We start from the raw sequence: 336,111 nt of genomic DNA, 5'->3' as shown, positions 1-336,111 counted from the left end.
CTTACAGCTCCCTGCGGCTGTTGGTAGGTGTCGACCTTGGTCGACACAGATGAGCGAGCGCAGCGAAGCGACCCGCTTCTGCTTTTCTTTTTCTTTTCCGTGGCTGGATGCCCCCGGAAATTGTCCGTGGCCGGGCGGATGGGTTGCGCAGGGGCGCAGGCGCCATGGATGGCGCCTACGAGCTTACAAGGATGTACTTGCAGCGTCCCCTGCGCAGCCCATCCGCCCGGCCAGACGTCAGTGATCCCAACGCACCAGGCGCCCAGCCACGAGGGGTTCAGCCGTTGGCGGCCAACTCCGCATCCAGCGCACGCAGGCGATCGACGGTGCCGACGTCGGTCCAGCGCCCGCGATGATGCTGCCCCGTCATCAACCCCTGCGCCATGAAATGCTTCTGCAGCGGAACCACCGAGAACTTCGGCGGCACCCGCTCGCTGCCCGGCGCATCGCCGATCACGGTGCGCCAGTGGGCCACGATCGAGGGCCGGTACACGCCGATGCCGGCATAGGTCAGGCACGGCCCGGTACGGTCGTGGTGCAGCAGGCCCTGCGCATCCAGCCGGTAATCGCCCTGCGGGTGCTGGGCCGGGTTGTCCACCAGCACCAGGTGCGCTTGGCCCTGCGGCTCGCGCGGCAGCGCGGCGAAATCGAAATCGGTCCAGATGTCGCCGTTCACGACCAGGAACGGGGCGTCGCCCAGGTGGGGCAGCGCGTTGAGGATGCCGCCGCCGGTTTCCAGCGGCGTCCCGCCTTCGTGCACGAAGTGCAGGTGCAGACCCCATTGGCTGCCATCGCCCAGCGTGGCCGGGAACTGCTCGGCCAGCCAGGCGGTGTTGACCACCACCTCGCGCACGCCCAGCGCCGCCAGGCGTTCCAGGTGCCAGACGATGAGCGGTTTGCCGGCCACAGCCAGCAGCGGCTTGGGCGTGTGCAGGGTCAGCGGGCGCATGCGCTCGCCCAGGCCGGCGGCAAAGATCAGAGCCTTCATTGCAGCGCCTTCAGCGGGCCACGCGCAGCGGCGCAGCGTGTTCTGCCAGTGCCGGCTTGATGCGCGCTTCCAGCAGCTGCTGCAGCGGCGCCAGTTCGCGGTAGCGCGGCAGCACTTCGTCCAGATAGGCGATGAAGCGCGGCACGTCGTCCAGGTAGTGGCCCTTGTTGTCGCGGTAACGCAGGCGGCTGAAGATGCCCAGGCACTTCAGGTGGCGCTGCACCCCCATCCAGTCGGCATCGCGCAGGAAGGTGGCGCGGTCGGGCACCGGCAGGCCTGCGGCCTGCGCGCGCTGGTGATACAGCGCCAGCCAGCCGTCCACGCGCGGCAGCGGCCAGCTCAGGAAGGCATCCTTGAACAGGCTGACCGCATCGTAGGCGATCGGGCCACGCACCAGATCCTGGAAATCGAGGATGGCCGGGCCGTCTTCCACCGGCATCAGGTTGCGCGGCATGTAGTCGCGGTGGGTCATCAGCTGTGCCTGGCCCAGCGCGTTGTCCATCAGGTGGCGCTGCACCCGCTGCAGTGCTTCGGCTTCGCCGCAGTCCAGGCGGATGCCCAGGTGGCGCTGCAGGAACCATTCTTCGAACAGGCCGGCATCGCGCTGCAGCAGCGCCTCGCCGAACTGGCCGAAATCGGCCGGCACGGCAATGGCCTGCAGGCGCAGCAGCTGGTCGATGGAGCGCTCGAACCAGGCATCGGCGTTGCGTTCGTCCAGCACCTTGGCCAGCGTCGGCCCGCCCAGGTCTTCCAGCAGCAGGAAGCCGGCATCAAGGTCCTGGGCCAGCAGGCCGGGCACGCGCAGGCCGTGCTCATGCAACAGCCCGCGCATGCGCAGCCAGGGCTGCGGATCTTCCAGGCCGGGCGGGGCATCCATCACGATGTGGCTGCCGCGCATGCTGGTGGTGCGCCAGTAGCTGCGCAGGCCGGCATCGACCGACGCGCGTTCGACCACCGCGTGGGCGTCGTCCAGCTGGGTGCGGGCCCACTGCAGGCGCTGCGCGCTGCGCTGGGGATCGGAAGCAGGTTCGGTCATGCAGGCGGTTCCGGGCGCGCCAGGCGCGCCGCGCTCAGGAAAAAAGAGGGATATATCAGCGGCGCGGCGAGAACAGGCGCATCACGGCCAGCACGGCCACCGCGCCGATGACCGCACCCAGGAAGCCAGCCGGCTCGCCGGGGCGGTACCAGCCCATGTATTGGCCGAACCACCCGGCCACCAGCGCACCGACGATGCCCAGCACGATGGTCAGCAGGCAGCCCATGCGGTTGTTGCCGGGCATGAAGAAGCGCCCGAGCAGGCCGACGAAAAAGCCGACCAGCAGGATGTACAACCAGCTGCTGCTGCCGAAAAGTCCATTCATGCGCGTGGTTTCCGCTGAGAGTGGACGCAGCCTAGCAAGGCCAGGCTGCGTCCGTCACGGTGTGCCGGATCAGCAGCAGCCGTGGTCGCCGTGGCGGGTGCCGCTGTCGGCAGCCACCGGCGAACCGCTGGTCTCGCCGCGCAGGCTGGCGGCGTAGTGCTCGCTGATCACCTTGGACACGCAGGCGGTGACCTTCTTGCCCATCGGGATGTGCAGGAACTCGTTCGGGCCGTGGGCGTTGGAGTGCGGGCCGAGCACGCCGGTGATCATGAACTGCGCCCCCGGGAACTTCTCGCCCAGCATGCCCATGAACGGGATCGAGCCGCCTTCCCCCATGTACATGGCCGGCTTGCCGAAGAAGGCCTGGCTGGCATCGTCGATGGCCTGGGTCAGCCACGGTGCCATGGCCGGGGCGTTCCAGCCGGTGGAGGCCTTTTCCAGGTCCAGGGTGACCTGTGCACCGTTCGGCGGGTCGCGCAGCAGTGCTTCCTTCAGCAGTTCGCCGCAGGCCTTGCCGTCGGCGGTGGGCGGCAGGCGCAGCGACAGCTTCACCGAGGTCTGCGGGCGCAGTACGTTGCCGGCCGATTCCAGCGGCGGCATGCCGCCCACGCCGGTGACCGACAGTGCCGGGCGCCAGGTGCGGTTGAGCACCAGCTCGGTCAGGTCTTCGTTCATCGGACGCAGGCCGTCGACCATCGGGAACTTCTCGAAGATCTCGGTATCGACCACTTCGGCAGCGCGCTTGGCCTGGGCCTGGCGTTCGGCCGGGATCTCCACGTTCATGCCATCGATCAGGATGCGGCCGGTGTCCTGGTCTTCGATGCGCGACAGCAGCTGGCGCAGCAGACGGAAGCTGGACGGCACCACGCCGGAGGCATCGCCGGAATGCACGCCTTCGTTGAGCACCTTCACGGTGAAGTTGCCGCCGGTCAGGCCGCGCAGCGAGGTGGTGCACCACAGCTGGTCGTAGTTGGCGCAGCCCGAATCCAGGCAGACCACCAGCGACGGCTTGCCGATGCGGTCGGCCAGGTGGTCGACGTAGGCCGGCAGGTCGTAGCTGCCCGATTCTTCGCAGGCTTCGATCAGCACCACGCAGCGGGCGTGCGGCAGGCCCTGGGCCTGCAGCGCCAGCACAGCCGCCAGCGAGCCGAAGATGGCGTAGCCGTCATCGGCGCCGCCGCGGCCATACAGCTTGTCGCCACGCAGGACCGGGGTCCACGGGCCGAGGTCGTCGTCCCAACCGGTCATTTCCGGCTGCTTGTCCAGGTGGCCGTAGAGCAGGATGGTGTCATCGCCGGTTTCCGCGCCGGTGGCCGGAATTTCCAGGAAAATCAGCGGGGTACGGCCTTCCAGACGGACCACCTCGACCTTCAGGCCGGGCAGCTGCTGGGCCTTGGCCCAGTTCTCCATCAGGGTGACCGCCTGTTCCATGTAGCCGTTCTGCACCCAATTGGCGTCGAACATCGGCGACTTGTTGGGAATGCGGATGTAGTCGACCAACTGCGGGACGATCTCGCTGTCCCACTTTTCATTGACGAATTGGCCGAGCTTGGCGCTGTCCATCTGAAACTCCGGTTGCATGACTGATGCCCGCATTCTACGCCTGTGGTGGGGGTAGGGTTTTTCCTACACGACGTCGGGTAGTTGGCTGGCTTTTAGAAATCTGTGAAACCGATAGGCTGTGCACATGTGGTGACGGACACTGTTTCGACCGACGGGATTGCCGGTCGGGACAGCCAGAACCACAAGGAGATACACGTCGTGCCTTGGAGTTTCGTGTCAAGGGCGCTGGTGCTGGGAATGTGGATGCTGGGGGCGCAAGCCGCCGAGCCCATCGACATCAACCGGGCCGATGCCCAGGCGCTGCAGCAGGGACTGTCGATGGTCGGGGCCAGGAAGGCTGCGGCAATCGTCGAGCACCGGCGCACACACGGCCCGTTTCACCGCGTAGAGGATCTTGCGCAGGTGAAGGGGATAGGGACAGGAATCGTCGAACGGAATCGACAGCGGATCACCGTAGGCAACCGGCTGTTGCCCGCGGATCCGGTACCCGGATCGGTACCGGTGCGAACCGTACCCAGGCGATGACAACAGGATTGTCGGAACCGGCAGGACGCTGGTTCATTGGTTGCGGACAGGAAGGCCGTGACCACCGACCGTCGCACGGATGCGACACCAATCACCAGGATGGTGGCATCACAGACCTGTGGAAGGGGCTGAGATACAAACAGGACAGAGGCGGCCGCGTGCAGGACGCAACGCCATCCCCACACCGCAGGACGCGGGGGGTGGCAGCAGGCCGACAAGGACGTGACGATTGCCCGGTACGACACACGGTAGTGTCGCCGGGCAATTTCTTTTTGTGCGCAAGGCTGCGACGCGGCGATGGTGTAGCGTGGGGGCTCCCCATGGAATGGAGCCACTCCGGATGTCCCTTCATCGTCTTGCCTTGCCGTTGGCGCTTGCCTTAGCCTGCGCCGCCAGTACGGTCAGCGCGGCCACACCCGCCGCTGCAACGACCACTGCCCCTGCCAGTGCCGAGGTGCGCGGGCCGACCGACCTGAAGCCCGGTGAGTATCTGTGGCACCCCGAAATCTCGCCGTCTGGTCCGATCGTGCTGGTGGTCAGCCTGGATGAGCAGCGCGCCTACGTTTACCGCAACGGCATCGCGATCGGGCTGAGCACGATCAGCTCCGGCAAGACCGGGCACGAAACCCCGACCGGTGTGTTCACCATCCTGCAGAAGGACAAGGACCACCGCTCCAACCTGTACAACAGCGCGCCCATGCCCTACATGCAGCGGCTGACCTGGGATGGCATTGCCCTGCACGGCGGCAGCCTGCCCGGGCACCCGGCCTCGCACGGCTGCGTGCGCCTGCCGCAGGCCTTCGCGCAGAAGCTGTTCAGTGCCACCCAGCGCGGCGACACGGTGGTGGTGGCCGATGCCAAGAGCGCGCCAATGACGCTGGCCTATCCGGCGGTGCTGGCGCCGGTCAATGCCAAGGGCCAGGCGCTGCCGGACGGTGAGACCGGCACCGCCGCGGCGGCGTGGTGGAACGATGCTGCGGCGCCGGCCGGCCAGGTCGGCATCCTGGTCAGCCTGCAGGACCAGCGCCTGTATGTGCTGCGCGACGGGGTGATGATCGGCGAATCGCCGCTGCGCGCCGATGCGCTGCCGGCCTTCCAGGGCACCACGCTGTTCGTGATGGGGCAGGGCTACAGCGATACGCCCAGCCCGCTGGATGCGCAGCAGCGCCTGCACCAGTGGACCGCGTATCCGCTGCTGGGCCAGGACAGCGCGCAGGCGACACCGGACCTGCTGGCCACGCCGTCGCTGCCGATGGCGCTGCCGGCTGATTTCGCCCGCCAGCTCTATCAGGTACTGGTGCCCGGCACGACCCTGCTGGTCACCTCGTTGCCGGCGGTACGCCCAAGCGCGGCTGAATCGGGCCTGCAGCCGGTGTTGGAATCGGAGCCGGCCGCGCCCACTTCGAAGAAATCCTGATTGGATTGCCGTTACCCATGAACGTTTCACGCACGTGCTGGCGGGCCGCTGGCGGCCTGCTGGCGATCCTGGCCGGTGCGGCCTCTGCTGCCGCACCGCCGGCGGCGGCCACCGCCAGCACCGAAGACCTGACCGCATTGCTGGCGCGCACCGCGCCCAATGCCGACCGCCAGGTACTGAAGCTGGCGGCAACGGCGTTGCGTTGTTCCCTGCAGCGACCAGAGCTGGGCGTCAGCGGTGAACGGCTGGCGGTGATCGACTACTCGCGGCCGTCCACCGAGCAACGCATGTGGGTGTTCGACCTGGCACGGCAGCGGCTGTTGTTCGAGGAATGGGTGGCGCACGGGCGCAACAGCGGGGGCAATCGCACCGAACATTTCTCAAACCGCGATGGCAGCTTCATGTCCAGCATCGGTGCCTTCACCGCGAAGGAAACCTACATGGGCGGCAACGGCTATTCGCTGCGCCTGGATGGGCTGGAACCGGGCTACAACGACCTGGCGCGTGATCGCGCCATCGTCATCCACGGCGCGCCCTATGTGAACCCGACCGTGGCCCGGCTGCAGGGGCGGTTGGGCCGCAGCCTGGGATGCCCGGCGGTGCGCCTGTCGGTGTCGCGGCCGCTGATCGATTCGCTGCGCGGCGGGGCACTGGTGTTTGCCTACTACCCCGACCCGGACTGGCTGAAACATTCCAAGCTGCTGGCCGCTGGCTGTGGCGGCGCAGGCTGACGCACGCACCTACAATGCGGGCATGGACATCGATTCCCTGCTGCACACCCCGAGCCAGGTGATTTCCAGCCTGGAGTACCGCCGCGAACGCTGGCGCAACGGCTTGGGCTGGACCCGTGAAATCCTGCGCCTGCCTGCGCAGGGCGACGATTGGGCGCTGCGCCTGTCGGTGGCCGAGATCGAGCAGGATGCCGCGTTCTCTGCGTTCCCCGGGGTGGAGCGCGAACTGGTGCTGCTGCATGGCAACGGCGTGCGGCTGCGCTTCGCCGACGGCCACGTGGCCGAGGTGCTGCCGCCGCACGGGCGCGTGCGCTTTGCCGGCGAGCAGACGCTGCAGGGGGAACTGGTGGACGGCGCCACCCACGATTTCAACCTGATGTGGCAGCGCGATGTGCTGCAGGCCGAGCTGCTGCACCGGCCACTGGTGGGATCGATGTTCTTCTTCTGCGAACCGGGCGTGGCCTGGGCGCTGTACCTGCTGGCCGGGCATGCCGAATTCGGGGTCGACAGTGGGTTGCCGCCGATGCAGGCCGGGGATACGGCGTGGTTGGCCGCCGGTGAGTGCCAGCGCCACGCGTTGCAGGGCGGCGGTGAGTTGTTGGCGATACGGGTAACGAGCGTAGGGTAACGCCGGGCCATGTGTGGATGGGGTCAGAGCCCTTTCCTGCGGAAAGGGATCCGACCCCTCAATACACGTCGCGGCGGTAGCGGCCGGCCCCCAGCAGGGCTTCCTTGCCGTCGGCGCCCAGCACCTGTTCGATCACCGCATCCACTGCCGGGGCCATGCCCTGCAGGCTGCCACAGACCAGGATCGTGGCACCTTCATCGACCCACTGCCGCAGCGTTGCCGCTTCGGCCAGCAACCGGTCCTGCACGTAGCGGTGCGCGCCGCCATCGCGGCTGAACACCGTATCCAGGCGTTGCAGCGTGCCCGTGTCCAGCATCGCCTGCAGTTCGGTGCCGAAGTGGAAATCGTGCGCGGCCGAGCGTTCGCCGAACAGCAGCCAGGTGCGCTGCGCGCCGGCACGCGCGCGTTCGTGCAGGTGCGCGCGCAGGCCGGCAATGCCGGTGCCATTGCCGATCAGCAGCAACGGCACGTCGGCGGCCACGCCGTGGAAGTTCTGGTTGCGACGCAGGCGCAGCTGCACGGGTTCGCCGATGGCGGCGTGGTCGCACAGCCAGCCACTGCCGATGCCCGCTGTGCCGTCGGCACGCAGTTGGCGGCGCAGCAGCAGTTCCAGTGCGCCATCGGCCATTACCGATGCGATGGAATACTCGCGATGCGGCAGCGGCTGCAGTGCCGCCAGCAGGCCGGGAAGGTCGCCGCGTGCGACCAGGTTCGGCAGGTGCGAGCGGGCGACGCGGTCGAGCAGCACCTGTCCGTCGCCCAGCATCACCGCCGGATCGAAGCCGTTCGACTGCAGCCAGTCGCGCGTGCTGTGTGCGGCATGCTGCGGGCCGACCTCGGCGATATCACCGGCCTGCCACGGTACGTCGCTGCCTGCCGGCGGCTGCAGCCGCAGCCAGTACACCGGCCCGCCCTGGCTGCCCGGATTGAGGTGCTCGCGCTGCAGCAGCGTCCACGGCTGGTAATCGGCCGGGCTCCAGTCGGGCAGTTCGCTGGCGCCGCCGCCGATCTGCCCCAGCAGCTGCTGCCAATGGCGCAGCGCGGCCGGGTCGGCATTGTCGACCTCCACCACATCGAACATCGGGTGCGCGCCGTGCTGGCGCAGCCAGGCATCGAGCCGGTGGCCGAAGGCGCAGAAATGCCCATAACTGCGGTCGCCCAGGGCCAGCACGCCGTAGTGCAGGTGGCCCAGCGTGGGCGCTGCGCTCATCGCACCGCGCAGGAAGGGCAGGGCGTGGTCGGGGGCATCGCCTTCACCGGTGGTGCTGGCGATGAACAGCGCATGCGTAGTGTCGGCCAGCAGCGGGCCATCCACTTCATGCAGGCCGCGCAGGCGCACCGGCAGCCCGGCCGCGCGCAGGGCCTCGGCGCTGCGCTCGGCCAGCTCGCGGGCGAACCCGGTCTGGCTGGACCAGACCAGCAGCAAGGGTGCGGCACCATCGGCGCTGCGGTCGTCGCGGCGGCGGCCACGCCACCACACTGCCGTGCACGCCAGCGCATACAGGCCCAGGGCGATCAGCGCGGCATGCCAATGGCGCGGCGTGGGCGCGCCCTGCCACCAGGTTTCCCCCAGGTGCAGGCGCAGCAGGGCGATGGCGGCCACGGACAGCAGCGCCAGCGCCAGCAGGTTTCCCAGCAGTGCGCGCGACGGACGACGGTTCATGCGGCCTGCTCGTCGAGCAGGCGCTGGAAGGCACTGCTCAGATGTTCCTGTGCACCGTGTGCGGTGCGCTGCAGATAGCGCACGGCCAGACCCTCGCGTTCGGCCAGCGCCATGCCGGCGTCCTGGCCCAGCACGGTGAGCGCGGTGGCCCAGGCATCTGCGTGCATGGCGTCGTCGGCCACCACGGTCACGGCCGCGGCGACCTGGCGTACCGGCATGCCGGTGCGCGGGTCCAGGCTGTGGCTGTAGGCCTGGCCATCCGTGCTGTACTGGTGCCAGCGGTCGCCCGATGTGGCCACCGCCTTGCCATGCAGCGCGAGCACGCGCGGTGGCGTATCGGTGCCTGCATCTTCTTCCGGCGCCGATTCCACCAGCACGCGCCACGGTTGGCCATCGGGCTTGCGACCGTACCCCGCCAGCTCGCCGCCCACTTCGATCAGCGCCGCATCGATCTGCTGGTCGCGCAGCCACGCGGCGACATGATCCACGCCGAAGCCTTTGGCGATCGCCGACAGGTCCAGTTCCAGCCCGCCGGGTTGCAGCAGGGCGTCACCCTGCCAGTGCAGGCGCTGCCAGCCGCAGCGTTCGCGGGTGGCCTGCAGTACGTCGATGCTGGGCTGGGAGCGTGGGCCGGCATGCGCGCCGAAGCCCCACAGCGCCACCAGTGGCCCCACCGTCGGATCGAAGGCGCCGTCGCTGGCCGCGGCGATGGCCTGCGCACACGCCAGCACCTGGCGGGTTTCAGCCGGCAGCACGCAGTACTCGCCTGGTGGCGCGCGGTTGTAACGGCTCAGGTCGGAAGCGGCTTCCCAGGTGCTCATCTGCGCGACCACCTCATCCAGGCGCGCCTGGATGCCTGCATGCAGCGGGTGCAGGTCGCGCTGGCGTGACGCAACCAGCGAAACGCTCCAAGTGGTGCCCATGGTGGTGCCACCCAGGCGGGCGATGTCGAGCAGGGTATCGGTCATGTCAGGCGGTGCAGGCGGCGGTACCGGAAACAACCCGGCACCGCCGCGGTTCGGTTACTGCGGCAGGACTTCCAGCGTAGCGACGTAGCTCAGGCGGCGCTTGGCGGCCTGCTTCACCGAGGTCTTGTTGTCTTCGGTGCCGGTTTCCAGCCAGTACATGCCCGCTTCCGGCCACGTCACCTGGATCTCGCCCTTGGCGTCGCTGGTCACCTTCAGTTCGTCCTGCGCATTGCGGTAGCGGGTGGCGCCGCGCACGATCTCGAAGGCCAGGCCGGCAGTCGGCTTGCCATCGACCAGCACGCGGAACGTCGATTGCTCACCGGCGAACAGATCGTTGGGGTGACCGACGGCCACCAGTTCGATGCCGCGGTTGGTCGGCTTCAGTGCGGTGTCGTTCGGCGCGCCGTTGGTGACGAAGGTTTCCACCCGGCCCACCGACTGGCTGACTTCCAGCTTCTTCGCCTCCTTGGGCAGCTCGCCGAAGGTGGCGGCGGTGCCGCGCCAGCGCTTGCGTTCGCCGTTCAGTTCGTAGGTCGCGAACAGGCCATCGTTCACCGAGGCGATGCGGTAGGTGCCCTGCTGCTTCAGCTCGATGTCGAACACGCTGCGGTACTTGCCGGTGGCCGCGTTCTGCGGCTGCACGGTGCTGCCGTCCGGCGCGGTGATCACCAGCGATTCCAGGCGCAGCGGCACGTGGTTGAAATAGAACAGGTCGTTGGACACGGCGCCATCGACGGTGATCCACGGTGCGTTGCCGGCGATCACGGTCTGCGAGGGCAGCAGCCAGGCCTTGTGGGCCAGGGCGGAGAACGGAAGAGCAGCGGCCAGGGCGGCGGCTAGGACGAGCGTGCGCTTCATGCGGAAGACTCCAGGGATGGTGGTGGGTGGGGTCAGAGCCCTTTCCGCGGGAAAGGGATCCGACCCCGGAACAAGCAATCAGGGCTTCACGGCCAGGGTGACCTGGCCCAGTTCGGTGGCGCCCTGCGCCTTGCCGGTCTGTGCGGCGGTGGCCGGCCAGGTGAAGGGAATCTTCAGCAGTTCGCGGCCGCCGACTTCGCGCACCGCTTCCACCACCAGGGTGTAGTTGCCGGGGGCCAGCTGCTTCAGCGCCGGCTGCTGGTCGGTGAACGACAGCGCATGCTTGCCGGCCGGGCGGGTGGGGCCGGTCACGCCGTCCACCGGCACCTGCAGGGTGCGGCCGCTCTTGCGCCACCACTGGCGCAGGTCGGGCAGCCACTTGGTGCCGTGGCCTTCGCTGTTGCTGGTCTGCTGGTACCAGACCGACAGGTTGGCGGCGACCTTCTGGTCGGCCCCTTCCAGCCACACCGCCACGTATGGGCGGTGGTATTCGGCCACGTTGAGCTTGGGCACTTCAACGTTGATGTCCAGCGTGGCGGCGTAGGCGGGGCTGGTGGCCAGCAGGCCGCTGAGGGCGATGGTGAGGGTGACGCGCATGGGGCGGCTCCGAAGGGAACGGATGGAAGTCAGTGGATCAGCAGCAGGGCGATCAGCAGCGGAATCATCAAGCCCAGGCCGACCAGCGGCCAGGTCATGCGCCGCTGCCGCGCATGCAGGTGCAGCAGGAACAGGCCGGTGATGCAGAACACCAGGCAGGCCACGGCGAACAGGTCCAGGAACCAGCCCCAGGCCGGGCCAGCGTTGCGGCCCTTGTGCAGGTCGTTGAGGTAGGACACCACGCCGCGCGAGGTGGATTCGTATTCCACGGCGCCGGTTTCGCGGTCGATGCTCAACCAGGCATCGCCGCCGGGGCGCGGCAGCGACAGATAGATTTCTTCGGCCGACCATTCGGCCGGGCGGCCGCCGATGGCGATGCCCAGCTGCTGGTCCAGCCACTGCCGCGCCGGGCGCGGGATCGGCGCGTTGCCGTCTTCGCGCGTGCCCAGCTGGGCCAGCAGTGCCTGCGGCAGTTCCAGCTGCTGGTTCTGCACTTGGGGTTTGGCTTCAATCTTCGCCGCATGGTTCAGGGTCAGGCCGGTGGCCGCGAACAGCAGCATGCCGATCAGGCACACCGCCGAGCTGATCCAGTGCCACTGGTGCAGCGTACGCAGCCAGAAGCCACGGCTCTGTTGCTGCTGCACGGCGGAAGAGGCGGAACGGCTCACGGCATGGACAGTACGGGACGAAGAGCGCGCATTACATCATTGATGAGAATGGCTCGCAATTAGGTATCTCTGTGTATCCGGCCGCAGGCCCGCGCGGGGCGGGCTGCGGCCGTCATACGCGTCAGAAGCGGAAGTTCAGGCTGACCCAGATGCTGCGGGCCTTGTCCTTGTTGTTGTAGTCGTCCTCGAACAGCACTTCGTTGGTGTCATCGGTATAGATGCCATCACCGTCCAGATCGGTGAAGAAGGTCTGGTAGGTGGTGAAGTCGCGGTCCAGCAGGTTGTTGATGCGGGCGTTCACCGTCAGCCACTCGGTGGCTTCGAACGAGGCGCCCAGGTGCAGCACGGTGTAATCCTTGTAGTAGCGTTCCTGGCCGGTCACCGTGCTGATGCCGCCGTAGCGCTTGGAACGCGCTTCGGCGGTCAGGAACACGTTGAAGCGGTCGCTGGCGCGCCAATCGAAGGTGGCGTTGGCCATGTGCCGCGCGCTGTTGCCCAGCGGCCGGCCCTTCTCGGCGCCGCTCTTCTGTTCGCTGTCAGTGAAGGTGTAGTTGGCGCGCAGGCTGAACTGATCACTGATGTTCCAGCGCCCGGCCACTTCCGCACCCTGGATCACCACCTCGTCGATGTTCACCGTGCGGGTGCTGCTGGCGTAGCCCAGATCGGCATATTCACCGGTGGAGCTGCACGACAGGGTCAGCGCGGCGCCACAGGGCTGCGAGGCGATCTTGTCGTCGAAACGGTTGTGGAAGGCGGTGGCGTTGAAGCTGTGCCCGGCGGGGTGCTGCCAGTACACGGCCAGTTCGGTGCTGGTGCTGGTTTCCGGCTTCAGGTCGGGGTTGCCGAACATGGGCGAGGTGCCCTGGCCACCGAAACCGATCACGCCGTCGTACAGCTGGGTGGTCTTGGGCGTCTTGAAGCCGGTGCTGACGCCACCCTTCACCGTCCAGGCTTCGTTGACCGTGTACACGCCATACAGGCGCGGGCTGAGCTGGTCGCCGAACACTTCATGGTCGTCGTAGCGCAGGCCGTAGGTGATCGCCAGCGGTGCCAGCACGGTCCAGGTGTCCTCGGCGAACAGCGAGTACATGTTGTGGTCCTGGCTCAGGCCCGGGGTGCCGCGTTCGGTACCGAACACGCCGTCGGTCAGTTCACCGCGGATCACCTGCGCGCCGACCACGGCCACGTGCTGGCCGGCGGCCTGGAACGGAATGTCCAGCTTGGCATCCAGGGTGTACTGCTCGCTTTCCAGCGTGCGCGCCGGGCGCGGCAGGAAAGTCGATTCGGCCAGTGCGCGGCGTTCGGCCAGCGGCAGCCCGGCGTACGGGCCGGTGGCATCGATCATCTGCAGCAGCTGCACACGCTCGGCCACGGTGAAGGGCATGGTGCGCCCGTCGTTGTTGGTGGCCACGTGCGAAAGGGAAACCAGGCTGTTGCCGAAGCCCCAGCGGCCTTCGTGGGTGATCGCCCAGGCGTCGCGGGTGAATTCCTGGCTGGGGCTGTAGCCCACGCGCGGGTCAGCGCGGCGCGACCACGTACCGCCGTTGCTGCGGCAGGCGTTGGCATTGGCGCCGCTGGCACCGCGGCAGAAGTTGCTGCTGCGCCAGATGCTGCTGATGCTGTCTACGGTGCCGACCGGGTACTCCTCTTCGCCGGCATCGTTGATCTTGATTGCGTTGTCGTACTCCTGGCGCGAGGTGTCGTAGTCCAGGGTCAGGCGCTGGGCATCGCTGATGTTCCAGTCCAGGCTGACGCCGCCGGCCTTGTTGGTGTTGTCCACGGTCTTGCCACCGCCGCCGAAGCCCAGCGAGCGGTCATGGGCCACGCCGCTGGGGTCGAGCACCGGGCTGTACACCGGGTTGGAGGCATCGCGGTCGTACCAGCTGGCGCGCGCGGACAGGTTCAGTACGTTGGGTACCAGCGGGCCGGTCACGTACACATCGGCGGTGCGGTCATCACCGAACTGGTCGTCGGTTTCGAAAGTGCCGCCCAGCGTGGCCGAACCGCTCCAGCGGTCCAGCGAACGCTTGGTGATGATGTTGATGACGCCGCCCATCGCATCGGCGCCGTACAGCGTGGAGGCCGGGCCACGGATCACTTCGATGCGCTCGATCGCATCCAGCGGCGGGATGTGGTTGAACTGGTTGCCGCCGAAGTTGTTCGGGTAGATGTCGCCGTGGTTGTTCTGGCGGCGGCCGTTGACCAGGATCAGCGTGTAATCCGAGCCCATGCCGCGCATGGAGATGGTGCCCTGGCCGGTCTTGTCGCGGGTTTCGCCCACGTCCACGCCCTCCAGGTCGCGCACCGCGTCCAGCAGGGTCATGTAGGGGCGGGTGGTCAGCTCTTCCTGGGTGATGACGGAAATGCTGGCTGGGGCGTCGGTGATCTTCTGTTCGAAGCCCGAAGCGGTGACCACCACGGTGTCCAGGGTCTGCGGTGCGCCGGCGGCGGCACCGTTGGCGAAGGCAGGGGCGGCGAAGGCGGCCAGCACGGCGCTGGTCAGCAGGTGGCGGGACAGGGACGAACGAACACGATGGCGCTGGGCCATGGCAGGAACCTCGAAGGATGCGAGCGCGCGCGGAACCGCGCGGCAGGCGCGGTGGCGGCAGGAATGCCCGGTCAGGGGCGGCAGGGAACGAACACGCAGCGGCGCGCCGGCTGTACCGCCAGTGCGGTCAGCCAGGGCCGGGGATCAGGCCAGCGGCGGCGCCTGGCCGCGTTGCTGGCGACGCCCGGGCGCGTCGGCCCAGGGCGTGTCCGGAGCGGCCAGTGGCCAGTCCGTCTGCGCGACGGCATGCGCCGGCGCGGTGGGGATCAACTGCAGTTCGCTGTGCAGCCACTGGCGGGCCAGCAGCAGGGGCGGCGCTGTGTCGGTTGTCTTCAGCGGTGTCGAGGTGCAGCGGCGCAGCTTGGCCGGGGCCTCTTCGTGCGCGCCGCGCTCACCGCCACGCTCTTCCAGCGGATGCTGCTGCGCCTGGGCAAGGCTGGCATGCGCCGCCGGCAGCAGCGGCAGGGTGCCCAGCAGCAACGCCAGCATCGCGACCCACGCCAACAGGCTGGCCAGCGCAGGCCGGCGGCCGCGCATGGCGGTACCGAGCTGCACGTGCCGAAGCGGGCGGGGGCGAAGCGGGCCAAGCAAGATGGGCAACCCTGGGAACGGCCGGAACCACCGGCGTCAACGGGGCGTGATTGTAATGAGAGCGGTTAGCAGTTGCAAATGAGAACGATTGTCATGTGACGCTGCGCGCCGTGTAGAGCGCTCAGACCTCGCTCCAGCGCCGCAGCAGATTGTGGTAAACGCCGGTCAACTGCAGCACGGCACCGGGGTCGGCGCTGGTCTGCCGCAGGCGCTCGATGGAGGTGTCCATTTCCCACAGCAGGCGGCGCTGGGCGTCGTCGCGGATCATGCTCTGCACCCAGAAGAACGAGGCCACGCGCGCGCCGCGGGTGACCGGGGTGACCTGGTGCAGGCTGCTGGACGGGTAGACGATCAGGTCACCGGCGGGCAGTTTCACTTCGTGTTCGCCGTAGGTATCGCTGATCACCAGCTCGCCGCCGTCGTAGTCCTCGGGGGCGGACAGGAACAGGGTGCAGGAAATGTCCGAGCGCAGCTGTTCGCCGTGGGCCAGGTTCATCACCGCGCCATCCACATGGAAACCGTAGGTGCCGCCACCGGTGTAGCGGTTGAAACGTGGCGGCAGGATCTTCAGCGGCAGGGCCGCGGCGAAGAACAGCGGGTGGCGCTGCAGCGCGGCCAGCACGATGCTGCCCAGTTCGGCTTTCAACGGCGATGCATCGGGCAACTGCTGGTTGTGCTTTACCCGCGCGCCCTGCACGCCCACCGTTTCGCGGCCATCGGCCCAGTCGGCCGCATCCAGGCACTGCCGCAGCTGGGCGACATCGTCGGAAGACAGGACCTGCGGAATGTGCAGCAGCATGGCGGTTCCTCGAAAGGCGCGGGGGAGACGGGCTCCCCCGCGCGCTGCATCAGAAGCGGATGTCCGCGCTGAGCAGGAAGGTGCGCGGTGCACCCGGGGTGTAACGGTAGCCGCTCTTGTTGATGCTGGCCACGTACTGCTTGTCGAACAGGTTGTAGCCGTTCAAGCGCAGCGACACGTGCTCGTTCACTTCCCACGAGACCATGGCGTCGTACACCGCATAGGACTTGGTGAACGACGGGGTGCCCACCGCGCCGTCGGTGCCGCGGTGCATGCCGGCGGCGTAGCGTACGCCACCGCCCACGCTGATGCCGTAGGGCAGCACGTAGCTGGTCCAGCCGGTGAACGTATCGTCCGGGGTGTAGGTCAGGTTGGTGGTGCCATCGGCGGCCACCTTGGCGCCTTCCTTCACTTCGGTGTCCAGATGGCTGAAGCCGGCGCTGACCGACCAGTTCTCGGTCACCCGGCCGACCGCCGACAGTTCCACGCCCTTCACCCGCTTGCTGCCGGTCTGGGTGGGATTGCCGGCATCGTCCAGCACGGTGGTGTTGATCTCGTTGTCCACGTCGGTCTGGAACAGCGCCAGGTTCACTGCCAGCGCGTCATCCATGAAGCCCCACTTGCTGCCCACTTCGAAGGTCTTGGCCTTCTGCGGGTCCAGCTTGGGGTTGTCGGCGCTGCTGGCCGAGCTGCTCAGCTGGAAGTTCGCGCCGCCCGGCGGCTGCTGGGAAATGGCGTAGTTGGCGTACAGGCTGACCGTGTCGCCCACCTTGTACAGCGCGCCCAGCTTCCAGTTCAGCAGGGTGTCGCTGGCTTCCAGGGCGGGGTTGCGCAGCACGGTGCCGGTGGGGTTGCTGCCGCACACCGGGCCGCCACGACCGCCACACACCGACGCGCTGGCGTACTCGGTCCTGTAGTGGTCGGCGCGCACGCCGGCGGTCAGCAGGAAGCTTTCACCGAAGGACAGGGTGTCGAACAGGTAGACCGAGGACGTGGTGGTCTTGCCGTGCGCGTCGGCACCGTTGTGCGCCCAGTTCAGACCGCTGACGTTCCAGTCCGGGTCGTACAGGTTGGCGGCCGGCCAGCTGGTGCCGGCGGTGGCGGCCTGGCCGTAGCTGTCCAGTTCTTCGCGGGTGAATTCCAGACCGGCGCTGAGGGCGTGGCCGACGGCGCCGGTGGCGAAGTCCGCACGCAGGTTCAGCTGATCGGTGAGGATCGTGTTGCGCTGGTCCTTGAAGGTCGGCAGGCTGCGCGCGATCGCGTAGCTGGAGAGGTCGGCCGGGTTGGTATAGGTGATGTTGCCGGTCGGGCGGCCGCCCGCGCCGCGCACGCCGGTGCCCATGAAGGCGGTGAGCAGGTAGTCCTGTTCGGTGCGGCCCCAGCGCGCGGTGTTGGTCAGGCGCACGCTGTCGTTGAAGTCGTGCTCGAAACGGAAGGTGGCCATCTGCGCGGTCACGTCATCGTGGTCGGCGCGGGTGCCGTAGAAGTTTTCCGGATCGACCGGGTGGCCGGCCAGCGCTTCCAGGGTCGGCTGCGGGGTCCAGCCCGGCAGGCCCAGGGTGGGCACGCCGCCATCGGGCACGTTGTCCTGCTTCACGTACAGCAGGTTGAGGTAGTAACGGGTGGCGGTGCCCAGGCCGAAGGCCAGCGACGGTGCGATGCCCCAGCGCTTGTTCTGCACGTGGTCGCGGCCGGGCTGGTCGCTGTCCTGCCACATGCCGTTGATGCGCAGCGCGCTGCTGGCGCCCAGCGACTGGTTCCAGTCGGCCGTGGTGCGGCGCTGCTGGTCGCTGCCCAGCGAAATGCTGGCCGAGGTGGCGTCCTGCAGGTTGGCCTGCTTGCTGACCAGATTGATCGCACCGGTGGGTGCCGAACGACCGTTGTCGGTGCCGGCCGGGCCCTTGGTCACTTCAACCTGTTCGATGTTGAACACATCGCGGGAGATCGAGCCCAGGTCGCGCACGCCGTCCACGTACAGGCTGTTGGAGGTGTCGAAGCCGCGCATGAACAGCGCGTCGCCGGTGGTGGTGTTGCCGTTCTCGCCCGCATAGAAGGTGCCTACGCCCGGGCTGTTGCGCAGCGCTTCAGTCAGGGTGGTCGCGCCCTGCTGGTTGAACAGGTCGCTGGTGATGACCTGGATGGTCTGCGGCGTGTCCTGCAGGCGCTGGGTGAACTTCGGCGAGGCGACCTTGTCGGCTTTGTAGCCGCGCGTGGCATGCACGTCGATCTTGTCCAGAGTGCGTGCGTTGTCGGCCGCTTCGGCGTGGGCCAGCGCGGGCAGGGTGGCCAGGCCGAGACCGGCGGCCAAGGTGGCCAGCGGCAGGGAACGAAGCGGGGTGGCGTGCTTGCGGCTCTTGATGGGGCTCATGGGCATGGGAATGAAAGACAGGAATGGGCCATCGGCGCGTGCGCGACAGGGGCGGGAACGAGAGCGGGTACAGGAACGCGCGCACCGCGGACGCGGGCGGGAAACGGGGATGCAGCGCAGTGCGCGCGAGCGCGCTGCGGTCAGGCCACGGCGGCCGGAGGCGCGTGCGAGGGCGGCTGGCGCCGGTTGCGGGTGGCAACCGCCGTGGTGACTGCCGGGGCGACCAAGGTGTGTGGCGGCGCGATCGGCGGCGTGCGCTGGCAGAGCTGCGCAGGCGGCGCGGGCGGGTCTTCGTGGCCGCCTTCGGCCGGTGTTTCGCTGCGTTGCAGCCGTTCGTTCGGCGGCGTTCCGCCTTCGGGGGCGTGCGGCGCGCTGTCCAGCGTTGCCGCCGGAGCGGCTGCCACCCAGTGTGCAGCGGTCGTCCCGCGGCCCTCATGCAGGGCCGACCAGCCCAGCAGCAGGGTCAGCAGCGCTGCGGCAAGCAGCGGCCACCCCCGACGGGCAAGCTGGCACAGCGTGGCGGTGGCCGCAGGCGAAGCCATGGCGCGGTTGCGTTACAAACCGTTACGAACGAGGCGCGCAGGATAACACCAACGATAATGATTCGCATCTGCGAGGTCGGCGGGTGTTCGTGAACGGGCCTGGGGCGGCCTGGCAGGCCCGTGGCGGCCGCTATGCACCGGATCCGCTACCTGGTGAGCGGGCGCGCGGCGGGGCGCGCAACGCCCTTGCTGGGTCAGTCGCGGTCGTCGCGGGTCCAGATCGCGTCGTGCTCGCGTTTCACCGGAAACTTCGGCACCGCGGTATAGGCCGGGGCGCACAGGGCGCGACCATCGCGCACGTCGAAGCGCGCGCCATGCAGCACGCATTCGATGCTGCCCTCGCTGGTATTGAACTCACCCGAGGACAGTTCGAATTCCTCGTGGGTGCACTGGTCTTCCAGCGCATACAGCTCGCCGTCCAGGTTGAACACGACAATGGGCGTGCCGGTCACCTCGTCGAACACGCTCTTCATTTCACCCGGCAGCAGTTCCGCGCCGGCGCAGACGAAGGTCCAGGCCTCGCTCATGCCGATGCCCCGGCCAGCGGCTTTTCCAGGATCTCAAAACGCAGGTCGTCGCGCTTGGGAATGCCGAAGCGCTCGTCGCCATAGGGGAACGGCTTCTTGATGCCGGTGCGCTGGTAGCCGCGGCGCTCGTAGAAGGCGATCAGTTCCTCGCGCACGTCGATCACGGTCATCTGCATGACCGGCAGCTGCCACTCACGCGCCGCGTGGGCTTCGGCCGCTTCCATCAGCTGCTTGCCGACGCCACCGCCCTGCTGGGCCGGGTCGACCGAGAACATACCGAAGTAGCCCTTGCCATCGACATCGGCGACGTGGGCGCAGGCCACCAGGCGGCCCTCGCGTTCGGCCAGCAGGATGGTCGAGCGCGGGCGGTCCAGGTCGGCCTGGATGCCTTCGGCGTCGATGCGGGCGCCGTCCAGCAGGTCGGCTTCGGTGGTCCAGCCCACGCGGCTGGCGTCGCCGCGGTAAGCGGAGGTGACCAGGGTGATCAGGGCGGGGATGTCGGCCGGCGTGGCGGCACGGAAGGTCAGGGTGCTCATGCCGCCATTCTAGGTGGGGCAGGGGCGCCCGCAAATGGTCGCGGGGTCAGATCCCTTTCGCAGCGCGAAAGGGCTCTGACCCCACCAGCGGCTCCGTCAACCGCCGCTGCGACTGCAGCGCCCGCCGCATCACCGCCAGGTCACCCGCAGGGACGCCCTGATCGATGAACTCCGCATAGCGGCAACGCCGCGATTCCACGTCAGCGGCAATGAGCTCAAACGCAGAATGCGGCACGAGCAACGCATTTGCCCGGCCTTGCGCATTGGCACGATAGCTCGACCAGCGATAGTCCCCGGGATGCGCAACCATCCCCGCCCGCACCGGGTTGAGCTCGATGTAGCGCTGGCAGGCGAGCAGATACCGATCCGTATCAATCACCGTGGAATGGAAACGCCCTTCCCAGAGGCTGCCAGTGCGGCGTTCGCGCTCATTTACATGGCGCACGTAGATGCGGTTCACTGCCTGCATCATCCGTGACATCCCGCCGGGGGCGTCGGGCGTCACCAGCAGGTGGACGTGGTTGCCCATCAGCACATAGGCGTGAATGCTGCAGCAGTGTTCGTTCGCGCAATCGCGAAGCAGGCCCAGATAAAGCGCGGGGTCACGGTTGCTGAAGAAAACGGCTTGGCGATTGTTGCCACGCTGGACGACGTGTTGCGGGTAGCCGGGGGCATCAATACGACGTGGCCGTGGCATGGGGGTCTCCGGAAGCCAAGGGGTCAGAGCCCTTCGCTGTGCGAAGGGATCTGACCCCGAGCATCCGCCAACGCGGCGTGCGTGACAGTCGGTCGACTACGCAACGGTGGGTAGGGCGTTGGGGTCAGAGCCCTTCGCTGCGCGAAGGGATCTGAACCCGCTGCGCGGGCTCAACCCAGCAGCTTGCGCACCTTGGTCAGTGCGGTCATGAAGCGCTCGATCTCGGCGTGGGTGTTGTAGAACGCCAGCGAGGCGCGGCAGGTGGCGGCGACGCCGTAGTACTGCAGCAGCGGGTGCGCGCAGTGCTGGCCGGAACGCACGGCCACACCTTCCAGGTCGAGCAGGGTGGCCAGATCGTGGGCGTGCGCGCCGTCGATCAGGAAGGACACCACGGCGGCCTTCTCCGGCGCTTCGCCGAGGATGCGCAGGCCATCGACCTTGCGCAGCTCTTCGGTGAAGTGCGCCAGCAGTTCGGCCTCGCGCGCTTCCACGTGCTCCAGGCCCAGGCCCTGCAGGTAATCCACGGCCACGCCCAGGCCGATGAAGCCGGCGATGTTCGGGGTGCCGGCTTCGAACTTGTGCGGGGCGTCGTTGAACACGGTGCCGTCGAAGCTGACTTCCTTGATCATCTCGCCACCGCCGAGGAACGGCGGCATCGCGTCGAGGTGCTCGCGGCGTGCCCACAGCACACCGGTGCCGGTCGGGCCGCACATCTTGTGGCCGGTGATGGCGTAGAAGTCGCAGCCGATCGCGGCCACGTCGACCTTGCGGTGCGGCACCGCCTGCGAACCATCGACGACGGTGACGATGCCGCGCTTGCGCGCTTCACGGCAGATCTCGCGCACCGGGTTGACCGTGCCCAGCACGTTGGAGACGTGGGCCACGGCCAGCAGCTTGACCTCGGGGGTCATCGCCTTGCGCAGCGCGTCCAGGTCCAGCGCACCCTCGGGAGTGATCTCGGCCACGCGGATGGTCGCGCCGCTGCGCTGGGCCACCAGCTGCCACGGCACGATGTTGGCGTGGTGCTCCATGCGCGAGACCAGGATGACATCACCGGCCTTCAGCCGCGGCAGCGCCCACGAATACGCCACCAGGTTGATGGCGAAGGTGGTGCCGCTGCACAGCACCAGCTCATTGCTGCGCACATTGAGGAAGCGCGCAAGCTTGTTGCGCGCGCCCTCATAGGCGTCGGTGGCCTCGGTGCCCAGCGCATGCACGGCACGGCTGACGTTGGCGTTGTAGCGGCGGTAGAACTCGTCCACCGCGCCGATCACCTGTACCGGCTTCTGGCCGGTGTTGGCGTTGTCGAAGTACACCAGCGGCTTGCCGTGCACTTCGCGCATCAGCAGCGGGAAGTCGAGGCGGACGCGGTCCCAGTCCGGCGTGCCGGCAGGGCTTTCGATCGGGCGCGGCGTGGACAGGTTCATGCCACACCTGCCTCGGCCAGGGCCTTGTCCAGGCGGCGCGCCAGCTGCTCGCGCAGGGCCTCGGGCAGCACCTTCAGCGGTTCGTGGCAGAACGCGGCACTCAACAGCGCCTGCGCCTGGGCCTGCGGCAGGCCGCGCGAGCGCAGGTAGAACAGCGCGTTGGCATCGAGCTGGCCGACGGTGGCACCGTGGGCCGCCTTCACTTCGTCGGCGTCGATCACCAGCACCGGCTGGGTGTCGATCTCGGCGTCGGCCGACAGCAGCAGGTTCTTGTTGGACAGGTTCGCGTCGGTGCCGTCGGCGCCTTCGCGGATCTGGATGCCACCATGGAACACCACGCGGCTGCGGTTGGCGGCCACGCCGCGCCACAGCAGTTCGCTGCTGGTATCGCGGGCGATGTGGTCGATGCCCAGGCGGGTATCGACGTGGCGGCGGCCATTGCCAAGCAGCACGCCGTTGGCGGTCAGCTGGGCGTTGTCACCTTCCAGGCGCACGTTCAGTTCGTGGCGGCTGAGTGCGGCACCCAGTTCCAGGTCCACGCGGTGGTACTGGGCATCGCGTGCCAGCACCGCATCGGTACGCAGGAAGCTGGTCTGGCGTGCGCTGCCGGCCTGCACGCGGGCGTGCTTGAGCACGGCATCGCGGGCGACGTGGGCATGCAGCACGGTGTTGTCCAGGTGCGCCGAATCGCCCACGCTGAAGCGTTGCTCGACCACGCCGAGGCTGGCGCCGGCACGCAGTTCGATCAGGTGGCGGTGGTGCCAGGCCAGGTCGGTGTCGCCGGCGACGCTGGCGAACACCAGCTGCAGCGGCACCTCGACCTGCACGCCTTCATCCACGCGCAGCACCACGCCTTCATCGGCCAGTGCGGCATTCAGGCGGGCGAACACCTCGTCGCTTCGCTCGTAGCGGCGGCCGAGGAAACGCGCGGCATCCTCACCGGCGGCCAGCGCCGAGGATAGCGGTTCCAGCTGTACACCGGCCGGCAGGCCGTGGGTGTCGCTCAGCGCGTCGCTGAGGCGGCCGTTGACGAACACCAGGCGCGGCGCGGGGATGTCGGCCAGCGCCTCGGCATCCAGCGCGGCCGGGGCCTGCGGTGCGGGTGCGAAGGCGCGGCGCTCCAGCTGGCGCAGCGAGGTGTACTTCCAGGCTTCACTGCGGGCGGCCGGCAGGCCATCGCGCAGCACCGTGTCGAGCACTTCGCGGCGCGCATCGCTGCCGCAGAAGGCCTGGGCCATCGAGTCGAGCAGGGCGCTCATCAGACGGCCGCCTCGCGCACCACGCGATCCTTCAGGAAGTCGTAGCCGTGGGCTTCCAGTTCCAGCGCCAGTTCCGGGCCGCCGGTCTTGACGATGCGGCCATCGGCCAGCACGTGCACCACGTCCGGCTTGATGTAATCCAGCAGGCGCTGGTAGTGGGTGATGACCAGGAACGAACGGTCGGCCGCGCGCAGCGCGTTCACGCCGTCGGCCACGCTCTTCAGCGCGTCGATGTCCAGGCCCGAATCGGTTTCGTCCAGGATCGCCAGCTTCGGCTCCAGCACGGCCAGCTGGAAGATCTCGTTGCGCTTCTTCTCACCACCGGAGAAGCCTTCGTTCACGCCACGGTGCAGCAGCTCGTCCTTCAGGTGCAGCACGGCCAGTTTCTGCCGCACCAGCTTCAGGAACTGCATGGAATCCAGCTCGTCCTGGCCGCGCGCCTTGCGCTGGGCATTCAGTGCGGCGCGCAGGAAGTAGGTGTTGTTCACGCCGGGGATTTCCACCGGGTACTGGAAGGCCAGGAACAGGCCGGCGGCGGCGCGCGCTTCCGGGTCCTGGTCGAGCAGGTCCACACCGTCGAACTGCACGCTGCCTTCGGTGACTTCGTAGCCGTCACGGCCGGCCAGCACATTGCCCAGGGTGGACTTGCCGGCGCCGTTGGGGCCCATGATGGCGTGCACCTGGCCGGGCTTCACGTCCAGCGACAGGCCCTTGAGGATTTCCTTGTCGCCGATGCGGGCGTGGAGGTTGTCGATCTTCAGCATTGGGATGGTCGTCTTGTCGAATGGGGGATGGCAGGCAGCGCGACTTACAGGTCGTATTCGCTGCGCTCCAGGAATTCGCTGCGCAGGTAGGCGGTGCGTGTATCGGTCAGGCTGGACTTGGCGTGCAGATACAGCATCGGGTACATCGAGCCGTACAGGACGCGCGGATTCTCATCCTTGCCGACCGGGTAGCGCGCCTCCAGATCGGCATCACGCAGCTGCACCCACAGGCGCTGCGCGTCCTTCAGCCGGGCCAGTGCCACCGGCTGCCCGGCAAGCTTGGCCAGCACCTGCCGGTAGACCGTGTTGAGCTCGGCGTCGGCCTTGCGGAAATCGCGGTCGGCGCAGGCGTTGAGCTCCATCTGCGTGCCTTCCGGATTGCAGCCGTCGGCGTCGGCGCTGGCTGCCCATGCCGGCGCGGCGGTGCCGAGCAGCAGGGCCAGGGCGAACAGGGTCTTCATCCCACCGACCCTTCCAGCGAGACTTCCAGCAGCTTCTTGGCTTCCACTGCGAATTCCATCGGCAGTTCGCGGAACACCTGCTTGCAGAAGCCGTCGACGATCATCGACACGGCGTCTTCCTGGCTGATGCCACGGGCGCGGCAGTAGAACAGCTGGTCGTCGGAGATCTTCGAGGTGGTGGCCTCGTGTTCGACGGTGGCGCCCGGGTTCTTCACCTCGATGTAGGGGAAGGTGTGGGCACCACACTGCTTGCCGATCAGCAGCGAATCGCACTGGGTGTAATTGCGCGCGCCATCGGCGTTGCGGTCGACCTTGACCAGGCCGCGGTAGGTGTTCTGGCCGCGGCCGGCGCTGATGCCCTTGCTGACGATCTTGCTCTTGGTGCGCTTGCCGACGTGGATCATCTTGGTGCCGGTGTCGGCCTGCTGGCGGTGGTGGGTCAGCGCCACGGAGTGGAACTCGCCCACCGAATCGTCGCCCAGCAGCACGCAGGACGGGTACTTCCAGGTGATCGCCGAACCGGTCTCGACCTGGGTCCAGGTGACCTTGCTACGCGCGCCACGGCATTCGGCACGCTTGGTGACGAAGTTGTAGATGCCGCCGACGCCGTTCTCGTCGCCCGGGTACCAGTTCTGCACCGTGGAGTACTTGATCTCCGCATCTTCCAGCGCGACCAGCTCGACCACCGCGGCGTGCAGCTGGTTCTCGTCGCGCATGGGCGCGGTGCAGCCTTCCAGATAGGACACGTAGGCCTTGTCCTCGCACACGATCAGGGTGCGCTCGAACTGACCGGTGTGGCCGGCGTTGATGCGGAAATAGGTGCTCAGTTCCATCGGGCAACGCACGCCCTTGGGAATGAACACGAAGCTGCCATCGGAGAACACCGCCGAGTTGAGCGCGGCGAAGTAGTTGTCGCCCACCGGCACCACGGTGCCCAGGTACTGGCGCACCAGCTCCGGGTGTTCCTTGATGGCCTCGGACATGGAGCAGAAGATGATGCCCTTTTCGGCCAGTTCCTTGCGGAAGGTGGTACCGACGGACACCGAGTCGAATACCGCGTCCACCGCCACGCCGGCCAGCTTGGCGCGCTCGTGCAGCGGCACGCCCAGCTTGTCGTAGGTGTCCAGCAGTTCCTTCGGCACGTCATCCAGCGAGGCGTACTTCGGGCCCTTCGGCGCGGAGTAGTAGCTGAGCGCCTGCAGGTCGATCGGGGCGATCTGCAGCTTGGCCCAGTTCGGCATCGGCATGGTCAGGAAGTGGCGGTAGGCGTCCAGGCGCCACTGCGTCATCCATTCTGGCTCTTCCTTCTTGGCCGACAGGGCACGGATGGTGTCCTCGTCCAGGCCGGCCGGAAGCGAGTCCGATTCGATCTCGGTGATGAAGCCGGCCGAATACTTGCGGCCCAGCTGCTCGTGGATCTCGCGGTTGGGGGTGTCGTCGTGGGTGACGGTTTCGATGGTTTCGGTGGCCATGGGGGGGCTGCCTACGGATCAGGAGACGACGTCGACAGCGATGGTGCGGCGCTGTTCGTCATCGACAAGGGGGAGAGGGGGCAGGATCTGGGCCAGGCTGACATCGCGCAGGGCCTCGCAAACCACGTCGTTGATCAGCCGCCAGCTGCTGCGCGCGCCGCACTTGGGCGCCATGTTGCACTGGTGGTGGTCGTGGCTGCATTCGGTCAGGGCCAGCGGCCCCTCCATCGCTTCGACAACCTCGAACAGGGTGATCTGCCCGGGTGCGCGGGTCAGCCGGTAGCCGCCGCGCACGCCGCGCAGGCCTTCCACCAGGCCGGCCTGCGCCAGCGGCTTGAGCACCTTGCTGACGGTGGGCGGTTCCAGACCAGTGAATTCAGCCAGTTCGGTGGCACTGAGCACTTCGCCCGGGCGGGCGGCGAGCACGGTCAGCACCACGGTGGCGTAATCGGTGAGTTTGGTGACGCGCAACATGCGGATGCGAGTGGTTCTTAAAGCGGACTGAAATTGTACGCTTTTCTTCCCCGGCATCCAACCCGGCCATTCAGCCGGCGCTGGGCCGGCGGCGGGGCACCCCAGCGCGGGGTGGGGCGACATGCTGCGGCATGGGGGTGATTTTCGCAATCACTGTGAATGGGTGAGAATCAACATTCCTATCGCTGCCATCCCCCTTGCCGATGCCCAAGAAGATCCAAGCCCGCAAGTCCGCCATCCATGGCAACGGCGTGTTCGCCGTGGCCCCGATCAAGCAGGGCGAGCGCGTGATCCAGTACAAGGGCCTGCTGCGCAGCCATGGCGATGTCGATGCCGATGACAGCGGCGATGTGGAAAGCGGCCACACCTTCCTGTTCACGCTGAACGATGACTGGGTGATCGACGCCAACTACAAGGGCAACGACGCGCGCTGGATCAACCACAGCTGCGACCCGAACTGCGAAGCGGTGATCGAGGAAGACGAAGACGGCGACAGTCGCGGCGACAAGGTCTTCATCGAGGCGCTGCGCGATATCAAGGCCGGCGAAGAGCTGACCTACAACTACGGCATCGTGCTGGCCGAGCGCCACACCGCCAAGCTGAAGAAGATCTGGGAGTGCCGCTGCGGTTCGCCCAAGTGCACCGGCACGATGCTGCAGCCCAAGCGCTGAGCGGGCCGGAATGTAGAGTCGAGCCATGCTCGACTCTGCGGGTAAGGCGCAGTCGAGCAAGCTCGACTCTACGGGTGAGGCACAGTCGAGCATGGCTCGACTCTACAAGGGCCGTCTCCACCTGCCGTGCACGACCGGGTCACCGCCCTGCAATGGCCGTTCGCCGACCCTGTGTGCTCCCTCACTGGAGCACACGACATGGCACAGCGTATCGCCGGCAAGCAGGTCGCCATCCTCGCGACCCACGGCTTTGAACAGTCCGAACTGACCGAACCCAAGCGCCTGCTGGAAGCGCAGGGCGCCACGGTCACCGTGGTCTCCCCCGCGAGGGAAGCCAGTATCAAAGGGTGGAAGGACAAGGACTGGGGTGGCGTGGTGGCCGTGGACCTGCCGCTGGCTGAGGCCGATGCCGGGCATTTCGACGCACTGGTGCTGCCGGGTGGGGTGATCAATCCCGATTCGCTGCGCACCGATGAGGCCGCGTTGGGCTTCATCCGCAGCGTGGCGGCGGCGGGGAAACCGGTGGCCGCGATCTGCCATGGCCCCTGGCTGCTGATCAACAGTGGGCTGGCTGAAGGCCGCGAGGTGACATCCTGGCCGTCGCTGCGACAGGATCTTGCCAACGCCGGTGCACGCTGGCGCGATGCCGAAGTGGTGGTGGACGGCAATCTGATCACCAGCCGCAAGCCGGACGATATCCCGGCGTTCAGCGAAGCGGTGGTGAACGCACTGGCGGCGTGAGCGGTAGCGCCGGGCCATGCCCGGCGAACGGGACGCGTGGGAAATGCAGAAGCCGCCGGGCATGACCCGGCGCTACCTTATTTGCCCAGCAGGCCGGCGGGCACCAGACTGCCCAGGTTCTGGTTGAAGGTGACCACCAGCTTGCCGTTCTTCACCTGCGCCGACTGCACCTGCAGGGCGCCCAGCACGCCGGCCATGGTCGGGTCCAGCTTGTAGATCGGTTCGCGGCGCGCGTAGTCGCTCAGTGCGGCGTTGAGCAGGGCGCGGGTGCGCGAATCCAGGCGCCCGCCCTGGCTGGCCGGGGTGAAATCGTCCACGGTCGGTTCCTGCAGGTGGAAGCCCTGGGTCTGGGCGTCATAACGCAGGCCGCTGCTGAGCTTGACCTTGCCCAGGTTGGTCGGGTTGCCGCCCGCGGTGGCCAGCGCCAGGTCCATGCCCAGGTTCAACCGCTCGCCGGCCGGCAGGCTCAGTTGCGGGTGGCTCATGGTCAGGGCGATCAGCCCCCCCAGCGCGTCCTGCGTGCGTGGGAAGCTGCCATCCAGGTATTGCTGGACGTCACTGGCACCGACCGACAGTTCGCGGCCGGAAATCGAGGGGGCTGCCTGTGCGCCGATCGCCGCGGCGATCAGCACAGTGGATGCAGCAACACGGGTCAGCAGGGAACGCAGGTGCATGGCGGTGACCGGGCAGGTGTTGGGGTGGCTCACAGAGTAGCGGTGGCCGCTGAATCGCGGGTGCACGCTGCGAAAGGGATTCAGTCCAGCGTGGGTTCCAGCTTTGCCGACTGGATCTGCCAGCCCTGGCCGTCGGCGCGTGGCTGCACGCGGTACCAGCCGTGGAAGCGGAAGGTGCCTTGGCCGGTGCTGGCACGCACCCGTACCGGTACTTCCAGCAGCCGGCTGGGGCGTTTCTTGTCGCGGGGCAGGGGTGGTTCGCTGTCCAGGCGCAGGGTGCGCACGTCCGGCAATGCCCGCAGCAGCGCGTCGTCGGCATGGCGCGGATCTGCCGGGGCGAAGGTCCAGGCCGCATCACTGTCGCTGCGATTGCCGTTGAGCAGGGCCAGCATGTAGCGGTTGAGCATGTGCGCGGGCGCTTCGCTGCCTGCTGCAACGGCGCCGAACAGCGGGTCGACCGCCGGTGCTGCGAGCGTTCCTGCCTTGGCGTCGTCCGCCGGGGCGGTCGCGAAAGGCGCCTCTGCCTCGCCCGCAGCGGTGTCGGGCGAGGCGGGGGCATCGGCGGGGGCGCGCGAGCACCCCATCAATGCAACGGCCAGGCACCAAACCACGTTACTGCGCATGTCTGCCTCCTCCCCGAGGCCAATGGGAGGCGGCAGTGTATCGGCTGCGTGGCAGTCAGCGCGAAGAGACGCGTTGCTCCAGCGCATCCAGCGCGGCCTGCAGTTCGGGCGCCACCGCCGCCAGGGCGTGGCCTTCGCTGTCGGCATGGCGCTGCACGATATCGCGCAGCAACTGCGCGGCGACCACCAGAGTGGCGCGCTCGTCACCGCTCAGCCCGGGCGTGCGCGGGGCGGCTTCAAGCAGGCGCATCAGGTCGCGGCTGGCGCGGTGTTCCAGTTCGATGGTGCAGCGCCCGGTGCACTGGTGCCCGTCCTTTTCGATCGGGGTCACCGAGATCCGGTAGCGGGTGGAGGGGCTGGCCATGGGAGGTGTGCTCGCCTGTCGTTGGGATGTGTCCACCATAGGCAAGGCGGTGACCGGCGACGACGGCCCGGGCTGCACGCAGTGTTCCACCCGGTCCGTTCCTGCGGCGGAAAACAGCCGCTGCGGCCAATGCTGGCGCGGCGGTGGGCGGGCACGGTCTGCGCAGGGAAACGCTGTGTTGCGGATTGGCCCTGGGGCCGTATCCACGCATGGCGTGGATCTACTGACGGATTGGCCTGGGGGCATCCACGCATGGCGTGGATCAAGCAAAAAAAACGGGACGGCCTGAGCCGTCCCGTCGGAAGATCGCCGTGGGGCGCGCGCTTACAGCGCGGCGTCCTTGAGCTTCTTCAGCGGGCGAACCTTGAGCTTGGTGGTGGCCGGCTTGGCGGCGAACCACTGTTCTTCCTTGGTGAACGGGTTGATGCCCTTGCGCTTCGGCTTGGCCGGCACATTGACGGTGGAGATCTTCAGCAGGCCCGGCAGGGTGAAGGAGCCAGCGCCCTTCTTGTGCACCGAGGAAGCGACAGCGCTTTCCAGCGAGGCCAGCACAGCGCGCACATCCTTGGCGACAACGCCGGATGCTTCAGCGATGTGTGCAACCAGGCCGGACTTGGTCAGCACTTCCTTGATCGGCTTCGGAGCGGCCGGCTTGGCGGCAGCCTTCGTCGCGACTTTCTTCACTGCCTTTTTCGGGGCAGCCTTCTTAGCGGTCTTTGCCATGGTTTCCTGTTCCGTGAACGGTTGGTTGTTTGGTCGGCGCCGAACCCCGTCGGCAAGCGCAATGTAGGGCAACTCGTGGGCGCCGCCAATAGCCCGCAGTGCTGAAAGTGCAGGTTTTTTCATATCCAGACCGATTCAGTACATGGCGCGCGGCAGCGGATTGCGCGGCTCTGGTGCACTGCGGAACCCGCAGATTCTGCGCGAAAGCACTGAAAACAAGGGGGAAATGCCCGATGGGGTGGCGAAGAAGTGTCCACGCCGATGGCCCGGGACAGCACCTGCCACTGCGGCGGAGCGACGCAGGGCTAACGCCAGCCGTGGCAGGGTGAGCGTTCACCAACGCCACGCAGGAGCAGCACATGGGAATCTCGCGACACGCCACCGCGCACTGGGAAGGGGATCTGAAGTCGGGCAAGGGCCAGTTGAGCACCCCGCAGAGCGGTCTTTTGGACAAGACCCGCTATGGCTTCAACAGCCGCTTCGGCGAGGAAAAAGGCACCAGCCCGGAAGAGCTGATCGCTGCCGCGCATGCGGGCTGCTTCACCATGGCGCTGTCGGCCAAACTGGGCGAGGCCGGGTTTACACCGACGTCGCTGGATACCGAGGCGAAGGTCGACCTGTCGATGGAAGGCGGTCCGCAGCTTTCGCAGATCCGCTTGAAAGTGAAAGCGGTGGTGCCGGGCATCGACGCCACCCAGTTCCGCGCCATTGCCGATGACGCCAAGCAGAACTGCCCGGTGTCCAAGGCGTTGAGTGCGGTGCCGATCAGCCTGGAAGCAGAGCTGGGCTGAGGGCGGTAGCGCCGGGCCATGCCCGGCGAGCGAAGCGGAAAGCCGCCGGGCACGGCCCGGCGCTACCCGCCTACGGCGATCACCAATCGAGGGTGCCGGCGATCACCGTCTGCACCTGGCCGCCGGACCACACTTCGCCGTCCGCATCGACCCGCAGGGTCAGGCGCGCATCGTGGCCGACCTCGCGGCCTTGGCTGACTTCATACGGTTCGCGGCCGCGCGGCAACACCCCGCGCTGGTCCAGCCAGGCGGCCAGCACGGCATTCGCCGCGCCCGACGCCGCATCTTCGAAGCGCCGCCCGTTGCCGACGAAGGCGCGCACCGCCAGGTCGTAGCCTTCGCTGCCATCGCTGAACGCATACGCGAACACGCCCATGCTGTCGGTGGATTCGGCCAGGGTTGCGATCGCGTCCCAGTCCGGCTGCAGTGCGCGCAGCTGTGCTTCATCGGCCACCTGCACCACCCACCAGCTGCGGCCGCCCTGCATGCGTGCAGGGGGCAGGGTGCCCAGCGGCCAGCCCTGCAGCGCAGCGGCCAGGCGCGGGTCATCGGCCGGCGCAGTCTCGGCCAGCTGCGCGCGCGGGGTGCGGATGGCAATGCGCTGCTGCGCGCCTTCGCCCATCACCTGCAACGGCAGCGCGCCAGCAATGCCGTCCTGCACCAGCACGCCGTCCACCGGCGTGGCCAGCCCGGCCAGCAGCACCGCATGCGCGGTACCGACGCTGGGGTGGCCGGCGAACGGGACTTCCTTCTGCGGGCTGAACATGCGCAGCCGGTAGCTGCTGCCAGCGGTCTGCGGCGCGAACACGAAGGTGGTTTCCGGCAGCCGGGTCCAGCGCGCGATGGCCTGCATGGCGGTGTCGTCCAGGCCCTCGGCATCGAGCACCACGGCCAGCGGATTGCCGGCGCCGGCGCGCGGCGAGAATACATCCAGTTGCAGGAAACGGCGTGCGGACATCAGGGAAAACTCCAGCGAAATGGGGAAATGGTAGCGCGGGGCCATGCCCCGCGAGCGTGCAGCGCGGTGCGGTGATGCCGCCGGGCATGGCCCCGCGCTACCAGCGGATGTGCCCGTCAATCACCGGCTGCACCTGGCCACCGATCCATACCGTGCCTTCGGCATCGACACGCACATGGACATGGCCGTCGCGGCCGACTTCGCGGCCCTGGCTGGCCACGTAAGCACCCGCGCCGCCGGGCAGGGCACCACGTTCGCGCAGCCAGGCGCCGATCAGCGCGTTGGCGCTGCCCGTCACCGGATCTTCGGGTACGTTCACCGCATCGCCCGGGCAGAACGCGCGCACCACGCGGCTGTGCCCCGCGGCGGGTTCATCGGCGAACACCGCCACACCGGTCGCGCCGGTGGCATTGGTCCAGTCGCGCAGGGCGGCCATGTCCGGGGCCAGGCCGCGCACGGCGGCGGCATCGCGCAGCGGCAGCAGCCACCAGCGCGGGCCGTTGTCCCACAGCTCGGGGGCATGGCCGTCGGCGGCCAGGGCCAGCAGCGGTTCCGGTACCTGGCCGGGCGCGGTGAGCAGGTGGCGGGCCGGCGGGCTGGCCAGTTCGATGGTCGGCGCGTCGGCCGGGCCACTCACCCGCACCGGCAGCAGGCCGGCGGCGCATTGCTGGACCAGGGCGCCGCCGTCTCCCGGCGTGGCCAGGCCACAGGTGACCGCTGCCCAGGCCGCGCCGACGCTGGGGTGGCCGGCGAACGGCAGCTCGCTGCCCGGGGTGAAGATGCGGATGTGGTAATCGGCACCGGCGGCGCTGGGCTGCAGGAAGAACACTGTCTCGGACAGGTTCAGCCACGCCGCCAGCGCCTGCATGCGCCCGGCGGACAGCACGTCGGCGCCCAGCACCACGCCCAGCGGGTTGCCGCTGCCGGGCTGGTGGGCGAAGACATCAAGCTGCAGGTAGCGGAAGGCGGCCATCGGTGGGTCCATTGGGCTTAGAATCGAAGGTTCCGCCCCCTCGGGCGGCTTCCCCACATTACACATAGCCTATCCATGTCAGCTTCCCCCCTTGTCGATCGTTGGATCGTACTGAAGTTCGGCGGCACCTCGGTGTCGCGTCGCCACCGCTGGGACACGATCGGGAAGCTGGCGAAAAAACGCGCGGAAGAGACCGGCTCGCGCGTGCTGGTGGTGGTCTCGGCGCTGTCCGGGGTCACCAACGAACTGACCGCGATCGCCGATGGCGCGCCCGACAGCCGCGACCGCGTGGCTGCTCTGGTCGAACGCCATGAGGGCTTCCTGGTCGAGCTCGGCCTGGGCCGCGAGGTGCTGGGCGAACGCCTGGCCGCCCTGCAGGGCCTGCTGGATGACCCGCGCGCAACCACCCGCCCGCTGGACTGGCAGGCCGAAGTGCTGGGCCAGGGCGAACTGCTGTCCTCGACCCTGGGCGCGGCCTACCTGCATGCTTCGGGCCTGGACATGGGCTGGATGGACGCCCGCCAGTGGCTGGACGCGATGCCGCCGCAGCCGAACCAGAGCGACTGGTCGCAGCGCCTGTCGGTGAACTGCCAGTGGCGCGCCGACGCGGACTGGATGCAGCGCTTCCGCGCGCAGCCGACCCGCCTGCTGATCACCCAGGGCTTCATTTCCCGCCACGCCGACGGCGGTACCGCCATCCTCGGCCGCGGTGGCTCGGATACCTCGGCGGCGTACTTCGGTGCGCTGCTGGGCGCCAGCCGCGTGGAAATCTGGACCGACGTGCCGGGCATGTTCAGCGCCAACCCGAAGGACGTGCCCGACGCGCGCCTGCTGACCCGCCTGGACTATTACGAGGCGCAGGAAATCGCCACCACCGGCGCCAAGGTGCTGCACCCGCGCTCGATCAAGCCCTGCCGCGACGCCGGCGTGCCGATGGCCATCCTTGATACCGAGCGCCCGGAACTGCCGGGCACCAGCATCGACGGCAATGCCGCGCCGGTGCCGGGGGTGAAGGCGATCAGCCGCCGCAACGGCATCGTGCTGGTGTCGATGGAAGGCATCGGCATGTGGCAGCAGGTCGGCTTCCTGGCCGATGTGTTCGGCCTGTTCAAGAAGCACGGCCTGTCGGTGGACCTGATCGGTTCGGCCGAGACCAACGTGACCGTGTCGCTGGACCCGTCCGAGAACCTGGTCAATACCGATGTGCTGGCCGCGCTGTCGGCCGATCTGTCGCAGATCTGCAAGGTGAAGGTGATCGTGCCGTGCGCGGCCATCACCCTGGTCGGCCGTGGCATGCGTTCGCTGCTGCACAAGCTGTCGGATGTGTGGGCCACCTTCGGCCGCGAGCGCGTGCACATGATCTCGCAGTCGTCCAACGACCTGAACCTGACCTTCGTGATCGACGAGGCCGATGCCGATGGCCTGCTGCCGATCCTGCATGCCGAGCTGATCGACAGCGGCGCCATGCCGGTGGAAGAAACCGAAGTGTTCGGCCCGCGCTGGCGCGAGATTGCCGGCACCGTGCGCCCGCGCGGCACGCCGTGGTGGCGTGGCCAGCGTGCGCACCTGCTGCAGCTGGCCGACGCCGGCACGCCGCGCTACGTCTACCACCTGCCCACTGTGCGCGCCCGCGCCCGCGCGCTGGCCGCGATCAAGCCGATCGACCAGCGCTACTACGCGATCAAGGCCAACAGCCACCCGGCCATCCTGCAGCTGCTGGAAGCCGAAGGCTTCGGCCTGGAATGCGTTTCGCACGGTGAGCTGAAGCACGTGTTCCAGCACCTGCCGGAACTGTCGCCCAAGCGCGTGCTGTTCACCCCCAGCTTCTGCCCGCGCAGCGAATACGAAGCCGCGTTCGCACTCGGTGTGACCGTGACCGTGGACAACGTGGAGGCGCTGCAGCGCTGGCCGGACCTGTTCCGCAACCGCGAACTGTGGCTGCGCGTGGACCTGGGCCGTGGCGAAGGCCACCACGCCAAGGTGCGCACCGGCGGCAAGGAGTCGAAGTTCGGCCTGCCGATTGCCCGCGTGGACGAATTCGTGCGCGCGGCCACCGAGCTGGGCACCCGCGTGGTCGGCCTGCATGCGCACCTGGGCAGCGGCGTGGAAACGGCGCAGCACTGGCGCCTGATGTGCGATGAGCTGGCCGGTTTCGCCCGCCGCATCGGCAGCGTGCAGACCATCGACATCGGCGGTGGCCTGCCGATTCCGTACAGCGAGGAAGACGAGCCGTTCGACCTGGACGCCTGGGCCGAGGGCCTGGCCGAAGTGAAGGCGCTGCACCCGGCGTTCCGTCTGGCGATCGAGCCGGGCCGCTATCTGGTGGCCGAATCGGGCGTGCTGCTGACCCACGCCACCCAGGTGGTGGAAAAGGACGGCGTGCGCCGCGTCGGCCTGGATGCCGGCATGAACACGCTGATGCGCCCGGCCCTGTACGACGCCTGGCATGACATCGAGAATCTCAGCCGCCAGGGCGGTTACGCCGAAGCGGCGTTCGATGTGGTCGGCCCGATCTGCGAGTCCAGCGATGTGTTCGGCAAGCGCCGCAAGCTGCCGGTGTCGACCGCGCCGGACGACGTGATGCTGATCGCCGACGCCGGTGCCTACGGCTATGTGATGGCCAACACCTACAACCAGCGGGCGATGCCGCGCGAAGACGTGATCGAGTGATCGCCAGCCTTCGCACCCTGCACCCGCCCACCGACACGACCCGCGCTCGCGCGCGGGCCCGTGCCTGACCGCGCTTGAACTGGATCCACCATGACTGCTTTCGATAAACACCAGGTTTCCCGCTTCCGCTTCGTCCGCTGCGAGTTCGCCGCGGATACCGGCGTGGCCAAGCTGGTCTACGCCTTCGACGTCGGCCCGGAGATGGTGGAAACCATCACCGTGCCGGGCGCTCCGTTCGTGCTGGACGAGGCGCGCGCGGCCGCGGTGCAGCGTGCGCTGCAGCTGCTGCACCTGATCGCCGGCGTCAGCTACTACAAGGCGGCCGTGCCGGAGACGGTCAGCATCGACAGCTATGCCATCGATGCCGAGACCGCGGCGCTGGTGGAGACGGTCTACCTCAACGGACTGGGCGAATTCGCTTACCGCAACGGCCTGAACCTGCGCGGGCGTTTCCGCCTGCCGGTGCAGGGCGACGCGGTGCAGGCGCCGATGCTGGGCCTGCAGCCGCATGCGCTGGTGGCCATCGGCGGCGGCAAGGATTCGCTGGTCAGCATCGAAGCGCTGCGCCGTGCCGGCGTGGACGAAACGGTGACCTGGATCGGCGGTTCGCAGCTGATCCGCGCCTGTGCCGAGCGCACAGGCCTGCCGACCCTGAACCTGGGCCGCGCGCTGGCGCCGGAGCTGTTCGAGCTGAACCGCCAGGGCGCGTGGAACGGGCATATCCCGGTCACTGCGGTGAACTCGGCGATCATGGTGCTGGCCGCGCTGCTGCAGGGCGTGGACCAGGTGGTGTTCTCCAACGAGCGTTCGGCCAGCTACGGCAGCCAGATTCCGGGCACCGGCGAAGTGAACCACCAGTGGTCCAAAGGCTGGGCATTCGAGCAGGCCTTCGGCAACCACGTGCAGCAGCAGGTGGCCGCCGATCTGCAGTACTACTCGCTGCTGCGCCCGATGTCCGAGCTGGCGGTGGCCCGCCAGTTCGCCAAGACCGATTTCTACGACGCGCACTTCTCCAGCTGCAATCGCAATTTCCACATCCTGGGCGAGCGCCCGGTGAACCGCTGGTGCGGCGTCTGCCCGAAGTGCCATTTCGTGTTCCTGGCACTTGCCCCGTTCATGCCCAAGACCCGCCTGGTGCGCATCTTCGGCCGCAACCTGCTGGACGATGCCGAGCAGGCCGGTGGCTTCGATGCGCTGCTGGAATTCCAGGACCACAAGCCGTTCGAATGCGTGGGCGAAGGCCGCGAATCGCGTGCGGCGATGGCGACCCTGGCGCAGCGTCCGGAATGGAAGGAAGACGTGCTGGTGAAGCGCTTCTGCAACGATATCCAGCCGCAGCTGGACGCCGCTGAACTGGAACTGGCGCCGCTGCTGCTGTTGCAGGGCGAGCACCGCATTCCGGCCGCGTTGTGGGAACAGGTGCGTGAAGATTTCGCAGCTTGAGGGAAAGCGCGTTGCGCTGTGGGGCTGGGGACGTGAGGGCCGCGCGGCATTTTCCGTGCTGCGCGCGCGCCTGCCCGCGCTGGCCCTGAGCCTGTTCTGCCCGGCCGCCGAGGCCGAGGCGGCGCGTGCGGAAACGCAGGGGTTGCTGGACGTGCGCGGTGAACCCACCGCCGAGGCGTTGGCTGCGTTCGACGTGGTCATCAAGTCGCCCGGCATCAGCCCGTACCAGCCGATCGCGCTGGCGGCGGCCGCGCAGGGCACCGCCTTCATCGGCGGCACCGCGCTGTGGTTCGCCGAACACGCCGGTGCCGATGGCATCGTGCACGACACCGTGTGCGTGACCGGCACCAAGGGCAAGAGCACCACCACCGCGCTGGTCGCGCACTTGCTGCGCGCCGCCGGCCATCGCACCGGCCTGGTCGGCAACATCGGCCTGCCGCTGCTGGAGGTGCTGGACCCGCAGCCCGCGCCTGCGTACTGGGCGGTGGAACTGTCCAGCTACCAGACCGGCGAAGTGGCGCGCAGTGGCGCCCGCCCGCAGGTGGCGGTGGTGCTGAACCTGTTCCCCGAACACCTGGACTGGCACGGCAGCGAGCAGCGCTACATTGAAGACAAGCTGCGGCTGGTGACCGAAGCGGCGCCGCGCATCGCCGTGCTCAACGCGGCTGATCCGCATCTGGCCGCGCTGTCGCTGCCGGACAGCGACGTGGTCTGGTTCAACCAGCCGCAGGGCTGGCACATGCGTGGCGAGATCGTGCACCGCGGCGAGCAGGCGGTGTTCGATACCCGCAACACGCCGCTGCCCGGCCGCCACAACCGCGGCAACCTGTGTGCGGTGCTGGCGGCGCTGGAAGCACTGGGTCTGGATGCCGTAGCGCTGGCACCGGCGGTGCAGGATTTCCGCCCGCTGCCCAATCGCCTGCAGCGCATCGGCGCGGCCGGTGGCCTGACCTACGTCAACGATTCGATCAGCACCACGCCGCACGCCAGCCTGGCCGCGCTGGAATGTTTCGCCGGCCAGCGCATCGCGCTGCTGGTGGGCGGGCACGACCGTGGCCTGGACTGGACCGATTTCATGCAGCACATGGCGCACGACGTGCCGCCGGTGGAGATCGTGACGATGGGCAGCAACGGCCCGCGCATCCACGCGATGCTGCAGCCGCTGGCCGATGCCGGCCGCTTCGGCCTGCACGCGGCGGGCGACCTGCCCGAGGCGATGGCGCTGGCACGCGCGGCGCTGGGTACGCAGGGCGGGGTGGTGCTGCTGTCGCCGGGCGCGCCGAGTTTTGGTGCCTACCGCGATTACGTGGCCCGCGGCCGCCATTTCGCCGAACTGGCCGGGTTTAACCCGGACAGCATCAGCGCGATTCCGGGGCTGGGCATCGGGTAGGGCAGGCCCAGGGGTCAGATCCCTTTCCGCAGGAAAGGGCTCTGACCCCATCCACGCATGGCGTGGATCTACTCCAAGGGCGCGTTACCATCGGTGCATTCCCGGACGGACCCGGACGCCCGCATGTGCACCTTCATCACAGTGTTCCTGCCCACCACGCTGGCCCACGACACGGCTGCCGCAGTCTTCACCCGCAGCGGCCGGTGCCTGCTCGCGCAGGCCTCGCCGAGCCTGCAGGCGGCGGTCGGGCCCGGCTGGCAGCCGTGGCTGAGTGCGGCGCACTGCGATTGCGGGACGGCGCTGGCTTCGCTGCGGGCCGAGCCGGCGTGGGCGGGCGATGCCGAGCGCTGGCGGAAGAAGGGCTGGAGCGAGGCGAAGATCGCCCGCGCGCTGGCCGAGCAGTTGGCGCGGCATGCGCAGGATCAGCAGAGGGTTCGCGAGCAGGCGCTGGGTGATGCCGGCCAATGGCTGCAGCGCATTGATGCGTTGCTGGGCGCGGGAGCTGCGCGTATTGGCTTGCTGGTGCGCGACTACGACGGTTCGGTGGGTGCCCGGCAACCGACGCCGCCGGAGCGTCGTTGGTCGCGCGCGCGCCTGGCGGAGGCGGATCTGCTGGCGTTCGAACCGGGCACGTTGCAGTGGATCGAGCGCGGGTGAGAGCGCGTGCCCCCCATCCACGCATGGCGTGGATCTACTCGATGAAGCTGTAATCGCGGTCGATCAGGTCCTGCAGGTAGGCATCGAAGCTGGGGGCGATCACCGCGTAGCTGTCCGGATCGTGCAGGTAGCGCACCACCTGGCCGACGGTGCCGCCCGGCGCCGGGTCGAAATCCAGGTACAGCATCGAGGTGCCGCCGTTGTTCATGCAGTGCGAGAAGCACAGGCGACGGTTCATCGGCAGATCGCCGTCGATGCCGGCGCCGAGGATGTCCGGCTCGTCGTCCAGCCATTCTTCGTAGATGGAACGGATGCTGTCGTCCCACTGCCGCCGGTCTTCGAAGATCTGTTCGACCGAGCGCAGGAAGTACGGGTAGTCCCCCACGTCCGAGCCCAGCACCAGCACGCAGACCTCGCCGCCGGGGTACTCACGGTAGTGCGTGCCATCCACGCGCGACAGCAGCTGCAGCAGGCTGTCGGGCACCTGCGGCCACTGCGTGCGCAGGCGCTGCAGGTCATCGGCGCTGGCGCCCTGCACGTGGGCCCATTGCGGGGCGTCATCTTCCGGCAAGCGGGCAACAAGGCCGGACAGGAAACGGTCTACCAGGTTCATTCAATGGCAGGGAAGCAGGAACAGGGGGGTATCCAACCACACCTGCGTCACGCCGCCAATGCAGAATGCGCACTGGCAGGCGTGGACGCTGTGCAGCCTGCTTCCCTTCTTTCTGGAGCAGGCGCATGAACAGCTGGCGGTTTGGTGTGGCGATGGTGCTGGGGCTGGCGGCGATGCCGGCGTGGGCGGCGATGAAGACCCAGCCGGTGGAATGGACGCACCAGGGCACGACCTTCAGTGGTGTGCTGGTCTACGACGACGGCGACAATGACAAGCGCCCCGGCCTGGTGATGGTGCCCAACTGGAAGGGCGTGAACGCATCGGCGATTGAAAAGGCCAAGCAGTTGGCCGGCGATGACTACGTGGTGCTGGTGGCCGATGTGTACGGCAAGGGCGTGCGGCCGAAGAGCGATGCCGAGGCTGGCCCGGTCGCGACCAAGCTGCGCAACGACCGGCCGCTGCTGCGCGCACGCGCGCTGGAAGCGGTGAACGTGCTCAAGGCGCAGGCCGGCAAGGCGCCGCTGGATGCCAGCCGGATCGGTGCGGTGGGCTTCTGCTTCGGCGGCACCACGGTGCTGGAGCTGGCTCGCGCGGGTGCGCCGCTGGCCGGTGTGGTCAGCCTGCACGGCGGCCTGGGCTCACCACTGCCGGCACAGGCCGGTGGCACGCATCCCTCGGTGCTGGTGCTCAATGGCGCCGACGATACCAGCGTGACGGCCGAGGATATCGGCAGTTTCCAGAAGGAAATGGACGCGGCCAAGATCGACTGGGAATTCACCAACTACAGCGGCGCGGTGCACTGCTTTGCCGAGCGTGATGCCAACAGCCCGCCGGGCTGCCAGTACAACGAACGGGCGGCCAAGCGCGCGTGGAAGGCGCTGGATGAGTTCTTCGAGGAACGGTTTTTGTAGAGTCGAGCCATGCTCGACTGCTGAGGGCGTGCCGACCAACGGTCGGCACACCTTCACCGATCAATGCGAGCGCTGCACCGCGTAGCGGGCCAGGCCGCGCAGGGCCGCCACCGCATCGTTGTCGCCCAGGCCATCAAGCGCGCGCTCGGCGGCTTCGGCGTATTCCTCGGCGCGGCGGCGGCTGTAGTCCAGGCCACCGGTGGCGTGGATGGCGGCCAGCACCTCCGGCATGGCCGAGGCGTCGCCGTCCTGCACGATGCTGCGCAGGCGCTCGCGGGTGGCGGCGTCCGAATGGGCCATGGCATGGATCAGCGGCAGCGTGGCCTTGCCTTCGGCCAGGTCGTCGCCCAGGTTCTTGCCCAGCTCGTCGGCATTGGCCGAGTAATCCAGCACATCATCGGCAATCTGGAAGGCGTAGCCCAGATGCATGCCGTAGTCGTACAGGGCCTGCTGGGTGGCTTCGTCCACGCCGCTGGCCAGCGCGCCCAGGCGGGTGCCGGCGGCGAACAGCACCGCGGTCTTGCGCTCGATCACGCGCAGGTAGGCCGCTTCGTCGGTGTCCGGGTTGTGCACGTGCAGCAGCTGCAGCACTTCGCCTTCGGCGATGCGGTTGGTGGTGTCGGCCAGGATCTGCATGACCGGCATGCGGTCCAGTTCCACCATCAGCTGGAAGCTGCGCGAGTACAGGAAATCGCCCACCAGCACGCTGGGCGCATTGCCCCACAAGGCGTTGGCGGTGCTGCGGCCACGGCGCAGGCTGGATTCGTCCACCACATCGTCGTGCAGCAGGGTGGAGGTGTGGATGAACTCGATGATTGCCGCCAGCTGGTGGTGATCCGGGCCGGCCTGGCCGACCGCATGGCCGGCCAGCATGACCAGCATCGGCCGCAGGCGCTTGCCGCCGGCGGAAATGATGTGGTCGGCGATCTGGTTGATCAGCACCACGTCCGAGGACAGCCGGCGCCGGATCAGGGCATCGACGGCGGCCATGTCGGCCGCAGCAAGCGACTGGATCTGGGGCAGGCCCAGGGCGGGACGGGTGTCTTCAGTGATGGTCATGCGATCAGGCTTTCAGGCTCCCCCCGATTATAGGCGCTGGCCGTGAATTCGGGCGGAAACCGACCCGACCGGCGTTTTCGTGGGCCGCTGGCCGGCCCTGCGGCGTGAATACGTATGCAGCCAGCGCCATCGCCGGGAGGCCGCCGCTAAGCTTGCCGGAGTTGCTTTTCGGCCCGCTGCCGGCGGGTCCCGCATGCCCGGAGGGGGGCTGTCGATGTCGCACAATCCATGGTGGCGCGGAGCCGTCATCTACCAGATCTACCCGCGCAGTTTCCTCGACGCCAACGGCGACGGGGTAGGCGACCTGCCGGGCATCATCGAGCGTCTGGACTACATTGCCGCGCTGGGCGCGGATGCGATCTGGATCTCGCCGTTCTTCAGATCGCCCATGGCCGATTTCGGCTATGACATCGCCGATTACCGCGATGTGGACCCGTTGTTCGGCAACCTGGACGACTTCGACCGCCTGCTGGCCAAGGCACACGGCCTGGGCCTGAAGGTGATGATCGACCAGGTGTTGAGCCATACGTCGATCGAGCACGCCTGGTTCCGTGAAAGCCGCCAGGACCGCAGCAACCCGAAGGCGGACTGGTATGTCTGGGCCGACCCGCGCGAAGACGGCACCCCGCCCAACAACTGGCTGTCGCTGTTCGGCGGCGGCGCCTGGCAGTGGGAACCGCGCCGCGAGCAGTACTACCTGCACAACTTCCTGGTCGACCAGCCGGACCTGAACTTCCATAACCCGGCGGTGCAGCAGGCCACGCTGGACAACGTGCGCTTCTGGCTGGACCGCGGCGTGGATGGGTTCCGCCTGGATGCCATCAATTTCTGCTTCCACGACGCGCAGCTGCGCGACAACCCGCCCAAGCCGGCGGACAAGCGGGTGGGCCGCGGCTTCAGCCCGGACAACCCCTACGCCTACCAGTACCACTACTACAACAACACCCAGCCGGAAAACCTGCCGTTCCTGGAGCAGCTGCGCGCGCTGCTGGACCAGTACCCGGGCGCGGTCAGCCTGGGCGAGATCTCGTCGGAAGATTCGCTGGCCACCACTGCCGAGTACACCCAGGACGGCCGCCTGCACATGGGCTACAGCTTCGAGCTGCTGGTGGACGACTACAGCGTGGCCTACATCCGCGATACGGTCTCGCGCCTGGAAGCGGTGATGACCGAGGGCTGGCCGTGCTGGGCAGTGTCCAACCATGACGTGGAGCGGGCGGTCAGCCGCTGGGGCGGGCACCCGGCCGACCCGCGCCTGGCCCGCATGCTGGTGGCCATGCTGTGCTCGCTGCGCGGCTCGGTCTGCCTGTACCAGGGCGAGGAGCTGGGCCTGGCCGAGGCCGAGGTGCCGTTCGAGGACCTGCAGGATCCGTATGGCATCACCTTCTGGCCCAACTTCAAGGGCCGTGACGGCTGCCGCACGCCGCTGCCGTGGACCGATGCCCCGCTGGCCGGCTTCACCACCGGCAAGCCGTGGCTGCCCATTCCGGTCGAGCACCGTGCCGCCGCGGTGGCGGTGCAGCAGGCCGACCCGCACTCGGTACTGAGCGCCTTCGGCGATTTCCTGGCCTGGCGGCGTACCCAGCCGGCCCTGCTGCACGGCGACATCCAGTTCCTGGACAGCGCCGAGCCGGTGCTGCTTTTCCAGCGTATGCTTGCAGATGAAACTCTCCTGCTGGCCTTCAACCTGTCGGCAGCGCCGGTCAGCCATCCGCTGCCAGCCGGCCGTTGGGAACAGGTAGCCGTGCCGGGCCCGGATGCGGGCACGGTGGAAGGCAATGAACTGCGGCTGCCGCCGCGCGCGCTGTATTGCGCCCGACGCAGCTGACCGATTTCTCCGGTGGCGGTACTTGCGGGGACGGGGCCGAAGCGCCCCGTCCCTTTTTTGTGGGTGGCTGTTGGCCGTCACTTTCCAACTAGTGGAATGGAGTCGGCCGGGATGGGCGTGGACACTGGCGGCCCCTACATGGTGGACCTCCGATGCGTTCCTTTGCTTCCCTGACCCGAGTGTTGTTGCTGGCAGTGGCGCTTTCCGCTGCATGCCCCCTCTCCGCCACACCCATCGTGATCGTGGGGCCCGCGCTGGAGGATGCCTTTGAGGGGGCTGACGTGGTACCTGGCCTGAAGCAGTTGCTCGGACCGGAGTACCTGGCGTTCCGACGCAATTTCGATGAGTCGGCGGTGCCGGTGCCGTTGAAGGATGGGGGGCTGCTGCTTGATGGGTGGCGATTGGGATTTCCCTCACATCACGCAGCTGCCGTGGTGGTCTACCCCGATGGCACGCTGCATGCGGCCTACTACAACGCTGAAGATCGAGCGGTGCGGTACTTCTCCACATCGGCTGGACTTCAGCACCGCGCACTGCTGGTCTGGGCAAAGCGATTTGACCTGCCTCTGGATCAATCGCCTTCCCCTCACCGTTCTGTGGAAGACACTCCCAGAGCATCCGTGCTGGCAGTGCCGAGCTTGGAAGAGCAGGCAGCCATGCGATCGGTGGCCGCCGCGATCTGGTCTGCCGAGCTGGCCTCGGGTTGGAACATGAATACCGAAGTGGGGCGCGTTCTCGGTGAGGCCACCTAGCAGATCATGGACTGCTCTGCCGCCTTCAGCCTCGTGCCAAAGCCTGCGGGCTGGGTGCCAGGTTGGGCGTATGTTACGCAGACATCGGTCCAGATCGTCGCCTATGTCACGGGTGCGTCGGCGCATAGGGTCTACCGATCCTGTGTCATTGCTACCGCCAGTCGCCAGCGCTCGTTCATCGAGTTAGCCTCGGGCGGGTTCTGAGCACGGAGCGACGACATCATGTGGGAACTGCTGGGCCAGATTGTTTCCGTTGTCCTCAACAATGTGGGCCACGCGCTTGGCGGGTTCAGTGGTCGTGTCTTGCTGGCGCTGATGCTGGTCATTGCGATCAGCTGCGCCTTTCTCATCCGGTGATCTTCTGCCTGGCGCATCCACGCATGGCGTGGATCTACTGGAGGAGTTTGGTCTTGGTGGGTGCGGACCGTTGGTCCGCGCGGGGCGCAAAAAGAAAACCCGCTGCCTGCGCAGCGGATTTTCCGGTCCAGGTCGCCGTGGTCGCCGCCGGGCATGGCCCGGCGCTACCCATGGGTTACCTGGCGTGGGTCAGAACTTGTAGTTCACGCCCAGCACGTAGGTGCGGCCCCACTCGATGTATTCCAGCGGGCGATCCTTGGTGCCGGCATAGGTGCGGTACGGCTCGTTGGTCAGGTTGCTTCCCTGCAGCAGCAGGGTCAGGCCACGCAGGGCGCTGCTGTCGCTGAAGGTGTAGCTGATCTGCGCATCGGTCACGTTCTCGCCCACCACATAGCGCAGCGTGCGGTTGCCGTTGAAGTTGCCGATTTCACCGATGAAGTCCGAACGGCGGCGCTGGCTCACGCGCGCTTCGAAGCCATTGCGCTCGAAGTAGGCGGTGAAGTTGTACACGCGGTCGGACAGGCCCGGCAGGCTGATCGGATCGGTACCCACGCTGGAGGCGCTTTCCGGGTCCAGGATCTCGATGTCGCTCTTGTTGAAGGTGGCGCTGGCCTGCACGCCGAAGCCACGCAGGCTGTCGGTCAGCATGTCCAGCGGGAACGATGCGGTCAGTTCCAGGCCCTTCAGGGTGCCGCCCTTGCCGTTCTGCGGCGAGGAGAACGTACCGGTGGTGAGCACCGGCACGGTCATGCCCGGCGGCGGCACATAGCTGCCCAGCAGGTCGGTGAAGTCGTAGTTGTCCACCGACTGGGTGTACACGTAACTCTTCAGATCCTTGTAGAAGACGGCGGCGGCCACGTAGGCCTTTTCACCGAAGTACTTCTCGTAGGACAGATCGATGGCGGTGGCGCGCCACGGATCCAGCAGCGGGTTGCCGCCGCTGCCGCCGGGCTTGCCGGTGGCGGTATCCACGCCGAATTCCAGGCCGGCGCGCATCTGGTCCACGCGCGGGCGGGCGACCTGCTTGGCCACCGCAAAGCGCAGCGTCTGCTCATGCGGGAACATGAAGGCCAGGTTCAAGCTGGGCAGCCAGTCGTTGTAGGTCTTGCCGTTGGAATACGGCTGGATGTTGCTGCCGGCCGGCTGCGAGCTGTCCCAGTACCGTGAATCCGAACTCTGGTCGGTGTGCTGCATCTGCACGCCGATGTTGCCTCGCACGCCCACCACGCCGATGTCGGTGTTGATGTTCAGGCGCGCCCAGGCGGTGGTGATTTTTTCCTGCACCACCCACGACTTCGGAATCAGGTAATCCAGGTTGTCGACCGGATCGAAGGTCATGTAGCGGGCCACGGCGGCCGGCACGTTCCAGGCCGGAATGCTGCCGATGCCGGCAAAGCCCAGGTTCACCGGCGAATACTGCAGGTCCGAGGCAATGTTGGCATCGCCCTGGGCGCCCAGCAGGATGTTGCCTTCGGACTGGGTCTTGGTCTTGCGGCGGTCGGCGTAGTTCACGCCGATGTCCAGGTCCGGTGCCCACGACGCCATCGCTTCAGGCAGGCTGATGGTGGCCGCCAGCTTGCCGCCCTTCAGGCGGTCTTCCACCTGCGGCACCTTGCCGTAGCCGGAACCGTAGATGGTGTTGGTCAGGAACAGCGCATCGGGGTTGGAGTAATCCAGGCCCGGCGAGATCTGCGAGAAGCCGTTCGGGTTCACCACCAGGCCGATGGTGTCCAGCTGCGGCATCGGGGTCAGCTGCAGGTTGTTTTCCAGGTTCAGCTCGTCACGGGTGGCCTTGGAGTAGTTCAGGTCGGCCACCAGCTTCACGCTGCCGAAGGTGAACTCGTTGTTCCAGCCAAACGCATCGATCTTGTCCTTGCGCTTGTTGTACATGCCGCGCACCAGCGGGTACACGCCGCTGGCGGTGCCCCCGGTGAAGGTGCCATCGGCATTGACCTGCGGGTTGCTGATCAGCAGGCCCGGGGTGTAGCCGCCGTTGTAGTTGCTGAGGTTGACCTCGAACTGGTTCGCGGTGTCGATCTGCTCGGCTTCGGTGTGGAACGCATCGAAGGTGCTGGTCCAGGCGTTGTTCGGCCGGAACTGGATGGTGGCCATCACGCCGTCGCGCTTGTTGTTGCCGGTGCGGCGCAGGGCCTTGATGCCATCGGAGAAGTAGGTGCCTGCCGCCAGACCCGGGCGGTTGCCGTTGGTGGTCTGTTCGGTGGTCCACGGCTCGTACAGGCCTACCTGGTTTTCCTGGATCGGGTTGTCGCTGTGCGCGTAACCGATCGAGATGCCCAGGGTCTTGTCGAAGAACTGGTCGATGTAGCTGGCGCTGAAGCGGTTGCCGAATTCATCGACGTTGGCCGCATCACCCAGCGAGCTTTTCTGCAGGCGGCCGCTGACGGCGATCACGCGCTCGGGGAAGCTGAGCGGGCGCACGGTCTGCATGTCGATGGTGCCCGACAGGCCCTGGCCGACCAGTGCCGCGTCCGGGGTCTTGTACACGGTCACGCCGTTCACCAGTTCCGACGGGTACTGGTCGAATTCAACGCTGCGGTTGTCGCCGGTACTGACCACTTCGCGGCCGTTGAGCAGGGTGGTGGCGAAGTCGGGCGACAGGCCGCGCACGCTGATGACCTGGGCACGGCCGGCCACGCGCTGGGCGGCCAGGCCGGGCAGGCGGCCCAGCGATTCGGCGATGCTGACATCGGGCAGCTTGCCGATGTCTTCGGCGGAAATCGCTTCGACCACCGAGGTGGCGCTCTGCTTCACCGCAATGGCGTTTTCGATGCCGCGGCGGATGCCGGTCACCTGCACGGTGTCCAGGTTGGTGGCCGACGGATCGGTGGCGGTGGCTTCGGTGGACTGCGCCGATGCCAGCGACGGCACCAGTACGACGGCCAGCGCCAGACTCAGCGCGCTGCGCTTGTGGTTCAACATTTTCCCCTCCCAGGCAATGTTGTAGAGCATTTTGTGGTCGTCCCGGCGGGGCCGGAAACGTGCGACGCGGTGGCCGCTGTCGTCGCCGCTATGGTAGGCAGCGCGTTGTTCGGCGGAATCACCCTGCATACGTATTCAATGGCGTTTGCAGCGTTGTAAACGGTTCCATGATCCCGTCCCGGCAGCGCCGGGACGCGCCCGGCGTGCGCAGGCCACGGTGGTTCAGTGGATCGGCGTGAAGCGGATCGCCTGGCCACCGCCCGGTGCCAGCACCAGGGTCAGGGCATCGGCGCTGGTCACTTCACGCGTCTCGCGCTTGAACGCGAACGGTTTGCTGCGGAAGTCGGCGCCCTCGCCGTCGCGGTAGATCTCGGCGCGGTAGCGCACGCCTGGTTCCAGGAAGCCCAGCGACACCGGCAGCACGCGGCCGTGTTCGTCGGTGATGCTGCCCAGGAACCAGTCGCGGCTGTTGCGCTCGCGTCGCACGATGGTCACGTAGTCGCCCACTTCGCCATCGAGCACGCGGCTCTGTTCCCAGTCCACTGCCACGTCTTCGATGAACCGGAACGCTTCGCGATGCTGCAGGTAGTGTTCGGGCAGGTCGGCGGCCATCTGGATCGGGCTGTACAGCACCACGTACAGCGCCAGCTGGCGGGCCAGCGTGCTGGGAATGGCCTGGCCGTGGCGGCCCTTCAGGCTGAGGATGCCGGGGGTGTAATCCATCGGTCCGGACAGCATGCGGGTGAATACCAGGTTCACTTCATGCTCGGGCGGGTTCGGCGGCTGGCCCCACGCGTTGTATTCCATGCCGCGCGCGCCTTCGCGCGAGATCCAGTTGGGGTAGGTGCGGCGCAGGCCGGTGTCCTTGATCGGCTCGTGCGGGTTCACCGACAGGCGCCGGCGCGCGGCTTCCTGCACCACCTTCAGGTGGTGGCGCGCCATGAACTGGCCGTCATGCCACTCGCGCCAGAGCGGGCCGCCGGCCGGGTTGCGACGGTCCACCTGGCCGTCATCGCAGACGTAGCCGGTCTTGAACTGGTCCACGCCCAGGCGCGCATACAGGTCCAACGCGGCGTCCAGCTGGTCCTCGTAATGCTCGATGGCGCAGCCGGTTTCGTGGTGGCCGATCAGGTGCACGCCCTTCTTCAGGCCATAGGCAGACAGCGCCTCGATATCGAAATCGGCCGTGGCGCGGGTGAAGTCGAAGTCGTAGCCGTTGCCCACCCACATGCCGTCCCAGCCGGGATTCCAGCCTTCCACCAGCACGCCGCGGAAGCCATGCGCGGCGGCGAAGTCGATCACCTTCTTCGTCTTGGCGGTGGTGGCCGCATGCATCGGGCCGGTGGCCCAGCTTTCGTTGTCCAGGTGCATCGACCACCACACGCCCAGGTACTTGGCCGGCTTCACCCAGCTCACGTCGCCCAGCGCGTTGGGTTCGTTGAGGTTGAGGATCAGGTCCGATTCGACCAGACCGCCGGCGCGGTCGGCAATCTGCAGCGTGCGCCACGGGGTGCTGAAGGGCAGGGTGCGGCGCACTTTCCAGCCTTCAGCCGACGGCGAAAGCTGCGCACGCAGGCGCTGGCCTTCGGTGCGGCGCAGCCACATGCCGGCGTAGTCCACCAGCGCGGCCTCGTGGATGGCCACGTGCAGGCCATCCACGCTGCGCAGGGTCATCGGCGTGTGCACCAGCGGCACCTCGCGCAGCGGCGTGCGCTGGTACAGGTACTCGTAATGGATCGGCTCGCCGGCCGGAATCCACCACGCGGTGGACTCGGGCGCGATGGCGAACTCGGTCAGTTCGTCATCGATGATCGCCTCGCGCAGGTTGGGCTGTTCGGGGAACGCATAACGGAAGCCGAGGCCGTCGTCGTAGACGCGGAACACCACGTCCACGCGACGCTTGCTGCCGGTGCTCTCGGCCAGCTGCACGGTCAGTTCATTGAAGTGATTGCGGGTGACGCGGCGCTCGCCCCAGGGCTGTTCCCAAGTCTCGTCCACGCTGCGCCGCTGTTCGCCCAGCTGGACGAAATCACGGTCCAGGCGGCCGTCGCGCAGCACGAAGCCCAGCTTGGAATCGTCCACCACGGGCGCGCCCAGGCGTTCCACCCGGTAGCGCGCGGTACCGCCATCGAGCACCAGGCTGACCGCCAGCACCTTGCCCGGCGATTCCACCCGGGTGACCTGCGGCGCGGCCTGGGCCACCGCCGCCAGACCCAGCAGGGCCATGCCGAACACCGGCGCGAACATCGCGCGGACTGCAACAGAAAAAGCCGGCATTTCCCCTCCCAAGGCGCCATTGGCAGACCCGGACCATAAGCCAGCACGGCGCCCGGTCTTCACGCAATGGCCATGAATACGTATGCAAGTGGACGCAGGCCACGGCGCCGCGTCTACCATGGGGCAAGGCACCTTGAGGGAGGCGCCGCGCCCGCGCACCGGTTCCGGTGGCGCGGACCCACAACGGTGCAGAGAGGGAGGGAGGTCGACGGGCGCAAGCCGGTCTGCCGCTTCGATGCTGAAGATGATTTGCCTGACGGCTGCCCTGGGGGCAGCGCTGGGAACGACCGCGCACGCGGCCGACCTGGAATTCAACGGCCGCCATGCGCGCGCCGAAGCCGCTGCCAAGGGCAGCTTCGTGCTGCACGCGCCCACGGGCGAGGTGCGCATTGCCGCCGCGCCCATGCGCAGCCAGACCGGCAGCGTGATGTTCGATGCGCTGTTCGCCATGGCCCAGCAGGAAATGGACCAGGACCGCGTGGATGCGATCCGCGATCCGTCCTTCGACGAAGGCCGCCCGGTGCCGTGCGAGTGCTTCCAGACCGGCGCGCGCTGGCCCTATGTGTGGACCCGTGATCTCAGCTTTGCCGCAGATCTGGCGCTGGCGAAGCTGGACCCGCAGCGCACCCGGCAGTCGCTGCAGTTCAAGCTGTCGGCCGCGCGCGATGGCCATACCCCCGGCCTGTTCGTGGCCCAGGACACCGGCTCGGGCGGCAGCTGGCCGATCAGCAGCGACCGCGTGGTGTGGTTCCTGGCCGCGCGCCATCTGCTGGATGATGCGGCCTTCGCCGACCAGGTCTGGCAGGCGCTGCAGGGCACGTTGGCGCAGGACCGGGCAATGGTGTTCGACCCGCAGATGGGCCTGTACCGCGGCGAGACCTCGTTCCTGGACTGGCGCGAGCAGACCTACCCGGACTGGACGCGCGAGAATGTGCGCTTCATCGGCGATTCCTATGCGCTGTCCACCAACGTGCTGCATTACCAGGCTCTGCGCCTGGGCCAGCAGATGGCCGCGCAGCTGGGTGACGAGCGCGCCGAGCAGTACAAGGCCTGGGCCGATGCGCTGGCGCTGCAGATCGATGCACGTTTCTGGCGGCAGGACATGGGCCAGTACATGAGCTACATCGGCGAAGCGGCGCACCCGGTGCCCTACGCCAAGGTGGACCTGCTGGGCCTGTCGCTGGGCATCCTGGCCGACGTGCTGCCCGCCGAACGCGCGCAGCGTGCGCTGGCCGCGTACCCGATGGGGCCGGCCGGCAGCCCGGTAGTGTGGCCGCAGGAAGCGCAGCAGCCGATCTACCACAACCGCGCCATCTGGCCGTTCGTCAGCGCCTATTCGCTGCGCGCCGCGCGCAAGCTGGACGATGCGCCGCGCATCGCCGCCGAGATCCGTTCGCTGATGCAGGGCGCGGCGCTGGCCGGTTCCAACATGGAAAACTACGAACTGGTCAGCCAGGCCGTGCACGTGGACGAAGGCGCGCTGAGTGGGCCGGTGGTCAATTCCGAGCGCCAGCTGTGGTCCGTGGCCGGTTACCTGGCCATGGTCAGCGAAGGCGTGTTCGGTGTGCAGGATGATGGCAGCGTGCAGCCCAAGCTGCCGGCCAGCCTGGTACCGGACCTGTTCGGAAAGCAGCGGCGCATCAGCCTGGACGCCAACGGCAAGCGTTACGTGCTGGAGCGGCCGAAGCAGCTGGGCGAGGGCCTGCTGGTGGCCGGCAAGGTCAAGACGCGCGGCACCACCACCACGGTGCAGCTGGTGCCGGCCGCTGCCGCGCCGCGCGCTGCAATGGCCGGCGCTGATGCCAATGCGCGTGCACCGGCCACGCCGGCTACGCCGCAGGCCAAGCGCAGTGGCAAGGGCTGGACCGTGGCCGTGGCCGCCGACCAGGTGCTGTGGCAGGACGGCAAGGCCGTGCAGCCAGCCAAGGGCGTGGCACGCATCGGCGAGGACGGCCTGCAGCATTGCCTGAGTCTGACCCGTCGCGAGGGCACGCTGGAATCGCTGCACAGCCCGATGCTGTGCGTGGGCCCGCAGCAGGTGCTGCGCGGTGCACGCCAGTGGCAGTTCACCGCCGCCAAGGCCGGGCCGGTGCGCCTGCGCCTGCAGTACCGCAACCCCAACGGCCCGATCAACACCGGGGTGACCGCCGCGGTGAAGCAGCTGGCGGTGCAGTGCGGCAGCCAGCCCGTGCAGCGCTTGACGGTGACGCTGCCGCACAGCGTGGCCGCGCAGGAATCCACCGCCGCAACCTTCAGCGTGCCCAAGGGGCGCTGCAGCGTGAAGCTGGAAGAGGGCTTCAACATGAGTGCACTGCAGCACTTCGCGCACTACACCGGTGGCAAGGGCGGGCGCGAGGGCGTGCTCAACCAGGCCCAGGTGCAGGCGCTGAAGGTGGCACCGGTCGCGGCCGTCGAGGGCGCACGATGAGCCGTCCTGCCAAACCGCAGCTGTCGTTCTGGCAGATCTGGAACATGTGCTTCGGCTTCCTCGGCATCCAGTTCGGGTTCGCCCTGCAGAACGCCAACGCCAGCCGCATCTTCGAAACGCTGGGCGCATCGCAGGACGCGGTGCCGGGGCTGTGGATCGCCGCGCCGCTGACTGGTTTGCTGGTGCAGCCGGTGGTGGGCTACCTGTCCGACCGCACGTGGACGCGCTGGGGCCGACGCCGCCCGTTCTTCATGATCGGCGCGGTGCTGACCACGCTGGCCCTGCTGGTGATGCCGAACTCGCCCACGCTGTGGATCGCCGCCGGCACGCTGTGGGTGCTCGATGCCTCCATCAATGTGTCCATGGAACCGTTCCGCGCCTTCGTCGGTGACCAGCTGGCGCCCCGCCAGCGGCCCACTGGCTATGCGATGCAGAGCTTCTTCATCGGCGTCGGCGCCATCGTCGCCAGCTTCCTGCCCTTCATTCTCACCCACGTCGGGGTCAGCAACACGGCGGCGCCGGGTGAAGTGCCCGATTCGGTGCGCTACGCGTTCTACTTTGGTGCGGTGGTGCTGCTGGCGGCGATCAGCTGGACGGTCTTCAGCACGCGCGAGTATTCGCCTACTGAACTGGCCTCCTTCGACGATGCCGAACCGCCGGCGCACCATGCCGGCGCCACCATCACCGGGCCGGCGTCCTGGGGCCAGGTGACGCTGTGGCTGGGCGTGGGCGTGCTGCTGGCGGCGCTGATCGGCTGGCGGCAGGGCGACAAGATGCTGTACGTGCTGGCAGGCCTGTGCGCGGGCTACGGCCTGCTGCTGGCACTGGCCCGTGCGCTGCCCGGCACGCACATGCTGGCCGCCATCGTCGGCGATCTACGCGCGATGCCGGTGACCATGCGGCGCCTGGCGTGGGTGCAGTTCTTCTCGTGGTTCGCGTTGTTTGCCATGTGGATCTTCACCACCGCGGCGGTGGCCGGTACCCACTTTGGTTCCACCGATCCGCAGTCGGCCGCCTATAACGAAGGTGCCAACTGGGTGGGCGTGCTGTTCGGTGCCTACAACGGGTTTGCCGCGCTGGCCGCGCTGCTGATCCCGCCGATGGTGCGAGCACTCGGCCTGCGCTGGAGCCACCTGGTCAACCTGTGGCTGGGCGGGGCAGGGCTGATCTCGATGATGTTCATCGACGATCCGCGCTGGCTGCTGCTGTCGATGGTCGGCGTCGGCTTCGCCTGGGCCTCGATCCTGTCCCTGCCATATGCCCTGCTGTCGGACAGCGTGCCGGCGGCGAAGATGGGTGTGTACATGGGCATCTTCAATTTCTTCATCGTGATCCCGCAGCTGGTCGCGGCCAGTGCGCTCGGTTTTGCCCTGCGTGCGTGGCTGGGTGACCAGCCGATCCACGTGCTGATGCTGGGCGGCTGCAGCCTGCTCGTCGCGGGCCTGTGCGTGCTGCGGGTTCCGTCCCGTCCGGAGGTGGTGTAATGCGTGGTGTGCTGGCTGTTGCTGTTTCCCTTGCCCTGTTCGCCGGCCAGGCCGTGGCCGGGCCGCGCCCGGACTACGTCGGCACTACCGAACCGTTCGCCAGCGATGCGGTGTACTTCGTGGTCACCGACCGCTTCGTCAACGGCGATCCGTCCAACGACCACCGTGACCAGGGCGGCAAGCACCGCACGTTCGACATCCCGGTGCCGTGCCCGGACAAGGTGGACGGCAACATCGGTTACCTAGGGGGCGACTTCCGCGGCGTGCTGGACAACGCGCAGTACATCCGCAACCTGGGCTTCGGCGCGGTGTGGATCACGCCCATCGTCGACAACCCCGATGAAGCCTTCACCGGCAGCAAGCCGATCAGCTGCACCAGCACGCTGACCGACCGCGGCAAGACCGGCTACCACGGCTACTGGGGCATCAACTTCTACAAGCTCGACGAGCACCTGCCGAGCAAGGATCTGGATTTCGCCGGCCTCAACAAGGGCCTGCAAGATGCTGGCCTGAAGGTGGTGCTGGACATCGTCGGCAACCATGGTTCGCCGGCATGGACCATGCCGAAGCGGCAGCCGCAGTTCGGCCAGATCTTCGACAAGGACGGCACGCTGATTGCCGACCACCAGAACCTGCCGCCGCAGAAGCTGGACCCAAAGCACAACCCGCTGCACGCGTTTTACAACAACATCGGCCCGGTCGACAGCAAGGACGGTTCGATCTTCGACGGCAACCTGGCCGAGCTGTCCGATTTCAACCAGGACAATCCGGCGGTGATGGACTACCTGGTCGGCGCCTACCTGCAGTGGACGGCGCAGGGCGTGGACGCGCTGCGCATCGACACCATCGGCTGGCTGCCGCACCCGTGGTGGCACGAGTTCGTCAACCGCATCCGTGCCGCGCATCCGGGCATGTTCATGTTTGGCGAAGCATTCGACTACAACGCCGCCAGCATCGCCGAACATACCTGGCCGGCCAATGCCAACGTCAGCGTGCTGGATTTCCCGCTGCGTGGCGCGCTGGAACAGACCTTCGGCACCACCGGCAAGGGCTTTGAAACGCTGGCCGAACCGCTGCACCTGACCGGTGGCCCGTACGCCAACCCGTACGAGCTGATGAGCTTCTACGACAACCATGACATGCCGCGCCTGCAGGCCAGCGACAACGGCTTCATTGATGCGCACAACTGGCTGTTCACCGCACGCGGCATCCCGGTGGTCTATTACGGTTCGGAGACCGGCTTCATGCGTGGTCGCGCCGAACATGCCGGCAACCGCGCCTACTTCGGCCAGCAGCGCGTGGACGACGCACCGCGGAGCCCGATCTTCGCGCCGCTGCAGCGCATCGCCAAGCTGCGCGAGGCGACCCCCGCGCTGCAGCGCGGCCTGCAGGTGAACGAACGCCTGCAGGGCGATGAAGCGGTGTTCTTCCGCGTGCTGCAGCATGGGGGCGTGGCACAGACCGCGCTGGTGCTGCTGAACAAGGGCGAAGCCGCCCGTGGTTTCGAGGTCGATCGCTATCTGCAGCCCGGCACCTGGCGCGACGCGCTGGGCGGCGGCGAGCTGAAGGTGAAGCGCTCGCTGAAGGTCGAGGTGCCGGCGCATGGCGTGAAGGTCTTCGTGCTGGATGCACCGGTGCAGCAGCCGGCGCTGCAGGCCGAGCTGGACAAGGCCGTGGCCGACCAGCAGGCGCGCGACCAGCGGCTGGGGCGGTAGTGCCGGCCGCTGGCCGGCAGCCCCGCATGGATGGCATATTCAGGTGCCGGCCAGCGGCCGGCACTACGACAAGGATGGGTTGAATGATGCGACGTCTGCTGGTTTCGATGGGCAGTGGTGTGGTCACCGGTGCCCTGATCGCGGTAGTGACCTTCCCGTGGCTGGCGCGCACTGCCGCCATTGCCATGCCGCGCACGTTCAACGTCCATCTGTGGGATGCACTGGTGGTATTCGGCCTGGGCGCCAGCATGGTGGCGCTGCCGCTCACGCTGCTGGGGCTGCGCCTGACCCGGGTGCGTGGCACCGATGTGGCGACCCTGCTGGTGTCGGCCCTGCTCGCGCTGGTGGTCGCCCTGAAGGTGATGGACGCGCTGTACGCAGGCGCCAGCGTGCTGCTGGCGTGGGCTGTGGGCATGCTGCTGGCTGCGCTGGTGCACGGTTTCTGGCGGTCGTCCGCCGCGCTGAACGCCCAGCCCCAGTAGAGCCAGGCCATGCCTGGCTGAATTCCGGTAGCGCCGGGCCATGCCCGGCGGGAGCCCCGTGCAAGCAGTCGAGCAAGCTCGCCTCTACAATACGCATCCCCCGAAACCAGCCGTACCGCCATGACCGACCTCGCCCCGCAGACCCCGATCGAAACCCTGCTGAAGGCCGCCATGGATGGAGCCGTGCCGATCCGCGCCTTCATGGAAGCGTTCGTGGCCTCCGAGGTGGTGCTGGTGACCGGCAGTCTGGTCACCCCCGACGGCAGCGGTTTCGACCCGTTGCTGTTCGACAAGCAGGGCACCCTGCACGTGGCGGTGTTCACCGATCCGGCGCGGGTGGGCATCCACAGCCAGCAGGCCCCACACCAGATCCGCTGGCTGATGCTGGACGTGCTGCGCCGCGTGCCCGGCGGCTACGGTGTAGTGGTCAACCCCGGCACGACGTTGGGCTTCGAGATTTCCGCCAGCGGCGTGGGCGAGATCCTGAAGGATTTCGCGCAGGGCTGACGCATCTGTAGAGTCGAGCTTGCTCGACTTTTCCTGTAAACGGCAGTCGAGCAAGCTCGACTCTGCAGACGTGGAAGGACGGGAGGGGAGGTGTCGGCGCCACGCCGACACCTCCGCCGGCATCACATGGACACCTTCTTCCGGTTGTCACTGCTGACGCGGTCGATCAGCTTGTTGTACGGATCGAATCCGGCTTCGTCCGGCTTGCTGTCCACCGTCACCGTGATGGTGGGTTGGGCGGTGGTGACATGGTGGCGTTGCAGGTACAGCACCTTCTGGTCGCGCTCCTTGCCCGACGGCCCGTTAGCGAAGACGCCGATCTCGATCCAGTCATCCATGCTGCCGTCGCTCTCTTCGCCCTTGCCGTCGGCGTACTGCTTGGCGGCGTGCAGGACCAGCGTCACGTCGTAGCGGCCATCGTCGCGTTTGCGGGCGCTGGCGGAGATCAGGCGATTGTCGTAGAAGCTGATCTTCTCGAACAGATCGGTGACCAGCTGCTGGCGATCGGCCGGCGTTTCGGCGCGGATGTACTCGAGCAGTTCGCGTGAGGTGGTGTAAGGCGGCGGCTGGTAGCCCTTGTCCTGCAGGAAACGTTTCAATGCGCGGTTCAGCGCCTGTTCGCCGATTTCCTCCCGCAGCCGGTAGAACACCAGCGAACCCTTTTCGTAGTGGATGTACTGCTGGTTCTCCACGCGTTCCAGCGGCAGTTCCTCGATGGCCTCGCCGCCGCGCCCCGAAAGGTAGCCATCCAGTTCACGCTTTAGGAACTGGCGCATGTGCTGGCGACCGTACTCCTGCTCCATCACCATCAGCGCCGAGTACTGCGACAGCGACTCGGACAGCACCGTTGCGCCCTGTACGTTGGCACCGATCACCTGGTGCGCCCACCACTGGTGGGCGACCTCATGGGCGGTCACGTAGAACACGTAGTCCACCTTGTCCGGATCGCGCAGGTCAGCGATGAAGCCGATGGCTTCGGAGTAGGGGATGGTGTTGGCGAAGGACTGCGCGAAGCGGGCATAGCCGGGGAACTCGATGATGCGTACCTGGCGATGCTGGTAGGGCGTGAAGTTCGCTTCGTAGTAGGCCAGCGATTTCTGCACCGCTTCGATCATCCGGTCCACGTTGTAGCCGTGCGCCGGGTCGAAGTAGACCTCGATCGGGATGTCCTTGTACGTCGCCTTGCGTATCTCCCAGCGTGCCGACAGGTAGGCATAGAAGTTCAGCATCGGCCGGTCCATGGCATAGCTGAAGCAGCGACGGCCATTGACCGTGGTTTCATGCTGCAGGTAGCCCGGCGCCAGTGCGACCTGGTCCGGTGCGGTGCAGACCGTGGTGCGGAAGTCCAGCCAGTCGGCATCGTCGGAGACGTAGGTGTTGGCCCGCGCCGCTTCGTCCTCCAGTTTCGGCATGCGGGTCGGTTCGCCCAGGCCACGCTTGCGCCGTTCGTTGCGGTCGCTGATCTCGACGCGTTCGTTGTAGCCAAAGGAAGGCAGTGCGCGGCTGTTGATGAAGGTGCCGTTGTCCACGATGTTGCTCGGTGCCTGGCCGGCGGTGATGCCGTTGGGCTTCTGCACCACCCGGAAATGCACGCTGCGGCTTTCACCCGGTTGCAGCGGCGTCTGCAGGCGGTAGATGCGGTAGCCGAGATCGGCGTCACGCATCGACAGCGTCTGCCCACCCAGGTCGACCGCAAGCAGCTGCTTGTCATCCCCCATCGAGACATGCACTTCCTGGATCGGCACGGCGTGGGTGTTGCGCACCGTCCAGTTCGCGTCGATCACCATGGACTGCGATTCCGGGAACAGGTCCACGCGGTTGTCCACGGCCACGATGCGCGGCTGCGGCAGGCTGCGGTACTTCGACAGCTCGCGTTCGTAACGAGCCTGCAGATCCAGCTGCTGGTCCGGTGACAGGAACTCGTTACGGACGTTGGTGTTCCAGTACAGCCAGCCGCCCACCGCGACGAACGCCAGTGCAGCCACGGCCGCGAAGGCGCCGGTTGGGCCCCGCAGGCGGCGGCCTGCCAGGGCCAGGCGCTGGCGCAGGCCTTGGCTGACGCCGCGTACCCAGAACGCCGAGGCCAGGCACATCGACGCGAGCAGGAACAGCACCCAGTAGCTCTGGAACGCCAGCTGTCCGGTCAGGAAGTGGCCGTAGCCGTTCATGTCCGAATAGGGGGCATTCGGCCAGCTGCCGAAGTTGTAGAGGTTCTGCGTGTAGTCGAGCATGCCCAGCACGCCCTGGCCGATCATCACCACGATCAGCAGTGCATAGCCGACGAACTTGTTGTTGGTAAGGACCTGCAGCACCAGCGCCAGGCCCCCCATCAGGATGTAGGCCACTGAATCCAGCGCCAGGCTGCGCAGGTACAGCAGTGGCTCCAGGTGGGTGTAGCCCTTGGCCAGCTGCACGCCCATCGCGGCGAGCGCGCCGGCCGCCTGGAAGCAGGCGATCACCGCCAGCAGCGCCGTGAACTTGGCCAGCAGCGGTACCCAGTTCGGCACGGGCAAGGCATCGGTCACTTCATTGATGCGGGCGCTGCGTTCCTTCCAGACCAGCTCGCCGGCAAAGAACAGCACGATGATCACCAGCAGCCAGCTGAAGGCCCCCTGCAGGGCCACGATCATCTGCGAGGTGACCGGCCAGATGGAGGTGCCGTACAGCGTCTGCCGGAACAGTGCGCTGGGCAGGAAGTTGGCCAGGCCCAGCACCAGCAACACGATGAACGGCACGCTGCGCAGCACGCCGCGTGTGTCGAAGCGGACCTGGCGCAGGAACTGCTGCCATGCCGTTCCAGCGCTGAACGCAGGTACCACGCGCGGTAGTGCTGCGCGGGTGGGGCGGGCGGCAGCAGCATCGGCAGCCGGCGACGCATGCGTGCGGCCCCAGCGACGGCGTCCGCTGCCACTGCGCTCGGTGCGGAACAACGCGAAGGTGGCGGCGAACAGCGCTGCTGCCACGCCCAGCCACAGGGCGCGGTTGGCCAGCAGATAACCGGCCAGTTCGGGAATGCCGCTGTTGCGTTCGGCCGTGGACCAGTAGCGGATGGTACGGCCCAGCGCACGCATCCCCAACGGCTCGCTCAGCACGGCAATCCAGGTGTTGTCGATGTCACGCAGCAGTGCCGCGCTGGCACCGTACAGCACCAGGTAGGCGACCAGGCCGATGTACACCCAGAGAATCGAGCGGGTCACTGCCGCCAGCAGCGACAGCAGTGCGGTGGTGAACAGCAGGTTGGGAATGACGAAGATCGCGAAGGTCCACGCGAAGCCACGCCAGCTGACAGGGCCCATGCGTTCGGGATCGACCCACGGCATGAACGGAGCCAGCCACAGGCCGAACGCGATCACGACGTAGACCAGCAGGCCCGCTGCCAGCGCTGCGGCGATGCGCCCGGCCAGGTAGTCGCGACGTTTCACCGGGCTGGCGAAGATCAGTTCGGCGGTGCCCAGCTCGAAGTCACGCAGCAACGCGTTGCTGACGAACAGCGCGTTGACCAGCATTCCGAGCAGGGTGAAGATGCCCAGCATCTGCGCGATCACTGTCGGCGCATTGCTGTGCACGTTGCCGCTGCCACCACCAATCTGTACTGCATCGCTGGAGGCGGCGGCGAAGGCGAGCAGGGCGAACAGCCCGGCCAGCAGCCACAGCAGCGGAGAACGCAGCTGCTCGCGCAGCTCGAACCGGAAGAAATTGAGGATCATGGCGTGCTCCGCTCAGGCTGCCGCGCGGGCACGCGCCTGCAGGCGCAGGCGCTGGAAGTAGACGTCCTCGAGATCCGGAGCCACGGCACGGAAGCCATCGCCGGGATCGCTGGCACTGTGGATATGGATGACCGGGCGGCCACCGACCAGGCGCGTGGACAGCACCACGTAGCGGGCCTCGTGGTCGGCCAGCTCGGACGGGTCCACCTGCTTGCGCCAGACCTGGTTTGCCAGCGCTTGGATGGCATCGGTCGGCCGGCCCGTCAGCAGCACCTGGCCCTTGTTCATGATGGCCATGCTCGGGCACAGGTCGGTCACGTCCTCCACGATGTGGGTGGACAGGAGCACCGCGACGTTCTCGCCGATGGCGGCCAGCAGGTTGAGGAAGCGGTTGCGTTCCTCCGGGTCGAGGCCCGCGGTGGGCTCATCGACGATGACCAGGCGCGGATCGCCGAGCAGGGCCTGGGCGATGCCGAAGCGCTGGCGCATGCCGCCGGAATAGGTGCCCAGCTTGCGCTTGCGTGCGTCCCACAGGTTCACCTGCTGCAGGAGACCGTCCACCACCTCGCGGCGCTGCGCGCGCTGGGTCAGGCCCTTCAGCACGGCGAAGTGCTCCAGCAGATCGAGCGCACTGACCTTGGGGTAGACCCCGAAATCCTGCGGCAGGTAGCCCAGGCGGCGGCGTACGGCGTCCTTGTCGCGCAGCACATCAATGGGCGACTCGCCAGGAATGCTGAGCGTGGCCGATCCGCTGTCGGCTTCCTGCAGCGTGGACAGGGTACGCATCAGCGAGGATTTGCCGGCGCCGTTGGGGCCGAGCAGGCCAAACATGCCGCGCGGGATGTCCAGGGACACCGCGTTGAGCGCGTGCACGCCGTTGGCGTACGTCTTGGACAGCGAATCGATCTTCAGCATGCGACGTACACCCATTCCTTGTGTATGAACGCTGTTTATCGCGCTGAATGGGTGCCGGGGGAATCCCCCGTTGGTCATGGTTACTGCCAGCCGGGGCGCTTCAAGCCTGCGCCACTTGTTTGCCTTGGGTCTCGTAGAGTCGAGCAGGCTCGACTCTACGGGTTACCGGTGCAGTGACGACTCGCGGGCGACCAGCTTCACTGGAATGCTCAGGCCATCGACCGGTTGGCCGTTGATGAGTGCCAGCAGTTTCTCCACCAGCAGCTGGCCGGCCTGCTTGGTGTCCTGCTGCACGGTGGTCAGCGGCGGCGACACCGAGGCCGCCAGGGGAATATCGTCGAAGCCGGTGACCGCCACATCCTGCGGCACGCGCAGGCCGCGTTCGCGCAGGGCACGCAGCGCGCCAATGGCGATCAGGTCGCTGGCCGCGCAGATGGCATCGATCGCGCCGCCGCTGCCCAGCAGCTGCAGGCAGGCCTCGTAGCCGGACGCTTCGGTGGTGATCGCATCGTGCTGCAGACCGGGCTGGGCAGTCAGGCCACGTGCCTGCAGTGCCGCCACGTGGCCGCGATAACGCTCTTCGAATTCGGGGTAATGGCTGGACGCGTGGCCGAGGAAGGCGATGCGGCGGCAGCCCTGGTCCAGCAGATGGGCGGTGATGTCATGCCCGCCCTGGAAGTTGTCGCTTCCGATCGAGACGCCGGGCTGGCCGGGCAGGGCCGCGCCCCAGCGCACGAAGTGCGTGCCCTGTTCGACCAGCCGCTGCAGGCGGTCGCGCGACTGGTGGTAATCGCCGTAGCCCAGCAGGATGATGCCGTCGGCCTTGTTGCTGTCCTCGTAGTCGGCCTGCCAGTCGGTGGACAGCTGCTGGAACGAGACCAGCAGGTCCTGCCCGTGCAGCGCGCAGGCGCGGGTGATCGAGCCCAGCATGGAATGGAAGAACGGGTTGATCAGCGAGTCGTCGTTGGTCGGGTCCTCGAAGAACAGCAGGGCCAGGGTGCCGGCATTGCGCAGGCGCAGGCTGGAGGCGTTCTTGTCGACCTTGTAGTTCAGCTCGCGAGCGATGCGCAGGATGCGCTCGCGGGTCTCGGCATTGACCATCGGGCTGCCGCGCAGGGCACGCGACACCGTGGGCTGGGACACCCCGGCCAGGTGGGCGATGTCCAGGGAAGTGGCTTTGCCTTTGATCGTCATGGTCCGAGTGGGGAAGAACGGGCGGTGCAGGACGCATGATGCCATGCGTGGGCCCCGGCCGAGACAGGCGTTGGCCCGGTCCTGACCGTGCCGCATCTGCCTTGAGCGTGGCGCAGGTCGCGTGCCGCATCGCTGTCTGCATCGAACCGGCCCGATTGCGCGGTGGGCACGTCACGGTGGCCCGCAGATCGCCCGCTCACTCGCCGCAAGCCATTGCCCTGCAACGACTTTCGCCGTTTCCGCTGGGCCGCGCCCGTTGTCGCAGGGCGGGCGCTGGCCGGTGGCGATGTTAAGATGTACCGTTCTTGCATCCCCCAAATTTCACCAAGGGTGGCCCCGGCCACGGCATGCCCGGTCACGGCGTGCTATCACTGGCGGCCTGCCCTTGGACAACGGACGAAGGTACCTATGGCGCGCGGCATCAACAAAGTCATCCTGGTCGGCAACCTCGGCAACGACCCGGACGTGAAGTACACCCAGGGCGGCATGGCGATCACCCGCATCAGCCTGGCCACCACCAGCGTCCGCAAGGACAAGGACGGCAACCAGCAGGAGCGCACCGAATGGCACCGCGTGGTGTTCTTCGGCAAGCTGGGCGAGATCGCTGGCGAATACCTGCGCAAGGGCAGCTCGGTCTACGTCGAAGGCAGCCTGCGCTATGACAAGTACACCGGTCAGGATGGCGTGGAAAAGTACTCCACCGACATCATCGCCGATGAAATGCAGATGCTGGGCGGCCGCGGTGACGGCGGCGGCGGTGGTGGCAACTACGGCGGCGACCGTCCGCAGCGCCAGCAGGCCCCGCGCCAGGAGTACGGCGGCGGTGGCGGCGGCCAGCGTGGCGGCCAGGGCGGTGGTTACGGCAACCAGGGCGGTGGCAACCAGGGCGGCGGCTACGGCAACCAGGGCGGCAACCAGGGTGGCAGCTATGGCAACCAAGGCGGCAACCAGCGCCCGCAGCCGCAGCAGGCACCGCCGATGGACGACTTCGCTGACGACGATATTCCGTTCTGATGCGCGCCTGGCGACAGGCACAGACGTGAATCGAGAAGGGAGCCCCATTCGTGGGGCTCTTTTTTTTTGCGCATGGGTCGCCGATGTGCTGCCCCGCAGCATGCGCTTTCGTGCACCGCGTCTTGCAAAAAAAATACTTCCTCCCGTATGGTGCAATCGATTGCATTGCGGTGAATCGTTTGCGTTTGCTACCGGTTGGGAGGCCGGGAAGTGGATGGCCATTCATTCAAGCGGACCGGTACCGGCACCGGGTTTCAGCCGACGGGAGGCATTGCGGTTTGCGCTGGCTGGGGGCGTTGGCCTCGGTATGGCAGGCGTGATCCCGGCGCGTGCGTCGGACTCACCCCTGAAGGGCCGGCTGAAGCATTCCGTCGCCCGCTGGACCTTCCCGCAGTTGTCAGTCGCCCAGCTCTGCCAGACCGTGAAGGGCCTCGGCTTTGCCGCCATCGACCTGGTCGGCCCGGAAGACTGGCCCACCCTGAAGGCCCATGGCGTATACAGCTCGATGTGCAACGGCGCCGAGCTGGGCCTGACCAAGGGTTTCGCCGGCCGCGAGTTCCACGATGAGCTGGTGGCGCGCTACACCCAGCACATCGACCGGGTCGCCGATGCCGGCTATCGCAACCTCATCTGCTTCTCCGGCAACCGCAACGGCATGGACCCCCAGCAGGGCATGGCCAACGCCGAAGCCGGCCTCAAGCGCATCCTCGGCCATGCCGAAAAGCGCGGCGTCGTACTGGTGATGGAGCTGCTGAACTCCCGCGTCGACCATCCCGACTATCTGTGCGACCACTCGGCCTGGGGCGTGGCGCTGTGCCAGCGGCTCGGCTCGGACAATTTCGGCCTGCTCTACGACATCTACCACATGCAGATCATGGAGGGCGACATCATCGCCACCATCGGTCGGGACCATGCCTGCTTCAAGCACTACCACACCGCGGGCGTGCCTGGCCGGCACGAGATCGGTGCCCAGCAGGAACTGAACTATCCGGCCATCTGTCGCGCGATCCGCGACACCGGTTTCGAGGGGTATCTGGCGCAGGAGTTCACGCCTGCAGCGCCCGATCCCGTCGGCTCATTGCGCGAGGCGATCCGTCTCTGCGACGTCTGAAACGATATCCACCCAGGTGATAGACCCATGGCAGATAATCATTACGACGCCATCGTTGTTGGCTCGGGAATCAGTGGCGGTTGGGCGGCGAAGGAACTGACCGAAAAAGGTCTGAAGGTCCTGATGCTGGAACGCGGGCGCAACATCGAGCACGTGAAAGACTACGTCAATGCGATGAAGGAGCCGTGGGACTTCCCGCACCGCAACCGGCCAACCCAGGCGATGAAGGCTGCGTTCCCGGTGCTGATGCGCGACTACGCCCTGGCCGAGAACCTGGAGGGCATGTGGGCCGACGAACAGGACTCGCCCTACATCGAAACGAAGCGCTTCGACTGGTTCCGCGGCTACCACGTCGGTGGCCGTTCGCTGATGTGGGGGCGGCAGAGCTACCGCTTCTCCGATCTGGATTTCGAAGCGAACCTCAAGGAAGGCATCGCCACCGACTGGCCGATCCGTTACGCCGACATCGCGCCGTGGTACGACCACGTGGAGAAGTTCGCCGGCATCGCCGGAACGCGCGAGGGGCTGGACGTGCTGCCCGATGGCGAGTTCCTGCCGCCGATCCCGCTGAACATCGTCGAGAAGGACGTGGCCGCGCGGATCCAGAAAGCCTTCGGCGGCACGCGCCACATGATCCATTCGCGCACCGCCAACATCACCCAGCCGATGCCCGAGCAGGGCCGGGTGAACTGCCAGTACCGCAACAAATGCATTCTCGGCTGCCCCTTTGGCGCCTACTTCTCGACCCAGGCGGCGACGCTGCCGGCGGCGATGAAGACCGGCAACCTGACGCTGAGGCCGTTCTCGATCGTCAAGGAAGTGCTCTACGACAAGGACCGCAAGCGCGCGCGCGGCGTGGAGGTGATCGACGCCGAGACCGGCCAGACCTACGAGTACACGGCCAAGGTCATCTTCCTCAACGCATCGTCGTTCAATTCGACCTGGCTGCTGATGAACTCGGCCACTGATGTCTGGGAGGGTGGACTGGGCTCGTCGTCCGGCGAGCTGGGGCACAACGTGATGGACCATCACTTCGGCGCGGGCGCATCGGGGCGCGTGGAAGGCTACGACGACAAGTACTACTTCGGTCGCCGCCCCTGCGGCTTCTACATACCGCGCTTCCGCAACGTGGCGGCGGACAAGCGCGGCTATCTGCGCGGGTTCGGCTACCAGGGTGGCGCCAGTCGCAATGGCTGGTCGCGCGAGATCGCCGAGCTGGACATCGGTGCCGACCTGAAGCAGGCGCTGAGCCTGCCGGGTGACTGGCGCATCGGCATGACCGGCTTCGGCGAGATGCTGCCGCACCACGACAACACCATCCGCCTGGACCACGAACGCAAGGACAAGTGGGGGCTGCCGGTGCTGGCCATGGACGTTGCCATGCGCGAGAACGAGAAGGCGATGCGCAAGGACATGGCGGCCGATGCGGCGGAGATGCTGGAAGCGGCCGGCGTCAAGGACGTGGAGATGCACGACAACGACTATGCGCCGGGCAAGGGCATCCACGAGATGGGCACCGCGCGCATGGGCCGTGATCGCAAGACCTCGGTCCTCAATGCCAACAACCAGGTCTGGGATGCGCCCAACGTCTATGTCACCGACGGCGCGTGCATGACCTCCAGTGCCTGCGTGAATCCGTCGCTGACCTACATGGCGCTGACCGCACGTGCCGCCGACCATGCCGTACGAGAACTGAAAGCGGGGAACCTGTGATGGATCGTCGTGAACTGTTGAAGATGATCTTCGCTGCCACCGGTGCGGCGATGATCGGCCTGCCGGCGCTGGCCAGTGCCAAGCTGCCGGCTGCGCCGCCAGGCGCTGGCTTCTCCGAGGCCGAGATCGCCACGCTGGATGAAATCGCCGAGACCATCCTGCCGCGCACCCGCTCACCCGGCGCCAAGGACGCGGCCACCGGCGCCTTCATGGCGAGGTTCGTGACCGACTGCTACACCGCGCGGCAGCAGGCGACGTTCCGCGCCGGCCTGGCCGACATCGACAAACGCGCCGGCGGAAGCTTCGTAGCCCTTGCGCCCGATGCGCGCAGCACGCTGCTGCGCACGCTGGATGCCGAGGCCCGCAAGCGTGTGGTGGAGGTGAGCGAGACCGGCACCGGGGAATCCGCGAAGGCGATGCCGCATCCGTTCACCATGATCAAGCAGTTGGCCATCTTCGGCTTCTTCACCTCGAAACAGGGCGCGACCGAAGTGCTGACGTACGTCGCCGTGCCCGGACGCTACGATGGCGACATGGCCTACGCGCCAGGTACGCCGGCCTGGGCCACCAGCTGATGGAGCATGACAGGATGATCAGACCTTTCTTGATGGCTGCGGGCGTGCTGGCGGCAGCGCCGGCGTTCGCGCAGGCCGGTGCGGAGCGTGATCCGGCGAAGACCGAGGTATGGGCGCCGGTGGCCGAGGTCGCCACGCCGGCCGGCGCTGCGCCGTCGGACGCCATCGTGCTGTTTGACGGCAAGGACGCGTCCGCCTGGGAGGCGGAGCAGGGCGGGCGGGTGCCGTGGACGGTGGCCGACGGCGCGATGACCGTGGTGCCGGGCAGCAAAGGCATCCGCACCCGAAAGCGTTTCTGCGACATGCAGCTGCACGTCGAGTGGCGCACGCCGAGCGATACCAAGGGCTTCGACGGCCAGAACCGCGGCAACAGCGGCATTTTCCTGCAGGAGCTGTATGAGCTGCAGGTGCTCGACAGCCACGGCAACCCGACCTACGCCAACGGCCAGGCCGGTTCGATCTACAAGCAGGCCATGCCGCTGGTGAATGCCTCGCGTGCGCCCGGCCAGTGGCAGGCCTACGACATCATCTGGAAGGCGCCGCGGTTCTCCGCCGGTGGCGGGCTGACCTCGCCGGCGCGCATCACCGTGCTGCACAACGGCGTGCTGGTGCAGAACGACACCGTGCTGGCGGGCAGGACCGAGTACATCGGCGCGCCGTCGTATTCGCCACATGGCTGCGCGCCGCTGTACCTGCAGGAGCACGCCTCCAAGGTCAGCTACCGCAACATCTGGGTGCGCGAGCTGTAACGCCCGCGCCTACTTCGCCAGGTAGCTGGCGAGGTCATCGATCTCCTGCGCGGACAGCTGGGAGAAGGGCGGCATCAGCCCGCCGCCCTTGCTGATCTTTTCCTTGATCTGTGCCGGCGGCAGGCGCTTGCCGATGTCGGTGAGCGCGGGGAATGCGCCGGGCATGCCGGCACGATCAGCGCCGTGGCAGGCGACGCAGTTCGCCGCGTACAGCTTGGCACCGGCAGCAGGATCTTCCTTGGACCACGCCGGCAGCGCATGGGCTGTCGCGCACAGGGTCAGGGCCAGGGTCAGGACAGTTTTCAAACGAAGCTCCTTGGCGGGCTAGCGCGAAGCGCGGGCGGGCAGGCTGACGGACAGGTGTTCACGCAGGTAGTCGGCGCCGGTCTGGATGACCTTGGCCGGGTCACGCGGCTGGTCATGCTCGACGATGTACCACGTCACGCCGGCACTGGCGGCAGCCGGCAGGATCGCGTTCCAGTCGAGCACGCCCTGGCCGACGGCGGCGAAGCCACCTTCGTCTTCGGCCTGGCCCTTGGGCGCGTTGTCCTTGGCATGCACCGCGAACAGGCGGCCGCGGAACTTGCCCAGCATCACCACCGGGTCGTGGCCGGAGCGGGCCACCCAGGCCAGATCCAGCTCCGTCTGCAGGTTCGGGCCGGCGGCTTCGAACAGCAGCTCCAGGCCGGTGCGGCCATCGAAGTCGACCAGCTCGAAGTCATGGTTGTGGTAGGCCAGACGCATGCCCTTGGCGCGCACCCGCTCGGAAATGCCGCCCAGTTCCTTGCCCAGTGCCACCCAGCCAGCGGCATCGCTCGGCCGGTCCTTGCTATCCAGGTAGGGCACCACCAGCGTGGTGTTGCCGATGGCACGGTTGAAAGCCACCACCTTGTCCAGGTCATTGCGCAGGTCGGCCAGCGCGGTGTGCGAGGAAATCGCCTTGATGCCGTACTTGTCGAGCAGCTGCTTGAGCTCGGCCGCGCTGGCGTTCTGCGTGCCGACCGTTTCCACCGCATGCACGCCTGCGTCGTGGACGATCTTCAGCTGCTGCTCGAGCGTGCCGGCGTTGCGCAGCGTGTACATCTGCACCGCGATGGGCTTTGCAGCGCCGCCGGTTTCCGCAGCGAAGACGGGCAGGGTGGCGAGCAGCAGCAGTGCGGCGGTGGCGATCCTGCGTGTTGGAGCCTTCATCCGTACATCCTCCGGGGATTCATTCGAGGGTGGCCCAGGCGCGCGACCTGGCCGATGCGATGACGCGGTCGACGATCCGCGCCGAGCGCAGGCCGTCTTCGAAGGTAGGCAGGCCCTGCGGCGTCTCGCCGTCGATGGCGCGATAGGTGTCGGCGACGAAGGCCTCGAAGCACTGTGCGTAGCCCTGCGCATGGCCTGGCGGCAATGTCGACAGACGACGCTGTTCGGCACTGCCGACGCCGGGGCCGCGCACGAAGGATTCTTCGCGCTGGTCGGGCCGGCCGATCCACAGCCGCTCGGGATCTTCCTGGTTGAAGGCCACGCTGGCCTTCGCACCGTCGATCTCGAACCAGAGGCGGTTGTGCCGCCCCGCCGAGACCTGGCTGGCGGTCAGCGATGCCAGTGTGCCGGCGCCGGTGCGGAACATCGCCATGGCCACGTCCTCGCTGGACACTGCCTGCGTTGCGCCGCCCGCGGCGGGTGTGCTGAAACTCTGCGCGCCCTCTGCGCTGCGCTCGGCGATCACCGTGGCGAAGGCTGCGCTGACCTCGGCGAAGCGCTCGCCGCTGACCCATTCCACCAGGTCGCACCAGTGCGAGCCGATGTCGGCGAACACGCGCGAGGTGCCGCCCAGTACCGGGTCGACGCGCCAGTTGTTGCTGGCCGGGTCCAGCAGCCAATCCTGCAGGTAGCTGCCGTGGATGAGGTGCAGGGGCCCAAGGTCGCCGGCCGCGATGCGTGCGCGGGCCTCACGGACCACCGGGTGGTAGCGGTAGACGAAGGGTACCGTGGCGACGAGGCCGCTGGATGCGGCGAGCGACGCCAGCGCCTGCGCATCGCCCAGGGTCGTGGCCAGCGGTTTCTCGCAGATCACGTGCTTGCCGGCTTCCAGCGCGGCCTGCGCCATCGGCCGGTGCAGGTGGTTGGGCGTGCACACATGCACCACCTGCACCTGCGGGTCGGCGACGACTTCATCGATATCGCGGTAAGCGCGCGGCACGTTCCACGCCTGTGCTACTTCCTGCGCACGCTGCAGTGAAGACGCGGCCACGCCACGTACTTCGGCACCGGCGAGCAGGGCGGCGCGGCGGTGCACCGCGGCGATCATCCCCGTGCCGACAATGGCGATTCCAGGCTTTGGCATCAGCGTTGTTCTCAGCGGGTAGTGGCTGCGGCCGCAGCGGTGGGGCGGTCGCGGAACAGCAGCAGGAAGGCGATCAGCACGACCAGCGCAACGCCGGCCGGGAACAGCCAGATCTGCTGCCAGTCCGGGCCCGCAGCCGTGGTGTAGTGCTCCACCACCGCGCCCGACAGGAACGTGCCGATCAGCATGCCCACGCCGTAGGTGGCCAGGGTGATGAAGCCCTGCGCGCTGCTGCGTGCGTCGGGCCCTGCGTGTGCATCGGTGTAGATCTGCCCGGTGACGAAGAAGAAGTCGTAGCAGATGCCGTGCAGCACGATGCCGATCACCAGCAGCGAGAAGCCGCCGCCGGCATCGCCGAAGGCGAACAGCGCATAGCGCAGCACCCAGGCGGCCATGCCCACCGCCAGCATGGTCTTCACCCCCAGCCGCACGAACAGGAACGGCATGGCCAGCATCAGCAGCACTTCGGACACCTGGCCCAGCGACTGCAGGCCGGCCGCGCCGCGCACGCCCAGGTCGTTGAGATACGGGTTGGTGAAGTTGTAGTAGAACGACAGCGGGATGCAGATGGCGATGGAGGCCAGGAAGAACACCAGGTAGGCGCGCGACTTCAGCAGGCGCAGCGAATCCAGGCCGAGGATCTGCCCGAGCCCAGCATCGCGCTGTTTCGCCAGTGGCGGTGTGTGCGGCAGGGTGAACGCGTACAGGCCCAGCAGCAGCGAGGCCACGGCGGCCATCCGGAAGGTGAGTTCGAGGCGGTGGGTCTGTTCCCAGCCCAACCAGCCGATCAGCACGCCGGCGATGATCCAGCCGATGCTGCCGGCCACCCGCACCAGTGGGAACTGTTTCTCGGGCGATTGCATGTGCCGCATCGCCACGCTGTTGGCCAGCGCCAGCGTCGGCATGAACAGCAGCATGTAGCCCATCACGCAGGCGGAGAACATGCTGAAGCTGGTGGCCGTGGAGGCCAGCCACATCAGCACCGCGCCGGCCAGATGCAGCACCGCCAGGATGCGCTGCGCGGCGAAGTAGCGGTCGGCAATCAGGCCGACCAGGAACGGCGCGACGATCGCGCCGATGGACTGGCTGAGGAAGGCCGTGGCCACCTGGCTGGCGCTGGCCTGCAGCGGGCCCTGCACCAGGTAGGTGCCGAGGGTGACGAACCACGCCCCCCAGATGAAGAACTGCAGAAACATCATCGCGCCCAAGCGCGACATGGCGTGCGTCATGGCTTGCCCTCCCGGGGCGGTGTCAGCTCAGAGTCCCAGCATGCGGTGCAGTGATGCGGCGTCGGTGCCGCTGTCGGCGAAGTCGTCGAAGGCGCGCTCGGTGACCCGGATGATGTGGTCGCGGATGAAGGCGGCGCCCTCCCGTGCGCCGTCCTCGGGGTGCTTCAGGCAGCACTCCCATTCCAGTACCGCCCAGCCGGGGAAGTCGTACTGCGCGAACTTCGAGAAGATGCCCTTGAAGTCGACCTGGCCATCGCCGAGCGAACGGAAACGGCCCGGGCGATCGATCCAATCCTGGTAGCCGCCATACACACCGCTGCGGGCACTGGCGTGGTATTCGGCGTCCTTCACGTGGAAGATGCCGATGCGCGCGTGGTAGCGGTCGATGAAGCCGAGGTAGTCCATCTGCTGCAGCAGCAGGTGGCTGGGGTCGTACAGGATCTTCGCGCGTGGATGGTGGTCGACCACCTCGAGGAAGCGCTCGAAGGTCGCGCCGTCGTGCAGGTCTTCGCCGGGGTGGATCTCGAAGCACAGGTCGACGCCGCAATCGTCGAACGCATCGAGGATCGGGCGCCAGCGGCGGCCCAGTTCGGCGAAGGCTTCGTCCACCAGGCCCGGCGGGCGCTGCGGCCAGGGGTACAGGTAGGGCCAGGCCAGCGCGCCGGAGAAGGTGGCGTGTGCAGTCAGCCCCAGGCGCTGGCTGGCCTTGGCGGCCAGCATCAGCTGATCCACGGCCCAGGCCTGGCGGGCGGCAGGATCGCCGCGCTTGCCTGCCGGGGCGAAACCGTCAAACAGGCTGTCATAGGCGGGGTGCACGGCAACCAGCTGTCCCTGCAGGTGGGTCGACAGTTCGGTGATCTGCACGCCGTGCCCGGCCAGCATCCCGGCCACGTCGTCGCAGTACGTCTGGCTGCGGGCCGCCTCGGCCAGGTCGAACAGGTGAGGCGCCGTGGTGGGCACTTGTACGCCAGAATAGCCCAGCCCCGCGGCCCATCCGGCCAGCGTGTCCAGCCGATCAAAAGGAGCCTTGTCGCCGATGAACTGCGCCAGGAAAAGCGCCGGACCCTTGAGCGTCCTCACGTTGATTCGCCCTCGATGCAATCGATTGCATTACCCTAGCATGGGCTATCCGCAGGTCCGTTGTGCAGTGCACAGCGGCAACAGGAGGTAGGACCATGGCAACCATCTACGACATCGCAAAGCACGTAGGCGTCTCCCCAGGGACGGTGTCGCGGGCGTTGTCGCGCCCGGAAAAAGTGCTGCCGGCCACCCGCGCGCGCATCGAACAGGCGGCCGCCACGCTGGGCTATGTGCCCAATACGGTGGCCCGTACGCTGAAGACCCAGCGCAGCGGCAAGATCCTGGTGACCGTGCCGGACATCGCCAACCCGTTCTTCGCGCAGATCCTGCAGGGCGCAGAAGAGGCGGCGCAGGCAGTCGGCTACGCGGTGCTGCTGGGCGATACCCAGCACCAGCCCGACCGCGAGGAACGCTACGCGCAGATGCTCCGGCGCAACGAGGCCGATGGCCTGATCGTGCTCGGGCACCGGCTGCCGCCGACCGCGCGCGGGATCGTGCAGGCGCTGGGCGCGGCCGCGCCGGTGGTCAACGGCTGTGAGTTCGATCCCGCGCTGGGCATTCCCAGCGTGCACATCGATAACGCCGCCGCAGCGCGCGCGGTGATGGGGCACCTGTATGCGCTGGGCCATGAGCGCATCGCCGTGGTCGGCGGGCCGCCCGACAACCCGTTGCATCAGCAGCGGCTGGAAGGGGTGCGCGCGGCCGCCAAGGCGCGCGGCCGCTTGCGTGGCCTGAGCGTCGTACCGGGTGATTTCTCGCTGGAGTCCGGCCATGCAGCGGCAAAGGCGCTGCTCGCGCTTCCACTCGCGCCGACCGCGGTGTTCTGCTTCAGCGACCAGATGGCGCTGGGCGCGCTGGCCGCCTGCCGCGACCTGGGCATCTGCGTGCCGGACCAGCTGTCCATCGTCGGCTTCGACGATCTGGCTTCGTCCCGCTTCCTGACACCGCCGCTGACTACCATCCGCCAGCCGATGCGGGATATCGGTGCGCGTGCGGTCAACCTGCTGCTGGCCATCATCGAACGCGTCGATGTACCGTTGCAGCAGACGCTGGATTTCAGCTTGATGGTTCGGGGCTCGACGGCCGCGCCTGCCGCCGGCTGAGCAGCAGGCGCCTGGCAGGGCGCGGGGTTACTTCAGGTGGGCCTTGGCGCAGGCCAGCACGTGGTTGTAGTCGCTGGACATGCACTGGTAGAAGTCGCGCTTGGCGTCGGTCGCACCTTCGCAGTCGGCATCGGTGATCTGCGGCAGCAGGTCACGCATCGGCGTGGCCATGGCCTCGAACTTCGCGGCATCCATGTAGCCGCCGGCCACGTTCTTCGCGCCGACTTCCAGCATGGTTTCCAGCCCGTAGCGCGCGTTCTCGACGGCCTTGGGGCAGGACAGTTCGACATCGGTGCGCTGCACCTCCAGCAGCGAGGCGGCGATGGCCTCGGCATCGGCCTTGACCTGCGGCGGCAGCGGCGTCGTGTCGGAATCGCCGCCTGCGGCCAGCGTCGGCAGTGGGCATAGCATCATCAGCAGGGCGGCGGGCAGCAGGCGGGGCATCGGGCATCCATGCGGGCAGGCGGGGCGCCAGTGTGCGCCGGCGTGGGCGCGGCCGCCAGAGGGCTGAACGGAACGCCGCGCACTGCCCCGGAACCGCCATGGCAATCCACTACCATGGGCCACCCCAGTGGATGTCCTGCCATGACCGACGTGATCCTTGCCCCGCCCAGGCCACCTGCCGCGCGCATCGCTGCCTGGCTGCTGATGCTGCTGGGCATGTGGCTGGCGCTGAAGCTGGGTTTGGTAGTCACCCTGCTGTCGGGCCTGCTGGTGTTCCAGCTGACCCATGTGCTGGCCAACACCGTGGAAGGCAAGCTGCCGCCCGGTCGCGCGCGTGCATTCGCGGTCATCCTGCTGTCGGCGGTCATCATCGGCGCGCTGGTGATGGCCGGCATCGGCGTGGCTTCGTTCTTCCGCAACGAGACCGGCGGCCCGGACGTGCTGCTGGCGCGGCTGATGGACATCCTCAACACCTCGCGCCACCAGGTGCCGGCGCTGCTGCAGCCCTATATCCCCGAAGACCTGACGCGGCTGCGCGAGGCGCTGAACGAATGGGCCGCCGAGCACCAGCGGCAGCTGGGCGTGGCCGGTACGTCGGTGGTGCAGGTGGGCGTTCGCGTGCTGATCGGCATGGTGCTGGGCGCGATGATCGCCCTGTACGACGAGCTGCCGCTGCCGAAGATGGGCCCGCTGGCGCAGGAGCTGGTGGGCCGCACCACGCGCCTGGCCGTAGCCTTCCGCCAGGTGGTGTTCGCCCAGGTGAAGATCTCGATGCTCAACACGGTGTTCACCGCGGTGTTCCTGCTGGGCGTGCTGCCGCTGTTCGGTGTGCACCTGCCGCTGTCCAAGACGCTGGTGCTGATCACCTTCCTGGCCGGCCTGCTGCCGGTGGTGGGCAACATCATCTCCAATACCGTCATCACCATCGTGGCGCTGTCGGTGTCGTTCTACGTGGCGGTGGCGGCGCTGCTGTACCTGATCGTCATCCACAAGCTGGAGTATTTCCTCAACGCGCGCATCGTCGGCGGTGAGATCCAGGCACGCGCGTGGGAGCTGCTGCTGGCCATGCTGGTGATGGAAGCGGCCTTCGGCCTGGCTGGGCTGGTGGCGGCACCGGTGTTCTACGCCTATGTGAAGCGCGAGCTGCTGGACCAGCGCTGGATCTGATCCTGGACTGGCACACGCGTGAAATCGGCCACGACGGACCTGCACGCCCGCCTTACCTGCGCGGGCGGAGGCTGGCTGCACGCCCACGGAGAACCGACCATGACCACGCTCACCCTGCCCGAACTGGCGAAGAAGATGGCCGGCATCGATTTTGCGATGCTGCAGACCCACGCAGCCGGTGAGATCGACGGCCGCCCGATGAGCAACAACGGCGACGTGGACTACGACGGTGACAGCTGGTTCTTCGCGCTGGACAGCACGGACATGGTGCGCCAGATCGAGGCGGACCCGAAGGTGGCGCTGGGGTTCACCGGCAGCAAGTCACTGCTGGGAAAGCCGCCGTTGTTCGTGCACGTGAAGGGCCGCGCCTCCCTCATCCGCGAGCGCGCGGTGCTGGCCGACCACTGGGTGAAAGACCTGGAGCGCTGGTTCGAGCAGGGCGTGGATACCCCGGGGCTGGTGCTGATCCACGTGCGTGCGCAGCGCATCCACTACTGGGATGGCGAAGACCAGGGCGAGCTGGTGGTCTGAACGCCTGCCGGTAGCGCCGGCGCTGCCCGCCACCGGTACACGCGGGCAGCATTGCACTGCGCCCCTGGCTTTTGCCATCCTCCCCGCAGTTTTCCCCATGATGGAGTTGTGATGCGCCCGGTGCCCTGGTGGATGGTGGGCCTGCTGCTGCCCGCGTTGGCCGCCGCGCAGCCGGCGCGCGCGCCGAAGGCGGCGCCGGTTGCGCAGGACCCCTTCAGCGAACTGTTTGATACGGCCTGCATGCAGCACATCGGCGCGCCGGCCCGACTACAGGCACTGATGGACGCCAACGGGCTGAGCCCTCTTCCTGCGGCCGAGGCTGCCACGCTGCTGCAGGGGCAGGCGGGCGTCGCGTGGATGGTGCCACTGGCCAGTGGTCGCTATGCGGTCAGCTGGGCCGACGATGGCACCTGCACGGTGTACGCGGAGAAGGCCGAACCGGCGGTCGTGCAGAAGGGCTTTGCGCGGCTGATGCAGGCGGCGCCGAAGCCGCTGCAGGTGCGCTCGCTGCCCGGCCGCGGCCCGCTGGCGGCCGATCAGGTGGCGATCCAGTACGGCTGGGCAACGCCCGGTGACAGCGCGTTGCGCGTGCGCTTCCGCCTGGTCACCCGGCAGGCGGCAGAGGCGGGCGTGCAGGCCATGGCCTCGGCCACGCCCGGCGAGGCCATGCGCCAGGACGCGGCGCCGCAGCCCGTGTCGAAGTAGCCCTTCACGGTTCGGGTGCGCGGTTCAGCCATTCCGGTCCGGATGTGGTATATCGTTTATCGATAAATCCACCGGGCAGATCCGCTGCCCCATGTCGGAGGCTGCTTGACCGCTCGTTCTGCCCGCGCCCGACCTGCGCGCGGTGTGTTCACCCTGGCCCAGACCGCCGTGCAGGCGGTGCGGGCGATGTGCTGGCTGGGCATCCTGGCCGCGCTGCTGGCCGTGCCGCTGGTGGCCTACGACCGCCGCTGGCTGATGGATACCGTGCACGACGCCACGGCTGCCGCCCTGCATGGCAATGACCTGTTCCTGCATTTCTGCCTGGGCCTGGCCACGATCGTCGCCCTGCTGGTGCTGTGCCTGGTGTTCCTGCGCCACCTGGCGCGCCTGCTGCGCTCGGCCGCCCGTGAGCGCCCGTTCAACCACGCCAACGCGCTGCGCCTGCACCGCATGGCGTGGCTGATGCTGGCCATGGAAACCCTGTCGATCATCATCGGCGTCTACGCCAGCTGGATGGGGCCCGATTTCGCCTGGATGGAAGTGGGCGGTGGCATGTCCATTACCGGTCTGCTGGCGGTGCTGATGCTGTTCGTGCTGGCGCGCGTGTTCGCCGTGGGTGCGGCCATGCGCGATGACCTGGACAGCGTGATCTGATGGGCGCGCGCTGATGGCGATCATCATCACCCTGGACCGCATGCTGCAGGCACGTGGCATGACCCTGTCCGAGCTGGCCGGGCGCATCGACATCACCCTGGCCAACCTGTCCATCCTGAAGACCGGCAAGGCGCGCGCCATCCGCTTCTCCACCCTGGATGCGATCTGCCGCGAGCTGCAGTGCACGCCGGGTGATCTGCTGGGGCACGACCCCAGCCATGCCCAGCAGGACGACTGAGCACTGATGTTTCTTCCCCTACTACTGAACAAACGGAACTGAAATGGAATGGTTGGCTGACCCCTCGATCTGGATGGGCCTTGCAACCCTGATCGTGCTGGAAATCGTGCTGGGCATCGACAATCTGGTGTTCATCGCGATCTTGGCCGACAAGCTGCCCCCGCACCAGCGCGATCGCGCACGCGTGATCGGCCTGGCCCTGGCCTTGCTGATGCGCCTGGTGCTGCTGGCGGCACTGTCGTGGATCATGAAGCTGACCGAGCCGCTGCTGGTGCTGTTCGAGCACAGCTTCTCCGGGCGTGATCTGATTCTGCTGGGCGGTGGCCTGTTCCTGCTGTTCAAGGGCACCATGGAACTGCACGAACGGCTGGAAGGCCGCCAGCACCACGACGATGGCAAGAAGGTCTACGCCAGTTTCGCCATGGTGGTGGCGCAGATCGTGGTGCTTGATGCGGTGTTCTCGCTGGATTCGGTGATTACTGCCGTCGGCATGGTCGACAATCTGGGCGTGATGTACGCCGCGGTGACCATCGCCATGGCGCTGATGCTGCTGGCCAGCAAGCCGCTTACCCGCTTCGTCAACAAGCATCCCACGGTGGTGGTGCTGTGCCTGGGCTTCCTGCTGATGATCGGCTTCAGCCTGGTGGCCGAAGGCCTGGGCTACAAGATTCCGAAGGGCTATCTGTACGCGGCCATTGCCTTCTCGATCCTGGTGGAGGCCTTCAACCAGTGGGTGCGCTTCAACCGTGAGCGCAACGAGCGCCGCCAGCCGTTCCGCCAGCGCACCGCCGACGCCGTGCTGCGCATGCTGGGCGCGCGACCGGCCAATGGCCACGACGACGGTCACGGGGAGGAGGAACATGCGGATGAGGAGCGTCTGCAACCGGCCGAGCACGAGATGATCCGCAGCGTGCTGGGCCTGGCCGATCGCCCGGTGTCCAGCGTGATGACCGTGCGCGCCGACGTGCAGTGGATCGACCTGGCCCGGGGCCACGAGGATGTGGTGGCGCGGCTGGTGGCGTCGCCGCATACACGACTGCTGGTGGGCGAGGGCGACCTGGACAGCCTGCGTGGCGTGGTGCAGAGCCGCGACCTGCTGGCCGACCTGCTGCAGGGCCGGCCGTTGCAGCTGGAGAGCAATCTGCGCGCGCCGCAGTACGTGCTGTCCAGCGCCAGCGCATTGCAGGCACTGGAGCTGATCCGCCAGCATCCGGTGCCGCTGGCGGTGGCGGTGGATGAGTACGGCAGCGTGGAGGGACTGGTGACCGCCAATGATCTGCTGGCGGCCATCGCCGGCGATCTGGCCGATACCCAGGACGAGCGCTACGGCGTGGTGGCGCAGGGCGAGGACGAATGGGAGGCCGATGGCGCGCTGACCCTGGATGACCTGCAGCGCCTGACCGGCGCGGCACTGCCGCGCAGCGCCGACTACATGACCATTTCCGGCCTGGTGCTGGACCAGTTGGGGCGTCTGCCCGACGTGGGCGACAGCGTGGACGTGGCCGGTTTCCGCATCACCGTGCTGGCCATGGAAACCCGCCGCATCGCCCGCCTGCGCGTGCAGCGGCTGTAGCGTCGAGCAAGCGCGACGCTACCTTTTGCCACCTGGGTCGGTCACCATGGCCGCCCCCACGTTCTGGATTCACGTAGTGCTGAGTACTGTTGGATTGTTGATGGGCCTGTACGTGGCCTGGCGCCTGTTCTGGCCGCTGCGGCTGCCGCTCTGGGCCAAGGCGCTGTTGTCGCTGCTGCTGGTGGCGTTGGCGGTGCAGCTGCGCATTGTCGCCACCTTCTGGGGCACGATGGCCTCGCCGGAAATTCCGAAGCTGGCAATCGCTGTGCTGGCCACCGGTTCCACCGCCGTGCTGCTGCTGGCGCTGGCCCTGCTGGTGATGGATGCGGGCCTGCTGCTGTCGCGCCTGCTGCGCTGGCCGCGCCTGCTGCGCTGGCCGCGCGTGGTGACAGTACTGCGCGCCCGCATGCTGCGGCCACTGGCGGCCGGCTTGGCGCTGCTGCTGAGCGGTTACGGTGTCAGTCAGGGCATGGCGGTGCCGAATGTGCGGCAGGTCGAGGTGAACATCGCCGGTCTGCCGGCTGCCTTCGACGGTTACCGCGTACTGCAGCTCACCGACATCCACGCCAGCCGCCTGTTGACCGGCGACTGGGTACGCCAGGTTGTGGCCGAAAGCAATGCGCTGAAGCCGGACCTGATCGTGATCACCGGCGACCTGATCGATGGCACCGTGGCCGCGCGTCGCCATGATTTCCAGCCGCTGGGTGAACTGCAGGCGCCGGACGGGGTGATCGCGATCACCGGCAACCACGAGTACTACGCGCAGTACAGCGACTGGATGCAGGCCTTCCGCGCGCTGCACATGCAGGTGCTGGAAAATAGCCACACCCAGGTGCGGCGCGGCGATGCTGCGCTGACCATTGCCGGCGTCACCGACCCGGTGGCGGCGCGCTACGGCCTGCCGCTGCCCGACCTGCAGGCGGCGCTGGCCGGTGCCGATCCGGCCGCACCGGTGATCCTGCTCGACCATCGCCCGCGCAATGCCGCCGATGCGGCCGCGCGCGGGGTGAAGCTGCAGCTGTCCGGCCATACCCATGGCGGGCAGATCATCGGCATGGACCAGCTGGTGAAGCGGGCCAACGGTGGTTTTGTCTCCGGCCGCTACGAGGTGGATGGCATGACCCTGTACGTGAGCAACGGCGCTGGCCTGTGGGCCGGTTTCCCCGCGCGCATCGGCGTGCCTTCGGAAATCACCCTGTTCACCCTGCGTCGCGCGCCCTGAACTCTGATGGGTCGGATCCCTTTGCCACCGGCAAAGGGCTCTGACCCCTACGCACTCCAGGTGAGGAACCATGTCCCATACCCGCGCACCCATGGACCAGCTGATCCGCGCCAACGCGGATGAAATCAACCGGCTGCAGCAGCTCATCCGCGAGACGGCCGCACTGCGCTGGCGAGGGCCCGAAGAGAAGCTGCGACATGCGGATGCGTGCGCGGAGTTCAACCAGCGCTACCCGCAGCTGGCGTTTCCCGGTGGCTACGACCATGCCCTGCAGGAGTTGGCCCGGCACGAGCCGAACATCGTGGATGTGGTACTGACCTTCCTGGAAGTGCGGCCGTACTTCTTCCGTTCCGGGTACATGTGGAAAACCCTGTACAAGCGTGTGCAGCGGGTGCCGATGGGCGCGAAGCAGCGGGCCCGGATGCAGACGATCGTGGACGCCTACAGCGCTTATCGCGCTGCACGTGGCGCCTGATGGGGTCAGGGAGCCTATCCCTGCCGAACGGGATCCGACCCCGGCTGCAGATGCACCGCGCCGTCACCCCGCGCGTGACACCCTCCGGCCATGAATGAAATGACGGCGGCGCGGCAGCGCTCGATCTGGGTGGCCGGCCTGTCCACCGTGGTGGAGTGGTACGACTTCACCCTGTACCTGTATTTCGCCACCGTGTTGTCGCGGGTGTTCTTCGGTGGCGGCGAGCAGGCCATGCTGGTCACCCTGGCCGGGTTCGCGGTCTCCTATCTGATGCGTCCGCTGGGCGCGTTGTGCTTCGGCCACCTCGGCGATCGCCTTGGTCGGCGCTGGATGCTGCTGGCCTCGATGGCCCTGATGGCGGCGGCGATGCTGGCCACGGCACTGCTGCCGACCGCAGCGACGGCAGGTACCACTGCCGGTGTGTTGTTGCTGGTGCTGCGTTGTGTGATGGCATTTTCCGTGGGTGGCGAATACACCGGCGTGGTGGCCTACCTGCTGGAAAGCGCACCGGCGCGGCGGCGCGGTCTGGTCACCTCGCTGGCGTCGGCCGCCAGTGAAGTGGGCGCGCTGCTGGCGGTGGCGATTTCCGCGGTGACGGTGGTGCTGCTCACGCCGGCGCAGCTGGATGGCTGGGGCTGGCGTATTCCGTTCTTCGTGGGTGCCGCGCTGGCGCTGGTGATCCTGATCGCGCGCTCGGGCATGCACGAATCGCCCGAGTTCGAGCGCCAGCGTCGCGAGGGCAGCATTCCGGCGACGCCGCTGCGCCACGTGCTGCGCAACCATCCCGGCGCGGTGGCGCGCACCTTCGCGATCTCCGCACTCGGTTCGATCACCTACTACGTGGGTATCACGTATGTGCCGGCCTTCCTGCATGCGCAGGGGCACGATGAAGGCGATGCGCTGTGGTTGTCGACAGTCGCGGCCGTGGCGGTCATCGCCATCACGCCACTGTGCGGACTGCTGTCCGATCGCTTCGGGCGGCGCCCGCTGCTGCTGGGGCTGACCGTGCTGGCGGCGTTGCTGCCGCTGTCGATGTTCGGCTGGATGGCCCAAGCCGCGCCGCTGGGCATCGCGCTGGCGGCGGTGGTGCTGGCCTGCGTGGCGGGCGGCGTGAGCGCGGTGGCGGCACCGGCCACGGCCGAGCAGTTCCCGGGCGAGGGCCGGGTGAGCGGGCTGGCACTGGGTGTGACCATGGCCACGGCGGTGTTCGGCGGTGCCACACCGTGGCTGGCGCAGTGGTGGGTGGAACGCAGCGGCTGGGCGGCGGCGCCGGGCGCGATGATCGCGCTGGTGGCGGTGCTGGTGCTGCCGGTGCTGTGGACCCTGCCCGAGACGACCCCGGGCAGGGCCAAGCGCTAGGCGATCAGACCGCCAGGGTCTGCTCGATGTCGGCCAGCACGGCCGGTGCATCCACGCCGATGGCGATCGACTGCAGCACGTGGCCATCCCAGACGCTGGGGCCGAAGGCCAAGCCTTCCGGCTTGGGGATGGTCATGCCGCGGGCCACGCCGTCGGTGGCCACGCGCACGCTGGCGCGCTCGAACTGGAACAGCTCCGGGCGGGTCAGGGCGATGCAGGCGCAGCAGTCGTGCACGACCATGCCCTTGTGCCCGGCCTGCATGTAGAAGTCCACGTAATCCTGCGACAGCGCACGCACCAGCTCGGCATCGGCACCGCCGATGGCGGCCAGCTTGTCCAGGCCGTCACGGTCCATTTCCACGCGGGTGGTGACGTCCAAGCCGATGGCGGTGACCGGCCACCGCGCGGTGAACACGATGTCGGCCGCTTCGGCGTCGCCCCAGATGTTGGCCTCGGCGGCCGGGGTGATGTTGCCGTTGACGTGGAAGGCGCCGCCCATCAGGACTACGCCGCGCACCAGGCCGGCGATGTCCGGGGCCTGCTGCAGGGCCAGGGCCAGGTTGGTCATGCGGCCGACCGCGATCAGGGTCACTTCGCCCGGGTGGGCGCGGACCAGGTCGATGATCAGCTGGTGGGCCGGGCGCGCATCGGCGGCCACATCCAGCGCAGCCGGCACCGGGTGGTTGCCCAGGCCGTTGTGGCCATGGATGTGCACCGGCCAGGCTTCCGGGGTGGCTTCGGGCTGCAGCGGGCCGGCAGCGCCGCGCGCGACCGGGGCCGCAAAGCCCCAGGCCTGCTTCAGGAACAGCGCGTTGTGCGTGGTCGATTCCACCGAGGCGTTGCCGAAGGTGGTGGTCACGCCCACCAGGTCGATCTGCGGGTGCTTGTGCAGGTACAGCAGGGCCAGCGCGTCGTCGACGCCCGGATCCGTATCGAAAATGACTTTCAGCATGTTGTTGTTCTTCTTCTTCTTCCGTGTGGTGCAAGGGACCGGCGGACCCACGGGGCTGGGCCGGCGCGCCCTACATTGTCCCATCTTCATGACAGGCAGGGCGAACCGGGGCCGCGGCGGGGGGCATAATGCCGCCACCCCCTGCGCAAGGAGCTGCGCCATGCTGGTTGTCACCCTGGTCCTTATCGCTCTGGTGCTGGGCCTGAACGTGGTCGCCACGTATGTGGTGGTACGGCGCGACGACGTGTCGGTGGTGGGACGGATGGTGCAGCTGCTGCTGGTCTGGCTGCTGCCACTGGTCGGGGCGATCCTGTGCATGGCCGCGGCCACGGCCGAAGGGTCCAGCAGCCGGGCCGATGGCAGTGGCGGTGGCAGCTACGATTCCTCGGGCAGTTATTCCAGTGACAGCCACAGCAGCCACAGCCATGGAGGATCGGACTGCAGCAGTGACAGTGGTGGGGGCGATGGTGGCAGCTGCGGCGATTGAGGCGCAGGCATTCTGTAGAGTCGAGCCATGCTCGACTGCTTTTCAGGAGCAGTCGAGCATGGCTCGACTCTACAGAACAGCGGTCAGCCGTGGTTTGTCGTGGAGGGCGACAGAACAGCGGTCAGCGGTGGTTTGTGGTGGCGGGCCACGGAACAGCGGTCAGCCGCCGTCAGCCGCCGCCTTCGGTCGGTAGCGGTGCGGGCACGTTCAACAACCCGCCATCGGCCACGTACGCGGCCAGCGCCTGGCCCTGGCTCAGCAGGTGGCGTTCCATGGTGCGCTCGGCGGCCGCGGCATCGCGGTTGCGGAAGCAGTCCATCAGCTCGCGGTGTTCGGCCAGCGACTGCGCGGTGCGGCCGGGGGCCAGCAGCTGGCGGCCACGGTGCATCTTCAGGATGCGGTGCAGGTCGTGGGTGATGCGGATCAGCCACGGGTTGCCGGCGTAGTGCTGCACGGTTTCGTGGATGAGGTAGTTGTTGCGGTAGTACTCGGCGATGTTGCCGTTGGCGGCAGCCGCTTCCATCGCCGCATGCAGGTCTTCCAGCTGCTGCACGCCGGCGTCATCGATGTGCTTGACCGCCTCATGCGCGCAGCGGCCCTCCAGCATCGCCATCACCGGGAACAGCTGGTTGAGGTCTTCCAGAGTCAGCCGGGTGACCCGCGCACCGCGGCCGGCATCGATCTGCACCAGGCCTTCGGCGGCCAGCAGCTTCAACGCCTCGCGCAGCGGCGTACGGCTGATGCCCAGTTCCTCGCACAGCGCGGGTTCGTCGATCCATTCGCCCGGCGGAAGCCGGTAATCGTAGATCCGCTCGCGCACATGCTCGGCCACCTCTTCGTACAGAGGTGCGCGCTTCTTCGGTGAACGCGGAGCAGGGGCGATGGCCATGTGCAGAGTGTAACGCCAGGCCGTGCCGGTGGTTGTCCGGCACGGCCTGCGCACTTACATCCAGCCGGGAACCACGAACACCAGCCAGGCCAGCAGCGGGCCGAACGCCACCACCAGGCCGCTGTACACCAGGAAGCGACGGAACAGCGTCTCGCGCTCTTCCTTCGCGGCCGAGGCCACCACCAGCGCGCCGTTGGTCGAGAACGGGCTGACGTCGACGATGGTGGACGACACTGCCAGCGCGCAGATCACGCCGGCCGCACCCAGGTGGCCCTGCATCAGGAACGGCACGGCCAGCGGAATGGTCGCACCCAGCACCGCCGCCGACGAGGCGAAGGCGGACACGATACCGCCTACGTAGCAGACCAGCAGCGCACCCAGCAGCGGAATGCCGATGCTGGAAACCCCATGGCCGATGAAGTCCACCGCGCCGGCATGTTCGAGCACGCCGATGTAGGTCACCACACCGCAGATCAGCAGCACGGTGGACCAGCTGATGCCATCGACCGCACCCTTCTGGCTCTGCGGCGACAGCAGGGCCAGCGCCACCGCCACGGTGATCGACACCAGGCCGACATTGAGGTTGTAGATCAGCGCGGCCACGCCCAGGCCGAGCAGGCCGATCAGGGTGAACAGACGCTCGCGGGTGAAGCCCACCGCATCCAGCGCGGCCGGGTCATTGGACAGCGTGCCACCACCGGCGGCGACCAGCGCACCGTGGCCTTCGATGGCGAACTGCCGCGACGACGCCTGCGGGCCACCGGCCATGGCGAGCTCGGCGTTGCCCACGCCACCGGTGGCGGTGATCGAACCGCGACGCATCAGCGCGATGCCACCGAAGGCCAGGAAGCAGATGATCGCCATCATGAAGTTGAAGCCGAGGCTGGTCAGGAACACCGCCATTTCGGTCACTTCCAGGCCGGCCTTCTGCACGACGCCGTTGGTGATGCTGCCGTACACGCTGATCGGCGAGAAACCACCGGCCTGCGCACCATGGATCACCAGCAGGCCCATCATCAGCGGGTTGATGTTGTACTGCTTGGCAAAGCGCAGCGCGACCGGGCCGATGATCGCCACCGCGGCCGGGCCCAGCGCGCCGAACGCGGTCAGCACGGCCGTGATGACGAACATCACCCACGGAATGGCCACGATGTGGCCACGCACGGCTTTCACCGCCCAGTGCACCAGCAGGTCGATGGTGCCGTTCTTCTGTGCGATGGCGAACAGGTAGGTGATGCCGACCAGGGTCAGGAACAGGTCACCGGGGAAGCCGGCGAGCACGTCCTTGCCACCCATGTCGACGAAGATTCCGCCGATGATGAAGGCGAGGGCGAAGGCCACCGCACCCATGTTGATGGGCATCGCGGTGGCGACGATGAACATGATCACCAGACCGATGATCGTTGCGATTTGTGGACTCATGCGCCCTCCCAGACACGTGACTCGGGTACAGCTCGGATGGAGACCCGCCATCCCGGGGTAAGGCGTCGTACTGCGTGATGCGTGATACGTACTGCTCGAACCCGTTACTGCAGCCGCTCCAGCGCGCTGCGGACCCATGCCGCTGCGCCGTCGAGGCCCTGGAACTCTTCCACCGCGCGCACCTGGCAGCAGGGGTAGGACGCGGCCACCATGCGCGCCAGTGCATTGCCCGGGCCCAGCTGCAGGAATACCCGCGCGCCGCGCTCGAAGGCTTGGCGCATCACCTGCGCCCACTCGATGGTCTGGGCCAGCTGCGCTGACAGCGTGTGCACCGCCGCTGCGCGATCCCGCACCGGGCGCGCATCGATGCCGGCCAGCAGCGGCAGGCGCGGGGCCTGCAGCGACGAGGCAACAAGCGCGGTGGCAAACGGTGCCACCGCGCTGGCCAGCAGTGGCGTGTGGGCCGGCACATGCACGGGCAGCGGGCGGACCTCCGCACCCTGCGCGCGCGCGGCATCGGCCAAGGCCTGCAGGGAGGCCTGCGTGCCGCCGACGATGAAGTGATCGCGGCCGTTGGCGATGGCTACATGTGCACCGTGTGCATCACACAGCGGCTGCAGGGTGTGGCGCTCCAGCCCCAGCATGGCCTGCATGCCCGCATCGGCAGGGCTGGCGGCATCCATCAACCGCGCGCGCTGCGCGGCCAGGCCCAGGCAGGTGTTCGCATCAACGCTGCCGGCGACCGTATGGGCGGCCAGTTCACCGATGCTGTAGCCGGCTACCAGCAGCGGTGCCGGCAACGCGTCGCGCAGGCCCTGCCAGTGCGCCAGCGTCGCGGCACACAGCAGCGGCTGCGCCAGCGCGTTGTCAAAGCGTGCCTGGTCGGCGGCGGCCGCGAACACGTCACGGCCGAGCACAGCGCTGGCCGACGCCAGTACGTCGCTGGCCGCGGGCAGCTTGCGCACGCGGTCGAACATCGCCGCGTGCTGCGCACCTTGTCCGGGGCAGAGTAGGGCCAGGCTCATGCGCGCTCCTGCTGCAGCAGGAACCAGCTACAGGCCAGCAGGTCGGCGCTGCCACCCGGGCTCAGGCGGCGCGCGACGAAGCCCTCGCCGATATCGTGCAGGCGTGCCTGCCAGCCGAGTGCGAAGGCACCGCCCGCCTCGATGAAGCGGCGCGCCTGCTGCTGCGCCCAGGCCAGGCCGTCGGCGCCGCCACGATGCAGCAGGTTGAGATCATCGACCTGCGCGATGAGCTGCATCAGGGTCTGGCACATCGCCGCATTACGCGGCAGGCCGTTGTGCAGGGCATGGCGCAGGGTCGGTACGGCCAGCTCGCGCAGCACGGGGTAACCGGCGGCGGCCTGTTCGCGCACGCCCGGCACGCCATGGCGACGGCGCGCACGCTGGCCGGGGCTGTTCGCATCCAGCGGCGCAGCGGCGAACGCATCGGCCCAGTGCTGCACGGCCAGGCAGACCTGCGCTGCCGGCGCGGGCTGGCCCTGCTGGCGGCAGCAGCGTGCGGCAGCAGCCACCAGCAGGCCCAGGCTGAAGATGGCGCCGCGATGGGTGTTGACGCCGCCGGTGGCGCGCAGCATCGCGTGCTCGGCGGCGATGCCGTGCGCGCGCAGGCTGGCAAACGGCGCATCAGCGGCACCGGCGTCGGCAATCGCGGTGAAATAGTGGCGCAGCGCGAACAGGCTGCGCAGGAACGTACCGGCATCCATGTCGTCATGGCTGCCGGTATCGAACGGAGTGACCAGGCCCGGCTTGGGTGCGCAGGCCAGCTCCGCATGCAGACTGGCGATGGCCAGGCGGCCGAGCCGCGCGCTGTCGACGCGGCGCGCGACGTGGAAGTCAGCATGGGCGCGGGCGCTCATGCAGCCACCCCGGTGGCCACCAACAGCCGGTCACGGGCTTCCAGCGCGGCACCTTCCAGGCGTTTGACCAGCACCTGGCGGCTACCGCCGGCGTATTCGCGCCAGTTCACCGCGCCGCCGTCGGCCAGGCACAGTTCGCCATCCACCCTACGGCCGTGCTCGGCTTCCCATTGCTGCAGGCGTGCCACCAGCGCATCGGCCTGCGCCGTGGCGCCAACCTGCCACAGCAGGTCGATGTCCGATGCGGCGTGCACATAGGGCAGGCCGCTCAGGTGCTGCCAGGCGAAGGCGCCGAACACACGGGCCGGCGCAAGGCGCGCCAGTGCGTGCAGTGCGGCCTGCCAGTCGTTGGCAACGCCGGTGGTAAGGATGGCTTCCAGCATCGGCGGCGGCTGCTGGTGCAGCACGTCCTGCACCGGTACGCGCAGCGCCAGCCGCTGCTTGCCTTCGCTGGGCGGCAGCGGTACACCCAGCCGCAGGCGCGGGTCGGGATCATCCACGGCGCGCCGCGCCACCATCGCCGGCAGCCCCTGCGCGAACCACGCCGCCAGGCGCGGCTCGCACGCGGCCACGTCGGCCCGCCAGTCGGCATTGGCCGACAGCCAGACCAGCGTGTGGCGGGCGGGCCGGTCAGGCATCGCCGCGGGCCACCGCAGTGCAGACATCGGCCGCCAACGCACGGCCACCACGCTTGGCGCCGCGTGCGGCACGCAGGTCGCCGTCGCTGGGCGTGCGCAGCGCCTGCAGCAGGTGCTGGGCGAGGTCACCGTCCCACAGCGATTCGACCGCGCCCATCGACACGTAGTTGGCCACGCCCGGTGCGAACACCGGCGAGCTCTGGCTGAGCGCCTGCAGTTTTTCCAGCGGTTGCTTGGTCACCCGCGCCATCGCGCGCAGGTCCATCACCCGCACCTGTGCATCGGGCAGGGCATGGATGTGGTCGGCCATCAGGCCGAAGGACAGGAAGCCGCCGCTCACCGATTCGCCGTAGACCAGGGTGACCAGGCGCGCGCCACGACGGCGGGCCAGGTCGATCGTCTGCGCGAGGTGGCCGAAGTAACCGTTGATGCCCAGCAGTTCATCGCGACGGGCCAGGCGCTGGCCGGCGGTGTCGGCCAGCATCACGATCGCTCGCTGCGGGTGTGCGGCGGTACTGGCCAGCACGGTTTCGGCCAGTGCCAGCGCATGGTCGACGCCGACCTCGATGCGGTCGGTGGTGCCGATCACCGTCACTTCGCCGTCGTCGGTGGTTGCCGTGCCGGTCAGCACCGAATCGTCGATGTCGATGCGGTGGCCGTGCGGGAACAGGGCGTCGAGCAGGGTCTGCAGCGGGGCGCTCATGGCAGGCTCCGGTCGGCGGTGGCGGCAAGGAAGGCGTCGGTGTCCAGCAGCGGCAGGCGCTCGGGCTCGGCGATGCCCTGGCGGGCCCAGATCTCCAGTCCATCGCGGCAGTCGCCCCAGGCCTGCACGCGTGCCTTCAACGCGGCGTGGCGGGCCTGCAGGGCGGCCAGCGCAGCGTCGGTATCTGCGCTGACGGTGTCGGCCTGCAATGCATCCGCAGCGGCGCGGGCGAAGGCTTCGATGGCGTCGGGCACCAGCACCTGCGCCTGGTCGATCAGGTAACGGTGCTTGCCGCCGGTCACGCGCCAGACCAGTGCGCGGTCGCGCGAATCGAACTCCTCCACGCCGCGCACGGTCTCGATCACTTCCGGCCCGGACAGCGACAGCCGGCCTTCCTCGGACATGATGACGGTGGTGCAGCAGCGGGCGACGATGCCCATGCCGCCGAACGCGCCGTTGCCGCTGCCGATCAGCGCCACGACCGGTACGCCCGCGGCGCGGGCGCCCAGGGTGGCGCGCATGATTTCGGAAATTGCGATCAGGCCGGCATTGGCTTCGTGCAGGCGCACGCCGCCGGTATCGAGCAGCAACAGCACACCCTCGGGCCGTGTTTCGGCTGCGCGGCGCAGCAGGCCGGTCAGCTTGGCGCCGTGCACTTCGCCGACGCCACCGCCCATGAATTCACCCTGCTGCGCGGCCAGTAGCACGCGCTTGCCCTGCAGCGTGGCTTCGCCGACGACGATGCCATCATCGAAGGCGGCCGGCTGGTCGAGCTGGGCAAGGTGCGGGCTCATGACCCGCCGTGCGGGGCCGAGGAATTCGCGGAACGAACCCGCATCGACCAGGCCGGCGATGCGTTCGCGTGCATCGGCTTCGTAATAGCTGTGGCGTTGCACGTGGCTCATGGCGTGCCTCCGGCCAGCAGGGTTTCCACCGCCTGGTCCAGGCGCAGGCTGACCACGGCCGGGGTCGCACCGGCATCGTTGATCGAGACGCGCACGTCGCGCAGGGGATGGCGCTGGGCGAAATCGGCGATGACCGCCTGCCAGATGGTGCCGAAGCCCTGCGCGGCGGTGATGATGCGCACCGTCATCGCCCCGTTCTGCGCGGCGGGCTCCAGCAGGATTTCCAGATTGCCCGAGGCGAGCACGCCCACCAGCACCGCATCGCGCGGGAACTGCACGGGGGTGCGGCCGTCGAATCGATAGTCGAGGGTTTCCATGCTCAGTCCCTTACCAGTTGCGGAAGCGCTTGGGCGGGTCGTACAGGCCGCCGGACCAGCGCACCAGGTCTTTCACCGAGCGCGCGGCCAGCAGGTCACGGCTGGCATCACGCGGTGAGATGCCGAGATCTTCGGGGCGACGGATCACGCCACGGTCGCGCAGGTTTTCCACCATCGTGCGGTCGCGGCCGAGGCCGACGGCGGTGTAGCCGGAGACGCCGCGGATCGCCTGTTCGCGTTCCTCCGGCGTGCGGCACAGCAGCAGGTTGGCGATGCCTTCCTCGGTCAGCACGTGGCTGACGTCGTCGCCGTAGATCATCACCGGCGGCAGCGGCATGTCCGCGCGCTCGGCCAGTTCCCAGGCGTCCAGTCGTTCGACGAAGGCCGGCGCCATGTGCTCGCGGAAGGTTTCCACCATCTGCACCACCAGCTTGCGCCCGCGCGGCATCTCGCCGGGCCGCGCGGCCTGCTGGCCCGCCTTGATCCAGGCGTCGCTGGCGTGGCGGCGGCCGCGTGCGTCCGAGCCCATGTTGGGTGCGCCACCGAAGCCGGCGATGCGGTCGCGGGTGGCGGTGGAGCTGTTGCCCTGCAGGTCGATCTGCAGGGTCGAGCCGATGAACATGTCGCAGGCATACAGGCCGGCGGTCTGCGAGAACGCGCGATTGGAGCGCATCGAACCGTCCGCGCCGGTGAAGAACACATCGCCACGCGCGGCGATGTACTTCTCCATGCCCAGTTCCGAACCGAAGGAATGCACCGATTTCACGAAGCCCGATTCAATGGCGGGAATCAGTGCCGGGTGCGGGTTCAGCGCCCAGTGCTGGCAGATCTTTCCTTTCAGGCCCAGTGATTCGGCATAGGTGGGCAGCAGCAGTTCGATGGCGGCGGTATCGAAGCCGATGCCGTGGTTGAGGCGGTTCACTCCGTACTCGGCGTAGATGCCCTTGATGGCCATCATCGCCATCAGCACCTGGATTTCGGAAATCTGCGCCGGATCGCGGGTGAACAGCGGCTCGATATGGTTCGGCCGCGGTGCCTGCACCACGAAGTTCACCCAGTCAGCGGGAATATCGACGCGGGGGAGGGTGTCGACGATCTCATTGACCTGGGCGATCACGATGCCGCCGCCGAATGCGGTGGCTTCGACGATCACCGGGGTGTCTTCGGTGTTCGGGCCGGTGTACAGGTTGCCCTGGCGGTCGGCGGCCTGCGCGGCCACCAGGGCCACGCGCGGGGTCAGGTCGATGAAGTAGCGGCCGAACAGTTCCAGGTAGGTGTGGATGGCACCGATCTGGATGCGCCCTTCGGCCACCAGGTTGGCCAGCCGCACCGACTGCGGGCCGGAGAACGAGAAGTCCAGTTTCGAGGCGATGCCGCGCTCGAACACATCCAGGTGCGAGGGCAGGGACAGCACCGACTGCACCATGTGCAGGTCGTGCACCCGCGCCGGGTCCAGGTCGGCCAGCGCCTGGGCGAGGAAGTCGGCCTGTTTCTGGTTGTTGCCCTCCAGGCAGACCTTGTCGCCCGGTTCCAGCAGGGCGTGCAGCAGTTCGGCCACATCCGCGGCGGCGACCTCGCGGCCCCTGGCCCAGGGTGCGGCCCGTTCCAGGCGGGCCTGGCGGCTGCGTTCCAACGTGTCCCAGCTCGGGTTCATCGACCGGCTTCCGATTGGCGTTGGAATAATTACGACATAATTATGGACGGGGCTGCAACTCGCAGTGCAGCAAATCCGGGGGCGGCGGACCGCCAGGCGTATTCATCTTCCCCGCATCCCTTGTACGCTCGGGCTTCTTCACCGGCATCGACCGGCCGTCCACGGGGAGACACACGCATGGATATCGGGAATCTGGTTGCCGGCATGGCACGCACGCGCTGGGTGGTCCGCACATTCGCCTTCGGCCTGCTGTCGCTGTACGCGCTGGTTCTGCTGGTTGGCGAGGCGGTCAGTGGCGAGCCGCCCGTGCTGTGGGCCTGGGGCCTGCCGGTGCTGTTCGCAGGCATCGCCGGGTTCAATGCCCGCCGTCTGCTGGCCCGCCATGATGAGGTGCGCTCGCGTGCGCGTGTCGATCAGGTCCTGCAGACGTTGTCATCGCTGGACACCGATGCGCGTGCCGCACGCCTGTCGCGACTGAAGCGCCGGATACTGATCGGCGGTGTTTCAGTTGCAGCCAGCGTCGCCACATTGCTGCTCATTCCCGCCGATTACCCGCGTGCGGTGGCGTGGACCTGGCTGTGGCTGTTCGTCAGTGCGTTCATGACCTGGGCCTACTGCGCCGGATTCCTGCTCGTCCGCCGCTGGCGGCGGTGAATTTCCGCCGGGCATGGCCCGGCGCTACCTCTGGTCTTGACCCAGACCATGGGTCTCTACATGGCGGGGTCAGAGCCCTTTCCTGCGGAAAGGGATCCGACCCCGGTGCCTGGCTTAGAACTTCCAGCGCAGGCTGGCGGCCACGAAGCGCGGTTCGCCGTAGTTGTTGTAGTCCAGGTTGGCCCAGTAGGTCTTGTCCAGCGCGTTGCGCACGCTCAGCGTGGCCGTCCAGTTGTCGCTGATGCGGTAGTTGGCGTTGAACTGCACCAGCGCATAAGCCGGCTGGTTCACCGTGACCGTGGCACCTGCTCCAACCGGTACCGGGTACGGCACGTTGTAGCCCTGCACCTTGCTCTGCCACTGCACGCCAGCACCCACGCTCAGGCGTTCCAGGGCGCCGCGCAGGCGCAGCTGGGTGTTGATCTGCAGCAGGTCCTCGGCAGGGTTGGCATACAGCAGGTCGGTCGCGGCGCGGGTCACCTTTACGTGGGTAAAGCCGGCGTTGACCGTCCAGCCCGGCAGGATCTCGCCGTTCACGTCCATTTCCCAGCCACGTGCCTTGGTGCCGTTCACACCGATGTAGGCCGAGGTGCCATCGCTGAGCGAGTTGTCCGGCACGCTCATGTCGCGCACCGCGTAATTGTCCTGCTTGGCCTCGAACACGGCGGCGTTGGCGGTCAGGCGTCCGTCGAACCACTGGGTCTTCAGGCCCGCTTCCAGGTTCGAACCCTGCACCGGTGCCAGCAGGTTCTCGTTCTTGTCCTTGTAGTTCTGCGGATTGAAGATTTCGGTGTAGCTGGCATACGCAGAGATGTTCGGGGTGATGTCGTAGACCAGACCCACGTACGGGGTCACTTCGTCGGTCACCTTGTAGGCGCCGCTGGTGCCGGTGTACGTGCCGGCCGCATTGAAGGCGCGGGTACGGGTTTCCCAGCGGCTCAGGCGTGCGCCGGCGATCAGCGAAAGCGGGTCGGCCAGATGCAGGCGCGCAGCCAGGTACACACCGCTCTGTGTGGTCTTGGCCACGCGGCGCGCGCCGGTGCGGGTGTAGGTCACCTCGGAAATGTCACCGTTCCAGTCGTAGACGTTGGGAATGTAGTAGCAGCGGTCGCTGCCGCAGCGCGCCCAGTCGCTCGGGAAGTTCAGCGTGGTGGTGTTGGTGGTCGATTCCAGGTCGGCCCACTGCGCGCCGAAGGTCAGGTCATGCTGCTGGTTGAACAGTTCGAACGTGCCGGTCAGGTAGGCATCGACATTGCGACGGGTGTCTTCAGCATCGCCGGCGGCGGCGCGCAGGAAGATGCCCGAGCCGTTCGCCGGGTTCGGGTTGCCGGTACCGTACAGGCGCACGTTCTGCACGTTGCCACGGGTGTAGGCGGTGTTGATCTTCAGCAGCCAGTCGTCGCCGAAACGCTGTTCCAGGTTGGCGAACACGGTGCTGGTTTCGCGCTGCCAGTAGCTCCACTTCGGCGACAGGTTGGTCGAGCGCGGCAGGTGGGCGAAGTTGCCCTGGCTGTCGAAGAACGGCACGGTGCCCCAGGTGGAGCCCACCGGGTTGTTGTCCTGGGTCTGGTAGCCCAGGGTGACCGTGGTGCTGTCGGTCACGTCGCCTTCCAGCACGGCCATGCCGGCCATCTTGTTTTCTTTGTAGCGGTCGTAATAGAAATCACGATCGGTATAGGCAGCCACCACGCGGCTGCGGAAGCGGCCGTCGCTGGTCAGCGGCGCGCTCACGTCGGCTTCCATGCGACGGTAGTCCCAGCTGCCGGTACTGACCGCGAAGGAGGCATCGAATTCCTTGCCCGGGCGCTTGCGCAGCAGGTTCACCGTGGCCGAGGGCACGCCGGCGCCGCTGAGCAGGCCGTTGGCACCGCGGATCACTTCCACGCGGTCGTAGAAGGCAGTGTCGTATTCCTGGTTGGTCGAGCCGCTGTAGGTGGGAATACCATCGACCTGGAAGTCGGTGATGGCGAAACCGCGCGCGTAGTACAGCGGGCGCTGGGTGTCATAGAAGGACACACTGACGCCGGTCACGTTGCGCATCACGTCGTTGATGCTGAACAGCGATTCGTCCTGCAGGCGCTGCAGGCCGATCACGGTGGACGACTGCGGGGTTTCCTGCAGGGTGATCGGCAGGCGCGTGGTGCTGGCCGGCGCGGCCTTGTCGGCGCGCACGCTCACCTTGTCCAGGGTCTTGGCGTCGGACGCATCGGCGGCAGCTTCGGCAGCGAACGCCGAGGGAGCCGACAGGATCAGGACGGACAGCAGCGCGGCCGACAGCGGCGCGCGGCGGGGCAGGCGGGAAGCGTAGAGGGACATGAGGGGCTCGAGGGTGAAGGGGAATGGCGGGCGCAACAGTCATCCGGCACCCGAGCGGCGGCGTCGGGCGGGGTCAGGTCCATCTGCGGGAGGGCGCAGGTCAGTTGCGCGGGGTGCAAATGTAAATCGTTCTTAACAACATTACAATTCGTGACAATGATCGGGGCCTCGGCGGGGTCAGATCCCTTTGCCGCGGGCAAATGGCTCTGACCCCATTCCAGCCCACAAACGCGGACGGCCACCCGAAGGTGGCCGTCCGTCTTTACCGCAAGGGAACTGGCAGGCTTACAGCGCCTGCAGCTCCTCGTTGGCGTTGCGCTTTTCCTTCGCCGCTGCCGGGGCAGGCGGGGCCGCCGGCACGACCGCCGGGGCCGCCGCCGCATCGGCCGGCACTTCCAGGTACGGCAGGTGCAGGGCCTGGCTGGTCAGCGTGCGGATCTCGTTGGTCAACGCCGCGCTTTCATTCAATTTGCGGCCGTAGGAGGGCACGATCTCGCGCAGACGGGTTTCCCAGCCGGCCTTCATCTGTTCCGGGAAGGCCTTGGCCATCAGGTCCAGCATGATCGGCGGCGAGGTCGACGCCCCCGGCGACGCACCCAGCAGCGCGGCGATGGTGTGGTCCTTGTCGGTCACGATCTCGGTGCCGAACTGCAGCACCGGCCCCTTCAACGGGTCGCGCTTGATGATCTGCACGCGCTGGCCAGCGGTGATCAGCTTCCAGTCACCCGGCTTGGCGTTGGGGAAGTACTTCACCAGCTCGGCCTGGCGATCGGCATCGTTCAGGCGCGCCTGCGCCATCAGGTACTGCACCAGGTCCAGGTTGTCCTTGCCCACTTCCAGCATCGGGCCAACGTTGTTGTGGTTCACCGACGAATACAGGTCCCACCACGAGCCGTGCTTCAGGAACTTGGTGCTGTACAGCGCGAACGGTCCAAACAGCACCACCGGCTTGCCATCCAGCTTGCGCGCATCCAGGTGCGGCACCGACATCGGCGGCGAACCGGTTTCGGCCATGCCGTAGGCCTTCACGCCATGGCGTGAGGTCACGTCCTGGCCCTGGAAGGCCAGGAACTGGCCACCCACCGGGAAGCCAGCGTAATCCTTCGATTCGGGGATGCCGGACATCTGCAGCAGCTTCAGCGCGGCGCCACCGGCACCGATGAAGACGAAGCGCGCGTGGGTGGTGGTTTCAGTGTTGGCCTTCAGGTCCTTCACCGTCACGTTCCAGCTCTTGTCGGCGTTCTGCCGCAGCGCGCTCACTTCATGGTTCAGGTGCAGCTTGAAGTTCGGGCTGCGCTGCAGGCCGGCGGTCAGCTGGCGGGTAATCACGCCGAAGTTGACGTCGGTGCCCAGCGGCATCCAGGTGGCGGCCACCTTCTGCTTCGGGTCGCGGCCTTCCATCAGCAGCGGCGCCCACTGCTTGATCTGTGCCGGATCTTCCGAGTACTGCATGCCGTAGAACAGCGGGTTCTTCACCAGCGCCTGCTGGCGCTTGTGCAGGTAGGCAATGTTGTCATCGCCCCAGACGAAGCTCATGTGCGGGGTCGGGTTGATGAAGTCGCTGGGCTGGCTCAGCCGCCCTTCCTTCACCTGGTGCGACCAGAACTGGCGCGAGACCTCGAAGCTTTCGGCAATGCCGACCGCGCGCTTGGTCTCGATGCTGCCATCGGGCAGTTCCGGGGTGTAGTTCAGTTCGGCGAAGGCCGAATGGCCGGTGCCGGCATTGTTCCAGCCGTCCGAACTCTCGTTGGCCACGCCGTCCAGGCGTTCATAGACCTGGATGTTCCAGTCCGGCTGCAGTTCCTGCAGGTAGGTGGCCAGGGTGATGCTCATGATGCCGCCGCCGACCAGGACAACGTCGACGGGCTTGTCGTTGCTCGCAGCCGGCACCGAGCGCTGGGTCAGCGGCCAGTACAGGAACAGCGCGGCCACCAGCAACAGCAGCACGAGCAGGGCGAGAAGGGCCTTGCCAAATTTCTTCATGGGGGTGACTTATGGCGTGGGGAAGGGGTTCAGGATGCGCGCCGGGTAGGGAAAGGGCGTGAAGAAACAACGCCTTGCAGCATCCACGGGGCGGATTCTAACCCTTTCGGGTCCGGATTTGGTGCAACGCAGCATCCGGCCGCCCGGCGTCGGTCGCGCCGGACCCTGCCCGGCGGTCCGGGCTCAGACCAGCTCCAGGATCTCGTCCCCGGCCTCGTCCACCTCACCGGTCGGCCGCCACCCCAGGTGGCGGTAGAACCCATGCGAGCGTGAGCGCGGATCGGCCGAGCACGCCAGGAACAGGCGCTCGTGCCCCGCAGCGCGTGCCAGTTCGACGACCTCCCGCAGCAGCCGCTGGCCGATGCCGCGGCCTTCGTAGTCCGGCAGCAGGGCCAGCACCAGCACCTCATCACTGTCGCGGTCGGCAAAGCCGTAGCCGATCACACTGCCCTCGTCCTCGGCGATGCGGCCGATGAAGTCGCCCCCGGCGATGCCGGCGGCCCAGCTCTCGGTGGTGATGCCCAGCTCGGCCAGCTGCGCGGCACTGAAGGCATTTTCACGGGTGCGCCCACGCAGTTCGATGCAGGCAGCCGCGTCATCGGGCAGGGCGGGGCGGAAGTGGATCGTCATGCATGTTCCTTTGGTAGCGCCAGGCCATGCCTGGCGGGCCCCTTCAATCGCTGCCAATAGTGAAGTATTCCGCCGCGAAATAGCCAATCTGGTAGACCAGCGCCACCGCCGCCAGCAGCAACTGCGCACGGGTGCTGCGCAGGTTCCATCCCAGCACGCAGACCACCAGCATCAGCGCCGAGTGCAGCGGATAGGCCTCGCCCAGCAACTGCCAGCGGCTGCGCCCCTTGATCGCCGTATCCACCAGGTCGAGCAGGGTCAGCACCGCAATCACGCCGAAGATCCAGCGCCGCCGCTGCAGCAGGTAATGCCCGTAGCTGCCGTAGTCGCGCAGGTCATCGGGGAACAGCAGCGCGCACAGCAGGAACCACGTCGCGCTGTAGGCGATCACGAACAGATAGGTTTCAAACGTCCAGCGGTGCACCTCGATCAGGCGGAATTCCCACCACCAGAATGTCACCAGCGACACCAGGGTCCATGCCACCCAGCACAGGTGCAGCGCCGAACAGCCGCGCCGCTGCGGGTGCTCGATGATCTGCGCCAGCCCTTTCAGCAGGGTGGTGATCGACAGGCCCAGGATGATGCCCATCACCACGCGGATATGCAGGAACAGCGGATCGGTCCCCATCGCCCAGCCCCTCAAGGTCGGTTGCGGCGATGCTGGCACAGATTCGTCGTGTTTTCCGTGGCCGCGTATCCACCCATGGGGTGGATCTACTGGGTACGCGCGCATCCGCACATCGGGTGGCTCAACCCGGTGGTAGATCCACCCCATGGGTGGATACGCCCCCGGGCCGCCTCAGCGCTTCCGCCGCACCAATGCGGTTGATGCATCGAGCACGGCGCGGGTCAGCAGTGCCATGGTCTGCACATCGCCCTTCCAGTGCTGCCAGTACAGCGGCACGTCTTCCCAGGCGCGCTGGCGCACATAGACCAGCCGACCGGCATCCAGATGCCGTTTCACCAGCGGCAGCGGGTTCATGGTCCAGCCCAGGCCGCCCAGGTTGGCCTGCACGAACGCGCGGGTGGAAGGAATCCACCAGGTGGGTGCGGTGCCGGGCAGCTCGTCGCCGGCCATGCGCCGGGCGAAGCGCGCCTGCATGTCGTCCTTGCGGTTGAACACCAGCACCGGCGCCTGCGCCAGCGCCTGCGCGGTCACGCCCTTGGCGAAATGCTGGTCGCGGAATTCCGGGGTGCAGGTGGCGGCGTAGCGGATGCTGCCCAGCGCATGGATCTGGCAGCCCTGCACCGGCTCGTCCAGGGTCGTCACCGCACCCAGCACGGTGCCCTGGCGCAGCAGTTCCACGGTGTGGTCCTGGTCTTCCACGCGCAGGTCCAGGGTGGTGCCGGTGCCCTGCGCAAAGGCATGCGCGGCCTGCGGGAACCAGGTTTCCAGGCTGTCATGGTTCACCGCCACCGGGATGCTGGCCTGGGGCAGGTCCTCGTCGGCCAGGCCCATGCGGTGCAGCGCGTCGTGCTCCAGCAGGGCGGTCTGCTCGGCCAACTGCACCAGCAACTGGCCTTCGGCGGTGGCGGTGGCCGGGGTGCCGCGCTTCACCAGCAGGCGGCCGATGCGGTCTTCCAGTGCCTTTACCCGCTGCGAGATGGCCGATGGGGTGACGTTGAGTGCCTGCGCGGCGCGGTCGAAGCTGCCTTCGCGGATCACCGCGGCCAAGGCCCGCAGCTGGGCGTGGTCGATGCGCATCCAATTAAGCTCCGCTAATGTTGGTTTAGTAAGTTTAGCTCGTCTTTTTCATGTTGCGGCGCGACAATGGCGCTCGTTCCGGTGCTGTCCGCCTTCGCGAGGCACCGTCCCCCCAGCAAGACAAGGCAGTGAATCCCATGTTCTCGGTCATCTCCGCCAGCACCGGCCTCGGTGCCTGGTTCTCTGGTGCAGCCACCGGCATCGGCCTGTTCGCCGTGGTTGGTGCCCAGAGCGCCTTCATCCTGCGCCAGGGCATCCTGCGCAAGCACATCGTGCCGGTGGTGGCCACCTGCGCGGCCATCGATGCGATCTTCATCTTCGCCAGCGTGGCCGGCCTGCGCACGCTCACCTCGGCGCTGCCGTGGCTGACCACGGCGGTGCTGTGGACCGGCGTGGCCTTCCTGGCCTGGTATGCGATGAAGTCGGCGCGCCGCGCGATTGCCGGCGGCGGTGGCATGGGCGAGGCCGACAGCGATGACGGCAGCCGCCGCGCGGTGCTGATGGCCGCCGTGGGCTTCTCGCTGATCAACCCGCACTTCTGGCTGGACATGATGGTGATCGGTTCGATTGCCGAGAACTTCGGCAATGCACGCATGGCCTTCGCCGCCGGCGTGGTGACCGCCAGCTGCCTGTGGCTGACCGCGCAGGGCCTGGGCGCGCGCCTGCTGGCGCCGTTGTTCACCAAGCCCAGCACCTGGCGCGTACTGGACGGCACCATCGCCGTGATCCTCAGCATCCTGGCCCTGACCCTGGCGGTGCGCGGGGTCCACTGACCCACCGCGCACGCCCCCTGCATCCACGTCCTGACTCTCTCCCAGGTAGTGGCTACGACGGCACCGGCAACGGTGCCGTTTTTCCATGCACGCGCCCCACGCTGGCAGCGGCGCAGCGGCCGCACCTGTAATCGCGGCGTGGACAGGGTGTCCGCCTGCGTGCGGCGCCTGCGCACGGGGTCATTTGACCCCGTGCATCATCCGCTTCAGCAGCGGCGCGGCGATGAAGGCCGCCACCGCACAGCCCAGGCCGATCCACATCAGCAGCCAGAACAGGTGCGCATAGGCACCGGCGGCGGCGGCCATGTCCAGCGATTCGCCTTCGGGTACCTCGATCGCGGCCAGCTTGCCGAACAGTGCGGCCAGCGTTTCCGAAAACGCAGTCGCCAGGAACCAGGTGCCCATCATCAGGCTCATCACCCGCGGCACGGCCAGCTGGGTCACCGCCGACAGACCCACCGGCGACAGGCACATCTCGCCACTGGCCAGCAGGAAGTAGGCCAACACCAGCCACCACACGCTGGCCATCTCACCGGTAGCGCCCACCTGCTGCGCGGCCAGCGCCAGCGGCACGAACGACAGCGCACCGATCACCAGGCCCCAGGCCGATTTCACCGGCTTGCCCGGTTCCCAGCCGCGGCGGTCCATCCAGGTCCACAGCGCGGCAAAGGCCGGCGCCAGCAGCACCAGGAACAGCCCGCCCAGATAGGTGAGCGAACCGGCGGTCTGCGGAATCACCAGGCAGTCGCGCACCAGCAGCACCAGCATCAGCGCCACGATGGCGATGAAGAACGCCCGCGGTGCGTTGGAACCGGGGCGGCGTTCGGCCAGGCGCGCGCTGACCACAAAGCCCAACGGCGCCAGCAGCAGCGACAGGATCGACCACGGCAGCGGCGTGCCATCGGTGATCACCAGCGCCGGCACGATGTCCTTGGTCAGCAGCCGGTCGGTGAAGGTGACCCATGAGCCGTAAGACTGCTCGTACATCGTGAAGAACACCAGCGCCATGAAGATCAGCACCATCAGCGCGATCATCTGCTGGCGCTGCACCGGCGTGCATTTCGTGCCGGTGAACCAGGCGAACCAGACCAGCACGCCGCCCAGCACCACCAGCATCAGCATCAGCGCCAGGCTGATTTCACCGCCCAGCGCGAAGGCGCCATTGCCGGCGGCCCACATCAGCCAGGCGACCGGCAGCACGCCGACCACCGCACACAGATAGATCAGCCATTCGCGCGGCAGGCCAAGCACTTTTTCCTTCAGTGCGGCCGGCTGCGGCGGCTCGGCGTGGCCGTGCAGGTATTTCTGCCCCCACAGGAACATGGCCAGGCCGGCCAGCATGCCGATGCCGGCGGCGCCGAAGCCGTACTTCCAGCCGTAGGCCTCGCCGAGGAAGCCGCAGACCAGCGACGAGAACAGCGCGCCCAGGTTGATGCCGGCGTAGAACAGCGAGAAGCCTGAATCGCGGCGCGGGTCGTCCTTGGGATAGAGCTTGCCGACGATGGTGGAAATGTTCGGCTTGAGGAAGCCGACGCCCATGATGATCAGCGCCAGCGACAGATAGGTCACCGCCAGGGCCGAGGTATCGCGCACCACTTCGCCGTTCACCCGGTACGCCGCGTGGCCTTCAAAGGCCATGCCCAGATGGCCCAGCACCAGCAAAATGCCGCCGAACAGCACCGCCCGGCGCATGCCCAGCCAGCGGTCGGCCAGCATGCCGCCGAACACGGGGATGCAGTAGACCAGGCCGCCGTAGGCACCCAACAGGTCCAGACCGGCCTTGTCACCGAACAGGTGGTACTTGGTCAGGTACAGCAGCAGCAGCGCCTTCATGCCGTAGAAGGAGAAGCGCTCCCACATTTCGGTGAAGAAGCAGACGTAGACGCCCTTGGGGTGGCCCAGGAAATCGTCGGAAGCAATCGCGGTGGAATTCATCGGCGGATTATAGGCGCGTGCCGCAGGCACGCGCCGGGTAGCGCCGGGCCATGCCCGGCGCTACCGTTTACAGGTAGCGCAGCCAGGCCAGATCGCGCCGGCGCGCCTTGAACCGCCCGAACGCGCGCGTGGCCGGGTACAGCGCCACCGCCAGCGCACAGGCCACCAGCAGCAGGCCCGCCACCGAATCCAGCGCGTACAGGCGGCCGTGGGTCGGCCCCCATATCGCCAGCGCGGCCACGTACATCAGCTTCAGCACGTACAGGTGCAGCAGGTAGAAGAACATCGGTGCCGCGCCGATATCGGCCAGCGGTTGCAGGACGCGGGCCAGCGGCGCCCACTCATACAGGCGCAGCAGCACCAGACCGATGCCCAGGGTCAGCAGCAGGAACTGCAGCGACGGTGGGTACTTGGTCACGTTGAACACGCTCATCCAGGTGCGCAGCGCGCTGTCCTGGTACTGCCACGGCGCTTCGCCATAACCGTTGGCCAGACGCAGCAGGGCGAAGGCCGCCAGCGCACCCAGGCCGGCCCACAGCAGCCAACGCTGGCGCTGCGCCGGGTCGCGGTCGCGGGCGAACCACGGCCCCATCAGATAGCCCAGTGCAATCACCCCGATCCACGGCAGCACCGGGTAGGAGGTGCGCAGGCGCATCACCCCGGCGTCGATCCAGTCGCGTTGGTGCAGCACCTTCCACAGCACCGCCAGCACGCCGTTGCCGTCCACCCGCACGCCATCGAACAGGTTGTGGCCAGCCACCAGCAGCACGCCCAGCACCAGCAGGGCCGGGCGCGGCAGCCACAGCAGGCCGGCCAGCGCGATCATGCTCAGTCCGATCGCCCAGATCACCTGCAGGTACAGCGTGTCCGGCGGGAACTGGAAGGTCCAGGCGAAGCTCACCAGGGTCAGTTCCAGCACCACCAGGAACAGGCCGCGCTTGAGCAGGAAGGCGGCCGTGGCCCGGCGCGGGTCGGCCTGGCGCTGGCCGTACAACCAGGCCGACAGGCCGGTCAGCAGCACGAATACAGGGGCGCACAGATGGGCCAGCAGGCGGCAGGCGAACAGGGCAGGGGATACGCTGGCCGCATCCATCGGGTCGCTCACCTGGTACTGCAGGAAGAAGGTCTCGCGCACGTGATCCAGCAGCATCAGCAGCATCACGGTGCCGCGAAGCTGGTCGATGGAGGCCAGGCGGGGGGAGGGGGAAGGGGCCATGCAAGCAAAGGAAACCGGCGAATTGGATAGGATATAACATATCGTTTGCGCAGACCCCAGCCACGTTTTGCCGGTTCAGCCGGTTGGCGGTTCGGGCAGGCGCGCCCGCCACTGCAGCTGGCGCCCCCATCCTTTGGCACGCTGGACTTGCCGCCCCCTGAACGCTAGCGTGCAAGGGATTTTTTGCCAGCAGGGGCTTCCATGAACCACGACGCTGCGCCCAAGCAGCTCACCTTCCGCGCAGTGGCCCTGGCCATCGTGCTGGCGGTGGTGCTGTCAGCGGCCAACGCCTATCTCGGTCTGTTCGCAGGCCTGACCATCGCCACCGCCATTCCCGCCGCGGTCATTTCCATGGGCGTACTGCGCCTGCTGGGCGGTGGTTCCATCCTCGAAAACAACATCGTGCAGACCGGCGCCTCGGCCGGTTCGTCCATCGCCGCCGGTGTCATCTTCACCATCCCGGCGCTGGTCATCATGGGCTACTGGCCGGACTTCAAGTACTGGTGGGTGCTGGGCATCGCCGGTCTGGGCGGCCTGCTGGGCGTGCTGTTCTCGGTGCCGCTGCGCCGTTCGATGATCGTCGAAGACCCGCTGCCGTTCCCGGAAGGCAAGGCCGCGGCCGAGGTACTCAAGGCCGGTGAAAACCCCGGCCCGGGCCTGAAGATCCTCGGCCTGTCGGCCGTGATCGGCGCCTTCGTCAAGCTCGCCGCCGAAAGCGGCCTGCGCCTGATCCCGGATGCCTGGTCGACCTCGGCCTACGTCGGCAGCTCCAAGATCACTGCCTTCATCGGCACCAACCTGTCGCCGGCCCTGCTGGGCGTGGGCTACATCGTCGGTCTGAATGTCGGCATCGTGGTGGTGTCCGGCTCGATCCTGACCTGGCACATCGCCATCCCGATCTACCAGGCGTTCTTCATGAACACCGATCCGGCCCTGGCCGCGTCGGTGGCCACCGCCTCGTCCACCGAAGCCGCGTTCGCCATCTGGGGCGCAAAGATGCGTTACCTGGGCGTCGGCGCGATGCTGATCGGCGGCATCTGGACCCTGATCTCGCTGCGCAAGTCGCTGCTGAACGGCGTCAAGAGTGGCTTCGCTGCCGCGCGCAAAAGTGGCGGCCCGGTGCTGGCCCATACCGAACGCGACCTGCCGATGAAGTGGATGCTGGTCGCCCTGGTGGCCTTCGTGCTGCCGCTGCTGGCCCTGTACCAGGCCATCGTCGGCCAGTGGCACGTGTCCATTCCGATGACCATCATCATGATCGTCGCCGGCTTCCTGTTCGTGTCGGTGTCGGCCTATCTGGCCGGCCTGATCGGTTCGTCCAACAACCCGGTCTCGGGCATCACCATCTCCACCATCCTGTTCGCCTCGGCGGTGCTGGTGGTGCTGCTGGGCGCCGATGGCCTGAAGCCGGTCGGCGCCGGTGGTGCGCCGCTGGGTGCGGTGGCCGCCATCATGATCGGTGCGGTGGTGTGCTGTGCCGCCGCCGTGGGCGGTGACAACCTGCAGGATCTGAAGGCGGGTTACATCGTCGGTGCCACCCCGTGGAAGCAGCAGCTGATGCTGGGCATCGGTGCGTTCTCGTGCGCGCTGATCATGGCCCCGGTGCTGAACCTGCTGGCCACCGCCTACGGCATCGGCGTGAAGTCCGAGCTGCACCCGAACGCCCTGGCCGCCCCGCAGGCGAACCTGATGGCCTCGGTGGCCAAGGGCCTGTTCGGTGGCGAACTGCCGTGGACCTTCATCGGCATCGGTGCCGTGGTCGGTGCGGTCATCATCGCCTTCGACAGCTGGCTGAAGTCGCGCAATTCGCGCTTCCGCGTGCCGGTGCTGGCCGCCGCCATCGGTATCTACCTGCCGCTGGAACTGATGGTGCCGATCTTCCTGGGCGGCCTGATCGCCTACCTGGTCGAGCGCTTCCACAAGGTGCGTGGCGATGATGAAGAAGGCCGCGACCGCGTCCACAAGCCGGGCGTGCTGTTCGCCGCCGGCCTGATCACCGGTGAGGCGCTGATGGGTATCGCCATCGCCGTGCCGATCGTGGTCAGCAGCCGCGCCGACGTGCTGGCCCTGCCGTTCCACCTGCCGGCCGCGCAGTGGTTCGGCCTGGCAGTGCTGTTCCTGGTGGGCCTGCTGATCTACCGCACGGGCAAGCGCGCACAGGTGTAACACCCCAAGGGTCGGATCCCTTCCCGCAGGGAAGGGCTCTGACCCCGGCTGGCAGCGTAGGGGGCAGAGCCGATTCCTGTGCAAGGGGTCGGATCCCTTCCCGCAGGGAAGGGCTCTGACCCCGGCTGGCAGCGTATGGGGTCAGAGCCGATTCCTGCGGAATCGGATCCGACCCCTGTGCTGTTTGCTGTTTCTGGCGGCGGGAACCGCGCTGGCCGGCAGGCATGACCGATGGCCTTGGCAGCCCCGCCCGCGCGGGCCTACCATCGGTTTTTTGCCGTCCTGCGGAGACCCCGATGAAACTGCGTCATGCCCTGCTGCCACTGAGCCTGCTGGCCGCCCTGCCCAGCGTTGCCGCTGCCCGTGGCCTGGAGGTCCGCGACATGGTGGCCATGGATCGCGTCTCCGCCCCGGTCCTCACCGCTGACGGCAGCACCGTGGTGTTCGCCAAGCGCAGCACCGATGCCGCGCTGAAGTCCAGCACCGCCCTGTTCGCGCGCAACCTGCGCACGCGTGATGCGGCCCCGCCGAAGCAGATCACCCCGGCCGGCTGGAACGTCAATTCGGCCTCGCTGTCGGCCGATGGCCAGACCGTGTACTTCCTCAGCGCCAAGAACGGCAGCCAGCAGCTGTACGCGCAGCCGATCAGCGGCGGCACCCCGCGCCAGCTGACCGACTTCCCGGTGGACGTGGACAGCTACCACGTCTCGCCGCAGGACGACCGCGTGCTGTTCAGCGCCGGCGTGTTCCAGGCCTGTGCCTCGGATCTGGCCTGCACCGAAAAGAAGCTGAAGGACGTGACCGGCGCCAAGGCCAGCGGCAAGGTCTTCGATTCGCTGTTCGTGCGCCATTGGGATACCTGGAACGACGGCCGCCGCAACACCTTGTTCGTGGCCCCGCTGCCGGTCGCCAAGGGCGGCCCGGTGAAGGGCGCTTCGGCGCTGAGCGCCACCATCGATGGCGACGCACCGTCCAAGCCGTTCGGCGGCAATGACGATTTCGCCTGGTCGCCCGATGGCAGCAGCGTGGTCGCCAGCATCCGCGTGGCCGGCAAGCAGGAACCGTGGTCGACCAACTTCGACCTGTACCGCTTCGATGCCGCCGGCAAGCAGGCGCCGGTCAACCTGACCGCCTCCAACCCGGCCTGGGATGCCGGCCCGGTGTTCAGCGCCGACGGCAAGACCCTGTTCTACCGCGCCATGAAGCGCCCGGGCTTCGAAGCCGACCGCTTCGGCCTGATGGCGATGGACCTGGCCAGCGGCAAGACCCGCGAAATCGCCCCGCAGTGGGACCGCTCGGCCGGTGAGATCAACCTGTCCGCCGATGGCGCCAGCATCTACACCACCACCGACGACCTGGGCGAACACCCGCTGTTCCAGATCGATGTGGCCACCGGCAAGGCGACCAAGGTCATCGGCGATGGCACCGTGTCCTCGGTCAGCGTGGCCGGCAACAGCGTGGCCATCACCCGCAACAGCCTGAAGAGCAACGACCAGGTGCTGGTCGGCCTGCTGCCGGCCGCCGGCGAAGCCATGGGCCCGCTGCGCGCGCTGACCCCGGCCGCCGGTGAAGTGCTGAAGGATGTCAGCTTCGGCGACTACGAACAGTTCGAGTTCAAGGGCTGGAACAACGAGACTGTGCACGGCTACGTGGTCAAGCCGCACAACTACCAGGAAGGCAAGTCCTACCCGGTCGCGTTCCTGATCCACGGCGGCCCGCAGGGCAGCTTCGGCAACGGCTGGAGCTACCGCTGGAACCCGCAGACCTACACCGGCCAGGGCTACGCCGTGGTCATGATCGACTTCCACGGTTCCACCGGCTACGGCCAGGCCTTCACCGATGCGATCAGCCAGCACTGGGGCGACCGCCCGCTGGAAGATCTGCAGAAGGGCTGGGACGCAGCGCTGAAGAAGTATTCCTTCCTCAACGGTGACAAGGCCTGTGCGCTGGGCGCCAGCTACGGCGGCTTCATGGTCAACTGGATCGCCGGCAACTGGAACGGCCCGTTCAAGTGCCTGGTGAACCACGATGGTGTGTTCGACCAGCGCATGATGGGCTACGCCACCGAAGAACTGTGGTTCACCGAATGGGAGCAGGGCGGTACCCCGTACCAGAAGGCGGCCAACTACGAGAAGTTCAATCCGGTCAACCACGTGGCCGATTGGAAGAAGCCGATCCTGGTGATCCACGGCCAGCAGGATTTCCGCATTCCGGTGGAACAGGGCCTGGCCGCGTTCACCGCCGCCCAGCGCCAAGGCATCGAATCGAAGTTCCTGTACTTCCCGGACGAAAACCACTGGGTGCTGAAGCCGGAAAACAGCATCCTGTGGCATGACACCGTCAATGCCTGGCTGAAGCAGCACATCGGCGAATAAGCCGGTCCAAGGGGTCGGATCCCATCCGCATCGCGGATGGGATCCGACCCCATCCATCGACTGTTCCTGGGGTCAGAGCCCTTTCGCAGCGCGAAAGGGATCCGACCCCGCACCCAGAGCACCTGCATGATCCAGAACGACATCGTCGTCTTCGGTTTGATCGCCGCCACCCTCGGCGCCGTGTTCTGGACCGCCTCGCGTGAACAGGGTGCGTGGAAGCGCTTCTACACCTTCGTGCCGGCGCTGCTGCTGTGCTACCTCATTCCCGGCATCTACAACACCGTCGGCCTGATCGACGGGCAGAACACCAAGCTCTACAACCCGGTGGCGCGCGACATCCTGCTGCCGGCGGCGCTGATCCTGCTCACCCTGGCGGTGGACATCAAGGGCATCCTGCGGCTGGGCCCGAAGCTGGTGCTGATGTACCTGGGCGCCTCGGCCAGCATCATGCTGGGCGCGGTGGTGGCCTTCCTGGTGATGCGCGCGATCCACCCCGACACGGTGGCCGGCGATACCTGGGCTGGCATGGCCGCACTGGCGGGCAGCTGGATTGGCGGCGGCGCCAACATGCTGGCCATGCGCGAAGTATTCGACGTCAACGCCACCACCTTCGGCCAGTTCGCCGTGGTCGATGTGGGCGTGGGCTATGTATGGATGGCCGCGCTGATCTTCCTGGCCGGGCGCGCGGCGAAGATCGATGCGCGCAGTGGCGCCGATACCTCGGCCATCGATGAACTGAAGGAGCGCATCGCGCGCTTCCAGGCCGAGCACGAGCGCATTCCCAGCCTGACCGACCTGATGCTGATCGTGGCGGTGGCCTTCGGCGGCGTGGGCCTGGCCCATGCCATCGGCGCGCCGTTGGCAGCCTGGTTCAAGGCCCACGTCAGCTGGGCAGCGCAGTTCAGCCTTGATGCGCCGTTCGTGTGGGTAGTGGTGCTGTCCACCACGTTGGGCCTGGGGCTCAGCTTCACCCGCGCACGCACGCTGGAAGGCGCGGGCGCGTCGCGGTTGGGCTCGCTGCTGCTGTACTTCCTGATCGCGTGCATCGGCATGCAGATGGACCTGCTGGCGCTGCTGGACCGGCCGTGGCTGTTCCTGCTGGGGCTGATCTGGATCGCCGTGCACATCGGCCTGCTGTGGTGCCTGGGCAAGCTGCTGAAGGTGCCGTTCTTCTACTTCGCCATCGGTTCGCAGTCGAACATCGGCGGCCCGGCCTCGGCGCCAGTGGTGGCGGCCGCGTTCCATCCGGCGCTGGCGCCGGTGGGCGTGCTGCTGGGCACGATGGGGTATGCCACCGGCACCTATCTGGCCTATGTGGTCGGCATCACCCTGCGCGCGCTGGCCGGGCAGGGCTGATCCGGGTTGCCGGCCGCTGGCCGGCACTACAGTAGATCCACGCCATGCGTGGATGGTGCGGACCAAGGTCCGCACCCACCGGTTACTTACGCCACCGGCAACCCGCGTTCGATCAACCACGCTTTCGCGTCTTCGGCGTCCTGCTCGAACCACGCTTTCGTAGACCCCAACCGGTACGTATACCCCCACGCATCCATGTCGGCCATCAGCCGGGCGCTGCCCACTCCGGGCAGGTACCCGGCCAGCACGATCTGCAGGTAGCAGGTGGCGTCTTCCTCGGGCACCGAATCGGTGGCGTCGGTATGCACCTGCGCGCGCCGTTCCGGCGGCAGCACGATCAGGTGGCAGGCTTCGTGCAGCATCGAGTGCACCGGCGTGTCGTCACGCACATACACGTTGCTGGCAATGATGCCGGCCTCGGGCTCGCCCCAATAGCTGCCGGGAATGGCTTGGCCAGCGGCAACGTGGTGCAGCCGCAGGCCATGCGCGGACAGCAGCTGCTGCGCATCGGCGAAGGCGATATCGCCAACGCGGGTCACGATGGGTTCGGGGGCAGTGTCGGTCATGCGGGGTCACGCGGCCCCGCCCATGCAGGCACGGGCGGGGCAGGGGGTCAGGGCTTGTCCGGGCCTTCGGGCAACGCCACGGAAATATCCAGTACGTCGTGCTGGCCATCCTTGACCAGGTCGACCTTCACCGCATCGACGTCGATGTTCACGTACTTCTTGATCACTTCCAGCAGCTCGCGCTGCAGCAGCGGCAGGTAGTCCGGGCCACCGCGGTGGCTGCGTTCCTGCGCGATGATGATCTGCAGGCGGTTCTTGGCGGTTTCGGCGGTGGTCTTCTTCGCTTTGAGGAAATCAAACAGGCCCATGCTTACCCTCCGAACAGCTTGCTGAAGAAGCCCTTCTTCTCGACGCTGGTGAAGCGCATCGGGCGTTCTTCGCCCAGGATGCGCGCGACGGCATCGTCGTAGGCCTGGCCGGCAGCGGACTCGACGTCCAGGATCACCGGCTCGCCCTTGTTGGAGGCATTGAGCACGTCGCCCGATTCGGGGATCACGCCGATCGCCTTCAGGCCCAGCACCTCTTCCACGTCGGCAATGCTGAGCATTTCACCGCTTTCCACCCGCACCGGGGTGTAACGGGTCAGCAGCAGGAAGGCCGGAACGTTCTGGCCGGATTCGGCCTTGTGGGTCTTCGAATCCAGCAGGCCGATGATGCGGTCGGAGTCGCGCACCGAGGACACTTCCGGGTTCACCACCACCACGGCGCGGTCGGCGAAGTACATGGCCAGGAATGCGCCCTTTTCGATGCCGGCCGGGGAATCGCAGATGACATAGTCGAAGCCGTCGGCGGCCAGGTCCTTCAGCACCTTGCCCACGCCTTCCTGGGTCAGCGCATCCTTGTCGCGGGTCTGCGAAGCGGCCAGCACGTACAGGTTGTCAAAGCGCTTGTCCTTGATCAGGGCCTGCTTCAGGGTGGCTTCGCCGTGCACGACGTTCACGAAGTCGTACACCACGCGGCGTTCGCAACCCATGATCAGGTCGAGGTTGCGCAGGCCGACGTCGAAGTCGATCACGGCCACCTTCTTGCCGCGCCGTGCCAGGCCGCAGGCCAGGCTCGCGCTGGAAGTGGTCTTGCCGACGCCGCCCTTGCCGGAGGTGACTACGATGATTTCAGCCAAAGGACTTCTCCTGATGATTCTGTTTGGGTGCTGCGTCAGTCCAGCGCAGCGATCTTGATCTGGTCCTGTTCCAGCCACACCTGCACGGCCTTGCCGCGCAGGTTGTCCGGCACATCGTCCAGTACCTTGTAATGGCCCGCAATGGCGACCAGTTCTGCATGGAAATCGCGGCAGAAGATGCGCGCCGCGGTGTTGCCCTGGGCCCCTGCCAGCGCGCGGCCGCGCAGGGTGCCGTAGATATGGATGCTGCCGTCGGCGATCACCTCGGCGCCTGCGCCGACGGTGGCCATCACGGTCAGGTCGCAGTTTTCCGCGTACAGCTGCTGGCCCGAACGCACGTTGCCCAGCTGCATGCGGCCCGGCTGCGGCGCGGCGGCATCGGCAGCCTTGCCGACCGGCGTGGCCGGCACCGGCTTGGCTTCGGCCTTGGCGGCGCGGCGCGGTTCGGCCGGCGGCGGCGGGGCCGGTTCAGCCTCGGCGCGTTCGTACTGCGCGCGGAACTTGGCCAGCAGCGGCAGGCCCAGCTGCTGCGACAGCAGATCGATGGCCGTGGTGCCGTAGGCCAGCGCCACCGGCAGCACGCCGGCGCTGCGCAGGCCATCCACCAGTGCCTGCGCGGTGGCCACGTCCGGCACCTGGCTCAGGCCGCCGAAATCGAGGATGACGGCGGCGCGGCCGAACAGTTTCGGCGCGCGGGTCACCCGCTCCTGCATTTCCTGCACGAGGCGTTCGACATCAAGGGTACGGATGCGCAGGTTGGCAATGCCCACCTGGCCGATCTTCAGTTCACCGGCCTGTTCGTAATCGAAATTCACCGCCACCCTCAAGTCCCCGTCGGTCGCTGTGCCTGCGCCGGCAGCTGCCGGTCACGCGCCCACGCCAGGTCGGGCAGTTTGCCGCCATAGGTGTCCTGCACCCACGGATAGCTGCACAGTTCCTTGGCCAGCATGCTGGCGCGCACGTCCACGTGCGGCATGGTGTTCTGGCCCAGCTCGCGGAAGCCGAAGCTGCCGTGGAAGAGCAGGGCGGCGTCGGCGCCGTGGTCCAGGAATACTTCGCAGGTCATCTGCGGGTAGCGCAGTTCGGCAAAGCTCTGCGCATCGGCATAGAACGCACGGCCGACGCCACCGCCGCGGCGGCGGCTGGCGACCACGATGCGGTCGATATAGAAGAAGGGGGTGTCCAGCTGCTGCTTGAACCAGGCGAAATTGCTGCTGTCGTGCTGGCTGTCGCTGCCGAAGCCGATCAGGAAGCCGGCCAGGTTGCCGTCGCGCTCGGCGACGCGGAAATACTCAGCGGTTTCGTAGAACAGGTGCAGCCGGGCCGCATCCAGCGGAAGGATGGCCAGGCCAGCATTGTTGTTCAACGCCAGGACGGAATCGAGCTCGTGCTCGCGCACGTCGCGGATGACAATCGACATTGTGACTCCGTGGGGTAACGCGGTTGGTCCTGCGAACGGACCCTGCGCACGATTATTGCATGCCCGGGGTGGGCTGCGGCATGAACAGGGGGCAGGGGCAAGCATGACTTTATGCCCTTGGGGCAGACCGCGCACAGGCTACGATGGGTCATGCTGGCCCGACTGAACCACAATGCGATGCTGCGCTACTCCGGGTTGTTCACCTGGGGCACCGTTGGCCTGTGGCTGGCGATCTACCTGATCGATCCAGTCTCGCTCACCCTGGAAAGCCTCGATGGCGAAGCGGGCTACCGGGTCATTCCGTGGGCCTCGGCCTACCTGGCGTTCGGTGTGGTGTACTGGGGCCTGACCCGCGACCTGGGCGAAAGTGGCCCCGGCTTCTTCGACCATGCCGCGCTGATCCTGCTCACCGCCTGCGCCATCGGCGTCAGCTATTTCTCAGGCACCGCGCTGGGCAGCATCCTGCTGATGGTGGTGGCCGGGCTGCTGCCGTGGCTGCTGGGCCCGCGCATCGGCGTGGTCTGGCTGGTGGCCAGCAACCTGGCCGTGCTGCCGGTGTACATCAAGCCACTGGGCTTCCCGCCGGTCATCGCCGTGTTGCAGGCGATGGGATACATGGGCTTTTCCAGCTTCGTGTTCGTCATTGCCCTGGTGGCGCGGCGCCAGGCCGAGGCGCGCGACGAGCAGCGCCGCCTGAATGCCGAACTGCGCGCCACCCGCGCCCTGCTGGCCGAAAGCGCGCGGGTGAACGAGCGCACGCGCATTTCCCGCGAACTGCACGACGTGCTGGGCCACCAGCTGACCGCGCTCACCCTGAACCTGGAAGTGGCCGGCCACCTGGCCGATGGCAAGGCGCTGGAACACGTGAAGCGCTCGCACACCCTGGCCAAGCTGCTGCTGGGCAACGTGCGCGAAGTGGTCAGCCAGCTGCGCGAGACCGGGGCGATCGACCTGGCCGCCGCCCTGCGCCCGCTGACCGAGAACGTGCCCTCACTGGACATCCAGCTGGAGGTGGAGGAGCCGCTGAACGTGGAAGACCCGCAGCGGGCCCATGTGCTGTTGCGCTGCACCCAGGAAATCATCACCAATACGGTGCGTCACGCCCATGCCCGCCATCTGTGGATCCGGGTGTACCACGACGTCCCGGGGCAGGTGGTGGTAGAGGCCCGCGACGACGGCGTCGGGGCGGAAATGGTCAATGCGGGCAATGGCTTGCGCGGCATGCGCGAGCGCCTGCAACAATGTGGTGGCCAGCTGCAGGTGGAGACCCGCCCTGGCGACGGCTTCCGCCTGCGCGCCACGGTACCGGCCACGGTGCTGGCCGCACTTACCCAGGTTCCTGAAGGAGTACGGTGATGATTCGCGTCTGCCTGGTCGATGACCAAACCCTGGTGCGGCAGGGAATCCGCTCCCTGCTGGCGCTCGACGATGGCATCGAAGTGGTGGCCGAGGCGGCCGACGGCCGGCAGGCGGTCGAGCTGGTGCCGCAGGTGCGCCCGGACGTGGTGCTGATGGACATGCGCATGCCGGTGATGTCCGGGCTGGAAGCCCTGCAGGTGCTGTCGCGGCAGGAACAGCTGCCGCCGACCATCATCCTGACCACCTTCGACGACGACCAGCTGGTGCTGGCCGGGCTGAAGGCCGGCGCCAAGGGCTACCTGCTGAAGGATGTGACCCTGGAACAGCTGGTGGGCGCCATCCGCACCGTGGCCGAAGGCGGCTCGCTGGTACAGCCGGCGGTGACCCAGCGCCTGCTGTCCGGCCTGGAACACATGCGCAACGACTTCGTCAGCCTGGACCGCCCGGACCCGCTCACCGACCGTGAGACGGAGATCCTGCGGCTGATGGCCAGCGGCTTTTCCAACAAGGAGATTGCCAATTCGCTGGGCGTGGCCGAGGGCACGATCAAGAACCATGTGTCCAACATTCTCTCCAAACTGGGGGTGCGCGACCGAACGCGTGCCGTCCTGAAGGCCTTTGAACTCCAGTTGGTCTGAGAAAAATCCTTGCAGGACAAGGGCTTGGCCGGCATCTGCGGGCCTGGGTCGGGGTGCCCCCCTACTTGCCGGGGCCCCAGATGCGTTACCCTTCAAAATCTTTGTCCATACAAATACGCAGCCGGCACGGAAACCGGTGCGCCAATCCCGATAAACAATGCCTGCGAAGCCTGCTAGGATTGGCGCTTCGCTTCAATCAACCCGGCCGTGGGATCGGCCCCGGAGACTCTCTGAATGACCCGTATTATCGAGTTCCTGATCGCCTTGGGGATCGTGGCTGGCCTGTTCGTCATTATTGGCGTCTGTCTGCCGGGCGAGCGTCACATCACCGAAAGCATCGAGACCAACCGCAAGATGACGATCGTGTACGACACGGTCAACAGCCTGCGCCGCTTCAAGGACTGGAACCCGCTGGTACTGCGTGATCCCGCCGTTGACCTGAAGCTGTCCGGCCCGGCCTCGGGCGTGGGTGCCACCCTCGATTTCGCCTCCAAGGACCTGGGCAACGGTTCCTGGAAGATCACCGAATCGGAAGAGAACAAGCGTGTTGTGATCGCCGTCGAAGACCCGACCAAGGGCCACGACAAGGTCACCACCTTCACCCTCGAGCCGACCGGCAAGGGCGGTCGTAACGTCAAGATCACCCAGGATTACTCGGTGAAGTACGGCTTCGACCTGTTCGGCCGCTACGCCGGCCTGTATGTCAGCCGCCAGATCGGCGACGACATCAAGATGGGTCTGTCGCGCATGGCCAACATGCTGGCCACCGTGCCGAACGTTGACTACCGCACCGCCGAAGCCCCGCTGACCGATCTGGGCATCGTGGACGTGCCGGCCGAAGACCTGCTGGTCGTCAATGCCGGTAACGTTGATCGCGGCCAGGATTCGATCACCAAGTCCATCAAGGACAACCAGGAGTGGATCAAGCGCGTGATGGAGGCCAATGGCCTTGAAGCCGCCGGCCCGTTCCGCATCATCACCACCGATTTCGGTGCTGAGAAGTACGCCTTCGACATCGCCCAGCCGGTGAAGAAGAAGGGCGTTGAAGGCGCGGCTGCCGAAGAACTGACCGTCAAGATCGACGGCGGCGCTCCGGTGAAGTACGTCCGTGCTGCCCCGCACCGTTCGGCCCACGCGGCCTACACCGGCCACATGGCGGGTCTGGACATCGCCCGCAACGCACTGCGTGCCTGGGCTGTGACCAACGGTTCGGAAGTGGTCGATCGTCCGTACGAATCGTGGAAGGACGGCGTGGACAAGTCGTTCACCCCGGAAGCGACCTACGACATCTACTGGGCCGTCAAGTAAGCTTCGGCTGACCCATGTAGTGTTGGACACGAAAACGCGCCGCATACTGCGGCGCGTTTTTTTTCATCCGGGCCCGGCCATCGGGTCCTGCGCAGGGAAAGATCATGTTCACTACCGAACGTCGCGCGCGTAAACCTTCACTGTTGGCCTGCCTGGGCGCGCTGCTGGCCGCAGCCTCGATTGGCCTGTCGGCCTATGCCGCCCATGGCGTGGCCGATCCCTTGGCGCAGCAGCACCTGAACATGGCGGCGCTGTACGCCTTCGCCCACGGCGCGGTGCTGCTGGCGCTGGGGCCGCGCGCGCAGGGCGCGATCGCGCACCTGGGCCTGTATCTGCTGCTGCTGGGCGTGCTGCTGTTTTCCGGCAGCCTGGTGGGCGGCGCCCTGTGGCAGTGGCCAACCCGGCTGGCGCCGGTGGGCGGCACCACCCTGATGGCCGCCTGGGTGCTGCTGGCGATCAACGCGCTGCGGCGCTGAGCCAGCGCCGCAGCGCGCATTTGTAGAGTCGAGCCATGCTCGACTTCGGCAAAACCAGCCGAGCATGGCTCGGCTCTACCTCAGTCCGTGGCCGCTGCCCAGCACCAATGCCACGGCTCGTAGACAATCCCGTGCGGGTTGTCGCGCGGGTAGCTCAACCGGAACCCATGCCTGCCTGCGTGCGCCTGCAGCCACGCAAACGCCTCGGTTGCCTCGAACGTTTCTTCCGCCGGCGCATCGCCCGGCGTGCCGATATCCAGCGCATGCCCGCTGTGGTGCTCGCTGAAGCCCGGCGCCGCGTTGACCTTCAGGATCTCGGCCACGCTCAGCCCACGCGCCCGCTTGCGCTCGAAAATGCCCAGCTGGTAAGCGTGGCTGCGGAAACCGGAAATCGCATCCAGCGCCACCCCATCGCGTGCGGCGTGCAGGCGCATGCGGCGCCAGCCCTGTGCGGCGCCACGGCGCAGCCATAGCGGGCGGGCGAAGCGGTCGCGACCGGCGAAGTGCAGCACGCACGGCTCGGCTTCCAGCGGCAGCCCGCTGTCCCGTGCATAGGCGTCCACATCCAGGCCCAGCTGCTGCAGCCGCTGCTGCAGGCCGGCCAACGGCAGCCAGCGCTCTTCCAGCGGCGCGGCGAAGGGGCGGGCGCGGGCTTGCGCCAGCAGCGCAAGGGCCGCTTCCACGCCGGGTTCGCGCGGCAGTCGCGCCACCAGGGAATGTATGCCGTGGTCCAGGACCACGGCCAGGTAGCGGCCATCGTGCTTGCGCCGCAGTACCCACTGCGCGCGGGCCAGCAGGCGTGCATCCAGGTTGCTGCGCGCGCGCAGCAGGGCGGCCGGCCACAGTTCCACGGCCTCGGTATTGATCAGCAGGGGGGCGCGACGGTGCATGCCCGCAGCTTACTGCCGTGGCGCGGTGGCGGCCACCTTGTGCAGCGCGTCCAGCAAGGCCTGCGGCCGGTCCAGGCTGAGCAGCAGGGTGCTCCCGCCGCGCACGGGAATCACCAGCGTGCGCTGGCGGTCGGTAACCAGGGCAAACCCCTTGTTGCCGCCCTGCAGGCGGAAGTGGCCCGAATAGAAGCCCGGCATCGAATAGCCATTGGTCTTGTAGCGCAGGCCGTAGCGGCGGTCGCGGCCCAGGTCCACCACCTCGGCCTGCTCCAGCTGCAGCTGCGCCACCGGGGTGCGGCGCCGGTACAGCGTGGAGCGCACGTCCAGCACATTGCCATCGATCACCACCCGGCGGCGGAAGAACGCCGTGCCGAGGCCCACGCCGATCAGCGCCAGCACCACCAGGCTCCATGCCGCGCTGCCCCACAGGCGGAAGAAGGGCGGCGCCAGGGTGATCTCGATCCACGGCGCACCGGCCGTCGCGTGCTTCAGTTCAGCCCACACGCACAGCGCGAACACGATCAGCAGCGGCAGCAGGATCCACAGCACGCGCAGTGGCGAACTCTCGGCAATATCGAACGAACGCGGGTCGCTGCCATTCATTGCGGTGCTCCCTTGCGCGGCGCGCATGGTCAGATTTCCTTCTTGAAGACCAGCATGGCCGGGCGCATCGGCGCCGGGATGATGATGTTGACCAGTTCCCAGCCGAGCTGGCCCTGGCGGCTGAGTTCAGCCTGGATGTCCTCCGGCTTCTGCAGGCCCATCAACGACGTTTTGACTTCAACAGTGAGGTAGCTCCAGCGCTTGCTCATTCCTTGTCCTCGGCGGATGGCGTGGGTTTAGGCAGACGTCCTGCCTTGCGCAATGCATCGCGCAGCACGTATTCGATCTGTGCGTTCAGGCTGCGCAGCTCGTCGTCAGCCCAGCGTTGCGCCGCAGCCAGCACGTCGGCGTTGATGCGCAGCGGATAGGCTTTCTTCTCACTCATGCGAACTCCTGGCGGGGCGCGGTGGCGCCCCGTTGCGAGGGTGGCTCAGTACAGCGAACCGGCGTTGACGATCGGCTGGGTGCCGCGGTCCGAACACAGCACTGTCAGCAGGTTGCTGACCATGTGCGCCTTGCGTTCCTCATCCAGCTGCACCACGCCGTTCTTCTGCAGTTCGGCCAGGGCCATTTCCACCATGCCCACCGCACCGGCCACGATGCGCGTGCGCGCGGCGATCACTGCATTGGCCTGCTGGCGCTGCAGCATCGCCTGGGCGATTTCGGCGGCGTAGGCCAGGTGGCTGATACGTGCGTCGATCACCTGCACACCGGCATCGGCCAGGCGCTCGGCCAGCTCGTTCTTCAGGTGCTGGGAAATCTCGCTGGCGTGGCTGCGCAGGGCGAGCTGGCCATCTTCGTGCTGGTCGTAGGGATAGCTGGTGGCCATCGCGCGCAGCGCCGATTCGGACTGGATGTGCACGAAGCTTTCGTAGTCATCCACGTTGTAGACCGCTTCGGAGGCATCGACCACCTGCCAGACGATCACCGCGGCAATCTCGATCGGACTGCCATCCAGCTCGTTCACCTTCAGTTTGCCGCTTTCGAAGTTGCGCACGCGCTGGCTGACCCGGCGCTTGGAATAGAAGGGGTTGTTCCAGCGCAGGCCGTTGTCCTTCACCGTGCCCACGTACTTGCCGAACAGGCTCAGCACCGCCGCCTGGTTGGGCTGCACCGTGTACAGGCCGGCCAGCACCAACACCGCGGCGACGACCAACAGCAGGCCGCCCAGCATCATCAGCAGGTTCGGTGCGCCGGTGCTGGCTTTGGCTGCCACCCCCAGCACGAACAGCGCGGCACCGGCCAGCGCGGCCAGCAGCGAGACGGCCAGCGTACCCAGACCGTTGAGGGAGGAAAGCGACTTCTCTTTCATGGCAGTACGTCCTTGAGGGTTCGATTGAACGATATCAAATTGATATCAGACCGCAAGTGCCGTTCGTCGGCCAACCCGGCCGGACCGGCTAGAATGCCCACCCGCCTTCACATCGCTGCTGGAACCCCCATGGCCAAGCTTGGAACCCCGCTGTCCCCCTCCGCCACCCGTGTGCTGCTGCTGGGCTCGGGCGAACTTGGCAAGGAAGTGGCCATTGAACTGCAGCGCCTGGGCGTGGAAGTGATTGCCGCCGACCGCTATGCCGATGCCCCGGCGATGCAGGTAGCGCACCGTTCGCACGTGATCGACATGCTCGACGCCATGGCCCTGCGCGCGCTGATCGCCCAGGAACAGCCGCACCTGGTGGTGCCGGAAATCGAGGCCATCCACACCGAGACCCTGGTGCAGCTGGAACAGGAGCAGGGCCTGCGGGTGATTCCGACCGCGCGCGCCGCCCGCCTGACCATGGACCGCGAGGGCATCCGCCGCCTGGCCGCCGAAACCCTGGGTCTGCCGACCTCGCCGTACCGCTTCGTGGATACCGAAGCCGAATACCGCGCCGCGGTGGCCGCCATCGGCCTGCCCTGCGTGGTCAAGCCGGTGATGTCATCCTCGGGCAAGGGCCAGAGCACCCTGCGCAGCGAGGCCGACATCGCCCCGGCCTGGGATTACGCGCAGACTGGCGGCCGCGCCGGTGCCGGTCGCTGCATTGTCGAAGGTTTCATCGACTTCGATTACGAGATCACCCTGCTGACCGTGCGCCATGCCGGCGGCACCGCGTTCTGCGCGCCTATCGGCCACCTGCAGAAGGACGGCGACTACCGCGAAAGCTGGCAGCCGCAGCCGATGACGGACAAGGCCCTGGCGCGTGCCGAAGAAATCTCGCGCGCGATCACCGACGACCTGGGTGGCTGGGGCCTGTTCGGCGTCGAGCTGTTCGTGAAGGGCGACGAAGTGTGGTTCAGCGAAGTGTCGCCGCGCCCGCACGACACCGGTCTGGTCACCCTGGTCTCGCAGGAACTGAGCGAGTTCGCGCTGCATGCGCGCGCGATCCTGGGGCTGCCGATTCCGGTCATCCGCCAGAGCGGTCCGTCGGCCTCGTGCGCGCTGCTGGCCCATGGCGAAGGGGTGCCGTACTTCAACAACGTGGCCGCCGCGCTGCAGGTGCCGGACACCGCCGTGCGTCTGTTCGGCAAGCCCACCGTGCATGGCCACCGCCGCGTGGGCGTGACCCTGGCGCGTGCGCAGACCATCGACGAAGCACGCGCCATCGCGCGTGATGCCGCCGAGGCTATCGGCGTGGAACTGCGCCCGTAAAACGGTAGCGCCGGGCCATGCCCGGCGGCCGCATCCCGGTGGGTACCGACCGTTGGTCGGTACGTTTTTTTACCGCACATCCACCCACACCAGGTGGTGGTCGCTGCCGTCGGCAATCTTCGCTTCGGGGCTTTCGTTGGCCGGCCAGAACACGCCGCTGCCCACGTACTCGAAGCCGGTCGACGGCAGCACGTAGTCCAGGCGCATGGTGCCCGACTTCGGGCCGAAATCGCCGGTGGCGTGGAACGGTGCGCCCTTGCGCACGATGCCCTTGGCCGCATAGGCCAGGCTGGTCTGCTCGCCACCGACGCTGCGCGGGGTGGGGTAGCGCAGCACGCGCGGGTTCTCGATCAGGTTGACGATGGCATCGTGGCGGCCATCGCCGTCAGCCGGGTCGTTGTTCAGATCGCCGAAGATCACAAAGCGCGCGTCCTGGCCCAGGCCGCCACAGTGGCCCTTGTCATCGCACAGCCACGGTTTGTCGCCGGCCGACAGGTATTCCTGCCACAGGCGCAGTTCGTCGTGGTTGCGCGCGGCATTGCGCTTTTCCGGGCCGTCGAACACCGGCGGCGTCGGGTGCGAGACCAGCGCGTGGACCACGCCGGCCGGGGTCTTCACCGGCACGTCCCAATGCGACTTCGAGGACAGGCGCAGCTGCGACCACACCTGGTCGTTGTAGAAGCTCTTGCCGGTGCGCGGGTCGACCGGACGGATCGCGCCGGGCATCGCGCTCCACTTCAGCAGCTGGAAGCTGCGCACCTTGGCCTCGTCGATCGGGTAGCGCGACAGCACAAGCATGCCGTACTGGCCGGGATGCAGGCCGTAGCCCCAGGCATCGTTGCCGCGGCTGCGGCCTTCGCCGCCGACCACGCCGTTGCCGTCCAGGTCCAGGCCGCTGGGCACGCCGGTGTTGACCGGGGCCAGGTAGCGGTAGGCGAAGTGCAGCGGCTTGCCGCCGCCGGGCTGGGCCACGTCCAGGTAGCGTTGCTGGAACAGGTCGGCGGCGCGGTGCGCATCGTCGAAGTCGAATTCGTTCAGCAGCACCAGGTCCGGGCGCACCTGCTGCAGCACGGCGGCGATCTTGCGGGCGTGTTCGCTGTCGCCTTCCAGTTCCTTGATCAGGCCACCGGCATCGTCCGAATACAGCGAGGTGTTGTAGGTGGCCAGGCGCAGCGTCGAGGACGGCTTGTCGGTCATCGCAGGGGACTTGGCGAAGGCGGGGGCGCTGGCGCCGCAGAGCAGGGCCAGGGCGAGGAGCAGGGGATGGCGGCGGGTCATGTTCATGGGCCGTATTGTGCACCCGGCCCGGTGTCAGCGGTTTGTCAGCGGCCGTCCAGTTCCTTGTCGAAATCGTGCCAGCGGCGGCCGTCGTAGGCCTCCAGCGGGCGGAACCGGCGCTTGTAGTCCATCTTCTGGTGCTCGCGTATCCAGTAACCCAGGTACACGTGCGGCAGGCCCTCGCGGCGGGCCCATTCAATCTGCTGCAGGATGGCGAAGGTGCCCAGCCCGCGCGCGGCGTGCGCGGGGTCGAAGAAGGTGTAGACCGCCGACAGGCCATGTTCGGTCACGTCTGTCACCGCCACGCCCAGCAACTGGCTGGGCTGGCCATCGTGGCCGGGCAGGCGCATTTCCATGAAGCGGGTATGCGACCAGGTGCCGATCAGGAACTGCTCGAATTCGTGCGGACCGTGGTCGTCCATGCCGCCATTGGCATGCCGGTGCACCAGGTAGCGGTGGTACAGCTCGAACAGGTCCTCGCGCGGCATGGCCGCAGTGATGCGGACTTCCAGGTCGGCGTTGCGCGCCGCGCAGCGCCGTTGGCTGCGGTCGGCGGCGAAGCGCGCCACGGGAATGCGCACGGCCACGCAGGCATGGCACTGGGCGCAATGCGGGCGGTAGACCAGATCGCCGCTGCGGCGGAAGCCCCAGCTCAGCGCCAGCGGGTACAGCCCGCCCAGGCGGCGGTCCTGCGGATCGAGCACCAGATCGCGCGCCACCCGGTCCGGCCAGTACCCACACGGGTGCTCACCGGTCTGGAACAGCCGCAGTTCGTCGTCTCTGTCGCCGTGTATCGCCATGGGCACAGCATAGCCCCAGTGTGTCGCAATGGCCGCGACTGTCCGCGGGATGAACGGAGCCGGTCGCTGCGTCAACCGATGGTGCGTCCGGGCGTTGTTGTCTCCCGAGGGTGAAGTGATCACCTCGACGCAATGACGCAATCCCCATACCAGGAGTGACTCCATGACCCGTACCCCCCTGCTGCTGGCCCTGCTGCTGGGCACTTCCGCCACCGGCATCGCCCTGGCCGCCGATACCCCCGCCAACCCGAACGCCCCGGCGCAGCGTCATGCCAAGCTGGACACCAATGGCGATGGCGTCATCGACCGCAGTGAAGCCGCCGCCAACCCGCGCCTGGCCGCGAAGTTCGACGAACTGGACAGGAACAAGGACGGCAAGCTGTCGCGTGACGAGCTGCCGCGCTGGAAGCATGGCCGTCGTGGGGGCCACGGCGACTGGATGGCCAAGCTTGACGTGAACAAGGATGGCCGCATCAGCCGCGAGGAAGCCAAAGCCGACCCGCGCCTGGCCGCGCGCTTCGACCAGATGGACGTGAACAAGGACGGCTACCTGGACAAGGCCGACCGCGAGCTGCGCATGAAGCAGCATCGTGACGCCTGGTTCGCCGCCGCCGACACCAACAAGGACGGCCAGCTGAGCAAGGCCGAGTTCGATGCCGCCAAGGGCCCGATGCACGATGGCCCGCGCCACGGCGGCCCGCGTGATGGCAACGCACCGAAGCCGCAGCGCTGAGTCACCGCGTTCGGATCGACCACGACGCCGGCGCACTGCCGGCGTCGTGCGTTACGGGCCTAGCGGCCGCCGGTATGGACTACGGCATACAGCACGACGCCCAGCACCATGATGTTCATGGCGATGACCCCGGTACGCCCGTACATCGATTCGTACACCCAGTTGGTGCCAGTGCGCCCACGCCGCGCCGCATCGCGCGCGATCAGCGGTGCCATGATCCGCTGCAGCGGCCCCAGGCACTGGTAGTTCACCAGGCCCAGGCCGAGCACCAGCACCAGCAGATGCACCCAGGTCGGGGTCTGCAGCAGCACCACCGCCAGCACCGACAGGCAGCAGGCCATGGCGGTCCAGGTGTTCATGCGCACGAAGCGCCAGACCTGCGCACGCTCGGCATCGGTCTTGGCGTAGGACAGCAGGAAACGACCGCCCAGGTAGCTGCCGATCACGCCGCCGGCCACGCCACCGGCGAAGGCGCCCCAGGTGCTGGCCGGAATCATGTGCAGGTAGCCCAGCGCCGCGGTGACCGAGCCCATGGCAGTGCCGCCGGCCACGCTGGCCCCGCCCAGGCCCAGCTTGCTGCCCCCCATGCCGACGCCGGCGCTCAGCAGGATCGCCGCGCTGGCGGTACCGGGGGCCGCCACCAGCGCCATCGACACCACGGCCGTGGCGAACGCCGCACTGGGCGCACTACTGCGGGCGAATTCGCCGAAGCGCTGCAGCAGGCCGTCGCGTACCTGGCCGCGTGCGCGCGACAGGCGCTTGCGCACGGCCGCATCGCTCAGTCCCAGCAGGTCGGCCACCTGCTGCGTACGCTGTCCTTCGCGGTAGTACAGCAGCAGCACTTCACGGCTGTCGGTGGGCAGGGCGGAAATGATGTCTTCGGCGGCGATCTCTTCTTCCAGCCGCTGCAGCCGGTCCGATGCGCCCGGGGTGGGGTCGGCGGCCATGCCCAGTGCCACTTCGGCGGCTTCGCCGGTGAGCGGCCGGCCGCGCTGCGAGCGCAGCCAGTCACGCGCCAGGTTGCGGGTGATCTGCCGCAGCCAGGGCAGGAAACTTGTGCTGCTGCGCAGCTGGTGCAGCTGCTGCCAGCCCTTCACGAACGCTTCCTGGGCGATGTCCTCGCTGGCCTGGCGGTCGCGGGTGATGGCCAGGGCGATGGCAGTGATGGTGTTCTGGCAGGCCAGCACGATGCGGCCATAGGCGTGCTGGCAGCCGCCGGCAGCGGCGGGCAGCTCGCGTTCCAGGGTCTGGTCGATCGATGCGGCGAACGTCGTCATGGCGGCGGCTCCTGCAGGGATTGTGTCCCAAGACGCCGCCGCGCGCGAAGTGTGACCGGGGGTGGCCCGGCGGCTTTTCTGTCAGGCCGCCGCGCTCGCCAGGCATGGCCCGGCGCTACCCGCGCGTTACGTTGACGGCTGGATGCGGACCCGCACTTCTTCCTCTTCCGGCGCGGCCTGCGGGGCCGGCTGCGGCTGGGCCTGCGGAGCCGGTGCAGGGGTTGAGGGGGCGGGGGCGCCACGGTGGCGCAGGCCGATCACCAGGGCCACGGCGGCAATCACCACCAGCAGGCCGATGCGGATGCGCCAGGCCCAGCCACGGCCGCTGCCGCCTTCCTGCGGCGCGTCGCGGAAGGCGAATTCGGCGGTGGGGTGGTCGCGGCGGGTGGTGTCGAGCAGGCGTGCCTCGCGCAGGATGTCGCGCGCACGCGGCTGGTCGTCGGCGCGCACGATCCACACCGCCGGGTAGGCCTGGGCATTGCCCAGGTCGGTATAGCTGAACTGGCCACGGCGGCGCGTCTTGTACGACCGGCCGTTGGTCACCTTCACTTCAATGCCGTGGCTGCGCAGCAGCTCGGCCACGCCTTCGACGGTTTCCACGCGCTGGCTGCTGAAAATCTGACGCATCGTCTTACTCCTTGGCCGGCACGGCAGCAACGGCAGCCTGGTCGGGCACCACGCGGATCAGGCCTTCCTGTGCGGTGCTGGCCACCAGCACGCCATCGCGGGTGAAGAACTGGCCACGCGCCAGCCCGCGCGAATCCTGCGCGCTGGGGCTGTCCAGCGAATACAGCAGCCAGTCGTCGGCGCGGAACGGGCGGTGGAACCAGATGGCATGGTCCAGCGAAGCCATCTGCACGTGCGGGTGGTAGTAGCTGATGCCGTGCGGGAAGGTGGCCGTGCCCAGCAGGTGGAAATCGGAGGCATAGGCCAGCAGGGCCTGGTGCAGTTCCGGCGCATCGCCCACCGGTTCGCTCAGGCGCAGCCACACCTGGTGGTAGGGCGGGCGCTTGGGCGGGTTCAGTTCATCGCGCGGATACACATGGCGGAACTCGAACGGACCGCCACGCGAGAGCCAGCGCTGCACCTTGATCGGCAGCCGCGCCAACACTTCCGGCGGCAGCGGGCGGTTCGGTTCGATGTCTTCCGGCTGCGGCACTTCGGGCATCTTGTGCTGGTGTTCGGCACCCTGTTCGGCCTGCTGGAACGAGGCCGCGCAGAAGAAGATCACCTTGCCATGCTGGATGGCCGTGACCCTGCGCACGGAGAAGCTGCCGCCGTCGCGGGTGCGGTCCACGTCGTAGACGATGGGGTGGTCGATGTTGCCGGCGCGCAGGAAGTAGGCGTGCAGGGAGTGCACGTGGCGGCCGTTGTCCACCGTGGCCTGGGCCGCAGCCAGTGCCTGGCCCAGCACCTGCCCACCGAACACGTACTTGGTGCCGATGTCGCGGCTCTGGCCGCGGAACAGGTTGTCCTCCAGCCGCTCCAGGGTGAGCAGGTCGATCAGCTCGGAGACGACGGGTTCGGGCGTGTCGTTCAAGGGGGCGGCCACAGCAGTGAAGAAGGGGCTGATTATACCGGTCAGGGGTCAGATCCCTTTCGCCCCGCGAAAGGGCTCTGACGCCGGGGCACACCACAGGCAACCAGCCAATCGTCGAAGGCGGGGTGGGGCCGGTTGCGGGGGCGTGAGCGCCATGGATGGCGCGACCGAGGCTACATGGACGTACTTGCGCCGTCCCCCGCAACCGGCCCCACCTCGCCTCCCTGCGCAGAGTGGCTTTTGACGTTGACGTTGACGTTGCGTCTGCGGGTGCCGGGCGGCAGCCCGGCGCGTTACTTGCCCAGCCGGGCCACCAGCGCCTGCAGGGCGTTCTGCGCATCGGCGGCGAACCAGGCCTCGACGAAGCGGTCCAGCTGGATCAGATCCGGGTGCAGGGCCTCGTGCAGTTCGGCGCGGGCGATGGCACGGGTCAGCAGCATCGGCTGGCGCGGCTGCTTCAGCAGGTTCTGCAGCCAGGCAATGGCGCGGGCCACCACCAGATCGCCGTCGGCCAGCTCGTCCACCAGGCCGATCTGCAGTGCCTGTTCGGCCGGCACCAGGGCACCGGTGCTCAGCAGGATGGCCGAACGGTGCAGGCCCACCGCGCGCCGCAGCAGGCGCTGGATGCCTTCCGGCGCCACCAGGCCCACCTGCACCTCGTTCAGGCCGATGGCGTAGGGACGCGCCGGATCGGCGCTGCGTGCCATCACCCGGTAATCGCAGCACAGCGCCAGCACGCAGCCACCGGCCGGGGCGTGCCCGGTAATGGCCGCCACCACCGGAATGCGGCTTTCGGCCAGCGTGCGCACCGCGCCGAAGAAGGCATTCCAGCTGTCCAGCAGCTTGTGCTTGTCATCGCCATGGGACAGCAGGTGCGGCACGTCCATGCCGCCGGTGAAGATACGCTCGCTGCCTGACAGCACGATGCCGTGCGCGTCGTCGGCCATGGCCTGCTCGATGGCATGGATCAACTGCCGGCACAGGTCGGTGTCCAGCGCATTGACCGGCGGCCGCGCCAGGCGCAGTTCGCGGATGGGGCCATGGTTGATCACCTCGATGAGCGTCGTCATGCTGCGGTCTCGTTGCGGACAGGAATCTGAGGCGATGATAACCAAACCATTCGTTGGCGTATTGTTGTGGCTGTGTGCGGGCGCAGCATCGGCGGCCGGTTGCGTGACGGTCGAACAGGGCTGGGCGCGGCTGCCGCCCGCCCCGGCCATGGCCATGACCGCCGGCTATGGCGTAGTCCACAACGGCTGCAGCACGCCGGTGGTGATCGTGGGTGCGCGCAGCGCGGCGTTTGCCGATGTATCGATGCATGAAACCACGATCGTGGAGGGCGTCAGCCGCATGCGCGCAATCGAGCACCTGGCGCTGGCCCCCGGTGCGCGCGCCGAACTCAAGCCCGGTGGCCTGCACCTGATGCTGATGCAGGGCAAGGGTGCGTTGAAAGAGGGCCAGGTCGTACCGCTGCAGCTGCAGCTGCAGGGCGGTGGCGAAGCCAGTGTGGCGTTGACCGTGCGCAAGACTGCGCCGTAACGCGTCGCTCGTTGCGCCGGGCCATGCCCGGCGGGGTTCTACGACCAGTCGAACGTGAACAGCACCGTGCGGCTTGCCGGTTCGTAGAACATCACGATCGCATCGGCGCCGGCGGCGCACCAGTGGCTGGCAGGTACGCTGGCCACATGGAAGAACGGATTCCCGTCGCGGGTCAGTAGCAGGCCATCGTCGGGGAGCTGGCTGCTGTCGTTGCGGAAACGCAGGCTGCCGCGCTGCCGGTAACCGGCCAGATCCTGCAGCTGGAACGCCGCCGGCAGCGGGGCGTAGTCGGACCAGTTGCCGAACCAGATCGGGCCGCCCAGTTGCTGCAGCCAGGCCTGCTCGTCCAGCTCGCCGTTGCCGTAGCGCGAGCAGCTGGCCAGGCGCCCGTGCTGCAGGAAGTGCGCATGCGCCTTGGCATGGCTCTCGCGCATTTCCACACTATGGGCGCGGGCCTCTTCACCCTCGACGGTTTCACCAAGGAAGTATTCCTGGGTGCCAAGGAAGCGCATGCGGTTGTCCGCCGTCAGTTCGAAGGCGATCCAGTTGATGCCGGTGAAGGCGTTGTGGTGCGCGGTGGTGTCGTCACCGATGCAGCCTTCATACGGCTCGATCGGGCACAGCAGGGTGGCGGCCTGGCCGGCCAGTTCAGGGCGCAGCACGCCCAGGTCGATCTGCAGCAACGGCAGCAGGTGTCCGGCCAGCCACGGCTGTTCGCGGGCGAACACCTCGGTGGGGAATGGCACCAGGCCAGGCAGCAGGTCGTGCAGGTCGGTGTGGTGGATCATGTCAGTCCTTTGATGTGAGACCGTAGAGTCGAGCTTGCTCGACTGATTCAGGCAAGAGCAGTCGAGCAAGCTCGACTCTACGAAGCGCAGCATCCGGTAGCGCCGGGCCATGCCCGGCGAGCCAAACGCCGACCAGGGTCGGCATCTGACAGCAGCGGATCAGCTCGATGCGCTGCGGATAGCGTCCGGTAGCGGGGCGCTCTTGCCGGTCTGGGTGTCCATCCACACCACCACCACGTTGCCGTCTGAATACAGCTTCGATTCGTCCTGCTGGTCCACGATGCGGTGGCCGATGGTCACGCTGCTGTTGCCCAGCCGTTCCACGAACAGCTCCACCAGGATGTCGTTGGGCCACACGATCGGCAGCCGGTAGTTCACGTTGGTGGCGGCCACCACCGGTGCGATGCGGTCGGTCATCGACACGCCGTCCACGCCCAGCATCCAGCGCACGCGCGCCTCTTCCAGATAGGAAATGTACTTGGCGTTGTTCACATGGCCCATGCTGTCCATGTCACGCCAGCGCACGCTGATCGGAATACGGGCCAGGATCTTGTGTTCGCTGCTCATCAGGCGTCCTTCTTCTTCTTGCTGGCAGTGGCGGTCTTGCTGGCCTTGCCGCTGCTCTTGGCGGCGGCGGCCTTCTTCGCCGGCGGTTCGGGCTTCACCTTGCGCGGCGGGCGCGCATCGGGCTTGTTGGCCACGGCCGCCGGTTGCTGCGGCCGTGCGCGGGTGGACGGCAGCATGCGTTCCAGGAAGTGGCCGGTGTAGGACTGCGGGCAGGCCGCCACGTCTTCCGGCGTGCCGGTCACCAGGATGGTGCCGCCACGGTGGCCGCCTTCCGGGCCCAGATCGACGATCCAGTCGGCGGTCTTGATCACGTCCAGGTTGTGTTCGATCACCACCACCGTGTTGCCCTCGTCGCGCAGCTTGTGCAGCACGCCCAGCAGCGCTTCGATATCGTGGAAGTGCAGGCCGGTGGTCGGCTCGTCCAGGATGTACAGGGTGCGCCCGGTATCGCGGCGCGACAGTTCCTTGGACAGCTTCACGCGCTGCGCTTCACCGCCGGACAGCGTGGTCGCGCTCTGGCCCAGCTTGATGTAGCTCAGGCCCACGTCCACCAGCGTTTCCAGCTTGCGCGCGATCGACGGCACCGGTTCGAACAGCTTCAAGGCATCTTCGACGGTCATTTCCAGCACGTCGTTGATGTTGTAGCCCTTGTAGACGATCTCCAGCGTTTCGCGGTTGTAGCGCTTGCCGTGGCAGACATCGCAGGGCACGTACACGTCCGGCAGGAAGTGCATTTCCACCTTGATCAGGCCATCGCCCTGGCAGGCCTCGCAGCGGCCGCCGCGCACGTTGAAGCTGAAACGGCCCGGCGAATAGCCGCGCGCACGTGCTTCGGGCACCTGGGCGAACAGTTCGCGCAGGGGGGTGAACAGACCGGTGTAGGTGGCCGGGTTCGAGCGCGGGGTGCGGCCGATCGGCGACTGGTCGATGTCCACCACCTTGTCGAACAGGTCCAGGCCCTCGACTTCCTTGTACGGCGCCACGGCATGCGAGGCGCCGTTGATCTCGTTGGCCGCCAGCGAGAACAGGGTGTCGTTGATCAGGGTCGACTTGCCCGAGCCGGACACACCGGTCACGCAGGTCAGCAGGCCGGCGGGAATGGCCAGGTCTACGCCCTTCAGGTTGTTGCCGCTGGCCCCGCGCAGGTGCAGGGTGGTCTTCGGGTTGGGCGCGTGGCGGCGTGTCGGAATCTCGATCGCGCGCTTGCCCGACAGGTACTGCCCGGTCAGCGAACGCGGTGCGTCCAGGATGTCCTGCAGGGTGCCCTGGCCGACGATCTCGCCACCATGCACGCCCGCACCCGGGCCGATATCCAGCACGTAGTCGGCCAGGCGGATGGCATCCTCATCGTGCTCGACCACGATCACCGTATTGCCCAGGTCGCGCAGGCGGGTGAGGGTGCCCAGCAGGCGCTCGTTGTCGCGCTGGTGCAGACCGATGGACGGCTCGTCCAGCACGTACATCACGCCCACCAGCCCGGCGCCGATCTGGCTGGCCAGGCGGATGCGCTGGGCTTCGCCGCCGGACAGGGTGTCGGCCTTGCGTTCCAGGGTCAGGTAATCCAGGCCCACATCGACCAGGAAGCCCAGGCGCTCGCCGATCTCCTTGACGATCTTGGCCGCGATCTCGCCGCGCCAGCCCGGCAGGCTCAGTTCGCTGAAGAACTTCAGGGCTTCATCGATTGGCAGCACCACCAGTTCCGGCAGCGGACGGTCGGCCACGAACACGTTGCGCGCGGCCTTGTTCAGGCGCGCACCGTTGCATTCGGGGCAGGCGTGTTCGCTGATGTACTTGCCCAGCTCTTCCTGCACCGCCGCCGATTCGGTTTCCTTGTAGCGGCGTTCCAGGTTGGGAATGATGCCCTCGAAGCGGTGCTTGCGCTGGGTGCGGCCACCGGCTTCGGTGAAGTAGGTGAAGGTGATGGCCTCATCGCCACTGCCGAACAGCACGGCCTGCTGCACCTTGGCCGGCAGCGAGTTCCAGGCCGCATCCACGTCGAACTTGTAGTGCTTGGCCAGCGAGGCGATCAGCTGGAAGTAGTACGCATTGCGGCGGTCCCAGCCACGCACGGCGCCTGCGGCCAGCGACAGTTCCGGGTGCACCACCACGCGCGCCGGGTCGAAGAATTCAGCCATGCCCAGGCCGTCGCAGCCGGGGCAGGCGCCCATCGGTGCGTTGAACGAGAACAGGCGCGGTTCCAGTTCGGGCAGCGAGTAATCGCAGACCGGGCAGGAATACTTGGACGAGAACAGGGTCGGGATGGCGTCGGCGGCGTCCAGCGACTGCACCGAGGCCATGCCGTCGCCCAGCTTCAGCGCGGTTTCGAAGCTTTCGGCCAGGCGTTGCTTGATGTCCTCGCGCGGGCGGAAACGATCGATCACCGCTTCGATGGTGTGCTTCTGGCGCAGCGCCAACGGCGGCACCGCGTCGATTTCGTACAGTTCTCCGTCCACCCGCACACGCACGAAGCCCTGCGCGCGCAGCTGGTCGAACACCTGCGCATGCTCACCCTTGCGGTCGCGGATGACCGGGGCCAGCAGCATGTAGCGCTGCTCCGGGTCCAGGGTCAGCACCTGGTCCACCATCTGGCTGACTGTCTGTGCCTCCAGCGGATATCCGTGGTCGGGGCAGCGCGGGGTGCCCACCCGCGCATACAGCAGGCGCAGGTAGTCGTAGATTTCGGTGATCGTGCCGACCGTCGAACGCGGGTTGTGCGAGGTCGACTTCTGCTCGATGGAAATGGCCGGGGACAGACCTTCGATGTGGTCCAGGTCCGGCTTTTCCATCACGCTCAGGAACTGGCGGGCGTAGGCCGACAGCGATTCCACGTAGCGGCGCTGGCCTTCGGCATAGATCGTGTCGAACGCCAGCGAGGACTTGCCCGAGCCGGACAGGCCGGTGATCACGATCAGCTTGTCGCGGGGCAGGTCGAGGTCGAGGTTCTTCAGGTTGTGCGTCCGCGCACCGCGGATGCGGATGAAATCCATCGCCATGGGGGATCCGGTTTGTGGGGGCAGGTCGAATGCGGCGGCAATCAATCAGCCTACCGAGGTGACCAGATGGGGGCAATGGGCGACAATGCCAGCCGGGAGTCTCACCCTGTGAGACCACGCTTTATGAAGGGGTCAGATCCCTTTTCACGCCGTGAAAAGGGATCTGACCCCGTCCCCCGGGGGTTGACTTGACCGGTGCCCATTGATCTGCGTACAATCCCGCTCCTGTCCGCCCTCGATGGCGGCAGTCCATAGACCACAATAACTACAGAGGAAGTCTGGTCATGTACGCAGTACTGGTCACCGGCGGTAAGCAATACCGCGTGGCGCAGGGCGAAAAGCTCCGCGTCGAAAAGCTCGAAGTCGAAGTCGGCAGCGAGATCAAGTTTGACAACATCCTGCTGCTGGGCGACAGCGACGGTATCAAGATCGGCGACGCCCTGAGCGGCGCTTCGGTCACCGCCAAGGTCGTGTCCCAGGGTCGTGCTGACAAGGTCCGGATCATCAAGTTCCGTCGCCGCAAGCACCACATGAAGCGCCAGGGTCACCGTCAGTACTACACCGAAATCGAGATCACCGGCATCGCCGGCTAAGCATCAGGAGAAGCAGTCATGGCACATAAAAAGGGCGTAGGCTCCTCGCGCAACGGTCGCGACTCCAACCCGAAGTACCTCGGCGTCAAGATCTTTGGCGGCCAGGCCATCGAAGCCGGCAACATCATCGTGCGTCAGCGCGGCACCCAGTTCCACCCGGGTACCGGCGTTGGCCTGGGCCGTGACCACACCCTGTTCGCCCTGACGGACGGCAAGGTGGAGTTCTCGGTGAAGGGCCCGAAGAAGCGTCGCACCGTCAGCGTCGTCTCGGTCGAAGCCTGATCAGGCTGTATCCGCCGGCCATGCTTTGGCGTGGCCGTGCTGGATGAAGAGCACGCTGCATGAAGAGCCCCGCTTCGGCGGGGCTTTTCGTTGGAATCAGTGGTAAAACGGGCATGGCCCGATTGCCGGGTGGTACCTGGCACGACATTCAAGGCGGCGGCACGCAGGCCGCGCCCATCGCAGGCATCGAAACAATGAAACTGGTAGACGAAGCAGAAATCGAAGTGTTCGCCGGCAACGGCGGCAACGGCTGCATTGGCTTCCGTCGCGAGAAGTTCATTCCGCTCGGCGGCCCGGACGGCGGCGACGGCGGTGCGGGTGGCAGCGTGTACATCCGTGCCGACGAAAACCTGAACACCCTGGTCGACTTCCGCCACGACCGCATCTTCAAGGCGCAGCGCGGCGAGAACGGCATGGGCCGCCAGGCCTATGGCAAGGGCGGCGAAGACCTGACCATCACCGTGCCGGTCGGTACCGTGATCATCAACGTGGCGACCGATGAAATCATCGGCGACCTGACCCAGCACGGCGACCGCCTGCTGGTGGCCAAGGGCGGCCGCGGTGGCCTGGGCAACATGCACTTCAAGAGCTCGACCAACCGCTCGCCGCGCCAGGCGCTGCCGGGCGAGCCGGGTGAAGAGCGCACGCTGAAGCTGGAGCTGAAGCTGCTGGCCGACGTGGGCCTGCTGGGCTTCCCCAACGCCGGCAAGAGCACCCTGATCCGCGCCGTCTCGGCGGCGACGCCGAAGGTGGCCGATTACCCGTTCACCACGCTGTACCCGAACCTGGGTGTGGTGAAGGTGGAAAACTACCGCAGCTTCGTCATCGCCGACATTCCCGGCCTGATCGAGGGTGCGGCTGATGGCGCCGGCCTGGGCGCGCAGTTCCTGCGCCACCTGCAGCGCACCCGCCTGCTGCTGCACCTGGTGGACATTTCCCCCATGGAAGGTGGCGTGGAAGGCATTTCCCCGGTCGAGCAGGTGCGTGCCATCGAGCGCGAACTGGAAAAGCACGATCCGGAGCTGCTGCAGAAGCCGCGCTGGCTGGTGCTGAACAAGGCCGACCTGATGTTCGAAGACGAAGCGCAGGCGGCCGCCGAGCAGATCGTGGCCGAGCTGGGCTGGAAGGAGCCGTGGTTCCTGGTCTCCGCGCTGGGCCGCGAAGGTACCTTCCCGATCATGAGCCGCATCATGGCGTTCTTCGATCGGCAGAAGGAAGATGAACTGGAAGCGGCCCGCAACGCGTAACGTTGCCGATCTGGTCCAGCGCGAAAAACCCGGCTACGGCCGGGTTTTTTTTTGGCTGCGCACGCTGGGGTCAGATCCCTTTTGCGCAGGAAAAGGGATTTGACCCCAGGGTGTCCCGTCGTCGCTGTCGAATCGCAGGCAACAAAAAACCCGGCCGGGGCCGGGCTTTTGTCTGCTGCCCAACCCCGAAGGGCAGGGCGGCAACGCCGGATCAGGCGGCCTTGAGGGCCTTGATGCGGTCGTTCAGGCGGCTCTTATGACGAGCAGCCTTGTTCTTGTGGATCAGGCCACGCGCGCTGAAGCGATCCAGGATCGGCTGGGCAACGGCGAAGGCGGCTTCGGCGCCGGCGGCATCGTTGGCGTCCAGCGCCTTGATCACTTTCTTGACAGCGGTGCGCAGCATCGAGCGCTGAGCCACGTTGCGCGCGTTGCGCACGACGGTCTGCTTGGCGCGCTTCTTGGCGGACTTGATATTGGCCACGGTGGTGGTTTCCTGAAAAAATCGGTGTTATGGGAACAGCAAGCTAGCTAGTATGATGGCGTAAGAAATGCACGTCAAGTCGATTGTCAAGAGGGACGCTGAGTGAGTTCACCCAAGTTGTTGCGGGGCCTGCTGTCGTTCAGCAGCATGACCATGGTCTCGCGCGTTCTCGGACTTGTCCGGGACTTCGTGGTGACCACCACGTTCGGCACCAACGCCATCACTGATGCTTTCTGGGTCGCCTTCAGGATACCCAATTTCCTGCGCCGGCTGTTCGCCGAGGGCTCCTTCGCCACCGCTTTCGTGCCGGTGTTCACGGAAGTGAAGGAAACGCGCAGCCACGCCGAGCTGCGCGAACTGATGGCGCGCACCGCCGGCACCCTGGGTGGGGTGCTGATGCTGGTCACCGCGCTGGCGCTGATCTTCGCGCCGCAGCTGGCCTCGGTCTTCTCCAGCGGCGTGGATACCGACCCGGTCAAGCAGGGCCTGCTGGTCGACCTGTTCCGCCTGACCTTCCCCTTCCTGCTGTTCGTCTCGCTCACCGCTCTGGCCGGTGGTGCCCTGAACAGCTTCCAGCGCTTCGCCATGCCGGCGCTGACCCCGGTCATCCTCAACCTGTGCATGATCGCTGGCGCGCTGTGGCTGGCGCCGCGGCTGGGCGGCACCCCGGAAAAGCAGATCCTGGCGCTGGGCTGGGCGGTGCTGGCCGCCGGCATCCTGCAGCTGCTGTTCCAGCTGCCCTCGCTGAAGGGCATCAACCTGCTCACCCTGCCGCGCTGGGGCTGGAGCCACCCGGGCGTGCGCAAGGTGATGACCCTGATGGTGCCGACCCTGTTCGGTTCGTCGGTGGCGCAGATCAACCTGCTGCTGGACACCGTGATCGCAGCCAAGCTGACCGATGGCTCGCAGTCCTGGCTGTCGCTGGCCGACCGCTTCCTGGAACTGCCGCTGGGCGTATTCGGCGTGGCGCTGGGTACGGTCATCCTGCCCGCCCTGGCCCGCCACCACGTCAGCACCGACCGCGAAGGCTTCTCGCGCTCGCTGGACTGGGGCCTGCGCATGACCCTGCTGATCTCGGTGCCGGCCATGCTGGGCCTGCTGTTCCTGGCCGAACCGCTGATCGCCACCATCTTCCAGCACGGCCAGTTCAGCGCCTTCGACACCCGCATGACCGCGCTGTCGGTGTACGGCCTGAGCTTCGGCCTGCCGGCCTTCGCCCTGCTGAAGGTGGTGCTGCCGGCCTTCTACGCCCGCCAGGACACCAAGACCCCGGTGCGCGCCGGCGTGGCCGCGCTGGTGGCCAACATGGTGTTCAACTTCGCCCTGCTGGCCGTGCTGTACCAGATGATGGTGCCCGACGAACTGAAGGCGCAGGGGGTGATGGCCGCCATCGGCAAGCAGCCGGGCCTGCACCTGGCGCTGGGCATTGCCAGCGCGCTGTCCAGCTACCTGAACCTGGGCCTGCTCTGGTACTGGCTGGGCAAGACCGATGTCTACCAGCGCCGGCCGGGCTGGGGCGGCTACCTGACCCGCCTGCTGCTGGCCTGCGTGGCCATGGTGGCCGTGCTGCTGGCCCTGCTGCACTGGCTGCCGGCCTTCGGCAACATGGGCGTGTGGCAGCGGATCGGCGCGCTGGGCCTGCTGGTCGGCGGCGGTGGCGCCACCTATGCGGTGGCCATGGTGGCCATGGGCTTCCGCCCGCGCGACCTGCGCGGCCATTGATCGCCGCCCATGGCGGCTATACTTCAGGGTTACACCATTGAAGCGACGGCCCCGGGTGGGCCGGAACGAGAGTTGATGAGCAGGCTGTTCAGAAGCGTCGAGGGCGGGGAGCTGTTCCCCAACGGAAGCGTGGTCTGTATCGGCGCATTCGACGGCCTCCATCTGGGCCATCGTGCGCTGGTCCGCCACGCGGTCGCCCGCGCGCGCGCCGTGGGCGTACCCGCTGTGGCCGTGGCCTTCGAGCCGCTGCCGCGTGAATTCTTTGCACAGGGCACGCCGCCGCCGCGGCTGACCCTGGCCCGCAGCAAGGTCGAGATGCTGCAGGAACTGGGCGTGGATGCCGTGGGCCTGCTGCGCTTCGACGCGGCCATGGCGGCCATGCCGGCCGAAACCTTCGTGCGCCAGCTGCTGGCCCATCGCCTGGGCGCGCGCGAAGTCTGGATCGGCCCCGAGTTCTGCTTCGGCAACCGCCGCCGCGGCGACCTGGCCCTGCTGCAGGCCATGGGCCGCGAGCTGGGCTTCAGCGCCGGCGAAATCGAAGCGGTGGACCTGCACGGCGAACGCATTTCCAGCACGCGCATCCGCCAGTTGCTGCAGGCCGGCGACTTCACCCGCGCCGGCGATCTGCTGGGTCGCCCGTATTCGATCAGCGGGCGGGTGGTGCGCGGGCGCCAGCTCGGCCGCACCCTGGGCTTCCCCACCGCCAACCTGCGCTTCCCCAAGACCCGGGCGCTGTCGGGCATCTACGCCACCTGGGTGCACGGGGTGTTCGACCAGCCATGGCCGTCGGTGTCCAGCTTCGGCACCCGGCCCACCGTGGAAGGCGTGGAGCCGCTGCTGGAAGCCCACCTGTTCGATTTCCAGGGCGACCTGTACGGTCGTCATATCGAAGTCGAATTCGTCGCCAAGCTGCGCGACGAAGAGAAATTCAACGATCTGGCGGCGCTGACCGACCAGATGCACCGCGACGCCGAGCAGGCGCGCGCCCTTCTTTCCGAACATAGATTGCGAGCCACTGCGTGAGCCAGGACTACAAGACCACCCTGAACCTGCCAGCCACCGAATTCCCGATGCGCGGCGACCTGCCCAAGCGCGAGCCGGGCATTCTGGCGCGGTGGGAAGCGCAGGGGCTCTACCAGCAGCTGCGCGACAACGCTGCCGGCCGCCCGCTGTTCGTGCTGCATGACGGCCCGCCGTATGCCAACGGCCGCATCCACCTGGGCCACGCGGTCAACAAGATCCTGAAGGACATCATCGTCAAGTCGCGCTACCTGGCCGGCTTCGATGCGCCCTACGTGCCGGGCTGGGACTGCCACGGCCTGCCGATCGAAATAGCCGTGGAAAAGAAGTGGGGCAAGGTCGGCACCAAGCTCGACGCCGTTGCATTCCGGCAGAAGTGCCGTGAATTCGCCGAAGAGCAGATCAACATCCAGCGCGCCGATTTCAAGCGTCTGGGCGTGACCGGCGACTGGGACAACCCGTACAAGACCCTCAGCTTCGATTTCGAAGCCAACGAGATCCGCGCGCTGGCCAAGGTCGTGGCCAACGGCCACCTGGTGCGCGGCGCCAAGCCGGTGTACTGGTGCTTCGACTGCGGCTCGGCGCTGGCCGAGGCGGAAATCGAATACCAGGAAAAGGAATCGCCGGCGATCGACGTGGCCTACGCCGCGCGCGATGCGCAGGCCGTGGCGCAGGCCTTTGGCGTGAGCCTGCCGGCCGACGTTGAAGTGGCCGTGCCGATCTGGACCACCACGCCGTGGACGCTGCCGGCCTCGCTGGCCGTATCGCTGGGCGCGGAGATCAACTACGTGCTGGCCGAGGGCCCGGCGCACAACGGCAAGCGCCGTTGGCTGGTGCTGGCCGCCGCGCTGGCCGAGCGCGCACTGCAGCGCTATGGCGTGGAAAACGTGGTGCTGCACGGTGAAACCACTGGCGCGGCGCTGGAAAACCAGCTGCTGGTGCACCCGTTCTACCCGCAGCGCGAAATCCTGGTCCTCAACGGCGAACACGTGTCCGACGAGGACGGTACCGGTGCGGTGCACACCGCCCCCGGCCACGGCCAGGAAGACTACGTGGTCAGCCAGAAGTACGGCCTGCTGGACAAGTACAACGCCGGCCAGATCACCCCGGTCGATGGCCGTGGCGTGTACCTGGAATCGACCCCGCCGGCCGGTGACGTGGTGCTGGCGGGCCAGCATCTATGGAAGGCGCAGGAGGCCATCGTCGGCGTGCTGCGCGACAACGGCGCGCTGTTGGCCTTCCACCAGATCCGCCACAGCTACCCGCACTGCTGGCGCCACAAGACGCCGGTGGTGTTCCGCGCCACCCCGCAGTGGTTCATCTCGATGGACAAGGCCAACCTGCGCAACGATGCGCTGGCCGCCATCGACACCGTCGGCTGGTTCCCGAGCTGGGGCAAGGCACGCATCCAGAGCATGGTCGACGGTCGTCCGGACTGGACCATCTCGCGCCAGCGCACCTGGGGCGTGCCCATCGCGCTGTTCACCCATCGCCAGACCGGCGAGATCCACCCGCGCACGGTGGAGCTGATGCAGCAGGTGGCCGACCGCGTGGAAGCCGAAGGCATCGACGTGTGGTATTCGCTGGATGCCAGCGAACTGCTGGGCGCCGAAGCGGCCGACTACGAGAAGGTCACCGACATCCTCGATGTCTGGTTCGATTCGGGCGTGACCCATGAAGGCGTGCTGGCCGCGCGTGGCTTCGGCAAGCCAGCCGACCTGTACCTGGAAGGTTCCGACCAGCACCGCGGCTGGTTCCAGTCCTCGCTGCTGACCGGCGTGGCCATCGACCAGCGTGCCCCATACAAGCAGTGCCTCACCCACGGCTTCACCGTGGACGAGCACGGCCGCAAGATGTCCAAGTCGCTGGGCAACGGCATCGAGCCGCAGGACATCATGGACAAGCTGGGCGCGGACATCCTGCGCCTGTGGATCGCCTCGGCCGACTACAGCAATGAAATGTCGCTGTCGCAGGAAATCCTCAAGCGCAACGCCGATGCCTACCGCCGCCTGCGCAACACCGCGCGCTTCCTGCTGGGCAACCTGGACGGCTTCGATCCGGCCCAGCACCTGCGCCCGCTGAACGAAATGGTCGCGCTGGACCGCTGGATCGTGCACCGCGCCTGGGAACTGCAGGAAAAGATCAAGGCCGCGTTCGACAACTACAACATGGCCGAGATCGTGCAGCTGCTGCTGAACTTCTGCAGCGTCGATCTGGGGTCGCTGTACCTGGACGTGACCAAGGACCGGCTGTACACCATGCCGACCGATTCGCACGGCCGTCGTTCGGCGCAGAGCGCCATGTACCACATCGCCGAAGCGTTCACCCGCTGGATCGCGCCCATCCTCACCTTCACCGCCGACGAGCTGTGGGGCTACCTGCCGGGCGACCGTGCCGGCCACGTGCTGTTCACCACCTGGTACGAGGGCCTGGCCCCGCTGCCGGCCGATGCGCAGCTCACCGCCGCCGATTTCGACCAGCTGCTGGCCGTGCGCGAGCAGGTGGCCAAGGTGCTGGAGCCGATGCGTGCCAACGGCGCGATCGGTGCCGCGCTGGAAGCGGAAATCACCATTGCCGCCAACGAAGAACAGGCGGCGAAGTGGCAGCCACTGGCCGATGAACTGCGCTTCCTGTTCATCAGCGGCGACGTGCAGGTGCGCCCGGCGACCACCGACGAAGTGTTCGTCAGTGCCCAGCCCACCGGGAAGGCCAAGTGCGTGCGCTGCTGGCACCACCGCGCCGATGTGGGCAGCAATGCCGACCATCCGGAACTGTGCGGCCGCTGCGTGAGCAACATCACCGGTGCCGGTGAAGTGCGGAGCTGGTTCTGATGGCCGCCGCCCGCCCGCACCCCAACGCCCTGGTCTGGCTGCTGCTGTCGGCAGCCATCATCGGCCTGGACCAGTGGTCCAAGGCCTGGGTGCTGTCCAGCCTGCCCGAGTTCCAGCCGGTGGTGGTCATCGACGGCTTCTGGAACTGGTACCGCACCTACAACACCGGCGCGGCCTTCAGCTTCCTGAGCGACGCCGGCGGTTGGCAGAAGCACTTCTTCACCCTGCTGGCCATTGCCATCAGTGCGCTGATGGCCTGGTGGCTGCGCGGCACCGCCCGCGGCAACTGGAAGGCCGCCGTGCCGTACGCGCTGATCATCGGCGGTGCCATCGGCAACGTGATCGACCGCCAGGTGCACGGCCACGTGGTCGATTTCATCCAGTGGTACGTGGGCAGCTACACCTGGCCGGCCTTCAACATCGCCGATTCGGCCATCGTGGTCGGTGCCATCGGCATTGCCCTGTTTGGCCTGTTCGACGGCAAGTCCGCCAAAAAGGCGGATAATGCCACCCCGAAACCGTAAGCCGGCCGCTGCCGGGAGACTGAACTGATGGATGTGCTGCTCGCCAACCCGCGTGGTTTCTGTGCCGGTGTCGATCGTGCGATCGAGATCGTCAAGCGCGCGATCGAAACGCTGGGCGCGCCCATCTACGTCCGCCATGAAGTGGTGCACAACCGCTTCGTGGTCGATGACCTGAAGCAGCGCGGCGCAATCTTCGTCGAGGAACTGGACGAAGTGCCGGACAACAACACGGTCATCTTCAGCGCGCACGGCGTCTCCCAGGCCGTGCGCCAGGAAGCCGAGCGCCGTGGCCTGAAGGTGTTCGATGCCACCTGCCCGCTGGTCACCAAGGTGCATTTCGAAGTGGCCCGCCACTGCCGCGCCGGCCGTGACGTGGTGCTGATCGGCCATGCCGGCCACCCGGAAGTGGAAGGCACCATGGGCCAGTGGAACCGCGAAGCGGGCACCGGCCAGATCTACCTGGTGGAAGACGTAGAGCAGGTGGCGACGCTGCAGATCAACCAGCCGCAGAACTTCGCCTACACCACGCAGACCACGCTGTCGGTGGATGACACGCGCGGCATCATCGATGCCCTGCGCGAGCGTTTCCCGGAAATGCAGGGGCCGAAGAACGACGACATCTGCTACGCCACGCAGAACCGCCAGGACGCCGTGCGCGACCTGGCCAAGCGCTGCGACCTGGTGCTGGTGGTCGGTTCGCCGAACAGCTCCAATTCCAATCGCCTGAGCGAACTGGCGCGCCGTGAAGGCGTGGAGTCGTACCTGATCGACGGCGCGCACGAGATCGACCCGCGCTGGGTGGAAGGCAAGCAGCACATCGGCGTGACCGCCGGCGCATCGGCACCACAGGTGCTGGTGGATGGCGTGCTGGCGCGCTTGGCTGAACTGGGCGCCACCGGCGTGGGCGAACTGGATGGCGAGCCGGAATCGATGGTGTTCGCGCTGCCGAAGGAACTGCGGCTGCGGTTGGTCGACTGATCTGCAACCCCGGCGGTGGGTGCGAACCGAAACTGATCTGGTGGGTGCGAACCTTGGTTCGCACGCTTCTGCCATGACCTCCATCCACGCCACGCGTGGATACCACCACCTACCCATGACCTTCGGCCATGGGGCCACACGCGCGACAGGCCTAGCATCGGTACCTCTACCGTTGCTGGAACCTGCCTGATGAAGACCCGTGCCCTGGTGATGTCCGTGCTGTTCGCGCTGGGCGCTGCGCCTGCGCTGGCGCAGACCTCGCCGCCGGGCGATGCCGCCGCCCCCGGCCTGCTGCGCATCGATGTGGACGCGCGCGACCTGGCCCGCCGCATCTTCAAGGTGACCGCCACCGTGCCGGCCAAGCCGGGCCCGATGACCCTGCTGTACCCGCAGTGGATTCCCGGCAACCATTCGCCCACCGGCCCCATCGACAAGTTGGCCGGCCTGCGGGTGACCGCCAACGGCAAACCGCTGGCGTGGCAGCGCGACCAGTACAACGTCTACGCGTTCAAGGTGGACGTGCCCGAAGGCGTGAGCGAAATCGTGGCCCACTTCGATTTCCTGTCCTCGCAGGGCGGCAGCCAGGGCCGGGTGGTGATGACCCCGGAAATGCTGAACCTGCAATGGAACGCCAATTCGCTGTACCCGGCCGGCGTCGACGCGCGCAACCTGCAGGCGCAGGCCAGCGTGACCCTGCCCAAGGGCTGGGGTTACGCCACGGCACTGGAAACCGCGCGCCGCGACGGCGACACCGTGGTGTTCAAGCCGATTGCCTACGATCACCTGGTCGATTCACCGCTGTTTGCCGGCGAGCACCACCAGCGCATCGATCTGGACCCGGGCGCCAAGGTGCCCGTGCACCTGAACGTGTTCGCCGACGATGCCAAGTCACTCAAGCCCACCGAGGCACAGATCAAGCTGCACCGCGCGCTGGTGCAACAGGCCGACAAGCTCTACGGCGCGCGCCATTACGATCACTACGAATTCCTGCTGGCGCTGACCGACCGCCTGGGCGGCATCGGTCTGGAACACCACCGTTCCAGCGAGAACAGTGCGGCTCCCGGGTACTTCACCGAATGGGACAGCAATGCGTGGATGCGCGACCTGCTGCCGCACGAGTACACCCATTCCTGGAACGGCAAGTACCGCCGCGGCGCGGACCTGGCCACCGCCAATTTCAATACGCCGATGGGCGACAGCCTGTTGTGGGTGTACGAAGGCCAGACCCAGTTCTGGGGCCAGGTGCTGGCCGCGCGCTCGGGCCTGTGGTCGGTCGAGCAGGCCCGCGACATGCTGGCCAACGTGGCCGCCACCTATGATCGCGGACGCCCCGGCCTGGCCTGGCGCCCGCTGCAGGACACCACCAACGATCCGACCATCGCCCAGCGCCGCACGCTGCCGTACCGCAACTACCAGATGAGCGAGGACTACTACTCCGGCGGGCAGATGCTGTGGCTGGAAGTGGACGGCAAGCTGCGCACGCTCAGCGGCAACCGCCGCAGCCTGGACGATTTCGCGCGTGCCTTCTTCGGCGTCGGCAACGGCGACTGGAACGTCAACCCGTACACCTTCGATGACGTGGTGGCGACCTTGAACGGCATTGCGCCGTATGACTGGGCCCGCTTCCTGCGCCAGCGCCTGGATGGCCAGGGTTCGCTCACCGGCGGCCTGGCTCTGGCCGGTTGGAAACTGGTCTACCGCGATACGCCCAATGAGGCGTACAAGGCGCAGGAGAAGCGCGCCAAGGCCGCGTTGCTGACCTATTCGCTGGGCGCCACCGTGATGGACACCGGCGTGGTGGGCGATGTGATCTGGGACAGCCCGGCGTTCAATGCAGGGCTGGCACCGGGCATGCGGGTGATGGCCGTGGGCGGGCGCGAATACAGCAGCGAGCGCCTGAAGGACGCGGTGGCGGCCGCCGCCAAGGACAAGGCGCCGATCGTGCTGCTGGTGAAGCAGTTCGACCGCATCGACAGCATGACCATCGATTACCACGGCGGCCTGCAGTACCCGGTGCTGGAGCGAATTGCTGGCGCGCCTGATCGCCTTGCGGATCTTTGGAAGGCGCGATGAGCTTCGGCCGCCGCGATGGCCTGATCCTGGTGGTTGCCGTACTGGCCATCATCGGCGCGTTCCTGCAGGGCGAGGGGCGGTGGCTGCACTGGTTTGCCAAGCCGGCTACCACGCTGCTGATCGCCGGCATCGCCTGGCAGGCGCGCCCGGCGGCATCACCGTTCTATCGCCGTGCGGTGCTGGCGGGTATGGGGTTGTCGTGCGTGGGTGATATCGCGCTGATGCTGCCGGTGGATGCGTTCGTGCCGGGCCTGGTCGCGTTCCTGCTGGCGCACCTGTGCTACATCGCCGCGTTCCGCGATGGGCTGCACGCAGGGCGCGGATTGCGGGCGGCCGCACTGCTGCTGGGTGCGTTCGCCATCGGCAACGTTCTGGCGTTGTGGCCGCACCTGCCGGTGCCGCTGCGCGTTCCGGTGTTGGCCTACGTGGCGGTGCTGGCTTCGATGGCCGTGTTGGCGCTGGCGCGGTGTTGGCAGCGCCCGCTGATGCAGGCGGAAAGCGCGCGTTGGGCTGCAGCAGGTGGCGTGCTGTTCGTGGCCAGCGATTCGCTGCTGGCGTGGGATCGCTTTGGCGGCGGCCTGCCGCTGGCCGGTTTGCTGGTGTTGGCAACGTATTACGGCGCGCAGTACGCCATCGCCCGCTCGGTAGCCCGCATGTAGCGCCGCGCTTGCTCGGCTGCAATGAAACCGGCGCCCGAAATGGGCGCCGGCACTTCAACGCTTGGTCGCCACGTCCAGCAGATTCCCGCCGGCATCAAAGTGCAGGCGAACCGTTTCACGGTCGCCGTCCACTTCGTCCGGCCGCCACGACAGGCGCGCGCCCTTGCGGATGATCAGATACACGTAGTCGACCTCGCCGGGCTGGCGCATCAACACATTGCGTTGCTCCTGCAGCGCCTGGGCTACGCGGGCCACGGCGGTGAAATCGATGTCCTGCAATGGCGCGCTGCTGTTGCGCAGCGTATAGGTGGGCGCCATGCGCTGCGGGTTCACCGGGTCGCCCTTGCGCCAGTAGCCGTGCTGGAAGTGGTAGCTGTCCACGTGGCTGGGCACGTCCGGGTCCACCAGTTCCAGATTGATGCGCCCATCGCCATAGACATTGATGCTGCGGAACACGGTCAGTGGCTTGCCGGACAGGCCTGGCATGGCCTGCAGTGCGTCGCGTGCCGCCTGCAATCGCGCGCTGTCCCGCACCAGGTTGGAAGGCGGTGCAATGGGCTCGGGTTCCGCAGCGGGCGCCGCAAGCGCAGACAGGGGCTCCAGCGCTGCGGCGTCATGGCGCTGGGGCGTCGCCGGCGCATGCATGAGCGCGTAACCGGCCACTGTCTCACGCAGCGTCTGCAGTCCGCCACAGGCTGCCGCACCGGCAACCAGGGCCAGCACCACCAACGCGAAGATGCCCGGGGTCGACGGCGGGCGGTTCATGCGTCCTCCATGCGCACATTGGCGCGGTCATCCGGGTCGTAGAGCAGCTTCACGTTGTCACGTGGCAGCTGGGCCAGATCGATGAGCGCCACGATGCGGCGCAGCTTGGTGTGCTGCACCACGCCCTCGCGATCGGTGTACTGCAGGCTGAATTCCACCTGCGGTTGTTCGTTGATGTAGGTGCCGGTCTGGCGTACATCCAGCACGGTGGCCTGCACGCCGATGCCACGGAACTTCAGTGCTTCACCGCGCGCATCGGCGTGCAGCATGCGTGCCAGCACGCGCACCACTGCCACATAGCCGCACAGCACCAGCGGGCAGACCAGCAGGGGGTGGCCAAAGGACAGGAATGTCCAGCCCATGCCCTCATGCTGTGCACGGTAGGCCAGCACGTAGGCGCCGAACACCAACGCCACACCGATCGCGCCGGCCACGCCACGCCGCCACAGACTGGCTGTGTTGATCTCGGGCTGCGCGCCGTCCAGCACCATGTTCGGAAATACGCCGGGATCACGGCTCAGGCGCGCCGGAAGCACGTTGCCCACCACGAAACGCTGCCGTTGTGGCTGACTGTCGACCACGACCAGCTGTTCGGTAATCGCGGTGCCTGACAGGTTCTGCAGGGCAACTTTCAGCTTCCATTGAGCGAAGCCACGCACATGCACGCCGGTCTGTTCGGCCTCTTCGATGCGCACTTCGCGCGGCTCGCCATCGGTCAGGATGCTGCGCACACGGAACAGGGCGCGCGGCGGCGCCAGCAGCAGGTAGTGCAGGTAAGCGTAGAGCACGCCCAGCCAGAGCGAGACGGAAGCGCCGAGCAGCAACAGTGCCAGCCACGGTGCGCTGCGATTGGAGAACGCGACGGGGTAATCGGTGTTGAAGTAGAGAATGCAGGGGAAAGGCAACGCGAAGAACAACAGGAACGCGCCCCAGAACCAGAGTTGGAACTTCATGGGGGTATGCATGATGGAGCAGGGGGCGTAAGGGTACTACGCCCAGTAGAGTCGAGCTTGCTCGACTGCTTCTGCCAACAGCAGTCGAGCAAGCTCGACTCTACAAAGGGCAGTCGAGCATGGCTCGACTCTACAAAAGGCGGGTCAGCGGAACTGCAGGGTAAGCAGGAAATACCGGCCTAGTGGGTCATCCAGCCCGGCCACCTGGCCGCCACTGCCCGGCAGGTAGTTCACCGGTTCGGTATCCAGCACGTTGTGCACGTCCAGGGCGGCCACCAGGCGCGGGCTCAGCCGGCGCGCTACGTGCAGGTTCCAGCGCAGCTGCGCCGGGTTCGTGCAATGCCCCTCGCCACGCTGTTCGTCCGGGCCGGCCAGCCAGGCGCGCATGCGGCCCACGCGGTTGCCGCGCAGGGCGATATCCCAATTCGGGTTCTGCCATTGCACGGTCAGGATCGCCGCCCGTTCCGGCGTGGCATGGCCGCGTAGATCCACCGTGGCTTCATGGCTGCGTTCGCGCTTCAGTTCCTGTTGCTTCAGCGCATCCAACGCGAACTGCCATTGCCCGTTGGCACCGCTGTCGATGCGGTATTCACCGCGCAGCACCCAGTTGCGCGAGGTGGTGCGGCCGATGTTGTCGAAAGACAGGCGCAGATCACGCAGCCGGCCTTGTTCGTCCAGTACCCAGGTATCGCGGTTCCACAGCGCATCACCCGGCTGCAGGGCCAGGATCTCGTTGTGCAGTTCCACGATGTTGTGCGTCAGCGTGATCGCGAATACATCGCTGGGCGTCCAGCTGGCCGCCAGCGAATGGCTGCGCGACGTCTCGGCCTTCAGCGCATCGTTCTCCACCACGTCTACCTGCACCGCGCAGCCGCCGCCACGCAGCGGACGCGCACAGGGCGGCAGCGTGTCCGAAGCGGGCAGGGCGACCAGGCCGAAGTAGCCCGGTGGCCGGCGCCGCTCGAACAGGCTGGGTGCGCGGAACCCGCGGCCACTGGCCAGCAGGAACGACCAGTGCTCGCTGGGGCTCCAGCGCAGGCCGGCGCGCGGTGAAAATGCGGTCTGCCCGGCATCGCGGTCCACGCGCGCGGCCAGGTCCACGCGCAGGCTGTGGGCCAGCGGCAGCCCCAGTTCGGCATAGGCGGCACTGCTGTTGCGCGACAGCCGGCGTTGTTCCATCGGCAGGCCCAGCGCCAGCTCGCCCTTGCCCAGCAGCGGGTCCGGCTGCGAGGTCCAGCGCTCCTGGCGCAGGTCGATGCCGGTGGCCAACTGCGCCGCGCCGCCGGGCAGCGTCATCAGGTTGCGCTGCAGGCCCCACCAGCCCTGCCACTGTTCGGTGCGGCCACGGCTGTGGATGGTCGGAAACAATTCGTCGGCCAGACCGGGCGGCAGCGTGGAAAAGCCCGGCAGGAAATCGAAATCGCGCGCGGCTTCCAGCAGCTTTTCGCTGCGCACCACGCCATCCGTGGTCAGGCTGACTTCGCTGCGCTGCGCGCTCACGCCGGCTTCCCAGCTGCGGCCCGCCTGCTGGCGGCCCATGCCCACGGTCACATCGCCTTCGCTGGCGTGCACGCGCGGCCGCACGCTGCCGCCTTCCTGCAGCACTACGTTGAGGATGGCCGTGCGATTGAAGTTCAGCGCCACGGCGGTGGGGCCCAATTCAAAACGCTGGCGGTTGTAGCTGCCGCGCGCTTCTACATACGCGTAGCGCCCTTCGCCGCGTTCGTGGCGGTAGCGCAGGTAGCCGGCCACGGTGTCCGACGCCGGCTGCAGCGAGCGCGGGCGCACGCTGTCGAACCAGCAGCCCTGGTCGTCTTCGCGCAGGGGCGGGTGGCACTCGCTGGCCGGGTAGTAATCGCCATTGGCCATCAGCAGGCCGATCGGATACAGCGACGTATCGGCATGCCAGTCGCGGCGATCGCCGGCCACGTGCTGCATGCGGTGCAGATCGAGGCCGGCAAACCAGCGGTCGCCATTGCTGCGCACGCCGCCGGTGGCGCCCTGCACGCGGTACTGCTGGCCATCGCCGTGGCCACTGGCGCCGGTCTGCAGCATGGCCTCGCTGCCCTCGGCCTGGTCGCGCAGGATGATGTTGACCACGCCGGACATGGCATCGGCGCCGTAGATGGCCGACGCACCCCCGCGCACCAGTTCGATGCGTTCGATGAAGCTCAGTGGCAGGCCGCCCAGATCGGTCAGCGCGCCGTCGGCCAACGACACCATCGGGTAGCGCGGCAGGCGCCGGCCATTGACCAGGAACAGGGTCGCGCGCGGGCCCATGCCGTCCAGGCTGGTGGTGGCCGCCGCGCCCACCGGCAGGTACAGCGAATCACCGCCGCGTGCGGTGCTCAGCGGGGTGTGGCCGTTCATGCCGGGCAGATGGCGCAGCAGGTCGAACAGCGTGCCGTAGCCGCTGCGCAGAATGTCGTCGCGGTCGACAACGGTCACCGGCAACGTGGTCTGCACCGAGGTGCGCGGCAGGCGGCTGCCGGTCACCTGCACCGGTGCCAGTTCCACCTGCGGCGCTGCCGGGGGCGGCGGGGCCGGCGCAGGCGAGGGCGCTTTCACCACGGGGGGTGCCGGTGCCACGGCATGCCGGCGCAGCACGTAGCCGCCGGCCGGGGTCTGCATGATGTTCACCGGCATGCCGGCCACCAGTTGCTTCAGCGCCGCGGCAGGGCTCTGCCGGCCCTGCACGCCGGTAGTACGCAGGTCAGCCAGTTCACGCGCATCGAAGATCAGCGATACGCCGCTGTGCCGTGCCCAGGCCTGCAGTGCCGGTACCAGCGGGCCGGCGCCAATGCGGTACTCGCTGCTGGCGGCCGGTTCGCCGGCGTGCGCCATGCCTGCCTGGCCCGGCACTACGGCCAGGCACAGCAGGGCCAGCAGCAGCCCCGCGCGCAGCGCCTGCGCGGCCGGCATGCGGCGCGGCCTCAGTACACGCGGCGCAGTTCCAGCGCGCCATCCTTGCGCGGCTGGCCAGCGATGGACCACCCCAGCTGCAGGGCGGACAGCAGTTCATGCGCATCCCCTGCGCGGAAGCTGCCGCTGACAGCCAGATCGGCAATGTCCGGGTCGGCAATCACCAGCGGCGTCGTGCCGTAACGGTTCATGCGCTCCACCACCACCGACAGCGGCGTGGCATCGAACACCAGATCGCCCTGCGGCCAGCCTTCGGCGGCGGCGGTGGTGGACAACTGCGGGCCCGGCTGGATGCGGCCAGAGGCCAGCACCTGCAACTGCTGGCCCGGCGCCAGCGTGTGCTGGGCACTGCCGCTGGTCACTTCCACCGCGCCTTCCAGCAGCGCCACTTCTACCCGGCCATCGTTCAGCCGTTCCACCTGGAAGGTGGTGCCGATATCGCGGATGCTGCTGTTGCCGGCCTGCAGGCGCAGGGCCCGCGACGACGGTGCCACTTCCAGCTGCACGCGGCCCTGGTCCAGCTGCAGTTCACGCGTGCGCCAACCGAAGCGGGCGCTGAGCGCGCTGCCGGCATCGAGCGTGGCCACGCTGCCATCGGCCAGAATCTGCCGCTGCACGGCATGGGTGGCGTTGGCGTACACACGGGTGGACGGATTGCCGTCCATGTACAGCAGCCAGCCTGCCGTTGCGGCCAGGCCGATGCCGGCGGCCACCGCCATCGGCAGCCAGCGGCGCCGAGCGGGGGAGCCCGCTGCCTGAGCGCTGTCGCGCGGTGCGGCGCGTGGCGGCTGTTGCTGTACCAACGTCCCTTCCTTGTTCTCGTTGCGAATCATTCGCAGTCTCCATGGTGGTGGAGAGGATTGCTGCCCAGCTCCTTGCGTAGCCCGCGCAGCGCACGGGCACAGTGCGGATTCTGCCTGAGCGCGCGGGGCGGTTGAAGTGCCGGCGGTCATGCGGCCGTGAACGGCGCTGCGGTCGCGGCGCAGGCGCGCTATGGTCAGGGGCAGGATTCCCTTCAGGCCCGCCCATGCAGATCGCCGTATTCAGCGCCCGCCCCTACGATCGCCGCTTCCTGGACGAAGCCAACGCGCAGCACGGCGCGGGGCAGGGCCATGAGTTGGTCTACTTCGATGCCGCGCTGGACCTGCACACCGCGCCCCTGGCGCAGGGCTGCGCGGCGGTCTGCGTGTTCGTGAACGACCAGCTGGATGCGCCGGTGCTGCAGGCGCTGCACGCCGGCGGCGTGCGCGCGGTACTGCTGCGCTGCGCCGGCTTCAACAACGTGGACGTGGCCGAAGCGCAGCGGCTGGGCCTGTTCGTGGCGCGGGTGCCGGCCTATTCGCCCGAAGCCGTGGCCGAACACGCGCTGGCCTTGGTGATGACCCTCAACCGGCAGACCCACCGCGCCTACAACCGCGTGCGCGAAGGCAATTTCATGCTGGATGGCCTGCTGGGCCGCACCCTGCATGGCCGCACGGTGGGCATCGTCGGCACCGGCAAGATCGGCCTGGCCACCGCCCGTATTTTCCGCGGCATGGGCTGCACGGTGCTGGGGCACGACCCGTATCCTTCCGCAGCGTTCGCCGACCTGGGCGACAGGGTGGCGCTGGATGAGCTGCTGGCGCGCGCCGATATCGTGTCGCTGCATTGCCCGCTGACGCCGGACACCCACCACCTGATAAACGATGCCTCGCTGGCGCGCATGAAGCCCGGCGCGATGCTGGTGAACACCTCGCGCGGCGCCCTGGTGGACACCCACGCGGTGATCCGCGCGCTGAAGTCGCGGCGGCTGGGGCAGCTGGCCATCGACGTGTACGAACAGGAGAGCGCGCTGTTCTTCCAGGACCTGTCCGGCGAGATCATCGACGACGAGGCCTTCCAGCGCCTGATGACCTTCCCCAACGTGCTGGTGACCGGCCACCAGGGCTTCTTCACCGTAGAGGCGCTGCAGGAGATCTCGGCGATCACCCTGGGCAACCTGGCCGACTTCGCCGCAAGGCGGGACTGTGCCAACCAGGTGCGGGCGGATTGACCGGAGGGCTGGGCTGCCCGTAAAATCGCCTGCTCAGCCGGAATAGCTCAGTTGGTAGAGCGGCGCATTCGTAATGCGTAGGTCGCAGGTTCGACTCCTGTTTCCGGCACCAGTTGTATGAAAAGCCCCGGCCTTGGCCGGGGCTTTTTTGTGCTCTGATAGCGCCGGGCCATGCCCGGCGGAATGCCGGCCCCAGTAGTGCCAGCCCATGGCTGGCAGCATCCAATTTCCGAATCTCGCGGCCAGCCCGGCTTCCCAGGCGCTTAGCTCCTCGCCCTGTTCCTGACTTGGCAACCGCAGCCGGTCATTCCTGTGCTATGAATACCCAGCCTTGCTTCAAGGCTCTTTCAGGGATTGGAAGGATGCGCAGGCTAAGGGGAACTGCAGGCGGTGTGTCGTCCCGCTTCAGGGGAATTGAAGATCGAATCCGGAAGTCGGGAGCATTAGGCTCCTGGCTGTGCTGTGTGCTGCTCATTGGCCTTGGCCTGTCGCCAGCCGCAATGGCACAGACGACGGTCACGTACATCCACACGGACGCGCTGGGCTCAGTTGTGGCTGAGAGCGATGCCAACGGCAACGTGATCAAGCGCTATGACTACGAGCCTTACGGTGCCGTGGTAGGCGGCCAGGTCACGGACGGGCCGGGGTACACCGGGCATGTGAGCGACTCGGCTACCGGGCTGAGCTACATGCAGCAGCGCTACATGGATCCGCAGTTGAGTGTGTTCCTGTCAGTGGATCCGGTGACTTCGTATGACCAGCCGGTTGGGCAGTTCAACCGGTATCGGTATGCGAACGGGAATCCGTATAGGTTCATAGATCCAGATGGACGGCAGACCCTGCCACGCTTTGTTTACGACACGGATTGGACCAAGCCAGAGACTAGGCAGGAATTTAAGGGGGCAGCCTCTGTCGTTGCGGACTTTACTCCTGTCGTCGGTGATGTGAAAGGAATTGCTGAAGCGGTTGCTGAGCCAACGGCGAGAAACGTCGTGGCCGCTGGGGTGGGATTCATTCCAATTGTTGGGGATGCGGCAGGCAAGGCAATCAAGAATGCAGATCATCTCATCAGTGCTGCAGGAAAGATGGAGAGAATTAAAGGCGGAGCACGCCAAGGACGTGTGGAAGGTGATGCAGGGAAGCTATTTGATGCAGTAACAGAGGGGGGGTTAAGGGTGATGGAGGGCGAGTGACAATGCCTGACGGAACGATCATAGGAAGCCATACATCCTCAAGAACTGGCGTTGCAACGATTGATATCAATAAGGCGGGCCAAGTTTATAAGGTTAGAGTTGATCCGCCAAAGAATGCGCCGGAGTGATTCAATGAGTGATTTTTATTCAAGTAATATCAATGGTTATGGTTCTCGTGTGCTTGATGAGCGCAGCAAACGGTATGTGGAGAAATACTGGCTCAGCATTGATGGCCTTATGCGGGGGTGGGTGGGCGCTCTCAATAAGCGGTTCAACACGGAGGCTCAAGATTCTGCGGTAGTGAAGGGTGCGGTCAGTCATCTTCGGCCTGGAGGGGTGCTATTCGAGAAGCGTGATTTTATTGAGTTTACGTCGCTGTCGATTGCATCCGGCGCAAAAGAGTTCTCCGTCGTTGAATTCATAGGTCAGAAAAGGTGGGGTGAAGGGGGTAGGGCGTTTTTTAGGTTTGTTTATCCTTTGGATGTGTCATGGGCGGATATGGTCCGTTCGAGTCCGATTGCTGATGATGTATTTATGCGGCCGATCAGGGAGTATTTTGTAATATCTGATAATGCTTCTGTTGGCAAGTATGTAAATAATGATGCCGACTCTCCGTATGAGCTGGTTTTCTGTGATTTTTGATTAGGGCGCCGCCTCAGTCCGAGTAAGATACGCCTTCGTTTCCGGCCAGGGGACTCTCTATCCCGTCAGGCTTCTTTGTCGCGTTCTGGGCGTTTCTGTGTCAGGACTTCATGCCTACCTGAGTCGAATGTCTGCTGAATCAAACGATGCTGATGCCTACCTTCGTACTGAGATCCGGGCCATCCACAAGGCCAGCAGGAGGATCTATGGGCGGCGCCGGATGGTCAAGGCAATGCGCTCAGCAAACCACGAGGTGGGACCCAATCGCGTGGCGCGACTGATGGCAGCGGAGCGCCTGCAGGGCAAATGCAAAGGCGGTTTCCGGCGCAAAACAACCGGCGGCTCAGATCAACTGGCCGCAAATTTCCTGGATCGACAGTTCGCACTAGGCGCCGGACCTAACGTCTGGGTTGGAGACATCACCTACATCCCAACGCGTCGGAGCTGTCCGTATCTGGCCACGGTCATCAGCGTCCAGGCCCGTCAAGTGATGGGCTGCAGCGTGCCCGAACGGATGACCGAAGAGCTGGTGGTGAAGGCCTTTGCCAACGCTTGGTCGCTAAATCCACAGAAGCCCGGCCTGATCTTCCATTCAGATCGGGGTGGACAATACTGGGGCAACGAGTATTGCCAGCTTCTGCAGTCGCACGGCGTGGTCGAAAGCATGAGCCGACCAGGAAACTGCTGGGACAACGCGGTGGCTCAAAGCTTCTTTGCCTCCTTCATAAACGACGAGGCTGATAAGACCTACCAGACCCGCAAGGAAGCCCGCCAATCCATCGCGGCCTACATCCACGGCTTCTACAACCCAACCCGGCTACACTCGACGCTGGGCTACAAATCGCCCAATGACTATGCCCTGCAGCTTGAGCCTGCCGCCTGGACATGGCTTCATGGCGTCCGTTTTCAGGGGGCCAGATCAGTAGCGCCGGGCCATGCCCGGCGGAATGCTGCTTATGCGGGCTCTTCGGTCATCTGGACGATGAATATCGGCTTCCTTGGGGAATGCGTCCCTTGCTTTGGGCGCACGATGCTGATCGTCTGATGCGCCGCATGGCCCGTTCCTCGGCCGACGGACACCGTCACTCGTCGAGATTGTCCGTAGCACCACCGCACGTTCTCGTGCCTTCAGGCGCCGGTCCTGATTTCCGTTTCAAGTCATCGTTGAGCGCGATGACGTCGGTATCGCCGTTGTCACCTTTGCGGATGTTGTCCACAACGCGCCATTTCAGCGTGTCGCCGTGCCGCTCCGCGCGTACCAGGCTGATGGATCCGTTCCGGCCGCTTTCCACGGCCAACACGGCCGTGTTGCCAACGACGGTCCCCACCACCTGCCCGTCGTCGATCTGCCGCAGATTGACCAAGGCGCCACCGAAGTCACCGCACAGGCGGGCGCCTTCCTGGACCAGGGTTACGTTGAAGCCGCCGCAGTCCAGCTTGGGGTTGGTGCGGTCGCACCATTCCACCGACCAGGTGCCGCTGACATCTGCCGGGGGCTCGGTCTTGGGGCTGGCAGCGTCGGCGGGCACAGGGCCAAGGCCCGTCGTCAGTAGTACAGCCGCCATCAGGTTCTTTGCGTTCATGTGTAATCCGGGCATGGGGGTTCTTCCGTGGGTGAACGGGGCGGGCAGCAAGCACCCGCAAGGCGCGTTTGTGAGTGTAGGGGATGAGCACCGTATTCGATCTTCATCCGCACGGGTTGCCGGCTGGGAATCGTCGGCGGCCCCATCATCCCGTGGGCGCCAGACACCACCCACCGCCACCGCCTGCTACGCTTGCCCCTGACACCGCGCCGCGCGGTTACAGGGACCGTAGACCATGGCATCAACCCACGCACTGCGCCGCCTGGCCGCATACTCCATCATCGGCGTGGCTTCGGCACTCGCCGTGCCGGCCTGGGCCGCACCCGATTCTCCGCCGGCGCAGGTCACCCCCGCGCAGCCGATCAACGCGGCCAACTTCGTGCGCCTCACCCAGTCGCTGGAAGCAACCCCCCAGCAGCCGGGCGCGCAGGAACTGCGCGTGTCGATGCTGCGGTGGTTGGCGGAAACGCCGGATTACACCGTCACCATCTGCCCGGTGATGGACCTGCCTGAGCAGGATCCAGCCGCCAGGAAGATTGGCGTGGACCTGCTGATGCAGCAGAGCTTCGGCAACCTGGCGTTTCAGATGGACCCGCACGGCGACGACGATCAGCTGAGCCAGCAGGTGGCCGGCGTGCAGAGCGCGCTGCGCGCCTATGCGTCCTTCGTCGCGGCCGATCCCGCATTGCGGATTGCGGCCATGGATGCGCTGGCTGCGCAGCAGAACGCCGGCACGTTGCGGGCGCATCTGGCGCCCGTGGTGAAGGCCGAATGCAGCGCCAGCGACAATACGGCCATGCTCAATCCGGAAGCGGTGGGGCAGGGCACGCGTGCGCCGTCGCCGTTCCTGGGCGGTTTCCTGCGTGCGACCAGCGTGGTCTACCCGCTGCAGGTAGGCCAATGGCAAGCGCTGGGCGAGCGTCGCTACGACGATGTCGCGGGCGGTGCATCGGTGCGCTACCAGCAGGCCGGCCGCGAGGACGGTTGGATTGACGTGTACTTCTATCCGGTGGGGGTGCTGCAGCAGGAACAGCGGTCGGCCCTGCTGGAAGGCGAGCGCAAGGGCTTGCTGGAAGCGCGCGAAGCATCCGTGGCCGGGCGCGATGATATGTCGCGCGTGCGTACCGTGCCGTTGAAGGCGGCCGAGGCGCAACCGGGTACGGCAGCCACCGTCGAAGCCAACGTGATGGATTTCGGTTTCGTGCGTGATGGCAAGGACTACAGTTCGGTGATGCTGCTCGCCATCGACCGCTTGTATGCCATCAAGCTGCGCTACAGCGTGCTGGCGGCAACAGCGGACCGCAATGCGGCGCGCGGCGAGGTAGAAACTTTCGCGTCGGTGCTGCTGCCGCAGTTGGGGATCAGCAACTCCGGCGGCTGCGGCACGGTGCCGGCGGCCGCGCGCGACCAACTGCGTCTGGGCTGCACCGGCGCCGATCCGGTACTGCCGGTGGTGGGTGAGGGGCATCGGGAAATGCGTTTCGAGTACGCGCCGCCGCGTGAGGCCAATGGCCAGTAAGGCCTCCGGCCACAGGTTGCAGAGACGCGCGCGATGGATGCAGAAACCCAGCAGTTCCTGGCGTACCTGCTCTCTGACGGGGGCAGTGGCAGCAACGCAGTTGAACACGCGGCGCACCTGCAGCGGTACTACAGCGGCCAGATGTCCGTGCCGCGCCCCATCGAGGCCGACCTCGACGCGTGGCTGGGCCATGCCGACCCTGCGGCGTTGCTGCGCGCGGCGCAGTGGTTGGTGCAGGGATATGCACTGGCCGAGACGTTCCCTGCGCTGCATCTGGCGTGGGTGAAGCGGTTGTTGGATGAAGGCCGGCTGCAGCCGCTGCAGGCCATTCCTCTGTTGGCGCTGCAGCCGGCGCAGCACGCGCTTGATACGCAGGGCCAGGAGATTGCCTGGCTGGCGTTGCACGCTGTGGAAGAGGGGCGCGAGGCCGAAGAGCAGCACCTGCTGCTCTCCCTGCTCGCCACCTATCCCCACCCGTCCGCGCCGCGCCGCACGAATTGACCGCGCTGGCGCATCGCCCGCCACCATTGCTGTTCCAGCTCCCACAGGTCCGGTACCTGCTGCCGTGAATCATCAAACACGATAATCACCATGCGCTTGGGCGAATTATCGACCAATAATACCGGCGTATCCCCCACATACATTTCGAAATGCCGCGCCCCGCGCGCGGCAGGGCTGACCCGCAGTCCGTCGGCATCCCGTTCCCGTGCAAACTGCGCGGCCTGCTGCCACATCAACAGAAAGTCCGGCACGGTCTGTTTGCTGTAGCTGTTTACGCTGAGTGCGGGTTCCGGCAGATAGAGATGGCCGGCAAGCAGGCCCAGCAGCATCACCACCGTGGAGGGAATGGACGCCGCCGCGGCGCGGGCTACGGTTGCACCTGCAGGCAGTTGGCCGCATGCGCGGTCAGGGCGATGCAGGCCAGCAGCAGCCCTTCCGTGCTGCGATCGCCCAGGGTGTCTTCGGGCTGGGCGGTCTGGCGGGTGCGCTCGGCCGCCAACAGCATCTGCTGCACGGTGACCAGACCGGCCAGGGCGCAATCGGCGTCGGCCAGTTGCAGGCGCCGACCGGGTGGCATCGCGCGTTCGGGCCAGGGCTGGCCATCGGCGGCCGCGCCCCGTTGGATCCGCCGCAGCGTGGGAATGAAGGTGCTGGGGTCGGTGCCGGGTTCGCCGCCGGCGTCGCCAGCGGGCGCCGCGCGGCGGGCGTTCAGATCAGGAAATTCTGATGGGTTCATGGCAGATGCTCCGTGCAAAACACAAAGCGCCACCGCAGGGGTGGCGGACGGTGCGTGGCGGCAAAAACCGGGTCTGACGAATCCGGCGGGTGCATGCGAACACGCACCCCCACGCACCGCCCGCCAAAGAACGCGGACGGATTGCCAGCCGGCGCCACGCAGAGGTGGCGCCGACTGGCAAGCGTAAACACTCGTCAGACATCGGGTTTGCCGACCCGGCCACTCGTTTTCAGTGGCATGCCATGGTGTGCACAGCCCGCGAGCCGCTGCCAAGGGCAGATTGCGTCAATGCAGGGGTGCTTTACGCTTCGGCGGCATTTTGGCACGCCGGCCCGCAGCCCGAAACGCCCGCCCGGCAAGGCCGGGTCGCCATCAGGCCCGGTTCAAAGGGCCACCCAGCCAGTATCGAACAGGTCAGCCCGCCCGGCCAATCCGAAGCTCCAGCCCGAGGCGATCACGACAAAACGGTGCCAGTTGCCGCAGATAGCCGCCCGCCGCCCCGGCCAGTGCGCCGCAGGCCAGGCGCCCGACGACCCGCAGCCCGCGCCCGGCGTGCAGCCACAGCCAGGGCAGGGTGGCCAGCAGTTGCGCGCCCAGCAGCAGCGCCAGCACATCCAGCCCCAGTACATCCACCAGCCCCAGCAGCGGCGCCAGTTCCGGGTTGCAGGCCAGCAGCACCACCAGGGCTGCGCCCAGCAGGGCAAGCGTGCGCCGCATGGCGGGTGTGCTGAGCCAGCGGAGCAGGGCAGTCATCAGGCATCCTTGCGAAGAGGGGCGTGTGTTACGCAGTCTTGGTACGGCAGCGGCTCGGTTCAAGTACGCTGAACACGTTCAGCCAACTATGCCGAATCCGGCCCTCTGCGCGCGGTGCGACAACGTGTCGCAGCGATATCCGGCCGATTCCTGCGCTGGATCATTGTCAATGCCTTTCTTAAATGATGCGTGACGGCCTAAAATTGAAAGGCTGACTCGACCCCACCTCACTGCCTGTCTCAACCACAGGCGGGACCGGCTTTTGCCGGAGCGGGCAGGACGGGGAACGGCATTCCCTCGCAATTGGATCGACCGATGATTCCGTTGAAAACCCTTGGGCGCTGGTTGCGCCCGGGCCTGCTGCTTGCACTGCTGGTGATGCTCACCGGCTGCGATGCCGTGGCCATCCTCAGTCCGAAGGGCCAGATCGGCCAGGACGAGAAGACCCTGCTGATCACGGCTGTCGTGCTCATGCTGCTGGTCGTCGTCCCGGTCATCGTCATGACCCTGACCTTCGCGTGGAAGTACCGCGCTTCCAACACCAAGGCCCGTTACGAGCCGAAGTGGTCGCATTCCACGGCGATCGAGGTGGTGGTGTGGTCGATCCCCTGCATGATCGTGCTGGTGCTGGCGGTCCTGACCTGGCGTTCGTCACACGCACTGGACCCGTACAAGCCGCTGGAATCGGACGTCAAGCCGGTCACCATCGAGGCGATCTCGCTGGACTGGAAGTGGCTGTTCATCTATCCGGAAGAGAAGGTTGCGGTCGTCAACGAGATCAAGTTCCCGGTGAACACCCCGCTGAACTTCAAGATCACGTCGGACACGGTGATGAATGCGTTCTTCATTCCGCACCTGGGCAGCATGATCTATTCGATGGCGGCGATGGAAACCAAGCTGCACCTGATCGCCAACGAAACCGGTGAATTCCCGGGCATGTCCTCGCACTACAGCGGCGCGGGCTTCGCCAAGATGCACTTCACCGCCTATTCGGTGACCGATGCCGAGTACCGCCAGTGGCTGGACCAGGTGCGTGCGGGCGAGCAGACCCTGGACAAGACCAGCTTCAAGGCCCTGGGTGATGCGAAGAATTCCGAGTGGTACCCGGTCACCTACTTCGGCAAGACCGAAGAAGGCCTGTTCGACTGGGTCATTGCCAAGCACATGGGCGACAACCAGCACTACGGCATGAAGCATTCGCATGCCGGTGCGGCCGCCGCCGATGCTGCCAGCCATGAAGCGCACGAGGGGCACACCCCCAGTGACGCGCATGATTCCAAGGAATCGGGTGAAAACCTGGATGCCACCGAACACGAACACGCAGGCCATGCCGGCCACGCGGGTTCGGGAGAATGAACATGTTGGGAAAACTCTCTCTTGAGTCGATCCCCCACGATCCGATCGTCCTGACGACGTTGGTCGGTGCAGTGCTGGGTGGTCTGGGCGTGATGGCCCTGATCACTAAGTTCAAGCTGTGGGGTTACCTGTGGAAGGAGTGGTTCACCTCGGTGGACCACAAGAAGATCGGCGTGATGTACCTCATCGTCGCCTTCGTCATGCTGCTGCGCGGCTTCTCCGACGCCATCATGATGCGTACCCAGCAGGCGCTGGCAGTGGGCGGTTCGGAAGGCTACCTGCCGCCGCACCACTACGATCAGATCTTCACCGCCCACGGCGTGATCATGATCTTCTTCGTGGCCATGCCGCTGATCACCGGCCTGATGAACCTGGCCGTGCCGCTGCAGATCGGCGCGCGCGACGTCGCGTTCCCGTTCGTCAACTCGCTCAGCTTCTGGCTGTTCGTGGCCGGTGCGGTGCTGATCATGCTGTCGCTGTGGATCGGTGAATTCGCCGCCACCGGCTGGCTGGCGTTCCCGCCATTGTCGGGCATCGAATACAGTCCAAGCGTCGGCATGGACTACTACATCTGGGGTCTACAGGTCGCAGGCCTGGGTACCACGCTGAGCGGCATCAACTTCTTCATTACCATCCTGAAGATGCGTACCCCCAGCATGAAGCTGATGCAGATGCCGGTGTTCACCTGGACGGCGCTGGTCACCAACGTGCTGATCGTCGCCGCCTTCCCGGTGCTGACCATCACCCTGGTGCTGCTGACCCTGGACCGCTACCTGGGTACGCACTTCTTCACCAATGATGGTGGCGGCAACGCCATGCTGTACATCAACCTGATCTGGATCTGGGGCCACCCGGAAGTCTATATCCTGGTGCTGCCGGCCTTCGGCGTGTTCTCCGAAGTGATCGCGACCTTCTCGCGCAAGGCGCTGTTCGGCTACAAGGGCATGGTCTACGCCACCGCCTGCATCGGCGTGCTGTCGTTCATCGTGTGGCTGCACCACTTCTTCACCATGGGTTCGGGTGCCAACGTCAATGCCTTCTTCGGCATCACGACGATGATCATCTCCATCCCCACCGGCGTGAAGATCTTCAACTGGCTGTTCACCATGTTCCGCGGTCGCGTGCAGTTCACCACGCCTGTGCTGTGGACCATCGGCTTCATGGTCACCTTCACCATCGGCGGCATGACCGGCGTGATGCTGGCGATCCCGGCCATCGACTTCGTGCTGCACAACAGCCTGTTCCTGATCGCACACTTCCACAACGTCATCATCGGCGGCGTGGTGTTCGGCATGTTCGCCGGTATCACCTACTGGTGGCCGAAGATGTTCGGCTTCCGCCTGAACGAGTTCTGGGGCAAGTGCGCCTTCTGGTGCTGGTTCATCGGCTTCTATGTGACCTTCATGCCGATGTACGTGCTGGGCTTCATGGGCATGACCCGTCGCCTGCAGAGCACCGTGAACCCGGCCTACGAGCCGCTGCTGCTGGTGGCTGCCGCAGGTGCCTTCATCGTGGGTGCCGGCATCCTGTGCCAGATCATCCAGGTGGCTGTGTCGATCCGCGACCGCAAGAAGACCGCCGACCTGACCGGCGACCCGTGGGATGCCCGTACGCTGGAGTGGGAAACCTCTTCGCCGCCGGCCTTCTACAACTTCGGCACCCTGCCGGAAGTCACCGAGCTGGACGATTTCTGGGAGCGCAAGCAGCGTGGTGAAGCCTGGCCGAAGCCGGCCAAGTACACCGACATCCACATGCCGCGCAACACCGGCACGGGTGTGGTCATCGGCGCCTTCAGCCTGGTGTTCGGCTTCGCGATGATCTGGCACATCTGGTGGCTGGCCATCGTCGGCTTCGTCGGCATGATCGCCACGTTCATCTACCGCACCTTCGACCAGGACGTGGACTACTGGGTCCCGGCCGCCGAGGTGGAACGCATCGAGAACGAACACCGCAAGCACCTGGAAGCCCAGGGCCTGGTGAAGTCGGAGCTGAAGGCATGAGCACCAATACCTCGACCCTGAGCCACGGGCACGCCGCGCACGCGGCGGCCCATGGCCATGACGACCACGAGCACCACGACACCGGCGGCAACACCGTCTTCGGTTTCTGGGTGTACCTGATGAGCGACTGCCTCATCTTCGCCTCGCTGTTTGCCACCTACGTGGTGCTGGTGGGCGGAAATGACGGCGGCCCGACCCCGAAGGATCTGTTCGAGCTGCCGTTCGTGGCGTGGGAAACCGCGCTGCTGCTGACCTCGTCGCTGACCTTCGGCCTGGGCATGATCGCCATGCACCGCAAGCAGGTGGGCCAGATGTACCTGTGGCTGGCCATCACCTGGCTGCTGGGCTTCGGCTTCATGTGCATGGAAGTGTGGGAGTTCAACCACCTGATCCACCAGGGCTACGGCCCTGACCGCAGTGCCTTCCTGTCGGCGTTCTTCGCCCTGGTCGGTACCCACGGTCTGCACGTGAGCGCTGGCCTGCTGTGGCTGCTGGTGATGTTCGTGCAGCTGAAGAAGTACGGCCTGACCCCGACCAACAAGACCCGCATGGCGTGCCTGAGCCTGTTCTGGCACTTCCTGGACCTGATCTGGATCGGCGTGTTCTCCGTCGTCTACCTCAATGGAGCGCTGTAATGGCACATGACAACCATGCACACGACCACGGCACCGGTGGCGAAAGCCACGGCAGCGTGAAGTCGTACCTGATCGGCTTCGTGCTGGCGGTGGTGCTGACCGTCATCCCGTTCTGGGTGGTGATGTCGGGCGACTTCTCGCGCACTGTAAGCGGTGTGGTGATCGCGGTTTCCGCGGTGCTGCAGATGCTGGTGCACCTGGTGTTCTTCCTGCACCTGGACCGATCTTCGGAAAGCCGCTGGAACGTCAACGCTGCTGCCTTCACCGTGGTGGTGATCGGCATCATCGTGGCCGGTACCCTGTGGGTCATGCACAACATGAACGTGCACATGATGCACTGACGTCCTCGCGACGTTGCCACACACGAAAAGGCCGTCCTTCGGGGCGGCCTTTTTCGTTGGCGGAGGGGGGGGGGTCAGAGCCCTTGCCTGCGGCAAGGGGTCCGACCCCGCCGGCCCTGCCGCTCGTGCGTTCGTGGATGGGGTAGCGCCGGCCCATGCCCGGCGGGTAGATCCACGCCATGCGTGGATGGGCCGCGCGCAATGCATCCGGCAGTAGATCCACGCCATGCGTGGATGGCGGCGCGCGCGGTGCGGATGGGGTCAGAGCGCTTGCCTGCGGCAAGGGATCCGACCCCGCGCGGTTCAACCGACCTTGCGCAGGAACTCGTCGGCAGCCATCGGCCGGCCCAGGTGGTAACCCTGCAGCTGGTCGCAGCCCAGCCCGCTCAGGTAATCCTGCTGTTCCTTGGTCTCCACGCCCTCGGCCACCACCTGCAACTGCAGCGAACGGCCCAGGGCCACGATCGACGACACGATGGCCGCGTCTTCGGGATTCTGTTCCAGCTCCCGCACGAAGGCGCGGTCAATCTTCAGTTCGGTGGCGGGCATGCGCTTGAGATACAGCAGGCTGGAATAGCCCGTGCCGAAATCATCGATGGCGATATGTACGCCCATCGCGGTCAGATCGTTGAGGATCGCCAGGCTGGCTTCCACGTCCTTCATCGCCGTGGTTTCAGTGATTTCCAGGGTCAGCCGTTCCGGCGCAATGCCGTGGCGTTGCAGTGCATGGCGCACGCTGTCCAGCAGCGCCGGCGAAGAGAACTGCAGCGGCGACAGGTTCACCGCCATGGTCCATTCGTGCTGGCCGGCATCGTGCCAGGCGCGCAGCTGCGCGCAGGCCTGGTCCAGCACCCAGTCGCCGATGGGCAGGATCAAGCCGCTGCGTTCGGCAATGGGAATGAACACGTCCGGGCTGAGCATGCCCAGTTCCGGGTGCTGCCAGCGCAGCAGGGCTTCGGCGCCCACCGCCGGGGTGCCGGCGGCCACGAACTTGGGCTGGTAGTGCAGCAGCAGTTCGCCGCGCTCAGTGGCGCGGCGCAGGTCCTGCAGCAGGCGCAGCTGGCGGTTCGCGCTCACCTGCATGGACGGGGTAAAGAAGGTGTAGCCGTTCCGGCCGCCTTCCTTGGTGTGGTACATCGCCGCGTCGGCATGGGCCATCAGTTCGCGTTCGCTGGTGGCATCGTCCGGGTACAACGCAATGCCCAGGCTGGCGCTGACCTGCAGTTCGGCCGCATCGATCAGGAACGGTTCGGCCACGGCGGCAATGATGCGCTCGGCCACCACCACCGCGTCGTCGGGTTCGTCGATGGCCAGCACGATCACGAACTCATCGCCGCCCAGGCGGGCGAAAGTGTCCTGCGGGCGCAGCAGGGCGCTGACGCGCTGGCTCATCTTCACCAGCAGGCGGTCGCCCAGTTGATGTCCGTAGGCATCGTTGACCGCCTTGAAGCCGTCCAGATCGCAGAACATGACCGCCAGCGCATGGCCGCGGCGGCGCGCCTTCTCGATCGATTGTTCGATGCGATCCTGCAACAGCATGCGGTTGGGCAGCTGGGTAAGCGGGTCATGCAGGGCGGCCTGCAGCAGCTTGTCGTTGGCCTTTTCCAGCGATTCGGCCAGCAGGCCGGTGCGCACGCGCATCTGCCGGTCGAACAGCGAGGCCACCAGCGCAATGCCGATCACGCCCAGCGTGGTGACGATCACCAGCACCGCCAGCCAGTGCGATTCAATGCCGCCGTCGATCACCGCGCCGCAGAGGCTGCCGGCCGGGAAGCTGGCGGCGGCCATGCCGGTGTAGTGCATGCCGACAATGGCCAGGCCCATCACCGCCGATGCGGCAATGCGCAGTGGCAGGGTGCGCTGTTCTTCGCGGCGCAGGCGGAAGGCGATCCACAGCGCGGCGGTGCAGGCGCCGATGGCTACGGCGATGGACAGCGCGAACCACAGCGGGTCGTAGTCGATGCCCGGCTGCATGCGCATGGCGCCCATGCCCAAGTAATGCATTGTGGCCACGCCCAGGCCCATCAGGGTGCCACCGGCCAGCAGGCGCCGGCGCGGCAGTTCCGGGCGCGAGACCAGCCACAGTGCGTACGCCGATGCGGCGATGGACACCGCCAGCGAGTACAGGGTGATGCCCAGATCGAACCCGATCGGAATCGGCAGCTTGAAGGCCAGCATGCCGATGAAGTGCATCGACCAGATGCCCAGCCCCATGGCCGAAGCGCCGCCGATCAGCCACCAGCGGGCGACGCGGCCCTGTGAGGTGGTCAAGCGCCCGGCCATGTCCAAGGCGGTGTACGAAGCGAGAATGGCCACCAACAGCGAGAAAGCAACCAGGCTCTGGCTGTAACTGCCAGTCATTGCGGGTCCTTCAGGGAAAGCGGGGAGGGCGGGCATGAAGCCGCGAACTATAGCGGCGGCAGGGGGGCTGAACCTTAGCGGCTGGAAAGTGTGATGTTTATCTCGTATTTGGAGATGTGTAGGTGGCGTGCCCAAGGCGGGCTGTCGCAGCGCCTGCGACCGCGCTCGGCTATCCTCCTTCACCGTTCACCACGCAGGATTTCCGATGGCCAAGGCCCGCACCGCTTACGTCTGCAACGAATGCGGCGCCGATTCCAGCAAATGGCAGGGGCAATGCCCGGAATGCGGGGCGTGGAACTCGATGTCGGAAATCGTGCTGGAAAGCGCCGCAGCCGCGAAGGCCCCGGCTGCGCGCCGCAATGGCTGGGTGGGCAAGATCGATCCGCCGAAGATCACCGCGCTGAAGGACGTGCAGCAGACCGAGCACCGCCGGGTCAGTACCGGCATCGGCGAATTCGACCGCGTGCTGGGCGGCGGCCTGGTGGAAGGCGCGGTGGTGCTGGTCGGTGGCGACCCGGGCATCGGCAAGTCGACCCTGCTGCTGCAGGCGGTGGCCAGGATGGCCGCCGAGCTGCCGGTGCTGTACGTGACCGGTGAGGAATCGCTGGCGCAGGTGGCCGGCCGCGCGCACCGGCTGGAACTTCCGCTGGACGGCGTGAACGCCCTGGCCGAGACCGGTGTCGAGTCGATCATGCAGCACGCCAGCAAGGCCGGTCCGCGCCTGATCGTGGCCGATTCGGTGCAGACCCTGTGGACCGAAACCCTGACCGCCGCACCGGGTTCGGTCAGCCAGGTGCGCGAGAGTGCGGCCCGGCTGGTGCGCTTTGCCAAGGAAACCGGCACCGCCGTGTTCCTGGTCGGCCACGTGACCAAGGAAGGCGGTATTGCCGGCCCGCGCGTGCTCGAACACATGGTGGATGCGGTGCTCTATTTCGAAGGCGAAAGCGGCAGTCGCTTCCGCCTGTTGCGCGCGTTCAAGAACCGCTTCGGCGCGGTGAACGAGCTGGGCGTGTTCGCCATGGGCGACAAGGGGCTGAAGGAAGTGTCCAACCCATCGGCCATCTTCCTGTCCGGCAGCAGTGCGCACCAGCCCGGCAGCTGCGTGATGGTGACCCGCGAGGGCACCCGGCCGCTGTTGGTGGAAGTGCAGGCGCTGGTGGATGCCTCGCCGCTGTCCAACCCGCGTCGCGTGGCTGTGGGCCTGGAACAGAACCGCCTGGCCATGCTGCTGGCGGTGCTGCACCGCCACGGCGGGGTGCTGGTGGGTGACCAGGACGTATTCGTGAATGTCGTCGGTGGCATTCGCGTGCAGGAAACCGCCGCCGATCTGCCGGTGCTGCTGGCCGTGCTGTCGTCGCTGCAGGACCGGCCGCTGGCGGAAAAGACGATTGCCTTCGGCGAAGTGGGCTTGTCCGGTGAGATCCGCCCGGTGCCCAACGGCGAAGACCGCCTGCGCGAAGCGGCCACCCATGGTTTCAAGCGCGCCATCGTGCCCAAGGCCAACGCGCCGAAGGGCGGCAGCGTGAAGGGCATGGAAGTGATCGCCGTGGAGCGGCTGTCCGAGGCGATCGACGCGGCGTGACATCCGTGCGGTATAGCCGGGCCATGCTCGACTGCCTTTTGTAGAGTCGAGCCATGCTCGACTGCGTTTCGCGTCCAGGCAAGAGCAGTCGAGCAAGCTCGACTCTACTTGGGGCTGGGGAGCAGTCGAGCAGGGCTCGACTCTACAAAGCGCTGCACGCGTCCGATGAAGCAACGGTCAGCGTGCCTGTGCTAGTTTTCCCGGCTCGACGATGGCGCCCCGTGGCGCCTTCTGTGGCAAGGAGTAACCGATTACATGCAGGACCCGACGCTGACCACCCCCGCTGCCGAAATCCGCCGGGCCGGGGTCGATCTCAATGGACTGATGACGGTGCTGGGCAAGCACCTGTATTCCACCCCGATGGTGGCGCTGCGCGAACTGGTGCAGAACGCGCACGATTCCATCATCCGCCGCCGCATTGAACAGGCCGGGGGCGAGCTGCCGTCGCGCATCGATGTGCAGGTCGATGCCGCGGCCGGCGTGCTGCGCATCATCGATACCGGTGCTGGCCTGACCCGCCAGGAAATCCACGATTACCTGGCCACGGTCGGCGTGGGCTACACCCGAGGCCTGCGCCAGGGCGGTGACGACCAGGACGGCCTGATCGGCATGTTCGGCCTGGGCTTCCTGTCGGCTTTCGTGCTGGCGCGGCGGGTGAGTGTGCGCACCACGTCCTACCAGACGCCGGAACTGGGCCACCTGTATGTGTCCAGCAACGCCGAGCAGTACACCGTGAGCGAAGTGCCGGCGCGTGCGGTCGGTACGGAAGTGGAACTGGAACTGCACCCGGACTTCCTGCCGCTGGCCAACGAGGCTCGGCTGTACGAGGTGTTGGGCCGCTACTGCGCGTTGCTGTCCGAACCGATCTTCATTGGCGCCGCCACCGAAGCGCTGAACCCCGAGCCGCCTCCGTGGCGCGGGCAGGGCGAGGTTGCGCTGCACCCGGTGCAGGCGCGGCGCCAGGCGCTGCAGTTCGCCGCCCGTTTCGAACACGACTTCGAGCCCATCGTGACCGTGCCGCTGCGCGCCGATGCGGACAGTGACGCCACCGGCCTGCTGTGGGTGCAGGACGGCGCTACCTACGGCACCAGCGACAACCGCAATCTGTCGGTGTTCGTGCGCGGCATGCTGCTGGACGACGATGCACGCGACCTGCTGCCGCCGTGGGCGGGCTTCATCGGCGGGGTAATCGAATCGTCCCGCCTGACCCCCACCGCCAGCCGCGAGGACCTGCAGCGCGACGACCATTACCGCGCCGTGCAGCACGCGCTGCTGGAAGCGCTGATCGACGGTCTGGCCGATGTGGCGCGGCAGCAGCCGGAAGCCTGGCGCCGCGTGCTCAGCCGCCACAACGAGGCCCTGCTGGGCGCAGCGCTGTGCGACGACCGTCTGTTCGACCTGCTGCTGGAACACGTGCGCGTGCCGACCTCGCAGGGTGATCTGCCGGCCAGCGCGCTGCCAGCGCGCGGCGCGGTGCACGTGATCCTCGACAACGGCGGCGGCTTCGAAGAGATGCTGTTCCGTGCCATGGGCGTGCCGGTGGCACACGGCCATCGCTACGCGGTGGTGCCGTTCTTGCGCCGCTGGACGCAGGCCAAGGGCCTGCGCCTGGTGGAGCTGGGCACCGAACAGGGCAACCGCGCGCTGTTCCGCAGCGATGACAGCCTGGACGACACACAGTTGGCCTGGTTGCGCGAGCACCTGGGCGATGGCGAGCAGCTGCTGCCGGCGCGCTTCACCCCCGAGGCGCTGCCGGTGGTGGTGGTACCCGACCGCGAGGCGGAGCTGAAACAGCGCCTGGAAGACGATGAGAACGACAAGCGCGTGTCGATGGCCGCGCTGCGCCTGGCGCGGCAGTTCACCGCGCGCATCGAAGCGCGCGCGCCGTCGCGGTTGTACGTGAACCTGGACAACCCGGCGGTGCAGGCGCTGCTGCAGGCGCAGCGTGCCGGCCACGCGCAGGCCCCGGCCGCCGCGCGACTGCTGCGTTCGCTGAAGATCATTGTCTCGGCCCAAGGGCGGCCGCTGGCGCGCGATGCCAGCGCTGCCACGCCCGATCTGAATGGCGCCTTCGCCGATATTGCCGGTGCGCTGCAGCAGATGCTGCGCTGATCACCGCTCACCTTCTTATCCAGCCTTCGCTAGACAGGAGCTCTACACATCATGGAAATCTGGAACTGGGTCGAAAAACTGCAGGAAGACCTGCGCCAGGCCGGCCAGGCGCAGAACGCGCACCTGCTCACCCGCCTGGCCGATGAGGTCAGTGAACTGCAGGTCGACCGCGTGGATGCACTGCTGCCCGAGGCGCGTGCGCTGGGCAAGGCGCTGGACAACCCCTGGGTGGATGTCTACGTCGGCCACTGGGCGCTGCGCAACCGCGTGGGCAACCGTCTGGAAGGCGAAAGTGCGCTGGGCGAAGCGGTGGCGCTGTTCGAGCGCGCCCACCGTACCGACACCCTGGACTGCCCGCAGTCGATCTGCGTCACCCAGGATCTGGCTGCCTGCTACGGCAACATCGACGGCCCGGGCTGGGTGCCCGAGCGCATTGAAGTGTGCGATGAAACGCTGGCCCGCATCGATCCCAGCTGGGCCTGCTTCCAGTGCCTGAGCTGCGAGAAGGCCGATGCGTTGCTGGACGATGGCCGCGGCCAGGACGCGCTGGATTACCTGCAGGCACAGTCTGATGCGATCAAGGCACGCGGCAAGGAAGTGTTCGACAGCTTCCCGGAAATGCAGATCAAGGTGCTGCTGGCCACCGGCCGTGCCGACGAAGCGCTGGTGCTGATCGAGCAGCGCGAGGCCGAAGTGGCCGCGGCCGGCGAGTACGAACCGGCCAACTGCACCGTGCCGCGCCGCCTGTCGCGCGCCTGGGCGCTGGCCCAGTTGGGCCGCGACGAAGAAGCGCTGCAGCAGCTGGTGCCGTGGAGCGAGCTGACCCCCAATACCTGGCGCATGTGGGCCAACACGGTGGCGATCCTGTGCCAGCGTGATCCGGCGCGCAACACCTGGGATCTGGGCACGCGCTTCAACACCATCATCGAACACTTCGCCCGCGTGGGCGCGCACCGCCTGGTGATCGAAATGGCCGCGCTGAGCCTGGAACTGGCGCTGCAGCGCGGTGCGCGCTGGGTCGCGCAGCGGCAGCTGCGGTTGGCTCGCACGCACCTTTCGCAGCTGCGCCAGGACCGGGGCGCGGCCGAACAGGTCGCCGCGCTGGCGGCGCGCATTGATGCACTGCCCGAGGCCGCGCCGCTGCCGGTGCCGGCCGCCGAACTGCTGCCGTGGCTGGAAGCGCAGGGCCAGCAGAACCAGTCGCGCGATCCGGAACGCGAGGCGCAGTGGCTGCTGCAGGGCCACGCACAGTGCCCCGACGACGAGGCGTTGGCCGAAGTGGCGGCGTCGGCATTGAATGCCTGTGGGGCGCAGGACGAAGCGCGCGCGCTGCTGTGGCAGTTCGTGCGCGCGCATGTGCAGGAAGACGGCCCGGCGGCCTACACGCTGATGCGTTGGCTGGCCGAGCAGGGCGATGACGAGGGCCTGCGCCAGCTGGCCGATGTGTACCGCAGCAGCGTGCCGGTCTTCGCGCACTGGTGCGATGTGCAGCGTGCGCGCCGGGTGTCTGACTGGCCGGCACTGGAACAGGCCGCGAAGGCGCTGCTGGCGCTGTCGCCCGGCTCGCACGGCGCGCGTGGCACGCTGGCCCGCATGTACATGGAAACGGGACGTTTCAGTGATGCGCAGGCCTGTTATGCACAGCTGGTGGAGCTGCAGGAAGACCCCAACGCCGCGCACTGGGACCACATGAGTGCCGCCAGCGCTGCGCGCGACTGGGATGCGGTGCGCCGCTCGGCCGCGGCCATCGGCATGGAACTGTCCAGCCAGGAAGGCGTGGTGGAAGAGCCGTGGGGCTGGGTGATCATCCGCAGCGAAGAGCAGGGTGAGCCGATGGAGTACTACGCCCGCCGCACCGGCCCGGTGACCGCGCGCATCGTGGAAAACGCACCGGCCAACCGTGCCCAGCAGGTGGGCGATTGGGTGGTGTTCGACGCCGCGCTGGTGCATCCCGCACCGGAAGACGAAGAAGCCCGCCAGCACTTCATTCCCACCTACGCGCAGGTCCACGTGCTGGAGCGCGGTGGCTTCGCGCGCAGCTGGCTGATCGACGGTGCGCACCCCGGTGAAGCCGCGTGGGATGCGCTGGTGGAAGCGGCGCAGGCGCAGGGCTGGCAGATCTGGGGGCACAGCCGTGCCGACTACACCGTGACCGACCCCGATGCGGAAGAGGGCACGCTGCCGGGGCTGCTGTTCACCGTGGCCCAGCCGCAGGACCACGCGCCGCTGGCGCTGCACCGGTTCCTGCAGCAGCACACCGCCCAGTGGCAGCACCCGCAGTGCTGGCTGCGCCTGGCCGAAGCCTGCGACCAGGAACGCCAGCCGCACCTGGATGTGATCGAGCGGTACGGGCTGTAAGCCCGCCGCGCTGCGCGCTCGCCGGGCATGGCCCGGCGCTACCCCTGGCCGCAGGTAGATCCACGCCATGCGTGGACGCAGTACCGGTGGGTGCCGACCGTTGGTCGGCACGCCTTTATCGGGTATGCCCGAACACCAGTTCAATCGCGAACTGGCTGCCGAAGAACGCCAGCAGCAGCAACAGCATCGCGCTCAAGGTCCAATGCACGGCCTTCACCCCGCGCCAGCCGTAGCGGCGGCGGCCGACCAGCAGCACACCGAACACGATCCACGACAGCACGCTGAGCACGGTCTTGTGCACCAGCTTCTGCGCCAGCAGGTCGTCCACGAACAGCACGCCGGTCACCAGGGTCAGGGTCAGCAGCGCGAACCCCACGGTGATGACCCGGAACAGCAGCGATTCCAGGTCGGCCAGCGGCGGCAGGGCGCGCAGCCACGGGCGGAATTCCCGACGGCGCAGGGCGCGTTCCTGCAGCCACAGCATGATGGCCAGCAGTGCAGCGATGCTCAGTGTGGCGTAGGCCAGCAGGGCCAGCCAGGCGTGGCTGGCCAGGCGCCAGCCCAGCACCTTGCTGGGGGCGTGGCCGTAGCCGTGGTACACCGCCAGCAGCAGCGCCGCCAGCGGGAACACCACCACGCCCAGCGCCGACATGCGCCCGCGCGCGCCCACCAGCGAGGTCAGCCAGGCCATGCCCAGGCCGACCAGCGACAGCGCCGCGAAGAAATGCATGTCCGGCCCGCCGCTGGTGCGCAGCGCCACCAGCACGTGGTAGCCGCCGTGCAGCAGCATGGCAGGCAGTGCCGGCCACAGCCAGGTGGGCGAGCCCATTGCCTCGTCGCGGCCGAGCGCGCGCACCAGCAGAACGCTGGCGGCCAGGTACAGCAGGATCGCGATGAGAACGATTGTCATCGTGGCAGTTTCGCATACCCCCGGTAAGCTGGCGACGGCCGCAGCGTCGCAGCCCGGGAACCGGGGCGGACCCGCTATACTGTCTGCCTTATTGTCCCCCGCTTTCAGACAGGTTGCGCCGCATGTTCGAGTCCCTGACCCAGCGCCTTTCCGGCACCATCGAGCGCCTGCGTGGCCGTGGCCGCCTGACCGAGGAGAACATCCGCGAGGCGACCCGCGAGGTGCGCATCGCGCTGCTGGAAGCCGACGTGGCGCTGCCGGTGGTGCAGGCCCTGATCGAGCGCATCAAGGTGCGCGCGGTCGGCCAGGAAGTGCTGAAGTCGCTGACCCCGGGCCAGGCCCTGATCAAGGTCGTGCGCGACGAGCTGACCGCGGTGATGGGCGCCGAAGCCAGCGACCTGAACCTCAACGTTCCCGCCCCGGCCATCATCCTGATGGCGGGCCTGCAGGGCGCCGGCAAGACCACCACCGTGGGCAAGCTGGCCAAGCACCTGAAGGAAAAGCGCAAGAAAAAGGTGATGGTGGTGTCGGCCGACGTCTACCGTCCGGCCGCGATCGAGCAGCTGAAGACCCTGGCCGAGCAGGTGGGCGTGCTGTTCTTCCCGTCCAGCGCCGACCAGAAGCCGGAAGCCATCGTGCGCGCGGCCATCGACGATGCGCGCAAGTCGTTCGTGGACGTGCTGCTGGTCGATACCGCCGGCCGCCTGGCCATCGACGAAGCGATGATGGCCGAGATCAAGGCCCTGCACGCGGCGGTGAACCCGGCTGAAACCCTGTTCGTGGTCGATGCCATGACCGGCCAGGACGCGGCCAACACCGCCAAGGCCTTCGGTGATGCGCTGCCGCTGACCGGCGTGGTGCTTACCAAGACCGACGGTGACGCCCGTGGCGGCGCGGCGCTGAGCGTGCGCTACATCACCGGCAAGCCGATCAAGTTCGTGGGTGTCAGCGAAAAGCCGGAAGGTCTGGATGTGTTCCATCCCGACCGTATCGCCAGCCGCATCCTGGACATGGGCGACGTGCTGTCGCTGGTGGAACAGGTCGAGCAGCAGGTGGACAAGGACAAGGCTGCCAAGCTGGCCGAGAAGGTCGCCAAGGGCAAGAAGTTCGACCTGAACGACATGCGCGACCAGCTGGAGCAGATGCAGAACATGGGCGGCATTGGCGGCCTGATGGACAAGCTGCCGGGCCTGGGCAACATTCCCGACCACCTGAAGCAGCAGGTCAGCCAGGGCAAGGAAGTGCCGCGCATGATCGCCATCATCAATTCGATGACCAAGAAGGAACGGCGCAACCCGAACCTGCTGAACGGCTCGCGCCGCGCGCGCATCGCCAAGGGTTCGGGCGTGACCCCGGCCGACGTCAACAAGCTCATGAAGCAGTACATGCAGATGGAAAAGATGATGAGCAAGATGGCCGGCGGCGGCATGAAGGGCATGATGCGCAGCATGAAGGGCATGATGGGCGCCATGGGCGGCCGCGGTTTGCCTTTCCGTTGATGCGTTGATGCGTGGGCGGGTGAATGCGTTGGCATGCCGACGCTTGCTGGGGCCATGCGTTGGTAGAGTCGAGCTTGCTCGACTGCTGTTGGTGGTTCAGTCGAGCAAGCTCGACTCTACCCCCTTGCTGCGCGCACCATGGGGGCCTGTCTGCAACGATGGGCCGCCCTGCTGATGTCTGCTGTCACTTCCCGCGTCGAGGCGTTCTGCCGGCGCTTCCAGGTTTCCGTTCCGATCCTGCTGGCACCGATGGCCGGCGCCTGCCCGGTGCCGTTGTCCGCTGCGCTGGCCAACGCCGGCAGCATGGGCGCGATGGGCGCGGTGCTGTCTTCGGCGGCCGATATCGGCGTGTGGATGGATGGCTTCCGCGCCGCGTCTGATGGCCCGGCGCAGGTGAATCTGTGGCTGCCCGACCCGGCGCCGGCCCGCGACGTGGCCGCCGAGGCCGCCAGCCGCGCTTTCCTGGCCCAATGGGGCCCCGAGGTGCCGGCCAGTGCCGCCGATGCCACCCCGGCCGATTTCGATGAACAGTTCGCCGCCCTGCTGGCCGCGCGCCCTGCGGTGGCCTCGACCATCATGGGCGTGCTGTCGCCGCGCCACGTGCAACAGCTGAAAGACGCCGGCATTGCCTGGATTGCCTGCGCGACCACGCTGTCCGAAGCACGCGCTGCGCAGGACGCCGGTGCCGATGCGGTGGTGGCGCAGGGCGTGGAGGCCGGTGGCCATCGTGGCGCCTTCGATCCGGCGCTGGCCGAACGGCAACTGGTCGGCTTGTTCGCGCTGCTGCCGCGCCTGGCCGACCACCTGCAGATTCCGGTGATCGCCGCCGGTGGCATCGCCGACGGTCGCGGCATTGCAGCCGCGCTCACCCTGGGCGCCAGCGCCGTGCAGATCGGCACCGCGTTCCTGCGCACGCCCGAAGCGGCGATTGCCCCGGCTTGGGCCGATGCGCTGGCGGTGACCGAGCCCGAAGACACCTGGCCGACCCGTGCCTTCAGTGGTCGCCTGGGCCGCGGCCTGGCCACGCCCTATGTGCGCGCGGCAGCGGCCGACGCTGCACCACCGCCGCGCCCGTACCCGGTGCAGCGCGGGCTGACCGCGCCGATGCGCCAGCAGGCGGCGCAGCGCAATGAACTGGCGGCGATGCAGGCCTGGGCCGGGCAGTCGGCGTGGATGGCCCCGGCGCAGCCGGCCGCCGACGTGCTGGCCGACATGTGGCGCGACGCGCAGGCCCTGCTGCGGTGACCGTGACCTGCAATGGCCAGCCCGCGCAGGCCGACGATCTGCTGCCGGCGCTGGTGAACTACGGTCACTTCACCTCGCTGCAGGCGCGCAGCCACGCGGTGCAGGGGCTGGAGCTGCATCTGGCGCGGCTGTCGCAGGCCACGCGCGAACTGTTTGGCAGCGATCTGGACCTGCGTCAGGTGCAGGCGTGGATGGCACAGGCGCTGCAGCAGGCGGGGCAGGGCGACGCCTCGCTGCGGGTGACGGTGTTCTCGCGCCGCTTCGATTTCCGCAATCCGCTGGCCGCCGTGCCGGTGGACGTACTGGTGGCGGTGTCCGCACCGGTGGCGCTGACCGCACCGAAGCGCGTGCGCAGCGTGGTCTGGCAGCGCGAGCTGCCGCAGATCAAGCATGTGGGCACGTTCGGATTGTTTGCCCAGCGCCGTGCCGCGATGGCGGTGGGCGTTGACGATGTGCTGTTCGTGTCGCCCACGGGCGGGATCAGCGAGGGCAGTACCTGGAACCTGGCCGTGCACGATGGCCAACGCCTGCTCTGGCCGCAGGCCCCAGCGCTGCGCGGGACCGCCGAGGCGCTGCTGCAGCGGCATTGGCCCGGCGCGCAGGCCACCCAGCCGCTGCGGCTGGCCGATCTGGCCGGTGTGAAGGCGGCCTTTGCCTGCAATGCCAGCGGGGTATGGGCGCTGGACGCGATTGATGGGCAGGTCCTGCCGGGTTCGCAGGCCTTGGCTGAACAGGGCAGGGCGGTGCTGGCGGGCGTGGCGTGGGACGTGCTGGGGTCAGAGCCCTTTTGCGCGGCAAAAGGGATCTGACCCGTCAACTGGCCCAGGGGTTGGCCCGGCCGCCATCTGCCGCTATAATCACCCGCTTACCTCGCCATTCCGGCGACTGGGCAATAGGAAAAACACCATGGTCAAGATTCGACTGACCCGCGGCGGCGCCAAGAAGCGTCCGTTCTACCACATCATCGTGACCGACGTGCGCAGCGCGCGCGACGGCCGCAACATCGAGCGCGTTGGTTTCTACAACCCGGTCGCCCAGGGCGGCGAGAAGCGCATCGAGCTGGACCTGGCCCGCGTTGACCATTGGGTCAAGAACGGCGCCCAGCCGACCGAAAAGGTCCGCAACCTGATCAAGGAAGCGGCCAAGACCCAGGCCGCTGCGGCCTGATCCTGACGGGCCGCGCTCTGGCGCGGCCCATCTGATTGAACGCAGATGAAAGATAACGAGCGCCGCATCCTGCTGGGCAGGATTGTCGGCGCTTTTGGTGTGCGCGGCGAAATAAAGCTCGAGTCCTGGACCGAGCCGCGTTCCGCTATTTTCCGTTACCAGCCGTGGATCCTGCGCAGCCCCAACGGGCAGGAATCGACGCTTGAAGGCGCCCGTGGCCGCGACAGCGGCAAGCATCTGGTGGCCCGGTTCCCGGGCATCGAAGATCGCGATACGGTCGAAGCCATGCACGGCACCGAGATCTACGTGGCCCGCAGCGCGCTGCCGCCGCCGAAGCCCGATGAGTATTACTGGGTGGATCTGGAAGGCCTGGACGTGAAGACCGTCGAGGGCGTTGCCCTGGGCCAGGTCTCGCACCTGTTCAGCACCGGCGCCAACGATGTGGTCGTGGTCCGCGGCGACCGCGAGCGGATGATTCCGTTCGTGCTGCCGGACTTCGTCAAATCGGTCGACTTCGAGGCCAATCTGGTCGTGGTCGATTGGGACCCCGAGTTCTGAGTGTGAGCATGCGCTTCGACGTCATCACCCTGTTCCCCGACTTCCTGGCCCAGTCCGCTGGGCTGGGCGTGGTCGGCCGGGCGCAGGAGAAGGGGTTGTTCAGCCTGCATGGCTGGAACCCGCGTGATTACGCTGAAGGCAACTACCGCCGGGTGGATGATCGTCCGTTCGGCGGTGGCCCGGGCATGGTGATGCTGATCGAGCCGCTGCAGGCCTGCCTGCAGGCGATCCGCGACGCCGACCCGACCCCGGCGCGGGTGATCTACCTCAGCCCGCAGGGCGCGCCGCTGACCCAGGCCAAGGTGCGGGAACTGGCGGCGCTGCCGCGCATGGTCCTGCTCTGTGGCCGCTATGAAGGCATCGACGAACGCTTCCTGGAAGCGAATGTCGATGAAGAAATTTCGCTGGGCGACTACGTGCTGTCCGGTGGCGAACTTGGCGCGGCGGTCATCATCGATGCCGTGGCCCGGCTGCAGGACGGCGCCCTGAACGACGCCGAATCGGCGGCCCAGGACAGCTTCGAAGGCGACCTGGGTCTGCTCGACTGCCCGCATTACAGCCAGCCGGCGCAGCACCCGCTGGGCGACGTGCCGGACGTGCTGCGCTCGGGCAACCATGCGGCCATCGCGGCCTGGCGCCGCCAGCAGTCGCTGGTGCGGACCGCCGAGCGGCGCCCGGACCTGCTGGATGAACAGGCGCTGGGCAAGGCCGACCGCAAGCTGCTGGACCAGGCCCGCCAAGCCCAGAAACACAAGGCCAGCCCCTAGCGCAGGGCTGGCTTTATCGGCTATCATGGCCAATTCCCGCCAGCCCCGGCTGGCGCGCGCAGTACCCACAACAAACGTGCAGCACAGTTCCGTGACTGCATGAGCCTACGTTGTCAGAACGACACGCCCACCCGAACAAGAATCGGTGTAACCCATGAGCAAGCTGAACAAGTCCATCGTCGCGGAATTCGAATCCGCCCAGATCACCCGCGAACTGCCGAAGTTCAGCCAGGGCGACACCGTTGTCGTCAACGTGAAGGTGAAGGAAGGCAGTCGCGAGCGCGTGCAGGCCTATGAAGGCGTTGTGATCGCCACCAAGAATGCCGGCCTGAACTCCTCGTTCACCGTGCGCAAAATCTCGCACGGCTACGGCGTGGAGCGCGTGTTCCAGACCCACAGCGCCATCATCGACTCGGTCGAAGTGAAGCGTCGTGGTAAGGTCCGCGCCGGCAAGCTGTACTACCTGCGTGGCCTGGAAGGCAAGGCTGCCCGCATCAAGGAAGACCTGGCTGCCGCTGCTGCCGCCAAGGCTGCCCGTCTGGCCGAAAAGGCCTGATAAACAACTTCGGTTGTTGCCGCGACGGCCACCTTCGGGTGGCCGTTTGCGTTTGGGCTGCCGTATCGGCCACGATCAGGGCATGAATGAGATCAGCCCGCGCTACCCGGCCCGCATCCAGGCCGCGCTGCGCTATCTGGACCAGCAGGGCCTGCCCCGCGCACAGGCCGCGCCCTTGCTGCATCGCACGTTGTGGCGCCTGGGCGTGGCCCTGCCGCCGCCGATTCTGGCCGGCTTCGGGGTGAATGCGCTGATGCAGGGCCTGTTGTTCGGGCTGTTCTGGACCGGCCTGATGTGGGTGCTGATCTGGCAGGGCAGCGAGCGCCCCTTGCCCTTGCTGCTGGCCGCCGGTCTGCTGGCCGGGGCCCTGTTCGGCCTGGTGATGGCCGCGCTGATGCGCTCGCTGCGCAACAGCCGCAAACTGCCCGACTGGCGCGGTTTCCTCGCCACGCTGCGGGACTGAGCCGATGCCTTCCAAGCCATCCGCCCCCGCTGCACCGAAGCTGTTGTCCGGCGGCAACCCGCAGATCGCCAAGGGCGATGGTGATGGACCGGTGCAGGCCTATATCGCCGCCATGCCCGGCTGGAAGCGTGCGTTCGGCGAGCAGCTCGATGCCCTCATCACCCAGGCCGTGCCCGGCGTGCACAAGGCAGTGCGCTGGAATTCACCGATGTATGGCGTTGCCGAAGGGCAGGGCTGGTTCCTCAGCTTCCACTGCTGCACGCGTTACATCAAGGTCGCGTTCTTCCACGGCGCGCTGCTGCAGCCGCAGCCGCCCGAGCCTTCGAAGCAGGCCACCACGCGCTATCTGCACCTGTACGAAGACACCGCGCTGGACCGCGCACGACTGCTGGACTGGCTGCAGCAGGCACGGGCGCTGCCCGGCGCGCGCATGTAGTTTCCCTTTCCCACCGTACCGTGCGAGTGCAGACATGCCCAGAAAAGCTGCGGAAGCCACCGAAGAAGCACGCCCTGCCTCTGAACTGATTGATGCACGCATCGCCGAACTGGCCGACTGGCGTGGCGATACGCTGGCCCGCGTGCGCACGCTGATCCACCAGGCGCTGCCGGATGTGCAGGAAACCTGGAAATGGCGCGGCACGCCGGTGTGGGAACACAACGGCATCCTGTGCACGGGCGAAACCTACAAACAGGCAGTGAAACTGACCTTCGCCCACGGCGCCGCGCTGCCAGACCCGAAGGGCCTGTTCAACGCCAGCCTGGAAGGCAATACGCGGCGCGCGATCGACATTCACGAAGGAGAGATGCCTGACGCGACCGCGTTCAAGGCGCTGGTACGCGCGGCGGCCACGCACAACGCCGCTAAGTAGAGCGGTAGCGCCGGGCCATGCCCGGCGGATGTCTGGCAGCCGCTGCGCTCGCCGGTCATGGCCCGGCGCTAGCGGGTCACGGCATCCGGGTCGGCTACCGGCGAGGGCGGGCAGGCTGGTACTTCCGAGGGCGTGGCCAGCACTTCGGCCGGCGCCGGCGGGGTGATCATCCGCGCCTTGCGCCAGCCACCCCAGCGGTAATACGCCAGCGACAACAGCATGGACACCAGCGAACCGGCCGGGAAACTCCACCAGATTGCATCGGCGCCCCAGTAGGGCTGCAGGAATTCAGCGAACGGCACGCGCACGCCCCACAGCGAAGCAGCCAGGATCAGCAGCGGTGGAATGACCGCACCGGTGGAGCGCACCACGCCGGAGATCACGAAGCTGACACCGAAGAACAGGAACGAGCCGATCACCACGTGGTTCAGGTGGCGGGCGATCTGCAACGACTCGCTGCCCTGCGGCAGGAACAGCGCCAGCGAATACTGGTCCAGCGCCACCAGTGGCAGGATCAGCGCCCCGGTCAGCAGGAAATTGAACAGCACGCCCTGCCGCGCAGCGCCGCGCACGCGGTCCCAGCGCTGCGCACCCACGTTCTGCGCGGCCATCGACGAACACGCCGCGCCGATGGCCATGGCTGGCATCTGCACGTAGTTCCACAACTGCAGCGACGCGCCGTAGGCGGCGGCGGTGTCGGTGCCGTACTGGTTCACCATGGTCATCAGCATGATGACCGACAGCGAGATCAGCACCATCTGCAGGCCCATCGGCACGCCCTTGACCACCAGCGCGCGCAGGATGGTGAGATCGAGCTTGAACAGGTGCATGTCGGCACGCCCCAGCCACAGCGTGTGCCGCTTGTGCCGCATGTACAGCAGCAGGCCGGCCAGCGACAGCGTCTGCGACACCAGCGTGGCCAAGGCCGAGCCGGCAATGCCCAGTTCCGGGAACGGGCCCAGGCCGAAGATCAGCACCGGGTTCAGCGCGATATCCAGCAGCACCGATACCAGCAGGAAGCGGAACGGCGTGCGTGAATCGCCGGCACCACGCAGCGCGGCGCTGAGGAAGGCGAACGCGTACAGCGTGGGCATGGCCAGGAAGATCACGCGCAGGTAGGCCTCGGCCAGCGGCAGCGAAGCGGCCGGCGTGCCCATCGTTTCCAGCAGCGGATGGGCCAGGAACCAGCCGGCGATGGCAATCACTACCGACAGGCCAATGAAGAACGTGGCGCTGGTGCCGGCCACGCGCCGGGCCTGGCCGATGTCGCGCGCACCGATGGCCTGACCGATCAGGATGGTGGCGGCCATGCCGAAGCCGAACACCGAACCGATCAGGAAGAACATGATGTTGTTGGCGTTCGCGGTGGCGGTCAGCGCCGCCTCGCCCAGGAAACGCCCGACCCACACCGCGTTCACCGAACCATTCAGTGACTGGGCGATGTTGCCGGCCAGGATGGGCAGCGCGAACAGCAGCAGATTGCGCCCGATCGGGCCGGAAGTCAGGTCAAGCGGCGCTTTGGCCATGGGCTGGAGATCGAATGCCGGGAGGCGCACACTAGCACCAAGCCGGTTTGCGGGGTGTGGCAATGCTTCAGCAACAGCAGGGGGTGTGCGCAATCGCGCTGGCCTTGATCGTGGCCGTGCTGCCCGCATGTTCCATGGACGACCGTCTGGGCGATACCCAGATACGGCCGACCGACCGACCCGAATGCCTGGTGGGCAGCCAACGCCAGGATCTGGCCTCTGGTGTGAAGCCGTTGATCGGCGGCACCGGCTGCCGGGCCGACCCCGACAACCCGCGTCCCTTGAACCGCCCCCCGGAGTAGTTTCCGCCGATGTCCGAGCTTTCCCCGCTGCCGCCCAGTGTCCGCCTGGATATCTGGCTGTGGGCGGCCCGTTTCTTCAAGACCCGCAGCCTGGCCAAGCAGGCCATTGAAACCGGCAAGGTGAGCGTGGCCGGCCAGCGCCCGAAATCCTCACGCGCGGTGCGCGTGGGCGAGCAGGTGCAGGTGGATCGAGGCGAGGAACATTTCGAGATCCAGGTGCTGGGCATCAGCGACCAGCGCGGCCCGGCGCCGGTGGCGCAGCAGCTGTACGTGGAAAGCGAAGCGTCGAAGGCGCGTCGGGCCGAGCAGCGCGCGCTGCGTATCGCCGCCCGCGATGGTTTCCAGCCGCCGGAGCACAAGCCGGACAAGCGCGCGCGGCGATTGATCCGCGCGCTGGGTGATCTGGACGCGCTTTGACGGCAACCGCTGCGCTAGCCGGGCCATGCCCGGCGAACGGGAAGGTACTCAGCCACCGTTCGGTTTTCACCCCGCACGTTGGATCTTCCTCTTCATGGAAGACCTGCATGTTCCTGCGCCGCAGCCTGCTGTGCCTTGCCTTCGCCAGCGTCTCCCCGGTGTTCGCCGCCGACATCACCTTCTGGGACGCGCCGCAACGCGGCGGCAACAGCTTCAACGACACTCCACCGGACCGCGCTTACTTCCAGGCGCTGCGGGACACCGGCGCGACCTGGGTGCGGCTGAGCCCGGACAAGTGGAAAAGCGCCGGCGGCCGCGACTTCCTGATCGGCGATGCCGACCACTACCAGGCGCTCGTGCCCGCCGACGTGGCGACCCTGCGCCGTGCGCTGGATGACGCGGATGCCTCGGGCCTGAAGGTCGTGCTGGTGCCGTTGTCGCTGCCGCTGCTGCGCTGGAGGCAGAAGAATGATGATGTGGTCGACCAGCGCCTGTGGCAGTCGATGGACAACCATCTGCCGGCGCAACGCTTCTGGCGTGACCTGGCCACGGCCCTGAAGGGGCATCCGGCGCTGGCCGCCTACAACCTCATCAACGAGCCGGCGCCCGAATACGGCACCGCGCTGGCCGAGCACGCGCCTCGCGCGGTGATGCAGCAGTGGTATGCCAGCGTGCAGGACGGCCCGCGGGATCTGCGCGTGCTGTACCGGGGATTGATTGCCAGCGTGCGTGCGGTGGATGCGGACATGCCGCTGATGCTGGACGCCGGCTGGTACGCGGCGGCCGATGCATTCGAGTACTGGCCGGCGCCGCTGGACGATTCGAAGCTGCTGTACAGCGTGCACATGTACGAGCCGTATGCGGCAACCAGTGCACCCAACCAGAAGCGCGCCACGCCGTATCGTTACCCGGCCACAGTGCCGTTCGGCGCTGGCAGGCAACGCTGGGATGCCTCGCGCGTGCGCGGCTACCTGCAGCAGCCGATGGACTGGGCCAAGACCCATGGTATCGGCGCGAACCGGATGGTGATCGGTGAGTTCGGCTGCATGCGTCGCTGGCCGGATTGCCCCGCCTACCTGCGCGATGTGCTGGCGGTGGCCGAGCAGCAGCGGGTGCACTGGGCGTTCTATGCCTTCCGTGAGGATGGCTGGGATGGGATGGACTACGAGCTGGGCGACAAGGCCCTGCCGTGGTCGTACTGGCAGGCGGTGGAGAAGGGTGAGGCGGTGCAGCCACCGCGGTCGTCGCAGTCGCCGTTGTTTGCACCGATTCTGCAGCGGTTGAAAGACGGGGCACCGTAGTCCCCAGGTAGTCGCCCACCTTGGTGGGCGGTTTTGCTGCATGCCAACCAAGGTTGGCATCTACCGGGGCATGGCCGCCGGGCCATGCCCGGCGACCACCCGCATCACATCAGCCGTGCAGGTCGTAGCGATCCAGTTCCATCACCCGCGTCCAGGCGGCAATGAAGTCCTGCACGAACTTCTTCTCGCCATCTGCGCTGGCATAGACCTCGGCCAGCGCGCGCAGCACGGCATTGGAACCGAACACCAGATCGGCGCGGGTGCCGGTCCAGCGGGCGGCGCCGTCGCCGCGGCCACGGCCTTCGTAGCTTTCGCGGCCGGTGGCCTTCCACTGCGTGCCCATATCCAGCAGGTTCACGAAGAAGTCGTTGCTGAGCGTACCCGGGCGCGCGGTGAACACGCCGTGCTTGCCACCGTCGGCGTTGGCACCGAGCACGCGCAGGCCACCAACCAGCGCGGTCATCTCCGGCGCGGTCAGGGTCAGCAGCTGTGCCTTGTCGATCAGCAGGGCCTCGCCCGGCACCGCGTAGGCGCCCTTCAGGTAGTTGCGGAAGCCATCGGCGGCCGGTTCCAGCACCGCGAACGATTCCACGTCGGTCTGTTCCTGGCTGGCATCGGTGCGGCCAGGGGTGAACGGCACGCTGACCTCATGGCCACCGGCCTTGGCCGCCTGTTCCACACCCACGCCACCGGCCAGCACGATCAGATCTGCCAGCGACACCTGCTTGCTGCTGCCGGCGTTGAACGCGGCCTGCACTTTTTCCAGCGCGGCCAGCACCTTGGCCAGCTGCTGCGGCTGGTTCACCGCCCAGTCCTTCTGCGGGGCCAAGCGCACGCGTGCACCGTTGGCACCACCGCGCTTGTCCGAGCCGCGGAAGGTGGAGGCCGACGCCCAGGCGGTGGACACCAGCTCGGCCACGCTCAGGCCGCTGGCGGCGATCTGCTGCTTCAGCGCGGCGATGTCCTTGGCGTCGATCAGCGGGTGCTGCGCTTCCGGCAGCGGGTCCTGCCAGATGAACTGTTCGGCCGGAATTTCCGGGCCGAGATAACGCGCGCGCGGGCCCATGTCGCGGTGGGTCAGTTTGAACCAGGCGCGGGCGAAGGCATCGGCGAAGGCCTGCGGGTTTTCCAGGAAACGGCGCGAGACCTTTTCATACGCCGGGTCCATGCGCAGCGAGAGGTCGGTGGTCAGCATGGTCGGGCGATGCTTCTTCGACGGATCGTGTGCGTCTGGAATCACCGCGTCGGCATTCTTGGCCACCCACTGGTGGGCACCGGCCGGGCTCTTGGTCAGTTCCCATTCGTTGCCGAACAGGATCTCGAAGAAGTCGTGGCTCCACTGCGCCGGGGTGCGGGTCCAGGTGACTTCCAGGCCGCTGGTGATGGTGTCGCCGCCCTTGCCGCTGCCGAAGCTGTTGGCCCAGCCCAGGCCCTGGTTTTCCAGATCGGCCGCTTCCGGTTCCTTGCCCACGTTGTCGGCCGGGCCGGCGCCGTGGGTCTTGCCGAAGCTGTGGCCACCGGCGATCAGGGCGACGGTTTCCTCATCGTCCATGGCCATGCGGCCGAAGGTATCGCGGATGTCATGCGCGGCCAGCACCGGGTCGGGGTTGCCGTCCGGGCCTTCCGGGTTCACGTAGATCAGGCCCATCTGCACTGCGGCCAGCGGGTTTTCCAGCTTTCGCGAATGCACATCGCCGTCGGCATCGTCATCGGACACCAGCACGCCGTGGTCTTCCTGCACGCCTTCGGAGCCGTGCTTGTAGCGCACGTCGCCGCCCAGCCAGGTGGTTTCGCGGCCCCAGTACACGTCCTGGTCCGGTTCCCAGGTATCTGGGCGGCCACCGGCGAAGCCGAGCGTCTTGAAGCCCATCGATTCAAGGGCGACGTTACCGGTCAGGATCAGCAGGTCGGCCCAGGAAATGGCCTGGCCGTACTTCTGCTTGATCGGCCACAGCAGGCGGCGGGCCTTGTCCAGGCTGACGTTGTCCGGCCAGCTGTTGAGCGGAGCGAAGCGCTGCTGGCCGCGGCCGCCACCACCGCGGCCATCGCCGATGCGGTAGGTGCCGGCGCTGTGCCAGGCCATGCGGATGAACAGGCCGCCGTAGTGGCCGAAGTCGGCCGGCCACCAGTCCTGCGAGTCGGTCATCAGTGCCTTCAGGTCGGCCTTCAGGGCCGCGTAATCCAGGCCCTGGAACGCCTTGGCGTAATCGAAGCCGGCATCGAGCGGGTTGGAGCGCGCCGAATGCTGGTTCAGCAGGTCCACGCGCAACTGGTTCGGCCACCAGTCGCGGTTGGTCGTGGCGTCACCGACCACGGCATGGTTGAAGGGGCACTTGGCTTCGCTTTTCATGGGTATCTACCTGTGGGCTGGCGAAATGGGAATCGGATTCAAGCCCACGATAGGCAGGGCCTGATGATCGGTAAATTCGATTGATTCAACCAATGCGATAGTGGTGACCTATGGTGCCGTCTGGCTAGGACGGTCGTGGCCGATCAGCGCTTCAACAGGCCTGCGCCCAGCTTCATCAGGTCGCTGGCCCCGAACTGGCCATCGCCGTCCTGGTCCAGGGCGCCGCCCAGCAGGCTGCCCAGGCCGCCGCCGCTCTGCGCTTCCTGCCCCAGCGCACTGCTGAGTTCGGTGGCATTGCCCTGCTGGGCAAACCGCTGGGCCAAAAACGACATGACGATGGGGGCGAGAATCGCCAGCAGCTTGCCGGAGGTGCCGCTGTCCAGCCCGGTCTTCTGGCCCAGAGCCGCGGCCGCCTGCGGCTGCTGGCCGCCGAACACGTGGCCGAGGATGCCGGCGCCGTCGGTGGCACTGCTGCCACCGCCGCCCATCATCGCGCCGAGGATGCCGCCCAGGTCGAAGCCGCCGCCACCGCCGCTGTGGTTGCGCTGCAGGGCATTGAGCAGGGACTGCGCGCCCTGCGGTTCACTGGCGTTCTGGCCCATGGCGCCCAGCAGCAGGGGCAGGGCGCTGCCCACCGCCTGGCGGGTCTGCGCGCTGTCCAGGCCAAGCTGCTGTGATACCTGCTGCAGGCCCTGGCCCTGCTGCAGTTGCTGGAACAGGGACGCGGCGAGGGATTGCGTATTCATGGCGGTCTCCGTTCAGTGAAGGAGGGACCGCCCGAGCATAACGCCGGGTACACGACGGCAGTGCGAAGGGATCATGGCGCCCGGGCGGGCGCCGTGCCGACCGGTAGCGCCGGGCCATGCCCGGCGGGTGCCGTTACAACAACGCCTTCAACCGGTACAGCGCTTCCAGCGCCTGCTTCGGGGTCAGCTCGTCCGGATCGATCGCTGCCAGCGCTTCCTGCGCCTTGTTCGATGGCGCGGCGAACAGGCCGAACTGCTGCGGTGCATCCAGCGCCTGCGGGGCCACGGCGGCGGCATGGCTTTCACCACCGCGCTGTTCCAGTTCGGCCAGGCGGCGCCGTGCCTGCGCCACGGTGGCGCGTGGCAGGCCGGCCAGCGCGGCCACCTGCAGGCCGAAGCTGCGGTTGGCCGGGCCGTCCTTCACGGCATGCATGAACACCAGTGCATCGCCATGCTCGACCGCATCCAGATGCACGTTGGCAATGCCACTGGCGCCGCCTTCGTGCTGCTCGTCGGCCAGCGCGGTCAGTTCGAAGTAGTGGGTGGCAAACAGCGTGTAGCAGCGGTTCTGGTAGGCCAGATGGCGTGCCACCGCATCGGCCAAGGCCAGGCCGTCGTAGGTGGACGTGCCGCGGCCGATCTCGTCCATCAGCACCAGCGAATGCGCGGTGGCGTGGTGCAGGATGTAGCTGGTTTCGGCCATTTCCACCATGAAGGTGGACTGCCCGCGGGCCAGGTCGTCGCCGGCGCCGATGCGGGTAAGGATGCGGTCGATCGGGCCGATCAGGGCACGGCTGGCCGGCACGAAGCTGCCGATATGGGCCAGCAGCACGATCAGCGCGTTCTGCCGCATGTAGGTGGACTTACCGCCCATGTTCGGGCCGGTGATGACCAGCATGCGACGGTCCGGGTGCAGGTCCAGATCGTTGGGTTCGAAGGGCTGTTCGCGCACCGCCTCGACCACCGGGTGGCGGCCGCGTTCGATCTTCAGGCAGGGCTCGGCCTGCAGTTCCGGGCGCGCCCAGTCCAGCGCCTGCGCGCGTTCGGCGAAGGCGGCCAGCACGTCCAGTTCGCTCAGTGCGGCGGCGCACTGCTTAAGCGGTTCCAGCTGGCTGCCCAGGGTGTCGAGCAGTTGTTCGTAGAGGTACTTTTCGCGCGACAGCGAACGATCGCGCGCGGACAGTACCTTGTCCTCGAACGCCTTCAGTTCTTCGGTGATGTAGCGCTCGGCATTGGTGAGCGTCTGCCGGCGGGTGTAGTGCACCGGCGCGCGGTCGGACTGGCCCTTGCTGATTTCAATGTAGTAGCCGTGCACGCGGTTGTAGCCCACCTTCAGGGTGGGAATGCCGCTGCTCTCGCGCTCGCGCAGTTCCAGGTCAACCAGGAACTGGTCGGCGTGGGTGGACAGGCGGCGCAGCTCGTCCAGTTCGGCATCGAAGCCATCGGCCAGCACGCCGCCATCGCTCAGCTTCAGCGGCGGCATTTCGGCAATGGCGCTGGCCAGCAGGTGCGCACACTCGTCGTGCTCGCCCAGTGCAGCGTGCAGGGTCTGCAGGCGCGGCGAATCCAGCGGCGCCAGCACCTCGCGCACGGCCGGCAGCAGGCCCAGGCCATCGCGCAGGGTGGAAAAATCACGCGGGCGCGCCGAGCGCAGCGCCACGCGGGTGAGGATGCGTTCCAGATCGCCCAGGCGGCGGAACTGTTCGCGGATGTCTGCATCGCTGCCGCGGTCGATCAGCGTTTCCACCGCATGGTGGCGCTGCACCAGCACCTCGCGCAGGCGCAGCGGGCGGTGCAGCCAGCGCCGCAGCAGGCGGCCGCCCATCGGCGTGACCGTGCTGTCGAGCACGCCCAGCAGGGTGTTTCGGGTATCGCCATCGACCCGCGTGTCCAGTTCCAGATGGCGGCGGGTGGCGGCGTTCATCGCGATCGCCTCACCGGCCGTTTCCATCGCAATGGACGTCAGGTGCGGCAGGCGCTGCTTCTGGGTTTCTTCCACATAGCCGAGCAGGGCGCCGGCGGCAGCGGTGGCACGCGGCTTGTCGTCGATGCCGAAGCCGCTGAGGTCGTGCAGCTTGAAGAAGGCCAGCAGCTGGCGGCGGCCACTGTCGGCATCGAACAGCCACGGCGCGCGGCGGCGCACACCGATGCGCTGGCGCAGGAACTCGGGCCAGTTCTCTTCATCGGGCACCAGCAGTTCGGCCGGCTCCAGGCGGGCCAGTTCGGCTTCCAGTGCGTCGTCGGTTTCCACTTCGTTGACCAGGAAGCGGCCGCCGGCCAGATCGGCCCAGGCCAGGCCATAGCCCTGCTTGCTGCGCGACAGCGCCATCAGCAGGGTGTCGCGGCGCTCGTCCAGCAGAGCCTCGTCGGTGACCGTGCCGGGGGTGACGATGCGCACGACCTTGCGCTCGACCAGGCCCTTGGCCAGTGCCGGGTCGCCGATCTGTTCGCAGATGGCCACCGATTCACCCAGCGCCACAAGGCGGGCCAGGTAGCCCTCGTAGGCATGCACCGGCACGCCGGCCATCGGGATGGGCGCGCCGCCGGAGCTGCCGCGCTGGGTGAGGGTGATGTCCAGCAGCCGCGCCGCCTTGCGAGCGTCGTCGTAGAACAGCTCGTAGAAGTCGCCCATGCGGAAGAACAGCAGCAGGTCCGGATAGTCGGACTTGGCTGCGAAGAACTGCTTCATGAGGGGCGTGTGCTCTGCACTGCCCTTCGATGCAGACGGTTTCGCTTTTGAATCAGTGGTTTGCAAGAGAACTTCCTACGGGTTGTAGCGATCGATCTCGGCAGCTGACGGCGCGCAACCGAGGCACCAAGTTTAAGCTGACCCACCGCCAAATCCGCGAACTGAGTGGGCCACGCGCCCGGTTGTGGGCCATCGTGCAAGGCGGCCCTGTCCCCACAGGTGTTGGCAGCCTGCAGAAGGCCATTGCCGTCTGCTGGGCGGCGCCACCGGGTCGCGTTGGGACGGCGCTTCGGTGAGCGTTTCCGGCTCGGACACGGACTGCAAATCTGTGTGATGCCGCCGCGACACGGTCTAGACGGCACGACCGGGATGCTCGCAGCTCTCCGGCTGCGACCCCGCAACCGGTACACAGAGTATCCCCCATGCGCGACCCGGCAAGATCCACACGCTACGCCACCCCGTCCCGCGTCCGCGAGGGGCGCCCGTTCCCCCAAGGCGCCTTTTTCGACGGCCACGGCACCAACTTCGCGCTTTTCAGCGCGCACGCCACCAAGGTTGAACTCTGCCTGTTCGACGACGAGGGAAACGAACAGCGCATCGAGCTGCCGGAGTACACCAACGAGATCTGGCACGGCTACCTGCCCGAGGTAAAGCCAGGCCAGCGCTACGGCTACCGGGTGCATGGCCCGTACGCTCCGGCTGAAGGCCACCGTTTCAATCACCACAAGCTGCTGCCTGACCCCTACGCACGCGAAATCGATGGCGACCTGACCTGGGCCGATGAGCTTTATGGCTACACCATCGGTCACCCGGATGGCGACCTCAGCTTTGATGAGCGTGACAGCGCGCCGTTCATGCCCAAGGCCGTGGTGGTGGAAGACACCTATGACTGGGAAGGGGATGAGCGCCTGCTCACGCCCTGGAACCGCACGGTCGTTTACGAGACCCACGTGCGCGGATACACCCAGCGCCATCCCGACGTAGGCCAGGACGTGCGTGGGACCTGTGCCGGCCTCGCCCAGCCTGCCGTGCTCGATTACATCCGCGACCTGGGCGTGACCGCCGTGGAGCTGCTGCCGGTGCACGCCTATCTGGACGACAACCACTTGCTGGAAAAGGGCCTGCGCAATTACTGGGGCTACAACACGCTGGCCTTTTTCGCGCCCAAGCGTCGCTATCTGGCCAGTGGCCATCGCGACGAGTTCCGCGACATGGTCAAGGCCATGCACGGGAAAGGTCTGGAGGTATTCATGGATGTGGTCTACAACCATACCGCTGAAGGCAACGAGCTTGGGCCGACGCTGTCATTCAAGGGGATCGACAATGCCAGCTACTATCGCCTGGCCGAGGACAAGCGCTACTACATCAACGACACCGGTACGGGCAACACGTTCAATCTGAGCAACCTGCAGGCCATCCGCTTCGTCTGCGACTCCCTGCGTTACTGGGCGCAGGACATGCACGTGGACGGCTTCCGCTTCGACCTCGCCACCATCCTGGGGCGGGAACCGACAGGGTTCGACCAGCGTGGCGGCTTCCTCGATGCGGTCGGCCAGGATCCGCTGCTCAGCCAGGTCAAGCTGATTGCCGAGCCGTGGGATTGCGGCCCGGGTGGCTACCAGGTCGGGCACTTCCCGCCGGGCTGGGCAGAGTGGAACGACAAGTTCCGCGATACCGCCCGCAGCTTCTGGAAGGGCGACGAGGGCAAGCTGGCCGAATTTGCCACGCGGCTGACCGGCTCGGCGGATCTGTTCGACCGACGCGGCCGCCGTCCGTGGGCCTCGGTCAACTTCATCACGGCGCACGACGGGTTCACCCTCAATGACCTGGTCAGCTACAACGAGAAGCACAACGACGCCAACGGCGAGGAGAATCGTGATGGCTCCAACAACGATTCGTCCTGCAACCATGGCGCCGAGGGGCCAACCGACGATGCCGGCATCAATGCGCTTCGCGAGCAGCAGATGCGCAACCTGCTGGCGACGCTGCTGCTTTCGCAGGGCACGCCGATGATGCTATCCGGCGACGAGCGCGCGCAGACGCAAGGCGGCAACAACAACACCTATTGCCAGGACAACGAAACGGCCTGGATCAACTGGGAGCAAGACACCACCGAGGGCCGGCTGGCCCAGTTCGTCCGCGACCTGCTGGCCCTGCGCCAACGCCATCGGATCCTGACCCGCGCCCGCTTCCTCAACGGCCAGTACAACGAACAGGCCGATGTGCGCGACCTGACCTGGCTGAATCCCGCAGGCAGGGAGATGTCTGATGAGGACTGGAGTGACGCGGGTGCGCGCTCGGTCGGGCTCCTGCTGGAGGGCAGGGCTCAGGCATCAGGCGTGCGCGAGCATGCCAGCGACGCCAGTCTGCTGGTGGTGATCAACGCCTATCACGAAGGGGTCGAGTTCGCGCTCCCGGACGACGAGGGGGCCTCGCTCGACTGGTCCATGCTGCTGTCCACCGATGCTGGCCTTGCGGGTGAGCAGGACGTGCTGGGCGCCGGTCACTTGCTGGCCCCGCCGCGCAGTCTCACCGTCTTCCGTTGCGGGGCAGCGGCGGCTGGCTGAGCCCTGCAGAGAAGCCCCGCTTTCGCGGGGCTTCCGTTGTTTACGCGATATCCCACTTGTGCGCGGCGGCGGGCTTCTGCTTGTAGATTTGGCCAGCGAAGTCCACGTGCAGTTCCATCCACGCGCCCCCGTTCTGGCGGGCCAGTACTTCAAAGTGCTTGGGGTGACGCTGCGGCTGCCCAGCCGATGTCCACCCCGCCTGTTTCACCGCATGCAGCGCGGCGGCGGGGTCTGCCTGCGCGTGCCTGTCGGCAGGGTGGCCCGGCCCGTGGTGCGGCTTCTTGTGCTCGATCTCCACCCGCCTGCCACCGGTGCGGGCAATGCTGAGGACCTTGATTTCCGAAGGGCGGCGTTCACCCTCCAAGGTAACGGCGAGGCCGGCCTTGAGAGCGAAAGCCTCGGCGCCTTTCGGCCCCAGATCGGCCAGATAGGGCTGGCCATCGGTCAGCAGGGTAAAGCGGTGGGCGAACACGTGTTCGATAACGCCGGACAAGGCGATTTTCTCGTGGTGCGGCATGTATTTCTCCTGAGAGCGCCCATGCTCGGGCGCACGTATCAGGTGGGTGCCGCATGGCGCGCGTGCAATGCAGTCCGATGCCGGAGTTCAGCGCAGGTTGCCACACGCAGATCACATGATCACTCATCCGACACCGGTCGGTCCCTCAAGAACCAGCCGCACCTTGCGCAGCAGCTGCTGGCGGTTGAAGGGTTTGTTCAGCACCTCGTACTCCGACCCCCCCGCATCTGTACGTTCAATCCCGGCTTCGGCATAGCCCGTCGTCAGCAGCACCTTGAGTTTCGGCAGGCGGCGCTTGGCCTCACGGGCCAACAGGACGCCATTCATGCCGCCGGGCATGATCAGATCGGTGAACAGCAGATCGAAGACCTCGCCCTGTTCCAACAGCGCCAGCGCCGATGCCCCATCGTTGGCGACACGGGTCCGGTAGCCGCCGCCTTCAAGCAGCATCTGCGCAAGTTCGGCGACATCATCACGGTCTTCGACAATCAGGATGCGCTCGCTACCGCCGCGGTCCATGGCCATATTGGATGGTGCGGCGTCCTTGGTCAGCGCATCGGTGGTGGCAGGGAAGTACAGGCTGACCGTGGTGCCCACGCCGGGCTCGGAGGCGATGCGCACGGTGCCGCCGGATTGCTTGACGAAGCCATAGACCATCGAGAGTCCCAGGCCAGTGCCTTCACCTTCCTCCTTTGTGGTGAAGAAGGGGTCCATCACCCGGCGCACAATGTCCGGCGACATGCCGCTGCCGTTGTCCTGCACCGAAATGCAGACCAGACGACCGGCCGGCAGGTGATCGAGTTCGTTGGCAGCGGCAGTCTTGGAGACCTCCACGTTTCGCGTGCTCAGCCGTACGCGCTGGTCCGACCGACCCTTCAGCGCATCGCGCGCATTGATGACCAGATTGAGAATGGCCACTTCGGCCTGGGTCGTATCGATCCTGCAGTTCCAGAGCGCGGGTGCCAGATTCATCTGCAGCTGTACATCTGCGCCTACCCGTTGCGCGGCCAGTTCCACCGTGGAGGACACGAGGGCATTGAGATTGACCGTGCGGCCCTCCAGTTTCTGCCGTCGCGAGAATGCCAACAGCTGCTGGGTCAGCACCGCAGCCTTGTTGGCGGCGGACTGCGCCTGGGTGGCGGCGCGCCTGACGAAGCTGTCGGGCGGAAGCTCCTTGTCAGACGTGCCGGTGATCATCTCCAGGTAGCCGGACATGACCTGCAGAAGATTGTTGAAATCGTGCGCAATGCCGCCCGTCAGCTGGCCAAGGGCTTCCATCTTCTGCGCCTGGCGAAGCGAATCCTCCGCATCACGTCGGCGCGAAACATCCAGCTGCGAACCAAAGAAGTACACCAGCGTGCCGGCGTCGTCGAACACCGGCGACACAAAAAGGGCGTTCCAGAAGGTCGAACCGTCCTTGCGGTAGTTCAGAACCTCGGTCGCGGCCTCACGGTTCTCGGCGATGGCCTCACGGATCTCGGCGATTGCATCCGGATCGGTCTCCGGCCCCTGCAGGAAGCGGCAGTTGCGGCCAAGCAGCTCGTCCCGCTCATAGCCGGTCATTTCAACGAATGCCCGGTTGGCGAAGATGATTGGATTATCGGGCTGGTGCGGATCGGTGATGATCATCGGCATCCGCGTGGTTTCCACGGCGCTGAAGAAGATGTCTGATCGCTTGTCACCGATGGGCAACGCGTTCTCGCTTCGTATCGACGGCGACGGAAATCCCTTGAATTGATCGTTCGACACGCGATTCCCTGCTCGGTTGGATCGGATGACCGGAACAGTACCGGGCCCATCAGAGCCCGGCACCTTGCCACAACCGGAGTGAAAAAGACCGCGCTCAGTATGAATGGTTCAGACTAACGCCTATCGGCCTCACGCAATGCCCGCACCACCGGTTACGCCGAAGACTTCACCGGTCAGGTAGCTGCCTTCCTGACTGGCCAGCAGCACATAGATCGGAGCGATCTCCACCGGCTGGCCCGGCCGCTTCATCGGCACCTGCGTGCCGAAGTGGGTCACCGCCTCGGTCGGTTGGCCACCGGAGGACTGCAGCGCCGTCCAGAACGGGCCCGGCGCAACTACATTGGCGCGGATTCCCTTTTCGACCAGCTGTGCCGACAGCGCCTTGGTGTAGGCCACGATACCCGCCTTGGTGGTGGCGTAATCCAGCAGGATGGCCGACGGGTCATACGCCTGCACCGAGGCAGTGGTGATGACCGCCGCGCCCGGCGGCAGATGCGGAACGGCTGCCTGGCAGATCCAGTGCATGGCGTAGAGGTTGGTCTTCATCGTCTTGTCGAAGTCCTCTGCGCTCAGCTCCCCGATGCTGTCCCGATACTGCTGGCGGGCCGCATTGACCACCAGGATGTCCAGGCCGCCGAAGGCTTCCACGGTGCGCTCGACCATCGTCCTGCACCACTCCGGGTCGGTGATGTCACCCGGCAGCGCCAGCGCCTTGCGGCCTTCGGCTTCGATCAGTGCGAACACTTCTTCTGCGTCCGAGGCTTCGGACGGCAGATAGGACAAGGCAACATCGGCGCCCTCACGGGCGTAAGCAATGGCGGCAGCGCGACCGATGCCGCTGTCTGCGCCGGTGATCAGCGCCCGGCGTCCACTCAGTTTGCCCGAACCCTGGTAGCTGGTTTCACCGTGGTCCGGCACCGGGTCCATGGCGGCCGCCTTGCCCGGCACGGGCTGCGGCTGGGCGGGGAAGGGCGGCTGCGGATACTGGCTGCGGGGGTCCTGCATTTTCAGACGATCGGTCATGGTCGATCCTTATCGTGGGGCGGGGAGGAATGGGCCGCTCAAGGGCAGTCCAGGGTGTCTGCAATGGTGGCCATGGCCATTACCTGGGCCAGGTGGCTCAGGCCTTGCGGGGTATTGCCGAGATAGTGGCCCGTAGCGGGGTCCACCATTTCGCTGAGTACGCCTTGGCAGCGACCAAGCGCGCCATTCAACGCATCCACGCGGGCGCGGGCGTCCTCGACGAAGCCCAGCCGTGCGTAGGCCTCAGCCAGCCAGTAGGAGCAGGCGATGAAGCAGCCTTCTTCTTCGGGCATGCCCGAGTAGCGGTAGTGGAAGTGTGATTCCCCCAGCTCGCGGTCGATGGCGCGCAGGGTGGCCAGCAGCCGTTCCCTGCCGTCGAAACGGAAGCGCACTGCCAGCGCCAGTGCCGCGTCCAGCTTGCCGCTGCCGGGGTACATCTCAAACGCCTGCAGGTCATCGGACCAGCAATGGGTTTCGATCCAGTCACTGATGCGGTCACGCTCGCGCTGCCAGCGGTCACGGCATGTGGTCGGCAACTGGCCCTGGTCGGCCAGCTCGACCGCCCGTGCCAGTGCCTGCCAGCAGCTGATCTTGGACATCGTGTAATGCTCCAGCTCGCGCAGTTCCCAGATGCCGGAGTCCCTCGCGCGCCAGTGGTCCGCACAGAGGTCGGCAATGCGGGAAAGCAGCTCCGCGCTGGCGCCATCCAGAATATTGCCGGCCGCCACGAAGCAGAACGCAGTCTCGAAGATGTCGCCGTAGATGCCGTGCTGGTGCTGGTCGCCGGCAAGATTGCCTTTCACTACCGGCTGCGTATCGCGGTAGCCGCGCATGGGCAGCTCCTGTACCTGTTCCACCGTCCCGCCATCGAGAGTGAAGACCACTTTCGGTCCGTGGCGGCGCAGCTGGCGCAGCAGCCAGGTAAACGCCGCTTTTGATTCCGCCTCCAGACCTGCGGCCAGGAACGCCTGGATGGTGTAGCCGGCGTCGCGCACCCAGGCGTAGCGATAGTCGAAGTTCTTGTCGCCGCCGATGCGCTCGGGCAGCGAGGTGGTGGCCGCTGCAGCAATGGCGCCCGAGGGTGAATAGAGCAGCAGCTTCAGGGCCAGCGTGCTGCGTACGAACGTGGTCCGGTCCCAGCCGTCATAGCGCACATTACTCGCCCAGGCCTTCCATTCCCGATCGGTCAGGTCGATGCGGCCGTCCACTTCCTCTACCGACGGCGCTACCAGGGGCTCATCCTCGCCCACCACCAGCGCCACGGTGACCCGCTCGCCAGCGCTGACCGTGCACTCGCCGCATGCACCCTCGTCGGTCCATTGCAGCTGCAGCGCAGGATGGTGGACGACAACGCCCAGCAGCCGCTGCACATGGAAGACCGTGTGATCCCCAATGGAAGAGCAGTAGGGGCTGGCAGATTGCGCCCGTGTGCTCGGCCGCATGTGCACGGTGAAACGTACATCGCCCTCAAGACCCTCAATGCGCCTGGCCAGCTCACACCACGGTAGTCGACCGGCATTGCCGCTGTTCAGTGATTCCGTCAACGCGGCGCGACCGGACGCCGTCGTAAACACGGTTTCCAGCACGTTGCTTTCATCCCGGTAGCGGCGCTCAACAGTGCAGGGCTCGGTCGGCGCGATAATGAAGTACCCACCATTGCCGCCGTCCAGCAGGCGATCAAACAGGGGCGGGCTGTCCATGTTGGGCGCACACCACCAGTCGATGGATCCGTCGCAGCCGGTCAGGGCAACAGAGCGCCCCTCGCCCAGGGCGGAATACTGTTCGATCGGCAGCGCATCGTCGCGCCTGGGCTCAAACCTCGACATCAATGCACCCGCCGGCAGGCAAGCAAGGCGGCCGGAGCAGCGACAGAGGGGCACATGATGGAAATCCAGACGTGGGGTGCATCGAACCTAGAGAGCCCTGTGCGCAAACAGGGTGAGGCGGTGTTCAACGCCACGTGATCATTGCTCGGCGTTGACACCTGCATGCACGCCCCATGGACACGCCGACGACCATGCTCGTGCTGCTACACGTCGAGGTCCGCATGCAACGTCCCACACTCTTCCTCCTGCACAACCTGGGCGCCAGCCATCAGGAATGGGTCGCCGTACAGCGTATGCTCGGCACGCACTTTGAGTGTGTGGCGCTGGACATACCTGGCTTCGGCGGCACGTGCGCAGGCAACGCGACCGGCGTCGATGCGCTGGTGGACTGGTTCCAGCAGGAAGTGACCGCGCGTGCACCCACCTGCTGGTTCGTCGTCGGCCACAGCATGGGGGGCAAGATCGCAACGCTGCTTGCCGCGCGCAGCCGCGACGGCGTACGGGGGCTGGCAGGCCTGGCCGGTGTAGTGCTGGTGGCGGCATCACCGCCGTGCCCCGAGCCCATGGAAGAGGCACGCCGCCAGGAGATGCTCGGGTGGTTCGCCCAAGGCGCTCCCAGTCGTGCCGATGCTGAAACATTCATCGACGCCAACACGCATCGTCCCTTGCAGGGTACCGCCCGCGAAGCCGCGATCGGCGATGTGCTGCGGACCGATGCCATCGCGTGGCGTGCCTGGCTGGAGCAGGGCAGCCGCGCGCATCGCCAGGAACAGGCGGCCCGCCTGCATGTGCCTGCGCTGATACTGGCGGGCGGAGAAGATGGCGACCTGGGTGAAGCCGCCCAGCGTGCACTGAACGCGCCCCATTATGCGCATGCGACCGTCGACATCGTGGCGGACGCGGCCCACCTGATTCCTGTCGAGCAGCCGGAGTGGCTTGCCTGCCGCATTGCAGCCTGGGCCGTGCCGTTGGCTGCGCGTGCACTTCCGGCGGCCTTCGTCCAGTTGTTGGATGCCGAACGGGTGGCGCCGCGCATGCGGGCCCGCCTGCTGGCCCGGCATGCCACGCCGTCGCCGCTGCCCGAGTCGGTCCTGCCGGCACGCCATCTGGCCGTGCTGGCTGCCTTGGCCGCACGCCTGCTACCCGGCGCAGATGCTGATGATCTCGCATTGCGCGTCGGCCATGCGCTGGTGAATCACGAGAGCGATGGCTGGCGCTTTGCCAACCTGCCGGCGGATGCGGTTGCGTGGTCACAGGCGCTGGACCAGCTGGATGCAGCTGCCAATGGATTCAGCACGCTCGCGCCCACCGCACAGCACGCCCTGCTTGAAAAGGTGCAACAGCAGAGCGCCGCCGCCCCGCCTGGCGCCGAACTGGACCCCGCGCAGTGGGCCAACTGGTTTGAGGATGCGCGGGCTTTGTTCGCCAGGACCTGGATGAGCCTCCCGTCTACGTGGGCTGCCGTTGGCTATGACGGCTTTGCTGTCGGCGGCAAGGGCGCGCGCAGTCCGGGCTATGAGCACACCCAGGCCGGGGTGATCGACGCATGGCAGCTGCCATGCTGAATCCCACTCACCGCCGTAACGGGAAGGACGAGTCGTTCGATGCGGTCATCATCGGCAGCGGTGCTGGCGGCGCTCCGCTGGCAGCCCGTCTGGCCGAGGCCGGCGTATCGGTGCTGGTGCTTGAAGCGGGTCGAACGTTCATACCCGACGACCACCTCGCCGACGAACTGGCCAACGACATCTACTGGATGGAAGAGCGCCTCAGTGGCGGCCAGACGCCTACCGCCTTTGGGGCCAACAATTCCGGCCAGGGTGTGGGTGGGTCTACCCTGCATTGGGGCGCGTTCTGCCCACGACCGGACCCCAGGGATCTGCGCATGCGCTCTCTGACAGGGCGGGGTGCCGACTGGCCCATCGCCGATGCCGAGTTGCGGGCCTACGTGCAGCGCGTCGAAACCTTCATCGGCGTATCGGGTCCCGCGCACTACCCGTGGGACCCGGCACGTCAGTACGGCTACCCGCCCGTGCTGCGCAATGCGTCCGCACAGGCCATGCAGCGCGGATGTGATGCGCTGGGCGTAGTAGCTACCGATGCCCCCGCCGCGCTGGTCAGCCGGGCGCGGCAGCAAGCGCACTGGGGTCTGCGCCAGGCCTGTAATCACTGCGGCGCCTGCCACCAGGGCTGCAGCAACGGCGCCAAGGCCAGCATGGATACCTCCTGGCTGCCGTGGGCAAGGGCCCACGGCGCGGTCATCCGCGACCAGAGCCGGGTGGTGGACCTTGAGCGCGACGCCCTGGGTCGAATCAGTGCAGTGGTCTACCAACGCGAACACCGCCTGCACCGGGTGAAGTGCTCTGCCGCCTTCCTGTGCGCCGGCGGCGTGGAAACCCCGCGCCTGCTGCTCAACCTGGGGCTGGCCAACAGCAGTGGCCAGGTGGGTCGCAACTTCATGGCCCACGTCGCCACCCAGGTGTGGGGGTTCTTTGACGCGGACATGTGCATGAACCGTGGCTACCCGTCCTCGCTCATCACTGAAGATTTCGTGCGCCCGCACGACGCCTCGTTTGCCGGCGGTTACCTCGTGCAGAGCCTGGGCGTGCAGCCCGCCACGTTGGCCAACACCCTCAGCCGGGGAGCCGGCCTATGGGGCCTGCCGCTGGTGCAGGCATTGTCTTCCTACCGGCAGATGGCCGGCATCGGCATCAATGGCGAATGCCTGCCGCAGGAGGGAAACCAGCTGACCCTCAGCGATGAACGGGATGCCTTCGGCATGCGGCGTGCGCGGGTGGATTTCAGCTTTGGCCCCAACGAAAAGGCGCTGGACGCACACGCCCAGGTCACGCTGACCCGCATCTGGGAAGCCGCAGGTGCCAGCGGCATCTTTGCCGCCGCGCGTTCGGCCCACACCCTGGGTACCTGCCGCATGGGCGAATCGGCCGACACCGCCGTGGTGGACGCTGACGGCCGCAGCTTCGATATTCCCAATCTCTTCATCTGCGACAACTCCACCTTCCCCAGTGCGCTGGCCGCCAACCCGGCGCTGACCCAGATGGCACTGGGCCTGCGCACCGCCGAGCGATTTCTGCAGACGCGGCCACCGCGCAGCACAACTTCTTCCCCAACAAAGGACACCACATGGATCTCGGAATAGAAGGGCGCATCGCGCTGGTCAGCGGCGCCGATTCGGGCATGGGCAAACAGACCGCACGCGAACTGCTGCAGGCCGGGGCACGCGTGGCCATTACGGATGTGGCCGACGGCACCCTGGATGAGGCGCTGCAGGCGTTGTCGCCGCTGGGCGAAGTCATGGCTGTTGCCGGTGATGTCACTGATGCCGAGGATGTGGAACGTATCTGGGCCACAGTGCGCGGCGAACTGGGTGATCCTGACATCTACGTCAACGCCGCAGGTGTCACCGGCGCCACGGGCGATTTCCTTGATGTGGATGACAACGGCTGGCTGAGTACGCTGGACATCAACCTGATGGGCGCGGTGCGCATGTGCCGCCAGGCCATACCGGCAATGCGCGCCAAGGGCTGGGGGCGCATCGTGCTGTTCGCCTCAGAAGATGCCGTGCAGCCGTACTCCGATGAGCTGCCGTACTGCGCGTCCAAGGCGGGTGTACTGAGCCTGGCCAAGGGCCTGTCCAAGCAGTACGGCAAGGACGGCGTCATGATCAATACCGTCTCACCGGCATTCATCCATACGCCGATGACCGACGCGATGATGCACAAGCGCGCCAGGGAAAAGGGCATGTCGTTCGAGGAGGCCATCCGCACCTTCCTGGACGAGGAGCGCCCGGGCATGGTGCTGAAGCGTCGTGGGCGTCCGGAAGAGGTCGCCGCCGCCGTGCTGCTGCTGTGTTCCGAACGGGCCAGCTTCATCAACGGCGCCAATATCCGCGTAGACTCGGGCTCGGTCTTCACCTTGGCCGGGTAGATCATCTCCGGCCCAGGCAGTGCCGGCCGCTGGCCGGCACCCCTCCAAAGATGCATGATGCCCACCATCGCCACCGCTGCGGGCTGGAATAACAAGCCGCTTCCCGCCCGCCATATCGCACTGAAGCTCGACTTCCACCGCGATGCTGCGGGGCCGGCCTGCGATCGTCATGGGCTGCTCCCCTTCGAGATGGAGGACACGTGGTTCCCCTGCTTCGAGGGCAATACGCTCTGCATGCACCGCTTCTGGACCGGCGTCTGCATCGTCCGGGTCCGCTTCGTGCCCGAGGGTGAGGGGCTGCGGGCCGTCAGCGCGCAGATCAACCGCGACCCCCAGCAGCACGCCGGTACCGACGATGCAGCGGATTACGCCATGACGTGGCGAAGAAGCTGCAGGCCCCCGATGGGGTTGCCGACGTGGTCGAGCGAGACGTCCAGGCTTCCCCACGGCGCCACGAACAGGTGATCCAATACAGTATTGGGCTGCGTCAGGCAGCTCATGTCCCACGCGGGGAAGCGGCGGGTTTGGATCACCGATTCCTCAAGCACCTCCAGGCGGGTGTGGTCATTGCTGGCCTTGATGCGTCCAATGGCGCCTTCGACGCCATCAACGGGTCCCTCGATGTATTGGAGAAAGCGGGCTCCATCGAAGAGCATCGCGCCGGTTACGCCGGCGAGCCGGTTGAAGCGCTGTGCGCCGCGCACGATGTGATCGAGTCGGGTTGATTCGATACTTGGGGCGGCAACGCTTCGGTAGGCGATGGCTCGCAGCATGGATGGGTTCGCTTGAAGTGGGGTGCACACGGTACTCCCTCGTGCAGCCTCGCGCTTGACCGATCCAGTCCATCACCCGATTCAACCCGTTGGCTTCACGTAAGGCTCAGCAGCGCAGCACGCTGCCTTCTCTCTGGCCAACTGATGCTGGGCCATCTGCCAAGGTTGGTAACCCCTATGCGCGAATCTGACGCTGACCAAGGTTGCGGTGTGGCGGGGGAGACCGGACGGTTCCGCTTGGTCCGGGTTGAGTGCGAGCGCGCAGGTCCGCAGGCGGTCTCCAAAGTGCTGAAAGCCCACGTCCATTGCCACGTGTGTGGCATGGACTTCGTTGCAAGCGAGACCGTTGGGCTGACATCGATTTCCGGCGGCGCCGTCATCAGCTGCAACCATTGCAGCAACCGCCAGGCCATAGGTCATGGCCTTTTCGGCGCCCTGCCGTCGGCGTCAGGCTGACGTGGCGTGCCGATCCACGGTGGGTATGCCGCTGGACAGGGTTCAGCCCGGTACCAGCCTGATCCGCGGATGTCCGGCAAAGATCTCCATGATGATTTCGAAATAGGTCTGGCCTTCGCCGCGTTCCAGCGCTGCGCGTTGGCGGCCGATCAAATCGGCGTTGAAGGTACCAGGCTGCTGCAGCTTCGCCTCCAGCCATGCCAGGGTGGCCTCCACGCCCAGCGCCACACGGCTGCGTTCGATGTCACGCCACAGCACGGTGGCCGTCGCGTGCCCGGCCAGGGCGCCATAACCGCCGTACAGCAGGTCGTCCAAGGCATCCAGGCTGGGCCCCAGTTGCCAGTCCTCCCCGCTCATGAACACGCGGTTGATCTCCGCATGAAAGCTGGGAATGTCGCGAATGGCCGAGCCGTCGATCTGCAGATGAAGCGTCATGGGCGAACTATAGCGCTGGCGGTAGAACCCCGCGTGCTGCCGAAGGCCGGACGGCGCTTGGCGTGCGCGCTTACGTGCCGTTTCCGCCTAGGCCGGTTCGGGTCGCAGGCGCGGATTCGCAAGTTCTCCTATGGCAGTTTCACCCGTGCCCAAGCATGGTTCCGCCCCGGCGTTGCGCGCCATGGCGTGCTGTCCCCCGCGCGTCCATAGACCCGATTCAGGCGGATGTGTCCGCTCCTTGCCCCTCACCGGGGCCGGGCAGGCGCCGCCCGGCCGCAAGAACACGAAAAGATCGTGCAGTCAGGGAAGAGGCAGGGGCGGCGTGCGTGCCGTCGTGGTGGGTGGCTGTTGCTGCTGGGCGTGGCCTTCCATACGGCCACCCAACAGGACGCCGGGGCGGGTACACAGGAATTTCTGCGCCAGCAGGAACGCGAGCGCGCCCTGCGCGAAGGTCGCTGATCTTCTGCAGAACTCCACGCGACCAACGATGCGTCCAGTGGCTTGCTTGCCTTGTTCATCGCTGTCTTCATGGAAACCACGCTGTTCACGCTGAAGGCCAAAGGGCCGATCGGCTTGCTGACGATGCCGGTTACGGTCTGCGTGTCGCTGTACATCGCCATCTGCTGTACCGGGCGCCCGCCACGCACTCCTTCACCCGCCGCGGGCGCTGACCACGCCGCAGCCGAGGGCGGAGAGCCCGCGCATCGCCGCAGAACGGTGCGCGGCCGTGCGCATTGACCGCAGCAATGGCGTGTCTGAACAGGAGAATGCTGTTCAGCTGCCGTCGACCTGGATTTCACCTGTGGTTGCCACCGCCCACGAGACACTTGGGCCGTACCGCAACACAGGAGATGGCCATGAACACTTCGATTCGCGTATTGCTGTTGGGCAGCCTTCTGGCAGTGTCGTCGATTGCCGGCGCACAGGGTTATGGCCCGCGCGATGAAGGCCGCAAGTTCAACGATGGCAGCCGCGTGGTGTGCAAGAACGTAGAAGTGCAGCGCAACTCGCGCGACCCGAACCGCATCACCGGTACCGCGACCGGTGCGGTGGTGGGTGGCCTGCTGGGCAATCAGGTGGGCGGCGGCAACGGCAAGAAGCTGGCTACCGTGGCCGGTGCCGTGGCCGGCGGTGCGGCTGGCCGCCAGATCCAGGGCAACCACCAGAGCAAGACCGGCGACCGTGTGGTCGAGCGTCGCTGCGAACGTGTGTATCGATAAACCCTTTTCAGTCCCTTCCACCTGCATCACCCGAACGCCGGCCCTGTGCCGGCGTTCTTCATGTGCGGCGACGTACCACTGGGCGAGGCGGCGGCCTATACTGCGCCAACTTACAAGGATGAACGCGCTGTGAACGAATCCTCCGTTACTGCGCCGCAGGCCGTGTCCACGCCCACCCATGCCGAGCCGGAAGCGAACACCCGCTTCAGCCGACTGCGCGAGCGTGCGGACGAGCTGGAACTTTTCATTTCCGGCCTGCTGGCGTTCGCCCTGCTGGCCGTGCCCGGGTACCTGTTCGATGCCTGGGCGCGCAGCAGCCTGCATACCGAAGGCATGTACTTCCAGCTGCTGTGGTTTGCCTTCAGCACGGTGGTGGGCATGTGCTACGTGCTGGCGGTGGCGCTGATCGCGCACCTGACCGTGCGCGGTTACTGGATCGGCCTGGTCGGGCTGAAATCACATTTCCCCGAAGGCATCGACTGGGCCGCGCTGCACAGGTTGGGGCCGGTGTCACGTGCGTTCCTGAGCGCGCGCGATGGCGGCCTGGACAGCAGCATCCAGCGCGCTGACCGGTTGGCCACGCTGCTGTTTTCAACCACGCTGATCTGCGTGCAGACTCTGGCCGGCACCCTGGTGCTGGCAATGGTGACCCTGGCTATCGCCATGTTCATCGCCTTCCTGGCCGGTGGTTCGGACCAGGTGGCGATGGCGGTGGTGGGCGCGTGCCTGGTGAGCCTGCTGGCGCTGGCCTTCGTGCCCTTCATGCTGGAAAAAGCCATCGCCCGGCGCCACGCACGTGGCCGCGCCAGCGAGGGGCTGGAACGCGCGCTGCAGCGCTTCCTGGCCGGCATGCAGCGGGTGCCGCTGCTGCGCTTGATGCAGACCATGCAGCTGACCATCCAGAGCAACCTGCGCTCGCGCTCGTTCATGGTGGGCTACCTGCTGGCCATCTGCGTGGCGATGGCGCTGGCCGCGGTGCAGGTGGTCGGTTCGGTGAAGTTCTCGCTGTTCAACCGCTACCAGGTGCTGACCGAGGAAGCGGTGGACAACGGCATGCTGAGCGCGCACTACGAGTCACTGCGCTCGACGCACGACCAGTTGCTGGCCTACCCGATGATTCCGGCCGATACGATCAGCAGTTCGCGCCTGCGGCTGTTCATTCCGCATCGCCCGCAGCGCGACAACCCGCTGGCACGGCGCTACTGCACTGCCTTGCCCGGGGGTGAGAACAGCGCCGAAGGTGCGCTGGCGGCACGGGCGGCAGTGGACTGCTTGGCATTGATCTGGACCATTACCCTGGACGGCAAGCCGGTGGCGCTGGCCGACTTCGTGCCGTTCGAGCGCCGCGATCTGGAAATGCGCGGGCTGGTGGGCTACCTGCCGCTGCAGGGCCTGGCGCCGGGCCGGCATGACCTGCATCTGGTCTGGCATGCGCAGGGCGAGAGCACCGGACCGGACCGCCGCCGCGAGTACCGCATTCCGTTCTGGTACACGCCGGACGACAGCAAGGACTAGTCGGAGCCGCGCGCCGCTGCGCCGTGCAGGCGCCGATAGGCCAGCGTGCCGTACAGCAGCAGCAAGGCTCCCAAAGTCATCAGTTCGTGGCGGACGTCGGCCAGGCGGGCGTCCATCTGGGTCAGGCGCACCATCAGGTTGATGCCGGCGGTGGTGGGCAGCAGCTGCGACAGCCAGACCAGCGGCGTTGGGGTCATCACCGCCGGCCATGACAGGTTGGCCAGGAAGAACAGCGGGATGGAGGTGGCGATGACGTACTGGAACGCGCGTTCGCGGGTGCGGAAGAAGCTGCCCACGAACAGGCCGAAGGCCACGGTGGCGGCGATGAACAACGTGCCGCCCAGCAGTTGCCCCAGCGGGTTGCCGCCGCGCGGGTAGTCCTGCACCCAGGCCGTGAAACCGGCGTAGTAGAACAACCCGAACAGGCCGATGAGGCCGAAACCCAGCGCCATGCCCAGCAGGGTGGGGCGGTCGAAGCGCAGGCGCCGCCCAAGCGCCAGGCGGCGGCCGCCCAGCAGCACTCCGATGCCCATCAGCAGGGTCTGGTGCACGATCAGTTCGGCCACGCCCGGCACGATGGCGCTGCCGTAGCCTTCCTGGGTGTTGTACAGCGGTCGCTGCACCAGGGTGACCGGCGGTGCCTGCGGGGCGCCCATGAAGGCGGCCTGGGTGACGGCTGCATCGCGACCGAACGTGCCCAGCGCATCGGCCACGCTGCCCAGCACCCAGCTGGCACGACCCAGATACGCGCCATTGCCGAGCAGCACCAGTTTCGCGGGGTGCCCGCGCAGGATGTCGCGCTCCAGGTTCGCCGGAATCAGCACGATGCCTTCGGCGTGGCCGGCTTCCAGTTGCTGGCGTGCGCTTTCAATGTCGGCCGGTTGCCCGACCACACGCGCCACGCGCAGCGCATCCAGCGTGCGCAGCAGTTCGCGGCTGGTGGCGCTGTGATCTTCGTCAACCACCAGCACGGGCAGGTCGCCGGCCACCTGGTGGCGATACGCGGCCGGGTAGAAGAACGAGTACAGGATGACAGCGCCGACCATCACCACGATGGCGTAGCGGTCCAGCAGCACGGCCATCAGGGTCTGCCGCAGGCTGCGCCACACCGCGTTCATGCGCTGGCCTTGGCCGCTTGCGCGGCCGGTGCGCTGCGAGCGAAGGCGATCAGCCGTGCGCCGCCGATGCCGCCGGCCACCACGATCATCAGCAGCAGGGTGGCCAGTGGCCACAGCGATACCACCAGCGGCGCGCCGACGAACTGCTGCTGGGTCTGCAGTTTGATGTAGGCGCTCAGTGGCAGCAGCAGGTGCCAGATGCGGGTGAACAGCGGTGCATCGATCACCGGGAAGGTGGCGCTGGAAAAGGCCAGTGCGGTGCCGATGCTCAGGCCGACCGCCGACAGTGCGGTGCCCATGTCACGGGTGACGCCCACGAAGAACAACGCGTAGCTGGCGGTGGCCAGGTAGAACAGTGGCTGCGCCAGCAGCAGCAACAGCACGCTGCCGGCGATGCCATCGCCGCGCAGCCAGGCCAGGTAGCCGACGCCTGCTGCGCCGTACACGGAAAACAGCAGCACGTAGGGCGCGATCTTGCCGAGCACGGCCGACCATGGCGTGCGTCCCAGCCAACCGCGCAACGTGCCATCGCGGATCTCGCGGCCCAGGCTGCCGGCCACGGCCAGGGCCAGCACCAGCGACAGCACCGCCGGGAAGATCAGCGGCAGCAGGAACAGCTCGTAGCTGCGCGCCGGGTTGTAGAGGATGTCCGACTGCACGGCGATGGGCGCGGCGCGCAGCTTGCCGGGGCCGACCTGCAGGCCGATGCGTTCGCGCAGCAGGCGCGCGCCCCAGGCCGATACCGCATCGCCGATATCGCGCGCGGCCGACTGCCCGGTGGTCATGTAGGTGGCGTTGTAATAGGCGAACACCGTGCCCTGGCGCCCGCGCAGGGCCTGGCGGGTGACATCGCGTGGCACCAGCACCACCGCGAACACCTGCAGGCTGCGCAACTGTGCCTGTGCTTCGTCCAGGCTGGCCGGCTGCGTGGCCACGCGCACGCCCGGGCTGGCATCGAGCATGCGCAGCAGCAGGCGGCTGTCGCTGCTGTGGTCCAGGTCGACCACGGCAATGGGCACATCGCGCATCACCGATGCGGAAAACATCCAGGCCATCACTGCCAGCATCAGCAGCGGCAACAGCGTGACCAAGGCCAGGTCGGCCCGGTTGCTGCGCAGCGCACGCAGTTCGCGCCGCCATGCAGCGCCGATGCCGGTGCTGTCCGGGTTCAGTCCTGCGGCCATGCGAACAGCACGCTCATGCCGGGCCGGAAGCCTTCGACACGCTGCACCGGGCGTACCCGCACTTCGAAGCTGCGCACGTCGTAGCCCGACGATTGGCGCGTGCTGCGCCAGGTGGCGTAGTCACCGGCCGGATTGATGAAGTACACCTCGAACGTTGCATCCTTTTCCAATGCGGGAATCCGGCCCTGCAGGCGGCTGCCGACCTTCAGGCCCTGCATCTGCGATTCGCGCAGGTTCATCGACACCCACATGCGATCGATGTCGACCAGGGTGAACACCGGGAAGCCCGCCGGCACCAGTTCGCCCGGGTCGGCCATGCGTTTGTTGATCTCGCCGGCCACCGGCGCGCGGCCTTCCACTTCGGCACGGGCGGCGTTGACTTCGGCCACCGCGCCCTGCGCCTGTTGTACCTGGCCCTGTGCGGCACGCTTGTCCTGCTCGCGTGCACCGGCCAGGGCCATGTCGTACTGCGCGCGCGCGGCACGGGCCAGTTCGCGCGAGCTGGTGGCCTGGGCGTGGGCCTCGTCACGCTTCTGCCGGGTCATCACGCCTTCGTTGAACAGGTTCTGCACGCGGCCGGCGGTGGCTTCGGCCAGGGTGGCACCGGCTTCGGCGCGCTTCCAGTTGGCTTCGGCGGCACGGATGTCTTCGCGGCGCGCGCCTTCGTCGGCCTTGTCGGCCACTGCCTGGGCGGCGGCCAGCGCACCGTGCGCCTGCTGTTCCTTGGCTGCCACTTCCGGGCTGTCCAGCAGGAACACAATCTGCCCGGCCTGCACGCGATCGCCTTCGCGCACCTTCAGTTCGGCCACGCGGGCGGTGATCTTGGCGGCCACGTTCAGCGTGTCTGCGTCGGCCATGCCCTGGATCTGGTCGGCCGGGCTGCGCCAGGCCAGCCACAGGCCCAGCACCACCACCAGCAGCAACACCACGACCAGGATCAGGCCGGTGCGGCGCTTGCCCGGCGGCGTTGCTGCGTCATCGTGCAATACATCATTCATGGTCGATCACCTCGTCCGCACGCCGCCGGTAGTCTTCGAAACGGTCCATCTGGCCACTGATCTCCAGCAATTGCGCCAAGGCCACGTCGTACTGATACGCCGCCTGCGAACGCTCCACGCGGGCGCCGCCCAGCCCCAATCGCGCATCGATCACGTCCAGCGATGTGGCCTGGCCCTCGCGGAACGCCAGTTCCTGCAGGCGCAGGTTTTCCTGTGCCTGGGCGATGCTGCTGTCCAGCAGCACGAACTGCTGGCGGGCGGTTTCCAGCTCGTTCCAGGCCTTGCGAACGCCCAGGGCGACCTGGTTCTCGGCCTCGCGCAGGCCGGCCTCGGCCTGTTCCTGCTGCGCACGCGCCGCACCGATCTGCGCCGGGCGCGAGTTGGGTGACAGGAAGGTGTACTTCAAGCCGATGCCGAATGCCCAGTCGGGGTCGGTCAGCATTTCATCGCGGCGGCGGAAGTCGTACTGGCCGAACGCAAAGATCTGCGGTTTCAGTTTGGCCTGCTGCACGCGCACACCCTGTTCGGCCTGCGCGACCAGCGCCCGCAGGCGCGCGATCTGCGGTTGCCGCGCCTGCGCGGTGCGTTCGAAGCTGGCCACCGGTTCCAGCGGCGCGCGCTGCACGAACAGCGGCGAGGTGGGGCGGACCTGGCCGCCACTGCGCAACAGCGTGGCCAGCGCGGCCTGCAGCGTGGCCAGGTCGTTCATGCTTTTCTGGTACTCGCGTTCGGCCTTGTCGCGGGCCACGGTGGCCTGCAGGCGCTGGGCCCGCGTGGCGAAGCCTTCGCGCTCCAGTTTCTGCGCATCGGACAGATGGCGTTCCAGACCGTCACGCACATCGCGGCGCACGTCCACCGCCTGTTCGGCCAGGCGCTGGCCGAAGTAGGCCTGCGCCAGCTGCACGGTGATCGATTGCCGCTGCGCTTCACGCTCGGCGCTGGCCTGTTCGCTGGCCGCGCTGGCCGCGCGCTGCGCCGCGGGAATCACCCCGCCGGTGTACAGCGGTAGTACCGCGGTCACCACCGGGCGGGTGCGCCAGTCGCGTTCGGTGAAGGTCAATGGCGAGTCGATGCCGTAGGCCTCGGCCACCGGCGCCAGCGAACCCAGCGGCAGGGTGAGCGTCTTCTGGAACTGCAGGCGGCGCACTTCGCCGGTGATCTCGGGCAGGCGCAGCAGGCGGGTGGCCTCCTGCAGTTCCTGCTTGTTGCGCACGCCAGCGTCGGCGGCGGCCAGCGCGTCGGACACCTGTTCAAGCCGTTGCCGGGCCTGTTCCCAGTCCAGTGCCGGTGGTGAGGCGTTATCAGTCAGGGACTGCGCGCCGCTGACCGTGGGCAGCCACAGCGCACAGATCAGCAGGGGCGCGCCTGCGCGCTGCAGCCACGGGGTGGGGCGATGCCGATGCACGTGGGTCCGTCATCCGTAAAGTGTCCGGCAAAAATTAGTCGGTACGCCGTGAAGCGGTTGTAGGTGCTGCTCGCTGCTCGCGCAGGCGGACCTCTCCATTCCATTGGTGCGATCGCCACAGGCTTCCTTTAACGAGACAATAACGAACCGCCGCGACTCGCCGCGTTGGCCGTTCGTGGACCCGCCCCCTGTCGCCTTTGTTTTCCGCAGTTTCGCCGCTTCCGGCGCAGGTAGTACGCAATGAAGAATGATCTCCGCCTCCTGCTGTCCCACCTGGGACGCACCTTCCTTTTCGGTTTCATGGTGACCCTGCCGCCCTTGCTGGCCTGGCTGGACATTCATTGGCTGGGCGACGCGGTAGGTGAGTGGTCGCTGGTGGAACTGACCCAGGAAGGCTTCCTGGCGGCCAGCGTGCTGGCGTTCGCGCGGCTGGCGTGGCGCCGTGCCGAGGACCGGGGTTTCGCGGTGCTGGCCGCCGCCCTGTTCGCCTGCATGTTCCTGCGCGAGATGGACGAGGCGCTGGACCTGATCGCGCACGGGTTCTGGAAGTACCCGGTGACCCTGCTGATTGTCGGTTCGCTGGCCTGGGCCAGCCGTGACTGGCGCGGTGCCGTGGCCGGTCTGGTGCGCTTCCTCACCTCGCGCGCCGGCACGGTGATGACCATCGGTCTGGTGCTGCTGCTGTTCTACTCGCGCCTGATCGGCATGACCTCGTTGTGGACGGGCCTGCTGGGTGACCAGTACATCCGCGTGTTCAAGAACACCATCGAAGAAACCACCGAGCTGCTGGGCTACACCTTCATCCTGGCCGCCAGCCTGGGCTACCTGGCGCAGCGCGTACGTGAGCCGCTGGCCACTCGCGCGCGCAGTGAAAGCACCGCGGCGCCGATGCAGCAGCGCCCGCTTTAAGGCGCATCCACCGGGCACAGCGGACGTTCGCCCGGGCGCAATGTCAGCACGCGCACGCCGCTGGCGGTCACCGCCACGGTGTGTTCGAACTGCGCCGACAGTTTGCCGTCGCGTGTATACACCGGCCATTCGTCAGGCTGCTGGCGGATGGCCGGCTTGCCCTGGTTGAGCATGGGTTCGATGGTGAACACCATGCCTTCTTCCAGCGCCATGCCGGTTCTGGCGTGGCCGTAGTGCAGGATCTGCGGCTCTTCATGCATTTCCTGGCCGATGCCGTGGCCGCAATATTCCTTCACCACGCTGTAGCCGTGGCTGCGCGCATGGCGGGCGATGGCATGGCCGATATCACCCAGTCGCGCGCCGGGGCGGACTTCGGCGATGCCTTTCCACATGGCCTGGTAGGCCGTGCTGACCAGCCTGCGCGCAGCGTAGTCGACCTCACCCACCAGGTAGGTGGTGCTGGAATCGGCGATGTAGCCGTTCTTTTCCAGGGTGATGTCCAGGTTGACGATCTGCCCATTGCGCAGCACGTCATCGGTACTGGGCACGCCGTGGCAGATCACATTGTCGATGGAGGTGTTGAGCACGAACGGGAAACCGTACTGGCCCTTGCTGGCCGGCCGCGCGTGCAGCACATCGACGATCATGCGTTCGACGAAATCGTTGATCTCCATCGTGCTGCGGCCCAGCAGCGGCAACGCGTCGAGTGCGGCGAACACCTGCGCCAGCAGGCGCCCGGATTCGGCCATCAGCGCAATCTCGTCGGGGCGCTTGATGATGCCCATGGCTCAGGCCTGGCCGGGTGCCAGCAGCGGCGGCTGCACGCCGGCGGCACGCAGTTCGCTGGCCACGATGTCCTGGAAGCTCAGGGTCGGATTCAGTTCGCACAGCATGCCGACCCGGATCCAGAAGTTGGCCTGGGCGTTGATGGAGCGGCTGGACACCGAGCAGGCACGGCGCAGCTGGTCGTGCAGGGTGTCATCGATGTTGACGATGCCCATGGCGGGTTCTCGGAAGGGAATATATGAAGCATATATGATTCATATATTCCCGCTCAAGGGCCGCGTCGCTTTGGCGATGACGTGCCAGCCGTAGAGTCGAGCTTGCTCGACTGCATGAAATGCCAGAACCACAGCAGTCGAGCAAGCTCGACTCTACCAATGGTCAGCCATCCACGCCGGGAACGCCTTCGGCCAGCGGTACGCGACTTCCATCCAGCAGGCCACGGCTCAGCGTGCCGTTTTCAATGAACAGCAGTTCGCCGTTCTCGCCGTTCTTGATGCTGCTGTCGATGGCGATCACCCGGCCACCGTGGAAAGTGCTGACGTGCGGCATGGAGGTGTGGCCGACCACGATGCGCTTGAGCTGCAGGCGGTCCAGCACGGCCTGCACGCCGTTTGCATCAAGGCGCCCGTCGAAATAGCCGCGGTACCAGATCGGGCTGGTCTTGCCGTCGTACAGCGGGGCGGTGGCCGGGTTGGCCTTTACGTCGGCCTTGGGCGTGCCCAGTGAGGCCTGGTACGCATGGTTGGTGGCGGCTGGGTCCAGCGCCAGTTCCACCGCGTCGGGCGAAATGCCGCCGTGCAGGAACAGAGTATCGCCGATCTTCAGCAGCACCGGCCGCGTGCGCAGCCACTGCCCGATCACCGAATCGGCGCCGTACAGCTGCGGGTAGCTGCGGCCGAGCAACTGTGCGCTGCGCAGGTACTTGGCGTTGACGTAGCGCAGGTCGTCGTACAGCACCATGGTTTCATGGTTGCCCAGCACGAAGTGCACCGCGCCGCCGGCGGCGGCGGCCTGCTGCTGCAGGCCGTACAGCAGCCAGAACGCCTCGGTCACCTGCGGGCCACGGTCGAACACATCGCCGGCGATGACCAGGGTGTCGGTGCCCAGCGCCCAGCGGTCCTGCGCATCGATCACCTTGTTGGCACGCAGCAGGCGCACCAGCAGGCCGTACTGGCCATGGATATCGGACAGGGCGACGATGCGCGGTGCGGCCGGCAGTACCGAAACCGAGGGTGCCGCCGGCGGCGCGACGTGCACGCTGTGGGCGTAACCGCACCGCGGGCTGAAATCGGTGCCGCTGGCAGTGGCGGGCAGGGTGCGCATCTGTACCTGGTCACCACAGATCCACTGCGCGCGCAGCTGCTCGCCCACGCGGAACACATACGGGCCATCGGCATCCACGTGCTCGGCCGGTGTGGCCACCTCGCGGGCCTGCAGCAGCGGCGTGCCCAGCAGCAGGGCCAGTGGCAGCAGCAGGCGGGCAGGGCGGGACAGGGCACGGTGCAGCATGGGGTATTTCCTTGGCGAGCAAAAAAAGGCGGACCCGAAGGCCCGCCCCTGATGCTACGCCGTTGCTCAGAACTTCGCGCGCAGGTTGAACAGCACGCGGCGCGGTTCACCCCAGTAGCCGGAGTTGAAGAAGCCGACGTTGCGGTAGTAGACCTTGTCGAACAGGTTGGTGACGGTCACGCCCACGCTCAGGTTGTCGTTGATGCGGTAGCGGCCCATCAGGTCGAACAGCACGTAGCCGCCCTGGCTCATCTTGCCGGTAGCGGTAACCGGGGTGCCGTTGGCATTGAAGCGCCCGGTAGGGATGGGCTCCATCTGGTAGATCTCGCTCTGCACACTGACACCGCCGCCCAGCGTCCACTGGCCATGGGTCCAGGTGGTGTTGAAGCGGGCCAGGTGCATCGGGCTGGTGCTGGCGAAGCGGCTGCCATCGGGGTTGCTGCTGTAGCTGTAGGTGTAGCCGCCGGTCATGCTCCAGTGGTCGTTGATCGAACCGGAGACTTCGAACTCACCGCCCTGGGTGGTGATGCCGCGGCTGGCGATGTACGGCGAACTGCCATCGGGCAGCTTGATCTCACCGCCGTTCGGGTCCAGCTCGGCCACGTTGTCCTGCTTCATGTAGAAGCCGTTCAACGCCGCATACAGGCGGCCGCCGAAGAAGTCGGCCTTCAGGCCGTACTCGTAGTTGCCACCGGTGGTGGGGTCCAGCAGCTGGTTGTTGATGTCGCGCCGGGCGGTGGCCTGGAACACGTCCGAATAGCTGGCAAATGCGGTGATGTTGCTGCTCAGGTCGTACAGCACGCCCACGTACGGGGTCAGCTCGTGGGCGGTGGTGCGCGCGCTGCGGCTGGTGAATACGCCGTCGGTGCTGTAGTTGTCGGTGGTGGTGCGGTAATCGGAATAGCGCGCGCCGGCGATGATCTTCAGCGGATCGATCGGGTTCAGGCGCACGGCGGCGTAGTAGCCGGTCTCAGTGGTGTTCACCGTGCTGGACGGAATGCCGTAGTTGTAGGTGGTCGGCTTGCCGATGTTGCCGTCCCAGCTGAAGATGCTGGGGAAGGCGGCCACGTTGTACGGGCGCGAGGTGATGCCGGCGCGGATGGTGTCCAGGTCACGGTCGTAGTGGTTGATGCCCACCACCAGTTCGTGCGAACGGCCGAACAGCTGGAACGGACCGGACGCGTACAGGTCGAAGGCATCCTCGCGGGTTTCCGACACCGAATAGGTATCGGCAATGCGCAGGCCCAGGCCGGTGACCGGGTCGGCCCAGTTGCCGGTGTTGGAACCGGCCAGCAGCAGCGAATCGGTATCGGTGGCGCGGTGGTTGTAGGCCAGGCGGCCACTCCAGCCGGCGCCGAACTGCTGTTCCAGGGTGACGAAGTAGTTGGTGCTTTCGCGGTTCCACTCGTTCCAGCGCGCTGCGGCGCTGTAGGAACGCGGCATGTGCGCGCGGCTGCCATCGCGGAAGTACAGCGGCGAGGCGCTCCAGGCGCCGCCATCGGAACCGGTCTTCAGGTAATCGATGCCGGCACGCAGGCGGATGCTGTCGGTCAGGTCTGCTTCGATCACCCCGTACAGGCTGGGGGACGTGTCATGCTGGAAGCGCACCCAGCTTTCCTTGTCAGTGTAGGCGCCGACGAAGCGCCCGCGCACGCGGCCACTCTTGCTGAGCGGACCGGACACATCCACTTCGGCGCGCTTGTAATCCCACGAGCCGGCGCTGAGGCTGGTGCTGGCCTGGAAGGTGTCGGTCGGGCGCTTGCGCACCATGTTCACCGTGGCCGACGGGTTGCCCGAGCCGGTGACCAGGCCGCTGGCGCCGCGCACCACTTCAATGCGCTCGTAGATGGAGGTGTCGCTGAGGATCGAGTTGCCGCCGGCACCGGTGGTGTAGTTGGTGGGAATGCCATCGAACATGAAGTTGTTGATGGCAAAGCCACGCGCGTTGAACAGCGTGCGGTTGCTGTCATACGACTGGATGGTCACGCCGGGCGTCTGCTGCAGCACTTCGGAAATGGTGATGAGGTTGAAATCCTCGATGCGCTGGCGGGTGAACACGGTCAGCGACTGCGGGGTTTCGCGCAGGGTCAGCGGCAGCTTGGTGGCGGTGTTGGTGCCATAGACCTGGTAGCCCTCGGTGCGCTGGGTCACCATCACCCGGTCCAGTTCGGTGGTGGTCGGCGCGCTGTCCTGGGCAAATACCGGCGCGGCGGCGCAGGCGAGCGACAAGGCGAGGGCGTTCCGGCGCAGGGCGCCAGAGTGGGTGTGCTTCATGCAATGACCTTTCTAGTTCAGGAACGGGAAGACGGGCGCGGCGCCGGCTTGGCCGGGCTGCGGAAACTGAGCCAGAGCACCATGGCCCCGGCGCCTGCGGCGAGCACGCCACACCAGCCCACAAACCCTTGGGCAACGCCCCAGGCCGCGATGCTGGGTGCCAGGCTGGCCGCCAGCGCGGCCGCGCCCAACAGGCGCAGCACGCGGCGGCGCGGCGCGGCCGGCGCATGGCCGGTGACGTCGCGATGGTGGCGTTCCATCGCCAGCGCCAGGCAGACGAAGCCGAAGGCCGCCAGCAGCAGGGCGAGCGCGCTCATGCGCTGGCCTCGGCCGCCTGGGCCGCGCGTGCGGCGCGGGGCTTGCGTTGTGCCGGCACGAAACGATGCACCTTGCGTGCGGCCCACAGCAGGCTGGCGCCGATCAGCAGCAGGCCGATGTCGATGCCGGCCCGGGCGCCATCACCGTTGGCCAGCGCAGTGATCGCGCCACCCTGCCAGACCACCAGGTTGTACAGCGGCAGGCCCAGCGCCAAGACGCCGGCCACGGCCAGTTGTTCCACCCAGCCGCGACGGGCCGGGCGCAGCAGCGCGTGCAGCAGGCAGGCCGCCCAGGCGTAGAAGAACACTTTCACTTCGGCATCGCTGCGGCTGGCCAGTTCCACCGGCAGCAGGCGGTTGCCCCACAGGAAGGCCAGCATGGCCACCGGCAGGCCACTGACGAAGCCGATGTTCAGCCGTTCCACAATGCGGAAACCCAGGTGCGGACGCGCAGGATCGGGTAGCTGGGTGCGCCGCTTCACCGTCCACAGCACCAGCCCGGTGGCGACCATCAGCGTGCCGGCCACGCCGGACAGGAAGAACAGCCAGCGCATCGTGGTGGGCGCGAAACGTGCCGCGTGCAGCCCGATCATGCCGTCGCGGGTGACCACGGCGGCCGAACGCGGTGGCGCGGCATCCAGCAGTTCGCCGCGTGCGTCGAAGGTGAGCGTGTCGTTGGCCCCGGCAATCTGGTCGGCCTGCTGGCGGCGCACGGCAATGCGCATGGACGCATCGCCTGGCTGGTCGATCTGCAGCGACGCCGCGTGGCCGCCGCCCCACTGCAGTTCCGCACGGCGCAGCACCTGGGCCAGCGCGGGCGGCACAGCGGCCACGCCACTGGGCTCAACTTTTTCCGCACGCGGGAAGAGCTCGGCGAAGAACGCATCGCGGCCACCGGGGTAGTTCGCATCCACCGCCCACGGCATGTACAGGGTCATCAGGGTGATCAGGCCGGTGTAGGTGATCATCAGATGGAACGGCAGCGACAGCACCGCCAGCGCGTTGTGGCCGTCCAGCCAGGTGCGTTGGCCCTTGCCGCGGCGGAAGGTGAAGAAGTCGGTGAAGATCTTCTTGTGGGTGATGACCCCACTGATGATCGCCACCAGCATCAGCATGGAACAGGCACTGATGAACCACCGCGCCCACAGCACCGGCACGTAGTGCAGATCGAAATGCAGGCGGTAGAAGAAGTTGCCGCCGCGTGTCTCGCGTACCTGCACCGGCGTGCCGTTGGCATCCAGGGTGGCCTGGTTGGGATTGCGCTGGCCGCGCCGGCGTTCCTTCTCGCCCTTGGGTTGCCAACTGACCGCGGTGGCGCTGCTGCGCGAATCGGGCAGTTCGATGCTCCAGCGCTGCGCGTCCGGTGCGGTGCGCGCCAGGAACTGCTGGGCCTGGTTCACGGCGGTGCTCGCATCGGCGGGCAGGCCGATTTCCGGCTGCATCCAGCGGGTCAGTTCTTCCTTCCAGTACGAGGCGGTGCCGGCAATGAAGATCAGGAACAGCACCCAGCCGACCACCAGGCCCGACCAGGTGTGCAGCACCGATTGCGATTGGCGGATGCCGCCCAGGTTGTCGGCGCTGCTCATGCGATGTTCCCGCGCAACAGCCAGGCGATCAGCGCGCCCAGAGCGCCCGTGCCCAGCAGACCCACGGCGGCACGCAGGGTGCTGCGCGCGGCGTAGGCCCAGATGGCGGCCAGTGCATAGACCACGAACGCGGCCATCGTGGCCACCAGGGTGGCATCGGCCTTCGCGCCGGGCAGCAGACGCGCCAGTGCGGCGGCCCAGCAGGCGGCCACGGCGTAACCGCCCAGCAGCGCCAGCAGCCCACGTGCCCACAGCAGGGCATGACCGTTACCGCGCGCCACGCGCTTGGCCGGCGAAGTGCCGGCAGCAGAAGGAGAGGTAGGAGCGGCCATCGCCGATGTCAATGAGAACCGTGTGCAATTGCAATTGAATGCTATTTGACACCGGTGACCCTGTCGAGTCCCCCATTCGGGGGATGCCGCCGCTTACAGCTTGCGCACGACGGTGGCGTGCGCGGGCAGCGGCTGGCCGTTGTGATCCTGCGGCTGCATGTACGGCAGGGCGTGGCCGCTGCTGCGCTCGGTCAGCAGCGAATGTGCTTCGCCGGGCGCGAAGCAGTGGCGTTCGCCCCACTGGCGCAGCGCCACCAGCACCGGAAACAGGTCCTGGCCGGCGGCCGTCAGCACGTACTCGTGGTAGGCGCTGCCGTCGGCGGCGGGCTGCTGCTGCAGCAGGCCGGCGTCGAGCAGGCGCCGCAGGCGGTCGCTGAGGATGTTGCGGGCCGCGCCCAGGCTGCGCTGGAAATCGCCGAAGCGGGCCACGCCGTCGAAGGCATCGCGCAGGATCAGCAGGGCCCAGCGGTCGCCGAGCAGATCGACGGTGCGGGCAACGGGGCAGGGGCTGTCAGCGTGCATGGGATCACTCCTGAATCTGGTTGCAGTTTAAAACTGGAGTCGTTACCGTGCACCTGGTTGCAAAATGAAACCATAACGATGACGTCCCCTGTTTCATTCAGGCTGCAGGGCCTGCTGTCCATCGCCGCGGGCGCCAGCGTGGCCAATGTCTATTACGCGCAGCCGCTGCTGGCCGATCTGGCCCAGTCATTCGCGCTGGCACCCGCGCTGGCGGGGTGGGTGCTGGCGGCTACCCAGGCCGGCAGCGTGGTGGCCCTGCTGCTTCTGCTGCCGCTGGCCGACCGGCTGGATCGCCGGCGAATGTTGCGACTGCAGATCGGGGCGCTGGTGCTGGCGCTGTTCGGGCTGTCGGCCGCGCAGACCGCCACGGGGCTGCTGCTGGGCATGGTGCTGGTGGGGCTGCTGGGTACGGCGCTGACCCAGGGGCTGATTGCCTACACGGCCCATCTGGCGCCGGAGGGAGAGCGCGGGCGCATGGTCGGCACCGTGCAGGGCGGCGTGTTCATCGGCCTGCTGTCGGCGCGCGTCCTGTCCGGCAGCGTGGCCGCCGTGGCCGGCTGGCGTGCGGTGTACCTGCTGTCTGCCGTGTTGATGGCGGTGCTGTCGCTGCTGCTGTGGCGACGGTTGCCGGCGCTGCTGGTGCCGGTGGTGCCACCGTCGTGGCGCGTGCTGCTGGCGTCGATGGCCACGTTGCTGCGCGATGACCGCACGCTGCGTGAGCGCGGGCCGCTGGCGCTGCTGCTGTTTGCCGGCCTGAACGTGTTCTGGGCGGCGGTGCCGCTGCCGCTGTCGGCGCCGCCGTTGCACTGGTCCACCGCGGGTATCGGTGCACTGGGCCTGGCTGGCATCACCGGTGCGCTGCTGGCGGCCCGGGTCGGCCACTGGATGGATCGCGGTTTCGCCGCGCGCGTCAGCCTTGCCGCACTGCTGTTGATGTTGGCAGCCTGGTGGCCGCTGCTGGGGCTGCCGCACTCGCTGTGCCTGCTGTTGCTGGGCGTGGTGCTGCTGGATCTGGGCGGGCAGGCCCTGCACGTATCCAACCAGGCGCTGCTGCTGCGCGCACCGGTGCAACAGCATGGGCGCCTGGTGGCGCTGTACATGCTCTTCTACGCGGTGGGCAGCGGTGCCGGCGCAGCGGCCGGCACCTGGATGCAGGCACGCCACGGTTGGAGCGCGGTGTGCCTGCTGGGGGCCGGCATCGCCGCATTGGCGCTGTTGTGGTGGGCGCGGTGCCGACTGCGCCGTTAGCTGGGCAGTGGCTTACTTCACCTGGCGGCAGTCGCGCAGGTGGATGCCGCCGGTGTCGATGTTGTCCACCACGCCTTCAAGCTTCACCCAGTCTTCCGAGCGCAGGGTGGCACCCAGGGCGCGCTGGTCGTTGGCCAGGGCGCAGTGCACGGTGAAGTTGGCGTTGTTGTCGTCGGACGACTGGCGCCCGCCGATGCCACCAATGCCCTTCATCTTGGTTACCAGGTAGCCGACTTCGAAGGTCTTGTTCATCCTGCTTTCCTGGGCGGTGTAGACCTGCCCATCGATCACGAAGCGGCGGCCGAAATACTTCACGAACATCGGCTGGTACAGCGAATCGGTATCCGGCAGCGGACCGTTGGAGAACAGGCTCTTCAGCGGCAGCCTGTTGATGTTGCGCTGCAGTTTCTTCGATTCCTTGCCCAGCACCGTGGACATACCCACGGCGGTGGCCTGGGTCGGCTTGTCAAAGCCGCTGGAAATGCGCACCGCTTCGGCGATGGCTTCGCCTTCCTTGCCTGTCTTGAGTTTGTTCAGCCAGCCGCAGAACGCCGAGCGTGCATCCTCATCCTTGGCGGTCTGGCCGCGCGCCAGCTTGGTGCCGATCAGCACCGTGCCGTTGTTGGTGATGGACACCGCCGTCACCAGCGGAACGTTGAGATCGGTCTGCATGACGTACATCTGGCCTTCGGTCTCGGTGTAGACATCACCGCTGACGAAGTTGTTGCCTTCATCCAGCGCCAGCTTGCGCAGCTGGCCCAGGCCGCTGCGCGGCTTCAGGCCGGGAATGGTGACTTCGGTGAGGAAGGTCTGGCCATTGCGCGGGTCGCCCACCGATTTGAAGTTCTGTTCGCAGGTGGCAGCTGCGACGCTGGCACTGGCACCCAGGGCGCAGGCTGCGACGAGGGTGAGGGGGAGAGTCCTGTTGTTCCACATGTTGCCGGTTCCTTGTGCTGGGAAGTCCATTCGGGGCCGCGGCGCCGGGCGGCCTGCCCCGTGGTTGCGGGGCGCGGCCCATCATAAGGGGCTGGGCGCGACAGGCAAAACGCCAGGTGCGACGGGGGGGCACCGCTGCAATGTTATAAACAGCGTAATAGTCTCCCGCGGCCACCGCGCGTAGCCTGACCGCAGTGCACAGGAGCTTTGCCATGGGCCACGACCACGATCACCTGCCATCGGAAATCCGCCACGAGAAACCGTTGTGGTGGGCCCTGGGGCTGACCACCACGTTCCTGTTGGTGGAAGTGGCGGGCGCGTTCTGGACCAACAGCCTGGCGCTGCTGTCCGATGCTGCGCACATGGCCACCGATACGCTGGCGCTGATGATCGCGCTGGTGGCGGTGCGCCTGAGCAGGCGGCCCCCCGACGCGCGGCGCACCTATGGGTATGCGCGGCTGGAAGCGCTGGGCGCGATGATCAATGGCGCGATGCTGTTCGTAGTGGCCGCCTATATCCTCTGGGAAGCGATCGAACGCTTCCGCCAGCCGCAGGACATCGCCTCGACCGGCATGCTGGTGATCGCCGCGTTCGGGCTGGTGATCAACCTGATTTCCATGCGCCTGCTGCAGGCCGGCAGCGGCGAAAGCCTGAACGTGAAGGGCGCCTACCTGGAAGTATGGGCCGACATGCTCGGTTCGGTGGCGGTGATCGTGGGCGCGCTGCTGATCCGCTGGACCGGGTGGAAGCCGATCGATCCGATCCTGGCGGTGCTGATCGGTCTGTGGGTGCTGCCGCGTACCTGGGTGCTGATGCGCGAGGCCATCAACGTGCTGCTGGAAGGCGTGCCCAAGGGCACCGATGTGGCTCGGGTACGCCAACGGCTGGGCGACCACGATGCGGTGCTGGATGTGCACGACCTGCACATCTGGGCGCTGGCATCGAGCACGCCGGCGCTGACCGCGCATGTGGTGATGCGCGAAGGCAGCGATGCCGACGCCCTGCGCCGCACGCTGAGCGATCGCCTGCATGATGAATTCGGCATCGAACATGTCACCCTGCAGGTGGAGGCCGACCACTGCGGTGAGGCCTGTGGCCAGCCGCCGGCGCATGGGCATGACCACGGGCATGAGCACGACCACAGCCACGACGCGCAGGGGCACCACGGCCACGTGCACCGGTAGCGGCGGGCCCGGCCCGGCGGGGCTACAATTCCTGCCTGCCTTTCCTCGCGTTGGAGACCCTGCAGTGACCCGTAAACTCGTACTGTTGCGCCATGGCCAGAGCCAGTGGAACCTGGACAACCGCTTCACCGGCTGGGTCGATGTCGACCTGACCGACCAGGGCCGCAGCGAGGCCGCCAACGCCGGCCGCCTGATGCGCGAAGAGGGCCTGCAGTTCGACGTGGCGCATACCTCGGTGCTCAAGCGCGCCATTCATACCCTGCAGGGTGCGCTGGCCGAACTGGGCCAGGACTGGCTGCCGGTCAACAAGTCCTGGCGCCTCAACGAACGCCACTATGGCGGTCTGCAGGGCCTGGACAAGGCCGAGACCGCGGCCAAGCATGGCGAGGACCAGGTCAAGGTGTGGCGTCGTTCGTACGACATCCCGCCGCCGCCGATGGAGCTGGAAGACCCGGGCCACCCGATCCACGACCGCCGCTATGCCGGCCTGGACCGCAATGCACTGCCGGGCACCGAATCACTGGCCACCACGCTCGATCGTGTGCTGCCGTACTGGCACGACGCCATCGCGCCGCAGCTGAAGGACGGCAAGACCGTGCTGGTCACTGCCCACGGCAACTCGCTGCGCGCGCTGTACAAGTACCTCAACAACGTGTCGCGCGAGGAGATCCTCGAGCTGAACATCCCGACCGGCATCCCGCTGCTGTTCGAACTGAACGACGACCTGACCGTGAAGTCGTTCCGCTATCTGGGCGACCCGGAAGCGGCACGCAAGGCCGCTGAAGCGGTGGCCAACCAGGGCAAGGCGAAATAACAAACAGAAGGCCGGCGCAAGCCGGCCTTTCCTTTTGTAGCGTCGAGCCATGCTCGACTGCCTTCATGTCGTGCGGAAAGCGTAGTCGAGCATGGCTCGACTCTACAAGGGCGGGCCCTGTGACCTTTGGCCGGTCCCCCGCACCTCCGGCCCGGCTAGGCTTGAGGATTCGCCGTCGGAGAGAGACTCCATGAACGTCCGCAACCTGGTCCCGCTGGGCCTGACCATCGCCATCGCTGCGTCGCTGGCCGCCTGTGGCAAGAACGAAACCGCGCCGGCCGCCACCGCCGATGCCAAGCCGGCCTTCGATCAGTCGCAGATCAAGACCCCGCTGATCTCGCTCAACAGCGCCGACCTGGATCCGTCCATCGCCGCCTGTACCGACCTCAATGGCTTCGTCAACAGCAAGTGGCTGGCCGCCAACCCGGTGCCGGGCGACCAGACCACCTGGGGCAGCTTCGAGATCCTGCGCGAGCGCTCGCTGGAAGTGCAGCACGCGCTGGTGCAGCAGGCCGCCGCCAGCCAGGCCAAGGCCGGTTCGGTGGAAGCCAAGATCGGTGATATCTGGAAGACCGGCAATGACGAAGCCAAGATCGAGGCCGCCGGCCTGGCACCGCTGCAGCCGCAGCTGGACAAGATTGCCGCCCTGAACGACACCGCCGCTCTCACCCAGTACCTGCGCGACAGCCAGGCCGAGGGCAAGGGCGTGCTGTTCTCGCTGTTCGCCAATGCCGATTACAAGGATTCAGCCAACGTGATCGCCTACGTCGGTCAGGGCGGCCTGGGCCTGCCGGAAAAGGGCTACTACTTCGACGAGGCGCAGGCCAAGATCCGCGATGCCTACGTGGCCTACATCGCCCAGGTGCTGACCCTGTCCGGCGTGGACGCGGCGCAGGCCGCCGAGCAGGCCAAGGCCGTGATGGCCTTTGAAACCCGCCTGGCGAAGGCCTCGATGTCGCGCATCGAAATGCGTGACCCGGCCAAGCGCTACAACCCGCTCAGCGCCGCCGAGGCCGACAAGCTGACCCCGAACTTCAGCTGGACCGCGCTGTTTGACACCCTGAAGGTGCCGGCCGCGCAGAAGTTCTCGCTGGCCCAGCCGGGCTTCTTCGGTGAAATGGACAAGATGCTGGCCGACGTGCCGGCCAGCACCTGGCAGGCTTACCTGCGCTTCCACACCATCGACGATGCCTCGCCGTACCTGAGCAGCACCTTCGAAAAGGCCAACTTCGATTTCTACGGCACCACCCTGCGTGGCCAGAAGGAAATGCAGCCGCGCTGGAAGCGCGTGCTGGAATCGGTGAACGGTGGCATGGGTGAAGCCCTGGGCCAGCTGTACGTCGATGCCGTGTTCCCGGCCGAATCGAAGGTGGCCATGCAGCACCTGGTGGAAAACCTGTCGCAGGCGCTGAAGGCGCGCCTGGAGCAGCTGCCGTGGATGGGTGAGGAAACCAGGAAGAAGGCACTGGAAAAGTGGGCCAGCTTCACCCCGAAGATCGGTTACCCGGACAAGTGGCGTGACTGGGCGGGCCTGCAGACCAACGGTGACAGCTACCTGGGCAACATGCAGGCGGCGCGCGCGTTCAACTACCGCTACATGCTGGACAAGATCGGCAAGCCGGTGGACAAGACCGAGTGGGGCATGACCCCGCAGACCGTCAATGCCTACTACAACGCCACCAAGAACGAGATCGTGTTCCCGGCGGCGATCCTGCAGGCGCCGTTCTTCGACGCCAAGGCCGATCCGGCGCTGAACTACGGCGGCATCGGTGCGGTCATCGGCCACGAAATGATGCACGGCTACGACGATTCGGGCAGCCAGTTCGCCGCCAACGGCAACTTCGACAACTGGTGGACCGACGCTGACCGCAAGGCCTTCACCGAACGCACCGACCAGCTGGTGGCGCAGTTCGACGGCTACGAGTCGGTGCCGGGCGTGTTCGTGAAGGGCAAGCTGACCCTGGGCGAGAACATCGGCGACCTGGGCGGCCTGACCGTGGCCTACGACGCGCTGCAGATGGCGCTGAAGGAAGACCCGAAGGCGAATGTGGAGGTCGATGGTCACACCCAGGACCAGCGCTTCTTCATGAACTGGGCCACCGTGTGGCGCCGCAACTTCACCGATGGCGAGCTGCGCGTGCGCCTGAACACCGATCCGCACGCACCGGCCAACTTCCGTGCCAATGGCGCACCGTCGAACATGCCCTCGTTTGCCGCCGCGTTCCAGTGCAAGGCCGGCGATGCGATGGTGCGCGCCGACGACAAGCGCGTGGTGATCTGGTAATCCTCGCCGCGCGAGTGTAGTTGCAGAAAGGCCCGGCGAAAGCCGGGCCTTTTCCTTTTTCTGCGGTGGCAGCCGATCAGGCCAGCGCCGGTTCGCGCTTCAGCATGCCGTGGAAGCGCTTGAGTACATACGGGTCGATCAATCCGCCGGACTGCTCTTCCAGGATGCGCAGCACGGCGTCGTGTTCCATCGCGCCGCGGTAGGGGCGGACACTGGTCATCGCGTCGTAGGCATCGGCGATGGCCACGATGCGCGCACCCAGCGGAATCGATTCGCCGTGCAGGCCATCGGGATAACCGCTGCCATCGAAGGCTTCATGATGGGCACGGATCATCCGCGCCACCGCTGTGGCATCGCTGCGCCCGGTGGCCAGGAAGATGTGTTCGCCGCGCACCGGATGCTCGCGCATGATGTCGCGCTCTTCGAGGGTGTGCTGGCGTGGGCTGAGCAGTACGTCATCGGGAATGCCGATCTTGCCGATGTCGTGGAAGCGTGCGGCCAGGCCGATCAACGCGCAGGTCTCGTCCTGCTGGTCGCAGTGCGCGGCCAGGCGCTGGGCCAGCACCCCCACCCGGTCGCAGTGGTAGCGGGTGTAGGCATCGCGCATCTGCAGCGACATCGACAGCGCATCGATCAGGCAGGCATGTTCGTGCAGCAGGTCTGGGGCTTGGGAGTGGGGCATCGGCATGGAAGCGCAGGCAGTGCGCGAAAGCGACCGGCCCGCAGCTGCGGGCCGGTCTGGGAGAGTGACGCCTAGGGTAACGCGTGCGGCCTGTGCACTGTGTGGCGCGCTGGCCGCGCGCGGTCAGCCGCTGGTCTGCAGCTGGATGCGGTTGGCCTTGGCGAACGCGTCCTGCGCATCGCTCAACGCCTGCATGTCCGTGTCCATCTTCGTGGTGGCCTCATCCAGCGCCTGCAGCAGCGGCGTCACCTGCTCTTCGGTGTAGCCATCGGGCAGGGCGGCGATCTTCTGCATCACCGCGAACATATCGGCCGTGCTCTGTACCGAATCACGCAGGTCCTGGTGCAGGGCATCGGCATCCTTGCCGTGGGTCAGCAGCTCGATATGGGTCAGCCGGTCGGTGGCTTCCTTGTGGGCATTGTCCAGGCCGAAGCGGAACTGTTCCAGGCTCTTGCCATCCTGCAGCGCGGCCTGGAAGGCTTCGCCACGTGCGCCTTCGGTCCACAGCTGCACCGTCCTCACCATGCTGTTCCAGCTGGCAACGTTCTCGTAAAGGTAATCGCGGTTGCTCATGCCACTGTGGCAGGCGGCCAGCAGGCCCAGGCTGGTAGCCAGCAGAAGAGGGGCGAATCGATTCACAACAACACTCCTTGTCGCGGGCGCAGGAACGAGAAATGTGCCTTTCCACCGCCCGCAGCGGAATGGCACCGGGGGATGCGGTCAGCGCACGGCCAGGGTCAGCAGCAGGGCACGGGCGGCGTTGAAGCGGTCTTCCGGCAACGGCAGCGGGTGCTTGATGCGCAGCTTGTCCGGCCCTTCCATCGCGTACAGGTTTGGCTGTTTCTGGATCAGCTGGATCACCGCCATCGGGTCGATGTTGGGTTTGGATTCGAACACGATGCGGCCGCCGTTCTCGCCAAGGTCCAGCTTGCGGATGCCCAGCGTGTTGGCCTGCAGCTTCAGTTCGGCAATGGCGAACAGGTTCTTGGCTGGGTCCGGCAGCAGGCCGAACCGATCGATCATCTCCACCTGCAGTTCGCGCAGCTCGGCGCTGTCGCGCGCGCTGGAAATGCGCTTGTACAGGGTCAGGCGGGTGTGCACGTCCGGCAGATAGTCTTCCGGAATCAGCGCCGGCACATGCAGTTCCACTTCGGCACCGCGCACTTCTTCGCCGGCATCCAGGTCGGGCAGCTTGCCTTGGCGGATGCTGCGCACCGCGCGCTCCAGCAGTTCGGTGTACAGGCTGAAGCCCACTTCGGCCATCTGCCCGCTCTGGTCCTCACCCAGCAGTTCACCGGCGCCACGGATTTCCAGATCGTGCGTGGCCAGAGTGAAGCCGGCGCCCAGCTCGTCCATCGAGGCGATCGCTTCCAGGCGCTTTTCGGCGTCCGGGGTGATCGAGCGGCGGTCGGGCACCACCAGATAGGCATAGGCGCGGTGGTGCGAACGGCCCACGCGGCCGCGCAGCTGGTGCAGCTGGGCCAGGCCGAAGCGGTCGGCACGGTTGATGATGATGGTGTTGGCGTTGGGGATGTCGATGCCCGATTCGATGATCGTGGTCGACAGCAGCACGTTGAAGCGCTGCTTCTGGAAGTCCAGCATCACCTTTTCCAGCTCGCGTTCGGGCATCTGCCCGTGGGCGATGCCGATGCGCGCTTCGGGCACCAGCTCGGACAGCTCGCGCTGCATGCGGCCGATGCTCTCCACGTCGTTGTGCAGGAAATACAGCTGGCCACCGCGCGACAGTTCACGCTGGAACGCTTCGCGCAGCAGCGCGTTGTCCCACTGGGTGATGAAGGTCTGCACTGCCAGCCGGTTCGGCGGCGGGGTGGCGATGATCGACAGGTCGCGCAGGCCGGCCATGGCCATGTTCAAGGTGCGCGGAATCGGGGTGGCGGTCAGGGTCAGCAGGTGCACGTTGGCGCGCAGCGCCTTCAGCGCTTCCTTCTGGCGCACGCCGAAACGCTGTTCCTCGTCGACGATGACCATGCCCAGGTCCTTGAACTTCACGTCCGGCTGCAGCAGGCGATGGGTGCCGACGATCACATCGATGGTGCCGGCGGCGACCTTCTCCAGCTCGGCCTTGATTTCCTTGCTGGTCTTGAAGCGCGACAGCACTTCGACCTTCATGGGGTAATCGGCGAAGCGGTCGCGGAAGTTGCGGAAGTGCTGTTCGGCCAGCAGCGTGGTCGGCACCAGTACCGCCACCTGCTTGCCGGCGCTGGCGGCCGCAAAGGCGGCGCGCACGGCCACTTCGGTCTTGCCGAAGCCCACGTCGCCGCAGACCACGCGGTCCATCGGCTGGCTGCTGGCCAGGTCGCGCAGGGTGGCGTCGATGGCGGCCAGCTGGTCGGGGGTTTCCTCGAACGGGAAGCCGGCCGCGAACGGTTCGTACATGGCGCGGTCCACGTGCAGCGCCAGGCCCGCGCGGGCCTGGCGGCGCGCCTGGATTTCCAGCAGTTCGGCGGCTACGTCGCGCACCTTTTCTGCGGCCTTGCGCTTGGCCTTGCTCCATTGCTCGCCGCCCAGCGAGTGCAGCGGCGCCGTTTCCGCCGATGCGCCGGAGTAGCGGCTGATCAGGTGCAGCTGCGCCACCGGCACGTACAGCCGGTCGCCCTTGGCGTACTCGATTTCCAGGAATTCGCCGGGCATGCCGCCCACGTCCATGGCAATCAGGCCGCGGTAGCGGCCCACGCCGTGGTCTTCGTGCACGATCGGCGCGCCCTCGGTCAGCTCGCCCAGGTCGCGGATGATCGCTTCGGGCTCGCGGCCGGCGCGGCGCGTGCGGCGGGTGTTGCCCGCACGTTCGGGGAACAGCTGGCGTTCGGTGAGCACCGCAATGCGCGGTTCGTCCAGTGCGAAACCGTCTTCCAGCGCGGCCACGGTAATGGCGAAGCGCTCGGGGCTGTGCAGGAACGTCGGCAGATCGGCCAGCACCGGCGGCTTCAGTTCCGCGGCCTGCAGCACTTCCAGCAGGGCTTCACGGCGGCCGGGTGAATCGGCCGCGATCAGCACCCGGCCCGGGTAATGGGCCAGGAAGGATTTCAGTGCATCACCGGCCGGCGCGTCGCGCGCGGCCACCGGCAGCGGCGGCAGCGGCTGGTCGCCCAGCGCATGGGCATCGGCAATGCGTGCATGGTCGGCGGCCCACACTTCGATGCGCGCGGCATCGTTCAGGCGCTCGCGCAGCAGATCCGGCGAGAGGTACAGCGCCGACGGCGGCAGCAGCGGCCGTTCCACATCGTGGCGCCGTTGCTCGTAACGCTCGGCGGTCTGGGTCCAGAAGGTCTCGGCGGCCTCACCGGCGCCGGCACACAGCACCGGCAGGCTGCCCGCCGGCAGGTAATCGAACAGCGTGGCGGTGCGTTCGAAGAACAGCGGCAGGTAGTACTCGATACCGGCCGGCGCCAGTCCGGATTTCAGATCCTGGTACAACGCGCTGCGGCGCGTATCCACGTCGAAGCGTTCGCGCAGGGTGCCCAGTACGCGCGCAATGCTGGCCTCGTCCATCGGCACTTCGCGGCCGGGCAGCATGTGCACGGCCTCGACCTTGTCCAGCGAGCGCTGGCTTTCCGGGTCGAAGGCGCGGATCGAATCGATGTCCTCGTCCAGCAGCTCCACCCGCAGTGGCTCGTCGGCGCCCATCGGGAACACGTCCAGCAGGCCACCGCGCACAGCGAAATCACCCGGGTCCATCACCTGCGGCACGTTGCGGTAGCCGGCACTTTCCAGGCGGCGCTTCTCGGCCTCCAGGTCCAGGCGCTGGCCGACCTTCAGGTCGAAGCTGCCGCCGATCACATAGCTCTGCGGTGCCAGCTGCTGCAGCAGGGTCTGCACCGGCACGATCACCAGGCCACGCTTCAGCGTGGGCAGGCGGTGCAGAGCGGCCAGGCGCTGCGAAATGATGTCCGGGTGCGGGCTGAAGCGGTCGTAGGGCAGCGTTTCCCAATCGGGGAAGGCGACCACCGGCAGCGACGGATCGGCGCCCAGCAGGGTGTGCAGATCGGCTTCCAGCTGGCTGGCGCCGTGGTTGTCACGGGCGATGACCAGCAGCGGCGCATCGTGTACGCGTGCGGCCTGCACCAGGTACCAAGCCAGTGCAGTGGGCGAGGCGGGGGCGCGCCACCAGGCGCGAAGCTGGCCGGCACGGGGCAGCGGCGGGGCGGGGTATGAAGTACGCGACATGGACCGCCGATCTTAACAGATGCCCTTGTCGTGACCGTGTGCGGAAGGTCGCGGCCGGATCGGCTCGCCGGGCATGGCCCGGCGCTACCGGAATGTCTGTCGCATCGCGGCACGCCAGGCGGGGCCCGGGGTTACCTCAGTTGTCCAGTTCCAGCACCATGCGCACCAGGCCTTCGGCGCCATTGGGGTGCGGCACCGGCTTGAAGCCCAGCGAGGCGGCCAGCTGCTTCATCGGCTCGTTCTCGGCGGCCACATCGCCGTACAGGCGGTCCAGGTACTTGCCGCGGCCCCACTTCACCAGCTTGCGCATCAGCTGCCGGCCCAGACCCTGGCCGATCAGGAAGCGGCTGATCAAGATCGCGTACTCGGCTTCACGGGTGCCGGGAATGATCGAGGCCCGCGCCACCGCGCCCACCACCGCTTCACCGGCCGGCAGCGATTCGGCCGCCACCAGGGTGATCTCGGTCTTGGGGTTGGGATGGGTCAGGCGCTGGGTGGTTTCCGGCGAAAGCTCGGTGACCGCCTGCAGGAAACGGTCGCGGATTTCTTCCGGCCCGAACAGGCTGAAGGCGGCCTGCAGCGGCGCGCCGTCTTCCGGGCGGATGGGGCGGATCAGCAGCTCGTGGCCGCTGGGAGCCTTGAAGATCTCATGCCAGGGCGGCATGCGGTTGCGAGTGGCCATACCGGGTGGTTCCTTGGTGGTCCATCGATTGTGGCATCACCGAGGCTGTGTTCCGTGAACAAAAGGCTCACGCGGGTACAGCCTCGTGAAGACGACCGATCGTCGCTTATTCGGCGGTCTTCAACCAGTCCAGGCGGGTGGTGGCACCGGGTTCACCCAGGTGCTGGCGCAGCGCCGGCAGGGCCGGGCCGACCACCCGGTCGAACTGCCAGGGGGCGTTGAGCACCAGCATGCCGCTGCCGTTGAGGCGCAGCGGGGAGTCGTCCGGGCGTACCAGGAATTCGATGGTCAGGGCCGACTTCACCGGCAGGGCGGTGGCCTTGCGCAGGAAATGCAGGATGGTGCGGCGCTGCTTGATCGGGAACCAGACCGCGCAGGTAGCCTGCGGCCAGCGTGCCAGGGTTTCGGCCAGGGCGGCCAGAATTGCCTGGTACTCGGCATCCTGCGCCTCGTAGGGCGGGTCGATCAGGACCAGACCGCGGCCGATCTTGCTGCCATTGACCTTGGGCGGCAGCAGGGCGCGCAGCTGGCCGTAGCCGTCGCCGGGGTGTACGCCCACGCGGTTGTCATGGGCGAACAGCGCCTTCAGCGAAGCGGCTTCGTCTTCCTGCAGCTCGCACACCGCCATGCGGTCCTGTGCGCGCATGGCCTGGGCAGTCAGCAGCGGCGAGCCGGGGTAGGTGATCATCGCCCCCACCGGGTTGTCGGCCTGCACCGCCTTCAGATAGCGCTCCACTACCTCGGGCAGCTTGGGCTGGGCCATCAGCCGCATGATCCCGGATTCGGCCTCCAGGGTCTTGCGGCTCTCTTCGCTGGCCAGCAGGTAGCGGCCAGCGCCGCCGTGGGTGTCCAGCACGAAGAACGGGCTGTCCTTGCGCTTGAAGCTGTCGATCAGGGCCAACTGCACGATGTGCTTGAGGACATCGGCATGGTTGCCGGCATGGAAGGCGTGGCGATAGTTCATGGGCGGCAGTGTACGGGGCGGCGGCCGCAGCGGCTATGCTGCGCGCCATGACAGCGCCCGTTGCCCATGTGCTGGTGGTTGAAGACGAAGCCGCCATTGCCGAAACCGTGCTCTACGCCCTGCGCAGCGAAGGCTACGCGGCCAGCCATTGCCTGCTGGGCGGGGAAGCGCTGCAGCGCCTGCAGGCTGGGGGCATCGACCTGCTGGTGCTGGATGTGGGCCTGCCCGACCTGGGTGGCTTCGAGGTCTGCCGGCGCCTGCGCGCGCTGCCCGGCGCGGTGGCGCAGCTGCCGGTGATCTTCCTGACCGCCCGCAACGACGAACTGGACCGGGTGCTGGGCCTGGAGCTGGGCGCGGACGATTACATGACCAAGCCGTTTTCACCGCGCGAACTGGTGGCGCGAGTACGCGCCCGCCTGCGCCGCGTGCCTGCGCCCGCTGTGCCCGCCCCGGCCGCGGGGGACGAAGCCGGTTGGCGCGAAACGGGCGCCTTTGCGATCGACCGCGAGGGCCGGCGCATCCGTTTCCAGGGCCAGCCGCTGGAACTGACGCGTTATGAGTACGCCCTGCTGGAGGCCCTGCTGCAGCGCCCCGGCGCCATTCTCAGCCGCGCCCAGCTGATGGACCGTGGCTGGGACAGCAGCGCCGACAGCGCCGACCGCACCGTCGACACCCACGTGAAGACCCTGCGCGCCAAGCTGCGCGCGGCCGGCGCCAGCGACGACCCGATCCGCACCCACCGCGGCGTGGGTTACGCACTGCAGGTGTAGCCATGCGGCTGATGCTGAAACTGTTCCTGGGCTTCTTCCTGATCGTGGGTATCGCCGCGTTCTTCGTCATGCGCGTGTTCGTGAACGAAGTGAAGCCTGGCGTGCGCCAGGCAATGGAATCCACGCTGGTGGACGCGGCCAACGTACTGGCCGAAATGGCCGCCGCCGACGTCAAGGCCGGCACCATCGGCAGTGGCAGCTTCACCCGCAACCTGGCCAAGGCGCGGCAGCGCGACCTGAAGGCCATGGTCTGGCGCTTCCCCAAGCGCGCGCTGGATTACCGGGTCACGATCACCGATGCGCGCGGCATCGTGATCTACGACTCGCTGGGGCGCGACGTGGGCCGCGACAATTCGCGCTGGAACGATGTCTACCGTACCCTGCGCGGCGAATATGGCGCGCGCTCCAGCCCGGAAATCCCGGGCGAGGAAGGCAACACGGTGATGCACGTGGCCGCGCCGGTGTACGACCCGGCCGATGGCCACACGCTGATCGGCGTACTCAGCCTGGCCCAGCCCAACCGCAGCATTGACCCGTTCATTGCGGCCAGCCAGCGCGCCATCATCGAGCGCGGTGCGTGGCTGATCGGCCTGTCGGCGCTGGTGGGCATCCTGGTCACCGTGTGGCTGACCCGCGGCCTGGGCCAGCTCAGCCACTATGCACGTGCGGTCACCAACGGCGAGCCGGTGCCACCGCCGCGGCGCCGCCGCGACGAGATCGGCGAGCTGGGCCAGGCGCTGGAAACGATGCGCCGCAAGCTGGAAGGCAAGGCCTATGTCGAACAGTACGTGCAGTCGCTGACGCATGAAATGAAGAGCCCGCTGGCCGCGATCCGGGGCGCAGCGGAACTGCTGCAGGAACCGATGTCCGATGCGGACCGCGCGCATTTCGCGCGCAGCATTGTCGACCAGCAGCAGCGACTGACCGAGACCATCGACAAGCTGCTGGCGCTGGCCGAAGTGGAACAGCACGGGTGGCTGCAGACCCGCGAGCCGATCCAGGCGGGCGCACTGCTGGACGAAGCGGCCAGCGCCGCGCAGGTGCGTGCGCAGGCGGCCGACGTGCAGGTGGCCGCCCAGGCTGCAGCGGGCCTGCAGGTACAGGGCGATGGTTACCTGTTGCGCCAGGCCCTGCACAACCTGATCGACAATGCGGTGGCGTTCTCGCCGCCCGGTGCCGTGGTGGAACTTTCCGCGCAGGCCGAGGGGCAGGGCGTTCGCCTGCAGGTGGCCGACCGTGGTGCGGGCATTCCCGATTACGCACGCGAGCGGGTGTTCGAGCGCTTCTATTCACTGGCCCGGCCCGGCAGCGGCCGTCGCAGTTCAGGGCTGGGCCTGCCTTTCGTGCAGGAGGTGGCGCGCCTGCACGACGGGCGTACCACGCTGACCGCGCGCGAAGGCGGCGGTACCCTGGCCGAGCTGTGGTTGCCGAAGGGCGGACCGGGCAAGCGTCCCCGCCGCTGACTTCACACTCACTTCAACTTCGCCACAAACCGCGCTCACCGGCGGCGTCCATCCTGCAGTCCTCTCCAACGAGGATGGACCATGAAATCCCTGAAGATGCTGCTGCGGTTCGCCATTGTCGGTGGCCTGATCCTGCTGCTTCTGATCCCCCTGATGATGATCCGCAGTGTCATCAGCGAGCGCAGCAGCTATCGCGATGACGCGTTCTCGCGGGTGGCCGAAAGCCGCGCCGGCACCCAGCAGCTGATCGGCCCGGTGCGGGTGGTGCCGTGGGTGGAGCGCCAGCAGGTGGAGGTGGTGGACGCTCACGGCGTGAAGAAGACCGAGGTGCAGACCACCGAGGGCCAATGGTTGCAGGTGCCCTCCACGCTCGACGTGAACGGTGAGCTGCTGCCCAGCCAGCGCTCGGTGGGCCTGTTCAAGGTGCCGGTGTACAGCTGGAACGGCCAGATCAAGGCGACCTTCGCTGCCGACGACTATCCGGTGAAGGCCGGCCGCGTCTACGGCCAGCCGTACGTGGCACTGGGCGTATCGGACGCCCGCGGCCTGGTCGGCACGCCGAACCTGCGCGTGGACGGCAAGCAGGTTCGACTGCAGCCGGGCGTGGGCGCGGCCGACGCGCTGGGCCGTGGCCTGCATGCGCCGGTGGCCGGCTTGGCCGACGCCAGTGGCGGCAGCCTGGCGGCCAGCAGCGTGGAACTGGAACTGCGCCTGGATGGCAGCCGCGCGCTGTCGGTGGTGCCGCTGGGCGACGACAACCAGATTGCGCTGCGCTCGAGCTGGCCGCACCCCTCGTTCACCGGCGCGTTCCTGCCCAACGAGCGCCGCGTGGACGCACAGGGCTTCGATGCGCGCTGGGCGGTATCGTCGCTGGCCTCGGACGCGCAGCACCAGTTGCGCAAGGGCGGCGATCTTGATGCGCAGGCGGTAGCGGTTTCGCTGGTCGATCCGGTGGACAGCTACACCCAGGCCGATCGTGCATCCAAGTACGGCGTGCTGTTCATCGTGCTCACCTTCGTCGGTTTCATTCTGTTCGAACTGATCAAGGCGCTGCGCATCCATCCGCTGCAGTACCTGATGGTGGGCCTGGCGCTGGCGATCTTCTTCCTGCTGCTGATCAGCCTTTCCGAGCACATCGCGTTCTGGCAGGCCTACCTGGTCTCGGCCGTGGCCTGCATCGGCTTGCAGGCGGTGTATCTGGCCAATGTGCTGGGGCACTGGAAACGCGGGCTGGGCTTTGCGGCGATGCTGACGGTGCTGTACGGCGCGCTGTACGGGCTGCTGGTCTCGGAAAACAACGCGCTGCTGATGGGTTCGCTGCTGCTGTTTGCGATCCTGGCCGTGGCGATGTGGGTCACCCGCCGCGTGGACTGGTACGCGCTGGGCAGCGAGCAGAAGTAAGGAGCACGCCATGGGCTGGCGCCAGGGATTGCGGCAACGGGCACAGCAGGGCATCCCGTCCCTGCTGGAAGTGGATGCATTGCTGCAGGCACATGGGGTGCTGGCGGCCCTGCCGGGGGCACGGATCGCTCCCGGCCTGGTCCGCTTCCAGCTGGCCGCGGTGACCTGTGAGGGATTGCAGCGGAAGGGACTGGATTGGCTGGTCGGCGCGCGGCAGGGACGCGGCGCGCTGGCCGGGCGGGTGCCGCGCTACCGGCCATGGAAGGCCGGCGCGGCGGCGCTGTCGGAGATCGGCATCGACGGCCTGCCGCCGGATTGGCCGGCGCATGCTGGGGTGTACGGCTGCAGCAGCGTGGACCAGCGCCACTGGCTGTTGCTGCTGCCGGAGCGCGCGCAGCTGTGGCTGGGCTGGCGTGGCTAGCGGCAGGCACAATGCGCTGTCATCAGGAGAAGCAATGCCATGGACATCGTAAGACTGAGCGAGACCCGCGACGGCTATGACATCGATACGAAGGGCTGGGATGCCTACGTAGCGTCGATCGAAGCGGGGCTTCCGGCGCCGGTGAAAGCGTTCGTGGCGGCACCGTGGCGCTACGACTTCAGCGATCCCCGCTGCCTGCATGACGCGCGGCTTGAACACCTGGCGCTCAGCGAGGGGGAAGACGAGAACGGTCGCCCGCACGAGGTCCTGCTGGTGCTGCAGGGCGCATGGGGCGGGCGCATCGAACTGCGCTACGGGCAGGTGTCGCGGCTGCGGGTGGACAAGCACGGCGGGCCCTCGGAGGGATTCGGCGATCTGCTGCTGGAGGAGCTGGTGGCGGTCGGCGCCGGCAGCTTCCGCCACGAACTGGTGTTCGTGGAGGGCACACTGCTGCTGGAGTTCAGCGATTTCCGCGAAACCCAGATCGATGTTCCCGTGCCGGAAGTGGCGGGCCCATGACCGATGGGACGGGGGGCACCTGCCGCCACTGGCTAGACTCGAACGCTTGATGATCGAGCCGAAGGGCAGGGGTACGGCGTGTTGAAGTGGAGCGGGCTGAAGTGGGGTGTGCTGGCCGCAGCGCTGGTGATGGGCGGCAATGCAGGGGCGCAGCAGCGCGAACCGGTCGACCTGGACATGGTCAGCCGTATCCGCCAGGAGGCGTTCCACCGGTCGCAGGTGATGGACACCTTCAGCTATCTCACCGAGCGCATCGGCCCGCGCCTGACCAATTCGCCGGCGATGGGCCGCGCCAATGCGTGGACCCGCGGCAAGTTCAGCGAATGGAAGCTGGACAACGTGCACGACGAAGCCTTCGATGATTTCGGCCGTGGCTGGGAATTCACCTCGGCCAGCGTGGAAATGCTGGGCGACCGCGTGCAGCCGCTGCACGCGCTGCCCAAGGCGTGGACGCCCGGCACCCGTGGCCCGGTCGAGGGCGAGCTGGTGCACGTGGAGATCAAGAAGCCCGAGGACATCGAGAAGTACCGCGGCAAGCTGCGCGGGAAGATCCTGCTGCTGGGCGAGGCGCGCGAGTACAAGCGCGGTACCGAGGCCGATTCGCACCGTCACGACGCGACGTCGCTGGAAGGCCTGCAGGAATTCACCCTGCCCAAGGATGCCGCTGCCGAGCGCGCCAAGCGGGTGAAGGAATACAAGGAACGGCAGGAGTTGGCGGCCAAGGTCAATGCCTTCTTCGTGGAAGAGGGCGCGCTGGCTGCGATCAGCATCAGCAGCTGGGACAACGGCATCATCCGCGTGGCCGGCGGCGGCTCGCGCAAGGCCGGCGAATCGGTCGGCATTCCCGAGCTGGCGATGATCGCCGAGCACTTCAACCCGCTGGTGCGCGCGCTGGCGGCCAAGCAGAGCGTGCGCCTGCGCGTGGATGTGGCCGCACGCTTCACCGACGAGGCCGACCAGCCCGGCTACAACACGCTGGCCGAGATCCGTGGCAGCAGCAAGCCCGACGAAGTGGTGATGATCGGCGCCCACCTGGATTCCTGGCACAGCGGCACCGGTGCGGCCGACAACGCCGCCGGCGTGGCGGTGATGATGGAAGCCATGCGCATTCTCAGGGCCACCGGCGCCAAGCCCAAGCGCACCATCCGCGTGGCGCTGTGGAGCGGTGAGGAACAGGGCCTGATCGGCTCGCAGGCCTATGTGGCCAAGCACTTCGGCCGCTTCCCCGAACCCACCGATGCGGCGCAGAAGGCGCTGCCGGCTTCGCTGCGCGACCCGACCGGTGCGCTGCAGAAGACCCGCGATTACAGCAAGTTCCAGGTCTACTTCAACATGGACAATGGCTCGGGCCGCTTCCGTGGCATCTATGCGCAGGAAAACCTGGCAGCCATGCCGATCTTCGAGGCCTGGCTGGCCCCGTTCCACGATGTGGGCGCCACCACTGTGGCCACCCGCAACACCGGCAGCACGGACCACATCAGCTTCGACCGCATCGGCTTGCCGGGCTTCCAGTTCATCCAGGACCGGCTGGACTACTTCACCAACGTCCACCACAGCCACCTGGACACCTGGGACCACGCCGAGCCGGACGACCTGAAGCAGGCGGCGGCGATCGTGGCGTCATTCGCCTACAACGCGGCGATGCGTGAGCAGTCATTCCCGCGCAAGGCTGAACCGCAGCCCTGAAAAACCGGGCGGCAGGGGCCGGGCGCACCGGCCCCTGCTTGCCTTTCCGGGGCTGGTGGTAAAATCGGCGGATTCCCGTTCCCCGAGCGCCCCATGATCTGCCGCACCCGCTTCGCCCCCAGCCCCACCGGTTACCTGCACATCGGCGGTGCCCGCACCGCGCTGTACTGCTGGCTGGAGGCCCGCCACCGTGGCGGCGAGTTCGTGCTGCGCATCGAGGACACCGACCGTGAACGCAGCACCCAGGGCGCGATCGACGCGATCCTGGAGGCGATGGACTGGCTGGGCCTGGACTACGACGTCGGCCCGATCTACCAGACCGACCGCGTGACCCGTTACCTGGAAGTGGCCGAGCAGCTGGTGGCCGACGGCAAGGCGTACTACGCCTACGAGACCCGCGAAGAGCTGGACGCCATGCGCGAGGCCGCCATGGCCAAGCAGGAAAAGCCACGCTACAACGGCGCCGCGCGTGACCTGGGCCTGCCGCGCAAGGACGACCCGAACCGCGTCATCCGCTTCAAGAACCCGCTCGACGGCACCGTGGTGTTCGACGACCTGATCAAGGGCCGCATCGAAATCGCCAACAGCGAGCTGGATGACATGGTCATCTTCCGCCCGGACGGCTACCCCACCTACAACTTCGCGGTGGTGGTGGACGATTGGGACATGGGCATCAGCGAGGTCATCCGCGGCGACGACCACATCAACAACACCCCGCGCCAGATCAACCTGTACGAAGGCATCGGCGCCCCGGTGCCGAAGTTCGGCCACATGCCGATGATCCTGGACGAGCAGGGTGCCAAGCTGTCCAAGCGCACCGGCGCGGCCGACGTGATGCAGTACAAGGACGCCGGCTACCTGCCCGACGCGCTGCTGAGCTACCTGGCCCGCCTGGGCTGGTCGCATGGCGACCAGGAGCTGTTCAGCCGCCAGGAACTGATCGAGCTGTTCGACGTGACCCACTGTAATTCCAAGGCCTCGCGCCTGGACATGGCCAAGCTGGGCTGGGTCAACCAGCACTTCCTGAAGACGGAAGAACCGGCCAGCATCGTGCCGCACCTGGTCTACCAGCTGGAAAAGCTGGGCCTGGACGTGGCCGCCGGCCCGGCGCCGGTGGACGTGGTGATCGCCCTGCGCGAGCGCGTGCAGACCCTGAAGGAAATGGCCGAGAAGGCCGTGGTCTGGTACCAGCCGCTGACCGAGTACGACGACGCCGCCGTGGCCAAGCACTTCAAGGCCGGCGCCGAGCTGCCGCTGGGCAAGGCCCGCGAACTGCTGGCGGCCCTGCCGGAATGGACCGCCGAAGCCGTGGGCGTGGCCCTGCACGACGCTGCCGCCGCCCTGGAAATGGGCATGGGCAAGGTCGCCCAGCCGCTGCGCGTGGCCATCACCGGCACCCAGGTCAGTCCTGACATTTCCCATACCGTGTACCTGGCCGGCCGCGAGCAGGCCTTGAAACGCATCGATGTGGCCATCACCAAGGTAGCAACGGCCTGAGCCCTGCCGCCCAGACCTGAACCGGAGAACGCGCATGCCCGCCAAACCAGCTTCTGCCTGTACCGCCCCGCACCACCACGTCCACGACGCATCGGATTTCGTGGCAGTGGTCGAGCGTGTCTCGCGTGAGCGCGGCCTGCGCCTGACCCCGATCCGCGCCAACGTGCTCAAGCTGATCGCCGAGGCCGGCAAGCCGGTCAAGGCCTACGAGTTGCTGGAGTGGGTGCGCAACGGCAAGGGCGTGGGCGCCGATGCCCCGCCCACCGTGTACCGCGCGCTCGACTTCCTGATGGCCAATGGCTTCGTGCACAAGCTGGAATCGGTGAACGCCTTCGTGGCCTGTCACCATCCCAGCAGCGCGGCGCACTCGGTGCCGTTCCTGATCTGCAACAGCTGCCACAGCGCGGTGGAGCTGGAAGACCGCGAGATCGTCACCCAGCTGGAAAAGCGCGCCAAGGAACTGGGTTTCCAGCCGCAGGCGCAGACCCTGGAAGTGCACGGCCTCTGCGCGCGCTGCGCCGGCTGACGCAACGGTAGTGCCGGCCGCTGGCCGGCATGAGGACCGGGGTCGGATCCCTTTGCCCCAGGCAAAAGGCTCTGACCCCATCTCACAGACGCTGCCGCAGCCGCTTCAACGCCACCTTGCGCGCAGCAACCATCTCTTCTTCCTCCAGCGCCAGCGACTGCAGCCACGCCATCGCTTCAGCCACCGATGCACCGCGCGCGGCATACAGCGCCAGGCTGCGGCCCTGCGCGGTCGGCGCCTGTTCCCACGCGCGTTGGACCTGGCGCAGCAGCGCCTGCTGCGTCGCCACCGGCACCACAACGCCCTTGTCGAACGACAGCAGCGAATTCAACGCAGCCAGCGCCCGCGACGGCGCCGACATCGGATCGCCCTGGCTGAAATCCACCTGCTCGCAGAACGCCAGCAACGCCGTGACCGACGCCGCGCTGCGCACGTCCTCCAACACGCCGATGGCATACGTCGCCCGCCGCGGATCATCCAGCAGCGGCTGCAGCCCCGCCACGCCACCGTGGCCGAATGCCGCACACGCCTGCGCCCACGGCGCCATCGGCGCGAGGTGGGTGCCGTCGGCGTTGTACTGGAACTCCTCGCGCCAGCCGTACAGCGCACACAGACGCTCGATCTCGGCCGCGCCTTCTGCACCGTGTTCCAGTGCGAAGCGGATCAGATCCTCCACTTCCACACTGCCGCCATGTTCCAGCGGCGCAGGGCCCTTGGCCGCTTTTCTGGCCAGTGCGTTGAATTTCATGTCTTGTGCCTGTTCCTGGCATAGAGCAGTCGAGCATGGCTCGACTCTACAAAAAAAGCGGAGCAACAGCCCCCGCTCTTGATTTTTATTCCTTTGATTCACGTGGCTGACGCGCACGAAGAATGTCCGTGGCCGGGTGGGTGGGGCAGGCGGGACCGCAGGCGCCATGGATGGCGCCTACGAGCCCCCATGGACGGGTTTACGGCGTGTCCCGACTGCCCCACCCACCCGGCCCATCCAGCAAACCCCAACCGCAACGATCAGCCACGAGGGGCTCCGCCGTTCGCCGCCTACGGCGAAGCCGCGCGGCCGGGCAGCAAGAGCAGTCGACCAACGGGCGACTCTACCGCGCAGGCGCAGGCGCAGGCTCCGCCGCCGTATCCACCCGCGCGATCACCGACATCCCCGGCCGCAGCCGCGCCGCCAGCTCCTGCCCCGGATCAATCGAGATCCGGATCGGCAACCGCTGCACCACCTTGGTGAAGTTGCCGCTCGCATTGTCCGGGCGCAGCACGCTGAACTCCGAACCGGTGGCCGGCGCGATCTGCTCCACGTGGCCGTGCAGGCGCTGGCCCTTGAAGGCATCCACCGAGAACGTCACCGGCTGGCCGATGCGCATCTGCCAGGTCTGGCCTTCCTTGTAGTTGGCCACCACCCACAGCGCTTCCGGTACAAGGAACAGCAGCTGCGAACCGGCCGCCACGTATTGGCCCACGCGTACACTGGCCTCGCTGATCTGCCCGTCGCGCGGCGCATGGATGACCGTGTTGGCCAGGTCGATGCGCGCCAGTTCCAGCTGCGCCTGCGCGCTTTCCACCTGCGCCTCCAGGCCCTTGCGCGCGACCTGGGTGGAGACCAGCGTTTCCTCGGCAATGCGGATCTGTGCCTGTGACTGCTGCACGCTGGCCTGCGCCGAGGCCTGGGTAGTGCGGAACTTGTCGCGGTCGTTGATCGAGACCAGCTGCTGCGCTGCCAGTTCCTCATAACGCTTGGCTTCGTTGCGCGAGCGCTGCAGCTCGGCCTGGCCAGCCGACAGCGTGGCGCGTGTCGAAGCGATCTGCGCGCGGTTCTGTGCCTGCGACTGGTCCGAGTTGGCCAGTGCCGCGCGCGCGCTGTCCAGCGTCGCTTCGGCCTGCGCCACCTTCTGCGCGTAGATGCGGTCGTCGATGCGCAGCAGCGGCTCACCCTTCTTCACGTGCTGGAAGTCCTTCACCAGCACCTCGGTGACATAGCCCGCCACCTGCGGCGCCATCACCGTGATCTGCCCGCGCACGTATGCGTTGTCGGTGACCATCACGCTGCTGGTGAACGGCCACAGGTTCCAGGCACGCAGGATCAACGCGATGCCCAGCAGCGCCACCACCACCATCACCACCACGCTGCGTGAGCTGGGCTTGAGGTATTTCGGTGCCGCCGCGGGCGCGGCAGGCGTGGGCGCAGGCGCGGCATCGGTCGGCGGCGGTGGGCTGACGTTCTCGGGGGCGTCGCTGTCGGGGCGGGGCGGGAGCGGGGACATGGCGGCGGGCTCAGTGGGGCGGGGCGGCGGTGGCCGCAAGGGGCGGAGACGGGTGGCGCTTGTGCCATTGCTTGAGCACGGCGGTGCGCAGCGACAGCAGCAGCAACCAGCACAGGAAGCCGATGGCCAGCCAGCCGCTCAGGGTGAACACATCATTGAAGGCGCGCACGTTGGCCTCGCGGCGGGCCGTGGTCGCCAGCTGCGCGGTGCCCTGCGCGCTGCGCAGCACCGGGTCGGTGATCTGCGCGGCGTAGATCTGCTGCTGGATGCGCAGGCGCTGCGCGACCACCGGGTCGGCGGGGTCCAGCTGGCTGGTGATCGCGCTGGAATACAGCTGCTCGCGGTGCAGCTGGAAGGTGCCCAGCACCGCCGAACCGGCCAGGCCACCCAGGGTCTGGGTGATCGACAGGGTGACCAGGAAAGTGATCATGTGGTCCACGCCCTGTTTCAGCGCCGCGGAAATGCCGAGCATGATCAGCGGGCCCATGAACATGCCGGCACCGACGGAGGCCAGGAACTGGCTGATGTAGAAGTCGTGCGGCCGGTCCAGGCTGGTGCGGCTCTGGTCGAAGAACGCGGCAGTGCCCAGCAGCAGGATGGCCATCAGCAACTGGGTGATCAGCCGCTTCGGCCCGAAGGTGAGCGAAGCACCGGCGATGCCGACGATCACCCCGGCCAGGATCACCACGAACAGCGGTCGCATCTGGTCCGGGCCCATGCCCAGCGTGCGCATCAGGTTGACCACGCCGTAGGACTGTTCGGTGGTGAGGAAGCGCAGCAGGAACGCGCCGACGATGAAGTGCAGCACTGGCAGCGTCGACAGCCAGCGGATCTGCAGCAGCGGGTTGCGCCGGTAGTGCTCGATGACCAGTGCCGTGGTGGCCAGCGCGATCGAAGCGACCAACGCCCAGCCCAGCCACGGCGTGTTCAACCACCAGCGCGTGTAGCCCTGCGCCAGCACCACCACCAGCAGCGCCACGGCCGGTGCGAGCAGGGCGAAGGTGAGGAAGTCCAGCGGTTCGAACGCCTTGATCTGCATGCCCGGCGGCAGCTTCAGCACCACCACCGCCGCGAACGCGCACAGTGCCAGGCCGGCCTCGAACGAGTACAGCTGGTGCCACTGGCCGGTATCGACCAACGTGGGCGAGACGATCCAGGCGATGGGCACCGCCAGCTGTGACAGCCCCACGCCCACCACCAGCAGGTTGCCGGTGAAGCGACGGGGCAGGGCCTGCAGCATGTACAGCGTGCCCAGGGTGGAACAGGCGGCACCGGCAAAGCCGCTGGCGGCGCGGGTCAGCAGGGTGGTTTCAAAGCTGCCCACGAACAGGTGCAGCACGGCCAGCGCCGCATACAGGCCCAGACCGATTTCGGCGAACAGGCGGATGCCGTACTGCTGGCGGAACTTGAAGGCCAGCAGGTTGGCGGTCACGTTCACCATGGCGTAGGCGGCGACCAGCCAACTGCCCTGGGTGGGGGTGAGGGCCAGCTGCCCCTGCAGGAACGGCAGGTTGGCGGTGACCAGCGCATTACCCAGGCCACCGGTGATGGCCACCAGCAGCGATACCAGTGCGTAGGCCGCCCGCCGCTGCGGCGGGTGCCACGGCATCGAGGCCGACCCGGGCATGGTCGGCTTCTCGTGCTCCTCCCAGTCCGGAATCGGTTTGAGGTACGGCTGCACCATCAGCGGTCTCCGCTGGCTGCTCCCTGCAGGCCCCCGCGCAGCAGCTGCAGGGCGCGCCCGGCCAGCTGCGCGCGCTCTTCGCGGGTCTTGCCGCGCAGGGCTGCGCCCAGCATGCCCGAGATCAGTGAAATATCCGTCTTTTCCAGGTCCGGGCGGCACAGCCCGGCGGCCTTGGCGCGCGCGATGGGGGCTTCCAGCAGGTCGCGCACGGTCTCGCGCGCGATACGCATGGCGGGCACGTCCGAATCCACCGCGCGCCAGTAGTCGGCCAGCGCCGGCGAATCGATGATGCGCTGGGCCATGCCCTCGAACACTTCGAACAGTGCATCGTCGCGGTCACCCAGCTGTTCCACCTGGCGGCGGATGCGGTCGACCGTGCGTTGCAGCAGGGCCTGGATCAGGGCGGTGCGGTCGGGAAAATTGCGGTACAGGGTGGCGCGGCCCACCTGGGCGCGTTCGACCACCAGGTCCAGCGGCGCGGTTACGCCGTGTTGGCCGAACACATGGTCGGCGGCATCCAGGATCAGGGCCCGGCGGGCGGCAGCATCGGCGCGTTGTGTGGTCATGGCTTCATTTTCGGACAAATATGTCCGGTTGGCGAGACGTTCAGTGACGGGATTGTCCGTTTGTTGCTCTACGCACATCTTTGTGAGGGTGACGTGAAGGCCACTCTGCCACGGAAAAGGGGCCCGAAGGCCCCTGTGCTGTTTCCGACGATCGGGGTCAGAGCCCTTTCCTGCGGAAAGGGATCCGACCCCGGGGTCAGTAGATCCACGCCATGCGTGGATGGCCTGATCAGAAGTACGCGCGGATGCCGAAGGCGACACCACGGCCCGGCAGCGGCGAGTAATCACGCAGCAGCGAAGTGTGCGGACGCACTTCGCGGTTGGTCAGGTTGCTGCCGTCCAGGAACACCTCGTAGCTGTTGCTGTCGTTGCGGTCCCAGCGGTAGGCGAAGTGCGCATCGACCAGGGTGTAGCCGTCGCTCGGCTCCTCGTTCTGGGCCACGTCCTTCTGCCGGCTGTAACGCACCGCGCCCACCGAGGCGCGCCAGCCGTCCTTCGCCCAGCGCAGGTCGGCGCCGACGCGGGCCGGGGCGATGCGCGGCAGGTAACCGGTATTGGCCAGTTCAACGCTGTAGTTGTGGTTGTGGTCGCCATGCGGCACGGCGATGTCCAGGTTGCGGCTGCCATTGCCATCCAGCTTGGCCTGAACGTAGTCACCGAACACGCGCAGGTCCCAGTCACCGGCGCCGCCTTCGAACAGGTGCACCAGCGCTTCGGCCTCGGCGCCCTTGAACACCGCATCCTGCTGCGTCCAGGCACGCACCGGCAGGCCTTCGGTGATGCCGGTGTCGGCCAGGTAGATGAAGTCCTTGAACTTGGTCTGGTAGATCGCGGCAGAGAAGTCCAGGCGCTCGCTGTGGGTATGGATGCCCAGTTCGACGCGCTGGCCGCGCTCGGTCTTCAGGTTGGCATCGCCGATTTCAAGCGAACGGGTGGCGATGTGCGCGCCTGCGGCGTACAGCTCTTCGTTGGTGGGCGCACGCTCGGAGCTGTCCACGCCAATGCGCAGGTCGACGGCATCGTTGAGCTTCCAGATGCCGGCGGCGGACAGGTTGGTGGCGTCGAACTTGCGGCGGCGGTAGTCACCGGTCGGGTCCAGCTTTACCTGGTCGTGGCGGCCACCCAGTTCCAGCTTGAACGGGCCGAACTGCTTTTCCTGCAGCACGAACAGGCCGACGTTCTTCGTGTTGGTGTCCGGCACGAAGGCTTCTTCGCCGCGCGCGCCGAAATCGCTGTTGCCGAACTGCAGGCCGAAGGCACCGTCCCAGCCGCCGATCTGCTGCTGCACCGCTTCCAGGCGGGTTTCAATGCCGCGGTTGGTGAAGCGGGTGGACGGTGTGCCGGCTTCCAGTTCCACGTGCTCGTAATCGGTGTAGGCCACGCGCGCGTTGACGTTCTTCAGGAACGAGACCGGGTTGTAGATGCCGGCCTTGGTCTCGAAGCGGTTCTGCACCATGTCGATGCGCACGTCGTGCTCGTCACCTTCTTCCTCGTCGCCATGGTCGTGGTCGTGATCATGGTCGTGGTCATCGCCTTCGGCATGCACGTGGGCGCCGTTGGGAATGCCGTAGTTGGTGCGGTAGGTGCTGGCCGACACGCCGAAGTAACCGCCTTCGCCCAGCCAGGTGGCACCCACGCCACCGGCGCGGGTGCGGATGGAGCTGTTGTCCAGGCGACCGCGACGCGGCTCTTCGCCTTCCTCGCCCGCGTGATCGTGGTCGTGGTCTGCATGATGGTCTTCCAAGCTGTCGATCACCGCGTAGCCGGGAATGCGGTAATCATCGCCGTTGCGCACCAGGCCATCGACATGCAGCACCACGTTGCCGCTCACGCCGTCCAGGCGGAACATGCCGCTGCGTTCGTCATTGACCGAGTTGCCGCGCAGTTCGGCGCGACCGCTGAGCGGGCGGTCCGGCAGGTCGCGGGCAATGCGGCCATCGACCACGTTCACCGCGCCGCCGATCGCGCCGCTGCCGAACAGCAGGGTGGCCGGGCCCTTCAACACTTCGATCTGGTCGGCCAGGAACGGTTCGATGCTGGTGGCATGGTCGGCGCTGACGGTGGAGGCATCCATGTTGCCCATGCCGTTGGACAGCACGGCCACGCGCGGGCCTTCCTGGCCGCGGATGATCGGGCGGCCGACGCCGGGGCCGAAGAAGGTGCTCTGCACGCCGGGCAGCTTGGCCACGGTGTCACCCAGGGTGCCGGCCTTCTGTTCGTCCAGGCGTTCGCCGGTCAGCACGTCCACCGGGCGCGCCAGCGACTCGGCGTCACGCTGCAGCGGCGAGGCCGTGACCTGCACTGACGACAGCTCGGTCAGGTGGCGGTCACGTTGGCCGGCATCGTCGCCGGCGGCGAACGCCGCTGTGGGCAGCAGCGCCGCGAGCGCCAGGGCAAGAGAATGCGGCTTCAACCGCGGAGAATGGGCAGACATCGGCAAGTCCTTTGTTACTTTGTATCAATCGGGTGGCGCACGTATCCCGTCGACTGACAGGGGGAGGGGAAACGTGCGGGGCAGGAGTAAATGTTATATTATTCCATAACGATTCGCCGACCCTGCTGGAAGTCATGTCCCTGTCCTCCTCGTTCCGCCGCCTGCTCGATCGCTTTGGTGCCACCGGTTCCATGCTGTGCGCCGTGCACTGCGCGGTCATCCCGGTGCTGCTGGCGATCGCGCCTTCGCTGGGCCTGTCGTTCTGGCTGAGCGACGGTGTGGAGATGGCGCTGGTGGTGTTCGTGACGCTGCTCGGGCTGTTCAGTCTGGTCATGGGCTATCGCCGGCACGGCGCGCTGCGCGCGCTGGGCTTCCTGATTCCGGGCCTAGTGGCGCTGTGGGCGGGCGTGCTGTACGACCCGCTGCACCACAATGCGGTGCCGCATGCGGTGGTGATGACCCTCGGTGGCGTGCTGGTGGGCGTGGCCCATCTGGTCAATCTGCGCCTGAACCACGGCCACGTCCACGACGCCAGCTGCGCGCACTAGGCGCGTCGTGATAGGCTTTCCGATCGTGCGCGGGGGCGCCCAGCAAGGCGGCCCCGCCGAACCCGTGTCAGTACGGGGTAACCAGATTTCACACTTGAGGAGTTGAAGACATGGGTAAGGGTGACCGCAAGACCGCCAAGGGCAAGCGCTACAACGCCAGCTACGGCAACGCCCGTTCGCACACCGCGAGCAAGGTCGCTGTAGGCGCCGCCGCCCCGGTTGCCAAGAAGACCGTGGCCAAGGCTCCGGCCAAGAAGGCTGTGGCGAAGAAGGCAGCTGCCAAGGCCTGATCCGGCCGGCGGTTGCTTGAAGAAAACGCGGCGCCTGGCGCCGCGTTTTTTTGTGCCCGGTGTTCCTGCCGCTGGCCGGGCCATGCCCGGCGGATCGAGCCTGGGGTAGCGCCGGGCCATGCCCGGCGGATGTTGCGCGGTCAGCGCAGCGCTTTCTTCAACGTCTCAGCGTCGCCATCGTTCGGCGCCGCCGGCACCTGCAGCAGATGCGCCAGCAGCGGGTAGACATCCACATTGTCGAACCCGTCGATCACCCGGCCCTGCTGGAATGACGGCCCACGTGCCACGAACACCGCACGCATCGAGGGCAGGGCATTGTCGTAGCCGTGCGAGCCACGGTCCTGGTGGTCGCGCTTGGCAATGCGCTCGGCATGCAGGGCGTCCCAGCCTTCATCCATCTGGCAGACGATGGATGGCACGCGCGGGTGGCTGCCGTAATGCCAGCGCGGCGGCAGTGCATCCTTCTTCCAGCATTCGTAGTGCGCGTGGCGACCCAGCAGCGCCTGCTCGGCCTGTGCTTCGCGGCCGGCAACGGGCTCGAAGCCCACCGACTGCCCTTGGCTGATGTTGCGCGCGATCGACGGGTCAACCATCGATTCGGTGGCAATCACCTGGCCTTCCGGTACCGACGCCATGCCGTGGTCAGAGACCACCACCACATTGGTCGACGCTGCCAGCCCCTGCGCGTCCAGCCCATCGAGCACCTGGCCGATCACCTGGTCGGCCAGCACGATCGCGTCGGCGTACTGCTGCGAATCCGGGCCATGGTTGTGACCGGCCTTGTCCACGTTTTCCATGTACAGCGTGGTCAGCCTGGGTGCATCGGCATCGGTCTGCGCCAGCCAGTCCAGCACGGTCTGCGCCCGCTGCTGCAGCGGTTCCTTCATGTTGTACACCTGCCAGCGGCTGGGCCGGGTGCCGTCGATCTCGGCCTCACTGCCGGGCCAGGAAGTCGTTGCGGTGCGCACGCCCACCTTTTCCGCCCCGACCCAGATCGGTTCGCCGCCCCACCAGCCGCTGTTGGTCACGGCGTCGCGGTCACCCAGGCTGAAGCGCCCCAGCGCGGGGTCTTCCATGCTGTTGTTGACGATGCCGTGGTGGTCCGGGCGCAGGCCGGTCACCAGGGTGTAGTGGTTGGGGAAGGTCAGCGACGGGTAGGACGGTGTCATCCAGCGTGCGCGCACGCCGCCGTCGATGATGCGCTGCAGGTTCGGGGTCAGCCCACGATCCAGCGCATCGGCACGCAGTCCGTCGATGGAAATCAGCAGCAGCTTCGGTGGCGGCGCGTCGGCGCGCGACACCGGCGCGGACGAAGAGGGCGTGGTCGTGCAGGCGGCCAGGGGCAGCAGCAGTGCCAGCGAACAGGTCAGGCGTACGGAAGTCATCGCCACATCATAAGCGGCGGCAATGACGCGCCCAAGACACGGCGCGGAAAGCGCGCCGTGTCCGCGGCATGAAAGCCATCCACGCATGGCGTGGATCTACTGTCGGATATCGAGACAGTTCCGGGGTCAGAGCCCGTTGCGCAGCAACGGGATCCGACCCCAAGTCGATGGCCGCGGGAACTGTCGAAGGCGGGGTGGGTCCGGTTGCGGGGGCGTGAGCGCCATGGATGGCGCGACCGAGGCTACATGGACGTACTTGCGCCGTCCCCCGCAACCGGGCACACCACGCCATGCCAAGGATAGCCCGCTGTTGACGTTGCTTCAGTCGAGCATGGCTCGACTCTACAGCGGGTGCGGGGCGCAGCCCTGCCTGCAAACCCGAACCCTCAGGCAAACACGGGGGCCTGCCGCTGCTCCAGCCGCAGCAGTGCCGCCTTGGTTTCCAATCCGCCGCCGAAGCCGGTCAGCGTGCCATTGCTGCCGATCACACGGTGGCAGGGCAGCACGATCGGCAGCGGATTACGACCGTTGGCCGCGCCCACCGCACGGGTGGCCGTGGGCTGTCCCAGGTGCTGGGCAAGCTGCAGGTAGCTCCAGGTCTGGCCGAATGGAATGACGGCCAATGCCTGCCACACCCGCAGCTGGAACGGCGTGCCGCGCGGCGCCAGCAGCAGATCGAAGCTGCTGCGTTCGCCATGCAGGTATTGCAGCAACTGTTCGCGTGCCTGCGGCAGCGCACCCGGCGCGTACTGCCAGTCGCCGCGGCCACGCGCCGGGTGGCGGTTTTCCGGGAACAGCACGTGGGCCAGCCCATGCGCGTCACCGGCGATGGTCAACTCGCCGATCGGGCTGTCGAAACGATCGAACAACAAGGTCATGTCGGTTCTCCAACAAAGGTGCCGGACAGGTGCCACAGGTGCAGCACCGCATAGGCGCGCCACGGCCGCCACGCCTGCGAACGGGCTTCGGTGGCGCGCTCGCTCAGGCGCTGCCCCTGGGCGTGGCCCAGCACCTGCTGCAGCACCAGGTCGCCGGCAGGGAAGGCGTCAGGCTGGCCCAGCCCACGCAGGGCGATGTACTGCGCCGTCCACGGCCCGATGCCGGGCAGGGCCACGCAGCGGGCCACGAACTCGTCCAGGGCCTGGCCCGGGCCGAAATCCAGCGCGCCACTGGCGCAGGCCGCTGCCAGCGCGCGGACCGTGGCCGCCCGCGTGCGTGGCAGGCCGATCGATTCCAGTGGTGCCTCGGCCAGCACCTGCGGCAGCGGGAACTGGCGGTCGAACGCGGCCGGCATGCCGGGCAGGTGGGCGCCCCAGGCGTCCACCAGACGCCGTGCGAAGGTGGTGGCCGCCGCAACGCTGACCTGTTGGCCGAGCACGGCGCGTATGCCCACTTCGAAGCCGTCCCAGCCGCCCGGTACGCGCAGCCCGGGGCGCTCTGCGATGCCGCGGGCCAGCAGGGGTTCTTCGCCCAGGGCGGCATGCACCTGCTGCAGGTCGGCATCCAGATCGAACACGCGGCGCACGCGGCGCACGATGTCCGGAATCAGGCGAGGATCGACCGCACCCAGCTGCAGGCGCAGTTCCGGACGCTTGGGGTCGGCGGTGACCCGCAGCAGGGTGGGGCGTTCGGGCGTGCCCAGTACGCGCTGGTAGCTGTCCTCGTCGATCAGTTCGATGCCGGGCAGGCTGCGCTTGCGCAGGAAGGCCAGCATGCGCGGGAAATCCAGCGGTGGGCGGTAGCCCAGGCGCAGCACCAGGCCATCGTCGGCGCCGACCCGCGGGGCATGCTGGCGACGCAACGCGGTGGGCGGCATGCCGCAGCCCTGCAGGAAGGCGGTGTTGAAGCGGCGCAGGCTGTTGTAGCCGGCGGCCAAGGCGACGTCGGTGACCGGCAACGCGGTTTCGGTCAGCAGTTGCTTGGCCAGCAGCAGGCGATGGGTGGCGTGGATCTGTGCGGGCGTGGCGCCCAGGTGTTCAACGAACAAGCGCTGCAGCTGGCGTGCGCTCAGGCCCAGGCGGTGGCCCAGTTCGGCCATGGACTGTTCCTGCAGGAAGCCGTTGTGGATCAGTGCCAGTGCACGTTGCACGGTCTGTCCGGCCAGGGCCTGCTGTGCCTGGGGTGCCAGTTCGGGGCGGCAGCGCAGGCAGGGCCGGTAACCGGCCGCGGCGGCCGCAGCGGCGGTGCGGTAGTAGCAGATGTTGCGTGGCTTGGGCGGCGGCGCCGGGCAGACCGGGCGGCAATAGATGCCGCGCACGGCGGTGAAGAACACGCCGTCGAAGCGCGCGTCGCGGGCCAGGCGGGCGCGGTCGCAGGCTGCGGTGTCGAGGGCGGGGGAGGTGTCCATGGCGCCAGTCTAGGCTGCGGTGGGGGGTGATACTCGCCATTTTCGGACATGGATGCTGAAGGGGGTACGGCAGGGCTGCGCCCTGCACCCGCTGAATCAACGTCAACGTCAAGAGCGGGCTATCCGAGGGGTGGCGGGGTGGTATGGGCAGGCGGGACACGCCGTAAACCCTTCCATGGGGGCTCGTAGGCGCCATCCATGGCGCCTGCGGTCCCGCCTGCCCATATCACCCCGCCTTTGACAGATTGCTGCGATCTGTAGGGACGGCACGGGGTCGGATCCCGTTGCGCAGCAACGGGCTCTGACCCCGGATGGATTTCCGTGTCGGACAGATTCATCCACGCATGGCGTGGATCTACTCGAGCACGGTTGCGCCAGTAGATCCACGCCACGCGTGGACGCGGTTCCCATTACCCAGTCGGTAGATCCACGCCACGCGTGGATGCGTTCCCCAGGGTCACCATGGGTTCAGTGGCGCACGCTGAATGCGCGGCGTTGGCGGGTAGACTGTGGCTCTCGCTTCCCTCGAACACCGGTTGCCCGATGTCTTTCCGATTCCGCTGGTTGCCCCTGTTGTGCCTGGCCCTTGCTGGCTGCAAGCAACTGGAGAATCCCGGCAACGTGACCGCAGCCGACAAGGCGGCGCGCGCGCCGGCCAGTGATGGCGAGAACATGGTGTCGATCAACGCGGCCGACGCGCCGCCACCGCCGGCACCGCCGCGCAGCCGTGCGGACCGGCCGTGGCCGCAGGCGCAGCTGGAGAACGGCAACGTCTGGATCAGCTGCAGCACCGATTACGCCGGTGAGGGCGGCGACGGGGTGGCGCTGGACGGGCTGGGGCGCGACCAGATCCAGCAGGCGCTGGCGCCGTGCGCCGAACGTGGGCTGCTGCGCGTGCGCTATGCCGGCAAGATCAATCCCGGGTTCGCTGAACTGGTCTGGCGCCTGGCCGTGGTGGCCGACGCGCTGAAGATCCACAAGCGCATCCTCGATCTGGATTCCAGCGGCGGCCAGGTGGAATCGGCCATCGTGGCCGGTGACAGCATCGGTGAATCGGGCTGGACGATCTGGGTGCGCGAAGGTTCGATCTGCCACAGTGCCTGCGTGTTCGTGCTCGCGGCCGGCGACAACCGCCTGCTGTCCGGCAAGGTGGGCATCCACCGCATGATGCGCATCAGTTCCAAGGCGACCTCGCGCGCCGAACTGAACCGCGAACTGCACGAGGTCTACGACAACGTGAAGGACTACTTGCAGCGCAACGGCGTTGCGGTGGGCGTGGCCGATCTGATGATGACCGTGCCCAACCGCAGCCTGCGCCTGCTGACGCCTGAGGAACTGCGCCAGTTCGGCCTGGATGGCACCAACGCGGTGCAGGACGATCTGGAGCGGATCAAGCAGATGCGCGCCTGCGGCGATGACTTCGTGCAGCGCAAGGATGCCTTCCTGATCGCCTTCGACCAGCAGTGCAAGCGCGAGGGCGTGGACATGGAATCGATCAACAGCTGCGGGCAGGCGCTGAAGGAACGCTTCGGTTTCCCCGATCCGGTGTGCCCGGAAGAGAGCCCGCTGTCGGAAATCGATGTGGCGACGCTGCCACCGGCACCGCCCGAGCCGCCGCTGGCCGAGCAGCCGCCCGCGGCGGGCACCGGTGGCGCCCCTGCCGACGCCGATGCCGCTGCGGTGGAAGCGAGCAGCACCGCGCGCTGACGAACCGATCACCGGGCTGGCGTAGACTGCGCTTCCATACTTTGAAGTGGCGGTGCCCATGAAGCGCACGTTCCTGTTGCTGTCCTTGTGGCCTCTGACTGCACTGGCACAGGCGCCGTCGCCGGCCACGCCTGCGCCCGCGCCGGCGCGCCCGGCAGCGGCCGCCCCGGCTGCCGCCAGACCGGCCACGGCGGCCGCGCCCACGCTGACGCCGGCCCAGCAGGCCCAGGTACAGAAGCAGGATGCGGAAATGACCGCCGCGGCGCTGAAGGCCGCGCAGCTGGTCGACGCCAACCGTGCGGGTGAACTGTGGGACGGTGCTTCGGCCGTCGCGCGCCGTGCCGTGCCCAAGGCCGCCTTCGTCAGCCAGCTCACTACCGACCGCACCCGGCTGGGGGCCTTGGCCGGGCGCGGCCAGCCCAGCGTGACCCGGGTGAAGTACGGCCCGGGCGCCGCCGTGCCGGAAGGGCTGTACATCAACGTCAGCTTCCCCACCCGCTTTGCCAACAGCGCACAGCCGGTGCGCGAACTGGTTTCGTTCCGTTTCGACGAAGACCAGACCTGGCGGCTTGCCGGCTACAGCCTGCGCGCTTCCGCGCCCTGACCCTGTTGCCGTGCGGCCCAAACCGAGACGAATCGGTTGTCACTGTCTCCGTCTGCTGTAGTAGTGTGAGCCTGTACCAACCAACAGAGGTGGATCATGGATCGTTCTTCACTGCTGCTTGCTGTACTCGTTGCCTCGATCATGCCGATGGCCTACGCCGCAGAACCTGCCGCTCGACAGAGCTTCGACGCGCCGCAGCCACTGCGCCTGGATGCCATCCCGCCGGTCATTCATCTTGACCGCCTGGGCAAGGACTCGTTCATCGACGCCAGGGCGCAGGAAGATGCCGCGCTGCGCCGGGCAGCGGGCAGGATCGTGCAGATGATCGACGCGCGCCGCACCGCTGAAGTGGGCGAAGGGGCCTTGGCCAGCGTGTCCGGGGCCGGCGCTTCAACGGATTTCGTCCGCCAGCTGGACAGCACGCGCAGCCAGGCCGGCGAGCTGCTCAAGCGTGGTGATGCCCGTGTGACCCGTATGGCGCAGGCGGGCGATGGCGCACAGCCTGACATTGTGGAAGTGATCTTCCCTGCGCGCTTCGCCAACATGGAAGGGGCTGTCGATGAAACGGTGGCCTTCCGCCTGGACGACAACCAGGTCTGGCGGGTGACGGACTACAACCTCGCACTGGCCGCGCGCTGAGCCGCCGGCCGTGAACGCGGAACTGTCCTTGCTGGCGTGGGCGATGCTCCTTGGCTTCGTCCACATCTTCGCCGCCTCCACCGTGGTTACCCGCGAGCGCGGCATCAAGTGGAACGCGTCGGCGCGTGATGCACCCAATGTGCCCCTGAGCCCGCTGGCCGGGCGACTGCAGCGGGCGCAGGCGAACTTCTTCGAGACCTTCCCGTTCTTCGCTGCCGCCGCAATCGCGGTGGTGGTGGCGGGGCGTAGCACGGAGTCGACGGTGCTGGCCGCGCAGGTCTACTTCTGGGCGCGGGTGGTGTACCTGCCGCTGTACGCCATGGGCGTGCCCTATGTGCGCAGCCTGGTGTGGGTCGTGTCGATCGTGGCGGTGCTGTCGTTGGTGTTTGCGCTGCTGTAAGCGTGCAGCCGCGGGCGCCGGCCTGATCCAGATCAAGGTGCTTAACGCGTGGGGCGCTAAGCTGGCAGCGAACGGACAAGGGTCAGGAGACAGGCATGCGTGGAATGGACGTGGTGGTGGTGGGCGCGGGGCCGGCAGGCCTGTGTTTCGCGCGCGCGCTGGCCGACAGTGGCCTGCAGGTCGGGCTGGTCGAAGCGCAGCCGCGCCAGGCACTGGCCGAGGCGACCTTCGACGGCCGCGAAATCGCGCTGACCCACGCGTCCCGCCAGAGCCTGGAGCAGCTGGGTCTGTGGCAGCGCCTGCCGGCCAGTGAGATCGCCGAACTGCGCGATGCCAAGGTGCTCAACGGAGGCTCGGCGTTCGCGCTCACCTTCGCCAGCGAACGCACCGCCGACCAGCCGCTGGGCTGGCTGGTGCCCAACCACCTGATCCGCCGGGCCGCCTGGCAGAGCGTGCAGGGCCAGCCCGGCCTGGCCTTGTTCGATGGGCGCAAGGTGCAGTCACTGCGTGCTGATGCGCAGGGCCAGGTGGTTACCCTGGACGACGGCAGCCAACTGCACGCCCGTCTGCTGGTGGCCGCTGACAGCCGCTTCTCGGGCACCCGCCGCCTGTTGGGTATCGGTGCGCAGATGCGCGACTACGGTAAATCGATGCTGGTGTGCCGCATGCAGGTCGAGCGTGACCACCGCCACACGGCGTGGGAATGGTTCGGCTACGGCCGCACCCTGGCCCTGCTGCCGCTCAACGAAGGCCAGGCGTCGGCCGTGGTGACGTTGCCGCCGCGGCAGATCGAGCAGCTGCTGGCGATGGACGAGGTGGCCTTCGGCCACGCCATCACCGGATTCTTCGAGCACCGGCTGGGGCAGATGCAGCCGGTGGCCACGCCGCAGGCGTATCCGCTGGTGGGCGTATATGCGCACCGTTTCGTCGGCAGTCGCTGCGCGTTGATCGGCGATGCCGCCGTGGGCATGCACCCGGTCACGGCGCATGGCTTCAACCTGGGTCTGGCCAGTGCGCAGCGCCTGGCGCACGAGATCCTGCAACAGCAGCGGCGCGGGGCGGACATCGCCGCCGACGGCATGCTGGCCCGCTACGAGCGCGGGCACCGGCTGGCCTCGCGACCACTGTACGAGGCCACCAACGCCATCGCCAGCCTGTACACCGACGACCGTGCGCCGGCGCGCCTGCTGCGCGCGGCCGGTCTGCGGCTGGCGCAGGGCGTGGCGCCGTTCCGCAGGGTCATTGCCTCGCACCTGACCCAGCGCGTGGCCTGACCCTGCCTTGCCCGGCCTGATCAGCCGGCCGCCAGCACGCGGATCTGGCTGTCGTTGAATTCCACGACCTGGCCTGCACGGATCTTGCAGGCCTTGCGCAACTCGACCTGGCCGTCCACCAGCACCTGGCCGTCGCCGATCACCATCTTGGCCTCGCCGCCGCTGGTGACCAGGTCGGCCAGCTTCAGCAACTGCTTCAGTTCGACATACTCACCGTCGAGGTCGAATTCGAGAATCTGCATGGAACACGTTTCCGGCTGGGGCGGGCCAGGACTGGCCGCGCGGGTCGCGTATTGTGCGCCAGGGCGGGCGGTCATGGATGCGAATGGTTTCCTGTACGCGCCGTTCAGGCAGGGTGCGGTATCATTCCGCTCTGAGCGAGTGAATCTCCCTCCGAACGAGCAGCGCCAGGGCACGCGATAAGAAGGGCGCCCAAAGCGCGGACCATCCCTTTTTTATCGCACTGCCATGCAGATGGCCGTGCCTTTGGAGTTTTCCATGTCCCAAGATTCCCAAGCGCCGCTGCAGTTCTCGCAGCTCGGCCTGTCCGAGCCTGTCATGCAGGCGGTCAGCGCCATCGGCTACGAAACCCCGTCGCCGATCCAGGCCGCGACCATCCCGGCCATGCTGGAAGGCCGCGACGTGCTGGGCCAGGCCCAGACCGGTACCGGCAAGACCGCGGCCTTCGCGCTGCCGGTGCTGTCCAACATCGATCTGCAGCAGACCAAGCCGCAGGCCCTGATCCTGGCGCCGACCCGCGAGCTGGCTATCCAGGTGGCCGAGGCGTTCCAGTCGTATTCCTCGAAGATCCCCGGCTTCCGCGTGCTGCCGGTGTACGGCGGCCAGCCCTACGGCCAGCAGCTGTCGGCCCTGCGCCGCGGCGTGCACATCGTGGTCGGTACCCCCGGCCGCGTGATCGACCACCTGGACCGCAGCACCCTGGACCTGTCCGAGCTGAAGACCCTGGTGCTGGACGAAGCCGATGAAATGCTGCGCATGGGCTTCATCGACGACGTCGAAGCGGTGCTGAAGAAGCTGCCGGAACAGCGCCAGGTGGCCCTGTTCTCGGCCACCATGCCGCCGCAGATCCGCCGCATCGCGCAGACCTACCTGCAGGACCCGGTGGAAGTGACCATCGCGGCCAAGACCACCACCTCGGCCAACATCCGCCAGCGTTACTGGTGGGTGAGCGGCATGCACAAGCTGGACGCGCTGACCCGCATCCTGGAAGTGGAGCCGTTCGACGCGATGATCATCTTCGCGCGCACCAAGGCCGGCACCGAAGAACTGGCCAGCAAGCTGCAGGCCCGTGGCCTGGCCGCTGCCGCCATCAACGGCGACATGCAGCAGGCTCAGCGTGAGCGCACCATCGCCATGCTGAAGGAAGGCAAGCTGGACATCCTGGTGGCCACCGATGTGGCCGCCCGTGGCCTGGACGTGGAGCGCATCAGCCACGTACTGAACTACGACATCCCGTACGACACTGAAAGCTACGTGCACCGCATCGGCCGTACCGGTCGTGCCGGCCGCAGCGGCGAGGCGATCCTGTTCGCCACCCCGCGCGAGAAGGGCATGCTGCGCCAGATCGAGCGGGCCACCCGCCAGCCGATCGAAGAAATGCAGCTGCCGAGCGTCGAAGCGGTCAACGACACCCGCATCAACAAGTTCACCTCACGCATCAGCGAAACCCTTGGCGCTGGCGGTCTGGATTTCTACCGCCAGCTGCTGGAGCGTTTCGAGAGCGAGCAGAACGTGCCGGCCATCGAAGTGGCCGCCGCTCTGGCGAAGATGCTGCAGGGCGATACCCCGTTCCTGCTGCAGCCGCCGGTGCGTGCGCCGCGTGAAGAACGCGCGCCGCGCGAGCGTTTCGACCGTGGCGACCGCCCGGAACGCGGTGACCGCTTCGACCGCAACGAACGCGGCCCGCGCTTCGAACGTGGCCCGCGCCGCGAAGAGGGCGAGGGTGGCTTCGAGCAGCGCCCGCGCCGTGAAGTGCCGCCGCGTGGTGCACCGGACCAGGGCATGGAGACCTACCGCATTTCGGTGGGCCACCAGCACGGCGTGAAGCCGGCCAACATCGTCGGCGCCATCGCCAACGAAGCCGGCCTGGAAAGCCGCTACATCGGCCGCATCGACATCCACGACGACTTCTCGCTGCTGGACCTGCCGGCGCAGATGCCGCAGGACGTGCTCAGCCACCTGCAGAAGGTGTGGGTGTCGGGCCAGCAGCTGCAGATGCGCCCGCTGGCGGCCGGTGAAGAGATCAACCCGGCTCCGCGTCCGTTCAAGCCGCGCTTCGACAAGCGCGGTCCGGGCGGCCCGGGGGGCCCGCGCCGCGGTGGCCCGGGTGGCCCCGGCGGTGACCGTGAAGGTCGCCCGCCGCGCCGTGATGGCTTCAAGCCGCGCGGTCCGCGTAGCTTCTAAGCACCACGCCTGAAGGGGCGGTGGTCGATCGGGCATTCATCTTCGGATGGCCCGGGCGACCGCCGCCCTTTTTCGTGGGCTTCGCACCGTCCACACATCCACGGTTCTAGGCTGAACGGGTTCCGCAGGAGGTTGCCACCGTAATCGCGTCCGGGGGGATCCAGGATGGGTAGGAGGGGTAGCGAGCAGCAGGACCGGCGGGTGCCGATGACCCGGGGGTTGGGGCTGCGGTTTGCATTGCTGACCGGGATGGCGATCGGCTTGGTCGGGCTGTCGGCTGTCATCCAGGAGCTGCAGGCGGCGTCCACCGCCTGGATTGCCGGCCAGGGGCACTGGTCGCGCGGCCAGCAGGAGGCCACCTCGGCGCTGAGCCGATACCTGGTGCGTGGCCAGTTGATCGATCTGAATGATGCCGAGCGCGCGCTGCAGCTGCCGCTGGGTGATCTGCACGCGCGCCTGGCGTTGGAAAAGCCCGAGCCGGACGAGGCGAGCGCGCGCGCCGGCTTCCTGCGCGGCGGCAACGCCAAGGGTGACGTGGCGCGGTTGGTGTTCTCGTTCCGCCATGCCCGCGATTTCGGCGCGTTCCGTGATGCCACCACCCTGTGGCGGCAGACCGACCCGGGCGTGCTGGCCATGCAGGCGCTGATCAGCGAACTGCGCCAGCGCCACCATGAAGGCCCCTTGTCGGTGCAGGCGCGCGATGCCTACCTGCAGCGCCTGCGCGACATCGACCAGACCCTGCAGGCGCAGGCGAAGGCGTTTTCCCAGGCCCTGCTGGACATGTCACGGGCGGTACGCATCGCCACCCTGGTGGTCGGCGGCGTGTCGGTGCTGGGCATCACGCTGATGGCCATTGCCCTGGCCCGGCGCGTGGGCAAGGACATGGGTGAGCATGAAAGCCGCTTCCGTGCCGCGTTCTACCAGGCCAACGTGGGCATGCTGAAGCTGGACGCGCGGGGGCGGGTGATCGAGGCCAACCAGGCCATCGCCGATATTCTCGATTACCGCCGCGATCAACTGTTGCAGATGGCCTTTGCCGAGCTGCTGATGGACGGTGAGCTGGTGCTGGATGAGCACGGGCAGATCGACTGGGACCGTCAGCTGCGGCCGGGTGAGCTGCGCTTCCGGCGTCGTGACGGCAGCCTGGTATGGGGCCGCTGGAGTGGGACCGGGGTGCGCACGCCCGGTCGCGGGCTTTCGGTGTTTGCAATCATCGAAGACGTCAGCCAGCACCATGCGCTGGCCCGCGAGATCGAACACCATGCCAGACATGATCCGCTCACCGGCCTGATCAATCGCCGCGAGATCGAGCGGTTGCTGGAAAACGCGCTGCTGCAGGTGCGCTCGGAAGGCGGCGTGCATTCGCTGTGCTACATCAACCTGGACCATTTCAAGCTGGTGAACGACAGCTTTGGCCACGCCGCCGGCGACCAGATGCTGCGCGGTTTCGCCGAGTACCTGATCGGCGCGGTGCGCGATGGTGACTGGGTCGGCCGGCTTGGCGCCGATGAATTCGCGGTGTTCCTCGCCCGCGCCAGCCAGGATGAGGCCAAGCGCGTGCTGCAGCGGTTGCTGCGCAATCTGGGCCAGGCCACCTTCCCGATCAGCGAGGGCAGCCCGCAGCTGAGCTGCAGTATCGGCGTGGTGGAAGTCACCGCCGACGCGCAGGATGTGAACTGGCTTATGAGCGCGGCCGACAGCGCCTGCTATGCGGCCAAACAAGCGGGGCGCAACCGCATCCACTGCTTCAACGAAGACCGCCTGGCGCTGGACGAGCGGCGGCAGGAGGCCGAGCGCCTGCAGCGGGTCAGCCTTGCGATGGCCGAAAACCGCATGCTGCTCTACGCCCAGCGCATCGCCAAGGTGGGCGATCCGGGGTATCTGCACTACGAGGTACTGGTGCGCATGCGCGATGCCGCCGGCGCGCTGCACCTGCCGGGCCAGTTCATGCCGGCGGTGGAGCGCTATGGCATGGCGGTGGCGCTGGACCGGCATGTGCTGGGCCTGTTGTTCCGGCATCTGCAGGTCTGCCCGGCGCACGTGCGCCAGCTTGGCCTGTGCAACGTCAACGTGTCGGCCCAGTCGATCGCCGAGCCGGGCTTCCTGGCCTTCGTCTGCGACCTGCTGGAACGCAACCGCGCGCTGGCGGCAAAGCTGTGTTTCGAGATCACCGAAACAGCGGCGATCAGCAACCTGGCCCAGGCGCGGGCCTTCATCGACGCGGTGAAGGCCCGCGGCTGCCAGATGGCGCTGGACGACTTCGGCTCGGGCCTGTCCTCGTTCGGCTATCTGCGGCAGTTGCCGGCCGACATCCTGAAGATCGATGGGGCCTTCGTGCGCGACATGGGCAGCGATCCGGTGAGCCATGCCACGGTACGTGCCATCAGCGAACTGGGGCGCGAGCTGCACATGGAAGTGGTGGCCGAATGGGTGGAAACCGAGGAAGTGGCTGCGGCGCTGGCTGCACTGGGGGTGCAGGGCCTGCAGGGCTTTGCCATCGAACGCCCGCAGCCGCTGGAGCGGCTGACCCTGGCCGACCAGCGCCCGCTGCGCCTGGTCGGCGGTCCCGGACTGCCGGGCTGACCGTGGACGCCCCCACCTATGGTCTACACACCGCGGCCGCCGCAGACTGCGATAATGACCCCAGGGGCGACGTGCACTGGGCGCGGGCATGAGCAACAGCGGGACACAGCGTGGTCGGCAGGCGCGTGCGGTTGGAAGTAGGGGCAGTGCTGGTGGTGCTGCTGGCCTGGCTGGCATTGCCCTGGCTGGGCCATGCGCGCGCGGCCGATGCCGGGCGTGATTATCTGCTGGTGGGCGAGGCCACCAGCGAGCCCACCCCGCATCGCGCGTGTACGCCGCAGATGCTGGCCGGCCCCCGCCAGCAGGTGCGCGTCGACGCCCCGCCCGGCGGGTGGTCGGGCGAGCCGCAGGCGCTGGATGTATTCAACGTGTTTGCCGGCGAAGTCCGGCTGCAGCATGGCGAGCGCGAAATCTGCGGCAACATGGATGATGCGCGCACCCGCGATTCGCGCTTCCGCGCCGGCATCGGCATGGTGGCCGTGCCGCGGGCCGGCAGCCATGAACCCTTCTTCGTGTCCTGGCAGACGCCGCTGAAAGCACGGTGGGTACCGACCCTGCGCCTGGGCGCGCCCAGTCCGGTGCAGCAGAACGACACCGCACGCCTGCTGGTGCGTGCGGCGTGCATCGCGGTGGCCATCGCTCTGGCGCTGTCGGCGCTGATGGGCTACCTGACCACCCGCGACCGCAGTTTCCTGTTCTACATCGGCGCCACGCTGATCCTGGTGCTGTGGCAGGCAGTACTGGGCGGGTTGTCCGGCTACCCCGAGCCCTGGCTGCCGGTCGGTGAACGCGCAGCCTGGTGGCTGATCGCACTGACTGCGGCGACTTTGGCCATGGCGCTGCCGGCGTTGTGGCGGCTGAACGGTGGCGATCGGCAGCTGCCAGGCTCGCGCCTGCCGCAGCAGATCGTGCTGTGGGGGCTGCTGGCCGTGGCGGTGCTGGTGCCGTGGCTGGGCCGCGAAGGGCTGAAGATCGTGGCCGTGGGGCTGCAGGTCACCTTCATCGTGGGCTGCGCGCTGTCCTTGGCCGTCGGCCTGTGGGCGCGGTTGCGCGGCGATGTCTGGGCGCAGGCCGGGTTGGCTGCGTTGGCCCCCATGCTGGCCTTGATCGCCGCTGACGCGGCCAGCGCCGGCTGGCTGCTGGAATACCGCGTGGAAGCGCTGCAGCTGGCGGTCACCTGGCTGCTGATGATGGCTGCCTACGCGTTGAACCTGCGGCTGGGCCGCCTGCGCCAGCAGCGTGACGAGATGCGGCAGCTGGCCGAGACCGATTCGCTGACCGGCCTGCCCAACCGCCGTGCCGGCCTGCAGCAGCTGGGTGAGCACCTGCAGCGTGGGGAGCGTGAGGCCAAGGAGCTGGTCATCGGTTTCCTCGATGTCGACCTGTTCAAGGACATCAACGATCGCCACGGGCATGAGATTGGCGACCAGGTGCTGGTGGCAGTGGCCCGTGCCCTGCGCGCCAGTGTGCGCAGCCAGGACGAGGTCGCGCGTATGGGCGGCGAGGAGTTCCTGGTGGTGCTGCCGGGCGTATCGCGCGAGGACGCGCGGCGGCGTCTGGACGTGCTGCGCCAGCGCATCACCGAGGCCTGCCAGAGCCTGCAGGTGCCGGGTCTGGAGGTTACCGCCAGCATCGGGCTGGCACAGTGGCGCCCGGGCCAGGATGACCTGGCGGCCCTGCTGCGGCGTGCCGACCATGCGATGTACGTGGCCAAGCGCGGTGGCCGCAACCGGGTCTTCGATGGGGAGACTGCCGATCCGGCGGCGGTTGCATGAGGCGGGAAGGGGGGCAATGCCGGATAATGGGCAGATGACCACCCGACTCAACAAATACATTGCCGAAACCGGCTTCTGCTCCCGCCGCGAGGCCGACCGTCTGATTGCCGAACGGCGCGTCACCGTGAACGGCCACCCGGCCGGCACCGGCGCGGTGGTTGGCGCGGACGACACCGTGCTGGTCGACGGCCAGCCCCTGCGCGTGCGGACCGCGCGCAAGCCGGGCGCGCGCCGCCATGTCTACATCGTGCTGAACAAGCCGGTGGGGGTGACCTGCACCACCGAAACGTCGGTGAAGGGCAACATCGTGGACTTCGTTGGCCACGAGCAGCGCATCTTCCCGATCGGCCGCCTGGACAAGGAATCGGAAGGCCTGATCCTGATGACCAGCAATGGCGATATCGTCAACCAGATCCTGCGTGCCGAGAACGGCCACCAGAAAGAGTATCTGGTGGCGGTGAACAAGCCGGTCACCGACGAATTCCTGCGTGGCATGGCCCGCGGCGTGCGCATCCACAACCAGATGACCCTGCCGTGCCGCACCTCGCGCATTGCCAAGTTCGGTTTCCGCATCACCCTGCAGCAGGGCCTGAACCGGCAGATCCGGTTGATGGCGGCGGAGTTCGGTTTCCGCGTGACCCAGCTGCGCCGCGTGCGCATCGACAACATCAAGATCGGTGCGCTGAAGCCGGGCCAATGGCGCAACCTGACCGAGCAGGAACTGCACGGGCTGCTGCCGCAGCAGCAGGACTGGTAAGCCACCCTGAAGCGAATGGCTGCCGGGCATCGCCCGGCACTACATCGGCTAGACTCGGCGGCGACCTGCCGGAACGTGACGCTGCATGATCAAGCCCGACAAGCCCGCCAATGAAGCCCAGCGCCTGGAAGCGTTGTACCGCTATCGCATTCTTGATTCGGACCGCGAAAAATCGTTCGATGACCTGGTAGTGATCGCCAAGGCGGTGTGCGGTACCAGCATGGCGGCGGTCACCCTGATCGACGTCGAACGGCAGTGGTTCAAATCCATCCAGGGCATCGATGCGGCGCAAAACCTGCGCAGCGAGTCGATGTGCGGGCACGCGATCCTGCAACCGCAGGAAATCATGGTGGTGGAGGACGCGCGGCAGGACATCCGCTTCCATGACAACCCGGTGGTGACCGGCGATCCGCACGTGCGTTTCTACGCAGGTGCGCCGCTGGTCAGCAGCGACGGCCTGCCGCTGGGCACGCTGTGCGTGTTCGATGCGCGCCCGCAGCAGTTGGCGCCGGACAAGGCCGAAGCGCTGGCCGCGCTGTCGCGGCAGGTGATGCTGGTGATGGAACTGCGCCGCTTCGCGCTGGATATCCAGAGCCACATGCTGGAGCGCGATGATTACGAACGCCTGCTGGCCGAGTACCACGAGGTGCTGCTTGCGCAGAACGCCGACCTGACCGAGCAGAGCCGCACCGACGCGCTCACCGGCCTGCCGAACCGGCGGGCGCTGGCTGCCGCATTGGCCGAGGCGGTGGCCACCCCCGATGGGCACCTGCGGCAGACCTGCGTGGCGCTGGTGGATATCGACCACTTCAAGCAGATCAACGATTTCCAGGGCCATGCCACCGGCGATCGGGTGCTGGCCGAACTGGGGATGCTGCTGCGCTCGCACTTCGGCGGGCGTGGCATGGCGGCCCGCTATGGAGGCGAGGAGTTCGTGGCGCTGATGCCCGACATCGACCTGCGCACGGCGGAACTGCAGTGCGAATTCCTGCGCATGGCGGTGGCGGATCTGCCATTGGGATTCCCGGTCACCATCAGCATCGGCGTGGCCCAGTACCAGCCCGGTGAAAGCACCGACCAGACCCTGGCCCGCGCCGACGCCGCGCTGTACCGGGCCAAGGCGGGTGGCCGCAACCGGGTGGAACTGGCGCCGTAAACCGCGCGCCCGCCCACAGCGGTACCGGGCGCGTCGCAGCGGCTGCGATGCTGCCGGCCCATGATCGAGCTTTCCCGCACGCAGGTTGCCCATGCTGCAGACCCTGGCCATTGCCCACTACCGATCGCTGCACAACCTGACGCTGCCACTGCGGCAGTTGAACGTCGTCACCGGCGACAATGGCAGCGGCAAATCCAGCCTGTACCGCGCGCTGCGCCCTTTGGCAGAAACGGCACAGGGCGGGGTGGCCGCCGTGCTCGCCCGCGAAGGCGGACTGGGGTCTGCGCTGTGGGCGGGGCCGGAAAAAATCGATCCGCGCGTTGTGCGCGGTGAACTGCCGCTGCAGGGTGGGCCTAGACAGGACGCGGTCGGTCTGAAGCTGGGTTTTACCGCCGACGAATTCGGCTACGCCATTGATCTTGGCTACCCGCCGCCCAGCCGCTCCGCATTCGCGCTCGATCCGCAGATCAAGGCCGAGGCGATCTGGGCCGGTCCGTTCCTGCGCGGCAGCAACCTGCTGGTGGACCGGAGAGGGGCGCTGGTCCGGCGCCGCCATGGTGCCGGCTGGGCAGTGGTCGATAACCACCTTTCCGTGTTCGACAGCATGTTCACGCAGGTGGGGGACCCACAGCGGATGCCAGAGGTGATCGCGCTGCGTGAGTACATACGGCGCTGGCGGTTCTACGATCACTTCCGCAGCGATGCAGATGCCCCGGCCCGGCAGCCGGCGATGGCCGCCCGCACACCAGTGCTGCATCATGATGGGCGCGACCTTGCCGCGGCATGGGTGACCATTCTGGAAATCGGTGATCCGCACGCGTTGGCGCAGACGGTGGACGATGCATTTCCCGGCGCCACGGTCAGTTTCGAGGACGTTGACGGGCGGCTGGTCCTGCGTTTCCACCAGCCCGGCCTGCTGCGGCCGCTGTCGATGGCAGAACTTTCCGACGGTACGCTGCGGTTCCTGCTGCTGGCCGCCGCCCTGCACACGCCCCGGCCGCCGCCGCTTCTGGTGCTCAACGAGCCGGAGACCAGCCTGCATCCGGACCTGCTGCCGGCGCTGGCGCGGCTGATCATCGCCGCCAGTGCACGCAGCCAGGTCTGGGTGGTGTCACACGCCAGCCGCCTGATCGCCGCATTGGAGCAGGCACCGGGCTGCCACTCGCTGCATCTGCACAAGCAGCAGGGCCGCACGTTGTTGAGCGGGCAGGGGCTGCTGGACGCCCCGGCGTGGCATTGGCCGCAACGCTGAAGCGGCAATGCATGCCCGGTAGATCCACGCCATGCGTGCAGGCACTCAATCGGCGATGTTGCGCGCCTCGGCCGTGCCAAGGATCTCCGGATGCTGCACCGGCTTGCGGCGGTTCAGCAGCGGATGCAGGAACACTGCACCGACGATGATCGCCACGCCCAGGTAGAACCACGGGGTGACCTCGTGCTGCTCGCGCAGCAGCACCACCGCCAGCACCACCGCATAGACTGGTTCCAGGTTGGTCACCAGCTGCACGGTGTAGGCGCTCAGGTGGCGCAGCGCGACCAGGGCCAGGGCGAACGGCAGCAGCGTGCAGAACCCGGCCAGTACCAGCAGCAGGATGCCGTCGTGCAGGTCGGGAACCACCCACAGCGGGCTTGCCAGCGCTGGCAGCAGGTAGGGCATCAGCGGTGCCAGCAGGGTCAGGGTGAGGGTGCCGGCGCCCAGTTCCAACGCGGTCACCGTCAGCGGGTCGGCATGGCTGACCATGCGCTTGTTGAGCGAGCCGAACACCGCCACCAGCAGCGCCGACAGCGCGCCCACCAGCACGCCCAGGCGCATGCCATCGGGCACGCCGCCCACCACCAGCGCCACGCCCGGCAGCACCGCCAGACCGAAGGCCAGTTCGCGCAGCTGGAACGGCCGCTTGGCCACCCACGGCTCGATGATCGAGGTGAACACCGGCGCCAGCGCAATGCAGGTCGCCGCCACCGAGGCGTTGGCCAGCTTCACCGCGCCGTAGAACGTCAACCAGTGCAGCGCCACCAGCGCGCCAATGCCGGCATAACTGGCCACCAGCCGCAGTGGCAGGGTGCGCAGGCCACGCCAGACCCGTGGCAGCAGTGCCAGCATGGCCACCACCAGCAGCATGCGCCACCACACCAGCGGCAGCGCCGGCAGGGTGATCAGCTTGCCCAGGATGGCGGTGACGCCCCAGAGCAGGACACAGAAGTGGATCTGCCAGAGGGCTTTACGGGTGTCGGCGGTGGTCATCGCGGTATTGTGCGGCATGCGCAGGGTTGCCGGCGATGGCGGCGGCAACGCGTCCCCGACGATCCGCTTCGTTGCGGCTACGGGCCCTGGCCAGCCCGCCATGGATAGTAGCTGCCGAACCACCACAGGTAGCCTTCCGGGTCGGCGCAGGCATAGCCGCGACCGCCGTAGTCCTGGTCGGCAATGTCGATGACGATGCGCGCACCGGCCGCCCGGGCCCGGGCGTAGTGGGCGTCCACATCGGCCACGATCACGCAGGCACTCTGGGTCTGCCGGCCACCGACCTCCTCGGGCAGCACCGCCAGCTTCGACCATTTGCCGCCATTGCTGGCCGACCCGAGCATGATCATCCCCTGGCCGAACACCAGCTGTGCATGTAAGACCGTGTCGCCCTCGGCATGGACCGCCTGCGCATGGAAGCCGAACGCGCGCTGCAGCCAGTCGATCGCGCCCAGCGCGTCGCGGTAGCGCAGGCAGGGAATGATGGTGGAGCCGCTGCCCACCGCCTGATCATCAACCATGGCACCCCTCCTATGGCACAGGGCAGGGTGGATCGCCGCCCGTTACCATCGTGCGAAACCCCGGTGACGGTCTGCACATGGCCGCAACCCCTGTTCGGAGATGGTGCTGGATGAAAAACTGGATCGGAGGCGCCGTGCTGCTGGCGTGCACCACCCTGGCCAACGCGGCCACCCCACCGCAACTGCAGGACCTGGACGCAACGATCGAGCGCGTGCGCGCGCAGTTCGATGTGCCGGGCGTGGCCGTGGCCGTGGTGAAGGATGGGCAGGTCGTGCTGGAACGCGGCTGGGGCGTGCGCGAACTGGGCAAGCCGGCGCCGGTGCAGGCCGATACGCTGTTTGCCATCGCCTCCAATACCAAGGCCTTCACCGCCACTTCGCTGAACCTGCTGGCCGAGGACGGCAAGCTGAAGATGGACGACAAGGTGATCGACCACCTGCCGTCGTTCCGCATGTCCGATCCCTTCGTGACCGGGCAGATGACCCTGCGCGACCTGCTCTCGCACCGCAGCGGCCTGAGCCTGGGCGCGGGTGATCTGCTGTTCTGGCCGACCACCTCCTACAGCAATGCCGAGGTGGTGCAGCGGCTGGGCCAGGTGCCGCTGAAGGGCGGCTTCCGCGAGCGCTATGCCTACGACAACATCCTGTACGCGGTCGCCCAGCAGGTGATCGAGCACGTGTCGGGCATGAGTTACCAGCAGTTCCTGCAGACCCGCATCTTCGACAAGGTCGGCATGGATGGCACCCGCTACAACGCCGACCACCTGCAGCCGGGCGACAACGCGGCCATCGGCCACGCCAAGTACGATTTCAAGGATCTGCGTACCGTTGCGCCGCTCACTTGGTCGAACAACGCCGGTGCCGGTGGCATCTATTCCAGTGCCCACGACATGGCGCGCTGGATGCAGGTGCAGCTGGCCGAGGGCGCGCTGGCCGATGGCACGCCGCTGTTCAGTGCCAAGACCCAGAAAGCGATGTGGCAGATGATCACCCCACAGGCCATCGCCGCGCCGAGCGTGCCCGAGCTGGAGCCGGCCCGCGCCAACTTCGCCGGCTATGGCGAGGGCTGGAGCCTGAGCGACTACCGTGGGCAGAAACTGGTCTGGCACACCGGCGGCTGGCCGGGCATGGTCTCGCGCCTGACCCTGGTGCCGGGCCAGAAGCTGGGCGTGGTGGTGCTGACCAACCAGGAATCGGGTGCGGCCTTCAATGCGATCACCCTGAGTGTGCTTGACGCCTACCTGGGCGGTGAGAAGCATGACTGGGTCGACGCCTACGCCAAGGGCGTTGCCAAGGGCCAGGACAAGGCCGATGAAGCCTGGGCCAGGCACCAGGCCGAGCGTGCCAAGGGCAGCACGCCGTCGCTGCCGCTGCGTGGCTATGCCGGCCAGTACCGCGATCGCTGGTACGGCGACATGGCCATCGTGGCCGAGGGCAAGGGCCTGCGCCTGAGCTTTGCCAAGACCGCGCAGTTGACCGGCCGCTTGGAGCACTGGCAGCACGACACCTTCATCGTGCGCTGGGACGACCGCTCGCTCAACGCCGATGCGTTCGTGAACTTCAGCCTGGACCCGGACGGCAAGGTGCGCGAGGTGCGCATGCAGGCCATCTCGGACCTGACCGATTTCAGCTTCGACTTCCAGGACCTGCAGTTCACCCCGGTCACGCCATGACGGTAGTGCCGGGCCATGCCCGGCGAGCGCGCGGTATGAACACCCGGCATGGGATAATCCCCGCGCTGATTGATGGCGAGGGACTGTGATGTTTCGTTGGTTTGAATCCCTGATTCCGGTGTTCCCACCGGTTGACGGCCGCATGCCGCCGCAGAAGGTGCTGCCGTTCTACCTGCACTACCTGCGCCCGGTGTGGCCGGTGCTGCTGGCCACCCTCATCGCCGGCCTGCTGCTGGCACTGGTGGAAGTGGCGATGTTCGATTACCTGGGCCGCATCGTCGACATGGTTGCCGAGCAGCCCGGTGCCGGCTTCTTCCAGCGCCACGCCAACGAGCTGGGCTGGATGCTGTTCATCACCGTCATCGCCCGGCCGATCCTGGTGGGCCTGCACAACCTGCTGGTGAACCAGGCCATCGTGCCTGGCCTGAGCAACCGCTCGCGCTGGCTGATGCACAACTACGTGGTGCGGCAGAGCCTGAGCTTCTTCCAGAACGATTTCGCTGGCAGCGTGGCCAACCGGGTGATGCAGACCGGCACGTCGCTGCGCGAATCGGCGGTGCAGATGGTCGATTCGCTCTGGTACATCGTGGTCTACACCGGCACCGCGCTGTATCTGTTCGCACAGGCCGACTGGCGCCTGATGGTGCCGCTGATCCTGTGGCTGCTGGCCTATGCGGTGATCCTGGCGTACTTCGTACCGCGCGCGAAGCAACGCGCCTGGGTCGCCTCCGAAGCGCGTTCCAAGGCCATGGGCCGCATCGTCGATGGCTACACCAACATCCCGACGCTGAAGCTGTTCGCCCATGGGGGCCGCGAGCAGGCTTACGTGGCCGAATCGATCCAGGAACTGGCGGTCAAGCACCGCGCGCAGACCCGCATCACCACCGGCATGGACCTGACCATCGCCATCGTCAACGGCTTCCTGATCGCCGGTACCTGCGGCCTCGCGCTGTGGCTATGGAACGGCGGGCACATCACGGTGGGCGCGATTACCCTGGCCACCGGCCTGGTCATCCGCATCCACAACATGTCCGGCTGGATCATGTGGACCATCAACGGCATCTTCGAGGACATCGGCACGGTGCAGGATGGCATCACCACCATCGCCCAGCCGCTGACCGTGCAGGACCGCGAGGACGCCGTGCCGCTGCAGGTGGCCCACGGCGGCGTGCACTTCCACGACATCCACTTCCATTACGGCAAGAAGGGCGGGGTGATCGCCGGCCTGGACCTGGTGGTGAAGCCGGGCGAGAAGATCGGCCTGGTCGGTCCGTCCGGCGCCGGCAAGTCCACCCTGGTCAACATCCTGCTGCGCCTGTACGACCTGGAAAGCGGGCGCATCCTGATCGACGACCAGGACATTGCCCATGTCACCCAGGAAAGCCTGCGCCAGCAGATCGGCGTAGTCACCCAGGACACCTCGCTGCTGCACCGCTCGATCCGCGACAATCTGTTGTACGGTCGCCCCGACGCCAGCGAGGAACAGCTGCGCGCCGCTGTGGCCAAGGCCCGTGCCGAGGCGTTCATCGACACACTGGTGGACGGGCAGGGTCGCCGTGGCTACGACGCGCATGTGGGCGAGCGCGGGGTGAAGCTGTCCGGTGGCCAGCGCCAGCGCATCGCCATCGCCCGCGTGCTGCTGAAGGACGCGCCGATCCTGGTACTGGACGAAGCGACCTCGGCACTGGATTCGGAAGTGGAAGCGGCCATCCAGGACAGCCTGGACGAACTGATGGGTGGCAAGACGGTCATCGCCATCGCACACCGCCTTTCCACCATCGCGCGCATGGACCGGCTGGTGGTGATGGACCAGGGCCGCATCGTCGAAACCGGTACCCATGGCGAACTGGTTGATGCCGGCGGCCTGTACGCGCGCCTGTGGGCGCGGCAGACCGGCGGTTTCATGGCGGCCGATCAGTAAGTGCTGTGGGGTCGGAGCCCTTTCCACAGGAAAGGGCTCCGACCCCATTCAACGCTAGCGGTCCTGCTGCCCCGGTTCGATGCTGACCTCGATCAGCGCAACGCACTTCGAGGCCGGATCACGGCGCTGTTCAGCATAGTCACCCTGCATGTGAACGCGGATGCCGCGGTCGCCCCGGGTGAACTGGTAGGACGGCCCGTTGTCAGTGAATGCGAACTCGTCGGTCGGGGGCGTCTGCCCGTACATCTTCTGCGCATAGCCGGCCCGCAACAGGCGCTGCCGCAGTTCGGCGGCACGCAGCGGGCACTGTGCACCGACGTCCTCGTAAAGCGGTTGGCTGCCGTAGGGACGCTCTTCGCCCGGGGCGCGGCGCTTTTCCACCGAATAGCGCATGTACACCGCGGCGGGGTAGTAGGTCACCTCCAGGTGTTGGCTGAACGGCTGCTCAGCCGTGCCGTTCATCGCCGACACCTGCACGGCGCGTACTGGCGGCGGGTTCGGGTTCCAGGGCTCGGCCCGCGGCGGCGGCATCGGCAATTCGAACAGGTTGAGCGGCAAGCGGTGGCAGATCTCCGGCAGCCGCAGCGGCTGCAGATCGGTTGGCGTACCGCGCAACGAGAGAAGCAAGTCCACCAGCCGGTCGGAGATATCCTGCGGGTCGGCCTGGTCGATCAACGTGCGCTTCTCCAGCGGTGTCGCGCGGAGGGTTGCGCAATTGCCTGGTGCGGCCCATTGCTGGAAGTCGTATGCATCGCCAGCGAAGGCCGCGGGTGCGGCGAACGTGGCAGCCAGGGCTGCGCCCAGTGCGATGCAGGTGTTGGCCCCGCCCTTGTGCATGATCCTGATCCCTGGATTGGCCCGTGGCCGATACCGGTACAGTAGCGCAGCCGGCGCAACGCCATGTGGTGGCGCGCAGGCTCTATCCTGTACTGCCACACGTTTTGCCCAGACAAGGTCCTGCATGCTTCTGACCACGCGCTGCGCCCTGCTGCTGGCCCTCCTGTCTGCGCCGACGCTGAGCCCTGCCGCCGAAATGGGTGGAGCAGCGTTGGAGCAGGTGGTGCTGCTCAGCCGCCACAACCTGCGCGCACCACTGGTGTCTTCGGGTGCACTGGCAGAGGCCACGCCGCATGCCTGGGTGAACTGGGACGTTGTCGCCGGCGAGCTGACCACCAAGGGCGGCGTGCTGGAGGTCTACATGGGCCGCTACCTGGGCCAGTGGCTGCGCCGGCAGCAGGTACTTCCGGCAACGGGCTGCCCGCAGGCCGGCGACTTCCATGCGCTGGCCAACAGTCTGCAGCGCACCCAGGCTACGGCGCAGTTCTTCGTTGCCGGCGCGTTCCCCGGTTGCCACGTGACGGTGGAGCAGCGCCGCCCGCTGGGCACGATGGATCCGTTGTTCGACCCGGTGATCCATCGCGATGACGCCGGCTTCCAGCGCCGGGCCCTGCGTGCCATGCACAGGGCCGAAGCGAAGGCACGCTTGGGGCCCGATCTGCAGGTGGTGGAGGCCGTGGTTGAACACGCCTCATCACCGGCCTGTGCAGGACGCAGCCCGTGCGCGCTGGCTGTGGGCGACAGCCAGTTCCGCGCGGAAGCGGGCAGGGAGCCCGGGATCTCCGGATCGCTGGCGCTGGCCAATGGCATGGTCGATGCGTTGTTGATGGAGGATTACCAGAACAGTACGGGAAGCGCCGCAGGCTGGGGGCGCTTGCGCGATGACGCGCAGTGGCAGGCCCTGGCGCGCGTGCGCAACGGTTACCAGGACATCCTGTTCGGCACACCTGAGTTGGCACGCGATGTGGCGGCGCCGTTGCTGGAGCACATCAGCGCCGCGTTTGCCGATCCGCAGGCACCGAGAGTCAGTCTGATGGTCGGCCACGATTCCAACATCGGCGCGGTGCTGGCGGCGCTGGGTGCATCTGATTACACGCTGCCTGGCCAGCTTGAGCGAACGCCGATCGGCGGCCTGCTGCAGTTCGAGCGCTGGCGGGGTGAAAGCGGGGCCGCGCGTTACCGGCTGGCGTATGTCTATCCGACGCGCGTTCAATTGCGTAATGCGCTGCCGTTGACTGACGCACAGCCGCCAGGGCGGGTTGAGCTGACCCTGCCGGGATGCGCGCAGGACGGATGCAGTGACGTGCAGTTCGAGCGATTGCTGCATAGCGCGGTGAATTGAACGCCATCCGCGCATGGCGTGGATCTACTGACAAACCGGGAACATCCATGTCACGCATAGATCCACGCCACGCGTGGATGAAAACGCGGGGCGCTTGCATGAAAAACGGCCCGGTTTCCCCGGGCCGTTTCCGTTCACCTCACACCCGGTCGATCACTCGATCGGCTGGTCCAGCATCAGCTGGCGGGCGAAGCGCACCGGCGGCGCGCCGTAGGACAGCATCTGGTCGTGGTAGGCCTTCAGGTTGAACTTGTCGCCCAGCTTGTCCTGCATGGCCTTGCGGGTGTCGAAGTGTTCCTGCGCACCGACGAAGTAGGTCGGCAGCTGCGCCGAGGTCAGCTGCGCGCGCACCCACTTGCCCGAGGCTTCGCTTTCCTGCTGGAACGCGTCATGGGTCATCAGGTGCATCGCCTTCTCGCGATCCCAGTTGTCCACGTGCACGCCCTGGTCGAGGATCGCGTTGGAGATCGTGCGCAGGTAGAACTTCAGCTGCACCAGGTGGAACAGCGGATCGTTGTTGAGGTAACCCTGCTCCTGCATCATGCGCTCGGTGTAGACCGCCCAGCCTTCGGCAAACAGGCCCGAACGCAGCACCGCACGCAGGGTCGACGGGAACTTGGCCGAGTGCCAGCCTTCCAGATAATGGCCCGGGGTGCCTTCGTGGATGCTCAGCAGGTGGATCATGCGCGAGTTGTACTCACGCAGGAACGAATCGACCTGCTTGTCGCTCCAGTCGTCCGGAATCGGCGAGACGGCGTAGAAGGTCTTCAGGTTCTTGTCCAGCGGGCCCGGCGAATCGCAGTAGGCCACGGCCACGCCACGCTGGAATTCGGGCATCAGGATGATGTCGACCGGCGCATCGGGCAGGGTCATCAGGTCATGTTCGCGCACGAACGCGGTGGACTGCTCCAGCGCGGCCTTGGCATCGTCCACCACCTTGTCGCGCGCCGGCTTGTCGGCGTAGGCCAGCTCAAGCGCCGCTTCGATGGCCTTCTGCTGCTGCTCGTCGGTCGGCTGCGCCGGCATCTGTGGTGCGCCCGGCTTGTCCTTCAGCACGGTCTGCGCAATGCCGTACATGTCCTCGCGCACGCGCTTGAGTTCGGCGCGCGCACGCTCACCGATCTCCTGGCGCGACAGCGAGGAGTTCAGTGCGAACTTCAGCTTCTGGTCGTACTTTTCCGCACCGATGCGGAAGTCACCCTTGGCGTTCGGCACCAGAGTCTTGTCCAGCCAGGCCTGCTGCTCGTCCACGGCCTTCTTCAGGCCGTCGATGGCGGCCTGCAGGCGCTGCTGGTCGGCCTGCGGCAGTTCGCCGATGTGCGGGGTGATGAAGGTATCGACGATGCTGAGGATGCCCTTGTTCTGCTTGGCCACCGTCTCGGCGTGGATCTTCGGCACGCGGGCCGGATCCAGGTTCTCGCGCGCCTGGGCGAAGATCGCCGGCAGCTTTTCCATGCGCGCGGTGGCCGACTTCAGGCGCTCGGGCAGCGGTGCGAACTCGCGCGCCATCAGGCCGTACAGGGCACTCCCGGCCAGGCCGTTGTAGACCTGCGGGTCCCACTTGCCGGACTGCAGCACTTCGCTGTTCCAGATTTCCGACTGCAGCTGGTTGCGCAGGATCGCCGCGTCCACCTGGTTCTCGCGGCCCAGCTTGGCCACCTCGATCTTGTCCAGCTCGCCCAGCAGCGCCTTGTAGGCGGCCACGGTCTTCTGCTGGCCGGCGGCGCTCAGATCGTCGATCTCGCTGTCATAGCGATGGTCGCCGATCTGGGTGGCGCTGACCGGCGACAGCTGCATCCAGGTATCCAGGGCGCGCTTGGACAGATCGGCGAAGGCCGCATCGGCGGCCTGGTCAGCGGGCTGCTGGCCGGCGGCCGGGGTGGAAGCGTTGGTCGGGGCGTCGGCCGGCTGGCAACCGGCCAGGGCGGCAACCAGGGCAAGGGCAAGAAGATGCGGGCGCATCAGGCGTTCCTGTACGGGGTCAAACCCCGAGCATAGGCCGCCGGGGCTGCTTTGTCCCCCTGCCATAGGATTACCATGTGCGCCACAGGGAATCTTCATTGGAGTGCAGGACATGCAGGAACAGGGACGCGGCCGCCACGGTACGCTGGCGGTGATGGCCAAGGGAGCGCTGCTGGCGCTGGTACTGGCCGGCTGCGGCCAGAGCGGTGACATGGCTGCCGATGCCGGCGGTGTGGCTGCCGCCGCGGTCGCTTCACCGGAAGGCGCGTTCCTGGCCTACGAGCACGATGTGCAGGTGCAGCTGCCGGCCGAGCAGATCGCGCCCCGCATCCAGCAGATCGCGCAGGCTTGCCAGAGCGCGAAGTTCGGCGACTGCGCAGTCCTGCAGGTCAACCAGCGCAGCGGCGAGCGCCCCGATGGCGAGGTGCGCGTGCGCATCGCACCCAAGGGCACCGAACCGTTGATTGCCCTGGCCGGCGAAGGTGGCACCGTGCAGTCGCGCAACACCCGTGCCGAAGACCTGGCCCAGCAGGTGGCCGATACCGCCCTGACCAAGGCGCGGCTGGAAAAGGAACACGCGCGCCTGCTGAGCTACCAGGACCGCAAGGACCTGAAGGTGGAAGAACTGCTGGCGGTTACCGCGCGGCTGTCTGAAATCGAGGCGGGCGTGGAGCAGGCCAACAAGGAAAGCGCGCAGCAGCGCCGCCGTATCGACACGCAGCTGGTGACGGTGCACTTCGGCACGACCTCGGGCCAGCGCAGCCGCAGCGAGATCGGTGAGGCGCTGAGTGAATCGGGCAGCATCCTCAGCACCAGCGTGGCGTTCCTGATCCGCGCGGCCGCCGCGTTGCTGCCGGTGGCGATCATCGCGCTGCTGTGTGGCTGGGGCATCCGCACCTGGTGGCGCCGCCGCCGTCGCAAGGCCTGATCGGCGGCGCAGGGCAGGTAGCGCCGGGCCATGCCCGGCGAACCTCAGCCCTCGTCGGTCTCGTATTCGACGAACACATCCAGTTCCAGGGCCAGTTTCTGCACCGCATCGCGCACCTTCTGCGCGGTGCTTTCGTTGCCCACTTCCACTTCCAGTTCATGGATGCCCGGACCGATGTCGTCCGACAGGCCGGCCGAACTGGAATCGTCGTCATCCATGTGTGGCATCAGGTCGTCGGTTTCTTCAACATGCTCGATGCCTTCCAGCCCCAGCAGCAGATCGCTGATGGCACGGGCATCGTCTTCGGTTCCGGTGATTCGCAGTCGCAGCATGGACATGGCAGTGGCACGTGGTGGGAGTTCAGCGCAGCCTAGCCAGCGGCGGGCAAAGACCGGGTGAGGGTGCAGTCAGCCGGCCGTGGGCGGGCGGCCGAGCAGGCTGTCAGGCAGGGCCGGAATGGGCGTGCGTTCATCCTGCGCCTGGGTCAGCAGCCAATCGATGAACAGCCGCGCCGCCGGGCTGGGCGGCTGCGCCTCGGCATGCACCACGTAGTACGCATAGCGCGCCTTCAGCGCCGGGCCAGGCAGGCGCACTACTTCGTAGCGCTGCAGGTAGGGCTGCGCGATGTGGGTGCGTGCCAGCACTGCGCCCATGCCATACACCGCCGCGCGCATCGCATCGGTGCTGTCGGCGAAGGTGTGCATGGGCGGCAGCGGCGAGGGCGGGCGCACCCCCGCATGCCGGAACCAGTCGCGCCAGCCCTGCGGCGAGAGATCGGTCAGCAGCGGCAGTTCGGCGATGCGCGCCGGGTCCTGCAGCGCTTCCACGCCGGGCAGGGCCGGCGAGGCCACCGGGAACAGGCTGTCGTCCATCAGGTGCTGCGCATGCAGGCCCGGCCACTGGCCCAGGCCGTAGCGGATGCCTACCTCCGGCCCGTTCTCGTCGTAGCGGTCCAGACCGCTGCCGGTATGCAGTTCAATACGGATGTGCGGATGCGCCTGGGTGAAGCGCGGCAGGCGCGGCAGCAGCCAGCAGTAGGACAGCGAGCGCAGCGTGGCGATGCGCAGCGGCACGCTGTCCGCATCCGGCTGCAGGTGGTGGGCCACGGCGGCGACATCGGTGAAGGCGGCGCTGGCGGCGTCGGCCAGCTGCCGGCCCTCGGCGGTCAGGCGCACACCGCGCGCGTGGCGCAGGAACAGGCGCACCTCCAGCACCTCCTCCAGGCGGCGCACGTGGTGGCTGACCGCGCTGGCGGTCAAGTGCAGCTCCAGCGCGGCCTGGGCGAAGTTCTGATGGCGTGCGGCCACCGCGAACACGGCCAGCGCAGGGAGCAGGGAAGGGCGTAGCTGCATGTCGAGCCTCAAACCATATTTGTGGCTGGCAGCGATACTACGCGCTTGTGCAGCAGGCGTCTGCGGATGATCCTGTCAACCCAGACACAGTGCAGGCGCAGGACGGAGGCACGGAATGAACGCGGTACCGCAGGTGGCAGAACGCGATTGGCGCACCCCCTTGGAATTGACCCTGCTGGGCGCGATCTGGGGCTGCTCGTTCCTGTTCATGCGCGTGGCCGTGCCCTCCTTCGGCCCGTTCGCGCTGGTCGAAGTCCGTCTGGTGCTGGGCGCGCTGGTGCTGATGCCCTTCCTGTGGCGCGCGCGTGCGCAGTTCCCGCCGCGCCGCTGGCTGTGGCTGGCGCCGATCGGGCTGATCAATTCGGCGCTGCCGTTCGTGTTGTTCGCCTATTCGGCCGAGCAGGCACCGGCGGCGATCGGCGCGATCTGCAACGCGATGACGGTGTTGTTCGCCGCGCTGATCGCCTTCCTGTTCTTCGGCGAAAAGATCGGCGTGCGTCGTGCCGGCGCGCTGCTGGTCGGCTTTGCTGGCGTGGTGGTACTGGCCACGGCCAAGGTGTCGGGCCTGAGCATCGGCATGGCCGTGCTGGCCGGTGCCGCGGCGTCGCTGCTGTACGGGCTGGGGGTGAACCTGGTGAAGCGGCACATGACCGGCCTGCCATCGGCGGCAGCCGCTGCCGCGACCCTGGGCTGTGCCTCGTTGTGGATGCTGCCGATGGCGGTAACGCATTGGCCGCAAGGCGCCATTCCACTGAAGGCCTGGGGCGCAGCCATCGCGCTGGGCGTGGCCTGCACCGGCCTGGCGTTCCTGATGTTCTACCGCCTGATCGGCCGCATCGGCCCGTCACGTGCGTCGACCGTGACCTACCTGATTCCGCTGTTCGGCGCCGCCTTTGCGTGGTTGTTCCTGGGCGAACCGGTGACGTTGCAGATGCTGGTTGCCGGCGGATTGATCCTGGGTAGCGTGGCGGTCAGCCAGAAAAGCTGAGGCGCATCGGCGCTATCGATGCATGGGCGCGCGGCTGTGGGTTTTGATCTGGGTCCGCCTTGAAGCGAGCCGAGCACCGCAGGTCCGGCGAGGGCGGAGAGGCGCGGGTGTCTGAGCGCAGCGAGTTCCGCGCCGTCCCTCGACGGACCGAGGAGCGCAGGGTACCGGCGCGCAGCGCCGGCTCGCGGACGGCGGCGCGTTTCTTTTGGTTACTTTTCTTTGCGCGGGCAAAGAAAAGTGACGCCCATGAACAATGATGTGCCTTCAGCATGTGCCACGCACCGAACCCGCCGCCACGCTCGCCGGGCATGGCCCGGCGCTACCGCACCGGCACCGGGATGTTGCACAGATCGATATGCCCGGCCGGGCGCTTGTAGAAATCATCCACGCGGTTACGCCGTGCTTCCACCGTATCGGCGAAGGTCTTTGAATCGGTGCGTAGTACCTGGATCGGGGTGCGCTCGGCCGCTGGCACGTCGCTGGCGCGGCGGATCGATGCGATCGGCGTGCGCAGCTTCGGGTCTGCATAGAAGCCCATTGGCGCCGGTCCGCGCGGAATCGCGCTCAGCAGCTCCATGCCCTTCAGCACGCGGCCGACCAGGGTGATGTTGCGGTCCAGCTGGCGCGGCGACTGCCCGGTCACCACGTACAGTTCGGCGCCGATGCTGCTGTCTTCCTCATTGCTGCGGCCCGCGCCGAGCATGCCGTAGCAGTGCGCCAGCCAGGCCTTGCCGGCCTGCGGATCCTGGCCCACCGGGAAGCCATCGACGAACCCGGTCTGCGCGGCCCAGCCATCGCGGTCGGGCAGCACGCTTACCTTCAGGCCGGCGCTGGCACGTTCGAATTCGGCCGGCAGCTTGCGCGCGGCATTGCCGAACGGCTTGGCCTTGTTGGCGTCGTCGGCATCGGCATCGCCGAATTGCACCACGAAGTTGTCCTGCGAACGGTAGATGCTGGTGCCGTCCCAGAAGTGCTCATGGGCGAAAGTCTGGATGTTGGCGACATGGCGCGGGGCGAACTGTGGCGCCAGCTCGATGATCACCCGTCCAGCCGGCAGGTCCATGTACAGCAGGTTGGCCGGGTCCGGGGTGCGCCAGTCGCTGGCCGCCGAGGCGTCGAGGATCTGCTGCGGGCTGCGGTAGGGCGTGGCCGCGCTGGCCACGGCGGGCAGCAGGCAGGCGAGGGCGAGGGTGGTCAGGGCAGTGCGACGGCGGTGCGACATGGGATCCCCGGAACATGAACGAGGGTTCGATTCTGCGCGACGAGATACCGTATCGCCAAGTGACATGCGGGGCATTCGCGTCAGCCTGCGCGTTGCCTTTCGGAGGATCCAATCAGTCTGGCATCAACGCCTACCTTTCTTCTGCAATTAGACCGGAATAATGGCCGAAGACAGGAACAGGTTCGTAGTTGCCAGTCGGATCGTGCGTAGTTGAAGACTCTTCCAGATGATGAGGCGAGAAATTCTCCCTGGTTATCGTAAGCCGACCATCTTCATTGAAGAGGTAGCTGGTCCCTTCGGCAATGCTGTCACTCTTCTCATCGAACGTTCTATGTACCGCCATGCTCAGGAACAGATTTCCCGGTGCTACCTGCTGGAATTGATACGTCAGGCGCTCCCTTAGATGTTCATCCAGAAAGTCGACGCCAATCATATCTTTGTCCAACAGCACATCGACAATCGCTGATGGCGTGGTGGGGGAGCTAACGAGAACCGTATAGCGAGCCTGGCTCTCATGTCTCGATTTGGCTTCGGATTCACTGATTATGTTTCGCGCGGACTTCTTCGCAAAAAACCAGAAATCGCAATAGTGAAGTTCAGTCATAAGTGGACATTCCCGGGATCGTTGCTTGCAGAAGCTGGATCAGACGCTGCGCTCTTGGAAGCCAACGGTATGCCCCGGCTCGAAGAGGGGCAAGCAAGCCACCGGGCCTCTTGGTCTAGTGGTCAGTCGCCCCACGCCAACCGGCACGATGACTAACGACACATTCGCTATGCCGGACTTCACACTACTGTTGACTCCAACATAGTGGAGGGCCGGCCATGTCCGACGACGATGTCCAGCTGAAGAAGTTCCAGAAGGAGCTCAGCGCCGGAACCGTGTCGCTGGCCCTGCTGGCGGTACTGGCCCGGGCCGGTGAGCCGCTGTACGGCTACCTGATCGCCAAGGAACTGGAGCGCGTGGGCGAGGGCGTGCTGAGCGGCAAGCAGAGCGCGCTGTACCCGGTGCTGCGCAACCTGGAAGGCGCCGGCCTGCTGGAGAGCCACGTGGAGCCGTCCAGCAGCGGCCCACCGCGGCGCTACTACCGCATCAATGAACGTGGCCACCACGTGCTGGCGCAATGGCGCCAGGCCTGGCAGGCCACCCGCGATTCCGTCGATTCCGTGTTGGAGGGGGTACCGCAATGAATGACTTGAACCCGGCAGGCCGTGGCCTGCCTACCACCATTGCCCAGTATCTGGCGCAGCTGCGCGTGGCGCTGGAAGGCGCCGACCCGGCCATGGTCCAGGATGCGCTGTACGACGCCGAGGAATACCTGCGTTCGGAACTGGCCGCGCAGCCCGGCCGCGGCGAAGCCGAAGTAATCGCCGATGTGGCCGGCAGCTATGGCGCGCCGCAGGAAGTGGCCGAGATCTACCGCGAAACCGAGGTGACGGTGAACCGCGCGCTGCGCACGCCGCGTGCCGATACCGCGCCGGTGCTGCGTGCGGCCGCCGAGGCCAGCGGGGCGGCTCCCGCAGCGGCCGTGCCGGCGGCCAAGCCACGCACGTGGTGGGCGCGTTTCTTCGGCGTGGTGCTGGACCCGCATACCTACGGCGCGCTGTTCTACATGCTGCTGTCGCTGGCCACCGGCATCTTCTTCTTCACCTGGGTGGTGACCGGACTGTCGCTGTCGCTGGGCCTGATGATCCTGATCATCGGCGTGCCGCTGACGGTGCTGTTCTTCGGTTCGGTGCGCGGGTTGGCACTGCTGGAAGGGCGGCTGGTGGAAGCGCTGCTGGGCGAGCGCATGCCGCGCCGGCCGCAGTACACCGATCGCAGCCGCAGCTGGCTGCAGCGCATCGGCGACATGTTCACCGATGGCCGCACCTGGCTGACCCTGCTGTACTTCCTGCTGATGCTGCCGCTGGGCATCGTCTACTTCACCATTGCGGTCACCCTGCTGGCGGTGTCGCTGGCCTTCATCTGGTCGCCGGTGGCGGCGCTGTTCGACTCGACCGCGCCGAGCATCTACATCGATGGTGCCAATGTGCTGCCGTTGCAGTTCACGCCGGTGCTGGCGGTGGTGGGCGCGCTGCTGCTGCTGCTGACGATGCACCTGGCACGCGGCATCGGCAAACTGCATGGCATGCTGGCCAAGCAGCTGCTGGTGCGGCTGTAACCGCACACCCGCAGCCCCGCGGTCGGATCCCTGTTCGCAGAACAGGGCTCTGACCCCGTCGCGCACCGACTGCTGGGGTGAGAGCCCTCTCCGTTGGAAAGGGATCCGACCCCGGGCCGGGGTTCAACCGGCCTTGCGCCGCAGCGGGGTGACGTTGCTCTTCTTCTTCGGGGTCTTCGCAGCCGGCGCTTCGGCATGGGCGGCGAAGAAATCGCGCACCTTCGGGTAGACCACTTCGCGCCAGCGGCGGCCGCTGAAGATGCCGTAGTGGCCGGCGCCTTCCACGATGAAGTGCTCGCGGCGGTCGGCGCCAATGCCGGTGCACAGCGCCTGCGCCGCTTCGGTCTGGCCCAGGCCCGCAATGTCATCCAGCTCGCCTTCGATGCTCAGCAGCGCGGTGTCATGGATGGCCGACGGGTCGACCTTCTCGCCGTTGACCACCCACTCGCCACGCGGCAGCAGGAAGTCCTGGAACACCACCGAAATGGTATCCAGGTAGTACTTGGCCGGCATGTCCAGCACGGCGTTGTACTCGTCGTAGAAACGACGGTGCGCGTCGGCGTCTTCCAGGTCGCCCTTGACCAGATCGGCGTAGAAATCCCAGTGCGAACTGAAGTGGCGGCTGGGGTTCATCGACAGGAAGCCGGCGTGTTGCAGGAAGCCGGGGTACACGCGGCGGCCGGCGCCGGGGTAGCTGGCCGGCACGGTGTGGATCACGTTGTTCTCGAACCACGACAGCGGGTTCTGCGTGGCCAGGTTGTTCACTGCGGTGGGGCTGCAGCGCGCATCGATCGGTCCGCCCATCATCACCAGCGTACGCGGGGTCGGCTCGCCACGGCTGGCCATCAGCGAAACGGCGGCCAGCACCGGCACGGTCGGCTGGCACACGCTCACCACGTGCAGGCGTTCAACGCCCAGGTGGCGGATGAACTCCTGGATGTAGGCGATGTAATCGTCCAGGCCGAATTCGCCTTCGCTGGCCGGCACCATGCGTGCATCCACCCAGTCGGTGACGTACACGCGGTGGTCGCGCAGCAGGGTGCGCACCGTGTCGCGCAGCAGCGTGGCGTGGTGGCCCGACAGCGGCGCCACCACCAGCACGAACGGCTGGTTGAGCATGGTGTGCAGCTGGTCGGCTTCGTTGCTGTGGCGCTTGAAGCGCAGCAGCTTGCAGAACGGCTTGCTCACTTCCTCGTGCACGACGATCGGCACGCGCTCGCCTTCGACCTCGATTTCGTTGATGCCCCATTCGGGCTTCTCGTAATCCTTGCCGATGCGATGGAACAGTTCATTGACGGCCGCCAGGCGATCAGCGCCGGGCATCTGCGACCACCAGTGACCCTGGTTGGTGAAGAAGCGGGCGTTGGCCTGGGCCTGGTGCACCCAGGGGGCGAGCAGGTTGCGGGTCAGTTCGTGCAGTTGATAGAGCATGCCGACCGAATATGTATGGTCATATGTTGCCGCGCAGCATATCCCATCCAGGTGTCCCGCAGGTTAAGTGGGGCAAAAAAAATGAATCCGGATTCACATCCGTTCCAGTGCCGCCGCCTCGCCGGCCAGTTCCGGGCCCAGCCACAGGTGCGAGCCGACCGGCTGCAGGCCGTGGCGGCCCAGCTCACGCCGGTACCAGCGCGCCGGACGAGCCTGGAAGCCCTCGTGGTCGCCTTCGAATTCATCCTCGGCGGCGAAGGTCTCCAGGAAGGCCACGCCGCCGGTCAGCTCGGCCACGCCTGCCAGGCCCGCGCGCAGCTCGCGGTTGGGCACGTAATGCATCACGTCCGAACACACCAGCAGATCGACCGGGGCGCAGGGCCGCAGCCAGGCGAAATCGCCGAAGGTGGCCAGGTGCAGGTTGCGGGTACGTCCGTAACGGCGCACAGCGTACTCGCTGCTGTCGAAGCCGAGGTATTGGACCTTCGGACGCAGCTTCAGCAGCGGCGCGCGCCAGGCGCCTTCACCGCAGCCGATGTCGAGCACGCTGCGCACCGGCCGCTCCAGGTAGTACTCGGCGCTGGCCACGGCCAAGGCGACCTTGCGCGCCAGGCGGGCGCTGCCGCCGATGTCGGCACGGCGGTACCAGCGTTGGAAATAAGCGGCGTCGTAGGTCTTGTCCATGGGCAGGCGGGTAGTGATGAAAACGGCGCCTATCGTACGGGGTCGCGGCGGTGGTGCGGCAATTGGCCGCGGCAGCCACCCACGGGGTGGCTCTACTGCGACAATAGTCCCTTCCCGCCAGCCGCCGGAGCGAGCGCATGCAGAGCTACTACTGGGTCAAGACCTTCCACATCGTGTTCGTGGTGGCCTGGATGGCCACGGTCTTCTACCTGCCGCGCATCCTGGTGAACCTGGCCGAGACCGTCGGCCAGCCGGCGGTGGGCGAGCGCCTGCAGCTGATGGGCCTGCGCCTGTACCGCTTCGGCCATTCGATGTTCGGCCTGGCCTTCGTGCTGGGCCTGGTGCTGTGGCTGGGCTACAAGGCGATTCCGGACTTCCCGACCATGGTCGCGCCGGGCGGTGCCGGCTGGCTGCATGCCAAGCTGGGCCTGGTGGTGGTGCTGCTGGCTTACTTCATCTGGACCGGCCGGCTGCTGAAGGGCGTGGCCAAGGGCCGTGCACTGCCGTCGTCGCGCGCGCTGCGCTGGATCAACGAGATCCCGCTGCTGGCCTTCATCCCGATCGTGTGGCTGGTGCTGGCCAAGCCGTTCTGACCTGCCTGGCCCATCCACGCCTTGCGTGGATGGGCTCTTGTAGAGTCGAGCCATGCTCGACTGCTTCGATCAACAGCAGTCGAGCATGGCTCGACTCTACAGACAGGCAACGCGGCCGATCAGGCCGCTTCGTACGTGCCGTAGCTGCGCAGGCGGGTGTAGCGCTGTTCCAGCAGCTGTTCGGTGGACAGCTTGTCCAGCGCGTCCAGTTCGTTCAGCAGCACGGCCTTCAGGCGCTTGGCCATCTGGGTCGGGTTGCGGTGGGCGCCGCCGGTCGGCTCACGCACCACCTTGTCCACCAGGCCCAGGCTCTTCAGGCGCGGCGCGGTCAGGCCCAGCTGTTCAGCGGCATCCTTGGCCTTGCCGGCATCCTTCCACAGGATCGAGGCGCAGCCTTCCGGGGTGATGGTCGAATACACCGCGTATTCCAGCATGACGGTGCGGTCGCCCACGCCCAACGCCAGCGCGCCGCCGGAACCGCCTTCGCCGATCACCGTGCAGATCACCGGCACCTTCAGCTCGGCCATCTCCATCAGGTTGCGGGCAATGGCTTCGGACTGGCCGCGCGATTCGGCATCGATGCCCGGCCAGGCGCCGGCGGTGTCGATCAGGGTCAGCACCGGCAGACCGAAGCGCTCGGCCATCTTCATCAGGCGCAGGGCCTTGCGGTAGCCCTCCGGCTTGGGCATGCCGAAGTTGCGCTTGATCTTTTCCTTGGTGTCGCGGCCCTTCTGGTGGCCGATCACCATGACCGAGCGGCCATTGATGCGGGCCAGGCCGCCCATGATCGCCTTGTCGTCGGCAAACGCGCGGTCGCCGGCCAGTTCCTGGAACTCATCGCAGATGATGCGGATGTAGTCGGCGGTGTACGGGCGCGAGGGGTGGCGGGCCAGCTGCAGCACCTGCCACGAGGTCAGGTTGCGGAAGATCTGCGCGGTGCGCATGCGCAGCTTGTCCTGCAGCGCGTGCACTTCGGCCTCGACATTGACCGCCGGACCGGCACTGGCGTTGCGCAGTTCCTGGATCTTGGCTTCCAGGTCGGCGATGGGTTGCTCGAAGTCGAGGTAGTTCGGATTCATCGGAAGCCGTCGTGTAAAGAAGAGGGGAATTCTAGCCGAATGCGCCGGAACGCCCCGTACGCCTTCGTCTGGAAGGCGACGGTAACCCAGCCGGGCAGGGCGCGCCAGTCAGCGCGCCCGGCAATCAGGGCGCGTCAGGGCACGACCAGTGCGCTGCGCGCCATTTCGGTGCTGCGGATCGTCACGAAGTCGTTGTAGGCCTCGTTGGCGGCCACCGGCAGGGTCGAGCCCAGGGTCATGGTGGCCTGGGTGAAGGCCATGCTGACCTGGAAGTCTTCCTTGCGCAGGGCCTTCTGCTCCGAGGCGGTGCTGGCCTTCAGCCAGCGCGCATACAGCTCGCGCATCGGGCCAGCGTGTGCCTCGAAGGCGGGGTCCAGCGCGGGCAGGGTGGCCGGCGCCGGTTCCAGCGTGTAGACCGGGGCCACGTAGCCGGCCGGCTGCTCACGCTTGAAGGCACCCGGTTCGCCCATGCTCTGTTCCACGTAGTCGATGAAGTCCGGGGCAGTGAACACCTTGGTGCTGATCTTGCCGCCGCTGGCATCCACATGGGCCACGATCTGCTCTTCGGGGAACGGCTGGCGCACGCCGAAGTTCCAGGTCTTGTCGATGAACAGGCCGTGGTGCTTTTCGTAAGGGCCCTTGAACTCCACCCCGCCCAGTTCCATGCCCAGCCCGCTGGCGCCGAAGTTCTTCAGCTTGTCCTCACCGGTCACGTAGATCTCGCGCGCGGTCACGTACTCGCTCAACGTCGGGTTGATCAGGCCACCACGGCTGCCGGCATACACGATGAAACGCACGTCGCCCAGGTGATCGGTGTGCAGCTGGTGCTCACCCGGGGCCAGGCTGACCGCACGCGATGCGTTGGCGGCCACCGGCAGGTCCTTGCCGTCGATGCGGATGGCCAGCGGCGTGGCGGTGGGGTTGTCGATCTCGAAATCGACCTTGGACGAGCATGCAGACAGCGCCAGCGCAGCGACGAGGGGGAACAACAGGGTTTTCATGACGGGAAATCGTCCTTGATACAGACAACGGAAAAAGAACATCAGGCGCGGGATCAATTGGCCCATGGCGGGCTGTAGCGCACCTTCAGCGTGCGCACCGCCGGGTCGGCGCGCAGCGCTTCCATCAGCTTGGAATCGATGCGCACCGCGCTCTGCCCGGACACATCGAGCATGCCGGCCACGCCGCCCTGCGGGCTCTTCAGCAGCAGGTCCAGGCGCAGCGGCGTGCGCCCGGGGCGATGGCGGTCGAGCACGGCATTCACGCGTTCCCACACCGGGCGCTGCTGGCGCAGGTCCAGGCGCAGCGACAGGCGCGTGGCGTAGTTGGCGCAGACTTCATCGAAATCCCAGCACTGGCGGATGCGCAGGGCGAAGCCGCCGTTGAATTCGTCTTCGCGCAGGCCGCCCTTGACCACCAGGATGCGATCCTTGGTCATCAGGTGGCCGAACTCGGCCATCGCGTCGGAGAACGCGCTGCATTCGACCCGGCCGCGGCCGTCTTCCAGCTGGATGAAGATCTGGCTTTCGCCCTTGCGGCGCACGCCCACCACCTGGCCGGCCAGCACGGTCTGCACTTCCGGGCGCCAGCGCTTTTCACCACCGCCACCGCCGCCACCGCTGTTGGCGCTCCAGATCTTTTCCACGGCGCCCAGATCGTTGCCGACCAGGTCGCGCACATCGTCGCGCCACGGGTCGAACGGGTGGCCGCTCAGGTAGAAGCCCAAGGTGTCGCGCTCGCCGTTCAGGCGCTGCAGCAGCGGCCATTCCTCCGCTTCAGGCAGGTCCAGCTGGATGCTGACCGCGCTCGGGTCGGGGCCGCCGAACAGCGAGTTCTGGCCCGACGCGCGCTCGCGCGCCATCTGGTCGGTGGCCTTGATCACTTCCGGCAACTGCAGCATCAGCGAAGCGCGGTTGTGGCCCAGTTCGTCCAGCGCGCCGCAGTTGATCATCGCTTCCAGCGTGCGCCGATTGAGCTTGGCCGAACCCACGCGCGTGCAGAAGTCCAGCAGGTCCTTGTAGTCACCGCCCTTCAGGCGTTCGTCCACCACCGCTTCGCAGGCCCCCTGGCCCACGCCCTTGATCGCGCCCAGGCCGTACTGGATGGTGTCCGGGGTCACCGCTTCGAACATGAAGGCCGAGTGGTTCACCTTCGGCGGCAGCACCGTCAGGCCCAGGTTGCGCACTTCGTCCAGGAAGCCGACCACCTTTTCGGTGTTGTCCAGGTCCGAGGACAGCGTGGCGGCCATGAACTCGGCCGGATAATGGCGCTTCAGCCACGCGGTCTGGTAGCTCACCAGCGCATAGGCGGCGGCGTGCGATTTGTTGAAACCGTAGCCGGCGAACTTCTCCATCAGGTCGAAGATCGCATCGGCCTTGGCTTCGTCCACGCCATCCTTGGCCGCACCCTCGCGGAAGATCTCGCGGTGCTTGGCCATTTCCGCCGGCACCTTCTTGCCCATCGCGCGGCGCAGCAGGTCGGCGCCGCCCAGCGAGTAGCCGCCGACGATCTGCGCCATCTGCATCACCTGCTCCTGGTACACCATGATGCCGTAGGTGTCCTTCAGGATCGCTTCGGTGCGCGGATCGGGATAGATGATTTCTTCCTGGCCGTGCTTACGTGCGTTGAACGATGGAATCAGGTCCATCGGGCCCGGTCGGTACAGCGACACCAGTGCGATCAGGTCTTCGAAGCGGTCGGGTCGCGCGTCCTTCAGCAGGCGGCGCATGCCCGAGGATTCAAACTGGAACACCGCACCGGTATTGCCGTTGGCGAAGATGTCCTTGTAGGTGGGCGCATCGTCCAGCGGGATCGCGGCGATATCCACCGGCGGAATGCCGGCGCGCTCGTGGCGCTTGTTGATCGCCTTCACTGCCCAGTCGATGATGGTCAGCGTGCGCAGGCCCAGGAAGTCGAACTTCACCAGGCCCACTTCTTCCACGTCGTTCTTGTCGAACTGGGTGACCGGGTTCTTGCCCAGGCCGTTCTCGTCGTGTTCGGCGTACAGCGGGCAGAACTCGCTCAGCGGCTCGGGCCCGATCACCACGCCACCGGCGTGCTTGCCGGCGTTGCGGGTCAGGTCTTCCAGCTGCAGCGCCAGGTCGATCAGGTCGCGGACATCGTCCTCGCTCTCGTAGCGCTGGATCAGTTCCGGCGAGGCCATTTCCGAACCGGGGCCTTCCTTGCCCTTGCCCAGCGCATCCTTCAGGTGGATGCCCAGGATGTTCGGAATCAGCTTGGACACACCGTCGACCAGGCCATACGGGAAGCCCAGCACGCGGCCGGAGTCGCGCACCACCGCCTTGGCCGCCATGGTGCCGTAGGTGATGATCTGGCTGACACGTTCGCGCCCGTACTTGCGCGCGACGTAGTCGATCACTTCGTCGCGGCGGTCCATGCAGAAGTCGATGTCGAAGTCGGGCATCGACACGCGTTCCGGGTTCAGGAAGCGCTCGAACAGCAGGTTGTAGGGCAGCGGGTCCAGATCGGTGATCTTCAGCGCCCACGCCACCAGCGAACCGGCACCGGAACCACGGCCCGGGCCGATCGGAATGCCCTGGTTCTTGCCCCACTGGATGAAGTCGGCCACGATCAGGAAGTAGCCGGGGAAGCCCATCTTGATGATGGTGTTGAGCTCGAACTCCAGGCGTTCGAAGTACTCCTCGCGGGTCTTGCCCGGCGCCAGCGGATTCTTCTCCAGGCGCTCGGTCAGGCCGTCGCGCGACATCTTCTGGATCCAGGTGTCCAGCGTTTCGTCGTCGGGCACCGGGTAATTGGGCAGGAAGTAGGTGCCCAGGCGCATCTCGATGTTGCAGCGCTCGGCCAGCGCCAGCGTGTTGTCGATCGCATCGGGAATGTCGGCGAACAGCGCGCACATTTCCTCGGCCGACTTCAGGTACTGCTGGTCGCTGTACTCACGCGGGCGCTTGGGGTCGTCCAGCACGCGGCCGGTGGAAATGCACACGCGCGCTTCGTGCGCGCTGAAATCGGTCGGCGCCAGGAAGCGCACGTCATTGCTGGCGATCACCGGCAGGCCGCGCTGGCCGGCGGCCATCAGCGCGAAGCGGTTGAAGGTTTCCTCGCCTTCGCGGCCGGTGCGGGTCAGTTCCAGGTGCAGGCCATCGCCGAACACGCGCTGCCAGTCGGCCAGCTGCTGCTCGGCCAGGTCGTGCTTGCCGTCCAGCGCCAGCCGTCCGGCCAGGCTCTCGCGCCCGGCCAGGGCGAACAGGCTGGCGTTGCCGGCCTTCAGCCAGTCCGGGTGCACGGCCACGCCGCCTTCGGCGCGGTGGCCTTCCATCCAGGCACGGGTCAGCAGTCGCGACAGGCTCAGGTAGCCCTCGCGGTCGCGGCACAGCAGGGTCATCCGCCACGGGTCCTGGCCTTCCTCGGCGATCATCACGTCGGCGCCGGCGATCGGCTTGATGCCCACGCCTTCGGCGGCCTTGTAGAACTTGACCAGGGCGAACAGGTTGTTCAGATCGGTCACCGCCAGCGCGGGCAGGCCGAGTTCCACCGAGCGCGACAGCAGGTTGGCCTGCTTGGCTTTCTTCGGGTCCGCCTGGTCGGGCTTGGCCGGCACGCGGATGGTCGAGTCCGCCAGCGAGAACTCGGTGTGGACGTGGAGATGTACGAAGCGAGAGTTGGACATGCCGGACCAGGTTGGAGCGCGCGGGCCCCGGGAGCTGACGGGGAATCGTCGCCGGGGTCGGAAAGCGCTTGAATGCCCGGTCAGGGTAGCGAGGGGAGGGGGTGGCGACAAGGACTTGACGGTGGGCGATATCGCATTCGCGCTATCGCCCCCCACGGTCCGCAAGCGAACCGCGGGCCCCGTCTTGCCACGCTCCCAGACCCCCGCGCCGTTGGCGCGTCCCCCTGACTCAGGGGGACTCTGCTCCAGACGGGTTGCGTGCGATGTTCAGGCAATCGCGGCGCTGGCCGGCGATGCGGATTCCAGGCAGTCGCGCACCGGGGCGAAACTGCGCCGGTGCTCGGCGCAGGGGCCGTGGGCCCGCAGCGCGGCCAGGTGTGCCGGGGTGCCGTAGCCCTTGTGCTGGTCGAAGCCATATTCAGGGTGGCGCACGTGCAGATCCTGCATGTAGCGGTCGCGCGAGACCTTGGCCAGGATCGAGGCCGCCATGATCGCACGGTCGATGCCATCGCCGCCGACCAGCGCCTGCGCCGGCAGCACCAGCCCCTTCGGCACCACGTTGCCGTCGATGCGGGCGAAGCCGGCCACGTGGGCCACCGCCGCCACCACATCACGCATGCCCTGCAGGGTGGCTTGGTAGATGTTCAGCCGGTCGATAGCCGGCACGTCCACCAGCACCACGTGCCAGGCCAATGCCCGCTCCATGATGCGGTCGTACAGCTGGTCGCGGCGGGCGGCGGTCAGCTGTTTGGAATCGTCCAGGCCGTTGATGCGCGGCCTGCATGGGTCGAACACCACCGCGGCCACGGCCACCGGGCCGGCCAGGGGGCCGCGCCCGGCTTCGTCCACCCCGGCGATCAGGCGTTCGGGTTCAACCACGGCCGCCCCGTCGAACAGCGCCAGACTGGCCGCCGCGGCTGCACGACGGCTCATGCGGTGGCCTGGCTGCGCATCAGCAGTTCGCCCACCGCGTCGGCCGCGCGGGCCGAGGCATTGCGGCGCAGACGCTCGTGCAGGCGCGCATAGGTGCCCTGCAGATCGGCCACCCGCTGCGGGTGGTCGAACCACTGCTGCACGGCGGCGGCCAGCGCATCGGGCGTGCAGTCGTGCTGCATCAGTTCCGGCGCCAGGTCCTGCCCGGCCAGGATATTGGGCAGGGCAAATCGATCGACCTTGATCAGGCCCAGGGCCTTCACCAGGCGGTAGGTCAGCTCGTTCACGCGGTAACCGACCACCATCGGCCGCTTCACCAGCATCGCTTCCAGGGTGGCCGTACCCGAGGCCAGCACCACCACGTCGGCAGCGATCATCGCCGCCCGCGCCTGGCCATCCAGTACGTGCGAATAGGCCACAGGCAGCGCCGAGCGGGACAGCTGTTCTTCGATCAGGCGTCGGCAGGCGGCATTGGCCGCGGGCACGACCACGTGCAGGCCGGGAATCCGTTCGGAGACCTGCCAGGCGGCTTCGAAGAACGGTTCGCCCAGTCGCGAGATCTCGCCCAGGCGGCTGCCTGGCAGCACGGCCAGCACCTTGGCCGACGCCGGCAGGCCCAGCTCGGCGCGGGCCGCATCACGATCGGCCTGCAGAGGAATATCGTCGGCCATCGGGTGGCCGACAAAGCGGGCGTCGATGCCATGCCGGGCATAGATGGGCGGTTCCATCGGGAACAGGCACAGCACCAGGTCGGCGCTGCTGCCGATCTTCTCGGCCCGCTTCTCGCGCCAGGCCCAGACCGACGGGCTGACGTAATGCACGGTGGGCACGCCACGCTGTTTCAGCCAGCGCTCGATGCCCAGGTTGAAGTCGGGCGCATCAATGCCGATGAACACGTCCGGCTGCCATTCCAGCGCACGCTGGCGGAACGCCGAGCGCAGCTTCAGCAGGCGCGGCAGGTGGCGCAGCACTTCGGTCAGCCCCATCACCGCCAGTTCGCTGGCGTCGTGCCAGGTCTGGCAGCCGGCGCTGCGCATGGCATCGCCGCCGATGCCGGCGAATTCGGCGTGCGGGAAGCGTGCCTTCAGTTCGCGTACCAGACCGGCGCCCAGCAGGTCGCCGGACGCTTCACCGGCCACCAGCGCGACGCGCAGCGGGCGCTCGCTGAGCACCCGCTGTGCAGGCACGCTGCCGGCCATCGAGGCCAACGGGATCACATCGGCGCCGGCCGGCGCCTGGCCGGTCGTGCTGCTCATCGCAGCAGGGGCCTCTCGGCATGCTCGATGAAGTCCAGCATGGCCTTCACGTCGTCGCTGCCCTGCGCCTGTTCGGCCAGCTGCTGCTTGGCCTCGGCCAGCGGCAGGCCCGCCACGTACAGCGTGCGGTACGCGCGCTTGATGGCGGTGATGCGGCCGGCATCGAAGCCACGGCGCTTCAGGCCTTCGCTGTTGATGCCACGCGGGCGGCCCAGCGAATCGGTGCCGACCATGGTGAACGGCGGCACATCGCCGTTGGTCAGCGCACCCATGCCCAGGAAGGCATGCGCGCCGATGCGGCAGAACTGATGGGCACCGGCGAAGCCGCTGATGATCACGTAGTCGCCCACGGTCACGTGGCCAGCCAGGGTGGTGTTGTTGGAGAACACGCAGAAATTGCCCACGTGGCAGTCGTGTGCCACATGCGTGTAGGCCAGCATCCAGTTGTCGTTGCCGATGGTGGTGATGCCACCGCCGCCGCCGGTGCCACGGTTCAGGGTCACGAACTCGCGGAACACGTTGCGGTCGCCGATCACCAGTTCGGTGCGCTCGCCACTGAACTTCTTGTCCTGCGGTTCGCCGCCCACCGCCACATGGCCGATGAAACGGTTGTCGCGGCCGATCCGGGTCGGGCCGTGCACGCTGCAGTGCGGGCCGATCTCGGTGCCGGCGCCGATTTCAACGTCGGCGCCGATGAGGGTGAACGCACCCACGCGCACATCGTCGGCCAGGCGCGCCGAGGGGTCGATCACGGCGGTGGGATGGATCAGGGGGGCGTTGTCGCTCATCTTGGTCCTCCGGCCAGGGTTATTCGCGGGTGCCGGCGCACAGCACCTCGGCGCAGGCGACCACTTCGCCGTCGACCTTGGCCACACAGTCGTACACGGCCATGTTGCGGATCACGCGCTTGATCTCCACGTGCATTTCCAGCACGTCGCCCGGCACCACCTGCTTGGTGAAGCGGGCCTTGTCCACCTTCACCATGTAGAACAGCTTGGACTGCGAATCGCGGCCCAGGGTGAGCTGGGTCAGCACGCCGCCTGCCTGGGCCATGGCTTCGATGATCAGCACGCCCGGCATGATCGGCTGATTGGGGAAGTGGCCCTGGAAGAACGGCTCGTTGATGCTGACGTTCTTGGTCGCCACGATGGTGCGCTTTTCGTAGTCGATCGACAGCACCTTGTCCACCAGCAGGAACGGGTAGCGGTGCGGCAGCAGGGCCTGGATCTGCGTCATGTCCGGCAGGGTCTGGGTCTGGCTCATTCTTTCTCCTTGCTTACAGACAGGATGCGGCGGGCCAGTGCATCAAGCTGCTTGAAGCGCGCGGCGTTCTTGCGCCACGTGCGGTTGTCGGTGAGGGGGGTGCCGGAGGAGTATTCGCCCGGCTCGGTAATGGAGTTGCGGACCACCGATTTGCCGGTGATCACGACCTTGTCGCAGATTTCCAGGTGGCCGACCACGCCAACGGCGCCACCGAGCAGGCAGTAGCGGCCGATCTTGGCGCTGCCGGCAATGCCGGTGCAGCCAGCAATGGCCGAATGTGCACCGATCTGCACGTTGTGGGCGATCTGCACCAGGTTGTCCAGGCGCACGTCTTCGGCCAGCACGGTGTCTTCCAGCGCGCCGCGATCAACGCAGGTGTTGGCGCCGATCTCGCAGTCATCGCCAATGCGCACGCCGCCCAGCTGCGGCACCTTGATCCACTTGCCCGCATCCATGGCCAGGCCGAAGCCGTCGGCGCCCAGGACCGCGCCGGGGTGGATGCGCACGCGCTTGCCCAGCTTTACCCGGGTGACCAAGGTGACCCGCGCGATCAGTTCGCAGCCGGTGTCCAGGCTGCAGTCTTCGCCGATGATGCTGCCGGCGCCGACGATGCAGTTCTCGCCCACCACGCTGCGCGCGCCGATGGTGACGAACGGACCGATATGGGCGCTGGCGGCCACCTGCGCCTGCGGGTCGATGACCGCGCTGGGATGGATGCCGGGCTCGCGCACCGGCGCGCTGTCGAACAGCGCGGCGATCTTGGCGAACGTGGTGTATGGATCCTTGGCGATCAGTGCCGCGCCAGGTGCGGCCTCGGCATCGTCGGCGCGCAGCACCACCAGCGAGGCGTGGCTGTCGGCCAGCTGCGCGCGGTAGCGCGGGTTGGCAAGGAAGGTCAGCTGGCCGGCACCGGCATGGGCGAGGGTGGCCACGCCGTGGATGGCGGTGGCAGGATCGCCATGGACCTGCAGGCCGAACTGCTCGGCGAGTTGCTGGGCGGTGTAGGTAGGAGTATTCACGGCGGGAGTTTACCGTGTGACGCCATTCCGGTCATGCGCAGGCGCCTGCGCCCGCGCCGGGGGGCTGGTCATCGTGGCGCTGCCTGGGCTACGGTGGCCGCACCCTCTGGATGCCCGCGCAGTGTGCGTGGGCCACGAAAAAGGACCTTTCATGCGAAACCTGCTCTATCCGGTGGCCGTCGCGGCTGCCCTTGTCCTGTCCAGCCCGGTTCACGCCGCCGACGCACCTGCCGGGGCCGCCGCCGATTTCGGCCGGCTGTTCACCAATACCTGCCTGGCTGCCTTTGGCGATGCGCGCAAGGTCGGGCAGTTCATGGAATCGAACGGGTTGGCGCCGCTGCCCGAGCCTACCGCGCAGAGTTTCCTGATGGGCAAGACCGGCAAAGCCTGGGCCATCAGCCTGGGCGGTGGCAATTACGCGGTGGCACAGACCGATGACGGGGTCTGCGCGGTCTTTGCCCGCCAGGCGCAGCCGGACGCCTTCGTGGGCGAGTTCCAACGCCTGCTGCAGAGCGTGCCGGCGCCGTTGCAGGTCACCGAGGTGAAATCCTCCGGGCCGAACCGCGAGGGCACCCACACCCGCTCGTGGGGCGTGAATGCACCGGATGCCCCGACCGGCGTGCTGTTCACCCTTACCACGTCCAGTGACCCCAGCATGCCGCTGCAGGCGATGGCGTCGATGGCCAGCGTGTCCACCCGCGAGTTCATTCCGGTGACGGCACCGAAGCAGCGTTGAACCGCCGTCGAGCAGGCTCGACGCTGCGGACAGAATGACCAGAAACGAGAAACGCCGGGCAATGCCCGGCGTTTTCGTACCCGTCTGGTGGAGAGCCCCCCCTGTCAAGGGGGGCCTTCGGAGGTCAGTTCTTAGAACTGGCCGCCAAACGTGAACTGCAGACGCTCGATCTCGTCGCCGTCCTGCTTCTTCAGCGGGAACGCGTAGCTGATCGAGATCGGACCGACCGGGGCGCGCCACAGCAGGGCCACACCGGTGGACACGCGCAGCTCGTTGGCCTTGAAGTTGTCCACGCCGTTGTAGACGTTGCCGAAGTCGACGAAGGCCGACACGCGTGCCGACGGGCTGTCGAACAGGCGCGGGAAGTAGGCTTCGATCGAACCGACGGTCTTCAGCGAACCACCCAGCGGCTGGCCGTTGGGATAGCTGGAGGTTCGTTCACGCGGACCCAGGGTGTTGTCTTCGAAGCCGCGCACCGAATTGGTACCGCCGGCATAGAAGTTCTCGTAGAACGGCAGGCCCGACGCCTTTACGGTTTTCACGTAATCGGACGAGTTGGGGTTGCAGTCCACGGTCTGGATCGGGTTCGGGTTGGCTTCGGTCGGCGCGGTGTAGCACAGGTCGCGCACGGTGTCCTTGCCGTAGCTGTCGCCGTAGCCGATTTCCGCACGGGTGTTGATCACCAGCGACGGAATGATCGGCCAGTACTTGCTGATCTGGTAGTTCAGCTTGAAGTACTCGACGGTCGAACCGGGCAGGGTGGTTTCCAGGCCAATGCGCTGGTAGGTACCACGGGTCGGCATGAAGTAATCATTGCGCGAATCGCGGGCCCAGCCCAGTTCGGTGCGCCAGGCATGGAAGGTGCGCCTGCCGATGGCGTTGATGTAGTCGACGATCGAGTCCGGGGTCGAACCCGGGTAGGTGGTGATCTGGTTGCTGTCGATGCCGAACATCAGCGAGACGGTGTCGGTCTCGGTCAGCGGCACGCCGAACACCACCTGCGCGGCACCGTTGGTGCTGTTGTACTGCGCGGTGTTGAAGTCGGAGTAGTCCAGTTCGCGCCAGGACAGGTTGTAGCCCAGCGACACGCCGTCATCGGTGAAGTACGGGTTGGTGTAGCTGAAGCCGTAGCGCTGCAGGTAGCTGCTGCGCGAGGCTTCCACCGACACGCGGTTGCCGCCGCCCAGGAAGTTGTTCTGGGACAGCTGCACCGAGGTGGTCATGCCGTAGGACTGCGAATAGCCCAGGCCGAACACGAAGCTGCCCGACGTGGTTTCCTTCACGTTGTAGACCACGTCCACCTGGTCGTTGCTGCCGCTGACCGCCGGGGTTTCCACGTCCACCGATTCGAAGTAGCCCAGGCGCTGCAGGCGGATCTTGGAACGGTCGATGGCGGCCTGGGAGTACCAGGTGTTCTCGAACTGACGCATTTCGCGACGCATCACTTCGTCGGAGGTGCGGGTGTTGCCCTTGAAGATGATGCGGCGCACCGACACGCGCGGGCCCGGCACCACCTGCATGTTCACCGCCACGGTCTGCTCGGCGCGGTTGGTGGTCGGGATCGGGTTCACCTTGGCGAACGCGTAGCCGATGTTGGACAGCGAATTGGTGATCGAGTCGGAGCTGAACTCCAGCAGGGCGCGCGAGAACGTATCGCCGGCCTTCTGCACGACCATGCGCTCGACATCTTCCTGCGGCAGGATGGTGTCGCCGCTGACCTTGATGTCGGAGATCTTGTACTGGTTGCCCTCGGTCACGCCGGCGGTCACGAACATGTCGCGCTTGTCCGGGCTGATCGAGACCTGGGTGGAGTCGATGCTGAAATCGACGTAGCCGCGGTCCAGGTACCAGGAATTGAGCTTTTCCAGGTCGCCGGACAGCTTTTCCTTGGAGTACTGGTCATCGCGGCGGTACCACGAGGCCCAGTTGTGCTCCTTCGATTCCCAGATTTCCAGGATGTCGCGCGCGTCGTACTTCTCGGTACCGACCAGATTGACGTGGCGGATCTTGGCCGCCTTGCCTTCCTTGATGGCAATGGCGATGTCCACGCGGTTGCGGTCCAGCGGGCTCACCGTCGGGGTGATTTCCACGTTGTACTTGCCGCGGTCGTTGTACTGGCGACGAAGTTCCTGGGTCACGCGGTCCAGGCTCAGGCGGTCGAAGGTGCCGCCTTCGGTCAGGCCGATGTCGGACAGGCCCTTCAACAGCTGGTCGCTCTTGATGTCCTTGTTGCCGGTGACGGTCAGCTTGTTGATCGCCGGGCGTTCCTTCACGGTCACCACCAGGATGCTGCCCTGGCGGTCCAGCTGCACGTCTTCGAAGAAGCCGGTCTTGTACAGGGCGCGGATGGTGTCGCCGACCTTGCTGTCGGTCACGGTCTCGCCGCGTTCCACCGGCAGATAGGTGAACACCGTACCCGAGCTGATGCGCTGCAGACCGTCGACGCGGATGTCGCTGACAGTGAAGGGCTCGGCAGCCTGGGCCAGCACGGGGGCGCCGGTGACGGCGGCGAGGGCGAGGGCCAGCAGGCGGCGATTGGGGAGTCGCGTCATGTCACGTCCGGTAGGAAGGTCGATTTCATTGGTGCGGGATGCCGACGCTGTAGACGGCAACAACGTGGAAAAGTTCATCGCGGGACCAGGCCGAGGATGTCGTTGTAGAACGCCAGTCCCATCAGCCCGGCCAGCAGCGCCAGACCGATGTACTGTCCGGCGGCGATGGCACGCTCGCTCAGCGGGCTGCCCTTGACCAACTCAATAAGGTAATACAGCAGGTGCCCGCCGTCCAAGATGGGAATGGGCAGCAGGTTGATGATGCACAGGCTGAGCGACAGCAGCGCCAGGAACTGCAGGAACCAGTCGACGCCGCGCTTGGCCGAAACATTGGCCACGCGGGCGATGGTGACCGGGCCGGAAACGTTCTGCAGCGAGGCTTTGCCGGTGACGATGCGGGCCATCATGGCCAGCGAATCGGCGCCCAGGCGGCCGGTCTCGCGCACGGCTGCGGTGACCGCATCCAGCGGCCCGTAGCGCATCAGGGTGTCGTACGGCGGGCTGTAGGTGCTGGCAAAGCCCACGCCGATCTGCCACTGCGGCTGGCCCTTGCCGTCCTTGCCCTGGCGCGGGGTGACTTCCAGCGCCAGGCGCTCGCCCCCGCGCAGCACCTCGATCATGCCCGGGCCGCCGTGGCGCCCCAGGGCCTGGATTTCCGGGCTGACCTGTTCGGCGCTGTCGATGCGCTGGCCATCGATGGCCACGATCAGGTCGCCGGCCTGCAGCTGGCCGGCCACGGCCGAATCGGCGGTCAGGCTGTCCACCAGCGCCGGCTGCATCCACGCCTGCCAGTGCAGGCCGGCCAGCAGCGGCACCCGGCGTTCGTCGAAGCCGGCTGGCAGCTGCGACAGCGGCAGGGTACGGGTCTGGATCTGGTCGGCCAAGTCGACCACCTCGACTTTCACGTCGCGGCGGTCCATCGCGGCGGCGGTCAGCGCCATGCTGGCCTCGCCCAGGGTGACCACGCTGCGGTCATCCACGCGCAGCAGACGGTCGCCGCTGACCAGGCCGGCGGTGGCGGCCATGCCGGTGGCACGGCCCACGGTGGCCGAATAGTCCTGCTTGCCGATCACGAACATCGCCCACAGCAGCAGGATGCACAGCAGCAGGTTGGCGGCGGGGCCGGCGGCGACGATGGCGATGCGCTGCCAGACGGTCTTGTGGTTGAAGGCCTGGCCGCGCTCATGCGGGTGGACCTCCACCTCACGCTCGTCCAGGAACTTCACGTAGCCGCCCAGCGGCAGCGCGGCGATGGCGAACTCGGTGCCATGCTTGTCGCGGCGCGACCACAGCGGCCGTCCGAAGCCGACCGAGAAGCGCAGCACCTTCACCCCGCACATGCGGCCCACCCAGTAGTGGCCGAACTCGTGGAAGGTGACCAGCAGCCCCAGGCTGACAATCATCCACCAGACCGATCCGATGAAGTCAGTCATGCAGGCTCACAGTGGCGGACAGGGGCGGAAGCGTCATGCAGTTCGTCGAGGCGTTCAGGCAGCGGCGATGGCGTTCAGGGTGAGGTGGCGTGCCCGCTGGTCGGCGGCCAACAGGCCCTCCAGTGTATCGGCTGGTTCGCTGGGCAGTGTTGAAAGAGCGTTAGCCACCAGTGCCGGAATGGTCAGGAAACCGATCCGGCCCTGAAGAAACGCTGAAACGGCCTCTTCATTGGCGGCATTCAGCACCGCCGGGGCGGTGCCGCCGGCCTGCATGGCCTGCCAGGCCAGAGCCAGGCAGGGGAAGGCCTCGGTGTCGGGCGCCTCGAAATCCAGCCGGCCCTGGGCCAGCAGGTCCAGCCCGCCCACGCCCGATTCGATGCGCTGGGGCCAGCCCAGGCCCACCGCCAGGGTGGTGCGCATGTCTGGCAGGCCAAGCTGGGCCAAGGTAGACCCGTCAACGAATTCGACCAGCGAATGGACCAGGCTCTGCGGGTGCACCAGCACCTCGATGCGCTCGCCCGGTACGGAAAACAGGTGGTGGGCTTCGATTACTTCCAGACCCTTGTTCATCAGCGTGGCCGAATCGACCGAGATCTTCGGGCCCATCGACCACTTCGGGTGGGCCACGGCCTGGGCCGGGGTGACCTGGGCCAGCTCGGCGCGGCTGCGGCCACGGAACGGGCCACCCGAGGCGGTCAGCAGGATGCGGCGCACGCCGGCGCCGTCCAGGCTGGCATCGCGCGAGCGCAGGCACTGGAAGATGGCGCTGTGTTCGCTGTCGATCGGGATGATCTCGGCGCCGGCCTGGTCGGCGGTGCGGGTCAGCAGCTCGCCGGCCAGCACCAGCGATTCCTTGTTGGCCAGCAGGATGCGCTTTCCGGCCGCGGCGGCGGCGAGGGTGGAGGACAGCCCGGCGGCGCCGACAATGGCGGCCACCACGGTGTCGCAGGCATCGCTGGCGGCCAGCTGGTCCAGGGCGGGGGCCCCTGCATGCGCTTCGGTGGCCAGGTTGGCATCGCGCAGGCCGTCGCGCAGCTGCGTAAACAGCGTTTCGTCGGCGATGACGGCGTGCGCGGGGCGATGCACGCGGCACAGCTGCAGCAGCGCCTCTACCTGGCGGCCGGCGGCGAGCACGGTGGCCTGGTACTGCTGCGGATGGCGGGCAATCACGTCAAGCGTGGAGGTGCCGATGGAGCCGGTGGCACCAAACACGGCGACCCGGCGGGGGTATGCAGCAGCGTCCATGGTCAGAATCCGAAGATTTCCTTGCCCAGCGCGAACACGGGCAGGGCCGCCAGCACACCGTCAATGCGGTCCAGTACGCCGCCGTGGCCCGGAATGACGTTGCCCGAATCCTTGGCGCCCGCGTGGCGCTTGATCAGGCTTTCATACAGGTCACCCAGCACCGAGGCGAACACGGCCACCACGGCAGTGACCAGCAGGCCGGGCAGGTGGGCGGTGTCCACGCCGGCAACCAGGCCCAGGCCGACAGCCACGGCCACGCCGGCCACCAGCCCGCCCAGCAGGCCTTCCCAGGTCTTGTTGGGGCTGATGCGCGGGGCCAGCTTGTGCCTGCCGAAGCGGCGACCGGCGAAATACGCACCGGAGTCGGCCGCCCAGACCAGCGCCAGCGCGGCGAACAGCCACAGGTGGCCATTGCCGCTGCGCGTGGCATCAACGTCGCCACCGGCATGGATCAGCACCAGCGCCGCCCACGAAGGGACGATGGCCAGGGTGCCGGCCAGCAGCTTGAGGATGCGCGCCGGGCTGCCCGGCTGCGCACCGAACTGGTAGAAGCGCAACCACAGCAGGGCGCACAGCCACCAGCCCACGCCCACCAGGGTGGCGATCTGGTACAGCACCAGGCTGCCGGCATCGGCCCAGACCAGCAGCACCATCAGCACCAGGTTCAGCACCAGCAGCACGGTACGGGCCAGTGTGTCTTCCACGTCGGCCAGCTTCAGCCATTCCCACAGGCCGACAAGGAACACGGCGGCTGCGGCTGCGGCCAGCCACTGCGTGGGCAGCAGCAGGATCGCGGCGATGGCCACCGGCGCCATGATCAGCGCGGCGAGTACTCGGGTCTTGGTCATGGGTTGGACGTCTCGGTGGCCATGGCGGCGATCTGGGCGCTGGTCAGGCCGAAGCGGCGCTCACGGCTGGCATAGGCGTCCAGCGCCTGCTGCAGCAGTGCGGCATCGAAATCCGGCCACAGCGCTTCGGTGAACCACAGCTCGGTATACGCCAGCTGCCACAGCAGAAAATTGCTGATACGGGTATCACCACCGGTGCGGATGAAAAGATCCGGCGGCGGCAGGTCGGCCAGCGCTACCTGGCGGCCCAGCAGTGACTCATCGATCTGCTCGGGCAACAGGCGGCCGGCGGCCACTTCCACTGCCAGTGCACGGGCGGCACGGGCAATGTCCTGGCGCCCGCCGTAGCTGGCCGCGATGGACAGGGTGAGGGTGGTGTTGTCGGCGGTGCGCTGTTCGGCCAGCTGCATGCGGCTGACCAGCCCGGCGCCGAAACGTTCGCGTTCACCGATGAAGCGCACGCGCACGCCGCGCCGATGCAGCTCGTCCACTTCGCGATCGAGCGCGCCAAGGAAGAGCTTCATCAGGGCATCGACTTCTTCCTGCGGCCGGCCCCAGTTTTCGCTGGAAAATGCGAACAGGGTCAGCGCCGGAATGCCCAGTTCAAGGCAGCGCTCGATGGTGCGGTTGACCGCACGGGCGCCGGCACGGTGGCCGATCACGCGCGGGCGGCGGCGCTGCTGTGCCCAGCGCCCGTTGCCATCCATGATGATGGCAACGTGGCGGGGCAGGGCGGCCGGCAGGGGGGGCGGGACTGAAGGCATCGACTTCAGACCGACAACAGTTCCTTTTCCTTGTCGGCTACGACTTTGTCGACATCCTTGATGTTGCTGTCGGTCAGCTTCTGGATGTCGTCTTCGCCGCGCTTCTTTTCGTCCTCGCTGATCGCCTTGTCCTTGACCAGCTTGGCGATTTCCTTGTTTGCATCCTGGCGGATGTTGCGGATCGCGATCTTGGCGCCTTCGCCTTCCTTCTGCACCTGCTTGGCCAGTTCCTTGCGGCGCTCTTCGGTCGGCGGCGGCATGTTGATGCGGATCGCGGTGCCCAGGGTGTTCGGGGTGAACTCGGCGTTGTACAGGCCCTTCTCGATCTCCTTGATCATGCTCTTGTCGAAGGGCGTGACCAGCAGGGAGTGGGCGTCGGCATTGGAAATGGACGCGACCTGGTTCAGCGGGGTGCTGGCGTTGCCGTAGGCATTGACCGTCACGCGGTCCAGCAGGGCCGGCGTGGCGCGACCGGTGCGGATGGAGGTGAGGGTGTGCTTCAGAGCGTCGATGCTCTTGGCCATGCGCGTCTGCGCGTTGTTCTTGATGTCGTTGAGCATCGCCCGGGTCCTGGATGTAACTGGAATCGGGCGATTATAGGCGAATACGGCACGCTGCCGGGCCTGGATCGGCGCAGGGCCCGGCTGGCGCTCAGGCTCAGGCCGGATCGCGGCCCTGGACCAGGGTGCCGATGTTGGCGCCATTGAGGATCTTCAGCAGCTCACCCGGCTGGCCCATGTCGAACACGCGCATCGGCAGGTCGCTGTCGCGCGCCAGGGCGAAGGCGGCGGTATCCATCACTTCCAAGCCGCGGCGGATCACTTCGTCGTAGCTCAGGCTGTCGAAGCGCACCGCGTCGCTGTACTTGTTCGGGTCCTTGTCGTACACGCCATCGACCTTGGTCGCCTTCAGCAGCAGGTCCGCGCCGATCTCGATCGCGCGCAGGGCGGCGCCCGAATCGGTGGTGAAGAACGGGCTGCCGACGCCGGCGGCGAAAATGACCAGGCGGCCCTTTTCCAGATGGCGGATGGCGCGGCGGCGGATGTAGTCCTCGCACACGTCGTTGATCTTGATGGCGCTCATCACGCGGGCCTTGGCGCCGAGCTTTTCCAGGGCATCCTGCATGGCCAGAGCGTTGATGACCGTGGCCAGCATGCCCATCTGGTCGCCGGTTACCCGGTCCATGCCGCCTGCGGCCAGGCCGGCGCCACGGAAGATGTTGCCGCCGCCGATCACCAGGGCCACTTCGGCGCCGGCCTGCTGGGCCTCGATCACTTCACGGGCCAGGCGGTTGATGATCTTCGGGTCGATGCCGTAGTCCTCGTCTCCCATCAGCGCCTCCCCGGACAGTTTCAGAAGGATGCGGCGATAGGCGAGCTTGGACATGAGGACCTCGGGTGCGTGGAAATCGCGGGCGATTCTACGCGCATGGAGCGCGCGGCCAAAGCGTTTTGTGCGCTGCGGCGCGATTTGGCGTGATCCCCCGGCCTGGGCCGGGGGATCCGTTCAGCCAACTTCCAGCCCCGCAGTCGCTGACAGCTCATCATGCCCCAGTTCGCCGGGCGAGCGGGCGATGACCCGGTTGCGGCCCAGATTCTTCGAGCGATAAAGAACGTCATCGGCGGCGCGCAGCAGGTCCTGCACGGTGGCAAAACGCTCGTAGCCGCCCTGGGTGGCCACGCCGGCGGAGAAGGTGACGAACAGCGGCCCGCTTTCGGCCTCGGTCATGGGCGTGGTCACGATGTTGGCCAGGACCCGGCGGATCACGTCCAGAGCCATGGCTTCGCTGGTGTTGGGCAGCAGGGCCACGAACTCTTCACCACCGAAACGGGCAACCGTATCGCTGTTGCGCAGCTGCCCCTGCAGCTTGGCCGCGAAGGCGCGCAGCACTTCGTCGCCGGTCAGATGGCCGTGGGCGTCGTTGATCTTCTTGAAGTCGTCCAGGTCGATGAAGGCCACCGACAGCGGCCAGCCATGGCGGCCGGCGCGCAGGAATTCCTGCTCGAGCACGGCTTCCAGCTGGCGGCGGTTCAGTACGCCGGTCAAGGCGTCGCGGTGGGCCTGGTCGGCCAGTCGCTTGGCACGCGCCTCGAATTCGTCGGCACGGCGCCGCGCCTGCTCGGCATCCTGCATTTCGCGCAGGTTGCGCAGGGTGGTCAGTTCCTGCGCGTGGTCGATCAGTTCGCGCACGCGCTGCGGCGAGCTCAGACCGGTTTCGAACAGGCTGGCGATATCGGGGAGGGCATCGCTGATGCGGGCCAGCACCTGGTCGAAGCGGGCGCTGTCCAGCTGCAGCTGGTCGTGTACCTGGTGCAGGGCGCGTTCGCGCGCGGCATCGGCGTCGCTGTCCAGCCAGATATCGGCCACCGCGCCAGACAGCTGCACGCAGGCCTGGAACGGGGTGGTGGCCGGTTCGGCATCCTCGCTGTGGCGGATGCTGTCCACCAGGTAGCGCGGCAGGCCCCATTCCTCGGCTACCCATGCGCCCACGTCGGCGTGGCTGCAGCCCAGGGCCTGGCGCTCACGGGCGACCAGGTCGGGGTTGTCATCTGCTTCGCGCAGCACTGGCAGGTAGCGTTCGGATTCGGCCTGGGCCAGGCACAGCACGCCCATGTCCTGCAGCAGGCCGGCCAGCATCAGTTCTTCCAGGCGGCGCAGACCGCGCGCCTGGCCCAGCTGGCTGGCGGCCAGTGCACTGAGGATGCTGCGCTTCCACGCGCGCTGGCGCAGGTCGTGGCCGGCGCCGCCGCCGGCGGTCAGGCCTTGGGTCACGGTGAAGCCCAGCGCCAGGCTGATGGTGGCGTTCAGCCCCAGCATGGTCAGCGCCTGGCCGAGGTTCTCGATGCGGCGCCGGCTGGCATACAGGGGTGAGTTGGCAATGCGCAGCATGCGAGCACTCAACGCCATGTCGATGGCGATGATGTCGGCGGCGGTGGCGATATCCGCTTCCGGGTCCTGCGCCAGTTCGATGATGCGCAGGGCAATACCGGGAGGCGAGGGCAGGTTGCGGCACAGCGCCAGGGCAGCAGTCAGCTCAGGAGGCATGTCGGATCGTCAAATTCCAGTAGGACAAGAATACTTAGGAATGCATCACAGTTTGCGTTTTTCGTTCCTGCTATGTGACTGCAAATTCCTCTGTGCCGAGTATCGGCTTGAATGCGTGATAACGCAAAGTCTGGCTGATGTGCGCACCAACGGTGCGCAACCAACCGTGCCACAGGTGCCGCAGGCATAAAAAAAGAGCCGCGGTTTCCCGCGGCTCCTTCTGGTCAGCTCACAGCCGGCAGGCTGGAATCAGACCTGCATGGCCTTGGCGACTTCGGCGGCGTAGTCTTCCACCACCTTCTCGATGCCTTCGCCCACGATCAGCAGCTGGAAGCCTGCCACGTCGGCGCCGGCGGCCTTGACCACCTGCTCGACGGTGGTTTCGCCCAGCACGTAGGTCTGGCCGTACAGGGTCACTTCGCTGACGATCTTGTTGATCTTGCCGCTGATGATCTTTTCCAGGATGTCGGCCGGCTTGGACTTGTCCTTCTCGGACATCTTCGCCAGTTCGATTTCCTTTTCCTTCTCAACGAAGTCGGCCGGAACGTCGGCTGCCTTGTTGTGCGGCGGCTTCAGCGCAGCCACGTGCATGGCCAGGCCACGGGCCAGCTCGACGTCGCCGCCGATCAGATCGACCAGCACGCCGACCTTGCCGTTGGTGTGCACGTAGGCACCGATGTTGCCGGTGGTGTCGACCTTCACCAGGCGGCGGATCTGGATGTTTTCACCCAGGGTCTGCACGGCGGTGGCGCGGGCTTCTTCCACGGTGCGGCCATCGGCCAGCTTGGCGGCCTTCACGGCTTCGACGTCGGTGGCGCCGGCGGCCAGAGCGGCAGCAGCGACGGAGTCGACGAAGTTCTTGAAGTTGACGTCGTTGGCGACGAAGTCGGTTTCCGAGTTGACTTCAACCAGCACGGCCTTGCCACCGTCCTGGGCCAGGCCCAGACGACCTTCGGCAGCCACGCGGTCAGCCTTCTTGTCGGCCTTGGCAGCGCCCGACTTGCGCAGGGCTTCAGCAGCGGCGTCGATGTCGCCGCCGGCTTCGGTCAGCGCCTTCTTGCATTCCATCATGCCGGCGCCGGTGCGCTCGCGCAGTTCCTTGACCAGGGAAGCAGTGATTTCCACGGGATTTCCTCACGAAAGAAAGGGGTTGGGCCGGCATGGTGGCCGGCCCGTATGACACGGTCCTGTCACGCGCCCAGGGCTGCGCGCAGGGAGGGTGGACGCCGGGCGTCCACCCCGGGGGCCTGGATCAGGCCTGGGCGTCGTCGCCCTTCTTGCCAGCCTTCTTCGCCGGAGCGCGGCGGGCGGCCTTGTCTTCGCCTTCAGCAGCAGCGTCGGCGAACTCTTCTTCACGCACCGAAGCGGCGTGCGGAGCAGCAGCCTTGCCTTCCAGCACGGCGTCGGCAGCGGCGCGGGCGTACAGCTGCACAGCGCGGATGGCGTCGTCGTTGCCCGGGATGGCGTAGTCCACCAGTTCCGGGTTGTAGTTGGTGTCGACCACGGCGATGACCGGGATGCCCAGCTTCTTGGCTTCCTTGATCGCGATGTCTTCGTGGCCGATGTCGATCACGAAGATGGCGTCCGGCAGACGGTTCATGTCCTTGATGCCGCCCAGCGAGGCTTCCAGCTTGTCACGCTCGCGACGCAGGCCCAGCACTTCGTGCTTGACCAGCTTTTCGAAGGTGCCGTCGGTTTCGCCGGCTTCCAGTTCCTTCAGGCGGGCAACCGACTGCTTGACGGTACGGAAGTTGGTCAGGGTGCCGCCCAGCCAACGCTGGTTCATGAACGGCATGCCGCAACGCTCGGCTTCTTCACGGATGGTTTCGCGGGCGCTGCGCTTGGTGCCCAGGAACAGGACGGTGCCGCGCTTCTGGGCCACCGACGAGATGAAGTTCATCGCGTCGTTGAACAGCGGGACGGTCTTTTCCAGGTTGATGATGTGGATCTTGCCGCGGGCGCCGAAGATGTACGGAGCCATCTTGGGGTTCCAGTAGCGGGTCTGGTGGCCGAAGTGGACGCCGGCTTCCAGCATCTGACGCATGGTGACCTGGGGCATTGCAATACTCCTGATGGGGAACCTGCGCTTCCGCCCGCGGTAATAGTGTGCGGGACGCGTGGAAACGCGATGGGTTCCGGGGTTGGGCTTCCCTGTTGCCTCCGTGGCCGAACTCCTTGCGGAGCACCCCGGCACGGATGGGGGCAGCAGGTGTGGATTCACCGGTGACGTCCGGTGTGGACGGTGTTCCGCGCACGGGGCGGCAGAACATCAGGTCAATTATAGTCCGGGAAGGGCCGGTGGTGCAATGGCAGGGGCGGGCGCAATGACGCTCTCGCTGCCATCGGCCAGCCGGGCGCTGAACCCCCCGCCGGCATAGCCGCCGTCGCGCGGTGGCAGCGGCCAGCTGCGCCCGCTGCCGGCCAGTACGTAGCCGGCCAGCCCCTGCAGCAGGGCATGGTGGTGCCCCTGCGCGTCAACGAAGCAAAGGTCGGCCAGGCGGGCATGCACGTTGCCGCCATTGTAGAGGCGCAGCTGCGGCGGCTGCCCGGGCGTCGCCTGCAGGCTGGCCTGCAGGGGTTCTGGGCGGGCCGAGGCCGCCGGCTGCAGGAAAACGGGCAGCGAATGGCGCTCGGCGCGCCCCTGGGGCGCCACTGCCTGGGGTGTGATCAGCAGCCGGTAGGCGCGCTCGTCCCGATCCGGCGCAGGGCCCAGCCGCACGATCCGCAGCCGTTGCCGTTGGCCCGGGGCGATGCGCAGGCGCGCCGGGCTCACTGCGAGATCGTCAGCCGGATGCAGGGTGTCGCCTTGGCCGGGCTGGTTCCAGAGGTAGACGGTGGCATGCCCTGTCCACTCGGTGGATTCATCGTTGATCAGCCACAACGCGTCGCTGCTGTCAGCGGCCGGCAGTTCGACACCATGCCGTGACAGCTGCAGTGCCTGGGCCGGAACCGCCGGCAGCCCGCACAGCAGCGCCAGCAGCGCGGTCCGCCACATCATCAGTAGGTGATCGTGACCGGGTCCGGCGCCGCATCGCCTTCCTGCGGTGGCGGGCTGAGGGCCAGGATCTGCTCCACGCGTCCTGCGGCGGAGTCGCTGCGCTGAAGCGGCGGCAGCGCCCTGCCCGGCGCCCGAAGGAACAGGGTTACGGCAACACCCGCCTGCGCAGGGTGCGGATCGACGGCAGCTGTGTCGCCGGCCGCGGCAGCAAATGCGGGAAGGGCGGCACAGGCAAGGCAGATCAGGCGCGGGAGGGACATGGGTGGCACCAGGGCAATGCAGTCGATATCGGCCGCGCTGGCAGGGTCTGAAGCCCTTCGTGCCGTCTCAATAGGTGATGGTGACCGTAACGGTATCCGTATAGGCGCCTGGCGGCGTGGAGGTCCCTGCCGCGGGAGGCACCCGGCCATAGATGGTCAGGTCCTGCGCTGCACCGGTCCCCGTGCTGCTGACCGTTGTGCTGTTCAACACATTGCCCCAGCGCTGGGTGCGCGCCGCGTCGCGATACAACTCGTAGGGCAACAGAGCGCCGCTGCTGCCGACCCGCATTCGGCGGTTGCCGGCGCCATCGGCATGGGAGCCGTTGTCCAACCCAACCTGGAACGGGCTGCGGTTGACGCAGGTCAGGCTGAAGCGTGCGGTGCGGTCGATGTTGGAGGCGACTGCGCCGGTGTTTACGCCGAAATCCATGGGGGCCGTGACATAGGCGCCGCAGGCCGGGTTGACCGTTGCCGTGGCGGTCAGGGTCATGGCGGCTGGCTGCAGGTTGGAATTGCCGGTTACCGTCGGTGGCTGCAGCAGGCAGGTGGCCGGATAGGCTGGCGTGCCCAGCAGAGGCTCGTTGTAGGCGTACTGGAAGGTGGCGGCCAGGGCGCTGCTGAACGTGCCTGCCGACAGTACCTGGCTGGCGGGGTAGCGCCCATACAGCGTGAACGAAACGGTGCCCGAGCCCCCCAGCACGGGCACCGGGTACTGCATCTGGAACGTAGCCCACGCCGGGCTGCTTGCCGCGCCGCTGCCGATGACGGTGGTTCGGGCTGCATCGCGGTAGATCTGGTAGTTAAGCCGGTCGCCGAAGCTGTTGACCATGGTGCGCCAGGGGGAAATGGTGGTGCCGCCGCTGCCCGCGGGCAGCCCCAGGCAGAACGTGACGCGCGCGTTGGCAAGCAGGGCCACGGCGCCGGTGGTGCAGGTCACGCTGAATGTGGCGGAGGTGTCGACCAGTCCGTTGGATACCGGGCCGAAGGCCAGGGTCGGGCTGGACAGCGTGCAGGTGGTGGCCCCGCGCGCCGGCAACGCCAGCGTGGCAAGGCCACACAACAGCACCAGCAGCAGCACCCGGCTCACGGCGAAGGCTCCGGCTGGCAGCGCAGTGGCGGCGAGCGGCGCGAGGTGCTGGCCGGCATCTGCACCTGGCAGCGCCCGCGCTCGCTTTCGATCAGCAGCCGTGGCGGCTCGCCTGTGAATTCCACCCAGGCCTGGCCATCGTGGCCCACCACGGTCGGGGTGGCACCCGGGCCGCTGATCCGTGCGCCCAGTGGCAACGGCTGGCCCTGTTCGTCGAGCAGGGTCAGCATCGCGCCGCGGCTGTGCACCAGTCTGAAGTCCACCCGCATGCCGGCACCCTGGCGCGGCGTGGCGAAGGTTTCAACGCGCTCGGCGCGCATGTCCGCCGGAAGGTCGAGGGTGTCGATGCCCAATCGGTTGCGTTGCCAGGACAGCAGTGGGGTGACCAGCAGCAGCCCCTTGCGGTTGGTCACCCCCACCGGCCGGTTTTCCAGCGTGACCGGAATGCCGGGCCGGCCCGTGGAAACCACCGCGAAGGCGTCGGGTACCTCGCGGGCGGCAAAAACGCTACCCGCCATCCACACCAGGCTGCCACTGGCGTTGCCATAGGCGAAGGTCTGGCCGGCATCGCGGGACAGCCCGGCAGAGTAGCGGCCATGGCTGCCCAGCGCGCCGATTTCCGCCAGGCCGCCGTCGTCACGGGCCTGCAGGCGCCAGCCCGGGCCACTGCGGCTGCCATCGCCAGGTACGGGCCGCATTACTTCGGCACTGGCGCGGTCGACGTCGCCATTGCGCTGCACCGCCAGCGTGGCCTGCCGGTCCTCTCCCAGGCGGGTGCCCAGTGACAGGTAGAGGCTGCGGTTCTGCCGCTGGTCGATGTCCTGGGTGGCCGACAGGTAGGCATTCCAGCGCCCGAAGCTGCGCGACCAGAACAGGCTCAGGTAGCGCGTGCGGGTGTAGGGCAGTCCGGGGTCCGGCGCCGGTTGCGGTGCATCCAGTACCGGCAGCGCCTGGTCCAGCCTCAGGTAGCTCAGGCTCACCGTTCCAAGACGCTGCAGGTCCACGCCGAAGCTGGCCTGCTCGCTGACGCGCGGCGGCAGGCTGTCCTGCAGGCTGCCCAGATCGCGGTAGTCGCCGGCGGTGCGGCGGCTGGCCAGGTTGACGTTGAACCGGCGGTTGTTCCAGTTGTAGCCCCAGCCGTACTGTCGGCCCCGGCGCTGGCCATCCTGGCTCTCGCTCCAGTTGGCGCTGAGTACGCCGGCCCTGCCCAGCAGCCATGCCCCGCCCAGGCCCGCATTGAGGACGCCGCCACCACCCTCGGCATGCGCTTCCAGGGTGAACTGGTTGTTGATGCCGCGCCGCAGGGTGGCGCTGGCGACTGTGTCGCTGTCGTAGCGGAACGAGTGGACGCCGAAGTCGCGACGCAGGCGGCCGATCCCGGCGGACCAGTCGGACAGCCCGGCGGCCAGCAGCTGTTGAGTGCCGTAGAAGGAAAAATCCAGTGTCTGCATGCGGCCGAAGGCATCGGTGACCACCACCTGCGCGGTGCCGGTACCGCTGATGCCCGGCTGCGTCGCCAGCTGGAACGGGCCCACGGGAACCTGCCCGCCATACTGGCGCAGACCATCGACATACAGCTCGACGTTGGACGGAACCACCGCTTCACCCAGGAACGACGGCGTAGGGGTGAGGACCCGGTAGGGCTGCAGCCCGTAGTTGCGCCCGATCTGGATGCCGGCCATGCGTGCCGGGCGCGACCACTCCAGGAATCCGCTGTAGAAATCGCCCACGGTCAGGCTGAGGGCCTGGTCGGGAAGATCCAGCCGCCAGCTGGTGTCCAGCCGTACGGACTGGTGCTGCCAGCCTTCGCCGGGAAGCTGGTAGGTACGCATCAACCCGGTGCTGCGCAGGCTGCCGCGGCCGATGCCGAACAGGCGCAGGTCGGTATTGAGGTTCAGGTTGCCCAGGCCGTCACTGTGGCTGGCATACACGTCGTAGTTCAGTGCCATGCCGGCAGACGACTGCGCGGCCGGGGCAGCCTGTTCACTGCGGCCCAGCTGGGCGGTGGGCAGCTGCAGCAGCTGCAGCGGCACCTGCAGGTCCAGGATCTGCAGGCCGGCGTCGTAGTGCACGACGACACCGGCGATCTGGTCCAGGTACACCGGGCTCTCGCCCTGCACGGGAAAGCCGAGCTGGCGCAGGGTCGCCGCCGGTGCCTGCAGGCGTCCGCCCAGCTCGTCGAACCGCAGCAGCCCGCGCGGCGCCTGGTTCAGGGTGGTGTCCAGGTACAGCGCCTGGCTGGCGGTCAACGGGGTGGGGGGCGGCAGCAGCGCGTCGGCTGCCACGTCCATCGCCTCGGCACCTGCACCCCGCGCCAGGGCCAGCCCTGGGAGCGACGCCATGCTGCAGCAGGCCAGCACGCAGGCCTCAGCGAGCCGGCGGCGTGGCGGGCAATGGAATCGGCTCCGAGCCACCGTTGATCCTCGCGCTGAAGGTGCCGCCCTGCAGTTGCGCAGGCGGCTGCTGCAACGGCCAGCGCATGGTCTGGCCAGGCAGCACGTATCCCACCAGCCCGTCCATCAACGGGGTGCGGCGGTCGCCCACCACCAGGCCGAGATCGGCGATCTGGGCCTGCCCCTGGCCGCGGTTGCTCACCTCCAGCTGCGCCTGTGTGGTGCCGGTGCCCAGCAGCCGCGCCGACAGGAGCGGTTCGGGTGGTTTGCCCGCGGGCTGCACGACGACGGGTATCGAGTAGCGCAGCGCGAACTGCATGCCCTGTCGTGTGGGGTCGTAGGCGGGAATTTCATCGACGATCACCCGGTATGCCTGCTGCGTGGCGGGCGCACCGTCCTCCGCCCGTACCAGCCGCACCAGCTGGCGCTGTCCGGCCGCCAGGGCCTGCATCGGGGGGCTGGGCAGCAGCGCCTGGGTCGGCGTCAGCGTGTCCCGGCCGTCGACCTGTTGCCACTGGAAGACGCGCACCTGCACCTGCACCGTCTGCGTGCCGCTGTTGCTGATCCACAGGGCTTCGGCGTTCTGCTGCGGGCGCAGTTCGAACTGGGTGGGCGACACCTGCAGGCTGGCGGCCAGACAGGGGGCGGTGGGCAGGCTCAAGGCAATCCACGCCAGCGTGCGCAGCCAGCGGTCGGTACGCAGCACCATCAGCGCCACCTCAATAGGTGATCGTGGCGGTGATGGTGTCCTGGTACGCGCCGGGGGCGGCGTTGTTGGCGCTGGGGTTGGCCACCTGGCCGTAGACCTGGAAGACCTGGTTGGCGCCCGTGCCGGTGGCTGCCTGCGTGTTGGTTCCGGTGGTCGAGCCCCAGACAACGCTGTGGCCGGCGTCCTGGTACAGCTGGTAGCCGACGAAGTTGTTGGCCGTCACCCCGGTATCGGTGTTGCGCATGCGCCGGGTGGTCACGTCGGCCGCGGTTCCCGCATTGAGGCCGGCATTGAGCGCGATCGTGTAGGGGGTGGACACGCTGCACTGCGCGGTCAGTGTGCCCTGGGCGTTGAGCGGGGTGGTGGAACTGGCATCGGCAGCGCCGAAGTTGACGTTGGTCGCGGCGGCGGCGGTGATGGTGCAGGCCTTGTTGATCGTCAGCAGGACATTGAAGGTCGTGGTGTCGGCAGCCGATGCGGGGCCGGCCAGAAGCAGGGCCACGGCCCAGGCAAGAGGGGAACGGACTGCAGATCGCATGGACAACCTCCCTGACCCGAAGGTCTGTTGAACAGGACGGTGCGGCACGTTCTGAGCCGCTTTGATGACGGTCCGGTTCAGCCTAGGCGCGGTAAGTGTCTGTATTCAGTGATAAATCGGTCAGATAAAGCGTGGGTTGGGTCACGTTTTCACGGTCCTTGCCGGATCTGTGCATTGGCTGTGCCGCCAGTTGGGTGGCGTTCGTTCAGATTGCGGCTGGATCGGCGATAATGGGTGCCATGAGCGTGAATCTGAAAACCCCGCAGGAAATCGAGGCGATGCGCATCGCCGGCCGCCTGGCCAGCGAAGTGCTCGACATCGTCACCCCCCACGTCAAGCCCGGTGTCACCACCGAGGAGCTGGACCGCATCTGCCACGACCACATCGTGAACGTGCAGGGCGCCACGCCGGCCAACGTCGGCTACCGCGGCTTCCCCAAGAGCGTGTGCACCTCGGTCAACAATGTCATCTGTCACGGCATCCCCAGCGAAGGGAAGGTGCTGAAGGACGGCGACATCATCAACATCGACGTGACCGTCATCAAGGATGGCTGGCACGGCGATACCAGCCGCATGTACTTCGTCGGCACGCCGTCGGTGATGGCCCGCCGCCTGGTGGAAGCCACCTACGAAGCCATGTGGCGCGGCATCCGCGCGGTGCGTCCGGGCGCCACCCTGGGCGATATCGGCCATGCCATCCAGAGCTATGCCGAAGGCGAGCGTTTCAGCGTGGTGCGCGAGTACTGCGGCCATGGCATCGGCAAGGTCTACCACGATGAACCGCAGGTGGTGCATTACGGCCGGCCGGGCCAGGGCCTGGTGCTGCAGCCGGGCATGACCTTCACCATCGAACCGATGATCAACGAGGGCACCCGCTACAACAAGGTGCTGCCCGATGGCTGGACCGTGGTGACCAAGGACCGCAAGCTGTCGGCACAGTGGGAGCACATGATCGCCGTCACCGAGACCGGCGTGGACGTGCTGACCCTGTCGCCCGGCGAATCGCAGGTTTCCTGACCATGCTGCCGGCGGGTTCACTGCTGGACGCGCCGGCCGATTCGCTTGACGATCCCGAATGGGCGTCTGCCGCACGGCAGGCGCTGCAGCAGGCCGATGCGCGGCTGTACCGGCGCTTCGACCAGGGCGACAACATCGAGCGCCTGATCGCGTTGCGCGCACGTGCGGCCGATCATCTGATCCGCCTGGCCTGGCAGCGCTGCCTGCCGGCCGACAGCGGCCTGTCGCTCTTTGCAGTGGGCGGCTACGGGCGCGGCGAACTGTTCCCGCGCTCGGACATCGATCTGCTGGTGTTCGGTGAATCATCCGCGCAGATGGCGCATGAAGCGGCGCTGTCGCGGCTGTTCGCCCTGCTCTGGGATTGTGGCCTGGCGGTCAGCCACGCCGTGCGCTCGGCCGCACAGTGCCGCGAGGCGGCGGCCGACCAGACCGTGCTGACCGCGTTGATCGAAGCACGTCCGATCCTGGCCGACGACGGCGCGCGCCGCGCGCTGCGTGCGGCCGTGGACGATCGTGAGCTGTGGCCGGCGCGAGCCTTCTTCCTGGCCAAGCTGGAGGAGCTGCGGGGGCGCCACGAGCGCTTCGGCGACACCGCCGACAATCTGGAGCCGGACCTGAAGGATGGGCCTGGTGGCCTGCGCGATCTGAACACGCTGGGCTGGATGGCGCTGCGCGCGTTCGGCGTGCGCGACCTGGAAGCATTGGTCGGCCTGGGCCATCTGGGTGCCGACGAGGCCGCTGCGCTGAAGCGCGAACGTGCGGTGCTGGCGCGGCTGCGCTTCGGCCTGCACTTGGTGGCACGGCGCCCCGAAGAGCGCCTGCGCTTTGATTACCAGAAGACCCTGGCCGCGCGCCTGGGCTTCGAAGACGACGCCGAGAACCTGGGCGTCGAGAAGATGATGCAGGGCTTCTACCGCGCCGCATCGGTGGTGCGGCGTATCAGTGACCGCCTGCTGCAGCGCTTCGAGGAACAGTTCGATGGCGAAGCGCAGCCGGAACCGCTGACCGTTGGTTTTTCTCTGCGCCGCGGCTATCTGGCCGCCAACGAGGCCGACTGGCCGTGCGGCGATATCGGCCAGGTGTTCGCCCTGTTCGCCGGCTGGGCCAACAACCCGCAGGTGCGTGGCCTGCATTCGTTGACTGCGCGCGCGCTGGCCGAATCGCTGCCACTGCTGCCAGCCTACGACCAGGCCGACGCCGATGCGCGCGAACAGTTCATGGCGCTGCTGCGTGGGCAGCGGCCGGTCGATACGCTTTCGCGCATGGCCCGGCTGGGCGTGCTCGGCCAGTGGATTCCGGCCTTCGCCCAGGTCAGCGGCCGCATGCAGTTCGACCTGTTCCATGTCTATACCGTCGACCAGCACACGCTGATGGTCCTGCGCAATATCGGCCTGTTTGCCAGCAGCCGCGCCGATGAGCGTTTTTCCATCGCCCGCGAAGTGTGGCCGCGCCTGCGCAAGCCGGAGCTGCTGCTGTTGGCCGGCCTGTTCCATGACATCGCCAAAGGCCGCGGCGGCGACCATTCCGAACTGGGCGCGGTCGATGCGCGTGCGTTCTGCCATGCCCACGCGTTGAGCGGCAGCGATACCGAACTGGTGGCCTGGCTGGTGGAACAGCACCTGCGCATGTCGGTGACCGCGCAGAAACAGGACATCGCCGATCCGGTGGTGATCCATCGCTTCGCCACCCTGGTGGGCAGCCGCGACCGCCTGGACTATCTGTACCTGCTGACCTGCGCCGACATTGCCGGCACCAGCCCCAAGCTGTGGAACGCGTGGAAGGATCGGCTGCTGGCCGACCTCTACTTCGCCACCCGGCGCGCGCTGCGTGATGGCCTGGAGCACCCGATGCCGGCCGCCGAACGCGTGGCCGAAGCGCGTGACAGCGTGCGCGCACTGGTGCGCGAGCAGGGCTACGACGATGCCACCATCGATCGCCAGTTTGCGGTGATGCCCGATGAAGGCTTCATGCGCCTGCGCCCGGAACAGCTGGCCTGGCAGGCGGCAGCACTGGTGCCGATCAAGCAGGGCCACACCCTGGTGAAAGTGCGCCGGATCAGTGTCGATGACCCTGCGCTGGAAGTGTTCGTGCATTCACCCGACCGTGATGGCCTGTTCGCTGCCATCGTGATGACCCTGGACCGCAAGGGCTACGGCATCCACCGCGCGCGGGTGCTGGACGGTCCGTCCGACACCATCTTCGATACCTTCGAAGTGAGCCCGGCCGACACCTTTGCCGATGGCAGCAGCGCGAACCTGGAAGCAGCCCTGCGCGAGGCGCTGGGCGGCGATCTGGCACGCCTGCGGCCGTCGCGCCGGGCCGTGCCGCGGCAGCTGCGCCACTTCCGTTTCGCCCCGCGCATCGAGTTCCGCGACGAACCCGGTGCCACCCGTTTCGCTCTGGTTGCCCCCGACCGTCCCGGCCTGCTGGCCGACGTGGCGTTCGTGCTGCGCAACCAGGGCCTGCGTGTGCATGACGCACGCATTGCCACGTTCGGCGAACGCGCCGAAGACACCTTCGTGATCAGTGACGAGCACGACCTCCCCCTGACTGAACCTGCCCGGCAGCAGCTGCATGACGCGATGCTGGCCTGCCTGGACCCTGATCGAAACGCCGGAGACACCGCCTGATGGCCACCAAGCCCACCAAGAAGACCGCCGCCACCGCCAAGGGCGCAGCGCCGAAGAAAACCGCTGCGGCCGCGACGGCGGCCAAGAAGACTGCTGCACCGGCGAAGAAAGCGGCCGTGGTGAAAACGCCGGCGGCAAAGAAGCCGGCGGTGAAGAAGGCTCCGGCCAAGAGCGCCGAGGTTGCCCGCGCCGAAACCATCGCCCGCAAGTCGCTGCGCAAGCCGCAGGTGCCGGGCGTGGAAGAACTGAAGTTCGGCATCGAGAGCGCCTTCGAGCGCCGCGCCACGCTGACCCTGCACGAACTGGAAGGCTCGACCCGGCCGCTGGTCAACCGCGTGATCGATGGCCTGGAAACCGGTGAATTCCGCGTGGCCGAGCCCGACGGGCAGGGCGGCTGGAAGGTCAACGAGTGGCTGAAGAAGGCCGTGCTGCTGTACTTCCGAGTCAACGACATGGCCGTGGTCGATGCCCGCCCGGCGCCGTTCTGGGACAAGGTGGAATCGCGCTTTGCCGGCTATGACGAAGCGAAGTTCCGCCGCGCCGGCGTGCGCGTGGTGCCGGGTGCGATCGCCCGCCGTGGCACGTACTTCGGCAAGGACGTGGTGCTGATGCCGAGCTTCACCAACATCGGCGCCTACGTGGGCGAAGGCACCATGGTCGACACCTGGGCCACGGTGGGCTCCTGCGCGCAGATCGGCCAGCACTGCCACCTGTCTGGCGGTGCCGGTATCGGCGGCGTGCTGGAACCGCTGCAGGCCAGCCCGACCATCATCGAAGACCACTGCTTCATCGGTGCGCGTTCGGAAGTGGTGGAAGGCGTGGTGGTCGGCCACCACAGCGTGATCGGCATGGGCGTGTTCCTCAGCCAGAGCACCCGCATCTACAACCGCGCCACCGGCGAGATCAGCTACGGCTACATTCCGCCGTACAGCGTGGTGGTGTCCGGTTCGCTGCCCAGCAAGGACGGCACCCACTCGCTGTACTGCGCGGTGATCGTCAAGCAGGTCGATGCCAAGACCCGCAGCAAGACCAGCGTGAACGACCTGCTGCGCGGCCTGGCCGACTGAGCGGGGCGCCTGCATGACCACCACCGTCTACGGCCTGAAGAACTGTGACACCTGCAAGAAGGCCACCAAGTGGCTGGATCGCTTCGGTGTGGCGTACACCTTCGTTGACTACCGCGACAACAAGCCCAGCCCGGAAACGCTGCTGCAATGGGCCGCGCAGCTGGGCGGCCTGGCCGCGATGGTCAACAGGTCGTCCACTACCTGGCGGCAGCTGCCGGACAACCGCAAGGCCGCCGATTCGGACGCCGAGTGGAAGCTGCTGCTGCGCGAATACCCGCAGCTGATCAAACGTCCGCTGGTGGTCACCGCCGACGGCACGGTCAGCCAGGGCTTCAGTGACAACGGCTTCAACGCGCGCTTCGGCGTGGGCGGCGCGTGAGCGCCGTCCTGGACCTGGCCTGCGCGCTGATCGCGCGGCCGTCGGTCACCCCCGACGATGCCGGTTGCCAGACGCTGCTGGGCGATCGCCTGGCCGCCGCCGGCTTCCACTGCGAGCACCTGCGCCTGGGCGAGGTCGACAATCTGTGGGCCACCCACGGCAGTGGCGCGCCGGTACTGGTGCTGCTGGGCCACACCGATGTGGTGCCGCCGGGCCCGTGCGAGGCCTGGCAGAGCGACCCGTTCGTGCCGCAGATCCGCGAGGGCGTGCTGTACGGGCGTGGCGCGGCCGACATGAAGGGCAGCGTGGCCGCGTTCGTGGTGGCTGCCGAGCAGTTCGTTGCCGCCCATCCCGACCATCCCGGCACGCTGGCCGTGCTGCTGACCAGCGATGAGGAAGGCGATGCCATCGATGGCGTGCGCCACGTCGCGCGTCTGTTCGCCGAACGCGGGCAGCGCATCGACTGGTGCATCACCGGCGAGCCGTCGTCCACCGCCACCCTGGGCGACCTGCTGCGCGTGGGTCGACGCGGCAGCCTGTCGGCGAAGCTGCAGGTGCAGGGCGTGCAAGGGCACGTGGCCTACCCGGACAAGGCGCGCAACCCGATCCACCAGGCCGCACCGGCGCTGGCCGAACTGAGTGCGCGGCGCTGGGACGAGGGCTATGAGAGCTTCCCGCCAACCAGCCTGCAGATCTCCAACATCCATGCCGGTACCGGTGCCAACAACGTGATTCCCGGCGTGCTGGAGGTGGATTTCAACATCCGCTACAACCCACACTGGGACGCGCCGAAGCTGGAAGCAGAAATCAGCGCGCTGCTGGACCGCCACGGCCTGCAGTACAGCCTGAAGTGGCACCGCAGCGGCGAGCCGTTCTACACCCCCGAAGGTACCCTGCGCGCCACCGCGCGCGCGGTGCTGGCCGAGCACATCGGCCGGGCGCCGGAAGAAAGCACCGGTGGCGGTACGTCGGATGCACGTTTCATCGCGCCGCTGGGCGCACAGTGCATCGAAGTGGGGCCGGTGAATGCCAGCATCCACCAGGTGGACGAGAACGTGCGCGTGGACGAGCTGGACGCGTTGCCCGGGCTGTACCAGCGCCTGCTGGAACGACTGCTGGCCTGATCCAGCGCCTGCACTGGCCGGTGCCCGTTGGCGGGCGCCGGCCCGGTGTCACACCCCGGTCACGTCAGCCCACGATCAAACCGAACGCGGCCATGGCCGCTGCCGCCTGCGCATGCGAGATGCGCGCCTTGCGGAAGTGCTTGGCGTCCATCACGTTCAGGCCGCTGATATCGGTATCGCGCAGGTCGGCGCCATCGAAGCGCGCCAAGCGCGCCTGCACGTTGCGCAGGCTGCCGCCCTCGAACACTGCATCGCGGAAGTCGCAGCCGGCGACATCGGCTTCGGAAAAATCATTGCCGCACAACGTCGACTTGCGGAATGACAGCCCGCGCAGGTCGGCGCTGACCAGCAGGCAATCGCGGAACGACAGCAGCCAGCCACCGGCTTCCTGCAGCTGCGCGCCGGTCAGCTTGCAGCCCAGGAACTGCACCGACGACAGCGTCGAGCGCCGCCAGTGACTGTTGTTCAGATCGCAGTGTTCGAAGCGCGAATCGCTCAGCTGCGCCGAGGTGAAATCCGCACCTGCGCCACGGCAGCGGCTCCACTGCGTTTCCTCCAGCGATGCCGCCAGCCACTGCGAACCGGCCACTGCACACTGATCGAACTGGAACCCGTCCATGTCCAGGCGGGAAAAATCGCCGTGCTCGAACGAACATTCGTCGAAGCGTGCCGCGCGCGGATGGGCGGCGACAATCGCCTGCATGCGCGCGCGGTCGATGGTTTCTCCATGGAAACGCGCCGGGGCCATGTGTACTGCCGTTGTTTCAAGCCAAGCTCCATTTTCGCCAACTCTGCGGCGCAGGTGCAGTCTTGTGATGCCGGCGTGGCTGTGTACAGCGCCGCCGTTATTCCGAAAAGTTGAACATCGGCGGCTCCACCGCACGCTGCCAGTACGACGGTGCGGCCATGTAGAACTGTTGTGCTTCGGCGCGCGCGAACCAGACCGCGGCGGCATCGCGGTCGCGCGGCACGCCCGGCGCGCCGCGGCCCAGCAGCAGCCCGGCGAAGTACTGGCCAAACACATTGCCGTGCTCGCCGGCCTGCTGGTACAGCCGCAGCGCCTGCGCGGGATCACGCGGCATGCCGACGCCGTGTTCCAGAAGGGCACCCAGGTCCACCTGGGCGTCGGCATCGCCACGGGCGGCGCGCTGCTGCAGCTTCACTAGCTGCGGGTGCGGCGTGCCGTCCTGGGTTGCCAGTGCGGCCGGCAGTCCGGATGAGTGTGACGGCAGGCGCTTGTAGACCATCTGCCGCAGGTCCCAGCGCAGCGCCTGCGCGGCGTCGCCACGCTGCCGGTAAGCCTGGGCCAGGTCGGCGAATGCATAGGGATTGCCATGCCGGGCGGCGGCCAGATACCAGCGCTCGCCACGTCGCCACGACGCGCGGATGGGCGGCGCGGTGACCACGTCCGGCGCCGTGCCGTGGCGCAGCGTGCCCTCGCTCCAGATCCGCCCCAGCGCCACTTCGGCCCGGGTGTTCTGGAACGTCCACGGCTGTGCGGCGGCCGCCCGGGCGTACAGGTCCAGCGCACGTGGGTCATTGCGCACCTCGAAGTACCCGGCGGCACTGAAGGCGCTCTCGAAGCGACCATCGCCGGCTTCGCGTTCCCAGGTCGCGGCCAGTGCGGGCGGCGTGCGCGGCGCTGGACTGCTGCAGGCGCCCAGGGCCAGCGCACAGGCCAGGGCGAACAGGTGGGGCGGGGGGCATCCAATGCGGTGCTGCATTCCAGTGGTCGATCCATGGTGGGGGCGCAGTATGCCGTTGCGCGGCTGTCTGCGGCCTGCACTGGTTGCCGACGCAACTGTTGCACCGGTCGGAAAAGCCGGGTAGCTTCAATCCCATGTCGATCCGCCTGGCCACCGCCGTCAATACCAACCGCAATAATCTGCGCGCGAATAATCGTGCGCGGCCGATGCGGGACTGCGCCCTGGGTAGATAGACAGCTTCATACGCCCGGACACCAGAAAACCCGCATCGGTCGATGCGGGTTTTTTTGTGCCCGGGCGCCGCCTGCCCGGGCCTGGTTGGCCGGTCGAACACCTTCCCCCCGTGTAATCCCCCACAACAGGAGCCCTCCCATGTGTTCGATCTTCGGCATCTTCGGCCTGCAGGCCGGTGACGATCTTCCCGCCCTGCGCCGCCACGCGTTGGAACTGTCGCAGCGGCAGCGCCACCGCGGCCCGGACTGGAGCGGGGTGTACCTGGACGACGGCGCACTGCTGGTGCACGAGCGCCTGGCCATCGTCGATCCGGCTGGCGGTTCGCAGCCGCTGCTGTCGGCGGACGGGCAGCTGGCGCTGGCGGTGAACGGCGAAATCTACAACCACCAGGCGCTGAAGGCGGGTCTGACCCAGCCCTACGATTTCCAGACCGGTTCGGACTGCGAAGTGATCAACGCCCTGTACCGGCAGGGTGGCGCGCCGGCGCAGTGGCTGGAGCAGATCAACGGCATCTTTGCCTTCGCCCTGTGGGACCGCGATGCCGGCCGCGTGCTGGTTGCCCGCGATTCGATCGGCGTGGTGCCGCTGTATTGGGGCCACGATGCGCAGGGCCGCTTGCGCGTGGCCTCGGAAATGAAGGCGCTGGTGGACACCTGCGCCGACGTGGCGCAGTTCCCGCCGGGCCATTACTACGACAGCGCCAGCGGCGAACTGGTCCGCTATTACCAGCAACCGTGGCGCGACTACGCCGATGTGGAAGGGCGCCAGGCCGACCTGGCCGAGCTGCGACAGGCCTTCGAACAGGCGGTGGAACGGCAGCTGATGAGCGACGTGCCCTACGGCGTGCTGTTGTCCGGTGGCCTGGATTCGTCGCTGGTGGCGGCGGTGGCCGCACGCTTTGCCCGTCGCCGCATCGAAGATGGCGGCCAGAGCGAAGCCTGGTGGCCGCGCCTGCACTCCTTCGCCATCGGTCTGCAGGGATCGCCGGATCTGGCCGCCGCTGCGGTGGCCGCCGAAGCGCTGGGCACCGTGCACCACGGTTTCGAATACACCTTCGAAGAAGGCCTGGACGTGCTGCCGGAAGTGATCCGCCACATCGAAACCTACGATGTGACCACCATCCGTGCGTCCACCCCGATGTTCCTGCTGGCACGGCGGATCAAGGCGATGGGGGTGAAGATGGTGCTGTCCGGCGAAGGCAGCGATGAAATCTTCGGCGGCTACCTGTACTTCCACAAGGCACCCGATGCGCGCGAATTCCACCAGGAACTGGTGCGCAAGCTCGATGCCCTGCACAACTACGACTGCCTGCGTGCCAACAAGTCGATGATGGCCTGGGGCGTGGAGCCGCGCGTGCCGTTCCTGGACCGCCAGTTCCTGGACGTGGCCATGCGCTTCGACGCCGCCCACAAGATGGTCGGTGCCGGCTTCGGTGGCCGCCGCATCGAGAAAGCGGTGCTGCGCGAGGCCTTCGATGGCTACCTGCCCGACAGCATCCTGTGGCGGCAGAAGGAGCAGTTCAGTGACGGCGTGGGCTACGGCTGGATCGATGGACTGAAGGCGCATGCCGAAGCGCAGGTGAGTGACCGCGTGCTGGCGGCGGCCGACAAGCGCTTCCCGCACAACCCGCCGCAGACCAAGGAGGCGTACTACTACCGCCACCTGTTCGAGCAGTTCTTCCCCAGCCATGCGGCCGCGGAAACCGTGCCGGGCGGCAAGTCCATTGCCTGTTCTTCGCCAGCGGCCATCGCCTGGGATGCCAGCTTCGCCGCCGCCGCCGATCCGTCCGGCCGCGCCATCGCCGGCGTGCATGAACAGGCCCTGGCCTGATCGATGACCGGTAACGCCGGGCCATGCCCGGCGCAAGCACGTATCATCGGCCCCCTGCGCATTGGGGAATGTTCATGGACGTACAGGACGGAGGCCACGCGCCGCCGATGAAATGGGGTTGGCACTACCTGGCGTGGGCCGGTCTGCCGCTGCTGGCCGGCCTGGCGCTGGCGCGCTATGCCGGCCCGGGCGTGCCTGCGGCGGCGGCCAGGGCCGAAGCCGTGGTCGGCGCCGACTGGGCCCATCACCTGACCTCGCCGCTGGGGCTGTTCCTGCTGCAGCTGCTGGTGCTGCTGCTGGTGGCCAAGGGCGCCGGCGCGCTGCTCAAGCGCCTGGGGCAGCCGGCGGTGATCGGTGAGATGGCCGCCGGCCTGATGATGGGGCCGCTGGTGCTGGGCAGTCTGCTGCCGCAGGTCCATGGCCTGCTGTTCCCGGCCGCCTCGCTGGGGCCGCTGGGCATGCTCAGCCAGTTGGGCGTGCTGATGTTCCTGCTGGTGGCCGGTGCCGAACTGGACCTGGGCGCGCTGCGCGGGCGCCGCCGGTTCGCCTTCACCGTCAGCCATGCCGGCATTGCCGTGCCGTTCGTGCTGGGCGTACTGCTGGCGGTGTGGCTGTACCCGCAGCATGGGCCGCAGGGCGTGGGATTCACCGCGTTCGCGCTGTTCGTGGGCGTGTCGATGAGCATTACCGCGTTCCCGGTGCTGCTGCGCATCCTGGCCGACCGTGGCATCACCCACAGCCCGCTGGGGCAGACCGCCATTGCCTGCGCCGCACTGGGCGATGCTACCGCGTGGTGCCTGCTGGCGCTGATCGTGGCCGCCGCGCAGGCCACCGGCTGGCTGACGGCCAGCCTGAACCTGGTCTGCGTGGTGGTGTTCGTGGCGATCATGCTGGGCGTGGTCAAGCCCTGGTTCGCCCGCCAGCAGATCACCGCCGGGCGCGAGGGACGCTGGCTGCTGGGCATCCTGCTGCTGGCCCTGGCCAGCGCACTGGTGACCGAAGTGCTGGGCATCCACGCGTTGTTCGGTGCGTTCGCCGCGGGTGTGGCGGTGTCGTCCAACGAGCAGCTGCGGCACCTGCTGATGGCGCGGGTGGAGCCGTTCGCGGTGACCCTGCTGCTGCCGCTGTTCTTTGCCATGACCGGCCTGCGCATGCGCGCCGATGCGCTGCAGACCCAGGACATCCTGCTGTGCCTGGTGGTGATTGCAGTGGCCACGGCGGGCAAACTGCTGGGTACCTTCAGCGCCGCACGCAGCACCGGCATGCCCAGCCGTGAGGCCTGGCGCCTGGGCGCGCTGATGAACACCCGCGGGTTGATGGAGCTGATCGTGCTGAACCTGGGCTACGAACTGGGCCTGCTGGATGATCGTCTGTTCGCGGTGCTGGTGATCATGGCGCTGGTGACCACCGCGATGACCGGACCGTTGTTGAACCTGATCGAGCGCCGAAAGGCCTGATCCGGTAGCGCCGGGCCATGCCCGGCGAGCGCGCAGCGCGGATGGATCGTGCGCCGCCGGGCATGGGCCGGCGCTACCGTTGCAGATGATGTCAGCGCGCCGGCAGCAGGGTCATCGTGTGCTGCGCGGGGCCGGGCAGGAACGGGGTCGGGCGGCCGTGTACCCAGTCTTCGTGGCCGGCGCCCCAGTACGGCGATAGCGGGTGCCCGCTCTGCCCACCGGGCATGTGCACGATGCCGTCGGCTTCGTGACCGGGCGACACCACCATGCGCTGCGATGCGCCGAAGTCCGGCCCCTGCACACGCGGCATGTCGCGGTCGCCGGGCAGCGGATCGGCCGGCATGCACAGCCAGCGCTGGGCGAAGGCGGGCAGGGCACGTGCCACTGGCTGGCAGATGGCCGCGGTGTTGCGTTCGCCCCAGGTGCGCTGTGGCAGCGGCCCCTGCCGCGACAGGTCGGCCTCCAGGTCGCGCGCGGCCGTGGCCAGCAGGTCGTCCCAGCTGGCCACGCCCGCTGGCAGCAGATTCGCCGGGCGCTGTTCCAGCATCGGCCAGACCACGCCTTCCAGCTGCGCCAGCCGCGGCGGCAGGAAGTCATCGCCCAGGCGCGCCTTGGCCGGGGCCAGCAGGGCGCCCTCCACGGCATCCAGCATCTTGCCGCGGAAGCCGCGGGTGATGCGGTAGCTGACCGAATCCACCGACGCGCGTCCATCCCAGTGCGCGTTGGCTGCATGCAGCCGCTGCAGCGCGGGGTCGCTGCTGTTGGCGGTGATCGCCTGCAGCAGCGCCCACCAGCGCTGCAGGAACACCGCGCGATCATCCAGCTGGATGGCGAGCAGCGCGTGTTCGTCGAAGCGATCGCGCGCGACCAGCAGGTCGCGGATCTGCTGGCCCCGTGCGCCCAGGTCGTAGCCGCCGTTGCCGACGGTGGCCAGTCGTTGTTCGTCCACGACCCGGCTGTTGGCGGTCCACAGCCGATGCTCAGGCGGGTCGATCAGCGCTGGAGCGGCATCGCTGCGGATGCCCCAGGGTGCGCAGTCGGGCGTGTCCAGGTTGTCGTTGAATCCTTGTGGCAGGCAGCCCGGGCCGCGGTCGGGCCGCGCGCCCACCAACCGCCAGGCGATCCGCCCGCTGCGATCGGCAATGACCAGGTTCTGCGCCGGAATGCCGGCGTGGTCGGCCACCTTCAACGCCTGGTCCAGGTTACCGGCGCGGGCCATGTCGGCGAAATCCATGCGCACCGCCCCCGGCAGCTGCGCGACCCAGCGCAGCGCGTCGCCGCTGCCGTCTGCGTGCGTGTGCACGATCGGTCCCCAGGCGGTTTCGCGCACCGGGAAGCGCACGGCCGGTTGGCCGGCCACTTCGATACGTTCCTCGTGCACGGTCACCGCGGCATCGGCCGCTTCGCGGCGGAAGTCGGCCGTATCGATGTAGCTGTTGGTGAAGCCCCAGGCCACGTGCCCGTTGCTGCCGACGATGACGGCCGGTACGCCGGGCAGCGAGAAGCCGCTGATATCGACCTGGCCGCCAGGCGCGGCGGGGTCGGGATAGCGCAGGCGCACACGGAACCACAGCGCCGGCGCGCGCAGGCCCAGATGCATGTCATCGGCCACGATGGCGCGGCCATCAGCGGTGAGGGTGCCATCGACGGCGAAGTTGTTGCTGCCCACCGCATCGGCGTCGGCCGCAGCGGCAGCCGGTGCCGCCTGCAGGCTGCGCAGGTCCAGCTGAGTGGCGTCAGGCAGTGCTGCGTTGCCGCGCGGTTCGCCCAGCAGCGGGGCGTCCCACTGGCTGCCATCGTGGGCCAGCAGCGCGTACAGCGCCGGCGGCACCACCGTGCGGATGCGCGCCAGCGCCAGTTCGTTCTGGTTGGCCGGATCCTGCAGGTCGGCGTACATGGCCAACCCTGCCAGCACGCTGTCGCTGGCCTGCCAGGTCTTTGGTGCCTGGCGCAGCAGCAGGTAGGCCCAGGGCCGCACTGGCAGCGCGTCCAACCCTTCGTTCACCCCTCCCACATAGGCCTGCACCACGGCCGGCTGGCTGCCCAGCGCCTGCGCAAGATGGGCGTCGGTGCGCGCGCGCAGGCGATGCACGCGCATGCGCTTGTCGGCCTCGATCGCGGCTGGTCCGAACAGCGCCGACAGCTCGCCGGCGGCACTGCGCCGCATCAGGTCCATTTCGAAGTAACGTTCCTGCGCGTGCACGCGGCCGAGTGCGCGCATGGCGTCGGCCTGGTTGGCCGCGGTGATGGTGACCACGCCCCGCGCATCGCGCTCCACCCTGACGGCTGCGGACAAGCCGGGCAGGGCGCGTTCGCCGTCCAGCTCGGCCAGGCTGCCACGCAGCAGCAGCCAGATCGCCAGGCTGGCCAATACGCCCAGGGCGAGTACACACCACAACAACCGCAGCAGCCAACGACGCATGGACAGGGGCCTGTGAGCAGGTGAACCCCGATTCTAGCCACCACCGCTGGCCGGGCGCATCGCGAGCGCAACTGCGACTGATTCTGATTAGATCACCGTGATTGCAGATGCGGCACCATGGGCGCCATCGATTCACAGGAGCTCCCCCCATGAAAGGCAATCCGGACGTCATCGCCTGCCTGAAGGAACTGCTGCGCGGCGAACTTGCTGCCCGCGACCAGTACTTCATCCATTCCCGCCGCTACGAGGACCAGGGCCTGTTCGCGCTGTACGAACGCCTGAACCACGAGATGGAAGAGGAGACCCAGCACGCCGATGCCCTGCTGCGCCGCATCCTGTTCCTGGGCGGCGACCCGGACATGCGCCCGCACGCCAGCGAGCCGGGCAAGACCGTGGAAGAGATGCTGCAGAAGGATCTGGATACCGAGTACGCCGTGCGCAACAACCTGGCGGCCGGCATGAAGCTGTGCGAGGAAAACGGCGACTACGTCAGCCGCGACATCCTGCTGGCGCAGCTGAAGGACACCGAAGAAGACCACGCCTGGTGGCTGGAACAGCAGCTGGGCCTGATCAAGCGCATCGGCCTGGAGCTGTACCAGCTGAGCAAGATCGAAAGCGGCGGCGCCCCGGCGCATTGACCCACAGGTGGCGCCGGGCGATGCCCGGCTGCCTCGCTTCATGTAGAGCCGAGCCATGCTCGGCTGCTGTTGGATCCGAGTCGAGCATGGCTCGACTCTACAACGTTCTGTCGCCCGCCAGCACCGGAGCATCGCGCGCCAGCTCTCGCCAGCCAGCCGCTCCACCGCCCGCCAGCCGACAAACGAAAAAGCCGGGGAATGCCCCGGCTTTTTTGTGTCTGCTGGCCGACAAGGCGTGTCAACCAAGGTTGACACCTACCGAAGCAGGGGGCGGGGGCCTGGGGTCAGAGCCCGTTCCGTTGGAACGGGATCCGACCCCCGCGGGCGTCATTCCACCGACAACCCTTCGACCTTCTGCCAGCCACGCGGCAGCAGGTGGCCGCGGGTGGCGCGGGCGCCCAGGTAGGCTTCCAGTTCGTTGAACTTCAGGCCCATGGTGCGCTGGCCGCTGCGCACCTGCAGGGTCTGGCCCGGGCTGATGGCCACCACGGCCACCACGCGCTCGGTGGCGAGCTTGGCCTTGGGGATCTCGATGATCTTGTTGCCCTTGCCCTTGTCCAGTTCCGGCAGATCGCTGGCGGTGATCGCCAGCAGGTTGCCCGAACTGGTGACCGCCACGATGCGGTCGGTGGCCACGTTGGCCACCACCGCCGGGGTCAGCACCGACGAGCCGGCCGACAGGTTCAGCATGGCCTTGCCGGCCTTGTTGCGGCCGATCAGGTTCTCGAAGCGGGTAACGAAGCCATAGCCGTGGGTGGACGCCAGCACGAAGCGGGTGTCCGGCTCGGCGCTGGCCAGAGTGACGAAGCTGGTGCCCGGCGCCGGCGAGAAGCGGCCGGTGAGCGGTTCACCGTTGCCGCGCGCCGAGGGCAGGGTATGCACCGGCGTGGAATAGGCGCGGCCTTCGCTGTCGAGGAAGGCGACCTGCTGGGTGCTGCGCGCGCGTACCGCGCCCTGCAGGGCGTCGCCATCGCGGTAGGACAGGGCGGACGCATCGACGTCGTGGCCCTTGGCGGCACGGATCCAGCCCTTCTCCGACAGCACAACGGTCATCGGCTCGCTGGGCACCAGCTCGGTTTCATCGATGGCCTGCGCGGCCTGGCGCTGCACCAGCGGCGAACGCCGAGCATCGCCGAACTTCTTGGCGTCGGCCTGCAGCTCGTCGCGGATCAGCTTCTTCAGCTTGGCCTTGCTGTCGAGGATGGCGAGGATCTTCTCGCGCTCCTTGGCCAGCTCGTCCTGCTCGCCGCGGATCTTCATTTCTTCCAGGCGGGCCAGCTGCTTCAGCTTGGTTTCCAGGATGTACTCGGCCTGGTCTTCGGACAGGCCGAAGCGCGCGATCAGCGCCGCCTTCGGTTCGTCCTCGGTACGGATGATGTGGATCACCTCGTCCAGGTTCAGGAATGCCACCAGCAGGCCTTCCAGCAGGTGCAGGCGGCGCTCGACCTTCTGCAGGCGGTGCTGCAGGCGGCGGGTGACGGTGCTGCTGCGGAACGCCAGCCACTCGCTCAGCAGCGTCTTCAGGTTCTTCACCTGCGGACGCCCGTCCAGGCCGATCACGTTGAGGTTGACGCGGTAGCTGCGCTCCATGTCGGTGGTGGCGAACAGGTGGCCCATCAGTTGTTCGGCGTCCACGCGGTTCGAGCGCGGCACCAGCACCACGCGCACCGGGTTGGCGTGGTCGGATTCATCGCGGATGTCTTCCAGCCACGGCAGCTTCTTGGCGCGCATCTGCGCGGCGATCTGTTCGATCACCTTCGACGGCGACACCTGGAACGGCAGCGCGGTCACCACGATGTTGTTGGCTTCCTTGGTGAAGGTCGCACGCGCACGCACGCTGCCGTTGCCGGTTTCGTACATGTTCCGCAGATCGTTGGCCGCGGTGATGATCTCGGCGTTGGACGGATAGTCCGGGCCCTTCACGTGTTCGCACAGGTCGCGCACGCTGGCGTCGGGGTCATCCAGCAGGTGCAGCAGGGCGCTGACGATCTCATTGAGGTTGTGCGGCGGCACGTCGGTGGCCATGCCCACGGCAATGCCGGTGGTGCCGTTCAACAGCAGGTGCGGCAGCCGCGCCGGCATCCAGGTCGGTTCCTGCAGGGTGCCGTCGAAGTTCGGCGCCCAGTCGGTGGTGCCCTGGCCCAGTTCGCCCAGCAGCACTTCGGCGATCGGGGTCAGCTTGGATTCGGTGTAGCGCATCGCCGCGAACGACTTCGGGTCGTCGCTGGAACCGAAGTTGCCCTGGCCTTCGATCAGCGGGTAGCGGTACGAGAACGGCTGCGCCATCAGCACCAGCGCCTCGTAGCAGGCGCTGTCGCCATGCGGGTGGTACTTACCGATGACGTCACCGACGGTACGCGCGGACTTCTTCGGCTTGGACGCGGCATTCAGGCCCAGCTCGCTCATCGAATAGATGATGCGGCGCTGCACCGGCTTCAGGCCGTCGCCGATGAACGGCAGGGCGCGGTCCAGGACCACGTACATGGAGTAGTCGAGGTAAGCGCGTTCGGCGTACTCGCGCAGCGGCAGTTGTTCGAAACCGTGGAACACGGGGCGGGCAAGTTCGGTCATGCGGCGTTGTTACCTATGTCGGGAGGCGAAGACGGCGGTCGGCGCTCTCAATACGCTGATTATCCGGATGCGGCGGGGGATGCCAAGCCGCGCGCGGGGTCCAGGGTGGATTCCAAGCCGTTGCCCACCCGGGCCAGGTAGCGCCCGGGGGGCAGGCCGAAGTGGCGGCGGAACACGGTGACGAAGGCGCTGGCGCTGCTGAAGCCCAGTGCGTGGGCGATGTCGGCCACGCTGTGGCCTTCGCTCAGGCGGCGCAGGGCTTCGGCCAGGCGCGCCTGCTGCCGCCATTGGGCGAAGCTGAGGGTGGTTTCGTCGCGGAAGTGGCGGGTCAGGCTGCGCGGCGACAGCCCGGCCCAGTGTGCCCAGTCGGCCAGGCTGCGCTCGTCGGACGGCTCGGCCAGCAGCTGCGAGGCGATCTTCAGCAGGCGCCGGTCGCGCGGCATCGGCAGGTGCATGCGCTGGCGCGGCGCGTTGCGGATCTCGTCCAGCATCACCTGGATGATGTGGCGGCGGTCCTCGCTGCCGTCGTATTCCAGCGACCATTCACAGATGCGCTCGGCCACCGCCTGGGCCAGACGGGACAGGCCCAGCACGCACGGGTCGGCCGGCAGGTCTGCGCACAGGGGCGCGGCCAGGGCCATGCCCCAGCCACGCATCGGCCCGTCCAGGCTGACCGTATGCGCTTCCAGCGGCGGCATCCAGCCGGCCGAGCCCGGCGCCAGCGACCAGGTGCCGTGCGAGGTGCGGGTGGTCAGCAGGCCGCGTTCCACGCAGATCAGCTGCGCCCGCGCGTGGTGGTGCCAGTCCACTTCGCGGGCCAGCCCCTGCGGGCTGTCGAAGCGGAAGGCGATGATCGGCGGGCCGTCGTTGCGCTCGAACCAGTCCAGCGCCACCTCGCGCAGCAGGGTAGGCGGGCCCGGTTCACCGGCGTTCAGGCGGGACGGGGGTGGCTGGAAAGTGACATTCATTGGCTGGATTGTACTACCGGGCCAGTCCGGAGGCCCATTAAGGTGTGCGCCTTCATCGAATCCAGCCCATTGCTGCAACACAGCATTTGATGCCAGATCGAATATTTCCATTGAGAAATATTTTTTTTGGAAGAAAATGCTCTCCCATGATCTGTCCTCCCTCGACCCCTGCCGGCTTCGGCCCCCCCAGCTTTGGCCTGCTGCTGCGCCAGGTGCGCGACGGCCTGGTCCGCCAGCTCGACGCGTCCATGGCCGAAGAAGACCTGGGCATCGGCTTCACCCATTACATCGGCCTGAAGCTGCTGGCCCGCATGGCGCCGTGCACGGCCAACGAGCTGGCCCAGGCCATCGACCAGGTGCCCAGCGCGGTGACCCGCCTGCTGGACAAGCTGGAAGCGCTGGGCTGCGTGCGCCGCGAGCCGCACGCGCAGGACCGCCGGGCCCTGCAGATCGTGCTGACCGATGAAGGCCGCGCCCTGTGGGCACGGCTGCAGAAGCGCGGCGACGCGGTGATGGATTTCGCCCTGCGCGATCTGTCCGCCGACGAGCGCGCGCTGTTGTTGTCCCTCCTGACCCGTATCCGCGATTCCCTGACGACCCCATGAACCCGATCCCGTCTCTTACTCTCCGCCGGTCCGGGCGTGCGCTGCTGGTATCCGCGCTGGCCCTGGCCCTGGCCGCCTGCGCCAGCAGCCGCGGCCTGACCCCGCAGGGCCACGTCCTGGACGTGGGCAGCCTGCACAGCGAACGCACCCTGGCCGACAGCGACCTGAGCGCGGCCGGCTTCCCCGCCCAGGACTGGTGGAAGGCCTTCGGTGACGCGCAGCTGGACGCGCTGATTGCCGAAGGGCTGGCCAGCCATCCCAGCCTGGACGCCGCCGACGCGCGCCTGCGCCAGGCGCAGTCGCAGGTCGGCACCGCACGCGCTGATCGCCTGCCCAGTCTGTCCGTGTCCGGTGGCTACACCGGCGTGCGCCTGCCCGAATCGATGGCCGGCGATGAAGTGGGCGGCCATTACGGTGGCAGCGGCCAGGTTGCCTTCGATTTCAGCTACGGCATCGACCTGTGGGGCGGCAAGCGCGCCGCCTGGGAAGCGGCCGTGGATGGCGCACACGCGGCCACCGTCGACGCGCAGGCCGCGCGCCTGAACCTGTCCACCGGTATTGCCCAGGCCTACGCCGAACTGGCCTATGCGTGGCAGCTCAACGATGTGGCCGAGGAAGAACTGGCGCGTTCGCAGAAGTCGCTGGAGCTGACCCGTCAGCGCCGCCGTGCCGGCATCGACAGCGACCTGCAGGTGCGCCAGGCCGAGGCCCGCGTGCCGGCCGCGCAGCAGCAGCTGCAGGCCGCCCAGCAGCGCATCGACGCCGGCCGCACCGCACTGGCCGCGCTGGTCGGCAAGGGCCCGGACCGCGGCCTGTCGATCGAACGCCCGCAGCCGCTGAACCCGCTCGCCCTGCAGTTGCCGGGCGTGCTGCCCAGCGAACTGCTGGGCCGTCGCCCGGACATCGTCGCCGCGCGCTGGCGCGTGGAAGCGGCCGACAAGCAGATCAAGGTGGCCAAGACCAAGTTCTACCCGAGCTTCAACCTGACCGCGCTGGCCGGCGTGGTCGCGCCCAACGTGGGTGACCTGCTGCAGAGCAGCTCCACCTTCGCCTACATCGGCCCGGCGCTGAGCATGCCGATCTTCGAAGGCGGCAAGCTGCGCGCGAACCTGGCCAACACCGATGCGCAGTACGACCTGGCCGTAGCCAACTACAACCAGGCCGTGCTGGACGCGCTGCGCGACGTGGCCGACCAGGTCAACGCGGTGCGCTCGCTGGGCCAGCAGGCGCAGTCGCAGCAGCAGGCGGTGGATACCGCGCGTGCTGCCTTCGATATCGCCCAGCAGCGCTACCGCGCCGGCATCGGCAGCTACCTGGACGTGCTGAGCGCGCAGTCCATCCTGCTGCAATCGCAGCAGCAGCTGGCCGGCCTGCAGTCGCAGCAGGTGCAGACCTCGGTGCGCCTGAGCAAGGCGCTGGGTGGTGGTTTTCAGCCCAGCGACACCGACCGCGCACCGATCGCCTCCCATTCCGATTCCTCGCATTCCTGAAGATTCCTGCCATGAGCCAGACCCAGACTCCTGCGGCACCCGCCGCCCCCAACCGCCGCGGCAACCTGCTGCGCGGCCTGTTCGTGATCGTCGTGCTGCTGCTTGCCGCACTGGCGCTGTGGTACTTCATGTTCGGTCGTTGGTTCGAAGAAACCGACGATGCCTACGTGCAGGGCAACCTGGTGCAGATCACCCCGCTGGTGCCCGGCACCGTGGTCGCCATCAATGCCGATGACGGCATGCGCGTGGAGCGCGGCCAGCTGCTGGTGCAGCTGGACCCGGCCGACACCTCGGTGGCGCTGCAGCAGGCCGAAGCCAACCTGGCCAAGACCGTGCGCCAGACCCGTGGCCTGTACCGCAGCGTGGAAGGTGCCCAGGCGGATTTGAACGCGCGCCAGGTGACCCTGAAGCGCGTGCGCGAAGACTTCGCCCGCCGCAAGGACCTGGCCGCCACCGGCGCCATTTCCAATGAAGAACTGGCCCATGCCCGCGACGAGCTGGCTGCCGCCGAAGCGGCCGTGGCCGGTTCGCGCGAGACCGTCGAGCGCAACCGCGCGCTGGTCGATGACACCGTGATCGCCACCCAGCCGGACGTGCAGGCGGCCGCCGCAGAGCTGCGCCAGGCCTTCCTCAACAACGCCCGCGCCGGCATCGTCGCGCCGGTCACCGGCTACGTTGCCCGCCGTTCGGTGCAGGTGGGCCAGCGCGTGCAGCCGGGCAACGCCCTGATGGCCGTGGTGCCGACCGAACAGATGTGGGTGGAAGCCAACTTCAAGGAAACCCAGCTGCGCCACATGCGCCTGGGCCAGGAAGTAGAGCTGAAGTCGGACCTGTATGCCGGTGATGTGAAGTACACCGGCCGCATCCAGAGCCTGGGCCTGGGCACCGGTTCGGCGTTCTCGCTGCTGCCGGCGCAGAATGCCAGCGGCAACTGGATCAAGATCGTGCAGCGCGTGCCGGTGCGCATTGCCATCGACGCCAAGCAGCTGGCCGAACACCCGCTGCGCATTGGCCTGTCGATGAAGGCTGAAGTGAGCCTGCGCGACCAGAAGGGTGAAGTGCTGCCGACCGCTGCCGCCAAGGGCACCGTGTTCGACACCGATGTGTATGCCAAGCAGTTGCGCGATGCCGACGAGGTGATCCACACGATCATCCAGGGCAACCTGCCGCAGCAGGCCAAGGCGAGCTGAGGTCGGCCATGTCCGCACAAGCTCCAGCCGCGCCCGGAACGCCGGGCGCACCGGCGGCGCCGGGTGCGGCCGCCGGATTCCTGCCGCCCAGCGTGGCCCTGTGCACCGTGGGCCTGGCGATGGCCTCGTTCATGCAGGTGCTCGACACCACCATTGCCAACGTCTCGCTGCCCACCATCGCCGGCAACCTCGGCGCCAGTTCGCAGCAGGCCACCTGGGTCATCACCTCGTTCGCGGTCAGCACGGCCATCGCGCTGCCGCTGACCGGTTGGCTCAGCCGCCGCTTCGGCGAGCGCAAGCTGTTCATCTGGGCCACGCTGGCTTTCGTCATCACTTCGCTGCTGTGCGGCCTGGCGCAGAGCATGGGCATGCTGGTGGTCTCGCGTGCGCTGCAGGGCTTCGTGGCCGGCCCGATGTACCCGATCACCCAGTCGCTGCTGGTGTCGATCTATCCACGCGAGAAACGCGGGCAGGCGCTTGCCCTGCTGGCGATGATCACCGTGGTGGCGCCGATCTGCGGCCCGATCCTGGGCGGCTGGATCACCGACAACTACAGCTGGGAATGGATCTTCCTTATCAACGTGCCGCTGGGTATCTTCGCCGCGCTGGTGGTGGGCAACCAGTTGAAGGGGCGCCCGGAGCAGATTGAAAAGCCGAAGATGGACTACGTCGGCCTGGTCACCCTGGTGATTGGCGTGGGCGCGCTGCAGCTGGTGCTGGATCTGGGCAACGACGAAGACTGGTTCGCGTCGACCAAGATCGTGGTGCTGGCCTGCGTGGCCGTGGTGGCGCTGGCGGTGTTCCTGATCTGGGAACTGACCGACAAGGACCCGATCGTCGACCTGAAGCTGTTCCGCCACCGCAACTTCCGTGCCGGTACGCTGGCGATGGTGGTGGCCTACGCGGCGTTCTTCAGCGTGTCGCTGCTGATCCCGCAATGGCTGCAGCGTGACATGGGCTACACCGCCATCTGGGCGGGCCTGGCCACGGCGCCGATCGGCATCCTGCCGGTGATCATGACCCCGTTCGTCGGCAAGTACGCCTCGCGCTTCGACATGCGCATGATCGCTTCGTTCGCGTTCGTGTTCCTGTCCTTCACCAGCTTCCTGCGGTCCAACTTCAACCTGCAGGTGGACTACGCGCATGTGGCTGGCGTGCAGCTGATCATGGGTATTGGCGTGGCGCTGTTCTTCATGCCTGTGCTGCAGATCCTGCTGTCGGACCTGGACGGTCGCGAGATCGCGGCGGGCTCTGGCCTGGCCACCTTCCTGCGTACGCTGGGTGGCAGCTTCGCCGCATCGTTGACCACCTGGCTGTGGGCGCGGCGTACCCAGGTGCACCACGCCGACCTGACCGAACACATCTCGGCCTACCAGCCGGGCATGCAGGACCAGGTGACCGCGATGGGGCAGGGCGACCTGCAGCATGGCGCCGCGGTGCTCAACAACATGATCAACCACCAGGCCTCGCAGATGGCGTTCAACGACATCTTCTACCTGCTGGGCTGGACCTTCCTGGCGATCATCGCCTTCCTGTGGCTGGCCAAGCCGCCGTTTGGCGCCGGCGCCGGTGCCGCGTCTGCCGGTGGGCATTGATCGTTCAGTGCCGTTGAAATGCAAAGACCCCGCCGCAAGGCGGGGTTTTTGTTTGCACCGCATCCACGCATGGCGTGGATCTACTGCGGGCGCGTCGGCGTGTCGGTAGATCCACGCCATGCGTGGATGGATCCCGCGCCGTGCAATCGTCAAACCCCGGAAACGAAAAAACCCGCTTTCGCGGGTTTGATCATCTTGAGTCATGGTGCCCAGGAGAGGACTCGAACCTCCACGGTTTTACCCGCTAGTACCTGAAACTAGTGCGTCTACCAATTCCGCCACCTGGGCGACTCAGGAGAGAAATTGTGCGGTAAGCACGCCGATGTGTCAACACAATTTCACACTTATTTTTCAGTGCGAACGCCCAGGTGCTGCAGCAGGCTGCGCATCGGCGCCGACAGTGCCTGCGCGTCGGCGAAGCACACGCACAGGCGGCGCTGTGCCCAGGCATCGTCGAGTGGCACGGCAACGGTGCCGGTGCGGCGTCGGTGCTGCTGGGCCAGCGTGCGCGGCATGATGCCTACGCCGATGCCATGGCCGACCATCGTGCACAGCCCTTCGAAGGTTTTCATGCGGATGCGCACATCCAGCACGCGACCGGCCGCGGCGGCCAGTTCTTCGATGTAGGTCTGCAGGGCGTTGCCGTCGGCCAGCGCGACGAAGGTTTCACCCAGCACATCGGCGAAGCAGACGCTGCGCCGTCGAGCAAAGCGATGGTGGCCGGGCAGCAGCATCACCAACGGATCTTCGGCCACCACATGGCGCTGTAGTCCTTCGGCCGGCACCGCGTCGCTGATGATGCCGGCTTCGGCCTGGCCGGCGCCGAGCGCGCGCACGATTTCGGTGCTGGTGCGTTCGTGCAGTTCCACCCGCAACCGCGGCCGCTGGGCCAGCCACGGTGCCAGGCGAGCGGGCAGGTAGTTGGTCAGTGCGGCCGTGTTGGCGTACAGGTGCAGGGTGCCGCGCGCACCGTGCGCGAACGCCTGCAGTTCGCCGCGCAGCTGCGCCTGCTGCTGCAGGATCAGGCGTGCATGGTGGGCGAGGGCGGCACCGGCTTCGGTCAGGCTGACACCGCGTGGGTGGCGCGTCAGCAGGGGGCTGCCGGCATCGGCTTCGATCGCGCGCAGGCGTTCGCTGGCCGAGGCCAGGGCCAGGTTCGCCTGTGCCGCGCCGGAGGTGATGCTGCCTGCATCGGCTACGGCCAGGAACAGGCGCAGATCGGCAATGTCCAGTCGCATGGAAGGAGCCTCGGTGCGGGCCTGCCTTCGGGTGGTCCGAAGGCTTCGACCGCAAAGCCGCATTGTGCGCCGTTGCCAGGGCCGATCCAATGGCGGCATGAACGAGATGATGTACTTCTATGGGTTGCTGGTGGTGGTGTTCGTGCTGGCCGGCGTGGTCAAGGGTGTGACCGGCATGGGCCTGCCGACGGTAGCGATGGGCTTGCTGGGCGGCGCCTTGTCGCCGGTGGCGGCCGCATCGATGCTGTTCATTCCGACCTTCGTGACCAATGCCTGGCAGCTGTTGTCCGGTCCATCGCTGGGCCATACCGTGCGGCGGTTGTGGCCGATGATGCTGGCGGTGGTGGTGGTGACGCTGGGCTCGGCGGCGCTGCTGGTGCGGGTTGACCGTGATCTCTCGCGCATGGCGCTGGGCGTGGCGTTGGTGGTGTATGCGCTGTACGCCCTGGTCGCGCCGGTGTTCCATGTACCGCAGCGGCGCGAGCGCTGGCTGGGGCCGCTGGTCGGGGCGATTTCCGGCGTGGTGACCGGTGCCACCGGCGTATTCGTGATGCCGGCCGTGCCCTACCTGCAGTCGCTGGGCCTGCAGCGCGACGAACTGGTGCAGGCGCTGGGCCTGGCGTTCACCGTATCGACGATTTCGCTGACCACGGGCCTGGTGCTGCATGGCGCCTTTGGCGTGCAGCAGCTGGGTATGAGTGCGTTGGCGGTGGTGCCGGCGCTGGCGGGCATGTGGCTGGGGCAGGTGATCCGGCAGCGCATCAGTGCACGGGTGTTCCGCGCGTGCTTCCTGGGGTTCCTTTTGCTGCTGGGGTTGGAGCTGGTGCTGCGGCCGTTGTTCTGATGTTTTGGTAGAGTCGAGCCATGCTCGACTGCACCGATTTGTAGAGTCGAGCTTGCTCGACTGATTCCATGTAGAGCAGTCGAGCAAGCTCGACTCTACGGGGCGGCTTGGCCCGGATCGCGGGCATGAAAAAACCCGCTTTCGCGGGTCTTTTTCATTCTCGACGTGGTGCCCAGGAGAGGACTCGAACCTCCACGGTTTTACCCGCTAGTACCTGAAAC

Annotated in this window: 303 protein-coding genes, 2 tRNA genes and 2 pseudogenes; 140 read left to right on the top strand and 167 right to left on the bottom strand. The window is 67.2% G+C overall.

Annotated elements, in window-relative coordinates:
- Window positions 1–277 precede the first annotated feature (277 nt).
- The 4 genes from murU to RTY46_RS01520 all read right to left on the bottom strand — a co-directional run bounded on the left by murU (window position 278) and on the right by RTY46_RS01520 (window position 3,912).
- On the bottom strand, window positions 278–988 hold the full coding sequence (gene murU, locus RTY46_RS01535) for an N-acetylmuramate alpha-1-phosphate uridylyltransferase MurU (RefSeq protein ID WP_312706332.1): 711 nt from the start codon (window positions 986–988) through the stop codon (window positions 278–280).
- A 10-nt stretch (window positions 989–998) separates the two neighbouring features.
- Window positions 999–2,024, bottom strand: coding sequence for a phosphotransferase (locus RTY46_RS01530; protein ID WP_312706331.1), 1,026 nt, complete (start codon window positions 2,022–2,024; stop codon window positions 999–1,001).
- A gap of 55 nt (window positions 2,025–2,079) precedes the next feature.
- Complete coding sequence (locus RTY46_RS01525) at window positions 2,080–2,349, bottom strand: GlsB/YeaQ/YmgE family stress response membrane protein (protein ID WP_312706330.1); 270 nt, start codon at window positions 2,347–2,349, stop codon at window positions 2,080–2,082.
- 69 nt (window positions 2,350–2,418) lie between these two features.
- The gene (locus RTY46_RS01520; protein ID WP_312706329.1) at window positions 2,419–3,912 is read right to left on the bottom strand and encodes a M20 family metallopeptidase; all 1,494 of its coding nucleotides are present in this window, start codon (window positions 3,910–3,912) and stop codon (window positions 2,419–2,421) included.
- 129 nt (window positions 3,913–4,041) lie between these two features.
- On the opposite strand from RTY46_RS01520, the gene RTY46_RS01515 reads away from it, so the two are divergent.
- The 4 genes from RTY46_RS01515 (at window position 4,042) to RTY46_RS01500 (ending at window position 7,213) form a co-directional block, all read left to right on the top strand.
- Window positions 4,042–4,437 carry a helix-hairpin-helix domain-containing protein gene (locus RTY46_RS01515; RefSeq protein WP_312706328.1) on the top strand — a complete coding sequence of 132 codons (396 nt, stop codon included), beginning with the start codon at window positions 4,042–4,044 and terminating at the stop codon, window positions 4,435–4,437.
- 325 nt (window positions 4,438–4,762) lie between these two features.
- The gene (locus RTY46_RS01510) at window positions 4,763–5,854 is read left to right on the top strand and encodes a L,D-transpeptidase (RefSeq protein ID WP_312706327.1); all 1,092 of its coding nucleotides are present in this window, start codon (window positions 4,763–4,765) and stop codon (window positions 5,852–5,854) included.
- A 17-nt stretch (window positions 5,855–5,871) separates the two neighbouring features.
- Complete coding sequence (locus RTY46_RS01505; RefSeq protein ID WP_312706326.1) at window positions 5,872–6,585, top strand: murein L,D-transpeptidase catalytic domain family protein; 714 nt, start codon at window positions 5,872–5,874, stop codon at window positions 6,583–6,585.
- Window positions 6,586–6,607: 22 nt separating this feature from the next.
- Window positions 6,608–7,213 (top strand): HutD family protein, encoded by a 606-nt coding sequence (locus tag RTY46_RS01500; protein ID WP_312706325.1) that lies wholly within the window; start codon window positions 6,608–6,610, stop codon window positions 7,211–7,213.
- 58 nt (window positions 7,214–7,271) lie between these two features.
- Here RTY46_RS01500 and RTY46_RS01495 read toward each other — a convergent pair whose 3' ends face one another.
- The 19 genes from RTY46_RS01495 to RTY46_RS01405 all read right to left on the bottom strand — a co-directional run bounded on the left by RTY46_RS01495 (window position 7,272) and on the right by RTY46_RS01405 (window position 26,432).
- Window positions 7,272–8,876 (bottom strand): sulfite reductase subunit alpha, encoded by a 1,605-nt coding sequence (locus RTY46_RS01495; protein WP_312706324.1) that lies wholly within the window; start codon window positions 8,874–8,876, stop codon window positions 7,272–7,274.
- Window positions 8,873–9,844: an FAD:protein FMN transferase gene (locus RTY46_RS01490; protein ID WP_312706323.1), complete on the bottom strand. Its 972-nt coding sequence runs from the start codon at window positions 9,842–9,844 to the stop codon at window positions 8,873–8,875. The genes RTY46_RS01495 and RTY46_RS01490 overlap by 4 nt, the downstream gene beginning before the upstream one ends.
- Window positions 9,845–9,898: 54 nt before the next feature.
- Window positions 9,899–10,702 (bottom strand): DUF4198 domain-containing protein, encoded by an 804-nt coding sequence (locus RTY46_RS01485; protein ID WP_312706322.1) that lies wholly within the window; start codon window positions 10,700–10,702, stop codon window positions 9,899–9,901.
- Window positions 10,703–10,780: 78 nt separating this feature from the next.
- A complete protein-coding gene (locus RTY46_RS01480) occupies window positions 10,781–11,299 on the bottom strand; it encodes a DUF2271 domain-containing protein (RefSeq protein ID WP_312706321.1) in 519 nt (172 codons plus the stop codon).
- Between the two features lie 29 nt (window positions 11,300–11,328).
- Window positions 11,329–11,967: a PepSY-associated TM helix domain-containing protein gene (locus tag RTY46_RS01475; protein WP_312706320.1), complete on the bottom strand. Its 639-nt coding sequence runs from the start codon at window positions 11,965–11,967 to the stop codon at window positions 11,329–11,331.
- A gap of 121 nt (window positions 11,968–12,088) precedes the next feature.
- Entirely contained in the window at window positions 12,089–14,515 is a 2,427-nt protein-coding gene (locus tag RTY46_RS01470; RefSeq protein ID WP_312706319.1) for a TonB-dependent receptor, read from the bottom strand.
- A gap of 144 nt (window positions 14,516–14,659) precedes the next feature.
- On the bottom strand, window positions 14,660–15,052 hold the full coding sequence (locus tag RTY46_RS01465; protein WP_312706344.1) for a hypothetical protein: 393 nt from the start codon (window positions 15,050–15,052) through the stop codon (window positions 14,660–14,662).
- Window positions 15,053–15,227: 175 nt separating this feature from the next.
- Complete coding sequence (locus RTY46_RS01460; RefSeq protein ID WP_312706318.1) at window positions 15,228–15,905, bottom strand: Fe2+-dependent dioxygenase; 678 nt, start codon at window positions 15,903–15,905, stop codon at window positions 15,228–15,230.
- 49 nt (window positions 15,906–15,954) lie between these two features.
- A complete protein-coding gene (locus RTY46_RS01455; protein ID WP_312706317.1) occupies window positions 15,955–18,273 on the bottom strand; it encodes a catecholate siderophore receptor Fiu in 2,319 nt (772 codons plus the stop codon).
- 140 nt (window positions 18,274–18,413) lie between these two features.
- Window positions 18,414–18,815: a hypothetical protein gene (locus RTY46_RS01450; protein ID WP_312706316.1), complete on the bottom strand. Its 402-nt coding sequence runs from the start codon at window positions 18,813–18,815 to the stop codon at window positions 18,414–18,416.
- 194 nt (window positions 18,816–19,009) lie between these two features.
- Window positions 19,010–19,342, bottom strand: coding sequence for a non-heme iron oxygenase ferredoxin subunit (locus RTY46_RS01445; RefSeq protein WP_108748836.1), 333 nt, complete (start codon window positions 19,340–19,342; stop codon window positions 19,010–19,012).
- Entirely contained in the window at window positions 19,339–19,878 is a 540-nt protein-coding gene (locus RTY46_RS01440; RefSeq protein ID WP_312706315.1) for a GNAT family N-acetyltransferase, read from the bottom strand. Before RTY46_RS01440 ends, RTY46_RS01445 begins: the two co-directional genes overlap by 4 nt.
- A gap of 46 nt (window positions 19,879–19,924) precedes the next feature.
- The gene (locus tag RTY46_RS01435; RefSeq protein ID WP_312706314.1) at window positions 19,925–20,575 is read right to left on the bottom strand and encodes a transposase; all 651 of its coding nucleotides are present in this window, start codon (window positions 20,573–20,575) and stop codon (window positions 19,925–19,927) included.
- A 170-nt stretch (window positions 20,576–20,745) separates the two neighbouring features.
- Entirely contained in the window at window positions 20,746–22,002 is a 1,257-nt protein-coding gene (locus RTY46_RS01430; protein WP_312706313.1) for a cysteine desulfurase, read from the bottom strand.
- Window positions 21,999–23,261 carry a Fe-S cluster assembly protein SufD gene (gene sufD / locus RTY46_RS01425; protein WP_312706312.1) on the bottom strand — a complete coding sequence of 421 codons (1,263 nt, stop codon included), beginning with the start codon at window positions 23,259–23,261 and terminating at the stop codon, window positions 21,999–22,001. The genes RTY46_RS01430 and sufD overlap by 4 nt, the downstream gene beginning before the upstream one ends.
- Window positions 23,261–24,025, bottom strand: a complete 765-nt coding sequence (sufC, locus tag RTY46_RS01420) for a Fe-S cluster assembly ATPase SufC (protein ID WP_108748841.1) — start codon at window positions 24,023–24,025, stop codon at window positions 23,261–23,263. Before sufC ends, sufD begins: the two co-directional genes overlap by 1 nt.
- 44 nt (window positions 24,026–24,069) lie before the next feature.
- On the bottom strand, window positions 24,070–24,486 hold the full coding sequence (locus RTY46_RS01415) for a lysozyme inhibitor LprI family protein (RefSeq protein ID WP_312706311.1): 417 nt from the start codon (window positions 24,484–24,486) through the stop codon (window positions 24,070–24,072).
- Complete coding sequence (gene sufB / locus RTY46_RS01410) at window positions 24,483–25,958, bottom strand: Fe-S cluster assembly protein SufB (RefSeq protein ID WP_312706310.1); 1,476 nt, start codon at window positions 25,956–25,958, stop codon at window positions 24,483–24,485. Before sufB ends, RTY46_RS01415 begins: the two co-directional genes overlap by 4 nt.
- Window positions 25,959–25,976: 18 nt before the next feature.
- Window positions 25,977–26,432 carry an SUF system Fe-S cluster assembly regulator gene (locus tag RTY46_RS01405; protein WP_312706309.1) on the bottom strand — a complete coding sequence of 152 codons (456 nt, stop codon included), beginning with the start codon at window positions 26,430–26,432 and terminating at the stop codon, window positions 25,977–25,979.
- A gap of 203 nt (window positions 26,433–26,635) precedes the next feature.
- Between RTY46_RS01405 and RTY46_RS01400 the strand changes: the two genes are divergently transcribed.
- Together RTY46_RS01400 and RTY46_RS01395 are read left to right on the top strand one after the other, a co-directional pair.
- Window positions 26,636–27,103, top strand: coding sequence for an SET domain-containing protein-lysine N-methyltransferase (locus RTY46_RS01400; RefSeq protein WP_108748844.1), 468 nt, complete (start codon window positions 26,636–26,638; stop codon window positions 27,101–27,103).
- 198 nt (window positions 27,104–27,301) lie between these two features.
- Window positions 27,302–27,844, top strand: a complete 543-nt coding sequence (locus RTY46_RS01395) for a type 1 glutamine amidotransferase domain-containing protein (protein WP_312706308.1) — start codon at window positions 27,302–27,304, stop codon at window positions 27,842–27,844.
- Between the two features lie 77 nt (window positions 27,845–27,921).
- Here RTY46_RS01395 and RTY46_RS01390 read toward each other — a convergent pair whose 3' ends face one another.
- The 4 genes from RTY46_RS01390 to RTY46_RS01375 all read right to left on the bottom strand — a co-directional run bounded on the left by RTY46_RS01390 (window position 27,922) and on the right by RTY46_RS01375 (window position 30,228).
- Complete coding sequence (locus tag RTY46_RS01390) at window positions 27,922–28,518, bottom strand: DUF1439 domain-containing protein (RefSeq protein ID WP_199932320.1); 597 nt, start codon at window positions 28,516–28,518, stop codon at window positions 27,922–27,924.
- Window positions 28,519–28,598: 80 nt separating this feature from the next.
- Complete coding sequence (locus tag RTY46_RS01385; protein WP_312706307.1) at window positions 28,599–29,141, bottom strand: hypothetical protein; 543 nt, start codon at window positions 29,139–29,141, stop codon at window positions 28,599–28,601.
- A 55-nt stretch (window positions 29,142–29,196) separates the two neighbouring features.
- Window positions 29,197–29,505, bottom strand: a complete 309-nt coding sequence (locus RTY46_RS01380) for a DUF3861 family protein (RefSeq protein ID WP_312706306.1) — start codon at window positions 29,503–29,505, stop codon at window positions 29,197–29,199.
- Window positions 29,506–29,829: 324 nt separating this feature from the next.
- The gene (locus RTY46_RS01375; protein WP_108748848.1) at window positions 29,830–30,228 is read right to left on the bottom strand and encodes an HU family DNA-binding protein; all 399 of its coding nucleotides are present in this window, start codon (window positions 30,226–30,228) and stop codon (window positions 29,830–29,832) included.
- Between the two features lie 359 nt (window positions 30,229–30,587).
- Here RTY46_RS01375 and RTY46_RS01370 point away from each other — a divergent pair, with 359 nt between their 5' ends.
- Window positions 30,588–31,019 carry an OsmC family protein gene (locus RTY46_RS01370; protein ID WP_312706305.1) on the top strand — a complete coding sequence of 144 codons (432 nt, stop codon included), beginning with the start codon at window positions 30,588–30,590 and terminating at the stop codon, window positions 31,017–31,019.
- Window positions 31,020–31,098: 79 nt separating this feature from the next.
- Here RTY46_RS01370 and RTY46_RS01365 read toward each other — a convergent pair whose 3' ends face one another.
- Both RTY46_RS01365 and RTY46_RS01360 read right to left on the bottom strand, forming a co-directional pair.
- On the bottom strand, window positions 31,099–31,977 hold the full coding sequence (locus RTY46_RS01365; RefSeq protein ID WP_312706304.1) for a PhzF family phenazine biosynthesis protein: 879 nt from the start codon (window positions 31,975–31,977) through the stop codon (window positions 31,099–31,101).
- Between the two features lie 97 nt (window positions 31,978–32,074).
- Complete coding sequence (locus tag RTY46_RS01360; RefSeq protein WP_312706303.1) at window positions 32,075–32,950, bottom strand: PhzF family phenazine biosynthesis protein; 876 nt, start codon at window positions 32,948–32,950, stop codon at window positions 32,075–32,077.
- Between the two features lie 75 nt (window positions 32,951–33,025).
- Here RTY46_RS01360 and RTY46_RS01355 point away from each other — a divergent pair, with 75 nt between their 5' ends.
- The 4 genes from RTY46_RS01355 (at window position 33,026) to RTY46_RS01340 (ending at window position 39,110) form a co-directional block, all read left to right on the top strand.
- Window positions 33,026–35,620 carry a bifunctional aspartate kinase/diaminopimelate decarboxylase gene (locus RTY46_RS01355; protein ID WP_312706302.1) on the top strand — a complete coding sequence of 865 codons (2,595 nt, stop codon included), beginning with the start codon at window positions 33,026–33,028 and terminating at the stop codon, window positions 35,618–35,620.
- Window positions 35,621–35,710: 90 nt separating this feature from the next.
- Entirely contained in the window at window positions 35,711–37,063 is a 1,353-nt protein-coding gene (gene murL, locus RTY46_RS01350) for a UDP-N-acetyl-alpha-D-muramoyl-L-alanyl-L-glutamate epimerase (RefSeq protein ID WP_312706301.1), read from the top strand.
- Window positions 37,044–38,453 carry a UDP-N-acetylmuramoyl-L-alanine--D-glutamate ligase gene (murD, locus tag RTY46_RS01345; RefSeq protein WP_312706300.1) on the top strand — a complete coding sequence of 470 codons (1,410 nt, stop codon included), beginning with the start codon at window positions 37,044–37,046 and terminating at the stop codon, window positions 38,451–38,453. The genes murL and murD overlap by 20 nt, the downstream gene beginning before the upstream one ends.
- Window positions 38,454–38,510: 57 nt before the next feature.
- The gene (locus RTY46_RS01340; protein ID WP_312706299.1) at window positions 38,511–39,110 is read left to right on the top strand and encodes a hypothetical protein; all 600 of its coding nucleotides are present in this window, start codon (window positions 38,511–38,513) and stop codon (window positions 39,108–39,110) included.
- 34 nt (window positions 39,111–39,144) lie between these two features.
- Here the strand turns inward: RTY46_RS01340 and RTY46_RS01335 are convergent, their stop codons facing one another.
- Window positions 39,145–39,723: an SMI1/KNR4 family protein gene (locus RTY46_RS01335; protein ID WP_312706298.1), complete on the bottom strand. Its 579-nt coding sequence runs from the start codon at window positions 39,721–39,723 to the stop codon at window positions 39,145–39,147.
- A 125-nt stretch (window positions 39,724–39,848) separates the two neighbouring features.
- Between RTY46_RS01335 and RTY46_RS01330 the strand changes: the two genes are divergently transcribed.
- Window positions 39,849–40,634, top strand: a complete 786-nt coding sequence (locus tag RTY46_RS01330) for a dienelactone hydrolase family protein (RefSeq protein WP_312706297.1) — start codon at window positions 39,849–39,851, stop codon at window positions 40,632–40,634.
- A 60-nt stretch (window positions 40,635–40,694) separates the two neighbouring features.
- On the opposite strand, the gene RTY46_RS01325 is transcribed toward RTY46_RS01330, so the two are convergent.
- Entirely contained in the window at window positions 40,695–41,693 is a 999-nt protein-coding gene (locus tag RTY46_RS01325) for a polyprenyl synthetase family protein (RefSeq protein WP_312706296.1), read from the bottom strand.
- A gap of 214 nt (window positions 41,694–41,907) precedes the next feature.
- Between RTY46_RS01325 and RTY46_RS01320 the strand changes: the two genes are divergently transcribed.
- The 3 genes from RTY46_RS01320 (at window position 41,908) to RTY46_RS01310 (ending at window position 44,630) form a co-directional block, all read left to right on the top strand.
- Window positions 41,908–43,521: an alpha glucosidase gene (locus RTY46_RS01320; RefSeq protein WP_312706295.1), complete on the top strand. Its 1,614-nt coding sequence runs from the start codon at window positions 41,908–41,910 to the stop codon at window positions 43,519–43,521.
- A 152-nt stretch (window positions 43,522–43,673) separates the two neighbouring features.
- Window positions 43,674–44,273: a hypothetical protein gene (locus RTY46_RS01315; RefSeq protein ID WP_312706294.1), complete on the top strand. Its 600-nt coding sequence runs from the start codon at window positions 43,674–43,676 to the stop codon at window positions 44,271–44,273.
- 222 nt (window positions 44,274–44,495) lie between these two features.
- Window positions 44,496–44,630 carry a hypothetical protein gene (locus RTY46_RS01310; RefSeq protein WP_312706293.1) on the top strand — a complete coding sequence of 45 codons (135 nt, stop codon included), beginning with the start codon at window positions 44,496–44,498 and terminating at the stop codon, window positions 44,628–44,630.
- 189 nt (window positions 44,631–44,819) lie between these two features.
- Here RTY46_RS01310 and RTY46_RS01305 read toward each other — a convergent pair whose 3' ends face one another.
- Together RTY46_RS01305 and RTY46_RS01300 are read right to left on the bottom strand one after the other, a co-directional pair.
- Entirely contained in the window at window positions 44,820–47,570 is a 2,751-nt protein-coding gene (locus tag RTY46_RS01305; protein WP_312706292.1) for a TonB-dependent receptor, read from the bottom strand.
- A gap of 222 nt (window positions 47,571–47,792) precedes the next feature.
- Window positions 47,793–49,847, bottom strand: coding sequence for a glycoside hydrolase family 97 protein (locus RTY46_RS01300; RefSeq protein ID WP_312706291.1), 2,055 nt, complete (start codon window positions 49,845–49,847; stop codon window positions 47,793–47,795).
- A gap of 235 nt (window positions 49,848–50,082) precedes the next feature.
- Here RTY46_RS01300 and RTY46_RS01295 point away from each other — a divergent pair, with 235 nt between their 5' ends.
- The 5 genes from RTY46_RS01295 to RTY46_RS01275 all read left to right on the top strand — a co-directional run bounded on the left by RTY46_RS01295 (window position 50,083) and on the right by RTY46_RS01275 (window position 56,463).
- The gene (locus RTY46_RS01295; protein WP_312706290.1) at window positions 50,083–52,275 is read left to right on the top strand and encodes a Six-hairpin glycosidase-like protein; all 2,193 of its coding nucleotides are present in this window, start codon (window positions 50,083–50,085) and stop codon (window positions 52,273–52,275) included.
- Window positions 52,272–53,759 carry an MFS transporter gene (locus RTY46_RS01290; protein ID WP_312706289.1) on the top strand — a complete coding sequence of 496 codons (1,488 nt, stop codon included), beginning with the start codon at window positions 52,272–52,274 and terminating at the stop codon, window positions 53,757–53,759. The genes RTY46_RS01295 and RTY46_RS01290 overlap by 4 nt, the downstream gene beginning before the upstream one ends.
- On the top strand, window positions 53,759–55,474 hold the full coding sequence (locus RTY46_RS01285; RefSeq protein ID WP_312706288.1) for an alpha-amylase family glycosyl hydrolase: 1,716 nt from the start codon (window positions 53,759–53,761) through the stop codon (window positions 55,472–55,474). The genes RTY46_RS01290 and RTY46_RS01285 overlap by 1 nt, the downstream gene beginning before the upstream one ends.
- Window positions 55,475–55,557: 83 nt before the next feature.
- The gene (locus RTY46_RS01280; protein ID WP_312706287.1) at window positions 55,558–55,956 is read left to right on the top strand and encodes a hypothetical protein; all 399 of its coding nucleotides are present in this window, start codon (window positions 55,558–55,560) and stop codon (window positions 55,954–55,956) included.
- A gap of 120 nt (window positions 55,957–56,076) precedes the next feature.
- Window positions 56,077–56,463, top strand: coding sequence for an SseB family protein (locus RTY46_RS01275; protein WP_312706286.1), 387 nt, complete (start codon window positions 56,077–56,079; stop codon window positions 56,461–56,463).
- A 122-nt stretch (window positions 56,464–56,585) separates the two neighbouring features.
- Here the strand turns inward: RTY46_RS01275 and RTY46_RS01270 are convergent, their stop codons facing one another.
- The 3 genes from RTY46_RS01270 to RTY46_RS01260 form a co-directional block, all read right to left on the bottom strand.
- On the bottom strand, window positions 56,586–60,170 hold the full coding sequence (locus RTY46_RS01270; protein WP_312706285.1) for an ABC transporter permease subunit: 3,585 nt from the start codon (window positions 60,168–60,170) through the stop codon (window positions 56,586–56,588).
- 12 nt (window positions 60,171–60,182) lie between these two features.
- Window positions 60,183–61,085, bottom strand: a complete 903-nt coding sequence (locus tag RTY46_RS01265; RefSeq protein WP_312706284.1) for an ABC transporter ATP-binding protein — start codon at window positions 61,083–61,085, stop codon at window positions 60,183–60,185.
- A gap of 162 nt (window positions 61,086–61,247) precedes the next feature.
- Window positions 61,248–62,279 carry a LacI family DNA-binding transcriptional regulator gene (locus RTY46_RS01260; protein WP_312706283.1) on the bottom strand — a complete coding sequence of 344 codons (1,032 nt, stop codon included), beginning with the start codon at window positions 62,277–62,279 and terminating at the stop codon, window positions 61,248–61,250.
- A gap of 408 nt (window positions 62,280–62,687) precedes the next feature.
- Between RTY46_RS01260 and ssb the strand changes: the two genes are divergently transcribed.
- The 5 genes from ssb (at window position 62,688) to RTY46_RS01235 (ending at window position 67,441) form a co-directional block, all read left to right on the top strand.
- Complete coding sequence (gene ssb / locus RTY46_RS01255; protein ID WP_312706282.1) at window positions 62,688–63,293, top strand: single-stranded DNA-binding protein; 606 nt, start codon at window positions 62,688–62,690, stop codon at window positions 63,291–63,293.
- Window positions 63,294–63,507: 214 nt separating this feature from the next.
- Window positions 63,508–64,404 (top strand): TIM barrel protein, encoded by an 897-nt coding sequence (locus RTY46_RS01250; protein WP_312706281.1) that lies wholly within the window; start codon window positions 63,508–63,510, stop codon window positions 64,402–64,404.
- Between the two features lie 27 nt (window positions 64,405–64,431).
- On the top strand, window positions 64,432–66,117 hold the full coding sequence (locus RTY46_RS01245; protein WP_312706280.1) for a GMC family oxidoreductase: 1,686 nt from the start codon (window positions 64,432–64,434) through the stop codon (window positions 66,115–66,117).
- Entirely contained in the window at window positions 66,117–66,692 is a 576-nt protein-coding gene (locus RTY46_RS01240; protein WP_312706279.1) for a gluconate 2-dehydrogenase subunit 3 family protein, read from the top strand. The genes RTY46_RS01245 and RTY46_RS01240 overlap by 1 nt, the downstream gene beginning before the upstream one ends.
- Entirely contained in the window at window positions 66,692–67,441 is a 750-nt protein-coding gene (locus RTY46_RS01235) for a DUF1080 domain-containing protein (protein WP_312706278.1), read from the top strand. Before RTY46_RS01240 ends, RTY46_RS01235 begins: the two co-directional genes overlap by 1 nt.
- Window positions 67,442–67,450: 9 nt before the next feature.
- Here RTY46_RS01235 and RTY46_RS01230 read toward each other — a convergent pair whose 3' ends face one another.
- From RTY46_RS01230 to RTY46_RS01210, 5 genes are read right to left on the bottom strand one after another with little or no spacing between them, the layout of a single operon-like run.
- Window positions 67,451–67,747 carry a cytochrome c gene (locus RTY46_RS01230; RefSeq protein ID WP_312706277.1) on the bottom strand — a complete coding sequence of 99 codons (297 nt, stop codon included), beginning with the start codon at window positions 67,745–67,747 and terminating at the stop codon, window positions 67,451–67,453.
- A gap of 18 nt (window positions 67,748–67,765) precedes the next feature.
- Entirely contained in the window at window positions 67,766–68,632 is an 867-nt protein-coding gene (locus RTY46_RS01225; protein ID WP_312706276.1) for a sugar phosphate isomerase/epimerase, read from the bottom strand.
- A gap of 19 nt (window positions 68,633–68,651) precedes the next feature.
- Entirely contained in the window at window positions 68,652–69,776 is a 1,125-nt protein-coding gene (locus tag RTY46_RS01220; RefSeq protein WP_312706275.1) for a Gfo/Idh/MocA family oxidoreductase, read from the bottom strand.
- Between the two features lie 11 nt (window positions 69,777–69,787).
- The gene (locus RTY46_RS01215) at window positions 69,788–71,005 is read right to left on the bottom strand and encodes a nucleoside permease (RefSeq protein WP_312706274.1); all 1,218 of its coding nucleotides are present in this window, start codon (window positions 71,003–71,005) and stop codon (window positions 69,788–69,790) included.
- A 27-nt stretch (window positions 71,006–71,032) separates the two neighbouring features.
- Window positions 71,033–72,085 carry a sugar phosphate isomerase/epimerase family protein gene (locus RTY46_RS01210; RefSeq protein WP_312706273.1) on the bottom strand — a complete coding sequence of 351 codons (1,053 nt, stop codon included), beginning with the start codon at window positions 72,083–72,085 and terminating at the stop codon, window positions 71,033–71,035.
- A 95-nt stretch (window positions 72,086–72,180) separates the two neighbouring features.
- On the opposite strand from RTY46_RS01210, the gene RTY46_RS01205 reads away from it, so the two are divergent.
- Window positions 72,181–73,188 (top strand): LacI family DNA-binding transcriptional regulator, encoded by a 1,008-nt coding sequence (locus RTY46_RS01205; RefSeq protein ID WP_312706272.1) that lies wholly within the window; start codon window positions 72,181–72,183, stop codon window positions 73,186–73,188.
- 27 nt (window positions 73,189–73,215) lie between these two features.
- On the opposite strand, the gene RTY46_RS01200 is transcribed toward RTY46_RS01205, so the two are convergent.
- Window positions 73,216–73,632, bottom strand: a complete 417-nt coding sequence (locus RTY46_RS01200; protein WP_312706271.1) for a hypothetical protein — start codon at window positions 73,630–73,632, stop codon at window positions 73,216–73,218.
- A 141-nt stretch (window positions 73,633–73,773) separates the two neighbouring features.
- Between RTY46_RS01200 and RTY46_RS01195 the strand changes: the two genes are divergently transcribed.
- The 9 genes from RTY46_RS01195 to RTY46_RS01155 all read left to right on the top strand — a co-directional run bounded on the left by RTY46_RS01195 (window position 73,774) and on the right by RTY46_RS01155 (window position 81,556).
- Window positions 73,774–74,799: an AI-2E family transporter gene (locus tag RTY46_RS01195; RefSeq protein WP_312706270.1), complete on the top strand. Its 1,026-nt coding sequence runs from the start codon at window positions 73,774–73,776 to the stop codon at window positions 74,797–74,799.
- 99 nt (window positions 74,800–74,898) lie between these two features.
- Window positions 74,899–75,330 carry a pyridoxamine 5'-phosphate oxidase family protein gene (locus RTY46_RS01190; protein WP_312706269.1) on the top strand — a complete coding sequence of 144 codons (432 nt, stop codon included), beginning with the start codon at window positions 74,899–74,901 and terminating at the stop codon, window positions 75,328–75,330.
- Between the two features lie 111 nt (window positions 75,331–75,441).
- Window positions 75,442–76,035 (top strand): hypothetical protein, encoded by a 594-nt coding sequence (locus RTY46_RS01185; RefSeq protein ID WP_312706268.1) that lies wholly within the window; start codon window positions 75,442–75,444, stop codon window positions 76,033–76,035.
- Window positions 76,036–76,221: 186 nt separating this feature from the next.
- Complete coding sequence (locus tag RTY46_RS01180; RefSeq protein WP_312706343.1) at window positions 76,222–76,689, top strand: DUF2975 domain-containing protein; 468 nt, start codon at window positions 76,222–76,224, stop codon at window positions 76,687–76,689.
- Window positions 76,690–76,702: 13 nt separating this feature from the next.
- Window positions 76,703–76,927, top strand: a complete 225-nt coding sequence (locus RTY46_RS01175) for a helix-turn-helix transcriptional regulator (protein WP_312706267.1) — start codon at window positions 76,703–76,705, stop codon at window positions 76,925–76,927.
- A gap of 43 nt (window positions 76,928–76,970) precedes the next feature.
- Window positions 76,971–78,500: a TerC family protein gene (locus tag RTY46_RS01170; protein WP_312706266.1), complete on the top strand. Its 1,530-nt coding sequence runs from the start codon at window positions 76,971–76,973 to the stop codon at window positions 78,498–78,500.
- A 67-nt stretch (window positions 78,501–78,567) separates the two neighbouring features.
- Complete coding sequence (locus RTY46_RS01165; RefSeq protein WP_312706342.1) at window positions 78,568–79,722, top strand: metallophosphoesterase; 1,155 nt, start codon at window positions 78,568–78,570, stop codon at window positions 79,720–79,722.
- Window positions 79,723–79,792: 70 nt separating this feature from the next.
- A complete protein-coding gene (locus tag RTY46_RS01160; protein ID WP_312706265.1) occupies window positions 79,793–80,197 on the top strand; it encodes a hypothetical protein in 405 nt (134 codons plus the stop codon).
- A 99-nt stretch (window positions 80,198–80,296) separates the two neighbouring features.
- Complete coding sequence (locus RTY46_RS01155; protein ID WP_312706341.1) at window positions 80,297–81,556, top strand: MFS transporter; 1,260 nt, start codon at window positions 80,297–80,299, stop codon at window positions 81,554–81,556.
- A 4-nt stretch (window positions 81,557–81,560) separates the two neighbouring features.
- Here RTY46_RS01155 and RTY46_RS01150 read toward each other — a convergent pair whose 3' ends face one another.
- Window positions 81,561–82,508, bottom strand: coding sequence for a nucleoside hydrolase (locus tag RTY46_RS01150; protein WP_312706264.1), 948 nt, complete (start codon window positions 82,506–82,508; stop codon window positions 81,561–81,563).
- A gap of 160 nt (window positions 82,509–82,668) precedes the next feature.
- On the opposite strand from RTY46_RS01150, the gene RTY46_RS01145 reads away from it, so the two are divergent.
- A complete protein-coding gene (locus RTY46_RS01145) occupies window positions 82,669–82,995 on the top strand; it encodes a hypothetical protein (RefSeq protein ID WP_312706263.1) in 327 nt (108 codons plus the stop codon).
- Window positions 82,996–83,164: 169 nt separating this feature from the next.
- Here RTY46_RS01145 and RTY46_RS01140 read toward each other — a convergent pair whose 3' ends face one another.
- The 9 genes from RTY46_RS01140 to mdcA form a co-directional block, all read right to left on the bottom strand.
- Complete coding sequence (locus tag RTY46_RS01140) at window positions 83,165–83,884, bottom strand: GntR family transcriptional regulator (RefSeq protein ID WP_312706262.1); 720 nt, start codon at window positions 83,882–83,884, stop codon at window positions 83,165–83,167.
- A 54-nt stretch (window positions 83,885–83,938) separates the two neighbouring features.
- A complete protein-coding gene (locus RTY46_RS01135) occupies window positions 83,939–85,306 on the bottom strand; it encodes an SLC13 family permease (protein WP_312706261.1) in 1,368 nt (455 codons plus the stop codon).
- A 104-nt stretch (window positions 85,307–85,410) separates the two neighbouring features.
- Complete coding sequence (gene mdcH / locus RTY46_RS01130; RefSeq protein WP_312706260.1) at window positions 85,411–86,331, bottom strand: malonate decarboxylase subunit epsilon; 921 nt, start codon at window positions 86,329–86,331, stop codon at window positions 85,411–85,413.
- Window positions 86,328–87,185, bottom strand: a complete 858-nt coding sequence (mdcB, locus tag RTY46_RS01125; protein ID WP_312706259.1) for a triphosphoribosyl-dephospho-CoA synthase MdcB — start codon at window positions 87,183–87,185, stop codon at window positions 86,328–86,330. Before mdcB ends, mdcH begins: the two co-directional genes overlap by 4 nt.
- A complete protein-coding gene (mdcG, locus tag RTY46_RS01120) occupies window positions 87,182–87,823 on the bottom strand; it encodes a malonate decarboxylase holo-[acyl-carrier-protein] synthase (protein ID WP_312706258.1) in 642 nt (213 codons plus the stop codon). Before mdcG ends, mdcB begins: the two co-directional genes overlap by 4 nt.
- Window positions 87,816–88,526 carry a biotin-independent malonate decarboxylase subunit gamma gene (gene mdcE, locus RTY46_RS01115; RefSeq protein ID WP_312706257.1) on the bottom strand — a complete coding sequence of 237 codons (711 nt, stop codon included), beginning with the start codon at window positions 88,524–88,526 and terminating at the stop codon, window positions 87,816–87,818. The genes mdcG and mdcE overlap by 8 nt, the downstream gene beginning before the upstream one ends.
- A complete protein-coding gene (locus RTY46_RS01110) occupies window positions 88,523–89,431 on the bottom strand; it encodes a biotin-independent malonate decarboxylase subunit beta (RefSeq protein WP_312706256.1) in 909 nt (302 codons plus the stop codon). The genes mdcE and RTY46_RS01110 overlap by 4 nt, the downstream gene beginning before the upstream one ends.
- Complete coding sequence (mdcC, locus tag RTY46_RS01105; protein WP_312706255.1) at window positions 89,428–89,748, bottom strand: malonate decarboxylase acyl carrier protein; 321 nt, start codon at window positions 89,746–89,748, stop codon at window positions 89,428–89,430. The genes RTY46_RS01110 and mdcC overlap by 4 nt, the downstream gene beginning before the upstream one ends.
- Window positions 89,749–89,758: 10 nt before the next feature.
- The gene (mdcA, locus tag RTY46_RS01100) at window positions 89,759–91,402 is read right to left on the bottom strand and encodes a malonate decarboxylase subunit alpha (RefSeq protein WP_312706254.1); all 1,644 of its coding nucleotides are present in this window, start codon (window positions 91,400–91,402) and stop codon (window positions 89,759–89,761) included.
- Window positions 91,403–91,579: 177 nt separating this feature from the next.
- Here mdcA and RTY46_RS01095 point away from each other — a divergent pair, with 177 nt between their 5' ends.
- Window positions 91,580–92,056 carry a hypothetical protein gene (locus RTY46_RS01095; RefSeq protein ID WP_312706253.1) on the top strand — a complete coding sequence of 159 codons (477 nt, stop codon included), beginning with the start codon at window positions 91,580–91,582 and terminating at the stop codon, window positions 92,054–92,056.
- Between the two features lie 114 nt (window positions 92,057–92,170).
- Here RTY46_RS01095 and RTY46_RS01090 read toward each other — a convergent pair whose 3' ends face one another.
- The 5 genes from RTY46_RS01090 to RTY46_RS01070 form a co-directional block, all read right to left on the bottom strand.
- Entirely contained in the window at window positions 92,171–94,372 is a 2,202-nt protein-coding gene (locus tag RTY46_RS01090) for a TonB-dependent siderophore receptor (RefSeq protein ID WP_312706252.1), read from the bottom strand.
- Window positions 94,373–94,657: 285 nt separating this feature from the next.
- Window positions 94,658–96,355: a malate dehydrogenase (quinone) gene (gene mqo / locus RTY46_RS01085; RefSeq protein ID WP_312706251.1), complete on the bottom strand. Its 1,698-nt coding sequence runs from the start codon at window positions 96,353–96,355 to the stop codon at window positions 94,658–94,660.
- Window positions 96,356–96,538: 183 nt separating this feature from the next.
- Window positions 96,539–96,985, bottom strand: coding sequence for a GNAT family N-acetyltransferase (locus RTY46_RS01080; protein ID WP_312706250.1), 447 nt, complete (start codon window positions 96,983–96,985; stop codon window positions 96,539–96,541).
- A 43-nt stretch (window positions 96,986–97,028) separates the two neighbouring features.
- The gene (locus tag RTY46_RS01075; RefSeq protein ID WP_312706249.1) at window positions 97,029–97,613 is read right to left on the bottom strand and encodes a hypothetical protein; all 585 of its coding nucleotides are present in this window, start codon (window positions 97,611–97,613) and stop codon (window positions 97,029–97,031) included.
- A 171-nt stretch (window positions 97,614–97,784) separates the two neighbouring features.
- Window positions 97,785–98,690 carry a LysR family transcriptional regulator ArgP gene (locus tag RTY46_RS01070; RefSeq protein WP_312706248.1) on the bottom strand — a complete coding sequence of 302 codons (906 nt, stop codon included), beginning with the start codon at window positions 98,688–98,690 and terminating at the stop codon, window positions 97,785–97,787.
- Between the two features lie 137 nt (window positions 98,691–98,827).
- Between RTY46_RS01070 and RTY46_RS01065 the strand changes: the two genes are divergently transcribed.
- The gene (locus RTY46_RS01065; RefSeq protein WP_005408523.1) at window positions 98,828–99,463 is read left to right on the top strand and encodes a LysE family transporter; all 636 of its coding nucleotides are present in this window, start codon (window positions 98,828–98,830) and stop codon (window positions 99,461–99,463) included.
- 180 nt (window positions 99,464–99,643) lie between these two features.
- On the opposite strand, the gene RTY46_RS01060 is transcribed toward RTY46_RS01065, so the two are convergent.
- Both RTY46_RS01060 and RTY46_RS01055 read right to left on the bottom strand, forming a co-directional pair.
- Window positions 99,644–101,398 carry an oligopeptide:H+ symporter gene (locus RTY46_RS01060; protein ID WP_312706247.1) on the bottom strand — a complete coding sequence of 585 codons (1,755 nt, stop codon included), beginning with the start codon at window positions 101,396–101,398 and terminating at the stop codon, window positions 99,644–99,646.
- 67 nt (window positions 101,399–101,465) lie between these two features.
- Window positions 101,466–102,614: a heparan-alpha-glucosaminide N-acetyltransferase domain-containing protein gene (locus tag RTY46_RS01055; protein WP_312706246.1), complete on the bottom strand. Its 1,149-nt coding sequence runs from the start codon at window positions 102,612–102,614 to the stop codon at window positions 101,466–101,468.
- 201 nt (window positions 102,615–102,815) lie between these two features.
- Here RTY46_RS01055 and RTY46_RS01050 point away from each other — a divergent pair, with 201 nt between their 5' ends.
- The 3 genes from RTY46_RS01050 to RTY46_RS01040 all read left to right on the top strand — a co-directional run bounded on the left by RTY46_RS01050 (window position 102,816) and on the right by RTY46_RS01040 (window position 108,511).
- Window positions 102,816–104,780 (top strand): oligopeptide transporter, OPT family, encoded by a 1,965-nt coding sequence (locus RTY46_RS01050; RefSeq protein ID WP_312706245.1) that lies wholly within the window; start codon window positions 102,816–102,818, stop codon window positions 104,778–104,780.
- Window positions 104,781–105,076: 296 nt separating this feature from the next.
- A complete protein-coding gene (locus RTY46_RS01045) occupies window positions 105,077–107,155 on the top strand; it encodes a S9 family peptidase (protein WP_312706244.1) in 2,079 nt (692 codons plus the stop codon).
- A 126-nt stretch (window positions 107,156–107,281) separates the two neighbouring features.
- Complete coding sequence (locus tag RTY46_RS01040; protein WP_312706243.1) at window positions 107,282–108,511, top strand: DUF819 family protein; 1,230 nt, start codon at window positions 107,282–107,284, stop codon at window positions 108,509–108,511.
- An 86-nt stretch (window positions 108,512–108,597) separates the two neighbouring features.
- Here the strand turns inward: RTY46_RS01040 and RTY46_RS01035 are convergent, their stop codons facing one another.
- From RTY46_RS01035 to RTY46_RS01015, 5 genes are read right to left on the bottom strand one after another with little or no spacing between them, the layout of a single operon-like run.
- Complete coding sequence (locus tag RTY46_RS01035) at window positions 108,598–109,077, bottom strand: hypothetical protein (protein WP_312706242.1); 480 nt, start codon at window positions 109,075–109,077, stop codon at window positions 108,598–108,600.
- 47 nt (window positions 109,078–109,124) lie between these two features.
- Window positions 109,125–109,385: a cell division topological specificity factor MinE gene (gene minE / locus RTY46_RS01030; RefSeq protein ID WP_005408532.1), complete on the bottom strand. Its 261-nt coding sequence runs from the start codon at window positions 109,383–109,385 to the stop codon at window positions 109,125–109,127.
- Between the two features lie 2 nt (window positions 109,386–109,387).
- On the bottom strand, window positions 109,388–110,197 hold the full coding sequence (gene minD / locus RTY46_RS01025) for a septum site-determining protein MinD (protein ID WP_312706241.1): 810 nt from the start codon (window positions 110,195–110,197) through the stop codon (window positions 109,388–109,390).
- 35 nt (window positions 110,198–110,232) lie between these two features.
- The gene (gene minC / locus RTY46_RS01020; RefSeq protein ID WP_312706240.1) at window positions 110,233–111,018 is read right to left on the bottom strand and encodes a septum site-determining protein MinC; all 786 of its coding nucleotides are present in this window, start codon (window positions 111,016–111,018) and stop codon (window positions 110,233–110,235) included.
- 2 nt (window positions 111,019–111,020) lie between these two features.
- Window positions 111,021–111,617, bottom strand: coding sequence for a GNAT family N-acetyltransferase (locus RTY46_RS01015; RefSeq protein ID WP_312706239.1), 597 nt, complete (start codon window positions 111,615–111,617; stop codon window positions 111,021–111,023).
- Window positions 111,618–111,767: 150 nt separating this feature from the next.
- Between RTY46_RS01015 and RTY46_RS01010 the strand changes: the two genes are divergently transcribed.
- From RTY46_RS01010 to RTY46_RS00995, 4 genes are all read left to right on the top strand, one after another.
- Window positions 111,768–112,973 (top strand): sensor histidine kinase, encoded by a 1,206-nt coding sequence (locus RTY46_RS01010; RefSeq protein WP_312706238.1) that lies wholly within the window; start codon window positions 111,768–111,770, stop codon window positions 112,971–112,973.
- On the top strand, window positions 112,973–113,614 hold the full coding sequence (locus RTY46_RS01005; RefSeq protein ID WP_312706237.1) for a response regulator transcription factor: 642 nt from the start codon (window positions 112,973–112,975) through the stop codon (window positions 113,612–113,614). Before RTY46_RS01010 ends, RTY46_RS01005 begins: the two co-directional genes overlap by 1 nt.
- 234 nt (window positions 113,615–113,848) lie before the next feature.
- Window positions 113,849–114,922: an SRPBCC family protein gene (locus tag RTY46_RS01000; protein WP_312706236.1), complete on the top strand. Its 1,074-nt coding sequence runs from the start codon at window positions 113,849–113,851 to the stop codon at window positions 114,920–114,922.
- A gap of 104 nt (window positions 114,923–115,026) precedes the next feature.
- On the top strand, window positions 115,027–115,398 hold the full coding sequence (locus RTY46_RS00995; RefSeq protein WP_312706235.1) for a DUF423 domain-containing protein: 372 nt from the start codon (window positions 115,027–115,029) through the stop codon (window positions 115,396–115,398).
- Between the two features lie 80 nt (window positions 115,399–115,478).
- On the opposite strand, the gene RTY46_RS00990 is transcribed toward RTY46_RS00995, so the two are convergent.
- Genes RTY46_RS00990 through RTY46_RS00970 form a run of 5 tightly spaced genes read right to left on the bottom strand, consistent with a single transcriptional unit; the run spans window position 115,479 to window position 118,203 of the window.
- The gene (locus RTY46_RS00990; RefSeq protein ID WP_312706234.1) at window positions 115,479–116,288 is read right to left on the bottom strand and encodes a D-alanyl-D-alanine carboxypeptidase family protein; all 810 of its coding nucleotides are present in this window, start codon (window positions 116,286–116,288) and stop codon (window positions 115,479–115,481) included.
- A gap of 9 nt (window positions 116,289–116,297) precedes the next feature.
- Window positions 116,298–116,891 carry a hypothetical protein gene (locus RTY46_RS00985; protein ID WP_312706233.1) on the bottom strand — a complete coding sequence of 198 codons (594 nt, stop codon included), beginning with the start codon at window positions 116,889–116,891 and terminating at the stop codon, window positions 116,298–116,300.
- Between the two features lie 29 nt (window positions 116,892–116,920).
- Window positions 116,921–117,100: a DUF4177 domain-containing protein gene (locus RTY46_RS00980; protein WP_312706232.1), complete on the bottom strand. Its 180-nt coding sequence runs from the start codon at window positions 117,098–117,100 to the stop codon at window positions 116,921–116,923.
- The gene (locus RTY46_RS00975; RefSeq protein ID WP_312706231.1) at window positions 117,097–117,276 is read right to left on the bottom strand and encodes an Arc family DNA binding domain-containing protein; all 180 of its coding nucleotides are present in this window, start codon (window positions 117,274–117,276) and stop codon (window positions 117,097–117,099) included. The genes RTY46_RS00980 and RTY46_RS00975 overlap by 4 nt, the downstream gene beginning before the upstream one ends.
- Window positions 117,277–117,321: 45 nt before the next feature.
- Complete coding sequence (locus tag RTY46_RS00970; protein WP_312706230.1) at window positions 117,322–118,203, bottom strand: SPFH domain-containing protein; 882 nt, start codon at window positions 118,201–118,203, stop codon at window positions 117,322–117,324.
- A 129-nt stretch (window positions 118,204–118,332) separates the two neighbouring features.
- On the opposite strand from RTY46_RS00970, the gene purT reads away from it, so the two are divergent.
- Window positions 118,333–119,520: a formate-dependent phosphoribosylglycinamide formyltransferase gene (gene purT / locus RTY46_RS00965; protein ID WP_312706229.1), complete on the top strand. Its 1,188-nt coding sequence runs from the start codon at window positions 118,333–118,335 to the stop codon at window positions 119,518–119,520.
- Window positions 119,521–119,589: 69 nt separating this feature from the next.
- Here the strand turns inward: purT and RTY46_RS00960 are convergent, their stop codons facing one another.
- Entirely contained in the window at window positions 119,590–120,804 is a 1,215-nt protein-coding gene (locus tag RTY46_RS00960) for an endonuclease/exonuclease/phosphatase family protein (protein WP_312706228.1), read from the bottom strand.
- A gap of 38 nt (window positions 120,805–120,842) precedes the next feature.
- Window positions 120,843–121,598, bottom strand: a complete 756-nt coding sequence (locus RTY46_RS00955) for an arginyltransferase (RefSeq protein WP_312706227.1) — start codon at window positions 121,596–121,598, stop codon at window positions 120,843–120,845.
- A gap of 163 nt (window positions 121,599–121,761) precedes the next feature.
- On the opposite strand from RTY46_RS00955, the gene RTY46_RS00950 reads away from it, so the two are divergent.
- The gene (locus tag RTY46_RS00950) at window positions 121,762–122,331 is read left to right on the top strand and encodes an EF-hand domain-containing protein (RefSeq protein WP_312706226.1); all 570 of its coding nucleotides are present in this window, start codon (window positions 121,762–121,764) and stop codon (window positions 122,329–122,331) included.
- A gap of 59 nt (window positions 122,332–122,390) precedes the next feature.
- On the opposite strand, the gene RTY46_RS00945 is transcribed toward RTY46_RS00950, so the two are convergent.
- From RTY46_RS00945 to RTY46_RS00930, 4 genes are all read right to left on the bottom strand, one after another.
- Window positions 122,391–123,608, bottom strand: a complete 1,218-nt coding sequence (locus tag RTY46_RS00945; RefSeq protein WP_312706225.1) for a sigma-70 family RNA polymerase sigma factor — start codon at window positions 123,606–123,608, stop codon at window positions 122,391–122,393.
- 126 nt (window positions 123,609–123,734) lie between these two features.
- Window positions 123,735–124,235, bottom strand: coding sequence for a pathogenicity-like protein (locus tag RTY46_RS00940; protein ID WP_312706224.1), 501 nt, complete (start codon window positions 124,233–124,235; stop codon window positions 123,735–123,737).
- A gap of 4 nt (window positions 124,236–124,239) precedes the next feature.
- On the bottom strand, window positions 124,240–125,148 hold the full coding sequence (gene tesB / locus RTY46_RS00935; RefSeq protein WP_108748936.1) for an acyl-CoA thioesterase II: 909 nt from the start codon (window positions 125,146–125,148) through the stop codon (window positions 124,240–124,242).
- Between the two features lie 293 nt (window positions 125,149–125,441).
- A complete protein-coding gene (locus RTY46_RS00930) occupies window positions 125,442–126,218 on the bottom strand; it encodes an enoyl-CoA hydratase/isomerase family protein (RefSeq protein ID WP_312706223.1) in 777 nt (258 codons plus the stop codon).
- 34 nt (window positions 126,219–126,252) lie between these two features.
- On the opposite strand from RTY46_RS00930, the gene RTY46_RS00925 reads away from it, so the two are divergent.
- On the top strand, window positions 126,253–126,687 hold the full coding sequence (locus tag RTY46_RS00925; RefSeq protein WP_312706222.1) for a copper chaperone PCu(A)C: 435 nt from the start codon (window positions 126,253–126,255) through the stop codon (window positions 126,685–126,687).
- 38 nt (window positions 126,688–126,725) lie between these two features.
- Here RTY46_RS00925 and RTY46_RS00920 read toward each other — a convergent pair whose 3' ends face one another.
- The 3 genes from RTY46_RS00920 to uvrA all read right to left on the bottom strand — a co-directional run bounded on the left by RTY46_RS00920 (window position 126,726) and on the right by uvrA (window position 131,035).
- A complete protein-coding gene (locus tag RTY46_RS00920) occupies window positions 126,726–127,475 on the bottom strand; it encodes an enolase (RefSeq protein ID WP_312706221.1) in 750 nt (249 codons plus the stop codon).
- 159 nt (window positions 127,476–127,634) lie between these two features.
- Window positions 127,635–128,042 (bottom strand): thioesterase family protein, encoded by a 408-nt coding sequence (locus RTY46_RS00915; protein WP_108748941.1) that lies wholly within the window; start codon window positions 128,040–128,042, stop codon window positions 127,635–127,637.
- Window positions 128,042–131,035 carry an excinuclease ABC subunit UvrA gene (uvrA, locus tag RTY46_RS00910; protein ID WP_312706220.1) on the bottom strand — a complete coding sequence of 998 codons (2,994 nt, stop codon included), beginning with the start codon at window positions 131,033–131,035 and terminating at the stop codon, window positions 128,042–128,044. The genes RTY46_RS00915 and uvrA overlap by 1 nt, the downstream gene beginning before the upstream one ends.
- Window positions 131,036–131,319: 284 nt before the next feature.
- On the opposite strand from uvrA, the gene rplU reads away from it, so the two are divergent.
- The 3 genes from rplU (at window position 131,320) to cgtA (ending at window position 133,157) form a co-directional block, all read left to right on the top strand.
- Window positions 131,320–131,628 (top strand): 50S ribosomal protein L21, encoded by a 309-nt coding sequence (gene rplU / locus RTY46_RS00905; protein WP_108748943.1) that lies wholly within the window; start codon window positions 131,320–131,322, stop codon window positions 131,626–131,628.
- A gap of 18 nt (window positions 131,629–131,646) precedes the next feature.
- Window positions 131,647–131,910: a 50S ribosomal protein L27 gene (gene rpmA / locus RTY46_RS00900; RefSeq protein ID WP_049467623.1), complete on the top strand. Its 264-nt coding sequence runs from the start codon at window positions 131,647–131,649 to the stop codon at window positions 131,908–131,910.
- Between the two features lie 194 nt (window positions 131,911–132,104).
- Entirely contained in the window at window positions 132,105–133,157 is a 1,053-nt protein-coding gene (cgtA, locus tag RTY46_RS00895) for an Obg family GTPase CgtA (RefSeq protein WP_312706219.1), read from the top strand.
- A gap of 211 nt (window positions 133,158–133,368) precedes the next feature.
- Here cgtA and rpsT read toward each other — a convergent pair whose 3' ends face one another.
- A complete protein-coding gene (gene rpsT / locus RTY46_RS00890) occupies window positions 133,369–133,638 on the bottom strand; it encodes a 30S ribosomal protein S20 (protein ID WP_005408560.1) in 270 nt (89 codons plus the stop codon).
- 117 nt (window positions 133,639–133,755) lie between these two features.
- Here rpsT and murJ point away from each other — a divergent pair, with 117 nt between their 5' ends.
- The 7 genes from murJ (at window position 133,756) to RTY46_RS00855 (ending at window position 143,445) form a co-directional block, all read left to right on the top strand.
- A complete protein-coding gene (gene murJ, locus RTY46_RS00885; protein WP_312706340.1) occupies window positions 133,756–135,360 on the top strand; it encodes a murein biosynthesis integral membrane protein MurJ in 1,605 nt (534 codons plus the stop codon).
- A 75-nt stretch (window positions 135,361–135,435) separates the two neighbouring features.
- Complete coding sequence (locus RTY46_RS00880; protein WP_312706218.1) at window positions 135,436–136,383, top strand: bifunctional riboflavin kinase/FAD synthetase; 948 nt, start codon at window positions 135,436–135,438, stop codon at window positions 136,381–136,383.
- Window positions 136,380–139,211 carry an isoleucine--tRNA ligase gene (ileS, locus tag RTY46_RS00875; RefSeq protein WP_312706217.1) on the top strand — a complete coding sequence of 944 codons (2,832 nt, stop codon included), beginning with the start codon at window positions 136,380–136,382 and terminating at the stop codon, window positions 139,209–139,211. The genes RTY46_RS00880 and ileS overlap by 4 nt, the downstream gene beginning before the upstream one ends.
- Window positions 139,211–139,735: a signal peptidase II gene (gene lspA, locus RTY46_RS00870; RefSeq protein ID WP_108761511.1), complete on the top strand. Its 525-nt coding sequence runs from the start codon at window positions 139,211–139,213 to the stop codon at window positions 139,733–139,735. The genes ileS and lspA overlap by 1 nt, the downstream gene beginning before the upstream one ends.
- A gap of 27 nt (window positions 139,736–139,762) precedes the next feature.
- Window positions 139,763–140,713, top strand: coding sequence for a 4-hydroxy-3-methylbut-2-enyl diphosphate reductase (ispH, locus tag RTY46_RS00865; RefSeq protein ID WP_312706216.1), 951 nt, complete (start codon window positions 139,763–139,765; stop codon window positions 140,711–140,713).
- Window positions 140,714–140,902: 189 nt separating this feature from the next.
- A complete protein-coding gene (locus RTY46_RS00860) occupies window positions 140,903–142,786 on the top strand; it encodes a peptidase M61 (protein ID WP_312706215.1) in 1,884 nt (627 codons plus the stop codon).
- Window positions 142,783–143,445 (top strand): lysoplasmalogenase, encoded by a 663-nt coding sequence (locus tag RTY46_RS00855; RefSeq protein ID WP_312706214.1) that lies wholly within the window; start codon window positions 142,783–142,785, stop codon window positions 143,443–143,445. Before RTY46_RS00860 ends, RTY46_RS00855 begins: the two co-directional genes overlap by 4 nt.
- A gap of 54 nt (window positions 143,446–143,499) precedes the next feature.
- Here RTY46_RS00855 and RTY46_RS00850 read toward each other — a convergent pair whose 3' ends face one another.
- The 4 genes from RTY46_RS00850 to RTY46_RS00835 form a co-directional block, all read right to left on the bottom strand.
- On the bottom strand, window positions 143,500–144,210 hold the full coding sequence (locus RTY46_RS00850) for a hypothetical protein (RefSeq protein ID WP_312706213.1): 711 nt from the start codon (window positions 144,208–144,210) through the stop codon (window positions 143,500–143,502).
- The gene (locus RTY46_RS00845; protein WP_312706212.1) at window positions 144,207–145,163 is read right to left on the bottom strand and encodes a hypothetical protein; all 957 of its coding nucleotides are present in this window, start codon (window positions 145,161–145,163) and stop codon (window positions 144,207–144,209) included. The genes RTY46_RS00850 and RTY46_RS00845 overlap by 4 nt, the downstream gene beginning before the upstream one ends.
- A 144-nt stretch (window positions 145,164–145,307) precedes the next feature.
- Complete coding sequence (locus RTY46_RS00840; RefSeq protein ID WP_312706211.1) at window positions 145,308–148,085, bottom strand: TonB-dependent receptor; 2,778 nt, start codon at window positions 148,083–148,085, stop codon at window positions 145,308–145,310.
- 11 nt (window positions 148,086–148,096) lie between these two features.
- On the bottom strand, window positions 148,097–148,918 hold the full coding sequence (locus RTY46_RS00835) for a FecR domain-containing protein (RefSeq protein WP_312706210.1): 822 nt from the start codon (window positions 148,916–148,918) through the stop codon (window positions 148,097–148,099).
- A 194-nt stretch (window positions 148,919–149,112) separates the two neighbouring features.
- Here RTY46_RS00835 and RTY46_RS00830 point away from each other — a divergent pair, with 194 nt between their 5' ends.
- The 5 genes and pseudogenes from RTY46_RS00830 to RTY46_RS00810 all read left to right on the top strand — a co-directional run.
- A complete protein-coding gene (locus RTY46_RS00830; RefSeq protein WP_312706209.1) occupies window positions 149,113–150,117 on the top strand; it encodes a 2-hydroxyacid dehydrogenase in 1,005 nt (334 codons plus the stop codon).
- A gap of 36 nt (window positions 150,118–150,153) precedes the next feature.
- Window positions 150,154–150,229 (top strand) — tRNA-Thr (locus tag RTY46_RS00825).
- A 388-nt stretch (window positions 150,230–150,617) separates the two neighbouring features.
- Window positions 150,618–151,310, top strand: a complete 693-nt coding sequence (locus RTY46_RS00820) for an RHS repeat-associated core domain-containing protein (protein WP_312706208.1) — start codon at window positions 150,618–150,620, stop codon at window positions 151,308–151,310.
- A gap of 132 nt (window positions 151,311–151,442) precedes the next feature.
- Window positions 151,443–151,952, top strand: a complete 510-nt coding sequence (locus tag RTY46_RS00815) for a hypothetical protein (protein WP_312706207.1) — start codon at window positions 151,443–151,445, stop codon at window positions 151,950–151,952.
- 28 nt (window positions 151,953–151,980) lie between these two features.
- Window positions 151,981–152,997 (top strand): annotated as a pseudogene (locus RTY46_RS00810) (IS3 family transposase); the annotation flags it as partial.
- 37 nt (window positions 152,998–153,034) lie between these two features.
- Here RTY46_RS00810 and RTY46_RS00805 read toward each other — a convergent pair.
- Entirely contained in the window at window positions 153,035–153,535 is a 501-nt protein-coding gene (locus tag RTY46_RS00805) for a hypothetical protein (RefSeq protein WP_312706206.1), read from the bottom strand.
- A 235-nt stretch (window positions 153,536–153,770) separates the two neighbouring features.
- Here RTY46_RS00805 and RTY46_RS00800 point away from each other — a divergent pair, with 235 nt between their 5' ends.
- Window positions 153,771–155,054 carry a hypothetical protein gene (locus RTY46_RS00800; RefSeq protein WP_312706205.1) on the top strand — a complete coding sequence of 428 codons (1,284 nt, stop codon included), beginning with the start codon at window positions 153,771–153,773 and terminating at the stop codon, window positions 155,052–155,054.
- 33 nt (window positions 155,055–155,087) lie between these two features.
- Entirely contained in the window at window positions 155,088–155,555 is a 468-nt protein-coding gene (locus tag RTY46_RS00795; RefSeq protein ID WP_312706204.1) for a hypothetical protein, read from the top strand.
- On the opposite strand, the gene RTY46_RS00790 is transcribed toward RTY46_RS00795, so the two are convergent.
- The 3 genes from RTY46_RS00790 to RTY46_RS00780 form a co-directional block, all read right to left on the bottom strand.
- Window positions 155,519–155,884: a hypothetical protein gene (locus RTY46_RS00790; RefSeq protein ID WP_312706203.1), complete on the bottom strand. Its 366-nt coding sequence runs from the start codon at window positions 155,882–155,884 to the stop codon at window positions 155,519–155,521. The genes RTY46_RS00795 and RTY46_RS00790 overlap by 37 nt on opposite strands.
- 38 nt (window positions 155,885–155,922) lie before the next feature.
- Window positions 155,923–156,291, bottom strand: a complete 369-nt coding sequence (locus tag RTY46_RS00785) for a hypothetical protein (RefSeq protein WP_312706202.1) — start codon at window positions 156,289–156,291, stop codon at window positions 155,923–155,925.
- Between the two features lie 414 nt (window positions 156,292–156,705).
- Complete coding sequence (locus RTY46_RS00780; protein ID WP_312706201.1) at window positions 156,706–157,044, bottom strand: hypothetical protein; 339 nt, start codon at window positions 157,042–157,044, stop codon at window positions 156,706–156,708.
- Between the two features lie 315 nt (window positions 157,045–157,359).
- Here RTY46_RS00780 and cyoA point away from each other — a divergent pair, with 315 nt between their 5' ends.
- From cyoA to cyoD, 4 genes are read left to right on the top strand one after another with little or no spacing between them, the layout of a single operon-like run.
- Window positions 157,360–158,400 carry a ubiquinol oxidase subunit II gene (gene cyoA / locus RTY46_RS00775; RefSeq protein ID WP_312706200.1) on the top strand — a complete coding sequence of 347 codons (1,041 nt, stop codon included), beginning with the start codon at window positions 157,360–157,362 and terminating at the stop codon, window positions 158,398–158,400.
- 2 nt (window positions 158,401–158,402) lie between these two features.
- Complete coding sequence (cyoB, locus tag RTY46_RS00770; RefSeq protein WP_312706199.1) at window positions 158,403–160,400, top strand: cytochrome o ubiquinol oxidase subunit I; 1,998 nt, start codon at window positions 158,403–158,405, stop codon at window positions 160,398–160,400.
- Window positions 160,397–161,035 carry a cytochrome o ubiquinol oxidase subunit III gene (gene cyoC, locus RTY46_RS00765; protein ID WP_312706198.1) on the top strand — a complete coding sequence of 213 codons (639 nt, stop codon included), beginning with the start codon at window positions 160,397–160,399 and terminating at the stop codon, window positions 161,033–161,035. The genes cyoB and cyoC overlap by 4 nt, the downstream gene beginning before the upstream one ends.
- Window positions 161,035–161,376: a cytochrome o ubiquinol oxidase subunit IV gene (gene cyoD / locus RTY46_RS00760; RefSeq protein WP_108748966.1), complete on the top strand. Its 342-nt coding sequence runs from the start codon at window positions 161,035–161,037 to the stop codon at window positions 161,374–161,376. The genes cyoC and cyoD overlap by 1 nt, the downstream gene beginning before the upstream one ends.
- A gap of 303 nt (window positions 161,377–161,679) precedes the next feature.
- On the opposite strand, the gene RTY46_RS00755 is transcribed toward cyoD, so the two are convergent.
- Window positions 161,680–163,737 carry an EAL domain-containing protein gene (locus tag RTY46_RS00755; RefSeq protein ID WP_312706197.1) on the bottom strand — a complete coding sequence of 686 codons (2,058 nt, stop codon included), beginning with the start codon at window positions 163,735–163,737 and terminating at the stop codon, window positions 161,680–161,682.
- Between the two features lie 205 nt (window positions 163,738–163,942).
- Here RTY46_RS00755 and radA point away from each other — a divergent pair, with 205 nt between their 5' ends.
- The 3 genes from radA (at window position 163,943) to RTY46_RS00740 (ending at window position 169,789) form a co-directional block, all read left to right on the top strand.
- A complete protein-coding gene (gene radA / locus RTY46_RS00750) occupies window positions 163,943–165,319 on the top strand; it encodes a DNA repair protein RadA (protein ID WP_312706196.1) in 1,377 nt (458 codons plus the stop codon).
- Between the two features lie 255 nt (window positions 165,320–165,574).
- Complete coding sequence (locus tag RTY46_RS00745; protein ID WP_312706195.1) at window positions 165,575–167,431, top strand: ATP-binding protein; 1,857 nt, start codon at window positions 165,575–165,577, stop codon at window positions 167,429–167,431.
- A gap of 51 nt (window positions 167,432–167,482) precedes the next feature.
- Window positions 167,483–169,789: a tetratricopeptide repeat protein gene (locus RTY46_RS00740; protein WP_312706194.1), complete on the top strand. Its 2,307-nt coding sequence runs from the start codon at window positions 167,483–167,485 to the stop codon at window positions 169,787–169,789.
- Between the two features lie 115 nt (window positions 169,790–169,904).
- Here the strand turns inward: RTY46_RS00740 and ccsA are convergent, their stop codons facing one another.
- Entirely contained in the window at window positions 169,905–170,699 is a 795-nt protein-coding gene (gene ccsA, locus RTY46_RS00735; RefSeq protein WP_108748971.1) for a cytochrome c biogenesis protein CcsA, read from the bottom strand.
- A 122-nt stretch (window positions 170,700–170,821) separates the two neighbouring features.
- Here ccsA and ffh point away from each other — a divergent pair, with 122 nt between their 5' ends.
- From ffh to RTY46_RS00685, 10 genes are all read left to right on the top strand, one after another.
- Window positions 170,822–172,198, top strand: coding sequence for a signal recognition particle protein (ffh, locus tag RTY46_RS00730; RefSeq protein WP_199934553.1), 1,377 nt, complete (start codon window positions 170,822–170,824; stop codon window positions 172,196–172,198).
- A 174-nt stretch (window positions 172,199–172,372) separates the two neighbouring features.
- Window positions 172,373–173,443: a nitronate monooxygenase gene (locus RTY46_RS00725; RefSeq protein WP_312706193.1), complete on the top strand. Its 1,071-nt coding sequence runs from the start codon at window positions 172,373–172,375 to the stop codon at window positions 173,441–173,443.
- Window positions 173,440–174,252 carry an aminotransferase class IV family protein gene (locus RTY46_RS00720; protein WP_312706192.1) on the top strand — a complete coding sequence of 271 codons (813 nt, stop codon included), beginning with the start codon at window positions 173,440–173,442 and terminating at the stop codon, window positions 174,250–174,252. Before RTY46_RS00725 ends, RTY46_RS00720 begins: the two co-directional genes overlap by 4 nt.
- A gap of 97 nt (window positions 174,253–174,349) precedes the next feature.
- Entirely contained in the window at window positions 174,350–174,610 is a 261-nt protein-coding gene (gene rpsP / locus RTY46_RS00715) for a 30S ribosomal protein S16 (RefSeq protein WP_108748975.1), read from the top strand.
- A 45-nt stretch (window positions 174,611–174,655) separates the two neighbouring features.
- A complete protein-coding gene (rimM, locus tag RTY46_RS00710) occupies window positions 174,656–175,168 on the top strand; it encodes a ribosome maturation factor RimM (RefSeq protein ID WP_108748976.1) in 513 nt (170 codons plus the stop codon).
- Window positions 175,169–175,176: 8 nt separating this feature from the next.
- Window positions 175,177–175,935 (top strand): tRNA (guanosine(37)-N1)-methyltransferase TrmD, encoded by a 759-nt coding sequence (trmD, locus tag RTY46_RS00705; RefSeq protein ID WP_312706191.1) that lies wholly within the window; start codon window positions 175,177–175,179, stop codon window positions 175,933–175,935.
- A 154-nt stretch (window positions 175,936–176,089) separates the two neighbouring features.
- A complete protein-coding gene (rplS, locus tag RTY46_RS00700; protein ID WP_005408597.1) occupies window positions 176,090–176,491 on the top strand; it encodes a 50S ribosomal protein L19 in 402 nt (133 codons plus the stop codon).
- 82 nt (window positions 176,492–176,573) lie between these two features.
- Window positions 176,574–176,954, top strand: a complete 381-nt coding sequence (locus RTY46_RS00695) for a DUF6404 family protein (protein ID WP_312706190.1) — start codon at window positions 176,574–176,576, stop codon at window positions 176,952–176,954.
- 4 nt (window positions 176,955–176,958) lie between these two features.
- Window positions 176,959–177,390, top strand: coding sequence for a DUF1801 domain-containing protein (locus RTY46_RS00690; protein WP_312706189.1), 432 nt, complete (start codon window positions 176,959–176,961; stop codon window positions 177,388–177,390).
- A gap of 34 nt (window positions 177,391–177,424) precedes the next feature.
- The gene (locus tag RTY46_RS00685) at window positions 177,425–177,823 is read left to right on the top strand and encodes a DUF1801 domain-containing protein (protein WP_312706188.1); all 399 of its coding nucleotides are present in this window, start codon (window positions 177,425–177,427) and stop codon (window positions 177,821–177,823) included.
- A gap of 68 nt (window positions 177,824–177,891) precedes the next feature.
- Here RTY46_RS00685 and RTY46_RS00680 read toward each other — a convergent pair whose 3' ends face one another.
- On the bottom strand, window positions 177,892–179,349 hold the full coding sequence (locus RTY46_RS00680; RefSeq protein ID WP_312706187.1) for an MATE family efflux transporter: 1,458 nt from the start codon (window positions 179,347–179,349) through the stop codon (window positions 177,892–177,894).
- Between the two features lie 62 nt (window positions 179,350–179,411).
- Between RTY46_RS00680 and RTY46_RS00675 the strand changes: the two genes are divergently transcribed.
- The 3 genes from RTY46_RS00675 to RTY46_RS00665 all read left to right on the top strand — a co-directional run bounded on the left by RTY46_RS00675 (window position 179,412) and on the right by RTY46_RS00665 (window position 181,369).
- Window positions 179,412–179,651, top strand: a complete 240-nt coding sequence (locus RTY46_RS00675; RefSeq protein ID WP_312706186.1) for a hypothetical protein — start codon at window positions 179,412–179,414, stop codon at window positions 179,649–179,651.
- 9 nt (window positions 179,652–179,660) lie between these two features.
- Window positions 179,661–180,068 carry an RNA-binding S4 domain-containing protein gene (locus tag RTY46_RS00670; protein WP_312706185.1) on the top strand — a complete coding sequence of 136 codons (408 nt, stop codon included), beginning with the start codon at window positions 179,661–179,663 and terminating at the stop codon, window positions 180,066–180,068.
- A 107-nt stretch (window positions 180,069–180,175) separates the two neighbouring features.
- Window positions 180,176–181,369 (top strand): cellulase family glycosylhydrolase, encoded by a 1,194-nt coding sequence (locus RTY46_RS00665; RefSeq protein ID WP_312706184.1) that lies wholly within the window; start codon window positions 180,176–180,178, stop codon window positions 181,367–181,369.
- A gap of 109 nt (window positions 181,370–181,478) precedes the next feature.
- Here RTY46_RS00665 and katG read toward each other — a convergent pair whose 3' ends face one another.
- The 3 genes from katG to mutS all read right to left on the bottom strand — a co-directional run bounded on the left by katG (window position 181,479) and on the right by mutS (window position 187,154).
- Window positions 181,479–183,719 carry a catalase/peroxidase HPI gene (gene katG, locus RTY46_RS00660; RefSeq protein WP_312706183.1) on the bottom strand — a complete coding sequence of 747 codons (2,241 nt, stop codon included), beginning with the start codon at window positions 183,717–183,719 and terminating at the stop codon, window positions 181,479–181,481.
- Between the two features lie 143 nt (window positions 183,720–183,862).
- The gene (locus RTY46_RS00655; RefSeq protein ID WP_312706182.1) at window positions 183,863–184,465 is read right to left on the bottom strand and encodes a DUF937 domain-containing protein; all 603 of its coding nucleotides are present in this window, start codon (window positions 184,463–184,465) and stop codon (window positions 183,863–183,865) included.
- 133 nt (window positions 184,466–184,598) lie between these two features.
- Window positions 184,599–187,154, bottom strand: coding sequence for a DNA mismatch repair protein MutS (gene mutS, locus RTY46_RS00650; protein ID WP_312706181.1), 2,556 nt, complete (start codon window positions 187,152–187,154; stop codon window positions 184,599–184,601).
- A 422-nt stretch (window positions 187,155–187,576) separates the two neighbouring features.
- On the opposite strand from mutS, the gene glgX reads away from it, so the two are divergent.
- The gene (glgX, locus tag RTY46_RS00645) at window positions 187,577–189,721 is read left to right on the top strand and encodes a glycogen debranching protein GlgX (RefSeq protein ID WP_312706180.1); all 2,145 of its coding nucleotides are present in this window, start codon (window positions 187,577–187,579) and stop codon (window positions 189,719–189,721) included.
- 40 nt (window positions 189,722–189,761) lie between these two features.
- On the opposite strand, the gene RTY46_RS00640 is transcribed toward glgX, so the two are convergent.
- The 4 genes from RTY46_RS00640 to RTY46_RS00625 all read right to left on the bottom strand — a co-directional run bounded on the left by RTY46_RS00640 (window position 189,762) and on the right by RTY46_RS00625 (window position 194,836).
- Window positions 189,762–190,238 (bottom strand): hypothetical protein, encoded by a 477-nt coding sequence (locus RTY46_RS00640; protein ID WP_312706179.1) that lies wholly within the window; start codon window positions 190,236–190,238, stop codon window positions 189,762–189,764.
- Between the two features lie 123 nt (window positions 190,239–190,361).
- A complete protein-coding gene (locus RTY46_RS00635) occupies window positions 190,362–191,948 on the bottom strand; it encodes a histidine kinase famiy protein (protein ID WP_312706339.1) in 1,587 nt (528 codons plus the stop codon).
- 168 nt (window positions 191,949–192,116) lie between these two features.
- Window positions 192,117–193,010, bottom strand: coding sequence for an SDR family oxidoreductase (locus tag RTY46_RS00630; protein ID WP_312706178.1), 894 nt, complete (start codon window positions 193,008–193,010; stop codon window positions 192,117–192,119).
- A 38-nt stretch (window positions 193,011–193,048) separates the two neighbouring features.
- On the bottom strand, window positions 193,049–194,836 hold the full coding sequence (locus RTY46_RS00625) for a glycoside hydrolase family 15 protein (protein WP_312706177.1): 1,788 nt from the start codon (window positions 194,834–194,836) through the stop codon (window positions 193,049–193,051).
- Window positions 194,837–195,057: 221 nt separating this feature from the next.
- On the opposite strand from RTY46_RS00625, the gene RTY46_RS00620 reads away from it, so the two are divergent.
- The 3 genes and pseudogenes from RTY46_RS00620 (at window position 195,058) to RTY46_RS00610 (ending at window position 198,781) form a co-directional block, all read left to right on the top strand.
- Window positions 195,058–196,401, top strand: a complete 1,344-nt coding sequence (locus RTY46_RS00620; protein ID WP_312706338.1) for an alpha/beta hydrolase — start codon at window positions 195,058–195,060, stop codon at window positions 196,399–196,401.
- Window positions 196,395–197,927 (top strand): annotated as a pseudogene (locus RTY46_RS00615) (GMC family oxidoreductase); the annotation flags it as partial. The gene RTY46_RS00620 and the pseudogene RTY46_RS00615, both read left to right, overlap by 7 nt.
- 50 nt (window positions 197,928–197,977) lie before the next feature.
- A complete protein-coding gene (locus RTY46_RS00610; RefSeq protein WP_312706176.1) occupies window positions 197,978–198,781 on the top strand; it encodes an SDR family oxidoreductase in 804 nt (267 codons plus the stop codon).
- Window positions 198,782–199,146: 365 nt separating this feature from the next.
- On the opposite strand, the gene RTY46_RS00605 is transcribed toward RTY46_RS00610, so the two are convergent.
- Both RTY46_RS00605 and RTY46_RS00600 read right to left on the bottom strand, forming a co-directional pair.
- Window positions 199,147–199,554 carry a BLUF domain-containing protein gene (locus RTY46_RS00605; protein WP_312706175.1) on the bottom strand — a complete coding sequence of 136 codons (408 nt, stop codon included), beginning with the start codon at window positions 199,552–199,554 and terminating at the stop codon, window positions 199,147–199,149.
- Window positions 199,555–200,052: 498 nt separating this feature from the next.
- Entirely contained in the window at window positions 200,053–200,445 is a 393-nt protein-coding gene (locus RTY46_RS00600; RefSeq protein ID WP_312706174.1) for a barstar family protein, read from the bottom strand.
- A gap of 501 nt (window positions 200,446–200,946) precedes the next feature.
- Here RTY46_RS00600 and RTY46_RS00595 point away from each other — a divergent pair.
- From RTY46_RS00595 to RTY46_RS00585, 3 genes are all read left to right on the top strand, one after another.
- Complete coding sequence (locus RTY46_RS00595; protein WP_312706173.1) at window positions 200,947–201,183, top strand: hypothetical protein; 237 nt, start codon at window positions 200,947–200,949, stop codon at window positions 201,181–201,183.
- 113 nt (window positions 201,184–201,296) lie between these two features.
- Complete coding sequence (locus RTY46_RS00590) at window positions 201,297–201,665, top strand: glycine zipper 2TM domain-containing protein (RefSeq protein ID WP_312706172.1); 369 nt, start codon at window positions 201,297–201,299, stop codon at window positions 201,663–201,665.
- A 129-nt stretch (window positions 201,666–201,794) separates the two neighbouring features.
- Window positions 201,795–203,180 (top strand): hypothetical protein, encoded by a 1,386-nt coding sequence (locus RTY46_RS00585; protein ID WP_312706171.1) that lies wholly within the window; start codon window positions 201,795–201,797, stop codon window positions 203,178–203,180.
- Here RTY46_RS00585 and RTY46_RS00580 read toward each other — a convergent pair.
- The 4 genes from RTY46_RS00580 to RTY46_RS00565 are packed head-to-tail and all read right to left on the bottom strand — an operon-like array spanning window position 203,177 to window position 207,822.
- Window positions 203,177–204,298, bottom strand: coding sequence for an ABC transporter permease (locus tag RTY46_RS00580; RefSeq protein WP_312706170.1), 1,122 nt, complete (start codon window positions 204,296–204,298; stop codon window positions 203,177–203,179). The two genes, RTY46_RS00585 and RTY46_RS00580, sit on opposite strands and share 4 nt — an antisense overlap.
- A complete protein-coding gene (locus RTY46_RS00575; protein ID WP_312706169.1) occupies window positions 204,295–205,482 on the bottom strand; it encodes an ABC transporter permease in 1,188 nt (395 codons plus the stop codon). The genes RTY46_RS00580 and RTY46_RS00575 overlap by 4 nt, the downstream gene beginning before the upstream one ends.
- Window positions 205,467–206,480, bottom strand: a complete 1,014-nt coding sequence (locus RTY46_RS00570) for an efflux RND transporter periplasmic adaptor subunit (protein ID WP_312706168.1) — start codon at window positions 206,478–206,480, stop codon at window positions 205,467–205,469. The genes RTY46_RS00575 and RTY46_RS00570 overlap by 16 nt, the downstream gene beginning before the upstream one ends.
- Window positions 206,473–207,822, bottom strand: a complete 1,350-nt coding sequence (locus tag RTY46_RS00565; RefSeq protein WP_312706337.1) for a TolC family protein — start codon at window positions 207,820–207,822, stop codon at window positions 206,473–206,475. The genes RTY46_RS00570 and RTY46_RS00565 overlap by 8 nt, the downstream gene beginning before the upstream one ends.
- Window positions 207,823–208,125: 303 nt before the next feature.
- Here RTY46_RS00565 and RTY46_RS00560 point away from each other — a divergent pair, with 303 nt between their 5' ends.
- Window positions 208,126–208,794 (top strand): hypothetical protein, encoded by a 669-nt coding sequence (locus tag RTY46_RS00560; RefSeq protein WP_108755725.1) that lies wholly within the window; start codon window positions 208,126–208,128, stop codon window positions 208,792–208,794.
- On the opposite strand, the gene map (RTY46_RS00555) is transcribed toward RTY46_RS00560, so the two are convergent.
- The 8 genes from map (RTY46_RS00555) to RTY46_RS00520 all read right to left on the bottom strand — a co-directional run bounded on the left by map (RTY46_RS00555) (window position 208,791) and on the right by RTY46_RS00520 (window position 216,120).
- Window positions 208,791–209,573 carry a type I methionyl aminopeptidase gene (map, locus tag RTY46_RS00555; RefSeq protein WP_312706336.1) on the bottom strand — a complete coding sequence of 261 codons (783 nt, stop codon included), beginning with the start codon at window positions 209,571–209,573 and terminating at the stop codon, window positions 208,791–208,793. The genes RTY46_RS00560 and map (RTY46_RS00555) overlap by 4 nt on opposite strands.
- Window positions 209,574–209,582: 9 nt before the next feature.
- A complete protein-coding gene (locus tag RTY46_RS00550; protein WP_108748994.1) occupies window positions 209,583–209,795 on the bottom strand; it encodes a ParD-like family protein in 213 nt (70 codons plus the stop codon).
- A 163-nt stretch (window positions 209,796–209,958) separates the two neighbouring features.
- The gene (locus RTY46_RS00545) at window positions 209,959–211,089 is read right to left on the bottom strand and encodes a metallophosphoesterase (RefSeq protein WP_312706167.1); all 1,131 of its coding nucleotides are present in this window, start codon (window positions 211,087–211,089) and stop codon (window positions 209,959–209,961) included.
- Between the two features lie 66 nt (window positions 211,090–211,155).
- A complete protein-coding gene (locus RTY46_RS00540) occupies window positions 211,156–213,363 on the bottom strand; it encodes a TonB-dependent siderophore receptor (protein ID WP_312706166.1) in 2,208 nt (735 codons plus the stop codon).
- A 17-nt stretch (window positions 213,364–213,380) separates the two neighbouring features.
- Window positions 213,381–213,680: a DUF3325 domain-containing protein gene (locus tag RTY46_RS00535; RefSeq protein WP_199932192.1), complete on the bottom strand. Its 300-nt coding sequence runs from the start codon at window positions 213,678–213,680 to the stop codon at window positions 213,381–213,383.
- Window positions 213,677–215,266: a PepSY-associated TM helix domain-containing protein gene (locus tag RTY46_RS00530; RefSeq protein ID WP_312706165.1), complete on the bottom strand. Its 1,590-nt coding sequence runs from the start codon at window positions 215,264–215,266 to the stop codon at window positions 213,677–213,679. Before RTY46_RS00530 ends, RTY46_RS00535 begins: the two co-directional genes overlap by 4 nt.
- Complete coding sequence (locus tag RTY46_RS00525; protein WP_312706164.1) at window positions 215,263–215,598, bottom strand: DUF3649 domain-containing protein; 336 nt, start codon at window positions 215,596–215,598, stop codon at window positions 215,263–215,265. Before RTY46_RS00525 ends, RTY46_RS00530 begins: the two co-directional genes overlap by 4 nt.
- A gap of 93 nt (window positions 215,599–215,691) precedes the next feature.
- Window positions 215,692–216,120, bottom strand: coding sequence for a helix-turn-helix domain-containing protein (locus tag RTY46_RS00520; RefSeq protein WP_312706163.1), 429 nt, complete (start codon window positions 216,118–216,120; stop codon window positions 215,692–215,694).
- Between the two features lie 78 nt (window positions 216,121–216,198).
- Here RTY46_RS00520 and RTY46_RS00515 point away from each other — a divergent pair, with 78 nt between their 5' ends.
- Window positions 216,199–217,368: an MFS transporter gene (locus RTY46_RS00515; RefSeq protein WP_312706162.1), complete on the top strand. Its 1,170-nt coding sequence runs from the start codon at window positions 216,199–216,201 to the stop codon at window positions 217,366–217,368.
- A gap of 12 nt (window positions 217,369–217,380) precedes the next feature.
- On the opposite strand, the gene RTY46_RS00510 is transcribed toward RTY46_RS00515, so the two are convergent.
- The gene (locus RTY46_RS00510) at window positions 217,381–218,304 is read right to left on the bottom strand and encodes a hypothetical protein (RefSeq protein WP_312706161.1); all 924 of its coding nucleotides are present in this window, start codon (window positions 218,302–218,304) and stop codon (window positions 217,381–217,383) included.
- A 212-nt stretch (window positions 218,305–218,516) separates the two neighbouring features.
- On the opposite strand from RTY46_RS00510, the gene RTY46_RS00505 reads away from it, so the two are divergent.
- The 3 genes from RTY46_RS00505 (at window position 218,517) to RTY46_RS00495 (ending at window position 222,586) form a co-directional block, all read left to right on the top strand.
- Window positions 218,517–219,488 carry a cation diffusion facilitator family transporter gene (locus tag RTY46_RS00505; protein WP_312706160.1) on the top strand — a complete coding sequence of 324 codons (972 nt, stop codon included), beginning with the start codon at window positions 218,517–218,519 and terminating at the stop codon, window positions 219,486–219,488.
- Between the two features lie 64 nt (window positions 219,489–219,552).
- Complete coding sequence (gene gpmA / locus RTY46_RS00500; RefSeq protein ID WP_108768246.1) at window positions 219,553–220,302, top strand: 2,3-diphosphoglycerate-dependent phosphoglycerate mutase; 750 nt, start codon at window positions 219,553–219,555, stop codon at window positions 220,300–220,302.
- Between the two features lie 190 nt (window positions 220,303–220,492).
- Window positions 220,493–222,586 carry a M13 family metallopeptidase gene (locus RTY46_RS00495; RefSeq protein WP_312706159.1) on the top strand — a complete coding sequence of 698 codons (2,094 nt, stop codon included), beginning with the start codon at window positions 220,493–220,495 and terminating at the stop codon, window positions 222,584–222,586.
- 76 nt (window positions 222,587–222,662) lie between these two features.
- Here the strand turns inward: RTY46_RS00495 and RTY46_RS00490 are convergent, their stop codons facing one another.
- From RTY46_RS00490 to rlmJ, 5 genes are all read right to left on the bottom strand, one after another.
- A complete protein-coding gene (locus RTY46_RS00490) occupies window positions 222,663–223,268 on the bottom strand; it encodes an HD domain-containing phosphohydrolase (RefSeq protein ID WP_312706158.1) in 606 nt (201 codons plus the stop codon).
- A gap of 123 nt (window positions 223,269–223,391) precedes the next feature.
- Window positions 223,392–223,907 (bottom strand): hypothetical protein, encoded by a 516-nt coding sequence (locus RTY46_RS00485; protein WP_312706157.1) that lies wholly within the window; start codon window positions 223,905–223,907, stop codon window positions 223,392–223,394.
- A gap of 81 nt (window positions 223,908–223,988) precedes the next feature.
- Window positions 223,989–227,453 (bottom strand): transcription-repair coupling factor, encoded by a 3,465-nt coding sequence (gene mfd / locus RTY46_RS00480; RefSeq protein ID WP_312706156.1) that lies wholly within the window; start codon window positions 227,451–227,453, stop codon window positions 223,989–223,991.
- Between the two features lie 136 nt (window positions 227,454–227,589).
- Complete coding sequence (locus tag RTY46_RS00475; RefSeq protein ID WP_019659177.1) at window positions 227,590–228,135, bottom strand: GNAT family N-acetyltransferase; 546 nt, start codon at window positions 228,133–228,135, stop codon at window positions 227,590–227,592.
- A gap of 106 nt (window positions 228,136–228,241) precedes the next feature.
- On the bottom strand, window positions 228,242–229,099 hold the full coding sequence (gene rlmJ / locus RTY46_RS00470) for a 23S rRNA (adenine(2030)-N(6))-methyltransferase RlmJ (protein WP_312706155.1): 858 nt from the start codon (window positions 229,097–229,099) through the stop codon (window positions 228,242–228,244).
- A gap of 35 nt (window positions 229,100–229,134) precedes the next feature.
- On the opposite strand from rlmJ, the gene creB reads away from it, so the two are divergent.
- The 8 genes from creB to RTY46_RS00430 all read left to right on the top strand — a co-directional run bounded on the left by creB (window position 229,135) and on the right by RTY46_RS00430 (window position 237,382).
- Window positions 229,135–229,869 carry a two-component system response regulator CreB gene (creB, locus tag RTY46_RS00465; protein ID WP_312706154.1) on the top strand — a complete coding sequence of 245 codons (735 nt, stop codon included), beginning with the start codon at window positions 229,135–229,137 and terminating at the stop codon, window positions 229,867–229,869.
- Between the two features lie 2 nt (window positions 229,870–229,871).
- Window positions 229,872–231,332: a two-component system sensor histidine kinase CreC gene (gene creC / locus RTY46_RS00460; RefSeq protein WP_312706153.1), complete on the top strand. Its 1,461-nt coding sequence runs from the start codon at window positions 229,872–229,874 to the stop codon at window positions 231,330–231,332.
- Between the two features lie 81 nt (window positions 231,333–231,413).
- A complete protein-coding gene (creD, locus tag RTY46_RS00455; RefSeq protein ID WP_312706152.1) occupies window positions 231,414–232,733 on the top strand; it encodes a cell envelope integrity protein CreD in 1,320 nt (439 codons plus the stop codon).
- A gap of 10 nt (window positions 232,734–232,743) precedes the next feature.
- Entirely contained in the window at window positions 232,744–233,154 is a 411-nt protein-coding gene (locus tag RTY46_RS00450) for a hypothetical protein (protein ID WP_312706151.1), read from the top strand.
- 39 nt (window positions 233,155–233,193) lie between these two features.
- Complete coding sequence (locus RTY46_RS00445) at window positions 233,194–233,673, top strand: hypothetical protein (protein WP_312706150.1); 480 nt, start codon at window positions 233,194–233,196, stop codon at window positions 233,671–233,673.
- Window positions 233,674–233,802: 129 nt separating this feature from the next.
- Window positions 233,803–235,359, top strand: coding sequence for a M20/M25/M40 family metallo-hydrolase (locus RTY46_RS00440; protein WP_312706335.1), 1,557 nt, complete (start codon window positions 233,803–233,805; stop codon window positions 235,357–235,359).
- 93 nt (window positions 235,360–235,452) lie between these two features.
- Window positions 235,453–236,856: a glutamate--tRNA ligase gene (gene gltX / locus RTY46_RS00435; RefSeq protein ID WP_312706149.1), complete on the top strand. Its 1,404-nt coding sequence runs from the start codon at window positions 235,453–235,455 to the stop codon at window positions 236,854–236,856.
- A 34-nt stretch (window positions 236,857–236,890) separates the two neighbouring features.
- A complete protein-coding gene (locus RTY46_RS00430; protein ID WP_079221204.1) occupies window positions 236,891–237,382 on the top strand; it encodes a Fur family transcriptional regulator in 492 nt (163 codons plus the stop codon).
- An 82-nt stretch (window positions 237,383–237,464) separates the two neighbouring features.
- On the opposite strand, the gene RTY46_RS00425 is transcribed toward RTY46_RS00430, so the two are convergent.
- The 5 genes from RTY46_RS00425 to RTY46_RS00405 all read right to left on the bottom strand — a co-directional run bounded on the left by RTY46_RS00425 (window position 237,465) and on the right by RTY46_RS00405 (window position 244,330).
- Window positions 237,465–238,130, bottom strand: a complete 666-nt coding sequence (locus RTY46_RS00425) for a hypothetical protein (protein ID WP_312706148.1) — start codon at window positions 238,128–238,130, stop codon at window positions 237,465–237,467.
- A gap of 343 nt (window positions 238,131–238,473) precedes the next feature.
- Window positions 238,474–239,646, bottom strand: coding sequence for an HlyD family secretion protein (locus RTY46_RS00420; protein ID WP_312706147.1), 1,173 nt, complete (start codon window positions 239,644–239,646; stop codon window positions 238,474–238,476).
- A 10-nt stretch (window positions 239,647–239,656) separates the two neighbouring features.
- Window positions 239,657–241,330, bottom strand: a complete 1,674-nt coding sequence (locus tag RTY46_RS00415) for an MFS transporter (RefSeq protein WP_312706146.1) — start codon at window positions 241,328–241,330, stop codon at window positions 239,657–239,659.
- Entirely contained in the window at window positions 241,330–241,896 is a 567-nt protein-coding gene (locus tag RTY46_RS00410; protein ID WP_312706145.1) for a TetR/AcrR family transcriptional regulator, read from the bottom strand. The genes RTY46_RS00415 and RTY46_RS00410 overlap by 1 nt, the downstream gene beginning before the upstream one ends.
- Before the next feature lie 229 nt (window positions 241,897–242,125).
- A complete protein-coding gene (locus RTY46_RS00405; protein ID WP_312706144.1) occupies window positions 242,126–244,330 on the bottom strand; it encodes a TonB-dependent receptor in 2,205 nt (734 codons plus the stop codon).
- 134 nt (window positions 244,331–244,464) lie between these two features.
- On the opposite strand from RTY46_RS00405, the gene RTY46_RS00400 reads away from it, so the two are divergent.
- Window positions 244,465–244,878 (top strand): MerC domain-containing protein, encoded by a 414-nt coding sequence (locus RTY46_RS00400; RefSeq protein WP_312706143.1) that lies wholly within the window; start codon window positions 244,465–244,467, stop codon window positions 244,876–244,878.
- Between the two features lie 110 nt (window positions 244,879–244,988).
- Window positions 244,989–245,168 (top strand): 30S ribosomal protein THX, encoded by a 180-nt coding sequence (locus RTY46_RS00395; RefSeq protein ID WP_108749022.1) that lies wholly within the window; start codon window positions 244,989–244,991, stop codon window positions 245,166–245,168.
- A gap of 140 nt (window positions 245,169–245,308) precedes the next feature.
- On the opposite strand, the gene RTY46_RS00390 is transcribed toward RTY46_RS00395, so the two are convergent.
- The 3 genes from RTY46_RS00390 to RTY46_RS00380 all read right to left on the bottom strand — a co-directional run bounded on the left by RTY46_RS00390 (window position 245,309) and on the right by RTY46_RS00380 (window position 248,900).
- A complete protein-coding gene (locus RTY46_RS00390; RefSeq protein WP_312706142.1) occupies window positions 245,309–246,553 on the bottom strand; it encodes an ectonucleotide pyrophosphatase/phosphodiesterase in 1,245 nt (414 codons plus the stop codon).
- A 386-nt stretch (window positions 246,554–246,939) separates the two neighbouring features.
- Window positions 246,940–247,431 carry a methylated-DNA--[protein]-cysteine S-methyltransferase gene (locus RTY46_RS00385; protein WP_312706141.1) on the bottom strand — a complete coding sequence of 164 codons (492 nt, stop codon included), beginning with the start codon at window positions 247,429–247,431 and terminating at the stop codon, window positions 246,940–246,942.
- On the bottom strand, window positions 247,428–248,900 hold the full coding sequence (locus RTY46_RS00380) for an AlkA N-terminal domain-containing protein (protein WP_312706140.1): 1,473 nt from the start codon (window positions 248,898–248,900) through the stop codon (window positions 247,428–247,430). Before RTY46_RS00380 ends, RTY46_RS00385 begins: the two co-directional genes overlap by 4 nt.
- A 543-nt stretch (window positions 248,901–249,443) precedes the next feature.
- Between RTY46_RS00380 and RTY46_RS00375 the strand changes: the two genes are divergently transcribed.
- The 5 genes from RTY46_RS00375 (at window position 249,444) to ubiM (ending at window position 253,524) form a co-directional block, all read left to right on the top strand.
- Window positions 249,444–250,607 carry a hypothetical protein gene (locus tag RTY46_RS00375; RefSeq protein ID WP_312706139.1) on the top strand — a complete coding sequence of 388 codons (1,164 nt, stop codon included), beginning with the start codon at window positions 249,444–249,446 and terminating at the stop codon, window positions 250,605–250,607.
- Window positions 250,608–250,665: 58 nt separating this feature from the next.
- On the top strand, window positions 250,666–251,211 hold the full coding sequence (locus RTY46_RS00370; protein ID WP_312706138.1) for a DUF4019 domain-containing protein: 546 nt from the start codon (window positions 250,666–250,668) through the stop codon (window positions 251,209–251,211).
- A 96-nt stretch (window positions 251,212–251,307) separates the two neighbouring features.
- Complete coding sequence (locus RTY46_RS00365; protein WP_312706137.1) at window positions 251,308–251,850, top strand: DUF4019 domain-containing protein; 543 nt, start codon at window positions 251,308–251,310, stop codon at window positions 251,848–251,850.
- Between the two features lie 10 nt (window positions 251,851–251,860).
- On the top strand, window positions 251,861–252,250 hold the full coding sequence (locus tag RTY46_RS00360; RefSeq protein WP_312706136.1) for an MAPEG family protein: 390 nt from the start codon (window positions 251,861–251,863) through the stop codon (window positions 252,248–252,250).
- A 95-nt stretch (window positions 252,251–252,345) separates the two neighbouring features.
- Complete coding sequence (ubiM, locus tag RTY46_RS00355; RefSeq protein ID WP_312706135.1) at window positions 252,346–253,524, top strand: 5-demethoxyubiquinol-8 5-hydroxylase UbiM; 1,179 nt, start codon at window positions 252,346–252,348, stop codon at window positions 253,522–253,524.
- Window positions 253,525–253,544: 20 nt separating this feature from the next.
- Here ubiM and RTY46_RS00350 read toward each other — a convergent pair whose 3' ends face one another.
- On the bottom strand, window positions 253,545–253,766 hold the full coding sequence (locus tag RTY46_RS00350) for an RNA-binding S4 domain-containing protein (RefSeq protein ID WP_108752563.1): 222 nt from the start codon (window positions 253,764–253,766) through the stop codon (window positions 253,545–253,547).
- Between the two features lie 256 nt (window positions 253,767–254,022).
- Between RTY46_RS00350 and RTY46_RS00345 the strand changes: the two genes are divergently transcribed.
- The 6 genes from RTY46_RS00345 (at window position 254,023) to RTY46_RS00320 (ending at window position 263,471) form a co-directional block, all read left to right on the top strand.
- Complete coding sequence (locus RTY46_RS00345; RefSeq protein ID WP_108751505.1) at window positions 254,023–255,948, top strand: DEAD/DEAH box helicase; 1,926 nt, start codon at window positions 254,023–254,025, stop codon at window positions 255,946–255,948.
- Window positions 255,949–256,113: 165 nt separating this feature from the next.
- Entirely contained in the window at window positions 256,114–258,531 is a 2,418-nt protein-coding gene (locus RTY46_RS00340) for an EAL domain-containing protein (RefSeq protein ID WP_312706134.1), read from the top strand.
- Window positions 258,532–258,641: 110 nt separating this feature from the next.
- Window positions 258,642–260,306 carry a diguanylate cyclase gene (locus RTY46_RS00335; RefSeq protein ID WP_312706133.1) on the top strand — a complete coding sequence of 555 codons (1,665 nt, stop codon included), beginning with the start codon at window positions 258,642–258,644 and terminating at the stop codon, window positions 260,304–260,306.
- 34 nt (window positions 260,307–260,340) lie between these two features.
- Window positions 260,341–261,063 (top strand): pseudouridine synthase, encoded by a 723-nt coding sequence (locus tag RTY46_RS00330; RefSeq protein ID WP_312706132.1) that lies wholly within the window; start codon window positions 260,341–260,343, stop codon window positions 261,061–261,063.
- A gap of 85 nt (window positions 261,064–261,148) precedes the next feature.
- Window positions 261,149–262,219 carry a sensor domain-containing diguanylate cyclase gene (locus RTY46_RS00325; RefSeq protein WP_312706131.1) on the top strand — a complete coding sequence of 357 codons (1,071 nt, stop codon included), beginning with the start codon at window positions 261,149–261,151 and terminating at the stop codon, window positions 262,217–262,219.
- Window positions 262,220–262,310: 91 nt separating this feature from the next.
- Window positions 262,311–263,471 (top strand): AAA family ATPase, encoded by a 1,161-nt coding sequence (locus RTY46_RS00320; RefSeq protein ID WP_312706130.1) that lies wholly within the window; start codon window positions 262,311–262,313, stop codon window positions 263,469–263,471.
- 45 nt (window positions 263,472–263,516) lie between these two features.
- On the opposite strand, the gene RTY46_RS00315 is transcribed toward RTY46_RS00320, so the two are convergent.
- Both RTY46_RS00315 and RTY46_RS00310 read right to left on the bottom strand, forming a co-directional pair.
- Entirely contained in the window at window positions 263,517–264,464 is a 948-nt protein-coding gene (locus tag RTY46_RS00315) for a DMT family transporter (RefSeq protein WP_312706334.1), read from the bottom strand.
- Between the two features lie 77 nt (window positions 264,465–264,541).
- The gene (locus RTY46_RS00310; RefSeq protein WP_312706129.1) at window positions 264,542–264,985 is read right to left on the bottom strand and encodes a VOC family protein; all 444 of its coding nucleotides are present in this window, start codon (window positions 264,983–264,985) and stop codon (window positions 264,542–264,544) included.
- Window positions 264,986–265,095: 110 nt separating this feature from the next.
- Here RTY46_RS00310 and RTY46_RS00305 point away from each other — a divergent pair, with 110 nt between their 5' ends.
- Together RTY46_RS00305 and smrA are read left to right on the top strand one after the other, a co-directional pair.
- Window positions 265,096–266,658 carry a serine hydrolase gene (locus RTY46_RS00305; protein ID WP_312706128.1) on the top strand — a complete coding sequence of 521 codons (1,563 nt, stop codon included), beginning with the start codon at window positions 265,096–265,098 and terminating at the stop codon, window positions 266,656–266,658.
- Window positions 266,659–266,746: 88 nt separating this feature from the next.
- Window positions 266,747–268,579 (top strand): multidrug efflux ABC transporter SmrA, encoded by a 1,833-nt coding sequence (smrA, locus tag RTY46_RS00300; RefSeq protein ID WP_312706127.1) that lies wholly within the window; start codon window positions 266,747–266,749, stop codon window positions 268,577–268,579.
- A 54-nt stretch (window positions 268,580–268,633) separates the two neighbouring features.
- On the opposite strand, the gene RTY46_RS00295 is transcribed toward smrA, so the two are convergent.
- The gene (locus tag RTY46_RS00295; RefSeq protein ID WP_312706126.1) at window positions 268,634–269,542 is read right to left on the bottom strand and encodes a hypothetical protein; all 909 of its coding nucleotides are present in this window, start codon (window positions 269,540–269,542) and stop codon (window positions 268,634–268,636) included.
- On the opposite strand from RTY46_RS00295, the gene agp reads away from it, so the two are divergent.
- Window positions 269,541–270,758 (top strand): bifunctional glucose-1-phosphatase/inositol phosphatase, encoded by a 1,218-nt coding sequence (agp, locus tag RTY46_RS00290; RefSeq protein WP_312706125.1) that lies wholly within the window; start codon window positions 269,541–269,543, stop codon window positions 270,756–270,758. The genes RTY46_RS00295 and agp overlap by 2 nt on opposite strands.
- Window positions 270,759–270,911: 153 nt before the next feature.
- On the opposite strand, the gene RTY46_RS00285 is transcribed toward agp, so the two are convergent.
- Window positions 270,912–272,720, bottom strand: coding sequence for a DUF885 domain-containing protein (locus RTY46_RS00285; RefSeq protein ID WP_312706124.1), 1,809 nt, complete (start codon window positions 272,718–272,720; stop codon window positions 270,912–270,914).
- 154 nt (window positions 272,721–272,874) lie between these two features.
- On the opposite strand from RTY46_RS00285, the gene RTY46_RS00280 reads away from it, so the two are divergent.
- The gene (locus RTY46_RS00280) at window positions 272,875–273,648 is read left to right on the top strand and encodes a DUF4349 domain-containing protein (RefSeq protein ID WP_312706333.1); all 774 of its coding nucleotides are present in this window, start codon (window positions 272,875–272,877) and stop codon (window positions 273,646–273,648) included.
- A 44-nt stretch (window positions 273,649–273,692) separates the two neighbouring features.
- On the opposite strand, the gene RTY46_RS00275 is transcribed toward RTY46_RS00280, so the two are convergent.
- Window positions 273,693–273,986 (bottom strand): hypothetical protein, encoded by a 294-nt coding sequence (locus tag RTY46_RS00275; RefSeq protein ID WP_312706123.1) that lies wholly within the window; start codon window positions 273,984–273,986, stop codon window positions 273,693–273,695.
- 69 nt (window positions 273,987–274,055) lie between these two features.
- Window positions 274,056–275,000 carry a LysR substrate-binding domain-containing protein gene (locus RTY46_RS00270; RefSeq protein ID WP_312706122.1) on the bottom strand — a complete coding sequence of 315 codons (945 nt, stop codon included), beginning with the start codon at window positions 274,998–275,000 and terminating at the stop codon, window positions 274,056–274,058.
- 115 nt (window positions 275,001–275,115) lie between these two features.
- Here RTY46_RS00270 and RTY46_RS00265 point away from each other — a divergent pair, with 115 nt between their 5' ends.
- Window positions 275,116–275,988, top strand: a complete 873-nt coding sequence (locus RTY46_RS00265) for a DMT family transporter (RefSeq protein ID WP_108749044.1) — start codon at window positions 275,116–275,118, stop codon at window positions 275,986–275,988.
- Window positions 275,989–276,307: 319 nt separating this feature from the next.
- Here RTY46_RS00265 and RTY46_RS00260 read toward each other — a convergent pair whose 3' ends face one another.
- Both RTY46_RS00260 and RTY46_RS00255 read right to left on the bottom strand, forming a co-directional pair.
- On the bottom strand, window positions 276,308–277,210 hold the full coding sequence (locus RTY46_RS00260; RefSeq protein ID WP_312706121.1) for a peptidylprolyl isomerase: 903 nt from the start codon (window positions 277,208–277,210) through the stop codon (window positions 276,308–276,310).
- 130 nt (window positions 277,211–277,340) lie between these two features.
- Complete coding sequence (locus tag RTY46_RS00255) at window positions 277,341–277,814, bottom strand: hypothetical protein (RefSeq protein WP_312706120.1); 474 nt, start codon at window positions 277,812–277,814, stop codon at window positions 277,341–277,343.
- 218 nt (window positions 277,815–278,032) lie between these two features.
- Here RTY46_RS00255 and RTY46_RS00250 point away from each other — a divergent pair, with 218 nt between their 5' ends.
- Both RTY46_RS00250 and RTY46_RS00245 read left to right on the top strand, forming a co-directional pair.
- Entirely contained in the window at window positions 278,033–278,398 is a 366-nt protein-coding gene (locus RTY46_RS00250; protein WP_312706119.1) for a PadR family transcriptional regulator, read from the top strand.
- A complete protein-coding gene (locus tag RTY46_RS00245) occupies window positions 278,395–279,372 on the top strand; it encodes a sensor domain-containing protein (RefSeq protein ID WP_312706118.1) in 978 nt (325 codons plus the stop codon). The genes RTY46_RS00250 and RTY46_RS00245 overlap by 4 nt, the downstream gene beginning before the upstream one ends.
- 123 nt (window positions 279,373–279,495) lie before the next feature.
- Here RTY46_RS00245 and phaZ read toward each other — a convergent pair whose 3' ends face one another.
- Both phaZ and RTY46_RS00235 read right to left on the bottom strand, forming a co-directional pair.
- Window positions 279,496–280,803, bottom strand: coding sequence for a polyhydroxyalkanoate depolymerase (gene phaZ / locus RTY46_RS00240; RefSeq protein ID WP_312706117.1), 1,308 nt, complete (start codon window positions 280,801–280,803; stop codon window positions 279,496–279,498).
- Between the two features lie 93 nt (window positions 280,804–280,896).
- The gene (locus tag RTY46_RS00235; protein WP_312706116.1) at window positions 280,897–281,487 is read right to left on the bottom strand and encodes a class I SAM-dependent methyltransferase; all 591 of its coding nucleotides are present in this window, start codon (window positions 281,485–281,487) and stop codon (window positions 280,897–280,899) included.
- Window positions 281,488–281,624: 137 nt separating this feature from the next.
- On the opposite strand from RTY46_RS00235, the gene RTY46_RS00230 reads away from it, so the two are divergent.
- On the top strand, window positions 281,625–282,080 hold the full coding sequence (locus RTY46_RS00230) for a CopD family protein (RefSeq protein WP_312706115.1): 456 nt from the start codon (window positions 281,625–281,627) through the stop codon (window positions 282,078–282,080).
- Between the two features lie 119 nt (window positions 282,081–282,199).
- On the opposite strand, the gene RTY46_RS00225 is transcribed toward RTY46_RS00230, so the two are convergent.
- From RTY46_RS00225 to lpxD, 8 genes are all read right to left on the bottom strand, one after another.
- Window positions 282,200–283,159 (bottom strand): acetyl-CoA carboxylase carboxyltransferase subunit alpha, encoded by a 960-nt coding sequence (locus RTY46_RS00225; RefSeq protein ID WP_312706114.1) that lies wholly within the window; start codon window positions 283,157–283,159, stop codon window positions 282,200–282,202.
- Between the two features lie 134 nt (window positions 283,160–283,293).
- Window positions 283,294–284,160, bottom strand: coding sequence for a hypothetical protein (locus RTY46_RS00220; RefSeq protein WP_312706113.1), 867 nt, complete (start codon window positions 284,158–284,160; stop codon window positions 283,294–283,296).
- Between the two features lie 53 nt (window positions 284,161–284,213).
- Complete coding sequence (gene dnaE, locus RTY46_RS00215) at window positions 284,214–287,807, bottom strand: DNA polymerase III subunit alpha (protein ID WP_312706112.1); 3,594 nt, start codon at window positions 287,805–287,807, stop codon at window positions 284,214–284,216.
- Window positions 287,808–288,074: 267 nt separating this feature from the next.
- On the bottom strand, window positions 288,075–288,740 hold the full coding sequence (locus RTY46_RS00210; RefSeq protein WP_312706111.1) for a ribonuclease HII: 666 nt from the start codon (window positions 288,738–288,740) through the stop codon (window positions 288,075–288,077).
- Window positions 288,737–289,996, bottom strand: a complete 1,260-nt coding sequence (lpxB, locus tag RTY46_RS00205) for a lipid-A-disaccharide synthase (protein WP_312706110.1) — start codon at window positions 289,994–289,996, stop codon at window positions 288,737–288,739. Before lpxB ends, RTY46_RS00210 begins: the two co-directional genes overlap by 4 nt.
- Window positions 289,993–290,784, bottom strand: a complete 792-nt coding sequence (lpxA, locus tag RTY46_RS00200) for an acyl-ACP--UDP-N-acetylglucosamine O-acyltransferase (RefSeq protein WP_108749057.1) — start codon at window positions 290,782–290,784, stop codon at window positions 289,993–289,995. Before lpxA ends, lpxB begins: the two co-directional genes overlap by 4 nt.
- 19 nt (window positions 290,785–290,803) lie before the next feature.
- Window positions 290,804–291,259, bottom strand: coding sequence for a 3-hydroxyacyl-ACP dehydratase FabZ (gene fabZ, locus RTY46_RS00195; RefSeq protein WP_108749058.1), 456 nt, complete (start codon window positions 291,257–291,259; stop codon window positions 290,804–290,806).
- Window positions 291,256–292,278 carry a UDP-3-O-(3-hydroxymyristoyl)glucosamine N-acyltransferase gene (gene lpxD, locus RTY46_RS00190; protein WP_312706109.1) on the bottom strand — a complete coding sequence of 341 codons (1,023 nt, stop codon included), beginning with the start codon at window positions 292,276–292,278 and terminating at the stop codon, window positions 291,256–291,258. The genes fabZ and lpxD overlap by 4 nt, the downstream gene beginning before the upstream one ends.
- A gap of 151 nt (window positions 292,279–292,429) precedes the next feature.
- Between lpxD and RTY46_RS00185 the strand changes: the two genes are divergently transcribed.
- Window positions 292,430–293,014: a hypothetical protein gene (locus RTY46_RS00185; RefSeq protein WP_312706108.1), complete on the top strand. Its 585-nt coding sequence runs from the start codon at window positions 292,430–292,432 to the stop codon at window positions 293,012–293,014.
- A 131-nt stretch (window positions 293,015–293,145) separates the two neighbouring features.
- Here the strand turns inward: RTY46_RS00185 and bamA are convergent, their stop codons facing one another.
- From bamA to RTY46_RS00105, 16 genes are all read right to left on the bottom strand, one after another.
- Window positions 293,146–295,566, bottom strand: a complete 2,421-nt coding sequence (gene bamA / locus RTY46_RS00180) for an outer membrane protein assembly factor BamA (protein WP_312706107.1) — start codon at window positions 295,564–295,566, stop codon at window positions 293,146–293,148.
- 74 nt (window positions 295,567–295,640) lie between these two features.
- Window positions 295,641–296,999 carry an RIP metalloprotease RseP gene (gene rseP / locus RTY46_RS00175; protein ID WP_312706106.1) on the bottom strand — a complete coding sequence of 453 codons (1,359 nt, stop codon included), beginning with the start codon at window positions 296,997–296,999 and terminating at the stop codon, window positions 295,641–295,643.
- Between the two features lie 54 nt (window positions 297,000–297,053).
- Window positions 297,054–298,244, bottom strand: a complete 1,191-nt coding sequence (locus RTY46_RS00170) for a 1-deoxy-D-xylulose-5-phosphate reductoisomerase (protein ID WP_312706105.1) — start codon at window positions 298,242–298,244, stop codon at window positions 297,054–297,056.
- 2 nt (window positions 298,245–298,246) lie between these two features.
- On the bottom strand, window positions 298,247–299,092 hold the full coding sequence (locus RTY46_RS00165) for a phosphatidate cytidylyltransferase (protein ID WP_312706104.1): 846 nt from the start codon (window positions 299,090–299,092) through the stop codon (window positions 298,247–298,249).
- Window positions 299,089–299,856, bottom strand: a complete 768-nt coding sequence (gene uppS, locus RTY46_RS00160) for a polyprenyl diphosphate synthase (protein ID WP_312706103.1) — start codon at window positions 299,854–299,856, stop codon at window positions 299,089–299,091. The genes RTY46_RS00165 and uppS overlap by 4 nt, the downstream gene beginning before the upstream one ends.
- Window positions 299,857–299,861: 5 nt before the next feature.
- A complete protein-coding gene (gene frr / locus RTY46_RS00155) occupies window positions 299,862–300,416 on the bottom strand; it encodes a ribosome recycling factor (protein WP_108749065.1) in 555 nt (184 codons plus the stop codon).
- Between the two features lie 97 nt (window positions 300,417–300,513).
- Window positions 300,514–301,242: a UMP kinase gene (gene pyrH, locus RTY46_RS00150; RefSeq protein WP_108749066.1), complete on the bottom strand. Its 729-nt coding sequence runs from the start codon at window positions 301,240–301,242 to the stop codon at window positions 300,514–300,516.
- Window positions 301,243–301,362: 120 nt separating this feature from the next.
- Complete coding sequence (locus RTY46_RS00145; RefSeq protein ID WP_312706102.1) at window positions 301,363–302,901, bottom strand: GGDEF domain-containing protein; 1,539 nt, start codon at window positions 302,899–302,901, stop codon at window positions 301,363–301,365.
- A 249-nt stretch (window positions 302,902–303,150) separates the two neighbouring features.
- On the bottom strand, window positions 303,151–304,026 hold the full coding sequence (tsf, locus tag RTY46_RS00140) for a translation elongation factor Ts (protein ID WP_108749068.1): 876 nt from the start codon (window positions 304,024–304,026) through the stop codon (window positions 303,151–303,153).
- A gap of 127 nt (window positions 304,027–304,153) precedes the next feature.
- The gene (rpsB, locus tag RTY46_RS00135; protein WP_312706101.1) at window positions 304,154–304,960 is read right to left on the bottom strand and encodes a 30S ribosomal protein S2; all 807 of its coding nucleotides are present in this window, start codon (window positions 304,958–304,960) and stop codon (window positions 304,154–304,156) included.
- A gap of 219 nt (window positions 304,961–305,179) precedes the next feature.
- Entirely contained in the window at window positions 305,180–305,899 is a 720-nt protein-coding gene (locus RTY46_RS00130) for a fimbria/pilus periplasmic chaperone (protein ID WP_312706100.1), read from the bottom strand.
- Window positions 305,899–306,159, bottom strand: coding sequence for a hypothetical protein (locus RTY46_RS00125; protein WP_312706099.1), 261 nt, complete (start codon window positions 306,157–306,159; stop codon window positions 305,899–305,901). Before RTY46_RS00125 ends, RTY46_RS00130 begins: the two co-directional genes overlap by 1 nt.
- 67 nt (window positions 306,160–306,226) lie before the next feature.
- Window positions 306,227–307,246, bottom strand: a complete 1,020-nt coding sequence (locus RTY46_RS00120; RefSeq protein ID WP_312706098.1) for a spore coat U domain-containing protein — start codon at window positions 307,244–307,246, stop codon at window positions 306,227–306,229.
- Window positions 307,243–309,588: a fimbria/pilus outer membrane usher protein gene (locus tag RTY46_RS00115; protein WP_312706097.1), complete on the bottom strand. Its 2,346-nt coding sequence runs from the start codon at window positions 309,586–309,588 to the stop codon at window positions 307,243–307,245. The genes RTY46_RS00120 and RTY46_RS00115 overlap by 4 nt, the downstream gene beginning before the upstream one ends.
- Before the next feature lie 25 nt (window positions 309,589–309,613).
- Window positions 309,614–310,348, bottom strand: coding sequence for a molecular chaperone (locus tag RTY46_RS00110; RefSeq protein ID WP_312706096.1), 735 nt, complete (start codon window positions 310,346–310,348; stop codon window positions 309,614–309,616).
- Window positions 310,349–310,358: 10 nt separating this feature from the next.
- Window positions 310,359–310,886, bottom strand: a complete 528-nt coding sequence (locus tag RTY46_RS00105) for a spore coat U domain-containing protein (protein ID WP_312706095.1) — start codon at window positions 310,884–310,886, stop codon at window positions 310,359–310,361.
- A gap of 230 nt (window positions 310,887–311,116) precedes the next feature.
- On the opposite strand from RTY46_RS00105, the gene map (RTY46_RS00100) reads away from it, so the two are divergent.
- From map (RTY46_RS00100) to dapE, 5 genes are read left to right on the top strand one after another with little or no spacing between them, the layout of a single operon-like run.
- Complete coding sequence (gene map, locus RTY46_RS00100) at window positions 311,117–311,902, top strand: type I methionyl aminopeptidase (protein ID WP_079221260.1); 786 nt, start codon at window positions 311,117–311,119, stop codon at window positions 311,900–311,902.
- A gap of 2 nt (window positions 311,903–311,904) precedes the next feature.
- Window positions 311,905–314,532: a [protein-PII] uridylyltransferase gene (locus RTY46_RS00095; protein ID WP_312706094.1), complete on the top strand. Its 2,628-nt coding sequence runs from the start codon at window positions 311,905–311,907 to the stop codon at window positions 314,530–314,532.
- The gene (dapD, locus tag RTY46_RS00090) at window positions 314,532–315,599 is read left to right on the top strand and encodes a 2,3,4,5-tetrahydropyridine-2,6-dicarboxylate N-succinyltransferase (RefSeq protein WP_312706093.1); all 1,068 of its coding nucleotides are present in this window, start codon (window positions 314,532–314,534) and stop codon (window positions 315,597–315,599) included. Before RTY46_RS00095 ends, dapD begins: the two co-directional genes overlap by 1 nt.
- A gap of 13 nt (window positions 315,600–315,612) precedes the next feature.
- Window positions 315,613–315,978 carry an arsenate reductase gene (locus tag RTY46_RS00085; protein ID WP_312706092.1) on the top strand — a complete coding sequence of 122 codons (366 nt, stop codon included), beginning with the start codon at window positions 315,613–315,615 and terminating at the stop codon, window positions 315,976–315,978.
- Window positions 315,975–317,102: a succinyl-diaminopimelate desuccinylase gene (gene dapE / locus RTY46_RS00080; RefSeq protein ID WP_312706091.1), complete on the top strand. Its 1,128-nt coding sequence runs from the start codon at window positions 315,975–315,977 to the stop codon at window positions 317,100–317,102. The genes RTY46_RS00085 and dapE overlap by 4 nt, the downstream gene beginning before the upstream one ends.
- A 64-nt stretch (window positions 317,103–317,166) precedes the next feature.
- On the opposite strand, the gene RTY46_RS00075 is transcribed toward dapE, so the two are convergent.
- A complete protein-coding gene (locus RTY46_RS00075) occupies window positions 317,167–317,850 on the bottom strand; it encodes a pentapeptide repeat-containing protein (protein ID WP_312706090.1) in 684 nt (227 codons plus the stop codon).
- Between the two features lie 97 nt (window positions 317,851–317,947).
- Window positions 317,948–318,826, bottom strand: a complete 879-nt coding sequence (locus tag RTY46_RS00070; RefSeq protein ID WP_312706089.1) for a tetratricopeptide repeat protein — start codon at window positions 318,824–318,826, stop codon at window positions 317,948–317,950.
- A 354-nt stretch (window positions 318,827–319,180) separates the two neighbouring features.
- Here RTY46_RS00070 and asnB point away from each other — a divergent pair, with 354 nt between their 5' ends.
- Window positions 319,181–320,872, top strand: a complete 1,692-nt coding sequence (gene asnB, locus RTY46_RS00065; RefSeq protein WP_312706088.1) for an asparagine synthase B — start codon at window positions 319,181–319,183, stop codon at window positions 320,870–320,872.
- 68 nt (window positions 320,873–320,940) lie between these two features.
- Entirely contained in the window at window positions 320,941–322,329 is a 1,389-nt protein-coding gene (locus RTY46_RS00060; protein WP_312706087.1) for a cation:proton antiporter, read from the top strand.
- A gap of 91 nt (window positions 322,330–322,420) precedes the next feature.
- Here the strand turns inward: RTY46_RS00060 and RTY46_RS00055 are convergent, their stop codons facing one another.
- Complete coding sequence (locus RTY46_RS00055) at window positions 322,421–324,751, bottom strand: penicillin acylase family protein (protein ID WP_312706086.1); 2,331 nt, start codon at window positions 324,749–324,751, stop codon at window positions 322,421–322,423.
- 149 nt (window positions 324,752–324,900) lie between these two features.
- Between RTY46_RS00055 and bfr the strand changes: the two genes are divergently transcribed.
- A complete protein-coding gene (bfr, locus tag RTY46_RS00050; RefSeq protein WP_108749081.1) occupies window positions 324,901–325,389 on the top strand; it encodes a bacterioferritin in 489 nt (162 codons plus the stop codon).
- 327 nt (window positions 325,390–325,716) lie between these two features.
- Here the strand turns inward: bfr and parC are convergent, their stop codons facing one another.
- The gene (gene parC, locus RTY46_RS00045) at window positions 325,717–327,960 is read right to left on the bottom strand and encodes a DNA topoisomerase IV subunit A (protein WP_312706085.1); all 2,244 of its coding nucleotides are present in this window, start codon (window positions 327,958–327,960) and stop codon (window positions 325,717–325,719) included.
- A gap of 59 nt (window positions 327,961–328,019) precedes the next feature.
- Complete coding sequence (locus tag RTY46_RS00040; protein ID WP_312706084.1) at window positions 328,020–328,928, bottom strand: helix-turn-helix transcriptional regulator; 909 nt, start codon at window positions 328,926–328,928, stop codon at window positions 328,020–328,022.
- A gap of 146 nt (window positions 328,929–329,074) precedes the next feature.
- On the opposite strand from RTY46_RS00040, the gene RTY46_RS00035 reads away from it, so the two are divergent.
- From RTY46_RS00035 to emrB, 4 genes are read left to right on the top strand one after another with little or no spacing between them, the layout of a single operon-like run.
- Complete coding sequence (locus tag RTY46_RS00035) at window positions 329,075–329,533, top strand: MarR family transcriptional regulator (RefSeq protein ID WP_312706083.1); 459 nt, start codon at window positions 329,075–329,077, stop codon at window positions 329,531–329,533.
- Window positions 329,530–331,023 carry a multidrug efflux transporter outer membrane subunit EmrC gene (gene emrC, locus RTY46_RS00030; protein ID WP_312706082.1) on the top strand — a complete coding sequence of 498 codons (1,494 nt, stop codon included), beginning with the start codon at window positions 329,530–329,532 and terminating at the stop codon, window positions 331,021–331,023. Before RTY46_RS00035 ends, emrC begins: the two co-directional genes overlap by 4 nt.
- Window positions 331,024–331,034: 11 nt before the next feature.
- Window positions 331,035–332,213 (top strand): multidrug efflux MFS transporter periplasmic adaptor subunit EmrA, encoded by a 1,179-nt coding sequence (gene emrA, locus RTY46_RS00025; protein WP_312706081.1) that lies wholly within the window; start codon window positions 331,035–331,037, stop codon window positions 332,211–332,213.
- Between the two features lie 8 nt (window positions 332,214–332,221).
- On the top strand, window positions 332,222–333,808 hold the full coding sequence (gene emrB, locus RTY46_RS00020) for a multidrug efflux MFS transporter permease subunit EmrB (RefSeq protein WP_312706080.1): 1,587 nt from the start codon (window positions 332,222–332,224) through the stop codon (window positions 333,806–333,808).
- A gap of 203 nt (window positions 333,809–334,011) precedes the next feature.
- On the opposite strand, the gene RTY46_RS00015 is transcribed toward emrB, so the two are convergent.
- Window positions 334,012–334,096 (bottom strand) — tRNA-Leu (locus RTY46_RS00015).
- Window positions 334,097–334,152: 56 nt separating this feature from the next.
- Complete coding sequence (locus RTY46_RS00010; protein WP_312706079.1) at window positions 334,153–335,046, bottom strand: LysR substrate-binding domain-containing protein; 894 nt, start codon at window positions 335,044–335,046, stop codon at window positions 334,153–334,155.
- A 97-nt stretch (window positions 335,047–335,143) separates the two neighbouring features.
- Between RTY46_RS00010 and RTY46_RS00005 the strand changes: the two genes are divergently transcribed.
- Complete coding sequence (locus RTY46_RS00005; RefSeq protein WP_312706078.1) at window positions 335,144–335,890, top strand: sulfite exporter TauE/SafE family protein; 747 nt, start codon at window positions 335,144–335,146, stop codon at window positions 335,888–335,890.
- Window positions 335,891–336,111 lie beyond the last annotated feature (221 nt).

Origin of the sequence: Stenotrophomonas sp. (assembly GCF_032056425.1) — a bacterium.
Classification (GTDB): domain Bacteria; phylum Pseudomonadota; class Gammaproteobacteria; order Xanthomonadales; family Xanthomonadaceae; genus Stenotrophomonas.
Note: the sequence above shows the minus strand (reverse complement) of the source record. Positions and strands in the feature narration are given on the sequence as shown.

Coding starts and splice junctions, on each gene's coding strand:
- murU (WP_312706332.1), bottom strand. CDS start 988: ATGAAGGCTCTGATCTTTGCCGCCGGCCTGGGCGAGCGCATGCGCCCG.
- RTY46_RS01530 (WP_312706331.1), bottom strand. CDS start 2,024: ATGACCGAACCTGCTTCCGATCCCCAGCGCAGCGCGCAGCGCCTGCAG.
- RTY46_RS01525 (WP_312706330.1), bottom strand. CDS start 2,349: ATGAATGGACTTTTCGGCAGCAGCAGCTGGTTGTACATCCTGCTGGTC.
- RTY46_RS01520 (WP_312706329.1), bottom strand. CDS start 3,912: ATGGACAGCGCCAAGCTCGGCCAATTCGTCAATGAAAAGTGGGACAGC.
- RTY46_RS01510 (WP_312706327.1), top strand. CDS start 4,763: ATGGAGCCACTCCGGATGTCCCTTCATCGTCTTGCCTTGCCGTTGGCG.
- RTY46_RS01505 (WP_312706326.1), top strand. CDS start 5,872: ATGAACGTTTCACGCACGTGCTGGCGGGCCGCTGGCGGCCTGCTGGCG.
- RTY46_RS01500 (WP_312706325.1), top strand. CDS start 6,608: ATGGACATCGATTCCCTGCTGCACACCCCGAGCCAGGTGATTTCCAGC.
- RTY46_RS01495 (WP_312706324.1), bottom strand. CDS start 8,876: ATGAACCGTCGTCCGTCGCGCGCACTGCTGGGAAACCTGCTGGCGCTG.
- RTY46_RS01490 (WP_312706323.1), bottom strand. CDS start 9,844: ATGACCGATACCCTGCTCGACATCGCCCGCCTGGGTGGCACCACCATG.
- RTY46_RS01485 (WP_312706322.1), bottom strand. CDS start 10,702: ATGAAGCGCACGCTCGTCCTAGCCGCCGCCCTGGCCGCTGCTCTTCCG.
- RTY46_RS01480 (WP_312706321.1), bottom strand. CDS start 11,299: ATGCGCGTCACCCTCACCATCGCCCTCAGCGGCCTGCTGGCCACCAGC.
- RTY46_RS01470 (WP_312706319.1), bottom strand. CDS start 14,515: ATGGCCCAGCGCCATCGTGTTCGTTCGTCCCTGTCCCGCCACCTGCTG.
- RTY46_RS01465 (WP_312706344.1), bottom strand. CDS start 15,052: ATGCGCGGCCGCCGGCCTGCGCTGGCCAGCCTGTTGGCGTGGGTCGCG.
- RTY46_RS01460 (WP_312706318.1), bottom strand. CDS start 15,905: ATGCTGCTGCACATTCCGCAGGTCCTGTCTTCCGACGATGTCGCCCAG.
- RTY46_RS01455 (WP_312706317.1), bottom strand. CDS start 18,273: ATGAGCCCCATCAAGAGCCGCAAGCACGCCACCCCGCTTCGTTCCCTG.
- RTY46_RS01450 (WP_312706316.1), bottom strand. CDS start 18,815: ATGGCTTCGCCTGCGGCCACCGCCACGCTGTGCCAGCTTGCCCGTCGG.
- RTY46_RS01445 (WP_108748836.1), bottom strand. CDS start 19,342: ATGAGCGAGGCCTGGACCTTCGTCTGCGCCGGCGCGGAACTGCTGCCG.
- RTY46_RS01440 (WP_312706315.1), bottom strand. CDS start 19,878: ATGAGCACCCTGACCTTCCGTGCCGCCACGCCGGCCGACATCCCCGCC.
- RTY46_RS01435 (WP_312706314.1), bottom strand. CDS start 20,575: ATGCCACGGCCACGTCGTATTGATGCCCCCGGCTACCCGCAACACGTC.
- RTY46_RS01430 (WP_312706313.1), bottom strand. CDS start 22,002: ATGAACCTGTCCACGCCGCGCCCGATCGAAAGCCCTGCCGGCACGCCG.
- sufD (WP_312706312.1), bottom strand. CDS start 23,261: ATGAGCGCCCTGCTCGACTCGATGGCCCAGGCCTTCTGCGGCAGCGAT.
- sufC (WP_108748841.1), bottom strand. CDS start 24,025: ATGCTGAAGATCGACAACCTCCACGCCCGCATCGGCGACAAGGAAATC.
- RTY46_RS01415 (WP_312706311.1), bottom strand. CDS start 24,486: ATGAAGACCCTGTTCGCCCTGGCCCTGCTGCTCGGCACCGCCGCGCCG.
- sufB (WP_312706310.1), bottom strand. CDS start 25,958: ATGGCCACCGAAACCATCGAAACCGTCACCCACGACGACACCCCCAAC.
- RTY46_RS01405 (WP_312706309.1), bottom strand. CDS start 26,432: ATGTTGCGCGTCACCAAACTCACCGATTACGCCACCGTGGTGCTGACC.
- RTY46_RS01400 (WP_108748844.1), top strand. CDS start 26,636: ATGCCCAAGAAGATCCAAGCCCGCAAGTCCGCCATCCATGGCAACGGC.
- RTY46_RS01395 (WP_312706308.1), top strand. CDS start 27,302: ATGGCACAGCGTATCGCCGGCAAGCAGGTCGCCATCCTCGCGACCCAC.
- RTY46_RS01390 (WP_199932320.1), bottom strand. CDS start 28,518: ATGCACCTGCGTTCCCTGCTGACCCGTGTTGCTGCATCCACTGTGCTG.
- RTY46_RS01385 (WP_312706307.1), bottom strand. CDS start 29,141: ATGCGCAGTAACGTGGTTTGGTGCCTGGCCGTTGCATTGATGGGGTGC.
- RTY46_RS01380 (WP_312706306.1), bottom strand. CDS start 29,505: ATGGCCAGCCCCTCCACCCGCTACCGGATCTCGGTGACCCCGATCGAA.
- RTY46_RS01375 (WP_108748848.1), bottom strand. CDS start 30,228: ATGGCAAAGACCGCTAAGAAGGCTGCCCCGAAAAAGGCAGTGAAGAAA.
- RTY46_RS01370 (WP_312706305.1), top strand. CDS start 30,588: ATGGGAATCTCGCGACACGCCACCGCGCACTGGGAAGGGGATCTGAAG.
- RTY46_RS01365 (WP_312706304.1), bottom strand. CDS start 31,977: ATGTCCGCACGCCGTTTCCTGCAACTGGATGTATTCTCGCCGCGCGCC.
- RTY46_RS01360 (WP_312706303.1), bottom strand. CDS start 32,950: ATGGCCGCCTTCCGCTACCTGCAGCTTGATGTCTTCGCCCACCAGCCC.
- RTY46_RS01355 (WP_312706302.1), top strand. CDS start 33,026: ATGTCAGCTTCCCCCCTTGTCGATCGTTGGATCGTACTGAAGTTCGGC.
- murL (WP_312706301.1), top strand. CDS start 35,711: ATGACTGCTTTCGATAAACACCAGGTTTCCCGCTTCCGCTTCGTCCGC.
- RTY46_RS01340 (WP_312706299.1), top strand. CDS start 38,511: ATGGCGTGGATCTACTCCAAGGGCGCGTTACCATCGGTGCATTCCCGG.
- RTY46_RS01335 (WP_312706298.1), bottom strand. CDS start 39,723: ATGAACCTGGTAGACCGTTTCCTGTCCGGCCTTGTTGCCCGCTTGCCG.
- RTY46_RS01330 (WP_312706297.1), top strand. CDS start 39,849: ATGAACAGCTGGCGGTTTGGTGTGGCGATGGTGCTGGGGCTGGCGGCG.
- RTY46_RS01325 (WP_312706296.1), bottom strand. CDS start 41,693: ATGACCATCACTGAAGACACCCGTCCCGCCCTGGGCCTGCCCCAGATC.
- RTY46_RS01320 (WP_312706295.1), top strand. CDS start 41,908: ATGTCGCACAATCCATGGTGGCGCGGAGCCGTCATCTACCAGATCTAC.
- RTY46_RS01315 (WP_312706294.1), top strand. CDS start 43,674: ATGCGTTCCTTTGCTTCCCTGACCCGAGTGTTGTTGCTGGCAGTGGCG.
- RTY46_RS01310 (WP_312706293.1), top strand. CDS start 44,496: ATGTGGGAACTGCTGGGCCAGATTGTTTCCGTTGTCCTCAACAATGTG.
- RTY46_RS01305 (WP_312706292.1), bottom strand. CDS start 47,570: ATGTTGAACCACAAGCGCAGCGCGCTGAGTCTGGCGCTGGCCGTCGTA.
- RTY46_RS01300 (WP_312706291.1), bottom strand. CDS start 49,847: ATGCCGGCTTTTTCTGTTGCAGTCCGCGCGATGTTCGCGCCGGTGTTC.
- RTY46_RS01295 (WP_312706290.1), top strand. CDS start 50,083: ATGCTGAAGATGATTTGCCTGACGGCTGCCCTGGGGGCAGCGCTGGGA.
- RTY46_RS01290 (WP_312706289.1), top strand. CDS start 52,272: ATGAGCCGTCCTGCCAAACCGCAGCTGTCGTTCTGGCAGATCTGGAAC.
- RTY46_RS01285 (WP_312706288.1), top strand. CDS start 53,759: ATGCGTGGTGTGCTGGCTGTTGCTGTTTCCCTTGCCCTGTTCGCCGGC.
- RTY46_RS01280 (WP_312706287.1), top strand. CDS start 55,558: ATGATGCGACGTCTGCTGGTTTCGATGGGCAGTGGTGTGGTCACCGGT.
- RTY46_RS01275 (WP_312706286.1), top strand. CDS start 56,077: ATGACCGACCTCGCCCCGCAGACCCCGATCGAAACCCTGCTGAAGGCC.
- RTY46_RS01270 (WP_312706285.1), bottom strand. CDS start 60,170: ATGATCCTCAATTTCTTCCGGTTCGAGCTGCGCGAGCAGCTGCGTTCT.
- RTY46_RS01265 (WP_312706284.1), bottom strand. CDS start 61,085: ATGCTGAAGATCGATTCGCTGTCCAAGACGTACGCCAACGGCGTGCAC.
- RTY46_RS01260 (WP_312706283.1), bottom strand. CDS start 62,279: ATGACGATCAAAGGCAAAGCCACTTCCCTGGACATCGCCCACCTGGCC.
- ssb (WP_312706282.1), top strand. CDS start 62,688: ATGGCGCGCGGCATCAACAAAGTCATCCTGGTCGGCAACCTCGGCAAC.
- RTY46_RS01250 (WP_312706281.1), top strand. CDS start 63,508: ATGGCCATTCATTCAAGCGGACCGGTACCGGCACCGGGTTTCAGCCGA.
- RTY46_RS01245 (WP_312706280.1), top strand. CDS start 64,432: ATGGCAGATAATCATTACGACGCCATCGTTGTTGGCTCGGGAATCAGT.
- RTY46_RS01240 (WP_312706279.1), top strand. CDS start 66,117: ATGGATCGTCGTGAACTGTTGAAGATGATCTTCGCTGCCACCGGTGCG.
- RTY46_RS01235 (WP_312706278.1), top strand. CDS start 66,692: ATGGAGCATGACAGGATGATCAGACCTTTCTTGATGGCTGCGGGCGTG.
- RTY46_RS01225 (WP_312706276.1), bottom strand. CDS start 68,632: ATGAAGGCTCCAACACGCAGGATCGCCACCGCCGCACTGCTGCTGCTC.
- RTY46_RS01220 (WP_312706275.1), bottom strand. CDS start 69,776: ATGCCAAAGCCTGGAATCGCCATTGTCGGCACGGGGATGATCGCCGCG.
- RTY46_RS01215 (WP_312706274.1), bottom strand. CDS start 71,005: ATGACGCACGCCATGTCGCGCTTGGGCGCGATGATGTTTCTGCAGTTC.
- RTY46_RS01205 (WP_312706272.1), top strand. CDS start 72,181: ATGGCAACCATCTACGACATCGCAAAGCACGTAGGCGTCTCCCCAGGG.
- RTY46_RS01200 (WP_312706271.1), bottom strand. CDS start 73,632: ATGCCCCGCCTGCTGCCCGCCGCCCTGCTGATGATGCTATGCCCACTG.
- RTY46_RS01195 (WP_312706270.1), top strand. CDS start 73,774: ATGACCGACGTGATCCTTGCCCCGCCCAGGCCACCTGCCGCGCGCATC.
- RTY46_RS01190 (WP_312706269.1), top strand. CDS start 74,899: ATGACCACGCTCACCCTGCCCGAACTGGCGAAGAAGATGGCCGGCATC.
- RTY46_RS01185 (WP_312706268.1), top strand. CDS start 75,442: ATGCGCCCGGTGCCCTGGTGGATGGTGGGCCTGCTGCTGCCCGCGTTG.
- RTY46_RS01180 (WP_312706343.1), top strand. CDS start 76,222: ATGTGCTGGCTGGGCATCCTGGCCGCGCTGCTGGCCGTGCCGCTGGTG.
- RTY46_RS01175 (WP_312706267.1), top strand. CDS start 76,703: ATGGCGATCATCATCACCCTGGACCGCATGCTGCAGGCACGTGGCATG.
- RTY46_RS01170 (WP_312706266.1), top strand. CDS start 76,971: ATGGAATGGTTGGCTGACCCCTCGATCTGGATGGGCCTTGCAACCCTG.
- RTY46_RS01160 (WP_312706265.1), top strand. CDS start 79,793: ATGTCCCATACCCGCGCACCCATGGACCAGCTGATCCGCGCCAACGCG.
- RTY46_RS01155 (WP_312706341.1), top strand. CDS start 80,297: ATGACGGCGGCGCGGCAGCGCTCGATCTGGGTGGCCGGCCTGTCCACC.
- RTY46_RS01150 (WP_312706264.1), bottom strand. CDS start 82,508: ATGCTGAAAGTCATTTTCGATACGGATCCGGGCGTCGACGACGCGCTG.
- RTY46_RS01145 (WP_312706263.1), top strand. CDS start 82,669: ATGCTGGTTGTCACCCTGGTCCTTATCGCTCTGGTGCTGGGCCTGAAC.
- RTY46_RS01140 (WP_312706262.1), bottom strand. CDS start 83,884: ATGGCCATCGCCCCTGCTCCGCGTTCACCGAAGAAGCGCGCACCTCTG.
- RTY46_RS01135 (WP_312706261.1), bottom strand. CDS start 85,306: ATGAGTCCACAAATCGCAACGATCATCGGTCTGGTGATCATGTTCATC.
- mdcH (WP_312706260.1), bottom strand. CDS start 86,331: ATGAGCCTGGCCCTACTCTGCCCCGGACAAGGTGCGCAGCACGCGGCG.
- mdcB (WP_312706259.1), bottom strand. CDS start 87,185: ATGAGCGCCCGCGCCCATGCTGACTTCCACGTCGCGCGCCGCGTCGAC.
- mdcG (WP_312706258.1), bottom strand. CDS start 87,823: ATGCCTGACCGGCCCGCCCGCCACACGCTGGTCTGGCTGTCGGCCAAT.
- mdcE (WP_312706257.1), bottom strand. CDS start 88,526: ATGAGCGCCCCGCTGCAGACCCTGCTCGACGCCCTGTTCCCGCACGGC.
- RTY46_RS01110 (WP_312706256.1), bottom strand. CDS start 89,431: ATGAGCCACGTGCAACGCCACAGCTATTACGAAGCCGATGCACGCGAA.
- mdcC (WP_312706255.1), bottom strand. CDS start 89,748: ATGGAAACCCTCGACTATCGATTCGACGGCCGCACCCCCGTGCAGTTC.
- mdcA (WP_312706254.1), bottom strand. CDS start 91,402: ATGAACCCGAGCTGGGACACGTTGGAACGCAGCCGCCAGGCCCGCCTG.
- RTY46_RS01095 (WP_312706253.1), top strand. CDS start 91,580: ATGGATATCGGGAATCTGGTTGCCGGCATGGCACGCACGCGCTGGGTG.
- RTY46_RS01090 (WP_312706252.1), bottom strand. CDS start 94,372: ATGTCCCTCTACGCTTCCCGCCTGCCCCGCCGCGCGCCGCTGTCGGCC.
- mqo (WP_312706251.1), bottom strand. CDS start 96,355: ATGAAGAAATTTGGCAAGGCCCTTCTCGCCCTGCTCGTGCTGCTGTTG.
- RTY46_RS01080 (WP_312706250.1), bottom strand. CDS start 96,985: ATGACGATCCACTTCCGCCCCGCCCTGCCCGATGACGCGGCTGCCTGC.
- RTY46_RS01075 (WP_312706249.1), bottom strand. CDS start 97,613: ATGGGGACCGATCCGCTGTTCCTGCATATCCGCGTGGTGATGGGCATC.
- RTY46_RS01070 (WP_312706248.1), bottom strand. CDS start 98,690: ATGCGCATCGACCACGCCCAGCTGCGGGCCTTGGCCGCGGTGATCCGC.
- RTY46_RS01065 (WP_005408523.1), top strand. CDS start 98,828: ATGTTCTCGGTCATCTCCGCCAGCACCGGCCTCGGTGCCTGGTTCTCT.
- RTY46_RS01060 (WP_312706247.1), bottom strand. CDS start 101,398: ATGAATTCCACCGCGATTGCTTCCGACGATTTCCTGGGCCACCCCAAG.
- RTY46_RS01055 (WP_312706246.1), bottom strand. CDS start 102,614: ATGGCCCCTTCCCCCTCCCCCCGCCTGGCCTCCATCGACCAGCTTCGC.
- RTY46_RS01050 (WP_312706245.1), top strand. CDS start 102,816: ATGAACCACGACGCTGCGCCCAAGCAGCTCACCTTCCGCGCAGTGGCC.
- RTY46_RS01045 (WP_312706244.1), top strand. CDS start 105,077: ATGAAACTGCGTCATGCCCTGCTGCCACTGAGCCTGCTGGCCGCCCTG.
- RTY46_RS01040 (WP_312706243.1), top strand. CDS start 107,282: ATGATCCAGAACGACATCGTCGTCTTCGGTTTGATCGCCGCCACCCTC.
- RTY46_RS01035 (WP_312706242.1), bottom strand. CDS start 109,077: ATGACCGACACTGCCCCCGAACCCATCGTGACCCGCGTTGGCGATATC.
- minE (WP_005408532.1), bottom strand. CDS start 109,385: ATGGGCCTGTTTGATTTCCTCAAAGCGAAGAAGACCACCGCCGAAACC.
- RTY46_RS01015 (WP_312706239.1), bottom strand. CDS start 111,617: ATGTCGATTGTCATCCGCGACGTGCGCGAGCACGAGCTCGATTCCGTC.
- RTY46_RS01010 (WP_312706238.1), top strand. CDS start 111,768: ATGCTGGCCCGACTGAACCACAATGCGATGCTGCGCTACTCCGGGTTG.
- RTY46_RS01005 (WP_312706237.1), top strand. CDS start 112,973: ATGATTCGCGTCTGCCTGGTCGATGACCAAACCCTGGTGCGGCAGGGA.
- RTY46_RS01000 (WP_312706236.1), top strand. CDS start 113,849: ATGACCCGTATTATCGAGTTCCTGATCGCCTTGGGGATCGTGGCTGGC.
- RTY46_RS00995 (WP_312706235.1), top strand. CDS start 115,027: ATGTTCACTACCGAACGTCGCGCGCGTAAACCTTCACTGTTGGCCTGC.
- RTY46_RS00990 (WP_312706234.1), bottom strand. CDS start 116,288: ATGCACCGTCGCGCCCCCCTGCTGATCAATACCGAGGCCGTGGAACTG.
- RTY46_RS00985 (WP_312706233.1), bottom strand. CDS start 116,891: ATGAATGGCAGCGACCCGCGTTCGTTCGATATTGCCGAGAGTTCGCCA.
- RTY46_RS00980 (WP_312706232.1), bottom strand. CDS start 117,100: ATGAGCAAGCGCTGGAGCTACCTCACTGTTGAAGTCAAAACGTCGTTG.
- RTY46_RS00975 (WP_312706231.1), bottom strand. CDS start 117,276: ATGAGTGAGAAGAAAGCCTATCCGCTGCGCATCAACGCCGACGTGCTG.
- RTY46_RS00970 (WP_312706230.1), bottom strand. CDS start 118,203: ATGAAAGAGAAGTCGCTTTCCTCCCTCAACGGTCTGGGTACGCTGGCC.
- purT (WP_312706229.1), top strand. CDS start 118,333: ATGGCCAAGCTTGGAACCCCGCTGTCCCCCTCCGCCACCCGTGTGCTG.
- RTY46_RS00960 (WP_312706228.1), bottom strand. CDS start 120,804: ATGAACATGACCCGCCGCCATCCCCTGCTCCTCGCCCTGGCCCTGCTC.
- RTY46_RS00955 (WP_312706227.1), bottom strand. CDS start 121,598: ATGGCGATACACGGCGACAGAGACGACGAACTGCGGCTGTTCCAGACC.
- RTY46_RS00950 (WP_312706226.1), top strand. CDS start 121,762: ATGACCCGTACCCCCCTGCTGCTGGCCCTGCTGCTGGGCACTTCCGCC.
- RTY46_RS00945 (WP_312706225.1), bottom strand. CDS start 123,608: ATGACGACGTTCGCCGCATCGATCGACCAGACCCTGGAACGCGAGCTG.
- RTY46_RS00940 (WP_312706224.1), bottom strand. CDS start 124,235: ATGCGTCAGATTTTCAGCAGCCAGCGCGTGGAAACCGTCGAAGGCGTG.
- RTY46_RS00930 (WP_312706223.1), bottom strand. CDS start 126,218: ATGACGACGCTCATCGAGGTGATCAACCATGGCCCCATCCGCGAACTG.
- RTY46_RS00925 (WP_312706222.1), top strand. CDS start 126,253: ATGATAACCAAACCATTCGTTGGCGTATTGTTGTGGCTGTGTGCGGGC.
- RTY46_RS00920 (WP_312706221.1), bottom strand. CDS start 127,475: ATGATCCACCACACCGACCTGCACGACCTGCTGCCTGGCCTGGTGCCA.
- RTY46_RS00915 (WP_108748941.1), bottom strand. CDS start 128,042: ATGAGCAGCGAACACAAGATCCTGGCCCGTATTCCGATCAGCGTGCGC.
- uvrA (WP_312706220.1), bottom strand. CDS start 131,035: ATGGCGATGGATTTCATCCGCATCCGCGGTGCGCGGACGCACAACCTG.
- rplU (WP_108748943.1), top strand. CDS start 131,320: ATGTACGCAGTACTGGTCACCGGCGGTAAGCAATACCGCGTGGCGCAG.
- rpmA (WP_049467623.1), top strand. CDS start 131,647: ATGGCACATAAAAAGGGCGTAGGCTCCTCGCGCAACGGTCGCGACTCC.
- cgtA (WP_312706219.1), top strand. CDS start 132,105: ATGAAACTGGTAGACGAAGCAGAAATCGAAGTGTTCGCCGGCAACGGC.
- RTY46_RS00880 (WP_312706218.1), top strand. CDS start 135,436: ATGAGCAGGCTGTTCAGAAGCGTCGAGGGCGGGGAGCTGTTCCCCAAC.
- lspA (WP_108761511.1), top strand. CDS start 139,211: ATGGCCGCCGCCCGCCCGCACCCCAACGCCCTGGTCTGGCTGCTGCTG.
- ispH (WP_312706216.1), top strand. CDS start 139,763: ATGGATGTGCTGCTCGCCAACCCGCGTGGTTTCTGTGCCGGTGTCGAT.
- RTY46_RS00860 (WP_312706215.1), top strand. CDS start 140,903: ATGAAGACCCGTGCCCTGGTGATGTCCGTGCTGTTCGCGCTGGGCGCT.
- RTY46_RS00855 (WP_312706214.1), top strand. CDS start 142,783: ATGAGCTTCGGCCGCCGCGATGGCCTGATCCTGGTGGTTGCCGTACTG.
- RTY46_RS00850 (WP_312706213.1), bottom strand. CDS start 144,210: ATGAACCGCCCGCCGTCGACCCCGGGCATCTTCGCGTTGGTGGTGCTG.
- RTY46_RS00845 (WP_312706212.1), bottom strand. CDS start 145,163: ATGAAGTTCCAACTCTGGTTCTGGGGCGCGTTCCTGTTGTTCTTCGCG.
- RTY46_RS00840 (WP_312706211.1), bottom strand. CDS start 148,085: ATGCCGGCCGCGCAGGCGCTGCGCGCGGGGCTGCTGCTGGCCCTGCTG.
- RTY46_RS00835 (WP_312706210.1), bottom strand. CDS start 148,918: ATGATTCGCAACGAGAACAAGGAAGGGACGTTGGTACAGCAACAGCCG.
- RTY46_RS00830 (WP_312706209.1), top strand. CDS start 149,113: ATGCAGATCGCCGTATTCAGCGCCCGCCCCTACGATCGCCGCTTCCTG.
- RTY46_RS00820 (WP_312706208.1), top strand. CDS start 150,618: ATGGCACAGACGACGGTCACGTACATCCACACGGACGCGCTGGGCTCA.
- RTY46_RS00815 (WP_312706207.1), top strand. CDS start 151,443: ATGAGTGATTTTTATTCAAGTAATATCAATGGTTATGGTTCTCGTGTG.
- RTY46_RS00805 (WP_312706206.1), bottom strand. CDS start 153,535: ATGAACGCAAAGAACCTGATGGCGGCTGTACTACTGACGACGGGCCTT.
- RTY46_RS00800 (WP_312706205.1), top strand. CDS start 153,771: ATGGCATCAACCCACGCACTGCGCCGCCTGGCCGCATACTCCATCATC.
- RTY46_RS00795 (WP_312706204.1), top strand. CDS start 155,088: ATGGATGCAGAAACCCAGCAGTTCCTGGCGTACCTGCTCTCTGACGGG.
- RTY46_RS00790 (WP_312706203.1), bottom strand. CDS start 155,884: ATGCTGCTGGGCCTGCTTGCCGGCCATCTCTATCTGCCGGAACCCGCA.
- RTY46_RS00785 (WP_312706202.1), bottom strand. CDS start 156,291: ATGAACCCATCAGAATTTCCTGATCTGAACGCCCGCCGCGCGGCGCCC.
- RTY46_RS00780 (WP_312706201.1), bottom strand. CDS start 157,044: ATGACTGCCCTGCTCCGCTGGCTCAGCACACCCGCCATGCGGCGCACG.
- cyoA (WP_312706200.1), top strand. CDS start 157,360: ATGATTCCGTTGAAAACCCTTGGGCGCTGGTTGCGCCCGGGCCTGCTG.
- cyoB (WP_312706199.1), top strand. CDS start 158,403: ATGTTGGGAAAACTCTCTCTTGAGTCGATCCCCCACGATCCGATCGTC.
- cyoC (WP_312706198.1), top strand. CDS start 160,397: ATGAGCACCAATACCTCGACCCTGAGCCACGGGCACGCCGCGCACGCG.
- cyoD (WP_108748966.1), top strand. CDS start 161,035: ATGGCACATGACAACCATGCACACGACCACGGCACCGGTGGCGAAAGC.
- RTY46_RS00755 (WP_312706197.1), bottom strand. CDS start 163,737: ATGACTGGCAGTTACAGCCAGAGCCTGGTTGCTTTCTCGCTGTTGGTG.
- radA (WP_312706196.1), top strand. CDS start 163,943: ATGGCCAAGGCCCGCACCGCTTACGTCTGCAACGAATGCGGCGCCGAT.
- RTY46_RS00745 (WP_312706195.1), top strand. CDS start 165,575: ATGCAGGACCCGACGCTGACCACCCCCGCTGCCGAAATCCGCCGGGCC.
- RTY46_RS00740 (WP_312706194.1), top strand. CDS start 167,483: ATGGAAATCTGGAACTGGGTCGAAAAACTGCAGGAAGACCTGCGCCAG.
- ccsA (WP_108748971.1), bottom strand. CDS start 170,699: ATGACAATCGTTCTCATCGCGATCCTGCTGTACCTGGCCGCCAGCGTT.
- ffh (WP_199934553.1), top strand. CDS start 170,822: ATGTTCGAGTCCCTGACCCAGCGCCTTTCCGGCACCATCGAGCGCCTG.
- RTY46_RS00725 (WP_312706193.1), top strand. CDS start 172,373: ATGTCTGCTGTCACTTCCCGCGTCGAGGCGTTCTGCCGGCGCTTCCAG.
- rpsP (WP_108748975.1), top strand. CDS start 174,350: ATGGTCAAGATTCGACTGACCCGCGGCGGCGCCAAGAAGCGTCCGTTC.
- rimM (WP_108748976.1), top strand. CDS start 174,656: ATGAAAGATAACGAGCGCCGCATCCTGCTGGGCAGGATTGTCGGCGCT.
- trmD (WP_312706191.1), top strand. CDS start 175,177: ATGCGCTTCGACGTCATCACCCTGTTCCCCGACTTCCTGGCCCAGTCC.
- rplS (WP_005408597.1), top strand. CDS start 176,090: ATGAGCAAGCTGAACAAGTCCATCGTCGCGGAATTCGAATCCGCCCAG.
- RTY46_RS00695 (WP_312706190.1), top strand. CDS start 176,574: ATGAATGAGATCAGCCCGCGCTACCCGGCCCGCATCCAGGCCGCGCTG.
- RTY46_RS00690 (WP_312706189.1), top strand. CDS start 176,959: ATGCCTTCCAAGCCATCCGCCCCCGCTGCACCGAAGCTGTTGTCCGGC.
- RTY46_RS00685 (WP_312706188.1), top strand. CDS start 177,425: ATGCCCAGAAAAGCTGCGGAAGCCACCGAAGAAGCACGCCCTGCCTCT.
- RTY46_RS00680 (WP_312706187.1), bottom strand. CDS start 179,349: ATGGCCAAAGCGCCGCTTGACCTGACTTCCGGCCCGATCGGGCGCAAT.
- RTY46_RS00675 (WP_312706186.1), top strand. CDS start 179,412: ATGCTTCAGCAACAGCAGGGGGTGTGCGCAATCGCGCTGGCCTTGATC.
- RTY46_RS00670 (WP_312706185.1), top strand. CDS start 179,661: ATGTCCGAGCTTTCCCCGCTGCCGCCCAGTGTCCGCCTGGATATCTGG.
- RTY46_RS00665 (WP_312706184.1), top strand. CDS start 180,176: ATGTTCCTGCGCCGCAGCCTGCTGTGCCTTGCCTTCGCCAGCGTCTCC.
- katG (WP_312706183.1), bottom strand. CDS start 183,719: ATGAAAAGCGAAGCCAAGTGCCCCTTCAACCATGCCGTGGTCGGTGAC.
- RTY46_RS00655 (WP_312706182.1), bottom strand. CDS start 184,465: ATGAATACGCAATCCCTCGCCGCGTCCCTGTTCCAGCAACTGCAGCAG.
- mutS (WP_312706181.1), bottom strand. CDS start 187,154: ATGAAGCAGTTCTTCGCAGCCAAGTCCGACTATCCGGACCTGCTGCTG.
- glgX (WP_312706180.1), top strand. CDS start 187,577: ATGCGCGACCCGGCAAGATCCACACGCTACGCCACCCCGTCCCGCGTC.
- RTY46_RS00640 (WP_312706179.1), bottom strand. CDS start 190,238: ATGCCGCACCACGAGAAAATCGCCTTGTCCGGCGTTATCGAACACGTG.
- RTY46_RS00630 (WP_312706178.1), bottom strand. CDS start 193,010: ATGACCGATCGTCTGAAAATGCAGGACCCCCGCAGCCAGTATCCGCAG.
- RTY46_RS00625 (WP_312706177.1), bottom strand. CDS start 194,836: ATGTCGAGGTTTGAGCCCAGGCGCGACGATGCGCTGCCGATCGAACAG.
- RTY46_RS00620 (WP_312706338.1), top strand. CDS start 195,058: ATGCAACGTCCCACACTCTTCCTCCTGCACAACCTGGGCGCCAGCCAT.
- RTY46_RS00610 (WP_312706176.1), top strand. CDS start 197,978: ATGGATCTCGGAATAGAAGGGCGCATCGCGCTGGTCAGCGGCGCCGAT.
- RTY46_RS00605 (WP_312706175.1), bottom strand. CDS start 199,554: ATGCTGCGAGCCATCGCCTACCGAAGCGTTGCCGCCCCAAGTATCGAA.
- RTY46_RS00600 (WP_312706174.1), bottom strand. CDS start 200,445: ATGACGCTTCATCTGCAGATCGACGGCTCGGCCATTCGCGACATTCCC.
- RTY46_RS00590 (WP_312706172.1), top strand. CDS start 201,297: ATGGCCATGAACACTTCGATTCGCGTATTGCTGTTGGGCAGCCTTCTG.
- RTY46_RS00580 (WP_312706170.1), bottom strand. CDS start 204,298: ATGAACGCGGTGTGGCGCAGCCTGCGGCAGACCCTGATGGCCGTGCTG.
- RTY46_RS00575 (WP_312706169.1), bottom strand. CDS start 205,482: ATGGCCGCAGGACTGAACCCGGACAGCACCGGCATCGGCGCTGCATGG.
- RTY46_RS00570 (WP_312706168.1), bottom strand. CDS start 206,480: ATGAATGATGTATTGCACGATGACGCAGCAACGCCGCCGGGCAAGCGC.
- RTY46_RS00560 (WP_108755725.1), top strand. CDS start 208,126: ATGAAGAATGATCTCCGCCTCCTGCTGTCCCACCTGGGACGCACCTTC.
- RTY46_RS00550 (WP_108748994.1), bottom strand. CDS start 209,795: ATGGGCATCGTCAACATCGATGACACCCTGCACGACCAGCTGCGCCGT.
- RTY46_RS00545 (WP_312706167.1), bottom strand. CDS start 211,089: ATGCTGCACCGTGCCCTGTCCCGCCCTGCCCGCCTGCTGCTGCCACTG.
- RTY46_RS00540 (WP_312706166.1), bottom strand. CDS start 213,363: ATGAAGCACACCCACTCTGGCGCCCTGCGCCGGAACGCCCTCGCCTTG.
- RTY46_RS00535 (WP_199932192.1), bottom strand. CDS start 213,680: ATGAGCGCGCTCGCCCTGCTGCTGGCGGCCTTCGGCTTCGTCTGCCTG.
- RTY46_RS00530 (WP_312706165.1), bottom strand. CDS start 215,266: ATGAGCAGCGCCGACAACCTGGGCGGCATCCGCCAATCGCAATCGGTG.
- RTY46_RS00525 (WP_312706164.1), bottom strand. CDS start 215,598: ATGGCCGCTCCTACCTCTCCTTCTGCTGCCGGCACTTCGCCGGCCAAG.
- RTY46_RS00520 (WP_312706163.1), bottom strand. CDS start 216,120: ATGCACGCTGACAGCCCCTGCCCCGTTGCCCGCACCGTCGATCTGCTC.
- RTY46_RS00515 (WP_312706162.1), top strand. CDS start 216,199: ATGACGTCCCCTGTTTCATTCAGGCTGCAGGGCCTGCTGTCCATCGCC.
- RTY46_RS00510 (WP_312706161.1), bottom strand. CDS start 218,304: ATGTGGAACAACAGGACTCTCCCCCTCACCCTCGTCGCAGCCTGCGCC.
- RTY46_RS00505 (WP_312706160.1), top strand. CDS start 218,517: ATGGGCCACGACCACGATCACCTGCCATCGGAAATCCGCCACGAGAAA.
- RTY46_RS00495 (WP_312706159.1), top strand. CDS start 220,493: ATGAACGTCCGCAACCTGGTCCCGCTGGGCCTGACCATCGCCATCGCT.
- RTY46_RS00490 (WP_312706158.1), bottom strand. CDS start 223,268: ATGCCCCACTCCCAAGCCCCAGACCTGCTGCACGAACATGCCTGCCTG.
- mfd (WP_312706156.1), bottom strand. CDS start 227,453: ATGTCGCGTACTTCATACCCCGCCCCGCCGCTGCCCCGTGCCGGCCAG.
- RTY46_RS00475 (WP_019659177.1), bottom strand. CDS start 228,135: ATGGCCACTCGCAACCGCATGCCGCCCTGGCATGAGATCTTCAAGGCT.
- rlmJ (WP_312706155.1), bottom strand. CDS start 229,099: ATGAACTATCGCCACGCCTTCCATGCCGGCAACCATGCCGATGTCCTC.
- creB (WP_312706154.1), top strand. CDS start 229,135: ATGCTGCGCGCCATGACAGCGCCCGTTGCCCATGTGCTGGTGGTTGAA.
- creC (WP_312706153.1), top strand. CDS start 229,872: ATGCGGCTGATGCTGAAACTGTTCCTGGGCTTCTTCCTGATCGTGGGT.
- creD (WP_312706152.1), top strand. CDS start 231,414: ATGAAATCCCTGAAGATGCTGCTGCGGTTCGCCATTGTCGGTGGCCTG.
- RTY46_RS00450 (WP_312706151.1), top strand. CDS start 232,744: ATGGGCTGGCGCCAGGGATTGCGGCAACGGGCACAGCAGGGCATCCCG.
- RTY46_RS00445 (WP_312706150.1), top strand. CDS start 233,194: ATGGACATCGTAAGACTGAGCGAGACCCGCGACGGCTATGACATCGAT.
- RTY46_RS00440 (WP_312706335.1), top strand. CDS start 233,803: ATGGGCGGCAATGCAGGGGCGCAGCAGCGCGAACCGGTCGACCTGGAC.
- gltX (WP_312706149.1), top strand. CDS start 235,453: ATGATCTGCCGCACCCGCTTCGCCCCCAGCCCCACCGGTTACCTGCAC.
- RTY46_RS00430 (WP_079221204.1), top strand. CDS start 236,891: ATGCCCGCCAAACCAGCTTCTGCCTGTACCGCCCCGCACCACCACGTC.
- RTY46_RS00425 (WP_312706148.1), bottom strand. CDS start 238,130: ATGAAATTCAACGCACTGGCCAGAAAAGCGGCCAAGGGCCCTGCGCCG.
- RTY46_RS00420 (WP_312706147.1), bottom strand. CDS start 239,646: ATGTCCCCGCTCCCGCCCCGCCCCGACAGCGACGCCCCCGAGAACGTC.
- RTY46_RS00415 (WP_312706146.1), bottom strand. CDS start 241,330: ATGGTGCAGCCGTACCTCAAACCGATTCCGGACTGGGAGGAGCACGAG.
- RTY46_RS00410 (WP_312706145.1), bottom strand. CDS start 241,896: ATGACCACACAACGCGCCGATGCTGCCGCCCGCCGGGCCCTGATCCTG.
- RTY46_RS00405 (WP_312706144.1), bottom strand. CDS start 244,330: ATGTCTGCCCATTCTCCGCGGTTGAAGCCGCATTCTCTTGCCCTGGCG.
- RTY46_RS00400 (WP_312706143.1), top strand. CDS start 244,465: ATGTCCCTGTCCTCCTCGTTCCGCCGCCTGCTCGATCGCTTTGGTGCC.
- RTY46_RS00395 (WP_108749022.1), top strand. CDS start 244,989: ATGGGTAAGGGTGACCGCAAGACCGCCAAGGGCAAGCGCTACAACGCC.
- RTY46_RS00390 (WP_312706142.1), bottom strand. CDS start 246,553: ATGACTTCCGTACGCCTGACCTGTTCGCTGGCACTGCTGCTGCCCCTG.
- RTY46_RS00385 (WP_312706141.1), bottom strand. CDS start 247,431: ATGACCTTGTTGTTCGATCGTTTCGACAGCCCGATCGGCGAGTTGACC.
- RTY46_RS00380 (WP_312706140.1), bottom strand. CDS start 248,900: ATGGACACCTCCCCCGCCCTCGACACCGCAGCCTGCGACCGCGCCCGC.
- RTY46_RS00375 (WP_312706139.1), top strand. CDS start 249,444: ATGTCTTTCCGATTCCGCTGGTTGCCCCTGTTGTGCCTGGCCCTTGCT.
- RTY46_RS00370 (WP_312706138.1), top strand. CDS start 250,666: ATGAAGCGCACGTTCCTGTTGCTGTCCTTGTGGCCTCTGACTGCACTG.
- RTY46_RS00365 (WP_312706137.1), top strand. CDS start 251,308: ATGGATCGTTCTTCACTGCTGCTTGCTGTACTCGTTGCCTCGATCATG.
- ubiM (WP_312706135.1), top strand. CDS start 252,346: ATGCGTGGAATGGACGTGGTGGTGGTGGGCGCGGGGCCGGCAGGCCTG.
- RTY46_RS00350 (WP_108752563.1), bottom strand. CDS start 253,766: ATGCAGATTCTCGAATTCGACCTCGACGGTGAGTATGTCGAACTGAAG.
- RTY46_RS00345 (WP_108751505.1), top strand. CDS start 254,023: ATGTCCCAAGATTCCCAAGCGCCGCTGCAGTTCTCGCAGCTCGGCCTG.
- RTY46_RS00340 (WP_312706134.1), top strand. CDS start 256,114: ATGGGTAGGAGGGGTAGCGAGCAGCAGGACCGGCGGGTGCCGATGACC.
- RTY46_RS00330 (WP_312706132.1), top strand. CDS start 260,341: ATGACCACCCGACTCAACAAATACATTGCCGAAACCGGCTTCTGCTCC.
- RTY46_RS00325 (WP_312706131.1), top strand. CDS start 261,149: ATGATCAAGCCCGACAAGCCCGCCAATGAAGCCCAGCGCCTGGAAGCG.
- RTY46_RS00320 (WP_312706130.1), top strand. CDS start 262,311: ATGCTGCAGACCCTGGCCATTGCCCACTACCGATCGCTGCACAACCTG.
- RTY46_RS00315 (WP_312706334.1), bottom strand. CDS start 264,464: ATGACCACCGCCGACACCCGTAAAGCCCTCTGGCAGATCCACTTCTGT.
- RTY46_RS00310 (WP_312706129.1), bottom strand. CDS start 264,985: ATGGTTGATGATCAGGCGGTGGGCAGCGGCTCCACCATCATTCCCTGC.
- RTY46_RS00305 (WP_312706128.1), top strand. CDS start 265,096: ATGAAAAACTGGATCGGAGGCGCCGTGCTGCTGGCGTGCACCACCCTG.
- smrA (WP_312706127.1), top strand. CDS start 266,747: ATGTTTCGTTGGTTTGAATCCCTGATTCCGGTGTTCCCACCGGTTGAC.
- agp (WP_312706125.1), top strand. CDS start 269,541: ATGCTTCTGACCACGCGCTGCGCCCTGCTGCTGGCCCTCCTGTCTGCG.
- RTY46_RS00295 (WP_312706126.1), bottom strand. CDS start 269,542: ATGCAGGACCTTGTCTGGGCAAAACGTGTGGCAGTACAGGATAGAGCC.
- RTY46_RS00285 (WP_312706124.1), bottom strand. CDS start 272,720: ATGCGCCCGCATCTTCTTGCCCTTGCCCTGGTTGCCGCCCTGGCCGGT.
- RTY46_RS00280 (WP_312706333.1), top strand. CDS start 272,875: ATGGCCAAGGGAGCGCTGCTGGCGCTGGTACTGGCCGGCTGCGGCCAG.
- RTY46_RS00275 (WP_312706123.1), bottom strand. CDS start 273,986: ATGTCCATGCTGCGACTGCGAATCACCGGAACCGAAGACGATGCCCGT.
- RTY46_RS00270 (WP_312706122.1), bottom strand. CDS start 275,000: ATGCAGCTACGCCCTTCCCTGCTCCCTGCGCTGGCCGTGTTCGCGGTG.
- RTY46_RS00265 (WP_108749044.1), top strand. CDS start 275,116: ATGAACGCGGTACCGCAGGTGGCAGAACGCGATTGGCGCACCCCCTTG.
- RTY46_RS00260 (WP_312706121.1), bottom strand. CDS start 277,210: ATGTCGCACCGCCGTCGCACTGCCCTGACCACCCTCGCCCTCGCCTGC.
- RTY46_RS00255 (WP_312706120.1), bottom strand. CDS start 277,814: ATGACTGAACTTCACTATTGCGATTTCTGGTTTTTTGCGAAGAAGTCC.
- RTY46_RS00250 (WP_312706119.1), top strand. CDS start 278,033: ATGTCCGACGACGATGTCCAGCTGAAGAAGTTCCAGAAGGAGCTCAGC.
- RTY46_RS00245 (WP_312706118.1), top strand. CDS start 278,395: ATGAATGACTTGAACCCGGCAGGCCGTGGCCTGCCTACCACCATTGCC.
- phaZ (WP_312706117.1), bottom strand. CDS start 280,803: ATGCTCTATCAACTGCACGAACTGACCCGCAACCTGCTCGCCCCCTGG.
- RTY46_RS00235 (WP_312706116.1), bottom strand. CDS start 281,487: ATGGACAAGACCTACGACGCCGCTTATTTCCAACGCTGGTACCGCCGT.
- RTY46_RS00230 (WP_312706115.1), top strand. CDS start 281,625: ATGCAGAGCTACTACTGGGTCAAGACCTTCCACATCGTGTTCGTGGTG.
- RTY46_RS00225 (WP_312706114.1), bottom strand. CDS start 283,159: ATGAATCCGAACTACCTCGACTTCGAGCAACCCATCGCCGACCTGGAA.
- RTY46_RS00220 (WP_312706113.1), bottom strand. CDS start 284,160: ATGAAAACCCTGTTGTTCCCCCTCGTCGCTGCGCTGGCGCTGTCTGCA.
- dnaE (WP_312706112.1), bottom strand. CDS start 287,807: ATGTCCAACTCTCGCTTCGTACATCTCCACGTCCACACCGAGTTCTCG.
- RTY46_RS00210 (WP_312706111.1), bottom strand. CDS start 288,740: ATGAGCCGTCGTGCAGCCGCGGCGGCCAGTCTGGCGCTGTTCGACGGG.
- lpxB (WP_312706110.1), bottom strand. CDS start 289,996: ATGAGCAGCACGACCGGCCAGGCGCCGGCCGGCGCCGATGTGATCCCG.
- lpxA (WP_108749057.1), bottom strand. CDS start 290,784: ATGAGCGACAACGCCCCCCTGATCCATCCCACCGCCGTGATCGACCCC.
- fabZ (WP_108749058.1), bottom strand. CDS start 291,259: ATGAGCCAGACCCAGACCCTGCCGGACATGACGCAGATCCAGGCCCTG.
- RTY46_RS00185 (WP_312706108.1), top strand. CDS start 292,430: ATGCGAAACCTGCTCTATCCGGTGGCCGTCGCGGCTGCCCTTGTCCTG.
- bamA (WP_312706107.1), bottom strand. CDS start 295,566: ATGACGCGACTCCCCAATCGCCGCCTGCTGGCCCTCGCCCTCGCCGCC.
- rseP (WP_312706106.1), bottom strand. CDS start 296,999: ATGACTGACTTCATCGGATCGGTCTGGTGGATGATTGTCAGCCTGGGG.
- RTY46_RS00170 (WP_312706105.1), bottom strand. CDS start 298,244: ATGGACGCTGCTGCATACCCCCGCCGGGTCGCCGTGTTTGGTGCCACC.
- RTY46_RS00165 (WP_312706104.1), bottom strand. CDS start 299,092: ATGACCAAGACCCGAGTACTCGCCGCGCTGATCATGGCGCCGGTGGCC.
- uppS (WP_312706103.1), bottom strand. CDS start 299,856: ATGCCTTCAGTCCCGCCCCCCCTGCCGGCCGCCCTGCCCCGCCACGTT.
- frr (WP_108749065.1), bottom strand. CDS start 300,416: ATGCTCAACGACATCAAGAACAACGCGCAGACGCGCATGGCCAAGAGC.
- pyrH (WP_108749066.1), bottom strand. CDS start 301,242: ATGTCCAAGCTCGCCTATCGCCGCATCCTTCTGAAACTGTCCGGGGAG.
- RTY46_RS00145 (WP_312706102.1), bottom strand. CDS start 302,901: ATGCCTCCTGAGCTGACTGCTGCCCTGGCGCTGTGCCGCAACCTGCCC.
- rpsB (WP_312706101.1), bottom strand. CDS start 304,960: ATGCCCCAGGTCACCATGCGTCAGATGCTGGAAGCCGGCGTCCACTTC.
- RTY46_RS00130 (WP_312706100.1), bottom strand. CDS start 305,899: ATGATGTGGCGGACCGCGCTGCTGGCGCTGCTGTGCGGGCTGCCGGCG.
- RTY46_RS00125 (WP_312706099.1), bottom strand. CDS start 306,159: ATGTCCCTCCCGCGCCTGATCTGCCTTGCCTGTGCCGCCCTTCCCGCA.
- RTY46_RS00115 (WP_312706097.1), bottom strand. CDS start 309,588: ATGGCGTCGCTCCCAGGGCTGGCCCTGGCGCGGGGTGCAGGTGCCGAG.
- RTY46_RS00110 (WP_312706096.1), bottom strand. CDS start 310,348: ATGGTGCTGCGTACCGACCGCTGGCTGCGCACGCTGGCGTGGATTGCC.
- RTY46_RS00105 (WP_312706095.1), bottom strand. CDS start 310,886: ATGCGATCTGCAGTCCGTTCCCCTCTTGCCTGGGCCGTGGCCCTGCTT.
- map (WP_079221260.1), top strand. CDS start 311,117: ATGGGTGCCATGAGCGTGAATCTGAAAACCCCGCAGGAAATCGAGGCG.
- RTY46_RS00095 (WP_312706094.1), top strand. CDS start 311,905: ATGCTGCCGGCGGGTTCACTGCTGGACGCGCCGGCCGATTCGCTTGAC.
- dapD (WP_312706093.1), top strand. CDS start 314,532: ATGGCCACCAAGCCCACCAAGAAGACCGCCGCCACCGCCAAGGGCGCA.
- RTY46_RS00085 (WP_312706092.1), top strand. CDS start 315,613: ATGACCACCACCGTCTACGGCCTGAAGAACTGTGACACCTGCAAGAAG.
- RTY46_RS00075 (WP_312706090.1), bottom strand. CDS start 317,850: ATGGCCCCGGCGCGTTTCCATGGAGAAACCATCGACCGCGCGCGCATG.
- RTY46_RS00070 (WP_312706089.1), bottom strand. CDS start 318,826: ATGCAGCACCGCATTGGATGCCCCCCGCCCCACCTGTTCGCCCTGGCC.
- asnB (WP_312706088.1), top strand. CDS start 319,181: ATGTGTTCGATCTTCGGCATCTTCGGCCTGCAGGCCGGTGACGATCTT.
- RTY46_RS00060 (WP_312706087.1), top strand. CDS start 320,941: ATGTTCATGGACGTACAGGACGGAGGCCACGCGCCGCCGATGAAATGG.
- RTY46_RS00055 (WP_312706086.1), bottom strand. CDS start 324,751: ATGCGTCGTTGGCTGCTGCGGTTGTTGTGGTGTGTACTCGCCCTGGGC.
- bfr (WP_108749081.1), top strand. CDS start 324,901: ATGAAAGGCAATCCGGACGTCATCGCCTGCCTGAAGGAACTGCTGCGC.
- parC (WP_312706085.1), bottom strand. CDS start 327,960: ATGACCGAACTTGCCCGCCCCGTGTTCCACGGTTTCGAACAACTGCCG.
- RTY46_RS00040 (WP_312706084.1), bottom strand. CDS start 328,928: ATGAATGTCACTTTCCAGCCACCCCCGTCCCGCCTGAACGCCGGTGAA.
- RTY46_RS00035 (WP_312706083.1), top strand. CDS start 329,075: ATGATCTGTCCTCCCTCGACCCCTGCCGGCTTCGGCCCCCCCAGCTTT.
- emrC (WP_312706082.1), top strand. CDS start 329,530: ATGAACCCGATCCCGTCTCTTACTCTCCGCCGGTCCGGGCGTGCGCTG.
- emrA (WP_312706081.1), top strand. CDS start 331,035: ATGAGCCAGACCCAGACTCCTGCGGCACCCGCCGCCCCCAACCGCCGC.
- emrB (WP_312706080.1), top strand. CDS start 332,222: ATGTCCGCACAAGCTCCAGCCGCGCCCGGAACGCCGGGCGCACCGGCG.
- RTY46_RS00010 (WP_312706079.1), bottom strand. CDS start 335,046: ATGCGACTGGACATTGCCGATCTGCGCCTGTTCCTGGCCGTAGCCGAT.
- RTY46_RS00005 (WP_312706078.1), top strand. CDS start 335,144: ATGAACGAGATGATGTACTTCTATGGGTTGCTGGTGGTGGTGTTCGTG.